The 457,845-nt window shown below is 71.3% G+C and carries 396 protein-coding genes, 6 tRNA genes, 3 pseudogenes and 1 riboswitch (2 of these 406 only partly in view); of the genes and pseudogenes, 130 read left to right on the top strand and 275 right to left on the bottom strand.

Going from position 1 to position 457,845, the window contains the following annotated elements; genetic code table 11:
• The 3 genes from ACWG52_RS10600 to thyX all read right to left on the bottom strand — a co-directional run.
• Window positions 1-830, bottom strand: the 5' portion of a protein-coding gene (locus ACWG52_RS10600; RefSeq protein WP_375945270.1) for a ribonuclease J. It extends 856 nt beyond the left edge of the window; only the first 830 of its 1,686 coding nucleotides appear in the window; the start codon lies at window positions 828-830; the stop codon falls past the left edge of the window.
• Between the two features lie 124 nt (window positions 831-954).
• Entirely contained in the window at window positions 955-1,854 is a 900-nt protein-coding gene (dapA, locus tag ACWG52_RS10605) for a 4-hydroxy-tetrahydrodipicolinate synthase (protein WP_389804990.1), read from the bottom strand.
• 200 nt (window positions 1,855-2,054) lie between these two features.
• Complete coding sequence (thyX, locus tag ACWG52_RS10610; RefSeq protein WP_030718752.1) at window positions 2,055-2,795, bottom strand: FAD-dependent thymidylate synthase; 741 nt, start codon at window positions 2,793-2,795, stop codon at window positions 2,055-2,057.
• 233 nt (window positions 2,796-3,028) lie between these two features.
• Between thyX and ACWG52_RS10615 the strand changes: the two genes are divergently transcribed.
• Both ACWG52_RS10615 and ACWG52_RS10620 read left to right on the top strand, forming a co-directional pair.
• The gene (locus ACWG52_RS10615; RefSeq protein ID WP_030718745.1) at window positions 3,029-3,268 is read left to right on the top strand and encodes a hypothetical protein; all 240 of its coding nucleotides are present in this window, start codon (window positions 3,029-3,031) and stop codon (window positions 3,266-3,268) included.
• A gap of 48 nt (window positions 3,269-3,316) precedes the next feature.
• Window positions 3,317-3,883 (top strand): hypothetical protein, encoded by a 567-nt coding sequence (locus ACWG52_RS10620; RefSeq protein ID WP_389804995.1) that lies wholly within the window; start codon window positions 3,317-3,319, stop codon window positions 3,881-3,883.
• A 35-nt stretch (window positions 3,884-3,918) separates the two neighbouring features.
• Here the strand turns inward: ACWG52_RS10620 and ACWG52_RS10625 are convergent, their stop codons facing one another.
• The 6 genes from ACWG52_RS10625 to eccD all read right to left on the bottom strand — a co-directional run bounded on the left by ACWG52_RS10625 (window position 3,919) and on the right by eccD (window position 11,052).
• Window positions 3,919-4,371 (bottom strand): tetratricopeptide repeat protein, encoded by a 453-nt coding sequence (locus ACWG52_RS10625; RefSeq protein ID WP_202199447.1) that lies wholly within the window; start codon window positions 4,369-4,371, stop codon window positions 3,919-3,921.
• Between the two features lie 15 nt (window positions 4,372-4,386).
• A complete protein-coding gene (gene dapB / locus ACWG52_RS10630; RefSeq protein WP_030718733.1) occupies window positions 4,387-5,139 on the bottom strand; it encodes a 4-hydroxy-tetrahydrodipicolinate reductase in 753 nt (250 codons plus the stop codon).
• A 26-nt stretch (window positions 5,140-5,165) separates the two neighbouring features.
• Window positions 5,166-6,545, bottom strand: a complete 1,380-nt coding sequence (locus tag ACWG52_RS10635; protein WP_266379036.1) for a M16 family metallopeptidase — start codon at window positions 6,543-6,545, stop codon at window positions 5,166-5,168.
• The gene (locus ACWG52_RS10640; RefSeq protein ID WP_033223039.1) at window positions 6,542-8,764 is read right to left on the bottom strand and encodes a polyribonucleotide nucleotidyltransferase; all 2,223 of its coding nucleotides are present in this window, start codon (window positions 8,762-8,764) and stop codon (window positions 6,542-6,544) included. The genes ACWG52_RS10635 and ACWG52_RS10640 overlap by 4 nt, the downstream gene beginning before the upstream one ends.
• Before the next feature lie 306 nt (window positions 8,765-9,070).
• A complete protein-coding gene (gene rpsO / locus ACWG52_RS10645; protein ID WP_033223037.1) occupies window positions 9,071-9,358 on the bottom strand; it encodes a 30S ribosomal protein S15 in 288 nt (95 codons plus the stop codon).
• 185 nt (window positions 9,359-9,543) lie between these two features.
• Window positions 9,544-11,052 carry a type VII secretion integral membrane protein EccD gene (eccD, locus tag ACWG52_RS10650; protein WP_390141431.1) on the bottom strand — a complete coding sequence of 503 codons (1,509 nt, stop codon included), beginning with the start codon at window positions 11,050-11,052 and terminating at the stop codon, window positions 9,544-9,546.
• A gap of 196 nt (window positions 11,053-11,248) precedes the next feature.
• Between eccD and eccCa the strand changes: the two genes are divergently transcribed.
• Window positions 11,249-15,205 carry a type VII secretion protein EccCa gene (gene eccCa, locus ACWG52_RS10655; RefSeq protein WP_389805005.1) on the top strand — a complete coding sequence of 1,319 codons (3,957 nt, stop codon included), beginning with the start codon at window positions 11,249-11,251 and terminating at the stop codon, window positions 15,203-15,205.
• Window positions 15,206-15,335: 130 nt separating this feature from the next.
• Window positions 15,336-15,581, top strand: a complete 246-nt coding sequence (locus ACWG52_RS10660) for a DUF397 domain-containing protein (protein WP_030708695.1) — start codon at window positions 15,336-15,338, stop codon at window positions 15,579-15,581.
• 82 nt (window positions 15,582-15,663) lie between these two features.
• On the opposite strand, the gene ACWG52_RS10665 is transcribed toward ACWG52_RS10660, so the two are convergent.
• The 4 genes from ACWG52_RS10665 to eccB form a co-directional block, all read right to left on the bottom strand.
• Entirely contained in the window at window positions 15,664-15,972 is a 309-nt protein-coding gene (locus ACWG52_RS10665) for a WXG100 family type VII secretion target (protein WP_389805009.1), read from the bottom strand.
• A gap of 45 nt (window positions 15,973-16,017) precedes the next feature.
• Window positions 16,018-16,347: a hypothetical protein gene (locus tag ACWG52_RS10670; RefSeq protein WP_389805012.1), complete on the bottom strand. Its 330-nt coding sequence runs from the start codon at window positions 16,345-16,347 to the stop codon at window positions 16,018-16,020.
• Window positions 16,348-16,561: 214 nt separating this feature from the next.
• On the bottom strand, window positions 16,562-17,818 hold the full coding sequence (gene mycP / locus ACWG52_RS10675; protein WP_390141433.1) for a type VII secretion-associated serine protease mycosin: 1,257 nt from the start codon (window positions 17,816-17,818) through the stop codon (window positions 16,562-16,564).
• Between the two features lie 11 nt (window positions 17,819-17,829).
• The gene (eccB, locus tag ACWG52_RS10680; RefSeq protein WP_389805018.1) at window positions 17,830-19,407 is read right to left on the bottom strand and encodes a type VII secretion protein EccB; all 1,578 of its coding nucleotides are present in this window, start codon (window positions 19,405-19,407) and stop codon (window positions 17,830-17,832) included.
• Between the two features lie 258 nt (window positions 19,408-19,665).
• Here eccB and eccE point away from each other — a divergent pair, with 258 nt between their 5' ends.
• The 3 genes from eccE (at window position 19,666) to ACWG52_RS10695 (ending at window position 24,162) form a co-directional block, all read left to right on the top strand.
• Window positions 19,666-20,937 (top strand): type VII secretion protein EccE, encoded by a 1,272-nt coding sequence (gene eccE / locus ACWG52_RS10685; RefSeq protein ID WP_390141434.1) that lies wholly within the window; start codon window positions 19,666-19,668, stop codon window positions 20,935-20,937.
• Entirely contained in the window at window positions 20,934-21,632 is a 699-nt protein-coding gene (locus ACWG52_RS10690; RefSeq protein ID WP_030766978.1) for a hypothetical protein, read from the top strand. The genes eccE and ACWG52_RS10690 overlap by 4 nt, the downstream gene beginning before the upstream one ends.
• Window positions 21,633-21,738: 106 nt before the next feature.
• Window positions 21,739-24,162, top strand: a complete 2,424-nt coding sequence (locus tag ACWG52_RS10695; RefSeq protein ID WP_453128551.1) for an SCO5717 family growth-regulating ATPase — start codon at window positions 21,739-21,741, stop codon at window positions 24,160-24,162.
• A gap of 63 nt (window positions 24,163-24,225) precedes the next feature.
• On the opposite strand, the gene ACWG52_RS10700 is transcribed toward ACWG52_RS10695, so the two are convergent.
• The 9 genes from ACWG52_RS10700 to rimP all read right to left on the bottom strand — a co-directional run bounded on the left by ACWG52_RS10700 (window position 24,226) and on the right by rimP (window position 36,176).
• On the bottom strand, window positions 24,226-25,182 hold the full coding sequence (locus tag ACWG52_RS10700) for a bifunctional riboflavin kinase/FAD synthetase (RefSeq protein WP_078909441.1): 957 nt from the start codon (window positions 25,180-25,182) through the stop codon (window positions 24,226-24,228).
• A 126-nt stretch (window positions 25,183-25,308) separates the two neighbouring features.
• A complete protein-coding gene (locus ACWG52_RS10705; RefSeq protein WP_389805028.1) occupies window positions 25,309-28,881 on the bottom strand; it encodes a serine protease in 3,573 nt (1,190 codons plus the stop codon).
• Between the two features lie 233 nt (window positions 28,882-29,114).
• Window positions 29,115-30,020 (bottom strand): tRNA pseudouridine(55) synthase TruB, encoded by a 906-nt coding sequence (gene truB, locus ACWG52_RS10710; RefSeq protein WP_389805030.1) that lies wholly within the window; start codon window positions 30,018-30,020, stop codon window positions 29,115-29,117.
• Entirely contained in the window at window positions 30,017-30,463 is a 447-nt protein-coding gene (gene rbfA, locus ACWG52_RS10715) for a 30S ribosome-binding factor RbfA (RefSeq protein WP_189745718.1), read from the bottom strand. The genes truB and rbfA overlap by 4 nt, the downstream gene beginning before the upstream one ends.
• Before the next feature lie 28 nt (window positions 30,464-30,491).
• Window positions 30,492-30,785, bottom strand: coding sequence for a DUF503 domain-containing protein (locus ACWG52_RS10720; protein ID WP_030651158.1), 294 nt, complete (start codon window positions 30,783-30,785; stop codon window positions 30,492-30,494).
• 160 nt (window positions 30,786-30,945) lie between these two features.
• The gene (infB, locus tag ACWG52_RS10725) at window positions 30,946-34,080 is read right to left on the bottom strand and encodes a translation initiation factor IF-2 (protein ID WP_390141440.1); all 3,135 of its coding nucleotides are present in this window, start codon (window positions 34,078-34,080) and stop codon (window positions 30,946-30,948) included.
• 140 nt (window positions 34,081-34,220) lie between these two features.
• Window positions 34,221-34,514, bottom strand: a complete 294-nt coding sequence (locus tag ACWG52_RS10730) for a YlxR family protein (protein ID WP_389805038.1) — start codon at window positions 34,512-34,514, stop codon at window positions 34,221-34,223.
• A 145-nt stretch (window positions 34,515-34,659) separates the two neighbouring features.
• On the bottom strand, window positions 34,660-35,676 hold the full coding sequence (nusA, locus tag ACWG52_RS10735) for a transcription termination factor NusA (protein WP_033223013.1): 1,017 nt from the start codon (window positions 35,674-35,676) through the stop codon (window positions 34,660-34,662).
• Between the two features lie 2 nt (window positions 35,677-35,678).
• Complete coding sequence (rimP, locus tag ACWG52_RS10740) at window positions 35,679-36,176, bottom strand: ribosome maturation factor RimP (protein WP_030386337.1); 498 nt, start codon at window positions 36,174-36,176, stop codon at window positions 35,679-35,681.
• A 178-nt stretch (window positions 36,177-36,354) separates the two neighbouring features.
• Here rimP and ACWG52_RS10745 point away from each other — a divergent pair, with 178 nt between their 5' ends.
• From ACWG52_RS10745 to ACWG52_RS10760, 4 genes are read left to right on the top strand one after another with little or no spacing between them, the layout of a single operon-like run.
• Window positions 36,355-36,897 carry a hypothetical protein gene (locus ACWG52_RS10745; RefSeq protein ID WP_033223012.1) on the top strand — a complete coding sequence of 181 codons (543 nt, stop codon included), beginning with the start codon at window positions 36,355-36,357 and terminating at the stop codon, window positions 36,895-36,897.
• Window positions 36,894-37,361, top strand: a complete 468-nt coding sequence (locus tag ACWG52_RS10750) for a ferritin-like domain-containing protein (protein ID WP_389805046.1) — start codon at window positions 36,894-36,896, stop codon at window positions 37,359-37,361. Before ACWG52_RS10745 ends, ACWG52_RS10750 begins: the two co-directional genes overlap by 4 nt.
• Window positions 37,362-37,377: 16 nt before the next feature.
• Window positions 37,378-38,280, top strand: coding sequence for an aminoglycoside phosphotransferase family protein (locus ACWG52_RS10755; protein WP_161289962.1), 903 nt, complete (start codon window positions 37,378-37,380; stop codon window positions 38,278-38,280).
• A 42-nt stretch (window positions 38,281-38,322) separates the two neighbouring features.
• A complete protein-coding gene (locus ACWG52_RS10760) occupies window positions 38,323-39,282 on the top strand; it encodes a slipin family protein (protein WP_389805050.1) in 960 nt (319 codons plus the stop codon).
• A gap of 48 nt (window positions 39,283-39,330) precedes the next feature.
• Here ACWG52_RS10760 and ACWG52_RS10765 read toward each other — a convergent pair whose 3' ends face one another.
• From ACWG52_RS10765 to ACWG52_RS10815, 11 genes are all read right to left on the bottom strand, one after another.
• Window positions 39,331-41,028, bottom strand: a complete 1,698-nt coding sequence (locus tag ACWG52_RS10765; protein WP_389805053.1) for a proline--tRNA ligase — start codon at window positions 41,026-41,028, stop codon at window positions 39,331-39,333.
• Between the two features lie 53 nt (window positions 41,029-41,081).
• Entirely contained in the window at window positions 41,082-41,624 is a 543-nt protein-coding gene (locus tag ACWG52_RS10770; RefSeq protein ID WP_390141444.1) for a GNAT family N-acetyltransferase, read from the bottom strand.
• 99 nt (window positions 41,625-41,723) lie between these two features.
• Window positions 41,724-42,566 (bottom strand): GNAT family N-acetyltransferase, encoded by an 843-nt coding sequence (locus ACWG52_RS10775; protein WP_389806113.1) that lies wholly within the window; start codon window positions 42,564-42,566, stop codon window positions 41,724-41,726.
• A 154-nt stretch (window positions 42,567-42,720) separates the two neighbouring features.
• Window positions 42,721-43,878 (bottom strand): flavodoxin-dependent (E)-4-hydroxy-3-methylbut-2-enyl-diphosphate synthase, encoded by a 1,158-nt coding sequence (gene ispG, locus ACWG52_RS10780; protein ID WP_030386345.1) that lies wholly within the window; start codon window positions 43,876-43,878, stop codon window positions 42,721-42,723.
• A gap of 175 nt (window positions 43,879-44,053) precedes the next feature.
• Window positions 44,054-45,355 carry a M50 family metallopeptidase gene (locus tag ACWG52_RS10785; RefSeq protein WP_389805060.1) on the bottom strand — a complete coding sequence of 434 codons (1,302 nt, stop codon included), beginning with the start codon at window positions 45,353-45,355 and terminating at the stop codon, window positions 44,054-44,056.
• The gene (dxr, locus tag ACWG52_RS10790; RefSeq protein WP_389805063.1) at window positions 45,352-46,605 is read right to left on the bottom strand and encodes a 1-deoxy-D-xylulose-5-phosphate reductoisomerase; all 1,254 of its coding nucleotides are present in this window, start codon (window positions 46,603-46,605) and stop codon (window positions 45,352-45,354) included. The genes ACWG52_RS10785 and dxr overlap by 4 nt, the downstream gene beginning before the upstream one ends.
• A 21-nt stretch (window positions 46,606-46,626) precedes the next feature.
• Window positions 46,627-47,955, bottom strand: a complete 1,329-nt coding sequence (locus tag ACWG52_RS10795) for a serine/threonine-protein kinase (RefSeq protein ID WP_389805066.1) — start codon at window positions 47,953-47,955, stop codon at window positions 46,627-46,629.
• A gap of 91 nt (window positions 47,956-48,046) precedes the next feature.
• Window positions 48,047-49,978 (bottom strand): acyl-CoA dehydrogenase family protein, encoded by a 1,932-nt coding sequence (locus ACWG52_RS10800; RefSeq protein ID WP_389805069.1) that lies wholly within the window; start codon window positions 49,976-49,978, stop codon window positions 48,047-48,049.
• 291 nt (window positions 49,979-50,269) lie between these two features.
• A complete protein-coding gene (locus tag ACWG52_RS10805; protein WP_352163813.1) occupies window positions 50,270-51,715 on the bottom strand; it encodes an aldehyde dehydrogenase family protein in 1,446 nt (481 codons plus the stop codon).
• Between the two features lie 252 nt (window positions 51,716-51,967).
• Entirely contained in the window at window positions 51,968-53,548 is a 1,581-nt protein-coding gene (locus ACWG52_RS10810; RefSeq protein ID WP_389805073.1) for a PucR family transcriptional regulator, read from the bottom strand.
• A 127-nt stretch (window positions 53,549-53,675) separates the two neighbouring features.
• Window positions 53,676-56,021 (bottom strand): type IV secretory system conjugative DNA transfer family protein, encoded by a 2,346-nt coding sequence (locus ACWG52_RS10815; RefSeq protein WP_390141450.1) that lies wholly within the window; start codon window positions 56,019-56,021, stop codon window positions 53,676-53,678.
• Window positions 56,022-56,273: 252 nt separating this feature from the next.
• On the opposite strand from ACWG52_RS10815, the gene gabT reads away from it, so the two are divergent.
• Complete coding sequence (gene gabT, locus ACWG52_RS10820; RefSeq protein WP_030012869.1) at window positions 56,274-57,620, top strand: 4-aminobutyrate--2-oxoglutarate transaminase; 1,347 nt, start codon at window positions 56,274-56,276, stop codon at window positions 57,618-57,620.
• Window positions 57,621-58,014: 394 nt separating this feature from the next.
• Complete coding sequence (locus ACWG52_RS10825) at window positions 58,015-58,569, top strand: phosphatase PAP2 family protein (protein ID WP_389805079.1); 555 nt, start codon at window positions 58,015-58,017, stop codon at window positions 58,567-58,569.
• Here the strand turns inward: ACWG52_RS10825 and ACWG52_RS10830 are convergent.
• From ACWG52_RS10830 to ACWG52_RS10865, 8 genes are all read right to left on the bottom strand, one after another.
• A complete protein-coding gene (locus ACWG52_RS10830) occupies window positions 58,554-60,317 on the bottom strand; it encodes a chitinase (RefSeq protein WP_453129058.1) in 1,764 nt (587 codons plus the stop codon). The two genes, ACWG52_RS10825 and ACWG52_RS10830, sit on opposite strands and share 16 nt — an antisense overlap.
• Window positions 60,318-60,429: 112 nt before the next feature.
• Complete coding sequence (locus ACWG52_RS10835) at window positions 60,430-60,918, bottom strand: hypothetical protein (protein ID WP_389805082.1); 489 nt, start codon at window positions 60,916-60,918, stop codon at window positions 60,430-60,432.
• A gap of 181 nt (window positions 60,919-61,099) precedes the next feature.
• Window positions 61,100-62,518 (bottom strand): NAD(P)/FAD-dependent oxidoreductase, encoded by a 1,419-nt coding sequence (locus ACWG52_RS10840; RefSeq protein WP_453128561.1) that lies wholly within the window; start codon window positions 62,516-62,518, stop codon window positions 61,100-61,102.
• 42 nt (window positions 62,519-62,560) lie between these two features.
• Window positions 62,561-63,367: an ABC transporter permease gene (locus tag ACWG52_RS10845; protein WP_030718627.1), complete on the bottom strand. Its 807-nt coding sequence runs from the start codon at window positions 63,365-63,367 to the stop codon at window positions 62,561-62,563.
• The gene (locus ACWG52_RS10850; RefSeq protein WP_389805089.1) at window positions 63,367-64,296 is read right to left on the bottom strand and encodes an ABC transporter permease; all 930 of its coding nucleotides are present in this window, start codon (window positions 64,294-64,296) and stop codon (window positions 63,367-63,369) included. The genes ACWG52_RS10845 and ACWG52_RS10850 overlap by 1 nt, the downstream gene beginning before the upstream one ends.
• The gene (locus tag ACWG52_RS10855) at window positions 64,293-65,465 is read right to left on the bottom strand and encodes an ABC transporter ATP-binding protein (RefSeq protein ID WP_389805092.1); all 1,173 of its coding nucleotides are present in this window, start codon (window positions 65,463-65,465) and stop codon (window positions 64,293-64,295) included. The genes ACWG52_RS10850 and ACWG52_RS10855 overlap by 4 nt, the downstream gene beginning before the upstream one ends.
• A gap of 133 nt (window positions 65,466-65,598) precedes the next feature.
• Window positions 65,599-66,849: a polyamine ABC transporter substrate-binding protein gene (locus ACWG52_RS10860; protein ID WP_390138207.1), complete on the bottom strand. Its 1,251-nt coding sequence runs from the start codon at window positions 66,847-66,849 to the stop codon at window positions 65,599-65,601.
• A 69-nt stretch (window positions 66,850-66,918) separates the two neighbouring features.
• Window positions 66,919-68,436 (bottom strand): gamma-aminobutyraldehyde dehydrogenase, encoded by a 1,518-nt coding sequence (locus ACWG52_RS10865; protein WP_390166378.1) that lies wholly within the window; start codon window positions 68,434-68,436, stop codon window positions 66,919-66,921.
• Between the two features lie 194 nt (window positions 68,437-68,630).
• Here ACWG52_RS10865 and ACWG52_RS10870 point away from each other — a divergent pair, with 194 nt between their 5' ends.
• Both ACWG52_RS10870 and ACWG52_RS10875 read left to right on the top strand, forming a co-directional pair.
• Entirely contained in the window at window positions 68,631-69,185 is a 555-nt protein-coding gene (locus tag ACWG52_RS10870; RefSeq protein WP_389805101.1) for an NADAR family protein, read from the top strand.
• A 560-nt stretch (window positions 69,186-69,745) separates the two neighbouring features.
• Complete coding sequence (locus ACWG52_RS10875; RefSeq protein ID WP_453128565.1) at window positions 69,746-71,335, top strand: TROVE domain-containing protein; 1,590 nt, start codon at window positions 69,746-69,748, stop codon at window positions 71,333-71,335.
• A gap of 10 nt (window positions 71,336-71,345) precedes the next feature.
• Here ACWG52_RS10875 and ACWG52_RS10880 read toward each other — a convergent pair whose 3' ends face one another.
• A complete protein-coding gene (locus tag ACWG52_RS10880) occupies window positions 71,346-72,047 on the bottom strand; it encodes a DUF4190 domain-containing protein (protein ID WP_390138201.1) in 702 nt (233 codons plus the stop codon).
• 111 nt (window positions 72,048-72,158) lie between these two features.
• On the opposite strand from ACWG52_RS10880, the gene ACWG52_RS10885 reads away from it, so the two are divergent.
• The 5 genes from ACWG52_RS10885 to ACWG52_RS10905 all read left to right on the top strand — a co-directional run bounded on the left by ACWG52_RS10885 (window position 72,159) and on the right by ACWG52_RS10905 (window position 77,094).
• Window positions 72,159-73,184: an adenosine deaminase gene (locus ACWG52_RS10885; protein ID WP_389805110.1), complete on the top strand. Its 1,026-nt coding sequence runs from the start codon at window positions 72,159-72,161 to the stop codon at window positions 73,182-73,184.
• Window positions 73,185-73,220: 36 nt separating this feature from the next.
• Window positions 73,221-73,910 carry a glycerophosphodiester phosphodiesterase gene (locus ACWG52_RS10890; protein WP_389805113.1) on the top strand — a complete coding sequence of 230 codons (690 nt, stop codon included), beginning with the start codon at window positions 73,221-73,223 and terminating at the stop codon, window positions 73,908-73,910.
• Window positions 73,907-75,073 carry a sensor histidine kinase gene (locus ACWG52_RS10895; RefSeq protein ID WP_453128568.1) on the top strand — a complete coding sequence of 389 codons (1,167 nt, stop codon included), beginning with the start codon at window positions 73,907-73,909 and terminating at the stop codon, window positions 75,071-75,073. Before ACWG52_RS10890 ends, ACWG52_RS10895 begins: the two co-directional genes overlap by 4 nt.
• Window positions 75,070-75,747: a response regulator gene (locus tag ACWG52_RS10900; RefSeq protein ID WP_386017678.1), complete on the top strand. Its 678-nt coding sequence runs from the start codon at window positions 75,070-75,072 to the stop codon at window positions 75,745-75,747. The genes ACWG52_RS10895 and ACWG52_RS10900 overlap by 4 nt, the downstream gene beginning before the upstream one ends.
• A gap of 147 nt (window positions 75,748-75,894) precedes the next feature.
• On the top strand, window positions 75,895-77,094 hold the full coding sequence (locus ACWG52_RS10905; RefSeq protein WP_389805119.1) for a serine hydrolase domain-containing protein: 1,200 nt from the start codon (window positions 75,895-75,897) through the stop codon (window positions 77,092-77,094).
• A gap of 3 nt (window positions 77,095-77,097) precedes the next feature.
• On the opposite strand, the gene ACWG52_RS10910 is transcribed toward ACWG52_RS10905, so the two are convergent.
• The 3 genes from ACWG52_RS10910 to ACWG52_RS10920 all read right to left on the bottom strand — a co-directional run bounded on the left by ACWG52_RS10910 (window position 77,098) and on the right by ACWG52_RS10920 (window position 80,351).
• On the bottom strand, window positions 77,098-77,562 hold the full coding sequence (locus ACWG52_RS10910; RefSeq protein WP_030718595.1) for a hypothetical protein: 465 nt from the start codon (window positions 77,560-77,562) through the stop codon (window positions 77,098-77,100).
• A gap of 78 nt (window positions 77,563-77,640) precedes the next feature.
• A complete protein-coding gene (locus ACWG52_RS10915) occupies window positions 77,641-78,819 on the bottom strand; it encodes a polyamine ABC transporter substrate-binding protein (RefSeq protein WP_389805123.1) in 1,179 nt (392 codons plus the stop codon).
• 92 nt (window positions 78,820-78,911) lie between these two features.
• Window positions 78,912-80,351, bottom strand: coding sequence for a gamma-aminobutyraldehyde dehydrogenase (locus tag ACWG52_RS10920; RefSeq protein ID WP_266353485.1), 1,440 nt, complete (start codon window positions 80,349-80,351; stop codon window positions 78,912-78,914).
• A gap of 169 nt (window positions 80,352-80,520) precedes the next feature.
• On the opposite strand from ACWG52_RS10920, the gene ACWG52_RS10925 reads away from it, so the two are divergent.
• From ACWG52_RS10925 to ACWG52_RS10970, 10 genes are all read left to right on the top strand, one after another.
• Window positions 80,521-81,024: an Lrp/AsnC family transcriptional regulator gene (locus ACWG52_RS10925; RefSeq protein WP_007266859.1), complete on the top strand. Its 504-nt coding sequence runs from the start codon at window positions 80,521-80,523 to the stop codon at window positions 81,022-81,024.
• Between the two features lie 3 nt (window positions 81,025-81,027).
• Window positions 81,028-82,389 carry an aspartate aminotransferase family protein gene (locus ACWG52_RS10930; protein ID WP_030718578.1) on the top strand — a complete coding sequence of 454 codons (1,362 nt, stop codon included), beginning with the start codon at window positions 81,028-81,030 and terminating at the stop codon, window positions 82,387-82,389.
• Window positions 82,390-82,573: 184 nt separating this feature from the next.
• Window positions 82,574-83,332 (top strand): ABC transporter ATP-binding protein, encoded by a 759-nt coding sequence (locus tag ACWG52_RS10935; RefSeq protein WP_161289912.1) that lies wholly within the window; start codon window positions 82,574-82,576, stop codon window positions 83,330-83,332.
• Window positions 83,314-84,387 (top strand): hypothetical protein, encoded by a 1,074-nt coding sequence (locus ACWG52_RS10940; RefSeq protein WP_389805129.1) that lies wholly within the window; start codon window positions 83,314-83,316, stop codon window positions 84,385-84,387. Before ACWG52_RS10935 ends, ACWG52_RS10940 begins: the two co-directional genes overlap by 19 nt.
• A 26-nt stretch (window positions 84,388-84,413) precedes the next feature.
• Window positions 84,414-85,505: an LOG family protein gene (locus tag ACWG52_RS10945; RefSeq protein ID WP_453128572.1), complete on the top strand. Its 1,092-nt coding sequence runs from the start codon at window positions 84,414-84,416 to the stop codon at window positions 85,503-85,505.
• An 80-nt stretch (window positions 85,506-85,585) separates the two neighbouring features.
• Window positions 85,586-86,491 carry a DMT family protein gene (locus ACWG52_RS10950; protein WP_389805135.1) on the top strand — a complete coding sequence of 302 codons (906 nt, stop codon included), beginning with the start codon at window positions 85,586-85,588 and terminating at the stop codon, window positions 86,489-86,491.
• Window positions 86,492-86,588: 97 nt separating this feature from the next.
• Entirely contained in the window at window positions 86,589-87,230 is a 642-nt protein-coding gene (locus tag ACWG52_RS10955; RefSeq protein WP_389805137.1) for a hypothetical protein, read from the top strand.
• Between the two features lie 124 nt (window positions 87,231-87,354).
• Complete coding sequence (locus tag ACWG52_RS10960) at window positions 87,355-87,618, top strand: ferredoxin (RefSeq protein WP_051763473.1); 264 nt, start codon at window positions 87,355-87,357, stop codon at window positions 87,616-87,618.
• Window positions 87,615-89,018 (top strand): NAD(P)/FAD-dependent oxidoreductase, encoded by a 1,404-nt coding sequence (locus ACWG52_RS10965; RefSeq protein ID WP_389805141.1) that lies wholly within the window; start codon window positions 87,615-87,617, stop codon window positions 89,016-89,018. Before ACWG52_RS10960 ends, ACWG52_RS10965 begins: the two co-directional genes overlap by 4 nt.
• A gap of 70 nt (window positions 89,019-89,088) precedes the next feature.
• Window positions 89,089-90,336 (top strand): cytochrome P450, encoded by a 1,248-nt coding sequence (locus tag ACWG52_RS10970; protein ID WP_389805145.1) that lies wholly within the window; start codon window positions 89,089-89,091, stop codon window positions 90,334-90,336.
• A 12-nt stretch (window positions 90,337-90,348) separates the two neighbouring features.
• On the opposite strand, the gene ACWG52_RS10975 is transcribed toward ACWG52_RS10970, so the two are convergent.
• The 9 genes from ACWG52_RS10975 to rpsB form a co-directional block, all read right to left on the bottom strand.
• Window positions 90,349-91,386: an ABC transporter ATP-binding protein gene (locus ACWG52_RS10975; protein ID WP_453128576.1), complete on the bottom strand. Its 1,038-nt coding sequence runs from the start codon at window positions 91,384-91,386 to the stop codon at window positions 90,349-90,351.
• Window positions 91,386-93,002, bottom strand: coding sequence for an ABC transporter permease (locus ACWG52_RS10980; RefSeq protein ID WP_453129059.1), 1,617 nt, complete (start codon window positions 93,000-93,002; stop codon window positions 91,386-91,388). Before ACWG52_RS10980 ends, ACWG52_RS10975 begins: the two co-directional genes overlap by 1 nt.
• A gap of 95 nt (window positions 93,003-93,097) precedes the next feature.
• A complete protein-coding gene (locus tag ACWG52_RS10985) occupies window positions 93,098-94,192 on the bottom strand; it encodes a thiamine ABC transporter substrate-binding protein (RefSeq protein WP_389805151.1) in 1,095 nt (364 codons plus the stop codon).
• A gap of 253 nt (window positions 94,193-94,445) precedes the next feature.
• On the bottom strand, window positions 94,446-95,558 hold the full coding sequence (gene rlmN, locus ACWG52_RS10990) for a 23S rRNA (adenine(2503)-C(2))-methyltransferase RlmN (protein ID WP_033222940.1): 1,113 nt from the start codon (window positions 95,556-95,558) through the stop codon (window positions 94,446-94,448).
• Between the two features lie 93 nt (window positions 95,559-95,651).
• Complete coding sequence (locus ACWG52_RS10995; RefSeq protein WP_389805155.1) at window positions 95,652-96,728, bottom strand: phosphatidate cytidylyltransferase; 1,077 nt, start codon at window positions 96,726-96,728, stop codon at window positions 95,652-95,654.
• Window positions 96,728-97,285: a ribosome recycling factor gene (gene frr, locus ACWG52_RS11000; protein ID WP_030016386.1), complete on the bottom strand. Its 558-nt coding sequence runs from the start codon at window positions 97,283-97,285 to the stop codon at window positions 96,728-96,730. The genes ACWG52_RS10995 and frr overlap by 1 nt, the downstream gene beginning before the upstream one ends.
• A 92-nt stretch (window positions 97,286-97,377) precedes the next feature.
• A complete protein-coding gene (pyrH, locus tag ACWG52_RS11005) occupies window positions 97,378-98,157 on the bottom strand; it encodes a UMP kinase (protein WP_030016384.1) in 780 nt (259 codons plus the stop codon).
• A gap of 162 nt (window positions 98,158-98,319) precedes the next feature.
• Complete coding sequence (gene tsf, locus ACWG52_RS11010; protein ID WP_033222937.1) at window positions 98,320-99,156, bottom strand: translation elongation factor Ts; 837 nt, start codon at window positions 99,154-99,156, stop codon at window positions 98,320-98,322.
• Window positions 99,157-99,291: 135 nt separating this feature from the next.
• The gene (gene rpsB, locus ACWG52_RS11015) at window positions 99,292-100,185 is read right to left on the bottom strand and encodes a 30S ribosomal protein S2 (protein WP_386091782.1); all 894 of its coding nucleotides are present in this window, start codon (window positions 100,183-100,185) and stop codon (window positions 99,292-99,294) included.
• A gap of 251 nt (window positions 100,186-100,436) precedes the next feature.
• On the opposite strand from rpsB, the gene ACWG52_RS11020 reads away from it, so the two are divergent.
• Entirely contained in the window at window positions 100,437-100,901 is a 465-nt protein-coding gene (locus ACWG52_RS11020; RefSeq protein ID WP_389805160.1) for a M23 family metallopeptidase, read from the top strand.
• Between the two features lie 34 nt (window positions 100,902-100,935).
• Here ACWG52_RS11020 and ACWG52_RS11025 read toward each other — a convergent pair whose 3' ends face one another.
• The 18 genes and pseudogenes from ACWG52_RS11025 to proS all read right to left on the bottom strand — a co-directional run bounded on the left by ACWG52_RS11025 (window position 100,936) and on the right by proS (window position 115,500).
• Entirely contained in the window at window positions 100,936-101,493 is a 558-nt protein-coding gene (locus ACWG52_RS11025) for a TetR/AcrR family transcriptional regulator (RefSeq protein WP_078909437.1), read from the bottom strand.
• Between the two features lie 52 nt (window positions 101,494-101,545).
• Window positions 101,546-102,382 carry an RNA polymerase sigma factor WhiG gene (gene whiG, locus ACWG52_RS11030; protein ID WP_030767140.1) on the bottom strand — a complete coding sequence of 279 codons (837 nt, stop codon included), beginning with the start codon at window positions 102,380-102,382 and terminating at the stop codon, window positions 101,546-101,548.
• Between the two features lie 209 nt (window positions 102,383-102,591).
• On the bottom strand, window positions 102,592-103,767 hold the full coding sequence (dprA, locus tag ACWG52_RS11035; RefSeq protein WP_389805165.1) for a DNA-processing protein DprA: 1,176 nt from the start codon (window positions 103,765-103,767) through the stop codon (window positions 102,592-102,594).
• Window positions 103,764-105,398 (bottom strand): YifB family Mg chelatase-like AAA ATPase, encoded by a 1,635-nt coding sequence (locus ACWG52_RS11040; RefSeq protein WP_389805168.1) that lies wholly within the window; start codon window positions 105,396-105,398, stop codon window positions 103,764-103,766. Before ACWG52_RS11040 ends, dprA begins: the two co-directional genes overlap by 4 nt.
• Window positions 105,398-105,769 (bottom strand): YraN family protein, encoded by a 372-nt coding sequence (locus ACWG52_RS11045; RefSeq protein WP_389805171.1) that lies wholly within the window; start codon window positions 105,767-105,769, stop codon window positions 105,398-105,400. The genes ACWG52_RS11040 and ACWG52_RS11045 overlap by 1 nt, the downstream gene beginning before the upstream one ends.
• A gap of 126 nt (window positions 105,770-105,895) precedes the next feature.
• The gene (locus ACWG52_RS11050) at window positions 105,896-106,204 is read right to left on the bottom strand and encodes a DUF2469 domain-containing protein (protein WP_008737534.1); all 309 of its coding nucleotides are present in this window, start codon (window positions 106,202-106,204) and stop codon (window positions 105,896-105,898) included.
• Between the two features lie 55 nt (window positions 106,205-106,259).
• Window positions 106,260-106,766 (bottom strand): annotated as a pseudogene (locus ACWG52_RS11055) (NUDIX hydrolase).
• Window positions 106,756-107,538, bottom strand: a complete 783-nt coding sequence (lepB, locus tag ACWG52_RS11060; RefSeq protein ID WP_389805175.1) for a signal peptidase I — start codon at window positions 107,536-107,538, stop codon at window positions 106,756-106,758. Before lepB (ACWG52_RS11060) ends, ACWG52_RS11055 begins: the two are co-directional and overlap by 11 nt.
• A gap of 45 nt (window positions 107,539-107,583) precedes the next feature.
• Window positions 107,584-108,483 carry a signal peptidase I gene (gene lepB / locus ACWG52_RS11065; protein ID WP_389805178.1) on the bottom strand — a complete coding sequence of 300 codons (900 nt, stop codon included), beginning with the start codon at window positions 108,481-108,483 and terminating at the stop codon, window positions 107,584-107,586.
• Window positions 108,484-108,595: 112 nt separating this feature from the next.
• Window positions 108,596-109,474 (bottom strand): signal peptidase I, encoded by an 879-nt coding sequence (lepB, locus tag ACWG52_RS11070; RefSeq protein ID WP_389805180.1) that lies wholly within the window; start codon window positions 109,472-109,474, stop codon window positions 108,596-108,598.
• On the bottom strand, window positions 109,467-110,204 hold the full coding sequence (gene lepB, locus ACWG52_RS11075; protein ID WP_453128583.1) for a signal peptidase I: 738 nt from the start codon (window positions 110,202-110,204) through the stop codon (window positions 109,467-109,469). The genes lepB (ACWG52_RS11070) and lepB (ACWG52_RS11075) overlap by 8 nt, the downstream gene beginning before the upstream one ends.
• Window positions 110,205-110,248: 44 nt before the next feature.
• Window positions 110,249-110,599, bottom strand: coding sequence for a 50S ribosomal protein L19 (gene rplS, locus ACWG52_RS11080; RefSeq protein WP_030011886.1), 351 nt, complete (start codon window positions 110,597-110,599; stop codon window positions 110,249-110,251).
• Between the two features lie 133 nt (window positions 110,600-110,732).
• The gene (trmD, locus tag ACWG52_RS11085; RefSeq protein WP_389805186.1) at window positions 110,733-111,554 is read right to left on the bottom strand and encodes a tRNA (guanosine(37)-N1)-methyltransferase TrmD; all 822 of its coding nucleotides are present in this window, start codon (window positions 111,552-111,554) and stop codon (window positions 110,733-110,735) included.
• Complete coding sequence (rimM, locus tag ACWG52_RS11090; RefSeq protein WP_389805189.1) at window positions 111,554-112,141, bottom strand: ribosome maturation factor RimM; 588 nt, start codon at window positions 112,139-112,141, stop codon at window positions 111,554-111,556. The genes trmD and rimM overlap by 1 nt, the downstream gene beginning before the upstream one ends.
• Window positions 112,142-112,266: 125 nt before the next feature.
• A complete protein-coding gene (locus tag ACWG52_RS11095; protein ID WP_030011889.1) occupies window positions 112,267-112,506 on the bottom strand; it encodes an RNA-binding protein in 240 nt (79 codons plus the stop codon).
• Between the two features lie 2 nt (window positions 112,507-112,508).
• The gene (rpsP, locus tag ACWG52_RS11100; protein WP_030386406.1) at window positions 112,509-112,949 is read right to left on the bottom strand and encodes a 30S ribosomal protein S16; all 441 of its coding nucleotides are present in this window, start codon (window positions 112,947-112,949) and stop codon (window positions 112,509-112,511) included.
• Window positions 112,950-113,254: 305 nt separating this feature from the next.
• The gene (locus ACWG52_RS11105) at window positions 113,255-113,851 is read right to left on the bottom strand and encodes a hypothetical protein (RefSeq protein WP_030718489.1); all 597 of its coding nucleotides are present in this window, start codon (window positions 113,849-113,851) and stop codon (window positions 113,255-113,257) included.
• Between the two features lie 236 nt (window positions 113,852-114,087).
• Window positions 114,088-115,500, bottom strand: coding sequence for a proline--tRNA ligase (gene proS, locus ACWG52_RS11110; RefSeq protein ID WP_030718486.1), 1,413 nt, complete (start codon window positions 115,498-115,500; stop codon window positions 114,088-114,090).
• Window positions 115,501-115,631: 131 nt separating this feature from the next.
• On the opposite strand from proS, the gene ACWG52_RS11115 reads away from it, so the two are divergent.
• Window positions 115,632-116,363, top strand: coding sequence for a methyltransferase type 11 (locus ACWG52_RS11115; RefSeq protein ID WP_389805195.1), 732 nt, complete (start codon window positions 115,632-115,634; stop codon window positions 116,361-116,363).
• Between the two features lie 16 nt (window positions 116,364-116,379).
• On the opposite strand, the gene ftsH is transcribed toward ACWG52_RS11115, so the two are convergent.
• The 6 genes from ftsH to nsdA all read right to left on the bottom strand — a co-directional run bounded on the left by ftsH (window position 116,380) and on the right by nsdA (window position 126,159).
• Complete coding sequence (gene ftsH, locus ACWG52_RS11120; protein ID WP_389805198.1) at window positions 116,380-118,353, bottom strand: ATP-dependent zinc metalloprotease FtsH; 1,974 nt, start codon at window positions 118,351-118,353, stop codon at window positions 116,380-116,382.
• A 93-nt stretch (window positions 118,354-118,446) separates the two neighbouring features.
• Window positions 118,447-120,018, bottom strand: a complete 1,572-nt coding sequence (ffh, locus tag ACWG52_RS11125) for a signal recognition particle protein (RefSeq protein WP_030718477.1) — start codon at window positions 120,016-120,018, stop codon at window positions 118,447-118,449.
• Window positions 120,019-120,233: 215 nt separating this feature from the next.
• Window positions 120,234-122,660: a [protein-PII] uridylyltransferase gene (locus tag ACWG52_RS11130; RefSeq protein WP_390138184.1), complete on the bottom strand. Its 2,427-nt coding sequence runs from the start codon at window positions 122,658-122,660 to the stop codon at window positions 120,234-120,236.
• Window positions 122,661-122,676: 16 nt separating this feature from the next.
• A complete protein-coding gene (locus tag ACWG52_RS11135) occupies window positions 122,677-123,015 on the bottom strand; it encodes a P-II family nitrogen regulator (protein WP_030009357.1) in 339 nt (112 codons plus the stop codon).
• Window positions 123,012-124,355 (bottom strand): ammonium transporter, encoded by a 1,344-nt coding sequence (locus tag ACWG52_RS11140; RefSeq protein ID WP_033222904.1) that lies wholly within the window; start codon window positions 124,353-124,355, stop codon window positions 123,012-123,014. The genes ACWG52_RS11135 and ACWG52_RS11140 overlap by 4 nt, the downstream gene beginning before the upstream one ends.
• A 313-nt stretch (window positions 124,356-124,668) precedes the next feature.
• Window positions 124,669-126,159 carry a transcriptional repressor NsdA gene (gene nsdA, locus ACWG52_RS11145; RefSeq protein ID WP_375945058.1) on the bottom strand — a complete coding sequence of 497 codons (1,491 nt, stop codon included), beginning with the start codon at window positions 126,157-126,159 and terminating at the stop codon, window positions 124,669-124,671.
• Window positions 126,160-126,578: 419 nt separating this feature from the next.
• Between nsdA and ACWG52_RS11150 the strand changes: the two genes are divergently transcribed.
• Window positions 126,579-127,247 carry a bifunctional DNA primase/polymerase gene (locus ACWG52_RS11150; protein WP_328961480.1) on the top strand — a complete coding sequence of 223 codons (669 nt, stop codon included), beginning with the start codon at window positions 126,579-126,581 and terminating at the stop codon, window positions 127,245-127,247.
• Window positions 127,248-127,342: 95 nt separating this feature from the next.
• On the opposite strand, the gene ftsY is transcribed toward ACWG52_RS11150, so the two are convergent.
• Window positions 127,343-128,554, bottom strand: a complete 1,212-nt coding sequence (ftsY, locus tag ACWG52_RS11155; protein ID WP_030718464.1) for a signal recognition particle-docking protein FtsY — start codon at window positions 128,552-128,554, stop codon at window positions 127,343-127,345.
• A gap of 144 nt (window positions 128,555-128,698) precedes the next feature.
• Here ftsY and ACWG52_RS11160 point away from each other — a divergent pair, with 144 nt between their 5' ends.
• Entirely contained in the window at window positions 128,699-130,153 is a 1,455-nt protein-coding gene (locus ACWG52_RS11160; RefSeq protein ID WP_389805208.1) for a cytosine permease, read from the top strand.
• 63 nt (window positions 130,154-130,216) lie between these two features.
• Window positions 130,217-131,203, top strand: coding sequence for an LLM class flavin-dependent oxidoreductase (locus tag ACWG52_RS11165; protein WP_453128589.1), 987 nt, complete (start codon window positions 130,217-130,219; stop codon window positions 131,201-131,203).
• 41 nt (window positions 131,204-131,244) lie between these two features.
• Here the strand turns inward: ACWG52_RS11165 and ACWG52_RS11170 are convergent, their stop codons facing one another.
• The 4 genes from ACWG52_RS11170 to ACWG52_RS11185 form a co-directional block, all read right to left on the bottom strand.
• Window positions 131,245-132,675: a sugar porter family MFS transporter gene (locus ACWG52_RS11170; RefSeq protein WP_375942980.1), complete on the bottom strand. Its 1,431-nt coding sequence runs from the start codon at window positions 132,673-132,675 to the stop codon at window positions 131,245-131,247.
• A 215-nt stretch (window positions 132,676-132,890) separates the two neighbouring features.
• Window positions 132,891-136,619: an AAA family ATPase gene (locus ACWG52_RS11175; RefSeq protein WP_453128592.1), complete on the bottom strand. Its 3,729-nt coding sequence runs from the start codon at window positions 136,617-136,619 to the stop codon at window positions 132,891-132,893.
• Between the two features lie 252 nt (window positions 136,620-136,871).
• Window positions 136,872-137,090, bottom strand: coding sequence for a hypothetical protein (locus ACWG52_RS11180; protein ID WP_030012524.1), 219 nt, complete (start codon window positions 137,088-137,090; stop codon window positions 136,872-136,874).
• 348 nt (window positions 137,091-137,438) lie between these two features.
• Window positions 137,439-137,720 (bottom strand): acylphosphatase, encoded by a 282-nt coding sequence (locus tag ACWG52_RS11185; protein ID WP_078909436.1) that lies wholly within the window; start codon window positions 137,718-137,720, stop codon window positions 137,439-137,441.
• A gap of 136 nt (window positions 137,721-137,856) precedes the next feature.
• Here ACWG52_RS11185 and ACWG52_RS11190 point away from each other — a divergent pair, with 136 nt between their 5' ends.
• Window positions 137,857-138,846 (top strand): CAP domain-containing protein, encoded by a 990-nt coding sequence (locus ACWG52_RS11190; protein ID WP_390138175.1) that lies wholly within the window; start codon window positions 137,857-137,859, stop codon window positions 138,844-138,846.
• Between the two features lie 15 nt (window positions 138,847-138,861).
• On the opposite strand, the gene ACWG52_RS11195 is transcribed toward ACWG52_RS11190, so the two are convergent.
• Window positions 138,862-139,464 (bottom strand): flavodoxin family protein, encoded by a 603-nt coding sequence (locus ACWG52_RS11195; protein ID WP_446678220.1) that lies wholly within the window; start codon window positions 139,462-139,464, stop codon window positions 138,862-138,864.
• Window positions 139,465-139,600: 136 nt separating this feature from the next.
• Between ACWG52_RS11195 and ACWG52_RS11200 the strand changes: the two genes are divergently transcribed.
• Window positions 139,601-140,005: a winged helix-turn-helix transcriptional regulator gene (locus tag ACWG52_RS11200; protein ID WP_389805223.1), complete on the top strand. Its 405-nt coding sequence runs from the start codon at window positions 139,601-139,603 to the stop codon at window positions 140,003-140,005.
• Here ACWG52_RS11200 and mutM read toward each other — a convergent pair.
• The 9 genes from mutM to ACWG52_RS11245 form a co-directional block, all read right to left on the bottom strand.
• The gene (gene mutM, locus ACWG52_RS11205; protein WP_386232892.1) at window positions 139,978-140,847 is read right to left on the bottom strand and encodes a bifunctional DNA-formamidopyrimidine glycosylase/DNA-(apurinic or apyrimidinic site) lyase; all 870 of its coding nucleotides are present in this window, start codon (window positions 140,845-140,847) and stop codon (window positions 139,978-139,980) included. The two genes, ACWG52_RS11200 and mutM, sit on opposite strands and share 28 nt — an antisense overlap.
• Window positions 140,848-140,961: 114 nt before the next feature.
• The gene (gene rnc, locus ACWG52_RS11210; RefSeq protein ID WP_389805227.1) at window positions 140,962-141,822 is read right to left on the bottom strand and encodes a ribonuclease III; all 861 of its coding nucleotides are present in this window, start codon (window positions 141,820-141,822) and stop codon (window positions 140,962-140,964) included.
• A gap of 7 nt (window positions 141,823-141,829) precedes the next feature.
• The gene (gene rpmF, locus ACWG52_RS11215; RefSeq protein WP_003965982.1) at window positions 141,830-142,003 is read right to left on the bottom strand and encodes a 50S ribosomal protein L32; all 174 of its coding nucleotides are present in this window, start codon (window positions 142,001-142,003) and stop codon (window positions 141,830-141,832) included.
• Window positions 142,004-142,005: 2 nt separating this feature from the next.
• Window positions 142,006-142,716, bottom strand: a complete 711-nt coding sequence (locus ACWG52_RS11220; RefSeq protein ID WP_389805230.1) for a YceD family protein — start codon at window positions 142,714-142,716, stop codon at window positions 142,006-142,008.
• A 69-nt stretch (window positions 142,717-142,785) separates the two neighbouring features.
• Window positions 142,786-143,817 (bottom strand): ATP synthase subunit B family protein, encoded by a 1,032-nt coding sequence (locus ACWG52_RS11225; RefSeq protein WP_389805233.1) that lies wholly within the window; start codon window positions 143,815-143,817, stop codon window positions 142,786-142,788.
• A gap of 103 nt (window positions 143,818-143,920) precedes the next feature.
• On the bottom strand, window positions 143,921-144,400 hold the full coding sequence (coaD, locus tag ACWG52_RS11230) for a pantetheine-phosphate adenylyltransferase (protein ID WP_266445503.1): 480 nt from the start codon (window positions 144,398-144,400) through the stop codon (window positions 143,921-143,923).
• A gap of 14 nt (window positions 144,401-144,414) precedes the next feature.
• A complete protein-coding gene (gene rsmD, locus ACWG52_RS11235) occupies window positions 144,415-144,993 on the bottom strand; it encodes a 16S rRNA (guanine(966)-N(2))-methyltransferase RsmD (RefSeq protein ID WP_453128595.1) in 579 nt (192 codons plus the stop codon).
• Between the two features lie 74 nt (window positions 144,994-145,067).
• Entirely contained in the window at window positions 145,068-147,260 is a 2,193-nt protein-coding gene (gene recG / locus ACWG52_RS11240) for an ATP-dependent DNA helicase RecG (RefSeq protein ID WP_390138169.1), read from the bottom strand.
• Window positions 147,261-147,286: 26 nt separating this feature from the next.
• On the bottom strand, window positions 147,287-148,960 hold the full coding sequence (locus tag ACWG52_RS11245; protein WP_453128597.1) for a DAK2 domain-containing protein: 1,674 nt from the start codon (window positions 148,958-148,960) through the stop codon (window positions 147,287-147,289).
• A gap of 240 nt (window positions 148,961-149,200) precedes the next feature.
• On the opposite strand from ACWG52_RS11245, the gene rpmB reads away from it, so the two are divergent.
• Window positions 149,201-149,386 carry a 50S ribosomal protein L28 gene (gene rpmB / locus ACWG52_RS11250; RefSeq protein ID WP_033222871.1) on the top strand — a complete coding sequence of 62 codons (186 nt, stop codon included), beginning with the start codon at window positions 149,201-149,203 and terminating at the stop codon, window positions 149,384-149,386.
• 144 nt (window positions 149,387-149,530) lie between these two features.
• Here rpmB and thiD read toward each other — a convergent pair whose 3' ends face one another.
• Both thiD and ACWG52_RS11260 read right to left on the bottom strand, forming a co-directional pair.
• Window positions 149,531-150,331, bottom strand: coding sequence for a bifunctional hydroxymethylpyrimidine kinase/phosphomethylpyrimidine kinase (gene thiD, locus ACWG52_RS11255; protein WP_389805245.1), 801 nt, complete (start codon window positions 150,329-150,331; stop codon window positions 149,531-149,533).
• Entirely contained in the window at window positions 150,328-151,311 is a 984-nt protein-coding gene (locus tag ACWG52_RS11260) for a thiamine-phosphate kinase (protein WP_033222867.1), read from the bottom strand. The genes thiD and ACWG52_RS11260 overlap by 4 nt, the downstream gene beginning before the upstream one ends.
• A gap of 245 nt (window positions 151,312-151,556) precedes the next feature.
• On the opposite strand from ACWG52_RS11260, the gene ACWG52_RS11265 reads away from it, so the two are divergent.
• A complete protein-coding gene (locus ACWG52_RS11265; RefSeq protein ID WP_030011290.1) occupies window positions 151,557-151,790 on the top strand; it encodes an Lrp/AsnC family transcriptional regulator in 234 nt (77 codons plus the stop codon).
• A gap of 23 nt (window positions 151,791-151,813) precedes the next feature.
• Complete coding sequence (locus ACWG52_RS11270; protein ID WP_030718412.1) at window positions 151,814-152,323, top strand: DUF3515 domain-containing protein; 510 nt, start codon at window positions 151,814-151,816, stop codon at window positions 152,321-152,323.
• 107 nt (window positions 152,324-152,430) lie between these two features.
• Here ACWG52_RS11270 and ACWG52_RS11275 read toward each other — a convergent pair whose 3' ends face one another.
• From ACWG52_RS11275 to ACWG52_RS11285, 3 genes are read right to left on the bottom strand one after another with little or no spacing between them, the layout of a single operon-like run.
• On the bottom strand, window positions 152,431-153,588 hold the full coding sequence (locus tag ACWG52_RS11275) for a D-alanine--D-alanine ligase family protein (RefSeq protein ID WP_033222865.1): 1,158 nt from the start codon (window positions 153,586-153,588) through the stop codon (window positions 152,431-152,433).
• Window positions 153,589-153,627: 39 nt separating this feature from the next.
• Window positions 153,628-154,638: an NAD(P)H-dependent glycerol-3-phosphate dehydrogenase gene (locus ACWG52_RS11280; protein WP_030718407.1), complete on the bottom strand. Its 1,011-nt coding sequence runs from the start codon at window positions 154,636-154,638 to the stop codon at window positions 153,628-153,630.
• Window positions 154,635-155,387 carry a lysophospholipid acyltransferase family protein gene (locus tag ACWG52_RS11285; RefSeq protein ID WP_161293533.1) on the bottom strand — a complete coding sequence of 251 codons (753 nt, stop codon included), beginning with the start codon at window positions 155,385-155,387 and terminating at the stop codon, window positions 154,635-154,637. Before ACWG52_RS11285 ends, ACWG52_RS11280 begins: the two co-directional genes overlap by 4 nt.
• A 190-nt stretch (window positions 155,388-155,577) precedes the next feature.
• On the opposite strand from ACWG52_RS11285, the pseudogene cofC reads away from it, so the two are divergent.
• Window positions 155,578-156,228: pseudogene (cofC, locus tag ACWG52_RS11290) on the top strand (2-phospho-L-lactate guanylyltransferase); the annotation flags it as partial.
• 312 nt (window positions 156,229-156,540) lie between these two features.
• Here the strand turns inward: cofC and ACWG52_RS11295 are convergent.
• The 4 genes from ACWG52_RS11295 to leuC all read right to left on the bottom strand — a co-directional run bounded on the left by ACWG52_RS11295 (window position 156,541) and on the right by leuC (window position 159,752).
• Entirely contained in the window at window positions 156,541-157,221 is a 681-nt protein-coding gene (locus ACWG52_RS11295) for an HU family DNA-binding protein (protein WP_389805256.1), read from the bottom strand.
• A 144-nt stretch (window positions 157,222-157,365) separates the two neighbouring features.
• Window positions 157,366-157,593: an SCO5555 family protein gene (locus tag ACWG52_RS11300; protein ID WP_390166359.1), complete on the bottom strand. Its 228-nt coding sequence runs from the start codon at window positions 157,591-157,593 to the stop codon at window positions 157,366-157,368.
• A 137-nt stretch (window positions 157,594-157,730) separates the two neighbouring features.
• The gene (leuD, locus tag ACWG52_RS11305) at window positions 157,731-158,324 is read right to left on the bottom strand and encodes a 3-isopropylmalate dehydratase small subunit (protein WP_033222857.1); all 594 of its coding nucleotides are present in this window, start codon (window positions 158,322-158,324) and stop codon (window positions 157,731-157,733) included.
• Window positions 158,325-158,327: 3 nt separating this feature from the next.
• Complete coding sequence (gene leuC, locus ACWG52_RS11310; RefSeq protein WP_389805261.1) at window positions 158,328-159,752, bottom strand: 3-isopropylmalate dehydratase large subunit; 1,425 nt, start codon at window positions 159,750-159,752, stop codon at window positions 158,328-158,330.
• A 184-nt stretch (window positions 159,753-159,936) separates the two neighbouring features.
• On the opposite strand from leuC, the gene ndgR reads away from it, so the two are divergent.
• Window positions 159,937-160,653: an IclR family transcriptional regulator NdgR gene (gene ndgR, locus ACWG52_RS11315; RefSeq protein ID WP_007266782.1), complete on the top strand. Its 717-nt coding sequence runs from the start codon at window positions 159,937-159,939 to the stop codon at window positions 160,651-160,653.
• 126 nt (window positions 160,654-160,779) lie between these two features.
• Here the strand turns inward: ndgR and ACWG52_RS11320 are convergent, their stop codons facing one another.
• The 11 genes from ACWG52_RS11320 to ACWG52_RS11370 form a co-directional block, all read right to left on the bottom strand.
• Window positions 160,780-163,431 (bottom strand): tyrosine-protein kinase family protein, encoded by a 2,652-nt coding sequence (locus tag ACWG52_RS11320; RefSeq protein WP_453128600.1) that lies wholly within the window; start codon window positions 163,429-163,431, stop codon window positions 160,780-160,782.
• 525 nt (window positions 163,432-163,956) lie between these two features.
• Window positions 163,957-164,029: transfer RNA gene (locus ACWG52_RS11325), tRNA-Glu, on the bottom strand.
• Window positions 164,030-164,052: 23 nt separating this feature from the next.
• Window positions 164,053-164,124, bottom strand: a tRNA-Gln gene (locus ACWG52_RS11330).
• A 24-nt stretch (window positions 164,125-164,148) separates the two neighbouring features.
• Window positions 164,149-164,221 (bottom strand) — tRNA-Glu (locus ACWG52_RS11335).
• 61 nt (window positions 164,222-164,282) lie between these two features.
• Window positions 164,283-164,355, bottom strand: a tRNA-Glu gene (locus ACWG52_RS11340).
• Window positions 164,356-164,382: 27 nt separating this feature from the next.
• Window positions 164,383-164,454 (bottom strand) — tRNA-Gln (locus ACWG52_RS11345).
• 86 nt (window positions 164,455-164,540) lie between these two features.
• Window positions 164,541-165,269, bottom strand: a complete 729-nt coding sequence (locus tag ACWG52_RS11350; protein WP_389805265.1) for an HAD family hydrolase — start codon at window positions 165,267-165,269, stop codon at window positions 164,541-164,543.
• Between the two features lie 10 nt (window positions 165,270-165,279).
• Window positions 165,280-165,951: a DUF4241 domain-containing protein gene (locus tag ACWG52_RS11355; RefSeq protein WP_389805268.1), complete on the bottom strand. Its 672-nt coding sequence runs from the start codon at window positions 165,949-165,951 to the stop codon at window positions 165,280-165,282.
• A 129-nt stretch (window positions 165,952-166,080) separates the two neighbouring features.
• Window positions 166,081-167,556, bottom strand: coding sequence for a glutamate--tRNA ligase (gene gltX / locus ACWG52_RS11360; RefSeq protein WP_389805271.1), 1,476 nt, complete (start codon window positions 167,554-167,556; stop codon window positions 166,081-166,083).
• Complete coding sequence (locus tag ACWG52_RS11365; RefSeq protein WP_389805274.1) at window positions 167,549-168,337, bottom strand: fumarylacetoacetate hydrolase family protein; 789 nt, start codon at window positions 168,335-168,337, stop codon at window positions 167,549-167,551. Before ACWG52_RS11365 ends, gltX begins: the two co-directional genes overlap by 8 nt.
• Window positions 168,338-168,434: 97 nt before the next feature.
• Window positions 168,435-168,623, bottom strand: a complete 189-nt coding sequence (locus tag ACWG52_RS11370; RefSeq protein ID WP_266379372.1) for a hypothetical protein — start codon at window positions 168,621-168,623, stop codon at window positions 168,435-168,437.
• Between the two features lie 579 nt (window positions 168,624-169,202).
• Between ACWG52_RS11370 and ACWG52_RS11375 the strand changes: the two genes are divergently transcribed.
• The 8 genes from ACWG52_RS11375 to ACWG52_RS11410 all read left to right on the top strand — a co-directional run bounded on the left by ACWG52_RS11375 (window position 169,203) and on the right by ACWG52_RS11410 (window position 179,466).
• Complete coding sequence (locus ACWG52_RS11375) at window positions 169,203-172,823, top strand: nitrate- and nitrite sensing domain-containing protein (RefSeq protein ID WP_453128604.1); 3,621 nt, start codon at window positions 169,203-169,205, stop codon at window positions 172,821-172,823.
• 9 nt (window positions 172,824-172,832) lie between these two features.
• Entirely contained in the window at window positions 172,833-173,246 is a 414-nt protein-coding gene (locus tag ACWG52_RS11380; protein WP_030708442.1) for a roadblock/LC7 domain-containing protein, read from the top strand.
• A gap of 152 nt (window positions 173,247-173,398) precedes the next feature.
• On the top strand, window positions 173,399-173,791 hold the full coding sequence (locus ACWG52_RS11385) for a DUF742 domain-containing protein (protein ID WP_030014827.1): 393 nt from the start codon (window positions 173,399-173,401) through the stop codon (window positions 173,789-173,791).
• The gene (locus tag ACWG52_RS11390) at window positions 173,772-174,353 is read left to right on the top strand and encodes a GTP-binding protein (RefSeq protein WP_046776286.1); all 582 of its coding nucleotides are present in this window, start codon (window positions 173,772-173,774) and stop codon (window positions 174,351-174,353) included. The genes ACWG52_RS11385 and ACWG52_RS11390 overlap by 20 nt, the downstream gene beginning before the upstream one ends.
• 293 nt (window positions 174,354-174,646) lie before the next feature.
• Window positions 174,647-177,829 carry a sensor histidine kinase gene (locus ACWG52_RS11395; protein ID WP_389805283.1) on the top strand — a complete coding sequence of 1,061 codons (3,183 nt, stop codon included), beginning with the start codon at window positions 174,647-174,649 and terminating at the stop codon, window positions 177,827-177,829.
• A 10-nt stretch (window positions 177,830-177,839) separates the two neighbouring features.
• Window positions 177,840-178,253 (top strand): roadblock/LC7 domain-containing protein, encoded by a 414-nt coding sequence (locus ACWG52_RS11400; protein ID WP_030037347.1) that lies wholly within the window; start codon window positions 177,840-177,842, stop codon window positions 178,251-178,253.
• A gap of 93 nt (window positions 178,254-178,346) precedes the next feature.
• Window positions 178,347-178,901, top strand: coding sequence for a DUF742 domain-containing protein (locus ACWG52_RS11405; protein ID WP_033227211.1), 555 nt, complete (start codon window positions 178,347-178,349; stop codon window positions 178,899-178,901).
• Window positions 178,882-179,466 carry a GTP-binding protein gene (locus ACWG52_RS11410; RefSeq protein ID WP_161288290.1) on the top strand — a complete coding sequence of 195 codons (585 nt, stop codon included), beginning with the start codon at window positions 178,882-178,884 and terminating at the stop codon, window positions 179,464-179,466. Before ACWG52_RS11405 ends, ACWG52_RS11410 begins: the two co-directional genes overlap by 20 nt.
• Window positions 179,467-179,685: 219 nt before the next feature.
• On the opposite strand, the gene ACWG52_RS11415 is transcribed toward ACWG52_RS11410, so the two are convergent.
• Together ACWG52_RS11415 and ACWG52_RS11420 are read right to left on the bottom strand one after the other, a co-directional pair.
• Entirely contained in the window at window positions 179,686-179,886 is a 201-nt protein-coding gene (locus ACWG52_RS11415; protein WP_033227346.1) for an acyl-CoA carboxylase subunit epsilon, read from the bottom strand.
• Window positions 179,887-179,909: 23 nt separating this feature from the next.
• Window positions 179,910-181,493, bottom strand: a complete 1,584-nt coding sequence (locus ACWG52_RS11420) for an acyl-CoA carboxylase subunit beta (RefSeq protein ID WP_030763696.1) — start codon at window positions 181,491-181,493, stop codon at window positions 179,910-179,912.
• Window positions 181,494-181,764: 271 nt separating this feature from the next.
• On the opposite strand from ACWG52_RS11420, the gene ACWG52_RS11425 reads away from it, so the two are divergent.
• On the top strand, window positions 181,765-182,385 hold the full coding sequence (locus tag ACWG52_RS11425; protein ID WP_389805289.1) for a YceI family protein: 621 nt from the start codon (window positions 181,765-181,767) through the stop codon (window positions 182,383-182,385).
• Between the two features lie 26 nt (window positions 182,386-182,411).
• Here ACWG52_RS11425 and ACWG52_RS11430 read toward each other — a convergent pair whose 3' ends face one another.
• The 6 genes from ACWG52_RS11430 to ureA form a co-directional block, all read right to left on the bottom strand.
• On the bottom strand, window positions 182,412-183,770 hold the full coding sequence (locus ACWG52_RS11430; RefSeq protein ID WP_389805292.1) for a hypothetical protein: 1,359 nt from the start codon (window positions 183,768-183,770) through the stop codon (window positions 182,412-182,414).
• 108 nt (window positions 183,771-183,878) lie between these two features.
• Entirely contained in the window at window positions 183,879-185,507 is a 1,629-nt protein-coding gene (gene cimA, locus ACWG52_RS11435; protein ID WP_389805295.1) for a citramalate synthase, read from the bottom strand.
• Between the two features lie 366 nt (window positions 185,508-185,873).
• A complete protein-coding gene (locus tag ACWG52_RS11440) occupies window positions 185,874-186,494 on the bottom strand; it encodes a TetR/AcrR family transcriptional regulator (protein WP_389805298.1) in 621 nt (206 codons plus the stop codon).
• A gap of 40 nt (window positions 186,495-186,534) precedes the next feature.
• Window positions 186,535-187,569: an agmatine deiminase family protein gene (locus tag ACWG52_RS11445; RefSeq protein WP_453128609.1), complete on the bottom strand. Its 1,035-nt coding sequence runs from the start codon at window positions 187,567-187,569 to the stop codon at window positions 186,535-186,537.
• A gap of 30 nt (window positions 187,570-187,599) precedes the next feature.
• Window positions 187,600-189,333 carry an urease subunit alpha gene (locus tag ACWG52_RS11450; protein ID WP_389805304.1) on the bottom strand — a complete coding sequence of 578 codons (1,734 nt, stop codon included), beginning with the start codon at window positions 189,331-189,333 and terminating at the stop codon, window positions 187,600-187,602.
• Window positions 189,330-190,040: an urease subunit gamma gene (ureA, locus tag ACWG52_RS11455; RefSeq protein WP_390138159.1), complete on the bottom strand. Its 711-nt coding sequence runs from the start codon at window positions 190,038-190,040 to the stop codon at window positions 189,330-189,332. The genes ACWG52_RS11450 and ureA overlap by 4 nt, the downstream gene beginning before the upstream one ends.
• Before the next feature lie 155 nt (window positions 190,041-190,195).
• Between ureA and ACWG52_RS11460 the strand changes: the two genes are divergently transcribed.
• Window positions 190,196-191,623 carry a cytosine permease gene (locus tag ACWG52_RS11460; RefSeq protein ID WP_389805310.1) on the top strand — a complete coding sequence of 476 codons (1,428 nt, stop codon included), beginning with the start codon at window positions 190,196-190,198 and terminating at the stop codon, window positions 191,621-191,623.
• 77 nt (window positions 191,624-191,700) lie between these two features.
• Here ACWG52_RS11460 and ACWG52_RS11465 read toward each other — a convergent pair whose 3' ends face one another.
• The 4 genes from ACWG52_RS11465 to ACWG52_RS11480 all read right to left on the bottom strand — a co-directional run bounded on the left by ACWG52_RS11465 (window position 191,701) and on the right by ACWG52_RS11480 (window position 195,413).
• Window positions 191,701-192,786: a branched-chain amino acid aminotransferase gene (locus ACWG52_RS11465; protein WP_030725522.1), complete on the bottom strand. Its 1,086-nt coding sequence runs from the start codon at window positions 192,784-192,786 to the stop codon at window positions 191,701-191,703.
• Window positions 192,787-193,011: 225 nt separating this feature from the next.
• A complete protein-coding gene (locus tag ACWG52_RS11470; RefSeq protein WP_033224643.1) occupies window positions 193,012-194,052 on the bottom strand; it encodes a 3-isopropylmalate dehydrogenase in 1,041 nt (346 codons plus the stop codon).
• A gap of 90 nt (window positions 194,053-194,142) precedes the next feature.
• Window positions 194,143-194,271: a hypothetical protein gene (locus ACWG52_RS11475; protein ID WP_257789859.1), complete on the bottom strand. Its 129-nt coding sequence runs from the start codon at window positions 194,269-194,271 to the stop codon at window positions 194,143-194,145.
• Window positions 194,272-194,531: 260 nt separating this feature from the next.
• Window positions 194,532-195,413: a LysR family transcriptional regulator gene (locus ACWG52_RS11480; RefSeq protein WP_453128614.1), complete on the bottom strand. Its 882-nt coding sequence runs from the start codon at window positions 195,411-195,413 to the stop codon at window positions 194,532-194,534.
• Between the two features lie 101 nt (window positions 195,414-195,514).
• On the opposite strand from ACWG52_RS11480, the gene ACWG52_RS11485 reads away from it, so the two are divergent.
• Window positions 195,515-196,528, top strand: coding sequence for an NADP-dependent oxidoreductase (locus ACWG52_RS11485; protein WP_389805319.1), 1,014 nt, complete (start codon window positions 195,515-195,517; stop codon window positions 196,526-196,528).
• Between the two features lie 119 nt (window positions 196,529-196,647).
• Window positions 196,648-198,678, top strand: a complete 2,031-nt coding sequence (locus ACWG52_RS11490) for a phosphocholine-specific phospholipase C (protein WP_390138154.1) — start codon at window positions 196,648-196,650, stop codon at window positions 198,676-198,678.
• 55 nt (window positions 198,679-198,733) lie between these two features.
• Here ACWG52_RS11490 and ACWG52_RS11495 read toward each other — a convergent pair whose 3' ends face one another.
• Window positions 198,734-199,273: a GNAT family N-acetyltransferase gene (locus ACWG52_RS11495; RefSeq protein WP_389805325.1), complete on the bottom strand. Its 540-nt coding sequence runs from the start codon at window positions 199,271-199,273 to the stop codon at window positions 198,734-198,736.
• A gap of 544 nt (window positions 199,274-199,817) precedes the next feature.
• Between ACWG52_RS11495 and ACWG52_RS11500 the strand changes: the two genes are divergently transcribed.
• Window positions 199,818-200,444, top strand: coding sequence for a nitroreductase family protein (locus tag ACWG52_RS11500; RefSeq protein ID WP_389805328.1), 627 nt, complete (start codon window positions 199,818-199,820; stop codon window positions 200,442-200,444).
• Here ACWG52_RS11500 and ACWG52_RS11505 read toward each other — a convergent pair.
• From ACWG52_RS11505 to ACWG52_RS11515, 3 genes are all read right to left on the bottom strand, one after another.
• Window positions 200,428-200,886, bottom strand: coding sequence for a hypothetical protein (locus ACWG52_RS11505; RefSeq protein WP_389805331.1), 459 nt, complete (start codon window positions 200,884-200,886; stop codon window positions 200,428-200,430). The genes ACWG52_RS11500 and ACWG52_RS11505 overlap by 17 nt on opposite strands.
• A gap of 307 nt (window positions 200,887-201,193) precedes the next feature.
• Window positions 201,194-202,825, bottom strand: coding sequence for an L-glutamate gamma-semialdehyde dehydrogenase (gene pruA / locus ACWG52_RS11510; protein ID WP_389805334.1), 1,632 nt, complete (start codon window positions 202,823-202,825; stop codon window positions 201,194-201,196).
• A 32-nt stretch (window positions 202,826-202,857) separates the two neighbouring features.
• Window positions 202,858-203,784, bottom strand: coding sequence for a proline dehydrogenase family protein (locus tag ACWG52_RS11515; RefSeq protein ID WP_202199581.1), 927 nt, complete (start codon window positions 203,782-203,784; stop codon window positions 202,858-202,860).
• Window positions 203,785-203,944: 160 nt separating this feature from the next.
• On the opposite strand from ACWG52_RS11515, the gene ACWG52_RS11520 reads away from it, so the two are divergent.
• Window positions 203,945-205,327, top strand: coding sequence for a PucR family transcriptional regulator (locus ACWG52_RS11520; RefSeq protein ID WP_453128618.1), 1,383 nt, complete (start codon window positions 203,945-203,947; stop codon window positions 205,325-205,327).
• Window positions 205,328-205,470: 143 nt separating this feature from the next.
• Here ACWG52_RS11520 and ACWG52_RS11525 read toward each other — a convergent pair whose 3' ends face one another.
• Window positions 205,471-206,043 carry a TetR/AcrR family transcriptional regulator gene (locus ACWG52_RS11525; RefSeq protein ID WP_161289234.1) on the bottom strand — a complete coding sequence of 191 codons (573 nt, stop codon included), beginning with the start codon at window positions 206,041-206,043 and terminating at the stop codon, window positions 205,471-205,473.
• Between the two features lie 89 nt (window positions 206,044-206,132).
• Here ACWG52_RS11525 and ACWG52_RS11530 point away from each other — a divergent pair, with 89 nt between their 5' ends.
• Complete coding sequence (locus tag ACWG52_RS11530; protein ID WP_453128621.1) at window positions 206,133-207,701, top strand: MFS transporter; 1,569 nt, start codon at window positions 206,133-206,135, stop codon at window positions 207,699-207,701.
• A gap of 88 nt (window positions 207,702-207,789) precedes the next feature.
• On the opposite strand, the gene serA is transcribed toward ACWG52_RS11530, so the two are convergent.
• The 6 genes from serA to ACWG52_RS11560 all read right to left on the bottom strand — a co-directional run bounded on the left by serA (window position 207,790) and on the right by ACWG52_RS11560 (window position 217,571).
• Window positions 207,790-209,379 (bottom strand): phosphoglycerate dehydrogenase, encoded by a 1,590-nt coding sequence (gene serA, locus ACWG52_RS11535; protein WP_389805345.1) that lies wholly within the window; start codon window positions 209,377-209,379, stop codon window positions 207,790-207,792.
• 285 nt (window positions 209,380-209,664) lie between these two features.
• Window positions 209,665-210,666 carry a ketol-acid reductoisomerase gene (gene ilvC, locus ACWG52_RS11540; protein ID WP_375939255.1) on the bottom strand — a complete coding sequence of 334 codons (1,002 nt, stop codon included), beginning with the start codon at window positions 210,664-210,666 and terminating at the stop codon, window positions 209,665-209,667.
• Window positions 210,667-210,808: 142 nt separating this feature from the next.
• Window positions 210,809-211,333 carry an acetolactate synthase small subunit gene (ilvN, locus tag ACWG52_RS11545; RefSeq protein WP_030010002.1) on the bottom strand — a complete coding sequence of 175 codons (525 nt, stop codon included), beginning with the start codon at window positions 211,331-211,333 and terminating at the stop codon, window positions 210,809-210,811.
• 31 nt (window positions 211,334-211,364) lie between these two features.
• The gene (locus ACWG52_RS11550) at window positions 211,365-213,251 is read right to left on the bottom strand and encodes an acetolactate synthase large subunit (RefSeq protein ID WP_030725488.1); all 1,887 of its coding nucleotides are present in this window, start codon (window positions 213,249-213,251) and stop codon (window positions 211,365-211,367) included.
• A 204-nt stretch (window positions 213,252-213,455) separates the two neighbouring features.
• The gene (locus ACWG52_RS11555; protein WP_453128622.1) at window positions 213,456-216,341 is read right to left on the bottom strand and encodes a putative bifunctional diguanylate cyclase/phosphodiesterase; all 2,886 of its coding nucleotides are present in this window, start codon (window positions 216,339-216,341) and stop codon (window positions 213,456-213,458) included.
• Between the two features lie 282 nt (window positions 216,342-216,623).
• A complete protein-coding gene (locus tag ACWG52_RS11560) occupies window positions 216,624-217,571 on the bottom strand; it encodes a 2-hydroxyacid dehydrogenase (protein ID WP_266353373.1) in 948 nt (315 codons plus the stop codon).
• 73 nt (window positions 217,572-217,644) lie between these two features.
• Between ACWG52_RS11560 and ACWG52_RS11565 the strand changes: the two genes are divergently transcribed.
• The 3 genes from ACWG52_RS11565 (at window position 217,645) to ACWG52_RS11575 (ending at window position 220,258) form a co-directional block, all read left to right on the top strand.
• The gene (locus ACWG52_RS11565) at window positions 217,645-218,652 is read left to right on the top strand and encodes an aldo/keto reductase (RefSeq protein WP_326749028.1); all 1,008 of its coding nucleotides are present in this window, start codon (window positions 217,645-217,647) and stop codon (window positions 218,650-218,652) included.
• 148 nt (window positions 218,653-218,800) lie between these two features.
• Window positions 218,801-220,036 carry a PQQ-dependent sugar dehydrogenase gene (locus tag ACWG52_RS11570; protein WP_389805355.1) on the top strand — a complete coding sequence of 412 codons (1,236 nt, stop codon included), beginning with the start codon at window positions 218,801-218,803 and terminating at the stop codon, window positions 220,034-220,036.
• A 51-nt stretch (window positions 220,037-220,087) separates the two neighbouring features.
• The gene (locus tag ACWG52_RS11575; RefSeq protein WP_389806120.1) at window positions 220,088-220,258 is read left to right on the top strand and encodes a DUF6191 domain-containing protein; all 171 of its coding nucleotides are present in this window, start codon (window positions 220,088-220,090) and stop codon (window positions 220,256-220,258) included.
• On the opposite strand, the gene ACWG52_RS11580 is transcribed toward ACWG52_RS11575, so the two are convergent.
• From ACWG52_RS11580 to ACWG52_RS11605, 6 genes are all read right to left on the bottom strand, one after another.
• On the bottom strand, window positions 220,221-223,283 hold the full coding sequence (locus tag ACWG52_RS11580; RefSeq protein WP_453129060.1) for a helix-turn-helix transcriptional regulator: 3,063 nt from the start codon (window positions 223,281-223,283) through the stop codon (window positions 220,221-220,223). The two genes, ACWG52_RS11575 and ACWG52_RS11580, sit on opposite strands and share 38 nt — an antisense overlap.
• A gap of 59 nt (window positions 223,284-223,342) precedes the next feature.
• Window positions 223,343-223,561, bottom strand: a complete 219-nt coding sequence (locus ACWG52_RS11585; protein ID WP_389805357.1) for a hypothetical protein — start codon at window positions 223,559-223,561, stop codon at window positions 223,343-223,345.
• 178 nt (window positions 223,562-223,739) lie between these two features.
• The gene (locus ACWG52_RS11590; RefSeq protein ID WP_389805360.1) at window positions 223,740-224,342 is read right to left on the bottom strand and encodes a hypothetical protein; all 603 of its coding nucleotides are present in this window, start codon (window positions 224,340-224,342) and stop codon (window positions 223,740-223,742) included.
• Window positions 224,343-224,463: 121 nt separating this feature from the next.
• Window positions 224,464-225,018, bottom strand: coding sequence for a GNAT family N-acetyltransferase (locus ACWG52_RS11595; RefSeq protein WP_453128625.1), 555 nt, complete (start codon window positions 225,016-225,018; stop codon window positions 224,464-224,466).
• A 39-nt stretch (window positions 225,019-225,057) separates the two neighbouring features.
• Window positions 225,058-227,307: an MMPL family transporter gene (locus ACWG52_RS11600; RefSeq protein WP_389805366.1), complete on the bottom strand. Its 2,250-nt coding sequence runs from the start codon at window positions 227,305-227,307 to the stop codon at window positions 225,058-225,060.
• 181 nt (window positions 227,308-227,488) lie between these two features.
• The gene (locus ACWG52_RS11605) at window positions 227,489-227,905 is read right to left on the bottom strand and encodes a cupin domain-containing protein (protein WP_389805369.1); all 417 of its coding nucleotides are present in this window, start codon (window positions 227,903-227,905) and stop codon (window positions 227,489-227,491) included.
• 54 nt (window positions 227,906-227,959) lie between these two features.
• Between ACWG52_RS11605 and ACWG52_RS11610 the strand changes: the two genes are divergently transcribed.
• Together ACWG52_RS11610 and ACWG52_RS11615 are read left to right on the top strand one after the other, a co-directional pair.
• Window positions 227,960-228,766: a GNAT family N-acetyltransferase gene (locus ACWG52_RS11610; RefSeq protein WP_389805372.1), complete on the top strand. Its 807-nt coding sequence runs from the start codon at window positions 227,960-227,962 to the stop codon at window positions 228,764-228,766.
• A 55-nt stretch (window positions 228,767-228,821) separates the two neighbouring features.
• The gene (locus ACWG52_RS11615) at window positions 228,822-229,322 is read left to right on the top strand and encodes a DinB family protein (RefSeq protein ID WP_389805375.1); all 501 of its coding nucleotides are present in this window, start codon (window positions 228,822-228,824) and stop codon (window positions 229,320-229,322) included.
• Window positions 229,323-229,455: 133 nt separating this feature from the next.
• Here ACWG52_RS11615 and ACWG52_RS11620 read toward each other — a convergent pair whose 3' ends face one another.
• Window positions 229,456-230,190 (bottom strand): siderophore-interacting protein, encoded by a 735-nt coding sequence (locus tag ACWG52_RS11620; protein ID WP_389805378.1) that lies wholly within the window; start codon window positions 230,188-230,190, stop codon window positions 229,456-229,458.
• 166 nt (window positions 230,191-230,356) lie between these two features.
• On the opposite strand from ACWG52_RS11620, the gene ACWG52_RS11625 reads away from it, so the two are divergent.
• From ACWG52_RS11625 to ACWG52_RS11635, 3 genes are all read left to right on the top strand, one after another.
• Window positions 230,357-232,453 carry a penicillin acylase family protein gene (locus ACWG52_RS11625; protein ID WP_389806124.1) on the top strand — a complete coding sequence of 699 codons (2,097 nt, stop codon included), beginning with the start codon at window positions 230,357-230,359 and terminating at the stop codon, window positions 232,451-232,453.
• Window positions 232,450-233,061 (top strand): GNAT family N-acetyltransferase, encoded by a 612-nt coding sequence (locus tag ACWG52_RS11630; RefSeq protein WP_389805381.1) that lies wholly within the window; start codon window positions 232,450-232,452, stop codon window positions 233,059-233,061. The genes ACWG52_RS11625 and ACWG52_RS11630 overlap by 4 nt, the downstream gene beginning before the upstream one ends.
• A 285-nt stretch (window positions 233,062-233,346) precedes the next feature.
• Entirely contained in the window at window positions 233,347-235,239 is a 1,893-nt protein-coding gene (locus ACWG52_RS11635) for a protein kinase domain-containing protein (protein ID WP_453128626.1), read from the top strand.
• Between the two features lie 147 nt (window positions 235,240-235,386).
• Here the strand turns inward: ACWG52_RS11635 and ACWG52_RS11640 are convergent, their stop codons facing one another.
• The 12 genes from ACWG52_RS11640 to ACWG52_RS11695 all read right to left on the bottom strand — a co-directional run bounded on the left by ACWG52_RS11640 (window position 235,387) and on the right by ACWG52_RS11695 (window position 248,804).
• A complete protein-coding gene (locus ACWG52_RS11640; RefSeq protein WP_389805387.1) occupies window positions 235,387-235,902 on the bottom strand; it encodes a hypothetical protein in 516 nt (171 codons plus the stop codon).
• A 122-nt stretch (window positions 235,903-236,024) separates the two neighbouring features.
• Window positions 236,025-237,536: an Asp-tRNA(Asn)/Glu-tRNA(Gln) amidotransferase subunit GatB gene (gene gatB / locus ACWG52_RS11645; protein WP_389805390.1), complete on the bottom strand. Its 1,512-nt coding sequence runs from the start codon at window positions 237,534-237,536 to the stop codon at window positions 236,025-236,027.
• Between the two features lie 16 nt (window positions 237,537-237,552).
• Window positions 237,553-237,798: a hypothetical protein gene (locus ACWG52_RS11650; RefSeq protein WP_030010588.1), complete on the bottom strand. Its 246-nt coding sequence runs from the start codon at window positions 237,796-237,798 to the stop codon at window positions 237,553-237,555.
• The gene (gatA, locus tag ACWG52_RS11655; RefSeq protein ID WP_266443627.1) at window positions 237,795-239,288 is read right to left on the bottom strand and encodes an Asp-tRNA(Asn)/Glu-tRNA(Gln) amidotransferase subunit GatA; all 1,494 of its coding nucleotides are present in this window, start codon (window positions 239,286-239,288) and stop codon (window positions 237,795-237,797) included. Before gatA ends, ACWG52_RS11650 begins: the two co-directional genes overlap by 4 nt.
• A 5-nt stretch (window positions 239,289-239,293) precedes the next feature.
• The gene (gene gatC / locus ACWG52_RS11660) at window positions 239,294-239,590 is read right to left on the bottom strand and encodes an Asp-tRNA(Asn)/Glu-tRNA(Gln) amidotransferase subunit GatC (protein ID WP_030010586.1); all 297 of its coding nucleotides are present in this window, start codon (window positions 239,588-239,590) and stop codon (window positions 239,294-239,296) included.
• A 271-nt stretch (window positions 239,591-239,861) separates the two neighbouring features.
• Window positions 239,862-242,051: a putative bifunctional diguanylate cyclase/phosphodiesterase gene (locus tag ACWG52_RS11665; protein ID WP_389805395.1), complete on the bottom strand. Its 2,190-nt coding sequence runs from the start codon at window positions 242,049-242,051 to the stop codon at window positions 239,862-239,864.
• Between the two features lie 385 nt (window positions 242,052-242,436).
• Window positions 242,437-244,638 carry an NAD-dependent DNA ligase LigA gene (ligA, locus tag ACWG52_RS11670; protein ID WP_453128629.1) on the bottom strand — a complete coding sequence of 734 codons (2,202 nt, stop codon included), beginning with the start codon at window positions 244,636-244,638 and terminating at the stop codon, window positions 242,437-242,439.
• 31 nt (window positions 244,639-244,669) lie between these two features.
• The gene (locus tag ACWG52_RS11675) at window positions 244,670-245,653 is read right to left on the bottom strand and encodes a methionine synthase (protein ID WP_161289201.1); all 984 of its coding nucleotides are present in this window, start codon (window positions 245,651-245,653) and stop codon (window positions 244,670-244,672) included.
• Window positions 245,650-246,339, bottom strand: coding sequence for an SDR family oxidoreductase (locus ACWG52_RS11680; RefSeq protein WP_389805402.1), 690 nt, complete (start codon window positions 246,337-246,339; stop codon window positions 245,650-245,652). The genes ACWG52_RS11675 and ACWG52_RS11680 overlap by 4 nt, the downstream gene beginning before the upstream one ends.
• 49 nt (window positions 246,340-246,388) lie before the next feature.
• The gene (locus ACWG52_RS11685; protein WP_453128631.1) at window positions 246,389-247,402 is read right to left on the bottom strand and encodes a hypothetical protein; all 1,014 of its coding nucleotides are present in this window, start codon (window positions 247,400-247,402) and stop codon (window positions 246,389-246,391) included.
• Window positions 247,403-247,404: 2 nt separating this feature from the next.
• Entirely contained in the window at window positions 247,405-247,749 is a 345-nt protein-coding gene (locus tag ACWG52_RS11690) for a DUF1330 domain-containing protein (protein ID WP_375944455.1), read from the bottom strand.
• Window positions 247,750-247,838: 89 nt separating this feature from the next.
• Window positions 247,839-248,804: a GlxA family transcriptional regulator gene (locus ACWG52_RS11695; RefSeq protein ID WP_237545310.1), complete on the bottom strand. Its 966-nt coding sequence runs from the start codon at window positions 248,802-248,804 to the stop codon at window positions 247,839-247,841.
• A gap of 116 nt (window positions 248,805-248,920) precedes the next feature.
• Between ACWG52_RS11695 and ACWG52_RS11700 the strand changes: the two genes are divergently transcribed.
• Window positions 248,921-249,844 carry an NADP-dependent oxidoreductase gene (locus ACWG52_RS11700; RefSeq protein WP_389805410.1) on the top strand — a complete coding sequence of 308 codons (924 nt, stop codon included), beginning with the start codon at window positions 248,921-248,923 and terminating at the stop codon, window positions 249,842-249,844.
• A gap of 19 nt (window positions 249,845-249,863) precedes the next feature.
• Here ACWG52_RS11700 and ACWG52_RS11705 read toward each other — a convergent pair whose 3' ends face one another.
• The 3 genes from ACWG52_RS11705 to ACWG52_RS11715 all read right to left on the bottom strand — a co-directional run bounded on the left by ACWG52_RS11705 (window position 249,864) and on the right by ACWG52_RS11715 (window position 254,858).
• The gene (locus tag ACWG52_RS11705; RefSeq protein ID WP_453128633.1) at window positions 249,864-250,598 is read right to left on the bottom strand and encodes a M48 family metallopeptidase; all 735 of its coding nucleotides are present in this window, start codon (window positions 250,596-250,598) and stop codon (window positions 249,864-249,866) included.
• 44 nt (window positions 250,599-250,642) lie between these two features.
• Window positions 250,643-254,233, bottom strand: a complete 3,591-nt coding sequence (locus ACWG52_RS11710) for a type I restriction endonuclease subunit R (protein WP_453128635.1) — start codon at window positions 254,231-254,233, stop codon at window positions 250,643-250,645.
• Window positions 254,234-254,342: 109 nt separating this feature from the next.
• Window positions 254,343-254,858: an ATP-binding protein gene (locus tag ACWG52_RS11715; RefSeq protein WP_403957839.1), complete on the bottom strand. Its 516-nt coding sequence runs from the start codon at window positions 254,856-254,858 to the stop codon at window positions 254,343-254,345.
• Window positions 254,859-255,143: 285 nt separating this feature from the next.
• Here ACWG52_RS11715 and ACWG52_RS11720 point away from each other — a divergent pair, with 285 nt between their 5' ends.
• Together ACWG52_RS11720 and ACWG52_RS11725 are read left to right on the top strand one after the other, a co-directional pair.
• Entirely contained in the window at window positions 255,144-256,007 is an 864-nt protein-coding gene (locus ACWG52_RS11720) for a helix-turn-helix domain-containing protein (RefSeq protein WP_376095428.1), read from the top strand.
• 2 nt (window positions 256,008-256,009) lie between these two features.
• The gene (locus tag ACWG52_RS11725; RefSeq protein WP_150517719.1) at window positions 256,010-256,198 is read left to right on the top strand and encodes a DUF397 domain-containing protein; all 189 of its coding nucleotides are present in this window, start codon (window positions 256,010-256,012) and stop codon (window positions 256,196-256,198) included.
• Here ACWG52_RS11725 and ACWG52_RS11730 read toward each other — a convergent pair whose 3' ends face one another.
• From ACWG52_RS11730 to mnmA, 5 genes are all read right to left on the bottom strand, one after another.
• Complete coding sequence (locus tag ACWG52_RS11730; RefSeq protein WP_376095425.1) at window positions 256,199-257,437, bottom strand: restriction endonuclease subunit S; 1,239 nt, start codon at window positions 257,435-257,437, stop codon at window positions 256,199-256,201.
• Window positions 257,427-260,018, bottom strand: a complete 2,592-nt coding sequence (locus ACWG52_RS11735; protein ID WP_453128639.1) for an N-6 DNA methylase — start codon at window positions 260,016-260,018, stop codon at window positions 257,427-257,429. Before ACWG52_RS11735 ends, ACWG52_RS11730 begins: the two co-directional genes overlap by 11 nt.
• An 84-nt stretch (window positions 260,019-260,102) precedes the next feature.
• Entirely contained in the window at window positions 260,103-260,942 is an 840-nt protein-coding gene (locus tag ACWG52_RS11740; protein WP_390166326.1) for an RloB family protein, read from the bottom strand.
• Complete coding sequence (locus ACWG52_RS11745) at window positions 260,939-262,150, bottom strand: AAA family ATPase (RefSeq protein ID WP_390166324.1); 1,212 nt, start codon at window positions 262,148-262,150, stop codon at window positions 260,939-260,941. The genes ACWG52_RS11740 and ACWG52_RS11745 overlap by 4 nt, the downstream gene beginning before the upstream one ends.
• A 276-nt stretch (window positions 262,151-262,426) precedes the next feature.
• Window positions 262,427-263,560, bottom strand: a complete 1,134-nt coding sequence (mnmA, locus tag ACWG52_RS11750) for a tRNA 2-thiouridine(34) synthase MnmA (protein WP_033224541.1) — start codon at window positions 263,558-263,560, stop codon at window positions 262,427-262,429.
• Window positions 263,561-263,621: 61 nt separating this feature from the next.
• On the opposite strand from mnmA, the gene ACWG52_RS11755 reads away from it, so the two are divergent.
• On the top strand, window positions 263,622-264,293 hold the full coding sequence (locus ACWG52_RS11755; RefSeq protein ID WP_389805418.1) for an N-acetylmuramoyl-L-alanine amidase: 672 nt from the start codon (window positions 263,622-263,624) through the stop codon (window positions 264,291-264,293).
• Window positions 264,294-264,451: 158 nt separating this feature from the next.
• On the opposite strand, the gene ACWG52_RS11760 is transcribed toward ACWG52_RS11755, so the two are convergent.
• The 11 genes from ACWG52_RS11760 to ACWG52_RS11810 all read right to left on the bottom strand — a co-directional run bounded on the left by ACWG52_RS11760 (window position 264,452) and on the right by ACWG52_RS11810 (window position 276,440).
• The gene (locus ACWG52_RS11760) at window positions 264,452-265,615 is read right to left on the bottom strand and encodes a cysteine desulfurase family protein (RefSeq protein WP_266379555.1); all 1,164 of its coding nucleotides are present in this window, start codon (window positions 265,613-265,615) and stop codon (window positions 264,452-264,454) included.
• Window positions 265,616-265,722: 107 nt separating this feature from the next.
• Window positions 265,723-266,580: a thioesterase family protein gene (locus ACWG52_RS11765; RefSeq protein WP_030725374.1), complete on the bottom strand. Its 858-nt coding sequence runs from the start codon at window positions 266,578-266,580 to the stop codon at window positions 265,723-265,725.
• Window positions 266,581-266,627: 47 nt separating this feature from the next.
• Window positions 266,628-267,284, bottom strand: a complete 657-nt coding sequence (locus ACWG52_RS11770) for a trimeric intracellular cation channel family protein (RefSeq protein WP_033224535.1) — start codon at window positions 267,282-267,284, stop codon at window positions 266,628-266,630.
• A gap of 178 nt (window positions 267,285-267,462) precedes the next feature.
• Window positions 267,463-268,557, bottom strand: coding sequence for an ABC transporter ATP-binding protein (locus ACWG52_RS11775; protein WP_033224534.1), 1,095 nt, complete (start codon window positions 268,555-268,557; stop codon window positions 267,463-267,465).
• Between the two features lie 14 nt (window positions 268,558-268,571).
• Window positions 268,572-269,636, bottom strand: a complete 1,065-nt coding sequence (locus tag ACWG52_RS11780) for an ABC transporter ATP-binding protein (RefSeq protein ID WP_389806127.1) — start codon at window positions 269,634-269,636, stop codon at window positions 268,572-268,574.
• 80 nt (window positions 269,637-269,716) lie between these two features.
• Window positions 269,717-270,724 (bottom strand): ABC transporter permease, encoded by a 1,008-nt coding sequence (locus tag ACWG52_RS11785; RefSeq protein ID WP_389805422.1) that lies wholly within the window; start codon window positions 270,722-270,724, stop codon window positions 269,717-269,719.
• Window positions 270,725-270,876: 152 nt separating this feature from the next.
• On the bottom strand, window positions 270,877-272,625 hold the full coding sequence (locus ACWG52_RS11790) for an ABC transporter substrate-binding protein (RefSeq protein WP_390138129.1): 1,749 nt from the start codon (window positions 272,623-272,625) through the stop codon (window positions 270,877-270,879).
• A 78-nt stretch (window positions 272,626-272,703) separates the two neighbouring features.
• Window positions 272,704-273,699 carry an ABC transporter permease gene (locus ACWG52_RS11795; RefSeq protein ID WP_033224625.1) on the bottom strand — a complete coding sequence of 332 codons (996 nt, stop codon included), beginning with the start codon at window positions 273,697-273,699 and terminating at the stop codon, window positions 272,704-272,706.
• 428 nt (window positions 273,700-274,127) lie between these two features.
• On the bottom strand, window positions 274,128-274,868 hold the full coding sequence (locus tag ACWG52_RS11800; RefSeq protein WP_033224623.1) for an enhanced serine sensitivity protein SseB C-terminal domain-containing protein: 741 nt from the start codon (window positions 274,866-274,868) through the stop codon (window positions 274,128-274,130).
• A 94-nt stretch (window positions 274,869-274,962) separates the two neighbouring features.
• Window positions 274,963-275,697 carry an enhanced serine sensitivity protein SseB gene (locus ACWG52_RS11805; RefSeq protein ID WP_375942647.1) on the bottom strand — a complete coding sequence of 245 codons (735 nt, stop codon included), beginning with the start codon at window positions 275,695-275,697 and terminating at the stop codon, window positions 274,963-274,965.
• Between the two features lie 86 nt (window positions 275,698-275,783).
• Window positions 275,784-276,440, bottom strand: coding sequence for an AAA family ATPase (locus tag ACWG52_RS11810; protein ID WP_389805430.1), 657 nt, complete (start codon window positions 276,438-276,440; stop codon window positions 275,784-275,786).
• A gap of 206 nt (window positions 276,441-276,646) precedes the next feature.
• Window positions 276,647-276,750, top strand: a riboswitch (glycine riboswitch).
• A 175-nt stretch (window positions 276,751-276,925) separates the two neighbouring features.
• On the opposite strand from ACWG52_RS11810, the gene gcvT reads away from it, so the two are divergent.
• The 5 genes from gcvT (at window position 276,926) to ACWG52_RS11835 (ending at window position 282,230) form a co-directional block, all read left to right on the top strand.
• Complete coding sequence (gene gcvT, locus ACWG52_RS11815; RefSeq protein ID WP_389805433.1) at window positions 276,926-278,041, top strand: glycine cleavage system aminomethyltransferase GcvT; 1,116 nt, start codon at window positions 276,926-276,928, stop codon at window positions 278,039-278,041.
• 101 nt (window positions 278,042-278,142) lie between these two features.
• Window positions 278,143-278,526 carry a glycine cleavage system protein GcvH gene (gcvH, locus tag ACWG52_RS11820; protein WP_033224526.1) on the top strand — a complete coding sequence of 128 codons (384 nt, stop codon included), beginning with the start codon at window positions 278,143-278,145 and terminating at the stop codon, window positions 278,524-278,526.
• Window positions 278,527-278,543: 17 nt separating this feature from the next.
• On the top strand, window positions 278,544-279,800 hold the full coding sequence (gene glyA / locus ACWG52_RS11825; RefSeq protein ID WP_030763890.1) for a serine hydroxymethyltransferase: 1,257 nt from the start codon (window positions 278,544-278,546) through the stop codon (window positions 279,798-279,800).
• A gap of 395 nt (window positions 279,801-280,195) precedes the next feature.
• Entirely contained in the window at window positions 280,196-281,578 is a 1,383-nt protein-coding gene (locus ACWG52_RS11830) for an L-serine ammonia-lyase (RefSeq protein WP_033224525.1), read from the top strand.
• 139 nt (window positions 281,579-281,717) lie between these two features.
• On the top strand, window positions 281,718-282,230 hold the full coding sequence (locus ACWG52_RS11835) for an AMIN-like domain-containing (lipo)protein (protein WP_389805438.1): 513 nt from the start codon (window positions 281,718-281,720) through the stop codon (window positions 282,228-282,230).
• A gap of 64 nt (window positions 282,231-282,294) precedes the next feature.
• Here the strand turns inward: ACWG52_RS11835 and ACWG52_RS11840 are convergent, their stop codons facing one another.
• Both ACWG52_RS11840 and ACWG52_RS11845 read right to left on the bottom strand, forming a co-directional pair.
• Window positions 282,295-282,939 carry a dihydrofolate reductase family protein gene (locus ACWG52_RS11840; RefSeq protein ID WP_389805441.1) on the bottom strand — a complete coding sequence of 215 codons (645 nt, stop codon included), beginning with the start codon at window positions 282,937-282,939 and terminating at the stop codon, window positions 282,295-282,297.
• Window positions 282,940-283,001: 62 nt separating this feature from the next.
• Window positions 283,002-283,715 (bottom strand): flavodoxin family protein, encoded by a 714-nt coding sequence (locus ACWG52_RS11845; RefSeq protein ID WP_390138127.1) that lies wholly within the window; start codon window positions 283,713-283,715, stop codon window positions 283,002-283,004.
• Window positions 283,716-283,816: 101 nt separating this feature from the next.
• On the opposite strand from ACWG52_RS11845, the gene ACWG52_RS11850 reads away from it, so the two are divergent.
• Window positions 283,817-284,365 carry a PadR family transcriptional regulator gene (locus ACWG52_RS11850; protein WP_033224522.1) on the top strand — a complete coding sequence of 183 codons (549 nt, stop codon included), beginning with the start codon at window positions 283,817-283,819 and terminating at the stop codon, window positions 284,363-284,365.
• Window positions 284,366-284,417: 52 nt separating this feature from the next.
• Here the strand turns inward: ACWG52_RS11850 and ACWG52_RS11855 are convergent, their stop codons facing one another.
• The 8 genes from ACWG52_RS11855 to ACWG52_RS11890 form a co-directional block, all read right to left on the bottom strand.
• Window positions 284,418-284,630, bottom strand: a complete 213-nt coding sequence (locus tag ACWG52_RS11855) for an EF-hand domain-containing protein (RefSeq protein ID WP_030725318.1) — start codon at window positions 284,628-284,630, stop codon at window positions 284,418-284,420.
• A 199-nt stretch (window positions 284,631-284,829) separates the two neighbouring features.
• Window positions 284,830-286,017 carry a YncE family protein gene (locus ACWG52_RS11860; RefSeq protein ID WP_453128648.1) on the bottom strand — a complete coding sequence of 396 codons (1,188 nt, stop codon included), beginning with the start codon at window positions 286,015-286,017 and terminating at the stop codon, window positions 284,830-284,832.
• Window positions 286,014-286,826 carry a polysaccharide deacetylase family protein gene (locus tag ACWG52_RS11865; protein ID WP_390138123.1) on the bottom strand — a complete coding sequence of 271 codons (813 nt, stop codon included), beginning with the start codon at window positions 286,824-286,826 and terminating at the stop codon, window positions 286,014-286,016. The genes ACWG52_RS11860 and ACWG52_RS11865 overlap by 4 nt, the downstream gene beginning before the upstream one ends.
• A 397-nt stretch (window positions 286,827-287,223) precedes the next feature.
• Window positions 287,224-287,736: an ATP-binding protein gene (locus ACWG52_RS11870; protein ID WP_390138121.1), complete on the bottom strand. Its 513-nt coding sequence runs from the start codon at window positions 287,734-287,736 to the stop codon at window positions 287,224-287,226.
• Between the two features lie 255 nt (window positions 287,737-287,991).
• Window positions 287,992-288,759 carry an enoyl-CoA hydratase/isomerase family protein gene (locus ACWG52_RS11875; protein WP_390138119.1) on the bottom strand — a complete coding sequence of 256 codons (768 nt, stop codon included), beginning with the start codon at window positions 288,757-288,759 and terminating at the stop codon, window positions 287,992-287,994.
• A 105-nt stretch (window positions 288,760-288,864) separates the two neighbouring features.
• Window positions 288,865-290,088, bottom strand: coding sequence for a L,D-transpeptidase (locus tag ACWG52_RS11880; protein WP_389805457.1), 1,224 nt, complete (start codon window positions 290,086-290,088; stop codon window positions 288,865-288,867).
• Between the two features lie 192 nt (window positions 290,089-290,280).
• Complete coding sequence (locus ACWG52_RS11885; RefSeq protein ID WP_453128650.1) at window positions 290,281-292,635, bottom strand: choice-of-anchor A family protein; 2,355 nt, start codon at window positions 292,633-292,635, stop codon at window positions 290,281-290,283.
• A 141-nt stretch (window positions 292,636-292,776) separates the two neighbouring features.
• Window positions 292,777-293,997, bottom strand: a complete 1,221-nt coding sequence (locus ACWG52_RS11890) for a L,D-transpeptidase (RefSeq protein ID WP_389806129.1) — start codon at window positions 293,995-293,997, stop codon at window positions 292,777-292,779.
• A 182-nt stretch (window positions 293,998-294,179) separates the two neighbouring features.
• On the opposite strand from ACWG52_RS11890, the gene glgX reads away from it, so the two are divergent.
• Together glgX and ACWG52_RS11900 are read left to right on the top strand one after the other, a co-directional pair.
• A complete protein-coding gene (glgX, locus tag ACWG52_RS11895) occupies window positions 294,180-296,489 on the top strand; it encodes a glycogen debranching protein GlgX (protein WP_390138115.1) in 2,310 nt (769 codons plus the stop codon).
• A gap of 123 nt (window positions 296,490-296,612) precedes the next feature.
• Window positions 296,613-297,335 (top strand): CDP-alcohol phosphatidyltransferase family protein, encoded by a 723-nt coding sequence (locus tag ACWG52_RS11900; RefSeq protein WP_371588481.1) that lies wholly within the window; start codon window positions 296,613-296,615, stop codon window positions 297,333-297,335.
• Here the strand turns inward: ACWG52_RS11900 and ACWG52_RS11905 are convergent.
• Complete coding sequence (locus ACWG52_RS11905; RefSeq protein WP_030725282.1) at window positions 297,316-297,819, bottom strand: adenylyltransferase/cytidyltransferase family protein; 504 nt, start codon at window positions 297,817-297,819, stop codon at window positions 297,316-297,318. The genes ACWG52_RS11900 and ACWG52_RS11905 overlap by 20 nt on opposite strands.
• Window positions 297,820-297,969: 150 nt before the next feature.
• On the opposite strand from ACWG52_RS11905, the gene ACWG52_RS11910 reads away from it, so the two are divergent.
• From ACWG52_RS11910 to ACWG52_RS11920, 3 genes are read left to right on the top strand one after another with little or no spacing between them, the layout of a single operon-like run.
• Window positions 297,970-299,181 (top strand): glycosyltransferase family 4 protein, encoded by a 1,212-nt coding sequence (locus tag ACWG52_RS11910; protein WP_390138229.1) that lies wholly within the window; start codon window positions 297,970-297,972, stop codon window positions 299,179-299,181.
• Window positions 299,178-300,938, top strand: a complete 1,761-nt coding sequence (locus ACWG52_RS11915; protein ID WP_390138111.1) for a lipopolysaccharide biosynthesis protein — start codon at window positions 299,178-299,180, stop codon at window positions 300,936-300,938. Before ACWG52_RS11910 ends, ACWG52_RS11915 begins: the two co-directional genes overlap by 4 nt.
• Window positions 300,935-302,164 (top strand): MATE family efflux transporter, encoded by a 1,230-nt coding sequence (locus ACWG52_RS11920; RefSeq protein ID WP_390166316.1) that lies wholly within the window; start codon window positions 300,935-300,937, stop codon window positions 302,162-302,164. The genes ACWG52_RS11915 and ACWG52_RS11920 overlap by 4 nt, the downstream gene beginning before the upstream one ends.
• A 25-nt stretch (window positions 302,165-302,189) precedes the next feature.
• Here the strand turns inward: ACWG52_RS11920 and ACWG52_RS11925 are convergent, their stop codons facing one another.
• From ACWG52_RS11925 to asnB, 9 genes and pseudogenes are all read right to left on the bottom strand, one after another.
• The gene (locus ACWG52_RS11925; protein WP_390138107.1) at window positions 302,190-303,266 is read right to left on the bottom strand and encodes a CE1758 family FMN-dependent luciferase-like monooxygenase; all 1,077 of its coding nucleotides are present in this window, start codon (window positions 303,264-303,266) and stop codon (window positions 302,190-302,192) included.
• Between the two features lie 62 nt (window positions 303,267-303,328).
• Window positions 303,329-304,186 carry a shikimate dehydrogenase gene (locus tag ACWG52_RS11930; RefSeq protein ID WP_390138105.1) on the bottom strand — a complete coding sequence of 286 codons (858 nt, stop codon included), beginning with the start codon at window positions 304,184-304,186 and terminating at the stop codon, window positions 303,329-303,331.
• Window positions 304,183-304,737 (bottom strand): type II 3-dehydroquinate dehydratase, encoded by a 555-nt coding sequence (gene aroQ / locus ACWG52_RS11935; RefSeq protein WP_453129061.1) that lies wholly within the window; start codon window positions 304,735-304,737, stop codon window positions 304,183-304,185. Before aroQ ends, ACWG52_RS11930 begins: the two co-directional genes overlap by 4 nt.
• A pseudogene (aroB, locus tag ACWG52_RS11940) lies at window positions 304,729-305,829 on the bottom strand (3-dehydroquinate synthase); the annotation flags it as partial. The pseudogene aroB and the gene aroQ, both read right to left, overlap by 9 nt.
• Window positions 305,826-306,344, bottom strand: coding sequence for a shikimate kinase (locus ACWG52_RS11945; RefSeq protein WP_390138103.1), 519 nt, complete (start codon window positions 306,342-306,344; stop codon window positions 305,826-305,828). The gene ACWG52_RS11945 and the pseudogene aroB, both read right to left, overlap by 4 nt.
• Entirely contained in the window at window positions 306,341-307,525 is a 1,185-nt protein-coding gene (gene aroC, locus ACWG52_RS11950; protein WP_390138224.1) for a chorismate synthase, read from the bottom strand. Before aroC ends, ACWG52_RS11945 begins: the two co-directional genes overlap by 4 nt.
• Window positions 307,526-307,555: 30 nt before the next feature.
• On the bottom strand, window positions 307,556-308,269 hold the full coding sequence (locus tag ACWG52_RS11955) for an SDR family oxidoreductase (protein WP_033218985.1): 714 nt from the start codon (window positions 308,267-308,269) through the stop codon (window positions 307,556-307,558).
• A 19-nt stretch (window positions 308,270-308,288) separates the two neighbouring features.
• Window positions 308,289-308,981, bottom strand: coding sequence for a DsbA family oxidoreductase (locus ACWG52_RS11960; protein WP_390166314.1), 693 nt, complete (start codon window positions 308,979-308,981; stop codon window positions 308,289-308,291).
• Between the two features lie 123 nt (window positions 308,982-309,104).
• Window positions 309,105-310,958: an asparagine synthase (glutamine-hydrolyzing) gene (gene asnB, locus ACWG52_RS11965; protein WP_453128655.1), complete on the bottom strand. Its 1,854-nt coding sequence runs from the start codon at window positions 310,956-310,958 to the stop codon at window positions 309,105-309,107.
• A gap of 200 nt (window positions 310,959-311,158) precedes the next feature.
• On the opposite strand from asnB, the gene ACWG52_RS11970 reads away from it, so the two are divergent.
• The gene (locus ACWG52_RS11970) at window positions 311,159-311,932 is read left to right on the top strand and encodes an aquaporin (protein ID WP_390166312.1); all 774 of its coding nucleotides are present in this window, start codon (window positions 311,159-311,161) and stop codon (window positions 311,930-311,932) included.
• Here ACWG52_RS11970 and ACWG52_RS11975 read toward each other — a convergent pair.
• The 10 genes from ACWG52_RS11975 to ACWG52_RS12020 all read right to left on the bottom strand — a co-directional run bounded on the left by ACWG52_RS11975 (window position 311,851) and on the right by ACWG52_RS12020 (window position 323,514).
• A complete protein-coding gene (locus ACWG52_RS11975; protein WP_453128657.1) occupies window positions 311,851-313,095 on the bottom strand; it encodes a DUF6081 family protein in 1,245 nt (414 codons plus the stop codon). The two genes, ACWG52_RS11970 and ACWG52_RS11975, sit on opposite strands and share 82 nt — an antisense overlap.
• A gap of 91 nt (window positions 313,096-313,186) precedes the next feature.
• A complete protein-coding gene (gene wrbA / locus ACWG52_RS11980) occupies window positions 313,187-313,807 on the bottom strand; it encodes an NAD(P)H:quinone oxidoreductase (RefSeq protein WP_390138092.1) in 621 nt (206 codons plus the stop codon).
• 138 nt (window positions 313,808-313,945) lie between these two features.
• Window positions 313,946-315,130 carry a 3-hydroxybenzoate 6-monooxygenase gene (locus ACWG52_RS11985; protein WP_390138090.1) on the bottom strand — a complete coding sequence of 395 codons (1,185 nt, stop codon included), beginning with the start codon at window positions 315,128-315,130 and terminating at the stop codon, window positions 313,946-313,948.
• 7 nt (window positions 315,131-315,137) lie between these two features.
• Window positions 315,138-316,415, bottom strand: coding sequence for a 3-phosphoshikimate 1-carboxyvinyltransferase (aroA, locus tag ACWG52_RS11990; protein ID WP_390138089.1), 1,278 nt, complete (start codon window positions 316,413-316,415; stop codon window positions 315,138-315,140).
• Window positions 316,412-318,529: a transketolase gene (gene tkt / locus ACWG52_RS11995; protein ID WP_390138087.1), complete on the bottom strand. Its 2,118-nt coding sequence runs from the start codon at window positions 318,527-318,529 to the stop codon at window positions 316,412-316,414. The genes aroA and tkt overlap by 4 nt, the downstream gene beginning before the upstream one ends.
• Before the next feature lie 125 nt (window positions 318,530-318,654).
• Entirely contained in the window at window positions 318,655-318,996 is a 342-nt protein-coding gene (locus tag ACWG52_RS12000) for a hypothetical protein (RefSeq protein ID WP_390138085.1), read from the bottom strand.
• Window positions 318,993-320,873 carry an anthranilate synthase family protein gene (locus ACWG52_RS12005; RefSeq protein WP_390138083.1) on the bottom strand — a complete coding sequence of 627 codons (1,881 nt, stop codon included), beginning with the start codon at window positions 320,871-320,873 and terminating at the stop codon, window positions 318,993-318,995. Before ACWG52_RS12005 ends, ACWG52_RS12000 begins: the two co-directional genes overlap by 4 nt.
• A complete protein-coding gene (locus ACWG52_RS12010; RefSeq protein WP_390138222.1) occupies window positions 320,870-321,511 on the bottom strand; it encodes an isochorismatase family protein in 642 nt (213 codons plus the stop codon). The genes ACWG52_RS12005 and ACWG52_RS12010 overlap by 4 nt, the downstream gene beginning before the upstream one ends.
• Window positions 321,512-321,554: 43 nt before the next feature.
• Window positions 321,555-322,325 carry a 2,3-dihydro-2,3-dihydroxybenzoate dehydrogenase gene (locus tag ACWG52_RS12015; RefSeq protein WP_390138081.1) on the bottom strand — a complete coding sequence of 257 codons (771 nt, stop codon included), beginning with the start codon at window positions 322,323-322,325 and terminating at the stop codon, window positions 321,555-321,557.
• A gap of 19 nt (window positions 322,326-322,344) precedes the next feature.
• A complete protein-coding gene (locus ACWG52_RS12020; protein WP_390138079.1) occupies window positions 322,345-323,514 on the bottom strand; it encodes a 3-deoxy-7-phosphoheptulonate synthase in 1,170 nt (389 codons plus the stop codon).
• A 250-nt stretch (window positions 323,515-323,764) separates the two neighbouring features.
• Here ACWG52_RS12020 and ACWG52_RS12025 point away from each other — a divergent pair, with 250 nt between their 5' ends.
• The gene (locus ACWG52_RS12025; protein ID WP_390138077.1) at window positions 323,765-324,733 is read left to right on the top strand and encodes a transaldolase family protein; all 969 of its coding nucleotides are present in this window, start codon (window positions 323,765-323,767) and stop codon (window positions 324,731-324,733) included.
• On the opposite strand, the gene pabB is transcribed toward ACWG52_RS12025, so the two are convergent.
• Together pabB and ACWG52_RS12035 are read right to left on the bottom strand one after the other, a co-directional pair.
• On the bottom strand, window positions 324,723-326,930 hold the full coding sequence (gene pabB / locus ACWG52_RS12030) for an aminodeoxychorismate synthase component I (RefSeq protein WP_453128661.1): 2,208 nt from the start codon (window positions 326,928-326,930) through the stop codon (window positions 324,723-324,725). The genes ACWG52_RS12025 and pabB overlap by 11 nt on opposite strands.
• Before the next feature lie 20 nt (window positions 326,931-326,950).
• Complete coding sequence (locus ACWG52_RS12035; RefSeq protein ID WP_390166303.1) at window positions 326,951-327,679, bottom strand: methyltransferase domain-containing protein; 729 nt, start codon at window positions 327,677-327,679, stop codon at window positions 326,951-326,953.
• Between the two features lie 249 nt (window positions 327,680-327,928).
• On the opposite strand from ACWG52_RS12035, the gene ACWG52_RS12040 reads away from it, so the two are divergent.
• Window positions 327,929-329,860, top strand: coding sequence for a helix-turn-helix domain-containing protein (locus tag ACWG52_RS12040; protein ID WP_390138220.1), 1,932 nt, complete (start codon window positions 327,929-327,931; stop codon window positions 329,858-329,860).
• Here ACWG52_RS12040 and ACWG52_RS12045 read toward each other — a convergent pair.
• Both ACWG52_RS12045 and ACWG52_RS12050 read right to left on the bottom strand, forming a co-directional pair.
• Window positions 329,817-330,968, bottom strand: a complete 1,152-nt coding sequence (locus ACWG52_RS12045) for an IS701 family transposase (RefSeq protein ID WP_453128663.1) — start codon at window positions 330,966-330,968, stop codon at window positions 329,817-329,819. The genes ACWG52_RS12040 and ACWG52_RS12045 overlap by 44 nt on opposite strands.
• Before the next feature lie 367 nt (window positions 330,969-331,335).
• Window positions 331,336-332,859, bottom strand: coding sequence for a hypothetical protein (locus tag ACWG52_RS12050; protein WP_390138069.1), 1,524 nt, complete (start codon window positions 332,857-332,859; stop codon window positions 331,336-331,338).
• Between the two features lie 96 nt (window positions 332,860-332,955).
• On the opposite strand from ACWG52_RS12050, the gene ACWG52_RS12055 reads away from it, so the two are divergent.
• Window positions 332,956-333,495 (top strand): WcaF family extracellular polysaccharide biosynthesis acetyltransferase, encoded by a 540-nt coding sequence (locus ACWG52_RS12055; protein WP_389805477.1) that lies wholly within the window; start codon window positions 332,956-332,958, stop codon window positions 333,493-333,495.
• The gene (locus tag ACWG52_RS12060; RefSeq protein ID WP_390138068.1) at window positions 333,492-334,607 is read left to right on the top strand and encodes a glycosyltransferase; all 1,116 of its coding nucleotides are present in this window, start codon (window positions 333,492-333,494) and stop codon (window positions 334,605-334,607) included. Before ACWG52_RS12055 ends, ACWG52_RS12060 begins: the two co-directional genes overlap by 4 nt.
• Before the next feature lie 48 nt (window positions 334,608-334,655).
• Here ACWG52_RS12060 and ACWG52_RS12065 read toward each other — a convergent pair whose 3' ends face one another.
• The 4 genes from ACWG52_RS12065 to gmd form a co-directional block, all read right to left on the bottom strand.
• Window positions 334,656-334,871, bottom strand: coding sequence for a hypothetical protein (locus tag ACWG52_RS12065; protein WP_033218948.1), 216 nt, complete (start codon window positions 334,869-334,871; stop codon window positions 334,656-334,658).
• Between the two features lie 109 nt (window positions 334,872-334,980).
• Window positions 334,981-335,652 carry an RAD23 family protein gene (locus ACWG52_RS12070; protein ID WP_033218943.1) on the bottom strand — a complete coding sequence of 224 codons (672 nt, stop codon included), beginning with the start codon at window positions 335,650-335,652 and terminating at the stop codon, window positions 334,981-334,983.
• A 96-nt stretch (window positions 335,653-335,748) separates the two neighbouring features.
• Complete coding sequence (locus ACWG52_RS12075; protein WP_390138066.1) at window positions 335,749-338,532, bottom strand: LamG-like jellyroll fold domain-containing protein; 2,784 nt, start codon at window positions 338,530-338,532, stop codon at window positions 335,749-335,751.
• A gap of 246 nt (window positions 338,533-338,778) precedes the next feature.
• Window positions 338,779-339,792: a GDP-mannose 4,6-dehydratase gene (gmd, locus tag ACWG52_RS12080; RefSeq protein ID WP_390138064.1), complete on the bottom strand. Its 1,014-nt coding sequence runs from the start codon at window positions 339,790-339,792 to the stop codon at window positions 338,779-338,781.
• A 435-nt stretch (window positions 339,793-340,227) separates the two neighbouring features.
• Here gmd and ACWG52_RS12085 point away from each other — a divergent pair, with 435 nt between their 5' ends.
• The gene (locus tag ACWG52_RS12085; protein ID WP_390138062.1) at window positions 340,228-341,172 is read left to right on the top strand and encodes a GDP-L-fucose synthase family protein; all 945 of its coding nucleotides are present in this window, start codon (window positions 340,228-340,230) and stop codon (window positions 341,170-341,172) included.
• Between the two features lie 22 nt (window positions 341,173-341,194).
• Here ACWG52_RS12085 and ACWG52_RS12090 read toward each other — a convergent pair whose 3' ends face one another.
• On the bottom strand, window positions 341,195-342,670 hold the full coding sequence (locus ACWG52_RS12090; protein ID WP_390138061.1) for a sugar transferase: 1,476 nt from the start codon (window positions 342,668-342,670) through the stop codon (window positions 341,195-341,197).
• A 382-nt stretch (window positions 342,671-343,052) separates the two neighbouring features.
• Here ACWG52_RS12090 and ACWG52_RS12095 point away from each other — a divergent pair, with 382 nt between their 5' ends.
• Window positions 343,053-345,323, top strand: coding sequence for a M4 family metallopeptidase (locus tag ACWG52_RS12095; protein ID WP_390138059.1), 2,271 nt, complete (start codon window positions 343,053-343,055; stop codon window positions 345,321-345,323).
• Between the two features lie 107 nt (window positions 345,324-345,430).
• Here the strand turns inward: ACWG52_RS12095 and ACWG52_RS12100 are convergent, their stop codons facing one another.
• Window positions 345,431-346,093, bottom strand: a complete 663-nt coding sequence (locus ACWG52_RS12100; protein ID WP_389805496.1) for a hypothetical protein — start codon at window positions 346,091-346,093, stop codon at window positions 345,431-345,433.
• 331 nt (window positions 346,094-346,424) lie between these two features.
• The gene (glgP, locus tag ACWG52_RS12105) at window positions 346,425-349,061 is read right to left on the bottom strand and encodes an alpha-glucan family phosphorylase (protein ID WP_390138056.1); all 2,637 of its coding nucleotides are present in this window, start codon (window positions 349,059-349,061) and stop codon (window positions 346,425-346,427) included.
• 673 nt (window positions 349,062-349,734) lie between these two features.
• Between glgP and ACWG52_RS12110 the strand changes: the two genes are divergently transcribed.
• The 4 genes from ACWG52_RS12110 (at window position 349,735) to glgB (ending at window position 357,336) form a co-directional block, all read left to right on the top strand.
• Window positions 349,735-351,729: an alpha-1,4-glucan--maltose-1-phosphate maltosyltransferase gene (locus tag ACWG52_RS12110; protein ID WP_389805502.1), complete on the top strand. Its 1,995-nt coding sequence runs from the start codon at window positions 349,735-349,737 to the stop codon at window positions 351,727-351,729.
• The gene (gene treS / locus ACWG52_RS12115; protein ID WP_030720738.1) at window positions 351,726-353,444 is read left to right on the top strand and encodes a maltose alpha-D-glucosyltransferase; all 1,719 of its coding nucleotides are present in this window, start codon (window positions 351,726-351,728) and stop codon (window positions 353,442-353,444) included. The genes ACWG52_RS12110 and treS overlap by 4 nt, the downstream gene beginning before the upstream one ends.
• Window positions 353,445-353,599: 155 nt before the next feature.
• Window positions 353,600-355,045, top strand: a complete 1,446-nt coding sequence (locus tag ACWG52_RS12120) for a maltokinase N-terminal cap-like domain-containing protein (RefSeq protein WP_389805505.1) — start codon at window positions 353,600-353,602, stop codon at window positions 355,043-355,045.
• On the top strand, window positions 355,042-357,336 hold the full coding sequence (gene glgB / locus ACWG52_RS12125) for a 1,4-alpha-glucan branching enzyme (RefSeq protein ID WP_389805508.1): 2,295 nt from the start codon (window positions 355,042-355,044) through the stop codon (window positions 357,334-357,336). Before ACWG52_RS12120 ends, glgB begins: the two co-directional genes overlap by 4 nt.
• Before the next feature lie 23 nt (window positions 357,337-357,359).
• On the opposite strand, the gene ACWG52_RS12130 is transcribed toward glgB, so the two are convergent.
• Both ACWG52_RS12130 and ACWG52_RS12135 read right to left on the bottom strand, forming a co-directional pair.
• Window positions 357,360-357,737, bottom strand: coding sequence for a thioredoxin family protein (locus ACWG52_RS12130; RefSeq protein ID WP_389805510.1), 378 nt, complete (start codon window positions 357,735-357,737; stop codon window positions 357,360-357,362).
• 3 nt (window positions 357,738-357,740) lie between these two features.
• Window positions 357,741-358,133: a MerR family transcriptional regulator gene (locus ACWG52_RS12135; RefSeq protein WP_033218926.1), complete on the bottom strand. Its 393-nt coding sequence runs from the start codon at window positions 358,131-358,133 to the stop codon at window positions 357,741-357,743.
• Between the two features lie 396 nt (window positions 358,134-358,529).
• Here ACWG52_RS12135 and ACWG52_RS12140 point away from each other — a divergent pair, with 396 nt between their 5' ends.
• The gene (locus ACWG52_RS12140) at window positions 358,530-359,153 is read left to right on the top strand and encodes a helix-turn-helix domain-containing protein (RefSeq protein WP_161291519.1); all 624 of its coding nucleotides are present in this window, start codon (window positions 358,530-358,532) and stop codon (window positions 359,151-359,153) included.
• A gap of 82 nt (window positions 359,154-359,235) precedes the next feature.
• Here ACWG52_RS12140 and ACWG52_RS12145 read toward each other — a convergent pair whose 3' ends face one another.
• Window positions 359,236-360,261 (bottom strand): ATP-dependent 6-phosphofructokinase, encoded by a 1,026-nt coding sequence (locus tag ACWG52_RS12145; protein WP_033218922.1) that lies wholly within the window; start codon window positions 360,259-360,261, stop codon window positions 359,236-359,238.
• Between the two features lie 239 nt (window positions 360,262-360,500).
• Between ACWG52_RS12145 and pta the strand changes: the two genes are divergently transcribed.
• The 3 genes from pta to pyk all read left to right on the top strand — a co-directional run bounded on the left by pta (window position 360,501) and on the right by pyk (window position 365,372).
• On the top strand, window positions 360,501-362,597 hold the full coding sequence (gene pta, locus ACWG52_RS12150; RefSeq protein ID WP_389805515.1) for a phosphate acetyltransferase: 2,097 nt from the start codon (window positions 360,501-360,503) through the stop codon (window positions 362,595-362,597).
• A 71-nt stretch (window positions 362,598-362,668) separates the two neighbouring features.
• Complete coding sequence (locus ACWG52_RS12155; protein WP_390166297.1) at window positions 362,669-363,883, top strand: acetate kinase; 1,215 nt, start codon at window positions 362,669-362,671, stop codon at window positions 363,881-363,883.
• A 61-nt stretch (window positions 363,884-363,944) separates the two neighbouring features.
• The gene (gene pyk / locus ACWG52_RS12160; RefSeq protein WP_389805522.1) at window positions 363,945-365,372 is read left to right on the top strand and encodes a pyruvate kinase; all 1,428 of its coding nucleotides are present in this window, start codon (window positions 363,945-363,947) and stop codon (window positions 365,370-365,372) included.
• Window positions 365,373-365,561: 189 nt separating this feature from the next.
• Here the strand turns inward: pyk and ACWG52_RS12165 are convergent, their stop codons facing one another.
• The 4 genes from ACWG52_RS12165 to ACWG52_RS12180 form a co-directional block, all read right to left on the bottom strand.
• The gene (locus tag ACWG52_RS12165; RefSeq protein WP_390166295.1) at window positions 365,562-366,878 is read right to left on the bottom strand and encodes a hypothetical protein; all 1,317 of its coding nucleotides are present in this window, start codon (window positions 366,876-366,878) and stop codon (window positions 365,562-365,564) included.
• Complete coding sequence (locus ACWG52_RS12170) at window positions 366,868-367,470, bottom strand: DUF6114 domain-containing protein (RefSeq protein WP_389805527.1); 603 nt, start codon at window positions 367,468-367,470, stop codon at window positions 366,868-366,870. Before ACWG52_RS12170 ends, ACWG52_RS12165 begins: the two co-directional genes overlap by 11 nt.
• Window positions 367,471-367,578: 108 nt before the next feature.
• Window positions 367,579-368,220: a DUF6230 family protein gene (locus tag ACWG52_RS12175; RefSeq protein ID WP_389805530.1), complete on the bottom strand. Its 642-nt coding sequence runs from the start codon at window positions 368,218-368,220 to the stop codon at window positions 367,579-367,581.
• Between the two features lie 629 nt (window positions 368,221-368,849).
• A complete protein-coding gene (locus ACWG52_RS12180; protein ID WP_389805533.1) occupies window positions 368,850-369,854 on the bottom strand; it encodes a tetratricopeptide repeat protein in 1,005 nt (334 codons plus the stop codon).
• 249 nt (window positions 369,855-370,103) lie between these two features.
• On the opposite strand from ACWG52_RS12180, the gene ACWG52_RS12185 reads away from it, so the two are divergent.
• Window positions 370,104-370,724 carry a TetR/AcrR family transcriptional regulator gene (locus ACWG52_RS12185; protein WP_030720780.1) on the top strand — a complete coding sequence of 207 codons (621 nt, stop codon included), beginning with the start codon at window positions 370,104-370,106 and terminating at the stop codon, window positions 370,722-370,724.
• A 10-nt stretch (window positions 370,725-370,734) separates the two neighbouring features.
• On the opposite strand, the gene ACWG52_RS12190 is transcribed toward ACWG52_RS12185, so the two are convergent.
• The 5 genes from ACWG52_RS12190 to ACWG52_RS12210 form a co-directional block, all read right to left on the bottom strand.
• Window positions 370,735-371,136 (bottom strand): hypothetical protein, encoded by a 402-nt coding sequence (locus tag ACWG52_RS12190; RefSeq protein WP_161291562.1) that lies wholly within the window; start codon window positions 371,134-371,136, stop codon window positions 370,735-370,737.
• 55 nt (window positions 371,137-371,191) lie between these two features.
• Window positions 371,192-372,892 carry an acyl-CoA mutase large subunit family protein gene (locus ACWG52_RS12195; RefSeq protein WP_389805539.1) on the bottom strand — a complete coding sequence of 567 codons (1,701 nt, stop codon included), beginning with the start codon at window positions 372,890-372,892 and terminating at the stop codon, window positions 371,192-371,194.
• 98 nt (window positions 372,893-372,990) lie between these two features.
• On the bottom strand, window positions 372,991-373,320 hold the full coding sequence (locus ACWG52_RS12200) for a DUF3817 domain-containing protein (protein WP_033218901.1): 330 nt from the start codon (window positions 373,318-373,320) through the stop codon (window positions 372,991-372,993).
• 75 nt (window positions 373,321-373,395) lie between these two features.
• On the bottom strand, window positions 373,396-373,902 hold the full coding sequence (locus ACWG52_RS12205; protein WP_030720792.1) for a MarR family winged helix-turn-helix transcriptional regulator: 507 nt from the start codon (window positions 373,900-373,902) through the stop codon (window positions 373,396-373,398).
• A 21-nt stretch (window positions 373,903-373,923) separates the two neighbouring features.
• Window positions 373,924-375,180, bottom strand: a complete 1,257-nt coding sequence (locus ACWG52_RS12210; RefSeq protein ID WP_390138049.1) for an MFS transporter — start codon at window positions 375,178-375,180, stop codon at window positions 373,924-373,926.
• Window positions 375,181-375,333: 153 nt separating this feature from the next.
• On the opposite strand from ACWG52_RS12210, the gene ACWG52_RS12215 reads away from it, so the two are divergent.
• Window positions 375,334-376,329, top strand: a complete 996-nt coding sequence (locus ACWG52_RS12215; protein ID WP_389805545.1) for an ArsR/SmtB family transcription factor — start codon at window positions 375,334-375,336, stop codon at window positions 376,327-376,329.
• A gap of 160 nt (window positions 376,330-376,489) precedes the next feature.
• On the top strand, window positions 376,490-377,530 hold the full coding sequence (locus tag ACWG52_RS12220; protein ID WP_453128672.1) for a glycoside hydrolase family 6 protein: 1,041 nt from the start codon (window positions 376,490-376,492) through the stop codon (window positions 377,528-377,530).
• 22 nt (window positions 377,531-377,552) lie between these two features.
• Here ACWG52_RS12220 and ACWG52_RS12225 read toward each other — a convergent pair whose 3' ends face one another.
• The 7 genes from ACWG52_RS12225 to ACWG52_RS12255 form a co-directional block, all read right to left on the bottom strand.
• Window positions 377,553-379,529, bottom strand: a complete 1,977-nt coding sequence (locus ACWG52_RS12225) for a radical copper oxidase GlxA (RefSeq protein ID WP_389805550.1) — start codon at window positions 379,527-379,529, stop codon at window positions 377,553-377,555.
• 2 nt (window positions 379,530-379,531) lie between these two features.
• Window positions 379,532-381,292: a glycosyltransferase family 2 protein gene (locus tag ACWG52_RS12230; RefSeq protein WP_453128673.1), complete on the bottom strand. Its 1,761-nt coding sequence runs from the start codon at window positions 381,290-381,292 to the stop codon at window positions 379,532-379,534.
• Between the two features lie 179 nt (window positions 381,293-381,471).
• Window positions 381,472-382,101, bottom strand: coding sequence for a TetR/AcrR family transcriptional regulator (locus tag ACWG52_RS12235; RefSeq protein WP_389805554.1), 630 nt, complete (start codon window positions 382,099-382,101; stop codon window positions 381,472-381,474).
• The gene (locus tag ACWG52_RS12240; protein ID WP_390138043.1) at window positions 382,098-382,787 is read right to left on the bottom strand and encodes a DUF4166 domain-containing protein; all 690 of its coding nucleotides are present in this window, start codon (window positions 382,785-382,787) and stop codon (window positions 382,098-382,100) included. Before ACWG52_RS12240 ends, ACWG52_RS12235 begins: the two co-directional genes overlap by 4 nt.
• Window positions 382,784-383,482 (bottom strand): hypothetical protein, encoded by a 699-nt coding sequence (locus ACWG52_RS12245; RefSeq protein ID WP_352163627.1) that lies wholly within the window; start codon window positions 383,480-383,482, stop codon window positions 382,784-382,786. Before ACWG52_RS12245 ends, ACWG52_RS12240 begins: the two co-directional genes overlap by 4 nt.
• Before the next feature lie 171 nt (window positions 383,483-383,653).
• Window positions 383,654-383,950 (bottom strand): MTH1187 family thiamine-binding protein, encoded by a 297-nt coding sequence (locus ACWG52_RS12250; protein ID WP_389805562.1) that lies wholly within the window; start codon window positions 383,948-383,950, stop codon window positions 383,654-383,656.
• Window positions 383,947-384,294 carry a DUF3817 domain-containing protein gene (locus ACWG52_RS12255; protein ID WP_033218884.1) on the bottom strand — a complete coding sequence of 116 codons (348 nt, stop codon included), beginning with the start codon at window positions 384,292-384,294 and terminating at the stop codon, window positions 383,947-383,949. The genes ACWG52_RS12250 and ACWG52_RS12255 overlap by 4 nt, the downstream gene beginning before the upstream one ends.
• A 187-nt stretch (window positions 384,295-384,481) precedes the next feature.
• On the opposite strand from ACWG52_RS12255, the gene ACWG52_RS12260 reads away from it, so the two are divergent.
• The 5 genes from ACWG52_RS12260 (at window position 384,482) to ACWG52_RS12280 (ending at window position 387,849) form a co-directional block, all read left to right on the top strand.
• On the top strand, window positions 384,482-385,120 hold the full coding sequence (locus ACWG52_RS12260) for an AIM24 family protein (protein ID WP_033218882.1): 639 nt from the start codon (window positions 384,482-384,484) through the stop codon (window positions 385,118-385,120).
• A complete protein-coding gene (locus tag ACWG52_RS12265) occupies window positions 385,120-385,770 on the top strand; it encodes an AIM24 family protein (RefSeq protein ID WP_030720825.1) in 651 nt (216 codons plus the stop codon). Before ACWG52_RS12260 ends, ACWG52_RS12265 begins: the two co-directional genes overlap by 1 nt.
• 11 nt (window positions 385,771-385,781) lie before the next feature.
• On the top strand, window positions 385,782-386,585 hold the full coding sequence (locus ACWG52_RS12270) for an AIM24 family protein (protein ID WP_326750448.1): 804 nt from the start codon (window positions 385,782-385,784) through the stop codon (window positions 386,583-386,585).
• A 62-nt stretch (window positions 386,586-386,647) separates the two neighbouring features.
• Window positions 386,648-387,151, top strand: coding sequence for a MarR family winged helix-turn-helix transcriptional regulator (locus ACWG52_RS12275; protein ID WP_453129062.1), 504 nt, complete (start codon window positions 386,648-386,650; stop codon window positions 387,149-387,151).
• Between the two features lie 128 nt (window positions 387,152-387,279).
• Window positions 387,280-387,849, top strand: coding sequence for a PepSY domain-containing protein (locus ACWG52_RS12280; protein ID WP_453128676.1), 570 nt, complete (start codon window positions 387,280-387,282; stop codon window positions 387,847-387,849).
• Window positions 387,850-387,913: 64 nt separating this feature from the next.
• Here the strand turns inward: ACWG52_RS12280 and meaB are convergent, their stop codons facing one another.
• The gene (gene meaB, locus ACWG52_RS12285) at window positions 387,914-388,876 is read right to left on the bottom strand and encodes a methylmalonyl Co-A mutase-associated GTPase MeaB (protein ID WP_375943683.1); all 963 of its coding nucleotides are present in this window, start codon (window positions 388,874-388,876) and stop codon (window positions 387,914-387,916) included.
• Window positions 388,877-388,984: 108 nt separating this feature from the next.
• Complete coding sequence (locus ACWG52_RS12290) at window positions 388,985-390,184, bottom strand: acetyl-CoA C-acetyltransferase (RefSeq protein ID WP_033218877.1); 1,200 nt, start codon at window positions 390,182-390,184, stop codon at window positions 388,985-388,987.
• A gap of 135 nt (window positions 390,185-390,319) precedes the next feature.
• Between ACWG52_RS12290 and mce the strand changes: the two genes are divergently transcribed.
• From mce to ACWG52_RS12325, 7 genes are all read left to right on the top strand, one after another.
• Window positions 390,320-390,748: a methylmalonyl-CoA epimerase gene (mce, locus tag ACWG52_RS12295; RefSeq protein ID WP_008738238.1), complete on the top strand. Its 429-nt coding sequence runs from the start codon at window positions 390,320-390,322 to the stop codon at window positions 390,746-390,748.
• Window positions 390,749-390,940: 192 nt separating this feature from the next.
• Window positions 390,941-395,497: a polarized growth protein Scy gene (gene scy / locus ACWG52_RS12300; RefSeq protein WP_453128679.1), complete on the top strand. Its 4,557-nt coding sequence runs from the start codon at window positions 390,941-390,943 to the stop codon at window positions 395,495-395,497.
• A 195-nt stretch (window positions 395,498-395,692) separates the two neighbouring features.
• Window positions 395,693-396,631, top strand: coding sequence for a coiled-coil domain-containing protein (locus ACWG52_RS12305; RefSeq protein ID WP_033218870.1), 939 nt, complete (start codon window positions 395,693-395,695; stop codon window positions 396,629-396,631).
• A gap of 102 nt (window positions 396,632-396,733) precedes the next feature.
• Window positions 396,734-397,729, top strand: coding sequence for an ABC transporter ATP-binding protein (locus ACWG52_RS12310; protein ID WP_389805575.1), 996 nt, complete (start codon window positions 396,734-396,736; stop codon window positions 397,727-397,729).
• Window positions 397,730-397,731: 2 nt separating this feature from the next.
• A complete protein-coding gene (locus ACWG52_RS12315; protein ID WP_389805578.1) occupies window positions 397,732-398,502 on the top strand; it encodes an ABC transporter permease in 771 nt (256 codons plus the stop codon).
• Between the two features lie 146 nt (window positions 398,503-398,648).
• Complete coding sequence (locus ACWG52_RS12320) at window positions 398,649-399,785, top strand: ABC transporter ATP-binding protein (protein WP_389805581.1); 1,137 nt, start codon at window positions 398,649-398,651, stop codon at window positions 399,783-399,785.
• The gene (locus ACWG52_RS12325) at window positions 399,782-400,618 is read left to right on the top strand and encodes an ABC transporter permease (RefSeq protein WP_389805583.1); all 837 of its coding nucleotides are present in this window, start codon (window positions 399,782-399,784) and stop codon (window positions 400,616-400,618) included. The genes ACWG52_RS12320 and ACWG52_RS12325 overlap by 4 nt, the downstream gene beginning before the upstream one ends.
• Window positions 400,619-400,637: 19 nt before the next feature.
• On the opposite strand, the gene ACWG52_RS12330 is transcribed toward ACWG52_RS12325, so the two are convergent.
• Window positions 400,638-400,964, bottom strand: coding sequence for a hypothetical protein (locus ACWG52_RS12330; protein ID WP_030009607.1), 327 nt, complete (start codon window positions 400,962-400,964; stop codon window positions 400,638-400,640).
• 229 nt (window positions 400,965-401,193) lie between these two features.
• On the opposite strand from ACWG52_RS12330, the gene ACWG52_RS12335 reads away from it, so the two are divergent.
• A complete protein-coding gene (locus ACWG52_RS12335) occupies window positions 401,194-402,225 on the top strand; it encodes an LLM class flavin-dependent oxidoreductase (RefSeq protein ID WP_453128683.1) in 1,032 nt (343 codons plus the stop codon).
• Between the two features lie 85 nt (window positions 402,226-402,310).
• Here ACWG52_RS12335 and ACWG52_RS12340 read toward each other — a convergent pair whose 3' ends face one another.
• Complete coding sequence (locus ACWG52_RS12340) at window positions 402,311-402,703, bottom strand: SCO5389 family protein (protein WP_030037139.1); 393 nt, start codon at window positions 402,701-402,703, stop codon at window positions 402,311-402,313.
• 220 nt (window positions 402,704-402,923) lie between these two features.
• Here ACWG52_RS12340 and nucS point away from each other — a divergent pair, with 220 nt between their 5' ends.
• Window positions 402,924-403,595, top strand: coding sequence for an endonuclease NucS (nucS, locus tag ACWG52_RS12345; RefSeq protein WP_030764075.1), 672 nt, complete (start codon window positions 402,924-402,926; stop codon window positions 403,593-403,595).
• Between the two features lie 55 nt (window positions 403,596-403,650).
• Here nucS and ACWG52_RS12350 read toward each other — a convergent pair whose 3' ends face one another.
• The 4 genes from ACWG52_RS12350 to ACWG52_RS12365 all read right to left on the bottom strand — a co-directional run bounded on the left by ACWG52_RS12350 (window position 403,651) and on the right by ACWG52_RS12365 (window position 408,232).
• Entirely contained in the window at window positions 403,651-406,206 is a 2,556-nt protein-coding gene (locus ACWG52_RS12350; RefSeq protein ID WP_453128685.1) for an ATP-binding protein, read from the bottom strand.
• 192 nt (window positions 406,207-406,398) lie between these two features.
• Window positions 406,399-406,722, bottom strand: a complete 324-nt coding sequence (locus ACWG52_RS12355; protein ID WP_030720869.1) for an STAS domain-containing protein — start codon at window positions 406,720-406,722, stop codon at window positions 406,399-406,401.
• Window positions 406,723-406,897: 175 nt separating this feature from the next.
• Complete coding sequence (locus ACWG52_RS12360) at window positions 406,898-407,746, bottom strand: 3-hydroxyacyl-CoA dehydrogenase family protein (RefSeq protein WP_033218858.1); 849 nt, start codon at window positions 407,744-407,746, stop codon at window positions 406,898-406,900.
• Window positions 407,747-407,902: 156 nt separating this feature from the next.
• Entirely contained in the window at window positions 407,903-408,232 is a 330-nt protein-coding gene (locus tag ACWG52_RS12365) for a hypothetical protein (protein ID WP_453128686.1), read from the bottom strand.
• Window positions 408,233-408,540: 308 nt separating this feature from the next.
• Between ACWG52_RS12365 and ACWG52_RS12370 the strand changes: the two genes are divergently transcribed.
• Window positions 408,541-409,113: a cob(I)yrinic acid a,c-diamide adenosyltransferase gene (locus tag ACWG52_RS12370; RefSeq protein ID WP_389805597.1), complete on the top strand. Its 573-nt coding sequence runs from the start codon at window positions 408,541-408,543 to the stop codon at window positions 409,111-409,113.
• 10 nt (window positions 409,114-409,123) lie between these two features.
• Here ACWG52_RS12370 and ACWG52_RS12375 read toward each other — a convergent pair whose 3' ends face one another.
• Window positions 409,124-409,714: a hypothetical protein gene (locus ACWG52_RS12375; RefSeq protein ID WP_033218851.1), complete on the bottom strand. Its 591-nt coding sequence runs from the start codon at window positions 409,712-409,714 to the stop codon at window positions 409,124-409,126.
• 165 nt (window positions 409,715-409,879) lie between these two features.
• On the opposite strand from ACWG52_RS12375, the gene ACWG52_RS12380 reads away from it, so the two are divergent.
• The 3 genes from ACWG52_RS12380 (at window position 409,880) to ACWG52_RS12390 (ending at window position 413,746) form a co-directional block, all read left to right on the top strand.
• A complete protein-coding gene (locus ACWG52_RS12380) occupies window positions 409,880-411,070 on the top strand; it encodes a sensor histidine kinase (protein WP_389805600.1) in 1,191 nt (396 codons plus the stop codon).
• Entirely contained in the window at window positions 411,067-411,720 is a 654-nt protein-coding gene (locus ACWG52_RS12385) for a response regulator (protein ID WP_389805603.1), read from the top strand. Before ACWG52_RS12380 ends, ACWG52_RS12385 begins: the two co-directional genes overlap by 4 nt.
• A 124-nt stretch (window positions 411,721-411,844) precedes the next feature.
• On the top strand, window positions 411,845-413,746 hold the full coding sequence (locus tag ACWG52_RS12390; protein ID WP_389805606.1) for a glycosyl hydrolase family 18 protein: 1,902 nt from the start codon (window positions 411,845-411,847) through the stop codon (window positions 413,744-413,746).
• 88 nt (window positions 413,747-413,834) lie between these two features.
• Here the strand turns inward: ACWG52_RS12390 and ACWG52_RS12395 are convergent, their stop codons facing one another.
• From ACWG52_RS12395 to ACWG52_RS12515, 25 genes are all read right to left on the bottom strand, one after another.
• Complete coding sequence (locus tag ACWG52_RS12395) at window positions 413,835-414,281, bottom strand: DUF2550 domain-containing protein (protein ID WP_375940486.1); 447 nt, start codon at window positions 414,279-414,281, stop codon at window positions 413,835-413,837.
• A gap of 163 nt (window positions 414,282-414,444) precedes the next feature.
• On the bottom strand, window positions 414,445-414,816 hold the full coding sequence (locus ACWG52_RS12400; protein WP_030720897.1) for a F0F1 ATP synthase subunit epsilon: 372 nt from the start codon (window positions 414,814-414,816) through the stop codon (window positions 414,445-414,447).
• A 165-nt stretch (window positions 414,817-414,981) separates the two neighbouring features.
• Window positions 414,982-416,424 (bottom strand): F0F1 ATP synthase subunit beta, encoded by a 1,443-nt coding sequence (gene atpD, locus ACWG52_RS12405; RefSeq protein WP_030008700.1) that lies wholly within the window; start codon window positions 416,422-416,424, stop codon window positions 414,982-414,984.
• Window positions 416,424-417,341: a F0F1 ATP synthase subunit gamma gene (locus ACWG52_RS12410; protein ID WP_202199699.1), complete on the bottom strand. Its 918-nt coding sequence runs from the start codon at window positions 417,339-417,341 to the stop codon at window positions 416,424-416,426. Before ACWG52_RS12410 ends, atpD begins: the two co-directional genes overlap by 1 nt.
• A gap of 20 nt (window positions 417,342-417,361) precedes the next feature.
• Window positions 417,362-418,957: a F0F1 ATP synthase subunit alpha gene (gene atpA / locus ACWG52_RS12415; protein WP_030857153.1), complete on the bottom strand. Its 1,596-nt coding sequence runs from the start codon at window positions 418,955-418,957 to the stop codon at window positions 417,362-417,364.
• 129 nt (window positions 418,958-419,086) lie between these two features.
• Window positions 419,087-419,902, bottom strand: a complete 816-nt coding sequence (locus tag ACWG52_RS12420; RefSeq protein WP_389805611.1) for a F0F1 ATP synthase subunit delta — start codon at window positions 419,900-419,902, stop codon at window positions 419,087-419,089.
• Window positions 419,899-420,444 carry a F0F1 ATP synthase subunit B gene (locus ACWG52_RS12425; protein ID WP_030008696.1) on the bottom strand — a complete coding sequence of 182 codons (546 nt, stop codon included), beginning with the start codon at window positions 420,442-420,444 and terminating at the stop codon, window positions 419,899-419,901. The genes ACWG52_RS12420 and ACWG52_RS12425 overlap by 4 nt, the downstream gene beginning before the upstream one ends.
• Window positions 420,445-420,484: 40 nt before the next feature.
• Window positions 420,485-420,733 carry an ATP synthase subunit c family protein gene (locus ACWG52_RS12430; protein ID WP_030008695.1) on the bottom strand — a complete coding sequence of 83 codons (249 nt, stop codon included), beginning with the start codon at window positions 420,731-420,733 and terminating at the stop codon, window positions 420,485-420,487.
• A 74-nt stretch (window positions 420,734-420,807) separates the two neighbouring features.
• A complete protein-coding gene (gene atpB / locus ACWG52_RS12435) occupies window positions 420,808-421,644 on the bottom strand; it encodes a F0F1 ATP synthase subunit A (protein ID WP_389806134.1) in 837 nt (278 codons plus the stop codon).
• 210 nt (window positions 421,645-421,854) lie between these two features.
• A complete protein-coding gene (locus ACWG52_RS12440) occupies window positions 421,855-422,304 on the bottom strand; it encodes a hypothetical protein (protein ID WP_389805615.1) in 450 nt (149 codons plus the stop codon).
• A gap of 274 nt (window positions 422,305-422,578) precedes the next feature.
• On the bottom strand, window positions 422,579-423,913 hold the full coding sequence (locus ACWG52_RS12445; protein ID WP_030720916.1) for an MraY family glycosyltransferase: 1,335 nt from the start codon (window positions 423,911-423,913) through the stop codon (window positions 422,579-422,581).
• Window positions 423,914-424,029: 116 nt separating this feature from the next.
• Complete coding sequence (locus ACWG52_RS12450) at window positions 424,030-425,259, bottom strand: serine hydroxymethyltransferase (protein ID WP_453128690.1); 1,230 nt, start codon at window positions 425,257-425,259, stop codon at window positions 424,030-424,032.
• Window positions 425,260-425,423: 164 nt separating this feature from the next.
• The gene (locus ACWG52_RS12455; protein WP_030720923.1) at window positions 425,424-426,080 is read right to left on the bottom strand and encodes an arsenate reductase/protein-tyrosine-phosphatase family protein; all 657 of its coding nucleotides are present in this window, start codon (window positions 426,078-426,080) and stop codon (window positions 425,424-425,426) included.
• Complete coding sequence (locus tag ACWG52_RS12460) at window positions 426,077-426,724, bottom strand: L-threonylcarbamoyladenylate synthase (protein WP_030720925.1); 648 nt, start codon at window positions 426,722-426,724, stop codon at window positions 426,077-426,079. The genes ACWG52_RS12455 and ACWG52_RS12460 overlap by 4 nt, the downstream gene beginning before the upstream one ends.
• 49 nt (window positions 426,725-426,773) lie before the next feature.
• Window positions 426,774-427,619 (bottom strand): peptide chain release factor N(5)-glutamine methyltransferase, encoded by an 846-nt coding sequence (gene prmC / locus ACWG52_RS12465; protein ID WP_030008688.1) that lies wholly within the window; start codon window positions 427,617-427,619, stop codon window positions 426,774-426,776.
• A gap of 47 nt (window positions 427,620-427,666) precedes the next feature.
• Window positions 427,667-428,746 carry a peptide chain release factor 1 gene (gene prfA, locus ACWG52_RS12470; protein ID WP_030008687.1) on the bottom strand — a complete coding sequence of 360 codons (1,080 nt, stop codon included), beginning with the start codon at window positions 428,744-428,746 and terminating at the stop codon, window positions 427,667-427,669.
• Window positions 428,747-428,872: 126 nt separating this feature from the next.
• On the bottom strand, window positions 428,873-429,091 hold the full coding sequence (rpmE, locus tag ACWG52_RS12475; RefSeq protein ID WP_030008686.1) for a 50S ribosomal protein L31: 219 nt from the start codon (window positions 429,089-429,091) through the stop codon (window positions 428,873-428,875).
• A gap of 183 nt (window positions 429,092-429,274) precedes the next feature.
• Window positions 429,275-430,375 (bottom strand): LCP family protein, encoded by a 1,101-nt coding sequence (locus ACWG52_RS12480; protein ID WP_389805624.1) that lies wholly within the window; start codon window positions 430,373-430,375, stop codon window positions 429,275-429,277.
• 232 nt (window positions 430,376-430,607) lie between these two features.
• Window positions 430,608-432,683 (bottom strand): transcription termination factor Rho, encoded by a 2,076-nt coding sequence (gene rho / locus ACWG52_RS12485; RefSeq protein WP_389805627.1) that lies wholly within the window; start codon window positions 432,681-432,683, stop codon window positions 430,608-430,610.
• Between the two features lie 432 nt (window positions 432,684-433,115).
• Window positions 433,116-434,042: a homoserine kinase gene (thrB, locus tag ACWG52_RS12490; RefSeq protein ID WP_266353297.1), complete on the bottom strand. Its 927-nt coding sequence runs from the start codon at window positions 434,040-434,042 to the stop codon at window positions 433,116-433,118.
• 380 nt (window positions 434,043-434,422) lie between these two features.
• Entirely contained in the window at window positions 434,423-435,493 is a 1,071-nt protein-coding gene (thrC, locus tag ACWG52_RS12495) for a threonine synthase (protein ID WP_375934410.1), read from the bottom strand.
• A gap of 6 nt (window positions 435,494-435,499) precedes the next feature.
• Window positions 435,500-436,804, bottom strand: a complete 1,305-nt coding sequence (locus ACWG52_RS12500; protein WP_389805631.1) for a homoserine dehydrogenase — start codon at window positions 436,802-436,804, stop codon at window positions 435,500-435,502.
• Window positions 436,805-436,928: 124 nt separating this feature from the next.
• Window positions 436,929-438,320, bottom strand: a complete 1,392-nt coding sequence (gene lysA / locus ACWG52_RS12505) for a diaminopimelate decarboxylase (RefSeq protein ID WP_030720939.1) — start codon at window positions 438,318-438,320, stop codon at window positions 436,929-436,931.
• A 19-nt stretch (window positions 438,321-438,339) separates the two neighbouring features.
• On the bottom strand, window positions 438,340-439,272 hold the full coding sequence (nrtL, locus tag ACWG52_RS12510) for an ArgS-related anticodon-binding protein NrtL (RefSeq protein WP_389805636.1): 933 nt from the start codon (window positions 439,270-439,272) through the stop codon (window positions 438,340-438,342).
• Between the two features lie 88 nt (window positions 439,273-439,360).
• Window positions 439,361-439,852, bottom strand: coding sequence for a response regulator (locus ACWG52_RS12515; RefSeq protein ID WP_389806136.1), 492 nt, complete (start codon window positions 439,850-439,852; stop codon window positions 439,361-439,363).
• 100 nt (window positions 439,853-439,952) lie between these two features.
• Between ACWG52_RS12515 and ACWG52_RS12520 the strand changes: the two genes are divergently transcribed.
• The 9 genes from ACWG52_RS12520 (at window position 439,953) to ACWG52_RS12560 (ending at window position 447,068) form a co-directional block, all read left to right on the top strand.
• Window positions 439,953-440,024, top strand: a tRNA-Arg gene (locus tag ACWG52_RS12520).
• Between the two features lie 244 nt (window positions 440,025-440,268).
• Entirely contained in the window at window positions 440,269-441,156 is an 888-nt protein-coding gene (locus ACWG52_RS12525; RefSeq protein ID WP_389805690.1) for a hypothetical protein, read from the top strand.
• Between the two features lie 670 nt (window positions 441,157-441,826).
• Window positions 441,827-442,216 carry a WXG100 family type VII secretion target gene (locus ACWG52_RS12530; protein WP_375934426.1) on the top strand — a complete coding sequence of 130 codons (390 nt, stop codon included), beginning with the start codon at window positions 441,827-441,829 and terminating at the stop codon, window positions 442,214-442,216.
• Window positions 442,217-442,245: 29 nt separating this feature from the next.
• Window positions 442,246-442,545, top strand: a complete 300-nt coding sequence (locus ACWG52_RS12535) for a WXG100 family type VII secretion target (RefSeq protein WP_389805696.1) — start codon at window positions 442,246-442,248, stop codon at window positions 442,543-442,545.
• A complete protein-coding gene (locus ACWG52_RS12540) occupies window positions 442,545-444,215 on the top strand; it encodes an RNase A-like domain-containing protein (protein ID WP_453128696.1) in 1,671 nt (556 codons plus the stop codon). Before ACWG52_RS12535 ends, ACWG52_RS12540 begins: the two co-directional genes overlap by 1 nt.
• A gap of 42 nt (window positions 444,216-444,257) precedes the next feature.
• Window positions 444,258-444,884 (top strand): hypothetical protein, encoded by a 627-nt coding sequence (locus ACWG52_RS12545; protein WP_389805701.1) that lies wholly within the window; start codon window positions 444,258-444,260, stop codon window positions 444,882-444,884.
• The gene (locus ACWG52_RS12550) at window positions 444,881-445,207 is read left to right on the top strand and encodes an RNase A-like domain-containing protein (protein WP_375934438.1); all 327 of its coding nucleotides are present in this window, start codon (window positions 444,881-444,883) and stop codon (window positions 445,205-445,207) included. The genes ACWG52_RS12545 and ACWG52_RS12550 overlap by 4 nt, the downstream gene beginning before the upstream one ends.
• Before the next feature lie 10 nt (window positions 445,208-445,217).
• Window positions 445,218-445,862, top strand: a complete 645-nt coding sequence (locus tag ACWG52_RS12555; RefSeq protein WP_389805705.1) for a contact-dependent growth inhibition system immunity protein — start codon at window positions 445,218-445,220, stop codon at window positions 445,860-445,862.
• A gap of 219 nt (window positions 445,863-446,081) precedes the next feature.
• Window positions 446,082-447,068 (top strand): XdhC family protein, encoded by a 987-nt coding sequence (locus tag ACWG52_RS12560; RefSeq protein WP_453128698.1) that lies wholly within the window; start codon window positions 446,082-446,084, stop codon window positions 447,066-447,068.
• A gap of 177 nt (window positions 447,069-447,245) precedes the next feature.
• Here the strand turns inward: ACWG52_RS12560 and ACWG52_RS12565 are convergent, their stop codons facing one another.
• Window positions 447,246-447,569, bottom strand: coding sequence for a plasmid stabilization protein (locus tag ACWG52_RS12565; RefSeq protein ID WP_389805709.1), 324 nt, complete (start codon window positions 447,567-447,569; stop codon window positions 447,246-447,248).
• Window positions 447,570-447,683: 114 nt separating this feature from the next.
• Here ACWG52_RS12565 and ACWG52_RS12570 point away from each other — a divergent pair, with 114 nt between their 5' ends.
• On the top strand, window positions 447,684-448,079 hold the full coding sequence (locus tag ACWG52_RS12570; RefSeq protein WP_389805712.1) for a DUF6479 family protein: 396 nt from the start codon (window positions 447,684-447,686) through the stop codon (window positions 448,077-448,079).
• Window positions 448,080-448,122: 43 nt separating this feature from the next.
• Here ACWG52_RS12570 and ACWG52_RS12575 read toward each other — a convergent pair whose 3' ends face one another.
• Both ACWG52_RS12575 and ligD read right to left on the bottom strand, forming a co-directional pair.
• Entirely contained in the window at window positions 448,123-449,007 is an 885-nt protein-coding gene (locus tag ACWG52_RS12575; protein ID WP_161294763.1) for an ATP-dependent DNA ligase, read from the bottom strand.
• On the bottom strand, window positions 449,007-449,933 hold the full coding sequence (ligD, locus tag ACWG52_RS12580) for a non-homologous end-joining DNA ligase (RefSeq protein WP_453128700.1): 927 nt from the start codon (window positions 449,931-449,933) through the stop codon (window positions 449,007-449,009). The genes ACWG52_RS12575 and ligD overlap by 1 nt, the downstream gene beginning before the upstream one ends.
• 31 nt (window positions 449,934-449,964) lie before the next feature.
• Between ligD and ku the strand changes: the two genes are divergently transcribed.
• Window positions 449,965-451,122, top strand: coding sequence for a non-homologous end joining protein Ku (gene ku, locus ACWG52_RS12585; RefSeq protein ID WP_389805718.1), 1,158 nt, complete (start codon window positions 449,965-449,967; stop codon window positions 451,120-451,122).
• Window positions 451,123-451,436: 314 nt separating this feature from the next.
• Here ku and ACWG52_RS12590 read toward each other — a convergent pair whose 3' ends face one another.
• Window positions 451,437-452,240: a nuclease-related domain-containing protein gene (locus tag ACWG52_RS12590; protein ID WP_453128701.1), complete on the bottom strand. Its 804-nt coding sequence runs from the start codon at window positions 452,238-452,240 to the stop codon at window positions 451,437-451,439.
• Window positions 452,241-452,426: 186 nt separating this feature from the next.
• On the opposite strand from ACWG52_RS12590, the gene ACWG52_RS12595 reads away from it, so the two are divergent.
• The 3 genes from ACWG52_RS12595 to ACWG52_RS12605 all read left to right on the top strand — a co-directional run bounded on the left by ACWG52_RS12595 (window position 452,427) and on the right by ACWG52_RS12605 (window position 455,261).
• Window positions 452,427-453,083 (top strand): hypothetical protein, encoded by a 657-nt coding sequence (locus tag ACWG52_RS12595; protein ID WP_453128703.1) that lies wholly within the window; start codon window positions 452,427-452,429, stop codon window positions 453,081-453,083.
• Between the two features lie 109 nt (window positions 453,084-453,192).
• Entirely contained in the window at window positions 453,193-453,972 is a 780-nt protein-coding gene (locus tag ACWG52_RS12600) for a hypothetical protein (protein ID WP_390166272.1), read from the top strand.
• A 50-nt stretch (window positions 453,973-454,022) separates the two neighbouring features.
• A complete protein-coding gene (locus tag ACWG52_RS12605; protein WP_389806140.1) occupies window positions 454,023-455,261 on the top strand; it encodes a histidine kinase dimerization/phospho-acceptor domain-containing protein in 1,239 nt (412 codons plus the stop codon).
• 757 nt (window positions 455,262-456,018) lie between these two features.
• Here the strand turns inward: ACWG52_RS12605 and ACWG52_RS12610 are convergent.
• The 3 genes in view from ACWG52_RS12610 to ACWG52_RS12620 are tightly spaced (at most 55 nt apart) and all read right to left on the bottom strand, a layout consistent with a single transcriptional unit that may run on beyond the window.
• On the bottom strand, window positions 456,019-456,288 hold the full coding sequence (locus ACWG52_RS12610) for a hypothetical protein (protein WP_389805731.1): 270 nt from the start codon (window positions 456,286-456,288) through the stop codon (window positions 456,019-456,021).
• A 10-nt stretch (window positions 456,289-456,298) separates the two neighbouring features.
• Window positions 456,299-457,012 (bottom strand): TetR/AcrR family transcriptional regulator, encoded by a 714-nt coding sequence (locus ACWG52_RS12615; protein WP_033218783.1) that lies wholly within the window; start codon window positions 457,010-457,012, stop codon window positions 456,299-456,301.
• Between the two features lie 55 nt (window positions 457,013-457,067).
• Window positions 457,068-457,845, bottom strand: partial view of an AurF N-oxygenase family protein gene (locus ACWG52_RS12620; protein WP_033218781.1) — the 3' portion only. 152 nt of this gene lie beyond the right edge of the window; only the last 778 of its 930 coding nucleotides appear in the window; the start codon falls outside the window, past its right edge; it ends in the stop codon at window positions 457,068-457,070.

Here is a 457,845-nt window from a genome sequence, read left to right on the forward strand (position 1 = left end):
CGGGCGATGCCCATGTTGCGGACCATCGAACGGCCGACGAAGGCGACCCGGCGGTCGAATTCGTGGGCGGCGTCGAGGATCTGCTGGATGCGGTGCACGTGGCTGGCGAACGACGCCACGATGATCCGCTTCTGGGCACTCGCGAAGACCCCGCGGATGGCGTTGGAGATGTCACGCTCGGGCGGGACGAAGCCCGGGACCTCGGCGTTCGTGGAGTCGGAGAGGAGAAGGTCGATGCCCTCTTCGCTCAGACGCGCGAACGCGTGCAGGTCGGTGAGGCGGTTGTCCAGCGGGAGCTGGTCCATCTTGAAGTCACCGGTGGCCACGACCATGCCGGCGCCGGTACGGATGGCCACGGCCAGGGCGTCCGGGATGGAGTGGTTGACCGCGATGAACTCGCAGTCGAACGGGCCGAGGGCCTCGCGCTCGCCCTCCTTCACCTCAAGGGTGTAGGGACGGATGCGGTGCTCCTGGAGCTTGGCCTCGATGAGGGCCAGCGTCAGCTTGGAGCCGATCAGCGGGATGTCCGCCTTCTCCCGGAGGAGGTAGGGGACGGCGCCGATGTGGTCCTCGTGGCCGTGCGTGAGGACGATGCCGTCGATGTCGTCGAGGCGATCCCGGATGGACGAGAAGTCCGGCAGGATCAGGTCGATGCCCGGCTGCTCCTCCTCGGGGAAGAGGACGCCGCAGTCGACGATCAGCAGACGGCCGTCGTACTCGAAGACGGTCATGTTGCGGCCGATCTCGCCGAGACCACCCAGGGGGGTGACTCTGAGGCCGCCCTTGGGCAGCTTCGGCGGCGGACCGAGTTCCGGATGCGGATGGCTCAAAAGTGTCTCCTCACCACGCACGCCACGTACCCCGGAAGGCACGTGGCGCGCATGTCATTCGTGCACTTGCTGTTGTCTGTTCGGTATGTGTTTGTTCGTTCTTATTCAGTTGTGAAGTCTGTTGTCAGAGCTGTACCCCGCCGGCAGCAAGATCGATCTTGAGCTGGGCGATCTCTTCGGCGGTCAGCTCGATCAGCGGGAGCCGCAGCGGGCCCGCGGGCAGACCCTGCAGGTTGAGCGCGCCCTTGGTGGTCATCACACCCTGGGTACGGAACATGCCGGTGAAGATCGGGAGCAGCTTCTGGTGGATCTCGGTCGCCTTCTGGACGTCTCCGCCCAGGTGGGCCTCCAGCATGGCGCGCAGCTCGGGGGTGACCACGTGGCTGACGACGGAGACGAATCCCGCCGCGCCGATCGACAGGAGCGGCAGGTTCAGCATGTCGTCGCCCGAGTACCAGGCCAGACCGCTCTGCGCGATGGCCCAGCTTGCCCTGCCGAGGTCGCCCTTGGCGTCCTTGTTGGCAACGATACGGGGGTGCTCGGCCAGTCGTACCAGGGTTTCGGTGTCGATCGGGACACCACTGCGGCCGGGAATGTCGTAGAGCATGACCGGCAGCTCGGTCGCGTCGGCGATCGCCGTGAAGTGCCGGAAGAGGCCTTCCTGCGGAGGCTTGCTGTAGTACGGGGTGACGGCGAGCAGGCCGTGGGCACCGGTGCGCTCGGCCTGGCGGGCCAGCTCGAGCGTGTGGCGGGTGTCGTTGGTACCGATGCCGGCGACCACGTGGGCGCGGTCTCCGACGGCTTCGAGCACGGCTCGTACGAGGTCGTTTTTCTCCGCGTCGGTGGTGGTCGGCGACTCACCGGTGGTGCCGTTGATGATCAGGCCGTCGTTGCCTGCGTCCACCAGGTGGACGGCGAGCCGCTGCGCGCCGTCGAGGTCGAGTACGCCATCCGCCGTGAACGGCGTGATCATGGCGGTGAGGACCCGCCCGAAGGGGGTCTGCGGAGTCGAGATCGGAGCCATGGGTAACACGCTACTCGCTGCCATGCTCGCGGTGTCCCCTCGGGGGACGTCAACGGGGTGTTGGACGCCGGCACTGCCTGCTCGGGGGTTCAAGCAGTGCCGGGTCCGTTTGATCAGCCTAGATGAACTTTACGAAACGTCGCAATACGGACACTTAGGACTTGACGGCGTACATCTGTACGCCGCAGGTGTATCGGCCCTTACGGGGCAACGCGACCGTTGCCGTTGTAGGCCGCGTACGTCAGCGGCATGAGCTTCGCCCAGTGCTGCTCCATCTTCTCGCCGACCATCTCGATCTCCCGCTGCGGGAAGGACGGGACCGCCGCGAGCTCGTGCTGCGTCCGCAGACCGAGGAAGTGCATCAGCGAGCGCGCGTTGCAGGTGGCGTACATCGACGAGAAAAGACCGACCGGCAGGACCGAACGGGCAACCTCCCGGGCCACGCCCGCGGCGAGCATCTCGCGGTAGGCCTCGTAGGCCTGCACGTAGGAGTCCTCCATGACGCGGGCGGTGAGCTCCTGCTGCGCCTGGGTGCCCTCGACGAAGACGTACTTGCCCGGGCGGCCCTCCTGGACCAGCTTGCGCTCGGCGTCCGGGACGTAGAAGACCGGCTCCAGCTCCCTGTAGCGACCCGACTCCTCGTTGTACGACCAGCCCACGCGGTGACGCATGAACTCACGGAAGACGAAGATCGGGGCACTGATGAAGAAAGTCATCGAGTTGTGCTCGAACGGGCTGCCGTGGCGGTCGCGCATCAGATAGTTGATGAGGCCCTTGGAACGCTCCGGGTCCTTCTGCAGCTCCTCCAGCGACTGCTCGCCGGCCGTGGAGACGCGAGCGGCCCACAGTACGTCGGAGTCGGCGGCGGAGTGCTTCACCAGCTCCACCGTCACGTCACTGCGGAAGCTGGGTTTCAGATCTGAAGCGGCGGTTTCGCTCACCGGGGGTCCTTCCAAACGTGCGTCCTGGGGCGCGCCCACTCTACGGCGCCCCTCGCGCGAGCCGCGCAGACGCACGCGCAGGGCGGGGTGCCCACGGGACCGGTGAGAGGTGTCGTACAGCTGACGCACCGCCGTGAATTTTTCCTAATGTCCCGAAATCCGGCACCAATTGACGGGCCCGTACGTCCTACCTGACGGAACGCACACCCACCCACCCGAGGAGATTCGTTCTGATGTTCCTCCGGCGCGAACCCGTCCCGTTCGCCTTCGTCTCCGAGGCCGACCGATTCCGAAGCAATGTCACTCCGCCGCCGCGGGAGCGCCTGGGGAGGACCCAGTTGGTCGCCCGTACTCTGGTCGGACTGACCGTGGTTGCGGGGCTCGCGGGCTCACTGCTCCTCGGTATGCCCGCACTGCAGCCGAGCAAGGCGCCGGAGAAGTCGCAGCAGTCGGAGGCGTCCCAGGGGCGGTAGCCTCACGGGCACAGCCCAACCGAACGTGCATGTGAGTGAGGTCCAGCCGTGCCCCTGCCCTTCCTGACGGCCGACGGCGTATCCGATGTGGATGACGACGGCGACGGCGACGAGATCCTGGCCCATGCCGACCAGGACCGCTGGCGGCGGCCCTACCGGCCCGGCCCCTGGCGCGTGGGTATCGGCGCGTTGCTGCTCCTGCTCTCGGCCTTCATGCTGCTGGCCACGATGATCGTCGCCTTCGCGGGCGGCTCGGGCGGAGCCGTGATCTGCCTGATCGCCGCGCTCGCGGTCGTCGGATCGGCGGTGCAGACCCTGCGCATCGGCGTCTGGGTGAGCCCCGCGGGGCTGCGCCGGGTCGGGTTCTTCGTGACCCGCACCACCGCGTGGAGCGAGATCGGCGAGCTGCGTACGGTGCAGCAGCCGGTGCGCTGGCTCGGGCTGCCCAGGACGGTGCAGGGGCAGGCGCTGACGATGTCCGCGCAGGGCGGCGCGGAGGCGCCGGTGCTGCTGACCGACCACAACGCCGACTTCCTGTCGCGGACCGAGGCCTTCGACCGGGCCGCCGACACGGTGGGCGCCTGGGCCGACGAATACCGGCCCGTGGCCGCCTGACCGGCCGGAACCGCCATCGGAAGCCCGTACAGGGATCAGACCTGTACGGGCTTCTTGTCGTGCAGGGCGATCGCCCGCTGCATCGCCTTGCGCGCCCGCGGGGTGTCCCGGGCGTCGTGGTAGGCGACGGCGAGGCGGAACCAGCTGCGCCAGTCCCCCGGCGCGTCCTCGGTCTCGGCCTTGCGGCGCGCGAAGACCTCGTCGGCGGAATCCCGCAGGATCCGCCCGTACTTGTCCCGCTCCAGCTCGTCGACGGGCAGGCCGCCCTCGGCCTCCAGCTCGGTGGCGAGGTGGTTGGCCCGCGTGACGAACCGGGTGTTCTGCCAGAGGAACCAGACACCGATGACCGGCAGGATCAGCACGGCCACCCCGAAGGTGACCGTGAGCAGGGTCCCGTGCTCGATGAGCATCAGGCCCCGGCTGCCGACCAGGACGAAGTAGACCACCAGGACGGCGGCCGTGAGGAAGTACGTGATCTTCGCGCGCATCGTGAATCAGTCCGGTCAGCCCAGGTCGAGGAAGTGTTCCAGGCCGAAGGTGAGGCCCGGGGTCTGCGTCACGCGGCGCACACCGAGCAGGATGCCCGGCATGAAGCTGCTGTGGTGCAGGGAATCGTGACGGATGGTCAGGGTCTCGCCCTCGCCGCCGAGCAACACCTCCTGGTGGGCCAGCAGGCCGCGCAGGCGGATGGCGTGCACCGGAACGCCGTCGACGTCCGCGCCGCGCGCGCCGTCGAGGGCGGTGGCGGTGGCGTCGGGCTGCGCGCCGAGGCCGGCCTCGGCGCGGGCCGCCGCGATGAGCTGCGCCGTACGGGTCGCCGTGCCCGAGGGGGCATCGACCTTGTTCGGGTGGTGCAGCTCGACGACCTCGACGGACTCGAAGTACCGGGCGGCCTGGGCGGCGAACTTCATGGTGAGGACGGCGCCGATGGAGAAGTTCGGGGCGATGAGCACACCGGTCTCCGGTGCGCCGTCGAGCCAGGTGCCCAGCTGCGCGAGGCGGTCCTCGGTCCAGCCGGTGGTACCGACCACTCCGTGGATGTTGTGGCGGATGAGGAAGTCGAGGTTCCCCATCACCGATGCCGGGGTGGTCAGCTCGACCGCGACCTGGGCGCCGGCCTCGGCCAGCGTCTCCAGCTTGTCGCCGCGGCCGAGCGCCGCCACCAGTTCCATGTCCTCGGCGGCCTCGACCGCCTTGACGGCCTCGGCGCCGATGCGGCCCTGGGCTCCGAGGACCGCCACGCGCAGCTTGCTCATATCGCTTCCTTACTTGCCGTACGGAACTAGGCGACCGCTTCGTCGAGACGGGCGGCCTGCTTCTCCTTCAGCGGGCCGATCACCGCGAGCGAGGGCCGCTGTGCCAGTACATCCTGTGCGACCGAGCGGACGTCGTCCGGGGTCACGGCGGCGATCCGGGCCAGCATGTCGTCGACCGACATCTGGTCGCCCCAGCACAGCTCGCTCTTGCCGATCCGGTTCATGATCGCGCCGGTGTCCTCCAGGCCGAGGACGGTGGACCCGGAGAGCTGGCCGATGGCCCGCTTGATCTCGTCGTCGGCCAGTCCCTCGGTCGCGACCTTGTCGAGCTCGTCGCGGCAGATCCGGAGCACGTCGTGCACCTGGTTGGGGCGGCAGCCCGCGTACACGCCGAAGAGACCGGTGTCGGCGAAGCCCGAGGTGTACGAGTACACGCTGTAGGCCAGACCGCGCTTCTCCCGGACCTCCTGGAAGAGGCGCGAGGACATGCCGCCGCCGAGGGCGGTGTTCAGTACGCCCAGCGCCCAGCGCCGCTCGTCGGTGCGGGCCAGGCCCGGCATGCCGAGGACCACGTGGGCCTGCTCGGTCTTGCGGTTCACCAGGTCGACGCGGCCGGCGGTGCGGATGCGCTTGGTGCCGGTGCGCGGGCCGATCGGTTCGGCGTCGGTACGGGTGAGCGCGCCGGCCTTCTCGAAGGCGGCGCGGACCTGGCGTACGACCTTGTTGTGGTCGACGTTGCCGGCCGCGGCCACGACCAGGTGCGTCGGGTCGTAGTGCTTCTTGTAGAAGCGGCGGATCCGGTCGGCGCCGAGCGCGTTGATCGTGTCGACGGTGCCGAGGACCGGGCGCCCCAGGGGGGTGTCCCCGTACATGGTCTGCGCGAACAGGTCGTGCACGACGTCGCCCGGGTCGTCCTCGGTCATCGCGATCTCTTCGAGGATGACCCCGCGCTCGGCGTCGACGTCCTCCTCGCGGATCAGCGAGCCGGTGAGCATGTCGCAGACCACGTCGATGGCCAGCGGCAGGTCGGTGTCGAGCACCCGGGCGTAGTAGCAGGTGTACTCCTTCGCCGTGAAGGCGTTCATCTCGCCGCCGACCGCGTCGATCGCGGAGGAGATGTCGAGGGCACTGCGCTTGTGGGTGCCCTTGAAGAGGAGGTGCTCCAGGTAGTGCGTGGCGCCGTTCAGCGTGGGCGTCTCGTCACGGGAGCCGACGTGCGCCCAGATGCCGAAGGTGGCGGAGCGGACGGAGGGCAGCGTCTCGGTGACGATGCGCAGTCCGCCGGGCAGGACCGTGCGCCGGACGGTGCCGATGCCGTTGCTGCCCTTGAGGAGGGTTTGGGTACGGGCGACGGCCCGCCCCTCCGAAGAGGGGCGGGCCGTCACACGGGAACTACGCGACATCACTTGTCGGAGTCGTCCTTGTCAGCGTCGTCACCGGCGGTCTCGCCGTCGATCACGGGGACCAGCGAGAGCTTGCCGCGCTGGTCGATCTCGGCGATCTCGACCTGGACCTTGGTACCGACCGCGAGCACGTCCTCGACGTTCTCCACACGCTTGCCACCGGCGAGCTTGCGGATCTGCGAGATGTGCAGCAGGCCGTCCTTGCCGGGCATGAGGGAGACGAAGGCACCGAAGGTGGTGGTCTTGACGACCGTACCCAGGTAGCGCTCGCCGACCTCCGGCATGGTCGGGTTGGCGATCGAGTTGATCGTGGCGCGGGCGGCCTCGGCGGCCGGGCCGTCGGAGGCACCGATGTAGATGGTGCCGTCGTCCTCGATCGTGATCTCGGCGCCGGTGTCCTCCTGGATCTGGTTGATCATCTTGCCCTTGGGCCCGATGACCTCACCGATCTTGTCCACCGGGATCTTGACGGTGATGATCCGGGGGGCGAACGGGGACATGGCGTCCGGCGTGTCGATCGCTTCCATCATCACGTCGAGGATGTGGAGGCGGGCGTCGCGGGCCTGCTTGAGGGCCGCGGCCAGGACGGAGGCCGGGATGCCGTCCAGCTTGGTGTCCAGCTGGAGGGCGGTGACGAACTCCTTGGTGCCGGCGACCTTGAAGTCCATGTCGCCGAAGGCGTCCTCCGCACCGAGGATGTCGGTGAGGGCGACGTAGTGCGTCTTGCCGTCGATCTCCTGGGAGATCAGACCCATGGCGATACCGGCGACGGGGGCCTTGAGGGGCACACCGGCGTTCAGCAGCGACATGGTGGAGGCGCAGACCGAGCCCATGGACGTCGAACCGTTGGAGCCGAGGGCCTCGGACACCTGACGGATCGCGTAGGGGAACTCTTCGCGGGTCGGGAGGACCGGCACGATCGCGCGCTCGGCGAGCGCGCCGTGGCCGATCTCGCGGCGCTTCGGCGAGCCGACGCGGCCGGTCTCACCGACGGAGTACGGCGGGAAGTTGTAGTTGTGCATGTAGCGCTTGCGGGTCACCGGGGAGAGGGTGTCCAGCTGCTGCTCCATGCGGAGCATGTTGAGGGTGGTGACGCCCAGGATCTGGGTCTCGCCACGCTCGAACAGCGCCGAGCCGTGCACGCGCGGGATGGCCTCGACCTCGGCGGCGAGGGTACGGATGTCCGTGATCCCGCGGCCGTCGATGCGGACCTTGTCCTTGATGACGCGCTCGCGGACCAGGGCCTTGGTCAGGCTGCGGTACGCGGCGGAGATCTCCTTCTCGCGGCCTTCGAAGGCCGGGAGGAGCTTCTCGGCGGCGATCTCCTTGACGCGGTCCAGCTCGGCCTCGCGGTCCTGCTTGCCCGCGATGGTCAGCGCCTGGGAGAGCTCGCCCTTGACGGCGGCCGCGAGGGCCTCGTACACGTCGTCCTGGTAGTCCAGGAAGACCGGGAACTCGCCCTCGGGCTTGGCGGCCTTGGCGGCCAGGTCCGACTGGGCCTTGCAGAGGACCTTGATGAAGGGCTTCGCGGCGTCCAGACCGGCGGCGACGACCTCCTCGGTCGGCGCCTCGGCGCCGCCCTTGACGAGGGCGATGGTCTTCTCGGTGGCCTCGGCCTCGACCATCATGATCGCGACGTCGCCGTCCTCCAGGACGCGACCCGCGACGACCATGTCGAAGACGGCGTCCTCGAGCTCGGTGTGCGTCGGGAACGCGACCCACTGGCCGCGGATCAGCGCGACGCGGACGCCGCCGATCGGGCCGGAGAAGGGCAGACCGGCCAGCTGGGTGGACGCGGACGCGGCGTTGATCGCGACGACGTCGTACAGGTGGTCGGGGTTGAGCGCCATGATCGTGGCGACGACCTGGATCTCGTTGCGCAGGCCCTTCTTGAAGGACGGGCGCAGCGGGCGGTCGATCAGGCGGCAGGTGAGGATCGCGTCCTCGGAGGGGCGGCCCTCACGGCGGAAGAAGGAGCCGGGGATCTTGCCGGCCGCGTACTGCCGCTCCTCGACGTCCACCGTCAGGGGGAAGAAGTCGAGCTGGTCCTTGGGCTTCTTCGACGCGGTGGTGGCGGACAGCACCATCGTGTCGTCGTCCAGGTAGGCAACGGCGGAGCCGGCGGCCTGGCGGGCCAGACGGCCCGTCTCGAAGCGGATGGTGCGGGTGCCGAAGGAACCGTTGTCAATGACGGCCTCGGCGTAGTGGGTCTCGTTCTCCACTAGCGTTTTCTCCATTTTCGTCGTCTCCGTCCGCCGCCCGTGTGGCGGTGGACGGTTGCGGAGAAGCGCTCCTGGCGTGCGGGCCGGTCTTCGATCGAAGCACCCGGTTCGTTGCCCTTGGGGGCATTCCGGGTGCCACTACCGAGGACCGGCGGCGTGGGAGGGCGCTCCTCCTCTTCAGTTGTGCACGTCTCGTCGTCGGACGTACACGTGCGTCCGTTCCAGACTACAAAGGGTCCGGTCCGTCCCGCACGTACAGCAAAGGGAGCGGCCCCCGGATGTGGGAACCGCTCCCTTCACGGCGTCTTACTTGGCGCCGGCCGCACCGCGGCGGATGCCGAGGCGCTCGACCAGCGCACGGAAGCGCTGGATGTCCTTCTTGGCCAGGTACTGCAGCAGGCGGCGACGCTGGCCGACCAGGATCAGCAGACCACGACGGGAGTGGTGGTCGTGCTTGTGCGTCCGGAGGTGCTCGGTGAGGTCCGAGATGCGGCGCGAGAGCATCGCGACCTGGACCTCGGGGGAGCCGGTGTCGCCCTCCTTGGCACCGAACTCGGTGATGATCTGCTTCTTCGTAGCGGCGTCGAGCGGCACGCGTACTCCTCGTGATAGGTCTTCGTTGCCACCGAGTGCCCCAGGTCTGAGTCTCTGGGGAGCTTCCGTTACTCGGGAGGCGGGGTCCGCTGAGCGCAGTCCACAGATCCTCGTGTCGAGGGGTCCGGGGGACGCGTACACAAACGGCCGTCACACAGCGTACCAGGCTGCCGCTCCGCCGCGTCTCAGCTGGTGAGAGACCTGGCGCGGGAGTAGACGTCCAGCACGGCCAGGGTAAGGGGTACGAGGCTGAGCAGGACCGCCGCCTCGGTGAGGTCGAGCAGCCGCCCCCAGAAGGGTGACAGACCCTTGCGGGGAATGACCAGCGCAATTCCGGCGAGGAGGGCGGCGCCGGCCGCGACGGCGGCGGTCAGCCAGATCGTACGGAGGTCCAGGCCGCTGCTGTCGTGCTTGAGCAGGAGGTCTTCGAGCAGCTCGGTCGGCGGGTGCAGGGCCATGCCCAGGATCAGCAGCGCGATGGCGACGAGGCCCGCGGTCAGGGCGCAGACCACCTGGGAGGTGTAACGGAAGAGGCGGGCGCGCAGCAGCATCGCGAGGCCGGTGGCGAGCGCCAGCAGGCGGCCCCAGGTGTTCTCGGAGAAGCCGAGGACCGCGGCGGCGCCGACGGCGACCGCGGCGCAGCCGCCGACCAGGCCGAGCAGCATCTCGTGGCCGCGGCGGGCCTGGGCGGCGATGGCCTCGGCGTCGAGCGGGGTACCGGCCGCCTCGTGCTGGTCGGAGCCGGACTGCTCGCCGTAGGGCTCGGTCTCGTAGCGGTCCGGGGTCTCGTAATCCTCGGTGGCGCTCTGCGGGGCGGCGTAGCCGATGGGCAGGCGGGCGAAGCGGGCGGAGAGGCCGGGGAGGAAGGCGACGAGGCCGATGGCGACGGGCGCGCAGACGGCGGCGGTGTCGGTGGCGGACGCCTCGGTGGCGATGGCCACGAAGGTGGCGAGGGTTCCGGTGGCGGCGACGAAGGTGGCCGCGACGAAGGGGGCGTCGCCACTGGGGGTGAGCGCGACCAGGGCGACGGAGGCGACCAGGGCGCAGACGCAGCCGAGCAGGAACTGGAGGCGGCCGGGGCCCTGGCCGACGGCCGGGGCGATGATCCCGGAGCCGGCGATCATCAGGTGCGGCAGGGCGCCGAGGCCGAGCGCGACGGCGGAGAGCCGGTCGCGGTAGACCCGGGCGCGCACGCCGGCGACGGCGGTGAGGAGGATGCCGACGGCGCCCGCGATGATCCCGGGCAGGCCGTGCATGTCGTGGCGCAGCGGGTCGGCGTACCAGAGGACGAAGCCCAGCATGACGAGCAGCACGGCGGCGCCTGCCAGGCCGGCGCCGCGCAGCATGTCGTCGCTCCAGCGGTGCCGGTCGCGGACGACGGCGGAGGCGACGGCGTCGGAGACGTCGTCGAACACGGCGGGCGGCAGGGATTCGGCGAAGGGGCGCAGGCTCAGCACCTCACCGTCGAGCACCTGCTGGCCGGCGAGGGTCCGGGCACCGTCGAGGACGGTGCCGGAGCGGCGTACGAGGTGGAAGCCGGTCGGGGCGCCCACGGGCTGGGTCTGGCCGGTGAGGCGCAGCAGCTCGGGGTAGACGTCGGCGACGGCGATGTCCTCGGGGAGGGCGACGTCGATGCGGCTGTCGGGGGCCACGACGGTGACCCTGCAGAAACCCGTCGTCCCGGCCGTACTCACCTGTGTGACCCCCCTGGTTGGTGCCCGCACCGGCGGACGATTCGCGGATGCGCATGCTGCGCGCGCCACCCTACCGGGCTTATGACCGACTGTCGGCAAGTAGGATCACCGTCGCGTGGGGGAGACCCCCTTCGCGCCCGGGACTTGGGGGCGCCGGTTGCGACGTCCCGTCCGTTTTCGAGGGATTGATGCTCCGGTGAGCCAGATCGTCGTCAAACGCCCGCCGCGGTCCCTGCCGCCTGAGGTTCCCGCGGAGGAGCTGCGGCTGGAAGCTCCGCCCGAACTTCCGCGCGGGCAGCAGGAGGGCATGCTGATGCAGCTCCTGCCGATGCTCGGCATGGGCTCCTCCGTCGTCTTCTTCTTCATGCCGGGCGCGGCCCCCTTCATGCGCATCATGGGTGTGCTGATGCTGGTGTCGACGGTGGCCATGGTGGTCGCCCAGTTGGTGCGCCACCGGCGTGGTACGCAGGGGCAAATGGCCGATGTGCGCCGGGACTACCTCAAATATCTCGCGCAGACGCGCCGTCAGGTACGTCGGACCGCGCGGGCGCAGCGCGACGCGCAGTTGTATCTGCACCCGGCCCCCGAGCAGTTGTGGTCGGTGGTGGCGGAGGGCTCGCGGCTGTGGGAGCGGCGGGTCGGTGACCAGGACTTCGGGCAGGCCCGACTCGGGTTGGGCGCGCAGCGCCTGGCGACGCCACTGGTGGCGCCGGACACCGCGCCGGTGGACGAGCTGGAGCCGCTGACCGCGGGCGCGATGCAGCGGTTCCTGAAGGTGCACTCCTCGTTGGACGGGCTGCCGATGGCGCTGTCGATACGCGCCTTCTACCACGTGACGGTGTCCGGGGAGCCGGAGTCCGCGCGCAGTACCGCGCGGGCGATGGTGGCGCAGTTGGCGACGCTGCACTCCCCCGAGGACCTGGTGGTGGCCGTGGTGGCCGCGCCGGGTGCGGTGCCGTCGTGGGACTGGACGAAGTGGCTGCCGCACACGCAGGTCCCCGGTCAGGTCGACGGGGCCGGTACGAAGCGGCTGTTCGGAGACGACCTCACCGAGCTGGAGGGGCTGCTGGCCCCGCGGCTGGAGAGCCGGCCGCGGTTCAGCCGCGAGGTGTCGCCGGTGCTGGACCAGCCGCACCTGGTGGTCGTGCTGGACGGGGGCATGGTGCCGCCGGACTCGGTGTTCGCGGCGGCCGAGGGCCTGCAGGGCGTCACCATCGTCGAGGTGGTCGCGGGCGAGCTGGACGAGCAGCGCGGTGGGCTGTCGGTCGTGGTGCGGCCGGGTCGGCTGCGGCTGGAGTCGGGCGCGGGGATCGCGTACGAGGGCGTGCCGGACACCCTGTCGCTGCCCGCGGCGGAGGCCCTGGCCCGGCAGCTGGCGCCGATGCGCACGGGCGGCGGGGACGACGACGAGCCGCTGCTGGCCAATCTGGACTTCACCGACCTGCTGAACCTGGGTGACGCGGCGGCGGTCGACGTGGCGCGGACCTGGCGGCCGAGGTCGGCCGGTGAGCGGCTGCGCGTGCCGATCGGTGTCGGCGAGGACGGCTCTCCGGTCATGCTGGACCTGAAGGAGGCCGCGCAGGAGGGCATGGGTCCGCACGGTCTGTGCGTGGGCGCGACCGGTTCCGGCAAGTCGGAGCTGCTGCGCACGCTGGTGCTGGGTCTGGCGGTCACGCACACCTCGGAGACGCTGAACTTCGTGCTCGCCGACTTCAAGGGTGGTGCGACCTTCACCGGCATGGGGCAGATGCCGCACGTGGCTGCGGTGATCACCAACCTGGCGGACGACCTCACGCTCGTGGACCGCATGGGCGACTCGATCCGCGGTGAGCTGCAGCGCCGCCAGGAGCTGCTGCGTTCGGCGGGCAACTACGCCAACATCCACGACTACGAGAAGGCCCGCGCGGCCGGTGCCCCGCTGGAGCCGCTGGCCTCGCTGGTGCTGGTCATCGACGAGTTCAGCGAGCTGCTGACGGCGAAGCCGGACTTCATCGACATGTTCATCCAGATCGGCCGCATCGGCCGTTCGCTGGGTGTGCACCTGCTGCTGGCCTCGCAGCGCCTGGAGGAGGGCAAGCTGCGCGGCCTGGACACGTACCTGTCGTACCGGATCGGTCTGCGGACCTTCTCGGCGGCGGAGTCGCGGACCGCGATCGGTGTGCCGGACGCCTACCACCTGCCGTCGGTGCCCGGTTCGGGCTATCTGAAGTTCGGTACGGACGAGATGACCCGCTTCAAGGCGGCGTACGTCTCGGGCACCTACCGCTCGGGCGGGCCCGACCTGTCGGTGGGGCAGTTCCCGGTGGAGCGGCGGCCCGCGCTGTTCACGGCGGCCCCGGTGCCGGTGGTGTACGCGGCCCCGGACCCGGCGTACCTGGCGGCGCAGTCGGTGCGCGAGGACGACGCGCTGGCGGACACGGTGCTCGACGTGATCGTGAGCCGGCTGGAGGGTCAGGGGGTGCCGGCGCACCAGGTGTGGCTGCCGCCGCTCGACCAGGCTCCGCCGCTGGACCAGTTGCTGCCGGCGCTGGCGCCGAGCGCGGAGCGCGGGCTGCACGCGGACGGGTACACCCGGCCCGGTGGGCTCGTCGTACCGCTCGGCCTCATCGACAAGCCGTTCGAGCAGCGGCGCGAGGTGCTGTACCGGGACTTCTCGGGTGCGGCGGGCCACCTGATGGTGGTCGGTGGTCCGCAGTCGGGCAAGTCGACGCTGATGAGGACGCTGATCTCCTCGTTCGCGCTCACGCACACCCCGCGCGAGGTGCAGTTCTACGGGCTGGACTTCGGCGGTGGCAGTCTGTCGGCGATCTCCGAGCTGCCGCACGTGGGCGGGATCGCCTCGCGCCTGGACCCGGAGCGGGTCCGGCGTACGGTCGCGGAGGTGGGGGGCATCCTCAACCGTCGCGAGGAGTTCTTCCGCGCGAACAACATCGACTCGATCGGCACCTACCGGCGGCGCCGGGCGGCGGGCGACCTGCCCGGTGAGCCGTGGGGCGACGTGTTCCTGATCGTCGACGGCTGGGGCAACTTCAAGGGCGAGTACGACGGCCTGGAGCAGATCGTCACGGACATCGCCTCCCGTGGTCTGGGCTACGGCATCCACGTGGTGATCACGGCGGCGCGCTACATGGAGGTCCGGGCCGCGCTCAAGGACCAGATGCTCAGCCGGCTGGAACTGCGGCTCGGCGACACCATGGACTCCGAGTTCGACCGGAAGGTCGCGGCGAACGTTCCGCCCGGGATGCCGGGCCGCGGTCAGGTGGCGGAGAAGCTGCACTTCCTGGGCGCGCTGCCGCGGATCGACGGCTCGCACGACGCGGGGGACCTGTCGGAGGCCACGGCCGCCTTCGTGGAGGCGGTGAAGCAGAACTGGTCGGGGCAGGCGGCTCCGGGCGTGCGGCTGCTGCCGCGGCTGCTCCATTCCGACCAGCTGCCCAAGGGCGGGGAGCACCCCGACCGTGGGATCGCGATCGGTATCGACGAGACGAACCTGGAGCCGGTGTTCGTCGACTTCGAGACCGACCCCTTCCTCCTCGTCTTCGGCGAGAGCGAGTCGGGCAAGACGAACCTGCTGCGGCTCATCGCCAAGCAGATCTCCGAGCGCTACACGCCGGACCAGGCGCGCCTGGTCGTCGGCGACTACCGGCGGAGCCTGCTCGGGGCGCTGCCGGAGGAGCACCTGCTGGAGTACGCGCCGATGGCGAGCTCCCTGCAGATGCACATGGAGGCGCTGGGCGGGGTGTTCTCGCGCCGGCAGCCGCCGACCGACGTCACCCCGCAGCAGCTGCGTGACCGCAGCTGGTGGACGGGTCCGGACGTGTACATCGTGATCGACGACTTCGACCTGGTGGCCACCAGTCAGGGCAATCCGCTGGCGCCGCTGGTGGAGTTCCTGCCGTTCGCACGGGACACGGGCGTCCGCTTCATCATCGCCCGCAACACGGCGGGTGCCTCGCGTTCTCTGTACGAGCCGTTCATGCAGCGGATCAAGGAGCTGGGCGCGCAGGGCATCGTGCTGTCCGGCGACCCGTCCGAGGGCGACCTCGTCGGCACCGTGCGGCCGCGTCCGATGCCGCCGGGCCGGGCGTACTTCGCCTCGCGCCGGCGGGGGACCTCGCTGGTGCAGCTCGGGCGGATGCCGGGCCACATGTGATCGCCTTCCCGGTGGCCGGACACCTGTCAGGAGCCGGCGACCGGGAAGGATCGGGTGGAAACCTCTCCCGGTCGGTGGCGCAGCACCGATAATCGGCGGTGAACACGCGCCACCGAGGGAGAGGCCGCCCATGGGCACCCAGCAGGAGAAGGACGAGCTGTACGCGCTCGACATCAGCGGCGTGGAGTGGGAGGGGCCGCCCGGGACCAGCCCGGACGAGGAGCGGGTCGAGATCGCCCGGCTTCCCGAGGGGGCGGTGGCCATGCGGTCCTCGCTGGACCGGGACACGGTGCTGCGCTACACGGCCGCCGAGTGGGAGGCCTTCGTACTGGGGGCCAGGGACGGGGAGTTCGACCTCGACCGGCACCGTCCCTGAGGGGACTGCAGGACCATGCCGAAGGGGCGCGCCCGGTGCGGGCGCGCCCCTTCGGCGTGTGCGGACCTGTCGGCGACCGGGCTCAGAAGGCCTCGGTGAACAGCTGCGAGGCCTTCTTGTCGGTGGCGCGGTAGTCGTCCTTGCCGCGCTCGACCAGCTGGGCGACCTTTTCCAGCATGTCCTTCATGTGGTCGGCCTTGGTGCGGTACTTGGTCTGGAGCTGGACGTACTGGCCGTGCGCCTCACCGTCCCAGGTGTCCGTGACGACCTTCACCGCCCGCTCCATCGCTTCCAGGTCGTCGATGATGTTCTTCGAGACCTGGCGGATGCGGGTGGCCATCTGCTGGACGCTGTCATACCGGACCTTTGTGTGGCCGTCGTCGGCAGCCATGTGCTTCTCCTTCTCGCTGAGCGCGTTACCTGAAAACGACGTGGGTCAGATGCTGTTGAGGCCGGAGATGGACTGGATCCCCTGCCGGAACGCCGCCTGCACCTCGTCGTCCTGGGCGTTGGTCAGGTTCTTGGTCTCGGACACCGCGTGGTGCAGGACGCGGAGCAGACGACGGATCTCGTCGTGGTCCTCGTTCAGCATCACCTGGGCCCGCTTGAACCCCTCGGCACCGACACCGGTCCAGCCGGCGCTCACGGTGGCGAGGATGTCAGCCAGCTCGCGGGCCTGCTTGGAGACGGCCGTTCCCGTCTCTTCGATCTTGGTCCTCGCCTTGATGACCGGATCGTCTGCAAGTCCGAAGGTGTTCGTGCTCATCGAAGCTCCTCATTTCTCAATTCGCCGGCAGAACCGGCGGATTGCGCAGCGGAGCGGACACGACCCGGCGCGGCTTCGAGCCACGCACCCTCGGGCGTCCCCCTCCGCTCCACGCGATCCCCCGATCACACTCGTGAAGCCTGGTGTCACTCTAGCCAGTTCATCTGACAGCCCCAACACCGGTGGGGCGCTTCCGTAGATGAACTGTGACCGTTCACTGCAAACGGCGCTTGCGGCGACGGGCGTCGCGGACGACCGTCGCCGTTCCGGCGATGACGGCGATCAGGATCGCCCCGATGCCGAGAGCGTACGTGCCGTACCGCTCCTGGCGCTCCTGGGCCGTCTCCGTCAGTCGCAGCGGCGCCGCCTCCGGGGCGGCCGCCGGGGGCGGGCCGGGGTCGGGCACCGGGGCCTTCGGGGCCTCCTGGTCGTGGGAGAGCGCGCGCACCGGGTCGATGACGCCCCAACCCACGTAGTCGTCACGGCCCTTGATCGTGCGTTCGGCGGTGTTCTGGATCTGCCAGACGATCTGCTGCGCGGACCAGTCCGTGTGCTCGGCGCGCAGCAGGGCGGCGACTCCGGCGACGTACGGCGCGGAGAAACTGGTGCCGTTGTCGATGCACTGGCCGAAGCCCGGGACGGTGGAGACCATGTCGACGCCGGGCGCCGCCACCCCGATGAAGTCACCGGGCTGGGAGAACTGGGCCCGCTCGTTGTTGCGGTCCGAGGCGCCCACGGCGAGCACGCCGGGGAAGGCCGCCGGGTAGGTCTTGCGCTTCTGGCCGCTCATGCCGTCGTTGCCCGCCGAGGCCACGACCACGACGTTGGCGGCGACGGCCTTCTGGACCGACTTGCCGAGGTCGGATTCGGCGGACAGCTGCGCGTCGGTGTCCTGGGAGATGTTGATCACTTGGGCGCCCTTGGCCACCGCGTGGTCGATGGCCTGGCTCAGGTTCGCGGCGTTGCCGTTGCCCTGCCCGTCGTTCTGCCGGATCGGGATGATCGTGGCGTCCGGGGCCAGTCCGACGAAGCCGGTGCCCTGCTGGGGTCGGGCCGCGATCAGACCGGCGACCTTGGTGCCGTGGCCGACGGTGTCGATGGTGCCGTCGCCGCCCTTCGGGTCGACGAAGTCCTTGCCGGCGCCGGTGTCGATGGCCGCGCTGAGCTGCGGGTTCGCCCGGTCCACGCCGGTGTCGATGACGGCGACGCGGACGCTCTTGCCGCTCTTGTCCTTGCCCTTGGTCTGCGCCCAGAGCTCGTCGAGCAGCAGTCGCTGGAGGGCCCAGGGCCGGTCCTCGATCTGCTTCTTCATCGGGAAGGTGCACTCCCCCGCGCCGTCGAGGCGCAGCGCGTACGGGGGCTGCGGCGCGGCGCCCGTGGCGGCGGCTGCCGTGCCCGTGCCGCCCGAGGCCAGGGTGAGGGCGAAGGCGGCGGCCAGGAGGGCCCGCCGGGACGCGTGGGTCTGGGTCATCGGCGGCTTCCTCACGAACCCTGGGGCTGACGGGCGGAGTTGGTGTCCAGGCGCGGCCCCTTGGAGAGGAACTCCGACCAGGCGATCGGCACCATGGCCGGGGTGACGTTGCCGTAGCCGAGCCGGACCTGTGCCTGGCTGGCCTCGGGGCGGCCGTCCGCACCGGCCTTCGACTGGTCGGGCGCGCCGATCTTCGACTGCTCGCTGTCGCTGTCGCCGTTGGCCTGGACGGCGTACCGCAGCCCGGTGTCGGTGACCAGGAAGAGGGAGCCACCGGCCGTGGTCTGCTTGCCCTGGACCTGGGTGTAGAGCAGGCCCGAGCCCGGGGTGACGTACGAGCTGGTGCCGCTGGCGGTGATGTCGATCGGGAAGCCGGTGCCGGCCCAGGTGCTCAGGGTCTGGTTGCCCTGGCCGTCGACCGAGCGCAGGACGCTGCAGACCGTGTCGCGGTTGTTGGCCCCACCGGACTGGTTGCCGGCGGGCGGCGTCGTCTGGTTGATGCGTTCGGTCTTCTTCTGGGGCCACTTGACGTCGCCCGCGAACGGGGCCGGGTCCGGGTTGATCGACTGGAGGTCGACCTCGCGGGGCTTGCCGTGCATGTTGAGGCCGTCGGTCGCGGGCGCCGAGATCAGCAGCCAGGCGACGAAGTCGGAGACCGGGGCGACCTTCCCGGGCAGCACCACGTAGTGCTGCGCGCCGGAGCCGGTCTGCGCCTGGAGCACCATGCCGACCTTGTTGTCGGCGGTGCCCAGCCCCTTCACCCCGGCGTCGGTGCCCGCCTTGCCGGGCAGCGCCGGGAAGGACAGGTCCTCGCCGGAGTTGAGGGTCCCCAGCCATTCGGGGCTGACCTGCTGCGGGGTGGCGCCGGTGCCGACCAGCGCGTTGGTCATCGTTCCGGCGGCCGGGGTCCCCTCCGGGAACTTGTACTTCGTCCCGGCAGCGTCGACCAGGTAGCGCTCCTGGCCCGGGGCCGTGGTCTGCACGTACAGCGACTGGGTGTCGGTGAGCCTGCGGGCGTCGTCCGTCCGGGCCGCCTCGCGGTCGGCGAGCACGAAGGTGGCGGTCTGCACGCCACGGCCGTTGCCGCCGGGCTGCTGGCAGACGGCCCAGCGCTTGGCCTTGCCGGCCTCCTCCTTGGAGGGGAGCCGGTCGGGGGCGTACTGGATGCCGATGATGGGCCCGCGCGGCGGGTTGCCCGCGTCCAGGACCTTGTCGTCGACCTGGATCACCTTGAACTTCGTAGGATCCAGCAGGAGTCGGGCGGAGGCGAGATTCAGCACCGGGTGCAGCCGGGTCTGGTCCTTGCCGCCCACCTTCGTGGTCAGGACCACGTAGCGGGTCGTCGACTCCTTGCCGACGATGACCCTGGTCCCCGGCTCCGCCCAGCCCTTGGGGGCCGTGGGCTTGAACATGCCCCAGGCGCCGAACCCGGCGAGCACGAGCACGCCGACGATCACCCCCGGAAGGATCGCGCGCAGCGGACGCGGCGCGCCTTCCTCGGTTCCCGTGGCGGATGGCTGGAGGAACGCGGCCACCGTGCGCCGCTTCGCAAAGGTGTACGCGTTGAGCTCATCACGTCGTGATGCCATGACCGTCTGCTTCTCCCCGCACGGCCCGGCCGGTGAGTACGGTCCCCGGGCCTCGTTTGTCGGACCGGGCACCTACTATGCCTCTTGACGGACGGTATGAAGGGGCCGGGTAGGGTGAGGCTGCCGCCCAGCCCCCTCCGCACCGGGTCAATCAGGGCTTGTTGGGGTGGATTGGGGAGATTCCGGGGACGTGCGGCAGGTGCCGCGCAGCGCCCGGACTCACGGGGTCCGGCCCCGGAAAGGGGAAGTGCGCGAGTGATGGCCACCGCGACGGAACAGCAGACCGGCGCGCCCGCACCGGCACGTGTCGGGGTGACGCCGCATCCGAAGTCGAGCCCCGGCCGCTTCGGACCGTTCCGACTGCAACAGCTCGTGCTGCTCCAAGTCGCGGCAGCCGCAATGCTGGTGGCCTGGGTGGTCGAACCGCTGCTGCTGGTTCCCGCCGGTGTCATGGCGCTCGTCCTCGTGGTGCTCGCGGTCGTACGCCGCCACCAGCGCTCCCTGCCGGAATGGATCGGTGGCGCGCTCGCGCTGCGTTCCCGCCGGCGCCGGGCCGCCGCCTTCACCGTGCCCGCGGGCACGGAGCCGGGGCTCGCCCCGCTGGTCGAGGCGGACCCGGCCCTGCGCACCCTCACCTTCAGCGGCCGTGACCGGCGTCCGGTCGGGATGGTCGGCGACGGGACCTTCCTGACCGCGGTCGTCCAGGTGGACACGGACGCCACCGCGCTGCGGCCCGACCGGGCGGCGCGACCGCTGCCGTTGGCCGTCGTCCGGGACATCCTCGAAGTGGACGGTATCCGGCTGGAGTCCGCGCAGCTCGTGCAGCACACCCAGCCGGCGCCGGCCCCGCACCTGCCCGAGCGATCGATGGCGACGCGCAACTACGCGCCGCTGCAGGCCCGGACGGGCACCCCGGCGGTCCGGCTGACGTGGATTGCGCTCAAGCTGGACCCGGAACTGTGCCCGGAGGCGGTCACCGCGCGCGGCGGCGGTCTGGAAGGTGCGCAGCGGTGCCTGGTGCGCGCGGCGGACCAGTTGGCGAGCCGGCTGGCCGGGGCCGGGTTCACGGCGACCGTGCTGACCGAGCAGGAACTGACCGCGGCACTGGCCACCTCCTCGTGCGCGAACCCGATGGCGATCACCCAGGCCGGGCGTTCCAACAGCACGGGGCGGCGGACCGAGGAGACCTCGCGGACCTGGCGCTGCGACGACCGACGGCACACGACGTACTGGATAGGCCGCTGGCCGCAGCTGGGGGGCGCCGGTGCGGCGCTGCCGCAGTTCGTGGCGCTGCTCACCTCGCTGCCCGCGCTCGCGACCAACTTCAGCCTGACGATGGCCCCGGCGGAGCGACAGGGCGTCACCCTGACCGGACACGTACGGGTGACGGGTCGGAGCGACGAGGAACTCGTTTCGGCCCGCCGGGAGTTGGAGAGGACGGCACGGGGCGTGAAGACCGGCCTGGTCCGGCTCGACCGTGAACAGGTGCCGGGGCTGCTGGCTTCGCTGCCGCTGGGAGGGACGCGATGAGGGGCGGATTCGGGCTGGTCGGCCCGCGTCGGGAGCGGCACGTGGTGCCCGCCGCGGACCTGGACCTGCTGGCCCTGCCCGTCGGGGACGACGGGGTCGTCATCGGTGTGGACGCCGAGGGCCGGTCGGCGGTGCTCGGCATCAACCGGCCGACGCCGTACGAGGTGACGCTGATCGGCGGTCTGTGGACCGCCCAGGTGCTGGCACTGCGCGCGGCGGCCACGGGTGCGCGCGTGGCGGTGGAGACCGGGCGCGGGCAGGTGTGGTCCGGATTGGCCCAGGCCGCGGGCGGCGGGCAGCAGTGCGTGACCCTGCACGAGGTGGGACGGATCCCGCCGCAGGGCGCTTCCGCGGGCAGCCCGGTGCTGGTGATCCGCGACTGCGGCATGCGGCCGCCGCGCGGGCGCGTGGTGGCCGGGCCCTGGCAGTCGGTGCTGACCCTGCTGCCGTACCTGAGTCCGACGGCGCCGCGCCTGCTGCAGCAGTCGTCCCTGGTGGGCGTGCAGCGGGTGTCACCGGACGAGGCGGAGCAGATCGGGCGTCTGATGCGGCTCCCGAGACCGGCGGTGGACTCCCTGCCGACGCTGGGCGACGGGGTGACCCTGTGGTGCACGCCGCGGGACCGGCAGTTCGTGATGACCCAGGGGACGGACGCCGAGACGGGCCTGCTCGGCGGGGCCCGGCGCATCGACTGACCCGGCCCCCTGAGGGGGGCGGACAGTGGCGTCGGGGCGCGATTAGGCTGGGTCCGGGCGCGGCGAGGTGGGCGCCGGACCAGTGTTCGACAGACCAGGAGGACCAGTGAGCGGCGATCGGAACGAGAGGCGCGGCGGGACGTGGGACGTCCCGACGGACGATCAGTCCGACGCGGAGCCCGATGTGACGGGCGAGTTCACCATCGACTACACCCCGCCCGCCTGGTACATGCAGGGTGGGGCCCCGGCAGCGCAGGTGCCCGGGCTCCCCGAGGGCAGCGGCTTCGAGCCCCACCGCCCGTCGGAGCCGGAGTCTCCCTCGACGATGCGGATCGCTCCGCCGGTCCCGCGGACGCCGTCCGACGGGGCGGGGCTGCCGGCTCCGTTCCCGCCGGCGCCCGCGGCCCCGGTCGAGGCGGCCCCGCCGTACCAGGCGCAGGCCCTGCCGTACTCGACCCCGGCCCCGGCCACGACCCCTGCCCCGATCGAGACTCCGGCCCCCGCTTCGGCTCCGGCCGAGGTTCCGGCACCGGCCCCGGCCCCGGCCGAGGTTCCCGCACCGATCACGGACCCGGCCCCGGCTCCCGTCGAGCCGAGCCTGCCGTACGCGACCCCCGCTGCGGTTCCGGCGCCCGCTCCCGCGCCGATCGAGGCTCCGGCTCCGGCTCCGGTCGAGGCTCCCGTGGCGGCTCCGGCTCCGATTGCGGTCGAGGAGGCTCCGATCGCGCCGTCCCCGGACCCGGTCTTCCCGGACCCGACCCCGGTCGCCGAGGTGCCCGTACCCCTGCCCCCGGTCGAGGAGGTCGCTCCGGAGCCGGCTCCGGCGCAGACCCCGCCCGCGACGCCGTTCCCGGCGCTGCCGCCCGTCGACACGGTCACCCCGTACCCGGCCCTGCCGTCGGCCCCCGTCGCGGAGCCGGTCGCCGACCCCGTCGCCGAGGGTCCGCCCGCGCCCTGGGCCGGACCGCAGGACACTCCCGCCGAGGGAACGCCCGTCCTGCCGCCCGCCGAGCAGCCCGCCGTGGTGTCGGCGCCCGCGCCGGCCGGCCCCGTGGACGCGCCGCAGCCCGTCGCGGAGGCCCCGTTCGGGGGACCCGGTGGTGAACTGCCTTCGCCACCGCCCGCGTTCGGGACCCCGGACGGCTACCCGTTCCCTCCGTCGGCTCCCACGCCGCCGCAGCCCCAGCAGCCGCAGCCGGCCCCGGCCCCGCCACAGCCCTACGACCCCCGTACGGCCGGTCAGTGGTCCGCCGGGCCCGGGCAGCAGCAGCCCGCGCAGCACCAACACCAGCCGGCACCTCAGCCGCAGCCGCAACCGCACGACCCGCGCTACTCGGCCGGCCAGACCGGCGGCGGGGCGCCCCTCGGCTACACCGCCGCCGTCGAGCTGTCCTCCGACCGCCTGCTGCGCAACAAGCAGAAGCCCAAGAACAACAACAACGGTGTCGGCGGCCGGTTCCGCTTCGGCGGCAAGGCGGCCGAGGTGGAGCGCCGGCGCAAGCTGGAGCTGATCCGCACCCCGGTCATGTCCTGCTACCGCATCGCCGTCATCAGCCTCAAGGGCGGCGTCGGCAAGACCACGACCACCACCGCCCTCGGAGCAACCCTCGCCACCGAGCGCCAGGACAAGATCCTGGCCATCGACGCGAACCCCGACGCCGGTACCCTCGGCCGCCGGGTCCGCCGCGAGACCGGCGCCACCATCCGGGACCTGGTCCAGGCGATCCCGTACCTGAACTCGTACATGGACATCCGCCGGTTCACCTCCCAGGCGCCCTCCGGCCTGGAGATCATCGCCAACGACGTGGACCCGGCCGTCTCCACGACCTTCAACGACGAGGACTACCGCCGCGTCATCGAGACGTTGGGCCGCCAGTACCCGATCATCCTCACCGACTCGGGCACCGGCCTCCTCTACTCCGCCATGCGCGGCGTCCTGGACCTGGCCGATCAGCTGATCATCATCTCCACCCCGTCCGTGGACGGCGCCAGCAGCGCCAGCACCACCCTCGACTGGCTCTCCGCCCACGGGTACGCCGACCTCGTCTCGCGCTCCCTGACCGTCATCTCGGGGGTCCGCGAGACCAGCAAGATGATCAAGATCGAGGACATCGTGCAGCACTTCGAGACCCGCTGCCGCGGTGTCGTCGTCGTGCCGTTCGACGAACACCTCGCGGCCGGCGCCGAGGTCGACCTCGACATGATGCGGCCCAAGACGCGCGAGGCGTACTTCAACCTCTCCGCGCTCGTGGCCGAGGACTTCCTGCGGGCCCAGCAGCAGGCCCCGCAAGGACACTGGGGTGCGCCGCAGCAGCCTCAGGCTCCCCAGCAGCCCTACGGGCAGCAGCCGCCTCAGCAGCCGCAGCCGTACGGGCAGCCCCAGGGCCCGTCTCCGTACCAGCAGCCGCCGCAGCCCCAGCCCTACGGCCAGCCGTACCCGCAGCCCGGCCAGCCCTGGCAGCAGCCCCAGGCCCCGCAGCAGCAGCCGCCCCAGCCGCAACAGCCCCCGCGCGACCCGCGTCTCGGCTGACCGACGGCACGACGAAGGGCCCGTACCACCCCCGGGGGTGGTACGGGCCCTTCGTCGCGTCCGTCAGCGCTTCAGGTCGTACGAGTCCGTCAGGACCCGCGCCCGCTTCACATCGTCGGCGATCGCTTCCAACAGCCCGTCCAGCGACTCGAACTTCGCCATCCCCCGTACGTACGCGAGGAAGTCGACGGCGACGTGCATCCCGTACAGATCCAGCCCGACGCGGTCGATCGCGTACGCCTCCACGGTCCGCTCGGTGGCGTCGAACTGCACGTTCGTCCCCACCGAGATCGCCGCGGGCATCCGCTCGCCGTCCGCCGTCAGCCAGCCCGCGTAGACCCCGTCCGCCGGGATCGCGGTGTGCGGCTGCGTCTCGACGTTCGCCGTCGGGTAGCCGAGCTCGCGCCCGCGCTGCGCACCACGCACCACCACGCCCTCGACCCGGTGCGGACGCCCCAGGATCTCGGCCGCACCGTCCATGTCGCCCTCCGCCACCAGCCGGCGCGCCAGCGTCGAGGAGAACGGCACCCCGCCGCCCGCCTCGCCCCGCTCGACCAGGTCCACGACGTCCACCACGTAGTCGTACGTGGAGCCCAGCTCCCGCAGGAAGTCGACGTTCCCGGCGGCCCGGTGGCCGAAGCGGAAGTTCGGCCCCTCGATGACGGCGCGCGCGTGCAGCTTGTCGACGAGGACCTTCACGATGAAGTCGGCCGGGGACAGCTGGGAGAACTCCGCCGTGAACGGCAGGATCAGCAGCGCGTCCACGCCCAGCCCGGCCATCAGCTCGGCGCGCCGGTCGTACGGGGCCAGGATCGGCGGGTGGCTGCCGGGGCGGACCACCTCGCTCGGGTGCGGGTCGAAGGTGACCACCACGGAGGGGACGCCGAGCTCACGCGCCGTGGCCACCGCCCGCCCGATGATCAGCTGATGTCCCCGGTGCACGCCGTCGTAGGAGCCGATGGTGACGACGCTGCGTCCCCAGTCCTGGGGGATGTCCTCCAAGCCACGCCAGCGCTGCACTGTGACCGCTCCTCGCCCGAACCCGTTTAGTCCTTGAACTGATTGCCGATTGCAGGTCTAAGACTGCCATGCCCGTGGCCGGTGCCCCGCATCGGCATCTGACTCGATCCACCACCGTGTCTGTCGTCACGTCACATCCACGGCCGCCCTGCTCAGGGTCTCCACCGTCCGTCGGGCGCTCGGCCCGAGCAGGGCCGCGGCCTCCGCTTCCGCCGTCGCCAGCCAGCGGGCCACCAGCGCCCCGAAGGCCGGCTCGGTCCGGGCCAGCTCGACGGTCCTCCGCTCGAAGACCGCCGGCCCGCCCGGAGTCCGCAGCAGCTGCCGCCCGGTGCGCCGCAGCAGCTCGCGGGTACGGTCCTGCGGGCGCCCGGTGGTCCCGGCCGCGACGGCTCCGAGGAACACGTCGAGCACGTCCGGATCGGCCTCCTCGCGCAGCAGGGTGTCGGCCAGCTCCCCGCGCAGCGGGTGCGAGGCCGCCCCGCCGGGCGCCGCCAGGACGACGGCCAGCTCGGCACGCACGCCGGCCGGGGCGCCGAAGAGCAGGTCCAGGACCAGCGGCCGCACCACCGACGCGGCGGCCGGACCCTGGTCGAGCCGACGGTCCACGAAGAAGGCGGCGTGCGGGGCGTCCCCGGGACACCGCGCGAGGTGCTCCCGCACGAGCTCGGCCGCGCGCCGGGCCAGCCCCGGCGTGGTCAGCGCGGCCAGGGCGCGCACCACCTCCCCGTCGGCCCGGGCGCGCAGGGCGGCGAACACCTCGTCCGGGTCGGGCAGCACGGGCAGGGCCGCGACCAGTGCCTCCGCGGGCAGCCGGGAGCAGGACTCGGGATCGCGGAAGCAGGCCAAGGCGTCGGGCAGGTAGCGGCCGCGGACCTGCGGGTCGCGGAGCAGGATCGCCAGGGCGCTGCCGTGCAGGGTGGCGTCGGCGGGGCGGGCGAGCAGCGCCTGGGCGGCGCGGCGCAGCAGTTCGCGGTCGGCGGGGGTGCGCACGTGCGGGGCGGTGGCCTGCCCGTAGGTGGCGGCCGCGACCCGCCGCCCGGGGCGTTCGTCGCTCGCCCAGCGGTCGACGGCCCGGCACAGGGCGGAGGGCTCCTCCTCGGCGAGTACGGCGAGCAGCTCGTCGGCGCGCGGGTGCGCGGCGGCGACGAGCGCCTCGGTGAGGTCGTCCACGGCGAGGCCGCGGTGGGTGTGCAGCAGGGCCTGGGCGGCGGTGGCGACGGTGGCCCCGGGGCGGCCGCGCAGCCGGCGCCCGTCGGTGAACCAGGCACAGAGCAGGGGCTGGGCGCGCCGCGGGTCCCGGGCGAGGCGGCGGGCGGCGGCGTCGAGGTAGCGGTCTCCGGGAACCGCCTCGGCGGGGTCGGCGGGCAGCAGCCGGCGCAAGAGGTCGAGGCGGTCGGGCTCGGGCAGCCGGAGCCGGTTCCAGAACCAGCCGCCGAACTCCCCCGGGCCGGCCCGGGCCACGTGCTCGGCGAGGGCGTGCAGGACGGGCAGGTGGGGACGGGCGTCCGGGGCCCGGAGCAGGGTCTCGCGCAGCAGTCGGGCGGCCCACCAGGCGCGGTCCGGGCCGGCCCGCTCCGGTTCCTCCGTGAAGCGGTTGAGTCGGTGGACGAGCCCGGTGAGCTCGCCGCGCAGCCGGTCGGGGGCGAGCCGGCGCAGGGCCTCCAGGACGGGCCCGATCCGGTGTCGGGGCACGGGCAGCCCGGGCTCGGCCGGGCCGTGGACGAGCAGGCCGAGGGCGGTCGGCACGTCCAGGTGGCCGGCCTGGATCCAGTCGGACAGCTCCTCGTGGGCGAAGCGGTAGCCCGGCCCGGCGGGCAGCAGCAGTCCTTCGGTGAGCACGGCGGAGGCCCAGCCGGTGCGCCAGGGGAACAGCTCCTCGAAGGAGGCCCGGTCCAGCTGCCCCTGGCCCGGTCCCAGAGCGCGCCGGGCGGCCTCGTGGACGCGGCCGGCCACCCGTGCGGCGAGCCGCTTGACGCCGGGTCCGTGGACCCGGGCGCCGCCGGCGTCGGCGCAGGCCGCTGCGATACGGACGGCGGTGCGCAGGCACAGCAGGTCCAGGTGCGCGGCGAAGACCTCGTCGCGGCCGGGCCGGCCGGTGGTGACCTCGGCGGCCCGGATCCCGGCGAGCAGGTGCAGGGTGAGCGGATGCCGGGCGTCGGCCTCCCGGACGGCGTCGGCGGGGATGCCGAGGCGGGCCCGGGCGGTCTCGGCCTCGGCGGCGTCGAGGTCCGCGAGCGGGAGGGCGGGGGGCAGCCGTCGGGCGGAGCGGGCCGGGGTGTGCAGTGCCTCGGGCGGGTAGAGGGCGCCGGCCCCTTCCCAGTACTCGGGTCGGGCGGCGACGACCAGCCGGGTGCCGGTGGCGTGCAGCCACGCCGCGGTGGCGGTGGTCCAGGGGGCGAGCCGGTGGGCGAGCTCCGGCGGCATCTCCTCCGGGGCGTCGAGGACGACGAGGAGGCGGCGGCCGGCGCGGGCGACGACGTCGGCGAGGTGGGCCGCGGCTCCCGCCGGGACCGGTCGGCCGCACCCGTCGGCCGGGATGGTTCCGCCGGAGCCCGTGCCGGGAGCCCCGCCGGAGCCCGTGCCGGAGGCGGGGCGGCTGTGACCGGTGTCGGGCGGGGTTCCGCCGGGGCCGGGTGCGCGCCGGGGCGTCTCCTCGGGCGCCGAACGTGACGCGGGGTCGGAACGTCGGACGGCACTGCGTTCGGCGCCCTGCGGGGAGGGCCCCGACACGCCCCCGGCCCCGGCGGAACCGGCTGACCCCACGATGCGGGCCGCCGCCGTGAGGGCGCGGGTGGCCGCGTCGGCCAGGGAGGTGTCGGTGGCGCGCAGGTCCGCGCCGCGCAGCCACAGCGTCGGGGCCGGGCAGGCGCCCCGTGCGCGGCGTACGGCCAGGGCCGCGAGCTCCGTGGTGCGGCCCGTGCCGGGGTCCCCGACGAGGCCGAGGACCGGGCGGTCACCGGTGGTGAAGGCGTCCAGTTCGGCGGCGATGCCCGGGCGTTCCACGGGTTCGGGGCCGTCCGGGAGGAGGGAGGCGCCCAGTGTGGTCGCGGTCAGTTCCAGTGCCCCGGCGAGGTTCAGATCGGCTCCGTGGCCGGGCACGGTCGCGGCGTTGCGTTCCAGCAGTGCGGCCAGCGGGCCGTGCGGATCGGCCCCGGCGGCTGCCCGCAGGGCCACCGCGAAGCCTCCGGAGCGGTGCTCCGCCCGCAGGGCGGTGCCCACCACCGCGAGCACCGCTCCGGAGTCGGCGTCGAGGACGGGGCCCCCGCAGGCCTCCCCGCCCAGCCGTAGCGCGTCCCGGCCGTCGGTGCCGATCGCCAGCTCCACGGCCACGCCCGCGGGCACCGCGTGGGACCGGTCCGTCGCCGGGTAGTCGACCTCCGTGCCGCCCAGTACCCGCGCCTGCCGCCATCCGCGCGCGGGCAGCCGTACGTAGGTTCCGGGATCGATCACCTCGCGCGGCGCCACCGGAAGCGGCCGCAGGCCGAGCCCGTCCGTGCGGATGAGGGCCAGCGCGAGGGCCGGCAGCGCGGTCACGTCGGCCGCCTCGGCCAGCCAGGTCCGGCCGGGGGCGTGCAGCACGACCCGGGGCAGGCCGTCGACGGCCTCGTGGCTGGTGACGACCGTCCCGCGGTCGTCCGCGACGAACCCGCTGCCGCGCTCCCGCCCGGCCGGATCACAGATTTTGACGAGCTCCGCCATGGCCGCACCCACTCCCCCGCAACGCCCCGTGCTCACGACGGTAGGCAGGTGAAGATCAGCACGAAAAGCACGCGAGGCGAAAGCGCCCCCTTACGCTCCCTGATTTCACTCCGAGCGCCTGCTCGGACGGGTGAATACAGGGGTCAGGGTGGATAGAGACCTACCCGAGGGGGGTCGTGGAGCGGTGAGCGGCAGTCCTTGTGCGCTCACCGCTCCACGTCAACACCCGATCGTCAGACGAAGACCGCGAGGGACTTCGCCTTTCCGTTCTTGCTCTCGACGAGACCGAGCAGCCCGCCCTGCGGTCCGAAGACCGCGACCGTGCGGCCGGACTCGTACTCCTGCGGCATGTCGATCCGCACGCCGTTGGCGAGCAGCGAGGCCCGCCGGGCGTCCAGGTCCCAGCGCGGGAAGGCCGCGGCGGCAGCCTCGCCGATGGGCATGACGGTCAGCTCCTCCTGGAGCTGGTCCAGGGTCCGCGCCTTGTCGAGCTTGTACGGGCCCACCCGTGTGCGGCGCAGTGCGGTCAGGTGCCCGCCGACGCCGAGGTCGGCGCCCAGGTCACGGGCGAGGGCGCGGATGTACGTACCGCTGGAGCAGACGACGGAGACGACGAGGTCGACGACCTTCGTGCCGTCCTCGGCCTCCGCCTCGCGCATGTCGTACACCTGGAAGGAGGAGATCGTGACCGGGCGGGCCGGGATCTCGAAGTCCTCGCCGTCGCGGGCGCGCTTGTAGGAACGCACACCCTTGATCTTGATGGCGCTGACCTTGGACGGGACCTGCATGATCTCGCCGGTCAGCTTGGCGATACCGGCGTCCACGGCTTCCCGGGTGACCCCGGAGGCGTCCGTGGACGAAGTGATCTCGCCTTCGGCGTCGTCCGTCAGGGTGTCCTGGCCCAGGCGGATCGTGCCCAGGTACTCCTTCTCGGTGAGCGCGAGGTGGCCGAGGAGCTTGGTGGCCTTCTCGACGCCGAGGACGAGGACGCCCGTCGCCATCGGGTCCAGTGTTCCCGCGTGGCCGACGCGGCGGGTCTTGGCCATCCCGCGCATCTTGGCGACCACGTCGTGCGAAGTGAAGCCGGACGGCTTGTCGACGATGACAAGGCCGTCCGGAGTCTTCCCTGCGTTGCTCATTCGGCGGCTGCGTCCTCGTCGTCGCCCGGCTTCTTGTACGGGTCGGCGTCGCCGGCGTACTGGGCGCCGGAGGACACCTCGCGCACCTGGGCGTCGGAGGTCCGCGCCTTTTCGAGGAGGTCCTCGATGGTCTTGGCGTTCTCCGGGAGGGCGTCCGCGACGAAGGTCAGGGTGGGCGTGAACTTGGTGCCCGCCGCCCGGCCGACCGCGGAGCGCAGTACGCCCTTGGCGCTCTCCAGGCCCGCAGCCGCGCTGGCGCGGTCCTCGTCGTCGCCGTAGACCGTGTAGAAGACCGTGGCCTCCCGCAGGTCGCCGGTGACCCGGGTGTCCGTGATGGTCACGTGCGTACCGAGGCGGGGGTCCTTGACTCCACGCTGCAGCTTCTCGGCCACCACCTCCCGGATGAGGTCCGCCAGCTTCTTCGCCCGCGCATTGTCGGCCACTGGTCCGTCTCCTTCTTATGTCTTGCTATCAGTCTTCATCACCGTGGAGGCGCCGTCGTACGGACAGCAGCTCCACTTCCGGACGCGCCGCGACCAGCCGCTCGCAGCGGTCCAGTACGTCCGAGAGGAACCCCGCGTCCCCACTCACCAGGGCGACCCCTATACGGGCCCTGCGGTGCAGGTCCTGGTCGCCCACTTCAGCCGCGCTCACGGAGAACTTGCGTTGGAGCTCGGCCACGATGGGCCGGACCACGGAGCGTTTCTCCTTCAGCGAGTGGACGTCGCCGAGGAGCAGATCGAAGGACAGAGTCCCCACGTACATGCAGTTCCGGATATCCCGCCGGTGCGGGTTCGGTGGCCTGCCGGCCGTCGCTCGGCAGGGTCACCAGAACCGTACACGCAACGGCCGGGGCCGATCGACGGATATTCCGCCGACCGGCCCCGGTGTGACGAGCTACGACACGGTGCGATGTGCCCCGCGCTTACGCGCGGGGCTTCTCGCGCATCTCGTACGTCGCGATGACGTCGTCGATCTTGATGTCGTTGAAGGAACCGAGGTTGATACCACCCTCGAAGCCCTCGCGGATCTCGGTGACGTCGTCCTTGAAGCGGCGCAGACCGGAGATGGTGAGGTTCTCGGCGATGACCTTGCCATCGCGCAGGAGCCGCGCCTTGGTGTTGCGCTTGACCTCGCCGGACCGGATGAGGACACCGGCGATGTTGCCCAGCTTGGACGAGCGGAAGATCTCGCGGACCTCCGCCGTACCGAGCTCGACCTCTTCGTACTCCGGCTTGAGGAGACCCTTCAGGGCCGCCTCGATCTCCTCGATGGCCTGGTAGATCACCGAGTAGTAGCGGACGTCGACGCCCTCGCGGTCCGCCATCTGCGCGGCACGGCCGACGGCACGGACGTTGTAGCCGATGACGATGGCGTCGGAGCCCATCGCCAGCGAGATGTCCGATTCGGTGACCGCACCCACACCACGGTGCAGGACGCGGATGTCGACCTCTTCGCCGACGTCGAGCTGGAGCAGCGAGGACTCGAGAGCCTCGACCGCACCGGACGAGTCGCCCTTGATGATGAGGTTGAGTTCCTGGACGAGACCGGCCTTGAGGACCGAGTCGAGGTCTTCCAGGGACACCCGGCGGACGCGCTTGGCGAAGTTGGCGTTGCGCTCGCGCGCAGCACGCTTCTCGGCGATCTGACGGGCGGTGCGGTCCTCGTCGACGACGAGGAAGTTGTCGCCGGCGCCGGGGACGTTGGTGAGACCCAGGACCAGGACGGGGGTCGCGGGACCCGCTTCCTCGATGTTGTTGCCCTTGTCGTCGAGCATGGCGCGCACGCGGCCGTAGGCGTCGCCCACGACCATCGTGTCGCCGACGCGGAGGGTACCGCGCTGGACGAGGACGGTGGCGACGGCACCGCGGCCACGGTCGAGGTGGGACTCGATCGCAATACCCTGAGCGTCCTGCTCCGGGTTGGCGCGCAGGTCGAGCGAGGCGTCGGCGGTGAGGACGACGGCCTCCAGCAGGGAGTCGATGTGCAGACCCTGCTTGGCGGAGATGTCGACGAACATCGTGTCGCCGCCGTACTCCTCGGCGACCAGACCGAACTCGGTGAGCTGACCGCGCACCTTGACCGGGTCGGCACCCTCGACGTCGATCTTGTTGACCGCGACGACGATCGGGACGCCGGCGGCCTTGGCGTGGTTGAGCGCCTCGATCGTCTGCGGCATGACGCCGTCGTTGGCCGCGACCACGAGGATCGCGATGTCGGTCGACTTCGCACCACGTGCACGCATGGCGGTGAACGCCTCGTGACCCGGGGTGTCGATGAAGGTGATCTTGCGCTCTTCGTCGTTGACCTCGGTGGAGACCTGGTAGGCACCGATGCCCTGGGTGATGCCACCGGCCTCGCCCGCGACGACGTTCGTCTTGCGGATGGCGTCGAGAAGGCGGGTCTTACCGTGGTCGACGTGACCCATGACGGTGACGACCGGCGGACGCGGCAGCAGGAACTCCTCGCCGCCCTCGTCCTCGCCGAACTCGATGTCGAAGCCCTCGAGGAGCTCGCGGTCCTCTTCCTCCGGGCTGACGATCTGGACGACGTAGTTCATCTCGCCGGCCAGCATCTCGAGCGTCTCGTCGGAGACGGACTGCGTGGCGGTGACCATCTCGCCGAGGTTCATCATCACGGCGACGAGCGACGCCGGGTTGGCGTTGATCTTCTCCGCGAAGTCGGTGAGGGAGGCACCGCGCGACAGGCGCACGGTCTCGCCGCCACCGCGCGGCAGCATCACGCCGCCGACGGACGGGGCCTGCATGGCCTCGTACTCCTGGCGCCTCTGACGCTTGGACTTGCGACCACGACGGGCCGGACCACCGGGACGACCGAAGGCGCCCTGCGTGCCACCACGGGCACCGGGACCACCGGGACGACCACCGAAGCCGGGACGACCGCCGCCACCGGCACCGGCCGGACCGCCGCCGAAGCCGCCGCCACCGGGACGCGGGCCGCCGAAGCCGCCACCGCCGCCGGGACGCGAGCCCGGACCGGCCGGACGACCGGCGAAGCCGCCGCCCGCGGGACGACCGGCACCGCCGGGACGACCTGCGCCACCCGCACCGGGACCACGGCCACCGGGGCCGCCACCGGGCCGGGGACCGGGACCACCGGCAGCGGGACGCTGCGGCATCATGCCCGGGTTCGGACGGTTACCACCGGGAGCACCACCGGGACGCGGGGCGCCGCCCTGCGGACGCGGCATGCCGCCCGGGGTCGGACGGGCGCCGCCGGGACCCTGCGGACGCGGAGCGCCGCCGGGACCACCCTGCGGGCGGGGAGCACCCTGGCCGCCACCGGCGCCGGGGGCACCGGGACGGGGCGCGCCGGCCGGACGGGGCGCCTGGGGGCGCGCCATGCCGGTGGAGCCGCCGGAGGTGAAGGGGTTGTTGCCCGGACGGGGACCCGCCGGACGGGCACCCTGCGGACGCGGCGCCTGGGAGCCGGGGGCTCCGGAGGGACGCTGCGACGGGGCACCGGGAGTGGCGCCGGCCGGGCGCGGGGCGCCGGGACGGGCACCGGCCTGGCCACCCTGACCCTGGGCCGGACGCTGCTGCGCCGGGCGGGGGCCGGGAGCCGCGGCGGGACGCTCGGTGCGCGCCGGGGCGGCCGGGGCCGCCGGAGGCGCGGAGAACTCGGTCGCCACGGGCGCCGCCGGAGCGGGCTTCGGGGCGGCCGGAGCCTTCGGGCCGGGACGCGGGCCGGAGGCGGCCGGAGTCACCGGTGCGGGCGCTGCGGCGGCCGGAGCCTCCGCGACGACCGGCTTGGGGGCCGGTGCGCCGGGCTTCGGCGCAGCGGGACGTGCGGCGGCACCCGGGGTGGGAGCCCCGGGCTTGGCGGGGGCGGCCTTGCGAGGCGCACCCGGCTTCGCGGCGGACTTGCCGGCGTTACCGCCGGGGCCCTGCAGCGCGTCGGTCAACTTGCGTACAACCGGCGCCTCGATCGTCGAGGACGCCGAACGGACGAACTCACCGAGTTCCTGGAGCTTGGCCATGACGACCTTGCTCTCAACTCCGAACTCCTTGGCGAGTTCGTATACCCGGACCTTAGCCACTTCGCTCCTTTTAGGTCCGGGTTACGCCGGACCGTCGCTACTTCATGGGCGTACTCATCGCGTACTCATCGAGTGCTCATCGCAATCTCGACCTACTTCCAACTCGCGAGGTACCTGACCGCACGGTTATCCGTGCCGTACTACTTCTTTACGGTGTGCCCGGCCTCATCGGCCACGGCATTGCGCAGGTTCTCCGTGTCGAGCGCTCCGGCGGACCGAAGGGCCCGGGGGAACGCACGGCGGCGAATCGCCTGGTCGAGGCAGACCACGGCGGGGTGCACGTACGCACCCCGTCCCGGCCTCGTGCCGCGTGGATCAGGGACGCATGCGTCCCCGTCCGCCACGACGCGCAGCAGATCGTTCTTGGCCGCTCGCTCCCGACACCCCACACAGGTGCGTTCGGGGCATGCGCGGGCTTGCGTCCGGCCAGACACGCCTAAGTCTACCTCCCCGCACCGACCTCTCTCCCGACAAGTCGCGGGGGAAAGATCGAACGGCTGTTGTGTTGTCTTGTATCCGCCGCCTCGGCGGCGGCCGTGCACCCTGTCTACCGTCCGGGCAAGCCCGGACGGTACCGGTTTATTCCCCGCCCCGGTCCCGGTCGCGGTCGGCGTCCGGGGAGACCTCGGTGTCGGGGCGGATGTCGATGCGCCAGCCGGTGAGCCGCGCGGCGAGGCGGGCGTTCTGGCCCTCCTTGCCGATGGCCAGCGACAGCTGGTAGTCCGGCACGGTCACCCGGGCGGACCGGGAGTCCCAGTCGACGACCTCGACCTTGCTCACCCGCGCGGGTGACAGCGCGTTCGCGACCATCTCCGCCGGGTCGTCCGACCAGTCGACGATGTCGATCTTCTCGCCGTGCAGTTCGGCCATCACGTTGCGCACGCGGCTGCCCATCGGGCCGATGCAGGCGCCCTTCGGGTTGAGACCCGAGCGGGTGGACCGCACGGCGATCTTGGTGCGGTGACCGGCCTCACGGGCGATCGCAGAGATCTCGACGCTGCCGTCGGCGATCTCCGGGACCTCCAGCGAGAAGAGCTTCTTCACCAGGTTGGGGTGGGTGCGCGAGAGGGTCACGGACGGACCGCGGACGCCCTTCGCCACCCGTACGACGTACGCCTTCAGGCGCAGGCCGTGCGTGTACTCCTCGCCGGGCACCTGCTCCTGCACCGGCAGGATGGCTTCCAGCTTGCCGATGTCGACGAGGACGTTCTTGGGGTCCTTGCCCTGCTGGACGACGCCGGTGATGACGTCGCCCTCACGGCCGGCGAACTCGCCGAAGGTCAGGTCGTCCTCGGCGTCGCGCAGACGCTGCAGGATCACCTGCTTGGCGGTCGTCGCGGCGATCCGGCCGAAGTCCGACGGCGTGTCGTCGAACTCCTTGGGCTCCTGGCCCTCTTCGAGATCCCTCGGGTCTTCCGTCGCCCACACGACCACGTGACCATTGGTGCGGTCCAGCACGACGCGAGCGCGGCGGAAGCTCCCCTCGGTCCGGTGGTACGCGATGAGGAGGGCCGACTCGATCGCCTCGACGAGCAGGTCGAAGGAGATCTCCTTCTCCCGGACCAGACCCCGCAGGGCACTCATGTCGATGTCCACGGCTACGCCTCCTCTTCCTTCTTGTCCTTGCGGTTGAACTCGATCTCGACACGCGCCTTGGCGATGTCGGTGAATGCGATACGCCGGGCGGTCGCCTTGCGGCCCTTCACGCCCGGGACTTCGAGGTCCAGGCCCTCGTCGTCGACTTCGAGAATGCGGGCGATCAGTTCCCCGCCCTCGGCGAGCTGGAACTTCACGAGACGGCCGATCGCCCGTACGTAGTGACGGTGCTCGGTCAGCGGGCGGTCGGCGCCCGGCGAGCTCACTTCGAGGACGTACTCGTCCTCACCCATCACATCGGTTTCGTCGAGCTTGTCGGAGACCTCGCGACTCAGCTCGGCACACGCGTCCAGCTCCACGCCCTCGTCGGAGTCCACGATGATCCGCAGCATCCGGCGCTTGCCCGCCCGGGACATCTCGATCTCTTCGAGGTCCAGGCCCTTGGCGGCGACGAGCGGCTCCAGCAGTCCGCGCAGCCTGTCGCTCTGGGTGGTGCTCATCCGGGTGACTCCTCGGCCGCGTGTGCTGTTGTGGTTTCCGTCGTGTGTCAGGTCAAAGGGTATCCGGTGTCGGAGGGTGTTGCCGTCCGCCCTGTGGACAGGGCCCCGGGTACCGTGATCACACCCTGCCCGCCGGCAGTCCCGCCATCTGTCCCGTCATCACCCGGAGGACGTCGCCGTGTCCTGGACCCAGCCTTCGAGACCCTCGCGCAGGAGCCTGCTCGCCGGTGCGGCCGGCGTGGCAGGCGCCGCGCTGCTCACCGGGTGCTCGGACGGCGGCGCTTCCGACGCCGACGTCACGATTCCACTCGAACGGCGGATGCGGGAGAGCGCCGTTCGTGACAGTACGCGACTGCTGGAACGTTACGACGCCACCACGGCCGCCCATCCGGCCCTGGCCGCGCGGCTCGCCCCGCTGCGGGCCGCCGTCGCCGCCCATACCGCGGCCCTGTCCCTCACTCCTTCGGCCGCGCCGTCGCCCTCCCCGTCCCGGTCCGGCGGTACGGGTGCCGCCGCGCCCGCGGCGAGCGGCGAGCCGGTGCCGCCGAAGCCCGAGGAGGCGCTGAGCGCGCTCGCGGACGCCGAGCGGGGCCTGTCCGAGTCGCGGACCATCGACCTGGCCGGGGCCCCCGGCGAGCTGGCCCGGCTGCTGGCCTCGGTCGCCGCCTGCGGCGCCGTACACGCGTACCTGCTGACCTCGAACCCCGGAGCCACCTCGTGAAGCCCGAACCCTCCCCCGCCGGCCGGGCCCTGGAGGCCGCCCAGGCCGCGCTCGCCGCCGAGCACGCGGCCGCCTACGGCTACGGGGTGATCGGCGCCCGGTCCGGCGGCGCCCGTGCGGCGCAGGCCCGCGAGTCGTACGGCGTCCACCTCGCGCGGCGGGACGCGCTGGCCCGGACCGTACGGGAGCTGGGCGGCGCACCCCGGCCGGCGGAGGCCGCGTACGCCCTGCCGTTCGAGGTCCGCACCCCGGCCGACGCCGAGCGGCTGGCCGCCGAGATCGAGGACCGGGTGGCCGGCGCGTACTCCGATCTGGTGCGTGCCGCGGAGGGTCCGCTGCGCCGCGAGGCGGCCGACGCGCTGACCGCGGCGGCAGTGCGCGCGGCACGCTGGCGTGGTGTCGGCGTAGCCTTCCCTGGGCTCACGGAACGCGCTGACGAGGCGCAACGGGCCCGGCACAGCTGAAAGGGACCACGCACGCATGGCTTTCGAACCGCCGCAGCGGCTTGTACGGGCGCTCGGCGAGATGCCGGAGACGGCGCAGGACACGGACTGGCTGGGGCAGTTGCCCCGACTCACCGAGGCCGCGCTGTCCCGGCGCGGGGTGGCGGCCCGTCGGGTGCAGGCCCCGGGTGGCCGCAGCAGCCTGGTGGTCCTCGTCACCTACGCCGACGGGACCCCGGCCGCACTGAAACTGGCGCCCCCGCACGCCCGGCCCGACCGGGAGCTGGCCGCACTGGCCCACTGGGGCGGTTTCGGGGCCGTACGGGTCCTCGACACGCGGCATCACGACGACGACGGGGCGCTGCTGCTGGAGCGGCTGCACCCGGAGGTGTCGCTGAGGTCTCTGCCGGAGGCGAAGGCCCTGCTGGAGGCGAGCGGCACCCTGCGCAGGCTGTGGGTGGCGCCGCCGGCCGGGCACGGGTGGGAGACGGTGGCGGAGCGCACCGAGTGGCAGTCGGCGGCCCTGCGGTCGGCTCCGGCCGAGACCCGGGCGCTGGCGGACACGGCGCTGGCGATGCGGGCGGAGCTGGTGGCGGGCCCGCCGGAGGAGCTGTTGCTGCACGGGAACTTCCGGCAGGGCAAGGTGCTCGCGGGCGAGCGGGCCCCGTGGCTGACAGTGGGCCCCGATCCGCTGGTCGGCGAGCGGGCGTACGACCTGGCGCGGCTGGTCCGGGACCGGCTGGAGGACCAGGTGGCCTCCTCCGCGGGGGCGGCGGGCGCCCGGCGCCGGGTGAACAAGCTGGCGGACGCGCTGGAGGTGGACCGGGAGCGGCTGCGGGGTTGGACGCTGTTCCGGGCGGTGGAGTCGGGTAATCGCGCGCTGGCCGCGGGGCGGCGCAGGGACGCGGAACTGCTGCTGGAGTTCGCCGCCTGGTTGTAGGGCATACCGTAGATATCAAGGTATGTCCGGCAGGGGGCCGTCATGGTCGAAGAACTGCTGACAGCGGCGATCGCCACGGGTGTGGCCGCCGTCGTCTACGTGGGCGCCGCCGCCCGGGTGGTCAAGCAGTACGAGCGGGGCCTGGTCTTCCGCTTCGGCAGGCTGCGCGAGGAGATCCGCCAGCCCGGCTTCACGACGATCGTTCCGTTCGTGGAACGGCTCCGCAAGGTCAACATGCAGATCGTGACGCTGCCCGTGCCCGCGCAGGAGGGCATCACCCGGGACAACGTCACGGTGCGGGTGGACGCGGTCGTGTACTTCAAGGTCGTCGACCCGGCGAGCGCGATCGTGGCGGTGGAGGACTACCGCTTCGCCGTCTCGCAGATGGCCCAGACCTCGCTGCGGTCGATCATCGGAAAGTCCGACCTGGACGATCTGCTGTCGAACCGGGAGATGCTCAACCAGGGGCTGGAGCTGATGATCGACAGCCCGGCGGTGGGCTGGGGCGTGCAGATCGACCGGGTCGAGATCAAGGACGTGTCGCTGCCGGAGACGATGAAACGGTCGATGGCCCGGCAGGCGGAGGCGGACCGGGAGCGCCGGGCGCGCGTGATCAACGCGGACGCGGAGCTGCAGGCCTCGCACAAGCTCGCCGAGGCGGCGGAGGTCATGTCGGAGCAGCCGGCGGCGCTGCAGTTGCGCCTGCTGCACACGATCGTGGCGGTCGCCGCCGAGAAGAACTCCACGCTGGTGCTGCCCTTCCCGGTGGAGCTGCTGCGCTTCCTCGAGCGCTCGGCCCCTCCGCCGGCGGCGGCGCCCGCGCGGGAGGAACCGGCCCCGGCCGGCCCGGCTTCCGAAGGCCCCGGGCCGGCCGAGGTCGCCGACGCGGATACGGACGCGCTCGACGGAGCCCCGGTGCCGGACGCGCTCGGCGGGCCGGCGGACGGCCTGATGCTGGACGCGCCGCCGCCGGAGGAGGAGCGGGAGGGGCTGCGCGACTAGCCGCCGCGCGGAGCCGGCCCCGACCCGCCCTTTGCCCGTTTCCCGGTGCTACGACGTCAGGCGGGACAGGGCTTCCGTCAGGGGGAGCTCCTCGCGGGTGCCCGTGGCGCGGTGCTGGAGTTCGACCACCCCGTCGGCGGAGCGGCGGCCCGCCACCAGGATCCACGGCACGCCGATCAGTTCCGCGTCCGTGAGCTTCACGCCGGGCGACAGGCCGGGCCGGTCGTCCAGCAGCACCCGCCGTCCCGCCGCGGCCAGGGTCGTCGCCGCCTCCTCGGCGAGCGCGAGCGGCACCGCCTTGCCCGCCGCCACCACGTGGACGTCGGCCGGGGCCACCGCCGCGGGCCAGCACAGACCGCGCTCGTCCGCCGTCTGCTCGGCCAGCGCCGCCACCGCGCGGGAGACGCCGATGCCGTAGGAGCCCATCGTGACCCGGACCGGCTTGCCCTCGCGGCCGAGGACGTCCAGGCCGAAGGCGTCCGCGTACTTGCGGCCCAGCTGGAAGATGTGCCCGATCTCGATCGCCCGGTCCAGCTTCAGCCCCGCCCCGCAGGAGGGGCAGGGGTCGCCCGGCTCCACGACCACCACGTCCAGGTACCGGTCCACCTCGAAGTCCCGCCCGCAGACGACGTTCCGGGCGTGCGTGTCCGCCCGGTTGGCGCCCGTCACCCAGGAAGTGCCGGGCGCGACGCGGGGGTCGGCCAGGTAGCGGACCTTGTCCAGGCCCTGCGGGCCGACGTAGCCGCGTACCAGGTCCGGGCGGCCCTCGAAGTCCTCGGCCGTCACCAACTCCACGACCGCCGGGGCCAGGTGCTCCCCCAGCTTGCCGAGGTCCACCTCCCGGTCCCCCGGCACGCCCACCGCCGTGATCTCGCCGTCCACCTTGACCAGGAGGTTCTTCAGCGTCGCGGAGGCGGGTACGCCCAGGTGCGCGGCGAGGGTCTCGATCGTCGGGGTGTCCGGGGTGTCCACCTCCTCCAGTGCCGGGTGCTCCGCGGAGACGGGGGCCAGGGCGAAGGTCACGGCCTCCGTGTTCGCCGCGTAGTCGCAGGACGGGCAGTCCACGAAGGTGTCCTCGCCCGCCTCGGCCGGGGCGAGGAACTCCTCCGACGCCGAACCGCCCATGGCGCCCGAGACGGCCGACACGATCCGGTGGTCCAGGCCGAGCCGCTCGAAGATGCGGACGTACGCCTCGCGGTGGAGTCGGTAGGACTCCTCCAGCCCCTCGTCGGACACGTCGAAGGAGTAGGAGTCCTTCATCTGGAACTCGCGACCGCGCAGCACCCCGGACCGGGGCCGCGCCTCGTCCCGGTACTTGGTCTGGATCTGGTAGAGCATGACCGGCAGGTCCTTGTAGGAGGTGCACTGGTCCTTCACCACGAGGGTGAAGATCTCCTCGTGCGTGGGTCCGAGCAGGTAGTCCGCGCCCTTGCGGTCCTTCAGCCGGAACAGCAGGTCCCCGTACTCCGACCAGCGTCCGCTGACCTCGTACGGCTCCTTCGGCAGCAGGGCCGGGAGCAGTACCTCCTGGGCCCCGATCGCGTCCATCTCCTCGCGGACGACCCGCGAGACGTTGTCGAGGACCCGCTTGCCGAGCGGCAGCCACGTCCACACCCCGGCGGAGCTGCGTCGGACGTAGCCGGCGCGGACCAGGAGCCGGTGGCTGAGGGTTTCGGCGTCGGCCGGGTCCTCGCGGAGGGTCTTGGCCATGAGGCGGGACATGCGCTGCACGTGTTGCGTAGACATGTCGGGAGATTACCGGGGGCCCGGCGGCCCGCGGTACCGGTTTCAGTGCCTGGTCAGCGCCTGATCAGCGGCAGGGGCGCGCCCATGACCGCGTACGGCAGGCTCGCGCTCGGGAAGTGGACCTGGCGGGCGAGGTCGGTGTAGCCGAGGGCCCGGTAGAGGCCGCGGGCGGGGCTCTCGGTGTCGATGGCGGAGAGGATCGAGCGGGGCTCGGCGGCGTCGTCGGTGATGCCGGTGATCAGGGCGCGGCCGACGCCGTGGCCCTGGAAGCCGGGGTGGACGTGCAGCTCGGTGATCACGAAGGAGCCGTCGAGCCAGTCCTCGTGGCCGCCGGCGCGCAGGTAGGGCTCGACGATGGTGGACCACCAGTGGGTGCGGTCGTTCGGCATCCCGTACACGAAGCCGGTGAGCGCGCCGTCCTCGGCGAACGCCCCGAGGGCGCGGGCGCCGCGGCAGGTCATGTGGCGCTGGACGATGTAGCGCCGGATGCCGACCTCCTCCTCGCTGAGGCCGAAGGCGACGGCCTGTACGCGCAGGGCCTCGTCCACGCGGGCGGCGAGGTCGAGGGGAGCGATTCGGACTCCGGAAGGCAGCATGCGGCGACCTTACTTCGCGGTACGGGGCTGCCGGAATGCCACAGCCGAGGTCCGTCGCCCGCGGCTGCGATCAGGTGCGGGCGGTGTCGGAAGCGGGTGTCAGAAGAGGACGCTCATGAACGCGCCGACCTCGCGGAAGCCGACGCGGTGGTAGGCCGCCCGGGCGGCGGTGTTGAAGTCGTTCACGTAGAGGCTGACCACGGGGGCGACGTCGCGCAGCGCGTAGGCGACGACGGCGGCCATGCCGGTCTCCGAGTGGCCGAGGCCGCGGAACTCGGGGTCGACCCACACGCCCTGGATCTGGCAGGCGCGGGCGGTGGCGGCGCCGATCTCGGCCTTGAAGACGACCTTGCCGTCGTCGACGCGGGCGAAGGAACGGCCACTGGCGACGAGCTCGGCGACGCGGGCCTGGTAGAGCAGCCCGCCGTCACCGGCCATCGGGGAGATGCCGACCTCCTCGGTGAACATGGCCACGCAGGCGGGCATGATCAGTTCCATCTCGTCCTTGCGGATCCGGCGGACCTGCGGGTCGGCCTCGACCGTGGTGGACGGGCGCTCGATGACCATGAGCGGCTGGTGGGAGCGGACCTCGCGGGCCGGGCCCCAGGTGGGCTCCAGGAGCTGCCACAGCAGTCGGGTGGCCTCGGCGGGGCCGACGATGGAGGAGCAGCGGCGGCCGGTGCGCCGGGCCCGGTCGGCGAAGGCGCGTACGGCGTCGGGGCCGGCGCAGACGGGGACCAGGTTGGCACCGGCGTAGCAGAGCGAGCGGAGCTCGCCGTCGGCGTACCAGCCCCACATCTCGCCGCCCAGGCGCCAGGGGTCGAGTCCGGCGACCTGGACCCGGGAGGTGACGAAGGCGTTCTCGACCGGCTCGCGTCCGAGGATTTCCATCGCGGCGTCGAGATCACTGGGCTCAAGGACCCGGGTGGTGGTCTGCGTCAACACTGGGGCCTCACCATGCAAGTCTGCTGATCTCCGCACTGTACCCGGCGGCGCCCGGGGATGCCGCGTCCGAGGTCACGAAAGAGCCCCGGCCCGCCCCCGAACTGCGGGAACGGCACCGGGGCCACTGACGACGCGGAATCGCTCGCCGAGATCAGACGCCGATGGCGACGGTGGGCTCGCCGCTCATCACGCCGTCCTTCTCCATCTGCTCGGCGATCTTCATCGCCTCTTCGATGAGGGTCTCCACGATCTTCGACTCGGGGACGGTCTTGATGACCTCGCCCTTCACGAAGATCTGGCCCTTGCCGTTGCCGGAGGCGACACCGAGGTCGGCCTCACGGGCCTCGCCCGGGCCGTTGACGACGCAGCCCATGACCGCGACGCGCAGCGGGACCTCCATGCCCTCCAGGCCCGCCGTGACCTCCTCGGCCAGCTTGTAGACGTCGACCTGGGCGCGGCCGCAGGACGGGCAGGAGACGATCTCCAGGCGGCGCGGCTTGAGGTTCAGGGACTCCAGGATCTGGATGCCGACCTTGACCTCCTCCGCCGGCGGGGCGGAGAGGGAGACGCGGATGGTGTCGCCGATGCCCTCGGAGAGCAGCGCGCCGAAGGCGACGGCGGACTTGATGGTGCCCTGGAAGGCGGGGCCGGCCTCGGTGACGCCCAGGTGCAGCGGGTAGTCGCAGGCGGCGGCGAGCTGGCGGTAGGCGTTGACCATGACGACCGGGTCGTTGTGCTTGACCGAGATCTTGATGTCGCCGAAGCCGTGCTCCTCGAAGAGGGAGGCCTCCCAGAGCGCGGACTCGACCAGCGCCTCGGGGGTGGCCTTGCCGTACTTCTTCAGCAGGCGGGCGTCGAGGGAGCCGGCGTTCACACCGATGCGGATCGGCGTGCGCGTCTCGTTCGCGGCCTTCGCGATCTCCTTGACCTTGTCGTCGAACTGCTTGATGTTGCCCGGGTTCACCCGGACCGCGGCGCAGCCGGCGTCGATCGCGGCGAACACGTACTTGGGCTGGAAGTGGATGTCGGCGATGACCGGGATCTGCGACTTCTTGGCGATCACGGCGAGGGCGTCGGCGTCGTCCTGGGTGGGGCAGGCCACGCGGACGATGTCGCAGCCGGAGGCGGTGAGCTCGGCGATCTGCTGGAGCGTCGCCCCGATGTCGGAGGTCCTGGTCGTGGTCATCGACTGCACGGAGATCTGTGCGTCGCCGCCGACGGCCACCTTGCCGACCTGGATCTTGCGGCTGACCCTGCGGTCGGCAAGCTTCGTCGGTACGGCCGGCATTCCGAGAGAGATGGCAGTCATCTGCTGTGCAACCCCAAGGTGTGGATCAAGGTCCCGAGATCGGCGGGCTCCAGGCTTCGAGATTACGCCAACCACGGCGCGGGCCGTGCATCCGAGGGGTCCGCCACCCGAACGTAGGGAGCCGGGCACGATCCGTGCCCGGCTCCGGTGGTGCCGGTGTAGAGCCCCCCCCGTACTAGGTGATCTTGATCGGGTTCACCACGTCCGCGACCATCACCAGCAGGGTGAAGCAGATGAACAGGCCCGCGACCACGTACGCGACGGGCATCAGCTTCGCCACGTCGAACGGGCCGGGGTCGGGGCGTCGGAAGATCCGGGCGACGGTGCGCCGCAGCGATTCCCACAGGGCGCCGGCGATGTGCCCGCCGTCGAGCGGGAGCAGGGGCAGCATGTTGAACAGGAACAGCGAGAGGTTGAAGCCGGCCAGCAGGTTGAGGAAGAAGACCAGCTGGTGCTGGGCGGGGATGTCGAGGGTGAAGATCTCACCGCTGACCCGCGCGGCGCCGACGACGCCCATGGGGCTGTCCTGCTTGCGCTCGGCCCCGTTGAAGGCCGCGTTCCACAGGTCCGGGACCTTGGAGGGAAGGGCTACCAGCGACTCCACGCCGGCCTGCATCATCTCGCCCATGCGGTCGACGGACTGGCCGAAGGACTGCGGCACGTAGCCGGAGGCGGGGGCGAAGCCGAGGAAGCCCGCGGTGACGTACTCGTCCTTGACGTAGCGGCCGCTGCCGTCCGTCTTGGCGACCTTGTTCTCGATCAGGTTCGCCTTGAGGTCCACCCGCTGCCCGGCCCGCTCCACCGTGATCGTGGCGGGTCCGACGGTGGCGCGGATGTCCTTCTGCAGGGCGGACCAGTCGCCGACCGGTCGACCGTCGAAGGCGACGATCTTGTCGCCGGCCTTCAGGCCCGCGGCCTTGGCGGGGGCGGCCGGGTCGCCGGGGGCGCACTTGTCGCGCTTCTCGCTCTGCTGGATGACGCAGTCCGAGACGGTGGCGACCGAGGTGGTCTGGGTGTTGAGCCCGAAGGTCATCAGGGTCGTGAGGAAGATCGCCACGGCCAGGACGAGGTTCATGAACGGCCCGGCGAACATCACGATCACGCGCTTCCACGGCTTGCGCGTGTAGAAGAGCCGGGTGTCGTCCCCGGGCTGGAGCTCCTCGTACGCGGCCGAGCGCGCGTCCTCGATCATCGACCGGAACGGAGAGGTGGAGCGGGCGGTGACCTTGCCGTCCTCGCCGGGCGGGAACATCCCGATCATGCGGATGTAGCCGCCCATCGGGATGGCCTTGATCCCGTACTCGGTCTCGCCCTTCCTCCGCGACCAGATGGTCGGGCCGAAGCCCACCATGTACTGCGGCACGCGAATGCCGAAGATCTTGGCCGTGGAGAGGTGCCCCAGCTCGTGCCACGCGATGGAGACCAGCAGGCCGACCGCGAAGACCACGACCCCGAGCACCGTCATCAGTAGTGTCATGCGCGCGCCTCCGCGGCGGCCCGAGCCGCCATCTCCCGCGCCCGGGCCCTGGCCCAGGCCTCCGCTTCTAGGACGTCCTGGACCGTCAGGGAGGTTCCCGACTCAGGTGTCCCGTGCTCATCGACCACGGCAGAGACCGTATCCATGATTGCTGTGAACGGCAGCCGACCTGCCAGGAATGCTTCCACGCACTCCTCGTTGGCCGCGTTGAACACGGCCGGGGCGGTGCCGCCGAGGGTGCCCACGTGCCGGGCGAGGCCCACCGACGGGAAGGCCTCGGTGTCCAGCGGGAAGAACTCCCAGGTGGATGCCTTGGTCCAGTCGAAGGCGGGGGCCGCGTCCGGGATCCGCTGGGGCCAGCCGAGGCCGATCGCGATGGGGCCGCCCATGTCCGGCGGGGTGGCCTGGGCGAGCGTGGAGCCGTCGGTGAACTCCACCATCGAGTGCACGTAGGACTGCGGGTGGACGACGACCTCGATCCGCTCGAAGGGGATGTCGTAGAGCAGGTGCGCCTCGATGACCTCCAGCCCCTTGTTGACCAGGGTCGCCGAGTTGACGGTGATCACCGGGCCCATGGCCCAGGTGGGGTGGGCGAGCGCGTCCTTGACCGTGACCTTCGCCAGCTCGGCGCGGGTACGGCCGCGGAAGGGGCCGCCGGAGGCGGTCACCACGAGCTTGCGGACGTCGGCGCGGGTGCCGGCGGCCAGCGCCTGGAAGAGCGCGGCGTGCTCGGAGTCCACGGGGATGATCTGGCCGGGCTTCGCGAGGGCCTTGACCAGCGGGCCGCCGACGATCAGCGACTCCTTGTTGGCCAGGGCCAGGGTCCGGCCCGCCCGCAGCGCGGCGAGGGTCGGCGCGAGGCCGATGGAACCGGTGATGCCGTTGAGGACGGTGTGGCACTCGGAGGCGGCGAGTTCGGCCGCGGCGTCCGGACCGGCCAGGATCTCGGGCAGCGGCTCGGACGGCCCGTACCGGGCGCTCAGCGCCTCTTTCAGGGCCGGTACGACGTCCTCGCGGGCCACGGCCACGGTCCTGACCCGCAGCTGCCGGGCCTGATCGGCCAGCAGCTCCACCCGCCCGCCGGCGGCGGACAGCGCGGTGACCCTGAACCGGTCGGGGTTGCGCAGGGCGAGGTCGATGGCCTGGGTCCCGATGGACCCGGTGGACCCGAGGATGACGATGTCCCGGAGGCCGGCCGCGGGGTCGAAGAGGAGGTGCGGGTCGGCGAGGGGGGCTGGGCGGTCGCTCATGCCCCCCATTGTTGCCGCAAGTCACGAGCGGCCGGACACGGAGCCCCCTTCCGTTACCCGCAGGAGCAGGTGCGGGAGGGTTCCGGCGAACTCCGGGAGCGTACGGGCCACGGTCCACCAGGCCTCGGGGTCCTCGTCGAGGGCCAGGGCCAGCAGCCGGTCGGCCTCGGCGTGGGAGGCGAGGACGGCCGCGGGGCGGTTGTGCCGGTCGGGATGGTCCACGTCGCCCAGCCAGTGGTCCTGGTCGAGGGCCCAACAGGCGGGCAGCTTGTGCCGGATCACGTCCTGGCCGGTGAGCAGGCCGCGGTCGAGGCAGTCGCGCACCCAGCGGATGTCCTCCGCGACGCTGTCCATCGGTACGGCGAGGCTCGTCAGGGCCAGCTCGCGTTCCACGCCCCCGTAGGGCTCGCCGGCCGTCGGCGTCAGGTGGCGTACGGCGCGGACGAGGTCGGGGCCGGGCTGACCCGCGTCGGCCGCCTCGGGCACGGTGCCGTCGGTCAGTGCGGCGACCAGGGCGGGCAGCGGGCCCCGGTGTCCGGGGGCGTGCCGCAGCAGTTCCGCCCACAGGCGGGGGTCGTCCCCCAGCGGGCGCAGGGCCCGCAGGACGGCCGTCTGCATGCCGGCCTGTTCGGGCAGGGTCCAGCGCAGACCGGCGGTGTCGGGGAGGCGGGCGAGCAGCAGGGTCCGGTACGCCGGGGCGACGTGCGTGACGAGTTCCTCGTGCGTGACCCGGCCCATCCGCACGGCGCGGACGGCGGGCCGGTGCCAGGAGCGCCCGTCCGACGGCCCCTGCGGGGCGGCCAGGAAGGCGTGGACGGTCTCCAGGGGCAGGTCCAGGGCGAGCAGCAGGGCCTCGACCGCACCGGTCGGCAGCGGCTCGCGCAGATGCTCGGCGAGCAGCGCTCCCGGGTCCGGTCGGTACCCCGGCGCCAGGATGTCCAGCGGGACCCGCGGTCCGCGCCGGCCGTGCCGGCGCAGCAGGCCGGCGAGCTCGGTCACGTCCGGCGGTTCCTCGGAGGGGTCCCTACCGAGCTCGGCGCGGAGCACCGGCAGGAGTTCGGGGGGTGTGCGGCGGCGGGCGTAGCGGGCGGGTCCGGGCAGGCCGGGGAGCGGCCGGCCGACGACCCGGGGGTTGCGCGCGATGAAGGTCCGGTCGGTGGCGCCGCCGTGGCGCAGGAGCAGGGTGACGGTCGAGGCCGACAGCCATTCGTCCCGGCACAGGTACTTGCGGGTGGGCTCGTCCAGCCTGCCGATCATGTCGGTGACGACGTGGTCCGGTGCGTGGCGCAGCAGGTGCGCCACGCACCAGGCCAGCCGTCGGCTGGTGCGGTCTTCCTCGGCCGTCGACATCGTTCTCGTCCGCCTCGCGCTGTGCTCGTACGCGTACCAGTACTCGTACTCATCCTCGTACGTCTGTCCGACGTCCGGCGATGATCGCAGGTCAGCGGATCGGGCGGTGCACGTTTTTGCGGGTCGAGGGTCCGGGCGTCGCGTCCGCGATCCAGGGGCCGTCACCGGAGGGGTCGAGGACGCCCTCCTCCAGCCAGGCGTAGGTGCCGGACAGTACGCCCGCGACCACCTTGCGGTCGAGGTCGTCGGTGTTGGACCAGAGCCGGCCGAAGAGCTCCTCGACGCGCAGCCGGGACTGCTCGCAGAAGGCGTCGGCGAGCTGGTAGGCCTCGCGTCCGTGGGCGCCGGTGGCGCGCAGGTGCTCGGCGCGGACGCAGGCCGCGCTCATCGCGAAGAGTTCGGCGCCGATGTCGACGATCCGGCCGAGGAAGCCCTGCTTGGTCTCCATCCGACCCTGCCAGCGGGACATGGCGTAGAAGGTGGAGCGGGCGAGTTTGCGGGCGCTGCGTTCCACGTAGCGCAGGTGGGTGGACAGGTCGGGGTGGCCGCTCGGGTGGAAGGCACGGTAGGTGCCGGGGACCTGGCCGGGGCCGGTGGCGAGCTTGGGCAGCCAGCGGGCGTAGAACCCGGCGGCGCGGGCCCCGGCCTTGGCCTTGTCGCCGAGTGCCTTCTCCGGGTCGATGAGGTCGCCCGCCACCGACAGGTGGGCGTCGACGGCCTCGCGGGCGATCAGCAGGTGCATGATCTCGGTGGAGCCCTCGAAGATCCGGTTGATGCGCAGGTCGCGGAGCATCTGCTCGGCGGGGACGGCGCGTTCGCCGCGGGCGGCGAGGGACTCGGCGGTCTCGAAGCCGCGCCCGCCGCGGATCTGGACGAGTTCGTCGGCCATCAGGCAGGCCATCTCGGAGCCGTAGAGCTTGGCGAGGGCGGCCTCGATGCGGATGTCGTTGCGGTCCTCGTCGGCCATCTGGGAGGCGAGGTCGACCACCGCTTCGAGGGCGAAGGTGGTGGCGGCGATGAAGGAGATCTTCGCGCCGACCGCCTCGTGGCGGGCGACCGGTCGGCCCCATTGTTCGCGTACGCCGGACCACTCTCGGGCGATCTTCAGGCACCACTTGCCGGCGCCGACGCACATGGCGGGCAGGGACAGCCGGCCGGTGTTGAGCGTGGTCAGGGCGATCTTGAGCCCGGCGCCCTCGGCGCCGATGCGCTGGGCGGCCGGGACCCGGACCTGGTGGAAGCGGGTGACGCCGTTCTCCAGGCCGCGCAGGCCCATGAAGGCGTTGCGGTGCTCGACGGTGATCCCCGGCGAGTCCGCCTCGACGACGAAGGCGGTGATCCCGCCCCGGCGGTGCTCGGACTTCGGTACGCGGGCCATCACGACGAGCAGGTCCGCGACGACCCCGTTGGTCGTCCACAGCTTCACGCCGTCGAGCACGTAGTCGTCGCCGTCGGGGACCGCCGTGGTGGCCAGGCGCGCCGGGTCGGAGCCGACGTCGGGCTCGGTGAGCAGGAAGGCGCTGATGGCGGTGGTGGCGCAGCGGGGCAGGTAGGCGTCCTTCTGCTCCTGCGTGCCGAACATCTTCAGCGGCTGGGGGACGCCGATCGACTGGTGGGCGGAGAGCAGCGCCCCGATGGCGGGGCTGACCGAGCCGACGAGGGCCAGCGCCTTGTTGTAGTAGACCTGGGTGAGACCGAGGCCGCCGTACTTGGGGTCGATCTTCATGCCCAGGGCGCCGAGCTCCTTGAGGCCGCGCACGGTCTCGTCGGGGATCTTCGCCTCGCGCTCGATGAGGGCCCCGTCGATGCGGGTCTCGCAGAACTCCCGCAACCGGGCCAGGAAGGCCTCGCCCCGCCGGACGTCCTCGTCGGCGGGGAGCGGATGGGGGTGGATCAGGTCGAGCCGGAAGCGTCCGAGGAACAGTTCCTTGGCGAAACTGGGTTTGCGCCAGTCCTGTTCCCGGGCCGCCTCCGCGACCTGCCGTGCCTCGCGCTCGGTCACCTTGGGCTGTGTTGCGGACATGAGGGGACTCACCTCGCCGCCGGAGTCGGTGGTACCGGCCTACTGGCCGGTGCTACCTGTGAGTCGTACCCTCTCCGGCCCGCCGGGAAAAGCCGGGCCGTCCGAGCGAGGGAAATCCGGCCCGTCGGCGCGCCTACGCCCGGGCGGGTGAGCCGAAGGGGCGCGCCGTCCTGGAGCCGGCACCGGCGCCCCGGAGGCGAACCGAGCCGAGGCGAACCGAGCCCCGAGAAAAGGAGACGGCCGGAGCCCCCGCACAGTAGGCTCCGGCCGCCGGCTCTTGGCCGTACGAGATCAGATGTCGAGGCCGGTCAGGACCAGGACCCGCTCGTACGTGTAGTCGTCCATCGCGTAACGGACGCCCTCGCGGCCCACACCGGACTGCTTGACGCCGCCGTACGGCATCTGGTCGGCGCGGTAGGACGGCGCGTCGCCGATGATCACACCGCCGACCTCGAGCTCGCGGTGGGCGCGGAACGCGGTCTGCACGTTGCGGGTGAAGACGCCGGTCTGCAGACCGAACTTCGAGTCGTTGACGGCGGCGAAGGCCTCGTCGGTGTTCTCGACCTTCTTCAGCGTCAGGACCGGCCCGAAGACCTCCTCGGTGGCGAGCTTGACGCCGTCCGGCACGTGGGCCAGGACGGTGGGCTCGTACGAGGCACCCGCGCGCTTGCCGCCGGTGAGCAGCTTGGCTCCGCCGGCCACGGCCTCGTCGACCCAGGACTCGACACGCTGGGCGGCGGCCTCGGAGACGAGGGGGCCGACGTCGGTGGCGGAGTCGGACGGGTCACCGGTGACCTGGGCCTGGACCTTCTCGACGACCTTCTCGACGAGGCGGTCGTAGACGGAGGCGTCGGCGATCACGCGCTGCACGGAGATGCAGGACTGGCCGGCCTGGTAGTTCGAGAAGGTCGCGATACGGGTCGCGGCCCAGTCGAGGTCGGCCTCGGAGGACCAGTCGTCCAGGACGACGGCCGCGGCGTTGCCGCCGAGCTCCAGGGTGCAGTGCTTGTGGGGCACCGACTGCTGGATGGCGTAGCCGACGGTGTCGGAACCGGTGAAGGAGATGACGGGCAGGCGCTCGTCCTTGACCAGGGCCGGCATCTTGTCGTTCGCGACCGGCAGGACCGACCAGGAGCCGGCCGGGAGGTCGGTCTCGGCGAGCAGCTCGCCCAGGATCAGACCGGACAGCGGCGTGGCCGGGGCGGGCTTGAGGATGATCGGCGCGCCGACGGCGATGGCCGGGGCCACCTTGTGGGCGCACAGGTTCAGCGGGAAGTTGAACGGCGCGATGCCGAGGACCGGGCCCTTGACGAAGCGGCGGGTCAGCGCGAGACGGCCGACACCACCGGCGTCGGTGTCCAGGCGCTGGGCCTCTCCACCGTTGAAGCGGCGGGCCTCTTCGGCGGCGAAGCGGAACACGGACACCGCACGGCCGACCTCGCCGCGGGCCCACTTGACGGGCTTGCCGTTCTCGGCGGAGATCAGCTGGGCGATCTCCTCGGTGCGCTCGGCGAGCCGCTTGGACACGTGGTCCAGGGCGGCGGCGCGGACGTGGGCGGGGGTCGCGGAGAACTCCGCCGTCACGGCGTACGCCGCGGCCACGGCCTCTTCGACCTGCTCGTCGGTGGGCACGCTGACCGTGCCGACCAGTCGGCCGTCCCACGGGGAGTGGACGTCGAAGCTGTCCTCGCCGGTGGCCTGGCGGCCGGCGAGCCAGAAGGCGTGGGTGGAAGTCATGCGAATCCCGGCCCTTCGAGAGTGTGCGGTGGGTCCTGACCCCTCCACCGTAGAACTCCGTCGGGGTTTCGGCGTTTGTCCCTGATGGAGCGGCGGGTCGTCGCGCTTCGCCGCTTTGTCACTGTCCGGTGCGCCGAGCGGGGCCCCTAGGTCGTCCCTTCCGGATCGCCCGGACTTCGCCGCCCGGCGTCGGACGCCGTCGCGCGGCACCGGACGACGCGGGGTCGCCCGGCAAGATCCGAAAGAGACGGCCTAGGAGGGAGCGGAGGTGGCCTTGAGGGCGAGCCACAGTTCCATGCGGACGTCCGGGTCCTCCAGGGAGCGGCCGAGGATCTCCTCGACCCGCTTCATCCGGTAGCGCAGGGTGTGCCGGTGCACGCCGAGGTCGGCCGCGGCCGCGTCCCACTGCCCGTGGCGGGAGAGCCAGGCCTGGAGCGAGGCCACCAGGTCGCCGCGCCCGGTCGCGTCGTGCTCCCGCAGGGCGCGCAGGGTGCCGTCCGCGAAGGCCCGTACGGCGTCGTCGGCCAGCAGGGGCAGGACCGAGCCCGCCGCCATGTCTTCGTGCTCCACCATCGGCCGGCCACGGCGCCGGGCCACGGCCAGGGCCTGGTCGGCCTGCTTGAGGGCCGCCGCCACACTGCCCGGTCCGGCCGGCGCGGACAGGCCGACCACCAGCTCGTCCGGCTCCGGCCCGGACGCGTCCCGGCCGCGCCTCGCCTCCAGCACCTCGGCGTGGTCCACGCACGCCTGGACGGCCGAGCCCCCGTCGGAGGCCAGGACCACGAGTCGGCCCGCCTCGGGGACGACGAGCAGCGCCTCCCCGGTCCGGGCGGCGGCCGACTCCACAGCGTCGGACAGCAGCGCCAGGCCTTCCGGCTGGGCGGTCCCCGCGAGGGCCGGCTCGGCCACGACGATCCGGAACGGCGCCTCCAGCAGGGCCCCGTACAGGTCCCCGGCCACGGACCGCGCGTGGTCCGCCTCGCCCGCGAGCAGCATCCGCAGCACCGCCGCCCCCAGCCGGGACTCGGCGTCGTGCAGCGAGCGCGAGCGTTCGGTGGTGAGGGTGAGCAGCGCGACGGCGGAGTGGACGGCGTATCGCTCGGCCGTGCCGAGCGGGGCCGCGGTACCGACGGCGAGCGCGCCGCGGGCCCGCCGGCCCGTGCCCAGGGACTGGAGTTCGACGCGGTCCTCGGAGCCGCCGACCACGGCACTCGCCGGCGCCGGACGCTCCCGCAGCCGTTCCACGTCGGGGGTCAGCCGGGCGGCGCGGCGCGCGGCCCAGTCGGGTGCGGCCGCGACGACCGCGCCCGAGGTGTCGTACAGGGCGGCCCAGCCGTGGACGTGCGCGGCCAGTTTCACCAGCAGTTCGGTGGGGCCGTCGACGGAGAGCGCGGCCCGCGTCAACTCCCGCTGGGCCTCGAACCCGGCGGTCACGGCCCGGTACTGGTCCGCCGCGAGGGCCGCGGAGACGGCCTTGCTGATCGCGAGGAAGGGGGTCCGCCGCGGTACCTCCAGCAGCGGCATGTCCTCGGTCCGCGCGGCCTCGACCAGCGCCTCGGGGATCTCCTCGTAGTTGACCCCGATCGCGAAGCCGATGCCGACGACCCCGGCGGCGGCGAGGCGGCGTACGTAGGCCCGCATCTCCTCCGGGTCTCCCGCGTCCAGCTTCATCGCGGTGATCAGGAGCAGCTCCCCGCCCTCCATGTAGGGGACGGGATCGGCGAGCTCACTGACGTGGGCCCAGCGCACCGGGGTGTCGAGGCGCCCCTCCCCCGCCCGGACGCTGAGCTTGAGCGCCGAGTGCTGGACGAGTGAGGCGAGGGTGAGCGGCATCGGTTACCAGTGGCCTTAGCGGGAGGGGGCGAGAGGGAGGGTCAGGAGGCAGACCGCCGACGGTTTTCGCCGTGTCGTACGAACGACTCCCCTCGATTCTGCCACCTCGTACGGGTCGAGGTGCGGGTCAGGACGTTCCGGCCAGGCGGACCAGCAGCGGAGCCGCGCGTTCCCCGCGTACCGAGGTCAGCGACAGCACCGCGTGCCCCGGCGGCACGGCGTGCGCCAGGTCCGAGGCGGACCACCGCTCGCGCTCCACCTGGCGCACGGTCACCGCGTCCGTGGTGACGGCCTTGCCGGTGACGAGCTTGCGGAAGGAGTGCATCAGCCGGGTGAGCGGCTGGTCGGCGAAGACGGTGCGGTGGGTGACGTCCCGCGTCTCCACCCACTCCGTACCCCAGGCCTCGGCGAACCGCTTGCCGTCCCAGGTGGTGACCCCGGAGAAGGCCATCCGGCAGCCGACGGACCCGAGCAGCGGTGTCCGCAGCTCCTCCGGTACGTCGTCCAGCGTGCGCAGCGTGAGCAGCACGCCCGCGTGCGCCGAGCGCAACCTCTGGACGCCCCGCACGGTGCCGGCGGTCAGGGTGTGGGAGGCGTCGTCGAAGGCGAGGAAGGCGAAGAGGGAGCGGTCGGTGCGGGCGGCCGCTGCGGCGTTGAACTGGGCGAGCAGCAGCCGGGCCAGCATCCGGGAGGCGTCGGCGTGCCCGCGCTCGGGAAGGTCGACACGGACGCGGATCGGGTGCTCCAGGGCGCGCAGCGAGAACGGCCGGCCCTGGCCGGTGGTGTCGAAGAAGCCGGCGAAGACGGGCCGGTCCAGCAGGGCCACCCGGTCGGCGAGGGCCGGGCCGGGATCGGCGGGGGCACCGTGCTGGCGGGCTCGGGCGTCGAGCTCGCGGAGCATGGCGTGCTGCCCGGCGAGGTCGCGGCGCAGGGTGTCGAGGGCGGTGGGCAGCCCGTCGAGCAGCTCGCGCAGCTCGGGCACGGCCGGGAAGCGCTCGTACGCCGCCCGGAACGGCCCGAGGAGCTGGGCGAGGGCGGTCGCGGCCCGGCGTACGTCGATCCCGGGGACGTCCCCGACGAAGGCCTCGGCGAGCAGGGTGGCGGCCTCGTCGGGGTCGGTGGCGCCGCCGTAGAGGTCGAGGTCGTAGACGGAGGCGGGGTCGCCGACGCGGACCACGACGTCGAAGGCGGCGTCCGGGCCGAGCTGGGCACCGGTGGCTCCGACGGCGACGACGGCGGCCTGGCCGGCGAGGGCCTGGAGCGAGAGCGACTCGACGACGGGCCGCACCAGGTGCCGGGTCTTGCCGGTGCCGGAGGGCCCGACGGCGAGCAGGGAGGTACCGAGCACGTCGGGGTCGAGGGCGAGGGCGGTGCCACGGCGGGGGTAGGGGTTGCGCGTGCCGTCCTCGACGGTGCCGAGCAGGACCTGCCGGGCGAGCAGATCGTGCCGGGCGGCCCGCACGGGCAGGTCCCGCGCCCCGGACGGGTGCACACAGGCGCCGGCGCCCTTGTCGCGCACGGCGTCGGCGAAGGCCCGCATGCGCGAGGGGTCGACGCGCACGGAGTCCCACGCGCGCCGGATCCGGGTGTAGTCCACATCGTTCATCCGCCCACGCCCGGCCTCCGCCTCCAACCGCTCGGCCAGGTCCCCGAGCCCGGCGGCCCGCAACTGGGGCCACCGCGCGGGGTCGTCCTCCTGCTCGTCGGCCGGCGTCACCCGGGGGCGGTCCGGTCCCGCCGGGGTCGAGGTCGGCAGGAGCCGGCGCAGCAGGCGGCCGGCGCCGCCGAGCCAGGCGAAGGCCAGGACGACGGCCACGTCGATCGCGGTCTTCGCCGCACTGTCCATCGCGAGGTTGTCGCGGTCCGTGGCGTACGGCAGAAAGGAGAGGACCAGCTGCCGGAGCGGCAGCTGGTAGTTGTCGACGAGGAGCAGCGTGACCCAGGCCAACGGCACGACGGCGAGGGCCGGAGCCCAGGGCCCGCGCGCGACGATCAGGCGGTTCCAGGCGGTCCTCCAGCTGCCGAGCCGGCCGAATCCGTAGAGGAGCGCCGAGACGAAGAGCAGTTCGTAGATCGGCTTCGCCCGCATCCCGCCCGTCCCCATGACGGGCTCCCCGTTCGCTGCGTACCAACTGTCGGGGGTGAAGAGGTTGAGCGGCGCGTCCCAGAAGGGGATGTACGTATTGCGCATGAGCGACCAGACGAGGACGCACGCCAGGAAGGAGATGACGGCTCCGGTGGCGAGCGCCCGGTCGGCGGCCGTCGGCGGCTCCACCTCCGCGCGCGGAGTGTGGCCGTAGCGCCATACGCCCGGCTCGGCGTCCGGGCGAGGGGTGCGCAGCCAGTCGGCGACGGTCGGACCCCGGTCCGGTGCGTGGCGCGGCTTCGGGGGGTGTGCCGGGGGCGCGGCCGCAGGTCTCGGCATGCGATCCGAGCGGGTCGCCTGTCCGTCGTGCGTGCCGTCGGTGTCCATGAAACCCCTGCCCCCTGCCCGTGCCTGCGCTGCGTCGCTCAATGTAGTTGCCCGACGCCGGCCGTGGGTCCGTACGCGTGCTCCGGTTCGCCGTGCCGTCCACAAGACGCGTGCCCGCGTCCTTCCTATGGCCGTCACGGACAAGGACACGTGGTGATCACTACCGAACGGAGCATGCAGGACCCCCGCTCCCGGGCCTAGCCTGCGGACAAAGAGACAAGTGCGTCCGAAAACACCCCCCAGGAGCCCTCCATGACCGCTGTTCCGCAGGAGCGCAAGATCGTCACCGCGATCCCCGGCCCGAAGTCGCAGGAGCTGCAGGCCCGTCGCCTGCAGACCGTGGCCGGTGGCGTGGGCTCCGTGCTGCCCGTCTTCACGGCCCGCGCGGGCGGCGGCATCATCGAGGACGTCGACGGCAACCGCCTGATCGACTTCGGTTCCGGCATCGCCGTGACCTCGGTCGGCGCCTCCGCCGAGGCCGTCGTGCGTCGCGCCTCCGCGCAGCTCGCCGACTTCACCCACACCTGTTTCATGGTCACCCCGTACGAGGGCTACGTCGAGGTCTGCGAGGCCCTCGCCGAGCTGACCCCGGGCACCCACGCCAAGAAGTCGGCCCTGTTCAACTCCGGCGCCGAGGCCGTCGAGAACGCCGTCAAGATCGCCCGTTCGTACACCAAGCGCCAGGCCGTCGTCGTCTTCGACCACGGCTACCACGGCCGCACGAACCTCACCATGGCGCTCACGGCGAAGAACATGCCGTACAAGCAGGGCTTCGGTCCGTTCGCCCCCGAGGTCTACCGCGTCCCGGTCGCCTACGGCTACCGCTGGCCCACCGGCGCCGAGAACTGCGGCCCCGAGGCCGCCGCCCAGGCGATCGACCAGATCACCAAGCAGATCGGCGCCGAGAACGTCGCCGCGATCATCATCGAGCCGGTCCTCGGCGAGGGCGGCTTCATCGAGCCGGCCAAGGGCTTCCTGCCCGCGATCGTGAAGTTCGCCAACGACAACGGCATCGTCTTCGTCGCCGACGAGATCCAGTCCGGCTTCTGCCGCACCGGTCAGTGGTTCGCGTGCGAGGACGAGGGCATCGTCCCGGACCTGATCACCACCGCCAAGGGCATCGCGGGCGGTCTGCCGCTCGCCGCCGTGACCGGTCGCGCCGAGATCATGGACGCCGCGCACGCGGGTGGCCTGGGTGGCACCTACGGCGGTAACCCGGTGGCCTGCGCCGGTGCGCTCGGCTCCATCGAGACCATGAAGGAGCTCGACCTCAACGCCGCGGCGAAGAAGATCGAGTCCGTCATGAAGGCCCGCCTGACGGCCATGCAGGAGAAGTACGACATCATCGGCGACATCCGCGGCCGCGGCGCCATGATCGCGATCGAGCTGGTCAAGGACCCGGTGTCCAAGACCCCGTTCCCGGAGGCGGCCGGCGCGCTCGCCAAGGCCTGCCACGCCGAGGGCCTGCTCGTCCTCACCTGCGGCACCTACGGCAACGTGCTCCGCTTCCTCCCGCCGATCGTCATCGGCGAGGACCTGCTGAACGAGGGCCTGGACCTCATCGAGGCCGCGTTCGCGGCCATCGGCACGGCCATCTGATCGAACGGCTAGAACGTGCGCACGCCGCAACCGGTAGCTACCGGCGGTAACGGGCGGACGCTGTGAAGAAGCTGTGGGGGGCCGATGGCGGGAGCGCGATCCTGCTGTCGGTCCCCCTTTCGCTGCCGTACGGTTTCTGCAGATGAGTGAGACACCCCGCTCCAGGGAAACCGGGGGCGACACCAGTACTGGGCTTCCCCAGCACCGTACTGGGCATGCGTTCGCGCACACTCCTCACCGATCGGACAGCCGTTCGCCCCAAACCCCCCGGGGCGCCCGGCAACCCGGTCCGGGCGGCCGTCCCGGAACCATCCCCCCTGTTCCGGGACGGCCGGCCACTCCTCTCCTGATCGCCGCCGTCTGCGGCCTCCTCTTCTCCCTGGTCACCTGGCAGGTGCTGGTCTCCGGCCCACTGCTGACCCCGGACCACGCGCTCAGCCGCGCCCTGGTGCGCACCGTCCCGGACCCGGTCACCGAGCGCCTCTCCGACCTCGGCAACGTCCCGGTCGCCGTCCCCGTGCTCGTCCTGGCCATGGCCTACGCCGCCCGGCGCGGGCGGGCCCTGGCCGCCGGGGCCGCGGGCCTGGCGATGGCCCTGGTGCCGGCGCTGGTCATCCCGTTCAAGGAGTGGACCGGCCGGCCCGGCCCGCTGGAACCCTGGGCCGCCGGCTACTTCCCCTCGGGCCACACGGCCACCGCGGCCGTCGCCTACCTCGGCGCGGCGCTGCTCCTGCGCCCGTACACCCGCCGGGCATGGCCGACGGCCGTCGCCCTGGTCCTCACGGGGGCGACGGCCGTCGGTCTGATCCTGCGGGGGTGGCACTGGCCGCTCGACGTCCTGGCGAGCCTGCTGATGTGCACACCCCTGCTGCTGGGCGTGGCGTGGGCCGACCGGCACGGCCGGCCCGGCAAGGGCCGGCCGGACCGATCGGCTCAGCCGCCGAAGTAGGCGTCGAAGTTCCGGCTGAACTCCCAGCCGCCGAAGCGGTCCCAGTTGATCGACCAGGTCATCAGGCCGCGCAGCCCCGGCCAGGTGCCGTGGGGCTGGTACGTCCCGCAGTCGGTCTTCTTCGTCAGGCAGTTCAGCGCCTTGGTCACCTCCGCGGGTGAGGTGTGTCCGTTGCCCGCGTTGGTCGTGGCCGGGAGGCCGATGGCGACCTGGTCCGGGCGCAGGGCCGGGAAGACCCGCGCGGTGTTCCCGGCGACCGGGAAGCCGGTGAGCAGCATGTCGGTCATGGCGATGTGGAAGTCGGCGCCGCCCATGGAGTGGTACTGGTTGTCGAGGCCCATGATCGAGCCCGAGTTGTAGTCCTGGACGTGGAGCAGGGTGAGGTCGTCGCGCAGGGCGTGGATGACCGGGAGGTACGCGCCGGCGCGCGGGTCCTGGCCGCCCCAGGGGCCGGAGCCGTAGTACTGGTAGCCCAGTTGGACGAAGAAGGTCTCCGGGGCCATGGTCAGGACGAAGTCCGGGCCGTACTTGGCCTTCAGGGTCTTCACGGCCGAGACGAGGTTCACGATCACCGGGGTGGTGGGCGCCCGGAAGTCGGTGTCCCCGGTGGCCAGGGACAGGGAGTGGCCCTCGAAGTCGATGTCCAGGCCGTCGAGGCCGTACTCGTCGATGATCTTGCTGACGGAGGAGACGAAGGTGTCCCGGGCGGCCGTGCTCGCGAGCTGGACCTGGCCGTTCTGGCCGCCGATCGAGATCAGCACCTTCTTGCCGGCGGCCTGCTTGGCCTTGACGGCCGCCTTGAACTCGGCCTCGGATTCGACGTTCGGGCATTCCGCGACCGGGCAGAGCCGGAAGCGGATGTCGCCCGAGGTCACCGAGGTGGGTTCGCCGAAGGCCAGGTTGATGACGTCCCAGGAGGCGGGTACGTCGGCCATCCGGACGTAGCCGGAGCCGTTGGCGAAGCTCGCGTGCAGGTAGCCGACGAGCGCGTGCGCGGGCAGGCCACCGCCGCCGCCTCCACCGCCACCGGGTGTGGTCGCGGTGGCGGGCGCGCTCTGCGGGGACGTGCCCGCCGCGTTCGCCGCGCTGACCCGGAAGGTGTAGGTGGTGGCCGCGGTGAGGCCGGTCACGGCCGCCGAGGCGGAGGTGACGGACAGCGGCGCGGCGCCGTCCCGGTGGACGGTGTACGAGGTGGCGCCCGGCACCGCCGACCAGGTCAGTGCGACGGAGGTGGACGAGGTGGCGGAGGCGGTCAGGCCGGTGGGGGCGGCCGGGAGCTGGGGCCCGCCGGGACCGCCGGGGTCCGGGCCCACCAGGGTGAGGTCGTCGGTGAGGTGGGCGGGTTGGCCGTACCAGCCGTGGGTGTACACGGTCACCGAGGTGGTGGACGGGCCCGTGCGGAAGGTGGTCGTCAGCTGCTTCCACGCTCCGGGCGTCTGCGTCCACGTGGACACGTCGGTGGTACCGGTGCCGCTCGCGCCGAGGTAGACGTACGCGCCCTGCACCCACGCGCCGAGCGTGTACGTCGAGTCGGGCGCGACGGTGACGGTCTGGGAGCAGCGGGCGTTGTCCTGGCCGGCCGGGGTGGCCCGCAGGGCGGAACTTCCCAGGTGGACGGGTGTGGTGACGGCGGCTCCGCTGCCGCCGGAGCAGCTCCAGCCGTCGAGTCCGGCTTCGAATCCGCCGTTGCGTACGAGGTCGGCGTCGGCCGCCGCGGCGGGCGGGCCCGCGGCGAGGAAGCCGGCCACCGCGAGGGCGGCGGCCGTGAGAAGGGGTAGGGCTCTGCGCACAACTGCCTCCGGGGCATGGGGGGATGGAGGGGGTCAGCGGCGCCCAAGATGGTCCAGACCAATACCCTTGTCAAGACTTCCGGCCTCCATGCGTCAGCACGCACGCGGCCGCCTCGTGCATCGCGAGCTCCAGCACGGCCGGGTCGGTGAGCGTCCCCTCGCCGTCCGGGAGTTCCAGCCAGCGGAACCCGCCTGCGGCCCGACCGGGATACGGGACCACGATCCAGCTCCCGCGACCGGCACCCCGTACACCGGTGCCGAGCCACCGCGACGACGTGCCCGCGGGCACGAAGAAGCCCAGCCTCGGCATCGATGCCTGGCTCCGCCACGTGGCCCCGAAATCGGCGAGCACCGGGCCGGGTCGGTCGAGGATCAGGCGGAGCACGTCGAGGGTGGGCCGCCCCAGCTCCCCGGGCAGGATCAGTACGTCCCAGCGGTGGCCGGCGGGCAGCAGGGCGACCCCGAGGGGGTTGCGCTCCCATTCCCGCCGGCAGGCGTCCGGATCCGGCGCCACCGATACCAGCCATTCCACCGCCGTCTTGGCCCCCGGAATCGTCATCGCCCGGCCTCCGTTCCCTGTAGGTGTGGGGTTCTCACCTGGAGAGAGCGGGGCCGGGCGCGGGTATGACGCGGGTTTCGTTACTCCATGGTAGTGAATCAGGTCACACGGTGACGGGCGGATCGCGCCGCGAGCACGCCCGGCGCGATCCGCACACGACGGACCGGACGGACTCGATGGACTAGCTGTCGAAGCCGAGGCCGAGCTTGTCCATCGCCTTGAGCCACAGATTCCGGTGCCCGCCGCGGGCGTCCGCGCGGGCCAGCGACCACTTGGTGAGCGCGATCCCGGTCCAGGCGAACGGCTCGGGCGGGAACGGCATCGGCTTGGACTTCACCATCTCCAGCCGCGTGCGTTCGGTGGAGAGCCCGTCCAGGAGGTCGAGCATCACCTCCGCCCCGAACCGGGTGGCGCCCACGCCGAGCCCGGTGTAGCCGGCCGCGTAGGCCACCTTCCCCGAGTGCGCGGTGCCGAAGAAGGCGGAGAAGCGCGAGCAGGTGTCGATCGCACCGCCCCAGGCGTGGCTGAACTTCAGGCCCTCCAGCTGCGGGAAGGCGGTGAAGAAGTGCTCCGCGAGCTTGAGGTAGGTCTCGGGGCGGTGGTCGTACTCGGAGTCGAGCTTGCCCCGGTAGGGGTAGATCGCGTCGTAGCCGCCCCACAGGATCCGGTTGTCGCGGGTGATCCGGAAGTAGTGGAACTGGTTGGCGCTGTCGCCGAGACCCTGCCGCCGCTTCCAGCCGATCGCGGCCAGCTGGGCCTCGTCGAGCGGCTCGCTCATCAGCGCGTAGTCGTAGACCGGGACGGTGAACGGGCGGACCCGACGGACCAGCGAGGGGAAGATGTTCGTGCCGAGGGCGACCCGACGCGCGAGGATCGTGCCGTAGGGGGTCGTCACGGTCGTCCCGGAGCCGGCCTGGGCCAGTTTCAGGCCGCGGGTGTTCTCGTAGATCCGCACCCCGAGCTCCAGGCAGGCCCGCTTGAGGCCCCAGGCCAGCTTCGCCGGGTTGAGCATGGCGACGCCCTCGCGGTCCCAGAGGCCCGCGAGGAAGGTCGGTGAGTCGACCTCGGCGCGCATGGCCTCGCCGTCCAGCCACTCGGAGCCGTCGGCCAGTCCCAGGCGCAGCGCCTCCTCGTGCAGTTCGCGCAGCTCCTCGACCTGGTGCGGTTCGGTGGCGACGTCGATCTCGCCGGTCCGCTCGAAGTCGCATTCGATGCCGTAGCGGGCGACGGCCTCCTCGATGGCGTCGAGGTTGCGGGCGCCCATCTCCTCCAGCTTCGCCAGCTCGCCGGGCCAGCGGGCCATGCCGTTGCTGAGGCCGTGGGTGAGGGAGGCGGCGCAGAATCCGCCGTTGCGGCCGGAGGCGGCCCAGCCCGCCTCCTTGCTCTCGATCAGTACGACGTCCCGCCCCGGGTCGCGCTCCTTGGCGATCAGCGCGGTCCACAGTCCGCTGTAGCCGCCGCCGATGACCAGCAGGTCGCAGCGCTCGTCGGAGGTGAGCGCCGGCTCGGGGGCCGGCTTGCCGGGGTCGTCCAGCCAGTACGAGACCGGCTTCGCTTCGGAAAGGGATTTCGCAACACTACGCATGGCGACTGGGGCCATGTCTTCCAACTCCCTACGGAACTGATGACGTGCTTTCCCGAACTACTTCGGTTGTGCCTTCTTGCGGCGGTTGCCGACCATCTGGCCGGCGAGGACCACCAGCACCGCGATGACGAACATCGCCGTACCGATGACGTTGATCTGCACGGGCGTACCGCGCTGGGCCGAGCCCCACACGAACATGGGGAAGGTGACGGTGTTGCCCGAGTTGAAGTTGGTGATGATGAAGTCGTCGAAGGAGAGCGCGAAGGAGAGCAGCGCGCCCGCCGCGATACCGGGCGCCGCGATCGGCAGGGTGACCCGTACGAAGGTCTGCACCGGGCCGGCGTAGAGGTCGCGGGCGGCCTCCTCCAGCCGCGGGTCCATGGACAGGACACGCGCCTTGACGGCGGCGACGACGAAGCTGAGGCAGAACATGATGTGGGCTATCAGGATCGTCCAGAAGCCCAGCTGGATGCCCATGTTGAGGAAGAGGGCGAGCAGCGAGGCCGCCATCACGATCTCGGGCATGGCCATGGGCAGGAAGATCAGCGAGTTGACCGCGCCGCGCGCCCGGAAGCGGTAGCGCACGAGCGCGAAGGCGATCGCGGTGCCCAGGGCGGTCGCGACGAGGGTGGACCACAGCGCGATCTGGAGCGAGAGGGACAGCGAACCGCACATGTCGGCGACCCCGCAGGGGTCCTTCCACGCGTCGAGGGAGAACTCCTGCCAGGCGTAGTTGAACCGCCCGGTGGGGTTGTTGAAGGAGAAGACGGTGACGACGACGTTCGGCAGGATCATGTACGCGAGCGTGCCGAGGCCCGCGATGACGACCAGGTTGCGCCGGAGCCAGGTGAGGGGATTGCGCATCAGACCAGGTCCTCCGTCCCCGCTCGGCGGATGTAGATGGTGACCATGATCAGCACGATCGCCATGAGAATGAAGGACAGCGCGGCCGCCGTCGGGTAGTCGAGGATCCGCAGGTACTGCGACTGGATGACGTTGCCGATCATCCGGGTGTCCGTGGAGCCGAGCAGTTCGGCGTTCACGTAGTCGCCGCTCGCCGGGATGAAGGTGAGCAGGGTTCCGGAGACCACGCCGGGCATCGAGAGCGGGAAGGTCACCTTCCGGAAGACCGTGGCGGGGCGCGCGTACAGGTCCCCGGCCGCCTCGTGCAGGCGGGTGTCGATGCGCTCCAGCGAGGAGTACAGCGGCAGGATCATGAAGGGGAGGAAGTTGTAGGTCAGACCGCAGACCACCGCGAGCGGCGTGGCCAGTACCCGATCCCCCTCGGTCATGCCGAGCCAGCTGGTGACGTCGAGGAAGCCGACGCTGTTGAGGACGCCGACCACCGGGCCGCCGTCGGCCAGGATCGTCTTCCAGGCGAGGGTGCGGATCAGGAAGCTGGTGAAGAACGGGGCGATGACCAGGACCAGCAGCAGATTGCGCCAGCGGCCCGCCTTGAAGGCGATCAGGTAGGCCAGCGGGTACCCGAGCAGCAGGCACAGCGCGGTCGCGGTGCCGGCGTAGAGCAGGGAGCGCAGGAACTGCGGGTAGTACTCGGTGAAGGCGTCCCAGTAGGTCCCGAAGTGCCAGGTGACCTGGAAGCCCTCTTCGAGGGAGCCGGTCTGCACCGAGGTGGAGGCCTGGTAGATCATCGGCAGGACGAAGAACACCAGCAGCCACAGGATGCCGGGGAGCAGCAGCCAGTACGGGATCAGCCGCTTGCGCAGGGACGCCTTGTGCACCGGGGGTTCGGCAGGGGCGGGCGCCTGGGGCGGCGCCGCGGTGGTCGTCATGCGCTCTCCTCCACCGTCTCGATGCCCGCGTCGATGTCCTGATCGGCATCGAGGCCGAAGGTGTGCTCCGGGTTCCAGTGCAGGATCACCTCGGCGCCCGGCACCAGGCGGCTGTCCCGCTCGATGTTCTGGACGTACACCTCCAGCTCAGGACAGACCTGGCTGTCGATGACGTACTGGGTGGAGACGCCGATGAAGGAGGAGTCGGCGATCCGCCCGGAGATCTTGTTGCGGCCGGTCGCGATGGTGTGCTCCTCGTCCGCGTGGACCAGGGATATCTTCTCGGGGCGCACGCCGACCAGCAGCTTTCCGCCCGTGCGCGGGGTGGTCGCGCAGCGGGCCGCGGGCAGCCGCAGGGTGGCGCCGGAGGCGGAGACGACGATCTCGGATCCGGAGCCCGCCGCGGCGCCGGTACCGGCGGTCTCCACGGTGGCCTCGATCAGGTTCGAGGTGCCGAGGAAGTTGGCGACGAAGGTGGTGCCCGGGTTCTCGTACAGCTCGGCGGGGGCGCCCAGCTGCTCGACGCGGCCGCCGTTCATCACGGCGACCGTGTCGGCCATGGTCATGGCCTCCTCCTGGTCGTGCGTGACGTGCACGAAGGTGATGCCGACCTCGGTCTGGATCCGCTTGAGCTCCAGCTGCATCTGACGGCGCAGCTTGAGGTCGAGGGCGCCGAGCGGCTCGTCGAGGAGCAGCACCTGCGGGTGGTTGATCAGGGCGCGGGCGACGGCGACGCGCTGCTGCTGGCCGCCGGAGAGCTGGTGCGGCTTGCGCTGGGCGAACTGGCCGAGCTGGACCAGCTCCAGCATGTCGTCGACCTGCTTCTTGACCGACTTGATGCCGCGGCGGCGCAGCCCGAAGGCGACGTTCTCGAAGATGCTCAGGTGCGGGAAGAGCGCGTAGCTCTGGAAGACCGTGTTGACCGGGCGTTTGTACGGCTGCAGGTCGGTGACGTCGCGGTCGCCGAGGTGCACGGTGCCGGTGGAGGGCTCCTCCAGGCCGGCGATCATGCGCAGGGTGGTGGTCTTCCCGCAGCCGGAGGCTCCGAGCAGGGCGAAGAAGGAGCCCTGGGGAATGGTGAGATCCAGCGGGTGCACGGCGGTGAAGGTGCCGTAGTGCTTGCTGATCCCGGAGAGGCGGACGTCGCCGCCCGCGGTCTTGTCAGTCATGGATGGTCCCGGGGTTGGGTGGGGCAAGGGGGCGAAGGCTCGGCGGAGCCGGTCGGTCGGTCCGCGCCGCCGCCGGAGGGGTCCGGCGGTCGGGGTCGCGGTCCGGCGGGACCGGCTCGCCGTGAGGCGTGCGTCAGGCGCCGATGAGCTTGGCGAACTTCTCCTCGTACGCCGTCTCTTCCTCGCTGGTGAGGGAGCGGAAGGCGTGGGCCTTGGCGGCCATCGCCTTGTCCGGGACGATCAGGGGGTTGTCCGCGAGCTCGGGGTCGATCTTGGCCAGTTCGTCCTTGACGCCCTCGACCGGGCAGACGTAGCTGATGTACGCGGCCAGCTGGGCGGCGATCTCGGGTTCGTAGTAGAAGTCGATGAGCTTCTCCGCGTTGGCCTTGTGCCGGGCCTTGGCGGGGACCAGCAGGTTGTCGCTGGAGGTGATGTATCCGGGGGCGGGGATGGCGTACTTGATGTCCGGGTTGCCGGCCTGGAGCTGGATGATGTCGCCGGCCCAGGCGAGGCAGGCGGCGATGTCGCCCTTGTCCAGGTCGGACGTGTAGTCGTTGCCGGTGAAGCGGCGGATCTGGTTCTTGTCCACGCCCTTCTGGAGCCGGCCGATGGCCTCGTCGAAGTCGGCGGTGGTGAATTTCGCCGGGTCCTTGCCCTGGTCGAGCAGGGTCATGCCGACGCTGTCGCGCATCTCGGTGAGGAAGCCGACGCGGCCCTTGAGGGAGGGGTCGTCGAGCAGCTGGGTGACGGAGTCGACCTTCTTGCCGCCCGTCGCCTTCTCGTTGTAGGCGATGACGGTGTCGATGCCGGTCCACGGGTAGCTGTAGGCCCGTCCCGGGTCCCAGTCCGGGGTGCGGAACTGCGGGATCAGGTTGGCGTAGGCGTGCGGGAGGTGCGCGGGGTCCAGCTTCTGCGCCCAGCCGAGACGGATGATGCGGGCGGCGAGCCAGTCGGTGACCACGATCAGGTCGCGGCCGGTGTCCTGGCCGGCCGCGAGCTGGGGGCGGATCTTGCCGAAGAACTCGACGTTGTCGTTGATGTCCTCGGTGTACTTGACCTTGATGCCGGTCCGCTTGGTGAACTCCTCCAGCGTGGGACGGCTCTTCTCGTCCTCACTGGTGTCCATGTACTCGGTCCAGTTGGAGAAGTTGATCTCCTTCTCCCGGTCCGAGTGGTCGTCGGAGGCCACGGCGGCGTCGCCCTCACGTTTGGCGGGCGGGATCCCGCACCCGGTGAGGGCGGCCAACCCTCCGAGGGTGAGCGCTCCGACTCCGGAGGCGCGCAGCAACGAGCGGCGGGTGAGGGCGCCGCGCCCGTCGGTGAGGCTGCGCCGCATCGCGGCGAGTTGCGCCGCCGAGAGGCGGTCGGGCTCGAACTGCTCCATGCGCTGTGCCCTTTCGGGAGGTGTACCGCTGGTCAGGCGGTGGGCCCATGCGGCGTCGGCCGCGGGTGGTTACGGACGGTCCCCGAAGATCGTGCGGTGCCAGTCCTTCTCGGCCACCGCGGTGTTGTCGTACATCACGTGCTTGACCTGCGTGTACTCCTCGAAGGAGTAGGCCGACATGTCCTTTCCGAAGCCGCTGGCCTTGTAGCCCCCGTGGGGCATCTCGCTGATGATCGGAATGTGGTCGTTGACCCAGACACAGCCCGCCTTGATCTCGCGGGTGGCCCGGTTCGCCCGGTAGAGGTCACGGCTCCAGGCGGAGGCCGCGAGTCCGTACGGGGTGTCGTTGGCCAGCGCGATGCCCTCGTCGTCGGTGTCGAAGGGCAGGACGACGAGGACCGGACCGAAGATCTCGGACTGGACGACCTCGCTGTCCTGGGCCGCGCCGGCGATGAGGGTGGGCCGGTAGTACGCGCCCTCGGCCAGGTCGCCGGACGGGATCTCGCCGCCGGTGACGACGGTGGCGTAGCCGCGGGCCCGATCGACGAAGCCGGCGACCCGGTCGCGCTGGGCGTACGAGACCAGCGGGCCGAGGTCGGTGGTGGGCGCGAAGGGGTCGCCGAGGCGGACGCTCTCCATCAGCTCGGCCACCCGGGCGACGAAGGCGTCGTGCAGGGGGCGCTGGACGTAGGCACGGGTGGCGGCCGTGCAGTCCTGGCCGGTGTTGATGAGGGAGGCGGCGACGGCGCCGTGGGCGGCGGCCTCCAGGTCGGCGTCGTCGAAGACGAGGAAGGGGGCCTTGCCGCCGAGCTCCAGGTGGAGCCGCTTGACGGTGGCGGTGGCGATCTCGGCGACCCGCTTGCCGACGGCGGTGGAGCCGGTGAAGGAGGTCATCACCACGTCGGGGTGGCCCACCAGGTGCTCTCCGGCTTCGCGGCCGGCGCCGGTGACGATGTTGATCACGCCGTCGGGCAGGCCCGCGTCCTTGGCCGCCTGCGCGAACATCAGGGAGGTCAGCGGGGTGAGCTCGGCGGGCTTGAGGACGATGGTGTTGCCGGCGGCGATCGCCGGGAGGATCTTCCAGGCGGCCATCTGGAGCGGATAGTTCCAGGGCGCGATCGAGCCGACGACCCCGATGGCCTCACGGCGGACGTAGGAGGTGTGGTCGCCGGAGTACTCGGCGGCCGCCTGCCCCTGGAGGTGGCGGGCCGCGCCCGCGAAGAACGCGGTGTTGTCGATGGTCCCCGGTACGTCGAACTCCGTGGACAGCTTGATCGGCTTTCCGCACTGCAGGGACTCGGCGTACGCGAAGTCCTCCGCCTGCTCGGCCAGTACGGCGGCCAGCTTGTGCAGGGCGTCCGAACGCTCGCCGGGGGTGGCGCCGGACCAGCCCGGGAAGGCCCTCTTGGCGGCGGCGACGGCCTCGTCGACGTCCGCGGTGCTCGCGAGCTCGTAGGTCAGGACCTCGTCGCCGGTCGCCGGGTCGATCACGGTGTGTGACTGTCCGGAGGTGCCGGGCCTCAGGTGCCCGTCGATGTACTGCGCGCCGTCTGCGAAGCGGTCTTTGACCTGGAAGCGGTTGCCCATAACGCTCTCACGCTCTCCGTAGCTACAGTTCGAGCTACAGCTCGAATTGAGTGCCGATCCTGGCAGAGGTGATGCCCTCGGCCAAGTGATTCCGTTGTTGCTCTTTGATTACGCGACGGAATCGGTCGACCATGTGTCGAGGCACACCGAAAATCCCGTACGAAGTGTCAGTGGCGACTGTCAGACTCGCGTGCATGGAGATGATCGACGACCTGATCAAGCAGGTCAGCCGTGGTGAACGGGTGAAGTACCTGCCGTTCTGGGGGCACCGCCCGCAGCCGGACGGCAGGCTCGGTCCCAGCTGCCTGAGCCAGTGGTGGCCCGCTTCTTTCACTGTCGGTGACGTCCGATATGCGACCGCGGAGCACTGGATGATGGCCGGCAAGGCCCGGCTCTTCGGCGACGCCGAGGCGGAGCGGGCCGCGGTGGCGGCGCAGAGCCCCGCCCAGGCCAAGAAGGTCGGACGCCTCGTACGCGGCTTCGACAACGCGATATGGGAGCGCGAGCGGTTCGCCCTGGTGGTGGAGGGCAGCGTGCACAAGTTCGGCTCCGACCCGGCGCTGAGCGGGTACCTGCTGGGCACCGGGAATCGGGTGCTGGTGGAGGCGAGCCCCATGGACCGGATCTGGGGCATCGGGCTGGCGGCCGACGACGAGCGCGCGCTGGACCCGGCGCGCTGGCGCGGGCTGAACCTGCTGGGCTTCGCGCTGATGGAGGCCCGGGAACAGCTCCGGCAGGCTCCGGCGTGACCGGGCGGCGCCGGGCCGCCGCCGTCGAGGGCCGGGGCAGGACGGTGACACCGCTGTCGGCGGCGGAGGTCCGGGGCACGGGCCCGCACGGGAAGTAATGCGTGACGGGCGCCGCGGGGGGGGGTGCCCTAGCGTGGTGCCCGTCCAGGTGCGAAGGCGAGACCTACTTCGACTGCCGCGGGTTCGAATCCCGCCGCCGGCTCCGGCCGGTGTAGCTCAGCTGGTAGAGCACCGCATGGTTTCGTCGACTCCGATCTCTGGACACCTACGTCACGCACCTCCCGGTGCGCGGGCCGCGGCTCCTTCCTCTCCGAAGAATCCAGGCCGCCGCCCCCTTGATCTCGGGAGGCACGCGTGGGGGATGCCCGGTGCGCAGGCGACGGTTACTTCTGGGAACCCGGAGGTCGTGGGTTCGAATCCCACCGGCTCGTCACCCGCGAGGAACCGGGCCGGTGGAGCAGCCAGGTAGCTCGTCGGGCACAAAATCCGCCGCCGACTTCCGATCTCGGGCATCCCCCACGCAACGCCTCCCCGCTTCCGTCGAATTCGGGGGGATTCCCATGTCTCGCTTCAACCTGCGCGCGGCCGCGTCGGCGCCCGGCCGGCCCACTTCGCCGGTCCGTTCGGCCGGACCCGCCCGCACCGCTCAGGGCGGTCCCGGCCACCTGCGGGACCCGCGCTCCGAGCTGTTCCTGCTCGCCGTCGCCAACTTCGTGACGCAGCGGACCGCGTACGAGAGCGGCGAGGCGCGCGACGACCGGTTCGCGGCGCTCGTGCGCACCCTCGCCGTCGAGGATCCCGCGTGGACGGCCGGTCTGCTGGGCTGGCTGCGCCAGGACGCGCACCTGCGGACCGCCTCACTGGTCGGCGCCGCCGAGTACGTGAAGGCGCGGTTGGAGGCGGGCGTCACCGAGGGCCCTTCGAACCGTCAGGTGGTCGACTCCGTGCTGCGGCGCGCCGACGAGCCCGGTGAGTTGCTGGCCTACTGGACGGCGACGTACGGACGCAATGTGCCCAAGCCCGTCAAGCGCGGTATCGCCGACGCGGTGCGCCGGCTCTACTCCGCCACCTCGCTCCTGAAGTACGACACCGACTCCAAGGCCTACCGCTTCGGTGACGTCCTCAACCTCGTGCACGCCTCCCCCGACCCGGCCAAACCGTGGCAGGGCGAGCTGTTCCGCCACGCCCTCGACCGCAGGCACAACCCTGCTGAGGCGCGGGTCCCGGCGGGCAACCGCACCCTGGTCGCCCACCGGGCGCTGATGGAGCTGCCGGTCTCCGAACGGCGCGCCGTGGTCCTCGCCCCGGACGGGGCCGAGCGGCTCGCGGCGGCGGGCATGACCTGGGAGTCGCTGGCCGGCTGGCTGCGGGGGCCGATGGACGCGGCCGCCTGGGAAGCGGTCATCCCGTCCATGGGTGCGATGGCGCTGCTGCGCAACCTGCGCAACTTCGACCGGGCCGGGGTCTCGGACGCGGTGGCCGCGCAGGTCGCCGCGAGGATCTCCGACCCGGAGGTCGTCGCCCGATCCCGACAGTTCCCCTTCCGCTACCTGGCCGCCTATCGGCACGCGTCCTCGCTGCGCTGGGCGTACCCGCTGGAGCAGGCACTCGGCCACTCGCTGGCCAACGTACCGGCCTTGCCCGGCCGGACGCTGATCCTCGTCGACCGCTCCGGGTCGATGGGGTCCCCGCTGTCGGACCGCTCCGAACTCAACCGGGCGGACGCCGCGGCCGTCTTCGGAACGGCGCTGGCGCTGCGGGCCGAGCAGGCCGACCTGGTGCAGTTCGGTACGACCAGCGAGGCGGTCCGGTGCGGCCGCGGCGAGTCCGTACTCAAGGTGCTGGAGCGGTTCCGGGACCTCGGCGGGACCTACACGGCCAAGGCGGTGAAGGAGCACTACGACGGTCACGACCGGGTGTTGATCGTCACCGACGAGCAGGCCGCCTCGTACGGCTACGGGGGCGATCCGACGGTCGAGGTACCGCTCACGGTTCCCGTCTACACCTGGAACCTGGCCGGCTACCGGGTCGGGCACGCGCCTTCCGGTACCGCGAACCGGCACGCCTTCGGCGGGCTCACCGACGGGGCCTTCCGCATGGTGTCCCTGATCGAGTCCGGTCGTGACGCCGACTGGCCGTGGGCCTCCTGAGGCGGCCCGGTCAGACCTTCTCGCGGACCTGGGAGTTGTCGTAGGGGCTGTCGTAGGGCGAGTCGCTGCCCGATCCCCGCTCCATGAAGCCCGCGAACACGATCGCGACCATCACGGCGCCCAGCACGATGCCGATCGCGCCCAGGATGATCCCGGCGAGCGCCATGCCACCGTTGTCCGCCTCGCCGCGGCGCGCCTTGCCGCGGCCCAGGACGCCGAAGACGACGGCCGCTGTCCCGAGCGCCAGCGCGAAGAAGCTCGTGATGCAGCCGACGACCGCGAGGATCCCGAGGACGAGCGCCGTGACGCCGAAGCCGTTGCTGCGCTGCACCCCGTAGGGCGGGTACGCACCCTGGCCGGGATACCCCTGGTACCCCGGATATCCGGGATAGCCCTGCTGTCCGGGCTGCGCGGGGTATCCCGCGTCGCCCGGGAACCCGTAGCCCGGCTGGGCCGGATACCCGTACGCCGCGGACGCGGGCGGACCGGCCATCGGGTGCTGGGTCGGCGTCGGCGTCGGTATCTGGGCCGGGGGCTGGGCGGGCGGGGGGAACTGGTCGCCCGGCATCCCGGCGAGCGTCGGCTGATCGTGCACGGACGGAGGGCCCGACACGCCCGGTGTGCCCTGCCCGCCCTGCGACTTGCCCAGCTCGACCGCCGGCCGCTCCAACGGCGCCCACGGGTCTCGCGGCTCGGGACTGCTGTCGGTCATACGGCGCCCCCCTCTCGTACAGCCATGCTAAGCGCTGCCACCGACAGTCACGGGCGTGCCTACGATGAATCCCGACCCGCCCGCACCAGCGTCCCTCCCGGAGGCACCCCCATGACCGACCTGCACCCCTTCATCGCGGGGCTGCCGAAGGCCGAACTCCACGTCCACCACGTCGGCTCGGCATCCCCGCGCATCGTGGCCGAGCTCGCCTCCCGGCACCCCGACTCGAAGGTCCCCACCGACCCCGAGGCCATCGCCGACTACTTCACCTTCACCGACTTCGCGCACTTCATCGAGGTCTACCTGTCGGTGGTCGACCTGGTCCGCACCCCGGACGACGTGCGCACCCTCACCTTCGAAGTCGCCCGCGACATGGCCCGGCAGAACATCCGCTACGCCGAGCTGACCATCACCCCGTACTCCTCGACCCGCCGCGGCATCGACGAGAAGGCCTTCATGGAGGCCATCGAGGACGCCCGTCGGGCGGCCGAGACCGAACTCGGCGTCATCCTGCGCTGGTGCTTCGACATCCCCGGCGAGGCCGGCCTGGAGGCCGCCGCCGAGACCGCCCGGCTCGCCGTCGACCTGCGCCCCGAGGGCCTGGTCTCCTTCGGCCTCGGCGGCCCCGAGATCGGTGTCCCGCGCCCGCAGTTCAAGCCGTACTTCGACGCCGCCCGCGCCGCCGGACTGCGCAGCGTCCCGCACGCCGGCGAGACCACCGGCCCGGAGACGATCTGGGACGCCATCCGCGAGCTCGGCGCCGAGCGCATCGGCCACGGCACCAGCGCCATCCAGGACCCGGAGCTGCTCGCGTACCTCGCCGAGCACCGGATCGCCCTGGAGGTCTGCCCGACCTCCAACATCGCCACCCGCGCGGTGACCGACCTCGACCTGCACCCGGTCAAGGAGATGGTCGCGGCGGGCGTGCTCGTCACCATCAACAGCGACGACCCGCCGATGTTCGGCTCCGACCTCAACAACGAGTACGCGGTGGCCGCCCGCCTCCTCGACCTCGACGAGCGCGGGCTCGCGCAGCTCGCCAAGAACGCCGTCGAGGCCTCCTTCCTGGACCCGGCCGGCAAGGCGAAGCTGACCGCGGAGATCGACACGTACACCACCGAATGGCTCGCGCGCTGACGCCTGTCCGACAACTGCGCCCCTGAGAATGGGGACATGAGCACTCTGACTGCCGTCGGCCACCGCGGCGATCCCTACCGTGTCCGTGAGAACACCCTGGCCTCGATCCGGTCCGCGTTCGCGCGCGGGGCGGACGCCGTCGAGATCGACGTACGGCTGACCCGGGACGGGGTGCCGGTCCTGCTCCACGACGACACGCTCCAGCGGCTGTGGGGCCACGACGTACGCCTCGACGACGTCACGGCCCCACAGCTGAAGGGGCTGACGCTGGGCGGGGTCCCGACGCTGCGCGACGCCCTGACGGCCGCCGGGACGGGCCGGCTGATGCTCGACCTGCCCGGCGCCACCCCCGAAGCGGTACGCATCGTCGTGGGCGAGGTCCGCGAGTGCGGGGCGCGCGAGCGCACGTACTACTGCGGGGGCGCCAACACCATGCTGGCGGTCCGCGCCGCCGATCCGGGCGCGGAGATCGCACTGACCTGGACCTCGCTCTCGCCGCCGCGGCGGCCGCTGATCGACACCATGGCGCCGCGCTGGCTCAACTACCGCTTCGGGCTGGTGAGCCGGGAGCTGGTGGACGCGCTCCACCGGGACGGCCTGCTGGTGTCGGCCTGGACCGCCGACACCAGGCGGACGATGAAGGGCCTCGTCGCGGCGGGGGTCGACTCGATCACCACGAACCGGCTGGACGCGCTGACGGCCGTACGGGCCGGGCTCGGGCGGTGATACGGGCCCTCGGCGAGCGGGTCCGCAACGCGGATGCCCGCCGGCAGGACCTGGGGCTGACGCTGCTGGTGCAGGCGGCCGTCACGATGCCGTTCGTCGTGCCTCGGTCGCCCGAACTCCCGCCCGTGACCTGGGCCTCGTACGCGCTGACCACGGCCGCCGTGCTGCCCTTGATCTGGCGGCGTCGGGCGCCGGTGAGCGTCCTGGTGGCGATCCTGGTCCTCGGGGGGATCTACGAGGTCACGCTCGACGGGCCGGGTCAGCCGATGCCGTACGCGGGCCTCATCGCCTTCTACACGGTCGCCCTGCGGTGCACCCCACGGGTCCGGGCGGCCACGGGGCTGGCCAGTGCGGTGGTGGTCGCCCTGTCGGTGGGCTGGGAGACGGGGACGGCGCGGGAACTGCTGTTCACGCTCTTCGTCTCGGCGGCGGCCTACGCCCTGGGCCGACTCCAGTACACGCGGCAGGCCTACACGGCGGCCGTGGAGGCGCGCGCCGCCGAACTGGAGCGGGCCAACCGGATCGAGGCGGAGCAGGCCGCCGCACGCGAACGGGCCAGGATCGCCCGGGAGATGCACGACATCCTCTCGCACGCGGTCAGCATCATGATCGTGCAGGCGGAGGCCGGCCCGGTGGCCGTGCGCAGGGCCCCGGAACGGGCCGAGGCCGCCTTCGAGGCGATCACGGAGACGGGGCGGGACGCGATGACGCAGCTGCGCGCGATGCTGGGTGTGCTGCGTACCGACGGCGCCGCGCCGCGGAACCCGCAGCCGGGGATCGCCGGGCTGACGGAGATGGTGGACCGGGTGCGGGCCGGTGGGCTGCGGGTGTCGTACGAGCGGACGGGCGCGGTGCGCGAGCTGCCGGCCGCTCTGGAGGCGACCGCGCACCGGGTGGTGCAGGAGGCCCTGACCAACGTGGTGCGGCACGCCGGGGCCGCGACGGCGGACGTGACGCTGGCGTACGGGCCGGGGACGCTCACGGTGACGGTCACGGACGACGGTCGGGGGCCCGGCGGCGCCTCGGGCGGGCACGGGCTGATCGGCATCCGCGAGCGGGCGGCGGCGCACGGCGGAACGGCCGAGTGCGGTCCGGGGCCGGGCGGGGTCGGGTATGCGGTGCGGGTGTCCCTTGTAACCTCGCCGCTGGAGGTGGGGAATTGACGATCCGTGTGGTGGTGGCCGACGACCAGGAGCTGGTGCGCAGCGGGTTCTCGATGATCCTGGACGCGCAGGAGGACATCGAGGTCGTGGCGGAGGTCGGGGACGGGGCCGCGGCGGTCGCGGCGGTGGACCGGCTCGCGCCGGACGTGGCGCTGCTGGACATCCGGATGCCGGTGCTGGACGGGATCGAGGCGTGCCGGGCGATCTCCGCCGGGAGCGCGTGCCGCACGGTGATGCTGACGACCTTCGACTCGGACGAGTACGTGTACGAGGCGTTGCACGCGGGGGCGAGCGGGTTCCTGCTGAAGGACGTGCGGCGGGACGACCTGGTGCACGCGGTGCGGGTGGTGGCGGCGGGCGAGTCGCTGCTGGCCCCCTCGGTGGCGCGGCGGCTGATCGAGGAGTACACGGCGGTGACGGGAGGCTCGGCGCGGAGCGAGCTGCCGGCGGACCGGCTGGAGGTGCTGACGGCGCGGGAACGGGAGACCCTGCTCCATCTGGGGCGGGGGCTGTCGAACGCGGAGATCGCGGCGGCGCTGGTGGTGAGCGAGCACACGGTGAAGTCGCATGTGGGCAACGTGCTGGCGAAGTTGGGGCTGCGGGACCGGATCCAGGCGGTGATCTGCGCGTACGAGACGGGCCTGATCGCGGCGGGCGCTCCCTCCGGGGAGTGAGGGGACGGCGTGTCGTATCCCTCGCGCCGGTGAGTTGTCGTACCGGTGAAGACCCCTCCCGTGGGTGATCCGCGACGACCCCTGTGAGCTGGAGCATTGAGGTGTCCGGGCCGCGGTGGCCCGGTGAACTCACAGGGGGATTCCGTCATGAAGGCTCGCACGCGCACATTGATCGCCGCCGCTCTGGTCCTGGGCATCGCGTCCGGACCGGTCGTCGCGCACGCGGCGCCGGCTCCCGTCCCGGCGGGGGTGACGGCGGGGGTCACGGCGCCCCTCGTCTCCGCCCCGCCGAATGCCGCGGTGCTGGAGCGGGCGATCGCCGGTCTGGGGGCGGAGCACAGGGACGCGACCGCCGCGCTGGTCCGCGTCGGGGGTACGAGCGGGAGTTGGCGGGGCAGTTCCGGTGTAGCGGACGTCGTCACGGGTCGGGCCGCCGTCGAGGAGGGGAGGTTCCGGGCGGGGTCGGTGACCAAGACCTTCACCGCGGCGGTGGTGCTCCAGTTGGTGGCCGAGGGCCGGGTGGACCTGGATCGGCCGGTCCGGCGGTACCTTCCCGGGACCGTGCCCGATTCCTACGGTGCGGTCACCGTGCGGCAGTTGCTCAACCACACCAGCGGGATACCGGCCGCGGACGGCCCCGGCGACTCGTTCGAGGCGCAGTGGGAGCACCGCTTCGACGTGACCGACCCGCACGACCGGATCGCCGATGCCCTGGCGAAGCCGCGGGAGTTCGCCCCGGGTACGGCTCAGCACTATCTGAACATCAACTACACCGTGCTGGGCGTGCTCGTCGAGAAGGTGACGGGCACCTCGTACGAGGAGGCGGTCGGCCGGCGGATCCTGCGGCCGCTCGGTCTGCGTCAGACCTCGTTCCCGTCGCGGACGCAGACGAGGATCCATGGTCCGCACAACCGTGGGTACCAGGCGATAGCCCGGGCGGACGGCTCCCGGGAGCTGCGGGACGTGACCGAGTGGAACTCCTCCGACCGCTGGGCGGCGGGGGACATCATCTCGACCACGGCGGATCTGGAGCGGTTCACCAAGGCCCTGTTCGGCGGGCGGGTCGTGCCGGCGGCCCAGCTGGAAGAGATGTTCACGGTGCCCGCGGTGAAGACCTTCGGCAAGGGGGAGGCCGCCACGATGACCGCGGGGATGTCCAGGATGACCCTGCCGGACGGCACGGTGCTGTGGGGCAAGACCGGTGGCCGGCACGGGTACAACACCGGCATGGGCGCGACCCGGGACCTGTCCCGCACCTTGGTCTACTCGGTCAACTCCACGAACGCCAAGGGCGAGGAGACGAACCGGGTGGTCATGGGCATCGTGATGGCGGCCTTCGCGCGGTAGGCATCAAGCGGGCATGGCCTCAAGTCGCTTGATCATGCGGCGGAGCACCAGCAGGGGGATCACCCCGAAGACGCCGAACGACATGTCGATGACGCTCCACCAGAAGGGGATGCCCCGGATCGGGCCGCATATCAGGGCCAGCGGTATCACTCCGGCGCAGGCGATCATGCCGGCTTCGACGATCCAGATGTTGCGTACGGGGTCGCGGTGGACCCCGTAGAAGAAGACGGCGATGACGAGGTGGGCGAAGGCGAGCCAGTCGGTTCCGTAGAGAAGGAAGGGGTAGTCGGCGTCGGCCCGCTCCAGTCCGTCGCCCACCCGTCGCAGCCACTCGTGGTCGATCAGGGCGTTGGCCCAGCGGAGCTCGCTGACCAGGGGGAAGGCGGTGAGGCCGCTGAGCACCAGGCAGATCAGGAACAGGGTCAACCAGGCACGGATCCGCCGCTGAAGGGCGCTTCTCTCGCTCATGGAAGGAAGCCTACGCCTATTTCTGAACACGTTCAGCCAAATTCCTGAACGTGTTCAACACCACCGACCGACGCCGGGTCAGAGGCCGACGATCGCGTTCCACCGCTTGGCGAGGGACCGGCGCTCGGCCGAGGAGATGTCCCGGGCCACGACCAGTCGCTTGCGCATGTCGTCGTCCGGGAAGATCAGCGGGTTCTCGGCGAGTTCGACGGTCTCCTGGTCGTCGGAGGCCGCCAGGACCTCGCGGGCGGCGGGGACGGGACACACGTAATTGACGGAGGCGGCGAGGGAGGCGGCCACCTCGGGGTCGTAGTAGTGGTCGATGAGGGCCTCGGCATTGGCCTTGTGCCGGGCCAGGTTGGGGACGAGCAGGCTCTCCGCCCAGAGTTCGGCCCCTTCCTCGGGGACGACGAACTCGATGTCCGGGTTGTCGGCCTGGAGCTGGATGGCGTCACCGGAGTAGGCCTGACAGGCGAGGACATCGCCCTTGCTCAGATCGGAGGTGTAGTCGTTGCCGGTGAAGCGGCGGATGTGCTTCTTCTTCACCATGTTCTCGACCTGGTCGCACATGCGGTGGAAGTCGGACTCGGTCCAGCGGGTGACGTCCACGCCGTTGCCCTGCATCAGCAGGGCGAAGGACTCGTCGAGGCCGGAGAAGAGCGTGACCTTGCCGGCCAGATCGGGCTGCCACAGGTCCTTGACCGACTTGATCTCCCGGCCCAGGGCCTTGCGGTTGTAGGCGATCCCGGTGATCCCCGACTGCCAGGGCACGGTGTGCAGCCGGCCCTCGTCGAAGGCGGGGGAACGCAGCTGCGGGTCGAGGTGGCGGGTCACGTTGGGCTGGGCCGAGCGGTCCAACTTCTGGGCCCAGCCCAGGTGGACGAAGCGGGCGGCCATCCAGTCGCTGACCACGATCAGGTCGTGGCCGGTCTCCTGCCGGTTCATCAGGGCCGGACTGACCTTGCCGAAGAACTCGTCGTTGTCGTTGATCTCCTCGGTGTAGCGGACCTCGATACCGGTCCGTTCCGAGAAGGCCTCCAGCGTCGGGCGGCGCTCCTCGTCCTCTTCGTCGGTGTCGATGTACAGCGGCCAGTTGGAGAAGACGACGCTGCGGTCCCGCTCGGAACGGTCCTGACCCCGGCGACCTTCCTCGGGGACGTAGGCGGCGGGCACACCGCAGCCGGCGAGGGCGGCCGACAGGCCCGCGGCACCGAGGCCGTACAGCGCAGAACGGCGGGAGAAGGCGAGTTCAGGCATGGGCACAGCCTCGGCGAACGCGAGGGGGCGGGCAATAGACATGTTGTCTACTGCCCGCCCCGTCAACGCTGTGCTGTGATCGATGCGGCCGATCAGCCGTCGAGCGAGGTCATCACGTGCTTGATGCGCGTGTAGTCCTCGAAGCCGTAGGCGGAGAGGTCCTTGCCGTAGCCGGACTTCTTGAAGCCACCGTGCGGCATCTCGGCGACGAGCGGGATGTGGGTGTTGATCCACACGCAGCCGAAGTCGAGGTTCTTGGACATCCGCATCGCGCGGCCGTGGTCCTTGGTCCACACGGAGGAGGCGAGGGCGAACTCGACGCCGTTCGCGTACTCCAGGGCCTGACCCTCGTTCGCGAAGGACTGGACGGTGATGACGGGGCCGAAGACCTCGTTCTGGATGATCTCGTCGTCCTGCTTGAGGCCGGAGACCACGGTCGGGGCGTAGAAGTAGCCCTTCTCGCCGACCTGGTGGCCACCCGCCTCGACCTTGGCGTGGGCCGGGAGGCGCTCGATGAAGCCCGCGACCTGCTTGAGCTGGTTCGGGTTGTTCAGCGGGCCGTACAGCACGTCCTCGTCGTCCGGCTGACCGGTCTTCGTGTCCGTGGCGGCCTTGGCGAGCGCGGCCACGAACTCGTCGTGGATCGACTCGTGCACGAGCACGCGGGTGGCGGCGGTGCAGTCCTGGCCGGCGTTGAAGTAGCCGGCGACCGCGATGTCCTCGACGGCCTTGGCGATGTCGGCGTCCTCGAAGACCACGACCGGCGCCTTGCCGCCGAGCTCCAGGTGGACGCGCTTGACGTCCTTGGAGGCGCTCTCGGCGACCTGCATGCCCGCGCGCACCGAGCCGGTGATGGAGGCCATCGCCGGGGTGGAGTGCTCGACCATGGCCTTGCCGGTCTCACGGTCACCGCAGATGACGTTGAAGACGCCCTTGGGCAGTACCGAGTCGATGATCTCCGCCATCAGCACGGTGGAGGCCGGGGTGGTGTCCGAGGGCTTGAGCACGACGGTGTTGCCCGCCGCGATGGCCGGGGCGAACTTCCACACGGCCATCATCATCGGGTAGTTCCACGGCGCGACCTGGGCGCAGACGCCGACCGGCTCACGGCGGATGATCGAGGTCATCCCCTCCATGTACTCGCCGGCCGAGCGGCCCTCCAGGAGCCGTGCGGCACCCGCGAAGAAGCGGATCTGGTCCACCATCGGGGGCAGCTCCTCGCTGGCCGTGAGGGCCAGCGGCTTGCCGGTGTTCTCCGATTCGGCGGCGACGAGCTCGTCCGCGCGCGCCTCGAAGGCGTCCGCGATCTTCAGCAGGGCCTTCTGGCGCTCCGCGGGGGTGGTGTCGCGCCAGCCCGGGAAGGCGGCCGCGGCAGCGGCCATGGCGGCATCCACATCGGCCTGGCCCGAGAGCGGGGCGGTGGCGTACACCTCGCCGGTGGCCGGGTTGACCACCTCGGTGGTCCGCCCGTCGGCGGCGTCCTTGAACTCCCCGCCGATGTAGTTGCGCAGACGACGCAGTTCGGTGGTCACTACAGCCACACTCCTGATCACATGTCCAACGATTGAGACGTTTACCAAAGCCTAGCCCCTCGGCGGAGGCTTTCGACAGACCCGGACGCCACCACCTACGAAATCAGTGAGATCCGAGTCGCCAAACAACGGATTTCATCGATTCCGTCTTGCGGAACAGACGACCCTCGTGCACAGTGAGGTCGTGGTCAGTCGAAGCGCAGATTCCAGGAACAGACAACCGTCCCCTTCGGTCGATGCTGTGTCCCTGGCGATCATCGAGCAACTGCAGGAGGACGGTCGCCGTCCCTATGCGTCGATCGGCAAGGCCGTGGGCCTCTCCGAGGCGGCCGTGCGCCAGCGGGTGCAGAAACTGCTCGACCAGGGCGTCATGCAGATCGTCGCCGTCACCGACCCGCTCACCGTGGGCCTGCGACGCCAGGCCATGGTCGGCATCAACGTCGAGGGCGACCTCGACCCGGTGGCCGACGCACTGACCGCCATGGCCGAGTGCGAATACGTGGTCATGACCGCAGGGTCGTTCGACCTGATGGTGGAGATCGTCTGCGAGGACGACGACCACCTGCTCGAAACGATCAACAAGAAGATCCGCACGCTCCCCGGCGTGCGATCAACCGAAAGCTTCGTTTATCTGAAGCTGAAGAAGCAGACCTACATGTGGGGAACTCGATAGCCCGTGAGCCAGGACCTCTCCAAGACCGCGTACGACCACCTGTGGATGCACTTCACCCGCATGTCGTCGTACGAGAACTCCCCCGTCCCCACCATCGTGCGTGGTGAGGGCACCTACATCTGGGACGACAAGGGCAAGCGTTACCTCGACGGGCTCGCCGGCCTCTTCGTGGTCAACGCCGGTCACGGCCGCAAGGAACTGGCCGAGGTCGCCTACAAGCAGGCCCAGGAACTCGCGTTCTTCCCGATCTGGTCGTACGCGCACCCCAAGGCCGTCGAGCTCGCCGAGCGTCTCGCCCACTACGCCCCGGGCGACCTGAACAAGGTCTTCTTCACCACCGGTGGCGGCGAGGCCGTCGAGACCGCGTGGAAGCTCGCCAAGCAGTACTTCAAGCTCCAGGGCAAGCACACCAAGTACAAGGTCATCTCGCGTGCGGTCGCCTACCACGGCACCCCGCAGGGCGCCCTGTCGATCACCGGCCTGCCGGCCCTGAAGGCCCCCTTCGAGCCGCTGGTCCCCGGCGCGCACAAGGTGCCGAACACCAACATCTACCGCGCCCCGATCTACGGCGACGACCCCGAGGCCTACGGCCGCTGGTGCGCCGACCAGATCGAGCAGGAGATCCTCTTCGAGGGCGCCGACACCGTCGCCGCCGTCTTCCTGGAGCCGGTGCAGAACGCCGGTGGCTGCTTCCCGCCGCCGCCCGGGTACTTCCAGCGGGTCCGCGAGATCTGCGACGAGTACGACGTCCTGCTCGTCTCCGACGAGACGATCTGCGCGTTCGGCCGTCTGGGCACGATGTTCGCCTGCGACAAGTTCGACTACGTGCCGGACATGATCACCTGCGCCAAGGGCATGACCTCGGGCTACTCCCCGATCGGCGCCTGCATCATCTCGGACCGCCTCGCGGAGCCGTTCTACAAGGGTGACAACACCTTCCTGCACGGCTACACCTTCGGCGGCCACCCGGTCTCCTCGGCCGTCGCGCTGGCCAACCTCGACATCTTCGACAAGGAAGGCCTCAACCAGCACGTGCTGGACAACGAGGGCGCCTTCTTCTCGACGCTGAAGAAGCTCCACGACCTGCCGATCGTCGGCGACGTCCGCGGCAACGGCTACTTCTACGGCATCGAGCTCGTCAAGGACAAGGTCACGAAGGAGTCCTTCACGGACGAGGAGACGGAGCGCGTGCTCTACGGCTTCCTCTCCAAGGCGCTCTTCGAGAACGGCCTCTACTGCCGGGCCGACGACCGCGGTGACCCGGTCATCCAGCTCGCGCCGCCGCTGATCGCCGACCAGGGCACCTTCGACGAGATCGAAGGCATCCTGCGCTCGGTGCTCACCGAGGCGTGGACCAAGCTGTAACCAGGCGCCAGGCAGCCCGGCTCCACTGGTCCGACCACACGGCCCGGATCCTCCGTTCGAGTGAGAACGTGGGGGTCCGGGCCGTGTGCTGTCACCATCCAAGACGTTCATCTCTTTACATCTCATTGCGGCGCCAGTGACTTCGACCGGCTCCGCTTCGTTCCCTCGGACGGAGGTGTACGCCATGGTGGCTCCACCGGACAATGCCCCGCCTGACAATGACGTCCTGTGGGCTCGGTCCCTTCACTACTCCCACGACGGCTCCCCCGCCCTCGTCGACGTCTCCGTCGGTGTCCGCCAGGGTGAGATCCTCGCCCTGACCGGCCCCCGCGGCTGCGGCAAGACCACCCTGCTCCGCTGCCTGTCCGGGCAACTGCGGCCCCAACAGGGCGAGGTCTGGTTCAACAGCGTCCCCGTGCACACCATGGGCGCGCTCATCCGCGAACGGCTGCGCCGCGACCGGTTCGGCTGGATCGGCCACGAGCCCCAGCTGCTGCCCGAGCTGAAGGCCTGGGAGAACGCGGCCCTGCCCCTGCTGCTCGCCGGGGCCTCCCACCGCGCCGCCCGCAACGCCGCCTGCGAATGGCTGGACCGGCTCGACATCGCGGGTCTCGCCCGCAAGCGCCCCGCCGCGCTGACCCGTGCCGAGGCGCAGCGGGTCGCGCTCGCCCGGGCCTTGGTCAACGAGCCCGCGGTGATCTTCGCCGACGAGCCCACCGCCCCGCTGCACCGCACCGAGCGGGCCCTGTTGCTGCGTACGCTCACCACCGCGGCCCGCTCCCACGACATCACCGTGCTGCTGGCCACCCACGACGAGGCCACCGCCGCCGTCGCGGACCGCCGGATCGCCCTGCTCGACGGCCGCCTCGCGGGGGCCGCGGCCGCCGCCTCCCCCGTCGCCGACACCACGGAGGACCAGGCCGCGTGCTCGCTCTCCGCCTAGCCCGCGGTTCCCGGCCGCTCGTCCAGCTGCGGCGGCTCCTCGTCGCCGCGGCCTCGGCCGGAACCGGTTTCCTGCTCCTCTATGTACTCGCCGGGGCCGTGGCCCAGCCCGCCGGATCGTTCCCTCGCCTGCTGTGGGCCCTGATCCCGCTGGCCGTCACCGTCCACTTCGCCGTCGTGGTGGCCCGGGCCGACCCCGCCACCCAGCCCCGCGAGGGTCTCGACGCCGCCGGGCTGGGACCCGTTCGGCTCATGCTGGCCGCCGCGATCTCCACCGCCGTGGCCTGCGCCCTGGGCAGCGCCCTGGCCCTGGCCGTCTTCCTCCACCTGCGCGGGGAACTGGCCGGGCTCCCGTTCGACGGGACCGGGGCGGCGCTGCTCCACGCGGACCAGCCGCTGCCGGTGGCCGCCGCCCTCACCCTGCTGGCCCTGATCCCGCTGACCGCCTCGGCCGCCACCGCCCTCGCGCTGCGCCCGCACCCGCCGCTCGCCCCCCGGACCGGGCTGCCCTGGGGCATCGCGCTGACCGCCTGCGGGCTCGCGGCCTCGGCCTACGCCGGCCGGGGCGACGGGGGGATGCTCATCGGCTGGTCCCTGACCGCGGTCGGGCTCGCCCTCGCCGGACCGGGGCTCGCCTACGCCTGCGGGAGCCTCGTCCAAGCCGTGCGCCCGGGAGCGCTGCGACTCCTGGCGGGGCGAACCCTCCAGGAGGAGGCTCCCCGGATCGGCCCTCCGCTGGGCGTGCTCTGCTCGGTGGCCGCGGGCACCCTGACCGCGTTCGCCCTGCGCGACCGAGGTGGGCTGCCCGCCCCGCTGGGCCCGCTGACCTGGCCGGCCGTCGCGCTGGTGGCCCTGTGCGCCGCCGCGACCCTTCTCACATCCGTGGTGGAGGCCCGCCGAGGCCGGGAGCCCGGACGCAGGGCCCTGCTCGACCTGGGCGCCCCGTCCAACGTGCTGCGCACCGCCGCGAGTCTGCGGGCCACCGCGCTCCTGGCCGTGTGCGTACCGCTCAGCTGGGGTGTGGCGCAGCTGACGTCGCTGGCGTTGACCCGCTGACGCGAGCAGCCCTTAGGGTGGGCCGAATGGTCAACCCAGACATCGAGATCGAGACGCTCGCCGAATTCGACCAGGTCGTGGCGCGCGGCTCGCTCAGCGGCTACCGGATCCAGTCGGTCAACCTGCTGGATCGGACCTTCGCGCTGCTCGCCGCCGACACCTCGACGGCCGTGTTCCTGGGCTGCGCGATGGAGCCCGACGCGGCGGCGAAGGTCCGCGCCGACGGCGCGCTGGTCTTCCCGCCCGTACCGGACCTGCCGTTCGACCCGTACCGGGGTCTGCTGTACACGCCGGAGGAGCTCTTCACCGGGCTGCCCGACGGGTACGAGGCCACCCCGGACGCCGAGGCGTTCGCCTGGTTCCAGGAGACCAGGTCCGACGGCGACGTCTTCGCCGCGATGCTCCGCTCCGTCCACGACGACGCCATCTCCGACGCCCTCGACGAGCACCTCGCCGGTGCCCGGGTCGTGGGCGTGATGGGCGGCCACGTGATGGCCCGCGGCGGTACGCACTACCGCGGCGCCGCCGAGCTGGGCAGGGCGCTCACCCGGTCCGGGCTGATGGTGGCCACCGGCGGCGGCCCGGGCGCGATGGAGGCCGCCAACCTCGGCGCCTACCTGGCACCGGCCCCGGACGAGGCGCTCGCCGAGGCCCTGGAGCTGCTGGCCAAGGCCCCCTCCTTCGCGCCGTCGGTGTCCGAGTGGGCCGGCGCGGCCTTCGCCGTCCGCGAGCGCTTCCCCGCCGGCGGGGACTCGGTGGGCATCCCGACCTGGTTCTACGGGCACGAGCCGCCGAACGCCTTCGCGGGACACATCGCGAAGTACTTCGCGAACGCCACCCGTGAGGACGGTCTGCTGGCCCGCTCGAACGCGGGCGTGGTCTTCCTGCCCGGCGCGGCGGGCACGGTCCAGGAGATCTTCGACAACACCACCGCGAACTACTACGAGTCCCGGGGCGAGCCGGCGCCGATGATCCTGGTCGGCCGCGCCCACTGGACCGAGCACCTCCCGGCCTGGCCCCTGCTCCAGGCACTGGCGCGCGGCCGGGCGATGGAGTCCCGGATCGCGCTCGTCGACTCGGTGGACGAGGTCCCGGACGTCCTCGCCTCGATGAACTGAGCTCCGGAAGCAACTTTCCGGGCCGTTCTCACGTCTGGCAGAGGTAACGCAAAACCTGCCAGACGTGAACGGAGCCCTTGGTGCTCATAGGCCTGCTGACCGCTGTCGCGGCGTCCATCTGCTACGGCACGGGATCCGTGCTGCAAGCCGTCGGCTCCCGCCGCGCCGCACGCATGTCCCCGACCGCCGCCGGAGTGACCGCCCACGGCGGACCCAACCTGTCGTCCACCGCGAAAGCGGCGATGACCTGGGAATTCATCGTCGGCACCATCCTGGACTTCGTGGGCTTCGGGCTCGGGGCCCTGGCCGCCCGCCTGCTGCCCCTCTTCCTGTCCCAGACGGTCATCAGCGCCAACCTGGTGATCACGGCCGTGCTGAGCGTGAAGATGCTCGGCATCCGGCTGAGCCGCAAGGAGTGGACCTCGATCGGGGTCGTCTGCACCGCGCTGGTGCTGCTGGCCACGGCCGCGGGCCACGAGGGCGGCCACCACGCGCCGATGTCCACCCACTGGTGGCTGCTGGGGATCACCCTGCTGCTGATGGTGGGCGGCACCGTGGCCGTACGCCTCCTCGGTGGCGGCGCCGCGATCCTGGCGGGCCTGCTGTCGGGGCTCGGCTTCGGCGCGCTCGGCGTCGGCGTCCGGATCCTGAACGGCGTGGACCCGTTCGACCTCACCACCCTCCTCACCGACCCGGCCCTCTACGCCATCCTGGTGGCCGGCATCGGCGGCATGTACCTGCACACGGTCGCCCTCCAGATCGGCTCGGTGAACGGCGCCACGGCGGCGCTGGTCGTCGGCGAGACGGTCCTGCCGGGCGCCATCGGCGTCCTGTGGCTCGGCGACGCCTCCCGCCCCGGCCTGGCCTGGCTCGCGGTCCTCGGCTTCGTCATGGCCGTCGCCGGAGCGGTGGCGGTCGCCTGGTACGGCAAGCACGAGGGGGCCGACGAGGGAGCCGTCGCCCCGGTACCGGAGCCGGTCGGCTGACCCACCGGCCGGCCGGGCCCCTCACCCGGTCGGCCGCCCCCGGTGGTGGCGCGGCGATGACTGCCGCTTGCTGGACCGGGGGAGAGAGTGAGGGTCCGTGAGTCCCACGACCGATCGGCTCAACACACCACGCGCGGCCGGGATGGCCGGAATCGCCTTCGCCCTGCTGCTCGGGGTCGCGATCGTCCTGATGCGGATCGCCGTCCCGTCGGGCAACGCCGCCGACGTGCCCATCGACCCGGACAAACACTGGGCGGTCCAAGTGGCACTGGAGATCGTGCCCTTCGCGGGCATCTTCTTCCTCTGGTTCATGGGCGCCCTGCGCGCGCACACGGGCTCCGCCGAGGACCGCTTCGTCGCCACCGTGTTCCTCGGCAGCGGATTCGTCTTCGTGGCCACCCTGTTCGCCTCCGCCGCGGCGGCCGGCACGGTGTTGGCCGAGGGCACGCCCTCCGATTTCGGCCGCCACTACGCCTACACCCTCCTCGCGACGTACGCCATGCGGATGGCGGCCGTCTTCGTCCTCGCGACCTCGACGATCGGGCGGATGCTCGGCGTCTTCCCGCGGCCGCTGGCCCTGCTGGGCACGGTCGTCGGCCTGGTGCTGCTCGTGGTCGGTTCCGGAGTGCCCTGGTCCGAGATGGTGTTCCCGGCCTGGGCACTGATCGTCAGCCTGTACATCCTGCGCGTCCGGCGCGGCACCGCCCACCGGCCTCCGACCCCCACGGAACCGCCCTGACCTGGAGGTCCTTACTCCGGCAGGCGGCCCGCGAGCGCCGCGTGCATGCTGGTGGGAAGGGGAAGAACCGGGGGACTCCGGGGGGGTGACGGGGAGGAACGGCCGAGGGAAAGGCAGAACCGTCATGAGGCTTGTCGTCGACCTCAACCGCTGTCAGGGATACGCCCAGTGCGCATTCCTCGCTCCCGATGTCTTCGCCATGCACGGCGACGAGTCGCTGCTCTACAACCCTGAGGCGGATCCGGCGCAGCGCGAGGACGTCCTGCGTGCCGTGGCCGCCTGCCCGGTGCAGGCCATCCTCCTGGAGATCACGGACGAGGACATGGCGAACATGGTGACCCCGGATGCCGTGGCCGGCGCCGGTTCCCGTTCCGGAGGCGCCCAGTGACCGCTGCAGGAACACACGACGGAGCCCTGGAGCACCTCAAGCGCGAGGGCCGCATCGTCGTCGTCGGTGCCTCTCTGGCCGGTCTGCGGGCCGCCGAGACCATGCGCGAGAAGGGCTTCGCCGGTTCGCTCACGCTGATCGGCGACGAACCGTACGAGCCGTACGACCGGCCGCCGCTGTCCAAGCAGGTCCTGCTGGGCAACGCGGTCGCCGACCACACGGCGCTCCCCCGCCGCCGGGCGATCGACGCCGACTGGCGGCTCGGGGTCCCGGCCACCGGCCTGGACATGGCTGCCCGTCGGGTCAAGCTCGGCAACGGCGACGAGGTCGAGTACGACCGGCTGCTGATCGCCACCGGTGTACGCGCCCGGCCGTGGCCCAACCCGGAGGAGGGCGCCCTCAAGGGCGTGTTCGTCCTGCGCACCCGCGACGACGGCGAAGGGCTGCAACGGGCCCTGGCCGCCGGTCCCCGCCGGGTGCTGGTCATCGGGGCCGGGTTCACCGGGTCCGAGATCGCCTCCGCGTGCCGGGAGCGCGGCCTCGACGTCACTGTCGCCGAACGGGGCGACGCGCCGCTGGTCGGCGCGCTGGGCGGGGTGATCGGCGCGGTGGCCGCCGAGATGCACCGCGAGAACGGCGTCGACCTGCGGACCGGGGTCATGGTGACCTCGCTGGAGGGCGACCCCTCCGGGCGGGTCCGCGCCGCGCACCTCTCCGACGGATCGACCATCGAGGCGGAGGTGGTGGTCGTCTCGCTGGGCGCGCAGCGCAACACCGAGTGGCTCGCCGGCTCGGGGCTGGGCGCGGGTCCGCGGGGCATCGCCTGCGACGCGGGCTGCCGGGCCTTCGACGTCCGCGGCATCGTCACCGACGACATCTACGTGGCGGGTGACGTGGCGCGTTCCCCGCACGCCCTGTTCGGCTACCAGTTCCTGTCGCTGGAGCACTGGGGCAACGCCGTCGCCCAGGCCGACACCGCCGCGCACAACATGCTCAGCGAGAGCGCCGACCGCCGCCCCCACCTGTGGGTTCCGGCGTTCTGGTCCTCACAGTTCGGCGTGAACATCAAGTCGGTCGGGGTACCGCCGATGGGGACCGAGATCCTCATCACCCAGGGCTCGCTCGCCGAGCGCCGGTTCGCCGCCGCCTACGGGTACCAGGGGCGTCTGATCGCCGCCGTCACCTTCGACAACTGCCGCTGGCTGCCGTTCTACGAGCAGCAGATCGAGGCCACGGCCCCGTTCCCGCCGGAGTTCTCCACGGTGGACCGCAGGCCCGACGGAGCCAAGCCGCTGCCGGCCGATTTCCCGGACCCGTCGGTCCCCACCCACGGGCCGACCATCACGCTGAGCGGCTATTCACCGGCCGACCGGAAGATGACCTTCACCCCCGGAAGATGACGTTCACCTCCGCCCCGCGCCACCGGCCGCGCCGCACCGCGCCCTCCCCCGAGGATCACGAGGACCTGTCATGACCCAAGCCCTGCTGCGGGAGATCATCGACTACGCGAACCGCGCGAATCCGTACCCGCTGTACGAGGAGCTCCGCAAGACCCCGGTGTCCCACGACGGGGACGGCCCCTACGTGGTCAGCACGTACTACGAGATCCACAGCCTGCTGCACGACCCTCGGATCAGCTCCGACGCCAAGAACCTGAAGGCGACCGGGGACGATCTGCTGGGCGAGCAGTCCGACGAGGAGGGCACGACGCTGCCCCCGTCCTTCCTCAAGCTCGACCCGCCCGACCACGACCGGCTGCGGCGGATGACGAACCGGCCGTTCGGCCCGCCGCACGCCCCGCACCGGGTGCACGACATGCGCGACGAACTCGGCGGCCTCGTCACCGGGCTGATCGATGGCATCAAGGAGACCGGGCAGCTGGACCGGATCGACCTGGTCGACCAGTTCGCCTACCCCTTCCCGGTCTCGGTCATCTGCCGGCTGCTCGGCATCCCCCGCGAGGACGAACCCCGCTTCCACGTCTGGGCGGAGACCCTGGCCGCCAGCCTGGACCCCGACCCGGACGCGGACCCCACCCAGCGCGGCCAAGGCTCGACGGACGCCCGCATGGAGCTGGGCATGTACCTGGCCGGGCTGATCGAGGAACGCCGCAAGAACCCCGGCGACGACATGCTGTCCCAGCTCGCGACGGCGGACGGCCCGGACGGCGCGATGACCACCATGGAGGCGCTCAGCACCTCCGCGCTGCTGCTGATCGCGGGCCACGAGACCACGGTCAACCTCATCACCAACGGGATGCTGACGCTGCTGCGCCACCCGGAGGCCCTGGAGCGGTTGCGCAACGACCCCGATCTGGCGGTCCCGATCGTCGAGGAGCTGCTGCGCTACGAGCCGCCCGTACAGCTGCTGCCCCAGCGCACCACCCTCTCCGACATCGAGGTCGCCGGAGTCACGATCCCCAAGGGCGCGTCGGTGTGGCTGATGCTGGCCTCCGGGAACCGTGACCCGAAGCGGTTCGAGAACCCGGACCGCTTCGACCCCGACCGCAAGGACATCCAGCACCTCGGCCTCGGCAGTGGCATCCACAGCTGCTTCGGGGCGCCGCTGGCCCGGCAGGAGGCCCAGCTGGCGCTGAGCGAGCTCGCCCGCCGGTTGGAGAACCCCCGGCTGCTGGAGGACCCGCCGCAGTACCGTCAGAACTCGGTCCTGCGCGGCCCGCGCCACCTGCCGATCGCCTGCGACGGCATCCGTCCCTGACGGACACCCCCGTCAGGGGGTCTCCGGCGGAAGGACGACCACCTCGGCGGGGGTGAAGGTCACCGCGACCCGGTCGCCCACGGCCGGCGCCCCCGCCAGGCCGCACTCGGCCTCCAGCACCGGCCCCGCCTCCGGCCGCAGCCGTAGGGCGACGTGCGTGCCGCGGAAGGTACGGGACACCACCTCGCACCGCAGGCCCGCCGCGCAGAGCACGACCCCGGCCGGGCGGATCAGCAGCCGCTGCTCCCCCTCCGGGGAGCCGTCCGGTACCGCGACCTTGCCCCACGCGGTGGCGGCCGCGTCGCCCGAGATCACGGCCGGGACCACGTTCTCGAAGCCGAGGAAGCGGGCCACGAACTCCGACGCGGGCCGCTGCCACACCTCCAGGGGGGTGCCGGCCTGGGCGATCCGGCCGTCCCGCATGACCACCACCCGGTCGGCCAGTGCGAAGGCCTCGCCCTGGTCGTGCGTGACGGCCAGGACGGTCGTGCCCAGCCGGGAGAACAGCCCGCGCAGCTCCACCACCAGCCGCTCGCGCAGCCCCCGGTCCAGCTGCCCCAGCGGTTCGTCGAGCATCAGCAGCCTCGGTGACGGGGCCAGTGCCCGGGCCAGCGCGACGCGCTGCTGCTCACCGCCGGACAGCGAGGCCACCGCCCGGGCCTGGGCCCCTGGGAGCCCGACCAGTTCCAGCAGTTGCGCGACCCGCTCCGCGGACGAGGCCCGTCCGGCTCCGCGCATCCTCAGCCCGAAGGAGACGTTCGCGCCGACGTCGCGGTGCGGGAAGAGCTGGTGGTCCTGGAACATCAGGCCCACGCCCCGCCGGTGCACGGGGACGCCGGCCTGGTCGGCGCCGCCCAACAGCACCCGCCCGGCGGACGGCCGCTGGAGTCCGGCGACGACCCGTAGCAGCGTGGACTTGCCGCTGCCGCTCGGTCCCAGCACGCACACGACCTCGTGCTCGACGACCGTGAGGTCCACGCCGTCCAGGGCGTACTGGGCCGCGCGCTCACCGAAGCGGACCGACACCCCCTCCAGCTGAAGCAGTGTCATCAGAAGTCTCCGGAGGTCTTGTCGGGTCGCAGTCGCTCCAGCAGCAGCAGGGACACCGCGCACACCAGCATCAGGATCGTGCTCAGGGCCATCGCCTGCCCGTAGTTCAGCTCACCGGCCCGCCCCAGCAGCCGCGCCACGGCCACCGGCAGCGTCGGCCGGTCCGCCCGCGCGATGAACACGGTCGCGCCGAACTCCCCCAGGGACACCGCGAAGGCGAACCCGGCCGCGATCAGCAGCGCCCGCCGCACCAGCGGAAGGTCCACCTCGCGCCAGGCCCGCAGCGGCGACGCGCCGAGCACCGCGGCGGCTTCGCGCAACCGCCCGTCGACCGCGCGCAGCACCGGCAGCATGGTGCGTACGACGAAGGGCACGCCCACCAGGGCCTGTGCCAGTGGCACCAGGATCCACGTGGTCCGCAGGTCCAGCGGCGGCTCGTCCAGGGTGATCAGGAAGCCGAAGCCCACGGTCACGGCGGACACCCCGAGCGGCAGCATCAGCAGCGCGTCGAAGCCGCGTACGAAGCGGCCCCCGCGCCGGGTCAGCGCCGCGGCCGCGAGCCCCCCGACGACCAGGGCGATCGCGGTGGCGGCGAGCGCGTACTGCAGGGAGTTCCAGATCGCCTCCAGCGGCGCCACCAGGAAGGTCCCGCCGCCGGCGCCCGCGTCCCGCAGAGCCCGGTAGTAGCCGAGGCCGTAGCCGCCGGGCGTGTCGAAGGACCGCTCGATCAGGACGCCCAGCGGCGCCACGATCAGCAGCGCGACGGTCAGCAGCACCCCGCCCAGCAGCGTGCGCTGCGCCCAGCCGCGCGGCCGGTGGGTGGTGCGGCCCGGGTCCACCAACCGCAGCGCGGTCTCGCGCTTGCGCACGGTCCAGGCGTGCACGGCGAGGATCGCGCCGATCGCGGCGAACTGCACCATCGTCAGGACGGCCGCCGTCGGCAGGTCCAGGAGCTGCGCGGTCTGCCGGTAGACCTCCACCTCCAGGGTGGAGTACGCGGGTCCGCCGAGGATCAGTACGACGCCGAAGGAGCTGAAGGTGAACAGGAACACCATCAGGGAGGCGGCGGCCACCGCCGGGGCCAGCGCGGGCAGCGTCACCCGCCGCCAGGCGGTGAACCGGCCGGCGCCCAGCACGCGGGCGGCCTCCTCCTGGCGCGGATCGAGCTGGGCCCACAGCCCACCGACCGTGCGGACGACGACGGCGTAGTTGAAGAAGACGTGCGCGAGCAGGATCGCCCAGACGGTGGTGTCGAGCCGGACCCCCGCCAGTTCGTCCAGCAGCCCGCCCCGTCCCAGCAGCGCGAGGAAAGCGGTGCCGACCGCGACGGTCGGCAGCACGAAGGGCACGGTCACCACGGCGCGCAGCAGCTGCTTGCCCGGGAACTCGAAGCGCGCGAAGACGTATGCGGCGGGGAGGGCGATCAGCAGGGTGAGGAGGGTGGAGGCGCACGCCTGCCAGGTGGTGAACCACAGCACGTCGGCGATGTCGGGGCGGCCCAGCACCTCCGCGAACCGGCCGAACTGCCATCCTTCGTCGGTCTTCAGGCCCCGTCCGACGATCGCGGCGACGGGGTAGGCGAAGAACAGGCCGAAGAAGGCGAGGGGAACGGCCATCAGGGCGAACCGCACGGCGGTCGCCCGTGCCCCCTCGCGGGGGCCGGAGCCCGGCGTGGCGCCCCCCGACGCCACGCCCGGCTCCTTGGTACCGCTTACTTCACGACGAGCGCGGTCCATGCCTTGACCCACTGCTCACGGTTCTTGGCGATGGTCTCGGGAGCCACGTTCTCCGGCTTCTCGACCACGACGCCGTGCTTGGTGAACAGCTCCGGCAGGGCGGCGTCCTTCGTCACCGGGTTCACGAACATCTGGAGCGGCATGTCCTCCTGGAACTTCTTGCTGACCAGGAAGTCCACGAGGGCCTTGCCGCCCTCCTCGTTCTTGGCGCCCTTGAGCAGGCCCGCGAACTCGATCTGGCGGAAGCAGGTGCCGGTGGCCACGCCCGTGGGGGCCTCGGTCGGCTGGGGCTCGCCGTACAGGACCTCGACCGGCGGGCTGGAGGCGTACGAGACGACCAGCGGGCGGTCGCCCTTGGCCTTCTTGCCGCCCGCGGAGCCGGAGAAGCGCTCGTTGTAGGCCTGCTCCCAGCCGTCGACGACCTCGACGCCGTTGGCCTTGAGCTTGCTCCAGTAGTCCTTCCAGCCGTCCTCGCCGTACTTGCCGACGGAGGCGAGCAGGAAGCCGAGGCCGGGCGAGGAGGTCGCGGCGTTCTCGGTGACCAGCAGGTTCTTGTACTCGGGCTTGGTCAGGTCGTCCAGCGTCTGCGGCGGGGCGATCTTCTTCTCGGCGAAGTACGCCTTGTCGTAGTTGACGCAGATGTCGCCCGAGTCGATCGGGGTGACCCGGTGCTCCTTGTCGAGCACGTACTCGGGCTTGACCTCGGCGAGGCCCTTGGCCTCGTACGGGGTGAAGATGCCGTTGTCGAGGGCGCGCGAGAGAAGGGTGTTGTCGACGCCGAAGAAGACGTCGCCGCGCGGGGAGCCCTTGGTGAGGATCTCCTGGTTCAGGGCCGCGCCGGCGTCCCCGGACTTCAGCACCTTGACCGTGTAGCCGCTCTGCTGCTCGAACTCCTTGAGGACCGATTCGGTCACGTTGAAGGAGTCGTGGGAGACGAGCGTGACGGTCTTGGACTTCGGGGCGTCGCTCGCGCCGGCGGGCTTGTCCTCGGTGTCGCCGCAGGCGCTGAGCGTGGTGACGCCCAGCGCGGCCACGAGCGCGACGCCCGCGATCTTCTTGGTGGTGCTCATCGGTTGATTCCTCCTGGGATGTCCAGGAGAAGACGCGGCCCTGCCCGGCGCTCTGCGAGAGCGGACGCCGGGCAGGGCGCAACAGCAAGAGTGGTGACCGAACTTCCTACCCCGAATGACCGGGGCGAGGTTCAGAGGGTCTGCGGATGACGGATACCGCACTCTCAGCGCTGTGGCGCTCCCCTGTCGGAATATGAAATTGGTTCGGCCACAGGGTACCCCGTGGCCGAATAGCGTCGAACAGAGGCGGAATCTAGCGTTCCGAGGCGGCCAGCTGGCCGCACGCTCCGTCGATCTCCTGACCCCGGGTGTCCCGTACGGTCACCGGCACACCGTGGCGGGCGATGGCCTCCACGAAGGCCTTCTCGTCCTCGGGCCGCGAGGCGGTCCACTTGGAGCCCGGCGTCGGGTTGAGCGGGATCAGGTTGACGTGTACGCGCTTGCCCTTGAGCAGCTTGCCCAGGAGGTCACCGCGCCAGGCCTGGTCGTTGATGTCGCGGATGAGGGCGTACTCGATGGAGATCCGGCGGCCGGACTTCTCGGCGTACTCCCAGGCGGCGCCGAGCACCTCGCGGACGTTCCAGCGGGTGTTCACGGGGACGAGGGTGTCGCGCAGCTCGTCGTCGGGCGCGTGCAGCGAGACGGCGAGACGGCACTTGAAGCCCTCGTCGGCGAAGCGCAGCATGGCCGGGACCAGGCCGACGGTGGAGACGGTGATGCCGCGCTGCGACAGGCCGAGGCCGTCGGGCTCCGGGTCGGTGAGCCGGCGGATGGCGCCGACCACGCGGTTGTAGTTGGCGAGCGGCTCGCCCATGCCCATGAAGACGATGTTCGACAGCCGGGCCGGGCCACCGGGGACCTCGCCGTCGCGCAGCGAGCGCATGCCGTCGACGATCTGGTGCACGATCTCGGCGGTGGACAGGTTGCGGTCCAGGCCCGCCTGGCCGGTGGCGCAGAACGGACAGTTCATGCCGCAGCCGGCCTGCGAGGAGATGCACATGGTGACCCGGTCGGGGTAGCGCATGAGCACGGACTCGACGAGCGTGCCGTCGTGCAGCTTCCACAGGGTCTTGCGGGTGGTGTCGTCGTCGCACGAGATGTGCCGGATGACGCTCATCAGGTCCGGCAGCAGCTCCTGCTGGAGCTTCTCCCGCGAGCCGGCCGGGATGTCGGTCCACTCGGCCGGGTCGTGCGCGTACCGGGCGAAGTAGTGCTGGGAGAGCTGCTTGGCCCGGAACGGCTTCTCGCCGATCGCGGCGACCGCCTCACGGCGCTCGGCCGGGGTCATGTCGGCGAGGTGCCGGGGCGGCTTCTTGGCCCCGCGAGGGGCGACGAAGGTGAGCTCTCCCGGAACGGGGCGGGCCATGGCAGGTACTCCTTGTAAGACGAAAGGCGCGCCGCAGAAGCAGCGCGCCTTCCAAGAGTAACCGCCCGGCGTCCTGCGACGCCTTTTCGCAGGTCAGCCGGTGCCTACGAAGGCTGCCAGCAGCAGCCACACCACGGGGGCCGTCGGAAGCAGGGAGTCCAGGCGGTCCATGATGCCGCCGTGGCCCGGCAGCAGGGTGCCCATGTCCTTGATGCCGAGGTCCCGCTTGATCATCGACTCGCCCAGGTCGCCCAGGGTGGCGCTGACCGCGACCGCGAGGCCCAGCAGCAGGCCCTGCCACCAGGAGCCGCCGTCGATCAGGAACTCCATGCACAGCGCGCCGGCCGCCATCGCGAAGGCCACCGCGCCGAACAGTCCCTCGCGGGTCTTGCCGGGGCTGATGCGCGGCGCGAGCTTGGTCTTGCCGAAGCGCCAGCCGACCGCGTAGGCGCCGGTGTCACTGACCACGGTCAGGAGGAGGAAGGTGATCACGCGCTCGGCGCCGTCGTCGGCGGTGAGCAGCATCGCGACGAAGGTGGCCAGGAAGGGCACGTAGAACGCCGCGAAGGCGCCCGCCGTGACGTCCTTGAGGTAGTCCTCGGGCGGTTCGGTCATCCGCCACACCAGGACCGCAAGCACGGTCAGGGCCATGGCGACCCAGGCGCCCTCGGCCCCCCGGACGTATCCGGCGATGACCATGGCGGCGCCACCGACCGCGAGCGGGACCAGCGGGGCCTTGATGCCCTTCTGTTCCTGCAGCCGGGAGGTGAGCTCCCACAGGCCGACGACGACCGCGACGACGATGACGCCGACGAAGACGGCCTTGACGATCAGCAGCGAGGCGAAGATCACCGCGCCGAGACCTACGCCCACACCTATGGCGGCGCGCAGATCCCGGCCCGCGCGCTTCTTCGGCGGCGGGGGCGAGGCGTCCTGCGGCTGCTGGGCATGCGGAGGCGGGGGGCTGGGCATGGGCTCCTGCGGCGGCGTATCGGCGCGGAAGAGGGGGCCGCTGTCGGCGGCGACCCCCCGATCGCGTGCTTCCCGGTCGTCGAAGTCACGGCCGGCGGCATCGGGCACGATGGGCATGGGCCGAGTGTGCGGGCCCACCTGCGCATCGTATGCGGGACCCGCCGGAACCGGCTCCGGCTGCCAGGAAGAGTCGTTCATCAGACTTCGAGGAGCTCGGCTTCCTTGTGCTTCAGGAGCTCGTCCACCTGCGCGACGTACTTCGCGGTGGTGTCGTCGAGCTCCTTCTCCGCGCGACGCACCTCGTCCTCGCCGGCCTCCTTGTCCTTGACCAGCTTGTCGAGGGCGTCCTTGGCCTTACGACGGACGGCGCGGAGCGAGATCTTGGAGTCCTCGGCCTTGGTGCGCGCGACCTTGATGTACTCCTTGCGGCGGTCCTGCGTCAGCTCGGGGAAGGTCACCCGGATGATGCTGCCGTCGTTGCTCGGGTTGACACCGAGGTCGGAGTCGCGAATGGCCTGCTCGATGTTGCGCAGGGCGCTCTTGTCGAACGGGGTCACGATCGCCATGCGCGGCTCGGGCACCGAGAAGGAGGCGAGCTGGTTGATGGGCGTGATGGCGCCGTAGTACTCCGCCACGATCTTGTTGAACATCGCCGGGTGCGCACGGCCGGTGCGAATCGCGGCGAAGTCTTCCTTGGCGACGACGACGGCCTTTTCCATCTTCTCCTCGGCCTCGAGGAGGATCTCTTCGGTCACCACGTGCTCCTGCATGTCAGATATGGATGGTTCAGGCGGGCGGGCGGGGCCGGCGAACCGCCCTGCGGCTCGCTCGGTCCGGCAGCGGACTGCTAGGCCCGGGTTTCCTGGTCGCTCACGAGCGTGCCGATCTTCTCACCCTTGACGGCGCGGGCGATATTGCCCTCGGCCAGGAGCTCGAAAACGAGGATCGGAAGCTTGTTGTCGCGGCAGAGCGTGATCGCGGTGGCGTCGGCGACCTTGAGGTCGCGGGAGAGGACCTCGCTGTACTCCAGCGCGTCGAACTTCACCGCGTCCGGGTTCTTCTTCGGGTCGGAGTCGTAGACCCCGTCGACACCGTTCTTGCCCATGAGCAGGGCCTCGGCGTCGATCTCCAGGGCGCGCTGGGCGGCCGTGGTGTCGGTGGAGAAGTAGGGCATGCCCATGCCGGCGCCGAAGATGACGACGCGGCCCTTCTCCAGGTGCCGGACGGCACGCAGCGGGATGTACGGCTCCGCGACCTGGCCCATCGTGATGGCGGTCTGCACGCGGGAGTCGATGCCCTCCTTCTCCAGGAAGTCCTGGAGCGCGAGGCAGTTCATGACGGTACCGAGCATGCCCATGTAGTCGGACCGGGCCCGGTCCATGCCGCGCTGCTGGAGTTCGGCGCCGCGGAAGAAGTTGCCGCCGCCGATCACGACGGCGATCTCCGCGCCGTCGCGGACCACCGCGGCGATCTCACGCGCGATGGCGTGGACGACGTCGGGGTCGACGCCCAGTCCTCCGCCACCGGAGAAGGCCTCGCCCGACAGCTTCAGCATGAAGCGGCGGCCCTTCTTGTCCTGGTCGCTCTTGTCGTCGGATGCGGTGTGGGGGTCCACGCCCTGATTCATGGAGATCTCCTCGTGCACATACGAAGAAGGCCATTGCCGGTGGGTCCTTGCGGTTCCCTCTACGGCAATGGCCTCCTCGTCAGATCTGCGGTCGTCTCGCGCGAGCGCGGACGACTGCTTCAGACCCTACCGGGGTCCGGTGTCCGTCGCGTACGGACGGACTCAGATGCCGACCTTGATGCGGGTGAAGCGCTTCAGGGTGACACCGGCCTCGTCCAGAACCTTCTGGACGGACTTCTTGTTGTCCAGGGCGTACGCCTGGCCGAGCAGCGTGGCGTCCTTGAAGAAGCCGTTGACGCGACCCTCGACGATCTTCGCGATGGCAGCCTCGGGCTTGCCCTCCGCGCGGGTGACCTCTTCGGCGATGCGACGCTCGGACTCGACCTTCTCGGCCGGAACGTCCTCGGCGGACAGCCACTGCGGGGCGAACGCGGCGATGTGCTGCGCGACGCCGCGGGCGACCTCGGCGTTCTCCTTGTCGAGCTCGACCAGGACGCCGATCTGGAACGGCAGGTCGGGCATCGTGCGGTGCATGTACGCGGCCACGTAACCGCCGCTGAACTGCGCGAAGCGGTCCAGGACGATCTTCTCGCCGAGGTTGGCGTTGGCCTCGTCGACGAAAGCGGTGACGGTCTTGCCGGGCTCGATCTCGGACGCGAGCAGCGCCTCGATGTCGGCCGGGGAGGTGGCGGCCACGTGGGCGGCCAGCTGGTTGGCGACGGCCAGGAACTTCTCGCCCTTGGCGACGAAGTCGGTCTCGCACTTCAGCTCGACGATGACACCGGAGGTGTTGTCGTCGGCGATGAGGGAGACGACCGCACCGTTCTCGGCAGAACGGCCCTCGCGCTTGGCGACGCCCTTCTGACCCTTGATGCGGAGCGCTTCCTGGGCCTTGTCGACGTCACCGTCGGCGTCCACGAGCGCGTTCTTGCAGTCCAGCATGCCGGCGCCGGTGAGCTCGCGGAGCTTCTTGACGTCAGCGGCGGTGTAGTTCGCCATGAGTCTGTGATTCTCTCTCGAAGTCGTAGATCTACGGGTGAACGGCGGAGGCGCCGCGCCTCAGGCGCGGCTCCCCCGCCGTCATCGTCCGTGCTGCGAGTGCCCGGCGTGTGAACGCCGGGCGCTCTCAGTGGGTCAGGCCTGCTCGGCGTCGGCGGCCGGAGCCTCGACAGCCTCGGCGGCCGGGGCCTCGACAGCCTCGGCGGCCGGGGCCTCGGCAGCCGGAGCGGCCTCGGTCTCGTCGGCCTTCTTCTCGCCCTCGAGCAGGTCGCGCTCCCACTCGGCGAGCGGCTCGGCGGCGGCCTTCTCGCCCGGCTTCGAGTCACCGGTCGCAGCGCCGGAGCGGGCGATGAGGCCCTCGGCGACGGCGTCGGCGATCACGCGGGTGAGCAGGGTGACGGAACGGATCGCGTCGTCGTTGCCCGGGATCTTGTAGTCGACCTCGTCGGGGTCGCAGTTGGTGTCGAGGATCGCGACGACCGGGATGTGGAGCTTGCGCGCCTCACCGACGGCGATGTGCTCCTTCTTGGTGTCGACGATCCAGACGGCGCTGGGAACCTTCGACATCTCGCGGATACCACCGAGGGTCTTCTCCAGCTTGGTCTTCTCGCGGGAGAGGACCAGGAGCTCCTTCTTGGTGAGACCCGAGGCGGCGACGTCCTCGAAGTCGATCGCCTCAAGCTCCTTCAGACGCTGAAGGCGCTTGTAGACGGTGGAGAAGTTGGTGAGCATGCCACCCAGCCACCGCTGGTTGACGTACGGCATACCAACGCGCGTCGCCTGCTCGGCGATGGCCTCCTGGGCCTGCTTCTTGGTACCGACGAACATGATGGAGCCACCGTGCGCGACGGTCTCCTTCACGAACTCGTAGGCGCGGTCGATGTACGACAGCGACTGCAGCAGGTCGATGATGTAGATGCCGTTGCGCTCCGTGAAGATGAAGCGCTTCATCTTCGGGTTCCAACGGCGGGTCTGGTGACCGAAGTGGACGCCGCTTTCCAGCAGCTCCCGCATCGTGACGACGGCCATGGCCATCTCCTTGGTTTCTCGGTTTGGTTCCTGACGCCCCACCGCGCCCTGCCCCCATGAGGGGACCGAGAGACGCTGCCACCTGGCTGTTTCAGCCTGGCGCCGGGGCGTGCGAAGTCGACCCGGTGACCCGGATCGCCACAAGAAGTGTACGGGACCCGGCGGTATGCCGGGTGACGCCGTCGTCCACAGTGCGCCGGCCGTCCACAGGCGCGGGCAGTGCTCCGAGCGCGCGCGGGACGCTGGGGTCCATGACGACCTTGCTGCTCAGCCTGCTCCTGGCCCTGGCCCAGGCGGCCCTTCCCGGGGTCCGCCCGCTGCCCGCCCCACTGTCGGTGGCCCGCTGGTGGGACCCGCCGCCGACCCCCTACGCGGCCGGTCACCGCGGGGTGGACCTGTCCGCGCCGGTGGGCGCGGAGCTCCGGGCGGTCGCGGCCGGCCGGGTCCACCACGCGGGGCCCGTCGCCGGGCGCGGCGTGCTCTCGCTGACCCTGCCGAACGGGCTGCGCACCACCTACGAGCCGGTCCGACCCCTGGTCACGGAGGGCGAGCAGGTCACGGCCGGCCAGGTGGTGGCGGTGCTGACGGAGGGCTCGCACTGCCCGGCGCCCTGCCTGCACTGGGGTCTTCTGGCGGGCGAGGTGTACCTCAACCCGCTCACGTCGCTCCCCCGCCCGACCCCGAGGCTGCTCCCGACAAACCCGAGCGGGGGGTGAGACGCGCGGGGCCCACGGCGCGGCGGCGGGGGCCTCAGCCCCGGACGCCCCGCAGGGCCATGGCGACAGCGGCCTCCGTCACGACGGTGGGATCCTCCGCCGCGCCGAGCTCGATCCGCCGCACGGCGGCGTCCACGACGCCTTGGAGCAGCATCGCGGCCAGCCTCGGCTCCGCGTGCCCCAAGGCGCTCAGCGCCTCGACGATCATCGCGATGAGCCCGCCGTGCGCCGCACGGATCTTCTCCCGCGCGCCCGCGTCGAGCTCGCTGGCCGAGATGGCGACCACCGCGCGGTGGCGCCGGTCGCCCACGAGCCCCAACTGGCTGCGCACGTAGGCCTCGATCTTCGCCTCCGGCGACTCGGCCTGCTCCATCGCCGCTTCGATCTCGGCGGCCCACACGGGGAAGTCCACGGCGCACAGCTCTTCGACCACGGCGGCGCGGGAGCGGAAGTACTCGTACACGGAGGACCGGGCGAGCCCGGTCCGCTCCGCGAGGGCGGGGAAGGTCAGCGCCTCCGTCCCGCCTTCGGACAGCAGGGATCGCGCGGCGTCCAAGAGGGCGCCGCGCTGCATCGACCGGTGCTCGGCCACGGAGGCCGCTCGAATCCTGGGCACGCATCCACTCTACGGAGGTAGCGCAAGCTCACCTCCCCACATCTGCCAACTTTGCGCGCAACTGCAGAACGGACTTGGTGTGGATCTGGCTGACCCGGCTCTCGGTGACGCCGAGGACATTGCCGATCTCGGCCAGGGTGAGTCCCTCGTAGTAGTAGAGGGTCACCACGGTCTTCTCCCGCTCGGGCAGCGTGTTGATGGCTCGCGCCAGCAGGCGCCGCAGCTCGCGGTCCTCGGCCACCGCCACCGGGTTGTCCGCGGCGGTGTCCTCCAGGGTGTCCATCAGCGAGAGCCGGTCGCCGCCCTCCCCGCCGACGTGCAGCAGCTCCTCCAGGGCGACCACGTTGGCCAGCGACAACTGACTGAAGACGGTGTGCAGATCCTCCACACCGATCCCCATCTCCCCGGCGACCTCGATCTCCGTCGGGGTGCGCCGCAGCTGGGCCTCCAGCGTGGCGTAGGCCCGCTCCACGGCGCGCGCCTTCTGCCGGACCGAGCGCGGGATCCAGTCCAGGGCCCGCAGCTCGTCGATCATCGCGCCCCGGATCCGGGTGATCGCGTACGTCTCGAACTTGATCGACCGCTCGATGTCGAACTTCTCGATGGCGTCGATCAGCCCGAAGACCCCGGAGGAGACGAAGTCGGCCTGCTCCACGTTGGGCGGCAGGCCCACACTGACGCGGCCGGCCACGTACTTCACCAGGGGCGAGTAGTGCAGGATCAGTTGCTCCCGCAGCCGCTCGTCACCCGACTCCTTGTACGAACGCCACAGCACCTCCAGGGACGAGGGCGCGGTGGACCGCACGCTGCCGCGGGCAGCGGGGGGCACCGCAGCGCGGTCGGACCCTGAGGTGTGCTGGGGCATGCTTCGCCTTTGCCGGAGCCGGATTCCTTGGGAGCGTAGCGTGACGAGATTGTCGCGGTGCGCGAAGAGTACGGGATGGCGCGGGGCCCGGGAGGCGCCCGGACTCGCGCGCGCGACCCGGGACCGGCGCCTGGCGCTCGGTCCCGGTGACCGCCACCGGGAAGACCGCGTCTCTCATCGCTTTCACTCTTTCACCGGAACGCCCCAGGTCAACGACCGCCTCGCCGGGCGGCTGCGGTTTGTGTGCCTCCTCCAGCCGTTTGTCTGCTCAACTGCCAGCCGTCGCCCTGCCGTTCGACGAACCCCAGAGAGTGAAGTTCGTACAGTCTGCCGATGACTTCATCGGCGCCGATGCCGCAGGCAAGTGCCAGCGCGGCCACGTCCGCCGGGCGGCCGGCGGGCAGCGCTTCGAGCACCCGCGCGGTGTCCGGGTCCAGCAGGTCCCGGGCGAGCACGGGACCGCGCCGCTCGGGCGCCAGCTCCCCCATGGCCCCGACCAGCTCGACCACCTCGGCCGCGTCGGTCACGAGCGCGGCCTCGCCGCGCAGCAGTTCGTGCACGCCGGCGGAGAGCCCGCTGGTGGCGGGGCCGGGGACGCCCATGGTGAACCGACCCAGGCGTTGCGCGCGGCGGGCCGTGACCAGTGAGCCGCTGCGGTGCGCGGCCTCCACGACGACCGTGCCCCGGGTGAGGGCGGCGATGACCCGGTTGCGCAGGACGAACCGGCTGGGGGTCGGGTGGCTGCCCGGGGGCAGCTCCCCGAGGATCAGCCCCTGCCCGGCGATCCGGCCGAGCAGCCCGGCGTGTCCGCGCGGGTAGGCGACGTCCACCCCGCAGGCGAGCACCGCGGCGGTCGCCCCGCCCGAGGCGAGGGCCCCGCGGTGCGCGGCTCCGTCGATCCCGAACGCGGCGCCGGACACCACGACCCAACCCCGCTCGGCGAGTCCGGCGGCCAGGGTCTGGGCCATGTGCGCGCCGTACGGGGTGCAGGCGCGGGCTCCGACCACGGAGACCGAACGCAGCGCCCAGGTACGGAGGTTGGGCCTGCCCCGCAGCCACAGTCCGACGGGCCGCTCGTCGCCGAGGTCGTCGAGCTGGGTCGGCCACTCCGCCGATCCCGGGAAGACGAACCGGCCGCCCGCCTCGGCGGCGTCCGCGACGTCCCGCCTGGGGTCGGCCAGCGCCGCCCGCCTGCGGTACCCGGCGAGCCGCTCGGGCCCCACCCCGGACGGAGTGTCCGGCTCCGTCCCGGGGTCGGTCAGCAGCCGTATCAGCCGCACCGCGCCGAACTCCCGCAGCCATCGCCCGCCGTGGGCGTCCCCGGGCTCCAGCACCCGGGTGAGCGCCGCCCGCGCCAGCAGTTCCGCGTCCTCGGAGCCGGTCATGTCCCGGCTCCCGGCAGTGACATCGCCCCGCGGGCGATTCCGGTCCGCAGTTCCAGCGCCACGGCCACGTCCAGCGCCTCGGGCCGGTCCCGTTCCCGTAGGTCGGCCACGGTCCAGGCGACGCGCAGCACCCGGTCCAGCCCGCGGGCGGTGAGCAGGCCCCGTTCCAGATCGCGCTCGGCCGGGGCCAGCGCGCCGGGTCCCGCCTGCCACCGGGTGCGCAGTTCCTGGCCGGGCACTTCGGAGTTGAGCCGCCACGGTGTGTCGGCGAGCCGGGCGGCGGCGCGCTCCCGGGCCTGCCGCACCCGCTCGGCGACGGCCGCGGTGGATTCCCCGCGGCCGCCCTGCCCCATCAGGTCGCCACGGGTCACGGGTTCGACCTCCACGCGCAGGTCCACCCGGTCGAGCAACGGCCCGGACAGTCGGGCCTGGTAGCGCCGGATCACCGAAGGCGGACACTCGCACCCGGCGCCGTGCAGGGTGTGGCGCCCGCAGGGGCACGGGTTGGCGGCGAGCACCATCAGGAACCTGGCGGGCAGTCTCACCACTCCCGCCGCGCGGGCGATGACCACGTGCCCCGATTCCAGGGGTTGCCGCAGCGCGTCCAACGCCCGGCTGTGGAACTCCGCGGCCTCGTCCAGGAAGAGCACGCCCCGGTGGGCGAGGGAGACCGCCCCGGGCCTCGGGATCCCCGTCCCCCCGCCCACCAGGGACTGCATGGTCGCCGAATGGTGCGGTGCGCAGTACGGCGGCCTGGCGATCAGGGGCTCGCCGGGCGGGAGGATTCCCGCGACCGAGTGGACGGCCGTGACCTCCAGGGAGTCCTGACGGGTGAGCGGCGGCAGCAGCCGGGGCAGCCGTTCGGCCAGCATGGTCTTGCCCGCGCCGGGCGGTCCGCTGAGGAAGAGGTGGTGTCCTCCGGCGGCGGCCACCTCCAGCGCGCGGCGCGCCGTGTGCTGCCCCGCCACGTCCGCGAGGTCGGGGAAGTCCGAGCCGTCCTCCCGGCCGGGCCGCCCCCGGGCGAGGCCGGTGCCCAGCCCCGCTCCCGGGACGAGGAGTCCGGCCAGCATCGGGTCCGGGCGGCCGGGGGGCTCGTAGGGTTCCTCCTCGGGGACCTCGCCACCGGTCAGGACGGCGATCAGCCGGCGGAGGCTGCCGACGCCGAGGACGGAGACGTCGGGGACGAGCGAGGCTTCGGCCGCACACTGCCGCGGCACCACCACCTGTCGGTAGCCGGCCTCGGCCGCGGCGAGGACCGCGGGAAGGATCCCGCGGACCGGGCGCACCCGGCCGTCCAGCCCCAGCTCGCCGATCAGCACGAGGTCGGCGATCGCACCCGGGTCGACGACCTCGGCCGCGCCGAGCACGGCCGCCGCGACGGCCAGGTCGAAGCCGGCGCCGGATTTCGGTACGGAGGCCGGGCTCAGCCCAACCGTGAGCTTCTTCTGCGGCCAGGCCGCCCCCGAGTTGACCACGGCGGCCCGCACCCGGTCCCGGCTCTCGACCAGGGTCTTGTCCGGCAACCCCACCAGGGTGAAGGCTGCCACGCCGGGCTCCAGGTCGGCCTGCACCTCGACCACCACGCCGTCGACGCCGACCAGGGCCACGGAGCAGGCTCGCGCGAAGCCCATCAGGCCACCCCCCGCACGTGTTCCACCGAGGGGGCGCCGCGCCGTGGCAGCAACACCCCGACGAGGTCGATGCGTACCCCGCCCGGGGGTGGGCCGCCGTGGTCGGCGAGCCAGCGCCCGGCGAGCGTGCGTAAGCGCTCGGCCTTGGCCGGCCGCACGGCGGCCATGGGATGCTCGAACTCACCCGCCCGGCGGGTCTTGACCTCGCAGACGACGAGGGCGTCCCCGTCCCGGGCGACGATGTCGATCTCGCCGCCGCGGCACCGCCAGTTCCGTGCGATCACGGTCATCCCGGCTTCGGTCAGCCGCCGGGCCGCGAGGTCCTCGCCGTACCGCCCCAATGCCCGCTGTGCCACGCTCTTCGCGTTCATCCGGCACCACCTCCGGCACCGACGGTCCCGCACCCGCGCCCACCTTGTGGATCTTGGTGGACGGTCCGGCAGATGTGGAGAACCGCCTCACCCGTGCGGGTGAGGCGGTTCGGCCGGCGGCGGTGCTCAGCTGCCGGGCAGTTCGAGGTCGGTCTTGTTGAGCTCCTCGATGTTCACGTCCTTGAAGGTCAGCACGCGTACCTGCTTCACGAAGCGAGCAGGCCGGTACATGTCCCAGACCCAGGCGTCGGCCATGGAGACCTCGAAGAACACCTCCCCCTGGACCGAATGCACCTGCATCTCGTAGTCGTTCGTGAGGTAGAAACGGCGTTCCGTCTCGATCACATACTTGAACAGCCCGACGACGTCGCGGTACTCCCGATAGAGCTTCAGCTCCATCTCGGTCTCGTACTTTTCGAGGTCCTCGGCACTCATGGCATGTTCCCCTTCAGCCGTGCGTCCCCCTATTGTGCGCCAGGCCCCTGCGCCCCTAAACGATTTCCGGGGCCAGGACCACCGGCTCACCCGGAGGACCGTCGTCGAGCAGCGTACGGAGCAGCTCGGCGAGTCTGGTCGGGTACACCGTCTCATGGGCCGCCAGAAGTTCCTCGGAGGTCCACTACCTCGCTCCGGTGACGCTGCGCCGTTCCAGCTCGGTGAGGCCGCTCATCTCGGTCTCGGTCCGGGTGGTCCGGGCGAGGAAGTACCACTCGTCCTGTTCCCAGCGGCGCCCGTCGAACGGGAACGAGCAGTAGCGGTGCCACAGCACCGGACCCAGCTCGACCTCGGTGATCCCGGTCTCCTCGGCCAGCTCGCGCAGCGCCGCCTGCTCCCGGCTCTCGGCCCCCTCCAGTCCGCCGCCGGGGGTGAACCACCAGTCGTCGCTCGGGTCGGCCGGTTCGAAGCCGTGGAGCAGCAGGATCCGGTCCGCCGGGTCCAGCAGGATCACCCGTGACACCTTCCGGCGGCCGTGCCCGGCGGCCGGGTCAGCGGACACCGGCCGGCTCCCGCCGTCGGCCGCGCGCCAGGACCCGGGCGACCGGCCCGTACGCGCCCCCCGCGGCCACCAGGACGGCCCCGACGAGCACCACCACCACCTGGAGCCGCAGCGGCCCCGACCGTGAGATCCCGCCGGGCAGGGCCTCGTACGTGGCCGGCCGTTCCAGCATCTTCATCTCGGGCCAGGCCAGGGCGTCGACACGGGCGCTGACGGCCGACCGGGACACGGTCCCCTGCCCGGCCTCCTGCAGATGGGCCCGGGAGTCCAGGGAGGAGGCCCGCCGGTCGCCCAGCAGGAAGAGGTTGCCCTCGGGGACCGCCACCTCGAAGGGGGTCCCCGTGGGCGCGGTCTGTCCGGGGGGCATCTCCAGCCCTGTCTCCGGCTTGCTGGTGTCGGCGTAGGGCTCGTCCAGCGGGACGCCGTTGACGGTCAGATCACCCGCCGCGCCGCAGCACTTCACGACATCGCCGCCGATGCCGACGACGCGCTTGACCATGGGGGAGTCGCTCCACAGGGAGTCGGTGAAGATGACCACGTCCCCGCGGCGCACGTCGCCGCCGTCGATGCGCTCCGCCAGCACCCGGTCCCCGGGCCGCACCGTGGGCATCATCGAATCGGTGGGGACCGTGTAGGGCCGGTAGACGACCGCGCCCCACACGAAACCGCCCAGGAAGAGCGCAAAGCCGATGGCCACGGCGATACCCGACAGCACATTGCCGAGACCGCCGCGGCCATCCTTGCCACCACGTATTGCTTCCGTACCGCCCATTGCAGCGCCCCCACACACTTCGGGATCGTCGACCTGGGCGGCACCCTACCCGTCGGTACGGCTTCCGGCCGGCTTCCGCCTGCGCCACATGACCAGCGGGACGGCTCCGGCGAGCCCCAGCGCGGCCGGGCCGAGCCCGACCGGGGCCAGTCCGGCGGCCCCGAGACCGAGCGCGGTCGCCGCGGCCTGGTTGCCGATGCCCGGCTGGTCGAAGGTGTCCGGGACCGGCAGGGTGGCCCAACGGGTGACCGGCCACGCGACCACCACGGCCCGCCCGACGACCTTGTCCACGGGGACGAAGCCCTTGGTGGAGTCCTGCTGGTGGTAGCGGGAGTCCTCGGAGTTCTGCCGGTGGTCACCCATGACCCAGACCTTGCCCTTGGGCACGGTGATCGGGCCGAACGGGAGGTCGTCGCACGGGGTGTTGCCGGGGTAGATGTACGGCTCGTCCAGCTCCTTGCCGTTGACGACGACCGGTCCCCCCTTCTTGCACTCGACCGTGTCCCCGCCGACCGCGATGACCCGCTTGATCAGGTCCTTCTCGGAGGCGTCCGGCATCAGGCCGATCTTGCTGAGCACCTGCTGGAAGATGTTCGGCTCGGGAGTGGGCTGCCCGGACAGCCAGTCCGCCGGGTCGTGGAAGACGACGACCTCGCCGCGCTCCGGCTCGGAGCCGAACCACGGGGTCAGCTTGTCCACCAGCACCCGGTCGCCCATCTGCAGGGTGTTCTGCATCGAGGCGGACGGGATCGAGAACGCCTGGAGCAGGAACGTCTTGATCAGCAGGGCCAGCAGCAGGGCGATACCGATGAGGAGCGGGAGCTCCTTCCAGAAGGACCGCTGCACATGCTCCTTGGCATCGCCGTCCTCCTCGGTCTCGCGCTTGACGGCGTCGTCCGGCCGCTCCTCGCCTTCGTCGCGTCCGGACCGTGCGCCTACCGCCACGTCCCCCACATCCACTCCTCACTCGCGATTGCCGCCCACGCCGAATGCGGCACGGGCCCTCCCCTCCCTTAACGAGCGGGAGTTCCCTAAGGCGCGGGAGACCGAGGACACACTATGCGAACGGCGTGCCCCGACGGCGCCGTCGTCGGCCGCGTCCCTCGCGCCGTGCCTGATCGGGCACCATCCGGAAGGTCGCCGGCTGCTCCAGCCGGGTCCAGTGCCCGAAGGGCCAGGCGATCAGGACGGCCTCCCCGACCACCCCGCTTTCGGGGATGGTGCCCTGAAAGCCCTCGTCGAGGTGGAACCGGGAGTCGGAGGAGTTCGCGCGGTGATCACCCATCACGAAGAGCCGGCCCTCCGGCACCTGTACCTCGAACGTGCTGTCCGAAGGAGCGTTGCCCGGGTTCACGTACGGCTCATCGAGGGGCGATCCGTTGACGGTGACCCGGCCCTGGCCGTCACAGCACTTGACGGTGTCCCCGCCGACGCCGATGACCCGCTTGATCAGGTCCTGCTCGTCGGCCGAGGGCAGCAGGCCGATGAAGGTCAGTGCCTGCTTGATCTGCTTGACCACGATCGGGTCCTTGGGCGGGCGGGCCGCCTCGCCCTTGAGCCAGCCTCCGGGGTCCTTGAACACGACGATGTCGCCGCGCTCGATCTCGGAGCCGAACCACGGCGTCAGCTTGTCCACCAGGACCCGGTCGCCGATCCGGATCGTCTGCTCCATCGAGCCCGACGGAATGAAGAAGGCCTGCACCAGGAAGGTCTTGAGCAGCAGGGCGATGCACAACGCCACGACGACCAGCAGCGGCACCTCACCGGCCCGGCGCGTACGGCGGCGCCGGCGCACCTTGCGGGCCGTCCGGCGCCGTTCGGCCCGGCCGCCCTCCACCCGGCCGCCGACCATCGGCGGGGGCGGCGTGGGCTCCGGCTCGGGTTCGGGCTCGAAATCCCAGTCCCGTCCGCCCTTGGGCCGCCCGCGGCTACCCATGGCCGCCGCCCACGGATTCCCAGCGCGAGAGCGGCCAGCCGATCCAGTCGGCCCGCCCGATCACCTTCCCCACCGGCACCATCCCCCCGCCCGGCTCCCCCAGGTGGTCCCGGGAGTCCCGGGACTGGGAACGATGATCACCCATGACCCAGAGGGTCCCAAGGGGTACGACGATCCGGAAGGGCACCGCCGAGGGCGCGTCTGCGGGGTGGAGGTACGGCTCCGCCAGCGGCACGCCGTTGACCGCGACCCGCCCGCCGGCGTCGCAGCACACCACGTCGTCACCGCCGACCCCCACGACCCGCTTCACGAAGTCGGTGTCGGACGGCTCGGCCAGCCCGAGCGCCGAGGCCGCGCCGTGCAGCACCGTACCGATCGGATTGCCCTCGGGCCGTTCGCGTACGAAGGAGCCCGTGCCGTCGAAGACCACCACGTCCCCGCGGCGCGGCTGTTCGCCGAACCGGTACGCCAGTTTGTTGACCAGCACCCGGTCCCCGACCTGGAGCGTCGGCTCCATCGAGCGGCTCGGGATCAGGAAGGGCTGGACCACGAAGTTGCTGAACAGCAGCAGGAAGACGGTGCAGATCACCCCGAGCACGCCGGCACGGCGCCAGGTCAGGGGAGGCCCACCGGCCGTTCGCCCGCCCCGGGACAACGCAAAACGCGACCGCCCGTCCCCCTTTTCGGGGGACGAGTGGCCGCGCTGCGTGTGAGGTGCTTCGGTGTCCATCAAGGGCGAGCCTATCCGGCCGCCTCCGGACTCCGGGAGTTACCTCAGCGGTCGCGCTTCTCCTTGATCTTCGCGGCCTTGCCGCGGAGCTCACGGAGGTAGTACAGCTTGGCACGGCGAACGTCACCGCGGGTGACGAGCTCGATCTTCTCGAAGATCGGGGAGTGGACCGGGAAGGTACGCTCCACGCCGACGCTGAAGGACACCTTGCGCACGGTGAAGGTCTCGGAGACACCGGCACCCTGGCGGCGGATGACTACGCCCTTGAACTGCTGGATACGGGAGCGGTTGCCCTCGATCACGCGGACGTGCACGTTGATGGTGTCACCCGGGCGGAAGGCCGGGACGTCCGAGCGGAGCGTGGCGGCGTTGACGCCGTCGAGCAGGTGAGACATGTTCTTCGTCTGCTTTCTTCGCATGACGCCACAGGTCGCCGATGCGGGTTTCCGTAGAGAATTCGGGAGCCGCGGGACCCGACGGACGACGGTCCCCCTGTGGCAGGGGCGCCCGCGAGCACACAGCAGCCGCCTATTCTTCCACGGCTTCGACCCTGCGCCAAAATCGGCCGTCGGCGGACGGTCGCCAGCCCAGGACGGAGAGGATCTCCCGGTCCTTCTTGTCGAAGCCGGCGGCCTCGCAGCGCTCGATCAGGTCGGGCCGGTTCTGCGCGGTCCGACGGAAGGCCTCGTCCCGGCGCCAGCGGGCGATCTTCCCGTGGTGCCCGCTGAGCAGCACCTCGGGGATGTCGCGGCCGCGCCACACCGGGGGCTTGGTGTAGACGGGCCCCTCCAGCAGATTCGCCATCTCGCCGGGCGCGAAGGAGTCGTCGCGGTGCGACTCGGCGTTGCCGAGCACCCCGGGCAGCAGCCGGGCCACGGCCTCGGTGACCACCAGTACGGCGGCCTCGCCGCCCGCCAGCACGTAGTCGCCGATGGAGACCTCGTACACCGGCATGCGCGTGGCGTACTCGTCCATGACCCGGCGGTCGATGCCCTCGTACCGGGCCGGGGTGAAGATCAGCCAGGGCCGCTCGGAGAGCTCGACGGCCAGCTCCTGGGTGAAGGGCCGGCCGCTGGGGGTGGGGACGACCATGACGGGGCCGTGCGCGCCCGCCTCGTACCCGTCGGCCAGCGCGGAGTCGAGGGCCTCGCCCCACGGCTCGGTCTTCATGACCATGCCGGGACCGCCGCCGTACGGGGTGTCGTCCACCGTGTTGTGCCGGTCGTACGTCCACTCCCGCAGGTCGTGCACGTGTACGTCGAGCTGCCCGCGGGCGCGCGCCTTGCCGACGAGGGAGACGTTCAGCGGCTCCAGGTACTCGGGGAAGATCGTGACGACGTCCAGACGCATCAGGCGTCGTCCCCGGAGTGCGCTGCGCCCTCGGCGTCCGCGGCGTCCTCGTCCCGGCTGGAGACGACGACGGCGTCACGCTCGTCGATCAGTCCCGGCGGCGGGGTGATGACGCACCGCTGCTCCTCCAGGTCGATCTCGGCGACGATCTCCTCCACGAAGGGGATCATCACCTCGGTGCCGTCCGGCCGCTCGACGATGAAGAGGTCCTGCGAGGGCAGGTGGGAGATCTCGGTGATCCGGCCGATCTCGGTGCCGTCCTCCAGCACCACGTCCAGGTCCATCAGCTGGTGGTCGTAGTACTCGTCGGGCTCCTCCGGGAGCTCCGCCGGGTCCACCTCGGCGATCAGGAGGATGTTGCGCAGCGCCTCGGCTCCGGTGCGGTCCTTGACGCCCGCGAAGCGGAGCAGCAGCCGCCCGCTGTGCACGCGGCCCGTCTCGATCGTCAGCGGTCCCGCCGTCGCGGGCTCCGTCCTGAGCACGGCGCCGGGACTCAGTCGCAGCTCCGGCTCGTCGGTGCGCACCTCGACGGTGACCTCACCCTTGATGCCGTGGGCGCGGCCGATCCGCGCGACTACCAACTCCACTGTGCTCTTCCCTTACTGCGGCGTGGTTGCTCACATCAATGGTCGCTCCTGCCCGGGGGCAGAAACGACACGGGCCGGGGCGGGCGACCAACGCCCTCCCCGGCCCGTGCCGGTGAATCAACTGCTCAGCGGACCTGGTCCACGTCGACGAGGTCGACGCGGATCCCGCGGCCGCCGATGGCGCCCACGACGGTACGCAGGGCACGCGCGGTGCGGCCGTTACGGCCGATCACCTTGCCGAGGTCGTCGGGGTGAACCCGGACCTCCAGCACCTGCCCGCGGCGCAGGTTGCGCGAGGCGACCTGCACTTCGTCGGGGTTGTCCACAATGCCCTTCACGAGGTGCTCAAGAGCCTCCTCGAGCATGCTCAGGCCTCGGTCGACTCGGCGGCGGCCTCAGCCTCGTCCGCCTTCTTGTCAGCCTTCTTGGCCTTCTGCGTGATGGCCTCGCCCTTGCCCTCGCCGATGCCCTCGAGGGCCTTGGCGAACTCGTCGAAGGAGCGACGCTTGCTCTCCTTCGTCTCCGGCTGCAGGAGCGGCGCGGGGGCGGGGAGGCCCTTGTGGGCCTGCCAGTCACCGGTCAGCTTCAGGATGGCGAGCACAGCCTCGGTGGGCTGGGCGCCGACGGACAGCCAGTACTGCGCACGCTCGGCGTTGACCTCGATGCGCGACGGGTTGTAGGTCGGGTGGTAGATACCGATCTCTTCGATCGCGCGACCGTCCCGACGGGTACGGGCGTCGGCGACGACGATGCGGTAGTGCGGCTGGCGAATCTTGCCGAGGCGCTTGAGCTTGATCTTGACTGCCACTGGAGTGGTGTCTCCTGAACTTGACGTGGTTGGGCACATGAGATGCCACGTGGGGTTGCGGTACTCGGGTGCCCGATGGACGCGTCAGCCGGAGGAGAGAGGGGTCCTATGCGACTGTCGAGTACAGCTAGCCATTGTGCCATACGCCTGCGGCGCGCTCAGCCGGGCGGGCAGGACCGGTGCCCGCCGGGGGTACGGCGGTACGGGTCACCCACGCGCGCCGGCGGCGGCCGCCCCGGTGGGGGCGACGGCCCGGCGCCCGCCTCGCCATGGGGCGGTGGCTCCGGCGGCGGCGGGGAAGGCGGTCAGGAGGCCGCCGCGATGGCCACGTCGGGGATCCGGAAGGGCTTCATGCAGCCGCCGCACACGATCGGCGCCTGGGCCAGCACGGAGGGGACGACCCGTACGTTGCGCCCGCAGTCGCAGACCGCCTTGACGCGCACGCCGCCGCCGGAGGAGCCGTGCCGGGCGGCCGGTCCCCGGAAGCTGCGCTTGGTGTCGGCCGCGGTCGCGGCCGTGTGCGCCTTCAGCGCGCGCTGCAGTCGCTCCATGGTGGGCCGGTAGCGCCGCTTCGCCTCCGGATTGAGCGTGACCAAGGAGAAGCCGCTGCTCGCGTGTGGCTCCTCGGAGTGGTCCAGCCCCATTTCCTCGGCGATCGCAAGGAATCTGCGGTTGTGGTAGCGGCCGGCGCGCGAGGTGTCACGGACACCGCGGGCGGCGGCGATGCCGTGGACTGCCTCGTGCAGCAGTCGCTCGAAGGAGAGTTCGGCGCCGCAGGCGGACGAGGACTCTCCGATCAGGGACTCGGGCGCGGCAAGGTCAGGCAGCTCGGGGTGGTACCGCTGAATATCGGCCCACGCCTGCGCCAGCTCTGCGGCAAGAACAGGTGGTGTCGTGCTCACGTCGTGACAACGAGCCGAGGTGCCCGGGTGTTCCGATTCCGGGCCATTCCAAATTTTTTGCACGTACCAGTCAGTTCACACTCATGCGTCCTGACGAGGACGGGTGCGCCGATCTCAGGAGGAGTCGGTACGTAACGTCGACCAAATCGACCGGGTGGACCCCGGTCGGCCGACATGAACCGGCCCCGGCGCGCGGCACGAGCCGCACGCCGGGGCACACGAGCCGGTGGGCCCGATCAGTACGAGCGCGCGACGATCGCGAGCGTACCGGGGGCGTCGTCCGCCTCCGGGACCGACCCGTCCTCGGCGATCAGGCAGCGCACGGAGACGGCCTGCTCGGCCAGCTTCGCCTCGCCCTCGGGGCCGAGGTCCGCCCACGGGATCCGCGCCCAGCCACCGGCGACGGCGGCCTCGGCAGCCTCCCCGATGGTCGCGACGTCGGACGTACGGGCCAGCCGGCGCTCGCGGGACTCCCGCAGCAGCTGCGCCTGGTCCTCGTCGAGCACCTTGGGCAGCAGGTCGGCCAGGGCGTCGATCTGCACGGGGGTCTTGCCGCCCGGGATCCGGCGGGCCAGCATCGCGGTGCCGGCCTCCAGGTCGCGGGGGCCGATCTCGATGCGGACCGGTACGCCCTTGAGCTCCCAGTCCACGGCGCGGCGGCCGAAGGGGGTGTCGACGCGGTCGTCGACCTGCACCCGCAGGCCGGCGGCCTTCAGCTGGGCACCCAGCTCGCGGACCTTGGCCACGGCCTCGTCGCCCTTGATCGCCATGACGACGACCTGGACGTGGGCCAGGCGCGGCGGGACCCGCAGGCCGTTGTCGTCGCCGTGGGACATGATCAGGCCGCCGACCATGCGGGTCGAGACGCCCCACGAGGTCTGCCAGACGAGCTCCTGCTTGCCTTCCTTCGACAGGTACTGGGTGTTGAAGGCCTTGGCGAAGTTGGTGCCGAGCTCGTGGCTCGTACCCAGCTGCAGGGCCTTGCCGTCGCCCATCATGCCCTCAAGGGTGAGGGTGTTGATGGCGCCGGCGAAGCGCTCCTTGGCGGTCTTGCGGCCGAGCACGACGTCGATGCCGAGCACGTTCGTCATGAAGTCGCCGTAGACGTCCGTGTGGATGCGGGCGGCGTAGTCACGGGCGTCCTCGTAGGTGGCGTGGGCGGTGTGGCCCTCCTGCCAGAGGAACTCGCTCGTACGGAGGAACACGCGCGGGCGCATCTCCCAGCGGACCACGTTGGCCCACTGGTTGATCAGCAGGGGCAGGTCGCGGTAGCTCTGGACCCACTTGGAGAAGTAGTCGTTGATGATCGTCTCGGAGGTGGGCCGGACGACGACCGGCTCTTCCAGCTCCTTGCCGCCGCCGTGCGTGACGACCGCGAGCTCGGGGGCGAAGCCCTCGACGTGCTCGGCTTCCTTCGTCAGGTACGACTGCGGGATGAACAGCGGGAAGTACGCGTTCTGGGCGCCCGCGTCCTTGATGCGCGCGTCCATCTCCTGCTGCATCCGCTCCCACAGGCCGTAGCCGTACGGTCGGATGACCATGGTGCCTCGGACCGGACCGTTGTCGGCCAGCTCGGCCTTGTTGATCAGATCCTGGTACCAGCGGGGGAAATCCTCCGCCTGCGGGGTGAGAACGGGTGCCTTTGCCATGCCGCGAATCGTACGGCGCCCGGCACACGATGCGTGAATCGGGTGGCGCGCTCCTCTGGACGCGGGGGCGAATGGGGAGTTCTCTGGCAACGGGGGCAAGGGGGCGAGACGGAATCAGGAGCGCTCTTTCGATGACACCGACGCCGACGGCGACGCTCGTAGCCCGGGACTGGGCGGAGATCCAGGAACGGATGCTCGTGCCGCTGTACGAAGCGGTCTACGACCGGTTGGAGGTCGGGCCGGGAGACCGGCTGCTCGGCCTGGACTGCGGGGCCGGCCTGGCCCTGCTGCTCGCGGCCGGGCGGGGAGCCGTGGCCACGGGTGTGGAGGCGGATCCGGCCCGGCGGGCCCTGGCCCGTGAACGGCTGCTGGAGGTCCTGGCGGCTCCGCCGGGGCCGCAGGCCCCGCCGCGCCCGTACGACGCCCTGCTCGCCTTCTCCCCGGCCCCCGCGGCTCTGGCGGCGGCCCTGCCCGCGGTCCGCCGCGGCGGGGCGGTGGTGCTGGCCGACTGGGGCCCCGCGGAGCGCTGCACGGTGCCCTCGGTCCTCGGCGGCGGGCCCGCGCCGCGCGACCTGGACGCGCTGGTGGAGGGGGCCGGGCTGCGGCCGGACGGTTCCGGGCGGGTGTTCTGCCCGTTCGGGTACGCGGACGTGGACAGCGCGGTACGCGGGCTGCTGTCGACCGGCCTCTACCCCGGTGCGGGCGACGGGCCCGGCGGAGCGGCCTGCGCCGCGCCCTTCGAACCGGCCGATTCCGTACTGGCGGAGAAGGAGCTGGCCGAGGCGCTTCACCCGTTCGAGCGACCGGACGGCGCCGTGTGGCTGCCGAACATCTTCCGGTACGTGATCGCCCGGGTGGACTGACGGCGGTTCCCGCTCCTCAGTCGGTGCCGTGCCCCTTCGTCAGCCGCGCGATGCCCGCGGCGGCGTAGGCGGCCGGTTCGTCCAGGGTCTCGTTGGCGAGGAGGGCCTCCGCCAGGGCGTCCAACTGCGGCCGGTGCTCGCGCAGCAGGCGGCAGGCCTCCAGGTAGCACTCGTCCACGATGCGCCGCATCTCGTGGTCGACCGCGTCGAGGGTGGCGGGGGCGGCGGAGAGTCCGTAGGGGCCCTGTCCGTCGGAGGGGATCGCGGTGAGGCGGCCGATCCGTTCGCTCATGCCCCAGCGGCCGACCATGCCGCGGACGATGTTGGTCACCTGCTCCAGGTCGTTCTCGGCGCCGGTGGTGATGACGTCGTAGACGACGTGCTCGGCCGCCATGCCGCCGAGCGCGCCGATGATGCGGCCGCGCAGGTACGGCTCGGTGTAGGCGTAGCGGTCGGCGTCCGGGGTCGAGAGGGTGACGCCCAGCGCGCGGCCGCGGGGCACGATGGTGATCTTGCGGACCGGGTCGGCGCCCGGCTGGAGCATGCCCAGCAGGGCGTGGCCGCTCTCGTGGTAGGCGGTGCGGCGGCGCTCCTCCTCCGGCATGACCAGGGGGCGCTCGGCGCCCAGTTGGACCTTCTCCAAGGCGTCGGACAGGTCCGCCCCGGTCACCTGCGTCTGTCGGCGTTTGACGGCCAGCAGCGCGGCCTCGTTCGCCAGGTTGGCCAGGTCCGCGCCGGTCATCCCGGGGGTGGTGCGGGCCACGTGTCCCAGGTCGACGCCCTCGGCGAGCGGGATGTCGCGGGTGTGGATGCGCAGGATGGCCTCGCGGCCGACCCGGTCGGGCGGGGAGACGACCACCATGCGGTCGAAGCGGCCGGGCCGGGTGAGCGCCGGGTCCAGCACGTCCGCGCGGTTGGTGGCCGCGAGCACGATCACGCCCTCCGAGCCGGAGAAGCCGTCCATCTCGGTGAGGATCTGGTTGAGGGTCTGTTCGCGTTCGTCGTGGCCGCCCATGGCGTTGCCGCCGCCGCGGGCCCGCCCGATGGTGTCGATCTCGTCGATGAAGATGATGGCGGGGGCCACCTTGCGCGCCTCGGTGAACAGTTCGCGCACCCGGGAGGCGCCGACCCCGACGATCATCTCGATGAACTCGGAGGCGGAGGCGGAGAAGAAGGGCACCCCTGCCTCGCCCGCGACCGCCCGCGCCAGCAGGGTCTTACCGGTGCCGGGCGGACCGGACAGCAGGACTCCGCCGGGCATCCGGGCGCCCATCTTCCGGTACTCCTGCGGGTTCTTGAGGAAGTCGACGACGTCGTTGAGCTCCCCTTCGACCTCGTCGATGCCCGCCACGTCCTCGAAGGTGGTGCGGCGGGAGCCCGTCTGCAGCTCCACCGGCTTGGGCGGGGCCTTGCGCCCCAGCGCGCCCATGCCGCCCGCCCCGGATCCCATCCGGCGGGCGATGACCACCCACAGGAGGACCAGCAGCAGCATCGGGGCGAGGGAGAGCAACAGGTTGGCGAGGAAGCTGCGCTGCACGACGACCGGGGAGGCGGTGACGGTGACGTTCTGCTTGGTGAGGTCGGCCCACAGCGCGTCGTCGGCGAAGGCCGGGCGCTGGGTGACGAACTTGGTGTAGTCGCCCTTGTCGCCGTCGGGCAGTGGCTGCTTCGCCTTGAGCTCGCCCTGGATGGCGTCGCCCTTGGAGTAGATCTTCGAGACGTTGCCGGCGGCGACCTGCTTGCTGAACTCGGTGTACGAGATCGTCGGCTCGTCCCCCTCGTTGAAGAACGAGAGCACCAGGTTGGCCAGCAGGTAGACGATCAGCGCGGTGAGGATCAGCCCCCGCCAGCCGCCGGGCATCCGCCGCTTCGGCGCGGCGGCGGGCGGTGCGCCTTCCGAGCGCCATGGCGTGTCGGCCCTGTCGCGGGGAGGTACGGGGGTGGGGCTGGGCACGGGGCGCCTCCTTCTGCCATCCTCCCGGCCGACCATAAGGGATAAATCCGGCCATCGCGCCGGCGGAGAACAGCAGGGCCCCGACCGTGCGAACACGGCCGGGGCCCGGATCACCCACGTGCGCGGGTGCTACTTCATGAACTTCTTGAACTCGTCCGGCAGGTCGAAGTCCCCGCCGTTCTGGCCGCCCGTCGGAAGGCCGAAGGGGTTGCCGCCGGCTGCGGGCTCGATCGCCTGCGGGCCCTGCTCCCGGCGGGCCGCGGCAGCGGCCTCCTCTTCCTTGCGCTTCATCGGGTTGCCGCTCTTGCGCTTGCCCTTGGCCTGCTTGACCTGCTTCTTCTGCCGACCGGGGCCGCCGCCCATCCCGGGGATGCCGGGCATGCCCGGCATGCCGCCGCCCTGGGCCATGCGGGACATCATCTTGCGGGCGTCGAAGAACCGCTCGACCAGCGACTTGACCGCGCTGACCTCGGCACCGGAACCCTTGGCGATACGGGCGCGGCGCGAGCCGTTGATGATCGTCGGGTCCTGGCGCTCGCCCGGGGTCATCGACTTGATGATCGCGGCCATGCGGTCGACGTCGCGCTCGTCGATGTTGTTGATCTGGTCCTTGATCTGCCCCATGCCGGGCAGCATGCCGAGCAGCTTGGAGATGGAGCCCATCTTGCGGACCTGCTCCATCTGGGCCAGGAAGTCGTCGAGCGTGAACTCCTTGGGCCCCTTGGCGAGCTTGGCCGCCATCTTCTCGGCCTCGGCCTGCGAGAAGGTCTTCTCGGCCTGCTCGATCAGGGTGAGCATGTCACCCATGTCGAGGATCCGGCCCGCCATGCGGTCGGGGTGGAACGCGTCGAACTCGTCGAGCTTCTCGCCGTTCGAGGCGAACATGATCTGCTTGCCGGTGACGTGCGCGATGGAGAGCGCGGCACCGCCTCGGGCGTCACCGTCGAGCTTGGAGAGCACGACGCCGTCGAAGCCGACGCCGTCGCGGAAGGCCTCCGCGGTGTTGACCGCGTCCTGGCCGATCATGGCGTCGACGACGAAGAGGATCTCGTCGGGGCTGACGGCGTCACGGATGTCCGCGGCCTGCTGCATCAGCTCGGAGTCGATGCCGAGGCGGCCGGCGGTGTCGACGATGACGATGTCGAACTGCTTGGTCCGCGCGTACTCGACGGAGTCCTTCGCGACCTGGACCGGGTCGCCGACGCCGTTGCCGGGCTGGGGCGCGTACACGGCCACGCCGGCGCGCTCGGCGACGACGCTCAGCTGGTTGACGGCGTTGGGACGCTGGAGGTCGCACGCGACCAGCAGCGGGGCGTGGCCCTGCCCCTTCAGCCAGAGGCCGAGCTTTCCGGCGAGGGTGGTCTTACCGGCACCCTGGAGACCGGCCAGCATGATCACGGTGGGGGCGGTCTTGGCGAACCGCAGCCGCCGGGTCTCGCCGCCCAGGATCGTCACGAGCTCGTCGTTGACGATCTTCAGGACCTGCTGGCCCGGGTTCAGGGCCTTGCTGACCTCCTCACCGCGCGCGCGTTCCTTGACGTTCGCGATGAAGGAGCGGACGACCGGGAGGGCGACGTCGGCCTCAAGGAGCGCGATACGGATTTCCCGGGCCGCGGAGTCGATGTCAGCCTCGGACAGCCGGCCTTTGCCGCGCAGGCCCTTGAAGGTATTCGCCAAGCGGTCGGAGAGCGTATCGAACACGGTGGTCGCGATTCCTCGGGTCGGGGGCGTTGTGGTCGTCCCCCAGGGTATCGGGCCCTTCCCCCGTTCGGGGACCTGCCTGCTCCTGGTGCGGGGCCGCCGCCGCGCGGAGCCTCTCCCCGCCCCGCCCTTTCGCCGTTTCCCGGGGCTCCGCCCCGGACCCCGCGCCCCGAACGTCGGTGAGGCCGGAAGATCCGGCCTCACCGGCGCCCCCGCTAGGACAGGGCTGCCGCCACCAGCCCGGCGAGGGCGGTCGCGTCCGCGGGGTCCAGCGGCTTGCCCTCGGGGGTGGTCACGTACAGCGTGTCCACCGCGTTCGCACCCAGCGTGGAGACGTGCGCGCTGCGGACCCGGACGCCCCCGGACTCCAGCGCCCGGCCGATCCGGTGCAGCAGGCCCACGGCGTCCGGTGCGCGCACCTCCAGGACCGTGGCCAGGGCGGAGACGTCCGGTACCACGGTGACCCGGGGCGGCGGCGGGACCACCCCGCGCCGGCGCGGGTAGGCCGCCTCGCGGTCGGCGAGCTTCGCCGGGACGTCCAGCGAGCCGTCCAGGGCGCGGACCAGGTCGGTACGGAGCCGGGCGGCCTGCGGCAGCGCGCCGTACTCCGCGGCCACCCGCCAGCTCAGCACCAGAACCTCACCGAGTCGGTCCGGGAGCTCCATGGAACGCAGATCGGCGGCCCGCACCGTGAGCCGGTGCAGGGCCAGCACCCCGGCCACGGCCGGGAGGACCCCCGGCTGGTCGGGGACGGCGACGACGAGGTCCACGCCGACCGCGTCCTCCTCCTGGCGGGCCTGGAGCGCCAGGACCGGTTCACCGGTGCGCAGGGCCTCGACGGCCAGGCGTTCCTGTTCGGTGGTCGGGATCTCCGGTTCGCCGGCCGCCGGGGTCGTGCCGCGCAGTACGGCGGCGACCCGCGCGACGAGGTCCGCCACGAGGGATCCGCGCCAGGCGCTCCACGCGGCCGGCCCGGTGGCCAGGGCGTCCGCCTCGGTCAGGGCGTGCAGTATCTCCAGCGTGCCCACCGAGCCCACGGCGTCGGCGACCGCGCGGACGGTGGCCGGGTCGTCCAGGTCGCGCCGGGTGGCGGTCTCGATCAGCAGCAGGTGGTGCCGTACGAGCGCTCCGAGGACGGCGACGTCGTGCGGGTCGAAGCCGACGCGGGCGGCGACGTCGCGGGCGATGGTCTCGCCGGCCACCGAGTGGTCGCCCGGCCAGCCCTTGCCGATGTCGTGCAGGAGCGCGGCCATCAGCAGCAGGTCGGGGCGGCCGACCCGGCGGGTGAGGGCGGAGGCCCGTACCGCCGTCTCGATCAGGTGCCGGTCCACGGTCCAGGTGTGGACGGGATTGCGCTGGGGGCGGCAGCGCACCCGCTCCCAGTCCGGGAGCAGCCGGGTGATCAGGCCTTCGGCCTCCAGGGCCTCCCAGACGGCCACTGTGGGCTCCCCCGCTCCCAGCAGGGTCAGCAGTTGCTCGCGGGCCTCGGCCGGCCAAGGCACCGGGAGCGGTTTGCCCTGCGCCGCGAGTCTGCGTACGGCGTGCAGGGAGACGGGCAGACCCGCCTGCGCGGCGGCCGCGCCGAAGCGCAGGGCGAGGACGGGATCGCGGTCGGGGCGCGCGGCCAGGGCCAGCACGGCCTCGCCGTCGGACTCCACCACGCCCTCGGCGAGGGGTGCCCGCGGGGGTACCCGGTCGCCGCGGCTGCCCAGCAGTCCGCGGAGCCGGGGCCGGGCGGCGCGGGCGCGTAGGACGCGGCCCACCTCCCGCCAGGTCACGTCGCCGGCGTAGGCGACGACCCGTGCGGCCTCGTACACCTCGCGCAGCAGCGCGTCCGCGTCGAGGAGTCCGAGCCGGCCGGCGACCTGGTCCTGTTCCTGGAGGGAGAGCCGGTCGGTGGCCCGGCCGGTGACCAGGTGCAGGGCGTCCCGGGCGTCGAGGAGCCGGCGCCGGGCCTCGGCGAGGCCCTCGCGCGGGGCGTCGGCCAGCCAGGACGCGGCGACCGCCCGCAGCGCGGTGGCGTCGCGCAGTCCCCCGCGGGCCTCCTTGAGGTCGGGTTCGAGCAGGAAGCGCAGTTCGCCGGCCCGCTCGGCCCGCTCGCGGCACAGGGAGTGCAGTTCCGGAAGCCGCTCGGCCGCCTGGTTGCGCCAGTCGGCCAGTACGGAGGTGCGCAGGCCGGCGAGGAGTCCGGCGTCCCCGGCGACGGTGCGGGCGTCCAGCAGGCCGAGGTGCGCCTTGAGGTCCTCGGCGGCGGTCCGGCGGGCCTCGCCGGGGGTCCGTACCGAGTGGTCCAGGGCGAGGCCCAGGTCCCACACCGGGTACCAGAGGCGGTCGGCGAGGGCGCCGAGCGCCCGCGGCTCGGCCTTGCCGTCGTGCAGCAGCACCAGGTCGAGGTCGCTGCGCGGGGAGAGTTCGGCGCGCCCGTAGCCGCCGACGGCCACCAGCGTGGCACCGCGGACGCCCGTCTCCCGTACGGCGTTCGTGAACAGGGCGTTCAGCCATTGGTCGGTCAGCCCGGCCAGGGCGGAACGGCGCGAAGGCCCGGACCGCGACTCCTCCTGGAGGAGTCGCAGCCGGGCCGCGGCGTATCCGCTGGGTCCCGAGTCGGCCGTGTGGTCCGTGTTCTCTTCGACGCTCGTCACCCAGGGCTCCTGTCAGCTAGAGCGCGTCAGCGCCGCGCTCGCCGGTGCGGACCCGTACGACGGAGTCCACGGGGACGCTCCACACCTTGCCGTCACCGATCTTTCCGGTGGCCGCCGCGCTCACGATCACCCGGATCAGTTCCTCGGCGTCGGAGTCGTCGACCAGGACCTCGATGCGGATCTTGGGGACGAGGTCGACCTGGTACTCGGCGCCGCGGTAGACCTCGGTGTGGCCGCGCTGGCGGCCGTAGCCGCTGGCCTCGGTGACCGTGAGTCCCTGGACTCCGAAGGCCTGGAGGGCTTCCTTGATCTCGTCCAGCTTGTGGGGCTTGACGATCGCGGTGATCAGCTTCATGCGTCGACCTTCTTGCTCGCGGCGGAGGGGGCGGGGGCAGCGGTGCTCCGCGAGGCGGCTCCGCCGCCGGCTCCGCTGAAGTCGTAGGCCGTCTCGGCGTGCTCGACCTGGTCGATGCCGGCGACCTCGTCGTCCTCGGAGACCCGCATCCCGATCGTCTTGTCGAGGAGGAAGGCGAGGAGCGCCGATGCCACCAGAGAGTAGGCGAGGACGGCGAAGACCCCGATGGCCTGCTTGCCGAGCTGTTCCAGACCGCCGCCGTAGAAGAGACCGGCCACGTCGGACTGGACCCCACCGGTGGCGAAGAGGCCGACGAGCAGGGAGCCGACGACACCGCCGACGAGGTGGACGCCGATCACGTCGAGGGAGTCGTCGTAGCCGAACTTGTACTTCAGGCCCACGGCCATGGCGCACAGCAGACCGGCGATCGCGCCGACGGCGATCGCGCCGAGCGGGCTGACGGCACCGCCCGAGGGGGTGATCGCGACGAGGCCGGCGACCGCGCCGGAGGCGGCGCCCAGGGTGGTGAAGGAGCCGTGGCGCAGCTTCTCGTAGCCGAGCCAGGCGAGCATGGCGGCGGCGGTGGCGACCTGGGTGTTGACGAACATGACCGCGCCGACGCCGTCGTCGTTGCCGAGCCAGGAGCCCGCGTTGAAGCCGAACCAGCCGAACCACAGGAGACCGGCGCCGAGCATCACGAGCGGGAGGCTGTGCGGGCGCATCGGGTCCTTCTTGAAGCCGACGCGCTTGCCGATGACCAGGATCACGCCGAGGGCGGCCGCACCCGCGTTGATGTGGACCGCGGTACCGCCCGCGAAGTCGATGACGCCGAGCTCGAAGAGCCAGCCGCCGGCGCCCCAGACCCAGTGGGCGACGGGGAAGTAGACGACGGTGACCCACAGGGCGGTGAACAGGACCCAGGCGCCGAACTTCACGCGGTCGGCGAGCGCGCCGCTGATCAGGGCCGGGGTGATCACGGCGAACATCAGCTGGAAGACGGCGAAGACGTAGACCGGGATGGTGTAGCCGTCCCACAGCTCGGTGATCCCGATGCCGCTGAGGCCGACGTAGTCGGAGTTCCAGCCGATGAGGGAGCCGGAGTCGGTGCCGAAGGCGAGGCTGAAGCCGTAGAGGACCCACAGGATCGTGACGATCCCGAGGCTGATGAAGCTCATCATCAGCATGTTGAGGCTGCTCTTGACGCGGACCATGCCTCCGTAGAAGAAGGCGAGTCCCGGGGTCATCAGCATGACCAGGGCGGAGCAGATGAGCATGAACCCGGTGTTCGCGGCAGACAGCGTCGGGGCGTCTGCCGCGAGGGTCGTGATGGCTGATGCCATCGGCGTCTCCTCGTCGTCGGTACGTTCGCGTGCGGGCGATCGTGAAAACCTGAGCGGCGTAAAACGGGGTGTCCGGCCTGGCTGGGGAGGCCGGCCGGTTAATGACCCTGAGATTCGCGCAGGCCGGTTTCCGGCGGCGCCGCTCGGTGTTTCGCGCCCGTGACGAAGAGGGCGGGCGTGTTACGCGTCAATGAACAGGTGGATCACGAAAGCCGGCCGCGGCAGTGACCCGGATGTCCTGGCTGGGGGAGCCTGATCGGGCTTCACGGGGTGACTGCCGCGGCCGGGGCTTCGGGGGCGGCCGCGTGGGCCGTCAGACGGCCTCCGCGGCTTCGGGGAGCCGGGAGGCGAGGTGGTCGGTGAGCCGGACCACCTCGGCGACGTCGCCGTACTCACGGGCGGCGGCGTCCACGGTCTTGCGCAGACGGGTGTTCACCCGTTCGGACCGCACCTTTCCCGCCACGTCGAGGGCTCGGTCGACGAGGACGGCGGCCTGCTCGGGCTCGCGCTGGAGCAGGTGAACGGTGGCCATGCCGATGAGGTTGAGGGCGTAGGAGCGCTGGTGCTCCTCGTCCTTCTCGAAGAGCTCGACGGCCCGCTCCATGACGGGCTCGGCGAGGGAGGCGTACATGGGGCTGCGCCCGGCCACATAGGCCAGGTCCCGGTACGAGTGGGAGTTCTCGCCGTTCAGCTCGGCCTCGGAGAAGAAGCGGATCCAGTCGGGTTCGGGCTCGCCCGCGAAGCCGACGTCGGAGAAGGTGTCCTCGGCCATCCGCACGGCCCGCTTGCAGCGGCTGGGCTGGCCCATGTTGGCGTACGCGCGGGCCTCCATCGCATACAGCATGGCCTGGGTGCGCGGGCCGGCGCAGTCGCGACTGCCGTACTGCGCGAGGTGGACCAGTTCCAGCGCGTCCTCGGGGCGCCCCAGGTGGATCATCTGGCGGCTCATGCCCGAGAGGATGTACGAGCCGAGGGGCTTGTCACCGGCCTCCTTGGCGGCGTGCAGGGCGAGCACGAAGTACTTCTGCGCGGTGGGGTGCAGGCCGATGTCGTAGCTCATCCAGCCGGCCAGTTCGGCGAGTTCGGCGGCGACCTTGAAAAGCCGCTTCATGACCGGGGCCGGGTGGTTCTCCTGGAGCAGGTCGGTGACCTCGTGGAGCTGGCCCACGACGGCCTTGCGGCGCAGTCCGCCGCCGCACTGGGCGTCCCACTGGCGGAACATGACGGTGGTGGCGTCGAGGAGGTCGAGTTCCGGATCGGAGAGCCGGGGCGGGCGGTGGCCGCCGAGGGCCCCCGTCGGCCCCGCCCCGCGCGGTCCCGGGTCGGCGGCCGGGGCCGGGACGAGCCAGCGCTGCATGGGCTCGATCAGGGCGGGGCCTGCGGAGAGGGCGAGCGAGGGCCCGAGGAAGCCGCGGCGCGCCAGCATCAGGTCGCTGCGGGAGAACTCGCCGAGGAGCTCGACGGTCTGCGGACCGGCCCAGGGCAGGTCGACCCCGGAGACGGAGGGGGTCTGGTGGGCGGTGCGCAGGCCGAGCTGCTCGATGGCGACGACGGAGCCGAAGCGCTCGGAGAACAGCTCGGACAGGATGCGCGGGACGGGCTCGCGGGGCTGTTCACCGTCGAGCCAGCGGCGCACCCGGGAGGTGTCCGTGCTGATGTGGTGGGCACCCATCTGGCGCGCCCGACGGTTGACCTGCCGGGCGAGTTCGCCCTTGGACCAACCGCTGCGGACGAACCACGAGGTCAGCTGGTCGTTGCGCGCAACAGCATCCTCGTTCGTTCCGCTTGCGCCGTTGCCGCTCACTGGAACGCCCCCATCCGCTCAGCCTCTTCCACACGAAACCTTGGCCGGGACGGCGTGCGTCACCAGGGACCTTCACAGGTCCTTCACATATTGCCTCCGGCATACCCACGGATGGGTCGCCTTCGGTTTCGTGTACCGAAAGTAATCCTACGATCACCCCTGCGGCGAGGTCGATTCCAGAAACGCCACCATTCGCCACCCCTTCGAATGAACTAGCCACCCGCCAGGCGCGATTCACTTGACACCGAGGTGAAAGCGGATCGGTGGACTGGAGTGCGCTCGGGGCGCGCGCGGCGAGGAGTGCGCCGGGCGGCGTCGCAGGACACCCCGCGGCGGGGCTGCCGGCAGAGGTCCCGTCGAGCTCGTCGCACCTGCTTCGTAACCACCGGCACGTCCGACCCGTTGGAGGGGGCATGGGCATGGGCTTCACGATCGGCGGCAGCCGCAGCACCAAGGAGTTCCGCTCCGGCACCCGGCGGCGCGGCCGGACCTCGGAGTGCACGGCGGTGGCGGAGTGCACCGGGTTGTGGGGCTGGGACGTGGTCCCCGGCGCCCGCGCCGCAGCACCCGCCCGCGACTGCTCCTGCGGGGACGCCCGGTGCCCCGAACCCGGCGCGCACCCCCTGGCGTTCGCCCCCACGGTCCCGGCCGGGGCCACCCTCGACGAGGTCACCCAGGCCTGGAGCGAGTACCCGGGCGCCGCCGTGCTGCTCCCCGTGGGCCGCTTCTTCGACGTCATCGAGGTCTCCGAGGAGGCCGGGCGGCGTGCGCTGGTGCGGCTGGAGCGGATGGGGCTGCCGCTCGGCCCGGTCATCGTCACCGCCGACGGCCGGGCGCAGTTCTTCGTGGCCCCGGGGGCGGCGGCCGAACTGCCTCAGCTGCTGTACCGGATGGGCTGGGACGACGCCGATCTCGACCTGCGCGCCCTGGGCCACGGCGCCTTCGTGACGGCGCCGCCCTCCGACCGCGCCGGGCTGGGCCAGGTCGGTTGGCTGCGGCCGCCCGCGCTCGACTCCGCCGGCGGCCCGCCGCAGGCCAGGCTGCTGCTGGGGACCCTCGCCTACATCTGCCACCGCCTGCGCCGCTAGGGCCTGAGGCGGACCCGACGACGCCCACGACGGCATGACGATGCCCCCGCGTTCCGACCGGAACGCGGGGGCATCGGTGTCCGTCAGGGCCGCTCTCAGTCGCCGATCAGGGCGTCCACGAACGCCTCCGGCACGAACGGCGCCAGGTCGTCCGGGCCCTCACCGAGACCGATGAGCTTGACCGGGACGCCCAGTTCGCGCTGGACGGCGATGACGATGCCGCCCTTGGCGGTGCCGTCGAGCTTGGTCAGCACGATGCCGGTGATGTCCACGACCTCGGCGAAGACACGGGCCTGGGTCAGGCCGTTCTGCCCGGTGGTGGCGTCCAGGACCAGCAGGATCTCGTCGAGCGGACCGTGCTTCTCCACGACCCGCTTGACCTTGCCGAGCTCGTCCATCAGGCCGGTCTTGGTGTGCAGGCGACCGGCGGTGTCGATGAGCACCACGTCGGCGCCCTCGGCGATGCCCTCCTTGACCGCGTCGTAGGCGATCGAGGCCGGGTCGCCGCCCTCGGGGCCGCGTACCGTACGGGCGCCGACGCGCTCGCCCCAGGTCTGGAGCTGGTCGGCGGCGGCGGCGCGGAAGGTGTCGGCCGCGCCGAGCACCACGCTGCGGCCGTCGGCGACGAGCACCCGGGCCAGCTTGCCGGTGGTGGTGGTCTTACCGGTGCCGTTGACACCGACGACCATGATCACGCCGGGGGTGTCCTCGCCGCTCTCCGTCTTCACGACGCGGTCGAGGTCGGTGCCGACCAGGGTCAGCAACTCCTCCTTGAGCAGGGCCCGCAGGTCCGCCGGGGTCCGGGTGCCGAGCACCTTGACCCGCTCGCGGAGCCGGTCGACGAGCTCCTGGGTCGGCACGACGCCGACGTCGGCGACGAGGAGGGTCTCCTCGATCTCCTCCCAGGTGTCCTCGTCGAGGTGCTCGCGCGAGAGCAGCGTGAGCAGCCCCTTGCCGAGGGAGTTCTGCGACCGGGCGAGGCGGGCGCGCAGCCGGACCAGCCGCCCGGCGGTGGGCTCGGGCACCTCGATCTCGGGTGCGGCCGGGGCCTCCGGCTCGACCACCGGCGCCGGGGCGGGAGCCTCGGCCTCCGGGAGCCCGACCTCCTCGATCGTGCGGCGCGGCTCTTCCGCCGTCTCTACGGCGTCCTCCCCCACCTGCGGCTCGGCAGGCGGGGCAGTGATGGTCGGCGTGCTCGGCGGTGCCGGCGGCGGCAGCTGCTTCTTCTTGCGGCTGCTGACCACGAGCCCGCTGATCACACCGACCGCGACCAGGGCGATGACTACAGCAAGGATGAGGATGTCCATAACTCCCCCAGTATCGGCCACGGCCACGCCGGAGCCGGGAACCTGGGCGCGCGGACCAGGACGTAAGCCTCTGTTTGTGCTTTTAGCGGTACATCCATGATGATGAACGACTTCCCCTCATAACCTCCCCGACGGAGCACCCGTATGTCTGCCGAGCCTGCCGACGGCGCAGCCGAAACCGCGATCGAGACCCGCGGTCTGGAACCCGTTCCGGACGGCGAGCGCACCGGCCGGGTCCGCGAGCTCGTTCCCACCTGGGTCGCCGCCAACATCAGCGTGCTGCTGCTGACCATGGGCGCGGGACTGGTGATCTTCAACAAGCTCAACATCTGGCAGGTGCTCGTCGTCGCGGTCGCCGCGCCGGTGCTCTCGTACGGGCTCGTCGGCCTGATATCCATCGCGGGCAAGCGCGGCGGCGCGCCCGGCATGGCCCTGTCCCGGGCGGTGTTCGGGCAGCGCGGCAACCTCTTCCCGGGCGCCCTGATCTGGGTGGCCCGCTGGGGGTGGGAGACCATCAACGCGGTCAGCGGCGCCTACGCCGTGCTGACCGTGCTCGACCTGCTGTTCGGGGTCCGCAGCAGTACCCCGCTCATCGTCGTGACCCTGGTGTTCTTCGTGGGCTGCACCTTCGTGGTCTCGGGTCTGGGCATCAACGCGCTGCGCGTCTGCTCCACCTGGTCCACGTACCTCTTCGGCGCCTTCAGCGTGCTCGTCCTCGGGTACCTGCTCTTCACCACCGACTGGTCCGCCGTCTTCGGCAAGCCGGCCGGCTCCAGCGCGATGATGATCGCGGGCATCGGCACGATCGCGGCCGGCGGGATCAGCTGGGTGCCCTCGGGCCCCGACTTCACCCGCTACCTGCCGCGCACCGCCTCCTCCAAGGGCATGGTCGGCGCGACGATCGGCGGCGCCGGCGTGGTCGTGCTCCCGATGGTCCTGATGGGCGCGGTCATGGCCGTCGGCACCCCGGACCTGGCCTCGGCCCAGGACCCGCTGTCCTTCATCGGCGAACTGCTCCCGACCTGGATCGCGGTCCCGTACCTGCTCATCGCGGTCGTCGGCATGCTGCTGATCAACTCGATGTCCATGTACTCGGCCGGCTTCACCGCGCAGACCCTGGGGATCAAGGTCCCGCGGGCCGCCGCCGTGAGCGTCAACGCGCTCATCAGCCTGGTCTTCGGCTTCCTGCTGATGGTGGTCGCGACCAGCTTCTTCGGCTCGTTCATCTCCTTCCTGACCCTGCTGGCCGTGGCCTTCTCCGCGTGGATCGGCGTCTTCGGCGTGGACATGCTGCGCCGCACGACCTACGACGGCCCCGCGCTGCTGGACACCACGCGGACCAGCGCCTACTGGTACAAGGGCGGCTTCGCCTGGCAGGCGATGACCGCCTGGGCCCTGGCCCTGCTGGTGGGGCTGCTGTTCACCGAGGTCGACTGGTTCGCCGGGCCGCTCGCCGGGACCTGGATCGGCCGCAACGGCCTGGGCTGGGTGGCGGGCATCGTGACCTCCGGCGTGCTGTACGCCGTACTGCCGCGCACGGCGCCGGCGGCACCCGCCCCGGCCGGGGAGCGCGAGCCCGCCGGATCCCTGTCCAACTGACGCAACGTCAGCTAACGTCCCCCTTCGCCCGCCCACCCACCTCCGGCGAAGGGGGACTTCTCCATGCCCATCACCGTGGCCCGGTTCAATCTCGTCGACCCGAACGGCACCCCCGAGTCCCTCTCCGCCCGCTACAAGGCGGCCCTGGAGATGGCCCGGTACGCGGACGACCGCGGGATCGACACCGTCCAGACCGAGGAGCACCACGGCACCGACAACAACTGGCTGCCCTCGCCCTTCGCCTTCGCGGGCGCGGTCTTCGGCGCGACCCGCCGGATCGCGGTCACCGTCTCGGCGATCATCGGCCCGCTGTACGACCCGCTGAAGGTCGCCGAGGACATCGCCGTCCTCGACCTGCTGAGCGGCGGCCGCCTGGTGACGGTCGCGGGCATCGGCTACCGGCCCGAGGAGTACGAGCAGCACGGCGTGGAGTGGGGCCGGCGCGGCCGGCTCCAGGACGAGCTGCTGGAGACCCTGCTGAAGGCGTGGACCGGCGAGCCGTTCGAATTCCGCGGCCGCACGGTACGGGTCACCCCGACGCCGTTCACCCGGCCGCACCCGCTGCTCCTGGTCGGTGGCAGCTCCGAGGCCGCGGCCCGCCGCGCCGCCCGGCTGGGGCTGCCCTTCTTCCCCAGCGCGCACCTGCCGGAGCTGGAGGCGTACTACACCGCGCGGCTGGCGGAGTACGGCACGGAGGGCTTCTGCATGATGCCGGCGGCCGAGACCCCGCTGCTGCACATCGCGGAGGACCCGGACCGGGTCTGGGCCGAGCACGGCGAGCGCTTCCTGCACGAGGCGGGCATGTACGCGTCCTGGCAGTCCAAGGACATCCGCAGCGCCGTACGGTCGGCCGCGCGCTCGGTGGCCGAGCTGCGCGCGGAGGGGGTGTACCGGATCCTCACCCCGGACGAGGCCGTCGCGTACGGCCGGGCCACGGGCGAGGCGGGGAACCTGGTCCTGCACCCGCTGTGCGGCGGGATGCCGCTGGACGAGGGCTGGCGCAGCCTGCACCTGCTGTGCGAACAGGTACTGCCCCGGCTCAAGGACTGAGCCGGGGCAGTATCGAGGAGAAGGGGCGTTGGCGGGGGTGGTTACCCCATCTCCTCCAGCGCCTTGCCCTTGGTCTCCGGCACCCATTTGAGGATGAAGGGGATCGAGAGCAGGGCGAAGAACGTGTAGATCATGTAGGCGCCCGAGAGGTTCCAGTCGGAGAGCGACGGGAACGTGACGGTGATGACCCAGTTGGCGATCCACTGCGCGGCGGCGGCCACGCCGAGGGCGGCGGCGCGGATACGGCCGGGGAACATCTCGCCCAGCAGCACCCAGACCACCACGCCCCAGGAGAGGGCGAAGAAGAGGACGAAGAGGTTGGCCGCGACCAGGGCGGTGATGCCCTGCGCGTGCGGCAGCGAGATGTCGTCGCCGGTTCCGGTCTTGAACGAGAAGGCCCAGGCTGCCGTGCCCAGCGACAGCGCCATGCCCACGGAGCCGATGAGGGCGAGGGGCTTGCGACCGAGCCGGTCCACGAAGATCATCGCGATGACCGTACCGATGATGTTCACGACCGAGGTCTCGAAGGAGTACAGGAACGAGGAGCTCGCGTCGATGCCGACCGACTGCCACAGCGAGGAGCTGTAGTAGAAGATCACATTGATGCCGACCAGCTGCTGGAAGACCGAGAGGCCGATGCCGATCCAGACGATGGGCAGGAAGCCGAAGCGGCCGCCGAGCAGGTCCTTGAAGGTGGACTTCACCTCGGAGCGCATGGAGTGGTCGATCTCGCGGATACGGGCGTCGGCGTCGATGCCCGAGCCCTCGACCTCGCGCAGGACCTCCTTGGCCTTCTCCGTGCGGCCGACCGAGACGAGGAAGCGCGGGGACTCGGGGATGACGAAGGACAGCAGGCCGTAGATCACGGCCGGCACGACCATCACGCCGAGCATCCACTGCCAGGCTTCGAGCCCGCCGATCTCACCGCGCTGGTCGCCGCCCGCGAGGTTGAGGATGGCCCAGTTGACCAACTGCGAGACGGCGATGCCGATGACGATGGCCGCCTGCTGGAAGGAGGCGAGCCGGCCGCGGTAGGCGGGCGGGGAGACCTCGGCGATGTAGGCGGGGCCGATGACGGAGGCCATGCCGATGCCGAAGCCGCCGATCACACGCCACATGGCGAGGTCCCAGAGGGCGAACGGCAGGGCCGAACCGATGGCGCTCGCCGTGAACAGGAGGGACGCGATCTGCATGCAGCGGATGCGGCCGATCCGGTCGGCGAGGCGGCCCGCGGTGGCGGCACCGATGGCGCAGCCGATCAGCGCCGCGGCGATCACCTGGGCGAGCGCCGCCGAGCCGACGTCGAAGCGGTCGCGGATGGCCTCCACCGCGCCGTTGATGACGGAGCTGTCGTAGCCGAAGAGGAAACCGCCCATGGCAGCGGCCGCGGTGATGAAGATGACGTGGCCGAGGTGGTCGGGCTGAGCCGGGTTTCCACCGCCTGACGCGGGTGCGTTCGCTGTGCTGGTCAAGGTGCGCTCCTGGGCCCGGCGGCAACGGCGGGCTGTGTGGGGGATTCGTCGTTGCGCGTGTTCCTCTAGTGGCGCACAGCAAACTGCGCACCACCACCTGAACGTCAACACGCCAGAGCAGAGCCTATGGCTTCACTTTCTGAAGTCAAGAGTCGGAGTGGTCGCAATCGCCCCACAGAGTGTCAGGCTTTGCCTTCACTATCTGAATGATCGATCTAGCGGAGACGCTGGCTGATCACCTTGGAGACGCCATCGCCCTGCATCGAGACGCCGTAGAGCGCGTCCGCGACCTCCATCGTCCGCTTCTGGTGCGTGATGACGATGAGCTGTGAGCTCTCCTGGAGCTCCTCCATGATCCGGATCAGCCGCTGCAGATTGGTGTCGTCGAGCGCGGCCTCGACCTCGTCCATCACGTAGAACGGGCTGGGGCGCGCCTTGAAGATGGACACCAGCATCGCCACGGCGGTCAGCGAGCGCTCGCCGCCGGAGAGCAGCGACAGCCTCTTGACCTTCTTGCCCGGCGGACGGGCCTCCACGTCGATGCCGGTCGTCAGCATGTTGTCGGGGTCGGTGAGGATCAGCCTGCCCTCGCCGCCGGGGAACAAGCGCGAGAACACGCCCTCGAACTCCCGGGCCGTGTCCCGGTAGGCCTCGGTGAAGACCTGCTCGACGCGCTGGTCGACCTCCTTCACGACTTGAAGGAGATCGGCCCTCGTCTTACGGAGATCCTCCAGCTGCTCGCTGAGGAACTGGTGGCGCTCCTCCAGGGCGGCGAACTCCTCCAGCGCGAGCGGGTTGACCTTGCCGAGCTGTTGGTACGCGCGCTCGGCGACCTTGAGCCGCTTCTCCTGCTGGGCCCGGACGAAAGGACCGGGCCGGTTGCGCGGGTCCTGCGGATCCTCCGGCAACACCTCGCCGTCGGCGGGCGGGGACGGAGGTACGGGCTGGTCGGGGCCGTATTCGGCGACCAGCCCGGCGGCCTCGATGCCGAACTCCTCCAGCGACCTGGCCTCCAGCGCCTCGATGCGCAGCCGTTGCTCGGCGCCGAGCACCTCACCCCGGTGGACCGAGTCGGTGAGCTTGTCCAGCTCCCCCTTCAGTTCCCGGCCGCGGTGGCGCGCCTCGCCGAGCTCCCGCTCGCGCAGGCCTTTCGCCCGTTCGGCCGCCACCCGCTCCTCGTCGGCCTTGCCGAGCGACACCTCCACGTGCGCGAGGAGCTGCCGGGAGCCGTCGGCCACCGCCCGGGCCACCTCCGCCTCGTGGCGCAGCCTCGCCCGGCGCCGCTCGGCGCGGGCCCGGGCCTCGCGTTCCGCACGGGCTCCGCGGTCCAGCGAGTCCGCGCGGCCGGCCAGCCCCTTGACCCGCTCCTCCAGGGTCCGCAGCTGCAGCCGGGCCTCCATCTCGGTCTGCCGGGCGTTGGCGCCGTCGGCCGCGAGCCGGTCCCGCCGGGAGCCGTCCGGCTCCTCGTCCACCGGCATCTCCTCGGCGGTCGCGAGCCGCTCCGCGCACTCCTCCACCTCGGCCAGCGCCTGCTCCAGGGCCTCCTGGGCCCGGGCCGCGGCGGCGGCGCTGCGTTCGGCCTCGCCCGCGGCGCCCTTCGCCTGCCCGGCGAGGCGCCCGAGCTGCTGGGCGACCCCGGCCCGGGCCTGTTCGGCGGCGCGCCGCCGCTCGGCGAGCTCCTCGACCAGGGCGGCCGCGTCCTGACGGTGGTTCTGGGCGGCCGTGCGGGCCTCGGTCAGTTCCGCGCACCGTACGGCCAACCGGTCCAGCTCGGCCGCGGCCTCGTCGACGGCGGCCTGCACCTCGATCAGGCTGGGCGCGCCGGCGGAACCGCCGTGCGCGAGGTGGGCGCCGAGCACGTCGCCGTCGAGGGTCACGGCCACCGCGTCGGGCCGCTCCGCGACCAGCGCCTCGGCCGCGTCCAGGGTCGCGACCACGACGTGGTCCCGCAGCACCCATTCCACGGCCCGCCGCACCTGCGCGTCCCCGCCGACCAGCTCGGCGGCCGGTACGGGAGCACCCGTGGGCCCGCCGGCCGCGACCGGCTCGGGGGCCTGGGCCTGGGCGGACGTACCCACGCTCGCCGCCGGCCGCGGGGCGGGCGAGGGAAGGTCTCCGTCCCGGGAGGGAGCCGGGTGGGGGAACGCTCCCCCGGTGGCCGCTCCCCCGGCGACGGCTTCCTGTGCCCCGTCCGCCGGTCCGGCCGAGGCCTGGCCCGGGACGCCGGGCGCCGCCGGGGCGATCAGCAGGGTGGCGCGGCCCGCGTCCGTCTCACGGAGGTGGCGGATCGCCTCGGCCGCCGCTCCGGGGGAGGCCACCGCCAGCGCGTCCGCGGCCGAGCCCAGTGCGGCGGCCACGGCGACCTCGTACCCGGGGGTCACCGACAGCCGCTGCGCCGCCGGTCCCAGCAGCCCGGCCAGCCGCTCCCGCGCCGCGAGCAGCGCGCCCGTGCCGTCCTTGCGGCGCAGCCCCAGCGCCAGCGCGTCACGCCGGGCCGAGACGGCCGCCCGGGAGCGCTCCGCCTCGGACAGTTCCTCCCGGGCGGCGGACAGCTCGGCCTCCGCCCGCGCCAGTCGGTCCCGCGCGTCCTCGTGGTCCGTGTCGGCCGACGGGTCGTCGAGGCCGCCGACCTCCTCGGCCAGGGCCTCGTACTCCTCCTGCGCGGCGGCGGCCCGGGACCGGGCCGCGTCCCGCGCCGTGACGAGCCGGTCGATCTCGGCCTGTGCCGCCCCCGCGCGGGAGCGGGCCGCGCCGAGCCGCCCGGTCAGCCGGGCCAGTCCCTCACGCCGGTCGGCGATGGCCCGCGCGGCGTCCCGCAGCCGGCGTTCCTCGGCGGCCAGTTCCTGCTCCAGCTCCGCCCGGTGCTCGGCGGTGTCCTCCAGCGCCCGTGAGGCCGCCTCCAGAGCCGCCGTCAGTTCCGCCTCCTGCTCGCGGATCCGCGCGGCCTCCCGTTCCATCTCCTCGGGGTCGCGGCCGCGCCGCTCCTCCTCGGGCGGAGCCGAGGCACTCTTGACCCGGGCGTCCGCCAAGGAGGTGGTCCCCCGGACGCGTTCGGCGAGCTGCGACAGCTCGTACCAGGTCTGCTGGGCCCGCTGCAGGCGCGGCGCGAGCTCCCGCACCGCTTCCTCCAGCTCCGCCTCGCGCCGCACGGCGCCCGCGAGCTGGGCCTCGGCGGCCTCCTTGCGTTCCTTGAGCGCCGCCTCGTCCGCGATCTCCGCGTCGAGGGCGCGCCGCAGCACGACCAGGTCGTCGGCGAGCAGGCGCAGCCGCGCGTCGCGCAGGTCCGCCTGGATCACGGCCGCCCGTCGGGCGACCGCCGCCTGCCGTCCCAGGGGCTTGAGCCGGCGCCGCAGCTCGTCGCCCAGGTCCTGGACGCGGGCGAGGTTGGCCTGCATCGCGTCCAGCTTCCGCAGCGCCTTCTCCTTGCGCTTGCGGTGCTTGAGTACGCCTGCCGCCTCCTCGATGAAGGCGCGGCGGCCCATCGGATCGGCGTGCAGGACGGAGTCCAGCTGCCCCTGTCCGACGATGACGTGCATCTCGCGGCCGATGCCCGAGTCGGACAGCAGCTCCTGGATGTCGAGCAGGCGGCAGGTGTCACCGTTGATCTGGTACTCGCTGCTGCCGCCGCGGAACATGATGCGGGTGATGGTGACTTCGGCGTAGTCGATGGGCAGTGCGCCGTCGGAGTTGTCGATCGTCAGGGACACCTCGGCGCGCCCGAGCGGCGGGCGCCCCGTGGTCCCGGCGAAGATGACGTCTTCCATCTTCCCGCCGCGCAGGGACTTGGCTCCCTGTTCGCCCATGACCCAGGACAGCGCGTCCACCACATTGGACTTGCCGGATCCGTTCGGGCCCACGACACAGGTGATTCCGGGCTCGAAGCGCAGGGTGGTGGCGGACGCGAAGGATTTGAAGCCACGCAGGGTCAGGGACTTGAGGTGCACGCCGCCGGACTCTACCTTTCGCGTTCGGTTTCACCCATGAAGGTGCTGGGCACAACTGACGCCAATGGGATCAGGCCCCCCACCTGGCCCTGTGGTCCCTGGCACGGCCGTCGGGGGAAGGGGGCGCGGGAAGACCGCGCGCACGAGGCGGAAGAGGAAGAAGGTGCGGAGGACGCGGAAAGAAAGAAGGGACGCCGAAGCGTCCCTTGCAGATCATGCGGGGCTGGAGTCGAGCGTCGGGTGAAGCACGGGTCAGGTGAGCGCAGGCTCCGCCTGGGGTACGTCGATGTCGATGCTGCCGAGCAGCGAGTCTCCGTCGTGCTGAGCGGCGGCCGCGTTCAGCGCGTCATTTTCGGACTGAATCCGTACGAGCTCGGACTCGAGGTCCTGGACGCGCTGCTGAAGCCGTCGCATCTCGGCGAGGAGTCGCGGGTCGGAACCGCCGACGTAACCGAGAAGCGCCTTTGCCATGATGGATGGTCCTCCACACTGAGTGACCGACCGAAGCGGTGTGGGTCGTGAGGGAATCGCACCCGCGGATGTCCGGCAGCGACTGACAGTCACTGCGCTTACTACTGCCAACACTGCCAAACAGCTCAGGTGCGCGGGGCTTCCAGCGTCTCACCAAAAAGTTTGACGGTCAACACGATCACGCCCCGTATCCGCGGGCGCCCCGGTCCCCGCAAGGGGTGTGGAGATCATCCTCATCTTCGAGCCTTCCACGGATCACCCTCGTCGGCAACGCGTCGGCGACGAATGCGCAGTTCCGACCGTGTGCGGAAGCTCAGAGATGTGATGAGTGCATGATCAGTCGATCGGTCATCGCATCCCGAATCCGTCGTAGCCACCGCGCGGTGTGCCCCAGATCTCTGTCACTCCGTCCACCCGCCCGGGCGTGTCGGAGGAGCGCAACCAGTCGAGCAGTCGGTGGCAATTCTCACGTTGACCTTCGGCGACCACCTGCACTCGCCCGTCGTCGAGGTTGAGCGCGAAGCCGACGACCCCGCCGATCTCCAAGGCGTTCTCCCTGGTGAACCAGCGGAAGCCCACTCCCTGCACACGGCCGCGCACCCAGGCGGTCAGACGGACCTCTTCATTCATGCGTGAACGCTAACCGGACCGGCACTTTCGGGTCACATCGCCCCCTGGGGCCCATGGCGTACAGTCGCGCAGCAATGAACTCACCCATTTGGGTGGGTAAGGGTTGATCTTGAACCGGCAAGGAAGGCACGCTCCGATGGGCCGTCACCGTCTCCCCGCCGCGCCGCACAGCGGCGGCAAGCGCGGCACCGCCCTGCGCACCGGCCTGCTGGGCGTCTCGGTGGCCGTAGCCCTCGGCACCGCGGCCGTCACCACCGGCATGGTGCCGGTCGCCGGATCCTTCCCCTATGTGGGGGTCAGTCCTACGGAGTCCCCCACCCCGTCGGCCAAGGCCAAGGCCTCGAACGACCCCGGCGCGGCGCTGAGCCGGCAGGACGGCCTCGTGAACCTGTCCGGCCGCGCCTCCGCGGGTACCGGCTCGGGCAGCGCTTCCCCGAAGCCTTCCGCCTCGGCCACCCCGTCGCCATCCGCCTCCCCGAGCCCCTCGGCCTCGCCGAGCGCATCCGCGTCGCCGTCCGCCTCGCCGAGCGCCGCACCCTCGTCCTCGGCCGCGCCGGCCCCGACGAGCAAGGCCCCGTCGGCGAAGGCTCCGTCGGCGAAGGCCCCGTCCCCCAGGACTCCCCGGACGAGCCCCGCCGCACCGGTCGCACCGGTCGCGCCGACCGCCCCGGCCCCCACCACGAGCCAGGCTCCCGCCCCGACCCCCTCCAAGTCGGCCACCCCCGCGCCTCGCCCGCCCCTGGACGGCCACTCCGCGGAGGAGGCCGCCGTCGTCGAGCTGGTGAACCAGGAGCGCGCGCTGGCCGGGTGCGGCCCGGTCCGGGCCAACCCGCCGCTCGCGACCCTGGCCGGAGCCTTCAGCCTGGACATGGCCACCCGCGGCTTCTTCAGCCACGAGGACCCCGAGGGCAACACCCCCTGGGACCGTGCCACGAAGGCCGGGATCGCAGGCCTCGGCGGCGAGAACATAGCCCGCGGCCAGGGTGACGCCGAGGCCGTGATGAAGGCCTGGATGAACAGCCCGGACCACAAGGCGAACATCCTGAACTGCGAGTTCCGCACCCTGGGTGTCGGCGTCCACGTCGCGGCCGGTGGCCCCTGGTGGACCCAGGACTTCGGTTTCTGAGGCGAGCCCCGGGGCTCAGACCGCGGCGGCGGCCAGGGCCGCGCGGCCCGCGATGACGATGCGGGTCTGCTCGGTGACCCGGCGGCCCAGGTGCTCGGCGGTCGCGATGTCGGCCTTGTGGACCGCGTCCGCGCCCTCGTCGGAGTTGGACTGCGCGGCGGCGCCGGCGAAGAAGCCGAGACGGTTCAGGTCGTTCTCGGAGGCGGTGCTGGAGTTCCAGCCCGGCTTCAGGCCCAGGTTGATCCAGCTCATGCCGTGCTGCGCGGCCAGGATCTGGAAGAACTGCAGGGTGTGCAGCTTGTCGCCGCTCTTGGAGGCGGAGTTCGTGAAGCCGGCCGCCACCTTGTCCTGCCAGGCGTCGCCGAACCAGCGCTTCGAGGAGGCTTCGGCGAAGACGTGGAAGGCGCCGGAGGCGGTGCCCATGTACGTCGGGGAGCCGAAGACGATCGCGTCGGAGGCGTCGAGCAGCTCCCACTGGGCGTCGTCGATCTCGTCGACCTTGATCAGGTGAACGGTCGCCCCGGCGTCCACGGCGCCGCTGCGGACCGCCTCCGCGACGACGGCGGTGTGGCCGTAGCCGGAGTGGTAGGCGATCGAGACGACGGGGGTGTGCGTGATTGCGGACAAGGCTGATCTCTCCCTCGGGAAAACTCTCGTCGCGGCACAGGGCGTGGTGCGACGAGAGAAAGAGAATCACTAACTTTTAGAAAGCGCAACCCTCGGGTTAGCGCTGCCGGGGAGTACGCTGGTCCGCATGGAGACCCCCGCCTGTACCGAAGCGATCGAGACCGAGCAACCGTTCGACGTCTTCGCGCGCGCCTGCCCGTCTCGGGAAACCCTTGAGCACGTCACCGGCCGCTGGGGCAGCCTCACCGTGGGCGCCCTGCGCGAAGGCCCGTGCCGCTTCAACGAACTGCGCCGCCGCGTGGAGGGCGTCAGCGAGAAGATGCTCTCGCAGACCCTGCACGCGCTGGAACGCGACGGCATAGTCAACCGCGAGGCACAGCCCACGAACCCCCCGCGCGTCGACTACGAACTGACCCCGCTCGGCGTCGAGGTCGCGGACCGGCTGCTCGCGCTCATCCACTGCCTGGAGGGGAACATGACGGCCGTACTGGGTGCCCGGGAGTCCTACGACGCCACGCGCGGCGGCCGCTGACAGCGCGGGCAGAAGTAGCTCGACCGGTTCATCCACGGGCGGCGCCGTATCGGCGTACCGCAGCGACGGCAGGGTTCGTCCTCGCGCCCGTAGGCGTCGAGCGAACGATCGAAGTAGCCCGACTCCCCGTTCACGTTGACGTAGAGGCTGTCGAAGCTGGTGCCGCCGACCGTGAGGGCTGCGTTCATGACGTCCCGGGCATGGCCGAGGAGTTCCGCGCTCCGCGGGCGGGTGAGGCTCGCGGTCGGGCGCTCGTAGTGCAGCTTGGCGCGCCACAGCGCCTCGTCCGCGTAGATGTTGCCCACCCCGCTGATCAGCGACTGGTCCAGCAGCGCCCGCTTGACGGTGGTCCGCTTGGCGCGCAGCGCGAGGTGGTAGGCGCCTTCGTCGAAGAGCGGGTCCAAGGGGTCGCGCGCGATGTGCGCGATCACGTCGGGCAGACCGTCGGTGCTGCCGGCCGCGACCTCGTGCAGCGAGAGGCCGCCGAAGGTCCGCTGGTCCACGAAGCGCAGTTCCGTCCCGGCGTCATCGTCGAAGCGCACCCGGATCCGCAGGTGCTTCTCGTCGGGGGCGTCCTGCGGCTGCACCAGCAACTGCCCGCTCATCCCGAGGTGCCCGAGCACGGACAGGTCCCGGCCCTCCAGCGGCAGCCACAGGTACTTGCCCCGCCGCCGCGGCACTCCCACGGTCTCCCCGCGCAGCCGCGCCGCGAAGTCGGCCCCGCCGCCCGGATGCCGCCGAACGGCCCGCGGATGCAGGACCTCGACGGCCTCGACGGTCCGCCCGGCCACCCAGCGCTCCAGCCCCCGCCGCACGACTTCGACTTCGGGCAACTCGGGCACGGGGCACCTCCGGTGGAGTGGATCTGACGCTCCCGGCGAGCGTACCGGCCGCCGGAAACGGCAACCGCCCGCCCCTGCGAGGCAGGGACGGGCGGGTACGTACCGAAGGAAGGGTCAGGCGTCCGGCGCCGAGTCGGCGGGCGTCGGCACCCCGCCGTTCTCGGTCCCGGCCGAAGCCGGGACCTCGGCCGGAGCGGTGGTCGCGGCAGCTGCCGCGGCTGCGGTCCGCTCGTCCGCGGCGGCGCGGATCCCACGCCATGCGGACTCCGCGGCCTGCTGTTCCGCTTCCTTCTTGCTGCGGCCGGTGCCGGTGCCGTACGAGACACCACCGACGCGAGCGGCAGCAGTGAAGGTCTTCTCGTGGTCCGGACCGGTCTCGGAGACCAGGTACTCGGGCACGCCAAGGCCTTCGGCCGCCGTGAGTTCCTGGAGACTGGTCTTCCAGTCCAGGCCGGCCCCGAGGTTCGAGGACTTCTCGATGAGCGGGTCGAAGAGCCGGTGAACCAGCTCCGAGGCCGCGTCGAGGCCCTGATCGAGGTAAACCGCGCCGATCACCGCTTCAAGGGTGTCGGCGAGGATGGAGGCCTTGTCCCGGCCACCCGTGCCCTCTTCGCCCCGGCCGAGCCGGATGAAGGAGCCGAGTTCGAGGCCGCGCCCGACCTCCGCCAGTGCGCGCGAGTTGACCACCGCGGCCCGAAGCTTGGCCAGCTGGCCTTCGGGGAGATCCGGGTGGGTCGTGTACAGCGTGTCCGTGACCACCAGGCCCAGCACGGAGTCCCCGAGGAACTCCAGGCGTTCGTTGGTGGGCAGACCGCCGTTCTCGTACGCGTACGAGCGGTGGGTCAGTGCACGCACCAGAAGGGCGGACTCGAGTTGATACCCGAGCCGCCCTTCCAGAAGCTTGTGGGACGAGGCCGCGTTGTTACTGTCTGCCTGCTTCTCAGCGTTGGACAGCTCAGACATTGCGCCTCTCACCAGCCGCTCAGACCTCGAGGACCTGGCGCTTGTTGTAGGTGCCGCAGCTCGGGCACGCAATGTGCTGGAGCTTCGGCTCCTGGCAACGCTCGCACGAAACCAGGGTGGGGACCGCAGCCTTCCACTGCGACCGGCGGTGGCGCGTGTTGCTGCGCGACATCTTCCGCTTCGGAACAGCCACGGCTACTTCTCCTGCTTCTCGGCGGCGCCCTGAACTCCGTCAGAGGCAGTGCCGCTCATGTTGTCCTTCTCGTCGTCCTGATCGGTCACGACGAGTCCTTGCAATGCCGCCCAACGGATGTCGACGGCGTCATGGTGGTGGTCCGGGTCGTCGTTCAGGCTGAGCCCGCAATCGGGGCACAGTCCGAGACAGTCCTCCCGGCACACCGGCTGCATGGGCAGTGCGAGCACCACCACATCCCGCAGCACGGGTTCGAGGTCGAACAAACCGTCCTCGAGGAAGAGCGTGTCCTCGTCGTCCTCGGCGTCGTCGGCCGGTTCCGCCTTGGAGCGGCTCCGGTCGTCGGCGTCAGGGTACGAGAACATCTCCTGGAAGTCCGCCTTGAGCTCGCGCTCGACGGACTCCAGACACCTTACGCACTCCCCTACGGCCTGCGCACGGGCGGTGCCTGTGACAAGCACCCCTTCCATGACCGACTCAAGGCGGAGGTTGAGCTTTACCGGGGCGCCTTCCGGCACTCCGATGACGCCGACGAGACCGAAGTCCGCCGGTGCCGCGATCTCACGGGACAGCCGCTGCATGGCACCAGGACGCCGGCCCAGCTCGTGCGTGTCGAACACGAGGGGGTTGCGGTGGTCGAGGCGGGTATTCAGGGCCGTTCCTGCTTTCACAGATCGCTGAAGATCAAAAATTCCGCCGCCCCAGGGCAGCATGGATCGCGGTGCATACGCGCGACCGAACAGCCAGGATACCCGGCGCGGCGCCCAGCGCCCAATCCGGCCCTACCGCCCCTGTTCGTACTGACGCAGCTGGTCCAGGTTGATCATGCTCGTGTCGAAGAGGCTGGTCTCGTCGAGCGAGGGCTGCTGGGTCTGCGGCTGGTACCCGGCGTAGGGGTCGGGCTGCTGCTGGTAGGCCCCGTACGGGTCCGACTGCTGCTGGTAGCCGCCGTACGGGTCCTGGTAGGCGTACGCGTCCTGCTGCTGGGCGGCGGGCTGAGGCGGCTGGGCGGGCTGCTGGTAGGCGTACGTGTCGTACACGGGCTCCGCCTGCGCCGGGATCGGCGCCTGCCCGTGCGGCGGCTCCGGCTCGGCCAGGCCCGCCAGGAAGTCAGAGTCGCTCGCCGAGCGGGACTGCTGTCCGCCGACCGCGTCCTGGGCGGCCATGTGGACCCCCAGGTCGTCCGTCGGGACCCGGCCCAGGAGCTTCTGGCGACCGCGACCCACGGCCTCCAGGGTCTTGGAGAGCACCGCTTCGAAGGTCGCCAGCTTGGTGTCCACGTAGGCGTCCGCCTGCTGCCGCTGCGTCTCGGGGTCGTGGCTGCGCTCGGGGGCGTCCATGTCGGGGTAGCCGTGCTCGTCCAGACCCGGTCCGCGGCCCAGCAGCTTCTCCCGGCCCCGGTCCACCGAACCGATGGTCTTGGTCAGCACGACCTCGAAGTTCGCGAGCTTGCTGTCGACGTAGTCGTCGGCCTCGGCCCGGATCTCCTCCGCCTCCCGGCGGGCCTCCTCCAGGATCCGGTCCGCCTCGGCCTGGGAGCGCCGCGCGATCTCGGTGTCGGAGATCAGCGAACCGCGCTGGTTGTGGGCCGCGTCGATGATCCGCTCCGCCTCCCGGCGGGCCTCCTCGACCACCTGCTCCCGGCCGCCGATGAGCTCCTGAGCCTGCGCGAGGGAGCCGGGCAGCGCCTGGCGCACCTCTTCGAGCTGCTCCAGCAGCTCGGCGCGGTTGATCACGCAGGAGGCCGACATGGGCATGGACCGGGCGCCGCCGACGGCCGCGACGATCTCGTCGAGCTTCTTCTGCACGTCCATGGGGGCTCGCACTCTCTCGGCCTCAGGCGGTTCCTGAGACGGACGGGACGACTGTAAGGCCACGGGGTGGGCCCCCGACACCGCCTGACGCCCTGTCGGTCGGTCAGCGGTCGCGCAGCCGCTCCAGGAGCGCCGCGTGGACGTGCGCCGGCAGCAGGTGGGCGACGTCGCCGCCCCAGGTGGCGACCTCCTTGACCAGCGAGGAGGACAGGAAGCTGTAGCTGGGGATCGTCGGGACGAACAGCGTCTCGACGCCCGACAGACCCAGGTTCATCTGGGCCATCTGGAGCTCGTAGTCGAAGTCGCTGACCGCGCGCAGACCCTTGACGATGGCCGGGATCTCCCGCTGCTTGCAGAAGTCGACGAGCAGACCGTGGAAGGACTCGACCTGGATGTTCCCGTAGTCGGCGGTCGCCTCGCGGATCAGCTCCATCCGCTCCTCGACGGTGAACAGGCCCTTCTTCGACTCGTTGATCCCCACGGCGACGTACACGACGTCGTACAGCCTGGAGGCCCGTCCGATGATATCGAGGTGTCCGTTGTGGATGGGGTCGAAGGACCCCGGACAGACGGCGCGGCGCAACTGAACTCCCTCGTTCATGAGTCTTCGTGGGTGGAGTCGGCGCGGCCGTACCACAGGGTGCCCTCGCCGTACTTCCGCGACCGGAGCGGCTCGAAGCCCTCGGGCCACGGGAAGGCGCCGCTCCTGGTGCTGCGCTCCACGGTGACGAGCGCATCGTCCGTGATCCAGCCGTTGGACCGGAGTGTGAGGAGGATCTCCCGCAGGTCCGCGCTGTCCACGACGTACGGCGGGTCCAGGAAGACGATGTCGTACGGGTCCCCGGCGGCCTTGGCCGCCACGATCTGCTCGGCCTTGCCGGCGCGGAACTCCGCGCCGGCAAGGCCCAGCGTCCGGATGTTGTCCCGGATCGCCTTGGCGGCCTTGGCGTCGGCCTCGACGAGCAGGGTGTGGGTCGCGCCCCGGGAGAGCGCTTCCAGGCCCACGGCGCCGGAGCCGCCGTACAGGTCGAGCACCCGGGCCCCTTCGACGCCGTGCAGCGACTCCCAGGTGGAGAAGAGGCCTTCGCGCATCCGGTCCGAGGTGGGCCGGGTGCCGGTGCCGGGGGGCACGGCCAGCCGTCGCCCGCGGGCACTGCCGGCGATCACGCGGGTCATCTGGGGTCCTTCGGTACGGCGGTGGGTGGAGTGCCACGGCGCTGCCGCGGCACTCCAACGATAGGTCGTACCGGTCAGCCCTTCTCCAGGTACTGCTCGCGCTCGGTGTCGAGCAGGGCGTCCAGCGCGGTCCGCAGGCCCGGCAGGCCCTCCAGGGCGGGGTCCTCGGCGACGACGCGGGTGGCCTCCTCCCGGGCCTCGGCGATGACCTCCTCGTCCTCGATGACGGCGAGCATGCGCAGCGAGGAGCGGACTCCGGACTGGGCCTGGCCCAGGACGTCGCCCTCCCTGCGCTGTTCCAGGTCGATCCGGGAGAGCTCGAAGCCGTCGAGGGTGGCGGCGACGGCCGCCAGCCGGGCCCGGGCGGGACTCGCCTCGTGCATCTCGCTGACCAGCAGGCACAGGCCGGGCGCGGAGCCGCGGCCGACGCGGCCGCGCAGCTGGTGGAGTTGCGAGACGCCGAACCGGTCCGCGTCCATGATCACCATGACGGTGGAGTTGGGGACGTTCACCCCGACCTCGATGACGGTGGTGGCGACCAGCACCTTGACCTCGCCGGCGGCGAACCGGCGCATGACGTCGTCCTTGTCGGCGGGGTCCATGCGGCCGTGCAGGACCTCGACGCTCATCCCGGCCAGGGGTCCGCGGGTGAGCTGCTCGGCGATCTCCACGACCGCGAGCGGCGGCCGCCTGTCGGCCTCCTCGGCGGCCTGCTTCTTCTTCGGATCGTCCTCCCCGTCGCCGATGCGGGGGCAGACCACATACGCCTGGTGCCCCTTCTCGACCTCCTCGCGGACCCGTTCCCAGGCCCGGGCGAGGAAGTGCGGCTTGTCCTGGGACGGCACCACGTGCGTGGCGATCGGGGAGCGTCCGGCCGGCAGCTGGTCGAGGACGGAGGTCTCCAGGTCGCCGAAGACGGTCATGGCGACCGTGCGCGGGATCGGGGTCGCCGTCATGACCAGCAGGTGCGGGGGCTGCTTCCCCTTGGACCGCAGCGCGTCGCGCTGTTCCACCCCGAAGCGGTGCTGTTCGTCCACGACCACCAGGCCGAGGTCGTGGAACTGCACCTTGTCCTCGATCAACGCGTGCGTGCCGATCACGATCCCGGCCTCGCCGGTGACCAGGTCGAGCAGGGCCTGGCGGCGCGCCGGCATCCCCATGGAGCCGGTGAGCAGGACGACCTTGGTGCCCTGGTCCGAGCCGCCGAGCATGCCGCCCTCGGCGAGCTCGCCCATCATCTCGGTGATGGAGCGGTGGTGCTGCTGGGCGAGCACCTCGGTGGGCGCGAGCATGGCCGCCTGCCCGCCGCTGTCGACGACGGCGAGCATGGCCCGCAGCGCGACCATCGTCTTTCCGCTTCCGACCTCGCCCTGGAGGAGGCGGTGCATGGGGTGTTCGGTGGCCAGGTCGTCGAAGATCTCCTTCGAGACCTTCTGCTGACCGTCGGTGAGCGTGAAGGGGAGCTTGGCGTCGAAGGCGTCGAGCAGGCCGCCGGGGGCGGGGCGGCGCGGGACGGCCGGGAGTTGGGAGTCGGCGTGCCGGCGGCGGGCCAGGGCGACCTGGAGGACGAAGGCCTCGTCCCACTTCAGGCGCCGGCGGGCGTCCTCGATGTCGGCCTTGGTGCCCGGCCGGTGGATCTTCGACAGCGCCTCGGTCAACGGGACCAGTCCGCGCCCCTCGCGCAGGGTGGTCGGCAGCGGGTCCACGGCGTCCTGGGCGCTGGGCAGCACCGCGTCCAAGCACTTGGCGATCTTCCAGGACTCCATCTTGGCGCAGGCCGGGTAGATCGGGATGAGCTGGTTGGCGAAGGCGGTCGCGGCGTCCCGGTCGGAGGCGTCCTGGGAGAGCGGCTCGTAGGCGGGGTGGGAGAGCTGGAGCTTGCGGTTGAACATGCCGACCTTGCCCGCGAACATGGCGCGCGTCCCGGGCAGCAGGTCCTTGTGCGGCTTGTGCACACCGGCGCCGAAGAAGACCAGCTGGAGGCGGCCGCTGCCGTCGGTGATGGTCACCTCCAGGCGCTTGCCGCGGCCTCCGTTGAAGGTCAGGATCCGGGCGTCGGCGACCTGCGCGACGACGGTCACGTGCTCGTCGATCTGGTCGGAGAGCTCGGCCAGCGAGGTCAGCTCGCCGCGCTCGGCGTACCGCCGCGGGTAGTGGTGGAGCAGGTCCAGGGCCGTGTGCAGGCCGAGCTGCTCGGCCAGCACCTTGGCGGTGGCGGGACCGAGTGTCTTCTTGAGGTCTTCGTCGAGCGCGGGCACGTGTTCCATTGCACACCATCGCGCTGACAAGCCCGCTATTCCACCCCGATGAGGAGCGGTGCCGAGTACCGGCCGCCCCGGTAGGTGACGGTGTCCACGGCGAGGTGGCCGTGCTGGACGTAGGCCTCCAGGCGTTCGGCGACGGCGTCCGGTACATCGGGTCCCAGGACCAGGGTGACGAGTTCGCCGCCGGAGCCCAGCATCCGGTCCAGAACGGCCTCGGCGGTCTCGGGCAGGCCCGCGCCGATGACCGCGACGTCCCCGTCGATGAGTCCGAGCACGTCGCCGGCCTGGCAGATGCCGGCCGAGGTGAAGGACTGCCGTTCGGCGACGGCCAGTTCCCCGTACCGGGTGGCTCCGGCCGCCGCGGTCATGGCGACCACGTCCTCGTCGAAGCTGCCCTCCGGGTCGTGCACCGCGAGGGCGGCCAGGCCCTGGACCGCGGAGCGGGTGGGGATCACGGCCACCCGTACGCCTTCGGCGCGGGCCTGTTCGGCCGCCGCGGCCGCGGCGGCGCGCAGGTCGGCGCCGCCCTGCAGCAGCACCACCTCGCGGGCGTGCGCGCGGCGCACCGCGTCGAGGAGTTCGGCGACGGCCGGCGGCTCCCCGGGGCGTACCAGCACGGTGGTCGCTCCCGCCTCGCCGCAGAGTCCGGCCAGTCCCTCGCCGGGGACGACGGCGACCACGGCCCGTTGGGCGCGTTCGCCCCGTGCCCGGCGGCGTTCGTCCCCGAAGTGGGTGATCCGTATCCGGTAGGGCCGCCCGGCCACGACTCCGGCCTCCACGGCGGCGCCGGGGTCGTCGACGTGGACGTGGACGTTCCACAGTCCGTCGCCGCCGACCACGACCAGCGAGTCGCCGAGTCCGTCGAGGCGTTCGCGCAGTTCGCCGACGGCCGCCTCGGAGGCCTCCAGCAGGTAGATCACCTCGTACGCGGGCCCGTCCTCCTCCTGCGCGCAGGGGTCCGGCGACTGCGGTACGGGCACCGCGCGGCCGCGGACCGGTTCGAGAGCCGGCTCCTGGCCGGACAGCGCCTGCCACAGGGCGCCGAAGACGACGACCAGCCCGCAGCCGCCGGCGTCGACGACCCCGGCCCGGCCCAGTGCGGCCAGCTGCCCGGGGGTCTCGGCCAGGGCGGCGCGGGCTCCGTCGTAGGCGGCGCGGGCCACCTCGGCCGCGGTCCCGGCGGCGGCTCCGGCCGCCTCGCCGGCCCGGGCGGCGGCGCCGGCGACGGTGAGCATGGTGCCCTCCACCGGGTGCGCGACGGCCGCGTACGCCTCCTCCGCGGCCCGGGTGAGCGCGCGGGCCAGCAGTACGCCGGGGCGCGGCTCCCCCGGTTCGGCGGGCCCGGCGGGTTCGTCGCCGAGTACGTCGGCCACTCCGCGCAGCAGCTGCGCCAGGATCGTCCCGGAGTTCCCGCGGGCTCCCACCAGCGCCCCGTGCGCCCAGGCCCGTACGGCCTCGGCCAGGGAGGTGGTCCGCCCTGTGCCGTCGGTCACCTCGGGGAAGGCGTCGGCGAGGCCGCGGTCGGCCGATTCGGCGGTGAGGTAGAGGTTGGTGCCGGTGTCCGCGTCGGCGACCGGGTAGACGTTGATCGCGTCGATGTCCTCGCGGGCCCGGCCCAGTGCGGCCAGGGCGAGGGAGCTCCAGGTGCGCACCGCTTCGGCGTCGAGCTCGTCGGCGGGCTGCGGCTGAGGCTCGTGCGGCACCGGGCGTTCCTCCTTGTGCGGGCCAGGGTTCACCGCAGGGTAACGAAGGACCGCCCGGGGGTCGGGACCGCGGGGCGGGGGCAGCGGCGACCATGGTAGTTTTCTTGGACGGACGCAGTCGTTGTATGCTGCTCCGGTTGCCCGGCGAGAGTCGGGCCATTCCCCCGGCAAACCACTTCAGATCTCTGAATCCGGTGCGCCGGTTTCACTGTAATTGCATCTGAAGTCTTGGAGTGACCTATGGCTGCCAACTGCGACGTTTGCGCCAAGGGGCCCAGCTTCGGCAACAACATCTCCTTTTCGCACCGCCGCACCTCGCGTCGCTGGAACCCGAACATCCAGCGCGTCCGTGCCGTGGTCAATGGGACGCCGAAGCGCCTCAACGCCTGCACCTCGTGCATCAAGGCCGGCAAGGTCTCGCGCTGACGCCTCCCGTCGTAGCGCAGCCCTTTCCGGTTGCCAAAAAGGCCGGTTCACCTCTGGTGAGCCGGCCTTTTGCCTTGCTCTGAGCCCGGCCGTGGGCCGTGCCGACCGCGCGGCCGGAGGTCCGGCCGGGCGGCAGGTTCGAGGTCAGCGCCACTGCCAGGCGTGATCCACCGGGCCGATGCCCCCGCCGAGCGCGAAGCCGGCGGCGATGGCGCCCGTGACGTACTCCTTGGCGGCCGTGACGGCCTCCGGGACGGTCAGTCCCTTGGCCAGGCCCGCCGCGATCGCGGAAGCGAGGGTGCAGCCGGTGCCGTGGGTGTGCCGGTTGTCGTGGCGGGGGGCGCGCAGCCAGCGTTCCTCGGTGCCGTCGGTGAGCAGGTCCACCGCCTGGTGGCCGTGCGCCGCGAGGTGTCCGCCCTTGATCAGCGCCCACCGCGGCCCGTGGTCGAGGATCGCGTCGGCGGCCCGCCGCATGTCGTCCTCGGTCTCCACCACCACGCCGGTGAGCTGGGCCACCTCGTCCAGGTTGGGGGTGGCCACGGTGGCCCGCGGCAGCAGTTCCTTGCGTACGGCGTCCAGCGCCGAGGCGGCGAGCAGCGCGTCCCCGTGCTTGGAGACCCCGACGGGGTCCACGACGGCCGGCGCGCGGGTGTCCGCGAGCAGCGCGGCCACCGTCTCGACCAGGTCGGCGGAGGAGAGCATCCCGGTCTTCACGGCCTGGACGCCGATGTCGTCCACGACGGCCCGGTACTGGGCCGTGACGGCCTCGGCGGGCAGCTCCCAGACTCCCCGTACCCCGAGCGAGTTCTGCGCCGTCACGGCGGTCACCACGCTCATGCCGTGGACCCCGAGCGCCAGCATGGTCTTGAGGTCGGCCTGGATGCCCGCGCCGCCGCCGGAGTCGGATCCGGCGACGGTCAGGCACAGCGGCGGGGCGGTGCTCACAGCACGCCGTCCTGGGGGGCCGGGTCGGTCCCGAAGTGGTCCCAGCCGCCGGTGCTGGTCCAGGGCGCCCCGTCGACGGTCACCTGGGGCAGCGCGGAACGGTTGAGCACCTCGCCGATGACCTTCCAGCGGGCGGGAAGCTTCACGTCGGGCGGGAAGGTCGCCACGATCGCGTGGTCCTCTCCTCCGGTGAGGACCCACTGCAGGGGGTCCACGCCGACGGCCTGGCCGATGTCGTGCATCTGGGTCGGGATGTCGACCGCCGCCGAGCGCAGGTCGATCCGTACCTTGCTGGCGTCGGCGATGTGCCCGAGGTCGGCGATCAGGCCGTCGCTGACGTCGGTCATGGCGGTGGCGCCGAGTCCGGCGGCCGCGGGGCCCGCGTGGTACGGCGGTTCGGGGCGCCGGTGGGCCTCGACGAAGGCCCGCGGGGAACGGAAGCCGCGCGAGAGCACGGCGAAGCCGGCCGCGGACCAGCCGAGCCAGCCGGTGACGGCGACGACGTCGCCGGGCTGGGCGCCGGAGCGCAGGACGGGTTCGTGGTTGCGCAGGTCGCCGAGGGCGGTGATGGCGACGGTGATGACGTCCCCGCGGACGACGTCCCCGCCGACCACGGCGGCGCCGGCGACCTGGCATTCGTCGCGGATCCCGTCCATGAGCTCGGTCGGCCAGGTGACCGGGAGTTCGGCGGGGACGACGAGGCCGAGGAGCAGCGCGGTCGGCACCGCGCCCATGGCGGCGATGTCGGCGAGGTTCTGCGCGGCGGCCTTGCGGCCGACGTCGTAGGCCGTGGACCAGTCGCGCCGGAAGTGCCGGCCCTCCAGGAGGATGTCGGTGCTCGCCACGACGCGCCGGTCGGGGGCGGACACCACCGCGGCGTCGTCGCCCGGTCCGAGCCGGACCGCCGGGGTGGTGGTGAGCCGTGAGGTGAGCTCCCTGATCAGCCCGAACTCCCCCAGCTCGCCGACAGTGCCCTTCATCGCTGTGCCCCTTCTTGCCCAGTCCGCTTGCGGTCGCGAGCCGTCTCAGCTCTGGGTACCGTCAACAGATACGTCAACTTCTGCTCTCCGTACGCCCCGCTGTGCGTGGCGCCGGGCCCGCGGGTCTCCCCGCGGCGCACGGCGACGCGGTACCGTGGCGTCCCTTCTTCCCCCGGCCCGTTCAATCGTGTGGGGCCCACCCGAAGGTTAGGGGAAATGATCCTCGTGGCCGCCCTGGAGGTTCCGTGGTACAGGCGTACATCCTTATCCAGACCGAAGTGGGCAAGGCGTCGTTCGTCGCCGAGTCCATCGGCCAGATCCCGGGGGTGATCCAGGCCGAGGACGTGACGGGTCCGTACGACGTGATCGTGCGTGCCCAGGCCGACACCGTGGACGACCTCGGCCGTATGGTCGTCGCCAAGGTCCAGCAGGTGGAGGGGATCACCCGCACCTTGACCTGCCCGGTGGTCCATCTGTAGCCCCCGTCTACTCTTGGCCGGTGATGTCCCTCCACCACCGGCCCCTGCGTGTCCGCGCCCTGTCGGCCCTGCCCGCCTCGATGGCCCTCCTGGCCGTCGCGGCGTGCTCTCCGGGCGGATCCGAAGCCCGGGTGACTCCTCCGCCCACGCCGCCCGACGACGTCGCGCGGCTCTGTGCGGCACTGCACAAGGAGCTCCCGGAGAAGGTGGCCGGCCTGGCGCGGACCCGAACCGAACCGGAATCCGATCTGACCGCCGCGTGGGGCGGTTCGGCGATCGTACTGCGGTGCGGTATCCCCAAGCCCCCCAAGATGCTCGATCCGAAGCAGGACGGCGTCCACGTGAACGGCGTGGCCTGGCTGCTGGAGAAGCTGGGCGACGGTTCGGGCGGGGGGTTCCGGTTCACCACCGGGATGCGGCTGGCCTACACCGAGGTCCAGGTCGACAAGGAGCATGCCACGGACGCGGGGATGTTGGTCGGCCTGTCCACGGCGATCTCGGCAACCGTGCCCGAGGGCATTTCCTCCTACTGAGTGCCGCGCGCCCGTCGCCGCATGCCGGGAACCCTGCACACCGCCGCCCGCCGACCGCCTTCGAAGGCGGTCGGCGGGCGGTCGGCTGTGGGGACGACGCTCGGGTCTCAGCGCAGGCCGGTGGAGCGGCGCAGGGCCGCCTGGATCAGGCTGTCCACCAGCTCCGGGTACTCGATGCCCGTCTTCTGCCACATCAGCGGGTACATGGAGATCGGGGTGAAGCCCGGCATCGTGTTGATCTCGTTGATGACGAAGCTGCCGTCCTCGGTGAGGAAGAAGTCGGCACGCACCAGGCCCTCGCACGACGCGGCCTCGAAGGCCTCGATCGCGAGCCGCTGCACCTCGGCGGTCTGCTCCGGGGTGAGCGGGGCGGGCACGATCCCGGAGGCGGAGTCGATGTACTTCGCCTCGAAGTCGTAGAAGTCGTGGCTGGACACCGGCGGGATCTCGGCCGGGACGCTCGCGCGCGGCCCGTCCTCGAACTCCAGGACGCCGCACTCGATCTCGCGGCCGCGCAGCAGCGCCTCCACGATGATCTTCGGGTCGTGGCGCCGGGCCTCGCGGATCGCCGCGTCGAGGCCGGAGGCGTCGTCGACCTTGGTGATGCCGATGGAGGAGCCGGCCCGGGCGGGCTTGATGAACAGCGGCCAACCGTGTTCGGCGGCGAAGTCCAGGATCTTGCCCGTGGCGGCGTCCCGGTCGGACTCCCACTCGCGGGGCCGGATGGTCACGTACGGGCCGACGCTCAGCCCGAAGGAGGTGAACACCCGCTTCATGTAGTCCTTGTCCTGGCCGACGGCGGAGGCGAGGACGCCGGAGCCGACGTACGGGATGCCGGAGAGCTCCAGGAGGCCCTGGAGGGTGCCGTCCTCGCCGTACGGGCCGTGCAGGACGGGGAAGACGACGTCGACCTCGCCCAGGGCCTTGGGGACGGCGCCCGGTTCGGTGTAGACGACCTGGCGGCTGGCCGGGTCGACCGAGAGCACGACGGCGCCGTCCTCGGAGTCGGCGAGCTCCTCGACACTCGGGAGCTTGCGGTCGGCGATGGCCATCCGCTCGGGCTCGTCGGCGGTCAGCGCCCATCGGCCGTCCGTGGTGATGCCGATGGGCAGCACCTCGTACTTGGAGCGGTCGATGGAGCGCAGCACGGCGCCCGCCGTGACGACCGAGATGGCGTGTTCCGAGCTGCGGCCGCCGAACACGACGGCCACGCGGGGCTTGCGGCCCTGCTGCTCAGGGGTCTGGGGGAGGTTCTCGCTGCTCATATCGCCACGAGAGTACCCGCTCAGACGTGCGGAATGGAGTCAGCGACGTTCCGGTTTGGCGCTGCGGCCCATCAGATCCTTGAGCGCGACCAGGGTGGGCTTGCCGTGGTGGACGATGTCCACCACCGTGTCGGTGATCGGCATGTCCACTCCGTGGCGGCGTGCCAGATCCGCCACCGACTGGCAGGACTTGACGCCCTCGGCGGTCTGCTTGGTGACCGCGATGGTCTCCTCCAGGGTCATCCCGCGGCCCAGGTTGGTGCCGAAGGTGTGGTTCCGGGAGAGCGGCGAGGAGCAGGTGGCGACCAGGTCGCCGAGGCCCGCGAGGCCGGAGAAGGTGAGCGGGTCGGCGCCCATGGCCACGCCGAGGCGGGTGGCTTCGGCGAGTCCGCGGGTGATGAGCGAACCCTTGGTGTTGTCGCCCAGGCCCATCCCGTCGGCGATGCCGACGGCGAGGCCGATGACGTTCTTGACGGCGCCGCCGAGCTCGCAGCCGGTGACGTCGGTGCTCGTGTACGGGCGGAAGTACGCGGTGTGGCAGGCGGCCTGGAGGCGCTGGGCCACGCCCTCGTCCACGCAGGCGACGACGGAGGCGGCGGGCTGGCGGGCGGCGATCTCGGCGGCCAGGTTGGGGCCGGTGACCACCGCGATGCGCTCGGCGGGGACCTTGGCCACCTCCTCGATGACCTCGCTCATCCGCTTGGCGGTGCCGAGTTCGATGCCCTTCATCAGGGAGACGAGCACGGTGTCGGGGGCCAGCAGGGGCGTCCACGCGGCGAGGTTCTCGCGCAGGGTCTGGGACGGGACGGCGAGGACGGTGAAGTCCGCGCCGGCCGCGGCCTCGGCCGGGTCGGTGGTGGCCCGGAGGTTCGCGGGGAGTTCGACACCGGGGAAGTAGTCCGGGTTGGTCCGGCCGGTGTTGATGGAGTCGACCACCTCCTGGCGGCGGCCCCACAGCGTCACCTCGCAGCCCGCGTCGGCGAGCACGATGGCGAAGGCCGTGCCCCAGGAGCCTGTTCCGAAGACGGTCGCCTTCACGGGACGTGTCACTTGTTGCCCTCCCCTGCGGCCTTGCGCCGCTGTTCCGCCCTGGCGTTGCGATGGTCGTACGGCTGCTCGGGCGCGGTCTCGCCGCGCACCTCCTCCAGCAGCGCGGTGATGGCCGCCATGATGACCTCGGTGACCTCCCGCAGAACCTCCGGGGTGGGTTCCCGGTCGTAGTAGGCGGAGAGGTCCACCGGCGGTCCGGCGAGCACCTGGAGGGTCTTGCGCGGGAAGAGCCGGACCTTGTTCTCCTTGGCGTAGGGCGGCATCGCGAGGTTCGCGCCCCACTGGGCCACCGGGATGACGGGTGCCCGGGTGATCAGCGCGACGCGGGCGGCACCGGTCTTGCCGGCCATCGGCCACATGTCGGGGTCGCGGGTGAGGGTGCCCTCCGGGTAGAAGGCCACGCATTCACCGCGCTCGATGGCGTCCACGGCGGCCCGGAACGCGTCCAGGGCGTTGGTGGACTCCCGGTAGACGGGGATCTGCCCGCTGCCACGGAGGATCGCCCCCACGACGGGGACCTTGAAGAGGGCCGCCTTGGCGAGCAATCGGGGCACGCGGCCGCTGTTGTACTGGAAGTGCGCGTACGAGAGCGGGTCCAGATACGAGTTGTGATTGACGGCGGTGATGAATCCGCCCTCGGCCGGAATGTGCTCGATTCCCCGCCAGTCCCGCTTGAAGAGCACTACCAGCGGCGGTTTTGCGATGACCGCCGCCAGGCGGTACCAGAAGCCGATTCTGCGGCGGGACACTCGGACACCTTCCTCTAGGACCGGTGCGCGGCTTGGGCACCTCGTCGGCCGGACAAGTGTCACCCCACGCCCGGTCTCTGTCGAGAACACCGTACGCCCCGCTCACCCCGCCGGACTCCCGGGTTGCCCGGGCGGAGGTGACAATGGGCCGACACATGACCCGGCCATGACCTGACCATGGCCGAAGGATGTGCCGCAGCGCACCGGAGGGAAGGGGTCCGTCACGAACGCCGTCTGGAGTCTGGTGGTCCCGCTGAAGCCTCTGGCGGTGGCGAAGAGCCGTCTCGCGCGGTCCGTGGGCACCTCTCGTCCGGGCCTCGCCCTGGCCTTCGCCCAGGACACCGTCGCGGGAGCCCTGGCCTGCGCGGCGGTCGCGGATGTGGTGGTCGTCACGGACGACGCCGCGGCCGGTACGGAACTGGCGCGGCTCGGGGCGCGGATCGTCCCCGACGCCCCGGCGGCCGGGCTCAACGCGGCCCTGGACCACGGGGCGCGGGCGGTGCGGTCGGGCCGGCCGGGCGCCGCGGTGGCCGCGCTGAACGCCGATCTGCCGGCGCTGAGACCTCCGGAATTGCAACGCGTGCTCGAAAACGCTTCGGTATTTCCGCGGGCATTTCTGGCGGATGCGGCCGGAATCGGGACGACTCTGCTTTCCGCCGCTCCGGACGTGGAATTGGCCCCCTCGTTCGGTGGGCCGTCACGGGCCAGGCATTCGGCCTCGGGGGCGGTGGAAATCGCGCTGGCGGACGTCGACAGCGTGCGCCGGGACGTGGACACGGCGGCCGATCTGCGGACCGCTCTCACCCTCGGCGTGGGGCGTCACACCGCCCGATACAGTGCCCGTATGCAGGCGACCGCGTACACGTACGACTCCCAGACCCGCAGCGGCAGTGTGCTGCTGGACGACGGCACTCCGGTGCCTTTCGAGGCCCCGGCCTTCGACGCGGGCGGCCTGCGGCTGCTGCGGCCCGGGCAGCGGGTCCGGATCGAGACGGACGGTGCGGGCGCGAACCTGCGGATCACCCTGGTGACGCTGCAGACGTTCTGAAGGCACGCCCGCCCGCGCCCCGGACGGGGCTCCGGTGGGCCGAACGCACCGCGGGCCGGCTCCCCCGCACGGGGAAAGCCGGCCCGGCCTGTGTGACGCGTGCCCCTACTTCTTGCGGGCGGTGGTCTTCTTCGCGGTGGCCTTGCGCGTCGCCGTCTTCTTGGCGGGCGCCTTCGTCGCTGCGGTGACCTTCTTGGCCGCCGGCGCGGTCTTCTTCGCCGCGGCGGTGGTCTTCTTCGCGGCGGGCGTGGCCTTCTTGGCCGCGGTGGTGGTCTTCTTGGCGGCCGCGGTGGCCTTCTTGGCCGTGGCGGTGCTCTTCACCGCCGCCTTCTTGGCGGTCGCGGTGGCCTTCTTGGCCACGACCTTCTTGGCGACCGTGGTCTTCGCCGCGGCCTTCTTGGCGGTGGTGGCCTTCTTCGCGGCGGCCTTCTTGACCGTGGCGGAGGCACCACCCGTGAGGCTGCCCTTGGGCGCCTTCTTCACGGACACCTCGCCGCCCTTGGGGAGCTTCTTGGTGCCGCTGACCAGGTCTTTGAAGCCCTGGCCGGCACGGAAGCGGGGCACAGAGGTCTTCTTGACCCGGACGCGCTCACCCGTCTGCGGGTTGCGGGCGTAACGGGCCGGACGGTCGACCTTCTCGAACGAGCCGAAGCCCGTGACCGAGACCCGGTCGCCCGCGACGGTAGCGCGGACGATCGCGTCCAGTACCGCGTCGACAGCATCCGCGGCCTGCTGACGGCCGCCCAGCTTGTCGGCAATCGCTTCTACGAGCTGCGCCTTGTTCACGTCTTCCCCTTCGGAGACTTCGCCAGAACGAATGTGTTCAAGCTTATTTCGCACGTTAGGCGGATATATACCGCAAATCAAACACGAAACGGGCTAATCACCCTAGTGCCGCAACGCTGTAGGCCGTTACGGAGTTCCTTCGCATCAGTCGCCTTCAGGGAATCGACCCTCGTCGAGGTCCTTCATCAACCTGTCCAGGCGCCTGGCCGCATCGGCGAGATCATGCTTCGCCGCGGCCGTGACGACCAACAGCTTCCGGGACAGCGCCATCCTTACGCCCTCCGGGACTTGCAGTGAGCGCACCCGTGTGTGTGCTTCTTTCAACCGGTCCGCGACGAGTTCGTAGAGCTGGAGTTGACTGTCGCGTTCCATGCACAGATTGTGCCATCTGGGGCGAGTTGTCGCCTCACGGGGCCTCAACAAACGACTGCGCCCCCCGCCGGAGGGCGAGGGGCACAGTGTTGTCGATGTGATCACCAGAAGGTGAATAAGCGCTGATCAGGCAGGAATCAGACCTGAATCGTGCGCGGCTTGAAGGTGGGTCGGGCGCTTTCGTAGGTGGCGATGTCCGCTTCGTTCTGAAGGGTGAGCGAGATGTCGTCCAGGCCCTCCAGCAGACGCCAACGGGCGTTGTCGTCGAGTTCGAACTCCGCGACGACGCCCTCCGCTCGCACCTGGCGGTCGACCAGGTCGACCGTGATCTCGGCGGTCGGGTCGGCCTCCGTCAGCTTCCACAGCTGCTCGACGGTCTCCTGCGGGAGGACGACGGTCAGCAGACCGTTCTTCAGGGAGTTCCCACGGAAGATGTCGGCGAAGCGGGAGGAGATGACCGTCTTGAAGCCGAAGTTCTGCAGGGCCCAGACGGCGTGCTCGCGCGAGGAACCCGTACCGAAGTCGGGGCCGGCGACCAGGACGGTCGCCCCGGCGCGCTCCGGGCGGTTCGTGACGAACTCCGGGTCCTTGCGCCAGGCCTCGAAGAGCCCGTCCTCGAACCCGTCGCGGGTGATCTTCTTCAGCCAGTGGGCCGGGATGATCTGGTCGGTGTCGACGTTGCTGCGGCGCAGCGGGACGGCCCGGCCGGTGTGGGTGGTGAAGGCTTCCATGGTTCAGACTCCGGCGGTCGCGTCGGCGGCGGACAGGTCGGCGGGCGAGGCCAGATGGCCCAGCACCGCGGTGGCGGCGGCCACCTGCGGGGAGACCAGGTGGGTGCGCCCGCCCTTGCCCTGCCGGCCCTCGAAGTTGCGGTTGGAGGTGGACGCGGAGCGTTCACCGGGCGCCAGTTGGTCGGGGTTCATGCCCAGGCACATGGAACAGCCCGCGTGCCGCCACTCGGCGCCGGCGTCCTTGAAGACCTTGTCCAGGCCCTCTTCCACGGCCTGCAGGGCGACCCGGACCGAGCCCGGGACGACCAGCATCCGTACGCCGTCGGCGACTTTGCGGCCGTCGATGATGCCGGCGACGGCGCGCAGGTCCTCGATGCGGCCGTTGGTGCAGGAACCTACGAAGACGGTGTCGACCTTGATGTCCCGCAGCGGCTGTCCGGCGGTCAACCCCATGTACTCCAGGGCCTTTTCGGCTGCCAGGCGCTCCGAAGCGTCCTCGTACGAAGCCGGGTCGGGGACGTGGGCCGACAGCGGCGCGCCCTGGCCCGGGTTGGTGCCCCAGGTGACGAAGGGGGACAGCGCGGCGCCGTCGATGACGACCTCCGCGTCGAAGACCGCGTCGTCGTCGGTGCGCAGGGTCCGCCAGTACGCGACCGCCGCGTCCCAGTCCTCGCCGGTGGGGGCGTGGTCGCGGCCCTGCAGGTAGTCGAAGGTGGTCTGATCAGGGGCGATCATGCCCGCGCGGGCACCGGCCTCGATCGACATGTTGCAGATCGTCATGCGGGCTTCCATCGACAGTTTCTCGATGGCCTCGCCCCGGTACTCCAGGATGTAGCCCTGGCCGCCGCCGGTACCGATCTTGGCGATGATCGCCAGGATCAGGTCCTTCGCGGTGACGCCCTCGGCCAGTGCGCCGGTGACGGTGATCGCCATCGTCTTCGGGCGGGCCAGGGGCAGCGTCTGGGTGGCCAGTACGTGCTCGACCTGGCTCGTGCCGATGCCGAAGGCCAGCGCGCCGAAGGCGCCGTGCGTGGAGGTGTGCGAGTCGCCGCAGACCACGGTGGTGCCGGGCTGGGTCAGACCCAGCTGCGGTCCCACGACGTGGACGACGCCCTGCTCGACGTCGCCCAGCGAGTGCAGGCGCACGCCGAACTCGGCGCAGTTCGCCCGCAGGGTCTCCAGCTGGGCGCGGGAGACCGGGTCGGCGATGGGCTTGTCGATGTCGAGGGTGGGGGTGTTGTGGTCCTCGGTCGCGATGGTGAGGTCGAGGCGTCGGACCTTGCGGCCGGCCTGACGCAGCCCCTCGAAGGCCTGCGGGCTGGTCACCTCGTGCAGCAGGTGCAGATCGATGAAGAGGAGGTCGGGCTCGCCTTCGGCGCGCCGGACGACATGGTCGTCCCAGACCTTCTCCGCGAGTGTCCTACCCATCGCTTTCCCTCCGGCCGGCCGGTTGTGCCGGCGCTTCATAGAGATCTTGTGCGCCGTGCCGCCCGTACCCCACGTCCCGGACGACGGCTCGGACCCAGTGGTTCGTGGACCCGCACATACAGACTCGCTCGTTCTTGGAAAAATTGAACTTGCGTTTCACAGTGTGAGACGCGAATATCGTTTCATGGACAACTCTAGCGGCGTCGGCGTTCTCGACAAGGCAGCTCTGGTATTGAGCGCACTGGAGTCCGGTCCGGCCACCCTCGCCGGGCTGGTCGCGGCGACAGGGCTCGCACGACCCACGGCACATCGCCTTGCCGTGGCACTGGAACACCACCGGATGGTGGCGAGGGACATGCAGGGCCGGTTCATCCTCGGACCGCGGCTGGCGGAGCTCGCCGCCGCGGCCGGCGAGGACCGCCTGCTGGCCACGGCGGGACCGGTACTCACCCACCTCCGTGACGTGACGGGAGAGAGCGCGCAGCTCTACCGCCGTCAGGGAGACATGCGCATCTGCGTGGCGGCCGCGGAGCGGCTCTCGGGCCTTCGGGACACCGTCCCGGTGGGCTCGACGCTCCCGATGAAGGCCGGTTCGGCCGCGCAGATCCTGATGGCGTGGGAGGAGCCCGAGCGGCTCCACCGCGGCCTTCAGGGCGCGCGCTTCACGGCGACGGCGCTCTCGGGCGTACGGCGTCGCGGTTGGGCGCAGTCGATCGGCGAGCGGGAGCCCGGCGTGGCCTCCGTCTCGGCGCCGGTGCGCGGGCCGTCGAACCGTGTGGTGGCCTCCGTATCGGTCTCCGGGCCGATCGAGCGGCTGACCCGCCACCCGGGGCGGATGCACGCCCAGGCCGTCATCGACGCGGCCGCCCGACTCACGGAGGCGCTGCGCCGCTCCGGCTGAGCAGCGATTCCCTGAAATTCCGCCTCTCGAGGTGGGCGGAACACCTCGACGTCATCCTCACGAGCCCGACAGGGGCCGCCGCCGACGCCGCACACGTCCGGGCAGCGGCCCCTGCATCACGTTCGGTTACATCGGTCCTCGGCGGGTCACGCTGAGGGCCCACCGGTAGAGGTCCGGCACCCGGAAGGAACGGGGCGACCCGTCGCTCTCGATGGGAGCGATCAGCCCCGCCTCCTGGGCCAGGCCGATCAGGTCTTCCGGCGTTTTACCCAGGGCATCCTCCAGGACATCCTCGCTAACGGGCGTCCTTCCGTACTCCCGCAAGGCTGCGGCCACCTGCTGGAGCTCTTGGAACTCCTCGTCCAACAGAGCGGAGAGCGCCGGATCGCTGACGCGTTCCAGGCTCAAAGCAAGGCTCCGGGGGCGCAGGACCGAGCGGTCGTATCCGCTCCGCCTCTCCTCGTCACGTTCCCAGACAAGAGCGGCTGCGAAGAGCTGTAGCAGCGCCCGTGGCGAGTGGTCTCCATTCGCGTCGGCCAGCCGATTCCACACCCAGTTTGAGGTGAAGGCAGTCCGTTCACCTCGCATGCGCTCTCCCACCAGCGCACCCCACGCTGCAGCCACCTGGTCAGGGCTCCAAGAGGCGACATCGAGCCCCGGAAGGTTCTCGTCGAAGGCCGCCAGAATGTCCCTGAAGGCCTCGGCTCGTACTGCCCGCTTCAGTACGACTTTGAAGTACTCCTCGCGCTCCTCCCACTGGAGCCGGCGGGAGAGTCCGAAGAAGTGGCTCTTGTTCTCGAAGCGCAGACCCTGCCAGATGTCCTGGCGCACAAGAATCTTCATCCGCACATTCTTGAGGCGCGGCGCCAGATCAGCTTGCTTGGTGAGCAGCCCCGCGATGGCAGTGGACCGTCGGATCCGTTGGTCAGGCGAGTGACCGAAAGCCGTGTCCAAGCCGTCGAAAAGCAGCAGCAGGCGATCACCGCGTGCGTCCACCCGTCGCAGCCAGTCTGCACACTCCAGGGGCCCCATCGGGTCGGAGAGCACTTCGACAATGGCACGGGTGGCGGCGTAGTCGCCTTCCTCGATGCCACGGATCGCCGGGTGAGGGGCTCCGATGTCCCAATGCTGAGCGTGCGTCCGGTAAATGGCGAGAGCCACCAGAACTTGCCAGAAGGAGCCCCAGTCGAGGCCCTTGGCCACGAGAGCACCGTCGATGGCGCCATAGTTGTCCGCCCCGAACGACCAGTCAGGGCGATCTGCAAACTGGTTCGGCGTCGTGACCAGAACCGGCGCCCAGCCGTCCGACCCACCAGCGGCCAACCACCGGAACAGAGCGGTCTTTCCGGTGCCTTTGCGCCCGATGATCAGCGGAATATCCGGGTCTGCAGTCTCGTTCACCTGGCGAGTGACGACGTAGTCCTGCAAGAACTCATCGTGGTCGAGCAGTTCAGCCGTACCGGTGGAGAAGGACAGCTGCTGGAGCGCTGCCGCCTTGCTTGCCGACGTGCGCTGGTGCAGCCCCGGCTCGGGCGCCCGCTCGGGCACGATCTGAACGATCCAGTCGGCGATCTTGCTGTACGGGGTCAGCTGAGCTCTGGAGGTCGCAACCGTGTCCGAGAACGCAACGTCCGCGCTGTAGGGGATCACGTGGGTGATCTCATCGGCCGAGAGCGGAGACACCCCTGTCCGCGCCGAGGTAAAGGGCTCGACCCACCCTTCCACCCATGACCTCGCACGCTCCGCCAGCCGGGTGGCGCTGAGACCCGGCGGCATGGGGGACACGACAAACCTCGGTTCAGGGGTCAGCTCGTTGCCCGCCCGGCTTCGACGCGTGGTTGACCTCAGCAGAGCCCTGGCCAGCAACTCGGTGCCGAGCCGCGCCTGACCATGCGGGTGGAAGCACACCACGGCCATGTCGGAGACGTCGAAGAGCAACGGCGCCGCCACCGGGCTCACTCCCGTACGCGAGTCGATCAGAATGACGTCCGGATGCAAGTTGGAACTGCGGGCGTCGTCAACGAGCCGATGGAGCGCATTGACGCGTTCGCGGTACCAGATCTCCGGCTCCAGCGAACGAAGCTGCGCCGCGTAGGCGCTGTCCAGCTTGCCGGCCGGCAGGCAGTACAGCCGCCCGGCATCGTCCACCGGGACCACGTGTTCCAAGATCGGGACATCACCCCCGAACTCGTACTGCAAGAGTGCTGACACCACGCCCTTGTCGGCAGCCACGTCTCCTTCGATTCCGAATAGGGCATCGAGCCCTGGGGCCTCCAGGTCCATGTCGATGCAGAGCACCTTCAAACCGTGCTCGGCGCTCAGTTTGCGCGCCACGGCCGCCAGCGCGGTGCTTCGCCCCACACCACCCTTGAGGCTGTAGAAGGTGACCACCGGCGCAGAGTCCAGGTCCTCGTCCAGATCACTGGCAAAGACGATCCCGGCCGGCTCGCTTGCGGTTGCCCGGTCGAAGGCGGCGGACCAACCCGGCTGACTCGTCTGCTCCACGGCGAGGTCGCCGTACCAGGAGACTTCTGCCGGCGCGAGCAGCTCCCACGTGTGGACTGCCTCACGTGCACCGGACGTGAGATCGCCAAAGGTGCAGTCGAAGCGGTCGACATACGGAATCGCCGCATATCCGTCCGACACCACACGCACGATGAGGCCGGACGCATCGCTGACGACATGGACCTCAGCACCGGGGGCGCTGGCCTCAGCGCATCGCCTGATCTCGCCGATCTGCTCATCGTGGACTGACATCTTGGTCGGAATCTCCTTCATCTCCGGGATCCTCTGCCCCTGCCCGCCTGTCGCGACCCAGCACTTCTGATGCGCGTGGACACCCACGCTGCGAGGTCTACGCCACCCTTCAGCAGGTCGGCGGCATCGACACCCTTCGGCAGCTCCACTGCATAGCGCAACTCCGTCCCCCAGTGACTGAGGAAGAGTTCACTATGCCCCCGGGGAGCCGTAAATCCTGCCGAGGACCACAGCCCCCGCAAGTTGTGCCCCGCCGCGCCGCTACGGGGGAACGGAATGCCGCTCAACTGCAGGTACGACTTCAGTCGGCACTCGACGACGTACCCCGCGAGGTAGACCGCCCCAAGGGTGTGCCCGGATGCCTCCAGCACCTTCGCCTCGGTCGCACGCAGCCCAGCGACAGCATGGAAGTCGTTCACACCCAGCCCTCCACCATCATCTCAGGGATCATGGTGGCATTCCCTGGGGCGGTGTGAGGAGTGAACCAACTTTTCCGGAACGGCGAAGAGGCCCTCCGCGATGAACGCGGAGGGCCTCTTCGATGCGTACCCCCGACCGGATTCGAACCGGCGCTACCGCCTTGAGAGGGCGGCGTGCTAGGCCGCTACACAACGGGGGCTAGCTGGTGCTGCTGTTACTGCGCTGGGCTACCAGGACTCGAACCTAGAATAAGGGAACCAGAAACCCTCGTGTTGCCAATTACACTATAGCCCAAAGTGGTCTAGACCAGACCAACAGTACCCCCGACCGGATTCGAACCGGCGCTACCGCCTTGAGAGGGCGGCGTGCTAGGCCGCTACACAACGGGGGCCCTAGCGATCCTGCATCAAGACGTCCGGGTGCGACCCTGGAGATCTCGCGGGAAGGATCTGTACCCCCGACCGGATTCGAACCGGCGCTACCGCCTTGAGAGGGCGGCGTGCTAGGCCGCTACACAACGGGGGCAAAGCACTGCGTTACTGCTGCACTGCGCTGGGGTACCAGGACTCGAACCTAGAATAAGGGAACCAGAAACCCTCGTGTTGCCAATTACACCATACCCCACCAAAAGTCAACCCCTCACCGGGGTTTCTCTTCGGGTGGCGCCTCCGTCCGGCCTTTCGGCCCGCTCCGGCGGCGCAGAAAGAACATTACCGGATGCCTGACCGTGCTCCAAAACGGGTATCCCGTGCCAGCAGCTGTGGGAGCTGGTCAAGGCCTTCGATGCGGTGCGCCCCCTCGGGCCCGGGGCCGCGGCCACCGGTGCGGTCGATCCAGACGGCCGTCAATCCCGCGTCACGCGCACCCCGCGCGTCGATCTCCGGCTGGTCCCCCACGTACGCCACCTCGCCGGGCGGCAGGCCGAGCGCCTCGCACGCGGCGAGGAAGGCTCCCGCCTCGGGCTTGCTGATCCCGAGTTCGACGGCGCAGACCAGCACCTCGAAGCGGTCGCGCAGACCGAGGTCGCGCAGCTTCGGGTCCTGGTTCGCGGTGGAGGAGTTCGAGAGCACCCCGTGCCGGTAGTCGGCCGCGAGGGCGTCGAGCGCGGGAACCACGTCGGGGAAGACGACCCAGGCGGACTTGTAGTGCTCCACGTACCGGTCGAACCAGGCGTCGGCCTCGTCCGCGGTCATCGCGGGCCGCTCCAGGAACTCCCGCACCCTCTCCTGTCGCTGCCCCTGGAAGGTGCCCTCGCCGGCCGCGAAGCGCGCCCAGTGCCGGTCGGTGATCTCCCGCCACAGCGCGAGCGCCTGCGTGGGGGTCCCGTACCGCTCCGCGAGCCGCTCGGCCTCCAACTGGCGCGCGAGTCCGGCGGCATCGGCCCCGGTGTAGTCGAAGAGGGTGTCGTCGATGTCCCACAGCACGGCGCGGATCGGCATGGGGCCGAGCCTACGCCGCGGGCACCAGCGCCGTGGGTACGACCAGGAAGTCCGTCACGAAACAGGTGACCCGGCCCTCGGCGTCGCGCCCGATCCAGGTCGGGTAGCAGCCGTCGCCCCACCCGGAGGTGAAGCCGGCGAGGGTGTGACCGTCCTCTCCCTCGGCCAGGAAGACGGCCGGGCCGTCCCCGACCGTCTCCATGGCGGCCCACACCGCCCCCTCCTCGTCCTCGGTGCCGGGGAAGGAGCCGTCGGCGGAGGCGTCGTAGAAGCAGCCGGTGCCGGCGTCCACGCCGTAGCCGTAGAACTCGTCCTCGCCGAGGGAGGCGGGGTCCTGACCCTCGTCGACGGCCATCTCCCACCTCGTGGTCGGGGTGTCGCGGATCACCAGACGCGCGGCGGCGACCCGGGTGTGCGGGCGGGGTCCCTGCGGGGCCCCGGGGCGCACCAGCGTGGCGATCGCGGCTTCCGCCCGGTACCGACCCGGTTCCACCACGACACTGAACGGCTCGACTTCGTCCTGCCCGAGGCAGACGAAGGGGTCGCAGGCGACGACCCTGCCCGTGGGCAGGGTCACCTCGCCGATGACGACCGGGGCCAGGGTCCCCGTCGTGCCGTCCTGGTGGGTGAAGGCGGAGCCCGGGGTGAAGTGCCAGGCGTAGTCGGGCGGGGTCATCGGCACGGGTGCCTCCGAAGTGCGGGAGCGAGTGGTGATCGTTCTCCCGGAGCCTAGGGCCCGCCTCCGACAACGCCGCAGGGGGCGGTGTCCGGGCGTTCCGGCCACCGCCCCCCGCGGGACGTACGTCGAGAGCTACGCGGCGAGCTTCGCCAGCGTCGCGTCGATGCGGGCCAGCGACCGCTCCTTGCCCAGGATCTCCAGGGACTCGAAGAGCGGCAGGCCGACCGTGCGGCCGGTGACGGCCACGCGGACCGGCGCCTGGGCCTTGCCGAGCTTGAGGCCGTGGGCCTCACCGGCGGTCAGGACGGCCTGCTTGAGGGACTCGGGGTCCGTCCAGTCCGCCGACTCCAGGTTGGCGCGCGCCGTGGTGAGCAGCGCGGCCGGCTCGCCCTTCATCGCCTTGTCCCACGAGGCCTGGTCCGACACCGGCTCCTTCAGGAACAGGAAGTCGACGTTGGCAGTGATGTCCGACAGGACGGTCACCCGGGTCTGGGCGTGCGGGGCGATCCGTGCCCAGGCCTCGGCGTCGAAGTCCTCGGGGGCCCAGTTGGCGTGCGGGGCCTGCAGCCACGGGGCGCAGGCGTCCGCGAAGGCCTTCGGGTCCAGCAGGCGGATGTGGTCGCCGTTGATCGACTCGGCCTTCTTCAGGTCGAAGCGGGCCGGGTTGGCGTTGACGCCGTCGATGTCGAACTTCGACACCATCTCCTCGATCGTGAAGACGTCCTGGTCCTTGGAGAAGGACCAGCCGAGGAGCGAGAGGTAGTTCAGCAGGCCCTCGGGGAGGAAGCCGCGCTCGCGGTACAGGTTGAGCGAGGCCTCGGGGTCGCGCTTGGAGAGCTTCTTGTTGCCCTCGCCCATCACGTACGGCAGGTGGCCGAAGGCGGGGGTGCTCTTGGCGACGCCCAGTTCGATCAGCGCCTTGTAGAGGGCGATCTGGCGGGGGGTGGAGGAGAGCAGGTCCTCGCCGCGCAGGACGTGCGTGATCTCCATCAGCGCGTCGTCGACCGGGTTGACCAGTGTGTAGAGCGGGGCGCCGTTGGCTCGGACGATGCCGAAGTCCGGCACGTTGTCCGGGGTGAAGGTCAGCTCGCCGCGGACGAGGTCGGTGAAGGTGATCGGCTCGTCGGGCATCCGGAAGCGGACGATCGCCGGGCGGTGCTCGCCCTGGTACGCCTCGATCTGCACGGGGGTGAGCTCGCGGCAGTGGCCGTCGTAGCCGGAGGGCTTGCCGGCGGCGCGGGCGGCCGCGCGGCGGGCGTCGAGCTCTTCGGTGGAGCAGTAGCAGTGGTACGCGTAGCCACCGTCGAGCAGCTTCTTCGCGACGTCCGCGTAGATGTCCATGCGCTCGGACTGGCGGTACGGGGCGTGCGGGCCGCCGACCTCGGGGCCCTCGTCCCAGGTGAAGCCGAGCCAGCGCAGCGAGGCGAGCAGCTGGTCGTAGGACTCCTCGGAGTCGCGGGCCGCGTCGGTGTCCTCGATGCGGAAGACGAACGTACCGCCGTGGTGGCGGGCGAACGCCCAGTTGAAGAGTGCGGTCCGGACCAGGCCCACGTGGGGGTTGCCGGTCGGGGAGGGACAGAAACGTACGCGGACGGGTCCGTTAACCACGCTTGATCACCTTGTTGGTGAGAGTGCCGATGCCTTCGATGGTGACGGCGACCTCGTCGCCGACGTTGAGGGGGCCGACTCCGGCCGGGGTCCCCGTGAGGATGACGTCGCCGGGGAGCAGCGTCATGGCCTCGGAGATGTGGACGATCAGGTCCTCGATGGACCGGACCATGTCGCTGGTGCGGCCGAGCTGGCGCTGTTCGCCGTTGACCGTGCACTGGATGGTCAGGTCGCTCGGGTCCAGGTCGGTCTCGATCCAGGGGCCGAGGGGGCAGGAGCTGTCGAAGCCCTTGGCCCGGGCCCACTGCTTCTCCCGCTTCTGGACGTCGCGCGCGGTGACGTCGTTGGCGCAGGTGTAGCCGAGGATGACGTCCTTGACGCGCTCCTTCGGGACCTCCCGGCACATCCGGCCGATGACCACGGCGAGCTCCGCCTCGTGGTGGAGGTCCTGGGAGAAGGAGGGATATGTGATCGGGTCGCCCGGGCCGACCACCGAGGTGGAGGGCTTGAAGAAGGTGATCGGGGCGTCGGGGACCTCGTTGCCGAGCTCCGCCGCGTGCTCCGCGTAGTTGCGGCCGATGGCCACGACCTTGTTCGGGAGCACGGGCGGCAGCAGTCGGACCTTGCTCAGCGGGACCTTCGTGCCCGAGAGCTCGAAGTCCGCGAAGGGGATGCCCTTGATGATGTCGAGCACGAGCGTGGAGTCGTCGCCGGGGGCGCCGTCGCCCTCGACCGCGCCGAACGCGACGTTGCCGTCGATCGAGAACCTGGCGATGCGCACCTGTTGCGTCTGCCCCTCTGTATTTCCGCTGGCTGGAGTCTGCGGACCCCAGGCTAACGCGGCGGGCAGCGGCGCTTCACGTTCCTTTGCGGGGTGGCTACTCCGCGGCGGCGGCGACCGGCACGTTCATGAGGATGGTGCGGCGCGGGTTCGCGGTCTGCGTCGGCAGCTCGACGGAGTGCTCCGGGGTGGCCGGTGCCGCCTGCAGCTCCTCGGCGTCCTTGAGGTGCGCAAGGGTCGTGCGGCGGGGGTTGGCTATGTTGCGGAACATCGTCGTCGTCTTCATCGGAGTTCGGGGTCCTCGGTTCGATCTGTGAGTGTCGGCTGTCGCATGCACCAACCCTGGCGCCAACCCTTTAAGGGGCAAGGCTAAACATCTGAATCCCCCGGCGAACCGGGAAGTAATGGCCATGGCTGTGTGAGTTTGCTCACCCTTGACCCGACATTACTGGCATATTGGACAGTCAACTCGACCCCTCGAAACGGACATTGCGCCACTGAATGCGTCATTCCGCTCCTGATCATCTCGACTGGGACACCTTGACAGCCGCGTTGTTTGGATGGCGTAAGTCCGGTTTCTACCGAATGCAGTCGCACAGGGTGTAGCCCTTCTGTCACAAGTCGTGACCGACTCTCCGGGCCGGCGCTCGCACCTTGTTGGAGATCCTCCACTGTGCTGGAATTCGCGGGACCGCCGCGGGAATCAGCCGGCGCGCAGGTGGCGCGACACCGCGCCGAGCGCGGTGGCAAGGAGAGGAAGACGCGCCGGTCACCGACGACCACCATGGGGCGGCAAGTGCCCCACGACTCGACACCGTCCCACCGGTCGCCCGGCGGGACGCCTGGTCCAGAGGTTGCGACGCTAGTGCAGGGACGATTCAAGAGGGATGGCAGCGCTGCGGCGGAGCAGGAGCCGCGCGGCGGGACCGACCGTGGCTCCTCGCCCCAGCACGCCCAGAACCGCGGGCCGGCTGTCGAAGGCGCAGGCCCCGACACCTCCGCCGCGGTGAAGGCGAAGGGCCGTGGGAAGTCCGTGAAGGCCAGGGTCAAGGCGAAAGCCGCACCCGCCGCGCCTGCCGGACCGGCTGAGCAGGACGTGGCGATACCGAAGGCCCCCAGCGGGCCCGGTTCTCGTCTCGCCATGCAGAACTGGCGCATCAGCACGCGACTGGTGTCGCTGCTGACCCTGCCGGTCGTCGCCGCCACCACGCTCGGTGGTTTCCGTATCAACGACTCGCTCAACGACATCGCGCAGCTGGAGCACATGCAGCTGCTGACGACGATGACGCGACAGGCCACCAACCTGGCCGCCATGCTCCAGGAGGAGCGCGACCTCTCCGCGGGTCCGCTGTCGCTCTCCAAGGGCAGGACCACCAGCCAGGTCGACGTCGTCCGTCAGCAGACGGACACCGCCGCCAAGGCCTTCGCCGCCGCGACCGACAAGGTCGACAGCACGGGCGAGAAGGACGACACCCTCCGGTCGATCCGTAACAACGTCCTGCAGATCGGTCGCCAGCTCACCAACATCGAGACGATCCGCACCCGGGCCTACGTCAACGGCGCCCAGCAGACCGTCTCCGAGTACAACGCCGTCATCGTCTCGCTGCTCTCGCTCTCCCAGGACATGGCGCAGGCCACCTCCAACCCGGAGATGATCAAGCGTACCCGTGCCCTGGCCGCGTTCTCCGCCGCCAAGGAGTACGCCTCCATCCAGCGCGCGATCATCGCCGCCTCGCTCCCCGACACCAATGAGCGTCAGGGTGAGCTGAAGGAGAACGACCGGCTCTACGCCCTCTCCGCCCAGAAGGGCGAGCAGCAGGCGAAGACCACCTTCGGACTCGTCTACCAGGGCCGCACCGAGGAGCTCCTCGCCGGTCTGGGCGACAGCAACTCCGAGATCTCCACCGCCGACGGCTACTCCCGTCGTGTCCTGGCCAGCCAGGACGCGTTCCTCCGGGAGAAGAACCGCTCGTGGCTCGACTGGTACGACGCCGACGGCACCAAGCTCCAGGCCATGAAGGTCATCGAGCTGACGCTGCTCGAGGAGATGGAGCAGAAGGCCCGTGAGCTGAAGAACGAGGCCCAGCAGGACGCCATCATCAACGGTGCCCTGATCCTCCTCGTCCTCGGTGTCTCCCTCGTCGGCGCCTTCGTGATGGCCCGCTCGATGATCCGCTCGCTGCGCCGCCTGCAGGACACCGCCACGCGCGTCGCCCAGGACCGGCTGCCCGAGCTCGTCAAGCAGCTCTCGGAGTCCGACCCGCAGGACGTGGACACGACGGTGGAGTCCGTCGGTCTGCACACCCGCGACGAGATCGGCCAGGTGGCCGCGGCCTTCGACGACGTGCACCGCGAGGCCGTCCGCCTCGCCGCCGAGCAGGCCCTCCTGCGAGGCAACGTCAACGCGATGTTCACCAACCTCTCGCGTCGTTCGCAGGGCCTCATCCAGCGCCAGCTCTCGCTCATCTCCGAGCTGGAGTCGCGCGAGGCCGACCCGGACCAGCTGTCCTCGCTCTTCAAGCTCGACCACCTCGCGACCCGCATGCGCCGTAACGGTGAGAACCTCCTCGTCCTCGCGGGTGAGGAGCCGGGTCGCCGGTGGACCCGCCCCGTCCCGCTGGTCGACGTGCTCCGTGCCGCCGCCTCCGAGGTGGAGCAGTACGAGCGTGTCGAGCTGGCCTCGGTGCCCGGCACCGATGTCGCCGGCCGCGTGGTCAACGACCTCGTGCACGTCCTCGCCGAGCTGCTGGAGAACGCCACCTCGTTCTCCTCCCCGCAGACCAAGGTCAAGGTCACCGGTCACGCGCTGCCCGACGGGCGCGTGCTCGTCGAGATCCACGACACCGGTATCGGCCTCTCCCCCGAGGACCTCGCCGCGATCAACGAGCGACTCGCGTCGCCGCCGACCGTGGACGTCTCCGTCTCCCGCCGCATGGGCCTGTTCGTGGTCGGCCGCCTGTCCCTGCGACACGGCATCCGCATCCAGCTGCGCCCCTCCGACTCGGGTGGTACGACGGCCCTCGTCATGCTGCCGGTCGACGTCGCCCAGGGCGGCAAGAAGCCGGCTCCGATGCCGGGCCAGGGTGGTCAGGGCGGCCCCGGTGGCGCTCCGGGTGCTCCCGGTGGGCAGGGTGCCGTGGGCGGTGCGTCCGCGCGTCCGTCCGTGGGCTCGGGCCCGCAGCGCGGTCAGGTCGCCGGTGGCGGCCAGCGCGCCGCTCTGCCGGGTCGCGACGGCGCCGCCGGTCAGCGTCCGCAGGGTCCGCAGGGCGGTCGCCCGCAGCAGGGTGGTCCCGGTGCTTCCGGTGGCCGTCCGCAGCAGGGTCCGACCACCGCGGGTCAGGGGCAGGGTGCCTTCGGTTCCGGTGGGCCGCTGCCGGCCCGCGGTCCGGTCGCCAGTGCCGGATTCGGTGGTGGCCCGCAGGCCCGTCCGGCTTCCGGTCCGACCGGATTCCCGCAGGGCAACGGCTTCGAGCGTCCCCAGCCGCAGCAGCAGCCCCAGCAGCCGGCCGCTCCCGCGGCGCCGGCTCCGAACGGCCCGCGCCCGCAGCTCCCGCCGCGTGGTGGGGCTCCCCGTGCGGAGCTCCCCGGCCCGCAGGCCACCAGCTGGGGCAGCGACCAGGCCCGCGGTCACGACGAGCTCTCGGGCCCCGGCTCGACGGCCGAGTTCGCCCGCCCGGACTACAACGCCCCGATGCCCCAGGCGGACGGCGGCAACAGCACGACCGGACAGTTCGAGCGTCCGGACGTGCGGGGTCCCATGAACCCGTCCACCACCGGCCAGTTCGAGCGCCCGGGCTACCAGCCCCAGCGTCCCGGCGGCCCCGGTGTCGGCGGTCACGCCCCGCAGCAGCCCCAGGCTCAGGCTCCGCAGGCCGGCAACGGGTACGCACCCGCGCCGGCCGCGCGCCCCGAGACCCCGCGGCTGCCGCAGGCCCACCGGCCGGAGGCGCTGCCCCCGGCCCCGAGCTCCGGTGAAGCCCGTAGCCCGATCTTCGACACCCTGGAGTCGAACTGGTTCCGCGAGGAGGGGCAGCAGCCCCCCGCGCAGGGACCGGCCACGACCATCCCCCAGCAGGGTCAGCAGTCCGCTCCGGCGGCGCCGCAGCAGCAGCCGCTGCCGAAGCGCGGCCAGGAGTCGGCCTCGGAGTCCGCCACCACGGCGACCGGCACCACGCCGACCGTCAGCTGGCGGTCCTCGCCGAACGACGAACTGATGCGCCAGGCCGAACGCGTGCGTCAGCCCGCCGCAGGCGGCATCACGACCTCGGGCCTGCCCCGCCGGGTCCCGCGGGCGAACCTCGTGGCCGGCACCGCGCAGCAGCAGGCCGAGGCGCAGGCGGGTCCCCAGGTCTCGCGCGCCCCGGACGACGTCCGTGGCCGTCTGACCAACCTCCGACGCGGTATCCAGCAGGGCCGTCAGGCCGGCAACAACGGACCGGCGACCGGCAGTTACCACATCGACCCCACTTACCAGCAGGAGCGTTAGTTGAGTTCGATGAGCCAGGCGGCACAGAACCTGAACTGGTTGATCACCAACTTCGTGGACAACACCCCCGGGGTGTCCCACACGGTGGTGGTCTCCGCCGACGGACTCCTTCTGGCGATGTCCGAAGGATTCCCCCGCGACCGCGCCGATCAGCTGGCGGCCGTGGCCTCCGGACTGACCTCGCTGACCGCCGGTGCCTCCCGCATCTTCGAGGGTGGCGCCGTCAACCAGACCGTGGTCGAGATGGACCGAGGATTCCTCTTCCTCATGTCCGTCTCGGACGGATCCTCGCTGGCCGTACTGGCGCACCCCGAGTGCGACATCGGCCTCGTGGGCTACGAGATGGCTCTTCTGGTGGATCGCGCGGGCAGTGTCCTCACCCCGGACCTGCGCGCCGAACTGCAGGGAAGTCTGCTCGGCTGACTTCCCACTCTCCCGGCCGGACGGTACTACCGGCCGGGAGATCGGGGCCCCGCCCCTGAATCCAGTACGCCCGCCAGGCCGTCATCCCGTTCCCCCCACCGGCCGCCCCGTAAGACGGCACGCTGACCACTGCTGTCCAGCCCGGAGGATCAATGACCCCGCCCCCCGCCTACTCCGATTCGTACGGAGACTCGTACTCGGAAGGCGATCAGCCGCTGGTGCGTCCGTACGCGATGACCGGCGGCCGGACCCGGCCCCGCTACCAGCTCGCGATAGAGGCGCTGGTCAGCACCACCGCCGATCCGATGCACCTGTCCGGCCTGCTCCCCGAGCACCAGCGCATCTGCACGCTGTGCCGCGAGGTCAAGTCGGTCGCCGAGGTCTCCGCACTGTTGTCGATGCCGCTCGGTGTCGCCCGGATCCTCGTCGCCGACCTGGCGGAGGCCGGAATGGTGGCCATCCACCAGCCGGGCAATGGAGAGGCCGGCGGCACGCCGGATGTAACGCTGCTCGAAAGGGTGCTCAGTGGCCTTCGGAACATCTAGCGGAGCGGCTCCCCGCTCCACCACCTCCGCGAAGATCGTGGTGGCGGGCGGCTTCGGCGTGGGCAAGACCACGTTCGTCGGAGCCGTGTCGGAGATCAACCCGCTGCGCACCGAAGCCGTGATGACCAGCGCCTCGGCCGGGATCGACGACCTCACCCACACCGGTGACAAGACGACCACCACCGTCGCCATGGACTTCGGCCGCATCACGCTGGACCAGGACCTGATCCTGTACCTCTTCGGTACCCCGGGCCAGGACCGTTTCTGGTTCATGTGGGACGACCTGGTCCGCGGCGCCATCGGCGCGATCGTCCTCGTGGACACGCGCCGTCTCGCCGACTGCTTCCCGGCGGTGGACTACTTCGAGAACAGCGGTCTGCCGTTCGTCGTGGCCCTCAACGGCTTCGAGGGGCACCAGCCGTACACGCCGGAGGAAGTCCGCGAGGCCCTGCAGATCGGTCCCGGCGCTCCGATCATCACGACCGACGCCCGCCACCGCGCGGACGCCAAGAGCGCGCTCATCACGCTCGTCGAGCACGCCCTCATGGCGCGGCTCAAGTAACACGGTTTCAGTTGTCGCGCGGGAGGGGCGGGCTGTGTCCTACGACACGGCCCGCCCCTCTCCTTCATAACGTTTCGACAGTGAATTACGGCCACTCGGCCACAGGGTGCGGTCGCCTGGTATCACTGCGCGCACAACTGCCCCTGTTTTTGCCGCAGGACGCTCTCTATGTCCGATTTATGTAGGGCATAAGCTTCTGGGTGCGGCCGGTTTCAACTGTTTGGAACACGGCCGTCAACCGTGCTGGAATTCAACGAACTAGCTAGTAGCACCGCCGAGAGGTTGTTGGTCGAGTGAGGCGAAGCATCGCAAGCCCCGCGGATGAACCCGCGCGCGGCAACTTCACCCCGCCGCCGCGAGCGGCCGCGTCGCCCGTCGACGTGCCCGTGGACCCGCCCGCGAGCAGCGGGAGCAGCAGCAGGTTCTCGCCCCGCAACTGGCGTGTGCCGACCCGTCTGAACGCCATCCTGCTCGTGCCGGCCCTCGTGGGTCTGGTCATGGGCGGCTTCCAGGTGAAGGGCTCCATCGACACCTGGAACGAGGCCAAGGACGCCGAGAAGATAGCCACGGTCGTCCAGGCGGCCTCCGGCTACAGCCAGGCACTGCTCAACGAGCGTGACCTGACCGCCGAGCCCCTCCTGAACGGCCAGACGAAGGACCCGAAGGTCCTCAAGGCTTACGCGGACACCACCGCGGCCAAGGAGAAGTTCGACAAGGCCGTCCAGGACATGCCGAAGAACCTCGGCCTGGAGCGACGCCTGGACCTCTTCCGCGCGGAGGAGCCCAAGCTGGACGCCGTACGCGAGAAGGCGTACCAGGCGGCCATCGAGAGCCCCAAGAAGGATCTGCCCAGGACGGCCGGGCCCATCCCGACCGAAGAGGGCTATGTGCTGGTCCAGCACTACCTCATGCAGTTCGCGAACGAGCTCGGTCTCGGCACCGGCAACGTGACCTCGTACGGTCGCATGGTCTACGCGATCCAGCTGGCCAAGGCGGCGAACTCGCTGCAGCGCGCCGTCGGTACGCACCTGCTGGTGCGCCCGAGCGCCGAAGAGAACACCCGCAAGGCCCAGCTCGTGGCCTTCTCCTCCTACGCCTACCTCGAAGAGATCGCCATCGGCGAGTACGTCGCGGCGGGTACCGAGGACGACGTGAACCGCCTCAAGGCGGTCATGGCCAAGAAGTCCGAGGAGGGCGCGGCCAAGATCGCCGAGGCGAAGCACCAGGCCGAGCAGGCAGGTGTCCGCTTCCTGCCCCCGCCCACGATCGGCGACTCCGCGCTCGCCGGCATGACCGACGCGATCGCCAACAGCGAGAGCAAGAAGAAGCTCTCCGAGACGGGGACGACCCCCGCCTTCTGGCAGGCCGCCGCCACCGCGAAGTTCGACGGGTACGACGAGGTCGAGAAGGAACTCCTCGACAAGGCCGTCAAGGACGCCGTCGCGGTCTCCGACGAGGCCCGAACCGACGCGATCGTCAACGGCGCCATCGTGGTCGTCGCCCTGCTCGCCGCGTTCATCCTCGCCGGCATGATGGCCCGCCAGATGGGCCGCGCGATGGCCCGCCTGCGCACCGCCGCCTTCGACATCGCCGAGCAGCGCCTGCCGATGCTCGTCGACCAGCTCTCGCGCACCGATCCCGGCAAGGTGGACACCCGTGTCCTCCCGATCCCCATCGACTCCCAGGACGAGATCGGCGAGGTCGCGCGCGCCTTCGACCAGGTCCACCGGGAAGCGGTCCGGCTCGCGGCCGAGCAGGCGCTCCTGCGAGGGAACGTCAACGCGATCTTCACCAACCTCTCCATGCGCAACCAGTCGCTGATCGAGGGCCAGCTGACCCTCATCACCGACCTGGAGAACAACGAGGCCGACCCGGACCAGCTGGAGAACCTCTTCCGCCTGGACCACCTGGCCACCCGTATGCGCCGCAACGGCGAGAACCTCCTCATCCTCGCGGGCGAGGAGCCCGGCCGCCGCTGGGACCAGCCGGTCCCGCTCGTCGACGTGCTGCGCGCCGCCTCCTCCGAGGTGGAGCAGTACGAGCGCATCGAGCTCTCCGGTGTCTCGGAGGCCGAGATCCACGGCCAGGCCGTGACCGACCTCGTGCACCTGCTCGCCGAGCTGCTGGAGAACGCCACCACGTTCTCCTCGCCGCAGACCAAGGTCCGCGTCAACGCCACGCGTCTGCCCGACGGCCGCGTGATGGTCGAGATCCACGACAAGGGCATCGGCCTCACCGCCGAGGACTTCGCGGACATCAACCACAAGCTGGCCAACCCGCCGACCGTGGACGCCGCGATCTCGCAGCGCATGGGTCTGTTCGTGGTCGGCCGGCTGGCGGACCGCCACAGCATCCGTGTCCAGCTGCGCCCCTCGGGCGAGGCAGCCGGTACCACCTCGCTGATCATGCTCCCCGACGCCATCACCCACGGTGGCGGTGGCGAGGGCATCCCGGACGACGACTTCACGGTCTCGCAGATCATCCCGGAGCAGCAGGCCCAGCAGGCGCCCCCGCTGCGCACCGCCGCCGAGCTCGGCTTCGACGACTCGCGGTACGACCAGCAGGGCTCCGACGGCACTGCCGCCGACCCGGTCGGCCGGTCCCTGGGACAGCAGGAACGCAGAGCCGCCCTGGCGGCCCAGGTGGGTTACCCGCAGGAACAGCAGCAGTACTCCGCCCAGGAGTATCCGGAACCTCAGCCGGAGCACGGGTACCAGGAGTACCAGGGCTACGAGCAGCAGTCCGAGCAGGCCTACGACACCTCCTACGAGGCTCAGCAGGCACAGCAGGGCTACGAGGCGTACCCGCAGCAGGACTACGGCTATACGGAAGACGGCTACGCGGACCAGCAGTCGGCCCCTCAGGGCTACGACAATGGTTTCGATGCCAGGTCAGGGCAGGCCGAATGGCCCGAACAGAACACGTATCCGGCTGCCTACCAGCAGGATTACGGGACCGAATCGGAATCCCAGGCCGTCCCCGAACCGGCTCCGGAGCGCGTAGGCTTCGACCGTCCGGGTGCCGCTGCCGACACCGGTCACGCGATGACCGGAGCGGGCCTGCCGCGACGCGGCAGCCAGCAGCAGTGGCCGCCCGGGAAGCAGGAAGCGGAGTCCACCGGATCCCTCTTCGAACAGCGGTCGCCGCGTCAGCAGCAGCCCGCCGAGACGGAGCGGGCACCGGAGGGAACTGAAGGCACCGCCGCCTGGCGTTCGCGCAACGACGAACGCTGGCAGCAGGCCGGAAAGCTCCGTGAGCCGAAGGCGGGCGGGGTCACCCCGTCCGGTCTCCCTCGGCGAGTGCCCAAGGCCAACCTGGTCGAGGGCGCAGCGGAGACGACCCCGCAGGGCGGCCCCCAGGTCTCCCGCGCTCCGGAGGACGTCCGTGGCAGGTTGAGCAACCTGCGGCGCGGTGTCCAGCAGGGACGCAGCGCGGGTTCTGAGCAGTCAAGTAACAGCTATGACCAGGAGCGTTAGTGTGAGCCCGATGAGCCAGGCGGCACAGAACCTGAACTGGTTGATCACCAACTTCGTGGACAACACCCCTGGGGTGTCCCACACGGTGGTGGTCTCCGCCGACGGCCTTCTTCTGGCGATGTCCGACGGATTTCCGCGCGACCGCGCCGATCAGCTGGCGGCCGTGGCCTCCGGACTGACCTCGCTGACCGCCGGTGCCTCCCGCATCTTCGAGGGTGGCGCCGTCAACCAGACCGTGGTCGAGATGGACCGAGGGTTCCTCTTCCTCATGTCCGTCTCGGACGGATCGTCCCTCGCGGTGCTCGCGCACCCGGAGTGCGACATCGGCCTCGTAGGCTATGAGATGGCTCTTCTGGTGGATCGCGCGGGCAGTGTCCTCACTCCGGATCTGCGTGCCGAGCTGCAAGGAAGTCTTCTCAACTAGCAGACAGGCAGTGCGTTTCGCGCCATCGCACCATAGGGTGCGGTGGCGCGGTTCCACAGGGAGTACTGCGTTCTTGGAGTCGGAGGAGGAAACGTGACAACACCCGGAGGACATCCTTATGGCGGCGCGCAGCAGCCGCAGGGTGGGCACGACCAGAACCGCTTCAACTTTCCCTCCGCGCCCAGCCGGCCGGTACCGGAGCAGCATCCCTACCAGCAGCAGCAGTACGGACAGCCCCAGCAGCCCCAGTACCAGATGCCTCAGCAGCAGCCTCCGCGCGCCGCGCGGCAGCCGGCGCCGAAGGCCCACAACCCGCTGGTGCGTCCGTACGCGATGACCGGCGGCCGTACTCGGCCGCGCTACCAGCTCGCCATCGAGGCGCTGGTCAGTACCACGGCGGATCCCGCGCGTCTGCAAGGGCAGTTGCCCGAGCACCAGCGCATCTGCCGCCTGTGCCAGGAGATCAAATCCGTAGCGGAGATCTCGGCACTTCTCTCCATTCCTCTTGGTGTCGCCCGTATCCTCGTCGCCGACCTGGCTGAGGCGGGCCTTGTCGCCATTCACCAGCCCGGCGGCGACGAGTCTGCCGGTGGCCAGCCAGATGTGACACTGCTCGAAAGGGTGCTCAGTGGACTTCGCAAGCTCTAACGGCGGAGCGGCTCCCCGCTCCACCACCTCCGCGAAGATCGTGGTGGCGGGCGGCTTCGGCGTGGGCAAGACCACGTTCGTCGGCGCGGTCTCCGAGATCAACCCGCTGCGCACCGAGGCCGTGATGACCAGCGCCTCGGCCGGGATCGACGACCTCACCCACACCGGTGACAAGACGACCACCACCGTCGCCATGGACTTCGGCCGCATCACGCTCGACCAGGACCTGATCCTGTACCTCTTCGGTACCCCGGGCCAGGACCGCTTCTGGTTCATGTGGGACGACCTGGTCCGCGGCGCCATCGGCGCCGTCGTCCTCGTGGACACGCGCCGTCTCGCCGACTGCTTCCCCGCCGTCGACTACTTCGAGAACAGCGGCCTGCCGTTCGTCGTGGCCCTCAACGGCTTCGACGGGAACCAGGCCTACACGCCGGAGGAAGTCCGCGAGGCCCTGCAGATCGGCCCGGACGCTCCGATCATCACCACCGACGCCCGCCACCGCGCGGACGCCAAGAGCGCGCTCATCACGCTCGTCGAGCACGCCCTCATGGCGCGCCTGCGGTAGCAGCCCTGCCGCACCCGACAGGCCCCTGTGTCACGCGACGCGGGGGCCTTCGCCATGCCGCGGGAGCCCCCGCACCACGGCCGCGCCGTGGTGCGGGCGCCTACGGGTCTTCGCACGGCCGGCGCCCCGGCGGGGGGCGAGGGGTACGACGGGTCCGACGGCGGGTACGCGGAAGGCCCCGCACCCTGGACGGGTGCGGGGCCTTCGGGGCTCGGGAACTCAGCCCTGCCAGCTGTGCGGGGCGCGGAAGCCGGGCGTGCGCTCCAGACGGCGCCAGCCGGCCTGGCCGGGCAGGCGTACCGGGGTCTCCTCGGGCATGGCGGCGGCGCGGGCGAGGAGGATCGCGGTGATCGCGGCGAGTTCCTCGGGGGCGGCGTTGCCCTTCTCGACGCGGAGCAGGGTGTCGGTGGCGGTGGTCATGTGGTGGCGGGTCTCCTTCGCTGCTACTGCGGCGGGTTGCCGTGCTTGCGGGACGGCAGATCGGCGTGCTTGTTGCGGAGCATCGCGAGGGCGCTGACGAGGACCTCGCGGGTCTCGGCGGGATCGATGACGTCGTCGACGAGGCCGCGTTCGGCCGCGTAGTAGGGGTGCATCAGTTCGGCCTTGTACTCCTTGACCATGCGCACCCGCATGGCCTCGGGGTCCTCGGCGTCCGCGATCTGCTTGCGGAAGATGACGTTGGCCGCGCCCTCGGCGCCCATCACGGCGATCTCGTTGGTCGGCCAGGCGTAGGTGATGTCCGCGCCGATGGACTGGGAGTCCATGACGATGTACGCGCCGCCGTAGGCCTTGCGCAGGATCAGGCTGATCCGCGGGACGGTGGCGTTGCAGTACGCGTACAGCAGCTTGGCGCCGTGGCGGATGATGCCGCCGTGTTCCTGGTCGACGCCCGGCAGGAAGCCGGGGACGTCCAGCAGGGTGATGATCGGGATGTTGAAGGCGTCGCACATCTGGACGAAGCGGGCGGCCTTCTCGGACGCCTCGATGTCCAGGACACCGGCGAGGTGGCCGGGCTGGTTGGCGACGATACCGACGACCTGGCCGTTCATCCGGGCCAGCGCGCAGATGATGTTGCGGGCCCACCGCTCGTGGATCTCCAGGACGTCGCCCTCGTCGACGAGTTCCTCGATGACCTTGAGCATGTCGTACGGGCGGTTCCCGTCCGCGGGCACCAGGTCCAGGAGGACCTCGCTGCGCCGGTCGGCCGGGTCGGACGTCTCGTGGACGGGCGGGTTCTCGCGGTTGTTGGAGGGCAGCATCGAGATGAGGTAGCGGACCTCGGAGATGCAGGTCTCCTCGTCGTCGTACGCGAAGTGCGCGACGCCCGAGGTCTCGGCGTGCACGTCCGCGCCGCCGAGGCCGTTCTGGGTGATCTCCTCGCCGGTCACCGCGCGGACCACGTCCGGGCCGGTGATGAACATCTGCGAGGTCTCACGGACCATGAACACGAAGTCCGTCAACGCCGGCGAGTACGCCGCGCCACCCGCGCACGGGCCCAGCATCACCGAGATCTGCGGGATCACGCCCGAGGCCTTGGTGTTGCGCTGGAAGATGCCGCCGTACCCGGCCAGCGCCGAGACGCCCTCCTGGATACGCGCGCCCGCGCCGTCGTTCAGCGAGACCAGCGGCGCACCGGCCGCGATGGCCATGTCCATGATCTTGTGGATCTTCGTCGCGTGGGCCTCGCCCAGAGCGCCACCGAAGATCCGGAAGTCGTGCGCGTAGACGAAGACCGTCCGGCCCTCGACCGTGCCCCACCCGGTGATCACACCGTCGGTGTAGGGCTTCTTGTTCTCCAGGCCGAACCCGGTCGCCCGGTGCCGGCGCAGCTGCTCGACCTCCCGGAAGGAACCCTCGTCGAGCAGCAACGCGATCCGCTCACGAGCGGTCAGCTTGCCCTTCGCGTGCTGCGTCTCGGTCGCGCGGTCACTCGGTCCACGCCTCGCCTGCTCACGCAGCGAGTGCAGCTCGGCCACGCGCCCTCGGGCGTCCGTCGGCTCGCTCGGGGTCTGGTCCACAACGGTCATGTACCGACCTTACGAAGATCGCGATGAAAAACCTCCGTTCATTCCGCACAGTCTCGGGAGTCTTCCGCTGTCCGGCCCGCACAGTACGCCCGGTGGATGTACGGACTCCGCCAGACGGGGCACTCGCCCGTTGTGGGACCTTCACAAAAAGACCTGACACCCCGCCTAGATGTTGAAATTTGAACGGAATGGGTCTAGCGTCGTCCTCGTTGAAGTCGTTGAAGATTCAACAGATTATCGAACCGAGCAGCACACGACCGAGGAGCAAGTCATGGGTCTCTTCACCCGCCGCAACCAGAACGTGAACGTCCAGGACGGCGCCGCCGTCGCCACCCTGACGGTGGACCCGGCGCTCGCCGCCCTCACCGGTGACTACGTCATCGACCCCGCCCACAGCAGCATCGGCTTCACCGTCCGCCACGCGATGGTCACCAACGTCCGCGGGGCCTTCACCGAGCACGAGGGCACCCTGCACCTGGACGGCGCCGACCCGGCCCGCTCCACCGCCTCCATCGACGTCAAGATCGCCTCCGTGGACACCGGCATCGCCGACCGCGACGGTCACCTGCGCAGCGGCGACTTCTTCGACGCCGAGACCTTCCCGCTGATGACCTTCCGCTCCACCGAGGCGCGTCAGCTCGGTGGGGACGCCTACCGCATCACCGGTGAGCTGACCATCAAGGACGTCACGCGCCCGCTCTCCATCGACCTGGAGTTCAACGGCTCGGCCACCGACGCCTACGGCAACGAGCGCGTCGGTTTCGAGGGCTCCACCGAGATCCTGCGCTCCGACTGGGGTCTGACGTGGAACGCCGCCCTGGAGGCCGGCGGTGTGATGGTCAGCGACAAGGTGAAGCTGACCTTCGACATCTCGGCCATCAAGCAGGCCTGACGGTCGACCGCCGGAACCGGGGGCGGTCAGAAGCCGCCCCCGCCGTCGAAGCCGCCGCCCCCGTCGAAACCACCGCCGCCGAAGTCCCCGCCTCCGAAGTCGGACGGGTCGAAGTCGGCGCCGGAGACGTCCCCGCCCTCGAAGCCGCTGCCCGCGCCGCCGCCGAAGTCCGAGGCGTAGGCGGGGCTGGACATCATCGAACCGAGCATGGTGCCCACCAACAGGCCGGGCAGGATGCCGCCGCCGAAGTACCCGCCGGCCCAGGGACCGTACGCCGGGCCGGCGTCGTAGTACGGCCGCGGCCCACGGTCCGTGTCGACCGTGCGGACCGCCGGGTCCAGACCGTCGCGCAGTCGTACGGCGTCCGCCGTGCAGACCGGCACGGTTCGGGCCGCCCCGCCGGCAGGGGCCCAGGTGGCGTCCTCGGTGCTCGGCCCGTGGCGCGGGTCGAAGAAGCAGGGCGAACGGCGCTCGGGAAGCGGCCTGCCCTGTCGGCGCGCGTCGAGGGTGGCCAGAGCGAAGCGGCCGTCCTCCAGCGCCTGGGTCACGCCCTTGACCTCGTCGGGGCGCTGTACCGAGGCCATGATCTGTTTGGCCTTCTCGTACGAGTCGAGCCCCTGCTCGTAGTCCTTCCGCATGGCGTCGTCGGCGCCGGGCTCGCCGGGGTGGAAGTCGAGCCGTTCGAGCTCCTCGCCGAAGGCCGTGATGTCCTCGTCGACGACCACGCTCAGCCGGGCGACGGCCTCGCGCCGGGTCTCTTCCTTCTTCTTCCGGTTGCGGCGGACCAGCGCGTACGCACCGCCGCCGCCCACCACGGCCACCGCCCCGAGGGCGATCAGCCCGCCGACCGGGGCGCCCTGATCGGCTCCGGTGGTGCCCCAGGAGGCGGGGGCGCTGCCCTTGACCTGGGTCAGGGCCTGATCCACGAAGTTGTTGAGCTGCGTGTTCGCGCTGACCGGTGCGCCGGTCTTCACTGCCTCGGTGAGGTTGCGTACGGCGTTGTTCGGCATGACGACCCGGTCGGCACCGGCATCGAAGCCGTCGCCGAGCCGGATCGCGTAGAGCCCGGTGATCCCGGTCTCGGCACGGACCGCGCCGAGCACCTTGTCCGGCGGGAACTCGGCGGTCGCCGGCAGCACGGCCACGAACACGGGCTTCCCCGCGTCCTCGATCTTCTTCGCGAGCGCGTCCGCCTGGGCCGTGGACAGTTGTGCCTCGGCCCCGGGGGCGACGTAGACCGGGCCCTTCGCGAGGGCCTCCCCCACGGCGGCGACCCCGTCGGCCGCCGACGCCTGCGGCGCGGCGGCGAGGGCGGTCGCCGACAGCCCCAGCAGCAGACCGGCCAGCAGCGATCCGAAGCGTACGGACATCAGCCTGGTCTTCATATCGAAGACGCTACCGGAACCGGCACTTTCCCGTGTGAGCTGGACATAAGGGCCTCGCCGGGCCGAAGCCCGGCGAGGTGGGCTCCGGCGGACCCGGGCCCGGCGAGGCTACTCGGCCGGTTCGACGCCCGCGTGCAGCAGGCCGTAGGTGAACGCGTCTTCCAGGGCCTGCCAGGACGCCGCGATCACGTTCGGGGCCACACCGACCGTGGACCACTCGCGTTCGCCGTCGGTCGTCGCGATCAGCACGCGGGTCGTGGACTCCGTACCGTGCGTGCCCTCCAGGATGCGGACCTTGTAGTCGACGAGCTCGAACTTGGCGAGCTGCGGGTAGAACCGCTCCAGTGCCACCCGCAGCGCCCGGTCCAGCGCGTTGACCGGGCCGTTGCCCTCGGCCGTGGCGACGATCCGCTCGCCCTTGGCCCACAGCTTGACCGTGGCCTCGTTGGCGTGGGTGCCGTCCGGGCGGTCCTCGACGATGGCCCGCCAGGACTCGATGCGGAAGTACTTGCGGGCGCGGCCCTCGGCCTCGGCGCGCAGCAGCAGCTCGAAGGAGGCGTCGGCGGCCTCGTAGGTGTAGCCCTTGAGCTCGCGCTCCTTGACCCGCTCCACGACCCGGGAGATCAGTGCGCGGTCCCCGCCCAGCTCGACGCCGAGTTCCTTGCCCTTGAGCTCGATGGAGGCGCGGCCGGCCATGTCGGAGACCAGCATCCGCATGGTGTTGCCGACCCGCTCGGGGTCGATGTGCTGGTAGAGGTCGGGGTCGACCTTGATGGCCGAGGCGTGCAGGCCCGCCTTGTGCGCGAAGGCGGAGACGCCGACGTAGGGCTGGTGCGTGGAGGGGGTGAGGTTCACGACCTCGGCGATGGCGTGCGAGATGCGGGTCATCTCGGCGAGCGCCCCGTCGGGGAGCACCTTGCGCCCGTACTTGATCTCCAGGGCGGCGACGACGGGGAAGAGGTTGGCGTTGCCGACGCGTTCGCCGTACCCGTTGGCCGTGCACTGGACGTGGGTGGCGCCGGCGTCCACCGCGGCCAGGGTGTTGGCGACGGCGCAGCCGGTGTCGTCCTGGGCGTGGATGCCGAGGCGGGCGCCGGTGTCGGCGAGGACGGTGGCGACGGTCGCGGTCACCTGGGCGGGCAGCATGCCGCCGTTGGTGTCGCAGAGGATGACCACGTCGGCGCCGGCCTCGTGGGCGGTGCGGACGACGGACTTCGCGTACTCCGGGTTGGCCCGGTAGCCGTCGAAGAAGTGCTCGCAGTCGACGAAGACGCGGCGACCCTGGGCGACCAGGTGGGAGACGGTGTCGCGGACCATCTCCAGGTTCTCGTCGAGGGTGGTGCGCAGGGCGAGTTCGACGTGGCGGTCGTGGGACTTGGCGACGAGCGTGATGACCGGGGCGCCGGATTCCAGCAGGGCCCGCACCTGCGGGTCCTGGGCGGCCGAGCCGCCCGCGCGTCGGGTCGCGCCGAAGGCGACGAGCTGGGCGTTCTTGAAGGAGATCTCCGCGCGGGCGCGGGAGAAGAACTCGGTGTCCCGGGGGTTGGCGCCGGGCCAGCCGCCCTCGATGAAGCCCACTCCGAAGTCGTCCAGGTGCCGGGCGATCGTCAGCTTGTCGGCGACGGTGAGGTTGATGCCCTCGCGCTGCGCGCCGTCGCGCAGGGTGGTGTCGAAGACGTGGAAGCTGTCGTCCAGGCCTTCGGACAGCGCAGTCGCCGCCTCTGGTGTCGTCGTCATGCTGATCTGACTCCTGTCGGATGAGTGGTTCCGGATGCCCGCCTGAGGGGGCAGGCCGCCGTCACTGCCCCCATCATCGCGCGCGGTCCGCTCCCGGTACGGATGGTCCGGGAAACGAAAAAACCTCTCGCGGGTAGCGAGAGGTCTGCGCGCGGGTCCGAGGCACGGTGGCCGCTTCCGCGAAGTTCTTCCGCGGTTCAGCGGCCACTGGGGACCGGCGCGCTGCTGGCGATAATCATGAGCTGAGCAGGCACGCCGGCAGTCTGCCACATCGTCCACCGTCGATGGACAGGTATCTCACCATGCGGGCAACGCGTCGCGCGGGCGGTCCATGGCGCGGGCCCGGCATGATCCGAAAGACAGGCCCTAGTGCTGTGGGGAGAGGGTTTCCACCAGGAATTCCCTCACGTGGGCGAGGATCGCCGTGCGGTCCAGGGTCGGCAGGCCCACCGCCAGCTGGATGCTGAATCCGTCGAGCAGGGCCCGGATCCGGGTCGCCGCGCGCTCGGCGTCGACCGGGCGGAACTCCCCGCGCGAGATGCCCTCGGCGAGGAGGGCCACCAGGTCGCGGTGCCAGGCGCCCTCGATGGCCGCCTGCCGGTCGCGTTCCTGGGGGCCCGCGTTCTGGGAGCGGTTCCAGACCTCCAGCCACAGCGTCCAGTGCGGGTCGCGGGGGCGGGTGGGCACGTACAGGTCCACGTACGCCTGCAGGCGCTCGCTCACCGGACCGCGGCGGGCGAGCAGGGCCCGCCGCTCGCCGCCCAGTTCCGCCTCGCTCCACTCCAGGGTCTGCAGCAGGAGCTCGTCCTTGCTGCGGAAGTAGTAGAGGAGGTGGCCGCTGCTCATGCCGACCTCGCGGCCGAGTCCGGCCATGGTCAGGCCTTCCAGGCCGCGCTCGGCGATCGTGGCCATGGCGGCGACGAGTACGTCCTCGCGCGGGGGCGCGTTCTTCCGCGCCGCGCGTACCGGTACTCCACCCGCCACCATGGACCCACTCCTTGTCGGTCGGCTGCCGGTCGTCTGCGGATCAGACCTTCGGCTGCTGCTGGGTGATGCAGTGGATACCGCCACCCCCGGCGAAAATCGTACGTGCGTCGACGAGGGTCACGGTGCGCTCGGGGAACAGTCCGCGGAAGATCTCGGCGGCCTCCTCGTCACGAGGGTCGTCGAAGGCGCACAGCACGACACCGCCGTTGCACAGGTAGTGATTGATGTACGAGTAGTCCACCCACTCCCCGTCCTCCTCCAGCACGGTCGGCGCCGGGATCTCCACGACCTCCAGCTGTCGCCCGCGGGCGTCGGTGGACGCGCGCAGGACGGCCGCGATGGTCTTGCAGCGTTCGTGGTCCGGGTGGGCCGGGTCGAGCTGGGTGTGGACCATGACGACGCCGGGGCGGGCGAAGGCCGCGACGATGTCGACGTGGCCCTGGGTTCCGTAGGTGCCGTAGTCGCCGGCCAGGCCGTACGGGAGCCAGATCGCCTTGGTGGTGCCGAGGTGGGCGTGGATCTCGGCCTCCACCTGCCGGCGGGTCCAGCCGGGGTTGCGGCCCTCGCCGAGCTGGACGGTGTCGGTGAGCAGGACGGTGCCCTCGCCGTCGACGTGGATGGCGCCGCCCTCGTTCACGAGTTCGGTGCTGTAGGTGCGGGTGCCGATCACGTCCGAGACATGGCGGGCGATCTTGGAGTCGTGGTCCCAGCGGGCCCACTCCTGGGCGCCCCAGCCGTTGAAGGTCCAGTCGACGGCGGCGAGCTCGCCGGCGTCGTTGGTGACGAAGGTCGGGCCGATGTCGCGCATCCAGGCGTCGTCGAGTTCCTGCTCGACCAGCTGGACGTCGTCGCCGACGACGGCGCGGGCGCTCTCCGCGTCGCCGGGCGAGACCACGAGGGTCACCGGCTCGTACGCGCGGACGGCGCGGGCGACGGCGCCCCAGGCCTCGCGGGCCTCGGCGAGTTCCTGCGCGTTGGTGAAGGTGGGGTTGGGGCTGGGCCAGGCCATCCAGGTGCGCTCGTGGGGCGTCCACTCGGCGGGCATCCGGAAGCCGTGGTCGACAGGCTTGGTCATGGCAGGTGGGTCCTTAAGGGCTGTGCTGACTTACAGGAAGTACAGGCGGTTGAGGGAGACCGATTCGGCGGCTTCGGAGCGCAGCGGTTCCCCGTCGAGGGAGACCAGTCCGCTGCGCGCGTCCACATCGACCGCGCCCACCCGGGAGTTGAGCAGCAGGTCCTTCGGGCCGATGCCCCGGGTGCCGCGGACGGCCACGCGGCGCCGGCGGGTCGGCATCTCGTCGCTGCCGAGGGTCGCGGCCGCGGCGGAGACGAAGGCGACGGAGATGTCGGCGGCCGTGGCCCCGTACGAGCCGAACTGCGGGCCGAGGACGAGTGGTTCGCAGGTGTCGGTGGCGGCGTTGGGGTCGCCGGTGACTCCGTAGGCCGGGAAGCCGGACTTGAGGACGAGTTGGGGTTTGGCGCCGAAGAACGGGGGGCGCCACAGGACGATGTCGGCGAGTTTGCCGACTTCGATGGAGCCGATCTCGTGGGCGAGTCCGTGGGCGATGGCGGGGTTGATGGTGAGCTTGGCGATGTAGCGCAGGACGCGGGCGTTGTCGTCGCCCTCGCCGTCGCCGTCCATCGGGCCGAGTTCGCCCTTCATCTTGGCGGCCATGGCGAAGGTGCGGCGGATCGTCTCGCCGGCGCGGCCCATGCCCTGGGCGTCGGAGGAGGTGATGCCGATCGCGCCCAGGTCGTGGAGGACGTCCTCGGCGCCCATGGTTCCGGCGCGGATCCGGTCGCGGGCCATCGCGGCGTCGCCGGGCAGGTCGGGCTTGAGGTCGTGGACGGAGACGATCATCCCGTAGTGCTCGGCGACCGCGTCCCGCCCGAACGGCAGCGTGGGATTGGTGGAGGAGCCGATGACGTTCGGCACGCCCGCCATCTTCAACACGTTCGGTACGTGCCCACCACCGCAGCCCTCGATGTGGAAGGCGTGGATGGTCCGCCCCTCCAACACCCGCAGGGTGTCCTCGACCGACAGGCACTCGTTCAGGCCGTCACTGTGCAGGGCCACCTGCACGTCGTGCTCCTCGGCCACCCGCAACGCCGTGTCCAGGGCCCGGGTGTGCGCGCCCATGTCCTCGTGCACCTTGAAGCCGGACGCGCCGCCCTCGGTGAGGGCCTCGACCAGCGGGGCGGCATCCGAGGAGGAGCCACGGGCGAGGAAGCCGATGTTGACGGGCCAGGCGTCGAAGGCGTTGAAGGCGTGCTTCAGCGCCCACGGGGAGTTGACGCCGACTCCCCAGACGGGGCCGAACTCCTGGCCGATGATCGTGGTGACACCCGCGGCGAGCGAGGCTTCCATGATGCGCGGGGAGAGCAGGTGGACGTGGGTGTCCACGGCTCCGGCGGTCGCGATCAGACCCTCGCCCGACACGATCGTCGTGCCGGTGCCGACGACCACGTCGACCCCGTCGAGGGTGTCGGGATTGCCGGCCCGGCCGATCGCGTGGATCCGCCCCTCGCGGATACCGATCGACACCTTGCGGATACCGAGGACGGCGTCGATGACCAGCACGTTGCTGATCACCACGTCGCAGGTCTCACGGACGGCGGCGGCCTTCAGGTGCAGGCCGTCCCGGGCCGTCTTGCCGAAACCGGCCAGGAACTCGTCGCCCGGCCGCTGCGCGTCGTACTCGACCCGGACCGTGAGCCCGGAGTCGCCGAGCCGCACCCGGTCCCCGGCCCGCGGGCCGAACACGGACGCGTACTCGTGCGGATCGATGTGCCGACCGCCCGGCGCACAGTGATCGCTGTGCGGGGTCTTCCTGCTCATGCCGGGTCTCCGTCCTGATCCACGGCGGTGACTCCGAGGTAGCCGCAGGCCGCCGCGCGGCGCAGGGCCTCGTCCTTGGCGCCGGGTGCGTCCAGGGGCCCGTCGACCAGCCCCGCGAAGCCGACGGCGATGCGGTCGCCGCCGATGGGGACGAGGCCGACCTCGCCCTCGCCGTGGGGGTCGAACCTGACGGACGAGCCCGCGGGCACGCACAGTCGCATGCCGTAGGCGGCGGCCCGGTCGAAGTCGAGCCGCGGGTTCGCCTCGAAGAAGTGGAAGTGCGAGGTCACGCTCACCGGCACGGCGGCCGTGTTGCGCACGTGCAGGTGCAGGACCGGCTCGGGCTGAGGGGCGCCGGGTCCGGGGACGACCGCGCCCGGGGCGTCGTCCCCGAGCGGGACCGCGCCCTGGATGGGGGACGGGATCACCGCGAGGCGGGATCCGTCGTCGAACACGGCCTCCACGTGGACCTCGGTGACCACGTCGGCGACGCCCGGCAGGACGTCGTCGGGACCCAGCACCCTGCGGGCCTCATCGATGGCCGCCGCGAGCCGCTTGCCGTCGCGCGCCGCCTCGCAGGCCGTGTCCGCGATCAACGCGGTGGCCTCCGGGACATTCAGCTTCAGGCCACGGGCCCGCCGGGCCCTGGCCAGCTCCGCAGCACTGCGGAGCAGCAGCCGGTCGCGCTCCGTAGGGGTCAGCCGCACGCCGATCCACCACCTCTTGAGTCGATGGGTTAGAGCATCACTCTAACTCTTCATTTCCTTGCAGGGAATCATTGACCTGGGGGCAGACCTTGGGTCACATTGAGTGTCGCTCAAACAAAGCGCAACCACCCCCCGCCCTGCCAAGGGAGTCCCCCATGCCCATCGAACAGCGCGGAGTCGACACCATCCCCGAGGACGAGCGGACGAGCGGTCCCCGTGACCTGATCTCGATCCTTCTCGGCTCCAACCTCTGCCTCGGTGTGATCGTCTTCGGCTGGCTGCCCCCGTCCTTCGGACTGGGACTGTGGTCCTCGGTCACCGCCATCGTGACCGGCACCCTCGTCGGTATCGCCTTCACCGCGCCGCTGGCACTCGTCTCCCTGCGCACCGCGACCAACCTCTCGACCTCCAGCGGCGCACAGTTCGGCGTACGCGGCCGGCTCGTGGGCTCGGTGGTGGGCCTGCTGCTCTCGCTCGGCTACACCGCACTGACCCTGTGGATCGGCGGCGACGTGATGGTGGGCGTCCTCTCACGGCTCACCGGACTGCCGGACACGGGGGCCACACGGGGCGTGATGTACGGCGTACTCGCCGCGTGTACCGTCGTCGCGGCCGTCTTCGGCTACCGGCTGCTGCTGCGCATGAGCAAGATCCTGGCCATCGGGATGGTGGTCCTGCTGGCCATCGGCGTCTTCGCCTACTCCGGGGACTTCACCACCGCCGCCCCGCCGGAGACCGCGTACCTGCTCGGCTCCTTCTGGCCGACCTGGATCCTCGCCGCCGTCGCCGCCGGGCTCAGCGGCCCGGTCGCCTTCATCACCCTGCTCGGCGACTACACCCGCTACATCTCCCCGCGCCGGCACAGCTCCCGCAAGGTCCTCTGGGCCACCGGCTTCGGGCTGCTCTTCGGCCTGTTGATCCCGCAGCTGTTCGGCACCTACACGGCGCTCGCGGCCCGGGCCGGAGCCGAGTACGCCGGCCCGTTGGTGGCGGCCTCGCCCTTCTGGTACCTGATCCCGCTCCTCGCCGCCGCGGCGGCCGGTTCCGTGGGCAACGCCGGGCTGATGCTCTACTCGATGGGCCTCGACCTCGACGCCATCGTGCCCAAGGCCACCCGGACCACGGCCACCCTGGTCGCCGCGGCCGTCGCCACCGCCTTCGTCTTCATCGGCTCCTTCGAGTGGGACGTGCAGTCGGCGATGACCTCGTTCGTGCTGGTGCTGACCGCGATCGGCACCCCGTGGGCCGTGATCACCCTCATCGGGTACGTGCGCTGTCGCGGGCGCTACGACGCCGACGCGCTCCAGGTCTTCAACCGCCGCTCGGTGGGCGGGATCTACTGGTTCCGCTCCGGATGGAACGTCGCCGCCACCGCCTCCTGGGCGATCGGCGCCGGCGTCGGCCTGCTCGCCGTGACCACCCCCTTCTACGAGGGCCCGCTGCTCGCCCTCACCGGCGGCGTGGACTGCTCCTTCGTCCTGTCCGGCCTGACCGGTGGGCTCGTGTACACCGCGCTCACCGCCCGCCGCTCCCCCGCCCCGGCCCCCGCGGTCGCCGCCGCCGAGGAGCCCGCGAACGCCTGAGCACCCCCGTACGTACGCGACAGGCCCGCACCCCGGGACATCCGGGGTGCGGGCCTGTCGCGTGGCACGCGCGGGGACTAGCCCAGCGGGTGCATCCAGCCGTGGGTGTCGGCGCTGTGGCCGGTCTGGAGCTCCAGCAGCGCCTTGCGCAGGCGCATGGTGACCTGGCCCGGCTCGCCGTCGCCCTGGATCCAGTTGGCGCGCTCGGACTTGACCGAGCCGACCGGGGTGATGACGGCCGCGGTACCGCAGGCGAACACCTCGGTGAGGGTGCCGTTCTCGTTGTCGCGCTGCCAGTCCTCGGTGGTCAGGCGGCCCTCCTCGGCGGTGTAGCCGAGGTCGCGGGCGATGGTGAGGAGGGAGTCGCGGGTGATGCCGGGAAGGAGCGAGCCGGTGAGCTCCGGGGTGACGATGCGGTCGCCGTACACGAAGTACAGGTTCATGCCGCCCATCTCCTCGATCCAGCGGTGCTCGACGGCGTCGAGCCAGACCACCTGGTCGCAGCCGTGGGAGGCCGCCTGGGCCTGCGCGACCAGCGAGGCCGCGTAGTTGCCGCCGGTCTTGGCCGCGCCGGTGCCGCCCTTGACCGCGCGGACGTAGTCCTCGGAGAGCCAGACGGACACGGGCTTGACGCCACCGGGGAAGTACGCGCCGGCGGGCGAGGCGATGACGATGAAGAGGAACTCGTTCGCCGGGCGGACGCCGAGGCCGACCTCGGAGGCGAACATGAACGGCCGCAGGTAGAGCGAGGCTTCGCCGGAGTCCGGCACCCAGGCACGGTCCTGCTTGATCAGCGCGTCACAGGCCTCGATGAAGAGCTCGGTGGGCAGCTCCGGCATGGCCATGCGGCGCGCGGAGGACTGGAAGCGCGCGGCGTTGGCCTCGGGGCGGAAGGTGGCCACGGTGCCGTCGGGCTGGCGGTAGGCCTTGAGGCCCTCGAAGATCGTCTGCGCGTAGTGCAGCGTCATGTTCGCCGGGTCGATCGCGAGCGGCGCGTACGGGACCAGCTCGGCATCGTGCCAGCCGCGACCCTCGGTCCACTTGATCGTCACCATGTGGTCGGTGAAGTGGCGGCCGAAGCCGGGGCTGGCCAGGATCGCCTCGCGCTCCGCATCGGACAGCGGGTTCGAGGAGGGCTTGAGCTCGATCGTGGGCGTCGTCATGAGTGCTTGTCCTTCACCGGTTGTGTATGGCGGACCGCGCTCACGGCGTACTAGGACGTCCGAGCTTCCCCGCATTCCGCGGCCTCGCGTTCGATTATCGCGCGCGGGCAGGCTTCGGAGAAGCGGGGAGAGCGGCCCAGGGGAGATGGTGGCACCCGGGGCCGCACAGGAGAAGCCGCCGGGTCCCATTGTGACCCGACGGCTTCCTGAGGTGGAGCTGCCGGGTCAGCCGGCTACTCGAGCGGCGAGGGCGTCGCCGATCGCGTCGGTGGAGCGGAAGGTTCCGTCACGCTCCGCGAGGTCGGCGGAGACCGCGTCCTCGATGCGGACGGCCTGGGCCTCGTAGCCCAGGTGACGCAGCAGGAGGGCGACCGAGAGGATCGTCGCGGTCGGGTCGGCCTTGCCGGTGCCGGCGATGTCCGGGGCCGAGCCGTGGACGGGCTCGAACATGGACGGGAAGGCGCCGGTCGGATTGATGTTCCCGGAGGCGGCGAGGCCGATTCCGCCGGTCACGGCGGCGGCCAGGTCGGTGAGGATGTCACCGAAGAGGTTGTCCGTGACGATGACGTCGAAGCGCTCGGGCTGCGTGACGAAGAAGATCGTCGCGGCGTCGACGTGCAGGTAGTCGGTGGTGACCTCGGGGTACTCCTGGCCGACCTTGTCGAAGATGTTCTTCCACATGTGGCCCGCGTACACGAGGACGTTGTTCTTGTGGACCAGCGTCAGCTTCTTGCGGGGACGGGCGTTCGCCCGCTCGTAGGCGTCCCGGACGACGCGCTCGACGCCGTACGCGGTGTTGACGCTGACCTCGGTGGCCACCTCGGCGGGGGTGCCGGTGCGCAGGCTGCCGCCGTTGCCGGTGTACGGACCCTCGGTGCCCTCGCGGACCACGACGAAGTCGATCTCCGGGCGGCCGGCGAGCGGGGTGGCCGTGTTCGGGAACAGCTTCGACGGGCGCAGGTTGATGAAGTGGTCGAAGGCGAAGCGGAGCTTCAGCAGCAGACCGCGCTCCAGCACGCCGGAGGGGACCGACGGGTCGCCGATGGCGCCGAGCAGGATCGCGTCGTGGTGCTTGAGCTCTTCGAGCTCCGCCTCCGGGAGGGTCTCACCGGTGCGGTGCCAGCGCTGGGCGCCGAGATCGTATTGCTTGGTCTCCAGCTTCACATCCTGAGGCAGGACCGCGGTAAGGACCTTGAGTCCCTGAGCCACGACTTCCTGGCCGATGCCATCACCGGGGATCACTGCGAGATTGATGCTGGTCGACATGACGGAACCGTACTCCGTGTCCCAGCCCTCAGACATTCTGCGTCCACCATGTGGACGAATGGGGACGCAGAACGTCTCGGGCGGCGCAGGTCAGTGGCCGGTGGACCCGCCGTTGTCACGGCGGTCGAGGGCGCGCTGGAGAGCGGCGGCGGCGTTCTTGCGGTCGTCGGCCGAGGCGGAGCTGTGGCGGACGCGGCGGGTGGCGGTGGAAGCGGTCATGGTGATCGACTCCTTGAGATCACGGCGTGGCGGGGCCACGGATGAGGGGTTCCTTCAAGGCGCCGGAAGAGGCGGGGAGCGATGCGCCGCAGGGGTTGCCTGCCAGGGGCGCGCGCTCTCGACCGCCATTCGCCTGATCGGCGAGACGTTCGGCTTCTACAAAGCTAGGGCAGGTCCGGTTGTATGTCTCGGCAATTACTCGGGCTTCCTACTATCTGAGACGCGCACTCCCCCGGAAAGCCCCGTCCAGTGGATCCGTTTCAGCCCTTCTCGGAGCGAAGTTCCCTGATCAGAGCCCATACGGCGAGAGTTGAGGCTGATTCCGCCGTAGTGACGTATCCCACCTGTCTCACCGGCCCCGAGGGGCCCAGATCGGTGATGTCCACCGCCTCGGTCGCCTCACTCAGGGACAGCTCGGGCATGATCGCCATACCGAGCCCGCGGCCGACCATCGTCAGCACCATGGCGTCGTCCTCCGCCTTGACCGTCGCCCGCGGGATCCAGTCCTGGGCCCGCCACCAGGAGCGGGTGTAGGAGCCGCAGTTCTCGTCCCAGTCCATCAGCGGCAGGCCCTTCGGATCCGGGTGCCCGGCCGGGTGGACCAGGCGGTAGGCCTCCTGCGTGAGCACCCCGGTCAGCAGGCCGGGGGGCACGTCCTGCGAGCCGCCCAGGGTGGCGATGCCCAGGTCGGCGCGGCCCGCCGCCACCTCCCCGGCCGTGCCGGCGCCGATCTCGCGCACCACGCGGACCTCGGGGCGGATGCCCGGGTGCCGGGCCGTGAGCCGTTCCAGCGCGGGCGGCAGCAGGTGCAGGGCCGCGCTGCGGAACGCTGCGATCCGCAGCACCCCCTCCACCACGCCACGGCCCGCGCCCCGGCCCGCGCTCCGGACCTCCGCGCCGAGGACCTCGTACATCCGCAGGATCCGGCGGGCGAGGGCGACGGCCCGCTCCCCCGCCGGGGTGGGTGTGGCCCCGGCCCGGCCGCGCTCGAAGAGCACCGCGCCGACCTTGGTCTCACTGCCGCGCACCGAGTGCGAGACGGCCGACTGGGTGAGGCCGAGCGCGGCCGCGGCGGCGGAGAAGCCACCGCTGTCGGCGACGGCGACCAGGATCCGCAGTTCCTGGGGCAGCAGGTCGGGCACGGGGGCTCTCACCTCGTCATATGAGCGGCGTTCATGGATGTGCGCGTTCCATGAACGCAACCCTCTGCCCGGGTCACCCATTCCTTCCTAGCGTCGGGCCCATGACCACGAACACCGCTCACGCCGTCCACCAGATCGCCCGCCCCACCGGCTTCCCCGGCGCCGCGGACTTCACGTACGTCTCCTCCCCGGTCCCGCGGCCGGGTCCCGGCACCGCGCTCGTCGAGAACCTCCTGCTCTCGGTGGACCCGTACCACCGGGGCATGATGGACGGCGGGGAGGGCGGCTTCGAGCTGAACGCCCCGCTGGAGGGCCGCTCGGTGGGCCGGGTGCTCGCCTCCCGCGACCCGGGGTTGCGCGAGGGCGATCTGGTCTTCCACCGCGCGGGCTGGCGGACCCATGCCCTGGTCACCCTCGGCGTGGACGGGACGCGCAAGCTGCGCGGCCACGACGGCGTCCCGCTGGAGGCCTACCTCTCCGTCCTCGGCGGCACCGGACTCACCGCCTACGCCGCCCTGACCCGGACGGCGGCCCTGCGCAGCGGCGAGGACCTCTTCGTCTCCGCCGCCGCGGGCGGGGTCGGCACGGCCACCGGCCACATCGCCCGACTGCTCGGCGCCCGGCGGATCATCGGCAGCGCGGGCTCTGCGGCCAAGGTCCGCCACCTCACCGGCACGCTGGGCTTCGACGCGGCCTTCGACTACCACGACGGCCCGGTCGGCGAGCAGCTCGCGCAGGCCGCCCCGGACGGCATCGACGTCTACGTGGACAACGTCGGCGGGGACCACCTGGAAGGGGCGATCGGCTCGCTGCGCGAGTACGGGCGGGTCGCCTGGGTCGGCGCGATCTCGACGTACCACGGGGACCGCTCGCCGGCCGCGCCCCGCAACCTCTTCGAGGTCGTCCACAAGTCCCTCCGTCTGGAAGGGGTATTGGTTCGCAATCACACCAATCTGCAGGACGAGTTGGAGGATTTCCTCGTCCCTCATCTGCGCAGCGGCCGGGTCGGTACCGACACCACCGTTGTCCAGGGATTCGAAGGCACGGTGGAGGCCTTCCTGGGCATGCTCCGCGGGGAAAATCTGGGCAAGATGCTCGTCCGGATCGGCACTTGATTCCGGCCACCCTTAAGTTCACCGATTTCTTACCGCACGGATGTAGACCTTTGAACCCGGCACCGCCACTCTTTCCGTCGATGTGTCGACGGGGCACTTGAGTGGGAGGCGAGAGGCCAGTGACACCGATCAGCCGCAGAGGTTTCGTGGGAATCGGCGCCGGGCTCGTGGCGGGCGCCACCCTGCCCGTGGTCGCATCGACGACGGCGGCCGCGGCCGCCGCGACCGGCACCATCACCGATGTGAAGCACGTGGTGATCCTGATGCAGGAGAACCGCAGTTTCGACCACTACTTCGGCAAGTTGAAGGGTGTCCGCGGGTTCGGTGACCGCGCCGCCGGCAACCTCCCCGGCGGCTGGGGCATGTTCGACCAGCCCGACCGGGTCGGCCGCCGGTACCCGTGGAAGCTGTCCGCCACCCCGCCGGCGGGCGGCGTCGACGGCAAGACGCTGGCCCAGTGCACCGGCGACCTCCCGCACAGCTGGACCTCGCAGCACGCCGCCTGGAACAAGGGCCGGCTGGACAGTTGGGTCACCGGCGTGGGCAACGCCCGCACCCTGGGCCACCTGGACCGGGGGGACATCCCCTTCCACTACGCCCTCGCCGACACCTACACGATCTGCGACGCGTACTTCTGCTCCGCCCTCAGCGCGACCGGCCCGAACCGCACCTTCCTGTGGAGCGGCAAGATCGACGCCACCAGCAAGGACGGCGGCGAGGAGTCCGGGCTGACCTGGGAGACGTACGCGGAGGCCCTCCAGCGGGCCGGCGTGAGCTGGAAGGTCTACCAGAACGCCCAGGACAACTACGGGGACAACGGGCTCGCCTACTTCAAGAGGTTCACGGACGCCGCCCCCGGCGATCCGCTGCGGGACCGGGGCATGGGCTCGGTCCCCAAGGTCACCGGCTCCACCCCGGACGACATCGCGGCCGCGATCCGCGCCGACGTGGTGGCGGGCACCCTCCCCCAGGTGTCCTGGGTGGTGGCGAGCGAGGCCTTCTCGGAGCATCCCTACGCCCCGCCCGGGGACGGCGCCCACTTCGTGGACCTGGTCCACCGCGCCCTGGCCGCCGACCCCGAGGTCTTCGACTCCACGGTGCTCTTCCTCAACTACGACGAGAACGACGGGTTCTTCGACCACGTGCCGCCGCCGGTGGCCCCGCCCGGCACGCCCGGCGAGTACCTCGACGGGATCCCGATCGGGCTCGGCTTCCGCGTCCCGATGATCGTGATGTCGCCGTGGACCCGTGGAGGCTGGGTCAGCTCGGAGGTCTTCGACCACACCTCGGTGCTGCGGTTCATGGAGAAGTGGACGGCCGCCCTCGGCACCCCCGCCACCTGTCCGAACATCAGCGACTGGCGCCGCAAGGTGGTCGGCGACCTGACCGGTGTCTTCGACTTCGCGCACCCGGTCCACGGGTACCCCGCCGGTCTGCCGTCCACCGCCAAGGTGATCGGCCAGGCGACCTGCGCCCCGCTCCCCAACCCGGCGCCGCAGGACAACGCCCTCCCGGCGCAGGAACCCGGCACCCGCCCCGCGCGGGCGCTGCCGTACCAGGTGAACGGCAATCTGGACCGCTTCGAGTTCGGGCCGGCCGGTCAGATCACGGCCTGGTTCTCGATGGCCAACCAGGGCGCCGAGGCGAAGCGGGCGGCGCACTTCTCGATCCACCCGCACCAGCACCGGGACACGACACCCTGGCAGTACACCGTCGACCCGGGCGGCACCGCCGGCGACTACTTCCACATAGGCCTCGGGCACGGCTCGGGCAAGTACGACATCTCGATGCACGGGCCGAACCGCTTCCTGCGGCGCTTCATCGGCGACGCGTCGAAGCCGGGCAAGGACATCGAGGTGGTGGCCCGCTTCGCGGTCGAGCCGGGCACCGGCAAGCCGGCGGTCTACTTCAAGATGAAGAACTCCTCCGGCTCCCCCGTCACCTTCACGATCCGCGCGAACGCCTACCGCACGGACGGCCCGTGGACGTACACGGTCCCGGCGAACTCCTCGCGCGAGGACCACTTCAACGCCGTGGCCTACAGCAAGGGTTGGTACGACTTCACGATCCTCGCCGACTCCGACGGCACCTGGTCGCGCCGCTGCACGGGCCACATCGAGACGGGCGCGCCCAGCGTCTCGGGCTCGTAGCCGGACCCACCCGGGACACGCCGGATTCCTGCTCCGGGCAGGGGCCGGGCACCCCTCAGAGCACGTCCCCGTCCCGCCAGTCGAAGTCGAGCCGCCCGGCCGGGTCCGGTCGGATCCCGCCGGGCGGCGCCCACACGTACGTGGACCCCTCCTCCTCCGGGAGCGGGACGGGCCCGTCCGGCGAGAGCGCGCCGATCCGCCCGCCCCACACCTGCCAGCCGCGGCCCAGGTACAGCGCCGCCCCGTCCTGCGAAGCCGACAGCGCCCCGAGCACGTACGCCCGGCCGATCACCTGCTCCAGCCGGGCCATGACCTGCCCGCCGAGGCCGCGGCGGCGCGCGTCGGCCCGTACGGCCACGGCCTCCACGTACCCGGTGCGCAGGGCCCGCCCCTGGTGCACGACCCGCCGCATGACGACGCTGCCGTGCGCGACGAGGTCACCGCCCGCGTCCCGGACCAGCACGTGCATCCCGCCGAGGGCGTGCTCGAAGTCCTCGTCGGCGAAGTCACCGTCGAAGGCCGCGTCGAGCAGGGTCCGGATCTCGCGGAGCTCCGTACCGGTCAGCTCCGCCGTGTGCCGTACGAGGTTCTCCATCGGACGACCGTACCAACGCGCGCCGGCGGCCCGGGTGCGGCCGGGAAAGGCCGGAAACAGCCGGGGGGTTCGAAACCCGGAGTGCCGCCCGGCCGGGCCGTCCGTGGCTCGCACGGCCGACCGGGGCGGGCGCGTGCCTGGCCGGCGGGACGGTGCGGGCCCGGTGGTCCACCGGGGCCGCGGCCTCGCCGCCCAGCCCGCCGAAGGTGCGTACGGCCGGTGGGGGCGGGGTGGTCCACCCGTACCCGGGGTCCGCGGGCGGCCTCGGGAACGGGTTCACCGGCCCGGGGTCACGCCGCTGGAAGAGCGCGTTCCGCACGCGGAATCGACCGGTGATCACCACCTCCGAAATCGCCCGAGTCCGTGCATATCGTGCGCGAGATCCGTGTACGGCTCTGGCGGCGGGTCGCACGGCGGCGTGATGATCTGCTCCATGTCGCCTGAGACCACACCCGGGACCACCTCCGGGACAGCCCCTGGGACCGGGCGGTGGACGCCCACCCACGGTGATCCCTACCGTCCGGTCGCCTACCGTCCCGAGCGGATGCCGCACGAGGAATCCCTCGCGCGCGCCGCCGGATTGCGGGCCCGGATGGAGGAGCGGCGGACCGTACGCCACTTCTCCCCCGACCCGGTGCCCGAGCAGGTGGTCCGGGACGCCATCGCCTGCGCCGCGACCGCCCCATCCGGGGCGCACCAGCAGCCGTGGACCTTCGTCCTGGTCAAGGACCCTGCCGTCCGGCAGCAGATCCGGGCCGCCGCCGAGCAGGAGGAGCAGCTGTCCTACGACGGCAGGCTGGGCGACGAATGGCTCGCCGCCCTGCGTCCCATCGGCACGGACGCCGTGAAGACCCACCTCACGGACGCCCCGGCGCTGATCGTGGTCTTCCAGCAGCGCTATTGGCTCGGCCCGGACGGGACGAAGCGCAAGCACTACTACGTCGACGAGTCGGTCGGCATCGCGGTCGGCATGCTCCTGTCCGCCCTGCACCTGTCCGGGCTGGCGGCGCTGATCCACACCCCCAGCCCGATGCGCTTCCTCAGCCACGTCCTGGACCGCCCGGAGAACGAGAAGGCCTTCGCGGTCGTCCCGGTTGGCTACCCGGCGGACGACTGCGAGGTCCCGGACCTCCTGCGCAAGTCCCTGGACCAGGTCATGGTCGAGGTCTGACCACCTCGCCGCCGGGCTGCTCCGGAATCTGCCCCGCAGCCTCGGCGGCCGGCCCGCCCCCGAGGGCCTCGGCGAGCCGCATCCCGATCCGCACCCGGTCCTCCGCGCTGCCGGCGTCCATGGCGGCCCGCCCCTGCCGAAGGATCAACCAGTCCCCCGCACCACCTTGGCGACGCCGAGCACGGCCGCCGTCACCATCACCGTGGTCAGCAACAGTGGGCCCTCCCCGCCGTGGGACGATGCGTAGGCCCGGCACTCCGCGGAGTCCGCCGTCGTCCTGGTCGATGCGCGGCAGCACGGTGGCGAGGACCCGGTCCGCCATGGCCGGGTGCAGTGCGAGGGACAGGCCGTCCCGGGCGATCGCCGGCCGGGCGGAGGTGAAGCCGAAGAGGGCCCCGTCGCGCAGGTCGCCCTCCCGGAGCCCGTCGGCCGGCTCGGTCACCAGTAGCGATTCGAGGAGGCGCTGCCCTTCGTCCTCGGCGTCCGGGACCGGTCGACGGTGGTCGATCAGCCCCGCTTCGGCCCAGCCGAGGCAGGTGCGGTGCGGAAGTCCGGTGGCCGCGCGGCAGATGGTCGCGGCACGGTGGTGGTTGTCTCCCCCGGGTCACCGGGACCGGGTAGCGGAGCTGGTCGCCGTACACGACAACTTCGGTCAGGCCGGCAGGAGTTGCCGGTGAGGGAAATGGATACCGCCCCCGCTCCGGACTTGGGGGTACCGGAACGGGGGCGGAGGTCAGGCGGGGGCTCGGTCAGCCCATGTGGGGGTACGCGTAGTCGGTCGGCGCGACCAGCGTCTCCTTGATCGAGCGGGTCGAGGTCCAGCGCATCAGGTTCGACGCGGCGCCCGCCTTGTCGTTGGTACCCGAGGCGCGGCCACCACCGAAGGGCTGCTGGCCGACGACGGCGCCGGTGGACTTGTCGTTGATGTAGAAGTTGCCCGCCGCGAAGCGGAGCTTCTCCATCGCGTCCGCGGCCGCGTAACGGTCGGCGGCGATGATCGAGCCGGTCAGGGCGTAGGCCGAGACGGACTCCATCTGGGCCAGCATCGCGTCGAAATCGGCGTCCTCGTAGACGTGCACGGCGAGGATCGGGCCGAAGTACTCGGTCGTGAAGACCTCGTTCTCCGGGTCGGTGCACGCGATGACGGTCGGGCGGACGAAGTAGCCCTCCGCGTCGTCGTACGTGCCACCGGCGATGATCTCGCAGGTCGGGTCGGCGATGGCGCGGTCGATCGCGGCCTTGTTCTTCGCGAAGGAACGCTCGTCGATGACGGCGCCGATGAAGTTGGTCAGGTCGCGGACGTCACCCATGGTGATGCCGTCGACCTCGGCCGCGAAGGCCTCCTTGAAGCCGTCGTTCCAGATCGAGGCCGGGACGTAGGCGCGCGAGGACGCCGAGCACTTCTGGCCCTGGAACTCGAAGGAGCCGCGGGTCAGGGCGGTCTTCAGGACGGCGCGGTCCGCGGACGGGTGCGCGACGACGAAGTCCTTGCCACCGGTCTCGCCGACCAGGCGCGGGTAGGACTTGTACTTCTCGATGTTGTTGCCGACCGTCTTCCACAGGTACTGGAAGGTCTTGGTCGAGCCGGTGAAGTGGATGCCGGCCAGCTCGGGGTGGTTCAGGGCCACCTCGGAGACGGCGATGCCGTCGCCGGTCACCAGGTTGATGACGCCCTTGGGCAGGCCGGCCTCCTCCAGGAGCTCCATGAGGAGGATCGCGGAGTGGGTCTGCGTCGGGGACGGCTTCCACAGGACCACGTTGCCCATGAGGGCGGGGGCGGTCGGCAGGTTGCCGGCGATGGCCGTGAAGTTGAACGGCGTGATCGCGTAGACGAAGCCTTCGAGCGGGCGGTGGTCGCTGCGGTTCCACACGCCGGCGGAGTTCGCGACCGGCTGCTCGGCCAGGATCTGGCGGGCGAAGTGGACGTTGAAGCGCCAGAAGTCGACGAGCTCGCACGGGGTGTCGATCTCGGCCTGCTGCGCGGTCTTCGACTGGCCCAGCATGGTCGAGGCGGCGAGCTTCTCGCGCCACGGGCCGGACAGCAGCTCGGCGGCGCGCAGGATGATCGCGGCGCGGTCGTCGAAGGACATCGAGCGCCAGGCCGGGGCGGCGGCGAGGGCGGCGTCGATGGCCTCCTGGGCGTCGGCCTGGGTGGCGTTGGCGTAGGTGCCGAGCACCGACTTGTGGTCGTGCGGCTGGACCACGTCGAAGCGCTCACCGCCACCCATCCGCTTGACGCCGTTGATCGTCATCGGGAGTTCGATCGGGTTCTCGGACAGCAGCTTGAGCTGCGCTTCGAGCCGCGTGCGCTCCGGGGTGCCGGGGGCGTACGAGTGGACCGGCTCGTTGACCGGCGCGGGGACCTGGGTCACAGCATCCATGGGGCTGGTAACTCCTTGAGCTAGTGGGGTGCCTAGTTCTTGGTGATCATCGAGCGGACGAAGAAGAGCAGGTTGGCCGGCTTCTCCGCGAGGCGTCGCATGAAGTAGCCGTACCAGTCCGTGCCGTACGCGGTGTAGACACGCATCCGGTGGCCCTCGGCGGCGAGCCGCAGGTGCTCCTCGCTGCGGATGCCGTACAGCATCTGGAACTCGTACTCGTCCAGCTTGCGCCCGGCCTTGCGGGCGAGCTCCTGGCCGATGGCGATGAGGCGGGGGTCGTGGGACCCGATCATCGGGTAGCCCTCGCCGTCCATGAGGATCTTCAGGATCCGGACGTACGCCTTGTCGATCTCCGCCTTGTCCAGGTACGCGACCTCGGCGGGCTCCTTGTAGGCGCCCTTCACGATGCGGACGCGGCTGCCGGCGGCGGCCAGGCGGCGGGCGTCGGCCTCGGTGCGGAAGAGGTACGCCTGGATCACGCAGCCGGTCTGCGGGAAGTCGCGGCGCAGCTCCTCGTGGATGGCGAACATCGAGTCGAGGGTGGTGTGGTCCTCGGCGTCCAGCGTCACGGTGGTGCCGATGGCGGCCGCGGCCTCGACGACCGGGCGGACGTTGGCGAGCGCCAGCTCGTGGCCGCCCTCCAGGGCCTGGCCGAACATCGACAGCTTGACGGACATCTCGGCCTTCTCGCCGAGGCCGAGCTCCGCGAGGCGTTCGATGAGCTGGAGGTAGGCGTCCCGGGCGGCGTGGGACTGCGCCACCTCGGTGATGTCCTCGCCGACGACGTCGAGGGTGACCTCAAGGCCGTTGCGCGTGAGCTCCTCGACGATCGGGATGACCTGATCGACGGTCTCGCCGGGGATGAACCGATTCACCACGGGCTTGGTCACCGGGGCGGCGGAGACGATACGACGCATCTTGTCGCTGCGCGAAGCGGCGAGGATCACGGGACCCAGCACGGGGCACCTCCAGCGGGTGGCAGAAAGAAAAGCGCAAGTGAAACCACCGTGAAACCTAAGGATCGCTTTGATCCTCTGCCATCGACAGCTGTCACGCATCCGTGTCCCGGATCTCATACATCTGTCTGAAGGGTCCCTGCCGGGGTGGGAGAATGTCCGCGTGAAGGGCGATTACCAGGACCTGGTGGACGAGATCTCCGCGCTGCTCGGCGCCCCGGCGACCCTGGAGAACCGGGACTTCCGCCTGATCGCCTTCGGTGCCCACGACAGCGACGACGATCTGGCGATGGACCCGGTACGGACCCGCTCGATCCTGACCCGGCAGTCCACGGCGGACGTCCGCTCCTGGTTCGAGGCCTTCGGCATCGCCCGCGCCACCGGGCCCGTCCGGATCCCGGCGGCGCCCGACGCCGGGGTGTTCCGCGGGCGGATCTGCCTGCCGGTGCGGTACCGGGGCATCGTGCAGGGCTACGTATGGCTGCTCGACCACGAGCCCGGCAAGCCCGGGCCCGAGCCGGCGGCGCTCGACGCGGCCATGGAGGTGGCCCAGCGCATCGGGGTGCTGCTCGCCGAGGAGGCGAAGGCCGGGGCCGACCTGTCACGGGAGTTCCTGGCGGTGCTCACGGCCGGCCGGGGCTGGCAGCAGGACATGGCGGTGGCCGCGCTGCGGGCCGCCCTCGGCCCCGGCGGGGACGGACTGCACGCGGCGGTCTGTGTGACGCCGTGGCCCGGGGAGGCTCCGGCGTCGGTACCGGGCGCGGCGGCGGTGTGCGTGGTACCGCGGCGGGGCGGGGCCGAGCCGGGCGGCGCCGCCGGTCCGGGTGCGGGTACGGGAGCGGGAGCGGGGCCCGGGCGGGAAGCCGCAGGCGACCCGGCTCTGGCGGTACTGCTCCGGCTGCGCTCGACGGACGCGCTGGCTCCGGCCCTGGCGGCGGTGACCCGGCTGCTGCCGCGCACGGCACAGGCGACGGGGCCGGGCGGGAAGGGCGCGACCGGCCAGGCCACGGGCGGGAAGGCCTCGGGCGGGAAGGCCTCGGGCGGGAAGGCCTCGGGCGGGAAGGCCTCGGGCGGGAAGGCCTCGGGCGGGAGCGCCGGGGCCGCCGCCACCACGGCCACGGCCACGGCCCGGGGGGTGACCGCCGGCGTCGCCGACCCCGTGCGGGGACTCGCCGACCTGCCGGCCGCCTGGGAGCAGGCCGTCGCGGCCGCCCGGGCGGCGGCGGCCCAGCCCCGGTTCGGCCCGGTCGCCCAGTGGTCGACGATCGGCCCGTACCGGATGCTGGCGACGCTCGCCGCCGACCCGGTGGACGACCCCGCGGCGCGCACCTTGCTGGCCCCGACCCACCGCGACCTCGCCCGTACGGCCGAGGTCTTCCTGGACTGCGCGGGCCAAGCGGGCCGCGCGGCCGCCGCGTTGGGCATCCACCGCCAGACCCTCTACTACCGACTGGCCCGGGTCGAGCAGTTGACCGGCCTCGACCTGGACGAGGGCGAGGACCGCCTGCTGCTCCACATGGCCCTCAAAGCCGCGCGCCTGGCGTAGGGCGCGGCCTCCCGGCAACACCCTTCGGGGGACGTCCGGTTCGGTCGGGCCCGGGGCACGTCCGGATCCGGGACGGATCAGGAACGGACCAGGGGCGGCCCAGGGGCGGCCCAGGGGCGGCCCAGGGGCGGCTCAGGGGCGGCTCAGGGACGGATCATCGCCTCCGCCGCGCGCCGCATGCCCTCGGTGAATTCCTCCGCGGTCGCGGCCGACTCCGGGTCGAAGAGCCACTGGATCATCAGGCCGTTCAGCAGCGCTTGGTAGAAGGCGCCCAGCGTGCGCACGTCCCGCTCGTCGAGCTGGTCCTCCGGGGTACCGGTGAGCATGGAGATCAGCCCCCGGCGCCCGTCGGCCTGCGAGGCCGCGAGCATGGACCTCAACTCCGGCCGCTGGTCCCGGCCGAGCGCCACCTCCAGACTTGCCGCCCAGACCGGGCCGGACTTCTCGTGCTGCGCCAGCACGCCTTCCCACAGGGCGCGGAAGCGCTCCAGCGATCCGCCGTCGCCGTCGAGCCCGTCCTGGAAGACCGCGCCCCACTCCTCCATCAGGCCGATGAAGGCCTGGGTGAGCAGGGCGTCCTTCGAGCCGTAGTGGTAGCCGATGGAGGCCAGGTTGGTCCCGGAGGCGCTGACGATGTCGCGCGCGGTCGTGCGCACGAACCCCTTCTCGACCAGGCACTTCTTGGCACCTTCGAGCAGATCTTCGCGATGTCCCATGGCCACACGGTAGCAAGACAGGTGTCCTAGACGACAGTTCTAGACAGTCGTCATAGACGAACGTTTAAGACGTATGTATATTCCTGCTCATGACAACCCCAGCTGCCACCCCCGCTGCCACAGCGCGCCGTGCCGGCCGCCGCGAATGGACCGCCTTCACCGTCCTCCTGCTGCCCCTGCTCCTGGTCTCGATGGACGTCTCCGTCCTCTACTTCGCCGTCCCGGCCATCACCGACCAGCTCGACCCGAGCTCCACCCAGCAGCTCTGGATCTTCGACAGCTACGCGTTCGCCCTCTCCGGCCTGCTGATCACGATGGGCTCGCTGGGCGACCGGATCGGCCGCCGCAAGCTGCTGCTGATCGGCGCGACCGCCTTCGGCCTCGCCTCGATCGGCGCCGGCTACGCCACCAGTGCCGAGATGCTCATCGCGGCCCGCGTGCTGCTCGGCATCGGCGGCGCCACCCTGATGCCCTCCACACTGGCCCTCGTCCGGAACCTCTTCCAGGACGACAAGCAGCGCGGGCAGGCCATCGCCATCTGGTCCGGGGCCATGACCGGCGGCATCGCCCTCGGCTCGGTGCTCAGCGGGGTGTTGCTGAACCACTTCTGGTGGGGCTCCGTCTTCCTCGTCAACGTGCCCGCGATGCTGCTCCTGCTGCTCCTGGTCCCGCTCCTGGTACCGGAGTTCAAGGACCCGGCCCCCGGCCGCTTCGACCTGCTGAGCGTCCCGCTGTCCATGGCCGCCGTGCTGCCGGTCGTCTACGGACTGAAGGAGATCGCCGCCGAGGGCTTCGAACCGCTCTACGCGGGCTGCCTCGTCGTCGGACTGGCCTTGGGGTACGCCTTCGTCCGCCGCCAGCGCTCCCGTGCGGACGCCATGGTGAGCCGGGCGCTGTTCGCGGGCCGCGGTTTCGGGGCCGGTATCGGGCTCAACACCCTCGCCGCCTTCGCCATGATGGGCTCGGCCTACTTCACCACCCAGTACCTGCAGTCGGTGCTGGGCATGGGCACCCTGGAAGCCGCCCTGTGGAGCCTGGCCCCCTCGGTCGTCATCGGCGCCGCGGCCCCGGTCTCCGCCGCCCTCGCCCGGAAAGTGGACCGGGCCTATGTGATCGCCGGCGGGTTCGTCCTCGCCGCCGGCGGATTCGTCCTGATCAGCCTGGTGGACACCGACTCCCTCTGGCTGATCCTCACCGGCGCCGGGGTGCTGGCCTCGGGCATCGTCACCGTGCTGTCCCTGGTGTCCGACATGGCGCTGGCCTCGGCCCCCGCCGAGAAGGCCGGTTCCGCCGCCTCGCTGCTGGAGACCGGGACGGAGTTCGGCGGCGCCCTGGGCATGGCGGTGCTCGGCAGCCTGGGGACGGCGGTCTACCGCCACGACCTGGCCGGCTCCGAGCCCGCGGTGCGGGAGACCCTGGGCGGGGCCGTCGCCACCGCCCACCACCTCGGCGGGCCGGCCGGGGAGCGGGTGCTGGCCATGGCCCGGGAGGCGTTCGTCCACGGAATGCAGTACGCGGCCTGGGGCGGTACGGCGCTGCTGCTCGGGGCGGCCGTGCTCGCCGCGGCCCTGATGCGGGGGATCGAAGCGCCCGCCCCGCCCGCGGCGGAGCCCGCCGCCCGTGCCGGAGACCGCCCGCGCGAGGCGTCGTACACCTGAACCGCCCGCCGCCGGACGCGGCCGAGGGAACGCGGAAGGGCCCGGGGTCTCCCCCGGGCCCTTCCCTCACGTCATCACCCTCGCGGGTTCAGGCGAGGCTGACCGTGCGCGCCGAGACGGCGCCGATCTCGGTGGCGATGTCCGCGAGGACGTTCGCCGGAACGGCGGCGTCGACGGTGAGGACGGCGAGCGCCTCACCGTGCGCCTCGGCACGGGCGACCTGCATGCCCGCGATGTTCAGACCGCCCTCGCCGAGCACGCGGCCGACGGTGCCGACCACGCCGGGGCGGTCGGTGTAGCGCAGGACCACCATGTGGTCGGCGAGCGACAGGTCCACGTCGTACTCGCCGACGCCGACGATCTTCTGAAGGTGCTTCGGGCCCGCGAGCGTGCCGGAGACCGAAACCTCCTGACCGTCCGACAGGGTGCCGCGCACGGTGACCACGTTGCGGTGGTCCGGGGACTCCGAGCTGGTGGTCAGCCGCACCTCGACGCCGCGCTCCTGCGCGAACAGCGGGGCGTTGACGTAGGAGACCGTCTCGTCGACGACGTCCTCGAAGACACCCTTGAGGGCGGAGAGTTCCAGCACCTTGACGTCGTGCTGGGTGATCTCGCCGCAGACCTCGACGTCGAGGCGGACCGCGACCTCGCCCGCGAGGGCGGTGAAGATGCGGCCGAGCTTCTCGGCGAGCGGCAGACCCGGACGGACGTCCTCGGCGATGACGCCGCCCTGGACGTTGACGGCGTCCGGTACGAGCTCACCGGCGAGCGCGAGGCGCACCGACTTGGCGACCGAGACACCGGCCTTCTCCTGGGCCTCGTCCGTGGACGCGCCGAGGTGCGGGGTGCAGACGACCTGGTCGAGCTCGAAGAGCGGGGAGTCCGTGCAGGGCTCCTTGGCGTACACGTCGAGGCCGGCGCCGGCGACGCGGCCCTCCTTGATGGCCGTGTACAGGGCGGCCTCGTCGACGATCCCGCCGCGGGCGGCGTTGACGATGCGGACCGACGGCTTCACCTTGTGCAGGGCCTCGTCCCCGATGAGACCGAGGGTCTCGGGGGTCTTGGGCAGGTGCACGGTGATGAAGTCGGCGACCTCCAGGAGCTCGTCCAGCGTCAGCATCTTGACGCCCATCTGGGCGGCGCGCGCGGGCTGTACGTAGGGGTCGTACGCGACGATCTTCATGCCGAAGGCCGACATGCGCTGCGCCACCAGGACACCGATGCGGCCGAGGCCGACGACGCCGAGGGTCTTCTCGCTGAGCTCGACACCCGTGTACTTGTTCCGCTTCCACTCGCCGTTCTTCAGGGCGGTGTTGGCCTGCGGAATGTTGCGGGCGGTGGCGACGAGCAGGCCGCAGGCCAGCTCGGCCGCGGTCACGATGTTCGAGGTCGGCGCGTTGACGACCATCACGCCGGCCTTGGTGGCGGACGAGACGTCCACGTTGTCCAGACCGACACCGGCGCGCGCGACGACCCGCAGCTTCTTGGCCGCGGCGATCGCCTCGGCGTCGACCTTGGTGGCGGAGCGGACGAGGATCGCGTCGACGTCGACGATCGCGGGCAGCAGCTCGGCGCGGTCCGCGCCGTTGCAGTGCCGGATCTCGAAGTCCGGGCCCAGCGCCTCGACGGTGGCGGGCGACAGCTCTTCGGCGATGAGTACGACAGGTTTCGAGCTCACGTGGGTCCTCACAAGTCCAGTGCGGACGGCCGTCCCGACGGCCGCAGGCGGTGGAGGGGGTAGCCGCGTGGAAGACGCACGACACTGTGGGCCTGACGCGTATGTGTTGAGCAGTGTAGTGGCGCCGGCGGGCCGGATTTCCGCCTGTACGGAAGGATCACCCGTCCGTGGTTGGCCGGGGTGGACAAGCCGCGCCCGCCGGGGCCGGATTCCCGGCGCGCGACACCCGTCCGGTGATGCGCGGCGGGGCCGGGACTCGCGTGTCCCGGCCCCGCCGTCACGAGATCAGCTCTCGTCGTTGTCGACCCAGCTCATCAGCTTGCGCAGCTTCTTGCCGGTGGTCTCCAGCAGGTGCTCCTCGTCGGCCTTCTTGTACTCGTTGTACTTCGGCAGACCGGCCTTGTACTCGGCCATCCAGGTGTTGGCGAACTCGCCGCTCTGGATCTCCGCGAGGACCTTCTTCATCTCGGCCTTGGTGGCGTCGGTGATGACGCGCGGGCCCGTGATGTAGTCGCCCCACTCGGCGGTCTCGGAGACCGACCAGCGCATCTTCTCCAGGCCACCCTCGTACATGAGGTCCACGATGAGCTTCAGCTCGTGCAGGCACTCGAAGTACGCGATCTCCGGCTGGTAGCCGGCCTCGGTCAGGGTCTCGAAACCGGCCTTGACCAGCGCGGAGGCGCCACCGCAGAGGACGGCCTGCTCACCGAACAGGTCGGTCTCGGTCTCCTCGGTGAAGGTGGTCTTGATGACGCCGGCGCGGGTGCCGCCGATGCCGGCCGCGTACGAGAGCGCGAGCGCGAAGGCGGAGCCGCTGAAGTCCTGCTCGACGGCGGCGATGCAGGGAACGCCGCGGCCCTCCTCGTACTGACGGCGGACCAGGTGGCCCGGGCCCTTCGGGGCGACGAGCGCGACGTCCACGTTGGTCGGGGGCTTGATGAAGCCGTAGCGGACGTTGAAACCGTGGCCGAAGAAGAGCGCGTCGCCCTCCTCGAGGTGCTCCTTGATGGACTCCTCGTAGATCTCGGCCTGCAGCGGGTCCGGGGTGAGGATCATGATGACGTTCGCCCAGGCGGCGGCCTCGGCCACGGGGACGACCTTCAGACCCTGCTCCTCGGCCTTGGCCTTGGACTTCGAGCCCTCCTTCAGACCGACGACGACGTCGACGCCGGAGTCACGGAGCGACAGCGCGTGGGCGTGGCCCTGGCTGCCGTAACCGATGACCGCGACCTTGCGGCCCTGGATGATGGACAGGTCGGCGTCGTTCTCGTAGAACAGCTCGGCCACTGGGATATCTCCTTGGTGCGCTGGTGTTGCTCCCACCGTACGGCGGGGAACGGAATCTGAGTTTCTCGGTCTCGCTATGCGGGCCGAGCGTGTCTGCCGCGGCTCCGGCGGCCGCTGTGCCGCGGCCGCCGTGCCGGCCGGGTCAGGCGCTGCGGTCGAGCGCGCGCAGACTGCGGTCCGTGATGGACCGGCCGCCACGCCCTATGGCGATCGTGCCGGACTGGACGAGCTCCTTGATGCCGAAGGGCTCCAGCATCTTGAGCATCGCGCCGAGCTTGTCGGAGCCGCCGGTGGCCTCGATGGTGACGGCCTCCGGGGAGACGTCGACCGTCTTGGCGCGGAACAGCTGGACGATCTCGACGATCTGCGACCGGGTCTCGTTGTCGGCGCGGACCTTCACCAGGACGAGCTCACGCTCGATGGCGTTGTGGGACTCCAGCTCGACGATCTTGAGCACGTTGACCAGCTTGTTCAGCTGCTTGGTCACCTGCTCCAGCGGGAGGTCCTCGACGTTGACGACGATGGTGATGCGGGAGATGTCGGGGTGCTCGGTGACGCCGACCGCGAGGGAATCGATGTTGAACCCGCGGCGGGAGAACAGGGCGGCGATCCGGGCGAGGATGCCGGGCGTGTTCTCGACCAGGACGGAGAGCGTGTGCTTGGACATGTGGGGCGTTCTCTCTCTCGGCTCTCTCGGCTCAGTCGTCTTCGTTGTCGCCGAAGTCGGGACGGACGCCCCGGGCTGCCATGACCTCGTCGTTGGAGGTACCGGCGGCGACCATCGGCCACACCATGGCGTCCTCGTGGACGATGAAGTCGATCACGACGGTGCGGTCGTTGATGGCGTTGGCCTCGGCGATGACCTTGTCCAGGTCGGCCGGGTCCTCGCAGCGCAGCGCCACGCAGCCCATGGCCTCCGACAGCTTGACGAAGTCCGGGACGCGCGTGCCCTTGCGGGGCGCGACGGACTCGCCGAGCTGCGAGCCGACCGTGTCGTGACCGGTCTCGTCGGCGTGCAGGACGGTGTTGGAGTACCGCTGGTTGTAGAACAGCGTCTGCCACTGGCGGACCATGCCCAGCGCACCGTTGTTGATGATCGCGACCTTGATCGGGATGTTGTTCAGGGCGCAGGTGACCAGTTCCTGATTGGTCATCTGGAAGCAGCCGTCGCCGTCGATCGCCCAGACCGTGCGCTCGGGCATGCCGACCTTGGCGCCCATCGCGGCGGGGACCGCGTAGCCCATGGTTCCGGCGCCGCCGGAGTTCAGCCAGGTGCGGGGCTCCTCGTACTTGACGAAGTGGGAGGCCCACATCTGATGCTGGCCGACGCCGGCCGCGAAGATCGTGCTCTTCGGGGCGAGCGCGCCGATCCGCTCGATGACCTGCTGCGGGGAGAGGCTGCCGTCGGCGGGCAGGTCGTAGCCCAGCGGGTAGGTGTCGCGCCAGCGGCTGAGGTCGTTCCACCACGCGGTGTAGTCGCCGGCGTTGCCCTCGGTGTGCTCGGCCTGGACGGCCTGGATCAGGTCGGCGATGACCTCGCGGGCGTCTCCGACGATCGGGACGTCGACCGCGCGGTTCTTGCCGATCTCGGCCGGGTCGATGTCCGCGTGGATGATCTTGGCGAAGGGGGCGAAGCTGTCCAGCTTGCCGGTGACGCGGTCGTCGAAACGGGTGCCGAGCGCGATCAGCAGGTCCGACTTCTGCAGCGCGGTGACGCCGGTGACGGAGCCGTGCATGCCGGGCATGCCGACGTGCAGCGGGTGGCTGTCGGGGAAGGAGCCCAGCGCCATCAGGGTGGTGCAGACCGGGACGCCGGTCAGCTCGGCGAGGACCTTCAGTTCGGCGGTCGCGCCGGACTTCATGACGCCGCCGCCGACGTACAGGACCGGGCGCTTGGCCTGGCAGATGAGCTTGGCCGCCTCGCGGATCTGCTTGGCGTGGGGCTTGGTGACCGGCCGGTAACCGGGGAGGTCCTGGGCGGGCGGCCACGAGAAGGTGGTCTTCGCCTGCAGGGCGTCCTTGGCGATGTCGACCAGGACCGGGCCGGGGCGCCCGGTGGCCGCGATGTGGAACGCCTCGGCGATCGTCCGCGGGATGTCCTCGGCCTTGGTGACCAGGAAGTTGTGCTTGGTGATCGGCATCGTGATGCCGACGATGTCCGCCTCCTGGAAGGCGTCGGTGCCGATCGCCTTGGAGGAGACCTGGCCGGTGATCGCGACGAGCGGGACGGAGTCCATGTGCGCGTCGGCGATCGGGGTGACGAGGTTGGTGGCGCCCGGGCCGGACGTGGCCATACAGACGCCGACCTTGCCGGTGGCCTGGGCGTAGCCGGTGGCGGCGTGGCCTGCCCCCTGCTCGTGGCGGACCAGGATGTGACGGACCTTCTTGGAGTCCATCATCGGGTCGTACGCGGGAAGGATGGCGCCGCCCGGAATACCGAAGACGGTGTCGCACCCCACCTCTTCGAGAGAGCGGATGAGGGACTGCGCACCCGTGACGTGCTCAACTGCGGCGGACTGCTGTCCGCCGGAACGGGGCCGCGGCTGCGGATGGTGGGCCCCGGTGGCCTGCTCGGTCATCGGCATTCTCTTCTCGAAGCTGAGGGTTTTACGCGGATTCGACTCTGTGCCAGTGCAACAAAAAACCCCTCGTGCCAAGAGGCAAGCGAGGGGAGCGCGTCGGGGGTGTTGAGCGGGGACATGCAGGTCCCAGCTTCAGCCGACGCGCTTTCCAAGTACGAGAATTCGGGTGCGCATGGCATTGACCCTCCCTCTGGCGGGAGGGTGATGTCAAGTAGGTGGGACGGGCGTCTCATTATGTGAGCCTCTACGGATGGCCATGGAGCCCCCGGGGGAACCACCGGCCAGTGCTGGTTGGGCCGCTCCGCCCGGTACTGGGAACGTACCGCGCACCAGCGCACGCCGCAGCCTGTACTCGTCGAGCGGGCCGGAAAACGCCATTCCCTGACCGTGCGTGCACCCCATCGCGCGCAGTGCCAGGACCTGCTCGGGCAGGTCCACCCCGTCTGCCACCGACCGCATGCCCAGGTCGTTTGCGATCCGCAAGAGACCGGCGGTGATCTTGTGCAGCCGGGCGGACTCGACCACGCCCTCCACCAGACCCCGGTCCAGCTTGAGCATGTCCACGGGGAGGCGACGCAGGGCGCTGATGGCCGCGTAGCCGCTGCCGAAGCCGTCCAGGGAGATACCCACCCCGAGCCGGTGCAGGGCCGCGAGACGGCGCTCCAGGTCGTCGAAGGGCACTCTGGGGTCGGATACGGCCAGCTCCAGGACCAAGGCCCCGGAGGGCAGCCCGTGCCGGGTCAGCAGGGCCTCCACGGAGCCGAGCGGCATGGATCGGTCCAGGAGTCTCTGGGCGGTCATCCGCACGGCCACGGGCACGTCGTGCCCGGCCCGGTGCCGGTCGGCGGCCTGCTCCACGGCCTCCTCCAGCAGCCAGCGCCCCAGCTCGGCGGTGCGGGAGGCGTCGTGGCCGGCGGCGCCGGGGCCACCCGCCCCGCCGGCACCGCCCTCGCTGTACTCGGCGACCCGGAGGAACTCCGCGGGGGTGAAGAGGATCCCCTGGGCGGAGCGCCAGCGGGCCTGCGCGGCCACGGCCGACACCTCGCCGGTGGCCAGCGAGACCACGGGCTGGTGCAGCAGGGCGAACTCGCCCTCGTGCAACGCGGTCCGCAGCCTGCCGGCCAGCTCGGCCTTGCGTACGACCTCGGCCTGCATCTGGGGGGCGTACATCTCGACGCGGTCCTTGCCGCCGGCCTTGGCCCGGTACATCGCGAGATCCGCGTTGCGCATCAGGTCCGAAGGGGTGATGCCCGGGTCGGCGAAGGCCGCCCCGATGCTCGCGGCGACGCGGACCTCGCTGCCGCCGATCCGGTACGGCTGGGAGAGGGTGGTGCGCAGCCGGTCGGCGATCTCACGCACCTGGCACTCGCGGGCGCCGGGGTCGCGACTGCCGTCGCCCAGGATCAGCGCGGCGAACTCGTCGCCGCCGAGGCGGGCCGCGGTGTCCCCGGCGCGGACCGAGTCCTGGAGCCGGCGCGCGGCCTCGACGAGCAGTTCGTCACCGGCCTGGTGGCCGATGGTGTCGTTGACCGCCTTGAAGCCGTCGAGGTCGATGAAGAGCACGGCGGTGCTGTGGTCGCCCGCGCGCCGGCCGGTCAGGGCCTGGCGCACGCGCCGGGTGAACAGGGCCCGGTTGGGCAGGTCGGTCAGCGGGTCGTGTTCGGCGCTGTGCTGGAGCTGGGCCTGGAGCCGGACCCGTTCGGTGACGTCCCGACTGTTGAGGATGAGCCCGCCCTGGTGCCGGTTGACGGTGGACTCGACGTTGAGCCATTCGCCGCCGCCCGATTTGAAGCGGCACTCGATGCGGGTGGTGGGCTCCTCGGTAGGCGGCGCGGCGAGGAAGCGGCGCACCTCGTGGACCACCCGGCCGAGGTCGTCGGGGTGGATCAGGGTGGCGAGCTCGGTACCGACCAGCTCCTCCGCCTCACGGCCGTAGACCCCGGCGGCGGCGGGGCTGACGTAGCGCAGGGTCCCGGTGGGTGCGGCGATCATGATGACGTCGCTGGAGCCCTGGACCAGGGAGCGGAAGTGGTTCTCCTTCTGGGCCAGTTCCTGGGTCAGCGCGATGTTGTCGAGGAGCATGATGCCCTGCCGGATGACGAGGGCGAGCACGACCGTGCAGCCGGTGAAGACGACCATCCGGTCCACCTTCCGGCCGTCCACGACGTTGTACAGGATCCCGAGGGTGCACACGGCGGCCGCGAGGTACGGGGTGAGGGCGGGCAGCGAGCCGGTGATCGGGCGGCTGTGCGTCCGGTCGATCCGCGGGCGTCCGGCCGGCTCCGGACCCGGGTGGAGGCGCCGGGCGCCCCAGGGCGCGTAGGCCAGGAGCAGCGATCCGGCGAACCAGCCGGCGTCGAGCAGCTGTCCGGACTGGTACTCGGCGCTCAGCAGGGGCGAGGTGAACAGGGCGTCGCTGAGCACGGTCAGGGCCAGGGCCGCGATGGCGGTGTTGACGGCGGACCGGTTGGTCTCGCTGCGCCGGAAGTGCAGGACCAGGACCATCGAGACGAGCGCGATGTCCAGGAGCGGGTAGGCGAGGGAGAGCGCGGCGCGCGGGACGCTGCCGGGGGCCCCCGACTGGGCGGTCCGCGCCGCGTGGGCCAGGGCCAGGCTCCAGGAGAGGGTGAGCAGGGAGCCGCCGATGAGCCAGGAGTCGAGTCCGAGGCACACCCAGCCGGCGCGGGTGACCGGGCGTTTGGCGAGGACGAGCAGACCCACGATGGCGGGCGGGGCGAAGCAGAGGAAGGCGAAGTCGGCGAGCGAGGGTTTCGGCACTTCCTCGCCCAGGATCACCTCGTACCAGCCCCAGACCGCGTTCCCGCAGGCTCCCATGAGGGAGGAGAAGGCGAAGAGCAACCAGGCGGGGCGTTCGCGGCTGTCGATCGCCCTGGCGTAGGAGTAGCAGGAGACCGCGGCGAGTAAGCCGGCCGCGCTGAGTCCGAAGTCGCCCATGATCTCGGCGACTTCCTCCGAGCCCCAGTTGAGGGCGGCGCCGACGGCGTACCCGCCGCTGACCACCGCGAGGAGCAGCTGCATCGCCAGACCCTTGCCTCCGCCCCGGTTCAGGAGGGCCGCCCCCGGGGTACTCACCGGTCCCCCTCGCTGCCTGGTTCCCGTGCAGCCCAGTCTCGGCCGCGTCGCCTCCGGCGGCTGTACCGCATCGGATCCTTCGTCCATTGGCCGTGCATCGCCCGTCGCCCCCCAAAGTGTCCGATCACTCCCCAGCGCCAGACGTTCGTGGCGCAGCCCCTTCTTCCGGACGATACACCACTTTCGTCACTCAGAGACATAGTCTCTCTACTCTCCGTTACCGATCGGGGAGTTGTGCCCACGCAGCGCATTCGAGTGACTGCGGAGCGTGGGCATCACGCGTCACTCGGTGATCAACACCGTGTGCTCCACCGGCTCTCCGGCGGCGAACCGGGTGAGCTGGCGGGCCAGCAGCCGCTTGGCCCTCGGCTCGAACGCCGAGCTGCTGCCGCCGACATGAGGTGTGATCAGGACATTCGGAGCATGCCAGAGCGGGTGACCGGCGGGCAGCGGTTCCGGGTCGGTGACGTCGAGTGCCGCGCGCAGTCGGCCCGACTCCACCTCCGCCAGCAGGGACTTGGTGTCGACGACGGGACCGCGCGCCACGTTCACCAGCAGGGCGCCGTCCTTCATCCGTGCGAGGAAGTCGGCGCCGACCAGGCCCCGGGTGGCGTCGGTCAGCGGGGTCACGAGGATCACCACGTCGGCGCCGGGCAGGAGCGCGGGGAGGTCGGCGAGGGCGTGCACGGGCCCGCGCGCGCCGGCCCGTGCCGTACGCGCCACCCGTGCGACCGGGCCGCATTCGAAGGCCACGAGCCGGTCCTCGATGGCGGAGCCGATCGATCCGTAGCCGATGATCAGAACCGACTTGTCCGCGAGGGCGTCGTAGAAGCCGGAGCGCCATTCCTCGCGGTCCTGACCGCGGACCATGCCGGGGATGCCGCGCAGGGAGGCGAGGGTCAGCGCGAGGGCGAGTTCGGCGGTGCTGGCCGTGTGGACCCCGACCGCGTTGCACAGCCGTACGCCGGGACGCAGGTCGCCGAGGCGGCCCAGCACGTCGTCGATGCCGGCGGTCAGTGTCTGGACGACCTGGACCGCGGGCATCGCCGCCAGCGGGCGCACGGTGACCTCGGGGGACTTCATGTAGGGCGTCACGTAGAAGACGCAGTCGGCGGGATCGGCCGGGAAGGCGTCCTCGCCGTCCCAGAGGCGGTACCGGAAGGAGTCGGGGAGGCCCTCGATCTCCTCGGCGGGGAACGGGAGCCAGACATCCGGGGTCATTGCAGTCATGATCACGAGGCTATGCCAAGGCATCCGGATCAAGCCGTTAGTTTGATGGCCGGAACCGGAGGGGGACGCAGGGGTGGAGCGCAGGTCGATCGGGGCGGGGGCGCTGACGGTGGGCGCCGTCGGCCTCGGCTGTATGCCGATGAGCTGGGCGTACGCGCCGTCACGGCGGCGGGGGCAGGAGTCGCTGGCCGCCGTGCACACGGCGCTGGACCTGGGGTCGAACCTGCTGGACACGGCCGACGTGTACGGGCCGTTCACCAATGAGCTGCTGCTCGGTCGGGTGTTGCGGGAGCGGCGGTCCGAGGCGTTCGTCTCGGCGAAGGTGGGTCTGCGGGCGGGTGACCAGCACGTGGTCGCCGACGGGCGGCCCGGCTATCTCCGGCGGGCGTGCGACGCCTCGCTGCGGCGGCTGCGGACCGATGTCATAGACCTCTACCAGCTGCACCGGGTGGATCCGGACGTGCCGGTGGAGGAGACCTGGGGGGCCATGGCCGAGCTGGTGGGCGCGGGCAAGGTGCGGGCGCTCGGTTTCTGCGCGCTGGGCGCCGGGGCCGGGCCGGGAGCCGGGCGGAGCGGGGACCGGGGGTACCGGACCACCCTGCGGCACCTGGAGCGACTGCAGCAGGTGTTCCCGGTGAGCGCGGTGCAGGCGGAGTTGTCGGTGTGGTCCCCGCAGGCGGCGTGGCAGCTGCTGCCGTGGTGTGCGGCCCGCGGGGTCGGGTTCCTGGCGGCGATGCCGCTCGGCAGCGGGTTCCTCACGGGGACCCTCACGCCGGGTGAGGGGTTCGAGCCGCAGGACGTGCGGGCCCGGCATCCGCGGTTCACGGCCGAGGCGATGGCGTCGAACCAGGTGCTGCTGGCGGGGCTGCGGCAGGTGGCCCGGCGGCACGGCCCCGAGGTCACGGTCGCGCAGGTGGCGCTGGCCTGGGTGCTGGCGCAGGGGCCGCAGGTGGTGCCGGTGCCGGGGGCCGACCGGGCGCCGTGGGCGGCGGAGAACGCGCGGGCGGCGGAGGTCCGGCTCTCGGCCGACGACCTGACCGAGATCGCGTCCCTTCCGGTCGAGGTGGGAGCCTGGGACTGACCCTGGTCGGCGCGGGGTCGGCGCTGGGCCGGCGCGGGTCGGCGCGACAACCACTCGATCGAGTGTACGAGTGGTGGAACTTCGTGAACTGCCGGAGCTGTTGAGACGGATGAAGGGCACGATCGGAGGACCGGAAGGGAGCAGGGCGATGCGATACGGAAGTTCTCCCGGGCAGGCGGGATCCGAGCGCGTGGGCGGGTGGCGCCGGGGGGTGCTGGCGGCGTTCGCGCTGGCCGGCTGCGGCGCTCTGCTGGCGGCGGGGTGTGCGCCGCAGGGCGCACCGGGCACGGGGCCGGGCGGCTCCCCACCGGGCACGGCCTCGGCGGGCGCCGGGTCACCGGGGCCGTCGGGGAGACCGTCCGCGTCCCCGGAGACCACCGGGCCGCCGGCGAAGGGGGCCGTGACGGTGACCGGCGAGGTGGCCAAGGGGCTGGAGTCGCCGTGGGGTGTGGCCCCGCTGCCGGGCGGGGACCTGCTGGTGGCCTCGCGGGACAAGGGGACGATCAGCAGGGTCGCGGCGGGGTCGGGGGCGGTGACCCCGATCGGCGAGGTGCCGGGGGTGGCGCCGGGCGGGGAGGGCGGACTCCTGGGCCTCGCGCTGTCGCCGACCTTCGCGTCGGACCGTCTGGTGTACGTGTACTTCACGACCGAGTCCGACAACCGCATCGCCCGGCTGCGGTACGACGAGCAGAGACCTGCCGGGCAGCAACTGGGCGCCCCGGACACGGTGTTCCGGGGGATTCCCAAAGGCCTCATCCACAACGGCGGCCGGATCGCGTTCGGCCCGGACAAGATGCTCTACGCGGGGACGGGTGAGACCGGTGACACCGGGCTCGCGCAGGACAAGGAGTCGCTGGGCGGCAAGATCCTGCGGATGACCCCGGACGGGGATCCGGTGCACGGCAATCCGGAGGCGGATTCCGTCGTCTACTCCTACGGGCACCGCAATGTGCAGGGCCTCGCCTGGGACAAGGACAAACGGCTGTGGGCGGCCGAGTTCGGCCAGAACACCTGGGACGAGCTGAATCTGATCGAGCCCGGTGCCAACTACGGCTGGCCCGAGGCCGAGGGGAAGGCGGGAAAGCCCGGCTTCAAGGACCCGGTGGCCGTGTGGAAGACCGATGAGGCCTCGCCGAGCGGGATCGCTTGGGCGGAGGGCTCGATATGGATGGCCGGGCTGAAGGGCAAGCGGCTGTGGCGCATCCCGCTGGCCGGGACGGAGCCGGTGGCCGGGCCCGAGGCCTTCCTTGAGGGCGAGTACGGCCGACTGCGGACGGTGGTGCCGCTGGGCGGGGACCGCATGCTGCTGGTCACGAGCGAGACGGACGGACGCGGGTCACCGGAAGCGGGCGACGACAGGATCCTGACCCTGACCGTGCGGTGACCGACAGATCCCGGGCAGGCGACGAAGGGTGTGGTGGGCGCGGTGTTCAACATGATCGAGGAGCTGTTCAACCCCGGACGCAAGCACACGAACGAGGAGAAGAAGCGGCTGGAGCTGTCCCGGACCGACGTCAATGACAACGATCCGGGACGGGGTCCGATAGACCTCGACTCCGGCAAGGTGCTCATACGCCTGGACGAGCAGCCTCCGGACGAGGACTGACCGGGGCGGGCGCGGCGAACAGGCGCAGCCGGTGGGCGAGGGCGGCCGCCTCGCCGCGGCTGGCGACGCCGAGCTTCGCGAGGATGTTCGAGACGTGCACGCTCGCGGTCTTCGGGGAGATGAAGAGCTCCTCGGCGATCTTCCGGTTGGTGCTGCCGGCCGCCACCAGGCGCAGTACGTCCCGCTCGCGGCTGGTCAGCCCGAGCGCCTCGACCGGGTCGGGTTCGGGGGCCGGCGGGGCGACGGCGTGGTCGGCGTCGGTCAGGGGGAGGCGGGCGCGCTGGGCCAGCAGGGCCAGGTCCTCGCGCAGCGTGCGTGAGCCGATCCGTTCGGCGGTGGCGTAGGCCTCGCGGAGCAGGGCGGCCGCGGGCTCCCGGTCACCGGCGGCCAGCAGGGCCTCGGCGAGCCTGTGGCAGGCCTTGGCCAGCAGGTACGGGCGTTCCAGCGGGCGGACGGCCGTCTCGACGGCGGTCCAGTCGGCGGGGGTGTCCCGGGCCTCGGCCCGGAGCAGCTCGGCCCGGACGTACTCGGCGTGGGCGGCCCACACCGGGACGGGGGTGGCGAGGCAGCGGGCGGCGGTACGCAGCACGGCCAGGGCCTCGTCCCGGCCGGCCTCGGCGGCCGGGAGCCCCCGGGCGTCCGCCTCCGCGGTGGCGGCGGCGAGCAGCAGCGGCCAGGCGTAGCGGTGCTGCCCGAGCGGGAATCCGTGGGCGGTGGCAGCGGAGGTCTCGGCGCGGACGTCGGCGATCCGGCCCTCCGCCGCGGCCACGCCGATCGCGAGGCGGCGGAGCGGGATCTGATGCTGGGGCTGGGTCTCGTGGGTGCCGTAGTGGGTGTGGGCCGCGGCGAGCTGGTGGTTCGCCTCGGCCAACTCCCCTCGGGCCAGCGCCAGGTAGGCGAGGCGGGCCGAGGCGCAGCCGCGCGGGGCGGCGCTCTGGCCCACCAGCAGGGTGCGCCGGGCCGCCTCGGCGGCCTCGTCCCAGCGGCCGAGGCTGTAGAGGCTCTCGGCCATGTTCCCGCAGACCCAGGCCTCGCTGTCCAGGAGCCGGGACCTCCGGACCAGTTCGGCCCCTTGTTCGGCGAGTTCCACGGCTTCGTGGGACCGTCCCAGACTTTCCAGCTGAGAGGTGAGATTGATATGCGCACGCCCTGCCAGCATCGTGAGTCCGAGCTGCGTGGTCCGTTCCACGACCGCGTGCATCTCCGCGAGGCCGCCGGCTCCGTCGCCGGAGTCGGCGCGCAGAGCGCCGACCGTGATCCGGGCGTTGAGTTCGGTCTCCTCGGCGCCGACCATGCGCGCGTACTCGACCGCGCGTTCGGCGGCGGCGAGGTTGTCGGGGCCCGGGTTGTGGAGCATGCCCCAGCTCGCGGCCCGGACCAGGACCTCGGCGTGCACCTGGGACGGGGGCAACCCCCGGACGAGGTCCTGGGCCTTGGCTATCTCCTCCCAGCCGTCGCCGCGCCCGAGTCCGGCGATCAGTCGGGAGCGTTCGGTCCAGAACCAGGCGGCCCGGAGCGGGTCGTGGTCGTCCTCCAGCAGGCGCAGCGCCATCTTCGTGATCTTCAGGGCGCGGTCGCGTTCGCCGCCGTAGCGTGCCGCGACGGTGGCCTCGGCCAGCAGGTCGATCCGTTGGAGGGCGGTGGTGGCCGGGTCGCAGCCGCACGGGGGGTACACCTCGGTGTAGTCCGCCGGGCGGAGCGCCTCGCGGACGCTCGGTGGGGCGCTGTCCCACAGGTCCATGGCCCGCTCCAGCAGCCGCAGTTGCTCCGAGTAGGCGTGTCGGCGGCGGGCCGCCACGGAGGCGGCCAGTACGGCGGGCAGCGCCTTGGCGGGATCGTTGGCGTGGTACCAGAAGCTGGCCAGCCGGATGACCCGCTCCTCGGCCCGGACCAGCGAACCGTCGGCCTCCATGGCCTCGGCGTAGCGGCGGTTGACGCGGGCCCGCTCCCCGGGCAGCAGGTCGTCGCTGACGGCCTCGCGGACCAGGGAGTGCCGGAAGCGGTAGCCGTCGCCGTCGGCGGTGGCGAGCAGGATGTTGGCCCCGACGGCGGCGCGCAGCGCCTCGATCAGCTCGTCCTCGGTGAGCCCGGCGACGGCGCGCAGCAGCGGGTACTCCACGGTGGAGCCGCCCTCGGCGACGATGCGCACCAGCCGTTGGGTCTCGTCGGGGAGCACCTCGACGCGGACGAGGAGCAGGTCGCGCAGGGATTCGGTGAGTCCGGTGCGGCAGCCGCTCTCCTTGGAGGCGACGAGTTCCTCGACGAAGAAGGCGTTGCCGTCGGACCGGTCGAAGACGGAGTCCACGAAGGCCTCGTCCGGCTGCGCGGCGAGGATCCCGGCGAGTTGGCGGCGTACCTCGGCCCGGTTGAAGCGGGCCAGTTCGATGCGTCGGACGGTGCGGAGCCGGTCGAGTTCGGCGAGGAGGGGGCGCAGCGGGTGACGCCGGTGCACGTCGTCCGCGCGGTAGGTGGCGACGACGACGAGCCGGCCGCTGCCGAGGGTGCGGAAGAGGTAGGAGAGCAGGTGCCGGGTGGAGGTGTCCGCCCAGTGCAGGTCCTCCAGGACGAGGACGACGGTGCGGTCGGCGGCGAGGCGCTCCAGCATGCGGGCGGTCAGTTCGAAGAGCCGGGCGGTGCTCTCCTCGTCGTGGGGGCCGCGCGGGGTGTCGCCGAGTTCGGGGAGGATGCGGGCGAGTTCGTCCTCCTGGCCGGCGGCAGCGGCGGCCAACTCCTCGGGCAGCAGCCGGTGCAGGGTGCGCAGGGCCGTCGAGAACGGGGCGAAGGGAAGGCCCTCCGCCCCGATCTCCACACAGCCTCCGACGGCGACGACGGCGCCGCGACGGTCCGCCTCGCAGAGGAACTCCTCGGTGAGGCGGGTCTTGCCGACTCCGGCCTCTCCCCCGATGAGCATCGCCTGCGGTTCCCGCCCGGCGGCCCGGGTCAGTGCGTCGGTGAGTACGGCCAGTTCATCGGCTCGGCCGACGAACACCGGGCTGACAGATCTGCTCTCCACGCCGCCGAGCATCGCACAGAGGTCCTGCCCGGCGGCACTCGCCGACGGTGCGCTTCTCATCACGGGTCAGTTCACGCGGCGCGCGGCGCGGAGCACGCGGAGCGGGCCGCGGGGGTGGAGCGGGCGGAGCGGGTGAACCGGCTCCGGAGGGTTCTCACCCGCCTCCCGTGTTCCTGGTCCGGCGAGGAGGCGCGGTGCGCCGTCCCCGCCGTCCGGGCCGCGCGGTACTCGGCCGCCTCACGCATGAGGTCGGCGTTGCGGACGGCGGTGGCGATCTCGTACTCGAACATCTCTGCTCCCTGGTGGCGTTGCTCGGGCACCTCGTTCGGTGTGATCCAAGATTCGCGTCCCAGGGGGTACCGGCACATCGGTCGCATGCCGCATCTGCCGGGGGCGGGGCGCCTTAGTCCGGGGCCGGGGAGCCCCTGGTCGGTCGTGCGGGTCTAAGGCGCTGCCCCAGGAGGGTGCCTAGGCGCCGGCTCCGGCCGCCTTGGGAATGGCCAGGAGGAGGTCGAAGTACATGAGGACGAAGAGCAGGATGCCGAGGGCGCCCAGTCCGATGCCCGCCCAGGAGACGGACCGAACCCAGGTGGGGAGGATCCGCTCGGGGCTGCTGAAGGCGGGGAGGGCCAGCACGAAGGTGGCGACGATCAGGGCGAGGGCGGAGAAGATGCCGTTCACCATCGCGGTGGTGTGCCACGGGTCGACGAACTGGGCGGCGATCTGCGCGTTGGCGTCGGCGGCCTGGGTCAGCTCCAGTCGGGCGGCGATGCTCGCACGCTCGGACACGATGCCCGCGACCCAGCTGCCGCTGAGGGCGACGACACCGAGACCCGCGGCGACGATCGCGAAGGCCGCGGATCCGACGTGGCTCGGCTCCCGGTCCTCGGCCTCGTCCTCGGCGAGCGCCTCGTCGTCCAGGTCCGCGTCGGTGACCTCGTCGGTGACCTTGTCGGTGACCGTGGAGTCGGCTGCGGCCTCGGCCGGCTGGGTGGTCTCGGTCTTTTCGAGGGCGACCGGGTCGGTGTCCGCCTCGGCGGCGTTCGGGGCGGGGGTCTTCGTGGTGTCCATGCGGGGCACCGTAGGCGCCCTGTCTGAGAGTTTTCTGAGAATCCGCAGGTTCCGGCCGTGGTGGGCCCCGTGGTCGGCGGGGCCCGTGGCGGGGCGACCCGGGACGGGGCCCGGACGGGGCTCAGGCGGAGCGGTTCGCGGCCCACTCGCGGGAGAGGATCGACCAGATCTCGGTGTCCTGGCGGACTCCGCGGTGGAGGTTGTTCTCCCGCATGACGCCGTCGCGGGTCATACCGAGGCGGGCGGCCGCGGCGAGGCTCTTCGTGTTGCCGGCGGCGGCGTGCCACTCGACGCGGTGCATGCCGCGCTCACCGAAGGCGTAGTCGATCAGGACCTGGCAGGCCTTGGTGACCAGGCCTCGACCGGCCGCGTCGGGCTCCAGCCAGCAGCCGATCTCGCAGTTCCCCCGATCGGCCTCGAACACCCGGAAGAGGACCCCGCCCACCAGCGTGCCGTCGAGCCGGATGCCGAAGAGCCGGGGGCCGTCCTGGGCCGCCTTCACCGCGTACTCGGCGAGCAGGGCCCGGGCGGAGTCGAGGTCGGCGGCCCGGTCCGGGAAGCCGATGTAGCGGCCTATGAACGCGCGGCCGCGCTCGATGTGCGCGAAGAACTCCTCCGCGTGCCGGGCCTCCAGCGGGAACAGCTGGGCGTCTTCGGCGAGGGCTGTCGAGAACATGCTCGTTCTTCCTTGGGTCTCGGGCGGCGGCCGGCCGGATCACCGCGAGCTGGTGGCGGGCTCGGCGCCGACCTCGCTCGTGGCGAGGTCCACGGCGGGCCGCTGCTCCGGAAGTCTTGCATGCGGGTGGTGTTCGGGGGGCTCGATGCTGATCTTGGGCAGGCACCGGTCGAGCCAGGCGGGCAGCCACCAGTTGGCCCCGCCGAGCATGTGCATCAGGGCCGGGACGAGGAGGGTGCGCAGCACGAAGGCGTCGAGGGCGACGGCCGCGGCGAGCGCGATGCCGAACATCGCGATGATCCGGTCGCCGCTGAGTACGAAGGCCAGGAAGACGGAGATCATGATGACGGCGGCCGAGTTGATGACCCGGCTGGTCTCGGCGAGGCCCACGCGCACGGCCCGCCGGTTGTCGCCGGTCTCCAGCCACTCCTCGTACATCCGGCTGACGAGGAAGACCTGGTAGTCCATCGACAGTCCGAACAGGACGGACACCATGATCACGGGCAGGAAGGGTTCGATCGGGCCTGCGCTGCCCAGGCCCAGCGGCTCGCTGCCCCAGCCCCATTGGAAGACGGCGACGACGACGCCGAAGGAGGAGGCGACGGCGGCGACGTTCATGGCCGCCGCCTTGAGCGGGATGCCGATGGACCGGAAGGCCAGCAGCAGGAGCACGCAGCCGAGGGCGATGACCACGCCGACGAAGAGCGGCAGCTTCCCGATGATGACCTCGGCGAAGTCGTCGTAGGCGGCCGTCACACCGCCGACGTGGACCTGCAGGGAGTTGCCGTGGCCGGCGGCCGGTACGACGTCCTGGCGGAGTCTGTCGACGAGGTCGCTCGTGGCCCGGGACTGCGGGGCGAAGTCCGGTACGACGGTCAGGACGGCGGTGTCGCCGCTGCGGTTGAGGACGGCGGGGCCGGTGGCGGCGACGCCCTCGGTCGTGCGGAGTGCCTCCGCGAGCCGGTCCACGGCGAGCCGGTCGCCGGCGCCGTCCAGCCGGGCGACGACGGTGAGGGGGCCGTTGGTACCGGGACCGAAGCCCTCCGCCAGCAGGTCGTAGGCCTGCCGGGTGGTGGAGGTGGCGGGGTTGTTCCCCTGGTCGGAGGTGCCCAGGTGGAGGGAGAACGTGGGCAGGGCCAGGACCACCATGACCGCGGTGGCGACCATGCCGAGCAGCTTGGGGTGGCGTTCGACGAAGGCGGACCAGCGGACGGCGAAGCCGGAGGTCTGCTCGGGACGCGGGCCCTCGGCGGCGAGCCTGCGGCGCTCGCGGCACGAGAGGGCCCGCATGCCTATGTACGAGAGGAGGGCGGGCAGCAGGGTGACCGAGGCGGCGACCGTCAGCACCACGGTGACGGAGGCGGCGATCGCGACGCCGTTCAGGAAGTTCAGCCGCAGCACCAGCATGCCGAGCAGGGCGATGCAGACGGTGGCACCGGCGAAGACGACGGCCCGGCCGGTGGTGGCGACGGCGTTCGCGGCCGCCTCCTCCACGGTGCTGCCCCGGGTCAGGCCCTTGCGGTGCCGGGTGACGATGAACAGCGCGTAGTCGATGCCCACGCCCAGGCCGACGAGGGTGCCGAGCATCGGGGCGAAGTCGGCGACCGGCATCGCGTGGCCGAGCAGGGTGATGCCGAAATAGGCGGTGCCCACACTGACCAGGGCGGTCGCGATGGGCAGCAGGCTCGCGGCGAGCGAGCCGAAGGCGAGGAAGAGGACCAGGGCCGCGACGGCGACACCGATGACCTCGGCGAGGTGCGCGGTGGGGGCCTCGGTGAGCTGGATGGCGCGACCGCCCAGTTCGACCTGAAGGCCGCCGGCCTCGGTGGTGGGGTTCTTCGCCGCGTCGACGACCGCTCGGGCCTGGCCCTTGGGTACGGAGTCGGCGTGTTGGTCGAAGGTCACGACCGCGTAGGCGGTGCGCCCGTCGGGGCTGATCCGCGCGACGCTCTCGGGGGCGGGGCCGTAGGGTCCGGCGACCGATCCGACGCCGGGGAGCCCGGCGACGCTCTCCAGGGCCCGGGTCATGCGCTGCTCGATGTCCGGGGTGCGCACGCTCTGCCCGTCCGGGGCCCGCCACACGATGGTGTCGGTGTCGCCGCCCTGACCGTGGAAGCCCTCGCGCAGGAGGGCGTTCGCCCGGGCGGACTCGGTGCCGGGGACCTCGTAGTCGTTGGAGAACGACGACCCGGCGGACACGGCGGCGGCCGCGGTCCCGCCGAGGGCGAGCAGCCAGATGAGCACGACGAAGAGACGGTGGCGCATGCACCAGCGTGCGATTACAGCCAACGGACGTGCTCCCTGGTGGTTCGGATCTTTACCGGGAGTCAGCCCGCCGCAAAGACGCATGAACGCGTGAAGGCCCGGCCGAGGGGCCCGGGGGATCCCCCCCGGGAAGGCTCGGCGCAGATGGTCTACATCCGCAACGATCTCAGCGTTTCGTGATCGTTGGCCCGTTTCGTGTGCATCGTCACAGCGCGGAGCGGGTGGAGGATCCCGCCTCCAGCCGGTCCTCGGGCTCGTCCACCCGGTAGCCCGGGATCGAGGGCCACCGGACGGTGAGGACGACGGCGTCCTCCTCCGCGTACCAGGAGTGGTCGACGCCGCGTCCCCAGAGCACGTAGTCCCCCTGCTCGGCGAGGACGACGGTGCGCCCCGGGAACTCCAGCCGGAAACGTCCGCTGATCAGCACCAGCAGTGCGGTGCGCTTCTCGGCGGTCGCCCACCGCTCCCGCTCGTCTCCCTTCGGGTGGACACCCCATTTGATCTCCACGTCCTCGCTGTGACGGGGATCGGAGGGGTCCTTGAAGTGGCCGAGGAGCCAACCGCGGTCGGCGGCCGCGTCGGGGGTGGCCTTACCGGTGTAGATGGTGGAGTCGTGGTTCACGGGGGTGAGGCTAATGCAGTTGTGGCACCCGCTCGACACTGGTGAGCTGGGGCTATGACGATCGATCTTGATGAACTGGTGAAGGTCCGCGCCCACTTCGACGCCGAGGTGCGCGAAGGCGCGCAGGCGGACGCCCCGCGGGGGCACGTGGAGCGGGCGGGCGGCGTCGTACGCCACGTCGCGCCCGCGCTCGGGTGGAACGGGGTGCTCTGGTCGGACCTCGACGAGGGGACGGCGGACGCGGAGATCGCGGCGCAGGTGGCGTTCTTCGCGGGACGCGGCTGTCCGGAGTTCGAGTGGAAGCTGTACGACTACGACCGGCCCGCGGACCTCGGGGACCGGCTGCGGGCGGCGGGCTTCGTGCCGGAGCCGCCCGAGACGTTGATGGTGGGCCTGGTGTCCGAGCTCGCGAAGCTGCCGGTGGAGCCGCCGGAGGGCATCACGCTGCGGGTGGTGACGGACGAGGCCGGCGTCGACCTGATGATGCGGGTCCACAGGGAAGCCTTCGGGAGGGAGCGACCGCGGATCCGGGAGCAGCTGCTCGGCAAGCTCCGGGACGAGCCGGACACGATCGCCGCGGTGCTCGCGATGGCGGGCGACACCCCGGTGAGCGCGGCCCGGATGGAGATGCGGCCGGGGCTGGCCTTCGCGGGCCTCTGGGGTGGCGGCACGATCCCCGAGTGGCGCGGCCGGGGCATCTACCGCCTGCTGGTCGCCCACCGTGCGCGCCTGGCGGCGGAGCTGGGTATCGCCTATCTGCAGGTGGACGCGTCGGACGACAGCCGCCCGATCCTGGAGCGGCTGGGCTTCGGGGTACTGGGCATGACGGTGCCGTACATGTGGACCGCTTCCGCCTCGTAGGGTGGGGTCGGTCCGGCTCTGTGCCGGCACGGCGGTAACCGGCAGGATCACTGTCATGGAACGCATCAGCCCGCCCCTGACCGGGGACGAACGCGAGACCCTCCGGACCTTCCTCGACTACCACCGGGCCACCCTCGCCTGGAAGTGCGAGGGCCTCACCGACGAACAGCTGCGCCGCGCCTCGATGCCCCCGTCCACGCTGTCCCTGCTGGGGCTGGTCCGGCACATGGCCGAGGTCGAGCGGCACTGGTTCCGCCGCGTCCTCGACGGCCAGGACCTCCCGCACCGATGGTCGGACACGCACGATTTCCAGGCCGCCTACGACGCCTCCGGCTCCAGCCGCGAGGAGGCGTTCACCGCCTGGGAGGACGAGGTCGCGCACGCCCGCCGCATCGAGGCTGCCGCCGAGTCCCTGGACGTGACGGCGTACGTGCCGAGCTGGAAGGAGGAGGCCTCGCTCCGTCTGGTGATGCTGCACCTCATCCACGAGTACGCCCGCCACAACGGCCACGCCGACTTCCTCCGCGAGGGGATCGACGGCACGACCGGCGCGTAGGGGGGTGTCTTGTCGGTCAGGGTGGGATCAGGGAGCGGTGCCGGGCGCCGCGAGCCCGCCCTGACCGGCAGGACACCCGCTGCGGGTGCCGGACGCGCCGGGCGGCCCGAGGCGCCGTGGGGCCGCGGTTCGCTCAGGCTTCCGGACGCCAGTAGCCCAGGGAGTTCACCCGGTGCTTGGGCAGCGTGAGTTCCTTGCGCAGGAACGCCGTCAGGGCGCGCGTCGTCACCGTGTCGCACGCAAGCCAGACGTACGCCGCCTCCGGGTCCCCGGCCAGCGCGGGCAGCTCGGCGCGCACCCGGTCGGCCAGGGCCGCGCCGTCCCGCCGCACCCGGCGGATGTCGTGCCGGCCCTGCTCCACCCGCATCGGCAGCCGCTCGTCCGAGTCGTGCTGCGTCTCGAACCAGATGGTCGCCGGGGTCTGCGGGTACGTGTCCAGCAGCGAGTTGATCGCCGGCAAGGACGCCGAGTCGCCGATGACGAGCAGGCGCTCCGGGGCCGGCGTCGGGGCCGTGAATCCGGTGCCCTGGACGGTGGCCTCGACCGTGTCGCCCGGCTCGGCGTCGCGCGCCCAGGCGCTGGCGACCCCGTCGTGCAGGGCGAACTCGAAGCTGAAGGTGCCCGCTTGCGGATCCGGGTCCACGAGCGTGTAGGCCCGCTGGTGCGGCTTGCCCGCGCCCTGGAACCAGACGCGCACCCACATCGTCGGGTGCAGCGACGCACCGGCGGCCGCGAGCAGCCCGCCGTCCGTGAAGCTCACGCGGCGGTAGTTCTCCGTCAGGTCTTCCGCTCCCGTGACCGTGAACGTGAAGTCCTTGCCCCGCATGAGCTTGAGGACCACGCCCTCCCAGCCCTTGCCGACCGCCATGTCCGACCCCTCCCCTAGCGCCCCTATAGTTAGGTCAGCCTAACCTAAACGCACGTCGGGGAAGAGTGTGAGCAGCGTGAGCAGTGCCAGCAGCGAGAACGGCGACGCCCGGTCGCACGGAGCGAACCGGGGCGAGCCCTCTGCGGAGACCTCGGAATCCTACGGGGTGTACCGCGACCGGTGGGGCATCCCCCACCTCCGCGCCTCCGACGAACTCCGGCTCGTCCACTCCCAGGGTCGCGTCACCGCCTTCGACCGCGCCTGGCAGTTGGAGGTCGAGCGGCACCGTTCCGAGGGCTCCAGCGCCTCCTTCCTCGGCGCGGACGCCGTCACCTGGGACCGCTTCGCCCGCCAGTCCCGGCTGGCCGACACGGCCCGCCGCTGCTACGAGGCCATGGAGGCCGACGACCCCGCCACCGCCGCCTGGGTGCGCGCGTACGTGGACGGCGTCAACGACGGACTCGCCGCCGGCGCCGCCCGTGACGAACGCTTCGCGCGCACGGGCCTGACCCCCACCCCGTGGGAGCCGTGGGTGCCGCTGGCCATCTGGATCGCCACGCACATCCTGTTCGCCGGCTTCGCCACCAAACTGTGGCGCGAGCGCGTGGCCCGCGCCCTCGGCGACGAGGCGCTCACCCTCTTCGCCACCGACGGCCCCGGCACGGCCGGCAGCAACGGCTGGCTGGTGCCGGGCGACCGCACCACCACCGGCTCGGCGATCATCGCGGGCGACCCGCACCGGTTCATCGAGGACCCGGGCGTCTACCAGCAGATACGTCTCTCCTGCCCGGACTACGACGTCCTGGGCCTCGCCGTCCCCGGCGTCCCCGGCCTCGGCCACTTCGGGCACACCGGCACCGCCGCCTGGGCGATCACCAACGCGATGTCCGACTACCAGGACCTGTACGTCGAGCGGTTGCGCCGTGCGGACGACGGCACCGTACGGGCCCTCGGCGCGGACGGCGTCTGGGAGCCCGTCTCCCGCCACACCGAGACCATCACCGTGGCCGACGGCGACGACATCGAGGTGGAGGTCCTGGAGACCCCGCGCGGCCCGGTGATCGTCCACGCGGACGGCGACCTCGGCGCCGACGCGCACGCCGAAGCCGACGGCCACGCCGACGGCAGCCCCCAGACCCTCTCCCTGCGCTACCCGCCGCGAGTCCGCCTGGACCTCGGTTTCGCCGCCCTCCCCGCCCTGCTGCGCGCCCGCACCGTCGCCGACATCGACCGGGCCTTCGACGGCTGGGCCGAGCCGGTCAACGTCGTCCACGCCGCCGACTCCGAGGGCGGCCTGCTGCACCGCGTCGCGGGCGCCGTGCCGCTGCGCCACCGCACCAACCGGCTGCGACCCGTGCCCGCCTGGGATCCGCAGCACGCCTGGCAGGGCTGGGCCCCGACCCCCGCCGAGCCGGTGCAGGGCTTCGCCGTGATGGCGAACGCGCGCGGCATCGCCTCCCCGCTCGGCGTGGAGTTCGCGCCCCCGCACCGCGCCGACCGCATCCGCGAGCTGCTCAGCGGCTCCGCGGACTGGTCCCCGAAGGCGATGGCCGACGTACACCGGGACACGCACCTGGCCTCGGCCGCGCCGCTGCTCGCGCTGCTGCCCGACTTCGAGGACCTGACCCCGGCGGCCCAGGCCCTGCGGACCCGGCTGCTGGCCTGGGACCGGCACATGGCGGCCGCCAGCACCGACGCCACCGTCTTCTCGGCCTTCCGCAGCGCGACCGTACGCCGCTTCGCCGCCGACCCCGTCTTCGAGGGCCTGTGGGGGGCGCCCCCCGGCCCGGCCGTCTTCCACCCCTGGCTGTACCTGGTCCCGAAGATCGGCTACGCCCTCGAAGGCCTGCTCACCACCTCCCTCGTCCCCGGCCTCGACCGGGCGGCGCACGTCCGGGCCGCCCTGGAGGAGACGGCCGCGGCCGACACCCCCGACACCCCCTGGTCGCAGGTCCACCGCCTCACCCCCTGGCAGGCCGTGCCCGACCTGGAGGCGACCGAGTGGCCCGGCCTCGGCGGCGACCACGACTGCGTGAACGCCACCTCCACCGTGCCCGGCTTCACCGACCTCACCGCCCGCGCCTCGGCGGCCCGTTACGTCTGGGACCTCGCCCGCCGCGAGGACAGCCTGTGGGCGGTCCCGATGGGCGCGGACGGTGTCACCGGCTCACCCCACCACCGCGACCAGCTGCCGCTGTGGGCACAGTGCGAACTCGTCCCCGTCGTCACCGACTGGACCCGGCTCAGCAAGGAATCGATATGACCTCCGCCCCCTCCGTGCGCCGGCCCGTACACACCCAGGTCGTCGAGGGCTTCGGCACCGTCACCATCACCCCTGTCGACCCCGCGGCCGATTCGGCGCTGATCCACAGCTGGGTGACGCAGGACCGGGCCCGGTTCTGGGGCATGGGCGAGGCCGGCCTCGAACTGGTCCAGGAGATCTACGAGGACATCGACCGCCGCACCACCCACCACGCCTTCATGGTGAGCCGCGACGGCGAGCAGGTCGCCCTGTTCCAGACGTACGACTGCGCCGAGGACCGGGTCGGCGAGTGCTACGACGTCCTGCCCGGGGACGTCGGCGTGCACCTGCTGATCGGCCCGACCAAGGGCCCGGCCGAGCACGGCTTCACCGGCTCCCTGATGACCGTCTTCATCGGGTTCGTGTTCTCCGACGAGTCCGCGCGGCGCGTGGTCGTGGAGCCGGACCGCCGCAACACCAAGGCCATCTCCCTCATGGAACGCACCGGCTTCGTCCTCGGACCCGAGGTCGTGCTCCCGGAGATCGACCTGCCCGAGATCTACCTCCCGGCCAAGCCGGCCCGGCTGGCCTTCTTCACCGCTCCGGAGGCCGCCCGGACGACCCGCTGACCGGCTGACCGGCTGACCGCAGCCGCCCTCGTCGACCGGGCGCTCGGCGAACGGAATCCGCCCCTGGGGCGGTTCCGGGAGCCGGGCGCCCGGCGGCATGTCCGGGCACCCACGTCGACGACGGGGTCGCCGTCGATCGCCGCCGGTCGCCGCCCACGGCCCGGGGCCGTCGACGGCCCGCCGATGAAAGGGTGAACCCCGACGGAGATTTCCGATTCCCGTTGACCGCGCGCCCCTCCCCACCGGAAGCTGATGGCCTCTCAAAGCACCTTGAGGTGGGGGACATTGACCAGTCAGAACCTGCACATCGGTCCGGACGCGGCTGTGGACCGGTACCGCCTGCTCCGCTCGATCGGACGCGGCGGAGAGGCCGTGCTCTATCTCGCCGAGATCGAACTCGCCGGCGGATCCGAACCCGTGGTCGTCAAAGTGCTCGACTCCAAGACGACCATCACGCCGGACATCTTCGACCGGATCAGCCAGAAGTGGAACGAGCAGGCCGAGCTGCTGCGGTTCGTCCACCGGCCCGGCGTCGTGGGCGTGCGCGAGCACTTCGAGGGTCCGCCGATCCACCGGCCCGGGGAGTCCTCGACCCTGACGGGGCGGGCGCTCGTCCTCGTCATGAACCACGTGGACGGGCTGGACCTACGGGACTGGCGGGCCGAGCGGACGCTGTCCACCGCCGCCGAGCGGCGCGAGGTGATGCGCACCCTGGAGCAGCTGGCCGACGTCCTGGACTGGCTGCACTCGGGGAAGGCCACCCCCTCCGGGCGCCAGGTGATCCACGGCGACCTCTCCCCCGGCAATGTGATGGTCGACGCGCACGGGCAGGCCACCCTGGTGGACTTCGGCCTCAGCAAGCTGACCGCCGACCACCAGACCGCCGAGGTCTGGTTCACCCCGGGCTACGCGGCGCCCGAGGTCTTCGACGGCAAGCGCACCCCGGGTACGGACCGGTACGCCTTCGGGGCGATCGCGTACTTCCTGCTGAGCGGGGAGTCCCCGCCGGCCACCCCGGAGCAGCTGGCGCGGGCGCTGACCGCGCTGCCGCAGATCGCCGTGCTGGACGCCGAGCAGCGGGCACGGATCGCCGCCATCTACTCGGCGGACCCGGGGAAGCGGCCGGTGAACCTGGCCGGCTGGATGAAGGACATCCGCCACGCGGTGGTGTCCACGACCACCGCCACCTCGCAGCGGGCGGCGCAGGAGACCCCGCCCAGGCCTGCCACGCCCCCACCGCCGGTGATCCCACCGCCGGTGGTCCCACCGCCGGTGGTCCCGCCGCAACCGGTCACGCCGCCGCCCGCGTACGCCCCGGCGGCGCAGCCCGAACAGCCCGTGCAGCAGCCGGCGCAGCCCGTACGGTCGGAAGCGGCCACCGTCCCGGAGCCCGCCCCGGTCCCCCCGCACACGCCCACCACTGCCCCGCGGACGCAGCCGGATCCGGGGTCGGTGCCCGCCGGATACGGGCCGACGTACAACCTGAGCCCGGCCCCCGCCCCGGAGCCCGTGGTCCCGAAGAAGAAGCGGCGGACCGGGCTGATCCTGGGCTCGGTGGCCGCGGTGCTGGTGCTGGCCTCCCTCGCGGTGGTCGGCGTACAGCTCCTGGGCGACAAGGACAAGGAGAACACCGCGGGGGGCGACAAGCCCGCCGGGACGAGCGCACCTCAGGCGTCGGCTTCGGCGCGGGCGACCGACTCCGCCGAACCCACGCCCTCCGAGGCCTCCCCCAAGGGATCCGCCTCCCCGGACTCCTCCTCCAGCCCGGGGGATCCGGGCTCGGTGAAGGACAGCAACGTCGCCGATCTGACCGTGCTGTCGTCGGTCGGAGAGGTCCAGCACTTCGAAGTGGGCTCCGCCAAGCTGAACACGAAGGAGTACGGGGCCGCCCTCCTCGGCAGTTGCTACTACGGTGCGACGGTCGAGTACGACGTGAACCGCGCCTGGTCCACGCTGGAGTTCACCGTGGGCGTCGACGACGGCTCGACCATGGAGCAGGCCCGCGTGACCATCTCCGTGGACGACAAGCCCGCGCTCTTCTCCGAGGCCGTCCACCTGGGCAAGCCGGTCACCAAGTCCCTGGACATCAAGGGGGCCCTGCGCCTGCGCCTGAAGGTGGAGGAGGGCTGCCGCGACACCGGCAACGCCGTCATCGCCGCCCCCGTCCTCAAGCGCTGACGGCGGCGCGCTCCGACAGGAACCCGCCTCCCGGCGCGACCCGTTCGGCCGGGCGCGCGGCGAACGGAAGCTGCCCGGACAGCAGTTCCCCGCCCCGCGCCCGGCAACGGGCGCCGATCGGCCGCGCGCCCCGCCCGGCCGTCCGGCTCAGACCACGCCGAGGTCCGCGCGCATGGCCGCCCGCATCTCCCGTAGCGGGTCCCAGATGCCCTGTTGGGCCTCCACCGCCGCCTCCATCGACTCCCCCGGGTCCGGCGAGCCCCGTTCCAGGCGCTTCACCTGCCCGTAGACCGCGGTCAGGGCGTGGTGCACCGAGGACGCGGGCGCCAGGACCTGATCGGGGGCGATCATCTGTGCCTCCGAGTAGCGGTCACGGAAGGCGTCCTTCGCCGCGTCGAGCGCGGCCCGGTCGGCGTCCTCGACCACGCGTTCCCGCAGGGTGTGCAGATGCCGGTTGAGTGCGGTGGTGAACTGGCGGGCGTCCCGGTTCAGATCCGTGTAACAGGTGCGCCGTAGCGCCTGGTTCTCGCGCTTCTCGTCGTGGGCGCGCACGAGCTCGATCTCACGGCGCTTCGTGCGCTCCGCACCTCGCTGGGTGAGCAGCGCGCCGCCCAACGTGCCCGCCACACCCGCCACCGCGATGACCATCGCACCGATCTCCACCGGCGCACCCCCCCGTGTCCACCACCGACCGCGCGCCGGTCGCGCGATCACCCCGTACCAGTGTGAACGACGACGGCCCCGCACCGGGAAGTCCGGTGCGGGGCCGTCGTACGAGAAGGGGACTACTCGGAGACGCCCAGGCGCTCCAGGATGAGTTCCTTGACGCGCGCCGCGTCGGCCTGGCCGCGGGTGGTCTTCATGACCGCTCCGACCAGGGCGCCGACGGCGGCGATCTTGCCGCCGCGGATCTTGTCCGCGATGGCCGCGTTGCCCGCGATGGCCTCGTCCACGGCCGCGCCGAGCGCGCCCTCGTCCGAGACGACCTTCAGGCCGCGCTTCTCGACGACCTCGTCCGGGGTGCCCTCGCCGGCGAGGACGCCTTCGAGGACCTTGCGGGCCAGCTTGTCGTTGAGCGAACCGTCGGCGACCAGGGCCGCGACCCGGGCCACCTGGACCGGGGTGATCGGCAGCTCGTCGACGACGACGCCCTGCTCGTTGGCGTTACGGGCCAGCTCGCCCATCCACCACTTGCGTGCGGCGGTCGAGTCGGCACCGGCCTCGATCGTGGCGACGATGGAGTCCACCGCGCCCGCGTTGAGGATCGACTGCATGTCGTGCTCGGTGACGTCCCACTCCTCGCGGAGCCGGTTGCGGCGCACGCGCGGCATCTCGGGCAGACCGGCGCGCAGCTCCTCGACCCAGGCGCGGGCCGGGGCGACGGGAACCAGGTCGGGCTCCGGGAAGTACCGGTAGTCCTCGGCGTTGTCCTTGATGCGGCCGGCCGTGGTGGAGCCGTCCTCCTCGTGGAAGTGCCGGGTCTCCTGCACGATCGAGCCGCCCGAGGTGAGCACCGCCGCGTGGCGCTGGATCTCGAAGCGGGCGGCGCGCTCGACGGAACGCAGGGAGTTGACGTTCTTGGTCTCCGAGCGGGTACCGAACTCGGACTCGGGGGTCGGGCGCAGCGACAGGTTCACGTCGCAGCGCATCTGGCCCTTGTCCATGCGGGCCTCGGAGACGCCGAGCGCCTTGATGACCTCGCGCAGCTCGGCGACGTACGCCTTGGCGACCTCGGGGGCCCGCTCGCCCGCGCCCTCGATGGGCTTGGTGACGATCTCGATGAGCGGGATGCCGGCGCGGTTGTAGTCCAGCAGGGAGTGGGACGCGCCGTGGATACGGCCGGTGGCGCCGCCGACGTGCAGCGACTTACCGGTGTCCTCCTCCATGTGGGCGCGCTCGATCTCCACGCGGAAGATCTCGCCGTCCTCCAGCTGGACGTCCAGGAAGCCGTTGAAGGCGATGGGCTCGTCGTACTGGGAGGTCTGGAAGTTCTTCGGCATGTCCGGATAGAAGTAGTTCTTCCGGGCGAAGCGGCACCACTCGGCGATCTCGCAGTTCAGCGCGAGGCCGATCTTGATGGCCGACTCGACGCCGATCGCGTTGACGACCGGCAGGGAGCCGGGCAGACCGAGGCAGGTGGGGCAGGTCTGCGAGTTGGGCTCGGCGCCCAGCTCGGTGGAACAGCCGCAGAACATCTTGGTCTTGGTGCCGAGCTCGACATGGACCTCAAGGCCCATGACGGGGTCGAACGAGGCGAGAGCGTCCTCGTACGAGAGCAGTTCGGTGAAGGTGGTCACGGTGAAACTTTCCCTCTCAGCCCAGCAGGACGTCGTCGTCGCCCAGGCGCTTCAGCTCGCGGTACAGGATCGCGAGGCCGGTGACGATGGCGGCGGCGGACACGGCGGCGTCGACCAGCTTCAGCACGTCGTGCTCGCTGCGGGCCTTCTTGACCTGCTTGATCACGCTGATCGCGCCGAAGGCGGTGGTGCCGATCGACAGGTAGGTGCCGGTCTTGGACTTCTTGAAGCCCTTGGCCTTGGTCAGTGCACTGGTGCTCACAGGGACGGTGCCTCCTCAAGCAGCGGGTGACCCCAGCGTGCGACGAAGGCCGCCTCGACGGCGGCGCCGACCTTGTAGAGCCGGTCGTCCTTCATCGCCGGGGCGATGATCTGGAGCCCGACCGGGAGACCGTCCTCCGGTGCCAGGCCGCAGGGCAGCGACATGGCGGAGTTGCCGGCCAGGTTGGTCGGGATGGTGCACAGGTCCGCGAGGTACATGGCCAGCGGGTCGTCGGTGCGCTCGCCGATGGGGAAGGCGGTGGTCGGGGTCGTCGGGGAGACGATCACGTCGACCTTCTCGAAGGACTTCTCGAAGTCCTGCGTGATGAGCGTGCGGACCTTCTGGGCGGAGCCGTAGTACGCGTCGTAGTAGCCGGAGCTGAGGGCGTACGTGCCGAGGATGATGCGGCGCTTGACCTCGTCGCCGAAGCCGGCCTCGCGGGTCAGGGCGGTGACGTCCTCGGCGGACTTCGTGCCGTCGTCGCCGACGCGCAGGCCGTAGCGCATGGCGTCGAAGCGGGCCAGGTTGGAGGAGCACTCGGACGGCGCGATCAGGTAGTACGCGGCCATCGCGAGGTCGAAGGAGGGGCAGTCCAGCTCGACGATCTCGGCGCCGAGCTCCTTGAGGAGCTCCACCGACTCGTTGAAGCGCTGGACGACGCCGGCCTGGTAGCCCTCACCGGCGAACTGCTTGACCACACCGACGCGCATTCCGGCGACGGAACCGTTGCGGGCGGCCTCGACGACCGGCGGGACCGGGGCGTCGATGGAGGTGGAGTCGAGCGGGTCGTGTCCGGCGATCACCTCGTGCAGCAGGGCCGCGTCCAGGACCGTACGGGCGCAGGGCCCGCCCTGGTCGAGGGAGGAGGAGAAGGCCACCATGCCGTAGCGGGAGACACCGCCGTACGTGGGCTTCACGCCGACCGTGCCCGTGACGGCGGCGGGCTGGCGGATGGAACCGCCGGTGTCCGTGCCGATGGCGAGCGGGGCCTGGAAGGCGGCCAGGGCGGCCGCGGAGCCGCCGCCGGAGCCGCCGGGGATCCGGGTGAGGTCCCAGGGGTTGCCGGTGGGGCCGTAGGCGCTGTTCTCGGTGGAGGACCCCATGGCGAACTCGTCCATGTTGGTCTTGCCGAGGATGACGACGTCGGCTTCCTTCAGCTTGCGCGTCAGGGTGGCGTCGTAGGGCGGGATCCAGCCTTCGAGGATCTTCGAACCGACGGTCGTCGGAACGCCGACGGTGGTGAAGATGTCCTTGAGGGCGAGGGGGACGCCGGCCAGCGGGCCGAGCTTCTCGCCGGCCGCGCGCTTGGCGTCGACGGCGCGGGCCTGGGCGAGCGCGCCCTCGCGGTCCACGTGCAGGAAGGCGTTGACCTTCTCGTCGGTGGCGTCGATGCGGGCCAGGTGGGCCTCGGTCACCTCGACGGCCGTGAGCTCGCCGGAGGCGATCTTCTCGGCGGTCTCGGCGGCCGTGAGCTTGATGATGTCGACCATGATTGTTAGTCCTCCCCCAGGATCTGCGGCACCTTGAAACGCTGCTGCTCCTGGGCGGGAGCACCGGAGAGCGCCTGCTCGGGGGTGAGCGACGGACGGACCTCGTCCGCGCGCATGACGTTCGTCAGCGGCAGCGGGTGGGAGGTCGGCGGGACGTCTTGGTCGGCGACCTCGGAAACGCGGGCGACCGCGCCGATGATGTCGCCGAGCTGTCCGGCGAAGTGATCCAGCTCGTTGCTGGACAGCTCAAGGCGCGCCAGCCGAGCGAGGTGGACGACCTCCTCGCGCGTAATGCCAGGCATGCAGCGATCCTCTGGGGGTGGGTGGATGTTTCGTTTCGGACCCAATCCTATGGGGCGGGGCGCTCGGCCTGCGAAACGGTTTGCGCGGATGCCGGGACGGGCCGCTGCGCGAGGCAAAGATCCGGGGCTCCGCCCCGCACCCCGCGCCTCAAACGCCGGCGGGGCTGGAAGGTGCCGGCGTCGGCCACATCCAGCCCCGCCGGCGTTTGAGGCGCGGGGGTCCGGGGCGGAGCCCCGGCAGCGGTGCCGCGCCCTGCCGGGCCGACGGCGGTCAGACCGCGTCGGCCTCCGCCGCGGCGAGTTCCGCCGTGATGTCCGCCGGGCGGCGCCAGCCGCGCTCGCCGCGGGCCAGCAGCCAGGCGGTGGCCTCCTGCGGGGGCATGGCGGCGGCGACGAGCCAGCCCTGGACGGCGTCGCAGCCCAGGTCCCGCAGCCGCTCCCAGGTCTCGTCGTCCTCCACGCCCTCCGCCACGACCAGCAGGCCCAGCGAGTGCGCCAGGTCCACCGTGCAGCGGACGATCTCCGCGTCCTGCGTGTCGACGGCCAGCCGGCCGACGAACGACCGGTCGATCTTCAGCTCGCTGACCGGCAGGCGGCGCAGGTGGACGAGCGAGGAGTAGCCGGTGCCGAAGTCGTCCAGGGACATCTTCACGCCGTGCCCGGTGAGCCCGGCCATGGTGTCGGCCGCTCGCTGGGGGTCCTCCAGCAGGACGTGTTCCGTTATCTCCAGCTGCAGCCCGCTCGCCGGGACCCCGTGGCGGGCCAGTCGGGCGGCGACCGCGCCCGCGAAGCCGGGGGTGTGGACGTCGCGGGGCGAGACGTTGACGGCCACCGGGACCTTGAGGCCCTGGGCCCGCCACCGCGCCACCTGGGCGAGGGCGGTCTCCAGGACGTACTCGGTCAGGTGCGGCATCAGCCCGGAGGTCTCGGCGATCGCGATGAACTCGTCCGGGGACACCCGTCCGCGTTCCGGGTGCACCCAGCGCACCAGGGCTTCGAGCCCGGCGACCTGGCCGTCGAAGCGGACCTTCGGCTGGTAGTGGAGTTCCACTTCCCCGGCGTCCAGGGCCCTGCGGAGGTCGCCGAGGAGGCCCAGGCGGTCGGGGGTGTTGCTGTCCCGCTTGGACTCGTACACCTCGACGCCGGTGCGGTCGCGCTTCGCCTGGTACATCGCGACGTCCGCGCGCCGCAGCAGCCCCTCCGCGTCGAGCGCGTGGTCGGGGAAGACGGCGAGGCCCGCGCTGGCCTCCAGGACGAGCGTGAGGCCGTCCAGGTCGAGCGGGGAGCTGAGTTCCGCGACCAGGTGGCGGGCGATGCGCTGGGCGCTGGTGGTGGAGTCGGCGAAGGGGAGCAGGACGGCGAACTCGTCGCCGCCGAGCCGGGCCGCCTCGGCGTCCTCGGGCAGGGCCTGGCGCAGTCGTTCGGCGATCTGGAGCAGCAGGCGGTCGCCCGCCAGGTGCCCCAGGGTGTCGTTGACCGCCCGGAAGCGGTCCAGGTCGATGAGTACGAGGGCGGCCCGGGTGCCGGAACGTTCGGCCTCGTCGAGGGCGGACCAGGCCCGCTCCAGCAGCCACTGCCGGTTGGGCAGTCCGGTGAGCGGGTCCCGCAGCTGCTCCTCGGCGCGGGCCCGGGCGATCCAGAGGGTGGAGTCCAGGGCGATCAGGGGTACGGCGAACAGCGGCAGCAGGACCGGCCGGCTGACGGCGACGACGCAGATGAGGGGGGCGATGCCGAGCAGCGCCACCGCCACTAAGGCCTGCCGGAGCAGGGCGGTACGGGCGACGGTGGGCAGCCCGTCGCCGCGCGGGGCCAGCGCGACCCAGAGCAGGAACCGGGTGGCGAGCAGGTAGGCGACGGCGACGAGGACGATCTCGGGGATCGCCTCCAGCCCCCAGTAGGCGGGAAGCCAGGGGGACTCCACGGAGGGCACCTCGCCGAAGGCGGCGAGTACGAGCGCTCCGACGCCGATGCCGAGGATGTCCACGGAGCCGTGCAGCAGTCCCTGCCGCCAGCGGTGCCGGCGCGCGGCCCCCACCAGGGAGACCACGGCCAGCGAGACGAGTCCGGCGGGGACCCATCCGTAGAGGATGAGCACGCCGAGGGTGAGGGCCGCGCCCGATCCGGTGCCGCCCCACCAGCGATCGCGGCCGAGGGCGACGAGGTGGCCGACGATGATGCCGGTGAGGATGGCCAGCGCCCAGCCGACCGGCCCGCCGGGGAACAGCGCATGACGACCGCTCAGCGCGGAGACGATGCCCAGGGTGAGCACGGTGACGGCGAGGCCCACGACGACGAACGGCAGCGCGCCGCGCCGTTCCTGCCCGCGCGCACCGGAGGGGACCGGTCGGGTCTTGGGTGTCCTGGCACCCAGGAGACCGATCCTGCCCGTCCTGCCCGCCCGCATGGACGGGATTTCCCCGCCGAATTCAGGTGACGGGTCGGCGCTTTCGGTGGGTTTCATGCCCGTACCTCTCACAGCCGGCGATGCCGATGTCACGCGATGGCCCCGATGTCATGCCACCACGGCCGAAATCGCATCCTGCAGCCGTGCACGACAGGCGCACCCCTCAACAGTAGGACGCGCGAGGCTCCCAGGGGCAGCGGTCGGCAGTGGTTGCCCGAATGCGACCCAGCCATCCTCATCAGTACGGTATCCGCCGAACGGGTGAGTTTGGACCGGGCCCCCCTGTCACCCATCCGATGATCCGACAGCTCACCGCCCTGCGACCAGCCTTGTACCGGCCGTTTACCACCGTTCGCCGCGCCTGGCGTGCGCCCGCCCGTACGGCCGCACGCCACGCATCCGTTCGCCTTCGCTACTCCCCTTCGGCGATTCCCCCTCGGTACTACTGCGCCGCGCCCTCGCCGTCCACCGGGAGCGCGGCCTCGCGTGCCGCGTCCGGCCCCTGCTCCAGCAGCACGGCGAATCCGGCGTCGTCGAGGACGGCGAGCTTCAACTGCATGGCCTTGTCGTACTTCGAGCCGGGGTTGTCGCCGACCACGACGAAGGAGGTCTTCTTCGACACGGATCCGGTGACCTTGGCGCCGCGGCTCTGCAGGGCCTCCTTGGCGCCGTCCCGCGTGTGGCTCTGCAAAGTGCCGGTGACGACGACGGTCAGGCCCTCCAGCGGCCGCGGTCCCTCGTCCTCGGTGGAACCTTCCTCCTCCATCCGGACCCCGGCCTCCCGCCACTTGCGCAGGATCTCCTGGTGCCAGTCGACGGCGAACCATTCCTTGAGCGAGGCGGCGATGATCGCGCCGACGCCCTCGGTGGCCGTCAGCTCCTCCTCGGTGGCCTGCTCGATGCGCTCGATCGACCGGAACTCCCGGGCGAGGGCCTCGGCCGCGACCGGTCCGACGTGGCGGATGGACAGGCCGTTGATGACGCGGGCGAGCGGGCGGTCCTTGGCCGCGGCGATGTTCTCCAGCATGGCCAGGGCGTTCTTCTTCGGCTCGCCCTTCTGGTTGGCGAAGACCCTGACGATCTTCTCCTCGCCCGTCTTGGGGTCCCGCTTGGGCAGCCCGCTGTCCTGGTCCAGGACGTACGCCTTGATGGGCAGCAGCTGCTCGATGGTGAGGCCGAAGAGGTCGCCCTCGTCCAGCAGGGGCGGCGTCGCCGGCTCCAGCGGGCCGGTCAGCGCGGCGGCCGCGACGATGCCGAAGTTCTCGATGTCCAGGGACTGCCGGCCGGCGAGGTAGTAGATCCGTTCGCGCAACTGGGCGGGGCAGGTCTGACCGTTGGGGCACCGGACGTCGATGTCCCCCTCCTTCATGGGCCGCAGCTCCGTCCCGCAGGCCGGGCACGCGGCCGGCATCACGAACTCCCGTTCGCTGCCGTCGCGCAGGTCCACCACCGGGCCGAGGATCTCGGGGATGACGTCGCCCGCCTTGCGCAGCACGACGGTGTCCCCGATGAGGACGCCCTTGGCCTTGACGACCTCCTGGTTGTGCAGGGTGGCGAACTCCACCTCGGAACCGGCCACCTTCACCGGTTCCACCTGCGCGTACGGGGTCACACGACCGGTGCGGCCGACGCCGACCTTGATGTCGATCAGCTTGGTGTTGACCTCTTCGGGCGCGTACTTCCAGGCGATGGCCCAGCGCGGGGCGCGCGCGGTGGAGCCGAGCCGGCCCTGGAGGGCGATCTCGTCGAGCTTGACGACCACGCCGTCGATCTCGTGCTCCACGGAGTGCCGGTTCACCCCGTAGTCCGCGATGAAGTCCCGGACCTCGGCGAGGGTGGAGACCACCTTGTTGTGCCGGGCGGTCGGCAGCCCCCATTCGTGGAGCAGCTCGTACGCCTGCGACTGGCGCTCGATCTCGAAGCCCTCGCGGGCGCCGATGCCGTGCACGACCATGTGCAGCGGACGGCTCGCGGTGACCTTGGGGTCCTTCTGCCGCAGCGAACCGGCCGCCGCGTTGCGGGGGTTGGCGAAGGGCTTGCCCTCCGCCTCCACCAGACGGGCGTTGAGCTCCTGGAACTTCTCCATCGGGAAGTAGACCTCGCCGCGGATCTCGACCAGGGCCGGGATCCGGTCGCCCTGGAGGCGGTCCGGGATCTCGGCGATGGTGCGGACGTTGGGCGTGATGTCCTCACCCGTGCGGCCGTCGCCGCGGGTGGCCGCTCGGGTCAGCCGGCCGTTCTCGTAGGTGAGGTTGACGGCGAGGCCGTCCACCTTGAGCTCGCACAGGTAGTGGTAGTCCGAGGTGTTCACGTCCCGGGCCACCCGCTCGGCCCAGGCCGCCAGTTCCTCGTCGTCGAAGGCGTTGTCGAGGGAGAGCATGCGCTCCCGGTGCTCTACGGAGGCGAAGTCCGTCTCGTACGCCCCGGCCACCTTCTGGGTGGGCGAGTCGGGCGTACGGAGCTCCGGGTACTGCTCCTCCAGTGCCTCCAGCGAGCGCAGCAGCTGGTCGAACTCGGCGTCGCTGACGACCGGCTGGTCGTTCACGTAGTACCGGAAGCGGTGCTCCTCGACCTGCTCCGCGAGCAGTGCGTGCTGATCACGCACCGCCGTCGGTACTGCCGTGTCCTGCTGTTCGGCTGCCATGCCGTGTCCTCCCGTGGCCCGTCTTCGACCGTCACTCAGGGTTGTCGGCGAGCGACCTCGCCGCCCTGACGCAATGCGCCTGCACCGCGCGGGCGTAGGCGGGTGAAGCGCCCGCCAGACCGCACGAGGGGGTGACCACGACGGACTCCGCCAGAGTCCCCGGGGCCAGTCCCAGCCTGCGCCAAAGCTTCCTGACACCCATGACGCTACCGCCCGGGTCCGACAACGGGGCGTCGGTGCCGGGCACCACTCCGGCGAAGAGTTTCGTGCCGCTCTCGACCGCTTCCCCGATGGCGTCGTCCTCGCGCTCGGTGAGCAGCGAGAAATCGAACGACACACCCGTGGCGCCGGCTCTGCGGAGCAGTGCGAAGGGGACCTCGGGCGCGCAGGAGTGCACCACGACCTCCCCGTCGTGGACGGCGAACAGGTCGCGCAGCGCTCCCTCGACGACCTGCCGGTCGACGGCGCGGTAGGTCCGGTAGCCGCTCGCGGAGCGGACCCGGCCGAGCAGGACGGCGGTCAGGGAGGGCTCGTCGAGCTGCAGCACGACCTGGGCCCCGGGGATGCGCTTGCGTACGTCGGCCAGGTGCTCGCGCAGGCCCTCGGCCAGCGATCCGGCCAGGTCCCGGCAGGCTCCCGGGTCCTGGAGCATGGCTTCGCCGCCGTGCAGTTCCAGGGCGGCGGCCAGCGTCCACGGTCCGACGGCCTGGACCTTGAGCTTGCCGGTGTAGCCCTGGGTGAACTCCTCCAGCGCGTCGAGGTCCTCGCCGAGCCAGGACCGGGACCGCTTCGAGTCCCGTCCCGGGCGGTCGCTGATGCGCCAGCCGCTGGGTTCGACGTGGGCGTACATGTCGACGAGCAGTCCGAGGGAGCGGCCGATCATGTCGGCGCCGGGCCCGCGGGCGGGCAGCTCGGCGAGGTAGGGGAACTCCTCGAAGGACCCGGTGACGGTCTTCGCTGCCTCGCGGGCGTCGCCGCCGGGCAGCGAGCCGACGCCGGTGGCGCCGGCGCTCATCGGCCCGGCCGGACGCTCAGGTCGTTGACCTCGGCGTCACGGGGCAGGTCGATGGCCATGACGATGGTGGTCGCCACGGACTCGGGGTCGATCCAGGCGGCCGGGTCGTAGTCCTTGCCCTCCTGGGAGTGCACCTTGGCCTGCATGGGGCTGGCGGTGCGGCCCGGGTAGACGGAGGTGACGCGGATGCCGTGGGGCTTCTCCTCGTCGCGCAGCGAGTCGGCGAGCGCCTTGAGTCCGTGCTTGGAGGCGGCGTAGGCGCTCCAGTCGGCGTGGGCGCGCAGTCCGGCGCCGGAGTTCACGAAGACGATGTCGGCGCGGGAGGCGCGCAGGGTGGGCAGCAGCAGCCGGGTGACCTCGGCGGGGGCGATCAGGTTCACGTTGAGCTGCTGGTGCCAGGTCTTGGGTCGCAGCTCGCCGACCGGTCCGAGGTCGACGATCCCGGCGATGTGCAGCAGGGAGTCGATCCGCTCCGGGACGGCCTGCTTGGAGAACGCCCACGAGAGCCGGTCGGGGTCGGCGAGGTCGCCGACGAGGGACGTGGCGCCGGGGTAACGGCCGACGAGCTCGCGGGCGCGGCCGGCGTCCCGGGCGAGGAGGACGAGGTCGTCGCCGCGGGCGTGCAGCCGGGCCGCGACGGCGGCGCCGATGCCGGAGCCGGCACCGGTGATCAAGTGAGTAGCCATACCGCCCATGCTCGCACCCCCGGGCGCGCGCGGGGCCCGAAGGCCGAGGTCAGGTGCCGACGGCGGCCGCGTACGCCCGCAGGACGGCGGCGCGGGCGGCGGCCGCCCGCTCCGCGGGGACGGCCGGGCCGAAGCCGTGGCCGATGGTGGCGTTCGGGAGCGCCGCCACGAGCCGGGCCCGTACGTCGCCCCGGGGCCCGGCCCACCGCTCCAGGGCCTGGTCCCGTACGTCGGCCAGCGCGGCGGCGCGGTCCGGTGCGGGCGGCGCGAAGCGGCCGCCCGAGGCCCGCTCGTGCTCGGCCCAGCGGTCCTCCCAGAACTCCACGGTCCAGCCGGGCCAGCGGTCGGCGAGGGCGCCACCGTGGGCGCGGGCCGTGTTCAGCCACCAGCCGACCCGGCGCCGCTCGGGATCGACGTGGATGCCGGCGTCCGCCCGGAGCCGGTGGCTCCCGTGCTCGGGTGCGTCCCGGAGCCGCTCCAGGAGGGCGGGGCCCTCCTCGACGGGGTGGTCGTTTATGTCGGCCAGGACGTGGCAGCGGTCCGCGCCGATGGTGACCACCGCGACCAGCGGGTCGGGGTCGGCCAGCTCCTCGTCGTCCCGGTCCAGCGCCGGGCCGGGGTACACGTCGGTGTCCCGCTCCCCCGGGTCGAGCCCGAGGTGGGTGCGCAGCCCGGTCTGGCCGTCGTGGAGCCAGCGCACCTCCCAGCCCGGCCAGGCGCACCTCAGCAGTTCCAGGGTGGCGGCCCGGGTGCGCAGGGAGGCGACGGGCCCCTCCCAGGCGAAGAGCAGCAGGAGCCGGCGGGCCTCGTCGGCGAGGACGCCCGCCTCGACCATGTCGTCGGGGTACCAGTCGTCCTCCCGCACGTGGTCGCGCAGGAACGGGAGCGCCACCTCCGGCCCGGCCAGCAGGTCGAGGTCCAGCCCGACGGCGCCGTACGAGGAGCGATGGCGGGTGTGACCCGCGGGGTCACCGGGGTCACCGGGGCCACCGGGGCCACCGGGGCCACCGGGGCCACCGGGGCCACCGGGGCCCGAGAGCACGAACACGGCACGGTTGCCCATCGTCAGAGCCCCGCGGCCGCGCGCAGGGCGGCGGCCGTCGTCGAGGCGTCGTAGTCGACCGGGACGCCCTCGACCAGGATGACCTCGCCGGCGATGTGGTCGGTGCGCAGCGGGAGGATGGCCTGGTAGGCGTCGGAGGCGTACCAGGCGCGGGCGCTCTCGATGTCCGGGAAGCCGATCATGACGACGGTGCCGGGGAAGGGGCCCTCCAGGACCTCGACCTCCTTGCCGTGGACGAGGAAGCGGCCGCCGAAGGGGTCGATGGTCGACTGCATCGTCTCGATGTACCGGAGGATGTCCTCGTTCATGGTCTCGGGACGGATGTGGGCGATCGCGTACGCGGTCATGGTCTGCTCCCCTGTGAACCGGGCCGCCGGTGCGGGCCGTTGATCCGATCCTGCCAGGGCGTCGGCCCCGACGGCGATTACCTCGCAGGTCACGCCGATGCGGGCTGGAAGGTCCGCCGGTAGGCGATCGGGGAGACGCCGAGGGTGGAACGCATGTGCTGACGGAGGGAGTTGGCCGAGCCGAAGCCTGCGCGGTGGGCCACCAGGTCGACGGGCAGGTCGCTGGACTCCAGCAAGTGGCGGGCCAGTTCCAGGCGTTGCGCGGTGAGCCATTGCACGGGGGTCATGCCGACCTCGTCGCGGAACCGCCGGGTGAAGGTGCGCAGGCTCATCCGGGCGTGCGCGGCCAGCTCGCCGAGGGTGACCGGTTCGGCGAGGCGCTCCAGGGCCCAGGCGCGGGTGGCGGTGGTGGTGGCGAGCGTCGGCTCGGGGACGGGGCGGTCGATGTACTGGGCCTGGCCGCCGTCGCGCCAGGGCGGCACCACGCAGAGCCGTGCGGCCCGGTTGGCGACGCCCGTGCCGTGGTCCTGACGGATCAGGTAGAGGCAGAGGTCGATGCCGGCGGCCACGCCGGCCGAGGTGAGGACGTCGCCGTCGTCGACGAAGAGGACCTCCTCGTCGAGCCGGACGCGCGGGAAGCCCCGCTGGAACTCGGGCGCGTGCAGCCAGTGCGTGGTGGCGGGCCGGCCGTCGAGCAGTCCGGCGGCGGCCAGCACGTACGAGCCGGTGCAGAGGGAGACCAGCCGGGTGCCGGGCCGGATCGCCGCGAGGGCGTCGGTCAGCGGCTGCGGCAGGGGGGCGCCGTGCGCGAGCTCGTCCATGGCGTGCGTGGGCGTGACGATCACGGTATCGGCGGCGGCGAGGGCCTCGGGGCCCGCCGAGACGCCGACGGTGAAGCCCGCGTCGCTGGCCACGGGCAGGCCGTCGGCGGTGCAGACGGTCACCTCGTAGAGCGGGTTCCCGGCCTCGTCCTGGGCGTTTCCGAAGACCCGGGAGGGGATGCCGAGCTCGAACGGAGGGACCCCTTCGAGGGCGAGTACGGCGATTCGGTGCATGGCCAGATCCTGACACATGGTGGCCGTACGGCCAACACCGCGCGGGTCGGCGAGCGGCCAGAGTGAGGTCATCGGTCGGGACACCGGCCGGTGGGAATCCAGCAAGGAGACATGTCATGCGCGCCGTCGTCGTCAGCAAGTGGGGCGGACCCGAGGTCCTCGTCGAGACCGAGACCGAGCGTCCGGAGCCCGGCATGGGCGAGGTCCTGGTCCGGGTCCACGCCGCCGGGGTCAACCCGGTGGACTGGAAGACGCGCGAGAGCGGCGCCCTGATCCCGTGGGGCCCGGTGCCGGCGGTCGGCTGGGACGTGTCGGGCGTCGTGGAGGCCGTGGGACCGGGCGTGACCCTCCACCGGGTGGGCGACGAGGTCTACGGGATGCCCCGCTTCCCGCAGCAGGCCGGCGCGTACGCCGAGTACGTGACGGCTCCGGCCCGGCACTTCGCCCCCAAGCCGGCCGGGCTGGACCACGTACAGGCCGCGGCCCTGCCGCTGGCCGCGCTGACCGCCTGGCAGGCCTTGGTGGACACGGCCGGGGTGAGCGCCGGACAGCGGGTGCTGGTGCACGCGGCGGCCGGCGGCGTCGGCCACCTGGCGGTGCAGATCGCCAAGGCCCGCGGCGCGTACGTGATCGGCACCGCGAGCGCGGGCAAGCACGCGCTGCTGCGTGAGCTCGGCGCCGACGAGGTGATCGACTACCGCACCACGGACTTCGAGGACGCCGTCGCCGACGTGGACGTCGTGATCGACGCCATCGGCGGGGACTACACCCTGCGCTCCCTGAAGGTCCTGAAGCCCGGCGGCCACCTGGTGACCCTGCCCGGCCCCGACTCCCTCCCGGCCGACCCGCAGGGCGTGCACGCCTCCTGGGTCCTGGTGGAGCCGGACCTGGGCGGTCTGCGGGAGATCGCCGCGCTCGTCGAGCAGGGCCTGCTGAAGCCTCTGGTCGACACGGTGCTGCCGCTGGAGCAGGCGGCGAAGGCCCACGAGATCGGCGAGCAGGGCCGCACCACCGGCAAGATCGTCCTGACCGTCGCCTGAGCTGCGGGCCCACCTGGGCCTACCGGACCGCCCCGCGCCACAGAAACGGTTCGTCCCGCGCGAACAGCTCCTCGCTGTGCTCGAACCCGGGAAGGGCCAGACCCATCTCCCGCCGGAAGGCAGGACCGTGCCCCGGCACCTTGAGGTGGCACAGTTCGTGCACGAGGACGAAATCGACCAGGCTCGCGGGCAACTGCATGACGGCCCAGTGCACGGCGATCAGCCCGTCGGGGCCGCACGAACCCCAACGTTCCCCGAGGTCGCGCACAACTATCCCGCTCGGCCGTACCCCCACTCGGAGGGCGAGCGCGGGCATCCGTGAGGTGAGCCACCGGTGCCCCCGCTCGCTGTACCAGGCGGCCAGGGCCTCGGAACCGGCCGAAGGCGTGGCGGGCTCAGGAAGCTCCAGCCATCCGGCTCGCAGCCGCACGTGCCCTACCTCGGGCGCCGGAACCGGTCTGAGCCGGTACCGGCGCCCGAGGTAGGCGAAGCTGCTGCCACCGACGAGTTCCTTGACCGGCTCGGCGGGGCGGGCGCGACGGCGGCGTACCTCATCCACGAGGCGGGGCAGCCGGGAGCGTACAGCTGCGGCAACCGCTCGCGGATCCGCGTCGGCCGGTACGGCGAAGAGCACCTCCCCGTCCGGCGTGACGTCAATGCCCAGGGTCCGCCGCCGGGGGCGGGACTCGACGCGCCAGCTCCACCCCTCGGGGAGGGGTAGTGCGGCGATCGCCTGCTGGACCGAGGTACTCACCCGGCATTCCTACCACCCGGCTCAGACAGTCGGGTGCCACGGTCTCAGCGGTCGTGGCGCGACGGGTAGCGCAGGAAGTCGCCGTGCCGGTGCAGCGCGAGCTCGACCAGCAAGCCGGCGACCGGTCCGGTCGCCGACCAGTCGACGTGCAGCTCCTCCTCCAGGTAGATCCGCACTTCCTTGCGTACGCGATCCTGCGCGTCCGGCAGCGTCGTGAAGTTCGGGGAGCGCACCAGCCCCGCGATCTTCCAGGTGACATCGCGTGCCGCCTGGTGGAGGTCGGTCCCGTCCGGCACCAGCGGCCCGCCCGCCGCGTCCAGCTCACGGGCGAGCAGCGCGTACACCGGCCTCTCGGTCCAGCGGTCGAGCCCTGCCCCGGCTTCCTGCCCGCCCTCTCGTTCCGAGGCGACGATGTCCTCGACGAGCCCGGCGAGCGCCGCGGCGGCCTCCTCGAAGTCCGTGCCCATCCGCCGGATGACGGCCTCCAGGCGCTCGCTGAAGACCTCATAGCCGGACCCGGGCGTCTCCAGCCGGGCCGTGATGTGGGTGTGGATCCGGCTCGTCAGGTACGAGATCCGGGCCCGCGGATCGGTGTTGGCCTCGACCCGCTCCATGAAGTCGGGCGCGCCCAGCTCCACCTGCGGGACGCGTTCCACGATGCCGTTCGCCTTGAGGTGCGAGGCGATCAGTGCGCGCACCTTGGCCCCGTAGCGGCGCGGGCTGAACTGGTCCCGCCCGTCGAGGTAGCGGGCGCGGGCGAGGTACTGCACCTCACCCAGCCGCCCGGCGAAGGCCTCGTACCGGAGCGCGAACGGCCGGGGCAGGACGGCGCCCAGCGCGTTGAAGAAGTCCCGGGCCAGCTCGTCGAACTCGCCCCGCAGCAGCGGGTCCTCCAGCGCCGCCAGCAGGTCCTCGCGCTGCGCCTCGTCGACGAGCCGCCCCGCGCCCAGCCCGGCCAGGAAGTCGTCGAGGCGCTTGAACAGGTCGGCGAGGAGCGCTTCGGCCGCCGCGTCGGTCTGGAGCCACATCCGGCCCGTGGCCGGCTGCTCCGCACCGCTGTCGGGGTCGAGGTGGTCGAAGGACACGTTCTCGTAGCCGAGGACGGCCTTCAGGTGCGCCTCCTCGTAGTCGGTCATGGACTTCGCCAGCTCGGGCCCGACACCGATGTAGTCCACCACCTGGCCCCACCGCTTGTTGCGGTAAGGGCGGTTGGTGCGGGCGATGGCCTGGAGCAGGCCGGCGCCGAACAGCGGCCGGTCGAGGTAGAGGACCTGTTCCACGGGCGCGTCGAAGCCGGTGAGCAGCATGGAGGTGACCACCAGGAAGCCGAGGGGACGCTCGGCCTCTTCGTCGCGGGGCCGCCGCCCGGCCGCTTCACGGTCCTCGCCCGCGCCGCCGTCCCAGGGGTCGTGGGCCGAGGTCCGGGCCCCGGCGCTCGCCCCTCCCCCGGGCCGTCCGTGCGTGTGGGCGGTCCAGGAGGGATCGTCGCTCGTCTCGAACGGATCGGGCACCTTCACCCCGCGCCGGAAGCGTTCGATGTGCGCGCTCTGGCTGCTCGGCCGGGTCCACACGTCCCAGTCCTTGGGGTCCTTGCCCTTGCCCCGCTTCGGCGACGCCGAGATGACGGCGGCGGCTTCGACCTGGGCGAGCACGTCCCGGTAGCGCAGCAGCCGCAGGAGGTCAGCCTCGCCCTCCGGTGCGGGCGCGGGGTCGTGGGCGTCGCCGCCCAGTCCGTCGAGGTCCGCGACGAGACGGTTCAGCGCCTTCGAGATGGCCTCCCGGTACGCCACGGCGGCGCGCCGGGACACGGCGACGACCTGCGCGCCGAATCCGTCCGGCATGGCGCCTGCCGCCCAGTGCCGCACCATGTGCTCGGCCTTCCGGGCGATCACCGCGGGCGACTCCAGGACCTCCTTCTTCCGCCCGAACCGGCGCAGGACCCGGCGACGCTGCTCGGGATCGGCGGGGACGTGCTGGTCGAAGCCCGCGTCCAGCGCGGCCTTCTCCACCACCTCCAGGCTCACTTCGTGGGCCTCGTACCGGACGGGGACGACGGCCCCGTCGATCTCGGCGTCCCGCAGGGTGTAGGTGTCGGCGTACGAACCGAAGATGTCCTCGGTGGTCTTGCGGGCCCCGCCGAGGATGGGCGTGCCGGTGAATCCGACCATGGCGGAGTTGGGCAGCATCGCGCGCAGCCGGGCGTGCTGCCAGGCGCTCTGCCCCCGGTGCGCCTCGTCGACGAGGACGACGATGTCGGAGCCGGCGTTCGCCACGCGGTTGTGGAGCCGGTCGCGCCCCTCGGGGTCCTGCGCGAGTACCTCGTCCCGGCCGTCGTCGGCGCTGTCGTCCCGGCGTGCCTTCTGGAGCATGACGAGGACGAGGTCGGGGACATCGAGGCTCAGGTAGCTGCGGGCGTACTTCACCGAGCGTGCCCGGTAGATCTTCTCGTCGGCGGCGGCCAGGCTCTGGCGGATCTGCGCTTCCAGATCCTTGCGGTCGGTCACGACGACGACCTTGTGACGGGCCAGGTCGCGACTGCTGCGCAGGTAGCGGACGAGGAAGGCCATGGTGAGGGACTTCCCCGAGCCCTGGGTGTGCCAGGTGACCCCGCCGCGCTGGTCGACGTCCAGGCCCCCGGCCAGGGCGGCGTGCCGGTCCCGCAGCCGCTTCGCGATCTTGTGGACGGCCCGGAACTGCTGGTAACGGCCGACCACCTTGACCGTGCGGGGGCCGCGCCCCGCCTCGGTGGTGAAGTCCTTGACGAGGGTCAGCAGGTGCGCGGGCCGGAGCACGCCGCCGGCCAGCGTCTCCTGTGCGTGGAGTTCGCGTCGGCTGTCGGGTGCGGCGGCCTCCTTCCGTACCGTCTCCTGCCGGGCCGGGTAGACGGTCCGCCAGGGCGCGAAGTGCGCCGCCTCCGCGCTGATGGTGCCGATCTCGGCGTGGTCCCGGTCGGTGGCGACGAGCACCTGGGCGAAGCGCACGAACTCGGTGACGGGCTCGGGCGCCTCGACCCCCGCGTAGCCGATCACGTCGTCGACGGCCCAGTCGATGGCGAACCGCTTCTCCCCGGGGCTCGACAGCGGGGCCTTGCACTCGACGACCACCCAGGGCAGGCCGTTGACGAACAGCACGACGTCGGGGATCGCCGGAGCGCCCTCGCGGCGCTCCACCTTGAACTGGGATACCGCGAGCAGGTCGTTGCCGGTGCCGGCCTCTCCCAGCTCGGGGAACTCCCCCTGCCAGTCGACCAGCCGGACGTGCTCGGGGTCCCCCTTGGTCCATCCCGGGAGCGTGCGCGCGTTGATCCCCTCGCGCAGCATCCGGGTGACCTCCAGGTTCCCGGCGACCCCGCGCCCGGCCGGGCCCTGGCCGGGTGCGGTGCCGAGGAGCAGCGCGAGGAGGTGGTCCACCTGGGGGGCCGTCAGCCAGGGCTTGCCGCCGGCGTCCGGGTTGATGCGTGCCACGGCGGTACGGAACCGGTCGGCGTAGACCACCTCGGTGAACGAGTCGCGCCCGGAGGGCGCCGGGTCGGTCACCGGCTTCCCCGGCGGTGCGCCCTGGAGGTGCTTCCACCCCATGGCGACCAGCTGGTCGATGAGCGGCCTCTCGACCTTGTCGTACTCCGGCTGCCCCATCGCTGGTCTCCCCGCCCCGTGTGCGTACGTCGCTCCCCGCCCCTGTCAAACCTCGAACAGGGGTAGGGGCCACTTTACCTACGGGGTCGGACCGAGCCGGGGCCGTTGTTCAGGCCGCGAGGGCGGCGGCTGCCGGCGGGGTCGGGGGCGCGTCGGGCCCGCCCCTCCCGGTCCGCAGCTCGAACCAGATGGTCTTGCCGCCGGTCCCGAACAGCTTCTCGTCGAGGCAGCAGCCGCCCCACTGGTCTGCGACGAGTTCGAGTATGGCCAGCCCCCGGCCGCCCTCGGCGTCCCAGGCGATCCCGGCGGGGACCTCCATGGGGAACACCGGGCTGGAGTCGGAGACGCTGACCCGCAGCACGGGGCACATCCAGCGCAGCCGCACGGAGGCGGGCCCCTTGGTGTGCCGTACGGAGTTCGTGGCCAGCTCCGAGGCCAACAGCTCTGCCCGGTCGACCAGTTCGCCGAGCCCGTGCGCGTCGAGCACGGCCCGCAGGGTGGTCCGCGCGATGCCGGGTGCGCGGGGATCGCGGGGGAAGTGGAGCTCGTACTCCCAGGGTTCGGCGAAGGCGATCGGCGGCGGGGCCGCCGCCCCGGCTCGGGTGCTGTCCGTTTCGCGTGTCACGCGGGCACCTCCATGTGCGGCGTGAGGGATCTACGTCGGCCACGTGTCGCGTCCACAACGCCCGTGCCGTTCCGGTGGCTTGCCGGAACCGAGGCCCCTTGCGGGGCCCGGGGTTCGGTGCGCTTCCGATGGCGCGGGAGCGAGGTTCTTTGTGGCTTGTTTCACAACGTAGAGCATTGCAACTCACACGTGAGTCAGATTTCACCAACGAGCGAACGGAAGCCTCGCTCACTAGACCGTCACCCGGCGGGCTGTCAGACTGTCCGCGCGCACGAGAGAGGACCCATGGCAGCAAGAAACGCCCCCACCGGCCGCCAGCGCCGCTTGGCCACGGAACTACGCCGCCTTCGCGAACAGGCAGGCGTCTCGATCCAGGACGCCGCCGCGATGCTCGGCGCGGACCGGACGATGGTGTCGAACATCGAGGCTGGACGCACCACCGTCAGCGAGGACCGCGTGCGGCAGCTGGCCTGTCACTACAAGTGCCCGGACTCCAACCTGATCGACGCTCTGGCCGCAATCGCGAGCAGCCGCCGAGCGCCCAACTGGTGGGCCGAGTACCGCGGCAAGCTTCCGGAAGGCCATCTGGACATCTCCGAGCTGGAACACCACGCGGTGCGCATCCGCACGGCGCAGACCGTGCACCTGCCTGGACTTCTGCAAACGGAAGACCATGCGCGGGCACTCTTTGAGCTCACCGTGCCGAAGTTGTCTCGTCTGGACGTGGAGCTGCGCGTGGCCCACCGGATGCGTCGCCAGACGGTCCTCACGGGTGAGAACCCCACACCCTACCTGGGCATTATCCACGAGGCCGCTCTCCGACTGGCCTTCGGAGGCCAAGACGTCGCCCGCGCCCAACTGGAACGACTGGCGGACGCGGCAGACGAGCCGCACATCACGCTGCTCGTGATCCCCTTCAGCGCTGGAGGCTTCCATGGCGCGGGCCAGTCCATCCTCTACGCAGAAGGGCCCGTACCGCAGCTCGACACCATCCAGTTGGACACGGCGCTCGGCGCCACATTCGTGGATGCGCCAACTCCACTGGGCAACTACCGTTCACTGCTGGACCTGATGGAGGAGTCCGCGCTCTCAGCGGACGACTCCCGAGAGATGATCCAGTCGATCGCCCACAAGATCGGAGAGGCCTGAAGGTGAACGGAATCGTCTGGCAGCGCTCGTCGTTCTGCGGGGGCGGGGGCAACAACTGCGTGGAGATCGCAGAACTCCCTGATGGCATAGCCATCAGGGACAGCGTCTACCCAGGCCGGGTGCTGGCGATCGGTCGGGCCACGCTGTCCGCCTTCATCGGCCATGTGCGCGCTGATGAAGACAATCTGTGATCACAGCATTTCGGTTTCCAGCAGCCCGCCCCGCCCAGCAAGCAAATCCCCCATCGTTCCCCGTTGAACGACCCTGAGCTTTTCAACCTGCCGCTGCACAAGGTTCGACTTGCGCTTGCTCGCTTCGAGCGCCCCGCTCAGCCGTTGCTGCTCACCGAGTGGAACCTCCGGCACGAGGAGCCCCTCGACTGCGGATTGACTGATGTTCTTCATGCTGCCGCTTGTCCCTGTAGCCGCTGCTGAGATTTGGCGACGGACGCCTTGGGTCGCAAGAACCGCCTCAAGGAAACGCGGATCTGCAGCGCTCTCATCCACAACGAGCCGCAACGTCTTGTCGCTCAGCATAAGCTGGCGTGGAGGATTTTCTGCCACGCAGGCCAGGCCCACGAGCGCCTCAGTATTGGCTCGCGTCATCAAGAGATCACCGTGCCTGACTTCAAAGGCAGGGTTGACCAAGTCAGGATCGCGCACGACTTTGTTCTCTGCCGGTTGGAACCAGCCTGCCTGCACGGCACTAACTTTCAGGACGCCCCATTCACCTGCGCCCGCCGGAGAGCCCTCGGCCAACGGGCTCTTGCCTGTTTCGATGCGTCGAAGCCAGGAGCCAAGTGGTACCCACTGCGCCTTAAACGGCGCTGCCAGCAAAGAGGCTTCGACGACGCCGGACTTCTTCCGCACCCACTCCAGCGCGGCGATACGTCGCTCGATCGCGTCGTGGGCGGCCACGATGCGGCGCTGCTCCGTCAGCGGTGGGACGCCGATTTCCAGTTCCTGCAAGCGTGCCGTGTCCAGGCGCCCCGTGCCGTGGCTGGTCTCCTCGACCATGGCCAGGATCTTCGGCGTCAGCGTTTGCATTGCATGGGCCAGGAAGAATGGATCGATTCCTTCGGCAGGGAGTACTGCCTTGCAGTCCTGACCAAACGCGACCGTACGCTGCGTGACTCCGATCCGGAACTCCGATTTAAGACTCATCCCCCGGACGATGAACAGCACCGTCCCCTCGCCGACAAGGCGGGACCCGTTCTCCGCACCCAGGGCGGTGACACGTCGGTCTGACTCGCCGATACGAAACGACTTCAGACTCGCTGCACTGATCCACGGGATATCGCCATCCCAGTACGCATCGTTCGATGTGCTCGGAGTGCCCCCCGACAGCCATCTACCGGCGTCTGCGAGAGACACGCGCCGCCATCCGGCGGGCCAGGTATGGCGGGCAACATTCGCAGCCTCACCGCGCATAGCCGAGCTCCTCCAGCCACTTCCCGAACTCCCCCGCCGCGCCTGCGCTTTCCGCCTCCAGGGCTTCCAGGGAGACGGCGTACTTGTCGGCCCAGCGGCGCACGGAGCCCACCAGTTCGCGGCGGCCGGCGGCCACCGATGCCGTGAGGCGGGTGGACAGGGCCTCGTCCAGGACGGTCAGGACCACGCGCTGCGCGCCCTCCGGCTCCGCCTTCGCCAGTTCGGCGGCGGCCTTCAGGTCCGGGAGGAAACGCGCGTCCAGCGCCGAGCGCTTCTTCGACGCCGCCGTACGCTCCTTGCGGCGGCGGGTGACCTCGGATTCCAGGCGGGCCAGTTCCTCCGGGGCCACGGGAGTGCGGTCCGGAGTCTCGTCCTCCTCCGCCTCCCCTTCGGGGTCCGGAGTCGGGGGCTGGGCGGCGGCCAGTTCTTCCAGAGCCGTCTTGTACGCGGCGTCCGCCGCCGCCAAGGCCGCGTCCGCGCGGGAGACCTCGGCCAGGAACTCCGGGATCAGCACTCGGACCACCGGCTCGTCCATCGCGCGGCGGCGGTCTGCGCCCGATACGGAGGACTTCGCGCGGCCCCGGCCGCGTCCGCCGGCGGGCTCCTCTGCCTCCGGCGTGACCGGTTCGACCATGGTCTCCACCGAGTCGACCCAGCCGTCGAGCACCCGCTCGTACCCGCCCGCCGCGAGCGCCTTCAGGTCATAGCGGGTGACCGTCCACCAGTCGGCCATGATGCCGGCCGTCGCGTACTCGTCCAGCACGCCCGCCGCGCCGATGGTCTCCGTGAAGCTGGTGACCAGCTCTCCGCGCAGTTCCATCAGGCGCTGGTTCTTGATCAGGGACTCGAAGTGGGCGGTCTGCTCCGACCACCACTTCTCGTACGTCTTCCGCAGGGCCTCTTCCTTCGGCGCCGTCAGCTCCGGGACACGGGCCGCCGTGGCCTCCGGGCCCTCCGCCAGGAAGTCGACGTACTCCTCGTCGTCCGCGCGCGCCGCGAAGAGGGCGGTGGAGTCGACGCCGTACGCGGCGAACAGCTCCGCCTTTGCCTCGATCTCGGACTTCGGCACCCCGCCGTACAGGTGGGCGCGAACGTCCTGCGGCTCGGCGGGCGGGGAGTTGTCCACCCAGCGGCGGATGTTCAGGTTGGCGTCGGCTGCGAGCAGGTCCTTGACGCTCACCGCGCGCGAGTAGCCCGGCTCCTGGCGCCAGTGCCTGAAGACCGTGGCGATCTTCTCGACGTGCTCGGGGCCCAGCTCGTTCTGGTTGCGCGCGGACCGGAAGTCACGGTCGGCGTTGATGAAGAGGACCTTCTCCTCGCGGTCGCCGTGCTTGCGGTGCGGGGGCCTCAGGACCAGGATGCATGCCGGGATGCCCGTCCCGTAGAAGAGGTTGGGGCCGAGGCCGATCACGGCCTCGATGCAGTCGTCCTCCAGCAGCTTGACGCGGATGTCGCGCTCCTTGCCGCTGCGGAAGAGCACGCCGTGCGGCATGACCGTGACGGCCGTGCCCCTGGCTTCCAGCACCGAGACCATGTGCTGGACGAACATGAGGTCGGCCTTCTTGCCGTTCTCCGGGGTCTCACCCCACTTCATGCGCCGGCCGTGCTTCTCGTCGGCCTCGGCGACGAGCTCGGCGTCGTAGTTCAGCGAGAACGGCGGGTTCGACAGCACCTTGGTGAAGGTCCGCAGCCGCCCGGCCGGGGTCAGGTGCAGCGGCTCGGTGAGGGTGTCACCGTGCTGGAGGTCGAACTCGCGGATGCCGTGGAGCACCATGTTCATGCTGGCCATGGACCAGGAGGGGCCGTTCTTGTCCTGGCCGTTGATCGCAAGGTCGTCCGGCGATCCGCCGTGCTCCTCTACGTACTCGTGGGCCGCGATCAGCATGCCACCGGAGCCGGCGCAGGGGTCGTAGACGCTGTCCCCGGGCTGCGGGTCGGCGAGGCGAACCATCATCCGGACGACCTCGCGCGGGGTGTAGAACTCACCGCCGCGCTGGCCCGCCGAGTCGGCGAAGCGCGCGAGCAGGTATTCGTACGCCGCCCCGAGCATGTCGGGGAACTCGAAGTCCTCGTTGCGCAGGCGGTAGAGGCTGAAGTGGCGGATGAGCGCGCGCAGCTCGGTGTTGGTGAAGCGGGGCTTGGTGCCGACGATCTCGTTGAAGGAGATGTGCGAGGCCACGCCTGCCAGCCGGTTGTGGCTGCCTTGGAGGGCCACCAGGGCTTGGTCCAGGCTCTCGCCGACCTTGTCCACGAGCATGGACAGGCCGGGCAGGGGGTGGCCGGGCTGCTCCGGGTTCTCGTGCGGGCCCTTCCACCAGCGGGCCCGCGGCGGAACGTAGAAGATCCGCGGGTAGTTGTCGGGGTCGTCGGCCCGCTCCACGGCCTTCGCCCGGTCACCGGTCCGCTCCAGTGCGCCCGCGTAGACCCGCTCCCACTCCGGCTGGAACTCGTCGGAGGAACGCTTCAGGAACAGCATCCCGAAGATGTAGTCGCGGTACTCCGAGGCGTCCATCCGGCCGCGCAGGATGTCGGCGGCGGAGAACAGATGCCGTTCCAGCTGGGGCAGTGTGATACGAGCCACGCACCGGTCCTTCGTAAGCCGTGGGAGTTTCGCGAGAACTCCGGAAGCGTAGTCGGGGAGGGGTGCCTGAAGGAAACCGTCCGCTCAGCGGCGTCCACCGGGCGTCTGGGTCTTGCGCGTCCCGATGCCCAGTGAGGCGAGCAGGCGCCACAGGTCGGTGGAGGGGTCTCGCTTGAGCGGGTCGCAGCCGTCGGCATGGCCGGAGCGGCGGTTCCACTCCTCGTACGTTTCGGTGCGCGGGCCGGGGATCTTGTCGAGCTTGAGGTTCTTCGCGGAGCAGGTGCCGTGCGGGCACATGTCGACGAGCTTGCGGGCGTTGTCGACCGCCGTCTGCTCCTTGCCGAGGAGCGTCTGCCCGCGCTGTCCGGCCAGGCCCTTGCCCCGGCCGCCGGACTTTGTGTCGTACTCGGCGAAGCCCTCCGCCTTCGGATGCTTGCGCAGCCGGTCCTTGATGGTGCCGCTACGGCCCTCCTCCTGGCTGGTGAACTGCTGAAAGTGCAGCAGCAGCCACAGCTCGATGGAGGGGTGCGACAGAGCCACCTGTACGCCCTCCCGGGCCGCCGTGCTCATGGCGTCCCGGATGGCCTTGTCACGGTTGTCCTCGGAGTCCCGGTCGAAGAGTGCCCACTTCTCATCACGCGGGCTCGACGCCTGGGCGATCACGTGAGCGACGACCTGGTCCGGGCGAAGGCCCTTCCTGACCGGTGTGAATCGCAGGAAGAACTTCTCACCCGGTCCGTCACGGTAGGTGTCGTTGATCAGCTTGATGTAGTCGGCCTCGGTCCGCTCACCCTCGGCCGCGAGGTAGATGATCCGGGACGACTCGTCCGGATAGGAGCCGAGGTCGCGCCGGACGGCTCGGGGCGCCTCGTGCCGGCCCTTCCGCCGGTTGACGCGCCGGCTCTCCGCGGGTGGTCTGCTCACGCTGTCGTCGTCGCCTTCGGCTCCGGTTCCGATTCCGTCTGCTGCGCGAGGCGCCGCTCCAGTACGGCGAGCTGGCGGGCCACCTCACCCGTGGCCAGGCGCGGCACGCCGCCGTAGTGGCCGTGCAGGTAGCGGCGTTCCATGTTCTCGTCGTTGCGTGCCTTGCGGGCGGCGAGGAGCGGGTAGAGGGAGGACTCGCCGCTTCCTTCCTTGACCGCGATCCAAACCTGGTCCCGGTCGAGCGGGCGCTCCGTGACCGAGGGGCCGAGCAAGGTGGCGTCGTGCGTGGTGAAGACAAGCTGTGCGAGCTGCGGGTTGGCGTCCTCGTCCTGGAAGAGGCGGACGACCTCTGCCGCGAGCACGGGGTGCAGGCTGGAGTCGAGCTCGTCGGCGAGCAGTACTCCGCCGTCCCTCCTGTTCAGCATGGTCAGCAAGGGGCCGAGGAAGGCGAACCAGGCGTGCGTGCCGAGAGACTCCTGGCTCCAGAAGTCCAGCGGGCGGACGGAGTCCCCCTCGCCTCGGTGCAGGAGCTGGATGTCCCCGGTCTCGGGGTCGATTTCCACCCCCGTGACGCCGATGTCCGCTGATACGAGCATGGTGACGAGGCGCTCCCGCATCTCAGCACCTCGGCTGCCGGTCAGCCGCTCGCGTGTCCAGGCCGTGCGCTCCACCACGTCCTTGCCGGTGGTCACGAGCCAGAGGTTGTCGCGGAACCAGCGGTGGATGGCCGAGAGCTGGGGATGGTTCAGGGCCGCGCCGACGGTCAGGAAGAGGGCGTTCGGGCGGGTAGTGGCGACGAGAAGGTCCTTCAGGTCCTTGCGGCCGCTCAGACCGGTGCCCGGGAAACGGAACTCGCCCCCGTCCGCCTCTGCTCTGTCGGCCTCCCGGTCGAACCACACCTGGCGGCGTCCGGTCGGGTACGCGTGGAGCCACTCGCTCTCCACGCGGTCGTCCGAGAGCTCGAAGCCGTAGGTGTACCGGACCTTCTCACTCCGGCCGAGGAGCAGCTCTACCTCGAAGAGGCTGGTGTCGTCGGAAGCCTCGTCCGCCAGCGCGAAGGGTTCACGGGGGACGGGAACATCCGGGTCCCGGTCCCAGTCGGCCAGGGATTCGAGGACCGCCCGCCGCATGAACCGCATCGCATCCAGGATGTTGGTCTTGCCGGAGGCGTTCGCCCCGAAGATCCCGACGGTTGGGAGCACGGACACGGGCTTGCCGTCAGAGCGGGTGCCTGTCTCTCGGGCAGTCCTCTCGTTGAATTCCGTGGCTACGAGCGAAAGCTCCTGCTCGTCACGGATGGACCGGTGATTGGCCACCCGGAAGCTGAGCAACATGACCGACCTCCCAGTGAGGCGGGCTAGCGATTCGCCGCCTTAGGCGCTTTCGTACGGGTAATCCGTACTGGGCACCCTAAGACCTCCCGGAAGAATCCGCCAGCGTACCGTCACACTGCTTTGACGAGGGGAGAGCCGAACTCGGCCGACTCAGACGGTGGCGGTGGCCCGCGTCGTGGTCGCGATGGTGGCCGAGCCGACCACGCGGGTGCCGTCGTAGAGCACGATCGCCTGCCCGGGGGCCACACCCCGGACCGGCTCGGTGAAGGAGACGCGCAGCTCGCCGTCCACGACCTCGGCGAAGACCTCGGTCTCGCCGCCGTGGGCGCGCAGCTGGGCGGTGTAGGTGCCCGGGGCGGCGGCCACGGCTCCGCACCAGCGGGGGCGGATCGCGGTGAGGGCGGTGACGTCGAGGGCCTCGACGGGGCCGACGGTGACGGTGTTGTTCACCGGGGAGATGTCGAGGACGTAGCGCGGCTTGCCGTCGGGGGCGGGGTGCCCGATGCGCAGGCCCTTGCGCTGGCCGATGGTGAAGCCGAAGGCGCCCTCGTGGGTGCCGACCTTCTCGCCGGTCGCCTCGTCGACGATGTCGCCCTCGGCCTTGCCGAGTCGGTTCGCGAGGAAGCCCTGGGTGTCGCCGTCGGCGATGAAGCAGATGTCGTGGCTGTCGGGCTTCTTCGCGACGGCCAGCCCCCGCTCCTCGGCCTCGGCGCGGATCTCTTCCTTGGTGGTGAGGGTGTCACCGAGCGGGAAGAGGGCGTGGGCGAGCTGCTTCTCGTCGAGGACGCCGAGGACGTACGACTGGTCCTTCGCCATGTCGGAGGCGCGGTGCAGCTCGCGGGAGCCGTCCTCGTTCAGCACGACGGTGGCGTAGTGGCCGGTGCAGACGGCGTCGAAGCCGAGCGCGAGGGCCTTGTCGAGCAGCGCCGCGAACTTGATCTTCTCGTTGCAGCGCAGGCACGGGTTCGGGGTGCGCCCGGCCTCGTACTCGGAGATGAAGTCCTCGACCACGTCCTCGCGGAAGCGCTCGGCGAGGTCCCAGACGTAGAACGGGATGCCGATGACGTCGGCGGCCCGGCGGGCGTCGCGGGAGTCCTCGATGGTGCAGCAGCCGCGGGCGCCGGTCCGGAAGGACTGCGGGTTCGCGGAGAGCGCGAGGTGGACGCCGGTGACGTCGTGCCCGGCTTCGACCGCGCGGGCGGCGGCGACGGCGGAGTCCACGCCCCCGGACATGGCGGCCAGGACGCGAAGGGGACGGGCGGTGCGCGGCAGGTTCTCAGTCATAGCACCGTCAAGAGTACGGGGGAACCGAGCGGGGTCACAGCGCGTTATCGGGGTACGGGGGGTGGATCACATCGTCGAGCAGGGGAACAGCGGGAAGAAGTCGCCGGGGCGGACGCGCCGGGCCGTGCTCTTCGGCGGGCTCGGGGTCTTCGCGGCGGCGGCGGTGGCCGGCCGCGAGGAGATCGGTCGTGCCTGGTGGCTGATACCGGGGGTGGACAAGCCGCGCAAGGAGGGCGAGCTCGACCACGCGGGCGCGAGCTGGACGTCGGCCTCGCCGGCGAACTGGCGCAAGGCGGACCGCCCGGACGACTACCGGGTGGACCGGATAGTCGTCCATGTCACACAGGGCGGCTTCCAGTCCTCGGTGGACGCCTTCAAGAACCCCTGGCACAAGGCGTCGGCGCACTACATAGTGCGCGGGGACGGGCACGTGGAGCAGATGGTGCGCGAGCTGGACGTGGCCTTCCACTCGGGCAGCCGCTCGATGAACGAGCGCAGCGTCGGCATCGAGCACGTGGGCTTCGTAGACCGCCCGCAGGACTTCACGGACGCGATGTACGAGGCTTCGGCCCGGCTGGCGGCCGACATCTGCCGCCGGTACGACATACCGGCGGACCGTGCGCACATAGTCGGCCACTCCGAGGTTCCGGGCGCCGACCACACCGACCCCGGCCGCCACTGGGACTGGAGCCGCTACATCAGCCTGATCCGGACCGCTCTGAAGAACCCCTAGGGAGTGTCTTGTCGATCAGGGTGGATCAGGGAGCGGTGGCCGGTGCCGTGGATCGCAAGGCGGACGAGGGAGGCGACGCGGAGCGTCGCCGACCGAGGACAACGCGGCGAGGCGCGGTGCCGGGCGCCGCGAGCCCGCCCTGATCGACAAGACACCCCCTAGCTGAGGCCGGCCGTGCGGGCGCGCTCGACGGCGGGGCCGATGGCCGCGGCCAGGGCCGCCACGTCCTCCTTGGTGGAGGTGTGGCCGAGGGAGAAGCGCAGGGTGCCGCGGGCCAGCTGGGGGTCGGTGCCGGCGGCCAGCAGGACGTGGCTGGGCTGGGCCACGCCGGCGGTGCAGGCGGAGCCGGTGGAGCATTCGATGCCCTGGGCGTCGAGCAGGAGCAGCAGCGAGTCGCCCTCGCAGCCGGGGAAGCTGAAGTGGGCGTTGGCGGGAAGCCGCTCGTCGGGGTCGCCGCCGAGGACGGCGTCGGGCACGGCCGCGCGGACGGCGGCGACCAGTTCGTCGCGCAGGGCGCCGATCTCGGTGGCGAAGCGTTCGCGCCGTTCGACGGCGAGCACGGCCGCCACGGCGAAGGCGGCGACGGCGGGCACGTCGAGGGTGCCGGAGCGGACGTGCCGCTCCTGGCCGCCGCCGTGCAGGACGGGTACAGGGCTCTGGTCGCGGCCGAGCAGCAGTGCGCCGATGCCGTAGGGGCCGCCGACCTTGTGGCCGCTGACGGTCATGGCGGCGAGGCCGCTGTCGCCGAAGTGGACGTCGAGCTGTCCGAGGGCCTGGACGGCATCGGAGTGCAGCGGGATCCCGGACTCGCGGGCGATGGCGGCCAGTTCGCGGACCGGCATGACGGTGCCGATCTCGTTGTTGGCCCACATGACGGTGGCCAGGGCCACGTCGTCGGGGTTGCGCTCGACGGCCTCGCGGAAGGCGTCGGCGTGGACCCGCCCGTAGCGGTCCACGGGGAGGTACTCGACCTGTGCGCCCTCGTGCTCGGCGAGCCAGTGGACGGCGTCGAGGACGGCGTGGTGCTCGACGGGGCTGGCGATGACCCGGGTGCGGGCGGGGTCCGCGTCGCGCCGGGCCCAGTAGAGGCCCTTGACGGCGAGGTTGTCGGCCTCCGTGCCACCGGCGGTGAAGACCACCTCGCTGGGGCGGGCGCCGACCGCCTCGGCGAAGGCCTCGCGGGCCTCCTCCACGGTACGGCGGGCCCGGCGGCCGGCGGCGTGCAGGGAGGAGGCGTTCCCCGTGGCGGCGAACTGCGCGGTCATCGCCGCGGCGGCCTCCGGCAGCATCGGGGTGGTGGCGGCGTGGTCGAGGTAGGCCATGATCCCCCGATTCTACGAGTCCACCGGTGGCCGCTCGCGCCGCGGGACCCCACGACGGCCGGCAGGGCACTCCTGGGGAGCGCGCTGCCGGTCGGATCGGGGAGCGGTCAGGCCGGGCGCAGGGCGCGGGCCAGTTGGCGGGACTGCGCGACCAGGTGGTCCGACGAGTCCCAGACCTCGGCGTCCTCCTCCAGGAAGCCACCGGCCAGGTTGCGGGTGGTGATGGAGACCCGGAGCGGGCCGGGGGCCGGGCGGCGGCGGACGTGGGTGGTGAGTTCCACGGTCGGGGTCCAGGCCACCAGGCCGAGGTCGAAGGCGGTCGGCGGCAGCGCGTCGACGGCCAGGAGCATGGAGAGCGGGTCGGCGTCGCGGCCGTCGGCCAGTTCGAACCAGGCCCGCATCTCGCCCTTGCCGGAGGGCGCGCCGACGGCCCATCCGGCGGTGGCCGGGTCCAGCCGGAGCCGGAGGCGGTCCACGATGGCGGAGCTCCCGGGGATCGGGGCCGGGCCCGCCTCGGGGCCGATGCAGTCCTCGTAGGCCGGGATGGCGGGCGGCACGGCGACGGTGCGCACGTCGTCGGGCAGGGCCGCGAGGTCGCCGTAGGAGGCGAGGACGCGGATGCGCTCGATCTCGGCGCCGCTCTCGTCGTACTGGAACAGCGAGGCCTGGCCGGTGGAGAGGGTGCGGCCGACGCGGACGACCTCGGTGCGGATCACGGCGGGGCCGGGCACGGAGGAGGTCAGGTAGTGCGCGGAGACGGTGAAGGGGTCCGGGTGCGGGAGGGCCGCCGACAGGGCCCGGCCGACCAGGGCCAGCAGGTAGCCGCCGTTCACGGCGGCGATGATCGTCCAGCCGGCGGAGAGTTCCGCGTCGTACACCCCGGGCTCGCCCGCGCGTGCGGTGATGGCGGTGTCGCGGTCGAACTCACTGTCGCCGATGGATGCCTTGGCAGCTGCGTGTGACATGTAAACGACGGTACACCGGCTTGCTACTAAGCGGTAGCTTTCTTTTGTTACGGCTCCTCGGCCACCGACGACCGCCTGTTCCAGGCCAGCGGCGCCCGCCAGTGGTAGCGCATGGCGAGGAGGCGCAGGACGAAGGTGGTGACGATCGCGAGGCCGGTGGTGATGCCGTTGAGGGCGTGCATGCTGATGAAGATCGCCACCATGGAGGCGCCCACCAGCGCGGGGACGGCGTACATCTCGCGGTCGCGCAGCAGCGAGGGCACCTCGTTGACGAGCACGTCGCGCAGGACTCCGCCGCCGACGGCGGTGGTGACGCCGAGTGCCGCGGAGGCGGTGAGGCCGAGGCCGTACTCGTAGGCCTTGGTCGTACCCGTCACGCAGAACAGCCCGAGGCCGGCCGCGTCGAAGACGTTGATGGCGTGGTTGATCCGCTGGACCTCGGGGTGCAGGAAGTAGACGATCGCGGCGGCGACGAGCGGGGTCACGAAGAAGCTGAGTTCACCGAAGGCGGCGGGCGGCACGGCACCGATGACGAGGTCCCGGAAGAGACCGCCGCCCAGGGCCGTGACGAGCGCGAGGACGGCGATGCCGAAGACGTCGAAGTTCTTGCGTACGGCGAGGAGGGCGCCTGCGGTGGCGAAGACGAAGATGCCGGCGAGGTCCAGGGCATGCTGGATCCCGGGCGGGAAGAGATCGTGGAGCACCGGGCCATTGTCACCTGCGGCGGGCTCGGCGGAATGCGGGGCTCCACCGAGCCCGCGGGTGTGCCGTGCGGCGCCATTGCCGGGGCTCCGCCCCGGACCCCGCGCCTCAAACGCCGGCGGGGCTGCAATCGGGCGGCCCTGCCCGGATGACCGGGCAGGGCCGTGACTGCCGAAGCGGTTACTCCGTGACCTTGGCCACCGCGTCCGCCGCGCCCGGCAGGGGCTGGTCGCCCGGGGCCTGGTCGGGGGCGTTCTCCGGGTGGTGGCAGGCCACCTGGTGACCCGGCTTCAACGCCAGCAGCGGCGGTTCCTGCGTCGCGCAGATCTGCGTGGCCTTCCAGCACCGGGTGTGGAAGCGGCAGCCGCTCGGCGGCGAGATCGGCGACGGGACGTCGCCCTTGAGCAGGATGCGGCCGCTCTTGGCACCGCGCCGCCGCGGGTCGGGCACCGGCACGGCCGACATCAGGGCCGTGGTGTAGGGGTGCATCGGCGCACCGTACAGCCCCTTGTTGTCGGCCAGTTCGACGATCTTGCCGAGGTACATCACGGCGATGCGGTCCGAGACGTGGCGGATGACCGACAGGTCGTGCGCGATGATCACGTAGGTGAGGCCGAGCTCGTCCTGGAGGTCGTCGAGCAGGTTCACCACCTGGGCCTGGATCGACACGTCCAGCGCCGAGACGGGCTCGTCCGCGACGACGAGCTTCGGCTTGAGCGCCAGGGCCCGCGCGATGCCGATGCGCTGGCGCTGACCGCCGGAGAACTCGTGCGGGTAGCGGTTGTAGTGCTCGGGGTTGAGGCCCACGAGCGACAGCAGCCGCTGGACCTCCGCCTTGAGCCCGCCCTCCGGTGTGACCTTCTGGAGCTTGAACGGCGCGCTGACGATGGTGCCCACCGTGTGGCGGGGGTTCAGCGAGCCGTACGGGTCCTGGAAGATCATCTGCACGTCGCGGCGCAGCGGGCGCATGCCCGACACACCGAGGTGCGTGATGTCCTTGCCCTCGAACTCGATGGAGCCGCCGGTCGGCTCCAGCAGCCGCGTGATCAGCCGGCCCATGGTCGACTTCCCGCAGCCGGACTCGCCGACGATGCCGAGGGTCTCCCCGCGCCGGACGTCGAAGTCGAGGCCGTCGACGGCCTTGACCGCGCCCACCTGGCGGCGGATCAGACCCTTGGTGATGGGGAAGTGCTTGGCCAGGCCGGTGACCTTGAGCAGGACCTCGGGAGACTCCTTGGCCTGCGCGGGGATGACCACCGTGTCCGGCTTCTTCATGTCAGGCGTCTCGGTCACAGCTTCGGCGCAATCTCTTCGGTCCAGATCCGGGTCCGCTCGTCCTGCGACATGTGGCAGGCGGACCAGTGGCGGCTGTCGTCCTCGGTCAGCTCGGGCCGGACCGTGCGCGTCACGTTGCCCTTGGGCACGTCGGCGTACGGGCAGCGCGGGTTGAAGGCGCAGCCGTCGGGGATGTTGATGAGGCTGGGCGGGGAGCCCTTGACCGGGATGAGGCGCTCGCTCTGTTCGCGGTCGATGCGCGGCATCGAGCCCAGCAGGCCCCAGGTGTAGGGGTGGCGGGGCTCGTAGAAGACCTTCTCGGCGGTGCCCCGCTCGACGCACCGGCCGCCGTACATGACGAGGATCTCGTCGGCCATCTCCGCGACGACGCCGAGGTCGTGCGTGATCATGATGACGGCGGAGCCGAACTCCTTCTGCAGATCGCGGATCAGGTCCAGGATCTGTGCCTGCACGGTGACGTCCAGGGCCGTGGTCGGCTCGTCCGCGATCAGCAGGTCGGGGTTGTTGACCAGCGACATCGCGATCATCGCGCGCTGACGCATGCCGCCGGAGAACTGGTGCGGGTAGTCGTCGACGCGCTTGCCCGGTTCGGGGATGCCCACGCGGTCGAGCATCTCGACGGCCCGCTTGCGCGCCGTCTTCTTGTCGACGTCGTTGTGGACGCGGTACGCCTCGATGATCTGGGCGCCGATCGTGTAGTACGGGTGCAGCGCGCTCAGCGGGTCCTGGAAGATCATCGCCATGTCGCGGCCCCGCAGCCGGCGCACCTCCTCGGGGTCGGCCGACAGCAGTTCCTTGCCGCCGAGCCAGATCTCGCCCGACATCTCGACGGTGGAGCGGCTCGCGGTGCTCGCCCGGTGCAGGCCCATGACGGCCAGCGAGGTGACGGACTTGCCGGAGCCGGACTCACCCACGATGCCGAGGGTGCGGCCCTTCTCCAGCTGGAAGGAGAGCCCGTCGACCGACTTGACGACGCCGTCGTCGGTGGGGAAGTGGACCTTGAGGTCGCGTACGTCGAGGAAGGCCTCGGAGGGCGGGCCGTCGCCCGGTCCCGCCACGACGGCCGTGGCGGTGGCGGTGTGCGCGCCGCGGTCGGCGGCGGCTTCGCCGGCCTCGTTCCCCTTCGGAGTCGGATCGGTCACGACAGCCTCACCCTCGGGTCGATGATGGCGTAGACGAGGTCCACCACCAGGTTGCACAGCACGATGAAGGCTCCGGCGAAGAGGGTCACCCCGAGGATCTTCGGCAGGTCGTTCACCGCGATGGCGTGGTACGCGTACTCACCGATGCCGTGGTACGAGAAGACCGTCTCGGTGACGATGGCGCCGCCGAGGAGCAGCCCGAAGTCCATGCCGAAGATGGTCACGATGGGGGTCAGCGCGGAGCGCAGCCCGTGGCGGGTGACGACGACCCGTTCACGCAGGCCCTTGGCGCGCGCGGTGCGGATGTAGTCCTCGCTCATGGTCTCCAGCATTCCGGCCCGGGTGAGCCGGGCGTAGAGCGCGGAGTAGAGGAAGGCGAGCGTGCACCAGGGCAGGACCAGCCCCTGGAACCAGGCGGCCGGATCCTCGGAGAAGTCCACGTACACATTGGTGAACACGGGCCAGTTGAAGACGAAGACGGCCAGCGAGAGCGTGCCGGTGAAGAACATCGGCAGCGAGACGCCGGCGAGGGCCACGCCCATCGCGAGCCGGTCGAAGAGCGAGCCCGGTCGCAGGGCCGACACCACACCGGTGGTCACACCGGTGATCAGCCAGATGACGGCCGCCCCCAGGGTGAGGGAGGCGGTGATGGGGAGCCGGTTGACGATGTCGGGCCAGACCTCGACGTGGTCCTTGAAGGAGTAGCCGAGGCAGGGGGCACTGCACTGCGAGGGGTCGGGGCCGTAGTTGAACTCACGGCCCACGAAGATGCCCCGCAGGAAGTCCCAGTACTGCGCGTACAGGGGCTGGTCGAAACCGAGGTTCTTCTTGACCGCGGCGATGGACTCGGGCGAGGGGTTCTTGCCCACGTACTGGGTGGCCAGCGAGTCGGCCGTGCCGCCGGCCAGCCGGGGCAGCAGGAAGAAGATCGCGAAGGTGATCGCGCTGACAACGAGCAGCAGGAACACCGCGGCGAACAGCCGCCGGACGATGTACACAAACACGGGGGTCGGCTTCGGCGTCCGCCGGTCCGCCCCGCACCCCGGTCGGGGGCGCGGGACGGACCGGCGCGCGCACTGCTGCCTTCACCTGCCTTCCACGGTTCTGGCAGATCTGGCTGAGAGGGTCGAACTGCCTGAGGACTTGACGTCCGGGGTTACTTCAGGCCGATGTTGAGGTAGTCGTACTGACCGCTCCACGCCGGGTTGGAGACCACGTTGCTGAGCTTGGGCGAGCGGTAGTGCAGGACCTTGAAGTAGGTCAGGGGGACGATGACCGCCTGGTCCATGACCTTCTTGTCGATCTCGCCGTAGACCTTCTCGCGGGCGGCGGAGTCGGTGTTGGCGATGTTGTCGTTCAGCATCTTGTTGATCTCGGGGTCGTTCAGCTGCGACAGGTTGGTGTTGCCCGTCTTGCTGATCGCGTCACCGTGGACGACCTGCTGCAGGAAGCCGAAGCCGCTCGGCCAGTCGGCGCCCCACTGCATCATCATGAGGCCGATCTTGTTGTCCTCGGTGAACTTCGGGACGCCCGCGTAGTCGCTGAAGTACTTGCCGGCCGGGAACTGCTGGATCTTGACCGTGATCCCGATCTTCTTCAGGGACGCCTGGATGGCCGTGGCCATGTCGACCTCGCCGGCGCGGTCGTTGCGCGCGGTGATGGTGGTCTCGAAGCCGTTCGGCTGACCGCAGGCGGTCAGCGCGGCCTTGGCCTTGGCCTCGTCGCCCTTGTCATCGGGGGTCTTGTAGGTGTTGAAGTCCACGTGACCCGGGATGTCGGTCGGCAGGACGGTGCTGGCGATGGCGCCACGGATCGGACCGCCGAAGGCGGTCTGCACCGACACCTTGTCGATCGCGTACTGGACCGCCTTGCGGCACTCGACGTTGTCGAAGGGCGCCACCTTGGTGTTCATCGCCATGTAGACCAGGCGACCACCCTCGGCGTTGTCCGTGTTGGGGTCCTTCGAGGTCAGCAGCTCGGTCTGGGTCTGCTGGGCCACACCGTTACCGACGATGTCGATGTGGGTGTTGCCGGCCTTCAGGTTGGAGTCGATCGTCTCCTGGTTGACCTTCAGCTTGACGACGATCTTCTCCGGGAGCTGCTTGCGCAGCGGGTCCGTGGAGGCGTCCCAGTTGGGGTTGCGGACCAGGACGGCCTGCTTGTCGTGCTCGTAGCTCTCGAACATGTACGAGCCCGAGGAGACGATGTTCTTCACATAGTCCGCGCCGTTGTCCTTGGCCTTCGGCACGGGGGCCGACTGCGGGTTCGCGAGCAGGTAGTCGAACTCGGCGAACGGCTGCTTCAGCTTGAAGACGATCGTCTGGTCGTCGGGGGTCTCGATGGACTGCAGTCCCGTGTCGGACTTGTCCTTGTAGGGGCCCTCGTACGGGGTCTCGTTGTTCTTGAGGTACTGCGCGAGGTAGTTCGGGCCGTTGGAGTGCACGTCACGCGCGAAGTTGCTGCGCTCGACCGCGTACTTGACGTCCTTGGACGTGACCAGCGAACCGTCGCTGTACTTGACGCCCTTGCGCAGCTTGTACGTCCAGGTGGCGCCGCCGTCGGTCGGCACGCCGAGGCCCTCGGCGAGGTCCGGGACCACCTTGTTGCCCTCGGCGCCCGGGGCGGGCGCGAAGGTGGTCAGCGGACGGGCGTACAGGCGGCTGAAGTTGAAGATGAAGCCGTAGTACGTGTTGCCGGGGTCGAAGGAGTCGGGGGTGTCGGACGCCTCGTAGACGACCGTCCCGCCCTTCTTGTCCGAGGCGTTGACCACGGCCTTGACGGCGGCGTTGGCGCCGGCCGACTTGTCGTCACCCGCAGTCTTGTCACCACCATTGCAGGCGGAGGCGGTGAGGGCGACGGTGATGGCGGCGGCAAGCACCGCGGCTGTTCTCGACCTGCTTCTCATGGCGGAGTGATGCCCCCTGATTCGGAGTGATGGTGGGTACTGGCGGAGCCTCGGCCGGGTGCCCGAGGAGCGGGAGGGTCAGCGCGAGCTCTTGGGGTCCAGGGCGTCGCGCAGACCGTCGCCCAGGAGGTTGAAGGCGAGCACGGTGACGAAGATCGCCATGCCCGGGACGACCATGAACATCGGGTCGACCTTGTAGTAGGCCACGGCGGAGCTGAGCATTCCGCCCCATGAGGCCTGCGGCGGCTGGATACCCACGCCGAGGAAGCTCAGGGAGGCCTCGAAGAGGATGTTGGTCGGGATGAGCAGCGTGGAGTAGACGAGGATCGGGGCCACCAAGTTCGGCAGGAGCTCCCGGAAGACGATGAAGGGGCCGCGGGCACCGAGGCTGCGGGCCGCGTCGACGAACTCCCGCTCGCGCAGCGACAGGGTCTGTCCGCGCACGATGCGTCCGATGTAGGGCCAGCTGAAGAAGCCGATCACGAAGATCAACACGCTGATGTGCAGCGGCAGTCCGTCGAGGCCGAAGGCCCCGCCCTGGAGGGCGGCCGAGATGGAGATCGCGAAGAGCAGCAGCGGGAAGGCGAGGAAGGTGTCCATCATGCGGCTGATCACCGTGTCGGCCCAGCCTCCGTAGTACCCGGCGATGATGCCGAGCACGGAGCCGATGAACACCGAGACCACGGTCGACCCGAAGGCGACCAGCAGGGAGACCCAGGAGCCTTCGAGGATGCGGGTGGCGATGTCGCGGCCGAACTTCGGCTCCACGCCGAGCGGGTGCTCCCAGCTGATGCCGCCGAAGGAGCCGACGGGGGTGGCCAGGGAGGGGTCGATGAGGTCCTGGTGGAGGGCGTCCGGGTCCAGCCCGAAGATCCACTGGATCGGCTGCGAGAGCATGGCCAGCACCACGAGCAGCAGCACGACCGCGCCGCCGGCCAGCGCCACCTTGTCCCGCTTGAGTCTGATCCACGCGATCCGGCCGAGCGAGCGCCCTTCGATCGCCTTTCGCGGAACCTCGGAGGTGGTCACGGCCGCGGGCTCGGCCGCGCTCATGTCCTGCAGTGGTGCCGTCATCGTGGTGGGACCCCTCTCGGCCGACATCGGTCGGCCCATGCCCGCCGCTGTGGCGGCTTGGTTCAATCGGCGTCGCTGGTGGTGCGATCGGCACGAAATGTGCCGGAAGTGCACGTGAAGAGCTGGTGTTTGTGAGATGGACCTGCCTTCGGTGGGGTGGAGTCTTCAACGCCCTCTCGAGCGCCCGCCAGACCCCCCGGGGATGTGATGCGCAACCGTGATCTACGCCTACACCTTCCGTTATCCGAACCCCGGGATCTGTTGAGCGGTGAAACACCGCCCGTTCTGCACGGAACGGACATCCGACCCAACTGCCCTTTCCAGCATGGATCTTGGGCGGTTCCACCGGATAAGCCGAAGGCCGCACCGATGGGTACCGGTGCGGCCTTCACGACGGATGTCTCGATATGCGGATATAGCGGAACGGGTCAGTAGGTCGGTGCCTGACCCTCGCGGTCGTAGAAGGGGCGGCTCTGCGCGCGCAGCCACATGGCGACGGGGTCGTGCTCGTCCCCGAGCGCGACCGTGCACACCGGGACCCCCTCGGGGACCACCCCGACCGACTGCCGCATCATCTCCCGTACGGATTCCAGCGCGGGCGCGGAGGCGTCGTACAGGTCCAGCCCGATCGCGAGGTAGGGGGAGCCGAGCGCGGGCTGCACCCAGGCGCGGCGCAACGACCGCACGGCCGGGGTGCGGTGCGCGTGCTGGGTCAGCAGCCCGTAGAACTGCGGGAGCTCGATCGCGGGCTCGGACAGCCGCAGCGGGCCGGCCGGCATCCGGTCCAGGCCGGTGGCGATCCGGCGCAGGTCGGCCCAGGGCACGCCGAGGCCGCCGCCCTGGGCGTGCGGGTTGAGCCACAGGCCCCAGCGGTCGGGGTACAGCGCTCGGGCGATGTCCCGCCCGGTGACCACCTCGTAGCCCCGGTTCCAGCCGCTGGCGGCCAGCTCCTGGGGGGAGGTGACGCAGGGCGCGTACCCGAGGCTCTCGACCTCCATGCCGCCGTACTGGGCGTCCGGGGAACCCGGCTGCCCCTGCCAGAGCAACATCCACAGCCGGCCCTCGGCGAGGGCGTGCAGGAGTGCCTCGTAACTCTCGTAGCGCCCGGGAGTCACCTGGCGCATCATGTGCTCGACCTGCCCGGCCGCGGCCGTGCCTGACGCACTCACCCGGAACCCCTCTTCGTCCGCCCGTCGCTCCACGCGTGTCCTCCGAACCGGCAGTCGCGCGTGCGGCCAGGAGATGTAACCAGCTTAAGCGGCCCTACGGCAGGTAGAAGGGGCGTACGCGCTCACGAATCCAGTCCGTGACCGGGTCCTGGGCGGCGTCCAGCAGGATCAACTGCACCGGCCACGGCGGCGGGACACGGGTCAGGGCCCGCTGGAGGGCCTCCATCGGCGCGCTCTGCGTCTCGGGTTCCCATCCCACCAGGCGGACACCGACGAACAGCTGGGGCGCCCCGCCCTCGATGCTGGCGAGGCAGCGGTGCGCGGCGGCGACCACCCCGGTGGCCCGGAACTCCTCCGTGGCGGCAGCCAGGAAATCCACCGGGTCGTCCTGCCAGTCGGGCTCGTAGAGCCGGACCCGGCCGCCGGTGGCCGGACCGTCGAGCGGGGTCCGGCCGGTGCGGCAGAGCTCCGCGACGGCGGGCGGCGGCAGCGGTACGCCGACGGCGCCCTCGGGATTGAGGGCGATGCCGAGCTGCGGGGGCAGGCCGCGGGCGAACTCGACGGCGGGAGCCACCGCGAAGTCCATGCCGGGGCCGACGCAGGCGAGGAACTGGGCCTCGGAGCTGTAGACGGGGACGTACGCCGCCCCGCCGATGTCCATGGTGGGCAGGTCGAGGGCGCCCGCCGTCGGGCCGCCCCCGCCCGGCAGGGGGACCCACACCTGGCTGCGCCCGAGGACCTCCAGGATCCGCCCCCCGGCGTCAGGCTGCCCGAGCGCCGCCCCGAGCACCTGCTCCAGCTCATTCCCCGGCCAGCCGCTGCCCTGCATCTACCCCTGCCTCTGTCCGAATCCCGCGCGTGTCGCCCCGCAGGGTACCGGCCCGGCCCCCGCCCTCGCCGCCGGGGCCCGGCCGGTCAGGCGTCGAAGGCGATGCGGGTCACGGTCGCGGCCGAGCGGCGGTCCAGGAGGGTCACCGAGGCGCAGCCGGCGGGCGGGCGGCCCGCGTCGGCCTCGCGGAGCAGCCGGGTGACCGCGCCGCGGTGGCGGGCGAAGGCGTAGGCGGAGACCCGGCGGCCGCGCGCGACCTGCCCGGAGAGGGCCTCCTCGGGGCTGCTGTCCAGCAGGAGCAGGTGCAGCGCCCGGCCCCGGCGGCGCGCGGCGGCCGCCAGCAGGCCGCGTACCCAGGTCTGCGTGCCGCAGTCGTGGACCACCACGGAGGCCCCGGAGCGCAGGATCCGCCACAGCCCCCAGTAGTGCGCGGCGCGCACCAGCGGCCGGTAGACCGCGTACGGCAGCGCCGCGGGCATGCGGCGCTCCCAGCGTTCGCGGGTGTCCTGGGAGTCCACCGCCCCGCCCTCGGCGGCCGCCCGCTTGATCAACGTGCTCTTGCCGCCGCCGGGCAGACCGGACACCACGACGATGTCACCGGCCGCGAAGCCGAGCCGGTGCGCGGCGGGCGCGGCCGGCCCGCGCAGGTCACGTACGCGGCCGAGGCCGGTCTCGGCCGCCCGTCCGCGCCCGCGCACGCCGCGCTGCGTCGGCACCGCCTCCACGGTTCCCGTCGTCGTCACCACTCCGAATCTCCGCACAGTGTTCGCCTCCCCCGATTCGGGTCACCAGGACCCTTGCCCACTGAGTGTAAAGAGACGGTAATCCGGCGGCCCCGGTTCCGGTCGGGTCCTTCGGAGGGCCGTACGAACTTTCGGACCCCGCCGCCCGATCTCGGGCATGGCGTGCAATGATGTGCGCCATCTGGACCAACTGCATACCGGCCGCTTGAATCCGCGCGGGAGAGTCCCGGCACGCCGCAAGGCCGTGCGCGGGCGCCGAAGGAGCAAGAACCTCCCTTGAATCTCTCAGGCCCCGTACCGCGTGGATGAGGCAGATCTGAAAAGCGAGCTGCTGCGCAGCTCCACCCAAGGTGCAAGTCGATGAGAAGAACCGGCGATCGATCGATCGGCGGAACTCTCGGCGAACCTCTCAGGTTCCGATGACAGATGGGGAGGAACGTCCTCGTCATGTCATGTCGATGCCCTGGGACCCGGGAGCCACACCCATGAGCACTGCCCCCCGCCTGACCGCCCTCGATGCGCTGCACCGCTCGCTCGGTGCGACCATGACCGATTTCGCGGGCTGGGACATGCCGCTGCGGTACGCCAGCGAGCGCGACGAGCACAACGCCGTACGGACCAAGGCCGGCCTCTTCGACCTCTCCCACATGGGCGAGATCACGCTGACCGGCCCGGAGGCCGTGAAGGCCCTGGACTACGCGCTGGTCGGCAACATCTCCACGGTCGGCGTGGGCCGCGCCCGCTACACGCACATCTGCCAGGAGGACGGCGGGATCGTCGACGACCTGATCGTCTACCGCCTCGGCGAGACGGAGTACATGGTCGTCGCCAACGCCTCCAACGCCCAGGTCGTCCTGGACGCCCTGACCGAGCGCGCCGCCGGCTTCGACACCGAGGTCCGCGACGACCGTGACGCGTACGCGCTGATCGCGGTGCAGGGCCCCGAGTCCCCCGGCATCCTGGCGTCCCTCACGGACGCCGACCTGGACGGCCTGAAGTACTACGCCGGCCTGCCGGGCACCGTCGCGGGCGTGCCCGCGCTGATCGCGCGTACGGGCTACACGGGCGAGGACGGCTTCGAGCTGTTCGTCGCCCCCGAGCACGCCGTGGAGCTGTGGCAGGCGCTGACCGAGGCGGGCGAGGGCGTCGGCCTGGTCCCGGCCGGCCTGTCCTGCCGCGACACCCTGCGCCTGGAAGCGGGCATGCCGCTGTACGGGCACGAGCTGACCACCTCCCTCACCCCGTTCGACGCGGGCCTGGGCCGGGTCGTGAAGTTCGAGAAGGAGGGGGACTTCGTCGGCCGCGCCGCGCTGGAGGCCGCCGCCGAGCGCGCCGCCACCAACCCCCCGCGCAAGCTGGTCGGTCTGATCGCCGAGGGCCGCCGCGTCCCGCGCGCCGGGTTCCCGGTCGTCGCCGACGGTCAGGTCATCGGTGAGGTCACCTCCGGCGCCCCGTCCCCGACGTTGGGCAAGCCGCTCGCGATGGCGTACGTGGACGCGGCGCACGCCGCGCCCGGCACGTCCGGCGTCGGCGTCGACATTCGCGGTACGCATGAGCCGTACGAGGTCGTGGCGCTGCCGTTCTACAAGCGGCAGAAGTAACCCCACGCACCACGTCCGCCGTCCGGGAATCCGTGCGGCGCCGTCTCAGTACCCAAGACCGCAGTTCGTATCCACTCCCCCGCATCCAGGAGAATCAGGTCATGAGCAACCCCCAGCAGCTGCGTTTCAGCAAGGAGCACGAGTGGCTGTCGGCCGCCGAGGACGGCGTCGCGACGGTCGGCATCACGGAGTTCGCGGCCAACGCGCTCGGTGACGTCGTCTACGCCCAGCTCCCCGAGGTCGGCGACACGGTGACCGCGGGCGAGACCTGTGGCGAGCTGGAGTCGACGAAGTCGGTCAGCGACCTGTACTCCCCCGTCACCGGTGAGGTCGTCGAGTTCAACCAGGACGTCGTGGACGACCCGGCGCTCGTGAACACCGCACCGTTCGAGGGTGGCTGGCTGTTCAAGGTGCGCGTCTCGGCGGAGCCGGACGACCTGCTCTCCGCCGACGAGTACGCCGCGCTCACCCACTCCGACAACTGACACCCCAGGGGATCCTGATGTCTGTTCTCAACACCCCTCTGCACGAGCTCGACCCGGACGTCGCCGCCGCCGTCGACGCCGAGCTCGTGCGCCAGCAGTCGACCCTGGAAATGATCGCGTCGGAGAACTTCGCTCCGGTCGCCGTCATGGAGGCCCAGGGCTCGGTCCTGACCAACAAGTACGCCGAGGGCTACCCGGGCCGCCGCTACTACGGTGGCTGCGAGCACGTCGACGTCGTCGAGCAGATCGCGATCGACCGCATCAAGGCGCTGTTCGGCGCCGAGGCCGCGAACGTCCAGCCGCACTCCGGTGCGCAGGCCAACGCCGCCGCGATGTTCGCGCTGCTGAAGCCGGGCGACACGATCATGGGCCTGAACCTGGCCCACGGCGGTCACCTGACCCACGGCATGAAGATCAACTTCTCCGGCAAGCTCTACAACGTGGTCCCGTACCACGTCGACGAGACCGGCGAGGTCGACATGGCCGAGGTCGAGCGCCTCGCCAAGGAGTCCAAGCCGCAGCTGATCGTCGCCGGCTGGTCCGCCTACCCGCGCCAGCTGGACTTCGCCGCCTTCCGCCGCATCGCGGACGAGGTCGGCGCGTACCTGATGGTCGACATGGCGCACTTCGCCGGCCTGGTCGCCGCGGGTCTGCACCCGAACCCGGTGCCGCACGCCCACGTCGTGACCACCACCACGCACAAGACCCTCGGCGGTCCGCGCGGCGGTGTGATCCTGTCGACGCAGGAGCTGGCCAAGAAGATCAACTCCGCGGTCTTCCCGGGTCAGCAGGGCGGCCCGCTGGAGCACGTGATCGCGGCCAAGGCCGTCTCCTTCAAGGTCGCGGCCTCGCCCGAGTTCAAGGAGCGCCAGGAGCGCACCCTGGAGGGTGCGAAGATCCTCGCCGCCCGCCTGGTCCAGGACGACGTCAAGGCCGTGGGAGTGGACGTCCTCACCGGTGGCACCGACGTGCACCTGGTCCTGGTCGACCTGCGCAACTCGGAGCTGGACGGTCAGCAGGCCGAGGACCGCCTCCACGAGGTGGGCATCACGGTCAACCGCAACGCCATCCCGAACGACCCGCGGCCGCCGATGGTCACCTCGGGTCTGCGGATCGGTACGCCGGCGCTGGCCACCCGCGGTTTCGACGCCGAGGCCTTCACCGAGGTCGCCGAGATCATCGCCCAGGCGCTGAAGCCCGCGTACGACAGCGAGGCCCTGAAGGCTCGCGTCTCCGCGCTCGCCGCGAAGTTCCCGCTGTACCCGACGCTCTAACCGGCGTCCGGCCGACGGCCACGGAAGGGCCCGGCCTTGTCACCGCACAGGCCGGGCCCTTCTCGTGACCGGGGCCCGCGACCGCTCGACGTGGTCGCAGTGAGTTCTCGCCCCCGCCCCTCCCCCTCCCGGCGGCCGCGGCGCCCCGCACCGGCGCCCCGCCTCGCCCCCTGGTCCGTACCGGCCCGGTCGATCACCCGGGCCGGGGACCGGGCCCGGCCACGGGTCACCGGCCGACACCCGGCCGACCCGTCCACGTAATCCTTCCCACCTCGTCCGGCTGCCGAGTCGTTCACTCCGTCGCGTTAAGCTCGTCTGCCGGACAAAATCCGAATAATCCACTTCTCCTCTCCTGCCCCCTCCCACCCCACGAGCAGACAAGGGAGTCCGCCACCGTGGCCATCTCCGTCTTCGATCTCTTCTCCATCGGTATCGGTCCCTCCTCCTCCCACACGGTCGGTCCGATGCGGGCCGCGCGCATGTTCGTGACGCGGCTGAAGAAGGACGGCGTGCTGGCCCAGACCACCTCCGTCCGTGCCGAGCTCTTCGGCTCCCTCGGCGCGACCGGCCACGGTCACGGCACCCCGAAGGCCGTGCTGCTGGGTCTGGAGGGCCACTCCCCCCGCACGGTGAACGTCGAGACCGCCGACGCCGAGGTCGAGCGCATCCGCAAGAGCGGCCGGCTGCGGCTGCTGGGCGCGGAGATAGGCGATGTCCACGAGATCGCCTTCGACGAGCCGAACCAGCTGATCCTGCACCGCCGCCGCTCCCTGCCGTACCACGCGAACGGCATGACGCTCTTCGCGTACGACAGCGCCGGCACCCCGCTGCTGGAGAAGACCTACTACTCGGTCGGCGGCGGTTTCGTCGTGGACGAGGACGCGGTCGGCGAGGACCGGATCAAGCTCGACGACACGGTGCTGAAGTACCCCTTCCGCTCCGGCGACGAGATGCTGCGCCTCGCGAACGAGACCGGCCTGTCGATCTCCTCCCTGATGCTGGAGAACGAGAAGGCCTGGCGCACCGAGGACGAGATCCGCGAGGGCCTGCTGGAGATCTGGCGCGTCATGCAGTCCTGCGTCTCGCGCGGCATGTCCCGCGAGGGCATCCTCCCCGGCGGCCTGCGGGTCAAGCGCCGTGCCGCCGCCACGGCGCGCCAGCTGCGCACCGAGGGCGACCCGATGCTGCACCGCAGCGAGTGGGCGACGATCTACGCGATGGCGGTCAACGAGGAGAACGCGGCCGGCGGCCGCGTCGTGACCGCGCCGACCAACGGCGCCGCGGGCGTCCTGCCCGCCGTCCTGCACTACTACATGAACTTCGTGCCGGGCGCGGACGAGGACGGCGTGGTCCGCTTCCTCCTCGCCGCGGGCGCGATCGGCATGCTGTTCAAGGAGAACGCCTCGATCTCCGGCGCCGAGGTCGGCTGCCAGGGCGAGGTGGGCTCCGCCTGCTCCATGGCGGCCGGCGCCCTCGCCGAGGTCCTTGGCGGCACCCCGGAGCAGGTCGAGAACGCGGCCGAGATCGGCATGGAGCACAACCTCGGCCTGACCTGCGACCCGGTCGGCGGCCTCGTGCAGATCCCCTGCATCGAGCGCAACGGCATGGCGGCGGTCAAGGCCGTCACCGCGGCGCGGATGGCGATGCGCGGCGACGGCAGCCACAAGGTGTCCCTCGACAAGGTCATCAAGACCATGAAGGAGACCGGCGCCGACATGAAGGTGAAGTACAAGGAGACCGCCCGCGGCGGCCTCGCGGTCAACGTCATCGAGTGCTGATCCGTACCGCGTGACACGAGGGAGGGGCCCGGCGCACGCGCCGGGCCCCTCCCGCGTCCGCGAGCGGAACCGCGGTGTCCCCCTCGGGCGTCCTACGCTGTGCCACCCGTCCCCGTCTCTCGAGAATCGAGGGGACAACATGATCCACACCCGTCTCCGGCAGTCCGTGGCCCTGGCGACCGGCGCCCTGCTCGCCGCCTGCCTCGCCTTCGCCGCACCTGCCTCGGCCTCCACCCTCACCACCGCCAAGGCCCAGGCCCAGACCCGGACACCGCTCGTCGTCAACGCCCGCTGGGCCGGGCACCCCACGTACGACCGCATCGTCATCGACCTCCAGGGCTCCGGCTCCGCGGTCACGGTCACTCCCGTCCCGCAGCTGGTGTACGACGGGTCCGGGAAGCCCGTACCGCTGCCCGGGAAGTACTTCCTGGAGATCCGCCTCCACCCCGCCGCCGCGCACAACGACGCGGGGCAGAACGTCTACCAGGGCCCGAAGCTGCAGAAGATCAACCTCAGCAAGCTCAAGGGCATCGCCCTGACCGGCGACTACGAGGGGTACGTGACCTTCGGCGCCGCCTTCGACACCCTGCCGTACTACCGCGCGTTCCCCCTGCACTCGCCGGAGCGGTTCGTCGTGGACATCGCGCACTGAACCGGTGCCGAACGCCGGGCCCGGGGCTCACTCGCCCCGGGCCCGGCGTGCTGCGTACCGGTCGTCACCTGCGCCAGAACAAGTGGTGCGTGACGCCGCTCGTGCTGGGCACGACGTCGAGGTGGAACCGGTCGAGCAGTTCCTCGGGGGACTCCCAGAGCCTGACGCCGGATCCGAGCTCCACCGGCGAGACCGCCACGTGCAGGGTGTCGACGAGATCGGCGTCGAGGAACTCCCGGATGGTGGTGGCCCCGCCGCCCAGCCGGACGTCCTTGCCCTGCGCCGCCTCCCGCGCCCGGTCCAAGGCCGTGGCCGGGTCGGCGTCGACGAAGTGGAAGGTGGTGTCGGAGAGCGTGAACGAGGGACGCGGGTGGTGGGTCATGACGAACACGGGCGTGTGGAACGGGGGCTCCTCGCCCCACCAGCCGCGCCAGTCGTGGTCGGCCCAGGGCCCGCGCTGGGGCCCGAACTTGTTGCGGCCCATGATCTCGGCGCCGATGTGGTGCGCGAAGTCCCGGGTGAAGTAGTCGTCGAGGCCCCGGCTCCCTCCCGGGTCGGTCCGGTTGGGCCAGCTCGCGGTGGCTCCGGCCCAGGCGAACATCTCGCCGGGATCGGCGTGGCCGAACGGCCGCTCCAGGCTCTGGCCCTCACCGGCGCCGAATCCGTCGCGCGAGACGGTGAAGTTCTGGACCCTCAGCAGTTGCTCCACCGGGTTTCCTCCTCCGGACGGGCCCGGGCGGCACAAGCGGCACGGGCGGCACGGGCACGAGCTCAGCGGTGCTCGGGATTGGGGAAGTCGAAGCGGCAGCCCGCGTCCCACTGCGAGCGCTGGTTGCCGTGCGGTGGGATGCCGCCCGAGCGTTTGAGCAGGGCGGCGAGGTGCATGAGGTTCCAGGACATGAAGGCGGTGTTGCGGTTGGTGAAGTCGTTCTCGGGGCCGCCGGAGCCGGGGTCCAGGTAGGAGGGGCCGGGGCCGGCCTCGCCGATCCAGCCCGCGTCGGCCTGCGGCGGGATCGCGTAGCCGAGGTGCTGGAGGCTGTAGAGGATGTTCATGGCGCAGTGCTTGACGCCGTCCTCGTTGCCGGTGATCAGCGCACCGCCGACCCGCCCGTAGTAGGCGTACTGGCCTCGTTCGTTCAGCAGTGAGGAGCAGGCGTAGAGCCGCTCGATGACCTGCTTCATCACGGAGCTGTTGTCGCCGAGCCAGATGGGGCCGCACAGGACGAGGATGTCGGCGTCCATGATCCGGCTGTAGAGCACCGGCCACTGGTCGCTCTCCCAGCCGTGCTCGGTCATGTCGGGCCAGACCCCGGTCGCGATGTCGTGGTCGACGGCGCGGATGAGGGAGGTCCGGGTGCCGGCCCCTTCCATGACCCGGCGGCTCCTGTCGATCAGGCCCTCGGTGTTGCTGGTCTCGGGTGAGCGTTTGAGCGTGCAGTTCACGTAGAGGGCGGTCAGGTCCGAGTAGTCGTATGCGGCAGCCACGCCCCCCAGCCTCGCCACGAGGGGTCGCCGCCGCCACCGGGCCGCGCCCGTCCGGGGGCCGCCGTGCGGGGGCGGTCCCGCCGCAAACCTAGGATGGCGCCATGTCGCTGCCGCACGCCATCCTCACCGCCCTGCTCGAGAAGCCCTCGTCCGGGCTGGAGCTGACCCGTCGGTTCGACAAGTCGATCGGGTACTTCTGGTCGGCGACGCACCAGCAGATCTACCGCGAGCTGGGGCGCCTGGAGGAGTCCGGGCTGATCCGGGAGCTGCCGAGCGAGGTGCCCGTACGCGGGCAGAAGAAGGAGTACGAGGTGCTGCCCGCCGGCGGCGCGGAGCTGGCCCGGTGGGTGGCGGAGAGCCAGGACCCCAAACCGATGCGCGACCCGCTGCTGCTGCGGATCCGCGCGGCGGGTGTCGTGGGGCCGCAGGGGCTCGGTCCCGAACTGCGGCGCCATCTGGAGCTGCACCGGCGCCAGCTCGCCCAGTACGAGGCGATCGAGGAGAAGGACTTCCCGCCGGGGCGGGACGCCGTGGAGGACCGGCTGCGTCGGCTCGTGCTGCACGGCGGGATCGCCCTGGAGACGTTCTGGCTGCACTGGCTCCAGGAGGCCCTGGGCGAGGTCGAGGACATGTCCGGGCCGCAGGCCTGACGCACGCCGCCGCCCCGCTCCGGCGGTCCGGGGCGGGGCGGCGGCGGAGGGACTACTTGTTCAGGGAGGCCCAGAACTCGTCGAAGCTCAGCAGGCCGTCGCCGTTGCTGTCCTTGGCGGCGATCACGGCGTCCGCGACGGGGCCGGTGACGAACGGGTCGCCCATGGCCGCCATGGCCGCCTTGAACTCGTCGGCCGTGACGAAGCCGTCACCGTTCACGTCGAACTTGCCGAACGTCGTCCGTGCGCTCTCGATGTCCGCCACTGGGTCCACTCCTTCTTGATGCCTTGTTGACCGGCCCAGGGTAGCGGCCGCCCCGGCCCGCCCCCGCTTCGGGTCCTGTTCGAGCGGCAGGACCGGTCCCCGACCGGCACGTGAGCGGAGTCGACGATTCCGGACGCACGGGCTCGGCCGAGCGCGAGCTCCCGGGGCACCGCTCCGATCGGGGCCGGTCAGCGGAAGATCAGCGGAAGATGCCGGTGTGGCCGAGCGAGTAGCGGCCGGGCTGCGGGTACACGGCGAGTCCGTGCGGTCCGCCGCCCACCGGGATCCGGGCGAGCTGCTTGCCGGTCTGCGTGTCGATCGCGTAGACCTCGGAGTTGTAGCGGCCCGACAGCCACAGCACCTTGCCGTCGGCGGAGACCCCGCCCATGTCGGGGCTGCCGCCGTCCGGCAGCGTCCACTTCTTGGTGAGCTTGTTCTCGGGGAAGTTGAAGACCGAGACGGTGCCCTCGCCCCGGTTGGAGACGTACATCTCCTTGGAGTCGCGGCTCACGTAGAGGCCGTGGCAGCCCTTGCCGGTGGGCAGCAGCTTCGGGGTGTCGAAGGCGTCCCCGCCGAGCACCCACATACCGTGCGCCATCATGTCCGCGACGTAGAAGGTCTTCCCGTCCGGGGAGACCTTGACGTCCTGCGGCATCGCGCCCTCGAACGGGAGCTTCTGCTGGCCGACGACCTCCATGCGCTCGGTGTCGACCTTGAGGAGTTCGCCGGAGAACTCGCAGCTCACGATGAAGTAGCGCCCGTCGGCCGAGAAGTCCGCGTGGTTGACGCCGTAGCAGGTCACGGGGACCGTCTTCACCCGGTCCATCGTGTGCGGGTCGCGGAAGACCAGTTCCTTGTCCATCGAGGCCATGACGATCGCGTACTTGCCGTTGGGCGTGAAGTACAGGTTGTACGGATCGTGCACCTCGACGGGCTTGCCGGCCTCACCGGTGGCCGGGTTGATGGGGGTGAGGGTGTGACCACGGTTGTTGTTGACCCACAGGGTCTTCAGGTCCCACGAGGGCACCACGTGCTGGGGTTGGACCCCGACCGGGATGGTGTCGATGACCTTGTACGTCATCGGGTCGATGACGGACACCGTGTTGGAGTTGGTGTTCGGCACGTACACGCGGGACGGGAAGTCCTTGACAACCGGGGAGAGTTTGTTCGGCCGGTCCGCCGCGTAGACGTCGTTCGGATCGAGCACGGGCGGCATGCCGGGCAGACCGGGCGGGGCCGCCGGCGCGGCCTTGACGGGCTTGGCCGGGCCCTTGGTGCCGAGCGCCTCGGCGGGTCCCTTGCCGGCCGATCCACAGCCGGCCAGGGCGGCGAGGACCAGACCGGCCAGCAGCACGCCGGCATTCCGGGGAAGGCGGGTGGTCTTCATGGGGTCAGCAGCTCCGTGGTGGTCACCGCGCGCAGTTCGCGGCGCGCGAGTTCTTCGAGGAGGGGAGGCATCGCGTCGACCGTGTCCGCGTAGCCGAAGTGCAGGCTCACCACCGATCCGGGCCGGATCGTCCCGGTGACGGTGCGGATGACGGCCGCGGCACCGGGCGAGGTGAAGTCGAGGGAGTCCACGTCGTACGAGAGGACGTGCGGGTAACCCGCCCGCTGGGCCAGCTTCTGGACGAGCGGGGTCGCGTACTGCGTCTGGGAGGGCCGGAACCAGGTGCCGATGGAGCCCGTGAGCCGCTTGAGTCGCTGGGCGCAGCCGGTGATCTCGGCATGGGCCTCCGCCTCGGACATCTCGTTGATCGCGAGGTGGCGCTGGGTGTGGTTGCCGAGCTCGTGGCCGCCGTCGAGGATGCGCCGGGCCAGTTCCGGGTGGGCGTCGAGCCAGGATCCGATGGCCAGTACGGTGACCCGCGCGCCCCCCTTCTCGGCCGCGGCCAGCACCTCCCGGGCGATGGCGGGGTCCCCGTTGCCGTGGAAGGTGAGGGCGACCCGGGGGCGGTCGCGCGGACCGTGGCCGATCTCCACGGGCTGCCCGGCGAAGCGGCGCGGGGCGGCGGCCGGGGCCGCCTGCGCCGGGCGGGCGGGGCGGGCCGGACCAGGCGTCGAGCCGGAGGACTCGGTGGCGGGCCGACCCGGTCCGCAGGCGGCGGTGAGGCCGACCGCGGCGGCGCCGACCGTCCCGACAGCGGCCACACGCAGGGCCGCGCGCAGGGCCGCGCGGCGGCCTGGTTGTGAGTGCACTTGCCCATTTAAGTGGGCGATGACACGGAAGATAACGATTGACCCAATTCAGGATGGTCGCCGAAAGGGGCCGATCGAGCGGTCGGGTCGCTATGTGATCAACGATTTACACAGAGCAGTCGATACTTATTCGTAGATTGCGAGGTAGGTGGCCCACCTCACCTAGGATTTAGCTAGAAAGTCTTACGATTTGCCCACTTATGTCCAAGTAGGGACTTTTGGCGTTCGGGCCCTCGTCTGCCATAGTCGGAACCACGACTTCCCATTGACCCGAGCGAAGTCGCCACGCCGAGGATCACACCCCCTTCGATCCTCGGCGCACCCACGAAGCCCCCGAACCGCCCCACTCGGCGCACGGGGGCTTCAGGCGTTCCAGGGCTTCGGACACTCCGGGGCCTCAGGGGTTCTGACGGTCGGCGACCCGCATCTCGAACCAGGTGATCTTCCCGCGCGGCAGCAGGTCCGCACCCCAGCGGTCGGACAGCTTGTCGACGAGGAAGAGGCCCCGACCGGTGGTGTCCAGCTCATGGACCGGCATCAGGCAGGGCAACCCCCGCGAGGGGTCGCGCACCTCCACCCGGATCCAGCCCCGACGTCTCAGCATGCGTAAGCCGAAGGAACGGGCCCCGGTGTGCCGGACCGCGTTGCCGACGAGCTCCGAGACCAGCAGGACGGCGTGTTCGGCGATCTGCGGGGAGAGACCCCAGAGGCGGACCACCACGCACTGGGTGAGTCGGCGCGCGGTGCTCGCGGACTCCGGCATGGACGGCAGCGTCACTTCGCCCTCGGCCGGATTTCCGTACAACTCCAGCGCCTTGAGGCCTTGTTCGTCCTCAACGGCCGCCGTGAGCCGTACCGCCGAAGCGCCGCCGCGCTGCCGCGGCTGTTCCACACCCTCCAGGCCCGCCATGCACCCATCATGGAGGGCCGACCCGTCCTCCCGGGCCGTTCCACAGGAAAACACCCCCCGGATTCAACAACTCCAAGGGGGTGTTCTGTCATATGCGGGAGGCAATCGGAAGGCCTTGGCGCACAGCCTCACCTGCGGTGACGCGCCGCACGGAAGTGATCACAGTCAGTGGATCACCGATTCTTCTTAAGGCTGCCTTAAGGCCTGGCTAATCCACCCACAGGGAGGACCGGGGTCCGCGGCCGAGGACGCGACTCAGACGAACTTCGCCTTGCCGGGGCCCTCTTCGACGAAGCTGCGCATGCCGCGCTCGCGGTCCTCGGTGGCGAACAGGCCCGCGAACCAGTTGCGTTCGATGGTCAGGCCGGTGTCGATGTCGGCCTCCAGGCCCGCGTCCACGCACTCCTTGGCGGCGCGCAGCGCGATCGCCGGACCCTGCGCCAGCTTCGCGGCCCAGGCGTGCGCCTGCTCGTACACCTCGGCGGCGGGCACCACCCGGTCGACCAGGCCGAGGGTCAGCGCCTCGTCGGCCTTGACCATGCGCCCGGTGAAGATCAGGTCCTTGGCCTTGGACGGTCCGATCAGACGGGACAGCCGCTGGGTGCCGCCCGCGCCCGGGATCAGGCCGAGCAGGATCTCGGGCTGGCCGAGCTTCGCGTTGTCCGCGGCGATCCGGTAGTCGGCGCACAGCGCGAGTTCGCACCCGCCGCCCAGCGCGTAGCCGGTGATGGCCGCGACGACGGGCTTGGGGATGCGGGCGACGGCGGTGAAGGCGTCCTGGAGCGCGCGGGACCGGGCGACCATCGCCGCGTGGTCCATCGTCTGCATCTCCTTGATGTCCGCGCCGGCCGCGAACACCTTCTCGCCGCCGTAGATGATGACCGCGCGGACGTCGGCCCGGTCGGTCGCCTCCACCGCGAGCTCGCGCAACCGGTCCTGGGTGGCGACGTCCAGGGCGTTCATGGGCGGCCGGTCCAGACGGATGGTGCCGACGCCTTCGGAGACTTCGAGAGAGAGGGTCATAGGGGCCAGGTTAGCGCCGGTTAACGTGAAGTGGCCCGGTGCTGTGGGTCACAGCACCGGGCCACCCGGACTACTTTCGCTTCGTGCGGGACGTCCGCGACGTGGCTACTTGATCCACTCCGCCCACGGCATGTTCCAACCGTTCAGGCCGTTGTCGGGGGCGATCTGCTTGTCCTTCGAGTTCTTCACGACGACCACGTCACCGATCAGCGATTCGTTGAAGAACCAGGCCGCCGGGGCGTCCGGGTCGCCGCCGCCGCGCTGGTCGCGCAGGCCCACACAGCCGTGGCTGACGTTCGCCGAACCGAAGGTGCCGGAGGAGGCCCAGTAGTTGCCGTGGACGAAGGTGCCGGAGTTCGACAGGCGCATGGCGTGGGGGACGTCGGCGATGTCGTACTCGCCGCCGAAGCCGACGGTCGCCCCGTTCATCCGGGTCACCTCGTACTTCTCGCTGATGACCATCTGACCGTTGTAGGTGGTCGTCGACGGGGCGCCCGCGGTGATCGGGACGTTCTTCAGGACCTGGCCGTCACGGACGACCTGCATCTGCTTCTCGCTCGCGTCGACGGTCGAGACCTGCGAGCGGCCGATGGTGAAGGTGACCGTACGGGTCTGCTTGCCGTAGACGCCGGGACGACCCTCGACGCCGTCGAGGGCGAGCTTCACGGTGACCTTGGTGCCCGCGGCCCAGTAGTTCTCGGGACGGAAGTCGATGCGGTCGTTTCCGAACCAGTGGCCCTCGACCTGGACGGGCGGCTCGGCCGTGACGGTGATGGCCTTCTCGACGGCCTCGGGGTTGGTGATCCCCCGGGTGAAGTTGATCGAGACCGGCATGCCCACGCCGACGGTGGCGCCGTCCTCGGGCGTGTAGTGGCCCACGAAGGTGTTCGTCGGGGTCAGGGTGGTGAAGGTGGTGTCCTTGGCCGACTCCCGGCCGGCCTCGTCCTTGGCGACCGCGTGCACCTTGTACTCGGTGGCGGAGGCCAGGTGGCGGGCCGGCTCCCAGGTCGCGCCGTCGGCGGCGAGCTTGCCCTCGACGGCGTTGCCCTTGGTGTCCGCCACGGTCACCGTGCTGAGCTTGCCGCCCGTGCTCGTTATCTTCAGGACGCCGCTGGTCGCGACCTCCTTGGCCCCGTCGTCGGGCTTGACGCTGACGACCGCCTTGGAGGCTTCGGTACCGGTCTTGCCGCCACCCCCGGCGTTGTCGCCACCGCTGCCGCCGCTGTTACCGCCGCCACCACTGCACGCGGTGGTGAACAGCAGGGCCGCCCCCAGCAGAAGGGCCGGCAGGCCGGTGCGGGCACGGCCGCGTATCGGCTGCAGGTTCACTCGTGTTCTCCCCATGTCCCCCGCGCGCGGACTGTCGCGCGCTTGTCGACAGGTAATCACAGCGAGGGATCACAATGAGCCACGGTCTTGTCACCGTTCCGTCCCAACTACCCGGAGCGGCGGTGCGGCGGCCGCCCCCGTGACCGGGGACGACGGGTGTTCCGGCCGATGTGCGGGGCGGCCGCCGAGGGGTCAGGCCCGGGGGCCCTTCCCTTGCTTGGACTGCTTCGGGTGCCGGGGGCGCTCAGAGCCCTTCGGGTGCTTGGGCTTGCCCTTCCCGTGGTCGGCCTTGGGATGCTTCGGCTTGCCCTTCCCGTGGTCGGCCTTCGACTGCTGGGGCTTCCCCTTGCCGTGGTCTGCCTTGGGGTGCTTCGGGTGCTTCGGCTTGTCCTTGCCGTGGTCACCCTTGGGGTGCTTGGGGTGCTTCGGCTTGTCCTTCCCGTGCTCGTCCTTGCCGTGGTCGACGGGCTTGTTCCGCACCGTGATCTCGACGCGCCGGTCCGGGGTGCCGATGTCCAGGCGCAGCGGGCCCGTGACCCGGTCGGCCGGCAGCGCGTAGCCGGGCGGCACCGCGGTCTCGACCAGGTAGTACCAGCCCTCGGCGAGCGGGCCGAAGGTGCACAGACCGGCCCGGTCGGTGGTGCACCTCGGGGCGGCGAGGCGGTCGGCGTTGATGCCGCGCGTCTGCAGGCCCGGGGTGTTGTTGGTCTCCTGCCACACCTCGAAGTCCGCGCCGGGCAGCGGGCGCCCGGTCCTCGCGTCCTGCTTGACGACCCGGATCGAGCCTTCGTACTCCTCGTTCACCGGGGTGTTGGCGACGGCGACGACGATGCCGTCCGCCACGTCGTCGCGGTCCGGGTCGAACCGGGTGACCGGGTCGGCGGGGAGCTCGTACCCGGCCGGGACGGCGGTCTCCCGCCAGTAGTACGTCCGGCCGACCGGCAGCTCCACCGTGCAGGTGCCCCGGGCATCCGTCACGCAGACCCCGTCGAGGCGGGTGTCGGCGGGTGCGTCGGTCTGGAGGCCGGTGCGGCCGTTGCTCTCCTGCCACAGCTCGAACTGCGCGCCGGCCAGCGGCAGACCGGTGGCCCGGTCGGTCTTGCGCAGCACGACCCGGACGGCGTCCGGCGGCTCGGGGGTGCGCCGGTTGGCGGCCTCGACCCGGACTCCGGCCTGCGCGTTCCCGGCCGTGAGGGTCAGCGCGTGGACCCGGTCGGCCGGCAGGTCGTAGCCGAGCGGCGCCCCGGTCTCGCGCCAGTAGTACGTACCGGGCTCGGTGGTCCGCTCGCAGATGCCGGAGGCCGGGGTGGTGCACTCGGCGACGAGGGTGTCGGCGCCCGGAGCGGTCTCCTGCAGGCCGGCCGTGCCGTTCGTCTCGCGCCACAGCTCGAACTGCGCCCCTCGGAGCGCGGCGCCGGTCTCCGCGTCCCGTTTGAGGACCGAGACCGATCCCGTCACCGGTACCGGGTCGCCGCCGCATTCGGGGAGGTCGCCGTTGAAGGGATAGGCGTGGAACTCCTGTCCGCCGCCCCCGGTCGTACTGCTGCCGTGGGTGACGGATCCGGTGGTGAAGAAACGCCCGTTGATGCCGGGCAGGGTGACGACCGTCTGCGAGGACTGCTGCCCGATGAGGAAGCTGCCCTGGAACTGGCCGCCACCGGTCAGGTTCACGGTGGTGGCGTCCGGGAAGTTCCACAGGAGCCGGTCGCGGTAGGCGTTGAGCGGGTCGGTGTCCGCGATGCCGCCGCTGTAGGTGTTGATCGTGCGCGCGGCACCCAGGACGTTCACCAGCACGGTGGCCCCGGCCGGGATGCGGGCGAACCGGATGCCCTGCTGACCGCCCCCGTTGCCGACCAGGTTCGCGTCGATGTTGAAGACCTGGAGCTCGGAGCCGCCGTCGCCGGTGAACACGGTCTCGAAGCCGCCGTTGACGGCCGTGCCGGTGGCCGGGCGGGGCTGCCCGTCGACCCGCGCGTAGCACTGGCTGGCGGCGCTGAGCCGGTCGCGCAGGCCCGCGTACGGGGTGGCGGCGGCCGGGTCCCGGACCGTGCGGCCCGTGACCGTGCCGGTGCGGGTGCCCGCGTGGCGGACCACACCGCCGTCGGCGAGCAGGCGCTCGCCCGTCGCGACGGTGACCGAGCCGCCGGTGGTGAGGAAGTCGGCGCCGACGGGCGGGGGCACCCTCGATCCGGCTCCGACGATGCCGACGTTGTAGCGGCTGTCCCCGCCCGCCTGCTTGTCCTGGTCGAAGTCGCCGAGGACGACGAGCCTGCCCTCGGCCTCGGAGGCCCGGCCCCGGACCCGGAAGTCGCCGCCCGCGAAGATGTTGACGGCGTTGTCCCGGCCCTGCGGGACGCCGTCGCTGCCGACGGGCGGGAACGGATCGGGGCAGTCGCCCGGCACGCAGGGCCCCAGTCCCCCGGGAAGCGGGGCTCTGGCGACCGCGGCCGGGCGGTCGCCACCGGGCCCCGCCGCGAAGGCCGCGGGCGCGGCGGAGGCCAGTACGGCTCCGATCGCGAGCCCGAGGGTCCAGTTTCTGGCTGACATGACGCTCCGTCCGTTGCCTGGTGCCCTGATCTGCATGGACAGGCTGGGGGCAGGCTTCGGCGGGGCGCGGCGGGGACACTCCGCGCTACGGCATTTCGATCACGGCGATCACTCTCCCGGGCGTGGCCGGGTCACCGGTGCTCAGGCGATGGCGGAACCGGCGACCCAGTCCGCCCAGGACATGTTCCAGCCGCCCAGCCCGTTGTCGGGGGCGACCGTCTTGTCCTGCGAGTTCACGACCTCGACCACGTCCCCGACGAGGGTCCGGTCGAAGAACCAGCCGGCCGGGGTGTCGGAGCCGCCGCCCTTGTCGTCGCGCAGGCCCACGCAGCCGTGGCTCTGGTTGGTCGTGCCGAAGGTGTCCGGGCTGGACCAGTAGTTCCCGTGCAGGAAGGTCCCGGAGGCGGTGAGGCGCATGGCGTGCGGGACGTCGGGGATGTCGTACTCGCCGCCGAAGCCGACGGTCTGGCCGTTCATGCGGGTGACGTCGAACATCTCCATCACCACCATCTTCCCGTTGTAGGTGGTGGTCTTGGGTGCCCCGGCGCTGATCGGGACGGTCGACACCAGCTGCCCGCCCCGGCGGACCTCCATGGTGTGCGCGGCCGCGTCCACGGTGGAGATCTGGGAGCGGCCGACGGTGAAGCCGACGGTCTTGTCCTGGATGCCGTACACGCCGGGCGCGCCCTCGATGTCGCGCAGGTCCATCTTCACGGTGACCTTGGTGCCGGGCTTCCAGTACTCCTTGGGCCGGAAGTCGAGCCGCTCCCGCCCGAACCAGTGGCCGACGACCTGCACACCCGGGTCGGAGGTGACGGAAATGGCCCGCTCCACTTCGGCGCGGCGCTCGATCGCCTGGCTGAACCGGAAGGAGACGATCATCCCGGTGCCGACGGTCGAGCGGTTCTCGGGCTTGAAGTAGCCGATGAACCGCTCCTCGGGAACGAAGGTGGTGAAGGTGGTGTGGCGGGCCTGCCGGCGCTCGTGTCCGTCGAGGGCGACGGCGTCCACGGTGTACTTGGCGGCGAGCGCGAGCCGTGCGGACGCGGGGTCGGGGCTCCAGCTGAGCCCGTCCTCGGCGATGGATCCGGGGACCTGTTCCTGCTGCGCGTCCTCCACCTTGGTGACGACGACCCGCTCCAGCCGGCCCTCGGGCACGGTGACCGACAACCGCCCGTCCGCGGGGACCCCCTTGGCGTTGTCGTCGGGGGTGATACGGATGGCCTCGTCCGGCGAGCGGGGTTTGCCGGGCAGCTGGATCTCCACCGGGGCCTTGCCGTCCTGGGTGCATCCGGACAGGCCGCCGAGCAGGCCCGCCCATGCCGCCACGGCGGCCAAGCCCGCCCCTGCCCGCCTCGTCAGAAGTGTCACGATCCCTCCAACGACCGGGCGCTGCGGGGGAAACGTGAGCGCGGGCCACGTTCCGGGCAGATCTCTCCGGGCAGAACAGTGTGAAGGACCAGACGGGGGCGGGCCCAGGCCGGGACGCCGGGGCCGCACTCTCCCCTACCCCCGCCGGTACCCAGGAGCCGTGGAGGCGGGCAGTGTCGAGCGCAGCCGAGCAGGAGGCGGTGGAAGCCGTCAGCAATGCCGCGAAAGCGGTGCGGAGCGGCGCAGCCGTGCCCGTACCGCAGATCGACGGCCGACTGAAGGAGCGGCCGAACGGCCAGGTCAGGGGCCAGGTGGTCCGGGTGCACGCGCGCCCGGGGGCACCGGTGTGGCCGGGGTCCTCGCATCCGTTGGGGGCCCGGTTCCATCACGGTCCGGACGGGACCGCGGGCACCAATTTCGCCCTGTGGGCGCAGGGCGCGGAGGCCGTGGAGGTGTGTCTGTTCGACGAGGCCGGCGGCGAGACCCGGTGCACCCTGACGGAGCACACGCACGAGATCTGGCACGGGTTCGTGCCGGGCGTACGCCCCGGGCAGCGGTACGGGTTCCGGGTGCACGGCCGCTGGGATCCTTGGACGGGCGCCCGCTACAACCCGGCGAAGCTGCTCCTGGACCCGTACGCGCGGGCCGTGGACGGGGACTTCACGCTGCCCCCGGAGGTGTACGCGCACGTCCGGGACTGGCCGCAGCAGTACATCGCGGACACCGTGCGCGACGACCGGGACTCCGCGCCGTTCGTCCCCAAGGGCGTGGTCGTCCACGATGACGACGACTGGGCGGACGACGTCCGGCCGAAGACCCCCTGGGCCGATTCGGTGATCTACGAGCTGCACGTGCGCGGCTTCACGATGCGCCATCCGGGTGTCCCCGAGGAACTGCGCGGCACGTACGCGGGTCTGGCCCATCCGGCGGCGATCGAGCACCTGACGAAACTGGGCGTGACGGCGGTCGAGCTGCTGCCGGTGCACCAGTTCGCGCACGAGGACCATCTGCTGCGCCGCGGGCTGCGCAACTACTGGGGCTACAACTCGATCGGCTACTTCGCCCCGCACGCCGGGTACTCGGCGAGCGGTACGGCCGGGCAGCAGGTGGGGGAGTTCAAGCGGATGGTCCGGGCCCTGCACGCGGCCGGCATCGAGGTCATCCTCGACGTGGTCTACAACCACACGGCGGAGGCGAGCGAGCTGGGTCCCACGCTGTCGCTGCGCGGGATCGACAACCGGGGCTACTACCGGCTCCAGTCCGACCAGCGGCGGTACTCCGACTACACGGGCTGCGGGAACACCCTGCACGCGGGGCGCCCGCACGTGCTGCGGCTGATCACGGACTCGCTGCGGTACTGGGTCACGGAGATGGGGGTGGACGGCTTCCGCTTCGACCTGGCGGCGGCGCTGGCCCGGTCGATGCACGACGTGGACATGCTGTCGCCGTTCCTCGCGGTGATCGCCCAGGACCCGGTGCTGCGGCGGGTGAAACTCATCGCCGAACCGTGGGACGTGGGCTCGGGCGGCTACCAGGTGGGGGCGTTCCCGCCGCTGTGGACGGAGTGGAACGACCGCTACCGGGATGCCGTACGGGACTTCTGGCGGGGCGCGCTGCCCGACGTACGGGATCTCGGCTACCGGCTGTCGGGGTCGAGCGACCTGTACGCGTGGGGCGGGCGGCGGCCGTACGCCTCGGTGAACTTCGTGACCGCTCACGACGGTTTCACCCTGCGCGACCTGGTCACCTATGAGCGCAAGCACAACGAGGGCAACGGGGAGGCGAACCGGGACGGGACCAATGACAACCGGTCGTGGAACTGCGGGGCGGAGGGCGAGAGCGACGATCCCCGGATCGGTGTGTTGCGCCGCCGTCAGCTGCGCAACCTGCTGACCACCCTGTTGCTGTCCACGGGGGTGCCGATGCTGGTGGCCGGGGACGAGTTCGGGCGGACGCAGGACGGCAACAACAACGCGTACTGCCAGGACAACGAGACGGGCTGGGTGGACTGGTCGCTGCTGGAGGATCCGGCCTGGCAGTCGCTCTTCTCCCTGGCCTCCCGGTTGATCGCGCTGCGCCACGCCCATCCGGTGCTGCGCCGGCGGGCGTTCTTCTCCGGGCGCTCGCAGGGCGCCGACGGGCTGCGGGACCTGGCCTGGTTCACCGCCGCGGGAACGGAGATGACGGAGCGGGACTGGTACGCGCCGGCCGCCGCGCTGGGGATGTACCTGTCGGGGCGGGACATCCCCGGTCGTGACGAGCGGGGCCGGCAGGTGACGGACGACAGCTTCCTCGCGCTGCTGCACGCCGGGGACCGGCCGGTGGCCTGGGTCCTGCCGGAGGCTCCGTGGGCCGAGGAGTACGAGGTCGTCCTGGACACCTCCCTGGAGGCCCAGTCCGATCCTCCCCGCACCCGGCACCGCGGCGGGCGGACCCTGACGGTCCCGGCGCGGTCGGTGCTGCTGCTGAGGGTGGTGAGCTGAGGGGGCGAGCTGAGCGACGGCCCGGCGGGTGCCGCTGGTTCCGGACGTATCCGACATCCGGAACCGGCTCCCCTGTTCGTACTGCGATGATGTGTTCGACATCATCTCGGAGGGGGTCCCCGTATGGGCAGAGTCACGACCGCGCTGCAGGAACTGCGCGGGGCGCAGAAGTCGGCGAAGGGGGTGTCGCTCTACTCCCGGTTCGTCAACCGGCCCGCCGGGCGGTATCTGGCCGCCGGTTCGTACGCGCTGGGGCTCACCCCGAACCAGGTGACGCTGATCAGTGCCGCCTTCAGCTTCGCCGCCGTGGCCGCGGTGGCGCTGGCCGCCCCCTCGTGGGGGCTGGGGATCGCGGTGTGGGCCGCCCTGGCCGTCGGTTTCGCCTTCGACTCCGCCGACGGGCAGCTGGCGCGGTTGCGCGGCGGGGGGAGCGCGGCCGGTGAATGGCTCGACCACGTGGTGGACGCGGCCAAGCTCACCGCCCTGCACTCGTGTGTGCTGATCGCCTTCTACCGCTTCCCCGAGGCGTACGGGACGGGCTCGGACGGCTGGCTACTGGTGCCGCTGGGCTTCCAGTTCGCCGCGGTGGTGACCTTCTTCGGCGGTCTGCTGACCGAGAAGCTCAAGCCGAAGCCGGCCCCCGGCAGCGCGGCGGCCGCGCCGTCGACCGCGCGCGCTGTGGCCCTGCTGCCCGTGGACTACGGGGTGTTCTGCCTGGTGTTCCTGCTGCTCGGCGGTGGGAAGCTGTTCGTCTGGGCGTACACGGGACTGGGCGTGGTCGCCGCGCTGTTCCTGCTGGCGTTCCTCGCGAAGTGGTTCCGGGAGCTCAGCGCCGTTCGCCGGTGACCTGGCCCGGGGCCTGGGCCGGTTCCGCGAGCGCGTCCAGTGCCCGGCGCAGCTGGGTGCTGGACGTGTGCACGGTGTAGGGGAAGTACACGACGTCGACGCCGTGGGCGGCGAAGTCCTTCTCCAGCCGGTCGCCCTTGGGCGTGCCGCGCCAGTCGTCGCCCTTGAAGATGACGTCGAAGCGGACCTGCTTCCAGGTCTCCACCTTGTCGGGAACCGTCTCGACGAAGGCCGCGTCGACGTACTTGACGCTGCGGACGATCTCCAGCCGCTCGACGAGCGGGATCATCGGGCGGCGCCCCTTGGCGAGCTCGGCCATCTCGTCCGAGACCACTCCGGCGACCAGGTAGTCGCACTGGCTCCGGGCATGGCGAAGGATGTTGAGATGCCCGATGTGGAACAGGTCGTAGGCGCCGGGCGCATAGCCGACTCGATACGGCCTGCGCGCAGGCACAGCAAGGTCGGACATGTCGTGCTCCGTCATCTTTTACCCCCAGCAGCCACACCCCCCGGTGTAGCGGATTAGCAGACAATAGCGTGCACGTTCCGCACCACGCGGGTGAACGAATAGGGTGACGTGCGCATCATCCAGGGGAAGAGGGGTCGCACGGTGTCCAGATCCGGTCAGCGGCGCATGCTGCTGGTTTCCACCAATTACGCTCCGGAGCACGCGGGGATCGGCCCGTACGCCACCCAGATCGCGGAGCACTGGGCGGATCTCGGTCACGAGACACACGTCCTGGCGGGCATGCCGCACTACCCGGCGTGGTCGCTCGAACCCGAGTACAAGGGGGCGTTCCAGCGCACGGAACAGCGCGCCGGGGTGACCGTGCACCGGCGTGCGCACACCGTGCCGCCGCGCCAGACCGCCGTGAAGCGCGCCCTCTTCGAAGGATCGATTCTGCTGCACGGCGCCGTGGCCCCGCCCCGGATGCCGAAGCCCGACGCGGTCCTCGCCCAGATGCCCAGCCTCGCCGGCGGCGTGCTCGCCGCCCGGCTCGCGGCACGGTGGAAGGTCCCCTATGTCCCGGTCGTCCAGGACCTGATGGGCGCCGCCGCCGCGCAGAGCGGGATCAGCGGCGGCGACAAGGCCGCCGCGATCGCCGGCCGCGCCGAGGCGTACGCCCTCAAGCGCGCCACCCTCGTCGGCGTCATCCACGAGACCTTCGTGGACCGGGTCGTCGGCATGGGTGTGGACCCGGACCGGATCCGTCTCGTCCCCAACTGGTCGCACGTGCCCGCGCCCACCAAGCCGCGCGGGGAGACCCGCCACCACCTCGGCTGGGCCCCGGGCGAGACCGTCGTCCTGCACTCGGGGAACATGGGCCTCAAGCAGGGCCTGGAAGTCCTCGTGGGCGCCGCCCGGCTGGATCCGAGCGTCCGTTTCGTCCTGATGGGCGACGGCAGTCAGCGGTCGGCTCTGTCCGATCTTGCGGCGGATGTGCCGAATCTGGACATCATCCCCCCTGCCGCTGACGGCGAGTTCCCGGATATCCTCGCGGCGGCGGACGTTCTCGCGGTCACTCAGCACGCCGCCGTGCTGGACATGAGCGTCCCGTCGAAGCTGACCTCCTACTTCCAGACCGGTCGGCCCGTCGTCGCCTCCGTGGCGGCGGAGGGCGGTACCGCCCAGGAGGTGGAACGCTCGGGCGCGGGGGTACTCGTACCCCCCGAGGACCCCGAGGCACTGCTGAAGGCCGTACGGGCCCTGGCCGAGGACCCGGAAGGCGCGGACGCACTGGGAGCGGCCGGACCCCGCCACGTGGCGGCGCATCTGAGCCGTGAGGCGGGCCTGGCCCGTATCGACGCACTGATGGACGAAGCACTTGGGGGACCCCGGCCGTGATCGAGACGAACCGCCCTGCAGCGGCACCGGTCGACGACGAACCCGATCTCCTCAGAGATCAGTTCCGGCAGCTCCTGCGCTACCGCAGGCTCATCGGCGCGGGCATCGGGATCGGTCTGCTGGGCGGCGTCTACCTCGGCATCTCCACGGCCGACACCTATGTCGCGACCGCCGACGTCGTCCTGCGCGCGCCCACCGACGACCCGTTCAACCCGAGCCTCGCCCCGGACAAGGCGATCAACATCGGCTCGGAGCGCCAGGTCGCGCTCAGCTCCTCCATAGCCAACGAGGCGGCGAAGAAGCTCGGCGTGGGCGCGTCCGGCTTCGCCGCCCTGCGCAGCGGGCTGCAGGTCACGAACCCGCCGCAGACCATGGTGCTGCGCTTCACGTACACGGCGGACTCCGCCAAGGAAGCCGCCAAGCGCGCCAACACGATGACCGAGGCCTACCTGACCAAGCGGCAGGAGGCCCTCGACGCCACCCGCGACAAGATGGTCAAGGGGTACAAGGAGCAGCGCGACCCGATCGCCAAGCAGCTCGACGAGCTGTCGAAGGAGATCGCCCGGATGCCGGCCGGCGCCGGCCGTGACGCCGCCAGCTCCTCCAAGACCGACCTGCAGAGCGAGGTCGGCGGCTACAACACCAAGATCACCAAGCTTGAGGCCCTGGACATGACGCCGGGGCGCGTCACCAGCGCGGCGACCGCGCCCACCGCCACCGACGGGCCCGGCATCCTCATGTCGCTCGCGCTCGGCGCGGCCGTGGGCCTCGCCCTCGGCCTGCTGGCCGCCTGGGTGCGTCTGGTCTTCGACCCGGCCCCGCGTTCCGAGGGCGATGTGGCCCGCGCACTGCGCGCACCCGTACTCGGCTACCTGCCCCGGGACCGGACCGGCGGCGGACCGCTGCTCGCCGCCGGTGAGGCCGATCCCCGGCTCGCCGAGGAGTACCGCTCGGTGGCCTTCCGCCTCGCCTACGACGCCCGCTTCGCCGACCGGCGCCGACTGCTCGTCGTCGCCCCGCGCGGCAGCAGCGAGACCGCCGCCGCAGTGGCCGTGAACCTCGCCGCCTCCTTCGCGGAGACCGGCAAGGACGTCCTCCTCATCGAGGCCGACCTGCGCACCCCGGTCCTGGCCAGCCAGCTGCCGACGGACGCCGGCGGCCGGCCGCGCTGGAGCCAGACCCCGGGCAGCCCGAACTCGGGCGGCCGGCACTCGGACACCGAATGGCCCGACGGACGCCAGCTCGTCGTGGACGCCGGCGAGTCCGGTTCCTTCGACCTCATCCCCGGCGGGCAGGCGCGCAACGTCCCGCGCTCGCTGACCTCGGCCCGTGCCACCCGGCTGATCTCCGAGGCCGACTCCCCCAACTCCACGGTCGTCGTGCTCGCGCCGCCCGTGCTCTCCTACGCCGACGCCCTGGCCCTCGTCGACCGCGTCGACGGCGTCCTGGTCGTCTGCGACCCGCGCGCCGTGCACCGCACCGACCTGTCCCGGATCCGCGAGCTGATCAGCGGCGCCGGCGGCACCGTGCTCGGTGCCGTGCTGCACGCGCCGCTGCCCGGCGAGAAGCGCGGCAAGGGCAAGGGCGGCCCGGCCCCCGTCGGCCCCGGCGCGGGTCCCGGGACCGGCGCGAAGTCCGGCAAGCCCGTGCCGCAGCCCCAGCCGATCCCGTACGAGGTGGCCGAGCCCGAACAGCACATCCCCGGTGACGGCACCGACACCGTCGCGCTGCGCACCGTCCGCATGGGCCGCAGATGAGCCGACGCGGCCTCGCCGCCGTCGCCTCCGTCCTGGACCAGGCGGCCTCCAGTGCCACGAACATCCTGGTGCTGGTGCTGGCCGCCCGGTTGTCCTCCGCGTCCGGGTTCGCCGACTTCTCGATGGTGTACGTGACCTTCAGCGTGCTCCTCGGGCTGAACATGGCCTACGTCGGCCAGAGCCTGGTGCTGGAGAAGGGCGAGGGGCTCGGCGCCGAATGCCGCTCGGCCGTGGGCTTCACGGCCGCCGGGTCGGCCGCCGTGGGCGTCCTGCTCGCGGCGGTGGGCCTCGCGCTCCCCGGGGCCACCGGGACGGCCTTCCTCGCGCTGGGCCTCGTCCTGCCGCTGGTGCTCCTCCAGGACGGGCTGCGGTACTGCTTCTCCGCGCTGCGCGCCCCCGAGCGGGCGCTGGCCGCCGACGCGCTGCGGCTGGTGTGCGTGGTCGCGGCGCTGGCCCTGCAGCCCGAAGGGGCCTCGGCCGGGCGGCTGGTGATCGCGTGGGGGCTCTCCGCGTTGCCGGCGCTGGCCCTGGGGCTGTGGCTGCTGCGACCGTACGTGCGCGGCGCCCGGGCCGACCTGCGGCCCTATCTGCGGCGCGGTCACCTGGGGCAGCGGTTCGTGGTCGAGTTCGCGGTGGGCAACGGCTCCAGCCAGCTCGCCGTCCTGGGCCTCGGCGTGTTCGCGACCCCGCTGGCCGTCGGCGCGCTGCGGGGTGCGACCACGCTCTTCGGGCCGCTGAACGTGCTGTTCAACTCCGCGAACGCCTTCGGGCCGCCGGTCCTCGGCCGGCTCGGCGGCAAGCGGGCCACGGTGCGGGCCACGGCCGCGCTGGGACTCGTCCTCGCGGCGGTCGGCGCGGGCTGGGCCACGGCCCTGTACCTGCTGCCGGACCGCCTGGGCCGCGAGCTGCTGGGCGACACCTGGGCGGGCGCGTCCGCGCTGCTGCCGGCCACGGGGGCGCAGTACGCGGTGATGGGGCTCGGCACGTGCGCGCTGCTGACCCTGCGGGTGCTCGCCCCGAAGGCCACGCTGTCGTTGCAGGTGGTCTTCTCGCTGCTGTCCGTGGGGCTGCTGCTCGGCGGGTACGCGGTGTGGGGTGTGGCGGGCGCCGCGTGGGGTCTGGCGGCCGGGTCGGCCCTCAAGGCGCTGGCCGCCTGGTGGCGGGTCGCCCGCCTGCCGGCCGCCGCCGCGCACGAGGACGAACCCGTGCCCGCCCCGGCCGCCTGACCCCACCGGGTCCCTGACCCTGCGCCTACGTACGCGGGGCCGAGGGGTGGCGGGGCGCGTCGGGGACGTCCGGGCGGCGCAGTGCCTCCATCTCCTTGCGGAGCACCGGCACGACCTCCGTGCCGAGGATCTCGATCTGTTCGAGCGCCGCCTCCAGCGGGAGCCCCGCGTGGTCCACGTGGAAGAGCTGACGGTGGTAGTCGCCGTAGATCTCGCGGAAGGCCAGCGTCTTGTCGATGGCCTGCTGCGGGCTGCCGACGGTCAGCGGGGTCCGCTCGGCGACCTCCTCCAGGGACGCGCCGCCCCCGTAGACCGGCGAGCGGTCGAAGTAGGGGCGGAAGCCCTTGAAGGCGTCCTGGGAACGGGCCTTGAGGAAGGTCTGTCCCCCGAGGCCGACGACGGCCTGCTCCGGGGTGCCGTGGCCGTGGTGCGCGTACCGCTCGCGGTAGAACTCGACGAGCTGCTTGTAGTGGCCGGTCGGCGCGAAGATGTTGTTGACGAAGAAGCCGTCGCCGTAGAAGGCGGCCTGCTCCGCGACCTCGGCGGAGCGGACCGAGCCGTGCCAGACGAAGGGCGGTACGCCGTCCAGCGGGCGTGGTGTGGAGGTGAAGCCCTGGAGCGGCGTGCGGAACGTGCCCTGCCGGCTGACGTTCTCCTTCCGCCACAGGGTGTGGAGCAGTTCGTAGTTCTCGGCCGCGAGCGGTATCGCCCGGCGCAGGTCCTGACCGAACCAGGGGTAGACGGCCGGGGTGTTGCCCCGGCCCATCATCAGGTCCAACCGCCCGTCGGCCAGGTGCTGGAGCATCGCGTAGTCCTCGGCGATCTTCACCGGGTCGTTGGTCGTGATCAGCGTGGTCGAGGTGGAGAGGATGATCTCGGACGTGCGGGCCGCGATGTACGCGAGGAGCGTCGGCGGTGACGAGGGCACGAAGGGCGGATTGTGGTGCTCGCCGGTGGCGAACACGTCGAGCCCGACCTCCTCGGCCTTCACCGCCATCGCGGCCATCATCTTGATCCGCTGGTTCTCGGTCGGCCTGCGCCCGGTCGTCGGATCGGTGGTGACGTCCCCGATCGTGAAGATCCCGAACTGAACTGCGCTCATCTGCTTCCTCTCCTGCGGTGTTCGTACGCGGTGGTGCGGGCGGGCCGGGTGGACCTGCGGGGTCAGCACATCGCCGCGGCGGTGGCCAGGGCCGCGCTGCCCACCGCGCGCATCCGGGCGAGCGGGGCCGGGCCGCGGCCCGTCATGAGTTCGACCTGTCGGGTCGCCTGATGGACGAGCAGGTCCAGGCCGCTGAGAACCGGTCCGCCGGCGGCGGACCAGGCTGCGGCGAGTGGGGTGGGCCACGGGTCGTAGACGACGTCGAAGAGGGCCCCGGGCCGGGCCGGGACGGCGCGGGCGAGGACGTCGGCGGCCCCCTTGGGGGTGGTCGACAGGACCAGGGGTGCGGCCAGCGCGGCGCCGGCGCGCTCCCAGGCGACCGTCCGGACGTCCACCCCGAGGCGCTCTCCCCACGCACGCATCCGGGCGGCACGCTCGGGGCCGCGCACGCAGACGGTGACCGGTCCGGAGCCGAGTTCGGCGAGGGCGGCGAGCGCGGAGGCGGCGGTGGCACCCGCGCCGAGCACGGTGGCGGACTCCACCCGGTGCACGCCCCGCTCGCGCAGGGCGGCGACCAGCCCGGGGATGTCGGTGTTGTCGCCGGTCAGCCTCCCGTCGGGGGTCCTCAGTACGGTGTTGACGCTCTCCACGGCGGCGGCGCGCACGGTGACCTCGTCCAGCAGCGGGATCACGGCCCGCTTGAGCGGCATGGTCAACGACAGGCCCGCCCACGTGGGGCCCTCCGCCCGGTCACGCAGTCGGGCGAGGAAACCGGGCAGGGCCGTCTCGTCCACCTCGTGGCGGTCGTAGGACCAGTGGTCGAGGCCGAGCACCCGGTAGGCGCAGCTGTGGAGCGCCGGGGAGAGCGAATGGGCGACGGGCGATCCGAGGACGGCGGCCCTGCGCGGGCGCCGGCTCAACGGTCCGCTCCCACGCCCGGTGCGGCGGCCGACTCGGCCCCGGCCCGCGGGTCCGGCCCGGCGAGCGACCGTAGGGCCAGCAGGTAGGAGTCCGTGCCCAGTCCGGCGATGGTGCCGCTCGCGACCGGGGAGACGACCGACCGGTGCCGGAAGGGTTCGCGGGCGTGCGGGTTGGACAGGTGGACCTCGATCAGCGGGGCCGTGCGCTGGGCCACCGCGTCGCGCACCGCGTAGGAGTAGTGCGTGAAGGCCGCCGGGTTGAGGACGACGGGCAGCGCGTGGTCGGCGGCCTCGTGCAGCCAGTGGATCAGCTCGGCCTCGTCGTCGCTCCGGCGGACGTCGACGTCGAGCCCGAGCTCCTTGCCGAGGCTGCGGCAGGCCTCGGCGAGTTCGGCGTACGAGGTGGTCCCGTAGATCCCGGGCTCGCGGGAGCCGAGGCGGCCGAGGTTCGGGCCGCTCAGGACGAGGACGCGCCGGGGCTCGCCCGACCGCCCGCCCGACCGTCCGCCCGACCGTCCGCCCGGCTCCGGCTCGGGCGCCGGGGCGGCGATCCGCGCGTACGCGGCTTCGAGCAGCTCGGGGGCGGGGTCCGCGAGCACCGCGGGCCGGCCCACCGCGTCGAGGACGATGAAGCGGAGCCGGGCGCCGCGGGTCTTCTTGTCCACCCGCATCGTGTCCAGGAGCACGGGCCAGCGGTCGCCGCGACAGGTGACGGGCAGGCCGACCGAGGTCAGGACCGCCCGATGGCGTGCCACCTCCTCGACCGGCAGGCGTCCGTCCAGAGCGGCGAGTTCGGCGGCGAAGACCATGCCGACGGAGACCGCCTCGCCGTGGCGCCAGGTGTAGTGCTCGGATCGTTCGATGGCGTGCGCGAGGGTGTGGCCGTAGTTGAGGACCTCGCGCGGTCCGGCCTCCTTGAGGTCACGGGCGACCACGTCGGCCTTGACCTGGACGGAGCGGCGGATCAGCTCGGGCAGATGCGGGCCCCGGGGGCTGCGGGCACCGGCCGGATCGGCCTCGATCAGGTCGAGGATCACCGGGTCGGAGATGAATCCGGCCTTGATGATCTCGGCGAGCCCGCTGACGTGGTCCTCGACGGGCAGCGAGTCGAGGGCGGCGAGGTCGCAGAGGACGCCGGCCGGCGGGTGGAAGGCGCCCACCAGGTTCTTGCCCTCGGCGGTGTTGATGCCGGTCTTGCCGCCGACCGCCGCGTCCACCATCGCGAGGACGGTGGTCGGTACGGCGATCCAACGCACTCCGCGCAGCCAGCTGGCCGCGACGAAGCCCGCGAGGTCGGTGGTGGCTCCCCCGCCGATGCCGACGATCACATCGGTGCGGGTGAAACCGGCGCGGCCGAGCCGCTGCCAGCAGTCGGCCGCCACCTGCGCGGTCTTCGCCGCCTCGGCGTCCGGCACCCGCAGGGTGATCGTCTCGCAGCCGAGCTCCTCGGCCTGGGCCCGTAGCCGGCCCGCCACCGCGGTCAGCGCCTCGGGGTGGATCAGCGCGACCCGGCGGGCGTACGGCCCGATCAGCCGGTGCAGCTCGGCGGGATCCTCCAGGATCCGCCGTCCGATCACGACCTCGTAGGCCTCGGCCGCCGCGCTCGCGCCGACCCGGATCCGCGTCACTGACTGCCCGGTCATGCCTTCTCCAGCTCCAATGCTTCGGTGACCGCCCGCTCGATCTCGTGCGGTGTGCGGTCGTCCGTCGGTACGACGACCCGCGCGAGCCCGAGGTACAGGGCGCGTCGGTCGGCCATCAGGTGCCCCCAGCTCCGCCGCGGACCGTCCGCGAGCAGCGGTCGGCCCGCACCGTCACCGAGGCGCTTCATCGCCTCGTCGACGCCTACGTCGAGGAAGACCGTGGGCAGCGCGGCCAACAGGGCGCGCGTGCCCGCGTGCAGGACCGCGCCGCCGCCGAGGGCGAGCACGCCGGTGTGTTCGGTGGCGGCGCGGGCCACCGCCTCGTGTTCCAGCTCGCGGAAGGACGGCTCGCCGTCGGTGGTGACGATGTCCGTGACGGTCCGGCCGGTGCGGCGCTCCACCTCGTGGTCGGTGTCGAGAAAGGGGACGCCGAGTCGCTCGGCGAGGAGTGCCCCCACCGTGGACTTGCCGGATCCCATGGGTCCGACGAGGACGACCAGTGGTCCGGCGGTCACCGGATCTGCAGGTGGTCGAGGTACGAGCGGACGTTACGACGGGTCTCCGGGACGGAGTCACCGCCGAACTTCTCCACGACCGCGTCGGCCAGCACCAGGGCGACCATGGCCTCGGCGACGATGCCGGCGGCCGGCACCGCGCACACGTCGGAACGCTGGTGGTGCGCCACCGCCGCCTCACCCGTCGCCACGTCCACCGTCGCCAGGGCCTTCGGGACGGTCGCGATCGGCTTCATCGCCGCACGGACCCGCAGCAGCTCGCCGGTGGTCAGACCGCCCTCGGTCCCGCCGGAACGGCCGGAGGTCCGCCTGAGCCCCTCCGAAGTGGAGACGATCTCGTCGTGCGCCTTCGAGCCGGGCACCCGGGCGAGGTCGAAACCGTCCCCGACCTCGACGCCCTTGATGGCCTGGATGCCCATCAACGCAGCGGCCAGACGTGCGTCGAGACGCCGGTCCCAGTGGACGTGCGAGCCGAGGCCGACCGGCACCCCGTACGCCAGCACCTCCACCACTCCCCCCAAGGTGTCGCCGTCCTTGTGGGCCTGGTCGATCTCCGCCACCATCGCCTTGCTCGCGTCCACGTCGAGGCAACGCACCGGGTCGGCATCCAACTGCTCCACATCGGCGGGGGTCGGGTAGACGCCGTACGGGGCCTTGGCCGCGGCCAGTTCCACCACGTGCGAGACGATCTCGATGCCCGCGACCTCCTTGACGAAGGACCGGGCGACGGCGCCGAGCGCGACACGGGCGGCGGTCTCACGGGCGCTGGCGCGCTCCAGGATCGGCCGGGCCTCGGAGAAGCCGTACTTCTGCATGCCCGCCAGGTCCGCGTGACCGGGCCGCGGACGCGTCAGCGCCGCGTTACGACCGGTCTCCTTCAACAGCGACGGATCGACCGGGTCGGCCGACATCACCGTCTCCCACTTCGGCCACTCCGTGTTGCCGATCATGACCGCGATCGGCGAACCCTGGGACAACCCGTGACGGACGCCACCGAGGAAGGTGATCTCGTCCTGCTCGAACTTCATGCGGGCACCGCGGCCATAGCCGAGTCGGCGCCGGGCCAGGTGGTCGGCCACCAGCTCGGTGGTGACCGGGACGCCGGCGGGAAGACCCTCCAGCGTCGCCACCAGTGCCGGTCCGTGCGACTCCCCGGCGGTCAGCCAACGCAACCTGCTCAGCACTTTCTCACTTCTCCTTGTCGGGGGATCTCAGACCACGGTCTTCTTGTCGAGCACCATGTCGTGGCCGACGACGAAGGACGCCTCGTCGGAGCAGAGCCACACGACCGTCTCGGCCACCTCCTCGGCGGTCGCCCCGTCGGCGTGGTCGGTCCCCGCCTCGTGGGCCGGGCCGGGGCTGATCGCGTTGATCCGGATGCCCTTGCCGATGTACTCGTGCGCGGCGGTACGGGTCAGGGCGCTCAGTGCCGCCTTCGACGCCGCGTAGGCGCTCATGCCCACCAGCCGGCCGCTGTTCGCCATGTTGCAGGCGGTGTTCACGATCACTCCGCGCCCGTGGGACTCCATGTGCGCGAGTTCGTGCTTCATCGCCATGAAGACCCCGGTGAGGTTGGCGGCGAGGGTGTCGGCCCACACGTCCTCGGCGATGTCGGCGACGTTGCTGTTCGGCCCGGTGACGGTCGCGTTGTTGAAGGCGATGTCGAGCGCGCCGAACCGCTCCACGGCCGCGTCCACCATGCGCGCGGCGGCGGCCGAGCCGCCCCGCGTCAGGTCCGCCACGACGCTGTGGGCCTCGCCTCCGGCGTCGCGGATCAGCTTCAGCGTGCCCGCCAGTTCCTCCGGGTCGGGCCCGGCCACCAGGACGCGTGCGCCCTCCCGGGCGAAGGCGACGGCCGCCGCCCGGCAGATGCCGTCGCCGGCTCCCGCGACCAGGGCGACCCTTCCGGCGAATCGTGCTGACATGGATCGCGCTCCTCTTTCTCTACTGATCTCGGTGAAGGGTGTCGAGCAGTTCATCGGCCCAGGCGGTGCTGTAGGCGTCCAGGCGCGGGAGGCCGCCCTCGTAGGGGGATCCGGTCCAGGTGAAGGTGGCGCCGGGGTTGTGCGAGGCGTAGCCGCCGGCCGCGAAGAAGTGCGGGCTGCCCTGGATCTGCGGGCCCTCGGCCGTGCCCCACTGCTCGTAGACCTCGGCCCGGCCGCCGCCCCTGGCCAGCGCGGCGGCCAGGGCCTTCGCGTCGACGTGCGCACACTTCTCGGCGAGGTCGAGGATCACCGCGTGGACGCTGATGCACCTGCTGTCGGCGTAGAAGGCCCTGCGCAGGGCGCTGTCCAGCTCGTCGCTGCCGCGCAATCCGCCGATCGCGGGGTCCTTGGCGGCCTGGACCGCCTCCAGCGCGGGCAGCGTGGTCACGGGGTAGGTGTGCGCCGGGCCGTTCCACAGCCGCCAGCCGAGCTCGGGCCGGTGGGCGGCGATCGCCTGGACCTCCGGGTCCACGATGAACTTGGGGGTGGGTTCCCGGTTGAACAGCTCCAGCGGGAAGGCCCGGTGGTCGACGGCCAGTGCGACCTGTCGCCGCTCGGCGGCGGCGTGCAGGGTGTGCAGGGCGAGGCTCGCCCAGGGGCAGCCGATGTCTGACCAGACGGTCACCGTCGGGGCGGTGGTGTCGTTCACCATGTCCGTTCCTTCACGTCCTTCACGTCCTTCACGTCCTTGACGGCCTTCGGGTTCTGCACGGGTACCGCTTCCCGCGTACGGGGTACGGGCCCGGCCGCCGCACGGCGGCCGGGCGCGCGCCGGTCAGAGCTCGACGCGGACGCCGTACGCGCGGACCCAGGCGTCGAACTCGATCAGGCACTCCAGGACGGCGCGGGCACTCCACGGGCCGCCGACCCCGTAGGAGCCCTCGGGCACGTCGAGCAGCTTGCGGATGTCGGCCTCCGAGACGAGCCGCAGCACCGGGGCGCCTTCGACGAGGAGGGCCTCGACCTGCTCGCGCAGGGCCAGTTCGTACCTGCGGTCCTGGGTGGAGGGGTACGGGTTCTTCTTGCGGTCGAGGACCGAGTCCGGCAGCAGGCCGCGCATGGAGGCGCGCAGCAGGCTCTTCTCCCGGCCGTCGAAGGTCTTCATCGCCCAGGGGGTGTTGTAGACGTACTCGACGAGGCGGTGGTCGGTGAACGGGACGCGCACCTCCAGGCTGACCGCCATGCTGATCCGGTCCTTGCGGTCCAGCAGGAAGTTCTCCCAGCGGGTCAGGTTGAGGTACGTGACCTCGCGCATCCGCTCTTCGAGGCCGCTCTCGCCGTCCAGGCGGGGCACCTCCTCCAGGGCTTCGGCGTAGCGTCCCTTGACGTACTCGGTGAGGCCGAGCTTGTCCCACAGGCCGACCGTCCTGAGGGCGCCGATGCCGCCGGCCTTCTCGAAGGGGTGGTGCCAGGGGAAGCTGTTCGACTCGACGGCCTCCTTGTCGTGGAACCAGGTGTAACCGCCGAAGAGTTCGTCCGCCGCCTCGCCGGACAGCGCGACGGTCATCTGCTCCTTGAGCGCCCGGCACAGGACGAGGAGCGAGTACTCCATGTCGCCGGTGGAGACCGGCAGGTCCTGGGCGCGCAGGACGGTGCCGCGCACCTCGGGGTCGAGGATGTCCTCGTTGTCGAGTTCGACGATGATGTGCTCCGCGCCGACCCGCTGGGCGACCTCGACGGCGAACGGCGTGTCCGGGTCAGCCCACTGGACGTTGGCCTCGAAGCGCTCGTCGTGGCCGACGAAGTCCACGGAGAAGGCGCGGATGGGCTGTTCGACGCCCTGCTTGGTGAGGGCCTTGGCGGCGAGGGCGGTCACCGCGCTGGAGTCCAGGCCGCCCGAGAGCAGGGTGCCGACGGTGACGTCGGCGACGAGCTGGCGCTCGACGATGTCCTCCAGCAGCTCGCGGACGTGGCCGATGGTGGTGTCGAGGTCGTCGGTGTGCGGACGGGCCTGGAGCTCCCAGTACTTCTCCTCGCCGCGGCCCTCGCGGGTGAAGCGGACGATCGTGGCCGGCTTGACCTCGTACATGCCCTGGTAGACGGCGTGCCCGGGGGTCTTGACGATGCTGAAGATCTCCTTGAGGCCTTCGGCGTCGACGACCGCCTCGGCCTCGTCGTGGGCCAGGATCGCCTTGGGCTCGGAGCCGAAGAGCACACCGGCGGCGGTGGGGTAGTAGTAGAGCGGCTTGACGCCCATCCGGTCGCGGACGAGGAGGAGTTCCTCGGTGCGCGGGTCCCAGATGGCGAAGGCGTAGATGCCGTTGAGGCGATCGGCGAAGCCGGCGCCCCACTCGACGTAGGCGCGCAGCACGACCTCGGTGTCGCTGGTGGTGCGGAACACGTGCCCCAGGCCGCGGAGTTCTTCACGCAGCTCCTGGAAGTTGTACACCTCGCCGGTGTACGTGATCACCGGCTGGGTGGGGTCGTCCGCGTCGGCGACCATGGGCTGCTTTCCGCCCTCAAGGTCGATGATCGCCAGGCGACGGTGGCCGAGGATCGCGTGGGTCGAGGTCCACAGCCCACCCGCGTCCGGGCCGCGGCACTCCATGGTGCCCGTCATGGCCGACGCGGTCTCGGTGTGCGCCGTCAGATCGCGCTCGAAGTCAACCCATCCGGCAAGGCCGCACATAGGTGATCGGTTCCTCTCGATTCAGGGGGCCGGGCCAGGTGTCCTTGGCCGACTGCGACGAATGTGCCGGGCGGCCCGAAGGCCGGTCCATCGGGGCCGGTTCACTTCGTCAGGTGACCGGGACTTCTTCAGGTCGGGACACCTGACGAAGTGGTGCGGCCGGCGTTGCCGGGGCCGGGGCGGGGCCGCACATTCCGATCATGACCAGAACTTCCCTCGACACCGGTCCACGGACCGAAGGACCGTCCGTGCGCGCGCGCAGGCGGGTGCCGCGCCTCCTGGAGGTCACCCTCTACGAGTTCGCGCTGTCCACCGCCATGCTGTTCACCGTGGTCACGGCCGTCCGTTGGACGGCGGGACCCGGCACGCCCTTCGCGGCGCTCTTCCCGACGCCGACCGCCCAACTCGTTTCCATGGGGCTGCTGGTCGGCGTGATCGTCGCGCTCGTGCTCGGGCCGTCCATGCGCCGGGAGACCGCCGGCCACCTGAACCCGGCCGTCAGCATCGGGCTGTGGCTGCTGCGGGTCCTGCCCGCCCGGGTGGTGGCGCCGTTCGTCGTGGCGCAGCTGGCCGGCTCGGTGGCCGGCGTGGCTCTGGCGCGCCTGGTGTGGGGGGAGGCCGCCGCCCGGGTCGGGGACGCCGCGCTGCGGCCGGCCGCCGACTGGAGCATCGGGGCGGTGTTCGCCGCGGAGGCCGCCGCCATGGCCGTGATCATGCTGATCACGGCCTTCGCCGGGACGCGCCCGCATCTGCTGAAGTACCTGCCCGCGGTGGTGGGGGCCTGTGTCGCCGCCGTGATCGTCTTCCTCGGGCCGCTCACCGGTGGGGGCGCCAATCCGGCGCGTCAGTTCGGCCCCGCGCTGGTCTCAGGCACGACCGGGCTGCTGTGGGTCTACGTACTGGCCCCGGTCGCGGGATCGTTGTTCGCGGCCTTGGTGGCCGGGCTGCTGAAGTGGCGGGCTCCGGCGCGGTAGGGGGCGACGTCCGGATCCTGCCGAACGCGCGCGGGGGCGGCATCGGGCCCGTCGGGCCGGATGCCGCCCCCGCGGCGTCGTCGGGCGGGAGGCTGTCGGAGCGTTCCCGGCCGGGAGGCGATGGCGACCTTGCCGACCTGCAGCTTCACGCCCTGCCCCCACAGCCGGTTGTGGGGCCGGCTCGCCTCGTCGAGGAACCGCTCGGGGCGTGGGGCGCCACGGGCCGGGTCGTAGTAGTAGTCGGATCGGTCGCTGAGCCTGACCAGGCCGCGGCCGTCGGGGCCCGCCGCGTCGAGCAGCGTGAACATGCCGATGCCGCAGGACAGCTGGCGCGGCGAGACGGTCTCCTCGGTCCCGCCGTGGTCGAGGATCAGGTGGCTCCGGTCGGCCGGGACGTGGCCGAGGTCGTCGACGGCGAGGACCTCGCGACCGTCGACCTTCCAGACGGCCTTGCCCGCCGCCCTGTCGAAGGCGATGGCCAGGTCGTGCCGGCGGCCGGGGTCCCGGGGGGCGACCGGGAGGGCGTAGGAGAACGCCGCGTAGGTGGAGCCGGGCGTGGGGAGCCGTTCGTAGAAGGCGTGGACGCGCTCGTCGGTGACGAAGAAGTCGAAGACCAGGTTCGTCTCGAAGTCGATGACGGACATGGCCCCTGCGCCGAGCCTCAGGTCGTCCTGGGCGTCGGTGACCGCCGTGCCGAAGGGATGGCGGTCGGCGCCGGTGGTGCGCGAGGCGAGCTGGGTGCGGCAGGTCAGCACCTGGCCGGGGACCGCGTCGAAGCCGGTGACGCCGGTGGAGGCCCGGTGGTTGGCGACGGCGTACCACTTGAGGTGGTCCCCGTCGCCGATGCCGCCCGCCGACTCCTGGCCGCCGGTGAAGGCGAAGGCGGGTCGGCCGGTGGCAGGGTCGGTGCCGGTGGGTACGACCGTCAGGCCGCTCGCCGAGGTGGTCGGCCGGCCGTCACCGTAGGGCAGTGCGCCGGTCGGGCTCAGGGACCACTTGGCGTTCTCGCCGGTGTGGGAGAAGCCCGCGCGGAAGTCGTCCCAGACGATGTCGTAGCCGCCGGCGACGGCCGGTCCTTCGGCCGCGCTCGCCGGCACGGTCACCGCCGTGAGGGCCGCGACGAGTGCGATCGCGTACCTCAGGGGTCGGGGTCTCTTGCTCATGTCCGTCCTCCGCGGAAGGTTCGGGTGGGGATACGGGTCAGGGGACCGGGGCGGTGTGCCCCGGTCCCCTGACACCACGTGGTGGGACCGGTCAGACGGTCGCGAGACCACGCTTCAGCGCGGCGGCGATCTCCACGGCCCGGCGGGCCTGGAACTCGACGGAGGCGAGGTTCGCCTCGGCCACGTTGTTCGGGTTGTTGCCCGAAACGCTGCTCGCGCCGTACGGGTTGCCGTTGGCCGGGTCGAACTGCACCGGGTCGGCGAAACCGGGCGCGACGATGATCGAACCCCAGTGGTAGAAGGTGTTGTTCAGCGCCAGCAGCGTGCTCTCCTGGCCGCCGTGGGCGGTCGAGGTGGAGGTGAACGAGGAGACGACCTTGTTCACGAGCTTGCCCTGGAACCACAGGCCGCCGGTGGTGTCGATGAACTGCTTCAACTGCGCCGCGGGCAGGCCGTAACGGGTCGGGGTGCCGAAGAGGACGACGTCGGCCCATTCCAGGTCGGCGAGGGTCGCCTCGGGGACGTCCGCCGTGTCGGCGGCGTGCGCCGCCCACGCCGGGTTGCTCTCGACGACCGCGGCGGGCGCGAGTTCGGCGACCTTCAGCAGGCGGACCTCCGCGGCGCCGGCCTTCGCGGCGGACTCTGCGGCGGCCTTCGCCATCGTGTGGACGTTGCCGGTCGAGGAATAGTAGATGACGGCGACATTGGTCATGACGGGTACAACTCCCTTGCTGGGTTCTTCAGATGGATCCGGTGCCACGGGCCTGACGGCCGGCGGGGCGCCGGGGAAAGTGGTCCAGGCGCACGAGCACACCGCGTCGTGCGCGTGCGGACAGCAGTCGCAGCCTGGTCACGCGAGCCGCTCACCGTGCAGCCAGGCGACCTTGTCGTGCATGTCCTCGGCGGACAGACCCGACAGCATGGCGTTGCGTCGGGCGGCGTCCGGGCCGGCCGGATGGTAGAGCCGACGGCCCATCTCCCGGGCCACCAGCTGGATCTCGGCCGTGCGCTCACGGCGCGTCGCGCCGTACTTCTCCAGGCGCTGGACGATGTCGTCCTCGGAGCAGTCGTCCAGCAGCTGTGCGACGACCACCGCGTCCTCCAGTGCCTGGCAGGCGCCTTGGGCCGCGTACTGGAGCATCGGGTGCGCGGCGTCGCCGAGGAGCGCCACCCGCCCGTCCGTCCACACGTCGACGGGGTCGCGGTCGCACAGCACCCAGGACTTCCAGTCCCGGCCGAGTTCGAGGAGGCGGCGCGCGGTCTCGCCGAGCTCGGGGAACTCGTTCAGGACGTGCTCGCGCTCGGCCGGCCTGCCGACGACGACCTCCCGCGCGTCGTCGTCGCGGGTCGCGGCCAGGTTCAGGTAGGCGCCGCCGCCGATCGGGTAGTGGACGAAGTGCCACTTGGGGCCGGCCCACAGGGTGACGGTGTTCCACCGCAGCTCCTCGGCGACCTGGTCCATGGGGATCACCGAGCGGTAGATGGTGTGCCCGGAGACCCGCGGGTCCCCGTCGCCGACCATCTGGCGGCGTACCGCGGAGCGGATGCCGTCGGCGCCGATCAGGGCGGCGCCGGTGAGCCGCTCGCCGGTGGCGAGGACGGCGGTCACCTCGGCCGAGCCCTGGGGGCCCCGCTCGTAGGAGACGACCTGGCTGTTGCCGCGCAGTTCGATCAGCGGGTGGGCGCGGCAGCCCTCCAGCAGCGGCTCGTACAGGTCGGAGCGCTGCACGACGGCGTACGGGTTGCCGAAGCGGGTGCGGTAGTCGCCGGTCAGCGGCATGGAGGCGACCCGCTCGCCGGTGGTGCCGTCCATGAAGCGCAGTTCGTCGATGTAGACGGCCCGGGCGCGGACCGGGGAGCCCACGCCGAGCAGGTCGAGCGCGTGGAAGGCGTTGGGTCCGAGCTGGATGCCCGCGCCGAGTTCGGTGAAGGAGTCCCGGCGCTCCAGGACGGTCACCCGGTGCCCGCGGCCGGCGATGCCGAGTGCCGCGGCGAGTCCGCCGATGCCGCCGCCGGCGATGAGTATGTTCGCCATCTGTGCTTCAGATCCCTTGGGGTGTCGTGTGGTCGGGGAAGAGCCGGCGCAGTTCGGCGTGGAACCCGGGGAAGGTCTTGCCGACGCAGGACGGGTCGTCGAGGGTGATGCCGCCCGCGCGCAGCCCCAGTACGGAGAAGGCCATGGCGATCCGGTGGTCGCGGTGGCAGGCGATCTCGGCGGGCCCGGTCGCGCCGGGGTGGATGGTGATCCGGTCCGGGCCCTGCTCGGTACGGATGCCGAGGGCGCCCAGGTTGCGGGCGACGGCCTCGATCCGGTCGGACTCCTTGAACCGGGCGTGCGCGATGCCGTGGATGGTGATCGGGGCGTCGGCGAGGGGCGCGATGGCCGCCAGCGTCATGAAGGTGTCCGAGATGTCGCCCATGTCGACGGCGAAACCGCCGGTCAGGGCCCCGTCCGGGCGGCCGGTGACCGTGGTTGCCGTGTCGGTGACCGCCACGTGCGCGCCGGTGCGCCGCAGCACGTGGGCGAAGCCGAGGTCGCCTTGGAGGCTGGTGCCGCCCAGGCCCGGTACCGTCACGCTGCGCCCGGTCACGGCCGCGGCCGCGAGGACGTACGAGGCGGTGGAGGCGTCCGGTTCGACGGTCAGGTCGGCCGCGCGGTAGCCGCCGGGTCGCACGGTGATCGTGCCGTCCCCGTGGTCCTCGGCGGTGGCGCCGAAGTGACGCATGAGCGCCAGGGTCATATCGATGTACGGGCGACTGACCAGGGCCTTCGCCCGTACGGTCAGGGGCCGGCGCATCAGTGGGGCCGCCATCAGCAGCCCGGTGAGGTACTGGCTGCTGAAGGAGGAGTCGAGGTCGAGGTCGCCGCCGTCCAGGCCGTCCGCGGTGACCGTCAGGGGCAGTGCCGCGGCCGGGCCGCAGGACACCCGGGCGCCGAGCGCGCCGAGGGCGTCGACCAGCGGGCGCAGCGGGCGGGCCCGCAGTTGGTCGCTGCCGTCGAAGACGAACTCGCCCCGACCGGTGGCCGCGAAGGGGGGCAGGAACCGGGCGGCGGTGCCCGCGTCGGCGCACGCCACGGCGGTGGTGGCGCCGACGGTGGGGCCGCGGCCGCCGCCCCGGACGTCCCAGCCGGTGTCGGCGTCGGCGATCCGGATGCCGAGGTCGGTCAGCGCGGTGCGGAAGGCGAGGGTGTCCTCGCTGATGAGCGGCGCGCTCAGCCGGGTGTCCCCGGCGGAGGCGGCGGCCAGCAGCAGGGCCCGGTTGGTGATGCTCTTGGATCCCGGGACGCGGGCGATCAGCGGGGTGGTGAGCGCGTTCATGAGCGTCCGGCGGCCCGGGCCGCGCTCACGCGGGCGGCGGCCGCCACCCGCTCGGCGGTCAGTCCGTAGCGCTCGTAGAGGGCGGCGCCGGAGGCCGAGGCGCCGAAATGGTCGAGGCCGACCGTGTGGCCGGCCTCGCCGACGAGGGCGTACCAGCCGAGGACCGATCCGGCCTCCACCGATACCCGGGCCCGCGTCCGCGGCGGCAGGACCCGGTCGCGGTACTCCTGGCTCTGCTCGGCGAACCACTCCAGGCAGGGCAGGGACACCACGCGGGTGGGGATGCCGTCGCGCTGCAGGATGCGGCGGGCGTCGAGGGCGATGTGCACCTCGCTGCCGGTGGCCAGCAGGAGGACTTCGGGCTCGCCGCCGGTGGCCTCCGCGAGGACGTAGCCACCGCGGGCGGCGTCCGCCGCGGACGCGATGTCCGACTCCGGGGAGCGGTCCAGGACGGGCAGGTTCTGCCGGGACAGGCACAGGCCGGCGGGCCGGTCGGTGCGCCGCAGCAGCGCCGCCCAGACCGCCGCGGTCTCGTTGGCGTCGGCCGGGCGTACGACGTCCAGCCCGGGGATCAGGCGCAGGGCCCAGAGGTGTTCCACGGGCTGGTGGGTGGGGCCGTCCTCGCCGAGGCCGATCGAGTCGTGCGTCCAGACGTAGGTGACGGGCAGCTTCATCATGGCGGCGAGCCGTACGGCGGGGCGCATGTAGTCGGAGAAGACCAGGAAGGTGCCGCCGTAGGGGCGGGTGCCGCCGTGCAGGGCGATGCCGTTGAGGATCGCGCCCATGGCGTGCTCGCGGATGCCGAAGTGCAGGGTGCGGCCGTAGCGGTGGCCGGTGAAGGCCTCGGTGGACAGTTCCTCGGGGATGAAGGAGGGCTCGCCCGCCATCGTGGTGTTGTTGCTCTCCGCCAGGTCGGCGGAGCCGCCCCACAGCTCGGGCAGCACCCCGGCCAGGGCGGAGAGGACCTCGCCCGAGGCCTTGCGGGTGGCGACGGAGGTTCCGGGGGCGAAGACGGGCAGCGACTCCTCCCAGCCGGGCGGGAGTTCGCGTGCGGACAGGCGGTCGAACTCGGCGGCGCGTCCGGGGTGGGCGGCGCGCCAGTCCCGCTCCCGCTTGTCCCACTCGGCGCGGGCGGCGCGGGCGCGCTCGCCGACCCGGCGGGCGTGCGCGAGCACGTCGGCCGGGACCTGGAAGCTCTGCTCCGGGTCCAGGCCGAGCGCGGTCTTGGTGGCGGCCGCCTCGGCGGCGCCGAGCGCCGCTCCGTGGATCTTGCCCGTGTTCTGCTTGCCGGGCGAGGGCCAGCCGATGACGGTGCGCAGGGCGACGAGCGAGGGTCGGTCGGTCTCGGCGCGGGCGGCGGTCAGGGCGGTGTGCAGGGCCTCGACGTCCTCCACGTAGGAGCCGGTCGCGGTCCAGTCGACCTGCTGCACGTGCCAGCCGTACGCCCGGTAGCGGGCGGCGATGTCCTCGGACTGGGCGATCTGTGTGTCGTCCTCGATGGAGATGTGGTTGTCGTCGTGGAGGACGACGAGGTTGCCGAGCTTCTGGTGGCCGGCCAGCGAGCTGGCCTCGTGGCTGATGCCCTCCTCCAGGTCGCCGTCGGAGGCGAAGACCCACACGGTGTGGTCGAAGGGGCTCGTCCCCGGGGCGGCGTCGGGGTCGAACAGGCCGCGCTCGCGGCGGGCGGCCATGGCCATGCCGACGCCGTTGGCGAGCCCTTGGCCGAGCGGCCCGGTCGTGGTCTCCACGCCGGGGGTGTGCCCGTACTCGGGGTGCGCGGGGGTCAGGCTGTCGGCGGTGCGCAGGGCCTTGATGTCGTCGAGTTCGAGGCCGTAGCCGCTGAGGTAGAGCTGGTTGTAGAGGGTCAGGCTGGAGTGGCCGCAGGACAGGACGAACCGGTCGCGCCCGGCCCACCGCGGGTCGGCGGGGTCGTGCCGCAGCAGTCGCTGGAAGAGCAGGTACGCGGCCGGGGCGAGGCTCATCGCGGTGCCCGGGTGGCCGTGCCCGGCGGCCTCGACGGCGTCGACGGCCAGTGCGCGCGCCACGTCCACGGTCCGGCGGTCCAGCTCACTCCATTCGAAGCGTCCGGTCTCGCTCTGCGGTGGGGTACTCACGGCTGTTCAGGGCTCCTCGGTGGGATCGGGGGAAGGAAGGTGAGGGGGTGTGGTGGGGCCGCGCGGGCCGCACCACACCCTGCAACGGGCCGCCGTCGGTGGGGCAGTCGCGTCGCGGTACTTCGTCAGGTGCCGGAGGGTTCCAGCGCGAGGCCGTGGCCGGAGAGTCCGGGGAGGGTGAAGACGCCCTCCACGGTGGCCTCCACGTCGAACAAGGTGCGCTGCACGGGCGGGCGCCCGATGAGTTGGGCCGCGCGGGCGGGCAGCGGCGCGGCGGCGGCCCGGGCCGACTCCCACAGGAGGACCGCGCCCCATCGCTCGGTCGCCGGGTCGGAGATCCAGAACTTCAGGCGCAGGCCCTCGACCCCGGCGAACAGGTCGACGGCCTCGTCGCGCAGGAACGCGCGCATCGACTCGACGGTCCGCCCGGTGCCGGCCAGGTCCCACCACACGACGGCGGCCTTCACGGTGTCCCCTCCCCGAGCAGGCCGGCGAGTGCCTCGCCGACGATCCGCGGCCCGTCCTCGGTCAGTACCGATTCCGGGTGGAACTGCAGGGAGCGGAAGCCCGGCCCGCGCAGGGCGTGGACCTCGCCGTTCTCCGGGTCCCGGCTGATCTCGAACACCCCGAAGTCGCTCTCGCCCTTGTCGTCGGAGCTGTGCGCGGCGAAGGTGTTGTAGAAGCCCACCCGCTCGGCCCGCCCGAAGAGGTCGATCCGGCGTTGCACGCCCTGGTTGGGGTGTTCGCGGCGGACCAGGTCGAGGCCGAGCCTCCTGCTGAGCACCTGGTGGCTGAGGCAGACGGCGAGGAAGGGCCGCCTCTCGGCCAGCAGGGTCCCGACGGCCCCGCGCAGGTGCGCGATCTTGGGGTGGTCGGCTTCCTGCGGGTCTCCGGGGCCGGGCCCCATGACGACGAGGTCGTACGGGTCGAAGGTGTGGGGCTCGTCGAACCGGCGTACCGTCACCTCGACGTCGAAGGCGCGGAGTTGGTGTTCGATCATCGCCGTGAAGGTGTCCTCGGCGTCGACCACCAGCACCTTGCGGCCCGCCAGCGCGGACACCGCCCGCCGCCGGGCGCCCTCGTCCGCCAGCCAGAATCCGGAGATGTTCTCGTTGCGCCGGGCCAGGGCCCGGCGCACCTCCGGGTGGTCGCCGAACCGGGCGGGACCGGTGTCGCCGAGCACGGCCAGCAGGCCGGCGGCCTTGGCGCGGGTCTCGGCGACCTCGGAGAGCGGGTCGGAGTGACGTACGAGGGTGGCTCCCACGCCGATCCGCATGCGGCCGCCGGCGTCGATGTCGGCGGTGCGGATGAGGATCGCCGAGTCCAGGGTGCGCGTGCCCCGTCCGTCCTGTCCGATGAGGGCGAGTACGCCGCTGTAGTAGCCGCGGCCCTGGGGCTCGTAGCGGGCCACGACCTTGCCGGCGCTCTCCAGCGGCGAGCCGGTGACGGTCGGCGCGAAGAGCGTCCGGTGGAGGATCTCGCGCGGGTCGAGGGAGGTACGGCCCTCGATGAAGTACTCGGTGTGCGCGAGCCGGGCCATCTCCTTGAGGTGGGGGCCGGTGACCCGGCCGCCCGTCTCGCACACCCGGGCCATCATCTTGAGTTCCTCGTCGACGACCATGTACAGCTCGTCGGACTCCTTGGCGTCGGCGAGGAAGTCCAGGACCCCCGAGAGGGTCGGACCCGAGGCGGGATAGCGGTAGGTGCCGCTGATCGGGTTCATGACGGCCCGGCCGTCGGCGACGCTCACGTGCCGCTCGGGCGAGGCCCCGACCAACGTCCGGTCGCCGGTGTGCACGACGAACGTCCAGTAGGCGCCCTTCTCCCGTTCCAGCAGGCGGCGGAAGAAGCGCAGCGCGGAGCCGACGCCGTAGTCCGTGATGTCGGCGACGAAGGAGCGCTTGATGACGAAGTTCGCGCCTTCGCCGGTGCCGATCTCGTCCGTGACGACCTGGCGGACGATGGCCGCGTAGGCCTCGTCGTCGGTGTCGAAGGCGCCCCCTTCCGCGAGGTGCACGGGGGCGTCGGGGATGCGGGTCAGCACCTCGGTCAGCGGCGGCTCGCACCGTTCGGCGATGGTCATCGCGAGCAGCGGCGTACCGTCGTCGGGCGCCTCGTAGCCGCGCTCGGCGAGCTGCCGGTACGGGATCAGGACGAGGGTGTCCTGGCGCGCGGTGCCGTCGGCCGCGAGGTCCGCGAGCGTCACGCCGGCCAGGTCCGCGACCTCGGTCATGTCGCCGAGGAACAGCTCGGCGTGGTCGGGCCCGGCCGTTTCGGGTCGGTGCACGAGCAGGAAGGCGGGGGGCCGGTCCCCCAGTACCCGGCCCAACAGGTCCTCGCTCATCGCTCCTCCCGTCCCCTGGTGTCCGCGGCGGGCTCGTCGAGGTCGGCGAGGAGCCCCTTGGTGGCGACGACGGCGGCGCACCGGGCGGCCGCGTACTGCAGGGCCATCCGCTGGTCGTTCCCGCTGAAGTCGGCGACCGCGTCGCCGACCAGGAAGGGCTGGATGTCGTGACTGAAGGCGTCGACGGCCGTCATCAGCACCCCGACGTGTGCGTACACGCCGCAGATGATCAGCTGGTCGCGCCCGGCGGAGCGCATGCGCTCCAGCAGGTCGGTCCGGTGGAAGGCGCTGTAGCGCCACTTGGTGAACACCCAGTCGCCGTCGGCCGGCGTCAGGGGCTCCACGACCTGCCGGTGCTCCGGGCTCGGCCGCATGCCCGGCCCCCAGAAGTCCTTCAGGAGGCCCCGCTGCCGCGGCGTCATACCGCCGGGCTGCGCGGTGTAGGCCACGGGGATGCCGAGCGCCGCGCAGCGGTCGCGCAGCCGCGTGGAGTTGGCCACGAGATCGGTGACGGGTTGTTCGCCCGCCGGGAAGGGGGCCAGGAAGAACTTCTGCATGTCGTGGAGGAGCAGGACCGCGCGGGCCGGGTCCACCGTCCACCGCGCCGGGCCGGTGGGCAGGTCACCCGCGGCCGGCATGGGGTAGGCGCCGACCTGGGGGATGAAGCGGGGTTCGTCGGAACTAGACACCGAGCGCCGCACCCCCGTCCACCGTCAGGTCGTGCATGGTGATGTGGGACGCCTGGTCGGAGAGCAGGAAGCACACGGCGTCGGCGACGTCCTGCGGCTGGGCCAGTTTGCCCAGCGGGATGCCGACCCGGTACTTCTCGGGCGAACCCTCGATCGAGGCCTGCGCGCCGGCGTTGTCCTGCCACATCGACGTCAGCATCGGGGTGTCCGTGGAGCCCGGCGCGACGAGATTGGCCCGGATGTTGAATCCGGCCACCTCCAGGCCGAGGCACTTGGTGAACATGGTCGCCGCCGCCTTGGAGGCGGCGTACGCGGACATCTCCGCGCGGGCGGTGCCCGCCGCGTTGGAGGCCACGGTGACGATGGCGCCGCTGCGACGCGGCACCATGTGGTTCACGACGGCGCGGGACATGAAGAAGACGCCGGTGGTGTTGACGGCGAAGGTGGTGGCCCACTCCTCGTCCGTCAGGGCGCGCGCCTGGCCCAGGCGCAGCACGCCGGCGGCGTTGACGAGGAAGTCGAGCGGTCCCAGGACCGATTCGACCTCGGCCACCACCGCGTCGACGTCGGAGCTGACGGTGACGTCGGCGGGGAAGGCCGTGACGTCGTGCCCCGACTCGGCCGCGGCCTTCACCGAGGCGCGCAGCCGCTCGGCGTCACGGTCGACGGCCGCGACCCGTACGCCCTTGGAGGCCAGCGCCCGGACGACGGCCTCTCCGATGCCGCCGGCCGCACCGGTGACCAGAGCGGTCTTTCCTTCCATGATCGTTGAACTCCCTTCTTCAGACGCGCCAGGCGGAGGCGACCTGGATCGCCTGCTCGGGGTTGAGCCGGGGGTCGCAGAAGCTGGTGTACTTCTCTCCCAGCTCCCCGACCCGGGAGGCGTCCGCGACGCATTCGCGGACGGCGTCCGGGGTCGTCTCCAGGTGCAGCCCGGCCGCCACGCCGCCGTTGTCGCAGACCGCGTTCTGGAACTCCTCGACCTCGCGGACGACGGTCTCGATGTAGCGGGTCTTGTAACCGCCGGGCGCGCCGACCGTGTTGCCGTGCATCGGGTCGCACATCCACAGCACGGGGAATCCGGCGTCCCGCACGGCGCGCACCAGGGCGGGCAGGCGTTCGGCGGCCGTCCCGGCGCCCATCCGGGAGATGAGGGTGAGGCGGCCGGGGTCCCGGTCCGGGTCGAGTCGTTCGCACAGCGCGAGCAGTTGCTCGGGGGTGGTCTTCGGGCCGACCTTCGTGGCGATCGGGTTGGCGAGCGAGGCGAAGAACGCGACGTGCGCGCCGTCGAGCTCGCGGGTGCGCTCGCCGATCCACGGCCAGTGCGTCGAGGTCAGCAGGAGCGAGCCGTCGGGCTCGGTGCGGACCAGGGGGCCCTCGTAGTCGAGCAGCAGGGCCTCGTGGCTGGTCCACACCGGGGCCTCGGCCGCGCTGGGGCGCCGCTCGCCGCTTCGGCCGAGCAGCTCCATGACGTCGGCGGCCGCCCGGTAGCCCAGGAGCAGCCGCTGGGGGTCGGGGCGGCGCAGGACCGGGTCCGGTTCCGGGCTGTTGACCATGTGGCCGCGGTACGAGGGCAGTTCGAGACCGCCCACGATCTCGGTGTCGCTGGAGCGCGGCTTGCCGAACTGGCCGGCGAGGCGGCCCACGCGCAGGACGGGCTTGTGCGAGCGGGTCTTCATGACGCCGGCGAGGATGTCCAGCAGTGCCGCCTTGCGTGCCACGTGCCCGGGTGTGGCCTCGGCCGGGTCCTCGGCGCAGTCCCCGCTCTGGACGACCTGGACGGTGCCGGCGGCGGCTTCGGCGAGCAGGGCGCGCAGGGCTCGTACGTCCGCGCCGTTCACCAGGGCGGGGGCGTCCGACAGTTCTTCGCGGACCTTGCGCAGGGCGGCCCGATCAGGCCACTGCGGCTGTTGTCCTGCGGCCAGCGATTTCCAGACTGCAATCTCTTGCACGTGGTCTCTCCCAGTGATGGACCTGCCGACATGGCGATGCCGAGGAGTCTGTGAAGCGCCGTGCCGGGCTCACCAGGAGGACCGGGCCACTTCGTCAGGTGGCACCGCACTTGGTCAAGTCGCGGTGTTCGTGGCCGCAAAGGGCGGGAACGGGCGAGAAATGGCCGGCCCTCGCGCCGTGCGACCGCCGACCTGACAAGGACGCGGCCGCGAGCTGCCGGGGCCGCGGCGGGGGCCCTACGCTCTGCGCATGTTGAGCCAACCCGCCGCCCAGCTGTTGGAACAGCTGGCGGCCGAGGGCGTGTCACCCTGGCTGGTCGCCGCGGATGCGCGGGAGATCGTGCCCGCCTCGCCGTCCTGCCGCGCCGCCGCGCTCCTACGGGGCGCGGTCGCGCCGGCCGCCGATCCGGCCGCCGTGCGCCGGGCCTGCGACGTGCTGCGGGGCGCCTTCGCGGCGAGCGGGGGACAGCAGGGCCGGGTGTCCGTGCCGGTGGATCCGCGCGCGGCGTACGACGCTTCGGCCCTGGTGGCGGCGGCCCGTACGACGAGTGGTGCGGTGGGGAGGCCCAATCTGCTGATCCGGGTGCCGGCGACGACGGCCGGACTGTCCGCGATGGCGGACTGCCTGGCGATGTCCATCAGCGTGGACGCGGACCTCGTCTTCTGCACGGAACGGTACGAGGAGTTCCTCGACGCGTATCTCACCGGCATGGAGCGGGCCCTGGCGGCCGGTCGGCCGCTCGGCCGGATCACCGCCGCGGCCTCGGTGCCCGTGGGCGCCCTGGACGCGGAGGTCGACCGTCGGCTGCCGGAGTCGCCGACGCCCGCCGCACCCGCGGCGGACCTGCGGGGTACGGCCGCCGTCGCGCTGGCCCGGCAGCTCCACCGGCTGCGGGAGCAGCGGCTGAGCAGTGACTGGTGGCGGGTGCTGCGCGCCGCCGGGGCCGAGCCGCCGTCACTCGTCTGGACGGGGGTCGGGCCGTGGCACGTCGGTGAGTTGGTCGGCTGGAACACCGCGCAGGCCGCCTCCTTGGAGGTGCTGGAGGCGGCCGGCGCGCGCGGCGGGCTGCGCGGTGACACCTTGCTGAACGCCCACGGGGAGGCCCGGCGCGCGGTGGAGGCCCTCGAAGGGCTCGGCATCCGTATGCGGGACGTCGCCCGGGACCTGGAGGCGGCGGAGCTGTCCCGCCTCCGTCAGGCCTGGCCGTTCACGTCCTGACGTCCTCCATGCGGCGGTCGCGCACGGCGGATCGCCCCGGGAAGGCGGCGGTGGTCAGCGAGAGCAGGGGTCCCGCCTTGACCGCGGTCTCCTCGAACTCCGCCGCCGCGTCCGAGAGCGCGATGATCGCACCTCCGGTGCCGTAGCGGACCTTGTCCTCGGTGACGAGGGCCGTACGGATGACGATGCTCAGGTCGGCGGCGCCGGAGAGCGAGAAGTACCCGAGGGCGCCGGAGTACACCCCGCGCGGCCCGGCCTCCAACCGGTCGATGATCTCCATGGTCCGCACCTTGGGGGCGCCGGTCATCGAGCCGCCGGGGAAGGCGGCCCGTACGCACCGCACCGCGCTGCTGTCGCGGCGCAGGCGCGCCCGGACGGTGCTCACGAGCTGGTGGGCGCCGGCGAAGCTCTCGACGCGGAAGATGTCGGTGGCCTCCACGGACCCCGGCTCGGCACAGCGCCCGAGGTCGTTGCGGACCAGGTCCACGATCATCAGATTCTCGGCGCGGTCCTTCTCGCAGGTCAGCAGGTCAGCCACCAGGGCCGCGTCCTCGGCGGGCGTGGCGCCCCGGGGGCGGGTGCCCTTGATCGGCCTGGACTCGACCAGACCGTCCCGGTCGATGCGCAGGAACCGCTCGGGCGAGGTGCTCAGCACGGACAGGTCCCCGAACCTGAGCAGGGCGCCGAAGGGGGCCGGGTGGGTGCGGCGCAGGTGCAGGTAGCCGGCCCACGGGTCGAGCCGGCCGCGTACCTCGGCCGTGTTGGTGAGGCAGACCTCGTACGTCTCACCGGCCGCGATCTCCTCGTGGGCGGCGGCGATGAGCCCGAGGTAGGAGGCGCGGTCGTGGCGCAGCCGGATCTCGCCGGTCATCGGGACCGCGCCGGCCGGGGCGGGCGCCGCGCCGGGCGGCAGGTGGGCGAGCCGGTCGGCCAGTTCGGCGAGCCGGCGGCGCGCGGTGGCCTCGGATCCCTCGACGCCGTCGTCCGCGAGCGCGAGCAGGTGGGTGGTGCCGGTGTGGTGGTCGAGGACGAGGGCCCGATCGGTGAAGACCATCACGGCGTCGGGGTCCTCGGACCGGTGGACGAGTTCACCGCCGCACTCGGACTTCAGTTCGTAGCCGAGGTATCCGGTCCAGCCGAGGGCGAAGTCGAAGGGTAAGGCGGGTACTTCGGCGTCGATCGCGCGCAGGTCCTGGTCGAGCCAGTCCAGGAAAGGGCCCGAGACGATCTCCGTGTCCGAGGCGGAGTCCACGCGGATCGTGCCGCTCCACACGTCGGCGCGGGCCACCCGCGCCAGCGGACCCGAGGCGTCCCCCATGATCGAGAATCGTCCGCCGGTGGCGTCCGGGCAGCTGCTGTCGAGCCAGAAGGAGTACGGGTTCCTCCGGAAGAGCAGGTCGTAGGCCCGCTCCGCGTCCCAGCCGGTGGGCAGCGCGTGGGTGAGCACCCGCAGTCGGCGCGTCGCGGCGGACGGGCCCGGTGCGGGCGCGGGTACGGGTGCGGGTGCGGGTGCGGCGGGGGCGTCCCCGGCGCCGGCCGACCGCGCCTGCGACCGGGCCTGTGACCGCGCCTGTGACCGGGCCGGCGGACGAGCCGTGGCGATCCGGCGGGGCGGCCGGGCCGCGAGCGCGCTCAGGTCCATGAAGTTGCGCAGGAGGTCCACCCCGTACTCGGCGCAGATCGACTCCGGGTGGAACTGCACCCCCCACATCGGCCGCGTGCGGTGGCGCAGTCCCATCAGGATCCCGTCCGCAGTCCAGGCCGTGGCCTCCAGCTCGGGCGGCAGGTCGGTCACCGCCAGCGAGTGGTAGCGCACGACCTCCATCGGCGACGGCAGCCCGGCGAACAGCCCCTTCCCGTCATGCCGTACGCGGGAGATCCGCCCGTGCAGCGGGGCCGGCGCCCGCCCCACCGTGGCGCCGTGGAGCGCGCCGATCGCCTGGTGGCCCAGGCAGATGCCGAGCGCCGGAAGCCGTGTCGTCGCGAGGATCTCGCGGGAGATGCCGAGGTCTCGGGCTTCGAGGGGGGTCCCCGGGCCGGGTGAGACGACCACGTTGTCGAAGTCGGCCAGCAGCCGGGCGCTCCAGCGCGGATCGTCGTTGCGGACGACTTCCGGTTCGCGGCCGCCCGCCTCGGTGAGTTGGTGGAAGAGGTTGTAGGTGAACGAGTCGTAGTTGTCGATCAGAAGCGTGCGCATGTCGTCCCCCCGGCCCACGGTTACGCCCGTACCGGCAGGACCTGGAGCAGCATGTGCTCGACCATGTCCTCGCCGTACTCGCCCTCGCGCACCTGGAGGCCGCGCAGGACGCGCAGTTCCCGGCCGCACTCCTCGGCGATCCGCTGCAGTGCGGGCAGATCGCCGCGGTCGCTGAAGTGCAGCAGGACGACCCCGTCCGGGGTCAGCCAGCGAGGCGCCTGCTCCAGGTAGCGGCGGTGGGCCCGGTAGCCGGTGTCCACGTAGGCGCGCTCGTGCACCGACTTGTACGCGTAGGACTCGGGAGCCAGCACGTAGTTGGAGCTCCAGAAGACGGTGTCGAAGCGCTCGTTCTCGGGCAGGCCGGAGAACAGGTCGCTGTGCACGGCGCTCAGCCGGTCCCCCACCCCGTGGCGCTCGGCGTTGACGGCCGCGTTCTCCACCGCCTGCGGGCTGATGTCCGCGGCGACGACCCGTCCGTATCCGGCGAGGGCCGCCGTCACCGCGATCACGCCGGTGCCGCAGCCGATCTCCAGGAAGGAGGACCGAGCGGCCGCCGGGCGGGCACTCGCGTCGGCCAGGTCGAGGAACTCCAGGGCGACCCCGGTCGAGGGGGAGAACACGGGGGCGAAGACGGCGTCCAGCAGATCCCACTCACGTCCGTGCATCGTGAACGTCTTCGGCCGGTCGGGTCTGGTCAGCGACATGCGGCTGCGGTGGATGGAGCGTTCGAAACTCTGGACCTGCGACATCGGACCCCTCGTACAAGCGATGTGAAAGGCGCCCGGTCGAGGCCCCGGAGACAGGTCTATCCGCCGGCCGGGCCCGTCCAGAAGGTGGCCCGGCAACAGCGTTCTTCACACAGAGTGGTGACCCAGGCACAGCACACCCCGGCTGACCTGGCAGTCTAGGATCAACAAAATGTTGAATCGCACTTGCGGAACCTGAGGGGGGCGACTGTGAAGTCGGAGGACCGGCGGTCCGATACGGACGTGTCCGAGATGCTCGTACTACTGGCGCGGGAGGCACGCACCGAGGAGTTCGAACGCGTCGTACGGGCGGCGCGCGAAGCGGGCGCGGACGCGGACGACCTCGCCCGGCTGGAACGGGCGAAGGACCTCTCCCTGAGCATCCGGGCGCTCTTCGCCCGCCGCCAGCAGCGCGAGGCGGGCCTGAGCGCGCTGGTCGACACCGCCCGGGACCTGACCCTCCCCTACAACCTGGACACCCTCCTGAAGGTCATCACCCGGCGGGCCCGGCTGCTGCTGGGGCTCGACATGTCGTGGGTGACCTTCCACTCGTTCGAGGCCGGCCGCTCGATCGTCCGTGCCGCCGACGGCCACACCTCGGCCATCACGGTCGGTTTCGCCGTCCCCATGGGCCGGGGCGTCGGCCAGCAGGCCCGGCAGCGCTCCGCGCCCTTCTGGACGGCCGACTACCTGCGCGACGACAGCTTCGCGCACTCCGAACTGATCGACGACGTGGTGCGCGCCGAGGGCCTGCACGCCCTCATGGCGGTGCCCCTGCGGCACGAGGACACCGAGCTGGGGAACCTGTACATCGCGGGCCGCGGCATCCGGTACTTCGACCCGGACGAGCTGTCGTTGATGAGTTCGCTCGCCGACCTCGCGGCCGTCGCGATCGAGAAGACCAGGCTGCTGGACCGGGTCCGCAACGAGGTCGTCGGTCTGGAACTGAACACGTCCCGCGCGATGAGCTCCTCCGCCGCCGCCCGTCAACTACGCCAGGTGCACGGCGAGCTGATCGACGTGGTGCTGGCCGGCGGCGGCCTGCACACCCTGGTCGAGCAGGCCACGGGCCTCCTCGACGGGGACCTGCTCGTACGCGACCAGGCCGGACGCGACCTCGTCTCCCCCGCCCTGTTCCCCGAAACGGACGAGAGCGAGATCGCTTCGGTCTCCCTCGACGCGCACACCGAGCGCCGGCCGGTCCGCACCCGCGAAGGCGTCTGGGTCGCCCCGGTCGTCGCGGGCCGGGAGATGCTCGGCACGCTCCTGCTGGCCCCGGCGGAGGGCTCCGACGCGGAGTCCGACACCTCGTACACGGTCCAGCTGCTGGCGCTGGTGGCACAGACCGCCGCCGTGGTGCTGCTGATGCAGCGCAGCGCGGCGGCGGCCGAGGGCCAGGTACGCGACGAACTGTTCGACGAACTCCTCAAGGGGAAGGTCCCGGCGGCCCGCCTGGCCGAACGCGCGCACCGCATCGGTATGGACCCCCACACCTCGCACGTCGTGCTGGTCGCCCGCCCCGAGGGCGGCTCGCTGGCGCGCGCCGTGGTCCTGGCGTCCTCGTACGCCGGCCGGCGCTCCGGGTTCAAGAGCGTCGAGGGCGACTCCCTCGTCCTGATGCTGCCGGGAACCGACGCCGAGGCGGTGGCGCGGGCCGCGTCCTCGGCGCTGTCCTCCGCCCTCGACCACCCGGTGACCGTGGGGACGGCCGGCCCGGTCACGGACCTGTCGTCGGTCGCCGCCGCCTACCAGGAGGCGCGCTGCTGCCTGGACGCGCTGACCGCGCTCGGCGGCACCGGCGGCACCGCCTCCTCCCGGGACCTCGGCTTCCTCGGTCTGCTGCTCTCCCGGAGCCCCGACACCCTGGAGTTCATCCACCGCACCATCGGTCCGGTCCTCGACTACGACGCCCAGCAGCGCACCGAGCTCACGAGCACCCTGGAGGCGTACTTCGCCTCCGCCGGCAGCCCGACACGGGCCGCCGAGACGCTGCACGTCCATCCCAACACCGTCTCCCGCCGGCTCGAACGCATCAGTGAACTGCTGGGGCCCGACTGGCTGGAGCCCGCCCGGGCGCTGGAGGTCCAGCTGGCCATCCAGATGCAGCGCACCCGCCGGGTCCTGCGCGGTGCCGCCGCGATCAGGCGGGCCGCGCCAGCGCCCGAGGCCGGTACTCGACGGTGAGCGCGTGCGCGGCCGAGGCCAGCGTCGTGTGCCGGTGCCAGCCCCCGAACGACCGGCCCTCGAAGTCGACCATGCCGACCTGGGTGGAGACCGCCGCGAAGTCGGCGCCGACCCGCAGGCTCAACTTGGCCAACCGCAGCAGCGGACCCCAGGGGGTGTCGGCCAGATCGCTGAGCCAGCAGCGTCGCGGCCAGCTGTCCTTGCCCGTCCACTCGCCGAGCAGGACCAGGGGCCGGCGGGTGCCGGGCAGCTGGACCGGGATCCCGGCCACCAGGCTCGTACGGGTCGTCAGGGTCACCGGGTCGGTCCAGGTCACCGCGCGCCGCAGGGTCCGTACCATCCGCAGGAGCTGATGGGCCGACGTGCCGCGGCCGTCGTGGCCCACCAGGGCCGGCCCCACCGGGGTGACGGGGGTGGATCCGGGGACGGCCGCCACGAACGGCATGCCCGCCGCGGCGAAGCGCCGGGCCAGGGCGGCCGGATCCGCCTGCGGGAGGTCGATCACGACGGGCCGCGGGGGGCCGCCCACCCAGCCCTGCAGCTCGACGGCGGCGCCGGCCGCGCACTCCAGATCCGTCGCCGCCAGCTCCGGCTCCGGCACCTGCGGGTACCCCGGCAGGGGCGCGTCGCGCCAGTCGTCGCCGAGCGAGAGACGCCAGTTGACCGGGCCGCTCCGCTCGTCGTTCGCGGCCCAGACGCCGACGGCGTGCTGGCTGTTGACCACCTGCCCCAGGCTGGGCACGAACCGCGGCCCGACCCCCACGGAGTGGCGGCCCGCCTTGGGAATGACCACCGGATGGACCACCCAGGCGCGGGGTCGCACCGAACGCTCCAGGTGGCGGCCGAGAGCGGCGCGGACCGTGTTCCAGTCCCAGGTGGAGGCGGAGATGAAGTGGTGCAGGCTCTGCTCGGCCGCGCGGTCCCCGACATGCGTCGCGATGTTGCGCACGGACTTGCGGCCGCCGACCGACAGCAGCCCCCGGAGGTACATCTCGCCCTTGCGCCGCTGGTCGCTGCGCGGCAGCTGGGCGAAGATCTCCGCGCACAACTCACTCAGCACGCTGTCCGGCACCCGGTGTCTGAACGGTCGGTCGTGAACGAGGTGCATCTGCGCGTCTCCCCCTGCGTCGGCGAGCCCGCTGCCTTCCGCGGGCCACCTCCACCGTGCGCGCCGGGGCCGGTCCGTGCCCAGGTGCGCCCGCCACACACCTGCGCCACCGGATGCGCGACCGACCACCCGAACGGCCCGGCGGCATCCGGCCGGGCCGGGGGGAAGGGCCGGTACCGAGGGGTGGATCCGGCCCGGGCCGTACGGACGGCGCCCGGGAACGAGGCCTCCGGGACCGCCTCGGCGCTCCCCCGGTGGCCGCACCACCTCGTAGGGGCCCCCACCGGTGCCCCCGTCACCGCAGGGGCACCCTCACCGGGGACGACGCCGCCCGAGGCGGGTGCCGTCCGGTCGGCGGGTGAACGCGTCAGCGCAGGGTGGTGGACCTGTCCGAGCGGTAGGTCGCGACCAGCGCCAGACAGAGGGCCGCGATCGCCACGCGGCCCGAGGCCTGGAGCAGCGGCCCGCGCAGCAGGATGAAGGAGTATCCCGCGACCAGCGGGACCACCACCGAGATCAGGCTGCCCGGTGGGCTGCGCCGCGTGGCCCGCTTCGCGTAGCGCCGGTCCACGCGGGCGGAGGCGTACCCCATGCCCAGCAGCCCCGCACCCATCCCCAGCGGCCCGAAGTCCAGCCACAGCTCCGCCCAGATCGGGGAGGAGAGGTTGGTGTTGACCGTGCCCATCCACTGGCCGACCATCACACCGGTGTCCCTCGGCTTGCCCGGCCACACCGCGCGGGGCACCGCGAAGAAGATCGATCCCGCGAGCTGGCGGCCGTAGTAATGGCCGGGGCCGGAGTTCGAGAAGGTGATGGTGTTCGCGAACATGCCGATCTGGTCGTAGTCCTTGAGGGCCATCGGCTCCAGGAAGGACGTGGTCTCGACCGGCCGGTAGTTCTTCTCGTCGTAGCGGAAGCGGTCCGCGAACGGGAAGATCAGCAGCGCGACGACCACCGCCATGGACAGCGCGACCCGGTACATCGCCGCGCTCACCGGGAAGACGGTGAACAGCAGCGCGAACATGACCGTCAGGAACCAGTACCGCGGGTTCGAGATAGGGTTGTTGACGATCAGGTTGAGACCGGCGAGCGCCCCCCACGTGACGATGATCGACACCTTGCGGCGGGCGAACTTCGAGGTGATCAGCCAGCGGGTGTACAGGAGCAGGGCGAGCAGCGCCGGTACGGTGCCGAAGCCGCGCAGCAGGGCCTGTCCGGCCTGGCCGTCACCGTTGGAGACGCCCGCCTCCTCGATGCCCGCGATGATCTCCTGACGGCTGGAGAAGAAGACCGCCGGGCCGCCGAGCTTCATGATGAAGACCGCGCTGCACAGGAACGACAGGATCGTCAGCAGTTGGAGGCGGCGCCGGTGCGCCATGACGGGCCGCGACGCCTTCTGGGAGCCGCCCGCCCGCCCGGCCGGGCGGTGTCGGGCCAGCAGCACGCCGACGTCGAAGGCCAGACAGCCGAGCAGGACGAGCCCGATGGCGACGGTCAGGTCGGAGCGCGGGCCGACGACCGGGGTCGGGACCTGACCGAGGACGGCCTGGGCGAGCGGGGCCACGCCCATGGCCATGTAGACGAAGAGCCAGAAGGAACCCTGGAGCAGCTTGCGGCGGCTGGTGAGCACCATCGCGGAGAGTCGGGCGCCCGCGTACATGGTGAGCAGCAGCTGGAGCCAGAAGGCCGCGTCGCGGACGCCGGCACCCGTCTGGAGGGCGACGAACAACGGCAGGAAGACGGTGAATCCGAGCGCGAGCGGAACGGACAGCGCGCGCGAGAGGAGGGTGCGCGGGAGGGTGGCCCGCCCCCACAGGCTCTCGTCCTCGAAGGGCGAGGGAACGGGCGGCTCCGCGGGCGTCGCGGAGGGCTTGCGTATGTCCGTCGTCACTGCCGCCCCCACCCGATGTGCCTGGTCCGCGCGCAGTCTAGTCTGAGCGGGCCACGCCCGGGGAGGCCGTGGCCGAGAGCACGATGGGGGCTTCTGTTGCGTGATCTTCCTTCCTTCACGCTGGCCGGGTACGACAAGGGGCGCGGACTGCTGACGCAGGCGCTCTGGTTCGCCGTGATGAACACGGTCTTCATGGCCTGGTTCTGTCCGGCCCGGCTGCGGGTCGCGCTGCTGCGGGCCTTCGGGGCGAAGATCGGCGAGGGGGTGCTGATCCGGCACAAGGTCCGCGTGCTGTGGCCGTGGAAGCTCACCGTCGGGGACCACGCCTGGATCGGCGAGGGCGTCTGGGTGCTGAACCTGGAGCCGGTGACCATCGGTTCGCACGTGTGCCTCTCGCAGGAGGCGATGCTGTGCACCGGCTCGCACGACCACCGGGCCGCCGACTTCCGCTACCGCAACGCCCCGATCGTCGTCGAGGACGGTGCGTGGGTGGCCGTACGGGCGACCGTGCTCGCCGGGGTCACGGTGGGCCGCTGCGCCGTCGCCGGCGCCGGTTCGGTGGTCCACAGAAACCTTCCCGCACTGACCCTGCAGACGCAGGACGGGCAGCGCCGCCCGGTGGAGGAGCCCAAGTGAGAGTCCTGCACGCCGTCACCCTGCACTCCCCCTCGCACGCCTTCGGCGGTCCGGTCCGGGTCGCGCTCAACCTGACGAAGGGGCTGCGGGCCCGGGGCCACGAGGCCAGGCTGCTGGCGCTCGGTGAGGGCTTCGATCCGTGGCCGACCGAGGTGGAGGGCGTTCCGGCGAAGCTCTTCCCGGCCCGTCGCCTCCTGCCCCTCGGCTTCAGCGGGATGACCTCGCCGGCGCTGCTGGCCTCGGCCGGGCGCCTGGTGCGGGACTGCGACGTCGTGCACGTCCACCTGGCCCGGGACCTGGTGACGCTGCCGGTGGCCCTGGCGGCGCTGCGGGCGGGCAAGCCGCTGGTGCTGCAGACCCACGGCATGGTGGACCCGAGCGAGAAGCTGCTGGCGAAGGTGCTGGACGCGGTGGCGGTACGCCGGCTGCTGCGCGGCGCGGACGCCGTGCTGTACCTGACCCCGCACGAGCGGGAGGGCCTGGACGCGGTGGTCGGCGCCCCGCCCTTGGCGCAGGCGGTCCGGCTCGTCAACGGGACCCCGGCGCAGGAGGAGCGGCCCACGCCCGAGGGCCCGCCGCGCGTCCTGTACTCGGCGCGGCTGCAGGCCCGTAAGCGGCCGGTGGACTTCGTGGACGCGGCCCCGGCGATCCTCGCGGCGCACCCGGACGCGCGGTTCGTGGTCGCGGGGCCGGACGAGGGTGAGTTGGCCGCCGTACGGGCGCGGATCGGGACGCTGGGCCTCACCGACCGGTTCGAGGTCCCGGGAGCCCTGTCCGGCGCGGAGGTCCTGACGGAGCTGCGCCGGGCCCACGTCTACGTACTGCCGTCGGTGGACGAGCCGTTCCCCATGTCGGTGCTGGAGGCCCTCGCCGTGGGCGTCCCGTCGGTGGTGACCCACTCCAACGGCCTGGCCCGCGACATCGCCCGCGCCGGCGCGGGACGCGCGGTCGACCCCGGCCCGGCGGGTGTGTCCGCGGCCGTCCTGGAACTCCTGGACCCGTCGACGAACCGCGAGGCCTCCCTGTCGGCCCGCGAACTGGCCGCGAAGTCCTTCTCCATGGACGCGGTTCTGGACACCCTGCTCCCGATCTACGAAGGCATCCGCTCCTGAGACCGCGGGCCCGCACCGGTGCGGTGCGGGCCCGCGGGTCCGGGACGGTCAGTGGATGTCCCGGCGTTCCTCGACCACCGGGATCGCGCCGCCCGCGGTGCGGCGGCGCTTGTAGACGCTCGTGTACACGGCGAGGCCGATCCCGCCGACCGCCATCATGATCAGACCGACCAGGTCGAGGTTGACGCTCTCCAGCTCCCAGTCGCTCGCGAAGGTGAGGATCGCGCCCACCACGATCAGGACGATGCATCCGCCGATGCCCATGGATCCGCCTTCCGCCGTCGGGACTGTGACCGCGCGGGTACCCGGGTTCCGGGTACGAAAACGCCCCCGCGGGCCGGAAGTCCGGTCCGCGGGGGCGTTGTCGGTTCGGTTACGCCGGGATCCAGGCGTAGCAGCCCGAGGAGTTGAACTCCGCGGTGCCGGCCGGGATCGTCGCCGTGATCTTGTCGCCGGCCTTGGGCGGGGTCTCGGGGCCGGAGGCGAGGGTGCCGCCGTCCTTGCCCTTGGCCTCCCAGGTGCAGTTGGTGGCCTGGGTCAGCGCCCGGTAGGTACCCGCCGCGGGCGAGGTCCGGGGGCCTTCGGGGAAGCCCTTCTCCGCCGCGGCGAGGATCGGCTTCTGGTCCGGGCACAGGAGGGTGATCGCGTCCTTGGCGCCCGGGATCTCGCCGGTGATGACGGCTCCGGTCGCCGCGTCCTTGTCGTGCTTCGCGGTGCGCTGCACCCGCTGGCAGGAGTCCTGCCCGCTCTGCAGCACGGACGCCGGGTCCACCTTGTCGGGGACCCGCCCGCTCAGGTACTTCTTCTCCTCCGCCGTGAAGCTGCCCGTCTTCGGGGTGAGCTTCGCGTCCGGCACCGTGGGGCCGGTCGGCTTCGCGTCGGGATCGGTCGACGGCTGCGGAGCGTCCGCCGGGTCGGGGGCCGACGACGAGGCCGGGGGCTTCGGCGAGGCGCCGGATTCGGCCTTGTCCCCGCCCGAACTGCAGGCGGTCAGCGTCAGGGCGGCGGCCAGCAGGACAGCAGCCGCTGCGGAGCGTCGGTACATCGGATGGCTCCCGTACTCAAGGGGGTGTGCAGCGGGGCCCGGCCACAGAGAGCCGGACCCCGCACGCCGTCAGGCGGTTGTTTCGGTCTTCGTCGCTTACTTCGCGCCGAAGGTGAGGACCAGCTGCGGAGTACCCTCCGCCGCCGTGGCCTCGGAGGACCAGATCCACAGCGGGTCGGTGCCCGTGCTCGTCAGGCCCAGGCCGTAACTGGTGCCCAGCGCCGCGGTGACCGTGGCGGTGTCCAGCTCCACGTTGTGCACCGCGGAGCCCTCCGGCACGCCCGCGAGCGTGCCGAGCGGGGTGGTGCCGAGGGTGGGCTTGGTGTTGAAGGTCGTACCCGCGCCCGTCCAGTTACCGGTGATCGGGACCACCTTCACGGTGTCGGTGGTACCGGCGTTCGCCTGCGTGCTGGTCTTGATCTGCAGCGAGGCGGACTTCAGGACCTGGCCGGCCGGGGCGGCCGGCAGGTTGAAGCGCATGTACGTCTCGTACAGCGAGCCGCTGCCGCGGACCGCGAGCGAGGTCGACGCGCCGTTGGCGGCGCTCGGGGCACCCTGGTTGACGTAGGTGTCCTCGGTCGTCTTGACCGCGGAGACCGTGTCGGTGGGCGCCTTGGCCAGGTCGAAGTGGCTCTTGACCTGGGCTTGGGTGAGCGCCGACGGGTAGACGGCCGTCTCGTCGAGCTGACCCGCGAAGAAGTTGCTCGTCGGACGGGTCGGCCAGCTGGCGAGGTTGTCGCCACCGACGTGCCAGTAGCCCGCGATGTTGCTGTTGCTCGTGGCGTTCAGGGAGCCCTTGTTCTGGCCGTCGACGTACAGGGTGATGCCGCCGGGGCCCTGGGTGCCGACCACGTGGTGCCACTTGTTGTCGTTGTACGTCTCGAACAGGCCCGTGGAGACGGTGCGGGTCGAGCCGTTGTAGACGCCGAAGACCAGGCGACCGGTGTTGGTCATGTAGATCTGGCGGTCGTAGGTGCCGCTGTTGCGCGCCTGGTTGTTGCCGAAGCCGATGAGCTTGCCACCGCGCGTGGTGTTCGTCTTGAACCAGGTCTCGACGGTGAACGCGTTGCCGACCGTCTGACGACGGTCGCTGTACACCTGCTGGCTGGTCCCGTTGAAGCCCATCGCCGTGCTGCCGGAGACGGCGCCGGGCGACTGCTTCAGGGCGGGGGCGTTGAGCTGGATGCCGCTGCGGTTGCCGGACACCGAGGAGTCGGCGACGTAGGGGCTGACCGCGTCGTCGTAGCGCCAGTACAGGTCGGCGCCGTCGGTACGGACCTGGTTCGGGTAGGACTGGACCGAGGTCGGGACGGTCACCGAGGCGACGGCCGACAGGGCGCTGGTGTTACCGGCGGCGTCGGTCGCGGTCACCCGGTAGGTGTAGCTCTGACCGGCCTTGACCGTGGCGTCGTTCCAGGAGGCCTGCGGGCGCTCCCACTCCAGCGAGCTCGCGGTGACGGTCGCGGCCGGGGTGGCGGAGCCGTTGCGGTAGATGCGGTACGTCAGCTTGCTGTCGTCCGCGTCGTAGCTGGTGCGCCAGCGGACCTGGACCTCGCCGGGCTTCACGCTGGAGGCGCTGGCCACGGGGGTGGTCGGGGCGCCGACGTCGCCCTTGGAGGCGAAGCGGGTCAGACCCCACTGCGGCTTGCCGTTGATGAGGGTGAACTCACCGCCGACCCACATGTACTTGACGTCGTTCTTCTCGGCCACGGCCATGACGCGCGGGCCGATGCCCTCGGTGCCGTCCATGCCGTCGTTGGCCGTGGGGTGCCAGCCGAGCTTGCCCGGGCCGCGCACGAAGCCGTCCACGGGCGCGGGGGCGGCGCCTTCGTGGTTGGTCGGCTGGGCCAGCAGGAAGTTCCGCTTGCCGTCGGGGAACTCCAGCTCGGTGGAGCAGTCGTGCCCGTGCGAGGAGCTGTAGAGCACTCCCTCGTAGGGCAGGACGAACTGGGTGGCGCCGAGGCAGCGGTCACGCCACTTCTCGGTGAAGTCGCTCAGGCGCAGGCCGATGCGGCCGTCGAAGACGCCGCCGCCGGAGCCCTCGTGACCGGTGTAGAAGCCGGTGTCGTCGGTGGAGATGTCCTTGACGACCGAGTTCGACGGGATGTTGTTGTACGTCTTGGTGACCGCGCCCGTGGTGGCGTTGACCACGGCCAGGGCGTGGCTGTTGGAGCCGTTGACGCTGAAGAAGTCGCCGCCGAGGATGACGTTCTTCCCGTCGGGGGTGACCTCGATGGCGCGGCCCGGCTCGTCGACGTTGGCGACGAAGGGCTTCAGCGCACCGGAGGAGGCGTCCACGGCGGCGAACCGCTCGCGGGTCTGGCCCTCGACGGTGTTGAAGTCGCCACCCGCGTACAGGGTGTCGTCGGTGACGGCGAGCGCGCGCACGGTGGCGGGGACGCTCGGGTGGAACGATGCCTTGGGGGTGCAGCTCGCGATGTCGATCGCGGCGAGGCTGGACACCGGGGTGCCGTTGACGGCGCCGAAGTACCCGCCCGCGTAGAGGGTCTTCTTGTCGTTCGAGACCACCAGCGTACGGACGGTCGCCGTGCCTTCGCCGATGGTGAAGGCCAGCTTGCAGGAGGTGGGATTGCCGGTGGCGGCGTCGAGAGCCACGAAGTTCACGGCGTTCTGCTCCGCGCCTGCCGCGCCCTCGGGCGGGCGGACGGCCGAGAAGGTACCGCCGGCGAAGACGGTGCCGTTGGCCTGGGCCATCGCCCAGACGACGCCGTTCGTCTGCCAGGTCGGCAGTTCGTCGGCGGTGAATGCCACCGGCGCCGTGATGGCGGACGCCTCAGGCATCAGCACCAGGCCTATACCGGTGCCCGCACCGGCCAGTGACAGGACGAGGGCGGCAGTCAGCCCTCTGGATCTACGCATGAGCCCCCCAGGGCAATTGCCCGGTTTGATGGCTGGAACTATCCGAACAGCCATATGTACTGGCGCAGACTAGGGCTCATGTGAAGGCCTGGTCACCTCTCTTGACCCATTGCATACCAACTTGGAATCAACAGGTTCAGCATGGAGGGTGCACAAGGGACATACGGCAGGTTTACCCCGGCCACACCCCCGCAGAGCTGCGAAGTATGGCCGGAACACGGCAAACCGTAGGGGAAATATAAGGCCTCAGCGGTCGATGCGGACCGTCACGCCCGCCAGTTGGTCCTCGACCTGGCGGATGTCGGCGTCGACCATGATCTGCGCGAGCTCCGCCACCAGGACCGTCGGCTTCCAGCCAAGCAGCTCGTGCGCCTTGGAGGCGTCGCCGATGAGGGCGTCGACCTCGCTGGGGCGCTCGTACTTGGGGTCGTAGCGCACGTGGTCCGTCCAGTCGAGGCCGGCGTGCGTGAAGGAGGCCTCGACGAACTCGCGGACGGTCGCGGCCACCCCGGTGGCGACGACGTAGTCGGTGGGCTCGTCCTGCTGGAGCATCCGCCACATGGCGTCGACGTACTCGGGGGCGTAGCCCCAGTCGCGCACCGCGTCGAGGTTGCCGAGGTAGAGGTGGTCCTGGAGACCGGCCTTGATGCGGGCCACCGCGCGGGTGATCTTGCGGGTCACGAAGGTCTCGCCGCGGCGCGGGGACTCATGGTTGAAGAGGATCCCGTTGACGGCGAACATGTCGTACGCCTCGCGGTAGTTCACCGTGGTCCAGTACGCGAACACCTTCGCGGCGCCGTACGGGCTGCGCGGGTGGAACGGGGTCTGCTCGTTCTGCGGCGGCGGGGTGGACCCGAACATCTCGGAGGACGAGGCCTGGTAGATGCGGGTGTCGACACCGCTGGCCCGGATCGCCTCCAGCAGCCGCAGCGCGCCGAGGCCGGTCACGTCGCCCGTGTAGAGCGGGGCGTCGAAGGAGACGCGGACGTGGGACTGCGCGCCGAGGTTGTAGACCTCGTCGGGGCGTATGTCGCGGAGCAGGTTCACGAGCGCGACGCCGTCGGAGAGGTCCGCGTGGTGCAGGACGAAGGACCGGTTGGCGGTCTGCGGGTCCTGGTAGATGTGGTCGACCCGCTCCGTGTTGAAGCTGGAGGACCGCCGCACGAGCCCGTGCACCGTGTAGCCCTTGGAGAGCAGGAGCTCGGCGAGGTACGAGCCGTCCTGTCCGGTGACTCCGGTGATCAGTGCGGTCTTGCCCATGGGGTCCCCTTGCTGGTGGTTTCTGTCGGTCGTGGTGAGGCGGTGCCTCGGAGTGGGTGCGGAGCGGGCCTTCGGGCGTCGCACCGAACGGCCCGGCCGCGGCCCGGGGGCCGGATTGCGTTACCGTACACGGCCGCCCCCGGGCTGCCCCGGCAGGGCGGACGCCCCTGCCCGGAGCGGACGCGGTCCGGGCCGCTCCCGGTTCCGGAGCCGGCCGGGATCCCGGCCGACCCGGCGGTCGGGTGCCGGCCGCCGGTGGACTGCCGGCGCCGTCGGGCCCGCCGGATGTCGGTCGGTGAACGGCTCCTGGCCGCCGCCCGCGGCCGGGTCCGCGCCGCCGCCCCGGACCATGGGGTCCGGCGCGGTGGTGCGGGCTCGGGCTCGGGCCGTGGACCACTGCCGCCCCCGCGGGAGCGGACTGGCATCATCGGCGGTATGACAAGTTCGTTGCCGCTCCTGCCCCCGAACGCCCGCGTCTTCGTCGCGGGCCACCGCGGCCTCGTGGGATCCGCGGTCGCCCGGCGGCTCACCGCCGACGGCCATGAGGTGCTGACCCGAGGTCGTGCCGACCTCGACCTGCGCGACGCCGCCGCCACCGCGGCGTACCTGAAGGACGTCCGCCCGGACGCCGTGGTGCTGGCCGCCGCCAAGGTAGGCGGGATCATGGCCAACAGCACGTACCCGGTGCAGTTCCTGGAGGAGAACCTCCAGATCCAGCTCAGCGTGATCGGCGGCGCCCATGCGGCCGGCGTGGGCCGGCTGCTGTTCCTGGGCTCCTCGTGCATCTACCCGAAGCTGGCCCCGCAGCCGATCCGCGAGGACGCCCTGCTGACCGGCCCGCTGGAGCCGACCAACGAGGCCTACGCCCTCGCGAAGATCGCCGGCATCGTCCAGGTCCAGTCGTACCGCAAGCAGTACGGGGCCTCGTACATCTCGGCGATGCCGACGAACCTCTACGGCCCGGGCGACAACTTCGACCTGGAGACCTCGCACGTCCTGCCGGCGCTCGTCCGGCGCTTCCACGAGGCCGCCGCCGAGGGCCGTGACGAGGTCACGCTGTGGGGCTCGGGCACCCCGCGCCGGGAGTTCCTGCACGTGGACGACCTGGCCGCGGCCTGCGCCGTACTGCTGAACTCCTACGACGGCGACGAGCCCGTCAACATCGGCTGCGGCGAGGACCTGACCATCAAGGAACTGGCCGAGACGATCGCCGAGGTGACCGGCTTCCGCGGCGAGCTCGCCTGGGACACGTCCAAGCCGGACGGGACCCCGCGCAAGCTGCTGGACGTGAGCCGCCTGACGTCGCTCGGCTGGAAGCCCGCCGTCCCGCTGCGGGACGGCATCGCCGCCACGTACAAGTGGTGGCGCGAGCAGAGCTGATCGCACAGGCGGCCCGGACCCCTCAGTACGCCCCGCGACCGTCTACGACGGCGCGGAGCGTGCGGCCCATGACGTCGACATCGCTGGTGAAGGACCAGTTGTCGACGTACTGGAGGTCGAGCTGGATGGTTTCGTCCCAGGACAGGTCGGACCTTCCACTGATCTGCCACAACCCCGTCATCCCGGGCCGTACGGTGAGCCGGCGCAGCTCGACCTCGTCGTACTTCGCCACCTCCTCGGGCAGCGGCGGGCGCGGGCCGACCAGCGACATGTCGCCGATCATCACGTTGACGAGCTGCGGGAGCTCGTCCAGCGAGGTACGGCGCAGCAGCCGGCCCACCCGGGTCACCCGGGGGTCGCGGCGCATCTTGAACATCAGCCCGTCGTTCTCGTTGGACCCGGACAGCTCGGCCTTGAGGGCGTCGGCGTCCACGACCATCGTGCGGAACTTCCACATGACGAACGGGACTCCGTCGCGGCCGATCCGCCGCTGCCGGTAGAAGGCCGGGCCGCGCGAGCCCAGACGTATGGCGAGGACGATCCCCAGGAGGACCGGGGAGAGCAGCAGCAGTCCGGCCGCGGCTCCGACCCGGTCCAGGGCCGACTTGAGCAGCGTCTGCACCCCGCGGCTGACGGGCGGCGCCACCCGCAGCACGGCGAGCCCGCCCGCGGACAGGGTCTCCAGCCGCTTGACGGAGACCTCCACCAACCCGGGGAAGACCGCGAGTTCCAGGCCCGTGTCGTGCAGGGCCCAGGCGATGCGGCGCAGCCGCTCCCCCGTGATCCGCACGCCGGGGGCCACCAGCACCAGGTCGGCGTGGTGGCTGGCGACGGCGCCGAGCACGGCCGCGGAGTCGCCGTTCGGGGCCTCGGGTGCCGTTCCGTCGAGCCGCGCCGCCACGGGTACCCCGCTGGCGAGCGGCCCGGCACCGACCGGGACCACGCCGACGACGACGTACGGGTGGTCGGTGCGGGCGGCGAGGTGTGCGATGACGTCCTCGGCCGCGTCGGGCTCGCCGACGACGAGGACCCGGCTGACGGCCTGGGCCTCGCGGCGGGCGGCCGACAGGTGGCGGTAGGTCAGTTTGTGGACGGCGACGGTGATGAGCAGAGCGGGCAGCAGGGCCCCGAGCGCGGACAGTCGGGGGGTGGCCTCTTCGGTCACCACGCGCGCCACGGCCAGTACGCCGATGAGAATCAGCCAGTCATGGACGACCGGCAGTACGCCGCGGGACTCCCCGAGCGTCCGGGTCGCGTAGCGCCGGCGCAGCGCCTGCACCCCGGTCCACGCCACGGCGGCGGCCAGGGCACAGTAGACGGGCCGGACCTGCTGCGCCGCGTCGAAGACGAGTCCAACCGGGATCGCGGCGCCGAGGAAGTCGGCGGCGATTGCGGCCGGGCGGTACCAACGGGCCTTGTCCCCGAGGCGCCGCGCGGGCGCAAGGGACTCCCGGGCCGCTCGGGCCACTCTTTGCGCAGGAATATGGACATGCCTCATGGGCCCCCCTGGCACGTGGTCTATGACAGTGGCAGGTGTCCATGGCTTCCCCTGGCAACGAACATCTGCCGCACCGGGAAACAGTACGACAAACACCCGTACGGTAAATGCCGTTTGGGTCAACGCAGCCTCTTGTTGCGCAAGTGTTAGCAACCGGTACCAGGCGTTCCGCATGCCGAAAGGCCCAGGAAGCACACGAAGGTGAATGGTCCGGATAGCGGATACGTATCTTCGGACAACGGACCGTTTCCGGCCAACCTTTTGACGCGGCCCTGACATCTGCCGCTGCGAGTGGCAATCTTCGACCGTTCATCGCACCAGCCCTGTTCTGCCCGGAGGCCCACCCAGCCATCCGGAACCCCCCTTGCAGAAGGAGTCTGCGTTGAGGTCCACCCCCCAGAGGCGTGCCACCGCTGCCGGCGCGCTCGTTGCCGCGGCAGCCCTGCTCGCCGTAGGTGTACAGGCCGGCACCGCGACCGCCGACGCCACCGCGTCGCAGGCCTCCAAGGCCGCCCAGCCCAACCCGGGCGCGGCCAACCGCGCACTCAGCGCCTCGGAGCGTGCGACGCTCCTGGCCGATGCCAACTCGACCACCGTGCAGGCCGCCAAGGCGCTCGGCCTCGGCAGTGGCGAGAAGCTCGTCGTCCGCGACGTTGTCCAGGATGCGGACGGCACCACGCACACCACCTACGAGCGCACCTACGACGGACTGCCCGTCCTCGGTGGTGACCTCACCGTCCACGCCAAGGACGGCGTCACCAAGAGTGTGACGAAGGCGACCAACCACGAGATCAAGGTCGCCGACACCAGCGCCACCGTGACGCCGGCGGCCGCCGAGAGCCAGGCCGTCTCCGCCGCGAGCGCCGAGGGCTCCAAGGAGGCCAAGCCCTCCAAGAACGCCCGCAAGGTGATCTGGGCGGCCGAGGGCGCGCCGGTCCTCGCGTTCGAGACCGTCGTCGGCGGCCTCCAGCACGACGGCACGCCGAACGAGCTCCACGTGGTGACCAACGCCAAGACCGGCGCCAAGATCACCGAGTGGCAGGCCATCGAGACCGGCACCGGCAACACGATGTACAGCGGCCAGGTGACCCTCGGGACCACCCAGTCGGGCAGCACCTGGAACCTGACCGACGCCGCGCGCGGCAACCACAAGACGTACAACCTCAACCGTGGCTCCGGCTCCGGCACCGGCACGCTCTTCTCCGGCCCGGACGACGTCTGGGGCAACGGCACCGCCGCCAACCTGGAGACCGCCGCCGCGGACGCGCACTACGGCGCCGCCGTCACGTGGGACTACTACAAGAACGTGCACGGCCGCAACGGCCTGCGCAACGACGGCGTGGCCCCGTACACCCGGGTCCACTACGGCAACGCCTACGTCAACGCGTTCTGGAGCGACTCCTGCTTCTGCATGACGTACGGCGACGGCGAGGGCAACAACAAGCCGCTCACCTCCACCGACGTGGCCGCGCACGAGATGACCCACGGTCTGACCTCGGTCACCGGCAACATGACCTACAGCGGTGAGCCCGGCGGTCTGAACGAGGCGACCTCCGACATCATGGCGGCGGCCGTCGAGTTCTACGCCAACAACCCGCAGGACGTCGGCGACTACCTGGTCGGCGAGAAGATCGACATCAACGGCGACGGCACCCCGCTGCGCTACATGGACAAGCCCAGCAAGGACGGCTCGTCCAAGGACAGCTGGTACTCGGGCATCGGTGGCATCGACGTCCACTACTCCTCGGGCCCGGCCAACCACTGGTACTACCTGGCCTCCGAGGGCTCCGGCGCCAAGGTCATCAACGGCGTGAGCTACAACTCGCCGACCGCGGACGGCCTGCCCGTCACCGCGATCGGCCGTGACGCCGCCTCGAAGATCTGGTTCCGTGCGCTGACGGTCGGCTACTTCAAGTCGAACACCAACTACGCCGACGCCCGCGTCCAGACGCTGAAGGCCGCCGCCGACCTCTACGGTCAGGGCTCGACCATCTACAACAACGTCGCCAACGCGTGGGCCGGCATCGCCGTCGGATCCCGCATCTCCAACGGCGTCTCGGTCACCCCGATCGCCAACCAGAGCACCGTCACGGGCAGCGCGGTGAGCCTGCAGGTCCAGGCCACCAGCACGAACCCGGGTGCGCTGAGCTACGCGGCGACCGGCCTGCCGGCCGGCCTGTCGATCAACGCCTCCAACGGCCTGATCTCGGGCACCGCCACCACCGCGGGCACGTCCAACGTGACCGTCACGGTGACCGACTCGCAGAACCAGACCGGCACCGCGGCGTTCACCTGGACGGTCGGCACCACGCAGCCGAGCGTCTTCGAGAACACCACGGACTACCAGATCGCGGACAACGCGACCGTCGAGTCCCCGATCAACGTGACGCGATCGGGCAACGCCCCGAGCGCCCTCAAGGTGGACGTGAACATCGTCCACACCTACGTCGGTGACCTGGTCGTCGACCTGGTCGCCCCCGACGGCAGCGTCTACAACCTGCGCAACCGCACCGGCGGCAGCGCGGACAACATCGTCCAGCAGTTCACCGTGAACGCCTCCTCCGAGGTCGCGAACGGCACCTGGAAGCTCCGCGTCCGGGACGCCGCCAGCCTGGACACCGGCTACATCAACAGCTGGAAGCTCACCTTCTGACCCTTGCGGGGCAGGGTGAACGCCGGCTGAGCAGATAGACACGGGGCCGCCCGGGAGGAATCCTCCCCGGGCGGCCCTGTTCCATGGGCGCCTGCGCGGCCGGGACCTCAGGCCCCGGGGCGGCCCAGGGCACGGAAGATGGCGGTGAGGAGGTTCTCCTCCTCTTCCTCCTCGTCCTCGGGGGCCTGGTTCTGGTTCTGGTTCTGGTCGGGCCGTCCCGGCCAGGTGCCGTTCCCGCCCGTACCGCCGTTCCCGCCCGTACCGTCGTTGCCGCCGTTGCCGCCGTCGGTCTGGTCCTCGTCGTCGCGCGACTGGTCGTCCCGGCCCGGCCAGGTGCCGTTCCCACCGTTCCCGCCGGTGCCGCCGTTGCCTCCGGTACCGCCGTTGTCGCCCCGGCCCGCGTCCGCCTCGTCCACCGGCTTGAAGTAGACCGAGACGACCTCCACCCGCTTCGCGTTCTCCCCCGGCTTCAGCACCTTCTCCGCCTCGCCGTCGCAGCCCCGGTTGTCGAAGAGGACCGCCAGCGACTCCGTGTCGTTGCGCACCTCGATGGCGGGCTCGTCGCGGGAGGTGCGCGTCAGCAGGTAGCAGGTGTCGTTGTCGGCGGGCCGGATCTGGCCTCTCCTCTCGGTGCCGGCCGCGTCGAGGTAGCGGTAGTGCAGGGTGCCGAGGGCGCGTTCGCCGTGGTCGTCGGCCATCGACGGCCCGGCGGTGGGCAGGGCGAGCGCGAGAGCGCCGACGAACGCGGCGGCGGTCGAGCGAAGACGCATGGGGGAGTCCGTTCCTCGGGTTGCTCGGGTTCCGCGGATACCGGTCCGGTGGCATCCTCGGGCAGCGTAGGAGCGCAGGAGCCCGCCGAATCGATTCGGCATGCCCAGTACGTTCGAAGGTTCACCCGTGAGGTCCCCGCCGTACGGCCCTGCGCACGGTCTCCCCGCGCACGGCCTCGGTCGCGGCCGAGACGGATCGGCGCGGTGGACGGCGGGGGGCAGGTGGAGGTGATCCCGGCCCTGCGCAGCGTCGAGCGGGCCGGGATGCTCGTGGAGGGCGAGCGGCCGGTGGATCCGCCGCCCGCCCCCTGAAGCGGTACCGCCACGGTGCCTACCGCAGCAGGACCCCGCCGCCCGCGTCCGTCTCCACCGGGGCCGCGACCAGGCCCAGTTCCGCCGGGGTCGCCAGCAGCGGGTGCGCGGGCAGGATGCGCACCGTGTAGCCGAAGGGCCCCGTACGGTCGAGGGCGAGCGGGCCCTCGTACACCCAGCGGCCCTCCAGATCGGGCCCCGCGGCCGGCTTGAGCGGGAAGCTCCGCCCGTCCCGGATCACGTCCTGCGGGTCGACCCGGCCGCCGAAGGCCTGGACCTCCACGTCCTCGGGGGTGAGGGTGTCCAGAGCCACCTGCACGCGCAGGGTGAGGGTGGCGCCCAGTTCGGCGGTGCCGCCCACCGGAACCGCGGCCAGCGTCTCCACGTGTTCGACGGAGACCCGCGGCCAGGCCGCCCGGACCCGGCCCTTCCACCAGGCGAGGTCGCGCGCCGCCGCGGCGTCCAGGGCCCGGTGGGCGAGCGCGGCCGGCGTGTACAGCCGCTCCACGTACTCCCGGACCATGCGCCCGGCGAGCACCTTCGGCCCCAGCGAGACGAGCGTGCGCCGGACCATCTCGATCCACCGCACCGGGAGCCCGGTGCGTCCGACCCGGTCGTAGAAGCGGGGCGCGACCCGGTTCTCGATCAGCTCGTAGAGGGCGGTGGCCTCCAGGTGGTCGCGCCGGTCCTCGTCCGCGCCGAGCCCGTCGGCGGTCGGGATGGCCCAGCCGAAGTCCGGCTCGAACCACTCGTCCCACCAGCCGTCGAGGACGGAGAGGTTGAGGCAGCCGTTCAGCGCGGCCTTCATCCCGCTCGTGCCGCAGGCCTCCAGGGGCCGCAGCGGGTTGTTCAGCCAGACGTCGCAGCCCGGGTAGAGCTTCTGCGCCATGGCCATGCCGTAGTCGGGCAGGAAGACGATCCGGTGGCGCACCCTCGGGTCGTCCGCGAAGCGCACCAGTTCCTGCACGAGCCGCTTCCCGCCGTCGTCGGCCGGATGCGCCTTGCCCGCGACCACGATCTGCACCGGCCGCTCCGGGTCGAGGAGCAGCCTGCGCAGCCGCTCCGGGTCGCGCAGCATCAGCGTCAGCCGCTTGTACGAGGGCACGCGCCGGGCGAAGCCGATGGTCAGGACGTCCGGGTCGAGTACGGAGTCCACCCAGCCCAGCTCGGCCGCGGCGGCGCCGCGCTGGCGCCACGAGGCCCGCAGTCGGTCCCGTACCTCCTGCACCAGCTGCTCGCGCAGCACCCGCCGCAGGTCCCACACGTCCTGGTCCGGGATCTCGGCGACCGCGTCCCAGCGCGGGGAGCCGCCGACCGACAGGGCGTCCTCGGTGCGGCCCGCGCCGATCTGACGGGCGCCGAGCCGGACCACCTCGGGGGCGACCCAGGTGGGGGCGTGCACCCCGTTGGTCACGGAGGTGATGGGTACGTCGGCCGGGTCGAAGCCGGGCCACAGCCCGGCGAACATCTCCCGGCTGACCGCGCCGTGCAGGGTGGACACCCCGTTGGCCCGCTGGGCCAGGCGCAGGCCCATCACGGCCATGTTGAACACGCCGGGGTCGCCGCCGGGATAGGTCTCCGCGCCCAGTTCCAGGATCCGCTCGACGGGTACGCCGGCCAGTTCCCCGCCCTCCCCGAAGTGCCGGGCGACCAGGGCCCGCTCGAAGCGGTCGATCCCGGCCGGGACGGGGGTGTGCGTGGTGAACACGGTTCCGGCGCGCACCGCCTCGACGGCGGCGTCGAAGCCGAGGCCCTGCTCCCGCTCCAGTTCCCTTATGCGTTCGAGTCCGAGGAAACCGGCATGTCCCTCGTTGGTGTGGAAGACCTCGGGGTCGGGGTGGCCGGTGATCCGGCAGTACGCGCGTACCGCGCGCACACCGCCGATGCCGAGCAGCATCTCCTGGAGCAGCCGGTGGTCGCTGCCGCCGCCGTAGAGCCGGTCGGTCACCTCGCGGGCCGCGACGTCGTTGTCCTCGACGTCGGAGTCCAGGAGCAGCAGCGGTACGCGTCCGACGCGGGCCTGCCAGATGTGGGCGTGCAGGGTGCGTCCGCCGGGCATGGTCAGCGAGACGCGGGCGGGGGTGCCGTCGTCCTGGCGGAGCAGGCCGAGCGGGAGTTCGTTGGGGTCGAGGACGGGATAGTGCTCCTGCTGCCAGCCGTCGCGGGAGAGCGACTGGCGGAAGTAGCCGTGGCGGTAGAGCAGGCCCACCCCGATGAGCGGGACGCCGAGGTCGCTGGCGGCCTTGAGGTGGTCCCCGGCGAGGATGCCGAGGCCGCCGGAGTATTGCGGCAGGGCGGCGGTGATGCCGAATTCGGGGGAGAAATAGGCGATGGCGGCGGGTAGTTCCGCGCCCTTCTCCTGGCTCTGGTACCACCTCCCGCCGTTCACGTAGTCATCGAGGTCGGCGGCGGCGACGGCGAGTCGGCGCAGGAACCGGCGGTCCGCGGCCAGTTCGGCGAGCCGGGCCGCGGAGACGGCGCCGAGCAGCCGGACGGGATCGCCGCCGGCGGCCTGCCAGCCCTCGGGGTCGACGGATTGGAAGAGTTCACGGGTCTCGGAATGCCACGACCAGCGCAGATTGCGCGCGAGGTCGGTGAGCGGCAGCAGGGGCTCCGGGAGGACGGGGCGCACGGTGAATCGACGGATAGCCTTCACACGTTCCACCTTCGCAGGGGATTGCGGATCGGAGCGGGCTCACCACGCTGTGCACCCGCGCATCACCCCCGGAAGGCTAGCGAGGACGGTCCTCCTCCGACAGGTCACCCGGGGGCGAACGCCGCCTCCCGGGCCGCCGGGCGCCGATCGATCGGCGTGACGTCCGGGAACACCTGTCGCATCGTCGCCCGTATGAACGAGGCGGGTGAACGAGACGGTGCGCGCGGTGCCGGAGCGGATCGGGGCCTTCCTCCTCAGGACGGGGCGCGCGGGGCCCGTGGGGCGGGTGGTTCCCGACCCGTCCACGCCCGGGATCCACGCCGCGTGCGCCCGTACGTCACCTGGTTCCGGCCGACTTGACGGAGCCTCGGTGGATGTCGAGCCGGGGCTTGGTATTGCCCGTGCCACTACGTACGAGTAGTTAACCGAGCACCCGGGTTGGGCGGGGTGATAGTGGGAAGGGCTCCCCGGGTACACGCGTACACGCACGGCGCCTCCGCCCACAAACCCTCTCCCCGCCACCCGAGTGAACGCGGACAGGAGCGGCCATGCCCGCAGCCCAGCCGTCCACTGAGCGGCTAGAAACAGAGCGAACAGAGCGTGCACTACCAGCCGTGATTCCGGCTGGCCTGTTGTCACCGAGCCCTGCGAACTGCCCCCAGGTGATCCCATCATGATCGGTCGCATTCCCGTGCTGGACGTCCGCCCCGCCGTCGACTGCGGCGCCAGACCCGCAAAGGCGGTCGTGGACGAGGTCTTCGAGATCTCCGCCACCGTGTTCCGTGAAGGACACGACGCCGTCGCCGCCCACCTCGTCCTGCGTGATCCGGGCGGGCGGCTGCGGGCCCCCGTGCCGCTGAGCGAACTCGCCCCCGGCACCGACCGGTGGGGGACCAAGATCTCCGTCGACGTCGAGGGGAGGTGGACGTACACCGTCGAGGCGTGGAGCGATCCGGTCGCCACGTGGCGGGCCCATGCCGCGATCAAGATCCCGGCCGGGATCGACACCGGTCTCATGCTGCTGGAGGGCGCGGAGCTCTACGAGCGGGCCGGGGCCCGGATCCCCAAGCGGGACGGGCGCGAGGCCGTCCTGGTCGCCGCCGGCACCATGCGCGACGAGGACCTGCCCGTCGCCGAACGGTACGAGGCCGCCCTCGATCCGGCCGTGGACGCCGCGTTCGCCCGGCGCCCGTACCGGGAGCTGGTCACCGCCTCCAAGCCCCTGCCGCTCCTGGTGGAGCGCAAGCGGGCCCTCTTCGGTTCCTGGTACGAGATGTTCCCGCGCTCCGAGGGTGCGGTGCTGGAGCCCGGTGAGGCCCCGGTCAGCGGGACCTTCCGGACCGCCGCCGAGCGGCTGCCGGCGATCGCCGCGATGGGCTTCGACGTGGTCTACCTGCCGCCGATCCACCCGATCGGGTCCACCTACCGCAAGGGTCCGAACAACACTCTTTCCGCCGGTAGTTGGGACCCGGGCGTGCCGTGGGCCATCGGTTCCACCGAGGGCGGCCACGACGCGGTCCACCCGGAGCTCGGCACCATCGAGGACTTCGACGCCTTCGTCGGGCGTGCCCGCGAGCTGGGCATGGAGATCGCGCTGGACTTCGCCCTGCAGTGCTCCCCCGACCACCCGTGGGTCGAGAAGCACCCGGAGTGGTTCCGTCACCGGGCGGACGGGACGATCGCGTACGCCGAGAACCCGCCGAAGAAGTACCAGGACATCTATCCGATCCACTTCGACACGGACATGGCCGGCCTCGTCAAGGAGACCTGCCGGATCCTGCGGTACTGGATGGAGCACGGTGTCCGGATCTTCCGGGTCGACAATCCGCACACCAAGCCGGTCGTCTTCTGGCAGAAGGTGATCGCGGACATCAACAAGTCGGACCCGGACGTGATCTTCCTGGCGGAGGCGTTCACCCGGCCCGCGATGATGCGGGCGCTGGCCGCCGTCGGCTTCCAGCAGTCGTACACCTACTTCACCTGGCGCAACACCAAGGCCGAGCTGACCGAGTACCTGACCGAGCTGGCGGACACCCCGTCCGCCTCGGTCATGCGGCCGAACTTCTTCGTCAACACCCCGGACATCCTGCACGAGTACCTGCAGCACGGAGGCCGCCCCGCCTTCGAGGTCCGGGCCGTCCTGGCCGCCACCCTCTCCCCGGCCTGGGGGGTCTACGCGGGCTACGAGCTCTGCGAGAACACCCCGGTGCGCGAGGGCAGCGAGGAGTACCTGAACTCCGAGAAGTACGAGTTCCGGCCGCGCGACTGGGCCGCCGCCGATCGCTCCGGCGAGACGATCGCCCCGCTGATCACCTCCCTGAACCGGCTGCGCCGGCGCAACCCCGCGCTCCAGCAGCTGCGCGACATCCACTTCCACTCGACCGACAACGAACAGGTGATCGCCTATTCGAAGCACGCCGGAGCCAATTCCGTACTGGTGGTCGTCAACCTCGATCCGCACCACACCCAGGAGGCGACGGTGTCGTTGGACATGCCGGTACTCGGCCTCGACTGGCACGGGTCCCTCGCGGTGCGCGACGAGCTCACCGGCGAGACCTATCACTGGGGCAGGGCGAACTACGTGCGCCTAGAGCCGGGCCGTACGCCCGCGCACGTACTGGCCGCTCTGCGACCGTCCCCGCCCACCGGAGGGTCACCCACCACATGATGATCAACGATCCCGTCCACGACACCTTCGAGGACACCCCCGCCAAGGACCGCGATCCCGACTGGTTCAAGCGGGCGGTCTTCTACGAGGTCCTCGTCCGCTCCTTCCACGACAGCAACGGCGACGGCGTCGGCGACCTCAAGGGGCTCACCAGCAAACTGGACTACCTCCAGTGGCTCGGTGTCGACTGCCTGTGGCTGCCGCCGTTCTTCGCCTCACCCCTGCGCGACGGGGGTTACGACGTCGCCGACTACACCTCCGTGCTCCCCGAGTTCGGCGACCTCGCCGACTTCGTGGAGTTCGTGGACGCCGCGCACACCCGCGGCATGCGGGTGATCATCGACTTCGTCATGAACCACACGAGCGATCAGCACGAGTGGTTCCAGCAGTCGCGCAAGGACCCGGACGGTCCGTACGGCGACTACTACATGTGGGCCGACAACGACAAGCAGTACCAGGACGCCCGCATCATCTTCGTCGACACCGAGACCTCCAACTGGACGTACGACCCGGTACGCAAGCAGTACTACTGGCACAGATTCTTCTCCCACCAGCCGGACCTCAACTACGAGAACCCGGCCGTGGTGGAGGAGATCGTCTCCGCGCTGCGCTTCTGGCTCGACCTCGGCATCGACGGCTTCCGCCTCGACGCGGTGCCCTACCTGTACGCCGAGGAGGGCACCAACTGCGAGAACCTGCCCCGCACCCACCAGCTCCTCAAGCGGGTCCGGGCCGAGATCGACGCGCACTACCCGGACACCGTGCTGCTCGCCGAGGCCAACCAGTGGCCCGAGGACGTCGTCGACTACTTCGGCGACTACGAGAAGGGCGGGGACGAGTGCCACATGGCCTTCCACTTCCCCGTCATGCCACGCATCTTCATGGCCGTGCGAAGAGAGTCCCGCTACCCCGTCTCCGAAATCCTGGCCAAGACCCCGGCGATCCCGGACCGCTGCCAGTGGGGCATCTTCCTGCGCAACCACGACGAGCTCACCCTCGAAATGGTCACGGACGAAGAGCGCGACTACATGTACGCCGAGTACGCCAAGGACCCGCGGATGCGGGCCAACATCGGCATCCGGCGCCGGCTCGCGCCGCTCCTGGACAACGACCGCAAGCAGATGGAGCTGTTCACGGCCCTGCTGCTGTCGCTGCCCGGCTCGCCGGTGCTCTACTACGGCGACGAGATCGGCATGGGCGACAACATCTGGCTGGGCGACCGCGACGGCGTCCGCACGCCGATGCAGTGGACCCCGGACCGCAACGCCGGTTTCTCCTCGTGCGATCCGGGCAGGCTGAACCTGCCGGTCATCATGGATCCCGTCTACGGGTACCGGGTCACCAACGTCGAGGCCGCGATGTCCTCGCCCTCCTCGCTGCTGCACTGGACCCGTCGACTGATCGAGGTCCGCAAGGCGAACCCGGCCTTCGGACTCGGCTCGTACACCGAACTGCCGTCGTCGAACCCGGCGGTGCTCGCGTTCCTGCGGGAGCACGGGGACGACCTGGTCCTGTGCGTGCACAACTTCTCGCGCTTCGCGCAGCCCACCGAGCTCGATCTGCGGTCGTTCAACGGGCGGGTCCCGGTGGAGCTCACGGGTGATGTGCGCTTCCCGCCGATCGGCGAGTGGCCGTACCTGCTGACCCTGGCGGGACACGGCTTCTACTGGTTCCGGCTGCGGGCCGAACAGCGCGTCGACAAACGCGCGAAGTAGCGGGCCGAGGACGGGGCGGGCAGCTCGAATGGGTCAATCGCCCGCCCCTGTACGGACCATCCTGACCCGACACTCGCACATGCCGGAGAAGCAACTGCCGCGCATCCGGGACACTCTGCGCATTCTGTGACGGCCCGGGGAAAGGACGCGACGCCATGTCGGAGGCTGCATCCGCCCGGAGCCGGCTGACGGCCGACCGGGCCGCCGGGATCGCTCCACTGGAGCCGATGCTGAGGGCCTGGCTGCCCGCACAGCGCTGGTTCGCGGGCAAGGGCCGCACCATCAGCAGGCTCAGGACCGTATCGGCGGCCGAGCTGCTGCCGCCGGGGTCCACCCCCGGACTGCTCCACCTGCTCCTCGACGTGGACGGGGACTGCTACCAGCTGCTGCTGGGCATCCGCCCGTCCCTGCCACCCGCCCTCGCACCCACCCTGATCGGCCATGCCGAGGACGGGCCGTACGCGGGCCGGGCGGTCTACGAGGCGCTGGGCGACCCCCGGCTCGCGGCCATGCTGCTGGAGCGGCTGCGCTCCCCCGGGGCGCTCGGCCCGCTGCGCTTCGACCGGGACCCGACCACGCCGATCCCGGCGGGGCTCACCCCCCGGCCGATCTCCGGGGAGCAGACGAACTCCTCCCTCATCTACGGAGATTCGTTCATCCTGAAGGTCTTCCGCCGGGTCGGCCCCGGCGTCAACCCGGACCTGGAACTGCCCAGGGCGCTGGCCGCCGCCGGCTGCACCCGGGTCCCGGCCCCCGTCGCCTGGTACGAGGCCGTGCCGCCCGGCAGCGAACCGCTGACCCTGGGCGTGCTCCAGCCGTACCTGCGCGGCTCCGACGACGGCTGGCAGCTCGCGCTGCGCCGGCTCGGCGCCGGGGCCGACTTCACCGCCGAGGCGCACGCGCTCGGCCGGGCCACCGCCGAGGTGCACAGCGCGCTGGCCTCGGCGCTGCCCACGGTCGCGCTCGGCCCGGAGCAGACCGCCCGGCTCGCGGCGGGGATGACGGCCCGGCTGGCCGCCACCGCCCGCGAGGTGGCGGCGCTGCGGCCCTACGAGGCGGGGCTGCGGGGCGCCTTCGACGCGCTGGCCGCCTCCCGGGGGGCGGGGGTGCCCGCCCAGCGGATCCACGGGGACCTCCATCTGGGTCAGACCCTGCGCACCCTCGACGGCAGCTGGTCGTTGATCGATTTCGAGGGCGAGCCGGCCCGGCCGTTGGCCGACCGGCGCCGTCCCGAACCGGCGGTGCGCGACATCGCCGGGATACTGCGCTCCTTCGACTACGCGGCCCGCTCGCACCGGCCGTTCGCCCCCGCCTGGGCGGACGACTGCCGGGCCGCCTTCTGCGAGGGCTACGCCCGCACCACCGGCCGGGACCCCCGCGAGGACCCCGTGCTGCTGCGGGCGTACGAGACCGACAAGGCGGTGTACGAGGCCCGTTACGAGTCCCGGCACCGTCCCGACTGGCTGCACGTCCCGATGGCCGCGATCCGGCGGCTGTCGGAACCGGTACGGCCCGCCCACCGCGTGCCGCCGACCCCGTCCGCCCCCGGATCCATCTCCCCGCACCCCCACCCGAAGCCCCCGAGGAGGCCGCTCGCGTGAGCGCCGCACGACAGCCGTCACCGACCGTCAGCGACGAAGCCGCACCCGCCCCTGCGCCGGTGAAGAAGGCCCGCGCTCCCCGGGCCCGCCGCGCCACCCCGCCGCGCGGCGTCCGGCCGGCGCCCGCGCTCGGGACCGACGAACGGGCCCGGCTGCTGGAGGGCCGCCACCACGATCCGCACGCGGTGCTGGGGGCACGGGCCCAGCGGGGCGGGGTGGCGTTCCGGGTGCTGCGCCCGTACGCCACGGCGGTCACGGTCGTCGCCAAGGGGCTGCGGGCCGAGCTCCTCGACGACGGGGACGGTCTGTTCTCGGGACTGCTGCCGCTGGCAGAGGTGCCGGAGTACCGGCTGCTGGTCACCTACGACAGCGACGAGATCGAGATCCACGACCCGTACCGGTTCCTGCCCGCCCTCGGCGAGCTGGACCTGCACCTGATCGGCGAGGGCCGCCACGAGGAGCTGTGGACGGCGCTGGGTGCCCAGCCGATGGAGCACCAGGGCGTGGCCGGGACCCGGTTCACGGTGTGGGCGCCGAACGCCCAGGGGGTCCGGGTCACCGGGGACTTCTCGTACTGGGACTCCGTCGCCTACCCGATGCGTTCGCTCGGCTCCACGGGCGTGTGGGAGCTGTTCCTGCCCGGGGTGGGCGCCGGGACGCTCTACAAGTACGACATCACCCGCCCGGACGGCAGCCACACCCTGCGCGCCGACCCGATGGCCCGCTCCGCGGAGGTCCCGCCGGCGAACGCCTCGGTGGTCACCGCCTCGCGGTACGAGTGGCAGGACGCGGCGTGGATGGCCGAACGCGGCGCCCGGCCCCCGCACCAGGCCCCCTTCTCGGTGTACGAGCTGCACCTGGCGTCCTGGCGCCCCGGGCTCTCCTACCGGCAGCTCGCCGAGCAGCTCCCCGCGTACGTCAAGGAACTGGGCTTCACGCACGTGGAGCTGATGCCGGTCGCCGAGCACCCCTTCGGCGGTTCGTGGGGCTACCAGGTCACCGGTTTCTACGCGCCGACCTCGCGGATGGGCACCCCGGACGACTTCCGCTTCCTCGTGGACGCGCTGCACCGGGCCGGGATCGGGGTGATCGTCGACTGGGTGCCCGCGCACTTCCCGCGCGACGACTGGGCCCTCGCGGAGTTCGACGGGCGGCCGCTGTACGAGCACCAGGACCCGCGGCGGGCCGCGCACCCGGACTGGGGCACGCTGGAGTTCGACTACGGCCGCAAGGAGGTCCGTAACTTCCTCGTCGCCAACGCCGTTTACTGGTGCGAGGAGTTCCACGTGGACGGCCTGCGCGTGGACGCGGTGGCCTCGATGCTCTACCTCGACTACTCGCGCAAGGAGGGCGAGTGGTCGCCCAACGAGCACGGCGGTCGGGAGAACCTGGACGCGGTGGCCTTCCTCCAGGAGATGAACGCCACCGTGTACCGGCGCTGCCCGGGGGTGGTGACCATCGCGGAGGAGTCCACGGCGTGGACGGGCGTGACCCGGCCGACGGACGCGGGCGGGCTCGGCTTCGGCCTGAAGTGGAACATGGGCTGGATGCACGACACCTTGCGCTACATGTCGAAGGAGCCGGTGCACCGCAAGTACCACCACCACGACATGACCTTCGGAATGATCTACGCCTTCAGCGAGAACTACGTGCTGCCGATCTCGCACGACGAGGTGGTGCACGGCAAGGGTTCGCTGGTGTCGCGGATGCCCGGGGAGGACTGGTGGCAGCGGCGCGCCGCGCACCGGGCGTACCTCGGCTTCATGTGGGCCCACCCGGGCAAGCAACTGCTCTTCATGGGACAGGAGTTCGCCCAGGGGTCGGAGTGGTCGGAGGTGTACGGGCCGGACTGGTGGCTGCTGGACTCCTCCTACGCGGCGGCCGGTGACCACCGCGGCGTACGGGACCTCGTGCGCGACCTGAACCGCACGTACACGGCGGCGCCCGCCCTGTGGGAGCGGGACACGGTGCCGGAGGGCTTCGCCTGGGTGGAGGCGGACGCCGCGGACGACAACGTCTTCGCGTTCCTGCGCTACGCGCAGGACGGCTCGCAGCTCCTGGCGGTGTCGAACTTCTCGCCCGTGGTCCGGCACGGCTACCGGATCGGGGTGCCCGAGGAGGTGCCGCTGTGGCGGGAGGTGCTCAACACCGACCTGGAGGTCTACGGCGGCAGCGGCATCCACCACACCCAGCCGCTGCGGCCGGAGCCGGTGCCGGCGCAGGGCCGCCCGGCGAGCCTGCGGATGACCCTCCCGCCGCTGGCGACGGTCTGGTTCCGGCCGCAGGGCTGACGCCGGGGGCGGGGCGACGGGGCTCAGGCCGTGGCGAGGTGCGGCTCCAGTTCCTGGAGCAGCTTGCGCTTGGCCCGGGCCCCGACCAGCTGCCGGACGGGCTCGCCGTCCCGGAAGACGAGCAGGGTCGGCATGGACAGCACCCCGTACCGGGTGACGGCCCCGGGGTTGCTGTCCGCGTCGACCTGCACGACCTTGAGCCGGTCGGCCTCCTCGGCGGCGATCGAGGAGAGGACGGGGGCGAGTTGGCGGCAGGGGCCGCACCAGTCCGCCGTGAACTCCACGAGGACGGGCCGTCCCCGCTCCCCGAGCACCTCGGCCTCGAAATCGGCGTCGGTCACCTGCGCCACACCCTGAGCCTTCATGTCGCCGTCCCTCTCGTCCATCCGGTCATCGGTCATCGGTCATCCGGTCATCTCGCACTTCGGCACCGCCGCTACGCCGGCCGCCAGTTCCGCGTCGGCCAACTGCCGCCCGAGCTGATCGCGCACGTCGGTCAGCCGGCCGATCAGGCCGTCCAGCTCGACCAGCTTGCGCCGGTAGACGGCGAGCGAGGCGGGGCAGGAGTCCCCGGCCGGGTGGCCGGCGCGCAGGCAGTCCACGAAGGGCCGGGTCTCCTCCAGCTCGAAGCCGAAGTCCTGGAGCATGCGGATCTGACGCAGCAGCCGCAGGTCGTCCTCGTCGTAGGTCCGGTGGCCGTTGCCGTCCCGCCGTGCGGGGAGCAGCCCGCGCGACTCGTAGTACCTGAGCGTCCGGGTGCTGGTCCCGGCCCGCTCCGCCAGTTCGCCGATGCGCATGGGGCGACCGTATTCCTTGACGCCGACGTCAAGGCAAGGACGGGAGAGGGAGAGAGAGGGTGGGGCCCTCACCACCCCCGTGCGCGAGGGCCCCGGAAAGGATCACGCAGAAAACGGCCTTCCGGTTCACATTGTGCGAAGACTGTGAGGGGTATTGCGTCGGCGGGCGTTGGCTGGAACCGTACGCAGGGAAAGGATCTTCGGGCTCACCGATTACCGGACAGTCGCCCGGAAACCCGGCGAAAGGCCTTAACTTCATAGGACGTTCCTACGAGGTATGGGCTTGTTTGTTTGGTCTGTAGGCGCCGCAGCCTGGCCACTTCTACGGTGTGCGGTGTGCACTCCAGCCCACCTTTCAATGCCCCCGCCGCGCGTCGCCTGCGCGCGGCCCTGGGCATGGCTCCCGGACATGTCGCCTACGGCCTGCGGGCCCAGTACGGACTCGTCGTCGCGCCCGAGACCGTGATGGCCTGGGAACGTGGCGAGATATCACCCTCCTCCGCCGAGCTCACGGCGCTCGCGGGCGTTCTGTGGTGTTCGCCCGGCGAACTGCTCGCCGAGCCGGTCACCCTGCGGGAGCACCGGGTGGCCAGGGGGCTCGGGGCGGACGACCTGGCCCGGCGGATCGGGCTGGAGACGAGTGCGTACCAGAAGATGGAGGACACCGGGCGCTGGCGGGGCAACGAACGACAGTCCGCCGCCCTGGCCACGGTGCTGGGTCTGACACTGGCTCAGTTCGTGACGGCGACCGGCAAGCACGAGGAGCTCGCCGAGCTGCTGCGCAGTGCGGTGACCACGCGCTGGCAGGCGTACGTGAAGCCGCTGGGCAAGCTGCTGCCGATCCCCAAGCACCATCTGGAGTCGGTGCTGGAGCGGCTGCACGGCGACTACCAGTCGCGGATGGTGGCGACGCTCAGCTGGGGCGGCGGCCAGGGCGAGGCCGGGAGCGGGGACGCGGGCCGGGAGTTCCTCGCCGAGATCGTGGACCGGTTCTGGGACCTCGCGGGCGGTGCGGCGTAGGACGAGGCCATCGGGCGGACGTCGGGTGGGCGGACCGGCGCAGGCCGGGCAGGAGCGGCCGACGGGCCCGCCCGGGCCGGGCTCAGAAGACCGATTCGGCCTCGTACATACGGTTCTCGGGAACGGTCTTCAGCTCGGTGACCGCGTGGGCGAGCGGAGCCATCACGATGTCGGTGCCGCGCAGGGCGGTCATGTTGCCGTATTCGCCGCGGTGCACCGCTTCCACGGCGTGCCAGCCGAAGCGGGTCGCGAGGACGCGGTCGTAGGCGGTGGGGGTGCCGCCGCGCTGGACGTGGCCGAGGATGACCGGGCGGGCCTCCTTGCCCAGGCGGTGCTCCAGCTCGGTGGCGAGGCGGTTGCCGATGCCGGCGAAGCGCTCGTGGCCGTAGGCGTCGATCGCGCCCTTCTCGTACGGCATGGAGCCCTCGGCCGGGTGCGCCCCCTCGGCGACGCAGATCACGGCGAACTTCTTGCCGCGGGAGAAGCGCTCCTCCACCATCTTCACCAAGGCGTCCACCTCGAAGGGGCGTTCCGGCAGGCAGATCCCGTGCGCGCCGCCGGCCATGCCGGACTCCAGGGCGATCCAACCCGCGTGCCGACCCATGACCTCGACGACCATCACGCGCTGGTGCGACTCGGCGGTGGTCTTGAGGCGGTCGATCGCCTCGGTGGCGACCATGACGGCGGTGTCGAAGCCGAAGGTGCGGTCGGTGGAGGAGATGTCGTTGTCGATGGTCTTCGGTACGCCGACCACGGGCATCCCGGCGTCCGACAGCATCCGGGAGGCGGTCAGGGTGCCTTCGCCGCCGATCGGGATGAGGGCGTCGATGCCGTAGCGCGTCGCCAGCTCCTGGGCGTTCTCGGCGGCTTCGTGGAGACGGGCGCGTTCCATGCGTGCCGAACCGAGGATCGTGCCGCCGCGGGCGAGGATGCCACTGACGGCATTGATGTCGAGGGGGCGGAAGTGGCCGTCGAGGAGGCCCTTGAAGCCGTCCTCGAAACCGATGACCTCATCTCCGTGCCCGACCACGGCACGGTGTACGACCGACCGGATGACAGCGTTGAGGCCCGGACAGTCGCCGCCTGCGGTGAGAACTCCGATACGCATCGTGCTGTGTCTCCTGCCGTACATATGAAGGGCGTAATGGTGAAGCCTGTCCGATTGTTCCACGGGCCCGGGGGGCCGCGCGTTTTCGACGGCCGGGCCCCGGAGCCCTCCCGACCCTCCCGACCGGGCCTTTTCCCGGGGGGCGCCCTAGCCATTGACAGAGGTATTGTCAAGAGGTCGAGCCAGAGCAAAGTGACATTTCAGAGCATGACCTTCACAGCATGGGACGGAGAGCGGGCGTGACGCGCAGCGTGTACGTGACCGGTATCGAGCGGGGGGACGGCCGGCAGTTCGTCGAGCTGGGCATCATGGAGCTGCTGACCCGGCAGACAGGCCGGGTCGGCGTCTACCGTCCGCTGCTGCACGACGCACCGGACCGGCTCTTCGACCTCCTCAAGGCCCGCTACCGGATCGATCAGGACGCCGCGGCGGCCTACGGCATGTCCTACCAGGAGGCCTCGGCGATCCTGGCCGAGAAGGGCACCGACGAGCTGGTCTCGCGGCTGGTCGACAGCTATCACCGGGCGGCCCGCGACTACGAGGTCATGCTCGTCCTCGGCACCGACTACGCGGAGACCAATCTCCCCGACGAGCTGGCGCTCAACGCCCGCCTCGCCAACGAGCTGGGCGCGGTCGTCGTCCCCGTGGTGGGCGGCACCAAGCACCAGGCCGAGGCCGTGCGCGCCGAAGCCCGCAACGCCTACCGCGCCTACGAGACCCTGGGCTGCCACGTGGTCGCGATGGTCGTGAACCGGGTGGCCGCCGAGGACCGCGACGTCATAGCCGAGCGGCTGGCCGCCCGGCTGCCCGTGCCCTGCTACGTGCTGCCGGACGACAAGTCGCTCTCCGCCCCGACCGTCGCCCAGATCACCCGGGCGCTCGGCGGCGAGGTCCTTCTCGGCGACGAGGCCGGGCTGGCCCGCGACGCCCTGGACTTCGTCTTCGGCGGCGCCATGCTGCCGAACTTCCTGGGCGCCCTGACCCCCGGCTGCCTGGTCGTCACCCCGGGGGACCGCTCCGACCTGGTCATCGGCGCACTGGCCGCGCACTCCTCCGGCACCCCGCCGATCGCCGGTGTGCTGCTGACGCTGAACGAGCGCCCGAGCCAGGACATCCTGACGCTGGCCTCGAAGCTGGCGCCGGGCACACCGGTGGTGTCGGTGGCCGGCAACAGCTTCCCGACCGCCACCGAACTCTTCTCGCTGCAGAGTCGGTTGAACTCCGCGACCCCGCGCAAGCTGGAGACCGCGCTCGGCCTGTTCGAGCGGCACGTGGACACCGGCGAGCTGCGCGGTCTGCTGTCGGTGGCCCGCTCGGAGCGCGTCACCCCGATGATGTTCGAGCACGAGCTGCTGGAGCGGGCCCGCTCGGACCGCCGCCGCGTCGTCCTGCCCGAGGGCACCGAGGAGCGGGTGCTGCGCGCCGCGGACGTGGTGCTGCGCCGGGGGGTCTGCGACCTGACCCTGCTGGGCGACGAGCAGGCGATCCTGAAGAAGGCCGCCGACCTCGGCGTCGACATCTCGGGCGCGCAGCTGATCGACCCGGCGACCTCCCCGCTGCGGGAGGGTTTCTCCGAGTACTACGCCCAGGTCCGCGCCCACAAGGGGATGACCGTCGAGCTGGCGGGCGACGTGGTCACGGACGTCAACTACTTCGGCACCCTGATGGTCCAGCGGGGCCTGGCCGACGGCATGGTCTCGGGGTCCGTGCACTCCACCGCGGCGACCATCCGCCCGGCCTTCGAGATCATCAAGACAAAGCCGGAGGCGTCCATCGTCTCCTCGGTCTTCTTCATGTGCCTGGCCGACCGGGTCCTCGTCTACGGCGACTGCGCGGTCAACCCGGACCCGAACGCCGAGCAGCTCGCCGACATCGCCGTCCAGTCGGCGACCACCGCGGCCGCCTTCGGTGTCGAGCCGCGGATCGCGATGCTCTCGTACTCGACCGGCACCTCCGGCAGCGGCGCGGACGTCGACAAGGTCCGCAAGGCCACCGAGCTGGTCCGTGCGCAGCGCCCGGACCTGCAGATCGAGGGGCCGATCCAGTACGACGCGGCCGTGGAGCCCTCGGTCGCGGCGACCAAGCTGCCCGGGTCCCAGGTGGCCGGCCGCGCGACGGTGCTGATCTTCCCCGACCTCAACACCGGCAACAACACGTACAAGGCCGTGCAGCGTTCGGCGGGCGCGGTGGCGGTCGGCCCGGTCCTGCAGGGTCTGCGCAAGCCGGTCAACGACCTCTCGCGCGGTGCGCTGGTCCAGGACATCGTCACCACCGTGGCCATCACGGCGATCCAGGCGCAGGGCTCGCCCGGGCCCGCGACCGCGCCCACCGCCTGATCCACCCGATCCGCCCCGCCCGGCCCTCGCACCTCCTCCCCCACCGCCCGCGACCAGGAAAGACCCTCATCGTGACCGCATCGCGCGTACTCGTCCTCAACTCCGGCTCCTCGTCGGTCAAGTACCAGCTCCTCGACATGGCGGACCGGTCCCGGCTCGCCTCCGGCCTGGTGGAGCGCATCGGTGAGGAGACCTCCCGGCTGGTGCACGAGCCGCTCGTGGGTCCGGGCGCGGCCGGCGGCAGGCGCGAGCAGGTCGGCCCGATCGCGGACCACGGGGCCGCGCTGAAGGCCGTGGCCGCCGAGCTCGCGGCGGACGGGATGGGACTGGACTCGCCCGAACTGGCGGCGGTGGGGCACCGGGTGGTGCACGGCGGGACGCGCTTCACCCGGCCGACCGTGATCGACGACGAGGTGCTGGCGGAGATCCGGAGCCTGATCCCGCTGGCCCCGCTGCACAACCCGGCGAACGTGACGGGCATCGAGGTGGCGCGGGAGCTGCGCGCGGACCTCCCGCAGGTCGCCGTCTTCGACACGGCCTTCCACTCGACGATGCCGGAGCACGTGGCGCGGTACGCGATCGACGCCCAGGTCGCCGACGCGTACGCCATCCGGCGGTACGGCTTCCACGGCACCTCCCACGCCTACGTCTCGCGGGCGACGGCCCGGCTGCTCGGCAGGCCGGTGGAGGACGTGAACGTGATCGTGCTGCACCTGGGCAACGGCGCCTCCGCCTCGGCCGTGCGGGGCGGGGTCTGCGTGGAGACGTCGATGGGCCTGACCCCGCTGGAGGGGCTGGTCATGGGTACCCGTTCGGGCGATGTCGACCCGGCGGTCGTCTTCCACCTGGCGCGGGTGGCCGGCTTCTCGGTGGATGAGATCGATTCGCTCCTGAACAAGAAGAGCGGTCTGCTGGGCATGTGCGGCGACAACGACATGCGCGAGGTGCTGCGGCGCGCGGGCGAGGGCGACGAGGCGGCGAGCCTCGCCTTCGCCACGTACGTCCACCGGCTGAAGAAGTACATCGGGGCCTACGCGGCGGTGCTCGGGCGGGTGGACGCGGTGACCTTCACGGCCGGTGTGGGCGAGAACGCCCACCAGGTCCGCGAGGCCGCGATCGACGGCCTGGCCGCGCTGGGCCTGGTGCTGGATCCGCGGGCCAATGCCGTGCGGTCCGCCGAGCCCCGGCTGATCTCGGCGGAGGAGGCCCGGGTGGCGGTGGCGGTGGTCCCGACGGATGAGGAACTGGAGATCGCCACCCAGGCGTACGAGCTGGTTACTCGCTAGTCACTTGGAGTTTCCGCCAGACGGAATATTCCGCTACGAAACAAACCGATAGGATCCAGTCATGCGCCGTTCCAAAATTGTCTGCACGCTGGGCCCCGCCGTCGACTCGTATGAGCAGCTGAAAGCGCTCATCGAGGCAGGCATGAACGTGGCCCGATTCAACTTCAGCCACGGGTCCCAGGCAGAACACCAGGAGCGGTACGACCGCGTCCGGCAGGTCTCCGAGGACACCGGGCGCGCCGTCGGCGTCCTCGCCGACCTCCAAGGCCCGAAGATCCGTCTGGAGACCTTCGCCGAGGGTCCCGTCGAGCTGGTGCGCGGTGACGAGTTCACCATCACCACCGACGACGTCCCGGGTGACAAGTCCATCTGCGGCACCACCTACAAGGGTCTCCCGGGCGACGTCGCCAAGGGTGACCAGATCCTGATCAACGACGGAAACGTCGAGCTCCGGGTGACCGAGGTCGACGGCCCCCGGGTCCGGACCATCGTCATCGAGGGCGGTGTCATCTCGGACCACAAGGGCATCAACCTGCCGGGTGCCGCCGTGAACGTCCCCGCCCTGTCGGAGAAGGACGTCGACGACCTCCGCTTCGCCCTGCGGATGGGCTGCGACATGGTCGCCCTCTCCTTCGTCCGCGACGCCAACGACGTCAAGGACGTCCACAAGGTGATGGACGAGGAGGGCCGCCGGGTCCCGGTCATCGCCAAGGTGGAGAAGCCGCAGGCCGTCGAGAACATGGCGGCCGTGGTCGACGCCTTCGACGCGGTCATGGTGGCCCGTGGTGACCTGGCCGTCGAGTATCCGCTCGAAAAGGTCCCGATGGTCCAGAAGCGGCTCATCGAGATGTGCCGCCGCAACGCCAAGCCGGTGATCGTCGCGACCCAGATGATGGAGTCGATGATCACCAACTCCCGCCCGACGCGCGCGGAGGCGTCCGACGTCGCCAACGCGATCCTCGACGGCGCGGACGCGGTCATGCTGTCGGCCGAGTCCTCGGTCGGCGCCTACCCGATCGAGACCGTCAAGACGATGTCGAAGATCGTCACGGCGGCCGAGGAGGAGCTCCTCGCCAAGGGCCTCCAGCCGCTGGTCCAGGGCAAGAAGCCCCGTACCCAGGGCGGCTCCGTCGCCCGCGCGGCCTGCGAGATCGCGGACTTCCTCGGCGCCCAGTCGCTCATCGCCTTCACCCAGTCGGGCGACACCGCCCGCCGCCTGTCGCGCTACCGCGTGACCCAGCCGATCCTGGCCTTCACCACGGACGTCAACACCCGCAACCAGCTCACGCTGAGCTGGGGCGTCGAGTCCTACATCGTCCCGCACGTGGACACCACGGACGCGATGGTCGACCTGGTCGACGGCGAGCTGCTCAAGCTGAACCGCTACAACCAGGGCGACACCATGGTCATCACCGCCGGCTCGCCCCCCGGCGTCCCCGGCACCACCAACATGGTCCGCGTCCACCACCTGGGCGACACCCAGGCCTGACACCGCCGGCCCGCTTGAACTCTGCCGCACAGAGACCGAGGGCGGCACCCCGATCCTGAGAAGGATCCGGGGTGCCGCCCTCGGTGTGTTCCGGGGTCCGGACAGGCCCTACGGTGCGGGGCCCGCCGGGGTGACGGCGACGGCCCGCCCCCGGGAAGGGGCGGGCCGTCGGACGTGCGTGAGCCGGTACTACTCCGGTGGGCCGATGTAGTTCTTCAGGCCCGGAACGGTGAGCGTGCCGCCGAACTGGCCGGCCTGGACGACCTTGACGTCCGTGAAGAACGCGAAGGGGACGTTCAGGGGCGGCGGGCTGTTCGGGGTGAACTCGATCGGGATCAGACCGAACAGGTTCCCCTTGAGGCTCTCGGTGTACATCGTCACCGTGCCGCCGCGGATCTTGGACGTGGAGCCCGGACGCGACTTCAGGTGGGCGACGTTCCCCGACTTGCCGACCGTCTGGTACAGGTCCTTGATGTCCAGCGAGTCCGCGGTGAACTTCAGGACCTTCTTGGTCTTGCCGCCGGCCGTCTTCACCTCGACGATGCCGTGGTAGTCCAAGCCGTAGAGGGTCAGCAGGGAGCTGTCGAGGTACCAGGGCTCGTCCGGCAGGAGCGGGACACCCTGCTCCAGCTCGGCGTCGGCCAGGGCCTTGGCGTCGTAGGTCGGGCACGGGAAGGGCTGCTTCCCGTCCGGGTCCTTCGTCTCCTCGTCCTTGGCCTTGTCCTCGTCCTCGGCCTTGGACTTGTCGTCCTTGGCCTCGTCGTCCTCGGCCTTGTCCTCGCCCGTCTCGTTCTTGGGGTCCTTCTCGGTCTTCTTGACCTCCTCGGACAGCTCCTTGACGTCGACGCCGGCCTTCTTCGCCGCGTCGCGGATCGCGTCCGCGGCCGGGTCCGGGGTCGGGGCCGTCGTGGCAGCGCCCGACGGGGTGGGCGCGGGCGTCGGGGTCGCCTTCGCCGTCGCGTCCTCGAGGGGCCTGCCGAGCTCGTCGACGAGGTTCTTGAGCGCGTCGCCGACGCCCAGCGGGTCCAGCGGGTTCGTGGACTTGGTCGGTTCCGGAGCCGGCGTCGTGGCCGGGGCCGGAGCCGCGGCCTTCTCGTTCGTCACCGGGGGCTTGGCCGCCGACGGGGAGGTGCTCGGCTTCGCCTTCTCCTTCGTGGACGCGGACACCGACGGAGAGGGCGTCGCGCTGGGCGACGTACTCGGCGAAGGCGTCGTGGACGGCGTCGGCGACGGGGACTTCGACTCGGTCTCCGCGGGTTCGTCGGACCGCGTCACACACGGGCCGGGCGCGAAGGGGATCTCCTTGTCGTCGGCCACGGCGAGCTTGGGCGCCATACCCATCCCGACGAACACGGCCGTCGGCATCGCCGCGAGCGCCATCGTCTTGCCGACGGGTATCTGGATCTTGTTCAGCAGCGACTTCCTGGGCGCCGCGTGGCGCGGCCCCTTCACTACACGGGACTCTGCGCCTGGGGCCACGCCCCGCTGCGTCTCGTCACCCCGCACTGTTCCTCCCGCCATCGGCGTGGGCAGTCGTCTCGCTCGCGTGTGCCGTTTCCGTCCCACGGGGACCAGGAATGCCCTGGACACCCATGCCCGCCGTCGCCTCCGCCTTGCTCAGGCCGACCACACCCGGCTGCTGCTCGACCATCGGCTGCGCGTCCGTCGGCTGTGCGCCCTCCTCGACCGGCTGACCCGGCGCCCAGGCCAGGGCGAGAGCGCCACCGACCATGGAGAGGAGGAAGCCGACGAAGAAGCCGCCGAGGTTGGACACCGGGATGGAGACCAGGGCCAGCAGGATCGCGGCCACGCCGGCGAAGACGCGGATGGTCGCCTGGAACCAGAGCGCCAGGCCGAGCGTGATGAGCAGTACACCGATGATCAGTGCGCCTGCGCCGCCCGTGGTGGCCATCGCGAGACTGATGTTGCCCAGCCGGAGGTCCGCGTAAGGGAAGTATGCGATCGGGAAGCCACCGAGGAGCGTGAACAACCCGGCCCAGAAGGGACGGCGGCCACGCCAGGCGTGGAAGTGGTAGTACGCCACGGTGGGCCAGGCGTCGTCTTCTGCGCGAACGTAAACCGGGGCCTGGGGGTTCATGGACAACAGCTCCCTGGAAACGGGTGGTACGTGAGAACTCTGTGGAGCCCGGACGGGCGGGGGCGACGGCTGCCACCACCCGCCCGTCCGGTCAGACACGGGGACTGATCAGTCCTTGATGTCCTGGTAGCACGGCTGGTCGCCACCGAGCAGGCGCAGCTTCAGGTTGGGCAGCTTGAAGGTGCCCGCCGTGGTCGCCCACGCCTTCTGCTTGACGTCCCGCAGGATCGCCTTGTCCGCGCGCTGCGAGAAGGCGTACGGGCTGGCGACCGTGCCGGCCTGCGGCTTGGTCTTGTGGCTCGGGTCGCCGACCGCGACACCGATGTCCAGGTTGGTGAACTCGGCGTTGGTGTCGAGCTCGGCCACATCCAGGTAGATGTTGGACGCCTCGGCCGGGGTGCCCTTGTGACCGGTCTTCAGCTGGAGCGTGATGTTGCCCAGCGGAGTCGGGGTGACCAGGGACTGGCACATGTTGGTGATCTTGGCGTTGCTGAACCCGGAGATGGTGACCGGGTGGTGCTGGGCGTTGCCCTTGAGGTCGTGACCCTCGGCGATACCGCCGTACTGGATGAGGTTCTCACCCACGAGCTCGTCGGCCGAGACCTTGAAGTCCTGGCCGGAGACGCTGAAGGACGCCGCGAGGGCACCCTGCGCCAGACCCACACCGACCGCGGCCGTGGCCGCGATGCTCGGCACCATGACGAGCGCGAAGCGCTTCCATCTGGTCCCGCCACGAACCTGAGAACTCATTTCGTTCCTCCTTCTCGGACGTACATCTCCGGTCCGGGCCGTGCCCGTCCTGGGATGGGAGAAGTGCTACGTCCTCGGGAAGGAGCGCAGGCGGCCGGGCCGCGGCTGAGCCACGTCCGATACACCGGCGATCACCCCCGAGCGACAACCACTGGGCCACGCGTTCGCGCAACCTGGAGGACAGGCCCCGCCGGAGTGGCAGAGACCCCCCTGTCCCACGGCCGGTGCCACTGCCACAGGCCGACTCGGTGGGGACCCTTCACCGCGGCTCCGAGTGAGCGGCTCTGCGGGAAGGACCGAGCGTCGCCGATCGTGGTCCATTCCAGGCCGGGGCACAAGGGGGTTCGTTACTGGCGGGTAACGGCCAGATAACCTAGGTGCGACCCGTTGCCGTCGGGCAGCAACACAGGGTGTTACCCACGGCCACGACAGAACAGTCGAATGACGAACACACCGGACAGTTCACAGGGTTCGATTTACTGCGAGTAACAGCGGCCGCGATTGCCAAGTTTTGGCAAAGCGCGGCCGCTGTTTATCTACGTGTCAACAAATCGCCGGTGACCCGGCGATGTCCGCGAGAGGCGCGTCGAGGGGCCTGGAGCGGCCGCGAAAGCCGGTCCGGAGCCGGCCTAGAAGAGCACCCGGGCGAGCGCCGTACGCGCCGCGGAGACCCGCGGGTCGTCCGCGCCGATGACCTCGAACAGCTCCAGCAGCCGCAGCCGCACGACGTCGCGGTCCTCACCGAACGTGACCCGGACGGTGTCCACCAGGCGCCCGAAGGCGTCCTCCACGTGGCCGCCGACCAGGTCGAGGTCGGCCGCCGCGATCTGCGCCGCCGGGTCGCGCGGGTTCTCGGCCGCCGCGGCCCGCACCGCCTGCGGGTTCATGTGCTGGACCCGGGCGAGGAGCTCGGCCTGGGCCAGGCCCAGCTTGGCCTCCGTGTTGAGCGGGTCGTCCGCGAGCACGTTCTTGTACGCCTGGACCGCGCCACCGAGGTCACCGGCGTCGAGCGCGACGACAGCCGCCTCCAGCAGGGCGTCGTACGGGCCGGCCGGGATCTCGTCCGCGGCCGAGGCGGGCGGAGCGGCACCCTCCGCGTCCGGGTCCACCTCGATGCCGATGATCCCGAAACGGTCCTCGGCGACCTGGACGAGCTGGGCGAAGGTCTCACGGATCTGCTGCTCCGGGACCACGCCCTGGAACAGCGGCAGGACCTGACCGGCGACCACGGCGAAGACGGCCGGGATCCCCTGGATCTGGAACTGCTGCATGAGCATCTGGTTGGCGTCGACGTCGATCTTGGCGAGCACGAGGCGACCGTTGGCCTCGGTGATCAGGCGTTCCAGCAGCGGGCTGAGCTGCTTGCACGGCTGGCACCACTCGGCCCAGAAGTCCAGGACGACCGGGACCTCTGCCGAGAGCTGGAGCACATCGCGTTCGAAACCGGCCTCGTCTACGTCGATGACGAGCGCCGACGGCGGCACGGCACCGGCGGACGGACCCGCCTCGCCGGCCTCGCCGGCCCGCTTCGCCGCTTCGGCGCGGGCCTGCTCGGCCTTGGCCTTGGCCTCGCCGGCCGCCTTCACCGCGGCGAGGTCGACGACGCCGCTCATGGACATGTTTCTGGGCTGCATGCGTACATCCTCCCCCGTGTGCGCGCGCCGACGAAAAAGATCGCGTGAATTGGCCGTGCCGCCGTACTGTCGCGATCGTGATGCTGAACGGCGCCGGGTCCCCACCTGGCGCCTGTAGCTCTTCGCGTGGTTGTCGCTCTTACGCTACGAGCCGTAGCGTAACTCCCCCGGCGGCCCACCGCGCCCCTCGCGGGCCCGTGATCTGAACCACAGCGGCCGGTATGGCTACCGACGGGTATGGTCTCGGCCATGCGCAACCCCAGCCCCGGCCGCACCGGTCGTCCCCGCAGCGCCGCCGCGGACGCCGCGATCCTCGCCGCGACCCGGGACGCGCTGGTCGAGCTGGGCTGGTCGAAGCTGACGATGGGCGACGTGTCCGCCCGCGCGGGGGTCGCCAAGACCACCCTCTACCGGCGCTGGGCCGGCAAGAACGAGCTGGTCGTGGACGCCGTCGCGGAACTCTTCGACGCGCTCGAACTCCCGGACCGCGGCTCCCTCGAAGCGGACATCGAAGGCGTGGTGCTGCAGTTCGCGGAACTGCTGCGGCGGCCGGAGGCCCGTACCGCCCTGATGGCGGTCGTCGCCGAGTCCACCCGGGACGAGGCCCTGCGCGACCGGATCCGGTCGGCGATCGTGGACCGGCAGAAACGTCTCGTCGTACTGGGTCGCGAGCGGGCCCAGGCCCGTGGCGAACTCCCGTACGAGGAGGACGAGACCCTCGCGGGTCGCACCACGGACCTGATCTTCGACGTGATCGCCGGCACGGTCGTGCACCGCGCCCTGGTGAGCTCCGAACCGGTGGACGAGGTCTGGGTGGCCACCTTCACGGCCCTCCTGATGCACGGCCTCCAGGGCCCGGCGGCGGCCTGACGCGTCCCGGCTACGTCTGCGCCGTCGGGCGGGGCTTCCCGGGCCAACTCACCGTGATCCGTCGACCCTGGTTCTCCGGCGGCGGCCCCAGTCCGGCGCCCGCGAGCGCGGCCCGGCCCGCGTACAGCCCGGCCAACCGGTAGCCGTCGTCCCTGGAGTCGACCTCGTGGAAGCCGCCGTCCGTGACGCGCACCCGGGCCGTCACCCCGCCCAGCCCCTCCTGGATCCCCTCGAACACCGCGGGCAGGAACTCGTGCGGCAGCCGCTCCTCCCGCACGGTGTGCAGGAACTCCGACGCACCGTCGGCGCCGGGCGGTTCGAAGTCGACGACGATGTACGCGTACGGGCCGCAGCCGATCTGCATCACCACGCGGGCGCTGACACCGGGCACGGAAACGGGAAGGCCGGTCATGGGGCCACCGTAGGGGCGCCATGACCGGCCGTTCCACACCTTTACGCGCGGCGGGTCAGAAGCCCGGCGGCTCGGTGTACGTGCCCCACTCGTCGCGCAGGACGTTGCAGATCTCGCCCATCGTGGCCTCGGCCCGCACCGCGTCCAGCATGGCCGGGATCATGTTCGCCCCGTCCCGGGCGGCGTCCAGCATCGCCTTCAGTGCCGCGTCGACCTTGGCGTCGTCGCGGCGGGCCTTGCGGGCCGCGAGCTCCCGCACCTGGACGGTCTCCACCTCGTGGCTGACCCGGAGGATCTCCAGGTCCCCGGTGACCGACCCGTGGTGCACGTTGACGCCGACGACGCGCTTGTCGCCCTTCTCCAGGGACCGCTGGTACTGGAAGGCCGACTCGGCGATCTCCCCGGTGAACCAGCCGTCCTCGATGCCGCGCAGGATGCCCGAGGTGATCGGCCCGATCGGGTGCTGCCCGTCCGGGTGGGCGCGCAGGCCGCGCTCCTTGATCTGGTCGAAGATCTTCTCGGCCTCGGCCTCGATGCGGTCGGTGAGCTGCTCCACGAACCAGGAACCGCCCAGCGGGTCCGCCACGTTGGCGACGCCGGTCTCCTCCATCAGCACCTGCTGCGTGCGCAGGGCGATCTCGGCCGCCTGCTCGCTCGGCAGGGCGAGGGTCTCGTCCAAGGCGTTGGTGTGCAGGGAGTTCGTGCCGCCGAGCACGGCCGCGAGGGCCTCGACCGCGGTGCGCACGACGTTGTTGTACGGCTGCTGCGCGGTCAGGGAGACACCGGCGGTCTGGGTGTGGAAGCGCAGCCACATGGACTTCTCGCTCTTCGCCCCGTAGACCTCCTTCATCCAGCGGGCCCAGATCCGGCGCGCGGCGCGGAACTTGGCGATCTCCTCGAAGAAGTCGAGGTGCGCGTCGAAGAAGAAGGACAGGCCGGGGGCGAAGGCGTCGACGTCCATGCCGCGCGAGAGGCCCAGCTCCACGTAGCCGAAGCCGTCGGCCAGCGTGTACGCGAGCTCCTGCGCCGCCGTGGCTCCGGCCTCGCGGATGTGGTAGCCGGAGACGGACAGCGGCTTGTAGGCCGGGATGCCCTTCGTGCAGTACTCCATGAGGTCGCCGATGAGGCGAAGGTGCGGCTCGGGTTCGAAGAGCCACTCCTTCTGGGCGATGTACTCCTTGAAGATGTCGGTCTGGAGCGTGCCGTTGAGGACGGCGGGGTCCACGCCCTGCCGTTCGGCGGCGACCAGGTACATGCAGAAGGCGGGGACGGCCGGGCCCGAGATCGTCATCGAGGTCGTGACGTCACCGAGCGGGATGTCCTTGAAAAGGATCTCCATGTCGGCGGCGGAGTCGATGGCGACCCCGCAGTGGCCCACCTCGCCCAGGGAGCGGGGGTCGTCGGAGTCGCGCCCCATGAGGGTCGGCATGTCGAAGGCGACGGAGAGCCCGCCGCCGCCGGCGGCCAGGATCATCTTGTAGCGCTCGTTGGTCTGCTCGGCGTTCCCGAACCCGGCGAACTGCCGGATGGTCCAGGTCCGCCCGCGGTACCCGGTGGCGTGGAGGCCGCGGGTGTACGGGTACTCGCCCGGCCACCCGATGCGCTCGAAGCCCTCGTACGCGTCGCCGGGGCGGGGACCGTAGACCGGTTCGACCTCGTCGCCGGAGAGCGTGGTGAAGTCTGCCTCGCGCTTGCGGGCCTTGTCATAGCGGGCCTGCCAGCGACGGCGGCCTTCCTCGATGGCGTCAGCGTCCATACCCATGAATTTACTAGGACGTCCTAGTAAATGTCGATGGCAAACCCCCGGGGAGTCGCCCCGGGGGTGGGTGACGCTCGCCTCGTACGCGGCGGAGATCAGGCCTTGGCGGTCGCGAGCGAGTCGTCGACCAGCGGTTCGACCTCGGCGCGGACCTTGCGCTCGACGAAGAAGGCGGCCACCGGAATCGTTCCGCTGAGCATGACCCAGAGCATCTTGCCGAAGGACCACCTGGCCTTGGAGCTCAGGTCGAAGGCGAAGACCAGGTAGATCATGAAGAGCACACCGTGGGCCTGCGAGACCACGAAGGTCAGGTCGGCGCCGGTGTCGAAGCCGTACTTCGCCACCATGCAGGCACAGAGGATCAGGAGCATGACCGCGGTCACGTAGGCCATGGCGCGGTAGCGGGTCAGCACGCTTCGTTTCATGCCGACGAGCCTAGCCGTCCGTTTTGCTCGATCTTGACGCGGCCCCGGGACCCGGCAGGGTCCGGAAGACAGGCCCTAGTCCTGGAAGTCCGCCGCGGCCACCCGCAGCGGGCGCAGCAGCGCGAAGATCTCCCCGCACTCCTCGGCGTCGTACGCGCCGAGGCCGAAGTCGACGGCCATCAGGTCCTTCGTGGCGGCCTCGACGACCTCGCGGCCTTTCTCCGTGATGGAGGCGAGGGTGCCGCGGCCGTCGTTCGGGTTGGGTCGCTTGGCGACCAGTCCGGACCTCACCAGCCGGTCCACGGTGTTGGTCACCGAGGTCGGGTGGACCATCAGCCGCTCGCCGATCTTGGACATCGGCAGTTCGCCGGCCTTGGAGAAGGTGAGCAGCACCAGTGCCTCGTACCGGGCGAAGGTGAGCCCGTACGGCTTGACGACCGCGTCGACCTCGCCGAGCAGGATCTGGTGCGCGCGCATGATCGAGGTGATCGCGGCCATCGAGGGCACGGGTCCCCAGCGCTGCTGCCAGAGTTCGTCGGCGCGGGCGATGGGATCGAAGGGAAGGCTGAGCGGCTTGGGCACGCGTCCGACCCTACCGGGAGGTCACTTCACGGCGAGGGCCGTCTCATCCCTCAGTCGTTCCTCCTGCCGGGCGGCGGACCGGAGTTCGGCCAGGAGCAGCAGGACGACCCCGGTTCCGAGGACCCCGGCGCCGGTGACCACCTCGTGCACCGGGCGGAATTCGGCCGCCAGCCCGGCCAGGGCCATGCCGACCCCCTGGAGGGTCATCAGGCCGGTGCTGAGCAGGGTCATCGCCCGGCCCCGCAGCTCGTCGGGGACGGCGTCGACGTACCACTGGTCCAGCCCGAGGGTGTAGGCGTGGGCCAGCCCGGCGAGCAGCAGGGCGGCGAGGACCACGGGCGGGCCCGGCCGCAGGGCGAAGAGCAGGAACGGCAGCAGCCCGGCGGAGGCGAGCGGGATCACGATCCGCGAGCGCGTCCGGGCGGTGAGGGCGGAGCCCGCCCAGAGTTCCCCGGCGATGGTGCCGACGGGCATGGCGCACATCATCAGGCCCAGCGCGGCGGTGCCGACGCCGATGCCGTCCGCGTACGGGGCGAGCAGCGCCTCGGGGACGACGAGGAAGACGGGCGGCAGCCAGAACAGCAGCATCAGCGCCCGCAGCCGGCGGCGGCCGAGGACGGCGCGCAGTCCGGCGAGCGGGGAGGTACGGGCGGCGTTGCGGGCGGGGCGGCTGCGCGTGCCCAGCCGCAGCAGCAGCGCGGAGCCGAGGAAGCCGGCGGCGGTGAGGGCGATGGCGGCGCGCGGCGCGAGCACGGTGAGCAGCAGCCCGCCGAGGCCGAAGCCGATGAGCTGGGCGCTCTGGGCCACCATGCGCAGCAGCGAGCGGCCCAGGACGAAGGCGTCGCCGGTGCCGAGGATGTCGGGGAGGGAGGCGTTGCGCGTGCCCTGGAACAGCGGCGCGACGAAGGCCATGGCGCAGCGCAGGACGAGGAGCACGGCGACGGGCGTGCCCGGCGCCACCATGGCGGCGGCGCAGAGCGCGCAGACGAGGTCGCAGGTGACGAGCACCCGGCGGGCGGGGTGGCGGTCGGCGATCCCGGCGAGGAGGGTGCCGCCGAGGACGTACGGGAGAAAGCCGAGGGCGAAGGTGAGCGCGCTCATCAGGGGTGAGCCGGTGGTGCGGTAGACGAGGACGGACAGCGAGATCTCGGCGACGACCACGCCGAACACGGACAGCAGATGTGCGGCGAAGACGGTACGGAACTCACGGACCCGGAACACGGAGCGGTAGCCCGGTGGCGGTGCGGACCGCCCGGGCGCCTGGGTGTCGGCTGGCATGGACCCAGCGTCCCGGGCCCGCCTCGGGCGCTCCAGAGATTCGCCTGTGGCCGAATGTTGAGGCAGAGTTCTTGCCGGTCCTTGTCGGTCCTTGTCTGTCCTTGTCGGTCCTTGTCCCGGCGGAAGTCCGGGAGAGGGGGAGGGAGCACCGGGATGGGGTTGCACCACTACTTCGGGCACGAGGATCTGCTGCGGTGCCGCTTCGCGCTGTCGCCCGCGTGGGAGACGCAGGAGGCGGTCCGCACCCTGAAGCTCACGGAACGGCAGGCCTACCACCTGCCCTGGCTGCGTCGGATCCGCGCCGCGGCCGACGGGTTGGACCTGCGGCCCCTGTGGCTGCTGATGCCGCACCGCGGGCACAGCGCGGACTTCATCGGCCCGCCGCCGAGCGGACCGGGGGTCTCCTTCGAGGAGGAGATCGCGCTGATCCGCGGGGCGGACCCGGCCGCGGCGCACGAGGACATGCGCAAGTCGCTGGCCTGCACGCCCGGCGCCCTCGACAGCGATACGGGGCGCCACCTCCTCGCCGATCCGGTGCGGGCCGTACGCGAACTGGCCGATCTGATGGAGCGGGCCTGGAGCCTGCTGATCGAGCCGCACTGGCCGCGGCTGCGGGCCCTGCTGGAGGCGGACATCCTCTTCCACTCGCGGCGCCTCGCCGCCGGCGGGCTCCAGTCGCTCTTCGACGGTCTGCACCCGGGCCTCGCCTGGGATCCGGCCACCCTCACCCTGACCATCGAGCGGCCCAGCCACCACGAGCGCGTCCTGGGCGGCCAAGGGCTGCTGCTGATGCCGAGCGCCTTCATCTGGCCGGGGATCGCGGGCGGCTTCGACCCGCCCTGGCAGCCCACCATCGTCTATCCGGCGCGTGGCGTCGGCGCCCTGTGGACCCCTGCCCAGGAGAACACCCCGGACGCGCTCGCCCGGCTCCTGGGCCGGGCCCGGGCCGAGGTGCTGTGCGCGCTGGAGGAGCCGGCCTCCACCACGGCGCTGGCACACCGGCTCGGTCTGGCCCCGTCCACGGTCTCGGCCCATCTGGGGGTCCTGCACGCGGCGGGACTGCTCATCTCCGCACGCCACGGCCACCAGGTCCGCTACGAGCGCACCCCGCTCGCGATCGCCCTCACCACGGGCGATCCCGCCCCCTGAGCCCGGACCGCCGGACCTCGCCCGCCCGGACCTCGCCCGCCCGGTCCTCCTCCGTGGCCCCGCCGCCGCCCGGTGTCGCACAGCCCTGCCAACTGCCCGACATGTCAACATATCCCGGTATCTTGCTCCGCTGCCCGACCCTTCGTCCCGAGGAAGCCGGATGCCCCCCGCCGCTCGCAGGCCGCGTTTTCGCACCACCGCCCCCGTCCTCGGCCTCCTCGCGCTCCTCGCCGCGGCCCCCGCCTGCGGCGGTGAACCCGGGCCCGAGCCGGGTACCCCCGCCGCCTCGCCCGCGGCGCCCTCCCCCATCGTCGCGGCAGAGGAGTCCCCGTTCTGGGTGGACCCGCACAGCGACGCCGCCCGGCAGGTCGCCGCGTGGGAGGCCGCCGGCCGCAACAGCGACGCCCAGGTGCTGCGCCGGATCGCGGACCGCCCGCTCACCCTGTGGGGGCCGGGTGACGACCCCGGTCCCGAGATCCGCCGGGCCCGGGCGGGGGCCCGGGCCACCGGGCGCACCCTGCTGCTCGCCGCGTACAACATCCCCTACCGGGACTGCGGACAGCACTCGGCCGGCGGCGCCCCGGACGCCCGCGCCTACCGGAGCTGGATCGGCGCCTTCGCCGACAACATCGAGGACACCAAGGCCGTCGTCGTCCTGGAGCCCGACGCGATCGCGCACATCATCGACGGGTGCACCCGGCCGGAGCACCACGCCGAGCGCTACCAACTGCTCTCCGAGGCCGTCGACCGGCTGAAGAAGAACCGCAACACCAAGGTCTATCTGGACGCCGGCAACCCGGCCTGGATCCCCAACCCACTGGACCTCGTCGACCCCCTCTTCAAGGCGGGCCTCGCCCGCGCCGACGGCTTCGCCCTCAACGTCTCCAACTTCCAGCCCGACGCGACCGCCCGGGCCTACGGCGCGAAGATCTCCCAGGGCACCAGCGGCAAGCACTTCGTCATCGACACCAGCCGCAACGGCGGCGGTCCGCTGCCCGGCGACCGCGCCCAGGCCTGGTGCAATCCACCGGGCCGCGCCCTCGGGACGCCGCCGACCGACCGGACGGGCGACCCGCTCGTCGACGCGTACCTCTGGGTCAAGCGGCCCGGCGAGTCCGACGGGACCTGCCGCGGCGGTCCGTCGGCCGGCACCTGGTGGCCGGACTACGCCCTGGGACTGGCCCGCCGCGCCCGCGAATGACCGGACGCGGCCCGGACACCCCCTACGGGGCCGCCGGCCGCGGGGCCTTGACCTGGAGCCACTTCGCCACCGACGGCGTCCCGTCCGCGTCGGTCACGAACAGCATGTACCAGCCCGGCGGCACCAGCGTCGGGTCCTGCGGCACCTCGACCGTGACCGAGCGGTCCGCCTTGGTCAGCCCGAGCTCGATCGAACGCTGCTCCACGTCCGTGGTGTGCGTGACCGCGCTCGGCCGCATCAGGCGGGCCCGGGCGATCCGTTCCGGGTCCGCGGTGGCGAAGGTGGCCCGCCCGGCCGCGTCGAACGCTTCGGGCCCGTCGCCCAGGACCGGCCGCCGGGCCGGGTCCCGGTAGAGGTAGGGGGGCGAGTACACCTCCATCCGGTGCTCGAACTTGCCCAGCCTGGTGTTGTCCTTGTCGGCGAAGAGCGGGTCCGAGCCGAAGGTCGCCACCCTCCCGTCCGGCAACAGCAGCGCCTCGGAATGGTAGTTGCGGCCCACGGTCGGGTCCGCGGCGGCCACGAAGGAGTCGGTGCGCGGGTAGTAGAACTGCGCCTTGTGGATGTCGCTGGCACCGCGGCCGCGGTAGTCGGCGGAACCGCCCGTGGTGAAGACCGAGTCGTCCGGCAGCAGCACGCTGCTCAGATAGCGGGTGGCGCGGGGCAGCCGCGCCGAGGTCCGGAAGACCGGGTTCTCCTCCTTCAGGTCGACGATCGCGGTCCGGCGGGAGGAGAGCTTGGACTCGCCGACCCCACCGCCGCCGAGGACCATCACCTTCTGGTCCTGGGCGGGCGCCAGCAGGAGCGAGGAGGAGGTCTCCATGCGGTCCGGCTCGGCGAGCCCGCCCACCTTCTCGAACGTGTTGGTCGCCAGGTCCCACACGCCCGGCTCGCGCCCCTTGGTCTTGGGGCCGTAGCCCGCGTTGGAGCCGGTGTAGAGGAGCTTGCCGCCCTGCATGAGGAAGAGCGCGGGATAGGTCGGGAAGTAGTGGAAGGGGGCCTTCGACCACTTCTTGGTCTGCGGGTCGTAGTACTCGTTGTCGCCGGGCACCACGTCGCCCACGTCGTTGAGTCCGGAGACCGCGAGCACCCGCCCGTCCTGAAGGGTCACGAGCGTCGGGTACCAGCGGGCGTCGCTCATCGGGTCGACGCGGAGGTACTTCTCCGCCTCCGGGTCGAACTCGTACGCCGACTTGATGCCCTGGAAGTCCTGTTTGTCGGCGCTCAGTCGCTCCGCGAGCCCGTAGACGTTGTCGGCGTCCTTGCCGGTCAGCCCGACCACCTCGTACTGCGCGGCCTCCGTGGTCAGCCCCGCGGCGCCGGGCTTCACCGCCTCCACGAAGACCCGTGACTCGGCGGCGACCACGGTGGTCCGCCAGGGAACGGCCTGTCCACCGCGCCCGTAGGTGATCTCGAACTTCTTCCTGGCCTTCGGCACGACCACGTCGAACTTCGCCTCGTACTCCACCCCGGACGGGGACCGGAAGCGGGTGCCCTTGCGCAGCTTGACGATCTTGTCGGGGTTCTCGTTCTTGACCCGCATCCGGCCGCCCGCCCGGGTGACCTTCCCGTGCAGGACCTCGTAGCGGGCGGTGCCGCCGGCCACCAGCAGGCGCCCGTCGGGGAGCTGGCTGTGCCCGGCGCAGAAGAAGTCCTCCGGGGTCGGGATCTTCTTGAAGCTGTTGTCCTCGGGATTCCACAGGACGGTCTCGAAGGTGCCCTTGTCGAAGTTCTTCTGGTTGTTGCCGCTGCCGGCGATGAGCAGCACCTTGCCCGTGTGCAGCAGGGCCGCGTGCATGGCGTTGATGCGGTACTCCTCGGGGAGCCCGACCAGGTCCCACGCCCCGTACTGGATCCGGTAGCTGGTCTGCCCGATCTTGTACGAGTGGTACTTGTCCTCGGCGAAGGAGAGCGCGGCGGGCGCGTTGAGGGCGACGAGCAGCAGCACGGCCGCGGCGCCCAGGGCGGTCTTCTTGAACTTCTTCGAAGGCCGGTAGTCCATGCTCAGTTCCCTCCTGTCGCTTGGACGTACGCCGGCTCCTCACCCGGCTCGGAGCCCGGTTCCGTCCCGCCCTCCGAGCCCGGTCGGCCGCGTGTCACGCACCACACGGCGAGCGGGGCGAGCGCGATGGCCAGGGCCAGCACCGCCCATACGCGCATGGCGACGTGCGTGTGCTCGAAGCGGACGGACGCCAGCAGCGAGGCGATCAGGACGGCGGCCCAGAAGAGGTGGATGCGGAAGGTCGCCAACCGGTCGGGGCTGGCGTCCCCGCCCTTGGGGGTGACGACGAATCGGCCCTCGGTGCGCAGCACCGCCGAGCCGAGTGACCTGAGGTAGACGGGCGCGCAGACCGCGGAGAGGGCCATGCCCGCGACGCCGCCGGAGCCCGCCGGTTCGTGGGGGGAGACGTTGTGGCGGCGGTTCCACAGGTAGAGGCCCACCTGGAGGGCGGCCGCGTCGGCGTAGAGCATCAGCCAGACCTTGGAGGAGACCTGGGTGCCGGAGGCGCCGAACCACAGGAAGAGGGCGCAGCTGAGGATGCCGAGCAGCCAGTTCACCGCGGTCATCGGGTAGTAGACGAGCATCAACGTGTAGTTGAGCCGGCGCCCGGCGGGCATCGTGAACAGGCTCTTGCGGTACTGCTTGAACAGGGTCTCGTAGGTGCCGCGCGACCAGCGCAGCTGCTGGGTGAAGAGGTCGGTCCAGGAGGCGGGGCCCTCGCCGACGGCGAGTACGTCGGGGGTGTAGACGGAGCGCCAGAACCGCCCCGTGGCCGGGTTCCTGCGGCGGTGGAGCTCGAAGCCGGTGGCCATGTCCTCGGTGATGGAGTCGTAGAGTCCGCCGATCTGCCGCAGGGCGCTGATCCGGACGGCGTTGTTGGTGCCGACGAACATCGGGGCGCCGTACCGGTTGCCGGCGCGCTGGATCAGGGCGTGGAAGAGGTACTGCTGGGATTCGGCGGCCTTGGTGACGGCCTCGGTGTAGTTGCCGTAGACCTGGGGGCCGACGACGAAGGCGACGTCGGGGTCGCGGAAGAATCCGAGCATCCGCTCCAGGTAGTTCGCGAGCGGGACGTGGTCGGTGTCGACGGAGGCGAAGAACTCGTAGTCGTCGCCGTGCCGCAGCAGCCAGGAGTTGTAGTTGCCGTGCTTGGTCCTCGCCCGGTGGGGACCCTTGGCCGTGTTCCACTCGGGCACGCCCTTGCGGGTGAAATGCCGTACGCCGAGCCGCGCGCACAGCGCCCGGGCCTCGGGGTCGTCGCCCTCGTCCAGCAGCCATACGTCCAGCGGCCCGTCGTGGCGCACGCGCCGCGCTCCCTGGAGCGTGGCCCGCACCATGGCGAGGGGTTCCTTGCCGGGGACGTAGGTCGTCAGGAACGCGACGCGGGTGCCGGGCTCGGCCGGTACGGGGACGGGGTCGCGGGCGACCATCGTGGCGTGGGCGATCGACACCACGTTGACCAGGGTGAAGAGCATGATCAACGCGATGGAGCAGAGCATCGTGGCATCGAGGACGACCAGCCAACGGGCCGCGCCCTCCCGGACGGTCCAGTGGCTGGGCCAGACCAGGTAGAGCAGCAGTCCGGCCGCGGCCATCGGGGCGAGGGTCATGAGGGCGATCGCCCGTATTCGGGTGCGGACCTCCTCGCGCGAGAGCAGGGAGCGGTACTCCACCCGGTACACGCCGTCGGGGCCGGGGGTCGGTTGCGCGAGGGGACCGGCGAGGCGGCTGTGCGCCTCGTAGTCGAATCTTTCCGGCGCCACGGTCCCTCCCGATGCTCGATCCCGAGGCCGATATCCCTACGAAAGGCGACAGCTTCGGTCGTGTCGAACGGGGCTCGGCCGACCGGGCGGTCCTTCCGCGGATCGGGCGCCGTAGGCCGTACGGGTGATGCGCGCGGATGACGCAGGCGGCGCGGGCGGCGCGGGCGGCGCGGCCCGGTTCAGCGGGTGCCGCGCCGCAGGCCGTGCCGCACCACGCGCTGGCTCAGGGAGCCGAGACCTTCCAGCATCGTGGCCAGTCCGGCCAGCTGTTCCAGCGCGGCGAGCGCGCTGCCGGCGCCCTGCGGGTCGACCCCTTCGTACAGCTCGATGCCGATGAAGGAGGCGGCCGTGGCCCGGGCCAGCCCGGCCGGGTCGGCGTACCCCTCCAGCGGGGTCGCCGCCAGCAGCCGGGTGAGGACCTTCTCCAGCTCCTCGACCCACAGTCCGAGCCCGTCGGCGGTGGCGGCGGCGAGGACGGGCGAGGTCTGCCCGGCGGCCAGCAGCTGCCCGAGCAGGGCGACGTTCCCGGCGGCGCGTTCCTCCTCGTGCATGGCGCGGGCGAACTCCAGCAGTTCGGCGAGGCTGCCCAGGGCGGCGAGGCGGTCGCGGTAGCGGGCCACGCGCTGCTCGGCGCCGTATCGGCAGGCCGCGGCGAGCAGCTCGTCCACGGAGCCGAAGTGGTAGAAGATCAGGCCCTGCCCCACTCCGGCGGTGGCCGCGACGGTGCGTGCGGAGGCCTTGGCGACGCCCTGCTCGGCCAGGGTGCGCAGGGCTCCTTCGAGCAGCTTCTGCTTGGTGGCGGCGCTCATGCCCGGGCCTCCTCGCGGACCGGCCGCAGGTCGCCGCACAGGCCGGTCGCCCACCGATCGCGGGCGTCGACGTACTCAGCGATGAAGGAGCCCTCGTAGCCGAAGAGCGGTCCGAAGCGGCGGTTGACCACGCGCACCCGGATCCGGAACCGGCCGGTGGTGTCGTCGAAGGACTCGCGGACCTCGGCGTCGCCGCCGATCAGGTCGGGCACACGGACGTCGACGGGGCCCTCGCGGAAGCGGTGTTCGCCGGAGCGGATGAGCAGCGAGCCGTCGGGCTCGGCGCTCATGTGGAGGTCGCTGGCGAGGTGCTGGTGGGTGCCCAGGTAGTCGAGGACGCAGTCGCGTTCGGGGCTGTGGACCATGGTGGCGTCGAACCGGTGCGGCCCGTCGGGCAGCTGGAAGGTCCGGACGAAGGTGACGGTCTCGCGGCCGAAGGAGTCGAGGTAGGGGAGGTTCTCGATGACGAAGGGGACGTCGCGCCCCTCGCGCGGCACCAGGATGTTCCGCGTGCCGCCGAGCCGGAGGAAGGGCTTCACATAACCGGGGCCGTGCCATATCCGCTCCATGGTGCCGCGGCCGACGCAGCCCTCGCCGCTCGTGAGGCCCACCGAGAAGCGGCGCTGGATCTGCGGGTGCAGACGGTCGAACTCGGCGCCCATGTGGGCCCGGAAGATGGAGGTCACGACAGCTCCAGGGTGCTCAGCAGGCGGGGCGCGGGGGCCGGGGTCCGCCCGGGCGGGGTGCGCAGGCAGCGGCGGGCGGCCGGGGTGCCGGGCAGCGGGGGCAGCAGCAGGGCGGCGACCAGGACGAACAGGGCGATCGGCAGCGGCGCGTACAGCAGGGCGGCCACCGACAGCAGGGCGCGCAGGGCGCCCTCGCCGATCGCGCGGGCCAAGGCGCGTCCCGGGGTGGTCCCGCGCTCGCACCACAGCCGCAGCCGGTCGAAGGACCAGGCGGTGGCCCAGCCCATGAGGGGGCGCAGGACCAGCCGGTCGGCGAGGGCCCCGAACCGACCCCAGCGCGGGCGGTAGTCGTAGCCGGTGAGGAAGCGGATCCCGTCGGCGTCGGGGACGTAGCGCCAGTAGCCGCTGCCCTCGGCGAGCAGCGACAGCGGGTGTTCCGAGGCGAACCGCAGGGCCGACACCCGGGTTCCGTCGGGGCGGTGGCGTTCCCCGGCGGAGATCCCGGTCCCGTCGACGGAGAGGAACGGCAGCACGCGGGTCGCGTACCGGAACCGCTGGGGCTCGCCCTCGGCGCGCGGGAGGTAACCGATGGAGGTGAACCGCAGGTCCCACCGCTGGTGCTGGGCCGGGTCCTGGCTGCGCTCCCAGAGTTCGTCCATGCCGGCCCGGATCCGCGTCTCGACGTAGAGACCCATTCCCACCCCCCGTTCGTCGTGTTGAGCGATCGCTCAACCGGCACCCTAGGGGAAATTGAGCAATCGCTCAAACGAGGTCGGCCCGGGCACGCGGGCATGCGGAAGCGCCCCCGGCCTCGGGCCGGGGGCGCTTTCGGATGTATCTGGCGATGTCGGGCGGGTGAGGGCGGTTCAGCCCTCGGCCAGGTGCCGCTCCACCGTCTCGACCTTGGAGGTGATCCCGTCGTGGACCCCGGCACGGATGTCGGCCTTGAGGATGAAGGAGACGCGCGGGGCGCGCTCCTCCACGACGGCCACCGCGCGCCGGATCACGTCCATGACCTCGTCCCACTCACCTTCCACGGTGGTGAACATCGCGTCGGTGCGGTTCGGCAGCCCGGACTCGCGGACCACCCGGACCGCGTCGGCGACGTACTCGCCGACCTCTTCACCGACCCCCAGCGGGGTCACCGAGAACGCGACGATCACGCCTGGGCCGCCTCACGCGCGACGCGGGCGGCCACCACACTGTCCGCCTCTTCCCGCTTGAGCAGCTTGTCGCCGTAGAGGCCGCCCAGGGGCACCACGGAGAGGACGAAGAAGAACAGGACCTTCTTGAAAGGCCACTTCGCCTTGTACCAGACGTCCAGCAGCAGCACCCCGTAGATCATGAACAGGATCGCGTGCAGGAAGCCCAGCGGCATCAACAGGTAGTCGATGTCCGAGACCCGGCTCAGCAGCGAACCGAAGATCAGCAGGGCCGGGAACGACAGCGCCTCCGGAACGGAGACGAGGCGGAGCCGATGCAGGGCGGAGGCGGTCTTGATGTCCACGTGGAACCTTCGGGGTGGAGGCCAGGGTCCTTCCCAGTGTCTCAGCCGCTTTACGGGATCTTGACCCGGCCCCTCCCGCTCCCGGGCCCGCGCGGGCCGGGCCCGGTCGCCCCCATATCTCCCGGGTGTGGCATATATCGTCCACAGGGCCCTGTTCGGGGTCGCCCGGTGCCGATAACGTCTTCCCGTGGCTCAGTTCCGACTCCAAGGCAGCAAGGTGCTGGCCGTCGACCTGACCGGGGATGCCGTGAAAGCGAAGAACGGCTCCATGGTCGCGTACGACGGGCAGATGGCCTTCAAGAAGATGACCGGCGGCGGCGAAGGCCTCCGCGGCATGGTGACCCGCCGACTGACCGGCGAACAGATGACAGTGATGGAAGTGCAGGGGCACGGCACCTGCTTCTTCGCCGACCGCGCGAGCGAGATCAACCTGGTCTCCCTGCGCGGTGAGAAGCTCTACGTCGAGTCCAGCAACCTGCTGTGCACCGACGCCGGCCTGCGGACCGGCACCACCTTCACCGGCCTGCGCGGCGCGACGACCGGCAACGGCCTCTTCACCACGACCGTCGAGGGCTCGGGCCAGGCCGCGATCATGTCCGACGGTCCGGCCGTGGTGCTGCGCGTGAGCGCCCAGTACCCGCTGTCCGTCGACCCCGGCGCGTACATCGCGCACACGGGCAACCTCCAGCAGTCCTTCCAGTCCGGTGTGAACTTCCGCACACTCATCGGCGAGGGCTCCGGCGAGGCGTTCCAGATCCGCTTCGAGGGCGAGGGCCTGGTCTACGTGCAGCCCAGCGAGCGCAACACCGTCGGGGGCGACATCTGATGCCGTTCCGCGAGATCAACTCGAAGATGGTCGAGGCCCAGGTGATCCCGGGTCAGAAGATGTTCAGCCAGCGCGGCGCCATGCTCGCGTACCGCGGCGAGGTCTCCTTCACCCCGAGCCTGACGGGCGGTCAGGGCGGGGTCATGGGCATGATCGGGCGCCGGGTGGCGAACGAGCAGACCCCGCTGATGGCGGTCGAGGGCAGCGGCACCGTGATGTTCGGCCACGGCGGCCACCACATCCAGGTGATCAACCTGACCGGCGAGACCCTCTACGTCGAGGCCGACCGACTGCTCGCCTTCGACGGCACCCTCCAGCAGGGCACGATGTTCATGGGCTCCCAGGGCGGGGTCATGGGCATGGTCCGCGGCCAGGTGACCGGCCAAGGCCTCTTCACCACCACCCTCAAGGGCCACGGCTCCGTCGCCGTGATGGCCCACGGCGGGGTCATCGAGCTGCCGATCACCCCGCAGCGCCCGATCCACGTGGACCCGCAGGCGTACGTCGCCCACCACGGTGACGTGCGCAACAAGCTCTCCACCGCCCTCGGCTGGCGGGACATGGTGGGGCGCGGCTCGGGCGAGGCGTTCCAGCTGGAACTGTCCGGCCAGGGCGCGGTGTACGTACAGGCCTCCGAGGAGAAGCTGTGAACTTTGGCCCTGTGACCGGCGGACCGGGCGGCCCGACGGTCTACGACCCGTACACGCTGCCCTCCGACGACAACGTGAACGCGTACACCTTCTGCGTGGAGCTCAAGGGGAGCCAGTGGTTCCTGCAGAAGGGCAAGATGATCTCGTACTACGGGCACATCGAGTTCAACGGCATCGGCAACGGCCGCTTCGACCGGCTGCTGCGCACCAGCTTCCACTCGCCGCTGCACGCCAGTGACTGGGTGGTCGCCGAGGGCTCGGGCAAGATGCTGCTGGCCGACCGGGCCTTCGACGTGAACTCGTACGACCTGGACAACGGCAACCTGACGATCCGGTCGGGCAACCTGCTCGCGTACCAGCCCTCGCTCGCCCTCAAGCAGTCGATCGTCCCGGGCTTCCTGACGCTGATCGGAACCGGGAAGTTCGTGGCGGCGTCCAACGGACCGGTGGTGTTCATGGAGCCGCCGCTGCGCGTGGACCCGCAGGCGCTGGTGGGCTGGGCCGACTGCCCTTCGCCGTGCCACCACTACGACCACGGCTACATGACGGGCGTGATGGGCGGGCTGCGCTCGCTGACCGGCCTCGGGGGCAGCTCGGGCGAGGAGCACCAGTTCGAGTTCGTCGGCGCGGGGACGGTGCTGCTGCAGTCGTCGGAGATGCTGATGGCGGAGCAGGCGATCGGCGCGGTCGGCGCCGGGGCGGCCACGGGCAACGCGCAGGGCGTTCCGGGGGCCGGTCAGGGTCCGATGGGGCAGCTGGGTGTGCCGCGGATGCCGGGACAGCTGGGTGATCTCCAGCGCCGCCTCGGACTGTGATCCCCGGACCTCGATTTTTGTACGTAATTCAACTTTTTAGGTAGAGTTCATTCATGGAGACCATGGAGACCGACACGGCCCCCCTCCCCCAGAGTCCGTCCGGGGGCACCCGCTGGCTGACCGATGCCGAGCAGTGCGCCTGGCGCACCCACCTGGACGTCAGCAGGCTGCTGATGCACCAGCTGGAAAAGGATCTCCAGCCCTTCGGACTCACCAACAACGACTACGAGATCCTCGTGAACCTCTCGGAGTCGCCGGACCACCGGATGCGGATGAGCGATCTCGCGACCGCCACGCTGCAGTCCAAGAGCCGGCTGTCGCACCAGATCACGCGCATGGAGACGGCCGGCCTGGTCCGCCGGGTGAACTGCGAGTCCGACCGCCGCGGCCTGTACGCGGTGCTCACGGACGAGGGCATGGAGACGATGCGCCGGGTCGCCCCGCACCACGTGGCGTCCGTCCGCCGGCACTTCATCGACCTGCTGCCGCCGGAGGCCCTCGCGGCGCTGCGCGCCTCGCTGACCCCGGTCGCGGAGCACCTGCGCGACAACCGCGGCAAGGTCTGAGGCCGAGCCGTCCGGGCAGCGCGGGCCTCACGGGCTCGCCGCGCCCCGGACGGCCGTCGGCCCGACAATGGCTGGGAACGCTCGCTGCCGGCCCTTGTCCGTCGGGCCGGCCTGAGGAGGTCCAGCCTATGAAGCGCAACGTGTTCGTCTCAGCCGCCGCGTCCGTGGCCCTGCTGACCGCGGCTCCCCTGGCGACCGCCGCCACGGCGTCCGCCGACTCGGCGAGAACCGCCCCCGTGTCCGCCGCCGCCCGAGCCGACGTCTCGGCCGAGCAGGCCATCGCCGCCGCCCTCAAGGACTATCCGGGCGTGGTCGAGTCCCTCGACAGGGACGGCAACATCTGGCACGTGGACGTGATCACCAAGGACGGCAAGGGCCACGCCGAGCTGGAGGTCGACGCCGCCACGGGCAAGGTCTCCCGGGAGAACGTGGACAAGGACGAGAACCCGGGCGAACACAAGGGCCTGCTCGCAGCCAAGATCACTGCAGCGCAGGCCGCCAAGGCCGCCGTGGCCGCCCATCCGGGCACGACGTGGACCGTCGAGTGGGACTCCGACGACGACAGCGGCAAGACCCCGTACTGGCACGTCGAGGTCAGGGGCTCCGACGGCAAGACCTGGGACGCGTCGGTGGACCCGACGACCGGCAAGGTCACCGCACAGACCGACTCCGACTCCGACTCCGACGACAACTCCTGACCCCCGGCCACCGGCGGGGAGCGCCGCACGCGCTCCCCGCCGAGCCGTGGGCCCCGGCGGGGGCTCAGGCCTCCGTCAGCGTCTCCAGCAGCGCGTCCGCCGCCGCGTACGGGTCGAGCTCGCCCACGGCCACCCGGGCGGCCAGCGCGTCCAGGTGCGCGTCACCGTGCACGTCCGCCATCCGCGCCCGCAGCGCGGTGACGGCGATCGTCTCGACCTCCCGGGCCGCCCGGCCGGCCCGCCGCCGGGCCAGCACGCCGCGCTCGTCCATCCACGCCCGGTGCTTCTCCAGCGCCTCGACCAGCTCGTCGATGCCCTGACCGCGGGCCGCGACCGTCTTGACGATCGGCGGCCGCCAGTCGTCCCGGCCCCGGGCCTCGCCCAGGCCCAGCATGTGGTTCAGCTCCCGGGCGGTGGCATCCGCCCCGTCCCGGTCCGCCTTGTTGACCACGTAGACGTCGCCGATCTCCAGGATGCCCGCCTTCGCGGCCTGGATCCCGTCGCCCATCCCGGGGGCCAGCAGCACCACCGAGGTGTCGGCCTGCGAGGCGATCTCCACCTCCGACTGCCCGACCCCGACCGTCTCGACCAGGATCACCTCGCAGCCGGCCGCGTCCAGCACTCGGATCGCCTGCGGGGCGGCCCAGGCCAGACCGCCCAGGTGGCCGCGGGTGGCCATGGAGCGGATGTAGACCCCCGGGTCCGAGGCGTGGTCCGACATCCGCACCCGGTCGCCGAGCAGCGCCCCGCCCGAGAAGGGCGAGGACGGGTCCACGGCCAGGACGCCGACCCGCTTGCCGGCCTTGCGGTACGCGGAGACGAGCGCCGAGGTCGAGGTCGACTTGCCGACGCCCGGTGACCCCGTCAGCCCCACCACGTACGCCCCGCCCGTCAGCGGGGCCAGCGCGGCCATCACCTCGCGCAGCTGCGGGGACGCGCCCTCGACCAGCGAGATCAGCCGGGCCACCGCCCTCGGTCGGCCCTCACGGGCCTGGGCCACCAGCTGGGGGACGTCCACCGCCGTCATACGTGCTGCGCTCCTCGGTTCTCGTACGGGATGTCGGAGGGCCGCCGGGCCCGGGAAGGGAGGGCCGCCGGGGCGCCCGTGTCGGGGCCCCGGCGGCCCGGCTTCCGCCTACTTGGCGACGCGGACGATCAGCGCGTCGCCCTGGCCGCCACCACCGCACAGCGCGGCAGCGCCGACGCCGCCGCCACGGCGCTTCAGCTCCAGCGCCAGGTGCAGCACCACACGGGCGCCGGACATGCCGATCGGGTGCCCCAGGGCGATGGCGCCACCGTTGACGTTCACCTTTTCCGGGGTCACGCCGAGGTCCTTCATCGACTGGACGGCTACCGCGGCGAAGGCCTCGTTGATCTCGATGAGGTCCAGGTCGGAGACCTCCAGGCCCTCCTTCTTCAGGGCGTGCAGGATCGCGTTCGACGGCTGCGACTGGAGCGAGTTGTCGGGACCGGCCACGTTGCCGTGGGCGCCGATCTCGGCGATCCACTCCAGGCCGAGCTCCTCGGCCTTCGCCTTGCTCATCACGACCACGGCGGCGGCGCCGTCGCTGATCTGCGAGGAGGTACCGGCGGTGATCGTGCCGTCCTTGGCGAAGGCCGGACGCAGCTTGCCGAGGGACTCCACGGTGGTCTCGGGACGGATGCCCTCGTCGGTCGAGAAGATCACCGGGTCGCCCTTGCGCTGCGGGATCTCCACGGGGACGATCTCGGCCTCGAAGACGCCGTTCTTCTGCGCGGCCGCGGCCCGCTGGTGCGAGGCGGCGGCGAACTCGTCCTGCGGGGCGCGCTCGATGCCCAGGCGGGTGTTGTGCTTCTCGGTGGACTCGCCCATCGCGATGTTCTCGAAGGCGTCGGTGAGACCGTCGTAGGCCATCGCGTCCAGCATCTCGACGGCGCCGTACTTGTAGCCCTCGCGGGTCTTGGGCAGCAGGTGCGGGGCGTTGGTCATGGACTCCTGACCGCCCGCGACCACGATGTCGAACTCACCGGCGCGGATCAGCTGGTCGGCCAGCGCGATCGCGTCCAGACCCGAGAGACACACCTTGTTGATGGTCAGGGCGGGCACGTTCATCGGGATGCCGGCCTTGACGGCGGCCTGGCGGGCGGGGATCTGGCCCGCGCCGGCCTGCAGCACCTGGCCCATGATCACGTACTGCACCTGGTCGCCGGAGATCCCGGCCCGGTCCAGCGCGGACTTGATGGCGAAGCCGCCGAGGTCGGCACCCGAGAAGGACTTCAGCGAGCCGAGCAGCCGTCCCATGGGCGTGCGGGCCCCGGCGACGATCACAGAAGTGGTGTTGTTCGATCCGGACATGAGGCACAGCCCCTTGGATGAGGAGTGAACGAGGGTTTACGTGAATGTACTGGGCGGTACCTCAGCGGTCACCCGGGTGCCGGTGTGATCGCGCGCACGTTGCGTGACGACCCCCTTCGGCGGTGCACTGTCACCATGCTGACAAGAATCGACCACATCGGGATCGCCTGCTTCGACCTGGACAAGACTGTCGAGTTCTACCGTGCCACGTACGGCTTCGAGGTGTTCCACTCCGAGGTCAACGAGGAGCAGGGTGTCCGCGAGGCCATGTTGAAGATCAACGAGACGTCCGACGGCGGCGCCTCCTACCTCCAGCTCCTGGAGCCCACCCGCGAGGACTCCGCCGTCGGCAAATGGCTGGCCAAGAACGGCGAGGGCGTCCACCACATCGCCTTCGGCACCGAGGACGTCCAGGGGGACTCCGAGGCCATCCGCGGCAAGGGCGTCCGCGTCCTCTACGACCAGCCCCGCACGGGATCCATGGGGTCCTCCATCACCTTCCTGCACCCCAAGGACTGCCACGGCGTTCTCACCGAACTGGTCACCTCGAACCCCGAGCACTGACGGACCGCTGATGGCCCGATTCCCCGGCCGGTAGAGTGGCCATGGCTCGGCCGGGGTTCGGTGCGGAGACGGGGTCGGGGCCTGTGATCCCCGCCCCGGTATCTGACACCATTCCCCCGGGGGCGTCGTTCAGCGGGCGAGCGATGCTCATTGGGAGTGAGCTTGCGACCAGGGGACGGATGGGACCGCGCTGTGCGGGGCTACGAAAGCCAGGAGAGCCATCAGGCCGAGGCCGACCATCTCTCGCGCTTCGAGGCCGAGATGGAGCGGCTGAAGAAGGAGCGCGGGAAGGCCGTCCAGCACGCTGAAGACCTGGGGTACCAGGTCGAGGTGCTGCGCGCCAAGCTTCACGAGGTACGACGCGCGCTGGCGTCCCGCCCCGCCTACGACGGCGCGGACATGGGATACCAGGCGGAGCAGCTGCTCCGTAATGCCCAGATCCAGGCCGACCAGATGCGTTCGGACGCCGAGCGCGAGCTTCGTGACGCCCGGGCCCAGACCCAGCGCATCCTCCAGGAGCACGCCGAGCACCAGGCGCGCCTGCAGGCCGAACTGCACGCCGAGGCCGTCAACCGCCGTCAGCGCCTGGACCAGGAGCTGGGCGAGCGGCGCCAGACCGTCGAGGCCCACGTCAACGAGAACGTGGCCTGGGCCGAACAGTTGCGGGCCCGGACCGAGGCCCAGGCGCGCCGGCTCATGGAGGAGTCCCGCGCCGAGGCCGAGCAGTCCCTGAACGCCGCCCGCGCCGAGGCCGCCCGGGTCGCCGAGGAGACCCGGCGCCGGATGGCCGCGGACGCCGAGGCCGCCCGCGGGGAGGCCGAGGCCACCCTGCTGCGTGCCCGCAAGGAGGCCGAGCGGCTGCTGACCGCCGCCTCCTCGCAGGCCCAGGAGGCCAGCGAGCACGCCGAGCGGCTGCGCTCCACCACGACCGCCGAGGCCGAGCACACCCGCCAGCAGACCCTGGACCTGGGCCGGCTGGCCGAATCCCGGGTGCAGGAGGCCGACTCCGCGCTGCGCGAGGCCCGCGCCGAGGCGGAGAAGCTCCTCGCCGAGGCGAAGGAGAGCGCCACCCGGCAGCTGACGTCGGCGGAATCCGTCAACGAGCAGCGCACCCGCACCGCCAAGGAGCAGGTCGCGCGGCTGGTCGGCGAGGCCACCAAGGAGGCCGAGGCCCTCAAGGCGGAGGCCGAACAGGCCTTGGCCGACGCCCGCACGGAGGCCGAGCGGCTGCGCGCCGAAGCCGGCGAGAGCGCCCGTACGGCGGCGGCCGAGGACATGGCGGCCCAGCTGGCGAAGGCCGCCCGCACCGCCGAGGACGTACTGAACAAGGCCTCGGAGGACGCCCGGGCCACCACCCGGGCCGCGTCCGAGGAGGCCGAGCGGATCCGTCGTGAGGCGGAGGCCGAGGCCGACCGGCTGCGCCTGCAGGCGGCGACCACGGCCGACGAGCTCAAGGGCGCCGCGAAGGACGACACCGAGGAGTACCGGGCCCGCACGGTCGAGCTCCAGTCGGAGGCCCGACGGCTGCGCGGCGAGGCCGAGCAGCTGCGCGCCGAGGCCGTCGCCGAGGGCGAGCGGATCCGCGGCGAGGCCCGCCGCGAGGCCGTCCAGCAGATCGAGGAGGCGGCCCGGACCGCCGAGGAGCTGCTCGGCAAGGCCAAGGCGGACGCGGACGAGCTGCGCGGCGGCGCGACCGCCGAGAGCGAGCGGGTGCGCGCCGAGGCCGTCGAGCGGGCCGGCACGCTGCGCAAGCAGGCCGAGGAGACCCTGGAGCGGACCCGCGCGGAGGCCGAACGGCTGCGCGCCGAGGCCGAGGAGCAGGCCGAGGGCGTCCGTGCCGAGGCCGACGCCGCGGCGGTCGCCCGGCGCCAGGAGGTCGAGCAGGCGCTGGCCGCCAAGCGCGCGGAGGCCGACGAGGAGCTCGTACGGCTGCACACGGAGGCCGAGACCCGGCTGACGACGGCCGAGCAGACGCTGCGGGACGCCCGTGGCACGGCGGAGAACATCCGCCGGGAGACCACGGAGGAGAACGACCGGCTGCGCGCCGAGTCGGCGGAGCGGATCCGCACCCTGCAGACGCAGGCGGAGACCGAGGCCGACCAGCTGCGCACCGAGGCGGCGCAGGACGCCGGCCGGGTGCGCGCCGAGGCCGAGCAGTCCGCCGTGCGGCTGCGCGGTGAGGCCGAGGCCGAGGCCGAGCGGGTGCGCTCGGAGGCCCAGGAGACCGCGGACCGGCTGCGCGCCGAGGCCAAGGCCGCGGCCGAGCGGGTCGCCGCGGAGGCCGCGGAGGCGCTGGCCGCCGCGCAGGAGGAGGCCGCCCGGCGCCGCCGGGAGGCCGAGGAGACCCTGGCGTCGGCACGGACCGACGCGGACAGCGAGCGGGCCCAGGCCCGCGAGCAGAGCGAGGAACTGCTGGCGCAGGCCCGCAAGCGCTCCGAGGAGGCCCAGGCCGAGGCGGTCTGGCTGACCGAGGAGGCCGAGCGGCGCGCGTCGGAGGTCGTGTCGGCGGCGGAGGCCACCGCCCAGCAGGTACGGGACTCCGTGGCCGGGCTGCACGAGCAGGCCGAGGAGGAGATCACCGGGCTGCGCAACGCCGCCGAGCACGTGGCGGAGCGTACGAGGTCGGAGGCCGAGGAAGAGGCCGGCCGGGTCCGCGCGGACGCCTACGCGGAACGGGAGCGGGCCACCGAGGACGCCAACCGGATCCGCAGCGAGGCGCGGTCCGAGACGGACGCGGCGAAGGCGCTGGCGGAGCGCACGGTCGCCGAGGCCATCGCCGAGGCCGAGCAGCTGCGCGGTGACACCGCCGAGTACGCGCAGCGGGTGCGTACGGAGGCCACGGACGCGCTGGCCGCCTCCGAGCGGGACGCGGCCCGGACCCGGGCCGACGCCCGGGACGACGCGAACCGGATCCGCGGCGAGGCGGCGGAGTCCCTGGAGGCCGCGCGCGCCGAGGCCTCCCGGATCACGGCCGAGGCGACGGCGGAGGCCGAGCGGATCACCGAGGAGACCCTGGCGGCGAACGCGGCCACGGTCGACGAGGCGACGGCCGAGGCCGAGCGGATCACCACCGAGGCGGCCGAGATCGCCGAGGCCGCTCGTATCGAGGCCGCGGGCATCCTGGACGAGGCACGGGCCGAGGGCAACCGGCTGCGGACCGAGGCCGCGGAGCAGGTCGACCGGCTCATCACCGAGGCCGCGGCGGAGGCCGACCGGCTCACGGAGGAGACCCGTGCCGCGAACGCGGCCACCGTGGGCGAGGCGTCGGTGGAGGCCGAGCGGATCACCACCGCGGCGAACCGGCTCAAGACGCAGGCGGCCGAGACGCTGGCGAGCGCCGAGCGCGACGCCGCGCGGATCATGGTCGACTCGCGTGCCGAGGGCGACCGCCTGATCGACGAGACCCGTGTGGCCAACGAGGCCACCCTCGCCGAGGCGGCGGCGGAGGCCGACCGGGTGCGCGCCGAGGCGGCCACGGTGCTGGACGACGCCCGCGCGGAGGGCGGCCGGATCATCGGCGAGGCCACCGCCGAGGCGGACCGGGTCACGGTCGCGGCGAACGAGACGCTGGCGGGCGCCGAGCGTGACGCCGAGCAGACGCTGGACGAGGCGCGCGCCGAGGCGAACCGGCTGCGTACCGAGGCGGCCGAGCAGGCGGACCGGCTCGTCACGGAGGCCGTGTCCGAGTCGGAGAAGCTCACCGAGCAGACCCGCAAGGACAACGAGCGCACCGTCGGCGAGGCGGCCGGCGAGGCGGAGCGGCTGCGTGCCGAGGCGTCGGAGGCGCTGTCCTCGGCGCAGGAGCACGCGACCCGTACCCGGTCGGAGGCCGAGCGGGTCAAGGCGCAGGCCGCGGCCGCGGCGGAGCGCACCCGTGCCGAGGCCCGTACCGAGTCCGAGCGGCTGCTGGACGAGGCGCGCGAGGCGGCCAACAAGCGCCGTAGCGAGGCCGCGGAGCAGGTCGACCGGCTCATCACCGAGGCCTCGGCGGAGGCCGAGAAGCTCACGGCCGATGCGCAGAAGCAGGCCCTCGCCGCCACCACGGCGGCCGAGGAGCAGGCCGACGCGATGGTCGACGCGGCCCGCAAGGAGGCCGTGCGGATCACCTCGGAGGCCACCGTCGAGGGCAACTCCATGGTGGAGAAGGCTCGTACGGACGCGGACGAGCTGCTGGTCGGCGCGCGCACGGACGCGGCCGCCATAAGAGAACGGGCGGAGGAGCTGCGCGGCCGTGTCGAGGGCGAGGTCGAGGAGCTGCACGAGCGGGCCCGCCGGGAGTCGGCCGAGCAGATGAAGTCGGCCGGTGAGCGCGTGGACAAGCTGGTGCGCGCGGCGACGGAGCAGAGCGTCGAGGCCGAGGCGAAGGCCAAGGAACTCGTGTCGGACGCGAGCAGTGAGGCGAGCAAGGTGCGCATCGCCGCGGTCCGCAAGGCGGAGGCGCTGCTCAAGGAGGCCGAGCAGAAGAAGGCGGAGCTGGCCCGGGAGGCCGAGAGCGCCCTGGCGGAAGCCAAGGCGGAGGCCGAGCGCCTCGTCGAGGAGGGCCGCCGCGAGCTGGAGGTCCTCGTCCGCAGGCGGCAGGACATTCAGGGGGAGATCTCCCGTGTCCAGGACGTGCTTGAGGCGTTGGAATCATTCGAGGCGCCTTCGGGTGGCGGAAAGCCCACGGTCGGCGGCCAGGGCGCGGGGGGTGCCAAGGCCGGGGTCTCCGCGGGGTCCACTCGATCGGGTGGCAAGTCGTCGGAGGGGTAGCCAAATGCTCCGGGGTGTGTGCACCTGATGAAGGTTCAGGCGAACGGGTGACAAGCGTTCTGCTGTCTTGCCACTCAAAAGGGGTGTCATTGTCCAGATCAAACGCGGATTGACTCGATGACACGCCGTCTGGGCGCCTAGGATTCCCCTAACACCTCACGTAGCACCTCATCGGTCTCATTCGACAGGAACCCCATGAGCGACACTTCCTCCCCCTTCGGCTTCGAGCTCGTGCGGCGTGGTTACGACCGTGGTCAGGTGGACGACCGCATTACCAAGCTGGTCTCCGACCGCGACAGCGCCCTTGGACGTATCAACTCTCTGGAAAAGCGGATCGAGGAGTTGCACCTCGAGACGCAGAACGCCCAGGCCCAGGTGACCGACGCCGAGCCGTCGTACGCCGGCCTCGGCGCCCGGGTCGAGAAGATCCTGCGGCTGGCCGAGGAGGAGGCGAAGGACCTGCGCGAGGAGGCCCGTCGCGCGGCCGAGCAGCACCGCGAGCTCGCCGAGTCGGCCGCCCAGCAGGTGCGCAACGACGCCGAGTCGTTCGCCGCCGACCGCAAGTCGAAGGCGGAGGACGAGGGCGTCCGCATCGTCGAGAAGGCCAAGGGCGACGCCTCGACCCTGCGCGCCGAGGCCCAGAAGGACGCGGCCTCCAAGCGCGAGGAGGCCGACGCCCTCTTCGAGGAGACCCGCGCCAAGGCCGCCCAGGCCGCCGCGGACTTCGAGACCAACCTGGCCAAGCGCCGCGAGCAGTCCGAGCGCGACCTCGCCTCCCGTCAGGCCAAGGCCGAGAAGCGTCTCGCGGAGATCGAGCACCGCGCCGAGCAGCTGCGCCTGGAGGCCGAGAAGCTGCGTACGGACGCGGAGCGTCGGGCCCGTCAGACCGTGGAGACCGCGCAGCGCCAGGCCGAGGACATCGTGGCCGACGCCAACGCCAAGGCGGACCGCATCCGCAGCGAGTCCGAGCGCGAGCTGGCGGCGCTCACCAACCGCCGCGACTCGATCAACGCGCAGCTGACCAACGTCCGCGAGATGCTGGCGACGCTCACCGGTGCGGCCGTCGCGGCGGCCAACCCGATCGTGGACGACGAGCCCGTCACCCGCGGCGTCCCGGCTCAGCAGAGCCGCTGATTACCGGCGGGTAGCACGCGGCACCCGTCGTGCGCCCGATCGAGGGCCCTATGTCACCCTTTTGAGGTGGCGTAGGGCCCTCGGGCGTTCTAGCGTGTCCGCATGATCGAGCTTGAGGGCCTTACCAAACGATTCGGCACGACGACCGCCGTGGACCACCTCAGCTTCCAGATCCGACCGGGGGTGGTGACCGGCTTCCTGGGCCCGAACGGCGCAGGCAAGTCGACGACGATGCGCATGATGCTCGACCTCGACAACCCGACCAGCGGCACGGTGCGGGTGTACGGGAAGCACTACCGGGACCTGTCGGAACCGCTGAAGCACGTCGGGGCGTTGCTGGACGCGAAGGCCATGCACGGTGGCCGAAGTGCGTACAACAACCTTCTCTGTCTGGCGCAGTCGAACCGCATCCCGCGGCAGCGGGTGGACGAGGTGCTGGACCTGGTCGGCCTGACGGCCGTGGCGAAGAAGAAGTCCAAAGGATTTTCGCTCGGAATGAGCCAACGGCTGGGAATCGCCTCCGCATTGTTGGGCGATCCGGAAATCCTGATGTTCGACGAGCCGGTCAACGGCCTGGACCCCGAGGGAATTCTCTGGATCCGCAATCTGATGAAGGGCCTGGCCTCGGAGGGAAGGACGATCTTCGTCTCCTCCCACCTGATGAGCGAAATGGCGCTGACCGCGGACCATTTGGTCGTCATCGGGCAGGGAAAGCTGCTGGCCGACCTGCCGATGGCCGATTTCATCCAGCAGAACTCGCGCAGCTACGTACGGCTGCGCTCGCCGCAGCAGGAGCGGTTGAAGGACCTCCTGCACGAGGCCGGGATCAACGCGGTGAGCGTTCCCGCCACCGGAACCCTGGAGATCGACGGCGCCAGTGCGGAGCAGCTCGGCGAGCTGGCCGCCCAGCACCAGATCGTGCTGCACGAACTCAGCCCGCAACGGGCGTCACTGGAGGAAGCGTTCATGCGGATGACGGCGGACTCCGTCGAGTACCACGCCCACGCACCGGGCATGGCCGCCGACAACCCGGCACGGCCGGCCGACGTCCCCGCCTGGGGCGCCGGCTTCGAGGCGACCCGCAAGGCCGGTGAGTGACCATGGCCTTCACCGCCGTCCTGCAGTCCGAGTGGACCAAGATCCGCACGGTCGCCTCCACCAGCTGGACCCTCGCCCTCGTCTTCCTCGTCACCGTCGGGTTCGCCGCGCTGTTCAGCGCCACGTTCGACCCGGACAGCCTGCCGGCGGCCCAGCGGGCCACCTTCGACCCCACGGCGATGAGCCTCGGTTCGATGCAGCTCGGGCAGCTGGCCATGATCGTCTTCGGTGTGCTGGTCGTGAGCACCGAATACAGCACGGGCATGATCCGCACCTCGCTGGCCGCCGTACCCCGCCGGGAGCACTTCCTGCTCGGCAAGATGGCGGTGGCGACGGCGCTGGCCCTGGTCGTGGGGCTGCTGACCAGTTTCGTGTCGTTCTTCCTCACCCAGGCGCTGCTCGGTGACCTCGGCATCGGGATCGGCGAGGAGCACGTGCTGCGCGCCGTGACCGGCGCCGGACTGTACCTGGCGCTGCTCGCCCTCTTCTGCATGGGCGTGGCGGCCATGCTGCGCAGCTCGGTCGCCGCGATCAGCGTCCTGGTCCCGTTCTTCCTGATCGTCTCGAACCTGCTCGTCGGTTTCGACGCGACCCGGACGGTCGGCCAGTACCTGCCGAGCAACGCCGGTGGAAGGATCATGCAGGTCGTGCCCAACGCGTTCGACGCCCCCGAGACCCCCTACGGTCCGTGGGGCGGCTTCGGGATCATGGCTCTGTGGACGCTGGCCGCGGTACTCGGGGGGTACGCCGTCCTCCGCAAGAGGGACGCCTGACCTCCCGCCCGCGTACTACGGGTGATCCCCGGGTCGGACTCAGGGGCAGCTCAGGGATCCGGCCCGGGACGGAACCGCAGGAACCTCGTTATCCTCTTAACCCTTACGCGGGCGAAAGTCGTCCCGGCCTGGTAAGGGGCAGCAAGATGATCGAGGCAGTCGGCCTGACCAAGCGCTTCGGCGCCAAGACCGCCGTCGACCAGCTGTCCTTCCAGGTCAAGCCGGGTCACGTCACCGGCTTCCTGGGGCCCAACGGCTCCGGGAAGTCCACCACCATGCGCATGATCGTCGGACTGGACCGGCCCACGTCCGGTCATGTCACGATCAACGGCCAACCCTTCCGGGAGCTGCCGAACGCCCAGCGGCACGTCGGGGCCCTGCTCGACGCGAAGGCCGTGCACGGCGGCCGCCGGGCCCGCGCCCACCTGCTCTCCATCGCCCAACTCTCGGGGATCCCGGAGAAGCGGGTGGACGAGGTGCTGGCCGTGGTCGGCCTCCAGGACGCCGCCCGGCAGCGTACGAAGGGCTTCTCGCTCGGTATGGGCCAGCGGCTCGGCATCGCGACCGCGCTGCTCGGCGACCCGCAGGTGCTCCTGTTCGACGAGCCGGTCAACGGGCTCGACCCCGAGGGCATCCTCTGGGTCCGCAACCTCATGCGCCGGCTCGCCTCCGAGGGCCGCACCGTCTTCGTCTCCTCGCACCTGATGAGCGAGATGGCGCTGACCGCCGACCACCTGATCGTGATCGGTCGGGGGCGGCTGCTGGCGGACATGGGCACCCAGGAGTTCATCGCGCACAACTCGGCCGGATTCGCTCGGGTGCGGACGGCCGACACCGATCCAGATGGCTGGGACACGCTGGGTAAGGCCCTCACCAAAGCGGGTGGGCGGGTCCTCCAGGAGCCCGACGGAGCACTGCGTGTGACCGGGCTGGAGCTGCCGCGCATCTCCGACCTCGCGCACGAGGCGGGCGTACGGCTGTGGGAGCTGTCACCGCACCGGGCCTCGCTGGAGGAGGCGTACATGCGGATGACCCAGTCCACCGTCGAGTACACCTCCACCGACGACCCGCGGGCCGAGCTGTGGGAGCCGGAGCCGCTCTCCCTCCCGGCCTGGGAGGACGAGGCGGAGGCGGAGACGGCTCCCGAGGTCCCGCAGACCGGCTTCTACGCGCCGCCGCCGCCCGGCGCGGGCGGGCAGCCCTTCCTGATGCCCGGCAAGCCGGGCGAGCTCGCGAGCACCACCAGGAACACCACCCCGCGCACCCCCGAGGACACCCGATGACCCCGACGACCACGACGGCGGAGCAGTCCGGGAGCTACAGCTCCCCCCTCGCCACGCCGCGGCCGCACCTGGGGCACGCCATGGCCTCGGAGTGGACCAAGCTGGTCTCGCTGCGCTCCACCCTGTGGACGCTGGGTGCGCTCGTGCTGACCGTGGTCGGCGTCGGCCTGACCGTCGTCTCGCAGACCACGGACGTGGACTACACGCAGATCAACTTCACCACGCCCGCGCTCATCGGCCTGCTGGTCGGCCAGCTCGCGGTGATCGTCCTCGGGGTGCTGACCATCAGCTCGGAGCACGGCACCGGGCTCGTGCGGACCACTTTCACCGCCGCCCCGGACCGGTACCGGGTGCTCACCGCCAAGTACCTCGTCTTCAGCATGGTGGCCTTCGCCGTCACCGCGCTGTCGGTGTTCGTGGTCGGGGTCACCGCGGCGGTCATGCGCGGCGGCACCGCGTCCGGCCCGCACGCGGCCGGTGAATGGTTCGGAGCGCTGCTCGGCTGCGGCTACGTCACCCTGCTCGGCGTGCTGGCGCTGGCGATCGGCGCGCTGGTGCGGCACTCGGCCGGGGCGATCGCCGTGATGCTGGGCCTGGTCACGCTGCCGCCGGTGATCGGGGCCATGCTCAGCATGTGGGAGGCCGTCGCGTCCGCCGGCGAGCTCATCCTGCGCCACAACGTGCCGGTGGCGCTGATGACGCTGTTCGGTCTGCCGCAGGGCGGCGACGTGGGCCCGGAGCCGAGCACCGTCTCGCAGCTGATGCTCATCGTGCTGGTCACCGGCGGCGCGGTGATCGCCTCGTACGTGATCGTCGGCCGCCGGGACGTGTAGGCCGTCCCCTCCGGACCGGTCAGTACCGGGGAGCGTTACGGGACCGCTGCACCTTCGAGGTGCGGCGGTCCTTCGCGTTCCAGCAGGCCTTGTGCCAGTGCCGGCGGTCGTCCACGCCGCCGTACTCGGGCCAGGCCACCAGGTGCGGGGTACCGGAGGGGATCTCCTGGTCGCAGCCGGGGCAGCGGTAACGTTTGCCCGCCGCGCTCGCGCCGGCCACGTGCCGGACCTTCCAGTCCTCCCCCTGGTACTCCTCCGTGCGCTCCAGCCCGTAACGGTCGAGGCCGGTGCTGGGGCGTTCGTCCGGGGTCTCGCCGCCCCTGGGGCGGTTGTTGCGCGGTGACACGTATACCTCACGGATGGGCGGACGGCAGTGACTTTCTTCCAGACTACGCGCAGCGAGGCCGGGTACCCGCAGGGTTGCCGATGAAGGCGGTCGCGCGAAGAGGAATGGCCCGACAATCCCAATAACTTTCCTGTCGGCCCGTGCCTTTGGCACGTGTCAGACGTTGTTGCCATAGGAAGAACCGGTCCACCTGGGGGAGGCCGCGTCAGCCGCGAGGAGGATGAAGGCGATGCGCGTAGGAGCGTTTGTACTGGCGGCCCAGTTCCCGGGCCAGGGACAGGGAGAGGCACTGCACCGAGCGGTGCGGACCGCCGAGGTGGCCGAGGAGGCCGGACTCGACTCGGTGTGGCTCGCCGAGCACCACTTCGTCCCGTACGGGGTCTGCCCCTCGGCGGTGACCCTGGCGGCCCTGATGCTGGGCCGGACCCGGCGGCTGCGGGTGGGCACCGCGGTGAGCGTGCTGCCGAGCACGCACCCGGTGGCGCTCGGGGAACAGGCGGCCCTGCTGCACGTGACCTCGGGCGGCAGGTTCACCCTCGGGGTGGGCCGCGGCGGGCCGTGGGTGGACCTGGAGGTCTTCGGGGGCGGCCTGGACAGTTACGAGAACGGCTTCCCGGAGGCCCTGGACCTGCTGCGGCGCTGGCTGACGGAGGCCCGGGTCGGGGCCTGTGGCGAGCGCTACGGATTCCGCGAGGTGGCCGTCGTACCCCGCCCCTCGGAGGCCCTTGACGGGGACACGGCGGGGCCCGAGGTCATCGTGGCCTGCACCTCCGCCGCCTCGGTCCGGATGGCCGCGGAGCGGGGTCTGCCGATGCTCCTCGGGATGCACTGCGGGGACGAGAGCAAGGCCGAGATGGTCGCGCTGTGGCGCAGCATGGCGCTGGCGGCGGGCCATTCACGCGAACGCGTGGAGGGCGCGGGACACGTCTCGGCCGGGGTGTGCCAGATCGCCGACCGTACGGCGGACGCGCGCGAGACCCTGCTGAAGGCGATGCCGGGCTGGCTCAGGCAGGGTCTCGACGCGCATGTGACGGTGGACGGCCGGGTGCGCGCGATGCGGGATCCGGTCGCCTACACGGAACTGCTCTGCGACCTGCACCCGGTGGGCACCCCGGAGGTGGCGGCGGACCGGCTGGCGGCCACGTCGGCACGGACGGGCATCACGCGCTTCGCCCTCCTGACGGAGGGCTCCGGAGATCTCGCCGCGACGGAGGAGAACGTACGACGACTCGGCGCCGAGGTCCTTCCCCGTCTCGACTGAGATCCGCCGGTCCTGCCTGGGCCGTTTCTTTCGGATCACGCCGGTGGGCCCGGACATGATCCGAAAGAGGCGGCCAGGACACGGTCTAGCAGTCGCGCAGCTCGGGTGACTGGTTGAGCAGCTGACCGCGGATCGAAGTGAACTTGGCCAGCCGGTCGTCCACCGAGGGATCCAGCGGGAAGACCGCCACCCGGTGACAGTTCTGGAATGCCAGGCGCACTCCGAAGTGCCGCTGCAGCGCACCGCGTATCGCGTCACTCGCGAGGGCGCGCAGCAACTGCCCTCGCGCCTGCTCGTCCGGCGGCGGCGTCTGGTTGTCGGCGAACTGTCCGCCGTCCACCTTCAGCTGAGCCACCAACGAGCTGATCATCTCCCACGCGAAGGGCAGGGAGGTCCGGACGCAGTCGACGAAAGCGGCTTCGTCGACCTCGCCTCGCTCGGCCTGTTCGAGTAGGGCCGGTGAGACGTCGAGCGACATGGGTTCTCCTCTCGCGACCCCGGCCGTTCGGATTGCCGGAGTCTTACGGGCAGGGAAGGAGATCGCGACGCAGAGTGCACGCTCGACAACCTCCCGCTCACCACGGTAGGCGTCCCATCGGTGACGCACCAGGAGAATGCGCATACAACGCGCCATCGGCGAACGGGGCTTTCAGGGGCGAATCGCGTGAAGGCCTTCTCGTCGAGTAGCGTTGCCGACCATGCGTCTCGTCATTGCCCGCTGCTCCGTCGACTACGCGGGCCGGCTCACCGCCCATCTGCCCTCGGCACCCCGTCTGATCCTCGTGAAGGCTGACGGCAGTGTCTCGATCCACGCGGACGACCGAGCGTACAAACCGCTCAACTGGATGTCGCCGCCGTGCACCCTCAAGGAGGGGAGCGGCGATGAGGCCAACATCTGGACGGTCATCAACAAGGCGGGCGAGAAGCTCATCATCACCATGGAGGAAGTCCTCCACGACTCCTCCCACGAGCTGGGCACCGACCCGGGACTCATCAAGGACGGCGTCGAGGCACACCTCCAGGAACTCCTGGCGGACCGCATCGAGACGCTGGGCGAGGGCTACACGCTGATCCGGCGCGAGTACATGACGGCGATCGGCCCGGTGGACATCCTGTGCCGGGACGCGTCGGGCGCGACGGTGGCCGTGGAGATCAAGCGCCGTGGTGAGATCGACGGTGTCGAGCAGCTGACGCGCTACCTCGAACTCCTCAACCGCGACCCGCACCTGGCCCCGGTCCGGGGTGTCTTCGCGGCCCAGGAGATCAAGCCGCAGGCGAAGGTCCTGGCGACGGACCGCGGCATGGACTGCGTGGTCCTGGACTACAACGCGATGCGCGGCATCGAGGACGACAAGCTCCGCCTGTTCTGATCCTCCGCTCCACCCCGCACCACGGCTCCGTCCCTCGGGACGGAGCCGTCGTCGTTCACCCGCCGGTGACCGGTGAGCCGGCCGGGGTGGTGGTACCCGTCTGGGTGGTGGTCGCCGAAGGCGACGGCGTGACCGTCTCCGTCACGGTGGGCGTGGGCTGGGCACCGGTCGGCGAGGGCGAAACGGCCGTCGGCGGCGCGGAGTTCGGCGGCGTCGAGGACGGGCGGCGCGACGGGGTCCGGACGGGGCTGCGGCCCGGGGTCGGCGCGGCGCTCTGGCCGGGCTCCGGGGTCGCGGCCGGCGGGGCCGACACGGGCGGCTCCGGTGCAGGATCGTTCCCGCTGTTGGCCACGGTCGGGTCGGGCGCCGTGACCGTGGGGGTGGAGGTCACCGCCGGTTCCTGCGCCGGCGGCTCGCTGTCCGAGGAGCTCAGTGCCAGGCTGACGACGGTGCCCAGCGCCACCACGGCCAGCGCGCCCGCGCCGGCCAGCAGGACGAGCCGGCGACGGCCGGGGGCCGGGGCGGGTGCGGCGGCGGGACGGGGGGCGGTGGGCGGCGCGGGCTTCGGATCCAGCGGGAAGGCGTCCTCGAAGACCTCGGACAGGGTGGTGGGCGTCTCCGAGCGGGCGGTCACCGGCACGACGGGGGTCATCCGTGTCACCGCCTCGGCGGAGACCGGGACCGCCGCAGCCGCCGCCGGAGCCACCGGGGGCACCCGGGTCGTGGACGCCTCGGAGGCCGCCCGGGAGTCCGGGACGGACGAGGCGGACGAGCCGGACGAGGCGGACGGAGCCACCCGCGGTGCGGCGGCGCCGCGTTCGGCCGGGGCGGTCGGGGTAGTCGGGGTAGTCGGGGTAGTCGGGGTGGCCACCGTCACGGCTTCCGGAGCGGCCGCCGGGGCGCCCGGTGCCGGTGCCTCCAGCCGCAGCGGGGGTGACACGGCCGCCCCCGCCGTCTCCCGGTCGACGACCAGCGCCAGCGCCCGCCGTCCCGCGACGGTGCCCCGCTTGTCGGCCAGGGCGCCGCGCAGCCCGATCGAGGTCTCCAGTTCGGCGCGCGCCCGGTCCAGACGCTCCTCGCACAGGGCCAGCACGCCGAGCTCGTGGTGGAAGTACGCCTGCTCGGCGACCTCGCCGGCCTTGCGCGCCGCCTCCGCTCCCGAGCGCAGCACCCGCTCCCAGGCCTCCCAGTGCAGCGAGGCCGCGAACGCCGGGGCCGCCGTGCGGGCCAGCAGCACCGCCGCGACCACGTCCGCGCCGGCCAGCGCCGCGAGCACCGCGTCCGCCTCGGCCGCGACCCGCTCCGGGACCACCGAGGCGTGCCCGGTCCACCAGGCGTAGTGCCGGGCGGCCGTACGGGCCTCCTCCGAGGCGGTGTCCCCGTACCCGACCTCCTCCAGCTGCCGGGCGACGCCCGCGGCCAGCCGGTACCGGGTCCCCACGGGCGTCAGCAGCCCGCAGGCCAGCAGCTCCGCGACGGCCGTGTCGGCGTGGGTGTCCCCCACCAGTGCGGGCAGGTGCGCGTGGTGCGGCAGCTCGCCGCCCAGCGCGCACGCGATCCGCAGGGCCGCGCGCGCCGACTCGCTGACCCGCGAGGCGAGCAGCTCCGCGGGGGCGGCGCCTTCGGCGAGGGTCGGCAGCGGCACGTGCACGGCGTCGCGGGGGCGTTCCTCGAAGACGCCGGGCTCCTCCTCCTCGTCGTCCTCGTCGCTGTGGTTGAGCTCGTCCCGCTGCCGCAGCAGCGCGGCGGCCTGTACGAAGCGCAGGGGCAGCCCCTCGGAGGCGAAGCGCAGGTCCCCCGCCCAGGCGGATTCCTCGTCCGTCAGCGGCCGTCCGACGCCCGCTTCCAGCAGTTCCAGGCAGTCGGCCTTGCCGAGTCCGCCGAGGAAGACCTCCTCGATGTGCGAGTCGTCGGAGGGGGCCCGGGTGTCGGGGGTGGCGGCCAGCAGGTAGGCGCATTCGGGGGTGGCGCGCATCAGTTCGTCGAGGGCGGCTCCGCCCATCTCCAGGTCGTCCAGGAGGACGACGGCGCCTATCTCCCGTACGCGGGCCAGGAGCTCGACCCGGCCGGGGCGCTCCCGCTCGACCTCGTACACGGTCGCGTAGAGGGCGTGGAGCAGTTCCCCGGGCTGCTGCTGCCCGAATCCGCTGAGTCGTACGACGCCGTCGGGCGCCAGGCCCGCGCACCGGTCGGCGACCGCGTCGAGGAGGGCGCTGCGGCCGGAGCCCGAGGGCCCGGTCAGCCGTACGGACCGACCCCGGCCCAGCAGCCGGACGAGGCGCTCCCGCTCCTCCTCGCGCGCGTGCAGGGGGCGGACGAGGGCGGCGGGGCCCGGGAGTACGGGCGGGCGGGCGGCGGCGGTGCGGGACGCGCGCGCGGCCGGGTCGCGCTTCGCGGGGCGGGCCGGTTCGGTGCCGGGGCGCAGCGGTTCGATCTCGCTGCCGTCGACCGGGTTGACGGTGAGGGCGAACCCGCCCGCGGTCAGGCTGACGACCCGCGCGGGTCCGGCCGCCGCGGGTGTCCCGGGGGTCGCGGGCGCGGTGGGCGCCGCGGGTGCGGAGCCGCCCGTGGGCTGCTCGTGCTGCTCGGTCCGCCCCTGTGTACGGTCCATGACCCAGTCCCCCGATCGCGGGCCGCGCGCCTCGCCGTCGTACCTCCCGGCCGTGGCGCACCCGCTGTCGCTACCGGTCCGGTTTCCGCCCGAACCCTAGACCGTGGCCGGGCGTGCGGGAAACCGCAGGGGTGCGATCACCACCGGACCGTTACGTTTCCGCAGGGAACGCGGAGGTCAGCGGCTTGTCGGTCAGACGCGGGGCAGGGACTCCGCTTCCAGGCCGCCCTCGATCGCGAGGATCCGGTGCAGCCGGGTCGCGACGAGCAGTCGCTGCATCTGCGGGGGCACGCCGCGCAGGACCAGGCGGCGGCCGGTCCGGCCGGCCCGGCGGTGCGCTCCCATGATCACGCCGAGGCCGGTCGCGTCCCAGGAGTCGAGCCCGGTGAGGTCGAGGACGAGATCGCCCTGCCCGTCGTCGAGGGCGGAGTGGAGGACCGTACGGGCGTCCGCCGCGCTGCGCACGTCGAGGCGGCCCCCGACTGCGAGTTCGGCGTGGTCGCCCCTGATGTGCATGTGTACTCCCGGCGGTACTGCGTACGTATGGTCCGACTGGTCCGTGGTCGGCAACTCTCACTGCAACTGACTGCCGCACGGGCAGGGAAGTTGCCGACCGTGAGCGAACCGATACCTAATTCACCCTTGGGGGTGACGGCATTCGAACGGTGGTGCTCCGTGGCAGGGCCAGGCCTCAGTGCTTGTAGAAGCCCTGGCCGCTCTTGCGGCCGATGTCCCCGGCGTCCACCATCCGCCGCATGAGCTCCGGCGGGGCGAACTTCTCGTCCTGGGACTCGGTGTAGATGTTGCTGGTGGCGTGCAGCAGGATGTCGACGCCCGTGAGGTCGGCGGTGGCCAGCGGGCCCATCGCGTGCCCGAAGCCGAGCTTGCAGGCGATGTCGATGTCCTCGGCGGAGGCGACGCCCGATTCGTACAGCTTCGCGGCCTCGACGACCAGCGCGGAGATCAGACGGGTCGTCACGAAACCGGCGACGTCGCGGTTGACGACGATGCAGGTCTTGCCGACGGACTCGGCGAACGCCCGGGTGGTGGCGAGGGTTTCGTCGCTGGTCTTGTAGCCGCGTACGAGCTCGCACAGCTGCATCATCGGGACGGGCGAGAAGAAGTGCGCGCCGACGACCCGCTCCGGACGCTCCGTCACGGCCGCGATCTTCGTGATCGGGATGGCGGAGGTGTTGGAGGCGAGGATCGTGTCCTCGCGGACGATCTTGTCCAGGGCGCGGAAGATCTCGTGCTTGATCTCGATCTTCTCGAAGGCGGCCTCCACCACGATGTCGACGTCGGCGACGGCGTCGAGGTCCGTGGTGGTGGTGATGCGCGCGAGGGCCGCCTGGGCGTCCTCGGCCGTCATCTTGCCCTTGGAGACGAACTTGTCGTAGGAGGCCTTGATTCCGTCCGTGCCACGGGTCAGCGCGGCCTCGGTGACATCGCGGAGCACGACGTCCCAACCCGCCTGAGCGGAGACCTGCGCGATTCCGGATCCCATGAGTCCGGCACCGATGACGGCGAGCTTCCCAGCCACTACACACCCCTCGTTTCCATACGGCACAGTCACGTAGCCACTCCGGCGGAGACTAGCGCCCGGGCGGTGCGGTGTGACCGTGAAGTAACACGCGTCACGTCTCAGATGACGGACATCACACCGGTACGGCCCAGCAACCCTCCCCCGCCGTCCAGTTCACCGGCCCTCGTCCTCGGCGTACCTCTCGGCCAGAGCGCGCAGCCGCCTCAGCTCCTTGCGCGCGGCGCCGAGGTGGCCGATCTCGACGGCCATGGCGGCGCGTCCCGCGAGGTGAAGGGCGTCCGCCCGGGCCTGCGCGTCCGCCTCCGGGCGCGCGCGGATCTCCCGCCGCAGGTGGTGGATCGTGCTCAGGATCCCGCGCGCGGCGGAGACCTTCGCCTCCTGCGACGGGAGCTGTACGCGCAGCATGTCCTTGGCGTAGTCCCAGACCCTCGCGTCGTGCTCGAAGGCGCTCGGCTCGCCGGGTGGTGCGGGTGCCCCGCCCAACGGGCGGCGTCTTCGCGCAGGTCGTCCGTGCGGTCCAGGGCCTCCCGCAGGCGCCCGGCGGCCACGGCCGCGCGCCCGGCCCGGGCGTTCTCGGCCGAGGCGCGCAGGGCTGCCGGGCCGTCCGCGTCCCGGGTGGCGAGGAAGCCCGCCAGGAGATCGATCTGCTGGGCGGCCTCGGCGAGCCGCCAGATGTAGTACACGTCGGCCACTTCGCCGCTCCCCTCCGGGGCCACGGCCCCACCGGACCGTACGTGAGCAGCGGCGACCTCACCCGGAATTTCCCCCGCGGGCCCGTCTACCCTGGCCGCATGGTGAACCTCACGCGCATCTACACCCGTACCGGCGACCAGGGCACGACCGCCCTCGGCGACATGAGCCGCACCGCCAAGACCGACCTGCGGATCTCGGCGTACGCCGACGCCAACGAGGCCAACGCGGCCATCGGGACGGCGATCGCGCTCGGCGGGCTGTCGGCGGACGTGGCGAAGGTCCTGGTCCGCGTGCAGAACGACCTCTTCGACGTCGGCGCCGACCTGTGCACCCCGGTGGTCGAGAACCCGCAGTACCCGCCGCTGCGCGTGGAGCAGTTCTACGTGGACAAGCTGGAGGCGGACTGCGACCACTTCCTGGAGCGGGTGGAGAAGCTGCGCAGCTTCATCCTCCCCGGCGGCACCCCCGGCGCGGCCCTGCTGCACCAGGCCTGCACGGTCGTCCGGCGCGCCGAGCGCTCCACGTGGGCGGCGCTGGAGGTGCACGGCGAGGTGATGAACCCGCTCACCGCCACCTACCTGAACCGGCTCTCCGACCTCCTGTTCATCCTGGCCCGGGTGGCCAACAAGGAGGTCGGGGACGTGCTGTGGGTGCCGGGCGGCGAGCGCTGAGCGCTGACCGCTATCGCCCGGTCAGGGAGGACCGGTCCTCGGCGGCGTCCGCCGGGGCCTTCTCCGCGGCCCGCGGGGCCTTGCTCGGCCAGATCGTGTAGGCCACGGCGACCAGGGCGTGGATGCCGACCACGCGCAGGGCGGCGAACTGCCAGCCCTGGAGCGAGCTGACGTCACCCGCGTCGCCCACGTACCAGATCGCCAGCTGCAGCAGCGTCAGGGCGACGGCGGCGGCGATCACCGTACGGATCCAGAGCTTCCATTCGTGCCGGGCCCGCTCCTTCCCGTACCCGGCGCCGGCCGGCTTCGGCCCCCCGGCCAGCCGGTACGCGGCGTGCCCGTCGAGCCACTTGATCGTGTAGTGGCCGTAGGCGACGGTGTAGCCGATGTACAGGGCGGCCAGTCCGTGCTTCCAGTCCGGCTCGGCGCCGTTCTTGAGGTCGAGCGTGGTGACCACCAGCAGGACCAGCTCCATCAGCGGCTCGCAGAGCAGGACCGCCGCCCCCAGCCTGGGCATCTTCGCGAGGTAGCGCAGGGCCAGTCCGGCCGCCAGCAGTACCCAGAAGCCGACCTCGCAAGCGATGATCAGCGCGACGATCATGGGACTCTCCGTCCGCTCGGGTTCTCCGTTCGGTATCCAGGCTCCCGTCCGGCGGGGTCCCGCGCGTCGTCTCCATTGACCATCCGGACCTGCATCGTTCGATGTACCGCGACCTCGGCCTCTCCGCCGAGGCGCCGGACCCCGCGCACCCTGTTGGATGGGCCCGTGACCACGAAGATCCACGACCTGCGCCCCCACCGTGACGACATCCTCCTCGCGGTGGTCAGCGTGCTCGCGGGCACGCTGTTCTGGTCGCTCGGCGTCTACAGCAGCCCCCACCGGAACATGCTGCCCGCCTGGGCCGCCCTGGTGCCGCTGGTCGCGCTCGGCTCGATGGAGCTGCTGCGCCGCACCAAGCCGAACCTGACACTGATCGTGGGCACCGTCGGGGTGATCGCCGACCAGTTCACGGTCGGCAGCCTCGCCACCGTCGTGATCTTCACCGACCTGATGTACGCCGCGGTCGTCTACGGGAAACCGGCCATGGCCCGGCGACTCCCGGTCACCACCGGCCTGATCACGGTCGTGGCCACCGTCGTCTCGGTGGCCTGGCTGCGCACCCCGCAGGCCCTGCTGATCGGCGTCGTCACCGGCATCGTGAGCTTCGCCCCGGCCCTGACCGGCGCCACCCTGCGCAACCACCGCGAGGCCGCCGTGGCCGCCCGGCTGCGCGCCGAGCAGACCGCCCTGCTGGCCGAGATGGACCGCAGTCAGGCCGTGGCCGCCGAGCGCGCCCGGATGGCCCGGGAGCTGCACGACATGGTGGCCAACCACCTCTCCGCCATCGCCATCCACTCCACCGCCGCGCTCTCCATCGACAAGGCCGACACCAGCCGGGACGCGCTCGGGGTGATCCGTGAGAACAGCGTGCAGGGACTGGCCGAAATGCGCCGTCTGATCGGGCTGCTGCGGGATGCGGGCGGCGATCAGGAGCCGGTCGCCGTGCCCTCCTTGGGCGGCCTTGACGCCCTGATCGGGCAGGCCAGGACCAACGGCTCGGCGAGCGGGCTGACGTTCGTGCTCCACGACGACCGGCCGTCCGGGGAACCGGCGGCGGCTCCCGTGGAGCTGGCCGCGTACCGGATCGTCCAGGAGTCGCTGACCAACGCCCTCAAGCACGCCTCCCCGGGCACGGTCACGGTCCGCGTGGCACACGCCGACGGGGTGCTGACCGTAGGGGTGGACTCGCCCTTCGGGGAGCGGCCGGGCCCGCGCGCCCCGGGTTCGGGGGCCGGGCTGATCGGTATGCGGGAGCGGACGGAGCTGCTGGGCGGAGAGTTCACGGCGGGGCGGTCCGGTGCGGTCTGGCAGGTACGGGCGACACTGCCCGCGGAGGAGAAAGCGGTGGAGGCATGACCATTCGGGTGGTGGTGGCGGAGGATCAGGGCGCGGTCCGGGCCGGGCTGGTGCTCATCCTGCGCAGCGCGGGCGACATCGAGGTGGTGGGCGAGGCGGCCGACGGGGAGGAGGCGGTACGCCTGGCCCGGGAGCTACGGCCGGATCTCGTCCTCATGGACGTGCAGATGCCCCGGCTCGACGGGGTGTCCGCGACCCGTCAGGTGGTCTCGGAGGGGCTGGCGGACGTCCTGGTGCTGACCACCTTCGACCTCGACGAGTACGTCTTCGGGGCGCTACGGGCGGGCGCCGTGGGCTTCCTGCTGAAGAACGCGGACGCCGCGGAGCTGATCGAGGCGGTACGGACCGTCGCGCGCGGCGAGGGACTGATCTCCCCGGCGGTGACCCGGCGGCTGATCGCGGAGTTCGCGGCGCCCCGCCCGACGCGACCGGCCCCGGCGCCGGAGCGGGCCGCCGCGGTCGCCTCGCTCACCCGGCGGGAGCGGGAGGTCCTGAGCGCCCTGGGCGAAGGCCTGTCGAACGCGGAGATCGCGGTGCGCCTGGACATGGCGGAGGCGACGGCCAAGACGCACGTCAGCAGGCTGCTGGGCAAGCTGGAGCTGCGCAGCCGACTCCAAGCGGCGGTACTGGCGCAGGAGTTGGGGATATAGGCGGGTCGGCGCGCACCGGTCTGGACCTCTTGACGGTTGGTCCAGACCTTTCTACGCTCGCCGCAACACTGTGGTGAGCGTGCCATGACAAAGCGTGCTCACGGGCGGCGCAGGTCCCACCCCCATGTCGTCGTCGTCCCCACGACCGCGACGGACCTACGGAGGATCACCCTTGAGCACAGCATCCCCACCCCGCACCAGGCGCACCCGGTTCTTCGGCCGAATCGCGGCGGTCGTGGCCGCACTCGCCCTGCCCGTCTCCGGCCTCGTCGCCCTGGCCGGCCCGGCCCAGGCGGCCGCCTCCGCGACGGCGACGTACACCAAGGTCTCCGACTGGGGCTCCGGCTTCGAGGGCAAGTGGGTGGTGAAGAACACCGGCACCACCACCCTCAGCAGCTGGACCGTGGAGTGGGACTACCCGTCGGGCACCTCGGTCACCTCGGCCTGGGACGCCACCGTCACCGGCTCGGGCACCCACTGGACCGCCAAGAACCTCGGCTGGAACGGGACCCTCGCCCCCGGGGCCACCGCCAGCTTCGGCTTCAACGGCGCCGGCGGCGGCGCCCCGAGCGGCTGCAAGATCAACGGCGCCTCCTGCGACGGCGGCACCCAACCCGGCGACACTCCCCCCACGGCTCCCGGCACCCCCACCGCGAGCAACATCGCCGACACCTCGCTCACCCTGACCTGGACCCCGGCCACGGACGACAAGGGCGTCAAGAACTACGACGTCTACCGGGGCTCCAACAAGATCGCCACGGTCACCGGGACCAGCTACGCCGACTCCGGCCTGACCAAGGGCACGACCTACACGTACAGCGTCACCGCCCGCGACACCATCGACCAGACCGGCCCCTCCTCCGGCTCGGCGACGGTGACGACGACCGGCGGGGTCATCCCCCCGGACCCGGGCGACAAGGTCAAGCTCGGCTACTTCACCAACTGGGGCGTCTACGGCCGCAACTACCACGTGAAGAACCTGGTCACCTCCGGCACCGCGGGCAAGATCACCCACATCAACTACGCCTTCGGCAACGTCCAGAACGGCCAGTGCACCATCGGTGACGCCTACGCCGACTACGACAAGGCCTACACCGCCGACCAGAGCGTCGACGGCGTCGCCGACACCTGGGACCAGCCGCTGCGCGGCAACTTCAACCAGCTGCGCAAGCTGAAGAAGCAGTACCCGAACATCAAGATCCTGTGGTCCTTCGGCGGCTGGACCTGGTCCGGCGGCTTCCCGCAGGCCGCCGCCAACCCGACCGCCTTCGCCCAGTCCTGCTACAACCTGGTCGAGGACCCGCGCTGGGCCGACGTCTTCGACGGCATCGACCTCGACTGGGAGTACCCGAACGCCTGCGGCCTGTCCTGCGACACCAGCGGAGCGGCCGCCTTCAAGAACCTGATGCAGGCCGTGAAGTCCCGGTTCGGCGCGAACAACCTGGTCACCGCGGCCATCACCGCCGACGCCTCGGACGGCGGCAAGATCGACAAGGCCGACTACGCGGGCGCCGCGCAGTACACCGACTTCTACAACGTCATGACCTACGACTTCTTCGGGGCCTGGGCGGCCCAGGGCCCGACGGCCCCGCACTCCCCGCTGACCTCCTACGCCGGCATCCCGCAGGCCGGCTTCAACTCCGCGGACGCCATCGCCAAGCTCAAGGCCAAGGGCGTTCCCGGCTCCAAGCTCAACCTCGGCATCGGCTTCTACGGCCGCGGCTGGACCGGAGTGACCCAGGCGGCCCCCGGCGGCACCGCCACCGGGCCGGCGCCGGGCACGTACGAGCAGGGCATCGAGGACTACAAGGTGCTCAAGAACAGCTGCCCGGCCACGGGCACCGTCGCCGGCACCGCCTACGCCAAGTGCGGCAGCAACTGGTGGAGCTACGACACCCCCGCCACCATCGCCGGGAAGATGACCTGGGCCAAGCAGCAGGGCCTGCGGGGAGCCTTCTACTGGGAGTTCAGCGGCGACACCACGGGCGGTGAGCTCGCGAACGCGGTCCACACCGGGCTGCAGTAAAAGACCGAAGCCGGGGAGACGGGTCCGCCCCCGTCTCCCCGGCTTCTCGCTGTCCGTGGTCCCGTCGTCCTGACGTCCCGTCGTCCGACTACGCCACGTTCACCCGCTGGCCGGGAGGCGCCGCCTCCAGCCACGCCAGGAAGCCGGTCAGCGCGTCCTCGCTCATCGCCAGCTCCAGGCGGGTCCCCCGGTGGACACAGCCGAGCACGACGGCGTCGGAGAGCAGCGCCAGCTCCTCCTCGCCCTCCGGGGCCCGGCGGGCGACGACCTCGATGGAGGACCGCTCCAGCAGCCGGCGCGGGCGCGGGGAGTACGAGAACACCCGGAACCACTCGATCCGGTCACCGCTGTACCGCGCGACCCCGTACACCCAGCCCTTGCCGGAGATGTCGGGCTCCTCGGACACACCCCAGCGCATGCTGCAGTCGAAGGTGCCGCCGGACCGCTGGATGAGTCTGCGGCGCAACCCGAAGACAAACAGCCCGATCACCACCAGGATTACGACCAGGCCGCTCACAAGCAGAGCGAGGAGCATCTTCACCGACCTCCTCGCTCATCGAATACACATGAGAAAAAACAGACCCGCATCGCCTCAGCCGCGACCCGGTCTGGAAAATTCCAGCACGGACCGCGGCTGAGGTCTGCTGAGTCCCGGCGGTCGCCCCCCGGGACTCGAACGATCAAACTCCGACGGGCGTTCAGCCCGTTACGGCGCGCAGCCGGACATCAGCGCGACGCTCGGCGGCCGCATCGGCCTCCGACTTCGCACGCTCCAGTGCCCGCTCCGCACGCTGGACGTCAATCTCGTCCGCGAGCTCGGCGATCTCGGCCAGCAGGGACAGCTTGTTGTCCGCGAACGAGATGAAACCGCCGTGCACCGCGGCGACGACGGTGTTGCCGTCGCTGGTACGGATGGTCACCGGGCCCGATTCCAGCACACCGAGAAGCGGCTGGTGACCGGGCATGACGCCGATGTCGCCGGACGTGGTGCGGGCGACAACAAGGGTGGCCTCGCCGGACCAGACATTGCGGTCCGCCGCGACCAGCTCGACGTGCAGCTCAGCAGCCAAGGTGGCTCCTCGGGTCACCACCCGGCGGGTCGGCCGGGTGTTGGGTCAAATTCTAATGGGCGTGGGGAGAGGGACGGGACACACCCGCCCCTCTCCGTGCACAGACGCTGTCGGCGTTCGCCGGCGGCCTGCGAACCGGATGCGCTCCGTGAGGAGCGCGCCGGATCAGGAGACGCCCAGCTCCTTGGCGTTCGCCTTCAGGTCCTCGATGCCACCGCACAGGAAGAACGCCTGCTCGGGGAAGTGGTCGTAGTCACCGTCGCAGATCGCGTTGAACGCGGTGATCGACTCGTCGAGCGGAACGTCCGAACCGTCCACACCGGTGAACTGCTTCGCCACGTGGGTGTTCTGCGACAGGAAGCGCTCGACACGACGGGCACGGTGGACAACGAGCTTGTCCTCCTCGCCCAGCTCGTCGATACCGAGGATCGCGATGATGTCCTGGAGGTCCTTGTACTTCTGCAGGATCCCCTTGACGCGCATCGCGGTGGCGTAGTGGTCCGCCGCGATGTACCGCGGGTCGAGGATGCGGGACGTCGAGTCCAGCGGGTCCACGGCCGGGTAGATGCCCTTCTCGGAGATCGGACGGGAGAGAACCGTCGTCGCGTCGAGGTGGGCGAAGGTGGTCGCCGGCGCCGGGTCGGTCAGGTCGTCCGCGGGGACGTAGATCGCCTGCATCGAGGTGATCGAGTGACCGCGCGTCGAGGTGATGCGCTCCTGGAGGAGACCCATCTCGTCGGCCAGGTTCGGCTGGTAACCCACCGCGGAGGGCATACGGCCGAGCAGGGTCGACACCTCGGAACCCGCCTGGGTGTACCGGAAGATGTTGTCGATGAAGAAGAGCACGTCCTGCTTCTGCACATCGCGGAAGTACTCCGCCATGGTCAGACCGGCAAGGGCGACGCGCAGACGGGTGCCCGGGGGCTCGTCCATCTGGCCGAAGACAAGCGCCGTCTTGTCGATGACGCCGGAGTCGGCCATTTCCTCGATGAGGTCGTTGCCCTCACGGGTACGCTCACCGACGCCCGCGAACACCGACACACCGTCGTGGTTGTTGGCGACGCGGTAGATCATTTCCTGGATCAGAACGGTCTTGCCGACACCGGCACCACCGAACAGACCGATCTTTCCACCCTTGACGTACGGGGTGAGAAGGTCGATGACCTTGACGCCGGTCTCGAACATCTCGGTCTTCGACTCGAGCTCGTCGAAGCGAGGGGCCTTGCGGTGGATCGGCCAGCGCTCGGTGACGTTGGCGTTCTCCTCCGGGTAGTTCAGCACCTCACCGAGGGTGTTGAACACCTTGCCCTTGGTGAAGTCGCCGACGGGGACGGTGATGCCCTCGCCCGTGTCGGTCACCGGGGCCTGGCGGACCAGACCGTCGGTCGGCTGCATCGAGATGGTACGGACGAGGCCGTCACCCAGGTGCTGCGCGACCTCAAGGGTCAGGGTCTTCAGCGCGCCGTCCTCGGCCGGGTCGGAGACCTGGACCTTGAGGGCGTTGTAGATCTCGGGCATGGCGTCGACGGGGAACTCCACGTCGACGACCGGGCCGATGACCCGGGCGACGCGGCCCGTGGCGGCGGCCGTCTCAACAGTGGTCGTCATTACTTGTCACTCCCCGCGGTCGCGTCAGCCATGGCGCTCGCGCCACCGACGATCTCGCTGATTTCCTGGGTGATTTCGGCCTGGCGGGCCGCGTTGGCAAGCCGGGAGAGGCTCTTGATGAGGTCTCCGGCGTTGTCGGTCGCCGCCTTCATCGCACGGCGGCGGGCGGCGTGCTCGGAAGCGGCCGACTGCAGCAGTGCGTTGTAGATGCGGCTCTCGACGTAGCGCGGCAGCAGGGCGTCGAGGACGTCCTCCGCCGACGGCTCGAAGTCGAACAGCGGAAGGATCTCGCCCTTCGCACCGGTCTCCTCCGGAGCCTGGTCAAGGCTGAGCGGCAGCATCCGGCCGTCGACCGGGTTCTGCGTCATCATCGACACGAATTCCGTGTAGACGATGTGCAGCTCGTCGACGCCACCCTCGGCCGTCTCCGTCTGGATGGCTTCGATCAGCGGCCCGGCGACGCGCTTGGCGTCGGCGTAGGCCGGGCTGTCGGTGAAGCCGGTCCACGAATCCGTGACCTTGCGCTCACGGAAGCCGTAGTAGGCCAGACCCTTGCGGCCGACGATGTAGGTGTCGACGTCCTTGCCCTCAGCGCGCAGCCGCTCGGTGAGCCGCTCCGCCTGCTTGATGGCGTTCGAGGAGTAGCCGCCGGCCAGACCGCGGTCGCTCGTGATGAGCACGATCGCGGCACGGGTCGGCTGCTCGACCTCGGTCGTCAGGGCGTGCTTGGTGTTCGAACCGGTCGCCACCGCGGTCACCGCACGGGTGAGCTCGGTCGCGTACGGCATCGACGCCGCCACCTTGCGCTGCGCCTTGACGATGCGCGAGGCGGCGATCATCTCCATCGCCTTGGTGATCTTCTTGGTCGCCGTGATGGCACGGATGCGACGCTTGTAGACCCGGAGCTGCGCTCCCATGAGTCAGGTCCCTTCCGTCGTCACTTGGAGACGTTGACGGCCGGTGCGTCCTCGCCCAGGAGCTTGCCGTCCGAGGTCTCGAACTGGCGCTTGAAGCCGGCGATGGCGTCCGCGATGGAGGACAGGGTGTCGTCCGACATCTTGCCGCCGTCCGCGATGGAGGTCAGGAGGTCCTTGCGCTCGCGGCGCAGGTGCTCCAGCAGCTCCGACTCGAAGCGACGGATGTCGTTCACCGGGACGTCGTCCATCTTGCCGGTGGTGCCGGCCCAGACGGAGACGACCTGCTCCTCGACGGGCATCGGCTGGTACTGACCCTGCTTCAGCAGCTCGACCAGGCGCTTGCCGCGCTCCAGCGAGGCCTTCGAAGCGGCGTCCAGGTCGGAACCGAAGGCGGCGAACGCCTCCAGCTCGCGGTACTGGGCCAGGTCCAGACGCAGACGGCCGGAAACCTGCTTCATGGCCTTGTGCTGGGCGGAGCCACCGACGCGGGAGACCGAGATACCGACGTTCAGCGCCGGGCGCTGGCCCGCGTTGAACAGGTCGGACTCCAGGAAGCACTGGCCGTCGGTGATGGAGATGACGTTGGTCGGGATGAACGCCGACACGTCGTTCGCCTTGGTCTCGACGATCGGGAGACCGGTCATCGAACCGGCACCCATGTCGTCGGACAGCTTCGCGCAGCGCTCCAGCAGACGGGAGTGCAGGTAGAAGACGTCACCCGGGTAGGCCTCGCGGCCCGGCGGGCGGCGCAGCAGCAGCGACACGGCGCGGTAGGCGTCGGCCTGCTTCGACAGGTCGTCGAAGATGATCAGGACGTGCTTGCCGGCGTACATCCAGTGCTGGCCGATGGCGGAACCGGTGTACGGCGCCAGGTACTTGAAGCCGGCCGGGTCGGACGCCGGGGCGGCGACGATCGTCGTGTACTCGAGCGCGCCGGCGTCTTCCAGGGCGCCGCGAACGGACGCGATGGTCGAGCCCTTCTGGCCGATGGCGACGTAGATGCAGCGAACCTGCTTGTTCACGTCGCCCGAGCGCCAGTTGTCGCGCTGGTTGATGATCGTGTCGACGGCCAGAGCGGTCTTACCCGTCTGACGGTCACCGATGATCAGCTGACGCTGACCGCGGCCGACCGGCACCATCGCGTCGATGGCCTTGTAGCCGGTCTGCATCGGCTCGTGGACGGACTTACGGACCATGACGCCAGGAGCCTGGAGCTCCAGGGCGCGACGGCCTTCGGTCGCGATCTCGCCGAGACCGTCGATCGGGTTGCCGAGCGGGTCGACGACGCGGCCGAGGTAGCCCTCGCCGACGCCGACCGAGAGCACCTCACCGGTGCGCTGCACCGGCTGGCCCTCCTCGATACCGCTGAACTCGCCGAGGACGACCGCACCGATCTCGCGCTCCTCGAGGTTGAGGGCGAGACCGAGGGTGCCGTCCTCGAACTTCAGCAGCTCGTTCGCCATGGCGGAGGGCAGACCCTCCACCTTCGCGATGCCGTCGCCGGCAACGCTGACCGTTCCGACCTCCTCGCGCGAGGCCGCGTCCGGCTGGTACGACTGGACAAAGTTCTCCAGTGCGTCCCGGATCTCCTCCGGCCGGATCGTGAGCTCCGCCATCTGGGTTCCCTGCTCTCCTTGTTGGGCCTGAAGCTTCTTAGGGGTCTGGGGGCGACCCCCAGGAATCTTCTGCAAGTTCTGCACGGCCCAACCGGGCCGCTAGGAATGCTTCTGTTCTTTTGGTGCTGGTCAGCCGGCCATGCGGCGCGACGCCTCGGCGAGGCGGTCCGCGATGGTGCCGTCGATGACCTCGTCGCCGACTCGCACCGAGATCCCGCCGAGGACCTCGGGGTCCACGTCGAGGTTCAGGTGCATCTGTCGGCCGTACAGCTTGGCCAGCACCGCGCCGAGGCGTGCCTTCTGCACGTCGCTGAGCGGAACCGCGCTGGTCACGGTGGCGACCATGCGGTCACGGCGCTCGGCGGCGAGCTTGGAAAGGGACTCCAGTCCCGCTTCCAGGCTACGTCCACGCGGGTGCGTGACAAGACGGATCACCAGGCGCTCGGTGACGGTGTCCGCCTTGCCGCCGAGCAGGCTGCGCAGCAGCTCGCTCTTGGCCGAGGCGGTGGCACCGCGGTCGGTCAGCGCGGCACGCAGCTCGGTGTTCGAGGAGACGATCCGGCCGAAGCGGAAGATCTCGTCCTCGACGTTGTCGAGCGCGCCCGTCCGCTGGGCGGCCGTGAGGTCGGCGGTGGCCGCCAGCTCCTCCAGCGCGTCCACCAGGTCGCGGGACTGCGACCAGCGGGACCGGACCATGCCGGACACCAGGTCGAGGGTTTCCCCGCCGACCTGGCCGCCGAGCAGGCGACCGGCCAGCTCGGCCTTGGCCTCGCCGGACTGCGCCGGGTCCGTGATGACCCGACGCAGCGAGACCTCACGGTCGAGCAGCGCGGTGACGGCAGCCAGCTCACCGGCGAGCTTCGTCGCGTCGACGGACGTGTTGTCCGTCAGCGCGTCGAGACGCTCACGCGCGGAGGCCAGCGCCTCGCGGCTCGCTCCGTTCATCGGGCCGCCTCGGCCTTCTCCTCAAGCTCGCTGAGGAAGCGGTCGATGGTGCGGCTCTGCCGGGCGTGGTCCTCGAGGGACTCGCCGACGAGCTTTCCGGCCAGGTCGGTGGCGAGCTTGCCAACGTCCTGACGCAGCGCCTGAGAGGCGGCCTTACGGTCCGCCGCGATCTGGGCGTGGCCGGCAGCGATGATCTCCTCACGCTGCCGCTGGCCCTCTGCGCGCAGTTCTTCCTTGAGCGCAGTGCCCTGCTCCAGCGCTTCCTGGCGCAGGCGCGCGGCCTCGTGCCGGGCTTCGGCGAGCTGGGCCTTGTACTGCTCCAGCACGCTCTGGGCCTCGGTCTGAGCGGCCTCAGCCTTCTCGATACCGCCCTCGATGGCCTCGCGACGCTCGTCCAGAACCTTGTTGATGTTCGGGAGGAGCTTCTTCGCGAGGAAACCGAAGACGATGACGAAGGCGATCAGACCGATGACGAGCTCGGGGATCGGCGGGATGAGGGGGTTTTCCGCCTCTTCGGCCGCGAGCTGAACCAGAGGGTTCACATCAGTGCCTTCCGACTAAAGGGTCTGTTCGCTACCGGGATCAGGAGGTCGGGTAGACGAACGGCATGACCAGACCGATGAGGGCGAGCGCCTCACAGAAGGCGAAGCCGAGGATCTGGTTGGCGCGGATCAGGCCGGCGGCCTCGGGCTGGCGGGCCAGGGCCTGGGTGCCGTTACCGAAGATGATGCCGACGCCGACGCCGGGGCCGATGGCCGCGAGGCCGTAACCGATGGAGCCGAGGTTGCCCTTGATTTCGACGCCAGCAGCGAGGGTCTGGAGAGCGGACATGCCGGTTCTTCCTTCTCTTTCATGGACCGGTGGGGGTTGGCCACCGGACGACTGGTGGTTTGGGGGTGGGGCGGTCAGTGGTGCTCGGCGACGGCGCCCTGGAGGAAGCTGCAGGCCAGCAGTACGAAGACGTAGGCCTGGACAGCCTGGATGAAGAGCTCGAACGCGGTCATCACGATGACCATCACGAAGGACACGCCCGCGTAGGCGATGCCGATGCCGTTCAGCAGGTACCAGCTGGCGATCGTGAAGAGCAGCAGCAGCGTGTGACCGGCGAACATGTTCGCGAACAGACGGACCGCGTGGGTGAAGGGGCGGACGATGACGTTCGAGAAGAACTCGATCAGCATGACCAGCGGCAGGATGCCACCCAGCGACTTGTCGTAGCCCGTGAGGTTCTTCAGGCCGCCGACGAAACCGTGGCGCTTGAAGGTGACCGACATCCACATGACGTAGATGACCAGGGCCAGACCGGCCGGGTACGCGATGACCGAGGTCACCGGGAACTGGGCGAGCGGAATGATCGACCAGAGGTTCAGGATCCAGACGAAGAAGAACGTCGTGACCATGAAGGGGACGTACTTCTCGCCCTCCTTCTTGCCCATCGTTTCGTAGACGATGCCGCGGCGCACGAAGTCGTAGCCGGCTTCGGCAACCATCTGGAGCTTCCCCGGAACCAGCTTCGGCTTGGCGAAGGCGGCCCAGAAGAATCCGACGATGATGACGGATCCGAGCAGGGCCAGGAGCATCGTCTTGTTGAAGTAGACGGCTCCGTCCATGTCGCCGAAGATCGGCTCGAACAGGAACGAGTGCAGGCCAGGAGCCGGGAAACCACAGCCGTCGAAGATGTGGCAATCGGTCTCGAAGGCGAGCACCTGCGTCGGGTCAGCACTCACCGCGGGCTCCTTCAGCGTGGCGCATAGGTACGGCAACCTCGTTGTGTCGGCGCGGCGCACAGCCGCGGTTCGGCACGGGACTGGTCTTACGGATGTGGGGGCGGCTTGCAGGCAGTGAGCCTCGCGATTGAGCAGGCGTCAGCTCAGATGCCTGCGCCAGCGATGCCGCATATGGCACCGGACGATAGCAGCATCTCGAACGCGCACTTATTCCGCCCCTACCGTTCACGACGAGGGCCCCGTGTTTTCAGGCTTCTCACCCTTGCCACGCTTGGTTGTGGACTCGGGCTCGACGTAAAGGATCTTGGCCTTCATGTGCGCGCGCGTCTGCGCGGCGATCCAAGCAAGGGTCGCCGCGACGATGGTGATCGCGAATGCCCTGGGATTGAACAGCGTCGTGTTCTTGAACACGGCGACGAAGACGAAGAGCAGCAGGATCTGGGTCGTGTACAACGCGAGACCCATCATCTGGAACAGATGCGGCAGCGATCGTGCCGTCCGCTGCAGGATGACGAATCCGATACCCATGAAGAGAATCACGACGACCGTGGCCGCGATCGCCCCGATCGCCCCCTTACCGCCCGCGACCACGCCACTGATGATGGCGGCAACGGCGCCGACGGCAGCGGTGGGTACGACGGTGTGCAGAAGGGTTCGGGCGTCATCGGACAGCATGGCGCATGGCTCCGCGTGATGGTGGGGTAACGGGACTCGTACGGGACGAGCGTAAGCCCGGTCCGAGAGAGGACCTCGGGCCAAGGGACCGTCGCACTACGGTCCTTCGGCTCTGTCGCCGGGTTTAGTGAACGGTATCACAAACTATTTGATGAGAGCTTTACCTGCCGGGTGTGCCGACTGTCACACATGAGAGTGACCCTGCGCGTGTGTGCACGACAGAGAGGTGGCTTGTCTGGTAAAGGCCATCCATGTCCGACATGCGAATCGACCGTCAGCGGGTGGATTCAGCCTTACGCCGGTCGGGAAAGCGCGAACGGGGGCCCACGGCGGTCGCTCCGTTGACGCCGGAGACGCCCGCGGCGATCGGCCTCGCGGGCTCCGGCTCCGCACCCGAGGCATTCTGCGCGGCCGCCTCCGCGGCGGCCTCGGCCGCGCGTGCGGCATGGCGGTATCGCGGCGGAACCAGACCCTCCGCCCATCGCGGGGCGCGCGGGGTGAAGCGCGGCAGCAGCAGCAGGATCAGACCGACCGCACTCAGCGCGACGATCGCCAGCACGATCCACATGGTGGCGGAATGCACCGAATACGCCACCGTGCCGAAGGCGATCAACCCCGACCAGAAGTACATGATCATGACCGCGCGGCTGTGCGAATGCCCGAGCTCCAGCAGCCGGTGGTGGAGGTGTCCGCGGTCGGCGGCGAAGGGCGACTGGCCCTTCCACGTACGCCGGACGATGGCCAGGACCAGGTCCGCCATCGGGATCGCGATCACCGTCAGCGGCAGGATCAGCGGGATGTAGGCGGGGAGCATCGCGTGCGTCGCGTTGCGCTCACCACCGGCGAAGAGGGCCAGCGCGTCCGGGTCCACCTGCCCGGTGAGGGAGATCGCGGAGGCGGCCAGCACCAGGCCGATGAGCATCGAGCCGGAGTCGCCCATGAAGATCCGCGCGGGGTGCATGTTGTGCGGCAGGAAGCCCAGGCACATGCCCATGAGGATCGCGGCGAAGAGCGTCGCCGGCGCGGCCGACTCGATGCCGTAGCCGAACCAGATCCGGTACGCGTAGAGGAAGAGCGCGGCCGCGGCGATGCAGACCATGCCGGCGGCCAGGCCGTCCAGGCCGTCGACGAAGTTCACGGCGTTGATGGTGATCACGACGAGGGCGACGGTCAGCAGGTTGCCCTGCCACTGGGTGAGCGGGACCGTACCGATGCCCGGGACGGGGATCCACAGGATGGTCAGACCCTGCATCACCATCACACCGGCGGAGATCATCTGCGCGCCGAGCTTGATCAGGGCGTCGAGCTCGAACTTGTCGTCGAGGACGCCGACCAGCCAGATCAGGGCCGCGCCGGAGAGCAGCGCGCGCGGTTCGTTCGACAGCTCGAAGACGCCGTTGAGGTTGCGCAGGTGGTCCGCGACGAGCAGGCCCGCGCACAGACCGCCGAACATGGCGATGCCGCCCAGCCGCGGTGTGGGCTCTCGGTGCACGTCGCGGGCACGGATCTCCGGCATCGCCCCGGCCGCGATCGCGAACTTCCGCACGGGCCCGGTCAGCAGGTAGGTCACCGCGACCGTGACGCAAAGCGTCAGCAGATATTCACGCACGGGCTGCCCCAGATGTATCGCCGGCCATCTCAGCCCCACACATTAGCTGCGATGTCACCTTCATCGAGGACGCGAGGGGGCGGTATCCCGGTTCCAGTACGCCCTGCTCGTCCTGCTTACTCACCGTAAGGGGGAAATCCTGTCGTGAGCTCGCCGACCTCCGTACGTGTTTTCACGCCGTCTCCGTCGAGCGCCGCGGCGAACAACGCCGCGATCCGGACCATCTCCTCCTCCCCCATCCCCTGGCTGGTCACGGCGGCCGTTCCCAGCCGCACCCCGCGCTGGTCCCCGTACGGGAGGACGCAGGTGTCCAGCACCATGCCGGCGGCGGCCAACCGGCCGCGGGCGGTCGGGCCGTCCACCCCCAGCGGCGCCGGATCGGCGGTGATCAGATGGGTGTCGGTGCCACCGGTGGTGAGCGTGAACCCGTGCTCCTGGAGCGCGCCCGCCAGGACCCGGGCGTTGGTGACGACCCGGTGCGCGTAGGTGGTGAAGGCCGGCCGGGCCGCCTCGCCGAAGGCCACGGCCTTCGCGGCGATGGTGTGCATCTGGGCCCCGCCCTGTGTGAAGGGGAACACGGCCCGGTCGACGCGCTCCGCGTACTCGGCGCCGCACAGCACCATGCCGCCGCGCGGTCCGCGCAGCACCTTGTGCGTGGTCGCGCAGACGATGTCGGCGTACGGGACGGGACTGGGCGCGGCCCCGCCGGCCACGAGCCCGATCGGATGGGCGGCGTCCACGATGAGGTAGGCACCGACCTCGTCGGCGATCTCCCGGAAGGCCGAGTACTCGGGATGGCGGGGGTAGGAGATGGAGCCGCACACGATCGCCTTGGGCCGGTGCGTGTGGGCGAGGCGCTGGACCTGGCGGTAGTCGATGAGACCCGTCGCCGGGTCGACGCCGTACCCGACGAAGTCGAACCACCGTCCGGAGAAGTTGGCCGGCGACCCGTGGGTGAGGTGTCCGCCGTACGGGAGCCCCATCGCCAGCACGGTGTCCCCGGGCCGCAGCAGCGCGGCGTACGCGGCGAGGACGGCGGAGGAGCCGGAGTGCGGCTGCACGTTCGCGTGCTCGGCCCCGAAGAGCGCCTTGGCCCGCTCGACGGCGGTCCGCTCGGCCAGGTCGGCGTACTCGCACCCGCCGTGGTGCCGGGCGCCGGGATAGCCCTCGGCGTACTTGTTGGCGAGCGCGGATCCCAGCGTGGCGAGCACGGCGCCGGAGGTGAAGTTCTCCGCGGCGCTCAGCTGCAAGGTGCCGGCCTGCCGCTGCCGCTCCCCGGCCAGTACGTCGGCCATCTGCGGGTCCTGCGCGCGCAGCAGGTCCGTGGGCTGGGTGATGACGCTCATGGCGGCGCTCCAGGGGTACCGGGTTACCAGCCACTGTAGGCCCGTGGACCCCGCGATGCCCTGCCGGCGCGCGGCGGCCCCTCCTCGCCGCGGCCCTCGCGCCGCTCGGCCCCGGGGGCCTCCCGGGCTTCGTACCGCTGCACCGGCCTCCGGCCGACGAGCGCTCAGCGTGCCGCGGTCACGCCCGTCAGGGCCGTCACCACGGGATCCAGCGCCTGATTGATCTCGTCGCCGATCGAGCGGAAGAAGGTGATCGGGGCCCCGTACGGGTCGTACACCTCGTCCGCGTCCGGCGACGGCGCCAGCAGCCAGCCGCGCAGTGCCGCGGCGGCCCGTACCAGCGCCCGGGCCCGCTCGGCCATGCCGTCGTCCAGCGGCGGCAGGGTGGCCGGATCTATCGCCCGGACCAGTCGGGTGAACTCCTTCAGCGTGAAGGTGCGCAGTCCCGCCGAGTGGCCCATCGAGATGACCTGGGCCCGGTGGTCACGGGTGGCGGTCAACACCAGGTCGGCGCGTATGACGTGCTCGTCCAGCAGCTCCCGCCCGGTGAAACCGGACGCGTCGGCCCCGAAGTCCGCCAGCACGGCGGCCGCGTTCGCCTCCATCGGGGCGCCCTCGTGGCCCCAGGTGCCGGCGCTCTCCACGATGAGGTCGCCGGTGACGAGCCCGCCGAGGCGGTGCGAGAGGGCATGCCTCGTGAGCCGCTCGGTGATGGGCGAGCGGCACACGTTCCCGGTGCTGACGTGGAGTATGCGGAAAGTGTTTCCCCCGGCCACCGCCGGGCGGTACCCCCCTGCTATGCCACGCCCCTCAGGGCTCACGGGGCGACCTCGAGGTCGGGTACGACCTCCCGCAGCTGGTCTGCGGTGAGTGCCCCTTCGCGCAGCAGGACGGGAACCTTCCCGGTGACGTCGACGATCGACGACGGCTGGATGCCGGGCGTCGGGCCGCCGTCCAGGTACACGGACACGGAGTCCCCGAGCATCTCGCGCGCGGCGTCGCAGTCCTCGGGCGCCGGGTGGCCCGACAGGTTGGCCGAGGACACCGCCATCGGGCCGACCTCGGTCAGCAGCTCGATCGCGACGGGGTGCAGGGGCATGCGTACGGCCACGGTGCCCTGGGTGTCGCCCAGGTCCCACGCCAGCGAGGGCTGGTGCTTGGCGACCAGCGTCAGCGCGCCCGGCCAGAAGGCGTCGACGAGCTCCCAGGCCTGCTCGGAGAAGTCCGTGACGAGGCCGTGGAGCGTGTTCGGGGAGCCGATGAGCACCGGGGTGGGCATGCCGCGACCCCGACCCTTGGCGGCGAGCAGGTCGTGGACGGCCTCCGGACTGAAGGCGTCCGCGCCGATCCCGTACAGGGTGTCGGTGGGCAGCACGACGAGCTCGCCGCGGCGCACGGCGGATGCGGCTTCACGCAGACCCGTCTTACGGTCCGTCGCGTCGTTGCAGTCGTATCGCCGGGCCATCAGCGGGCCTCCTCGTGCAGCAGGGGGGTGGCGGTGGTCGTCGCGCCGGTCACGGCAGGGCCTTGCGGGCCGTCGCGAAGCGCGGGCGGTTGTTGAGGTCCGGGTGGTCGGCCGCGTCGGCCCAGCCCCGCTCCTCGGCGAAGATCCACGGCACCTGGCCGCCCTGCGTGTCGGCGTGCTCGATGACGACGATGCCGCCGGGTCGCAGCAGCCGGTGGGCGGTGCGTTCGATGCCGCGGATGGTGTCGAGGCCGTCCTCGCCGGAGAAGAGCGCCATCTCCGGGTCGTGGTCGCGGGCCTCGGGGGCCACGTACTCCCACTCGGTGAGCGGGATGTACGGCGGGTTGGAGATGACCAGGTCGACCTGGCCGTCGAGCTCGGGCAGCGCGCTCAGGGCGTCGCCCTGGTGCACGGTGACCCGGGAGCCCTCCGCGTTCTTACGGGTCCACCGCAGGGCGTCCTCGGACAGCTCGACCGCGTGGACGCGCGAGCGCGGCACCTCCTGGGCCATGGCCAGGGCGATGGCGCCGGAGCCGGTGCACAGGTCCACGATCAGCGGCTCGACGACGTCCATCGCGCGCACCGCGTGTATGGCCCAGTCGACGACCGACTCGGTCTCGGGCCGGGGCACGAAGACCCCGGGACCGACCTGGAGCTCCAGGTACCGGAAGAAGGCGCGGCCGGTGATGTGCTGGAGCGGCTCGCGCGCCTCGCGGCGGGCGACGGCCTCCCAGTAGCGGGCGTCGAAGTCCGCGTCCTTGACGTGGTGCAGTTCCCCCCGTTTGACGCCGTGCACGAAGGCGGCGAGCTCCTCCGCGTCGAAGCGCGGTGAGGGCACGCCGGCGGCGGCCAGCCGCTGGGTGGCCTGGGCCACCTCGGCAAGCAGCAAGTTCACGCTGGTCCTCCGGGCTGCTGTCGTACGGGGGGTGGTGCGGGGTCGGATCAGTGCGCGGCCGCGAGCTTGGCCGCGGAGTCCGTGTCGACACAGGCCTGGATGACCGCGTCGAGGTCACCGTCGAGGACCTGGTCCAAGTTGTACGCCTTGAAACCGGTCCGGTGGTCCGAGATCCGGTTTTCCGGGTAGTTGTACGTACGGATCTTCTCGGAACGGTCCACCGAGCGCACCTGGCTGCGGCGCACGTCCGAGGCCTCCTGCTCGGCGGCTTCCTGGGCCGCGGCCAGGAGCCGCGAGCGCAGGATGCGCATGGCCTGCTCCTTGTTCTGGAGCTGGCTCTTCTCGTTCTGGCAGGAGGCGACCACACCGGTCGGGATGTGCGTGATGCGCACGGCCGAGTCGGTGGTGTTGACGGACTGGCCGCCGGGGCCGGAGGAGCGGTACACGTCGATGCGGAGGTCGTTCATGTTGATCTCGACCTCGACCTCCTCGGCCTCCGGGGTGACGAGCACGCCGGCGGCGGAGGTGTGGATGCGGCCCTGGGACTCGGTGGCCGGAACCCGCTGGACGCGGTGCACGCCGCCCTCGTACTTCAGGCGGGCCCACACGCCCTGGCCGGGCTCGGTGGCGCCGTTGCCGCCCTTGGTGCGGACGGAGACCTGGACGTCCTTGTAGCCGCCGAGCTCGGACTCGGTGGCGTCGATGATCTCGGTCTTCCAGCCCACGCGCTCGGCGTAGCGCAGGTACATGCGCAGCAGGTCGCCGGCGAACAGCGCCGACTCGTCGCCGCCCGCGCCCGCCTTGACCTCCAGGAGCACGTCCTTGTCGTCGCTGGGGTCGCGCGGAACGAGCAGCAGGCGGAGCTTCTCGGTGAGCTCCTCGCGCTGTGCGGTCAGTTCCTTGGCCTCGGCGGCGAAGTCGGGGTCGTCGGCCGCGAACTCCTTGGCCGTCTCGATGTCCTCGGCGGACTGCTTCCAGGCACGGAAGGTCGCGACGATCGGCGTCAGCTCCGCGTAGCGCTTGTTCAGCTTGCGCGCGTTGGCCTGATCCGAGTGGACCGAAGGGTCGGCGAGCTTCTTCTCAAGATCGGCGTGTTCGCCGACCAATTCCTCGACCGCTTCGAACATCGGGGGACTCCTGGGGTGAAAAGTGCGAAGGACTGCAGGGGGGACGTGCCGGAACGACGACAAAGGCGCCGGTCCGGCCGCCCCCGAGTGGACAGGGGGCGGCCGGAGACCGGCGCCTGGGTCGCGCTACTTCTTGGCCGCACCCTTGCCGAAGCGCGCCTCGAAGCGGGCCACACGGCCACCGGTGTCGAGGATCTTCTGCTTGCCCGTGTAGAACGGGTGGCACTCGGAGCAGACCTCGGCACGGATGGTGCCCTCGGTCAGGGTGCTACGGGTGGTGAACGACGCGCCGCAGGTGCAGCTGACCGCGGTCTCGACGTACTCGGGGTGAACATCGCGCTTCAAGGTGTCTCCTAGATTCGGGAGGGCGCCGGGTCGCAGGAGCCGAATTGCGTACTGCGTGAACCGGGGCCGACAGACCAGTCTGCCAGGACCGGGCTGCCTGTCAAAATTCTGAGGACGCCTCCCTCAACGGCAAGGGGTCCCCGTCTATTCCGGACGGGCCCGCGGCCCCTCCCGCGCGGGGCTCTACTGCACGATCGACCCGGCGGCGCTCTTGTCCCCGGCGGAGTTCACGGTGGCCTCGGCGGGGATCGGCCGGTCCGCCAGCAGGGCGTCCCAGACCATCGTGGTCTCCTTGGTGAGCGGGGCCACGCGGTTCGGGTCGCGGGGGTCCGTGGTCACCGGCAGCGTGATCATCTGCATGTCCTGGGCGTCGATGCCCTGGAGTCCCTGGGCGAAGCCCATGAGGGATTTCACGTCACCGAGCGGCTTGTCGGTGGTGATCGCCTTGGTCGCGGAGTCGGCGATGTCGAACAGCTTCTTGGGGTTGTCGAAGAGCCCGATGCCCTTCACCTGCTTGATGAGCGCCTTGATGAAGGCCTGCTGGAGCTGTATTCGGCCCAGGTCGCTGCCGTCGCCGACGCTCTTGCGGGTGCGTACGAGGCCCAGGGCCTGTTCGCCGTTCAGTTTGTTGGTGCCGGCCGCCAGGTCGAGGTGGCTGGAGCCGTCCTTGATCGGCTTGGTGGTGGTCACCTCGACGCCGCCGAGATTGTCGATGATCTTCTTGAAGCCGGTGAAGTCGACCTCTATGTAGTGATCCATGCGGATCCCCGACATCTTCTCGACGGTCTTGACCGCGCAGGCGGCCCCGCCGACGGTGAACGCTTCGTTGAACTGGGTGCGCCGGCCCCCGGGGTCGGTCTTCCCGCCCGACGTCGCGCAGGAGGGCCGGGAGATCATGGTGTCGCGGGGTATGGACACGACACTGGCCTTCTCGTGGCCCTCGTAGAGGTGGATGATCATCGCGGTGTCGGAGCGGGCGGAGCCGCCGTCGTCCTGGCCGTACTCGCCGTTGGCGCCGCCGCGGGAGTCGGAGCCGAGGACGAGGATGTCCATCGAACCGTTGTCGACGTTCTGCGGGCGGTCGGTGCCGAGCGCCTGGTCGATGTCGACGGTCTTCAGATTCCCGTTCAGCTTGAAGTAGAAGAAGCCGAGGCCCGCTCCCCCGAGCAGGACCACCCCCGCCGCGCTCCAGGCGGCCACGGCGAGGGCCTTGCGGCGCCTCGCCGGTTTGCGTCGGCGCCGGGCCGCGGCACGCCCGCCGTGGTCCTTGCTCTCCTCGGTCATGCTCTCCTCAGTCCTGGGTCCGGTCCCCTGGTCGATTCGGCCCGCCGTTCACCCCGAGGGCCCCTTGACACAGACGGGTGTACGGCGCGCAGGGTTCCATTCCGGGCCGAACCCTCGGCAAGGGCACGTACGCCCCGTGAAGGGCGCGTATGCCCCGTCAGGGCGCCCGTACGCGCGACAGCCCCCGCCGCAGATGCGGCGGGGGCTGTCGCGGTGATGCGCGAGCCGGACGTCAGTCGTCGTTCTTGCCCGACGGGGTCGTCTTCGCGATCTGCATCAGGAACTCGGCGTTCGACTTCGTCTGCTTCATCTTGTCGAGCAGCAGCTCGATCGCCTGCTGCGAGTCGAGCGCGTGCAGCACCCGGCGCAGCTTCCAGACGATGGCGAGCTCCTCCGCGTTGAGGAGGATCTCCTCCTTGCGGGTGCCCGACGGGTCGACGTCGACAGCCGGGAAGATGCGCTTGTCGGCGAGCTTCCGGTCGAGCTTGAGCTCCATGTTGCCGGTGCCCTTGAACTCCTCGAAGATCACCTCGTCCATGCGCGAGCCGGTGTCGACCAGCGCGGTGGCCAGGATGGTCAGCGAGCCGCCGTCCTCGATGTTGCGCGCGGCACCGAAGAAGCGCTTCGGCGGGTACAGCGCGGTCGAGTCGACACCACCGGACAGGATGCGGCCGGAGGCGGGCGCCGCGAGGTTGTACGCGCGGCCCAGACGGGTGATGGAGTCCAGCAGGACGACCACGTCGTGACCCAGCTCGACGAGACGCTTGGCGCGCTCGATGGCCAGCTCGGCGACGGTGGTGTGGTCCTCGGCCGGGCGGTCGAAGGTCGAGGAGATGACCTCGCCCTTGACCGACCGCTGCATGTCGGTGACCTCTTCCGGACGCTCGTCGACCAGGACGACCATCAGGTGGCACTCGGGGTTGTTGGTGGTGATCGCGTTGGCGATCGCCTGCATGATCATGGTCTTACCGGTCTTCGGCGGGGCCACGATCAGGCCTCGCTGACCCTTACCGATCGGCGACACGAGGTCGATGATGCGGGTGGTCAGCACGCCCGGGTCGGTCTCCAGGCGGAGCCGGTCCTGCGGGTACAGCGGGGTGAGCTTCTGGAACTCCGGGCGGCCACGGCCGGATTCGGGCGCCATGCCGTTCACCGAGTCCAGACGCACGAGGGCGTTGAACTTCTCGCGGCGCTCGCCGTCCTTGGGCTGGCGCACGGCACCGGTGGTGTGGTCACCCTTGCGCAGGCCGGCCTTGCGGACCTGGGCGAGGGAGACGTACACGTCGTTGGGGCCGGGCAGGTAGCCCGAGGTCCGGATGAACGCGTAGTTGTCGAGGATGTCGAGGATGCCCGCGACGGGGATCAGGACGTCGTCGTCGGCGACCTGCGGCTCGCTCGGCGCGAACTCGTCGCGGCCACGACGGCCACGGCGGTCGCGGTAGCGGCCGCGACGGCCACGACGGCCGTCCTCACCGTCGAAGTCGTCCTGGGGGCCGTTGTCCTGGCGGTCCTGACGGCCCTGCTGCTGGCCCTGGCCCTGGCCGCGGCCGCCCTGCTGCTGGCGGTCGGCGCGGTCCTGACGGCCGCCGCCCTGGCCACCCTGTCCGCCCTGCCCCTGGCCGCCCTGGCCCTGGTCGTCGGCCTTGGCGCCGCGGTCACGGCGGTCGCGCTGACGGTCGGTGCGCTCGGCACGGTCACCGCGGTCACGGCGGTCGCGACGGCCGCGGCCCTCGCCCTCCTGACCCTGCGCCTGGCCGGCGGAGACCGCGGTGGCGGCTTCGGCCTTGGCCTCGGACGGGGCGGTGGCGGCGGGCGCGGTCTCGGTCTTCTGCTCGACCTGGACGGCGACGGGGGCCGAGGCCTCCGGGCTGCCGGAGGGGGCCGTGGCCCGACGGCGGCGACGCTCGCCGACCGGGGCGTCCTCGCTGGCAGGCTGGCCCGGGATCTCGATCTGCGCCTTCGCGGCGGGCTTCTCGGCGGGCGCCTCGGCGGCGGACTCACCCGTACGGGCCTTGCTGGTGGCGCGGCGCTTCGGCTTGGCCTCGGCGGTGTCTGCGGCGGCGGAGGCGGCTGCCTTGGGGGCACCGCTGCCCGCCTGCGCCTCCTTGATGACCTCGATCAGCTGGCTCTTGCGCATCCGCGCGGTGCCCCTGATCCCGAGGCCCGACGCGACCTGCTGCAGCTCGGCCAGGACCATGCCGTCAAGGCCGGTGCCGGTGCGTCGACGCTTGGGTGCGGCGCCCGCGGCGGGGGCACTGGTGTCGACAGAGGTGTCGGCAGCGCCCATCAGATCGGTGGTGTCGCTCACGAAGGGTCCTTCCCTGGAGCGGACGTCGGCCTGTCTGGCTCGGCGACCGGTTGTGCTGTCCGACAACGGTCCTAGGTGTGGACCGTGCCGGGGCGGTGGTCCGCCGGTAGAAATACGGCGGAAGAAACGTGCATGGCTGGTTCCGGCGAGAAGCCCCCGAGCTGAAAGCGTGGGAATGTCACGCCGATTCCGGAGCGTGCTCGAAACTGCTGGAAGTGATCAAAGCAGTCGGGGAGGCTCCCGGAAGAAATGTGGTCCCGGATGGGGACACTGAGCACCGAGCCATGACGGCTTCCGATGCGCACTTGAGACTAACACTACCGGATCCAATAGATATTCCCCCTCTCAATCACCGGCAATCGCGCCCTTCCGTGCGGGCGGCCTGCCCTGGCCGCCCGCCCCTGACCGGCTGTGCACTCCGGGAAAGCGGGTCTAGCCGCCCTGGGTGCCCAGCGGAAGTACGCTCGCGCCCGCGGCGTCGAGTGCGAGCCGGTTGGCCGCCCACCCCTCGCCCGCGAGCTGCGCGACCTTGTCGGCCGCGCCGTTGTCGACCAGCGCGAGGACCGTGGGGCCCGCGCCGGAGATGACCGCGGGGATCCCGTCCGCCCGCAGCCTGTTGACGAGTGCCACGCTCTCGGGCATCGCCGGGGACCGGTACTCCTGGTGGAGCCGGTCTTCGGTGGCCGGCAGGAGGAGCTCGGGACGCCTGGTCAGGGCTTCCACGAGCAGGCCCGCGCGGCCCGCGTTGACGGCCGCGTCCACGTGCGGGACGGTACGCGGCAGCAGGCCGCGGGCCGTCTCGGTGAGGACCGGCCTGGAGGGTACGAAGACCACCGGAACGATGGATTCGGCGGGCTCCATCCGGATCGCCTTGGCGCTGCCGCCGTCCATCCAGGCGAGGGTGAATCCGCCGAGCAGACAGGCGGCGACGTTGTCGGGGTGGCCCTCGATCTCGGTGGCGAGTTCGAGCAGCGCCGCGTCGTCGAGCTTGGTCTCGCCGCCTATGGTCACGGCGCGGGCGGCGACGATGCCGGCGCAGATGGCGGCGGAGGAGGAGCCGAGGCCACGGCCGTGCGGGATGCGGTTGGCGCAGACGACCTCAAGGCCGCGCGGCTGGCCGCCCAGCAGGTCGAAGGCGGTGCGCATGGAGCGTACGAGCAGGTGGCTCTCGTCCCGCGGGAGGGTGTCGGCGCCCTCACCCGCGATGTCGATGTTCAGGCCGGAGTCGGCCACCCGGACGACCACGTCGTCGTAGAGCCCCAGGGCCAGGCCCAGGGCGTCGAAGCCCGGGCCGAGGTTGGCACTGCTGGCGGGGACGCGCACCCGTACGGCGGCGGCGCGGAACGCTGGACCGGCCATCGTCCGATGACACTCCTTGTGACTGTGCGAGATCTTCGCTCTTCGCTGGCTCGCTGCGAATGTACTGGAGAACGTACGACACCCGAAGGCCCTCGGGGCAGCACCGCAGTCATATGCGCGGTGGCGGATGTAGGTACAGCGTATCGAAGGAAGGTTCTCTCGCGACATAGGGCGCACAGGAGGCGCACGATGCGTGTCGCGGACTTCGACCGACTTCGACCGACTTCGGCCACATTTTTGTTGTCGTACGGGGTGAGTTGCCGGGTTCCGGAGGAATCCCAGGAAGGCCTCGAACGGCCTTCGGGAGCCCTCCGGAACCCGGCTTCACACGGTGGTGCGGTACTGCGGTACGGCTGTGCTGCCGCGCTGCTGCGTCGCCGTCAGACGAGACCGAGGCGCACGGCGGCGGCTTCGGCGTCCACCGGAACGGTGACGGGCTGCGGAGCGCCGGCGATCGCCCAGTCGGGGTCCTTCAGGCCGTTGCCGGTGACGGTGCACACGATCTTCTGACCGGGGTCGACCAGGCCCAGCTCGGCCGCCTTGAGCAGACCGGCCACCGAGGCGGCCGAGGCGGGCTCGACGAAGACACCCTCCTGGGAGGCCAACAGCCGGTACGCGGCCAGGATCTGGCGGTCCGTCACCTCGTCGATGAAGCCGCCCGACTCGTCCCGCGCGGCCAGCGCGTAGTCCCAGGAGGCCGGGTTGCCGATCCGGATCGCGGTGGCGATGGTGTGCGGCTCCTTGACGACCTCGCCGCGCACGATGGGCGCGGAGCCGGAGGCCTGGAAACCCCACACGCGGGGCGTACGGGTGGACAGGCCGTCGGCCTTGTACTCCTTGAAGCCCTTCCAGTACGCGGTGATGTTGCCGGCGTTGCCGACGGGCAGCACGTGGATGTCGGGGGCGTCACCGAGCGCGTCGACGATCTCGAACGCGGCCGTCTTCTGGCCCTCGATACGCACCGGGTTGACCGAATTGACCAGCGCGACCGGGTAGTTGTCGGAGAGCGCGCGGGCCAGGTTCAGGCAGTCGTCGAAGTTGCCGTCCACCTGCAGGATCTTGGCGCCGTGCACCAGCGCCTGACCCATCTTGCCGAGCGCGATCTTGCCGCGGGGCACGAGCACCGCGGAGACCATCCCGGCACGCACCGCGTACGCGGCGGCGGAGGCGGAAGTGTTGCCGGTGGAGGCGCAGATGACCGCCTTCGCACCCTCCTCCTTGGCCTTGGTGATCGCCATGGTCATGCCGCGGTCCTTGAAGGACCCGGTGGGGTTCGCCCCCTCGACCTTCAGGTGCACCTCGCAACCGGTGCGCTCGGAGAGCACCTGGGCGGGGACGAGGGGAGTGCCACCCTCGCGGAGCGTCACCACGGGAGTCGTGTCCGTCACCGGCAGGCGGTCCCGGTACTCCTCGATGATGCCGCGCCACTGGTGGGTGCGATTGCTGCTCATGGGTCCTTACTCCCCTTCAACACGCATGATGCTGGCGACACCGCGGACGGTGTCCAGCTTCCGCAGCGCCTCGACGGTCCCGGAGAGGGCGGCGTCGGGTGCGCGGTGAGTGACGACGACGAGGGAGGCCTCGGTGCCGCCCCCGTCCTGACGACCTTGCTGGCGGACGGTGTCGATGGACACACCGTGCTCCGCGAACGTCGTCGCCACCTGGGCGAGGACGCCCGGCTTGTCCGCCACATCGAGGCTGATGTGGTAGCGGGTGACGACGTCCCCCATGGGGCTGACCGGCAGCTGGGTGTACGCCGACTCGCCGGGCCCCGTTGCCTCGGCGAGCTTGTTGCGGGCGACGGCGACGAGGTCGCCGAGGACCGCGGACGCGGTGGGCGCACCGCCCGCGCCGGGCCCGTAGAACATGAGCCGCCCGGCGGCCTCCGCCTCGACGAAGACGGCGTTGTACGCCTCGCGGACGGAGGCGAGCGGGTGGCTGAGCGGGATCATCGCCGGGTGGACGCGAGCGGTGACGGACATGCCGTCGGCGGCACGCTCCAGGATGGCGAGGAGCTTGATGGTGCAGCCCATCCGCTTCGCGGAGGCGAAGTCGGCCGCGCTGACCTCGGTCATGCCCTCGCGGTACACGTCGTCCAGGCGGACGCGGGTGTGGAAGGCGATGCCGGCCAGGATCGCGGCCTTGGCGGCGGCGTCGTAACCCTCGACGTCGGCGGTCGGGTCGGCCTCGGCGTACCCGAGGGCGGTGGCCTCGTCGAGCGCCTCCTGGTACCCGGCGCCGGTGGAGTCCATCTTGTCGAGGATGAAGTTCGTCGTGCCGTTGACGATGCCCATCACGCGGTTGATCTTGTCGCCCGCGAGGGACTCGCGCATCGGGCGGACCAGCGGGATGGCGCCGGCGACGGCGGCCTCGTAGTAGAGGTCCAGACCGTGCTGCTCCGCCGCGGCGTGCAGTGCGGCACCGTCCTGGGCGAGCAGCGCCTTGTTCGCGGAGACCACGGAGATGCCGTGCTCGAAGGCGGTGGTGATGAGGGCGCGGGCCGGCTCGATGCCGCCGATGACCTCGATGGCGATGTCGATGTCACCGCGTTTGAGCAGGGCGGTCGCATCGGTGGTGATCAGCGCCGGGTCGATGCCCTCGCGGACCTTGGAAGGGCGGCGCACGGCCACGCCGGCGAGCTCCACGGGCGCGCCGATCCTCTGCGTGAGGTCGTCGGCGTGCGTCGTCATGATGCGAGCCACCTCTGAGCCGACCACTCCACAGCCCAGCAGCGCCACCTTCAGCGGACGCGTACGCATCATTCGACCTACGCCTTTCGATCTTCCATCAGTCCCCGTGCGGGCGGTTTGCCCGCCGGGTGGAACAAGTCTCACTCAATGGACAGCAGTTTCCATCCTCGGTCCATTGAGTGAGACACCTATTTCATCATCCGAGGTCGAGTCGCAGGAGATCTTCCTCCGTCTCGCGGCGGACGATCACTCGGGCCTGTCCGTCACGCACGGCGACGACGGGCGGGCGCAGCGCGTGGTTGTAGTTGCTGGCCATGGAGCGGCAGTACGCACCGGTCGCCGGCACGGCCAGCAGGTCGCCGGGAGCGAGGTCGGCGGGCAGGAACGCGTCCTTGACGACGATGTCGCCGCTCTCGCAGTGCTTGCCGACCACCCGTACGAGCATGGGCTCGGCGGTGGAGGTACGGGAGACGAGGGAGATGGAGTACTCGGCGTCGTACAGGGCGGTGCGGATGTTGTCGGACATCCCGCCGTCGACGCTGACGTAGGTCCGCAGGCCCTCCAGGGGCTTGATCGTCCCCACCTCGTACAGCGTGAACGCGGTCGGGCCGACGATGGCCCGGCCGGGCTCCACGGAGATCCGGGGGGCGCGCAGCCCGGCGCTCTCGCACTCCCGGGCCACGATCTCGTGCAGGGCCTTGGCGATCTCGTGGGGCTCGCGCGGGTCGTCGTTCGAGGTGTACGCGATACCGAGGCCACCGCCGAGGTCGATCTCGGGCAGCTCGACGCCGTGCTCGTCGCGTACGTCGGCCAGCAGCCGCACGACGCGCTTGGCGGAGACCTCGAAGCCGGCCATGTCGAAGATCTGCGAACCGATGTGGGAGTGGACGCCGAGCAGCTCCAGCGAGTCGTGCCCGAGCGCCCGGCGCACGGCCTCGGCGGCGGACCCGTCGGCCACCGCGATGCCGAACTTCTGGTCCTCGTGCGCGGTGGCGATGAACTCGTGGGTGTGCGCCTCGACGCCGACCGTCACACGGATCTGGACGGGCTGTCGTACGCCCAGCTCACGGGCGATGTGCGCGACGCGGGCGATCTCCTGGAAGGAGTCGAGCACGATGCGCCCGACCCCGGCCTCGACGGCCCTGCGGATCTCGCTCTCGGACTTGTTGTTGCCGTGGAAGGCGATCCGCGCGGCGGGCATCCCGGCGGCGAGGGCCGTGCTCAGCTCTCCACCGGAGCACACGTCGACGTTGAGCCCTTCCTCCTTCAGCCACTTCACGACGGCCTTGGAGAGGAACGCCTTGCCCGCGTAGAAGACGTCGGCGTCGGGGCCGAAGGCGTGCGCCCAGGCCCGGCAGCGCGCCCGGAAGTCCTCCTCGTCGAGGAAGTAGGCGGGGGTGCCGAACTCCTCGGCGAGCCGGGTGACTTCGATGCCGCCGACGGCGACGACCCCGTCGGCGTTCCGCTCGACGGTCCGGGCCCAGACCTTCTCGTCGAGCGCGTTCAGGTCGGCGGGCGGCGGGGAGTAGTGCCCTTCGGGCAGGACGTCGGCGTGGCGGGGCCCGGCGGGGTGCGCGGAACGGCTCATCGGTATCTCTCTTCGCGAATCACAGGCGTGTCGGTGCGTCTATGCCGAGCAGGGCCAGGCCACCGGCCAGCACCGTCCCGGCGGCTTCGGCAAGAGCCAGCCGGGCACGGTGGGCGGCCGAGGGTTTCTCGTCGCCCTGGGGCAGGACGCGGTACTGGAAGTCGAGCAGCGCGTCGGCCAGCTCGACGAGGTGCCGGGCGAGCCGCTCGGGCGCGCGGTGGTGCGCGGCGGCTTCGAGGACGAGGGGGTGATCGGCGAGGACGCGCAGCAGGGCGGGCGCGTCGACGTCGTCGCCGATCTCGGGGCGGAAGCCGAGCTGCTCGGCGTTGCGTACGAGGGCGTGGGCGCGGGCGCGGGCGTACCGCACCCGGAAGAGCTCGTTGCCCTCCCCTTGTACGAGCAGCGTGTCGGAGAACTCTGGGGTCTCGCGCGCGGGGGTGGTGAGTACGGTCCAGGCGACGGCGTCGGCCCCGTACCGCGCGAGCACGTCGCCGTCGCGGCGGGCGACGGGCGCGATCGGGAACTCCGGCCCGGGTCCGACCCCCTGCGCGGCCTCGATCCGCGCGACGGCGGCCCGTACGAACCGCTCGCGCGGCCCGCCGGACGGCGGATCCGGGACCTCGACGACCGCCGCCGGGCGCAGGTCACGTACCAGCCGGGCGGCGGAGACGGAGGTCAGCGAGAAATTCAGGAACCCGGCCCCGGTGATCTCGACCCGCTCGATCCCGGCGACCCCGCCCAACCGACGGGCCAGCACCTCGGCGACCTGGGCCGGTCGCAGGCCGGCGCCCTTCGCGATCTGGAAGGCGACGGGGGTGGCGTACTCCCCGACCCCACCGGGCCTGGTCCGCTCGACCACCACCCGCGCGGGCACGATCCCGCCCAGCTCACCGTCCTCGACGGCGCGGCGCACGGCGCTCACGACGCAACGGGAGAGGTCGGCGGGGGTCACGGGACCCAGCCTAGGGGAGACGCACCGTCATCGGTCGAAGGGTTTCGCCATGTGAACAGAGCGCCGGACAACGGGACCCGACGTCGGGCTACTGAAGGGGACTCCCCCTCCCCCGCCCGGCGGGGGTGCCTTTCCTCCCGTCGCGCAGGTCCTTGCTCTCGATCAGCCGGCGCACGACCCGTACCAGCTCGGTGGGCTCGAACGGCTTTGCGAGGAAGGCGTCCACCCCGGCCACGATCCCGGCCTCCACCTCATGCTGCGTGCAGGCGCTGACGATGGCGACGGGCACGTCCCGGGTCCGCGGATCGGCACGCAACTGCGCGGCGGCCCCGAACCCGTCCAGCCGGGGCATGACCACATCAAGGGTGATGGCGTCGGGGCACACCCGATGCACGATGTCCAGACACTCGGCACCATCGTTCGCGGTCACGACCTCGAAGCCCTCCAGCTCGAGATTGACCTTGATCAGCTGCCGGATGACCTTGTTGTCGTCGACAACAAGCACCCGGCCCGAGACGCCTGACACAACTCGAGAGTAGGTCCGCCCGGGCCCCCGCGTCCGGGTTTTCGCCACTTCCACCCCCTGCGGGCGAACCACCCCCTCCTCCCCCGCAAACCCGTTCCTGATCACCCCACGGAAGCTGGTAGTGTTCAACCCGTCGCCGCAACACCGACGACGCGCCCCCGTAGCTCAGGGGATAGAGCAACGGCCTCCGGAGCCGTGTGCGCAGGTTCGAATCCTGCCGGGGGCACTCCAGCCGGACCAGCGTGAAACACCCGCTGACCGGCACGAGTGCCAAGCATGAAGACCTGGACCCAGTCCCACTGAGTCCAGGTCTTTGTCGTTGTTACGCACTGGTCGCGATAGACCTGCGATAGAGCACCGGGCGCCTTGCAGCCCGCCCAGCCAGCCCCGCAGGCGATCACCACGGACACCTGACGCCACGCCAACACCCCCTCTACGATGTGGCATTCCTCGAGTCAGGGAGCGGATCCATGTCGTCCATGCCCATGCTGCTGGCAGCCAACCAAGGCCTCACGGACTTAGAACAGAAGCTCATAGTTGCCCTGATCAGCGCCATCATCGGCGCCGGCGCGACGCTCCTGGTCCATGTACTCAAAGCCCGAGCGGAACCACGCAAACGCATCTCGTGGGACGCAACCACCGATCCAGCCTTCTCGGCGATCGCTGATCCTGCGATTCAGCAGAAACTGAACATCACCTATGACAGCGTGGACGTCAAGAATATCTTTTCCCTTAAATACGACGTCACGAACACAGGAAACCGTGTCATCAAAGACCAGAGATTTCGCTTCCGCTTCCCCAATGGCACGCGAATCCTTGAAACCTATATGTCCCCCGCCCCTGAGCCAGAATTCAAAGTAGAGCTCGAACCCTCACCTGACTCCCAGCATGTGACCTACAAGATCGGACACCTAGAACGAGACCAAGAGGTCCACTTCCGGTTCGTGGTGGCTGGCGAATCCGCAGATCCGTGGGATGCAGTCCCTTCCAATGAAGAGGGCGACGTAGTCATAGAAAAGAAGGGGAGCGCACAGAAGAAGGAAGACAGGGCACACATCGCGCCCTTTCTTGTTTCCATGTTCCTCTTCCTGACCGTACCAATCACACTTGGTACGGTCTTGATCGACGAAGCGGTCTCTGACGCACTCTCGACAATCGCACGCATCACGTTGTTGGTCTATGCACTATTCCACGTCGCCCCTGTCGCACGGACGATTCGCGACACAGTTGGAAAGGTCGGATCCAACCGTACTGCGGATACCTACAACGCCAGCGCTGTAGAGGGCGGATCCATCGTGGTGGTCGGCAGTGGTGGAAACATCAACGGGCGGGTCATGTTTGCCCCACCTGGCGACTGACGACTTACGCAAGAAAGGCCGGGATTGCATTACGAGCATCCTCGGCCTCACAGCACATGTCGCCCCAGTCCACGCAGAGGCCAGTCGAGTTCCTCCTCAATCTTCCTATTCATCGCGTCCTCTTGGCCGTAGAGGCAACCCCTCGTAGACCCTGTGGATCACCTGGGGTGAGTTACCGACCCGTCGGGCAACCTCTGCCACCGGGACACCGGCGTTCAACCACGTCGTGATGCACGTGTGCCGCAGATCGTAAGGCCGGCCACCGAGGATCGATCCCTGAAGGTCCGGCGGGAGCGCGTACTCCCGGGCGTCCTTCCAGACCCGCCAATACGTGCTGCTGCCGACGAGATCGAGTCGCTCATCGGTGAAGAGCCGGCCGTCCTCGGCCGTCCCGAACTCCTCCAGGTGAGTCCGAAGCACGGCGACCGGCGGAGGCGGAATCGGAACAGGACGGTCGTCCTCGGCCTCCCGGGACTTCAGCCCGCGCTCGCGATGGTGAGAGTCGAGGGGAACTCGTCACACTGCACCAGCGCGAAGAAGACATCCGGCTGGCCGAGTAACGAGTTCGCCGAGGAAGGGTGTTCGCGTGCCCGTATGACCAGGCGCGGCGCGTCATCGTCCGTGACGTGCCCGTTGCTAGGGTTGCACAAGCGATGGAAGGTGGGGGGCCATGACGATCGATGCCGATCTGCACGTGTCCGACGACGGACTGACCAAGCTCGCCGACGACATGGACTCGATGCAGCGGTACCTCGACCGCCAAGTACGGCGTATGGACGGGGTCGTCGACCGGATCGAGGCCGGGTGGAACGGTGAGACCGGCTCGGCGTACCGGGCTCTGCACCGGGCGGCCGCCGAGGACACCGTGCGCATACGGGAAATCCTCGTCGTCCTTGAGCAGGCCGTGCGGATGAGCCGGAACGGGTTCACTCAGCAGGAGTTGGACACCCTCCAATCGTTTCGCGGGGTGCAGAGTTCGGTAGACGTCGCCCGCGAGGTGGACAGGCTCTCCGAGGGCACGGTGCCGCCAGGACCGCGCAGTGGCCTGCTCGACATCTGACCACGTTCATTTCGGGGAGGGCGGACGTCATGTCCGACGGACACATAGGGGTCAGCTTCGGCACCCTTCGGGAACTCGCGCAGGAGCTGGAAGGCATCCTTCGGGAGCTCGACGAGAAACTCGAGGCGCTCTACGAACGCACCGAGAAGGCGGTCCTGAGCTGGGACGGTCAGGCCCGTGGGGCGTTCGTCGACGAACTCGACCGCTGGGACCGCGAGATGCAGGACCTGCGCGCTGCGCAGAAGTGGCTTCATGAGGTAGTGACGACGGGCCACACGAACTACGCCTCCGCGCATCGAGCCGTGCTGCGCGGATGGGGGGCGTCCTGATGGCCGGCCCGACGGCTCCCGCCCCGTCCGGCGGGTTCGATGTGACGCCGGCCGAGCTGAACGGCGTTGCCGGGAACGTGGTCGTGCAGCAGAACGTGCTCAACAAGGCCGCGAACGACTTCCTCTATGAGCTGGTCGAGTACATGGACTGTGGCGGCTACGGCAGTGCGGCGCAGGCGGTGTCCGCCGCATATGTGCGGGTGGGAAACCGGTTTCTCGACGTATGGGCCAAAAGCGTCGTCAGCGTGGGAGGCGTCGCGGTCGGATTCGTCACGACGGCGAACAACTACTCCAGGGCGGAAGCGGCCAGCCACCCGTCGGGCACCGCCCGTCCTGTGCAGTTCCCCGTCCCCAGGGTCATCGACAGCCCCCCGCAGTACCAGCAGATAACCGATCTGCGCTGGGGCGACATGGATGACTACAGCAGCGGCCTGATCTCCTGGCTGTTGGAAGGGGTTCCAGATGTCGCGCTGGACATCGTGCGCGCCTTCTTCCACCACGTCGGCAGGTGGGGGAAGGCCGGCGACATCATTCCCCTCCCCGACTACGAGCAGATCGACAAAGTCGCCCTGGCCTGGCTGCAGCCCGGGTTCGCCGTCTCAGGGGTGGAAAGCGCACTGACCCATTTGATCGGTTCCGTCTCGGACCCCAACAACGGTGAGTGGCAGGCCGCAATGCGCCAGTTCACCAGTTCCATCTGGGGAACGACGGCATGGGGGACGTCGACGGCGAACTACCAGTGGAGGCACGACACCGCCGGTGGGCAGGGCACGGGCACCCACCCCGTGATGAGCGTACTTTTCAACACCACTCAAGAAGTCAGCAAGGCGATGCGGGAGTTCGCCAAGTCGGCCGCCAAGATGCGGCACGAAATCTGGCGCATCTACACAAAGGCCATCTGGGATGCACTGGCGGAGCTGAAGGAGCTGCCCGATTTCAGCGACGTCAAGCGGATCGGCAAGAAACTTCTCGGGGTCGGCAGGGAGGTGTCCATCGGAATCACACTCAAGGTGGACACCGCCGCGATCAACCGGGCGGTCTCCTTGTACGAGGGTGAACTTCGCGGCGTGGTGAGTCGGCTCGAAGCGCTGCTGCCGGCGCTTGAGGAGGCCCACTTGAGTGCGCCGACCTTCCAGGCGGAGGAAGCGCGCGCCGAGGCCTTCGGTGCGCGCTCGCTGAACGACTTCAAGCCGGAGCACAAGTTCACAGTGCCGGGCGAAGACCCGGACCACATCTACTATCCGCTTGACCTGGCGAACCAGGAGGGCTTGTACAGCAGTCACCCCATCGACAAGCACGTGGGACTGAGCGACGATCAACTCCGGCAGCGCTTGCGGGACGACAGCAGTGCATCGTCCGCCTCCGGTTTCAAGGATCTCAGCTCGGCGCAAAAATTCACCCAGGCCGCACTTCGGGACAACGCGAACGAAAATCGAATAGCCGATTGGATCGACGGGGTCGAGAGGAGGATGCGGAACAATCCGAATTGGGACCCGAACAGATCGAAGATCCAGCCCGCTATCACGCTTCCCTTCACGGAAGAGACGGGGCGTACGGTTCAAGGGGTGAACTCCCTCGCGATTCCTACGCACTCCGTGAAGGTGGTGCTCCGGTACGCACACGGGTTGGAGCCGCCGTTCATCGTGCTCACTTCCATGCCCACTCCATAGATTGGAAAACAGCAAGTGGAGCCATCCCCGACGGCCGTATTCATGGACAGTCCGGCCACCCGGCTCATCGACCTGGCCATCCGCGTTCAGGAGGCCGGCGGCGGACCATCTCTCGACGATGAGATCCGACGCTACAATCGGATGATCAGGAGTTCCTGGAGAGCGGATTGGAACTGCCCTCCGTTCACGGCAGCAGCACTGTTGGACTTCATCGGCTTCGCCCTTTCCTCACCTGGATTCCTTGCGTCCCGCCCCAAGGCCTTCGACGAGAAGCTCTCGCGGGCCGCGGACGGCATGGATCCGGTGGAGTATGTCCACATGCTCGCGGGAATGGTGCGGATCCTCGACCGCGAACCGCCCGCCCCGTACGACGAGCTCCCCATGTCCCGGTGGGAGCTCTCGGCCACCTTCCCCCACCTCGACGGCTTCACGGCCGAGATGATGGACGGCGGCCACGACTCGTTCGCCGACGCGGTCGCCGGCTACGTCACCAACGAACACCCTTACTGCACCGACGTTGCCGTCCCCCTCACCACCGAGGCCCAGCGTGCGCTCGTACTGTTTCCCGACGAGCGGTCCTTGGGCCGGTACGTCTCCTGGATCTCCCGTGGGCGGCTCCACGAACTCCTCGAAACCGTCAACGACCACATGCAACGAGAACACTCATGACCTCTGTCGAGAACACGGCACCCGTCGCGAACCGGTCAGCCACCTACCCGGATCGCGAAACGGCGCAGTGGGCGACCCAGCACGTGATCACCCGTAACGAGCAGGTGATCCACCGCTGGCTGGCCCAGTCGACGCGGCAGCGACTCACCATCGAGGCCGCCTGGCCCTCCCGCCCCGAGCCCGTCGGACGGGTCCTGCTCCAGGCCATGATGCTGGCGGGTCGGGACGCCGTGGACGTACGCGCGGCCCGCGTCGTACTCAAGCGCAACACCGCGAGCCCGCACGGCTTCACCGTCCACGGCACCTTCCCGATCTACCTCTAGAGGCAACCCCGTGTCCCTCAAGCCACTCGAACACGACCGGAAGTACGGCGAACTCGACCAGGTGATCCGCGCGCACCTGGGTCACACCCCCTACGACGAGGAAGCTCTCACCGCCTACCTCCGACACTGCTGGCGCACCCGCCCCTGGGCCATCGCGACCGCCGAGCACCAGCTCCGCGCATACGCGCAGAACCCGCCCGGGAGGCTCCGGCTCCACCTCGGCGAGTTCTATCCCGTACCCGACGTAGGGCTGCCCGACTCGGAGATCCAGGACTGGCTCGTCCAGCTGGCGGACCGGCTCAAGGAGTGCGTGGACACCGGCTCGGCGCCGCCCCCCGCTCCGCCCCGGACCCGCTGGGAGTGGCACGCGCGCTTCCCCGAACTCGGGCAGCTGCTCGGAGGCTGGTTCTCCCAGGACATGCCGGACGAATTCGAGGACCACGACGCGGCACTGCAGGACTACATCGACGGCACCGACCCCGGCCTGGTCGCCCAGCTGTGCGGGGAGTTGTCCGACCTGCTGTCGCTGCCGCTGGAGGAGTCGGACCACGCCCTCGGCCTCGCCGAACTGGGCATGGAGGTCGATCCGCCCGACCCTCTCGGCCCTGGCGCATGGCTCGAGGAGCTGGCTGCCCAACTCCGCACGGCGGGCTGACGCCTCCCCAGAGGTCTGTGCCTGGAGCCCCGACCGTGCATGCGTGCCGGCCGGGGGCGGGTGGTTCCGGTGGTCCGTACGAGGGAGGTGGGGTGGGGTCTGTGGGATTTGGGGGGTGGGGTCGGGTGCGCCGCGTGGCTACGTTGGAGGTGAGGCCGCACGGTGCCGCTGGGCCGGTGCTCTGGGGCGTGCTCTGGCGATCGGGAAGGGGCGGCGCGGATGCGTGAGCTGGTGGAGACGGCGCGGCAGTGGGCGGCCGAGGGGCGGGCCGGGTTTCTGGCCCGGCCCGTGACCGAGCAGGGGTTCGGGCCGCGGGATCCGGCCGGGGCCGTGCTCATCGACCCGCGGGGGGAGTGTGTCGGCACGCTCTACCGCGGGGTCTTCGACGCCGAGCTCGCCGCCGAGGTCGCGGCCCTGCCGCCCGGGGTCACCGCGCGGGTGTGCGAGGTGTCCGTGCGGGCGGCCGAGGCCGTGGCCGCGAGGCTGACCTGCGGCGGGCAGGCCGAGGTGCTGCTGCAGCCCCTCGCCGCGATCCCGGCCGCGTGGTGGGAGCTGCTGGGCGACGGGGTCGGGGTGGCGTTGGTGACCCGGCTGAACGAGGCCGCCGACCAGGCCACCAGTGAGGCCGTACGGGCCACGGACGCGCCCGGTGACGATGCCGGGCGGCGGGCGGGCGAGCTGCTGGCGACCCGGCGGGCCGGGCGGGACACGTTGTACGCGGAGTCGGGGCTGGTGCTGGTCGAGGCGTTCCCGTCGGCCCCGTACGTGGTCATCGGCGGCGGCGGCGAGCTGGCCGAGATCATCGAGCGGCAGTCGCTGCTGCTGGGCTGGGAGGCCGTACTGGTCACGGGACCGGAGGAAGCCGGCAAGGTGCTGGAGGCGCGCCGGGACGCCGCCTGCCTGGTCATGCTGAGCCATGAGGAGTCGTTCGACGTGCCGACGTTGCGGGTGGCGCTGACCCAGGAGGTGCCGTACGTCGGCGCGCTGGGCTCCCGCAAGACCACGGCCCGGCGGCGGGAGGGGCTGCTCGCGGCCGGGGTCACCGAGGCCCAACTGGCGCGGGTGCACGGCCCGATCGGCCTGGACCTGGGCGCCCGTACCCCGGCGGAGACCGCGCTGGCGATCTGCGCCGAGATCCTGGGGGCGCTCGGGGAACGCAAGCCCGCCGTCGCCCTGCGGGACGCCGACGGGCCCATCAACGCCTAGGCCGTCTCTTTCGGATCTTGCCGGGCCCGGCCCGCCCGGCACGGCACCTCGCCGCGTTGTCGGGGCACACGAGTACGTCCAGTACACGAGCGCCCCTCCGCCTTGCGATGCACCGCACCGGACGACCCGTGCCCATCCGACAAGATCCGAAAGAGACGACCCAGCCGGGACGGACCGTCACTCCCCCAGGGCGCGCTTGAGCTGCGTCTTATTCATGTCCGAGCGGCCGTGGATGTTGCGGCGCCGGGCCTCGGCGTAGAGCTGTTCGTACGTGGGGCCCTGCGCGCCCGAGTGGGAGTGCAGGCCCCCGCGCCGGGACGAGGAGATGTCCTCGATCGATTCCCTGCTCGCGGTCCTGGATTCGCCCGCCCGGGCCCGTTCCTTGTTCACCGTCCGGGCGGCGATCTCCTTCGCCTTCTTCTCCGGCTCGCCGCGCTCCTCCAGGCCTTCCTTGATGTGTTCGTACTGTCGTTCGCGCTTCGGGGACGATCCGCGGGGCATGGTCGGCCTCCTTCTCGTTCGGCGGGTACGCGCACCAGGCGTGTACCCCGGATGGCCCACGGCATCCAGGCCATAGCGGAGCATTTCGGACCTGCGTGCGGGAGCATGGTCCGTATGGACACGACCCTGAGCGTGGACGCGACCCTCGCCGACATCGCCTGGTTCCTGGTCGTCGGCATCCTCGTCGCCGGCTTCCTGCTGGGCGGCTTCCTGCTGGGCAAGAGAGTGCGGAACCACGAGCCACCCCCGCCCACCGCCGAGAGCCAGCCCCACCTGCCGGAGGGCGGGGCGGTCTACGAGGTCCGCGAGGAGCGGGACCAGGTGGAGATCCCCGAAGGGGGTCTACGGCCGCACGAGATGCAGGGCTACGGGAACTTCGGCTCCACCACCTCCGCCCATCCGGACGAGGTCCGGGCGGAACGGGAGTCCGGATACAAGCTGCCGGAGGGCCCGGGACCGCATCCACAACCGGGGTCTCCGCCGGACTCCGGGCGCGGCGCACACGCCTGACGCACCCACTTCGACGGCCTCTGGCCCGCGCCTCCCGCGCGGGTCAGAGGTCTGTCCGTAGCCGGAGCACCTCCGGTGGCGGATGCCGGGCCGAGGTGTGCCGGACCTCCGCCGTGAGCGGTGGGTCGAGCGCACGGAAGGGGACCTCCCCGAGCCCGATCGCCGTGACCGTGGCCAAGGAGGGCGAGGCCGCGCCGCGCTCGGCCACCTCGGCCGCCACCTCCGCCCGCAGGGCCGCGCTCAGCGGGCTCGACACCAGCGGGGTCTCGTCCCCGACCGGCAGGACGAGCACCAGGGCGAGCGGCCGGCGCGGGGTGCCGGTGTAGCCGACCACCGCCGCGTCGCGGACGTCGGTGTGCCGCAGCTTCTGCCAGCCGCGCCGCCCGGCCGGGTAGGCCTGGTCCAGCCGTTTCACGACGAGGCCCTCGATGCCGCTGGCGGGCAGGGTCTCGTACCAGGTGGCGGCCAGTTCCGGATCGGTGGTCATCGGCACCGGCTGCAGCGGCGGGCCCAGGGGCAGCAGCAGGTCGACGAGGAGGGCCCGGCGGCGCTCGTAGGGGCGGCCGCGCAGGTCCAGTCCGGCCAGTTCCAGCACGTCGAAGGCGGCGTAGGAGGCGGGCAGGCGCTGCGCGAGGACGGCGGCCCGGGCGGCGGTGGCCGCCGCCCGCCGCTGCACCAGGGCGAAGTCCGTCCGCCCGGCGTGCCAGACCACCACCTCGCCGTCGAGGATCGTGTCGGCGGGCAGCAGCAGCGCGGCGGCGGCCAGGTCGGGGAAGGCGCTGGTCACGATCCGGCCGGAACGCGCCTGGAGCGTCACGTCGGTCGCCGAGCGCAGCACGACGAGCCGGTGGCCGTCGAACTTCGGCTCGTACGCGAGTCCCGCCCCGCGCGGCAGGGTGCGTACGGCGGCGGCCAGCGCGACGCGGATCACGGCCGGGCCCCGATCCCGGTCCCGGTCCCGCCCCCGGTCCCGGGCAGCGGGCGGGCGTGCTCGGGGTCGGTCAGCGGGGCGAAGAGGTCCCCGTCGCGGGCGAGCCGCGATGCGATGTCGTCGGCGAGGAGGACCAGGGCGGAGGCGCTGCGGCAGGCTTCGACCTCCGCCCAGGAGACGGGCGCGGACACGGTCGGCCGGGGCCGCGCGCGCAGGGTGTAGGGGGCGGCGGTGGTCTTGGCGGCGGCGTTCTGGCTGTGGTCGACGAAGACCTTGCCGGGGCGCAGCGCCTTGGCCATGCGGTGCACGATCAGCTCGGGAAGCGCGCGTTCGGCCTCCTGGGCGAGCTGCTTCGCGTACGCGGACACCCTCTCGGAGGGGGTCGGCTCCAGCGGTACGGCCAGGTGCATGCCCTTGGAGCCGGAGGTCTTGGCGTAGGCGTGCAGGCCGTCGGCGGCGAGCCGCTCGCGCAGCCAGAGCGCGGCGGCGCAGCACTCGACGACGGTGGCGGGCGGGCCGGGGTCGAGGTCGAGGACCATCCGGTCGGCGAGGGCGGGGTGGCCCGCCGTCCACTGGGGGGTGTGGAACTCCACGACGAGGTTGGCGGACCACATGAGGGTGGCCAGGTCGGCGACGACCACCTGGGCGGCGGAGAGGTCCTCGGAGCGGGGCACGGGGGTGGTCCTCACCCAGTCGGGTGTGCCGGGCGGCGGGTTCTTGGTGAAGAAGAGCTGGCCGTCGGGACCGTCGGGGTAGCGCAGGAAGGACACCGGTCGGTCGTGGATGTGGGCGAGCATCGGGCCCGCGACGGTGGCGTAGTAGTGCAACACCTCGCCCTTGGTGAAGCCGGTCTCCGGGTAGAGGACCTTGTCGAGATTGCTGAGCGCGATGCGACGGCCCTCCACCAATGTGATCGGCGTCATACGATGAGACTGCCACGAAACAGGAGGAACCGTGCGATCCATTTGGAACGGGGCGATCTCCTTCGGCCTGGTCAGCATCCCGATCAAGCTCGTGAACGCCACCGAGAGCCACTCGATCTCCTTCCGCCAGATCCATGTCAATGACGGCGGGCGCGTCCGGTACCGCAAGGTGTGCGAGCTGGACGGGGAGGAGGTGCCGAGCGCGGAGATCGGCAAGGGGTACGAGGAGGCCGACGGGTCGATCGTCCCGATCACGGACGAGGACCTGGCGCAGCTGCCGCTGGCGACCGCGAAGACGATCGAGATCATGTCGTTCGTACCGGCGGAGGAGATCGATCCGCTGCAGATGGACGCGGCGTACTACCTCGCGGCGAACGGGGCGACGGCGGCGAAGCCGTACACGCTGCTCCGGGAGGCGCTCAAGCGGAGCCGGAAGGTCGCGATCGCCAAGTACGCGCTGCGGGGGCGGGAGCGGCTGGGCATGTTGCGGGTCGTGGACGACGTGATCGCGATGCACGGGCTGTTGTGGCCGGACGAGATCCGGGCGCCGGAGGGAGTGGCGCCGGAGGCCGACGTGACCGTACGGGATGCCGAACTCGACCTGGCGGACGCGCTGATGGCGACGCTGGGAGAGGTGGAGATGGCCTCGCTGCACGACGACTACCGGGAGGCCGTGGAGGCTCTCATCGTGGCGAAGTCGGGTGGGGCGTTCGAGCCGACGGAGGCCGTGGTGGAGCCGGCCGGCGGGCAGGTGATCGACCTGATGGCGGCGTTGGAGCGGAGTGTGCGGGCCGCGAAGGCTTCCCGGGGGGAGGCCGACGGGGGCGGGGAGGGCGAGGCAGAGGGCGCGGGAGCGGGAGCGGGAGCGGCGGAGGCCGAGGTCACGCCGATTCGGCGGAAGGCCCGGGCGGGGGCGGGGACTCGTGCGGGTACGGGCGCTGCCGCGCCGAAGGCGGTCGGCGGGAAGAAGTCGACGGCGGCTTCGGCCAAGAAGACGGCGGCCTCGGCCGCGACGAAGAAGAAGACGACCACGGCCGGTGGCAAGTCGGCGACGGGCAAGTCGACTTCGCGTACGACCAAGACCGCGGCGAAGAGCACGGCCAAGACCGCCGCGGCGAAGAAGACCGGCTCCGGTGCGGCGGCGTCCGCGAAGAAGACGGCTGCACCGCGGAAGCGGACCTCCGCCTGAGCGGGGCGGTGCCGGTGCCGGGCCGGGCGGTGCCGGTGCCGGGCCGGGCGGTGCCGGTGCCGGGCCGGGCGGTGCCGGTGCCGGGCCGGGCGGTGCCGGTGCCGGGCCGGGCGGTGCCGGTGCCGGTGCCGGGCCGGGCGGTGCCGGTGCCGGTGCCGGGCCGGGCGGTGCCGGTGCCGGTGCCGGGCCGGGCGGTGCCTGCGGCGCTTTCCCCTACCCGCCCCTTCCCGAAACCGGGGCTCCGCCCCGGACCCCGCGCCTCAAACGCCGGCAAGGCTGGAATGGGTACCTCATTCGCCGGCGAGGCTGGAATTTCAGGTGGGGGGCAGCCAGGTGGTGGTGTCTCGGGCTCGGGCGAAGAGGGCTCCGATCTCCGGGGGTTTCAGGGTGGTCGGGGACGCCGTGAGGCTCGGTGTCGCCGTCGGGGGTTGGAGGATGCGGATGTCGCGGACCGTGGGGGCCGTCTCGACCCGCGAGGCGTCGACCACCGCCAGCGCCGGGGTGACCTCGGAGGCCAGGGCCGCCGTGGCGAAGGCCGCCACGCGGCGGATCCAGCGGGGGTCCGGGCGGGGTTCCGCGCGGCCCACCGTGAGCAGGAGGTCACCGACCACGGCGCGCTGACGGCGGCCCGGGATCGTACGCACGCAGAAGATCCCCGCCGGGCCGATGAGCAGGTGGTCGATGCGGCCCAGGCCCGGCAGCGGGACGCAGTGCAAGGCCCGCCAGCCTTCCGCTTCCAGGGCGTCCAAGGAGTCGCCCATCCGCTGCTGCGCGGTCAGGTCCTGGCGCAGTCGGTGCCGGGCCCTGGTGCCCGCCGGGCCGTGTTCCAGTTCGCCCAGCAAGGTCTCGCCGGGGCGGTTGGGGGCCAGGTCCGCGTCCGGCGACAGCGCGAGACGGCGCAGGTCGGAGGCGGTGGGGACCGGGGGCGGGCCGATCGCGACCGTCCCGCTCAAGTAGGGGCGGAGCACCGCCAGGATCGCCTCACGGTGGTCGTCCGCCAGGACGCTGATCCGGTTGGCCTGTCGGTCGTACCAGCCCACCGCCTGCCCGTCGGGCAGGTTGACGTACAGCCGGCCGCGGCCGGGCCGGCCGCTCGGCAGTACCTTGAGTCCGCGCATCGCCCTCACCCCCGCCGTCCATGGGAGCAGCCGGGGCGCCGCAGGGCAATCCCTCGGATGTGTAACGACTCCGACGGAGGGTTGCGACTCCGCTGTTACACGAACGGGGCGCCGCCGCAACGGCCGAGCCCTAGGTTTGACCCACCTGGATGGCCCAGGCCCTGACCGGCATCGAAGGATTTCCCCGTGAGCACCGTCAGCCGCCGCACTCTCGTTCGCGCCGCCGCCGTGACCGCCTGCGCCGGAAGTCTGCTGGCGCTGCCCACGGCCGTCGCCCTGGCCGACGGGGTGCCCGCCGCCTCGTCCGCGCACTCCGCGGCCCCGCGGTCGATCCTCGTCAAGAGCCTCGCGCTCGCGGACGGGGTCTCCACGGCGAAGGTGTACCGCACGGCGAACGGGGCCTACCAGGCCGAGATCCTGGGGGCCGACGGCTCCAAGGCGGCAACGCTGACGAGCCGTGACGGGGTCACCGCCTTCGGCGGCTCCGGGGACCTGCACGCCGCGTTGGACTCCTCCGGCCGGCTGAGCTCCTGGATGGGGGACGTCCCGGCCCGGGGCGCCGACCACACGCTGGCGGGCGACGGACACAAGACCGGGACCCGCGACGAGGCCCGTGGTGACGCACGCGGCGGGCAGGTCGTCCCGGCCTCCGGTCCGCGGAAGTCGAGCACCGGGGGCACCCACGCCGTCGCCGAGGGGTCCGGCGGTGGGCGGCGACTGAGTACGCTGGCGGACGGTCCGGGTGACGGCGTGCTGCTGCTCGCCGCCGCGGGCGGCATCGCGGCGGTCGGTGCGGCCGGGCTGGGATTCGCGATGCTGCGCCGGGGACGCACGGACAGCTGAGACCTCAGGGTAAATATCGGATGTTCCACCGCATATGGTTGACGTGATCGAGCGTCGGCTTATCGCGGGCAGAAGGGCACGGGGAGCTGTGAACAGAATGCGCTTGCGCGTGCCCGCGCGCCCTCTGCTCCCCCTCCTCGCACTGGTTCCGCTGCTGGCGGGCTGCGGGGACACGGGCGGGCTGGTGAGCGCCGGCTCCACGCCGACCGCGAGCGGGCCCGTACATCTGTGGCCCGACCGTCGTGGCGCGACCGTGCCGCCCGCCGATCCGGGTGGCGCCCCGCCCGAGTACGTCAAGGGGATCCCGCCGGTCCGCGACCAGGACGTGCACGCCGTCGACCCGGTGGCCCTCGTCCAGGCCGAGCTGAGCGCCCATCCGAACACCGGGGTCGGCGCGGACGGCATGCCGCCGCGGACGGCGGCCGCGATCCGGGAGTGCGCGAAGGGCGCGGACAAGGACGAGGAGGAGCCGGAGGCGTGCCCGGTGCTCAAGCCGTACTACCGGGACCTCACGGGCAACGGCAAGGACGAGCTGATCGTCGGCATCGAGTTCCCGGACAAGATGATGTCCGTACGGGTCTACACGGCCGACCCGGACGGACGGCTCAACCGGATCATGGCGACCACCGAGACCGTCATCACGGTGGAACTGGCCGGAGGCGACGTGATCCTGCGGGTGCCCAGCGGCAACCGCGGATACGAGCTGATCACCGCCTGGTCCTGGGACGAGAAGCAGCTGACCATGCTGCCCACGCGCGAGCAGATCGTACGGGTGCCGGGCAACGGGCAGGGCCCTGGCAACGGGCAGGGGCCGGGCAACGGGCAGGGGCCGGGCAACGGGCAGGGCCCTGGCAGCCGGGAGCCCGCGCCCGTGCCGGGCCGGCCGTGACGCCCGGGGGACCCGCGCGGTCCTCGCGGCGTTCGCGGCCCCTGCGACGGCTGCGGCCTGTGCGGCTGCCTTCCTGGACGGCCACGCTGACCTGGAAGTCGGCGTGCTTCATCGTGGTGATGTGCTGCTCGCTGGCGGCGGTGCTGGGCGCGCTCGTGCACGTGGAGGTGACCCGGCAGACGGTGGCCACGGCACGGGAGAAGGCCCTCGGGAAGCTGCTGGAGGTCTCGCGCGCGTACGAGGCGGGCGAGCCCCTTCCGCGCGGTTCCTGGCTGGACCCCGTCGGGCTGCCGCCGGAGCTGCGGGCACTCGCCGTCAGCGGGCGCCGGGGGACGCTGGTGGCGGACCACCGGGGCCGGCCGACCATGTGGGCGGCCGGCCCGGCGGACGGCCGGGCGCTCGCGACGGCCGTCGACTACGGGCAGAGCGCCCGGACGATCAGCGGGCTGGACAACGCGATCATCGGGTCGTCGCTGCTGGCGATCGGCGGGACGCTGCTGATCGGCGCGTTCGCGGTGACCCGGGTGACCCGGCGGCTGCACCTGACGGCGGCGGTGGCCCGGCGGATCACCCAGGGCGACCTCGACGCGCGGGTGAACGACCCGCGTACCCGGACCCCGGCACGGCACCAGGACGAGGTGGCGACGGTGGCGGCGGCGCTGGACACCATGGCCGGGAGCCTGCAGTCGAAGCTGGAGAGCGAGCGGCGGTTCACCGCGGACGTGGCGCACGAGCTGCGCACTCCGTTGACGGGTCTGCAGGCGGCGTCGGAGCTGCTGCCCGAGAGCCGGCCGACGGAACTGGTGCGCGAGCGGGTCCGGACGATGCGGCAGCTGACCGAGGATCTGCTGGAGATCTCCCGGCTGGACTCGGGCAGTGAGGTGGTGGAGAGCGATCTGCACCAGTTGGGGCGGCTGGTACGCCGGGTGGTGCGGGCGTCCGGGACGGACACGGAGGTGGTCGTCGTCCGGGACGCGCACGTGGAGACGGACCGGCGGCGGCTGGAACGGGTGCTCGGGAACCTGGTGGCCAACGCCCACAAGCACGGGCGGGCGCCGGTGGTGCTGACGGTGGACGGGCCGGTGGTGACCGTACGGGACCACGGGGACGGGTTCCCGGCATACCTGGTGGCGCACGGGCCGCAACGCTTCCGCAGCGGGGGTGGCAAGGGCCACGGGCTGGGGCTGACGATCGCCGTGGGGCAGGCCGGGGTGATCGGGGCGCGGCTGGAGTTCCTGGAGGCGGAGGGGGGCGGGGGCCTGGCGGTCCTCACCCTGCCGGGTTCCTAGCCGGAGGCTCGGCGGGGTCCGGGGGCCGGTGCTCCACGGGGTCCGCTCCGCGGCGGCCTGGGCTCTGCGGGGTCCGCTCCACGGGGTCCGGGGCCGGGCCTTCGCGGGGCTCGGCGGGGTTCCGGGGGCTCGGCCGGGCTCGGCCGTGAGGCGCGGTCGGAGCGGGCTTCGGTCGGGGCCGGGTGTGTGTCGGGGCGTCTCCTCGGGCGCCGAACGTGACGAGGCGTCGGAACGTCGGGCGGCAGTGTGTTCGGCGCCCTGCGGGGATCGCCCCGGCACACACCCGGCCCCGACCTCCGCGCCCTGCCGGGTTGCTGGCCGGAGGCTTCGGCACGGGGTACGTGACGGGGGCTCCCCCGTGGGCGGAGGGTGGGGCCGGGTGTGTGTCGGGGTGTCCCCGCAGGGCGCCGAACGCCTTGCCGCCGCGCTTTCCGACCCCTCGTCACGTTCGGCGGCCGAGGAGACACCCCGGCGCGCGCCCGGCCCCACCCGGAGCCCCGCCCCAGCCGCCCACTGCCCCGCCCCGTGGTACCCGGCTTCGGCCCGAGCACACCCCGCACCCCGGCCGAGCCCGCGGCAGCGCACCGCACCCCGGCCGAGCCCGCAGCAGCGCACCGCACCCCGGCCGAGCCCGCAGCAGCGCACCGCACCCCGGCCGAGCCCGCAGCAGCGCACCGCACCCCGGCCGAGCCCGCAGCAGCGCACCGCACCCCGGCCGAGCCCGCAGCCGAGCCTCCGGCCAGGAACCGGCCCGAGGTCAGGTTTTCGGGGGCTTCGTCCAGGGCCAGCGGGGTTTCGGCTTGGTGCCCGTGGGGCGGAAGTCGTACTTCCATCCCTTCTGGAGGCCGAGCCGCTTGGAGTACCCCGCCGGGACGCGTTCGTACAGCAGGATCGTGGGCGGGCCGCCGTCCGGTGCCGGGACGGGGATCTCGTACCACTTCGGGGGGTGTCCGGTCGGGCCGAGGAGGACGGGGAGGACCCGGCCGTCCATCGGGCCGCCCTCGAACGGGGTCGGTTGGCTTCTCACCCCACCAGTGTCACAGCAGGTGGGCGGCCTCGGACACCACGGGGACGACGCGGCGGGCCAGGACCCCGACGGGGCCGTCCGGCGATTCCAGGGCGAGGGCGGCCCGGGCGGCCGCGGCGGTTTCCGGGTCGGTGGCGGCGGTGGCCGTCAGGAGGGCGATGAACTGGTCCAGCAGCCAGTCCCGGAGGTGCTCGACCTCGGGCTGTTTGCCCTCGTCGATCCAGATGAGGGAGGCGGCCTCGACGGCCGTGATCCACGTACGGACCATCATGCGCAGCCGGGGGCCGGGGGTCGGGACGCCCAGGTGGACGAGGATCTGCTCGGCGGCGGCCCGCCGGATGCCGTCGACCGTCGCCGTCGTGCGGGAGGTCTCGACGACGCTGCCGCCCTGGAGGAGGGCGGCGAAGCCGGCGTCGTGTTCGTCGACGAAGGCGAGGTAGCGGTCCAGGGCCCGGGACAGCCGCCGGGTCAGGGGTCCCTCCTGGGGTTCGGCGAAGCACAGTTCGAGGACGTCGGCCGCCGAGCGGAGGGCGGCCTCGTAGAGCTGCTGCTTGCCGCCCGGGAAGTAGCGGTAGACGAGCGGGCGGGACACTCCGGCGGCCTCGGCGACGTCGTCGAGCGAGACCTCTTCCGGTGCCCGGTGCGCGAACAGCGAGAGGGCGGCGTCGAGGAGTTGGGCTCGCCGCTCCTCGACGCTCAGCCTGCGGTACGCGCGTACGGTCATGACCGCAGGGTAGCCCCGCGCACGTCGGACGGGTGGGTGTCCGGCCGATCGGGGTCTACGCCAACAGCCCCGAGCTCTGCCAGAGCCTGCGGCCGACGCCGCGCAGGACGCCGATGTCGTCGAGGAAGTCGGTGAGCCGCTTCGCGCCGCTCTGCATGACCTCGCGGCGGTGGCCGCTCGCCTTCACCTGGGCGACGGCCTCGCGGCGGTCCAGGCCGACGTTGTCGTAGACGGCCGGGTTGACGAAGGCCAGCGAGAAGACGCGGGCGGCCTCGCCGCAGCTGATCCGGGTGAGTTCCTGCTCCCAGCGCGGGGCGGTCAGCATCTGGCGGCGCAGTTCCTCGCGGGCGTAGCGAACGTGCCGGGCCTCCTCGATGACGTGGATCCGGGTGACGCCGCGGACCAGTGGCTGGACGCGCTCGTCCGGGAAGGTCAGGCGCTGCATCCAGTCGAGGATCTCCTCGCCGAGGAGGGTGCAGGCGAAGGAGCCGGGGGTGGTGGAGATCGTCTTCAGGATCCGCGCGAGGTTGTGGTTGACGCGGGAGACGGGGTACTCGGGGGCGCCGGCCTTCTGGATCATGCGGGCGAACATCATCGAGTGGCGGCACTCGTCGGCGATCTCGGTGAGTGCGTAGCGGACGTGATTGCTGGTCAGGGACTTGTCGTAGATGTGCCGGACCATGAGCTGCATGAGGATGATCTCGAACCAGATGCCGAGGGAGCCGAGCGCCGCCGCCTCGTGGCGGGAGAGGTCGATGCGCTGCTCCTCCCCCATCTTCTTCCACAGCGGGGTGTCGTAGAGGGAGAGCAGTTCCGGTGGCCAGTAGTACTTG

It is taken from the genome of Streptomyces sp. CLCI03, assembly GCF_053615355.1.

Bases quoted from the DNA above. Each gene is read 5' to 3' on its own strand.
- dapA (WP_389804990.1), bottom strand. From the start codon at position 1,854: ATGGCTCCGATCTCGACTCCGCAGACCCCCTTCGGGCGGGTCCTCACC.
- ACWG52_RS10615 (WP_030718745.1), top strand. From the start codon at position 3,029: ATGTTCCTCCGGCGCGAACCCGTCCCGTTCGCCTTCGTCTCCGAGGCC.
- ACWG52_RS10625 (WP_202199447.1), bottom strand. From the start codon at position 4,371: ATGCGCGCGAAGATCACGTACTTCCTCACGGCCGCCGTCCTGGTGGTC.
- dapB (WP_030718733.1), bottom strand. From the start codon at position 5,139: ATGAGCAAGCTGCGCGTGGCGGTCCTCGGAGCCCAGGGCCGCATCGGC.
- ACWG52_RS10660 (WP_030708695.1), top strand. From the start codon at position 15,336: ATGGGCACCCAGCAGGAGAAGGACGAGCTGTACGCGCTCGACATCAGC.
- ACWG52_RS10665 (WP_389805009.1), bottom strand. From the start codon at position 15,972: ATGGCTGCCGACGACGGCCACACAAAGGTCCGGTATGACAGCGTCCAG.
- ACWG52_RS10670 (WP_389805012.1), bottom strand. From the start codon at position 16,347: ATGAGCACGAACACCTTCGGACTTGCAGACGATCCGGTCATCAAGGCG.
- mycP (WP_390141433.1), bottom strand. From the start codon at position 17,818: ATGACCCAGACCCACGCGTCCCGGCGGGCCCTCCTGGCCGCCGCCTTC.
- eccB (WP_389805018.1), bottom strand. From the start codon at position 19,407: ATGGCATCACGACGTGATGAGCTCAACGCGTACACCTTTGCGAAGCGG.
- eccE (WP_390141434.1), top strand. From the start codon at position 19,666: ATGGCCACCGCGACGGAACAGCAGACCGGCGCGCCCGCACCGGCACGT.
- ACWG52_RS10690 (WP_030766978.1), top strand. From the start codon at position 20,934: ATGAGGGGCGGATTCGGGCTGGTCGGCCCGCGTCGGGAGCGGCACGTG.
- ACWG52_RS10705 (WP_389805028.1), bottom strand. From the start codon at position 28,881: ATGGCGGAGCTCGTCAAAATCTGTGATCCGGCCGGGCGGGAGCGCGGC.
- truB (WP_389805030.1), bottom strand. From the start codon at position 30,020: ATGAGCAACGCAGGGAAGACTCCGGACGGCCTTGTCATCGTCGACAAG.
- ACWG52_RS10720 (WP_030651158.1), bottom strand. From the start codon at position 30,785: ATGTACGTGGGGACTCTGTCCTTCGATCTGCTCCTCGGCGACGTCCAC.
- rimP (WP_030386337.1), bottom strand. From the start codon at position 36,176: ATGAGCACCACCCAGAGCGACAGGCTGCGCGGACTGCTGGAGCCGCTC.
- ACWG52_RS10755 (WP_161289962.1), top strand. From the start codon at position 37,378: ATGGCTTTCGAACCGCCGCAGCGGCTTGTACGGGCGCTCGGCGAGATG.
- ACWG52_RS10760 (WP_389805050.1), top strand. From the start codon at position 38,323: ATGGTCGAAGAACTGCTGACAGCGGCGATCGCCACGGGTGTGGCCGCC.
- ACWG52_RS10765 (WP_389805053.1), bottom strand. From the start codon at position 41,028: ATGTCTACGCAACACGTGCAGCGCATGTCCCGCCTCATGGCCAAGACC.
- ACWG52_RS10770 (WP_390141444.1), bottom strand. From the start codon at position 41,624: ATGCTGCCTTCCGGAGTCCGAATCGCTCCCCTCGACCTCGCCGCCCGC.
- ispG (WP_030386345.1), bottom strand. From the start codon at position 43,878: ATGACTGCCATCTCTCTCGGAATGCCGGCCGTACCGACGAAGCTTGCC.
- ACWG52_RS10785 (WP_389805060.1), bottom strand. From the start codon at position 45,355: ATGACACTACTGATGACGGTGCTCGGGGTCGTGGTCTTCGCGGTCGGC.
- dxr (WP_389805063.1), bottom strand. From the start codon at position 46,605: ATGAGCGACCGCCCAGCCCCCCTCGCCGACCCGCACCTCCTCTTCGAC.
- ACWG52_RS10795 (WP_389805066.1), bottom strand. From the start codon at position 47,955: ATGTCGACGGCCGAGGAAGACCGCACCAGCCGACGGCTGGCCTGGTGC.
- ACWG52_RS10800 (WP_389805069.1), bottom strand. From the start codon at position 49,978: ATGTCCGCAACACAGCCCAAGGTGACCGAGCGCGAGGCACGGCAGGTC.
- ACWG52_RS10805 (WP_352163813.1), bottom strand. From the start codon at position 51,715: ATGACTTCCACCCACGCCTTCTGGCTCGCCGGCCGCCAGGCCACCGGC.
- ACWG52_RS10810 (WP_389805073.1), bottom strand. From the start codon at position 53,548: ATGCCGCTCACCCTCGCCTCACTCGTCCAGCACTCGGCGCTCAAGCTC.
- ACWG52_RS10815 (WP_390141450.1), bottom strand. From the start codon at position 56,021: ATGGACACCGACGGCACGCACGACGGACAGGCGACCCGCTCGGATCGC.
- gabT (WP_030012869.1), top strand. From the start codon at position 56,274: ATGACCGCTGTTCCGCAGGAGCGCAAGATCGTCACCGCGATCCCCGGC.
- ACWG52_RS10835 (WP_389805082.1), bottom strand. From the start codon at position 60,918: ATGACGATTCCGGGGGCCAAGACGGCGGTGGAATGGCTGGTATCGGTG.
- ACWG52_RS10840 (WP_453128561.1), bottom strand. From the start codon at position 62,518: ATGGCCCCAGTCGCCATGCGTAGTGTTGCGAAATCCCTTTCCGAAGCG.
- ACWG52_RS10845 (WP_030718627.1), bottom strand. From the start codon at position 63,367: ATGCGCAATCCCCTCACCTGGCTCCGGCGCAACCTGGTCGTCATCGCG.
- ACWG52_RS10850 (WP_389805089.1), bottom strand. From the start codon at position 64,296: ATGACGACCACCGCGGCGCCGCCCCAGGCGCCCGCCCCTGCCGAACCC.
- ACWG52_RS10855 (WP_389805092.1), bottom strand. From the start codon at position 65,465: ATGACTGACAAGACCGCGGGCGGCGACGTCCGCCTCTCCGGGATCAGC.
- ACWG52_RS10860 (WP_390138207.1), bottom strand. From the start codon at position 66,849: ATGGAGCAGTTCGAGCCCGACCGCCTCTCGGCGGCGCAACTCGCCGCG.
- ACWG52_RS10865 (WP_390166378.1), bottom strand. From the start codon at position 68,436: ATGGGCAACCGCTTCCAGGTCAAAGACCGCTTCGCAGACGGCGCGCAG.
- ACWG52_RS10870 (WP_389805101.1), top strand. From the start codon at position 68,631: ATGGAGATGATCGACGACCTGATCAAGCAGGTCAGCCGTGGTGAACGG.
- ACWG52_RS10875 (WP_453128565.1), top strand. From the start codon at position 69,746: ATGTCTCGCTTCAACCTGCGCGCGGCCGCGTCGGCGCCCGGCCGGCCC.
- ACWG52_RS10880 (WP_390138201.1), bottom strand. From the start codon at position 72,047: ATGACCGACAGCAGTCCCGAGCCGCGAGACCCGTGGGCGCCGTTGGAG.
- ACWG52_RS10885 (WP_389805110.1), top strand. From the start codon at position 72,159: ATGACCGACCTGCACCCCTTCATCGCGGGGCTGCCGAAGGCCGAACTC.
- ACWG52_RS10890 (WP_389805113.1), top strand. From the start codon at position 73,221: ATGAGCACTCTGACTGCCGTCGGCCACCGCGGCGATCCCTACCGTGTC.
- ACWG52_RS10905 (WP_389805119.1), top strand. From the start codon at position 75,895: ATGAAGGCTCGCACGCGCACATTGATCGCCGCCGCTCTGGTCCTGGGC.
- ACWG52_RS10910 (WP_030718595.1), bottom strand. From the start codon at position 77,562: ATGAGCGAGAGAAGCGCCCTTCAGCGGCGGATCCGTGCCTGGTTGACC.
- ACWG52_RS10915 (WP_389805123.1), bottom strand. From the start codon at position 78,819: ATGCCTGAACTCGCCTTCTCCCGCCGTTCTGCGCTGTACGGCCTCGGT.
- ACWG52_RS10935 (WP_161289912.1), top strand. From the start codon at position 82,574: ATGGTGGCTCCACCGGACAATGCCCCGCCTGACAATGACGTCCTGTGG.
- ACWG52_RS10945 (WP_453128572.1), top strand. From the start codon at position 84,414: ATGGTCAACCCAGACATCGAGATCGAGACGCTCGCCGAATTCGACCAG.
- ACWG52_RS10960 (WP_051763473.1), top strand. From the start codon at position 87,355: ATGAGGCTTGTCGTCGACCTCAACCGCTGTCAGGGATACGCCCAGTGC.
- ACWG52_RS10970 (WP_389805145.1), top strand. From the start codon at position 89,089: ATGACCCAAGCCCTGCTGCGGGAGATCATCGACTACGCGAACCGCGCG.
- ACWG52_RS10975 (WP_453128576.1), bottom strand. From the start codon at position 91,386: ATGACACTGCTTCAGCTGGAGGGGGTGTCGGTCCGCTTCGGTGAGCGC.
- ACWG52_RS10980 (WP_453129059.1), bottom strand. From the start codon at position 93,002: ATGGCCGTTCCCCTCGCCTTCTTCGGCCTGTTCTTCGCCTACCCCGTC.
- ACWG52_RS10985 (WP_389805151.1), bottom strand. From the start codon at position 94,192: ATGAGCACCACCAAGAAGATCGCGGGCGTCGCGCTCGTGGCCGCGCTG.
- rlmN (WP_033222940.1), bottom strand. From the start codon at position 95,558: ATGGCCCGCCCCGTTCCGGGAGAGCTCACCTTCGTCGCCCCTCGCGGG.
- ACWG52_RS10995 (WP_389805155.1), bottom strand. From the start codon at position 96,728: ATGAACGACTCTTCCTGGCAGCCGGAGCCGGTTCCGGCGGGTCCCGCA.
- pyrH (WP_030016384.1), bottom strand. From the start codon at position 98,157: ATGAATCAGGGCGTGGACCCCCACACCGCATCCGACGACAAGAGCGAC.
- tsf (WP_033222937.1), bottom strand. From the start codon at position 99,156: ATGGCGAACTACACCGCCGCTGACGTCAAGAAGCTCCGCGAGCTCACC.
- rpsB (WP_386091782.1), bottom strand. From the start codon at position 100,185: ATGGCCGTCGTCACGATGCGGGAGCTGCTGGAAAGCGGCGTCCACTTC.
- ACWG52_RS11020 (WP_389805160.1), top strand. From the start codon at position 100,437: ATGACGACCTTGCTGCTCAGCCTGCTCCTGGCCCTGGCCCAGGCGGCC.
- whiG (WP_030767140.1), bottom strand. From the start codon at position 102,382: ATGCCCCAGCACACCTCAGGGTCCGACCGCGCTGCGGTGCCCCCCGCT.
- dprA (WP_389805165.1), bottom strand. From the start codon at position 103,767: ATGACCGGCTCCGAGGACGCGGAACTGCTGGCGCGGGCGGCGCTCACC.
- ACWG52_RS11040 (WP_389805168.1), bottom strand. From the start codon at position 105,398: ATGGGCTTCGCGCGAGCCTGCTCCGTGGCCCTGGTCGGCGTCGACGGC.
- ACWG52_RS11045 (WP_389805171.1), bottom strand. From the start codon at position 105,769: ATGAACGCGAAGAGCGTGGCACAGCGGGCATTGGGGCGGTACGGCGAG.
- ACWG52_RS11050 (WP_008737534.1), bottom strand. From the start codon at position 106,204: ATGAGTGCCGAGGACCTCGAAAAGTACGAGACCGAGATGGAGCTGAAG.
- lepB (WP_389805175.1), bottom strand. From the start codon at position 107,538: ATGGGCGGTACGGAAGCAATACGTGGTGGCAAGGATGGCCGCGGCGGT.
- lepB (WP_389805180.1), bottom strand. From the start codon at position 109,474: ATGGGTAGCCGCGGGCGGCCCAAGGGCGGACGGGACTGGGATTTCGAG.
- lepB (WP_453128583.1), bottom strand. From the start codon at position 110,204: ATGGACACCGAAGCACCTCACACGCAGCGCGGCCACTCGTCCCCCGAA.
- rplS (WP_030011886.1), bottom strand. From the start codon at position 110,599: ATGTCTCACCTGCTCGACGGCGTCAACGCCGCCACGCTCCGCTCGGAC.
- trmD (WP_389805186.1), bottom strand. From the start codon at position 111,554: ATGCGTCTGGACGTCGTCACGATCTTCCCCGAGTACCTGGAGCCGCTG.
- ACWG52_RS11095 (WP_030011889.1), bottom strand. From the start codon at position 112,506: ATGCTCGAGGAGGCTCTTGAGCACCTCGTGAAGGGCATTGTGGACAAC.
- proS (WP_030718486.1), bottom strand. From the start codon at position 115,500: ATGGCAAAGGCACCCGTTCTCACCCCGCAGGCGGAGGATTTCCCCCGC.
- ACWG52_RS11115 (WP_389805195.1), top strand. From the start codon at position 115,632: ATGACACCGACGCCGACGGCGACGCTCGTAGCCCGGGACTGGGCGGAG.
- ftsH (WP_389805198.1), bottom strand. From the start codon at position 118,353: ATGGTCGGCCGGGAGGATGGCAGAAGGAGGCGCCCCGTGCCCAGCCCC.
- ACWG52_RS11135 (WP_030009357.1), bottom strand. From the start codon at position 123,015: ATGAAGCTGATCACCGCGATCGTCAAGCCCCACAAGCTGGACGAGATC.
- ACWG52_RS11140 (WP_033222904.1), bottom strand. From the start codon at position 124,355: ATGGCATCAGCCATCACGACCCTCGCGGCAGACGCCCCGACGCTGTCT.
- ACWG52_RS11150 (WP_328961480.1), top strand. From the start codon at position 126,579: ATGGGCTTCACGATCGGCGGCAGCCGCAGCACCAAGGAGTTCCGCTCC.
- ftsY (WP_030718464.1), bottom strand. From the start codon at position 128,554: ATGGACATCCTCATCCTTGCTGTAGTCATCGCCCTGGTCGCGGTCGGT.
- ACWG52_RS11160 (WP_389805208.1), top strand. From the start codon at position 128,699: ATGTCTGCCGAGCCTGCCGACGGCGCAGCCGAAACCGCGATCGAGACC.
- ACWG52_RS11165 (WP_453128589.1), top strand. From the start codon at position 130,217: ATGCCCATCACCGTGGCCCGGTTCAATCTCGTCGACCCGAACGGCACC.
- ACWG52_RS11180 (WP_030012524.1), bottom strand. From the start codon at position 137,090: ATGGCAAAGGCGCTTCTCGGTTACGTCGGCGGTTCCGACCCGCGACTC.
- ACWG52_RS11185 (WP_078909436.1), bottom strand. From the start codon at position 137,720: ATGAATGAAGAGGTCCGTCTGACCGCCTGGGTGCGCGGCCGTGTGCAG.
- ACWG52_RS11190 (WP_390138175.1), top strand. From the start codon at position 137,857: ATGGGCCGTCACCGTCTCCCCGCCGCGCCGCACAGCGGCGGCAAGCGC.
- ACWG52_RS11200 (WP_389805223.1), top strand. From the start codon at position 139,601: ATGGAGACCCCCGCCTGTACCGAAGCGATCGAGACCGAGCAACCGTTC.
- ACWG52_RS11220 (WP_389805230.1), bottom strand. From the start codon at position 142,716: ATGCTGCCCTGGGGCGGCGGAATTTTTGATCTTCAGCGATCTGTGAAA.
- ACWG52_RS11225 (WP_389805233.1), bottom strand. From the start codon at position 143,817: ATGGACGTGCAGAAGAAGCTCGACGAGATCGTCGCGGCCGTCGGCGGC.
- rsmD (WP_453128595.1), bottom strand. From the start codon at position 144,993: ATGACCCGCGTGATCGCCGGCAGTGCCCGCGGGCGACGGCTGGCCGTG.
- recG (WP_390138169.1), bottom strand. From the start codon at position 147,260: ATGGAACACGTGCCCGCGCTCGACGAAGACCTCAAGAAGACACTCGGT.
- rpmB (WP_033222871.1), top strand. From the start codon at position 149,201: ATGGCTGCCAACTGCGACGTTTGCGCCAAGGGGCCCAGCTTCGGCAAC.
- ACWG52_RS11260 (WP_033222867.1), bottom strand. From the start codon at position 151,311: ATGAAGGGCACTGTCGGCGAGCTGGGGGAGTTCGGGCTGATCAGGGAG.
- ACWG52_RS11270 (WP_030718412.1), top strand. From the start codon at position 151,814: ATGTCCCTCCACCACCGGCCCCTGCGTGTCCGCGCCCTGTCGGCCCTG.
- ACWG52_RS11275 (WP_033222865.1), bottom strand. From the start codon at position 153,588: ATGAGCAGCGAGAACCTCCCCCAGACCCCTGAGCAGCAGGGCCGCAAG.
- ACWG52_RS11300 (WP_390166359.1), bottom strand. From the start codon at position 157,593: ATGGAACGCGACAGTCAACTCCAGCTCTACGAACTCGTCGCGGACCGG.
- leuD (WP_033222857.1), bottom strand. From the start codon at position 158,324: ATGGAAGCCTTCACCACCCACACCGGCCGGGCCGTCCCGCTGCGCCGC.
- leuC (WP_389805261.1), bottom strand. From the start codon at position 159,752: ATGGGTAGGACACTCGCGGAGAAGGTCTGGGACGACCATGTCGTCCGG.
- ndgR (WP_007266782.1), top strand. From the start codon at position 159,937: ATGGACAACTCTAGCGGCGTCGGCGTTCTCGACAAGGCAGCTCTGGTA.
- ACWG52_RS11320 (WP_453128600.1), bottom strand. From the start codon at position 163,431: ATGAAGGAGATTCCGACCAAGATGTCAGTCCACGATGAGCAGATCGGC.
- ACWG52_RS11350 (WP_389805265.1), bottom strand. From the start codon at position 165,269: ATGCCGATCCGCGCCGTGCTGTGGGACATCGACGACACCCTCTTCGAC.
- ACWG52_RS11370 (WP_266379372.1), bottom strand. From the start codon at position 168,623: ATGAAGACGACGACGATGTTCCGCAACATAGCCAACCCCCGCCGCACG.
- ACWG52_RS11380 (WP_030708442.1), top strand. From the start codon at position 172,833: ATGAGCCAGGCGGCACAGAACCTGAACTGGTTGATCACCAACTTCGTG.
- ACWG52_RS11385 (WP_030014827.1), top strand. From the start codon at position 173,399: ATGACCCCGCCCCCCGCCTACTCCGATTCGTACGGAGACTCGTACTCG.
- ACWG52_RS11400 (WP_030037347.1), top strand. From the start codon at position 177,840: ATGAGCCAGGCGGCACAGAACCTGAACTGGTTGATCACCAACTTCGTG.
- ACWG52_RS11415 (WP_033227346.1), bottom strand. From the start codon at position 179,886: ATGACCACCGCCACCGACACCCTGCTCCGCGTCGAGAAGGGCAACGCC.
- ACWG52_RS11420 (WP_030763696.1), bottom strand. From the start codon at position 181,493: ATGACCGTTGTGGACCAGACCCCGAGCGAGCCGACGGACGCCCGAGGG.
- ACWG52_RS11425 (WP_389805289.1), top strand. From the start codon at position 181,765: ATGGGTCTCTTCACCCGCCGCAACCAGAACGTGAACGTCCAGGACGGC.
- ACWG52_RS11430 (WP_389805292.1), bottom strand. From the start codon at position 183,770: ATGAAGACCAGGCTGATGTCCGTACGCTTCGGATCGCTGCTGGCCGGT.
- cimA (WP_389805295.1), bottom strand. From the start codon at position 185,507: ATGACGACGACACCAGAGGCGGCGACTGCGCTGTCCGAAGGCCTGGAC.
- ACWG52_RS11440 (WP_389805298.1), bottom strand. From the start codon at position 186,494: ATGGTGGCGGGTGGAGTACCGGTACGCGCGGCGCGGAAGAACGCGCCC.
- ACWG52_RS11445 (WP_453128609.1), bottom strand. From the start codon at position 187,569: ATGACCAAGCCTGTCGACCACGGCTTCCGGATGCCCGCCGAGTGGACG.
- ACWG52_RS11450 (WP_389805304.1), bottom strand. From the start codon at position 189,333: ATGAGCAGGAAGACCCCGCACAGCGATCACTGTGCGCCGGGCGGTCGG.
- ACWG52_RS11460 (WP_389805310.1), top strand. From the start codon at position 190,196: ATGCCCATCGAACAGCGCGGAGTCGACACCATCCCCGAGGACGAGCGG.
- ACWG52_RS11465 (WP_030725522.1), bottom strand. From the start codon at position 192,786: ATGACGACGCCCACGATCGAGCTCAAGCCCTCCTCGAACCCGCTGTCC.
- ACWG52_RS11470 (WP_033224643.1), bottom strand. From the start codon at position 194,052: ATGTCGACCAGCATCAATCTCGCAGTGATCCCCGGTGATGGCATCGGC.
- ACWG52_RS11475 (WP_257789859.1), bottom strand. From the start codon at position 194,271: ATGACCGCTTCCACCGCCACCCGCCGCGTCCGCCACAGCTCCGCCTCG.
- ACWG52_RS11485 (WP_389805319.1), top strand. From the start codon at position 195,515: ATGACCACGAACACCGCTCACGCCGTCCACCAGATCGCCCGCCCCACC.
- ACWG52_RS11495 (WP_389805325.1), bottom strand. From the start codon at position 199,273: ATGGAGAACCTCGTACGGCACACGGCGGAGCTGACCGGTACGGAGCTC.
- ACWG52_RS11500 (WP_389805328.1), top strand. From the start codon at position 199,818: ATGCCGCACGAGGAATCCCTCGCGCGCGCCGCCGGATTGCGGGCCCGG.
- pruA (WP_389805334.1), bottom strand. From the start codon at position 202,825: ATGGATGCTGTGACCCAGGTCCCCGCGCCGGTCAACGAGCCGGTCCAC.
- ACWG52_RS11525 (WP_161289234.1), bottom strand. From the start codon at position 206,043: ATGGGACATCGCGAAGATCTGCTCGAAGGTGCCAAGAAGTGCCTGGTC.
- ACWG52_RS11530 (WP_453128621.1), top strand. From the start codon at position 206,133: ATGACAACCCCAGCTGCCACCCCCGCTGCCACAGCGCGCCGTGCCGGC.
- ilvN (WP_030010002.1), bottom strand. From the start codon at position 211,333: ATGTCCAAGCACACGCTCTCCGTCCTGGTCGAGAACACGCCCGGCATC.
- ACWG52_RS11550 (WP_030725488.1), bottom strand. From the start codon at position 213,251: ATGCCGATGACCGAGCAGGCCACCGGGGCCCACCATCCGCAGCCGCGG.
- ACWG52_RS11560 (WP_266353373.1), bottom strand. From the start codon at position 217,571: ATGACTGCAATGACCCCGGATGTCTGGCTCCCGTTCCCCGCCGAGGAG.
- ACWG52_RS11570 (WP_389805355.1), top strand. From the start codon at position 218,801: ATGCGATACGGAAGTTCTCCCGGGCAGGCGGGATCCGAGCGCGTGGGC.
- ACWG52_RS11575 (WP_389806120.1), top strand. From the start codon at position 220,088: ATGATCGAGGAGCTGTTCAACCCCGGACGCAAGCACACGAACGAGGAG.
- ACWG52_RS11580 (WP_453129060.1), bottom strand. From the start codon at position 223,283: ATGCTCGGCGGCGTGGAGAGCAGATCTGTCAGCCCGGTGTTCGTCGGC.
- ACWG52_RS11585 (WP_389805357.1), bottom strand. From the start codon at position 223,561: ATGTTCGAGTACGAGATCGCCACCGCCGTCCGCAACGCCGACCTCATG.
- ACWG52_RS11590 (WP_389805360.1), bottom strand. From the start codon at position 224,342: ATGGACACCACGAAGACCCCCGCCCCGAACGCCGCCGAGGCGGACACC.
- ACWG52_RS11595 (WP_453128625.1), bottom strand. From the start codon at position 225,018: ATGTTCTCGACAGCCCTCGCCGAAGACGCCCAGCTGTTCCCGCTGGAG.
- ACWG52_RS11610 (WP_389805372.1), top strand. From the start codon at position 227,960: ATGACGATCGATCTTGATGAACTGGTGAAGGTCCGCGCCCACTTCGAC.
- ACWG52_RS11615 (WP_389805375.1), top strand. From the start codon at position 228,822: ATGGAACGCATCAGCCCGCCCCTGACCGGGGACGAACGCGAGACCCTC.
- ACWG52_RS11620 (WP_389805378.1), bottom strand. From the start codon at position 230,190: ATGGCGGTCGGCAAGGGCTGGGAGGGCGTGGTCCTCAAGCTCATGCGG.
- ACWG52_RS11630 (WP_389805381.1), top strand. From the start codon at position 232,450: ATGACCTCCGCCCCCTCCGTGCGCCGGCCCGTACACACCCAGGTCGTC.
- gatA (WP_266443627.1), bottom strand. From the start codon at position 239,288: ATGGTCGACATCATCAAGCTCACGGCCGCCGAGACCGCCGAGAAGATC.
- gatC (WP_030010586.1), bottom strand. From the start codon at position 239,590: ATGCCTGGCATTACGCGCGAGGAGGTCGTCCACCTCGCTCGGCTGGCG.
- ACWG52_RS11665 (WP_389805395.1), bottom strand. From the start codon at position 242,051: ATGAAACCCACCGAAAGCGCCGACCCGTCACCTGAATTCGGCGGGGAA.
- ligA (WP_453128629.1), bottom strand. From the start codon at position 244,638: ATGGCAGCCGAACAGCAGGACACGGCAGTACCGACGGCGGTGCGTGAT.
- ACWG52_RS11675 (WP_161289201.1), bottom strand. From the start codon at position 245,653: ATGAGCGCCGGCGCCACCGGCGTCGGCTCGCTGCCCGGCGGCGACGCC.
- ACWG52_RS11680 (WP_389805402.1), bottom strand. From the start codon at position 246,339: ATGGCTACTCACTTGATCACCGGTGCCGGCTCCGGCATCGGCGCCGCC.
- ACWG52_RS11685 (WP_453128631.1), bottom strand. From the start codon at position 247,402: ATGGGCAACCGTGCCGTGTTCGTGCTCTCGGGCCCCGGTGGCCCCGGT.
- ACWG52_RS11690 (WP_375944455.1), bottom strand. From the start codon at position 247,749: ATGACCGCGTACGCGATCGCCCACATCCGTCCCGAGACCATGAACGAG.
- ACWG52_RS11695 (WP_237545310.1), bottom strand. From the start codon at position 248,804: ATGCACCGAATCGCCGTACTCGCCCTCGAAGGGGTCCCTCCGTTCGAG.
- ACWG52_RS11700 (WP_389805410.1), top strand. From the start codon at position 248,921: ATGCGCGCCGTCGTCGTCAGCAAGTGGGGCGGACCCGAGGTCCTCGTC.
- ACWG52_RS11710 (WP_453128635.1), bottom strand. From the start codon at position 254,233: ATGGGGCAGCCGGAGTACGACAAGGTCGAGAGGCCGCTCATCGACCAG.
- ACWG52_RS11720 (WP_376095428.1), top strand. From the start codon at position 255,144: ATGGCAGCAAGAAACGCCCCCACCGGCCGCCAGCGCCGCTTGGCCACG.
- ACWG52_RS11730 (WP_376095425.1), bottom strand. From the start codon at position 257,437: ATGCGCGGTGAGGCTGCGAATGTTGCCCGCCATACCTGGCCCGCCGGA.
- mnmA (WP_033224541.1), bottom strand. From the start codon at position 263,560: ATGACTGAGAACCTGCCGCGCACCGCCCGTCCCCTTCGCGTCCTGGCC.
- ACWG52_RS11760 (WP_266379555.1), bottom strand. From the start codon at position 265,615: ATGGCCTACCTCGACCACGCCGCCACCACCCCGATGCTGCCGGAGGCC.
- ACWG52_RS11765 (WP_030725374.1), bottom strand. From the start codon at position 266,580: ATGTCACACGCAGCTGCCAAGGCATCCATCGGCGACAGTGAGTTCGAC.
- ACWG52_RS11775 (WP_033224534.1), bottom strand. From the start codon at position 268,557: ATGAAGAAGCCGGACACGGTGGTCATCCCCGCGCAGGCCAAGGAGTCT.
- ACWG52_RS11790 (WP_390138129.1), bottom strand. From the start codon at position 272,625: ATGAGAAGCAGGTCGAGAACAGCCGCGGTGCTTGCCGCCGCCATCACC.
- ACWG52_RS11795 (WP_033224625.1), bottom strand. From the start codon at position 273,699: ATGACGGCACCACTGCAGGACATGAGCGCGGCCGAGCCCGCGGCCGTG.
- ACWG52_RS11805 (WP_375942647.1), bottom strand. From the start codon at position 275,697: ATGCAGGGCAGCGGCTGGCCGGGGAATGAGCTGGAGCAGGTGCTCGGG.
- gcvT (WP_389805433.1), top strand. From the start codon at position 276,926: ATGAGCACTGCCCCCCGCCTGACCGCCCTCGATGCGCTGCACCGCTCG.
- gcvH (WP_033224526.1), top strand. From the start codon at position 278,143: ATGAGCAACCCCCAGCAGCTGCGTTTCAGCAAGGAGCACGAGTGGCTG.
- glyA (WP_030763890.1), top strand. From the start codon at position 278,544: ATGTCTGTTCTCAACACCCCTCTGCACGAGCTCGACCCGGACGTCGCC.
- ACWG52_RS11835 (WP_389805438.1), top strand. From the start codon at position 281,718: ATGATCCACACCCGTCTCCGGCAGTCCGTGGCCCTGGCGACCGGCGCC.
- ACWG52_RS11850 (WP_033224522.1), top strand. From the start codon at position 283,817: ATGTCGCTGCCGCACGCCATCCTCACCGCCCTGCTCGAGAAGCCCTCG.
- ACWG52_RS11860 (WP_453128648.1), bottom strand. From the start codon at position 286,017: ATGAAGACCACCCGCCTTCCCCGGAATGCCGGCGTGCTGCTGGCCGGT.
- ACWG52_RS11870 (WP_390138121.1), bottom strand. From the start codon at position 287,736: ATGGCGGGCCTGGAGGGTGTGGAACAGCCGCGGCAGCGCGGCGGCGCT.
- ACWG52_RS11875 (WP_390138119.1), bottom strand. From the start codon at position 288,759: ATGACCCTCTCTCTCGAAGTCTCCGAAGGCGTCGGCACCATCCGTCTG.
- ACWG52_RS11885 (WP_453128650.1), bottom strand. From the start codon at position 292,635: ATGTCAGCCAGAAACTGGACCCTCGGGCTCGCGATCGGAGCCGTACTG.
- ACWG52_RS11900 (WP_371588481.1), top strand. From the start codon at position 296,613: ATGGGCAGAGTCACGACCGCGCTGCAGGAACTGCGCGGGGCGCAGAAG.
- ACWG52_RS11905 (WP_030725282.1), bottom strand. From the start codon at position 297,819: ATGACGGAGCACGACATGTCCGACCTTGCTGTGCCTGCGCGCAGGCCG.
- ACWG52_RS11910 (WP_390138229.1), top strand. From the start codon at position 297,970: ATGCTGCTGGTTTCCACCAATTACGCTCCGGAGCACGCGGGGATCGGC.
- ACWG52_RS11920 (WP_390166316.1), top strand. From the start codon at position 300,935: ATGAGCCGACGCGGCCTCGCCGCCGTCGCCTCCGTCCTGGACCAGGCG.
- ACWG52_RS11925 (WP_390138107.1), bottom strand. From the start codon at position 303,266: ATGAGCGCAGTTCAGTTCGGGATCTTCACGATCGGGGACGTCACCACC.
- ACWG52_RS11955 (WP_033218985.1), bottom strand. From the start codon at position 308,269: ATGTCAGCACGATTCGCCGGAAGGGTCGCCCTGGTCGCGGGAGCCGGC.
- ACWG52_RS11960 (WP_390166314.1), bottom strand. From the start codon at position 308,981: ATGGTGAACGACACCACCGCCCCGACGGTGACCGTCTGGTCAGACATC.
- asnB (WP_453128655.1), bottom strand. From the start codon at position 310,958: ATGTGCGGCCTTGCCGGATGGGTTGACTTCGAGCGCGATCTGACGGCG.
- ACWG52_RS11970 (WP_390166312.1), top strand. From the start codon at position 311,159: ATGACCAGAACTTCCCTCGACACCGGTCCACGGACCGAAGGACCGTCC.
- ACWG52_RS11975 (WP_453128657.1), bottom strand. From the start codon at position 313,095: ATGAGCAAGAGACCCCGACCCCTGAGGTACGCGATCGCACTCGTCGCG.
- wrbA (WP_390138092.1), bottom strand. From the start codon at position 313,807: ATGACCAATGTCGCCGTCATCTACTATTCCTCGACCGGCAACGTCCAC.
- ACWG52_RS11985 (WP_390138090.1), bottom strand. From the start codon at position 315,130: ATGGCGAACATACTCATCGCCGGCGGCGGCATCGGCGGACTCGCCGCG.
- aroA (WP_390138089.1), bottom strand. From the start codon at position 316,415: ATGAACGCGCTCACCACCCCGCTGATCGCCCGCGTCCCGGGATCCAAG.
- ACWG52_RS12005 (WP_390138083.1), bottom strand. From the start codon at position 320,873: ATGAGCGAGGACCTGTTGGGCCGGGTACTGGGGGACCGGCCCCCCGCC.
- ACWG52_RS12010 (WP_390138222.1), bottom strand. From the start codon at position 321,511: ATGCCGGCCGCGGGTGACCTGCCCACCGGCCCGGCGCGGTGGACGGTG.
- ACWG52_RS12015 (WP_390138081.1), bottom strand. From the start codon at position 322,325: ATGGAAGGAAAGACCGCTCTGGTCACCGGTGCGGCCGGCGGCATCGGA.
- ACWG52_RS12025 (WP_390138077.1), top strand. From the start codon at position 323,765: ATGTTGAGCCAACCCGCCGCCCAGCTGTTGGAACAGCTGGCGGCCGAG.
- pabB (WP_453128661.1), bottom strand. From the start codon at position 326,930: ATGCGCACGCTTCTGATCGACAACTACGACTCGTTCACCTACAACCTC.
- ACWG52_RS12035 (WP_390166303.1), bottom strand. From the start codon at position 327,679: ATGTCGCAGGTCCAGAGTTTCGAACGCTCCATCCACCGCAGCCGCATG.
- ACWG52_RS12040 (WP_390138220.1), top strand. From the start codon at position 327,929: ATGCTCGTACTACTGGCGCGGGAGGCACGCACCGAGGAGTTCGAACGC.
- ACWG52_RS12045 (WP_453128663.1), bottom strand. From the start codon at position 330,968: ATGCACCTCGTTCACGACCGACCGTTCAGACACCGGGTGCCGGACAGC.
- ACWG52_RS12065 (WP_033218948.1), bottom strand. From the start codon at position 334,871: ATGGGCATCGGCGGATGCATCGTCCTGATCGTGGTGGGCGCGATCCTC.
- ACWG52_RS12070 (WP_033218943.1), bottom strand. From the start codon at position 335,652: ATGTACCGACGCTCCGCAGCGGCTGCTGTCCTGCTGGCCGCCGCCCTG.
- ACWG52_RS12075 (WP_390138066.1), bottom strand. From the start codon at position 338,532: ATGCGTAGATCCAGAGGGCTGACTGCCGCCCTCGTCCTGTCACTGGCC.
- gmd (WP_390138064.1), bottom strand. From the start codon at position 339,792: ATGGGCAAGACCGCACTGATCACCGGAGTCACCGGACAGGACGGCTCG.
- ACWG52_RS12085 (WP_390138062.1), top strand. From the start codon at position 340,228: ATGACAAGTTCGTTGCCGCTCCTGCCCCCGAACGCCCGCGTCTTCGTC.
- ACWG52_RS12090 (WP_390138061.1), bottom strand. From the start codon at position 342,670: ATGAGGCATGTCCATATTCCTGCGCAAAGAGTGGCCCGAGCGGCCCGG.
- ACWG52_RS12100 (WP_389805496.1), bottom strand. From the start codon at position 346,093: ATGCGTCTTCGCTCGACCGCCGCCGCGTTCGTCGGCGCTCTCGCGCTC.
- ACWG52_RS12110 (WP_389805502.1), top strand. From the start codon at position 349,735: ATGATCGGTCGCATTCCCGTGCTGGACGTCCGCCCCGCCGTCGACTGC.
- treS (WP_030720738.1), top strand. From the start codon at position 351,726: ATGATGATCAACGATCCCGTCCACGACACCTTCGAGGACACCCCCGCC.
- ACWG52_RS12120 (WP_389805505.1), top strand. From the start codon at position 353,600: ATGTCGGAGGCTGCATCCGCCCGGAGCCGGCTGACGGCCGACCGGGCC.
- ACWG52_RS12130 (WP_389805510.1), bottom strand. From the start codon at position 357,737: ATGACCGATGACCGGATGGACGAGAGGGACGGCGACATGAAGGCTCAG.
- ACWG52_RS12135 (WP_033218926.1), bottom strand. From the start codon at position 358,133: ATGCGCATCGGCGAACTGGCGGAGCGGGCCGGGACCAGCACCCGGACG.
- ACWG52_RS12140 (WP_161291519.1), top strand. From the start codon at position 358,530: ATGGCTCCCGGACATGTCGCCTACGGCCTGCGGGCCCAGTACGGACTC.
- ACWG52_RS12145 (WP_033218922.1), bottom strand. From the start codon at position 360,261: ATGCGTATCGGAGTTCTCACCGCAGGCGGCGACTGTCCGGGCCTCAAC.
- pyk (WP_389805522.1), top strand. From the start codon at position 363,945: ATGCGCCGTTCCAAAATTGTCTGCACGCTGGGCCCCGCCGTCGACTCG.
- ACWG52_RS12170 (WP_389805527.1), bottom strand. From the start codon at position 367,470: ATGAACCCCCAGGCCCCGGTTTACGTTCGCGCAGAAGACGACGCCTGG.
- ACWG52_RS12175 (WP_389805530.1), bottom strand. From the start codon at position 368,220: ATGAGTTCTCAGGTTCGTGGCGGGACCAGATGGAAGCGCTTCGCGCTC.
- ACWG52_RS12180 (WP_389805533.1), bottom strand. From the start codon at position 369,854: ATGCAGCCCAGAAACATGTCCATGAGCGGCGTCGTCGACCTCGCCGCG.
- ACWG52_RS12185 (WP_030720780.1), top strand. From the start codon at position 370,104: ATGCGCAACCCCAGCCCCGGCCGCACCGGTCGTCCCCGCAGCGCCGCC.
- ACWG52_RS12190 (WP_161291562.1), bottom strand. From the start codon at position 371,136: ATGACCGGCCTTCCCGTTTCCGTGCCCGGTGTCAGCGCCCGCGTGGTG.
- ACWG52_RS12195 (WP_389805539.1), bottom strand. From the start codon at position 372,892: ATGGACGCTGACGCCATCGAGGAAGGCCGCCGTCGCTGGCAGGCCCGC.
- ACWG52_RS12200 (WP_033218901.1), bottom strand. From the start codon at position 373,320: ATGAAACGAAGCGTGCTGACCCGCTACCGCGCCATGGCCTACGTGACC.
- ACWG52_RS12210 (WP_390138049.1), bottom strand. From the start codon at position 375,180: ATGCCAGCCGACACCCAGGCGCCCGGGCGGTCCGCACCGCCACCGGGC.
- ACWG52_RS12215 (WP_389805545.1), top strand. From the start codon at position 375,334: ATGGGGTTGCACCACTACTTCGGGCACGAGGATCTGCTGCGGTGCCGC.
- ACWG52_RS12220 (WP_453128672.1), top strand. From the start codon at position 376,490: ATGCCCCCCGCCGCTCGCAGGCCGCGTTTTCGCACCACCGCCCCCGTC.
- ACWG52_RS12225 (WP_389805550.1), bottom strand. From the start codon at position 379,529: ATGGACTACCGGCCTTCGAAGAAGTTCAAGAAGACCGCCCTGGGCGCC.
- ACWG52_RS12235 (WP_389805554.1), bottom strand. From the start codon at position 382,101: ATGAGCGCCGCCACCAAGCAGAAGCTGCTCGAAGGAGCCCTGCGCACC.
- ACWG52_RS12245 (WP_352163627.1), bottom strand. From the start codon at position 383,482: ATGGGTCTCTACGTCGAGACGCGGATCCGGGCCGGCATGGACGAACTC.
- ACWG52_RS12265 (WP_030720825.1), top strand. From the start codon at position 385,120: ATGCCGTTCCGCGAGATCAACTCGAAGATGGTCGAGGCCCAGGTGATC.
- ACWG52_RS12275 (WP_453129062.1), top strand. From the start codon at position 386,648: ATGGAGACCGACACGGCCCCCCTCCCCCAGAGTCCGTCCGGGGGCACC.
- ACWG52_RS12280 (WP_453128676.1), top strand. From the start codon at position 387,280: ATGAAGCGCAACGTGTTCGTCTCAGCCGCCGCGTCCGTGGCCCTGCTG.
- meaB (WP_375943683.1), bottom strand. From the start codon at position 388,876: ATGACGGCGGTGGACGTCCCCCAGCTGGTGGCCCAGGCCCGTGAGGGC.
- ACWG52_RS12290 (WP_033218877.1), bottom strand. From the start codon at position 390,184: ATGTCCGGATCGAACAACACCACTTCTGTGATCGTCGCCGGGGCCCGC.
- mce (WP_008738238.1), top strand. From the start codon at position 390,320: ATGCTGACAAGAATCGACCACATCGGGATCGCCTGCTTCGACCTGGAC.
- ACWG52_RS12305 (WP_033218870.1), top strand. From the start codon at position 395,693: ATGAGCGACACTTCCTCCCCCTTCGGCTTCGAGCTCGTGCGGCGTGGT.
- ACWG52_RS12310 (WP_389805575.1), top strand. From the start codon at position 396,734: ATGATCGAGCTTGAGGGCCTTACCAAACGATTCGGCACGACGACCGCC.
- ACWG52_RS12315 (WP_389805578.1), top strand. From the start codon at position 397,732: ATGGCCTTCACCGCCGTCCTGCAGTCCGAGTGGACCAAGATCCGCACG.
- ACWG52_RS12320 (WP_389805581.1), top strand. From the start codon at position 398,649: ATGATCGAGGCAGTCGGCCTGACCAAGCGCTTCGGCGCCAAGACCGCC.
- ACWG52_RS12325 (WP_389805583.1), top strand. From the start codon at position 399,782: ATGACCCCGACGACCACGACGGCGGAGCAGTCCGGGAGCTACAGCTCC.
- ACWG52_RS12335 (WP_453128683.1), top strand. From the start codon at position 401,194: ATGCGCGTAGGAGCGTTTGTACTGGCGGCCCAGTTCCCGGGCCAGGGA.
- ACWG52_RS12340 (WP_030037139.1), bottom strand. From the start codon at position 402,703: ATGTCGCTCGACGTCTCACCGGCCCTACTCGAACAGGCCGAGCGAGGC.
- nucS (WP_030764075.1), top strand. From the start codon at position 402,924: ATGCGTCTCGTCATTGCCCGCTGCTCCGTCGACTACGCGGGCCGGCTC.
- ACWG52_RS12350 (WP_453128685.1), bottom strand. From the start codon at position 406,206: ATGGACCGTACACAGGGGCGGACCGAGCAGCACGAGCAGCCCACGGGC.
- ACWG52_RS12355 (WP_030720869.1), bottom strand. From the start codon at position 406,722: ATGCACATCAGGGGCGACCACGCCGAACTCGCAGTCGGGGGCCGCCTC.
- ACWG52_RS12370 (WP_389805597.1), top strand. From the start codon at position 408,541: ATGGTGAACCTCACGCGCATCTACACCCGTACCGGCGACCAGGGCACG.
- ACWG52_RS12375 (WP_033218851.1), bottom strand. From the start codon at position 409,714: ATGATCGTCGCGCTGATCATCGCTTGCGAGGTCGGCTTCTGGGTACTG.
- ACWG52_RS12385 (WP_389805603.1), top strand. From the start codon at position 411,067: ATGACCATTCGGGTGGTGGTGGCGGAGGATCAGGGCGCGGTCCGGGCC.
- ACWG52_RS12390 (WP_389805606.1), top strand. From the start codon at position 411,845: ATGTCGTCGTCGTCCCCACGACCGCGACGGACCTACGGAGGATCACCC.
- ACWG52_RS12395 (WP_375940486.1), bottom strand. From the start codon at position 414,281: ATGCTCCTCGCTCTGCTTGTGAGCGGCCTGGTCGTAATCCTGGTGGTG.
- atpD (WP_030008700.1), bottom strand. From the start codon at position 416,424: ATGACGACCACTGTTGAGACGGCCGCCGCCACGGGCCGCGTCGCCCGG.
- ACWG52_RS12410 (WP_202199699.1), bottom strand. From the start codon at position 417,341: ATGGGAGCGCAGCTCCGGGTCTACAAGCGTCGCATCCGTGCCATCACG.
- atpA (WP_030857153.1), bottom strand. From the start codon at position 418,957: ATGGCGGAGCTCACGATCCGGCCGGAGGAGATCCGGGACGCACTGGAG.
- ACWG52_RS12420 (WP_389805611.1), bottom strand. From the start codon at position 419,902: ATGAACGGAGCGAGCCGCGAGGCGCTGGCCTCCGCGCGTGAGCGTCTC.
- ACWG52_RS12430 (WP_030008695.1), bottom strand. From the start codon at position 420,733: ATGTCCGCTCTCCAGACCCTCGCTGCTGGCGTCGAAATCAAGGGCAAC.
- ACWG52_RS12440 (WP_389805615.1), bottom strand. From the start codon at position 422,304: ATGCTGTCCGATGACGCCCGAACCCTTCTGCACACCGTCGTACCCACC.
- ACWG52_RS12450 (WP_453128690.1), bottom strand. From the start codon at position 425,259: ATGAGCGTCATCACCCAGCCCACGGACCTGCTGCGCGCGCAGGACCCG.
- ACWG52_RS12460 (WP_030720925.1), bottom strand. From the start codon at position 426,724: ATGGCCCGGCGATACGACTGCAACGACGCGACGGACCGTAAGACGGGT.
- prfA (WP_030008687.1), bottom strand. From the start codon at position 428,746: ATGTTCGAAGCGGTCGAGGAATTGGTCGGCGAACACGCCGATCTTGAG.
- ACWG52_RS12480 (WP_389805624.1), bottom strand. From the start codon at position 430,375: ATGACCGAGGAGAGCAAGGACCACGGCGGGCGTGCCGCGGCCCGGCGC.
- thrB (WP_266353297.1), bottom strand. From the start codon at position 434,042: ATGGCCGGTCCAGCGTTCCGCGCCGCCGCCGTACGGGTGCGCGTCCCC.
- thrC (WP_375934410.1), bottom strand. From the start codon at position 435,493: ATGAGCAGCAATCGCACCCACCAGTGGCGCGGCATCATCGAGGAGTAC.
- ACWG52_RS12500 (WP_389805631.1), bottom strand. From the start codon at position 436,804: ATGATGCGTACGCGTCCGCTGAAGGTGGCGCTGCTGGGCTGTGGAGTG.
- lysA (WP_030720939.1), bottom strand. From the start codon at position 438,320: ATGAGCCGTTCCGCGCACCCCGCCGGGCCCCGCCACGCCGACGTCCTG.
- ACWG52_RS12525 (WP_389805690.1), top strand. From the start codon at position 440,269: ATGTCGTCCATGCCCATGCTGCTGGCAGCCAACCAAGGCCTCACGGAC.
- ACWG52_RS12530 (WP_375934426.1), top strand. From the start codon at position 441,827: ATGACGATCGATGCCGATCTGCACGTGTCCGACGACGGACTGACCAAG.
- ACWG52_RS12535 (WP_389805696.1), top strand. From the start codon at position 442,246: ATGTCCGACGGACACATAGGGGTCAGCTTCGGCACCCTTCGGGAACTC.
- ACWG52_RS12540 (WP_453128696.1), top strand. From the start codon at position 442,545: ATGGCCGGCCCGACGGCTCCCGCCCCGTCCGGCGGGTTCGATGTGACG.
- ACWG52_RS12545 (WP_389805701.1), top strand. From the start codon at position 444,258: ATGGACAGTCCGGCCACCCGGCTCATCGACCTGGCCATCCGCGTTCAG.
- ACWG52_RS12550 (WP_375934438.1), top strand. From the start codon at position 444,881: ATGACCTCTGTCGAGAACACGGCACCCGTCGCGAACCGGTCAGCCACC.
- ACWG52_RS12560 (WP_453128698.1), top strand. From the start codon at position 446,082: ATGCGTGAGCTGGTGGAGACGGCGCGGCAGTGGGCGGCCGAGGGGCGG.
- ACWG52_RS12565 (WP_389805709.1), bottom strand. From the start codon at position 447,569: ATGCCCCGCGGATCGTCCCCGAAGCGCGAACGACAGTACGAACACATC.
- ACWG52_RS12570 (WP_389805712.1), top strand. From the start codon at position 447,684: ATGGACACGACCCTGAGCGTGGACGCGACCCTCGCCGACATCGCCTGG.
- ligD (WP_453128700.1), bottom strand. From the start codon at position 449,933: ATGACGCCGATCACATTGGTGGAGGGCCGTCGCATCGCGCTCAGCAAT.
- ACWG52_RS12590 (WP_453128701.1), bottom strand. From the start codon at position 452,240: ATGCGCGGACTCAAGGTACTGCCGAGCGGCCGGCCCGGCCGCGGCCGG.
- ACWG52_RS12615 (WP_033218783.1), bottom strand. From the start codon at position 457,012: ATGACCGTACGCGCGTACCGCAGGCTGAGCGTCGAGGAGCGGCGAGCC.